Genomic DNA, 358,957 nt, shown 5'->3' with positions numbered 1-358,957 from the left:
CGAGGTCAGTTGAGTCAGTGCCTCAAGGCCGCTCAGGCTGGCTAAAGCGTCACTCCCGCTTAAATCCAGCGAAGCAATCTGACGTAATCCTTCTAATGGAGGTAGAACACGCAACCTTAGATTACTCAAATCAAGTAATGTTGCTTCGGTTTCCCTTGCGTATTGAATACGGCGTTGTGCTTCTTGAAATGCGGCGGGGTGTTGAAAGAAGGTCATCCTGAGTCTCATTTTGCATTACTTTGCTTTGCAGGATGTTTTATCAGTTATTGTATTAAATGTCATTCGTCACTGAATAGCGGCTATCTTTCGGATTACTGTTTATGATCGCTTCACGCCCTGAGTCGTTTAACAATTATTTATAGAACTCTATACAGCCCTTATGCAGTTAGCCCATGCTTTAGCCTATTTAATAACTCCATAATCTTCTTATCACCTCTGTAGTGAGTCGCACAGTATTCACCTGGGCTCTCACCACCTAATGCGAGTAATGGCGTTCTGAACCATTTGAGAGCCGTTTCTTCGGATCCGAAGTACCCCACGGCTTCCGCCAAAATCTGTTTTGTAATAAACGGTTCTTCAGTCATAAAAATCTCAACTTATCGGGTTGTTATTTTTTTGCTGTAGTCAATTATGAGTTTTAGGAGAAATGACCACACTAAAATAACAGGAACGATTTAGCTGCTGTAACTATCGTATAAAACGGCGTTTCTGGCAAGTGCATATTCTGGCTCAACATGAACACCCCTTCTGGACGAACGTGAACACTGTTTCTGGTTCAACGTGAACACCTATTCTGGCGTGAAGGTGAACACTTTCAGTCTATGACCAGAATAGGTGTTCACGATACCAGAATCGATTTCCTGCATTGATTATTTGATTGCTAACCTGTTCCTTTTGCTTTGGGGACAGGGGATGCCAGCCAAGAGAATATCAATGCGTCAATTAAGAGAGATATTGAGACTGAAGTTGCAGGCCGACCTGAGTATCCGGCAAATTCAACGTAGCCTTCGAGTGAGCGTAGGCGGCATATCCAATGTGGTAAACAAGGCTCAAGCCTTGTCGCTTGACTGGTCCAGTATTGAGCAAATGGATGATGACACCCTTGCCAGTCAATTCTATCCCCGTGCGGATACGCGGGTATCTTCTGTGTTTGCGATGCCCGATTGGTGCAGTGTACATCTGGAGTTAAAACACAAAAGCGTTACCAAGCATCTGTTATGGGAGGAGTACACCCAGCAGTATCCCAACCGTAGCTACAGCTACTCGCAATATTGCCATCATTATCTGGTCTGGAAAGGTAAGCAACGTCGCTCCATGCGCCAAGTCCATAAAGCCGGTGAAACGCTGTTTGTGGATTATGCCGGGCAGACGGTGCCGATTGTTAACGGCAACACCGGTGAAGTGCGCAGTGCACAGATATTCGTGGCAGTCATGGGTGCATCGAACTATACGTTTGCTGAGGCGACCTACAGCCAAAGCCTGCCGGACTGGCTGGGCAGCCATGCCCGTGCTTTCAGCTTTTTAGGCGGCGTGCCGCACATGGTGGTACCGGATAACTTAAAAAGTGGGGTCACTAAAGCCTGCCGTTACGATCCCGATGTAAATCCCGCCTATCAACAACTGGCCGCGCACTATGGCGTGGCGATCATGCCTGCCAGGCCTTACAAACCTAAAGATAAAGCCAAGGCAGAAGTAGGCGTGCAAATTATTGAGCGTTGGATATTGGCGCGCTTACGCCATCACAGCTTCTTCTCCCTGGCTGAGTTGAACACCTGCATCAAAGCCCTGCTGGTTGAGGTTAACAACAAGTCCTTCAAGCAGTTCAAGGGGAGTCGCCTCACCTGGTTCGAGTCGATTGATAAGCCGGTATTGAACCCACTACCGACACATACTTACCAATACACAGACATCAAACAGGTCAAGGTGAACATCGATTATCACGTCCAGTATGAGGAGCACTTGTACTCGGTGCCCCATCACTTGGTGGGTGAGCGCATTGAGTTGCATGCCAAACGCAATGTGATTGAACTGGTGTTCCAAAGCCATCTGGTGGCCAGTCACGCAAGACAACACCGTGCGGGTATGAGTACCACACCTAGCCACATGCCAACAGCGCATGAAAAGCATCATAAATGGACAGCAGGTAGGCTAATGAACTGGGCCAAAGATATTGGCGATGAAGTGCTTGCCTGGGTGAAAGCCCAGCTCAACCGAAAGCAACATGAGCAGCAAGCGTATCGGGTCTGTTTAGGACTGTTGAATCTGTCTCGTCAGTATCCACCGTCGCGCATTAACAAAGCCTGCGGCATTGCTAATCAACATAGCCTTTACCGACTCAAGCACATCAAGGATATCTTGCAAAGCAACCAGGACAAGCTACATCCGGATACGCCTGAGCAAGCCTCATTACTCCCCCAATCACACGAAAACATCCGTGGCCCACAAAGCTTCCACTAAGGGAAAAACATCATGATAAACCACACCTTAATGCAACTGCGTCAGTTGAAACTCAACGGTATGGCCAGCGCGCTGGCGATGCAAACTGAGCAGCCGGGTAACTACGATGGATTAAGCTTCGATGAGCGTATCCAGCTGCTTGCCGACAGCGAACAGCATGAACGGGAACAGCGCAAACAACAGCGGCTACTCAAGGCGGCCAAACTGAAAATCAACGCGCATGCACGGGATATCGATTACAGCCAGCCACGCGGGCTAAAGCAAGCCATGATGGCTTCCTTGCTGCAATGTGACTGGATAAACAAGCACCAGAACCTGTTACTCACCGGCCCTTGTGGCAGCGGCAAAACATACCTTGCCTGTGCACTGGGACACACCGCCTGCACCAAAGGCTATAGTGCAAAGTACTACCGACTGTCCAGACTCATGCTGGAGCTGACTCAAGCCAAGGCCGACGGTACTTACAGTAAGGCGCTACAACAGCTTGCCCGCATGGACATGCTTATCCTGGATGATTGGGGACTGGAGCCACTCAAAGCCGCACATCGAAACGATCTGATGGAAATCATGGACGACAGAAATGGCAGTTCATCGACTGTCATCATCAGCCAGTTACCGACTGATCAATGGTACCAATCTATCGGCGATAACACGCTGGCCGATGCCATTTTAGACAGGCTCATGCACAACGCACACAGAATTAATTTAAAAGGAGAATCAATGCGGAAAATACAGTCCGAATTGACTGAACGTGAACACTTAGGGTAAAAAGACTGAGAGCCCAATGCGGGAAACTTCAGGTGTTCACGTTCGACCAGAATCACCGTTCAACTTCACCAGAATACGCAGCAAGAAGCGGGCTGACGTTAAGTAAAGGGATACTGCACGCGCTTTTTGATAGTATCCTTATTTTCAAAATGACGTTAAATAAGAATACATCAGCCTTTCCGGAAGAAACTCCAGAAATAATTTCCTTCCTTAATAATTTAAGAAATTGCAATTAGACATCTGAACTTTTAGCCGCAAGCCGCTAAATTCCGTGACACGACTTGCTCAAGATCTTTACAATCAATGGCTAGTCCCCGCTGACGCCGATGTACATTTGCTCCAACCAAGTCTTCTTCGGTCAAACCATACACTTTTTTAATCCACGTCAGTGGAACCTTGATTCCTGCTAACTCGTCACACCGTCGCAATAACTCTTCTTTGAAAACTATCGTGAAATCTTCAAACTCACCACTTGTTAGAAACCTGTTCAGCTTTATTGTTGCAGCGCTAATGCTTTCACGTTCTGTGTTAATTTTCAGATAGTCAACGATCGCGTCAGACACTCGGCTTCGCTCCATGTGAAGTAAAATCACATCATTCAAGATACCGGCCAATTTCGGTATTTCGCTATGACGTCTACTGTTCCAGTACTTAGCAACATTATCACCCAACAGCCAAAGATAAGGCTCCAGTGTTTTGGTATAAAGAGCTAACTGAACTAAATACTCCTCTTGAGTAGACGAGCTTCTACCCCCCTGATAAATCAGTTCATGGAAAAGGAGGCCATCAACACTTTCAAAGTTCATTTCACCAATTTTTTTGCCACAACCCTCACATTTTCCAGAAAGAAGTGACTCATTTGTAAACTTGCAATTACATTGAGAGCAGCGATCGATAAGATAGCCGCGATGTTCAGCGCACAGTAAATGATAGCGAAAGCTCCATGAGGCATGAAGCACATTCGTTTCGTGGTAACACTTCGGACATAACTTAATTCTGGAAAAATCAAAAAGACCACGATATGTATCTGCCCAGGCCCATGGATCAAATAAAGAAAGAACAGCTCCGTGATCTGTATATTCCAACAACAACTCTTTAATTTTTATTCTATCGTCCAATTTAAATGAGCGAAGTGGAGCAGCGTTTGAAATCAATATGGTCAACGCGTAATAGCCATAACCATTCGCTCTTGCGAGACGAAAAAGATAGCTTTGCAGTGACTCTTCCGGCACTGGGGCAGGCCTAGCAATAAGTTTATTACTTTTCAAAAAACATCATCCAGGCGCAGTTGTAACTCGCCATACCGTACATTTCTATACCTGGCATCAACAACTCGATTCTTTCCACGTGCAGCATCACGATTCCAATAAGACTGACTTCGCTGTTCTTGCGCCACTATTTCGGTAAGCTTTAGAATCAATGGATTAACTTCATCTCGTACATTTAATTGCCGTCTAGAAGCATTCAAAAAATGCTCAGGGGTAATCGATTGGGAGCCGTCAAAGACAGCATCAATGGCCGCAGGGCGAATCAATTTCTTCATTAAATTAGAAACGTTACCCTGGGTTACAGCAAAAAGCCTGAAAGCCTGTTCCGTACGCCACAAATCTTGGTCTGGTTGGATTGGTAATTTTTCTTGTACTTTTTGTAAAAATTTCTGAAAACCCTCGAACGTATCCATTGTGTAATTGATTAACTCATAGCGCATGTTAAATCTACGCTCCAGTTCTGTGCCAACATCTAATATATACTGGCTCCATGGCAAGCCGAATAATACGATAGGAATTTTTGCTTTATTGATCAGCATTTTGATCCAGTCGGCTATATCCAATACCACTTGGTTACTTTGCGTCTGAATAGCATGATGGAACTCATCGATAATAATGAGCTGTGTTCCTGCTGCTTTAAGCTGGATCACTAAGCGGTCTGTAAGCTCATGAGTATCACCACCTTTTCCCTCTAAGGGGTCGCCAAGATCTCTTAAAAGCTGTGCGGCTACTGGCTTAGGGTGTCGCGACTTAGGCAAGCCACTCACCAATACGGGCTTATAGGTACGCTCTGATTCCTGTCTGACGGGATACTTTTTTTGGTACTGCTTGATGAATTCAGTTTTCCCTGTCCCCGTCTCTCCCATCACTAGAATACAAGTTGGTTCATTCTCGTATTCTGTCATTTCGGCAATATCCCGTACTCTTTTAATGTCTTCTAGTAAAGATTTCAATGTGGGAGTCGGAACGAACAAGCTTTCTATTTGTACTACTTTATTCTTAACGGTTATATCCATATTCGCCTCAAAATTCTAACTCTTCAGGATAGTCGTTATCCGTACCATCAAAATCAGATTCTGGGACAGTTGAAGATCCCTTAGCTGGCTGCTCTGCTGGTTTTGGCACTCCTTGATTCTGGCTAGCCGCCTCATCAAGAACCGACGCCTTAACACCGCCCTCTTTTTGTTGACCTATTTCCATATAACGAGCTACTCGTGCCTTCGTTGATATTTTGTTCTTGAGGCTTAAAGAAAATTCATTCTCGACCAACTGTATTATCTTCATTTTAGCTACTGCTAACGCTTCAAGATCAACTTTCTTTTTGAGAATATTCCTAACAAACTTTTTGTTTGTTCTATGCTGATAAGCAGTCAAACCTGACGCATACTTTTGATCGACAGCAGCAACTTTAAAGTACTTTTCTTCATGCTCGTTGTATACATAGATATACCCAAGATCATCACGATTCCTTTTAATACGCATCCGACCAAAACCATGCTTCATTCTATATTTTGTGAGGTGCTGATCATCATACAGAATACTATCTTTTGTAATACCCAGATTTGTAATAGTAACTTCAAAGCTCTCAGCTAAAACTATATTTGAGCGTATGGGATCAACAGGATAAATCGGGACGATTTCCAGGTCTTTTTTCCATTCTTCGTTGGGAATCAATTTCCCGCCTGCAACCGTATCGCATTGATAAATATCAATTACCCAAATGTGAAACATTTCTAGAAAAGTGCTCATTGAAATAATTGCATTCTTTTCAGGTATATAATCGATAACTTCAGCCATTCGTCCCATCGTTCTACCTTGCTTATCATTAAGCAATTTCTGATTCATGGCTCTAAAATAGCTTTCTATAGACCCCTTGTACCAAGGATGCTTACCAGGATTGTGCTGAATCGTAACATGAAAATCCATACACGCATCTTCAAAAGCAACACTTGTAAACTCTTTGCCTCTATCGGTCGCTATCACAGCGGGAACACCCGCACACAGCCAATCATTTACAACACTGGGATATCTTTCTTTTACATATGCCTTTGATGACATTGCATGGTGAAGCGCTCGGGCAACGCTAAGATAACTTGGGTCTTCGAAGCCAATATTAAATCCCAATATGCTTTTCGATTTATAATCTAAAAATACAGTAATCCACGGCCTTCCTAAAACCATCCTTGTTTCGCTATCAACAACAAAGAGATCAAGCCGCGTGTGATCAACTTCAGCACGCTGAAGGATCAACTTAACTTCCCGCACAGGCTTAGACTGCTTGAACGCTATCATGGCTGCTCGTTTACCCTGGCGCGCTTCTAGTACTTTAGCTGGAGCTTCCTTCTTAACTCTTTTTATAAAAGTAGGAAGTGTCGGAACCCTGAGCTTCTGGTCGTCAGTGACTAAGCGATTTTCATAATGAATTTTTGTCTTCATGTAATCGTGGGATGAAGAAAAAGAGGGAGACATTGACTGTTTATAATGATCAATCGCATCCTGTATATGTATCTCTGCTGTTTTGCTAACTTTTGGCGAGCGATTACCTTTTTTCTTTGTGCTAGGGAGCAACCCTTTTATACTGCAACCAGCTTCTATATAGCTTTTTTGCCAACGCGCAATAGTTCGCGCGCTAGGAGGGACCTCACTTAGCTCTATTGCGACAGCCTCTCGAATAGGATCTAAGTACTCAGATGTAAATGATTTAACTTCAGAAGCCGCACAAATATACCTATATCGACGCCGCGCTTCTGACTTATCATTTTCTGAATAACCTGAAAAATCTAAACTCCATGGATCCTTAAAATCACGCTCTTTTTGGCTTTTTGGTAAGATCTTTGCCGATCCTTTTAACACCAATTCATTTAATTCAATGATCGTGCGGGTAGAAGCAATCAGGTTAAAAGCGTCCACAAGACGAATTAAGTTTCCGTCTACGCCCACTATTTCAAACTGTTTTTCAACAACATCGTTAGAGACAACAATAAAATCTCCGATTTTATACCCATTCGTCATAATGATTTCCCTGCCCTAACCAAAGAGTTGGTACTAAGTAGATCGCTATCTAAGTCAGCAATCAATCGCTTGTTCCAGAGCAACCTATGGATCATTATGAAATCCTCGTTACGGGAGTCCTGCCTGATAAACTGACCAATGCTTAATGAAGGGCTAGTACTCAACGCATTACGAATCATTGCGACATAAGCCGGGTCTAGTTCGTAACTGGCTGATTTATATAACAAACATAGGTTTTCGTAGCAGTATTGGCGGGTAATCCACTGATCGGTAACCAAAATTAAATCTTTCCCTTGATTTCGAGCTTCATTTTTTACCACCTCAAACCAAACATAAAAGCCCGCATCTTTATCTATATCTGCTTTGTACTTAATTTCATAGTAGCAAGAATTAGAACTAAAGAAGACTTCGAAGTCTGGCGTATAAATATGCTCCTTTTCGTCATACCAGTATGTAAAACCTAAAGGCTGAGGCTCGTAAAGCCGGACTTCTTCGTCAAACTCAAGATAATAGCAGTAGTCTTTTTCGAGGGGACTTTCTAAATAAATACAGGAACTGGTTGATTTGCGTGCAGGAAACCTCGTGATACTTTTATTCATCAGGTCACGAATTTTTCTTTTCTTTGGAATTTTTCTTTTCATAAGCAGATCCCCTCTATTAGCTAAACAAATATAGCCAAAGAGGAGATCGTGTCAAGTTATGAATTAATTATGACATCTTATGATATTCAAATGTCACATTATGGTTTATAAATCACAACTACAGGTGAGCCAGGTTTCCCTTACTTTCCAGCCAACTTTTACGATCGGAGGCACGCTTTTTAGCTAACAACATATCCAGCATCTCATGTGCATTATCTTCAGCATCGACGGTCAATTGCACCAGACGACGCGTATCCGGATCCATGGTTGTCTCACGTAACTGAAGAGGATTCATCTCCCCCAGACCTTTAAATCGCTGTACGTTTATTTTTACATTCTTACGCTCAGCCCGCAGGCGCTCAACAATGCCGTTCTTTTCGGCCTCATCGAGCGCATAAAATACATCTTTGGCCGCATCGATACGGAACAACGGAGGCATAGCAACATAGATATGCCCTGCATCCACCAACGGCTTAAAATGACGCAGAAACAGCGCACAGATAAGCGTAGCAATATGTGCCCCATCAGAGTCGGCATCGGCCAGCACACATATTTTTCCGTAACGAAGACCTTCCAGATTATCAGAGCCCGGGTCCACACCGACAGCGACCGAAATATCATGAATCTCCTGCGAAGAGAGTATTTCACCCGAGTCCACTTCCCATGTATTCAGAATCTTACCGCGCAACGGCATAATCGCCTGGAACTGACGATCTCTGGCTTGTTTCGCCGAACCACCAGCCGAGTCCCCTTCTACTAAAAAGAGCTCTGAGCGCATCGTTTCTGAACCGGCACAATCCGCCAGTTTCCCCGGCAGCGCTGGACCCTGAGTGATTTTTTTACGAATGACCTTTTTACTCGAGCGTAAGCGCTTTTGAGCATTAGCTATAATGCTTTCTGCTAACTGTTCGCCCTCTTCTACATGACTGTTTAGCCACAGCGAAAACGCATCTTTTGCTGAACCCGAAATAAAGGCAGCAATCTGACGGGAGGAAAGACGCTCCTTTGTTTGCCCGGAAAACTGTGGGTCACGCATTTTTGCCGACAGGATATAAGCACAGCGCTCCCAGATATCATCCGCCGTCAACTTAACACCACGCGGCAGCAAATTGCGGAACTCACAAAACTCCCGCATCGCTTCCAATAAGCCGGTACGAAAACCATTTACATGGGTACCACCCTGCACCGTGGGGATCAGGTTTACATAACTTTCACAGGTTAAATCACCGCCTTCAGGCAGCCACTGAACCGCCCACTCGACCGCGTCCTCTTCTCCCTGCAGGGAACCGACAAACGGGTCTGTTGGCAGCGTATCAAATACCTGTGTCGTGCCTCGCAGATAAGCACTGAGACCATCCTCGTAACACCATTCCTCTTTCTCGTTCTTGGCGCCGCTCTGGTCCGTAAAAGTCACCTTCAAACCAGGACAAAGCACCGCTTTTGCACGCAAATTATGCTTCAGGTGATTAACACTGTATTTAGGCGTATCAAAATATTGAGGGTCAGCTAAAAAGCGAACGCTTGTACCCGTATTACGTTTGCCACAGGTATCAATAACTTCCAGATCAGAAACTTTATTACCATCGGCAAAAACGATTTTATACACCTGCCCATCACGCTTAATTTGCACTTCAAGCAATTTAGAAAGCGCGTTCACAACCGAAACGCCTACACCATGCAAGCCACCGGAGTAGTTGTAATTTTCATTATTGAATTTCCCGCCTGCATGCAAACGCGTCAGAATCAACTCAACACCACTGACACCCTCTTCCGGGTGAATATCAACGGGCATTCCACGCCCGTCATCACTCACAGACAAAAAACCGTCTTTGTGCAGTATCACATCGATCTGCTTAGCATGCCCGGCCAACGCTTCATCGACCGAGTTATCGATAACCTCCTGGGCCAGATGGTTAGGTCGATCAGTTTCGGTATACATACCGGGACGCCGTCGTACCGGATCCAAACCACTTAATACTTCTATCGAATCAGCCGTATATTGCTTCGACATCTGTTTCTTTTTCCTGTCACTCGCTAAAAGGGGGTAAAGGTATTGCTTCAGGTAACTCTAGTCGACCTTGAGAAAAACCTATGATTGCCGGAATCAGTTTTTCGAACTGATCAAAACCATGACTGCCACCCGGCTGTATAAACGCGATGGATCGATCAAAAAAATCCACCGCTTCGCGATAATCTAATGTCTCATCAGCGCTCTGTACTAACAACAGATAACGGGCAGGATCTTTTACCTGATCAACAACCATCGCTTCCAGCTGCTGCAAATGATCGCGCGTCAGGATATAGCGTTCATGGGTATAAATATTTTCATTATCGCCCAGCCATTCAGATAATAACCGATAAGGGTAGATAGCCGGATTCACCATCACCGCTTTGCAGTTTTCATAATGCTCGGTCAGCCAAATACTGAAATAGCCGCCCAACGAGCTACCTATCAGCACGATGGGGCGCTGCCGGTTATCGGTAACTATCGACTCAAGCTGTCGCATCGCTTCTGCAGGCTCATGTGACAACTGTGGCACTAAGTAATTTTCGCTATACTTATGCCCATTCTCTTGTTCGAGCGCGCTAAAGTACTCACCCAACAAACGTGCTTTTATAGATTCAGGCGAACTGTTAAAGCCATGCACATAAATAAAAAGCGGTAACGACATACTGGTTATCCTTACAGTGTTTGAGAGAAGTTACCTAAGGTTACCGCGGGATGCAAGTTCAGACAGGGACTCGTTTAACCCTTGTTGTAAATTTCCCATCAGGCAGCAGATCAATCACCCGGTAGGCAGGTTGCGATAAGTAAGGGTCAGACTCCATCTCAGGCTCAACGGTGGATACCTTAAATTGTGGAGCGGTTGCCGGTGTCGCCAGCACGCAGACCTGTTCCATTTCTATCTGATGCGCTTGATGCAGGTGCCCGCAGACGATCAGCTTAAGGTTTTTATACTTCTTAAGCTGCGCCCAGAAAGCCTCAGCATTAGCTAACATGATGCTATCTTGCCACTGGCTGCCAACAGCCACCGGGGGATGATGCAACACCAACAGCAGGTACTTATCTGAATGCTCTGAAACAACACCCGCCAACCAATCAAGTTCGGTTTGACTCAAGGCTCCACTACCCTTTCCATCCGGCTCAGCCGTTGAATCCAACATGATGATGCACCAATTACCCTGAACAAAGACTTTCTGGGACAGGGTCTGATACTCACGCATCCTGACAGCATCATCGTGATTACCGGGAATCCATCGAATCTCTTTTGCCATCCCATCGGTATATCGCTGCAGCCTTTGGTAACCACTGGCGTACCCATGATGAACCAGATCACCGCTCAACAACAACAGATCCGAATCGGCGTCCTCAGAGCGCAGCTGCTGCAGTGTACTGAGCAAGCGCTGCTCTGGATTCAACCCTTTAAAGGGCTCATCCGCATTCTCCTGCAGATGACAATCAGTCACCTGTACGACCCGCATTTTATCCATCAGGCACTAAAAACAGGTTCTATTAACTGGCCATATTGCTGACAATGGCTTAGCCATTCACCCAGATAGTGGTTCAACTGAACCTTTTCATCCGGCTGATGCATGTCGCGGTTTGGGTAAGGATATGCGCCAGAGAGCTGTCGATGCCGCTTCAGGCAGATTACTTCTGCCATACAGGCATCATGATATAAGCGCACCACCAGCGCCGGGGATTCCAGCCACGAGGATCCACTTTGCTCCTGTTGCGAAATTTGCAGTGTAGTGGTGTAAACAAAACGCTCTTCAACTTCAAAGCGAATCTGTACCTGATGCTCACCCCAGACAAGCTGAAATTCGCGCATGTCGCACGCTTCCAGGTCGGGCATCAATTTATTCAAACGCGCATAGTTGACTTCACATATTGCCATCTGCCGCGTCAAATCAGGTACATACTTACGTTTCATACAGCGTTAACACTCCACTTCTCTTTTATAGTGTTACGATTCAATTGCAACCATTGTAACGCAATAATGGCAGCAGCATTATCCACATCACCCGTCTGTATCATGGCAATAGCCACATCTGCCGAAAAAAGGTGAACTTTAATATTTTCCCCCTCATCATCCAGCCCATGCACGCCACCCAGTCCATCGCTATTGACACATCCACAATACAGATCGATATATTCTCTCGCGCCTCCGGGGCTGGGGGTAAAACGACTAATATGTTCTAACTGTAAAATTTCAGCGCCGGCCTCTTCCTGACTCTCACGGCATGCCACCGCTTCAGTGGTTTCACCCGGCTCGACCAACCCGGCAACCAACTCAAGTAACCACGGGCTACGCGGGTGATCAATCGTCCCTATACGAAACTGTTCTATCAGGACAACACAATCAAGCCAGGGGTCATATAAGAGCACACAGACCGCATCTGGACGCCAGAATAGATCCCGCTTCATTTGGACATGACCGCCTTCGAAACGTTCATGTCGCAGCGTCACCTCGCGCATCTGATAAAAGCTGTCACAGATAACCTTATCTTCCTCAACATCAACATCTGTAATAGAAAACTCAGGGTTCCAATACTCACTCATCAGCATGCTCCGCTATTCAAAATATAAAATCTGGATATTTGCTTGTTCTCGGCGTCAAAGAGAAATTAACTAGATTAAATACGGGGGAATTGACCTATACGCCAGTATAGTACGATTCGTCATGAACGCCTAAATCAGGTGGTATACCCTGCGGATTCAAACGAAGCTAATCATCGTGCGAGTCCATCTCCACATCAAGGAACTTTATTATTTCTTCCAGCGGAGCCGGGCGTGTTAATAAATACCCCTGCCCCATTTCGCAATCATTTTCACGTAAAAACGCCAGCTGCTCATGCGTTTCTATTCCTTCTGCAATCACTTTCAATCCTAACTTATGGGCCATAGCAATAACAGCCGAGGTAATTTCCATATCGTTTTTATCGTGCGGAATATCGCGCACAAAAGAGCCATCTACTTTTAAATGATCAAAAGGCAGCCGTTTCAGATAGCTCAATGAAGAATAACCGGTACCGAAATCATCAATCGCCAGCGCAACCCCTAAATGCTTTAACTGATGCAAGGTATCGACAACAACATCCACCTCCTCCATTATCATAGATTCAGTAATTTCCAACTCAAGCAATGCAGCAGGGAAGTCATATTTTTCCAGTGCTGCTTTAATTTTTGACAGCAACTGAGGGTCAAAGAATTGCCGCATAGAAAGGTTAACCGCCATGCGAATCGAATGGCCGCTATCAAGCAATTGACGTCCCTGACGGCAAGCCTCATTTAGCACCCACTCACCCAACTCAACAATTAACCCCAGCTCTTCGGCAATCGGAATAAATTCAGCAGGAGAAACCCGCCCCCGTTCAGGGTGATCCCAGCGTACTAACGCCTCAAAGCATATAGGCTGCAACTCGCCCATAATCGTCCACTGTGGCTGATAATGAATACAAAATTCGTGATTCTGCAAAGCACTACGCAGTTGCTTCTCCATACTGGCCCGATTAACAACTTCATCATTCATCTCGCCAGTAAAAAACTGAAAATTATTGCGCCCCAAACGTTTTGCCCGGTACATAGCGAGATCGGCGTTTTTCATCAGGACGGCCCAATCATCTCCATCTGTCGGCGCCATGGTAATGCCGACACTCACCGTGGCTTTGACTTCACCACCATTCAAGATCATAGGCTTACTGATAGCTTGCAATACTTTTGTAGCGACTAAGCCAACCTCTGCAGAACCACTGACATCGGGTAGCATCACTATAAACTCATCTCCACCGATGCGAGCAATAAGGTCAGAGTTACGCAAGGCACTACGCAACCGGTCAGCAATTGTCTGCAACAAAGCATCACCGACATCATGCCCTAAGGTGTCATTAATCTGCTTAAAATCATCCAGATCAAGATAGAATAAAGCAAATATTGTATTGTTACGTAAGGCCTTTTTTAGCTCAACAGCAAGCTGCTCTTTAAATAAGCGGCGATTTCCCAAACGGGTCAGCGGGTCATAAAAAGCTAGCTGTTCAATTTGCTCCAGGGTCTTTTTCTTAGTGGAGATATCCTCACTTACGCCAATAAAATGGGTGATTTTCTGTTCATCATCCAAAATAGGAGAGATAGATAGCATTGACCAGTAAGGCTGACCTGATTTAGTTTTATTACGAATTTCACCATGCCAGTCATGGCCCGATAAAATAACTTTCCACATATCTGCATAAAAATCAGGTTCTGTTTCACCTGCATTCAAAATACTGGGTGTCTGTCCCTTTATTTCGTCAAGTGAATAGCCCGTTACATCCGTGAACTCTTCATTCACATACTCGATTTCACCTTTCTCATCCGTAATCAGGACCATCGTAGGGCTTTGCTCAACCGCACGTGAGAGCTTTTGTAAATCACCCTCAACCTGCTTGCGCTCAAGCGCCAGACTCACCAATTGTGAAGCCTGCTCCATCATGGCTATATGATCATTATTGGGCGCCAGCGGATAAGGATGATATATAGCAAAGGTCCCAAGGATCTCTTGTGTCGAGCCGAATATAGGCTGTGACCAGCAGGACGCGAGGTTCGCCCTGGCTGCCAGCTCTTTAAAGCTATTCCAGCAAGGATGGCTTTGTATATCGTCAACGATGACCAGTTTTCCGGATGTCGCTGCTATACCACAAGAGCCCGCACCTTCACCAATCGCCAAGCCTTCAATCTCATCCGTGAAGAATGCCGGCAAGCTAGGCGCAGCCCCATGCATAAGATTTTTTTTATCTTTATCAAGCAGTGAAATAGAACACATACTATTGACGTAAACGCTTTCAATCCCTCTGACGATTTCAGCGAAAATATTATTCAGAGAAGCACCGCGAATCAACATATCCAGTACATGCGTATTCTGCGTCAACAGAGCATTTTCAAAATAGCGACTGGTAATATCGCGATTCACCGCTAACAAACCAATCACTTTCCCTTCGACACTTCTCAGCGGTGCTTTGATACACTCGATCAGCTGATCAGCTCCATCATTACGACGAATCCAAATATTTTTAACGACTACTTCATTTTGTTCAAATACCAGAGCATCTTGCTCATTGGTCAGATTGACATTAGTTTCTTTGAAAAAATCCTCAACACGCTGGCCAATAATTTCATCCCGGGGGCGACCTAAAAGCTTGGCAAACGATTGATTACAATCAAGATATCGTCCATTTACGTCTTTCGCATAGATATGATCCGGATTAGAATCCATCAAGGTTCTGAGCAGCAAGGTCTCATCAACCACTTGACCAAATTCATCACTTAACGACAGTAATTCACGCTTTTTTCTACACCACTGAAAGATAGCAGCAGCTAAAACGACGACTAAAAATACAATGGCAATGATCATATAGGCGGATAGCGCTGCCACTGGCGTGGCATTAAGAGTAACGCTACCTTGCGGTATCAGGGCCTGATCGATAGCAAACCGCTCAACAGCATCCAGGTTGAATACGGGTTCTGCAGGAGGTTCATGCACAATAGGTAATTCACTGATAGCGCTTCCTTTAAGGATATCCAGCAGATAATCAGCCGCAGCCGCTCCTTGTAACGTCGATGTCGCCACATAGCCACCGACCAGCCCCTCAGCAATAGCGGTATCCCAGGCGGAATAGATAGGAACAGACGAATTTTCCAACAGAAAGGAAATACTCTCCTGCAAGCTCATTGAAAGGCCGGTTCTATCCCGATGTAAAGGCAAGCGGAATATAACCGACCCCCTATCAAGGGCTGTTAACTCTGCTTTTAATTCAGGTAATGACCAGTCACTGATTGATCTTACGGAAAAGCGGGATGCATATTTAGCAGCTTCTTGCGAGAAATGTAACTGCTCAGCAAGCCCTGTCGGCGTTGCATCACTGAGTAATACGACCTCTGTCAGGTCAGGATGCATTTCCAGAAGCAGCTGAAAATTCGCATCAGGAGCCGCTGACTCAACAATACCTGTAATCAGTTTATCAGCGCCAATCATCTCTTGTGAAAATGCATTAATACCGACAAAAACCACAGGAATTCCGGCAAAATGTGATTGCCGGTATTTCATCAGAAAGCTCAACGCATTGTTGTCCGTTACAACAATGGCATCAAAGTGCTTTGTTCCTTTTCGTGCCAACAACATAGCCATCAAAGGAAACATTTCATCGGCGGTATAACGTTTTGTATCCAAATACTCGACCTGCAGGTCGATAGAAACTCCCGCCGGTTCTATCCTCTCACTAAAACCTTTATAGATACCATCAGACCACGAAAACCCCTGATGATAAGAGTTAAGCAGCAAAACGCTGTGGCCGTATCCAGACTCAGATTTAAATTCAGCCCCAGACTCAGAGCGTGATTCGGCTTTCGCTAAAGCAGGAAATAAAGCTAACAACAGACAAAAAAATACAGAATACCGCCAGCATTCTGTAGCGAAAATTTTTTTCAACACCATGTAAAACGACGCTAATATCATAAGTTAGCTTTAGTATAGTTTCTATTTCATGAACTGCTATCTAAGGCTGAGCAAAACCTCTAAGCATCTGAATTTCTTCAGCCCAGACCGTCTCATCAATTGTTTCCAACACCAGAGGCACACCGCGAAAACGATCATCCTGCATGATATACCTAAAAACCTCTAAGCCTATCTCCCCCTTACCCAAGCTGTGATGGCGATCAACCCGCGCACCTAAGGCCACTTTAGAATCGTTCAAGTGCATAGCGCACAAGTACTCAAACCCGACAAGATCCGCGAACTCCTGAAATGTCTGCTGACATTCCAGCTGTGTTGTTAATGGATAACCGGCTGCAAATATATGGCAGGTATCTATACATACACCTACTCTGCTTTTATCAGCCACTGCATCAATAATTTCAGCTATTTGGGCAAAGTTATAACCAAGATTGCTGCCTTGCCCGGCGGTTGTTTCAATAACAGCGACAACATCATCCGTTTCTGATATCGCCAGGTTGATAGACTCGGCAATGCGCTGCAAGCACTGCGACTCGGATAACACACGCAAGTGACTACCCGGATGAAAATTAAGATATTTAAGCCCCAACTGCTGGCATCGACTTATCTCATCAACAAAAGCCAGACGCGACTTAGTTAACGCATCGTTTTCAGGATGCCCCAGATTAATTAAATAACTATCATGAGGCAGTATCTGTTCTGCAGAAAAACCCAAGCGAGCGCAACGCTCTTTAAACACAGCGATACTTTTAGTCGTCAAGGGTTTAGCATCCCAACGACGCTGATTTTTGGTGAAAAAAGCAAACGCATTCGCGCCTAATTTTTCAGCATTGAGCGGCGCATTTTCAACACCGCCCGCCGCACTCACATGAGCACCAATATAATAGGGTTTCAATTCAGCCATAGATTAACTCTGTTATTAAAACTCAGCATTGATAACTCACGGGTTAAAGCTTACATGCGCCGCCAAGACAGTCATCAAAATCCATACTTTCCAACTCCTCCCGCTCGGCATGTGCTTGTGTAATTCGCGTCAGCATCTCCTGTTCTGCGTTATTCAGGTCAGATGTACCAGCACGGTTAAAGACAGCCAATAAAGTAGCCAACTCATTTAAGGTTAAATCATTCATTCTGTTTTCCTCTGTTTATTCGACAATAAGTTCCAGATATTCAATCATCAGCTGCACAGACTGCTGCCCTCTGAACTCATTGACATCTAATTTATAAACCGCTCGTACGCTATTAATCGCTTCATTGGGCCAAATTGACAGGTCGGTATTAAACTGAATAGCATCAATCGCCAACCCTGATAGCGGCTCCATCAAGACAATTTTCAGGTGACGCTGGCCGACGATCCTCTGTTGCAACACACGAAAAACACCATCAAACATCGGCTCAGGAAAATGATGCCCCCAAGGGCCTGCTTCCCGGATATGCTCAGCTAACAACAATGTCATATCCGCCGCAAGCAAACTACCATCTGTTTCCAAACGCTGATCCAGATCTTCTTTATTCAACTGTTCACGCACCACCTGATCAAACGCCGTCCGAAATTCCTCCAGGCCCGAAGCAGTTATTGTCAGCCCGGCAGCCATTGCATGTCCGCCAAACTTAGAGATAAGGCCGGGAAAACGACTCGCTACCTGATCCAGCGCATCACGAATATGCAACCCCGGAATCGAACGCGCTGATCCTTTAATCTCACCCTTATCGCCGCGGGCAAATGCTATCACGGGGCGGTTGGTACGCTCTTTGATACGTGAAGCCAGGATACCCACAACCCCTTGATGCCAGCCTTCTTCGAACAAACACAGACCAAAGGGAAGTGAATCATTATCGAAATCCATTTTATCCAACCAGCTCAGCGCCTGCTGCTGCATATCCTGCTCGATAGCACGCCGATCAATATTCAACTGATCCAGCGTTTGCGCCAACTCTCGCGCATATTCTTCATCGTCCGCTAATAAACACTCAATACCGATCGACATATCTTCCAGCCGACCGGCCGCATTTAAACGCGGCGCGATGGCAAAACCCAAATCACTTGCCACCAAACGCTCTCTTCGTCGCCCGGCAACCTCAATCAGCGCCAACAAGCCAGGCCTTGCATGCCCCGCTCTGATACGCTGCAACCCCTGATAAACCAGTGTCCTGTTATTATGTTCCAGTGCAACAACATCAGCGACAGTACCCAGTGCCACTAAATCCAGCAAAGACGCCAGATTCGGTAGCGCAATGTTATTCTCTTCAAACCAGTTTTCAGTCTGCAACGCCCGCCTCAAAGCGATCATCACATAAAAAATGACACCCACACCACACGTCGATTTAGCTTTAAAGTCACAGCCCGGCTGATTAGGATTAACAATCGCAACCGCATCCGGAATTATCCGACCGGCTAAATGGTGATCGGTAACCACAACGTCCATGCCCAACTGGTTAGCACGCGCGACACCTTCTACGCTGGAGATACCATTATCAACGGTCACCAGCAGATGCGGTGACTGGCTGAAAGCAACCTCAACAATTTCCGGGCTTAAACCGTAGCCATACTCAAATCGATTCGGCACCAGATAGTCGACATTCGTGGCACCCATCATCCGCAGACCTAATACAGCCAGCGTTGTACTGGTGGCGCCATCGCAGTCAAAATCACCAACAATCATGATCGACTCATTGGCACGTATCGCCCGGACCAAACGGGATACCGCGGCAGTCATCCCTTTCATTTCCGTGTCCGGCAGCAGCTCTTTAAGATTACGCCCTAACTGCTCTTTGCTTTGAATGCCGCGCGCTGCATAAATTCTGGCCAGCGCAGCAGGCACTTCATCAAAGATCGGAAAGCGCTCGTCAGGTACGTCGCGGCGATGAATACTCACTTGCTTCACATACGCTCCTTCTCTCGGAATAAGGGGAAACCACACTGCAAAATAAAAAAGGCCCGATTAAGATCGGACCTTTTTAATCAAACCGTCAGACTTGTTAATCGAACCGCAAGACTCGTTAATCAAACCGGCGGACATGCTACGCTTCGTTGTGGATATGCTCTGCAATAAACTGCTGCACAACAGCGATATCATTATCCAGTACTGTCAGTCGTTCTTCACGCTCGAAAAGACCGGTCATATGAGCAGGCAACTCGGGTGACTGCAATTTAGCTTTTAGCACGGCTTCCGGAAATTTAACCGGATGCGCGGTGGCCAACACAATCATCGGCACTGCCTTATCACGATTGCACTCTCTTGCCGCTTTCACACCAATAGCCGTATGCGGATCGAGCAAATAACCCGTCTCTGCATGTACATCAGCAATCGTCTGGCAAGTCGCCTCATCATCTACAGCACAGCTATCAAAAAGCTCACGCATTTTATTCCAGCGTGAATCCTCTAACTGGACGGATTCTGTCTTAAAGCGTTTCATCAAATCATTGATAGCCGCGCCATCCTGATCATATACATCGAACAGCATACGCTCAAAATTAGAGGACACCATAATGTCCATCGACGGCGACAAGGTATGAACCAGATCACTTTTCGACATATCATTATTGGAAATAGCACGATGTAAAATATCGTTATGATTCGTTGCTACCACCAGCTGAGAAATAGGCAGGCCCATTTTCTTCGCCAAGTATCCGGCAAATATATCTCCGAAATTGCCCGTCGGAACAGAAAACGCAACCGGACGATGCGGCCCGCCGACCGCCAATGATGCGGAGAAGTAATAAACGATCTGCGCCATAATCCGCGCCCAGTTGATCGAATTAACGGCTCCAAGCTTCATGCCATTGAGGAAGCTCTGATCAGCAAAGCTGGCTTTCACCATCTCCTGGCAATCATCAAAGTTACCCTCAAGCGCGATATTGTGCACATTATCTGCAAGAACGGTGGTCATCTGGCGACGCTGCACTTCCGATACGCGGTTATGCGGATGCAAAATAAAAATATCCACATGCTCAGAATGGCGGCAACCTTCAATGGCAGCCGAACCGGTATCGCCCGATGTTGCCCCCATGATGACCAGGTGCTCATTGCGCTTAACCAGCACATGATCCATTAAGCGACCCAGTAATTGCAGCGCAAAATCTTTAAATGCCAGTGTCGGGCCGTGGAACAATTCCAATACCCATTCGTTGGTTCCCAGCTCTTTCAGCGGAGCCACCGCCGAATGATTAAAACCCGCGTAGGTTTCATCAATCATCTGTTTAAGGTCTGCATCATCAATGCAGTCATTAACAAACGGCGAAATAATTTTAAACGCTAACTCAGCATAAGAAAGCCCTGCCCAGCCAGCGATCTCTTCCTGAGTAAAAACAGGAAGGCTTTCCGGCACATACAGGCCACCATCGCTTGCCAAACCCGCCAGGAGCACTTCTTCAAAGTTAAGCTTTGGTGCTTGTCCACGTGTTGATATATATTTCACGTCAAATCCCTCTTAACCTTTTAAATGCTCAACGCGAATCCGCGTGACCTGACCAATAATATTATCAAGCGCTTCAATGGCGGTAATAGCTTCATTCATCTTGTGTTCTTTAACACGCTGAGTCAGCAAGATAACCGGCACCTGCTGCTCCTCTGTTTCTTTCTGCACAATAGCTTCAATATTAATGCCGTTGTCACCCAGAATTTTAGTAATGCTCGCCAACACGCCGGGCTTTTCAGCCGCCTGCATTCGCAAGTAATAAGCGGTCTCTGTTTCGCTCATAGGCAAAATAGGCTTATCAGACAATTCTGATGGCTGGAAAGCCAGATGAGGAACACGGTTATCCCGATCACCCGTCAAGGTACGTACAACGTCAATAATATCTGCAACAACAGCAGACGCGGTGGGTTCAGCACCCGCACCCGCACCGTAATAAAGCGTCTGGCCGACAGCATCACCGTCAACCATGACGGCGTTCATGACACCATTAACATTTGCCAATAAAGCAGATGTCGGAATCATAGTTGGGTGAACACGCAGTTCTATACCCTTGTCTGTGCGACGGCTAATACCCAGATGTTTAATGCGATAGCCAAGCTCTTCAGCATACTGGACATCTGCAGGCGTGATAATACTGATCCCTTCGGTATAAGCCTTTTCGAACTGCAAAGGAATACCGAAGGCAATTGAAGCAAGAATCGTCAGCTTATGCGCTGCATCAATACCTTCAACATCAAATGTCGGATCTGCTTCGGCATAACCCAGCGCCTGCGCTTCAGCCAGAACATCTGCGAAATCACGCCCTTTATCGCGCATCTCTGTCAGAATAAAGTTACCAGTGCCGTTAATAATACCGGCAAGCCATTCAATCTTGTTAGCCGATAAACCTTCACGAATCGCTTTAATAACGGGAATGCCACCTGCTACCGACGCCTCAAATGCAACCATGACATTATGCTGTTGTGCCGCTTCGAAAATTTCATTTCCGTGCACGGCGATCAAGGCTTTGTTCGCCGTAACAACATGCTTACCGTTTTTAATCGCGGTCATTACCAGCTCACGGGCAACATCATAACCACCGATTAACTCAACAACGATATCAATTTCCGGATTGGTCGCAACATCAAAAATATCGCGGCTGACCTGCGTCCCTTTTGTATCACAGCTTGGGTTATCCCGACGTGAACCAATCTGCTCAACAATAATTCGACGTCCAGCTCTACGAGAGATTTCATCTGCATTGCGATGCAGGACATTAAACGTACCGCTACCGACGGTACCCAGACCACATATTCCAACTTTTACCGGTTTCAAACCAATACCTCGCAGTTTACAAGTCAATCGCAAGCTGAATTAACCAACGAAAATGGGGAAATAGTATAGCGAATAACTCTTCCAGACTCTATTCGACACTGAACAAACATCATTAAAAAAGGAGCCATCAGCTCCTTTTTTAAGGTAATCATCAGGCAATCAAGGCTGGACCCCTAATCTTGCAGCTAACTGCTCTGCTGGCATATAACCGGGAATCAACTGACCATCCGCTGTGATAATCGCCGGCGTACCTGTCACACCCACTTTCTGACCCAACTCATACTGAGCCAGTACCGGATTACTACATTCAACATTTGCCACAGACTTACCCTGTTTAGATAACGTCATTGCTTTTACTTTATCTTCAGAACACCAAATGTTGGTCATCTTTTTAAAAGTCGGCGTGTCAGGCCCCTGCCGGGGAAACGCCAAATATTCGACACTAATGCCCATCGCCTGCAGCTTAGGCACTTCATTATGCAATTTGCGGCAATAAGGACAATCAACATCAGTAAAGACATAAACCGATGCTTTTTCTACGCCAACCGCTTTAAAGGAAACTTTTTCAGCCTCCGGAACAGCCTTCAGTAGCGTCGTACGCTGAGCATCCATTTTAGCTTCAGTGAGATTCACAAAACCATTTTCATCTGACAGCTGATACAACTGACCTAATAAAAAGTATTCACCTTTGGCATCCGAATAGATAATTTCTCCGGAGCCCAACTCAACTTCATACATCCCTTCCAACTGCGCAGCTTTCACAGACACCACCGGGATCCGCTGATCTATTTTCTGTAGCTGCTTGATGATGACATCTTTTGCATCTTCCGCCACAGCTAACGTGCTTGCCAGCAACAGCGCACCTGCCATCAAAATTTTAATTCGCATACTTCCCTCAATACAAAAATAATTGTTTATTTCAGATGGTATTAAACCCGTAAAGTTCAACTACCCTCTTGGATGATGTTGTTGATGCAACGATTGTAAACGCTGCTGGGCAACGTGGGTATATATTTGCGTTGATGAAAGATCACTATGCCCAAGCATCATCTGCACAACACGCAAATCCGCACCATGGTTTAACAGATGAGTCGCAAACGCATGCCTAAGCACATGTGGCGAGATATTTTTTTCGATACCAGACGCTAGCGCATAACGCTTAATCCGATGCCAAAACGTCTGCCGGGTCATAACACTGCCACGCTGACTAGGGAAAACCGTCTCATCTGACATATGACTCAACAAGGCTTGCCGAGCGCCGCCGAGGTACTCCTTAATCCAGCGCACCGCCTCATCACCCAGCGGCACCAGACGCTCTTTCGCCCCTTTGCCGACGACTCGTATAACACCTAACTCAAGATTAAGCTGCCCCAGCTGAAGCGAGATCAACTCAGTAACCCGCAGCCCTGATGCATACAAGGTCTCCAGCATAGCCCGATCTCTTAAACCCAGCACACTGCCAACATCCGGTGCCTGAAGAATACTTTCGACATCAGCCTCAGTCAGCGTCTTAGGCAAAGAGCGGCCTTTTTTGGGCATCTCAATCAACAACATCGGATCTGCGGATATATACGATTCACGTAATAGATAGCGAAAGAAACGACGTGCCGATGAAAGAAAGCGGGCCGTTGAACCAGGCCTCAGGTGCTGTTCAAAACGCCACAAAAGGTACTGCCGTACCATCAAGGTATCCACATCAAGCAAACACTGCCCCTGATCATTCAGCCAGCAAGCAAAAATTGACAGGTCACGCCGATAAGACGCCTGTGTGTTTTTGCTTAAGCCTTCTTCCAGCCATATAGCATCAACAAACAAACGAATAAGTTCAGCGTCATCAGATTGCGGCTCACGGCGTGTAAAGCGCTTATCATCACTTTTCAACGACACAGACACGCCTAACGATACACTTCTATCATTGCAATTTTATCTTTAGCGACAGGAAAGGTGGCCCGTCCCTGCTCAACCTGATGGCGGATACTGATTGCACCCGCTGTCACATCCACCAGCACCCCTTCCATATCGCGACCAAAAAAGGTTCTTAACTTAACAGCGCTACCCACATAGCTACCCAGATCAGTAACCGGTGTTTCCAAAAATGCTTTTTTCACTTCTGGCGGCCGTATTGGCATCACGCCAGGAAATATCTCCTTCATCGCCGTTCCATCTTGCAACACTACTGGCTGAGCACCCATATCCTTACTCTCAACCACGGCCAAAGCGGCGCGACGCAGATCCCCACCAAACAAGTCATGCATCACTTCCCATTCCTGATCAAGAAGTTCTAGCACCTTGCCATTGACCTGCAATGCAAATTCGGCACTGGAAAACAGAGCATCACCGCTTTTCGGGCTCGCCAATGTCTGTATCTCTAACGGAATCGCAGGCTCCCAGCGTGCTGCAATAAGCGCCCCCTCACTGCGCGCACTGGCAAGCGCATCGAACAGACGAGCGCCGCGATACTCGGCACTGCCACCCCCTAGATTTTCCACCAATGCGGATCGGTAACGATTCAGATAATCTGTCGCCAAAACACCTTCCTGCTGAGCACAAAAAGTTTTCCAGCGTTTGTTATATCCCAGGTCACTAACGGTCATACCCAACATCTGAATCGCCGTTTTAGCCAGACCCTCTCGCCTTAGCGTCCCACCTTGATGCAAAGCCAACCACAAATTCAGCTCACCTTTCATAAACTGAGCTAACTCAGCTCCGAGACGAACTTTCATTAGCTTTTTGTTTGCAGAAGACTCCAAGCGCAGATTCAGATCACCCTGCAAGTAACGATAACCCATTGCCTGCATCGCGGCCTGATCAATAACACGGCTTTCACCGCAGAGCAGTGTATCTAATGATTTTTTTTGCGGATCACTGGAGAACAATAGAAGATTTTCTGCATAGTCAGCATTAATATCATAACTCAGCCCCAGCAGGCTCAAAGAGACAGGGTCATCCAGTACACCCGTACGTAGCTGTTCATGCGCAGTCAGAAAAAAAGCCCGCGAGGTGGATGCCAGCAACGCCTGTTGGATAAAAATTTTATCTTTAGCGTCGTGCGGCTGAATAGTGATTTCATCAAGCGAAACCTGCCCCAAAAAAGAAGCCGAAATATCACCATATTCAACCTTCGCAAAAGGCCTGACTGATGCTATCAAACTATCAATATCAGACTTCACTTGATACCAATAATACCCTTGTACGCCCACCACGAGCAGTATGAGAATCAACGGTATTAATAACCACTTCAGCCAACGCCGCATTTACAACCTCATCCATGCCCTACAAAAAATATACTTTCAATGATTCTAGCAGACTGTCGGACGTAACACCGACCTACTACAACAGAACTTTGCCCCAATATACTATTTCAAAACAAAAAAAGGTGACCAGAGGTCACCTTTTTTTCAAAGCAGCGAATTAAGGGTAACTCAGCCGAGTTTTTCCTTAATACGTGCAGATTTACCGCTACGCTCACGCAAGTAGTAAATTTTAGCCTGGCGAACATCACCACGACGTTTCAGAACAATCTCTTCAACCGCTGCGCTGTATGTCTGAAAAGTACGCTCAACACCTACACCGTGAGAAATTTTACGTACAGTAAATGCAGAGTTCAGGCCGCGGTTACGCTTGCCGATCACTACACCTTCAAATGCCTGTAAACGACTACGGGCACCTTCAACAACTCTTACCTGAACAACAACTGTGTCGCCAGGAGAAAAAGTTGGAATTTTTTTTGTCATCTGTTCAGCTTCAATCTGCTGAATGATTAAGTTTTTGCTGCTCATCGCTCGCTCCTAATATTCCACCATCAGACACTTCGGCCTCATGGATATAATCGGTTAACAACGCTTGCTGCTCAGCCGTCAATTTGAGTTTTTCCAGCAGGTCAGAACGGCGTTGCCAGGTTCTGCCTAACTGCTGCTTCAGACGCCAGCGCCTGATATTCTCATGATTGCCGCTTAACAGCACATCAGGTACATGTTGTCCTTCAATTGATTCTGGTCGCGTGTAATGTGGACAATCCAACAAACCCTCAACAAAAGAATCTTCTCCTGCCGAGTCTTGATGGCCTAACACACCAGGCACTAGTCGGGATATCGCATCAATCATGGTCATTGCAGGCAACTCGCCTCCACTGAGAACAAAATCCCCCAGCGACCACTCTTCATCAATCTCCGAACCTATCAGGCGCTCATCTATACCTTCATAACGCCCAGCTACCAAAATCAACTTCTTACAGGAAACTAACTCCTGCACACCCTTGTGATCCAGCTTACGACCCTGAGGCGAGAGATAAATAACTTTAACCTCTTCACCCGCAGCTGCCTTAGCAGCATGAATCGCATCTCGTAATGGCTGCACTTTCATCAGCATTCCGGGACCTCCGCCATAAGGCCGGTCATCCACGGTTCTATGCTTATCATGTGCGAAATCCCTCGGACTCCAACACTGAATAGATAGTAACTCACTACGAACCGCTCTTCCTGTCACGCCATGCTGAGTAATCGCATCAAACATTTCAGGAAACAGCGTTATAACGCCAAACCACATGGTTTAGAACTCCGGATCCCAATCGATCCGCATCGTACCTGATTCCAGGTCAATTTCTTTTATCACCTGATCGGGCAGATAAGGGATCATCCGTTCACGGCGATCTATACTTTCCGCATCACCTTTAACGATGATTACATCGTTAGCACCGGTTTCCATCAGATGACTCACACGCCCCAGCAGTTGGCCAGAAAGTGTATAAACTGTCAGATTTTCCAGCTGGCTCCAGTAAAACTCCCCCTCTTCCAATGACGGCAAGAGTGAAGTTTCAATCGCAATATCCACACCGCAGAATTTGCGGGCAACATCACGATCATTAATACCAGCCAGCTTTGCTATAAAGCCTTTACCGTGTTGCTTTGCAGCTTCTACTTTAAGAGGCTTCCATTGACCATCAACTTTGGTCAACCACGGTGAATAAGTCAGAATACTATCCATCGGTTCAGTGTGAGAAAAGATTTTTACCCAACCTTTGACACCATAAACCGAGGTAATCTGGCCGATTACAGTAACATCATTATTTGTATTACGGCTCATTGACCTATCCAGCTACTATATAAATTACTGAGCAGCTTTTTTAGCTTCTTTTACTAACTGTGCAACACGCTCAGAAAGCTGTGCGCCTTTACTAGTCCAGTATTCAACGCGTTCCAGATCCAAGCGCAGACGCTCTTCCTGACCACGAGCTGATGGGTTGAAGAAACCGATACGCTCAATAAAGCGACCATCGCGTGCATTACGAGAATCAGCTACTGTTAATTGATAGAAAGGACGCTTTTTAGCGCCGCCACGTGACAAACGAATAGTGACCATACGTTAATCCCTTTATATTGCGTGGGTTTTGATATCGCCCAGCGTTGCATTACCAACTGAATATTGTTCCAGTCGGGCCAAAATAAATTCAGGGGCGCATTCTACGTGAATGCGCCTCCATTGGAAAGAAAATCTGTTTATTCTTTATCGTGGAAATCCACCAGGGCCGCCACCCATACCCGGAGGCAACATTCCTTTCATGCCACGCATCATTTTAGTCATGCCGCCTTTGCCGGAAAACTTCTTCATCATTTTAGACATTTGCTTATGCTGCTTCAGCAGGCGGTTAACATCCTGGATCTGCGTACCGGATCCCATCGCGATACGTTTTTTGCGTGAACCACTGATAATATCCGGATTACGACGCTCGCCCGGGGTCATAGAGTTGATGATAACTTCCATCTGCCCCATGCCTTTCTCCGCTTTTGTGGCGTCGGCAGCCTGCGCCAACTGCCCCATACCCGGCATTTTATCCAGCATCCCCATCATGCCGCCCATATTTTTCATCTGCTGGAGCTGTTCACGAAAATCCTCCAGATCAAATCCTTTACCTTTTTTGATCTTAGCTGCGAACTTTTCCGCTTTATCTTTATCAATTTTGCGCTCAGCTTCCTCAATAAGAGAAAGCACATCACCCATACCCAATATACGCGATGCAAGACGATCCGGATGAAAAGGCTCAAGTGCTTCGACTTTTTCACCCATACCGATAAACTTAATCGGCTTACCGGTGATATGACGCACGGATAATGCAGCACCGCCACGGGCATCACCATCGGCTTTCGTCAGTATCACACCGGTCAGAGGCAATACGTCATTAAACGCACGCGCTGTATTAGCAGCATCCTGCCCGGTCATGGCATCGACAACAAAAAGGGTTTCAACCGGATTAATCGCTTTATGCAAACGCTTAATTTCATCCATCATGTCATTATCGACATGCAAACGCCCCGCCGTATCTACCAGCAGTACATCATAATTTTGAATTTTGGCGTGCTGAATCGCTGCTTGCACTATAGCAACAGGATCCTGGTCAGCGGAGGATGGAAAGAAATCGACACCGACCTCACTGGCCAGCACCTGCAACTGTTTAATAGCAGCAGGACGATAAACATCTGCCGACACCACTAGTACTTTTTTCTTTTCCCGGTCTTTCAGCAATAACGACAGTTTTGCAACAGAGGTGGTTTTACCCGCCCCCTGAAGACCTGCCATTAAGACAACCGCCGGAGGTACCGCCGCTAGATTAAGGCCTTCATTGGCCTCACCCATTACTCGCACCAGCTCTTCGTTGACAATTTTGACGAAGACCTGACCCGGCGTCAGACTTTTTGAAACTTCCTGACCAACAGCACGCTCTTTAACACAATTAACAAATTCTTTAACGACAGGCAGCGCGACATCGGCTTCAAGCAACGCCATACGTACTTCACGTAAAGTGTCTTTGATATTATCTTCAGTGAGCTTTGCCTGCCCAGTCACCGCACGCAGCGTTTTCGTTAAACGTTCTGACAGATTTTCAAACATAGTTGCCTCTAAAAAGACTGGACCCTACCCCAATGAACACACCACTCGGTATCAAAATCATTAAGCAGAGCTAAACCCTGAATTCATAAAACTTTGGCGACATTATAGCGCAGTGACGTTCAAGGCCACACCCCCATATTTCAACCTCCGTTTATTTATGCCAAACTACTCTTCTTTAGGAGAAAAAGATGCTCACCCTGTCTACGCTAATAGCTGTATTTTTGTATCTGATTGCTACCACCCTGCAATTCCAGGCATTAAAAAAACAAACGAAAAGTTCCGCCTTAATTAAAATTATTGCGGCAACCGGCGTTATTTTTCACACATTTTCCGTGTATTCAGTGCTTCATCAGCCCAACGGCATCAACCTCGGCTTTTTTATCGCCGGCTCCTTAGTCGCCTGGCTGGTCGCCGTCGTGGTCCTTTTTAGCAGTCTTCGCCATCCGATTGAGAACCTCTTCATTGGTATACTGCCCATGGCAGCATTGAACGCTGCACTTTCTGTCTGGGGACCTAATCTTGGAATCGCCAAAATTTACCAAGGCGGATTAATCGTTCATATCCTGCTATCCATCCTGGCTTACAGCGTCTTCACCATTGCCACCTTCCAGGCCTTTTTATTATCCAAACAGGATCACGCCCTGAAACAACATCATACCCGTGGCCTGGTCGCCTCTCTTCCACCACTTCAAACCATGGAGCGACTGCTTTTTGAGATGATATGGATAGGAATGATTCTGCTAACAGCCTCTCTGATAACCGGCTTTCTATTTTTAGATAACCTGTTTGCACAGCACCTCGCACACAAAACTATACTCTCCATTATGGCCTGGATTCTGTACGCAATCTTACTCTGGGGACGCAGCGTACTTGGCTGGAGAAGCCATCGCGCCGTCCGATGGACAGTCAGCGGATTTTTCCTGCTGATGCTCGGCTTTTTTGGATCCAAGTTGGTTTTGGACATTATTGACTTTTAGACGACCTCAACCGCTTGACACGCCCTCAGCGCGCACTGAGAATATACATCCAATTAGTAATGATAGGCGACGGTTTTGGAAGACGCATCAATAAGTTTTCTTTTGGGGGTACTTTGCTTCCTGATTCTATGCTCGGCTTTTTTTTCCAGTTCAGAAACAGGCATGATGTCGCTTAATCGATATCGATTAAAACATCTCGTCAAACAACACCACAGTGGTGCACGCAAAGCCAGCAAACTACTCGAACGCCCCGATCGTTTAATCGGCGTCATTCTGATAGGTAACAACTTCGTCAATATTTTAGCATCGGCGATAGCTACCGTGATTGCTGTGCGTTTATGGGGCGACGCAGGTATCGTCATTGCCACAGCATCGCTGACCATTATCATTCTGATTTTTGCAGAAGTTTCCCCCAAAACAGTCGCCGCACTGTATCCGGAAAAAATTGCTTTTCCTGCCGCTTACATTCTCACACCGCTATTAACCCTGACCTACCCACTGGTCTGGATTGTTAATGGCATTACCAACGGCTTACTTAAGCTTTGTGGCCTCAGCCCCGATGGCAACAGCAATCACAACCTCAGCACAGAAGAGCTCCGGACTCTGGTTCATGAAGCCGGAGCATTACTACCCAAGCGCAAGCAATCCATGTTACTCGGCGTTTTGGAACTGAATGATGTAACAGTAGACGACATCATGATTCCTAAGAATGATATTCAGGGGATCGATCTCGATTTCGAACTTGATGACATCCTTTGCCGATTATCCACCACAAGCCATACACGCCTGCCCGTTTATAACGGTGATATCAACAAAGTGGTTGGTATCTTACACATGCGTAATCTGGCGCAGTTAATTCAGCAGGGCAATGTTACAAAAGCCTCCATTCTTCAAGTGGTCCACGAACCTTACTTCATTCCAGAAAGCACGCCTTTACAGACTCAGCTTCTGAATTTCCAGAAAGAAAGTCGCCGTATAGGCCTGGTGGTTGATGAATATGGTGACGTACTAGGTATCGCTACCTTAGAAGATATTCTTGAGGAGATTGTCGGCGAGCTTTCTGCCCACCATCGCGCAGAAAATGCGGATATTCACCCACAGGATGATGACAGTTACATTATTGAAGCATCCGCTTTTATAAGAGATATCAATAAATCACTATCATGGAACCTGCCTACAAACGGACCTAAAACCCTGAACGGCCTGATTATAGAAACACTAGAATCCATTCCTGATGCCAATGTGTGCCTGAGCATCAATGGTTATCGCGTCGAAACGCTGCAAATGACAGACAACCTGATCAAAACAGCACGACTAGTAGCACTACCACGCTAAAGAGCGGCCTACTTTACCATCACAACACAAGCGCCTGACCCGCGACTTGTGTTGTCTTATATACGTTGCAGGGCCTTACCTTAGTAGCAGATTTCGCCTTTGTAACGACGTTCAATCTTTTTAATCACTTCCCGACGCTGCTCATTACTCAGCACGCCCCACTCCGCTATTTCCATACCGCTGCGACGGCACGCGATACAAAGATCATCTTTATCTAACGCGCATACCCCCATGCAAGGGTTACGTACAAGGTTTTTCTGCTCGCTCATTTTCTCTTTAACACTCATGATGATGTTCTGGACGCGGTTTCATGGGAATGTCCGCATCAAACCCAATGTTAAGTAACTCAATCAACATATAAGCCGTTAAGCCCCAGATAATGTGCCCATCATACTCATAGGCAGGCACGAAATGCGTCATCCCTTTAAAGCGTATCTGGTCGGTATGATGACGCTGATCCTCCAGAAAGAAACGCAAAGGTACAGTAAATATGCTTTCTATTTCATCCGGACTTGGCGTTAACTGTATGGAGGCAGGCACAATACCGACCCAGGGAGTCACTTGCAACTGATGCTTAGACATCACCTGACCCAGAGGAGCCAGCACCTCAACATCTTCAGGTAGCAAACCAACCTCTTCATGTGCTTCGCGTAATGCGGTAAACAACAGATCAGGATCGGTTAAATCATGCCGCCCGCCCGGAAACGCTATTTCACCACCATGCGTCGATAAACTCGCCGCGCGCTTTGTTAATATCACATGCGGGTCATCGCTATCTGTTAATGCGATCAGGACACTCGCCTGCGGCACCAGACTATCAAAACGACGGGCCTGATACCGACTTAGTTTCTCTCGTAATTGATCTAACATAATATTTTTTACCAATAACTCTCTCGTTTTATGATACTCCGCTATCCTGATTAAAATAACCGCGTTCTAGCTTATTTCCCTGTAAAACGCACCTTCAACTCGGCATCATGACTTTTGATTATCACACTCATCAGACCATTGAAGCATCCGCTTCCTTAACCTTAGCGGGCATTTTCCACTGACTCAGAAATACACCCCCTAACACCAAAGCCGCTGCGCACATCTGCTGAACATTAAAGGTTTCGTTCAACACCATATATGCCATCAATAAGGTAAACACAGGAATAAGATTAATATAGGCTGATGCCTCTGCTGCTTTGATCTTTGATACACCCAGATTATAGAGTCCATATGCACCAATATTAATTAGGATTCCTAAATAAAGTATTGCCCATATTCCTTCCCATTTCCATGACAAGCCCCATACAGCGCCTTCGCCCGAAAAGGGCAAAAAAGGAAGAAAGAAAATGCTACCGCAAAACGCCTGCAGCGCAGTAAGGAACCATGTAGAGTAACGCTGCGAGAGATGCTTAAGGCATAAAGTGTACCCCGTCGCACATACCATCGCACAGAGCTCAAGAAAGTTACCCAGCAGCGGATTGGGAGCATCGTCCGTCCGGGTCCCGGCAAGACTCAACCAAACAGCGCCGACCACTGCTACCGAAAACCCCAGCCACGCTTGTTGTGACAGCTTTTCACGCAGAAAATAGAGTGCGCCGATACCGACTAAAAGCGGAGCCAGTGAGGTGATCATACCAGCTTGAGCCGCACTGGTATTTTGCAGGGCATGCGCTTCAAATAAGAAATATAGGCAAGGCTCGCATATCACCATCAACAACAGTAGCCGCCAGTCTCCTTTTTGGTAGGTAAAGCGTATTAAATACTTCAGAAAAAATATGAAACAGGCAGCAGCTACCAGCATACGCCCGAAAATAACGACCATGGGATCGTAAAACGAAAAAGCAATTTTCAACGCAATAAATGAACTTGCCCACAAAAACATAGCCAGAAAAAGACTGACCGCAGGAACCCAACGACCCAGCATAGTAACCTCAAACCAAAACGCTGAACGATACTCTTTTACCGTCTGGTTATCGCCTGTTGCCTATCAAATAATTATTGATGAGCATTAGCAGAATTAATCAGCGACAACCGAACCCGTATGACAACCAAAGAGAGTCTCTATTAACAGCCGTAGGCATCTGATGAATAATGGTTATTCAGCCACTTCCTTAGGGGGTTTTTCCGCAGCTGATATTTTTCCAATAGCTTCTGCTAACAAGGAAGCGATTTGATCTGAATACTTCTTGTGATCTTCACTGCTCATTGGTGAGTAATTTAAATTCTTAAAGGTGTCAGTCATACGACTAAACCAACGGCGGGCGTCTGCTTTTGATTGAAACAGCATCGGAGTATCAACTATTTTAACCAGCAACGAAAAGCTGCTTTTCTGCCGTTCAATATCAGTTGAAACATCCACATCATCAAAGGCATCCTGCTGTAAATAAACCATATCGACTAAGGTTGCTTTTTGCTCGGTAACGAAATCAGCCTGACTGACGCCTTCCTCACCCGTCACCTGCATCATTCTCGATATTTCATCGCCTCTGATCAGCAACTGATTGATATGCGCCACGCCATCCAGCCAGGAGGGCCCCATATTTTCTAGAAACCACGGTGTAAGCTGCTCGGTGTACCGGCTCCAGGACTGCAGAGGATCTACTGCCGGATAAAAACGTTTGTAGGCACGATCATAACTCAGCCCCAAAAAAGTCTTAACGGTATTCAGGGTTCCCTGCGTCACCGGTTCTTCAAAGTTCCCCCCCGCAGGTGAAACCGTGCCGATCAAGGTTAAAGAACCCTCGCTGTTATCATTGGTACGGATGACGCCCGCTCGCTCATATAAATTACGAATTGAAGACTCAAGGTAAGCTGGAAAGGCTTCTTCGCCAGGAATCTCCTCTAAGCGACCCGAGGTTTCACGCATTGCCTGTGCCCAGCGGGAGGTAGAGTCGGCAATTAGCAATACTTCGTACCCCATTTGACGATAGTATTCGCCAAGGGTTACTCCCGTATAAATGGAGGCTTCCCGGGCAGCAACCGGCATCGAAGAGGTATTACAAATAATGATAGTACGGTCCATTAACGTACCGCCGGTATGAGGGTCCTGTAGTTTGGGAAATTCGGTAATGGTTTCAACTACCTCACCAGCACGCTCACCACAAGCCACTACAATCACAATATCAACATCAGAGTAGCGGGAAATCAGGTTTTGCAAAACCGTTTTCCCCGCACCAAATGGCCCGGGAATACATCCAGTGCCGCCTTTAGCGATAGGAAAAAACGTATCGATAAGACGCAGGGTGGTTATGATGGGCTGCGTTGGAAATTTACGCTCACTGCTGCCATTTTTGATTAGATTAACCGGCAGAGGAATACGCACCGGCCATCGCTGTAGCATAGACACCTCGTGAAGCCGGCCTTTTTCATCACGCAATCTTGCGATAACGGTTTCAACGGGAAACGTTCCCTCCTGAATCCATTCGATGGTATGCACACCCCTAAGCAAAAACGGCAGCATAATCTTATGAGTAAAACGTCCTTCTTGTACCGTGCCTAAAACATCACCGGGCTTAAGTTTATCCTTTACACGACGTTTAGCCACAAAGGCCCATTTAGCATTTCGATCCAGTGCAGCAGCCACTTCACCACGAAGAAGAAAGCGTCCATTCATCGCCTCTAAGCGGTGTAACGGGTTTTGTAGCCCATCATAAACCTGGCTCAGCAAACCAGGCCCAAGCTCTACTGAGAGCATTTCTCCGCTTTGCTCTATGGGGTCGCCAATGGCGACACCGGTGGTATCTTCATACACCTGAACATCGGCGCGGCGCCCTCTCACCCGCAGCACCTCAGCTTTCAGTTTCTCCTGCTTACTGCCAGGTGTTTTCTGCGGGCAAATAAACACAACTTCATTTTTAACCAGCGGTGTAATCACTTCTCCTGCGCCTTTGCCTATCGTTTCAATGGTAACGACATCATCACTAACCGAGACAACCCGCGCCGTGGCATTAATAGTGTTTAATTCTGATATTTCCTGATTCATGCCATTGCCCTCAGTTCTTCGATTGACTGCTTTAAGCCAGCCTGCACAAGTTCTTCAAAGTGTTGTTTAGCAGCATCGGCGTTATAACAGCACCAGCGATCAACAAGATCCCACTTCACCGCATAAAGCCAGACATCAGAAAATGAATAAGGTCTATCTGCTTGTTGGCGCGAGTAATAATTCCACGCAGTCGTCATTAGATGGCGTTCCAGCCCATAACTATCACCTGATTCCAATAACTCTTTTGCTTCAGGCAACCAGGGAAAACGCGATTCCAGTTTAAACGTAGGATGATTCCAATTTCGACGAATATGGCTGACATAATGGCCATATCCCCACAATGTTTTGCTATCTGGCGCAGCAAGCCCCTGTTTTCGACGCCTCAGGGCGGCAATAACCGTACGAAAATCCATTCGCCACATCTGCCACTCTTTAATATCCTGTAATGCTAACTCCTCAATAATACGTGTCGCCTTGCGCACCAGCTCTGCATCGGTATCTTCAAGCTTAAGCCGTCCCCAATAAAAGGTTCCCGCCAGCTCCTCAACCAGCTGGCGAGACTCGAAGTCGAGCATATTTAACCTTTTCCTGAACTGCACGGCAGAAATGGGAGGTCGCTGACGATGAAAGGGATCATGTAAATAAGGCAATGAGCAAAGCAAATCAACATAGTCTGCATTAACGTTAGGATTTATCATATGCTTCGACCACTAGCTCACTACCCCTTCAAGCATTGCTCTAAAGCGAGGCTGCAAATGCTTGAGCAACATATTTGAGAGTGATTCATCCGTCACTTCTACTGTCACTTCGCCATCATTTAGCAAAAATACAAGTCCACTGCTGATATTGCTATCAAGGCGTATATCGACACCTTTAGTTAACAACTTTCTGGCAGTATCAGACACTAACTCCACCAAAGCCCCCTGTTGAAGAGAACTGGGATCTTCACGCAGTTCATTCAGCCCTACTGCTTTATCAGGTAAAACAATGGTTTGCGGGGCATCAGGTATCGATAATTTAGAGACGGCAGAGATAAGCAATAATTTGAGTGTGTCCGGGTCTTGCAGCTCTTTCTCAACTAATTTACGCAACTGTTCCGAGAACTGAACCGACAGCTCATCTTTAAGCTTTAACTTTATATCCCTGAATGCCAATGCCAATGCGTCATGACCAGCCTCTGTGACAAAACGGTAATTCGCATCGGCTTCTTTCTTAATCGCTGCAGCCTCTTCTTTGGCTTGTTTAATAATCCATTCTGCTCGCTGCTCAGCATCTTCAACAATTCGCGTGCCTTGCGTTTTACCTGCATTGACGCCTTTCTCCCGAATTTGATCAATGAGCTCCTGCACGCCACTGGCAGACTGTTGGGTATCTAAAGACTGTGACATATCGACCTCTTATTCCTGAGCTTTGCGCGTAAACTCTACTATCAGCTTTCCCTTATTCAGGAAACAACCAAGGGGGTAATCATTTAAGCAGGCAGAGAACCTGCCAGCACTAATGCAAAAACAAATGCGAATACGGCAAAACCTTCAACAATCGCGGCAGGCGCAATCGCCAGACCAAATATTTCAGGTTTATTTTTAGCCGCATTAATCGCGGCAACCAATGCCTGCCCCTGATAGATAGCACTCATCATGAGTGCCAAACCGGTCAGCAGACCAATCGCAAAAATACCCGGCGAGTTGCCAACGGTAAGCTCACGATTAAGCGTAAACATCACGACAATACCCAGAATAACCTGTGTGGAAGGCATGGCCGATAAACCTATGTATTTACCATAACCGCTCTCTGTATCCAGCAAAGCACCGGCGGCGGCTTGCCCCGCGCGCGCGCACCCGCAACTACTACCGATTGCGCCCAATGCTGTGGGAGCAAATATACCCAGCCACCCTAAAGCAATTATGAATTGTTCCACTGTTACTCTCCTCGTTTCTTAAAAGCTTTAAAGGGATAGCCTTCGCCTTTTACACCCCAGTTGTAAAATTCAAGTAAATTCAGGCGCAAGCCATGAATCACTCCACTCATAACACCCAGCACAAAATTTAACCCGTGACCCAAGACAATAATTAACGCGAACAAAATAAACCCGCCCGCTGACACCGAGTCTCTCGCCTCAACCGCAAGATCATTAAAGGTAACGGCCAGTGAGGCACTGGATAACCCAAGAGCGAACAAGCGCATATAACTAAGCACGTCACCGAACGCCTTAGACAAACCATATAACGCCGTAAAACCGTCAAATAACTGTAAGCATGAATTTTTTACGCTATCCAGTTTGCGTTCACCTGAAAACAATAAAATAAGCACGATCCCTGCAATCACAACTTTCAGAGAAAACGTAGCGGCTACATCAAGATCAGTAACACGCATGTAGCTAAGCCATAAAGCAAAAGCACCGACAATGCTGAGCACCCAGCCAACGGACGAAAGCGCGACTAACGAGGCGCGCCGCCCCCACGCAACCATGCTATTGGCAATCACCAAATGCAAAACACCCGCACCAATTGATAATTTCATCATTGATGAAAAATCGTTCATATTAATCACATGCAAGCGACTCAGGAGCGTTCCATCGGAGGGTGTAATACCAAAGTAACTGCCCACCAACACGCCATAAGCAAACGCAGCTGCAACCAGCGCCAACCACAGATTACGAATTCTTATTGTGGTTTCACTACCACTAAGCTTCTGCCAGCAGATCAACAAAATGCCACCCAATACCAGCGCGTAGCCTGCATCAGCCATAATCATTGAAAAGAACAATAAAAAAGAGAAAAAAATGACAATTGAAGGGTCCCAGGAACGATACCCGGGTAACTGAAAGAAAGAGACCGCTTCTTCCCCACCTCCCATAATATTGTCATTCTTCAATAGCGTAGGCGGAAGCTCGTTTGCAGCAGGTGCATCAAGCTGAAAAGCAACCGGCAAGCCTTGCGCCCACGCTTCAAAAGCAGGCCTGCTTTCGTCAGGCAACCAGGACTGTAAAACAAAAAAATCACCAGAATTCAAAACAAGCTGCTCAGCCAGTTTCAGTTCATGGGCATTAATAGTGTCATTCAAAGATAACGTAAGCGGCATTATCCAACGGGTTAGTGACTGTCGCTCGGCATTCAAATCTTCTAAGCGTACTAACGCCTCATTTTTTAATTTAGCCAGGCAGGAAAGGGAATTTGGCCCGATATGCGCTCTTGGAAACGGCACCTGTTCTGCATCTGGCTCATCAACGGAGATCACTACCAGATAGATACTTTTGTGGTCTTTATTAATGATTTTCCAGGGTATTTCAACCTTTTTCAACAGCGCTTCTTTGCTCAGTGGCACTAAATAAAGCCAAACCCGATACTGGTTCAATTCATCCAGAGGTGGAAATTCAAAATCGCCCCATACGCTTAATTCTTTTTGTCGCGCTGTGATTAATTCAATTTCATCAATGACATCTTCGCGGTCATGTTTGTTTTTTATGACCCGATCAATCACTTCTGATAATTCAATCGACTCAGATGGAATCTGCGTTCTTCTTTTAAAGGGTGCGCTCATTAAATAACTTAATGCTTCTCGCAGGTAGATGGTCGCATCCGTGGATTGATCTAAGGTCTGCTCTGACAGTGTAATAAGATGAGCTAATCCAAATGTCTGAAACTGCTCCATAATGGCGCTTTTTTCATTTATTTCGCCAATAAGCGTCAGTTTTTTTAACGTCGCTATGCTCACAGTTGCTCTTCTCCTATATCGACCAGCTTTCTTTGTTTAGCTAGCTTAGAGCGAACAACACCCGCCCTTTCCTGATCTGATAAGAAAAGACCTATTTTCTTTATATTGACTTCAGCTTCGGGGATCAGCACTTTTGAAAACAGGTTAACCCGCTGAGTAATGGTTCGTGCAGCCGCTTTCAGTTTTTCAAGCCTGATCCGCAGCACTTGCTCTTCCATTTTAAGCAGCATTACTTTCTCTAGTGAGACGGTTAGTTCGTCAAACCAATGCGGACGGATCAGATAGCCATATTCGGCTCTTTTGAAGTGAATGCTCTCTAAAACAGGTACTTTGGTTCCTAACAGGTTTTCTTCAGCCAATTTAAAACTTTCGACAACAACCAAACCCTCCATTTGAATATTGACGACGGCTAACATCGGCAGCTTTTGATATACGGAGGCTTCCAAAGACTCAATATCATGCACATGCTGCTGCAACGCTTCCTCTGCTTTTTTTCGCTCCAGCAACAGCTGCTTCTGTTTCATCTCCAGCGATGGCAGATAGCGACCATAGGCAGCTTTACGCTGCTTTTCTTTACTTAAGGCACTTTTATTAAGCGCTAACTTTGCCATCAGTCCCTGCCCAATATTTGTCCTTTAATGCCTGCTTAATGACCACTTCTTCTTTATCAAAACACTCAGCAAGCAATACCCAGCACGCATCAAGCGCGGCTTCCAGTTCCATCGAAATATCAAGACGCATAAATTGCTGTTTAAACAACTGACTGAACTTCAATAATTTATGATCAAACTCACTCAAATCAAATGCCATCGCCTGTTTCTGCTCGGCCTCAACACCTTCAGAGTAATAGCGAATCATCGTATTCATGATTTGGCTGTGATCATCGCGGGTCTGCTTACCAATGACATGCTGCTTAAGACGAGATAACGAACCGAACGGATCAATAACACCATTATGTAAATAAAACTGGCCCTCTGTTATATATCCCGTGTTGTCAGGTACCGGATGTGTCACATCATTTCCCGGCATGGTAGTCACAGATAATATGGTCACCGAACCCGCGCCTCTGAAGTCGCAGGCTTTCTCGTAACGACGCGCCAATTGAGAGTATAAATCCCCCATATAGCCACGATTAGATGGGATATGTTCCATCGCGATACCAATTTCTTTCATAGCATCGGCGTAAGCCGTCATATCCGTCATCAACACCAATACGCGTTTACCCTCTTCAACCGCCAGCTTTTCGGCTACCGCTAATGCGAGATCAGGCACCATTAATCGCTCTACGACCGGATCAGATGCAAGATTGACATACATAACAGTTCGCGACATTACGCCGGCATCTTCAAACATTTTTTTGAAGCCGTAGTAATCATCAAAAATCAAACCTAAGCCTGCAAAAATGACGACATCAGCATCCGCCTGCACACCAATACGTCCTAAAAATTTATTAAAAGGCTCTCCGGCAACCGAAAAAATAGGAATCTTCTGGCTTTCAACAAGACAGTTAAATACATCAATCATCGGGACGTTAGTACGAATCATCCGCGAAGCAAGCACACGCGCTGTCGGGTTTACTGTCGGGCCATTAATGGCAACCTTAGGCTCCTGAGTTAAACCAGGTCCGTTATCGATAGGCACGCCAGAGCCATTAAAAATACGACCGAAAATATTTTCAGAATAAATGGCCTGCATGGTTTCACCCAAAAAACGCACCGATGCATTATTGGACAAACCTTTGGTTCCGGAAAATGCCTGTAATGACACTAAGTCATCGGACAACTTGATGATCTGCGCTAACGAAAAAAACTCGCCGTTTTGTTCAATAATTGCCAGGTCTCGGTTTCTCGGCGGTGTACTCATAGCCGCCACATCAGACACGCGTAAGTTGATGATATCGCCGACAATGCTCGCTATGCCTTTATAGGAAGTGAACCCTAAGTCCATTTATCTATCCATCCTCATGCCTTCTACAATTAAGAAACTCAGTCACCAGATTTATCGGGTAAGACCGCTACTTTGAGTAACAGGCATTTCCCGTATTCGCTATTTTTAATGCAAAAGCAGTTTTTAATAAAATCACAGATATTGATGACACTCTGGTTTACACTCTTGTTCACACGTCAGCCAGTCGATAAACGCGATAGGCGACCTCCTCATAGGGATGAGCGGCCTTGAGTGTTTTTACCACCGCTTTAATCAGATGATCCTCACACACCATTTCTACTTTCCATTCGGCCAGCTTTTCTAACTGCCCCTGTTGTCCGATAAACGGCTGGCTACCCTCCACCGGGCGAAACTGACCTTGCCCCTGCACTTGCCAACAGCAGGAATCATAATCACCGATACGACCCGCTCCTTCTGCAAATAGCGCTGTTTTAACAGCCTCTCTATGTGACTCGGGAACATAAAACACAAGTTGATACATAAACTAACTCACATCACAAACCACTGCATTGACCTATAACATAAGACATTGCTCATCCATTGTGCAAGTGCATCATTAGAAGAATTTAAATCGCGTTTATACATTACACAGCTCACGCGAAATCTGTACTGATCAGAAAAAATCGGCATCTTTACACTATAATAGATAAACGTTAATTACATGGGTCACGCATGTTCAGACTTTTAAGCGTTCTAGTCGCTATCGTTTTGTTTTTTATCTGGCTGGCACCCGATAACCATACGTCTATAGATCAAACACCCCGCGTACAACCGCTGGCAGCATCACTGGCGACGCCCATTCAAAAAGAGGCGCAAAATGCGCAAGCCTTCCAGATAAAAGAATACACACTGCAGCCTAAAGCAGAAATCCACCTTGCGGCGCGCTTACTCAGTAAAGAACGCTATCGATTGGGAAGGGAGTCCGATCTATCACCTATGGATCTTGCGCTTGGCTGGGGGGCAATGGCAAACCCTCAGGTAACAGAGCAGATACAGATCTCACAAAGTGGCCGCTGGTTTCATTGGAAAACGGACAAACTCCCTATCCCACGCCGTGAAATAGAGCGAAATGCGGCGAACATGCATATCATTCCGGCAAATCCAACGGTAGAGAAGCAATTATCACGCATTGAGGAAGGCGATATCATCCGGCTATCAGGACAACTGGTCGATATACAAAGTCAGGACGGATACTTCTGGCGCACGTCAATGAGCCGCGAAGATATTGGTGCAGGAGCCTGTGAAATTATCTATACAACACAGTTAGATATCATCCCAGCCTCCTCATACAACTAAAAGCGAAAAAGCGATACCGACTAACGAATCACATCTCGTCGATTTGACGACGGATATCTTCGATTTTCCGTGCAACGACTTTTTCCAGATGATCAATATCATCCAGCAATTTAGCCTTACGTGATTGCGTTGTTTTATCTGCACTGACTAACTGATCCAGCTCGCCTACAGCGCGTAAAAAGTACGGCGACGATTCGGTCGTAGCGATATAAGGAACACGACCTTCATTGACACGCATATTTTTATGCATACGCTTGAATTTAAACTTTTTACTTTTTGTCATCCAATCGCCCTGATGGCGATGGAAATAGATTTTCAGAATATCTACATCCCCTTCAATACGAGAGGTATAACGCTCGATATCAGAAGTCTCATCAATACCCATTTCTGTTAATGTTGGAAATTTCTCAGCTGACATATCCCTACCACTCCACTGTTTTTCTTATCAAACCAAAGTATAAAGCACCATAAGAAAAAAATTCACTAAAGGAAACTAAAAATCTGCATTAAAAATAGTATATTAGCTCATATAAAAAAAGCCGCTCATGAGCGGCCTTAAAATAGTTAACGCAACAGGCATTAACGCAGACCCAATACATCCTGCATATCAAATTGCCCGGTTGATTGTGTATCCAGCCAAGCCGCTGCGCGCACTGCACCTTTAGCGAAGGTCATTCGACTGCTGGCTTTATGCGTAATCTCGATGCGCTCGCCTTCAGTGGCAAACAATACCGTATGATCACCTACCACATCGCCCGCACGGATCGTTTCAAAACCAATCTCTTTCTGCGTGCGTGCTCCGGTTTTGCCTTCACGGCCATACACAGCACACTCTTTAAGATCACGGCCTAAAGCATCGGCGACCACTTCGCCCAAACGTAATGCCGTACCTGACGGAGAATCGACTTTATGACGATGATGCGTTTCTATTACTTCAACATCGTAATCATCACCTAATGTACGCGCCACAAGATCCAGAACCTTGAAGCAGACATTCACACCAACACTCATGTTGGGCGCAAACACGACGGCTGTTTCCTTAGCACGCGCTGCCAGATGTAGCTTCTGGTTATCGGTTAAGCCTGTTGTACCAATGACGATTTTTTTAGCATGCGCCGCACAAAAATCCAAATTAGTCATCGTCGCTTCTGGTGAAGTAAAGTCTATCAGCAGATCAAAATCATCTTTCACTGACGCTAATTTATCAACCAGACGAACATCCAGCTTACCGACACCCGCTAACTCCCCAGCGTCGGCACCGACTAACGAACTTCCGGGTTGCACGACCGCCGCTGTCAAACTCACACCAGGTGCCTGGCACACGGCTTCGATCAAGGCCTTACCCATACGCCCGGCGGCACCCATTACTGCAATTCTCATCATATTCTTCCCCTGTTCTGAGCGCCGTTGCTATTTTTTTCCCAGGTCGATGCGCTGATTCATATTGAATGCAGGTTTATCGCATCCAGATGTTCCTACCACATGCGCAGGAACACCCACCACCGTGGTATGACATGGCACATCTTCCAGCACAACACTGCCCCCACCGACTTTAGCGCCCTTGCCAACTTCGATATTACCTAAAATTTTAGCACCCGCGCCGATCAATACACCTTCGCGAATCTTCGGATGACGATCACCGCTTTCATTGCCCGTACCACCCAGGGTAACGGACTGTAAAATAGACACATCGTTCTCGATCACACAGGTTTCACCCACCACAATACCTGTCGCATGATCAAACATAACCCCATGACCAATTTTGGCAGCCGGGTGTATATCTACCTGACACATAGTGCTGACACGACTTTGGATATACGACGCCATCGAACGACGGCCCTGATGCCAGAACCAATGGGCTACCCGATGTGCTTGCAAGGCATGAAAACCTTTCAGATAAAGCAGCACTGTCGAGCAATGCACTACCGCAGGGTCACGCATTCTGACTGCAATAATATCGTGACACGCCGCGATAATTATCTCAGGATCTGAATCCATCGCTTTCTCAAACAATTCGCGCAGTAATAACGACGACATCACATCATCCGCTAACTTGCTGGCCAAAAGGTAAGATAACGCTGATTTCAGATCAGAATGATTAATAATACAAGAGTGGTAAAAACTAGCGAGGCAAGGTTCTTTCGCAACTTCAGTTTTTGCTTCTTCCTGAATACTTAGCCACAACTCAGCAGGTTCTGTCGTTAGATTCGTCATTGGTAACACTCCAGACAACTCGGGCCGCTAGGCGGCCCGATTTACATCAATCTTCGAAAAACTTTTTCACAGAATCAAAGAAGGAGTGCCTCTTTGGACTATGTTTTCTATGCCCTTCTTCAGTCGTTTCCTGGAACTCGCGTAGCAGTTCTTTTTGACGACTATTAAGATTGACAGGGGTTTCTACCACGACTTTAACCATCAGGTCACCTGCGCCACCGCCTCGAACCGGAGCCACACCTTTACCACGTAAGCGGAAAAGTTTACCCGTTTGAGTTTCAGCAGGAACTTTCAGTTTTACGCGACCATTCAGCGTCGGCACTTCGAGCTCACCACCCAAAGCAGCATCGATAAAGCTGATAGGGACTTCGCAGTATAGATGTCGGCCATCACGTTCAAAGATGGCATGCTCACGCACACTCACCTGAACATAAAGATCACCGGCCGGGCCTCCGTGGCTGCCAGCTTCACCTTCACCTGACAAACGAATACGATCGCCCGTATCCACACCCGCTGGAATCTTAACGGACAATGTTTTGGTTTTCTCAACACGTCCCTGGCCATGACAGCTATTACATGGATCGCTGATTACTTTACCTTCGCCGCGACACGTTGGACAGGTCTGCTGCACGGAGAAGAACCCCTGCTGCATACGCACCTGACCCACACCGCCACAAGTGCTACATGTTTTAGCCGAGGTGCCTTTTTTAGCGCCACTGCCATCACAGGGTTCACAAGGAACTAATGTAGGTACTTTAATGGTTTTTTCAACACCACGCACCGCTTCTTCAAGCGAGAGATCCATCGTGTAACGAAGGTCAGCACCACGTTGAACGGAGCTACGACGGCCGCCGCCACCTCCGCCAAATATATCACCGAAAACGTCACCAAAAACGTCAGAGAAGCCGCCATCAAAGCCGCCACCGCCACGCATACTGGGATCGACACCGGCATGACCATACTGATCATAGGCTGCTTTTTTCTGCGCATCCGAAAGCACTTCATAGGCTTCGTTCAGCTCTTTGAACTTTGCTTCTGCCGATGCATCATCAGGGTTACGATCCGGGTGGTGTTTCATCGCCTGACGACGAAACGCCTTTTTAATATCCCGATCATTTGCGTTACGATCAACACCTAAAATTTCATAATAATCTTGCTTAGACATATCCGGAAAAAGTCTCTTGCAGCGGTTAGCTCCCGCCGGGAGCCGGACACAACAACGCGGGCTAACGCCCGCGCTGTCACACTTCAGTAATCACAAGGGGTAAGAAAGATCTTACTTCTTGTCATCCTTTACTTCTTCAAACTCAGCATCGACAGCGTCATCGGCAGTATCTTTTTCAGGGCTGGCTTCTTCAGCAGCGCCTTCACCTTGCTTAGCCGCGTCTGCATACATTTTTTCTGCCAGAGCAGAAACAACAGCAGTCAGCGCTTCAGTTTTACTATCGATATCAGCTTTATCATCCGCTTTGAGTGCCGTTTCCAAATCAGTGATCGCAGCTTCAATCGCTGTTTTCTCTTCTTCAGTTGCTTTATCGCCACCTTCTTTCAGCGTTTTCTTCGCAGAGTGAACCATCGCATCACCATGGTTACGTGCCTGCGTTAACTCTTCGAAGAGTTTATCCGCATCAGCATTCGCTTCCGCGTCACGCACCATCTGCTCAACTTCTTCATCACTTAAACCTGAAGAGGCTTTGATGATAATAGACTGCTCTTTACCCGTTGCTTTATCTTTAGCCGACACGTTCAGAATACCGTTAGCATCCAGATCGAAGGTTACTTCAATCTGCGGGATACCACGCTGTGCCGGTGGAATGTCTGCCAAGTCAAAACGGCCCAGAGATTTGTTCTGTGACGCCTGCTTACGCTCACCCTGTACCACATGGATGGTTACCGCATTCTGGTTATCATCTGCTGTAGAGAAGATCTGAGACTTCTTAGTCGGGATAGTCGTGTTCTTGTCGATCAATGAAGTGGCGATACCACCCATTGTCTCGATACCCAGCGTTAGCGGAGTTACATCTAACAACAGAACATCTTTAACATCACCTGACAATACCGCACCCTGAATCGCTGCGCCTACGGCTACCGCTTCATCCGGGTTAACATCTTTACGTGCTTCTTTGCCAAAGAAGTCAGCAACAACCTGCTGAACCAAAGGCATACGTGTCTGACCACCCACCAAGATTACTTCGTCGATATCAGAAGCGCTCAGGCCAGCATCTTTCAGCGCGATACGGCAAGGGTTGATCGAGTTTGTGACTAATTCTTCAACCAGAGATTCCAGTTTTGAACGAGTAATTTTCACGTTCAAATGCTTAGGACCGCTTGCATCAGCCGTAATATAAGGCAGGTTCACATCAGTAGACTGCGAAGTAGACAGCTCAACTTTTGCTTTTTCTGCCGCTTCTTTCAAGCGCTGCAGTGCCAATGGATCATTGTGCAGATCAATACCAGACTCTTTCTTGAACTCAGCAGCCAAGTATTCGATCAAACGCATATCGAAATCTTCACCACCAAGGAAAGTATCACCGTTAGTCGCCAATACTTCGAACTGGTGCTCACCATCTACATCAGCGATTTCGATGATAGAGATGTCGAAAGTACCACCACCCAAGTCATAAACAGCGATTGTTTTATCGCCTTTAGACTGGTCCATACCGTATGCCAGTGCTGCGGCAGTTGGCTCGTTGATAATACGCTTAACGTCCAACCCTGCGATCTTACCCGCATCTTTAGTCGCCTGACGCTGAGAGTCATTAAAGTAAGCTGGAACCGTGATAACGGCACCGGTTACTTCTTCACCCAGGTAGTCTTCTGCTGTTTTCTTCATTTTCTTCAGGATTTCAGCAGAGATCTGTGGCGGTGCCATTTTTTTATCTCTTACCTGCACCCATGCATCGCCATTATCAGCTTCGATAATTTTGTACGGCACCATGCTGATATCTTTCTGCACAACATCATCTTTAAAGCGACGTCCGATCAGACGCTTAATAGCATATAGAGTGTTATGCGGGTTAGTTACAGCCTGACGCTTTGCAGACTGACCGACCAAAATTTCATCTTCGGCATAGGCGATAATAGAAGGGGTTGTACGATCACCTTCAGCGTTTTCGATCACGCGTGTTTTACCGCCATCCAGAACTGCCACACAAGAGTTGGTCGTACCCAAATCTATACCAATAATTTTACCCATGTTTTTCTCTCCGAAGTTCTCAGCTCATTGCGTGAGCTATAAATCTGTTAAAATCTGTATGCCCTTTATATGGATACGTTTTGTACAATTTCAAGGCATTTACTAAGGATTTTTTAACTTTTTGAAACCATCACCATCGCCGGACGAACTAAACGCCCATTCAGGGTGTACCCTTTCTGCATAACCGCTACAACGGTATTTGGTTTAGCATCCGGAGCATCGACCAGCGACATGGCCTGATGCAAAACAGGGTCGAATGCTTCACCTTGCGGATCAACTCGCTCCACTTTAAATTTAGCCAAACCGCTGATAAACATCCCGTGCGTCATTTCAACGCCTTCACGCAAGCTTTTGGTCGCCTCATCGTCAACATTACACGCTTCAAGCGTACGCTCGAGGCTATCGACAATAGGCAGCATTTCATTTACAAATTTATCCAGTGCAAACTTATGCGCTTTTTCAACATCCTGCTCAGCACGACGACGTACATTTTGTACATCAGCTGCCGCACGTAGCATCTGTTCTTTAAGGTCAGCGGCCTCTTGCTGAGCGGCTGCCAACTGTTTTGACAACTCATCAATAGCCGAGCCCTGCTCACCACTATTTGCTGCATCGGCATTCACAACTTCTTCAGCTTGCGCCTCCAATACTTGTTCAGCCTCTCCTGCTACGGCATCAATGTCGTCGCTTACCACTTGTTCATTTTTTGTCGTCTGGTCATTTGCCATTGGGGCTCTCCAACTCAAGCAGCCATAAAATACTAGAAAATCGAATGCCATGTTTATGGGGATTAACGCCAGTAAACTCAACCCTAAGCCGATTTTTTTTTAACATAACCGCAGAGACACGATTGCACCTGAAACAAAAATCCCTTATAAATAAACTACTGTATAAAAACACATGTATGGATCTCTGGTTATGCTGACACAATTGACTATCCGCAACTACGCTATCGTTGAATCTCTCGACCTGGAGCTCAGCAAAGGGATGACTGTGGTCAGCGGCGAAACCGGGGCGGGCAAGTCCATCATGCTCGACGCGCTAGGCCTTGCGCTGGGTTATCGAGCCGATAGCGGCAGTGTCAGACAAGGGGCTGAGCGCGCCGAAATCATTGCCAGCTTCAATATAGACACACTGCAAGAGGCACAAGACTGGCTGAAAGAGCAGGACCTTGATCAAGACAATGAATGCATCATCAGACGCGTCATTACCCGCGAAGGCCGTTCACGCAGCTATATCAACGGTCAACCCTGCCCACTCAATGCCTTAAAAGAGCTGGGCGAATACCTGATTGCTATACATGGGCAGCATGAACACCAGCGTTTGTTAAAAAAAGAACATCACCGCGAACTTCTCGACCAATTCGCCAGCAACACCCAGCAGGCCCAAACGGTTAAAAACCTATACCATGTCTGGCAAAAAAAGCAGAAGCACCTCGAAGAGCTGCTCAATCAGGATGATGAACAGCAAGCCAAAATCCAGCTTCTCAGCTATCAGTTGGACGAACTCAACCAACTCAGCATGACAGAAGGCGAGCTAGAGCATCTGGAAGAGGAACAAAAAACCCTCAGCCAGGCAGGCAGCATTCTTCAGAATGGACACCAGGCCTTAGAACTGACGACAGAAGGCGAGCAGGAAAATTGCGTGCAACTACTGCATCATGCCATACAGATTCTCGCTGAGCTGAAAGATCAGACACCCGCCATCGCACAGGCCGCCGAATTACTGAATAGCGCACAGATACAGATAGATGAGGCAAGCCAGGAGCTGCGCCATTACCTGGATCGTGTAGAGATCAACCCAGAGCGATTAATTGAAACAGAAGAGCGCCTGTCCTGTATTTATGAAATTGCACGTAAACACAGAGTGCAGCCTGAATCACTGCCAGACTTTCATCATCAACTTAAAGTTGAGCTTGAATCATTACAGCACTCTGATGAAATACTCGCACAGCTCAACAAGGAAATGGAGCAACTCTATTCGCAATATGAAAACGCAGCAAACCAACTGAGCATATCGCGTAATAAAGCAGCCACTCAGATCAACAGTCAGATTAATGAGCAGCTTCACCTGCTGGGAATGACATCTGCCTGCTTTACCGCATCCCTTAGCAAAACAGACAAACCTCAGGCCAGCGGCTTAGAAGATATCGAATTCCTCATATCCACCAACAAAGGCCAACCGGCACGCCCACTGGCCAAAATAGCATCCGGCGGAGAACTGTCCCGCATCAGTTTGGCCATACAGGTGATTACGGCGCAAAGCTCCACCACACCCACGCTGATCTTCGATGAAGTCGATGTTGGTATTGGCGGCGCCATAGCTGAAGTGGTTGGTCGCATGCTGAAACAATTAGGTGAGCGTGCCCAAATCATGTGCGTCACTCACCAACCACAAGTAGCCTCACAAGGACATCAACACCTGTTTGTCAGCAAACGTGCAGATAAAGAGAACACACATACCCAAATCAACTCACTTGCCAAAAAAGATCGCATCCAGGAGATTGCCCGCATGCTGGGCGGCATCGATGTCACTAAGCGCTCCATCGATCACGCAAAAGAGATGCTGGGATATTGAAACCAAAAAAACCGACGCAGGGTCGGTTTCTTTAATCATTTACTCTACGTTTACTTGGCAGAACAACCTTCGCTGCAAACGCCATAAAGATACAGGGTTCGATCTGTAATCGTAAAACCCAGATCTTTAGCAATCTGGTATTGCCGATCAATCAACTGCTGATCAACAAACTCACGCACCCGTCCACACTTAATACAAACAATATGATCATGCTCTTCAGCACTCGCCAATTCAAAAACAGAATGGCCGCCCTCAAAATGATGCCGCGTCACTAAACCAGCGGTTTCAAACTGCGTTAAAACACGATAAACCGTCGCCAAACCGACATCTTCACCAATTTCCATCAGTAATTTATAAATATCTTCTGCACTAAAATGATCACCCTCACCCGCTTTTTCGAGAATCTGGTAAATCTTAACGCGCGGCAAAGTAACTTTAAGGCCTGCCTTCCTTAACTCTTGATTTTCGAGGGACATGATCTTTACTCTATTGATTCCAACAACTGAATGTTAGACTGTATTATCTTTATTTACACGCAAAAGTGGAAGTCATTTACAGATGCGAAAGTTTCTAATTAGCATTATCGCGGTTACTTTATTGTCAGGTTGTTCAGAATTCCCTGGCGTATACAAAATAGACATTCCTCAAGGGAACATCATTTCACAAGAAATGGTTGATGAACTCAAGCCCGGCATGAACTACAGCCAGGTCCGCTATGTATTGGGCACGCCTTTAGTGGTAGATACGTTTAACGGCGAACGCTGGGATTACATCTACACCTTCAAAAAAGGCGGAGAAACAAGAACACAAGAACAGCTATCAGTGTTTTTCACCGATGGTAAACTCACCAGCTTTTCCGGCGATTACAAACCATCAGGCACAACCGCTGAATAGCTATCAGCTAAACAGCTATTGCTGAGCAGCTTGCTGCGCTTTGAGCTTAGCCGCTCGTTTAGCTCTGGCCTCTTTAGGGTCGGCTATTAACGGGCGGTATATTTCTACTCGCTGCTTCTCCTTCAACACAGTCGTCTTGGGGTCTTTTATTGCCTTGCCGAAGATCCCCATAGCATCTGTTTCGATATTGATCTGCGGATACATCCGCTCAATGCCCGACAACTTAACCGCTTCATAGGCAGTGGTGCCCTGTTCCACTTTAAGCGCGATAATTTTTTGCTCTTTGGGGAGTGCGTATGCCACTTCCACATTGATTGTTTCTTCATTCATATACGGTATCAGCCCGCTGCACAAAAGCACCGACCAAGGTTGTCGCCACCTGATTAAAAACTTTACTCATCGCCATATTCTTAAGCTTTCCGTCAAACTCAAAACCCATATTCAAGCTCACCTTACAGGCTTCATCGCCCAGAGGCTCAAAAGTCCACACCCCTGACAGCTTCGAAAAAGGCCCCTCCACGAGTTCCAGCTCAATGCGCTCAAACCTTTTCAGTCGATTGCGCGTCGTAAAGCTATATTTCAACCCCGCTTTTGCCAGATAAAGCGTTGCCTCCATCTTATGCTCGTCTTCATACAAAAGCTCAGTCTTGGCACACCAAGGCAAAAAATCCGGGTATGCCAGCACATCATTCACAATCTCGAACATCTGCTGAGCACTATGAAGAACCAGCGCACTACGGTTAACCTGCGTCATTTATCCCTTACCACTCTACTCTGTAAACTTATTGTACAAATTCAGAGCGAAAATTGCTGCAACAGCGACCGGCGCAATATAACGAATCGAAAAGTACCAGGCAGAAAACCAAAAGTTCTGTTTAAAAGACAACTCATCCTCTAACGCATAGCGTTTGATTTTCCAACCCGCAAAAATAGCAATAAACAAACCACCCAAAGGCAGCATTATGTTTGCTGTCGCGAAATCCATCAGATCAAAAAACGTCATACTGCCAATTTTATAATCAGACATGAAATTAAATGACCCCAAACATGCTATGCCAAGCAACCATACCAAAGCCCCCAAGGCCGTACAGGCAGGCACACGTTTAATGCCAAACTTCTCAACGATCCAGGCCGCAGCCGGTTCCATTAAAGAGATAGCCGAAGTCCAGGCCGCCACCGCAATCAGAACAAAGAACAGAAAACCAAAAATATGCCCGCCAGGCATCTGCCCAAAAGCAACCGGCAAGGTAATAAACATCAACCCAGGACCTGCCCCGGGATCTAACTGATTAGCGAATACAATCGGAAAAATAGCCAGGCCGGCTACCAAGGCAACTAAGGTATCCAACACAGCGATCATCATCACTGTGCTGCCGATACTTGCCTTCTTCGGCATGTACGAACCGTAAGCCATAATGGAACCCATGCCCAAGGACAAGGTAAAGAAAGAGTGCCCCAACGCAATCAAAACGGCATTCCAGGTTAATTGCGATGGGTCAAAGTGAAACAGAAAATCAAAGCCCTGACCAAAAGCACCCGACGTCATGGAGTAAGCTAACAAGATAAACAGCAGCACAAACAACGCCGGCATCATAATACGCGTAGCCCGTTCCAGCCCTTTACTCACGCCACCTGCGACAACCGTCATCACCATCACAACAAAAACGCTATGCCAGATCAGCAGGGTCTCGGCATCAGCCAACAGCACCTCAAAACGCTTACCCGCCATTTCACTGCCAATATCAATGAAATCACCATTGGCCATACCGGCCACATAGTAAAGCACCCAGCCCGCCACAACCGAGTAAAATGAAAAGATCATCACACCCGCCAACGCACCCACCCAGCCGGCCAGCGACCATCGCGGGCTTAGCCCGGACTCAACGGCAAGATCTTTCATTGAATTGATCGGACTCTGACGCCCACGACGACCAATAAGAACTTCCGATACCATGATCGGAATCCCGACCATCAGAATACACACCAAATAGACTAAAACGAACGCACCACCACCATTCTCACCCGTGATGTAAGGGAACTTCCAGATATTACCTAAACCGACTGCCGACCCGGTCGCCGCCATAACAAAAACCCAACGGTTCGACCAAGCCCCATGAATGGATAATTTCTCTTGCATACGCGTCTCTGGTTATATTTTATTTACAATTAGAGTGATAAACGCGCATTGTTCCCTTTCTGAGCGACATTGACAACTTTACTACAAGCAAATTTGTAAAATTCATTCATTAAATAATCAATAAATAAAGGCCAGGTAGCTTCCTACCGACCTTCTCCATCGCTATAATCCCGAGCTATGGCTAAACAGAAGAAAACAAAAAACACCAGTAGCACTATCTGTCTCAACAAACGCGCTCGATACGAATACCATATCGAAGACAAAATTGAGGCAGGAGTTTCGCTTGCCGGTTGGGAAGTAAAAAGCCTCCGCGAAGGTCGCGGACAGTTGATAGACTCCTATGTCCTGATCAAAGACGGAGAAGCATGGCTGGTTGGCGCCAACATGACACCATTAGCTCAGGCGTGCACCCATTTTGTCACCGAACCCCGCCGTGACCGCAAACTGCTATTACATCGCCGTCAGATAGAAAAGCTAACCCAGCAAATCGAGGCGAAAGGTTACACCTGTGTCGCATTAGCACTGTATTGGAAAACAGGCCGTGTTAAATGCGAAATAGCACTGGTTAAAGGTAAACAGCAACACGACAAACGTGAGACCGAAAAAAACCGGGATTGGGATCGCCAAAAGCAGCGCGTAATGGCTGAACGATAAAAACAGCTGCGAAACCTCTTTCATTTCATACTGTCAAACAGCTATAATCCTTGCCACTTGGGGGTGACATGGCTTCGACGCCGATTACAAAACCTTAAGTGCATGCCGTGAGTGTAGTGAATCACGTAAATCAATTACTACACAGTTATAGTTGCTAACGACGATAACTACGCTCTAGCAGCCTAAGGGCCGCTAGCGCCGCACTCAAAGGTGTCTGTAACTTAGAGGTTCGCGGTGTCATATGAGACAGAATCGCCTGGATGCTTCGCCTTAAGCTGAACGGTTAAAACTAAAAAGGCTCGCCCTAAACGCCCTGACCCTCGGGCCGTGGTGGGTTAACTCAATAGAGGTGTCTACGCATGTAGACCTTGAGGCAGCGGATTGGCGGACGCGGGTTCGAAACCCGCCACCTCCACCAAAGCACAAATGATGAAGGCCTGTTTTTACAGGCCTTTTTCATGTCTGGCATTTGAGATTTCCCGCATGTGTCGAAACAACTAAGCGGTTTGTTTGCATCGTTAAAAAAACCAAGACACAGTTGCAAATAACGCACAGCGGTCTTAACTGAAAAGTGACAAGAACCCTTTGCAAAGCGAAAATACCCCGCTGTTTTAGTCCTGATAACTTGCTTGTTATCTCTCACCAAGCTAGCATGTACGGTTTAATGTACATGCACATATAGGAGTACAACATGGACGCAATAAGCTACACAGCAGCTAGAGCAAATTTAGCGAGCACTATGGCAAATGTCTGTAACGATCATGCGCCTATAATTATTACTCGTAAAAATGAAGCGCCTGTCGTAATGATGTCTTTAGAAGACTATAACGCAATGGAAGAGACTACATACTTACTCAGATCTCCAGCCAACGCCAGAAACCTCTTAGAGTCTATTGCCGAACTAGAAACTGGCAACGGAACAGTAAGACAGCTTCTTGAATGAAGCTAACTTTCTCTACACAAGCCTGGGAACAATATCTCTATTGGCAAACTACCGATAAGAAAATACTAAAACGTATTAACTTGTTAATTAAAGATATTCAAAGAACCCCAAATGAAGGCGTTGGAAAACCCGAACCGTTAAAACATGGCTTATCAGGATACTGGTCTCGCCGTATAAATGATGAACATCGTATTGTATACAAACATCAAAACGGTACGATTATGGTTGCTCAACTACGCTATCACTACGGTACATAACCATCTGACTCAGTTCATTGGGTTGTACTTAATCGCATCAATTAAAAAGCCAGCTATATTTCTCCTAGTTGATTAACCTGCCAGGAAAAATAAAAGTTTATTCAGGCAATCCACCAATCAAATCACCAAATGCCCAAATAATTGTTCCGATAACACCAAAAATGGCTGCCAGACGAAGATCGGTATATTCCTTATCCGTTAACTCCGATAACTCTCGCATAGGTCTTCCCGGATGTCCGGGCTGCCCCTCTTTTAACAGTATACGATTATCATCATCTTCATCTGCTTCTTCCCATGCTGCTAAAGCACGCTCTCGATCTTGGTCAATCTCTTCCTGAGTCATCTCTGGGTCATGTGGATTTAAATTGATGCCCATGTCTGGATGAAATACCGGGACTCCAAAAGGGCCTGTACGCACAGGCACATAAGAAACATAGCTATATTCAGCGTCTTTAGGTTCTTTCTGCATCAAATACAGAAGCGCTTCCTGGACAGAAACAATAAATCCGCTTAGGGCCATTAAAGCTCCGCCACGAGGGAACCAATGCCACATTCCAGACCAAATACTCACGATGAAAAAGAATAAAGCAAATAAGAAGCCAGCCGTAAGTACAACACGAGGTCTCTCTGCTAACCAAACGAAAATTCCGGTTCTCTTAGTCAACTAAATTCTCCTCACCTTTCCTAACAGCCTGTTTATGACGAACGCATCCGCATAATATTTATCAGGAATCCCTTTAAGTCCTTTTAGGATTTCATATGGGTTAAATCCCATTGATGCCTTACTAATATAAACCAGCAAACCCTATCCCGAAAGCCTGAGACCACTCAGCTGATTGAATCTAAAGGAACCGGTAACGTAACAATGGTAATCCTCCCGAAAATCATCATTGTCCCTTCAAAGCGGAGGGGTCATAATGATCATTGGAGTTTGTGGCATGTAACGCCCGTCAACCATTCGGTAGTAGGTGATACAGAAACGCTAACGGCACTAGTTTGTGCCTCATAAAGAGTAACTAATGGAACTAGTTAAAAATCTTACTGATAATGGCATCAGATTTTATTGGACTGATGAATCGGAGGAGCGCCTCAGCCCAGAACTGGCAACGTTCGAGCAGGCTAAAGAATGGCGTATTCAAACACTATTTGATACCTATAAAGACGTTGAACGACGCGCTTCAATTATAGATCGTCGGTCAGACTCGGATAAGCGAGAGAGGATGAGCAAAAACTACCAGTCATTACAGACTAATCCGCAGGGACGGCGACTTGCTGACAGAGTAGTAGAGGGTTACATAGATCTGGTAAAGCAAAAATTTCAAGAGCTTTGCTACGTAGGCAAAGATGCCCGGTTAGACCCTTCTTACACAGAGTCTGACTGGGAATAACCCTAACAAACCTCAAGACCAGACGAGCATTCAATAAAGCTTTAGAATCTTATTTTAGCTAGAAGTGGAGCAACTCTTTTGAACAAGATAAATTGCCTGACACCCTATTTAATCTCGGGACAGCGATTAAAGCTTCATTCGGAACAAGAGCCACCCGAGTCATCACTACAGACAAATGATTCTAGTAGCTCAACAGAGCCCCATCCGTTGATTGACAAACCATCTACCACAACACCTGTCAATCCAAAACCTGAATAATACTTTCAAAATCAGTAGCCTCTTACTTCGCACAAAACAAGACAAATTCAAATCGAGGTGTGATTCAATTTTACTTAATAGCACCGCTTAATAAGTCAGCCCTGCCCCTGCTTGATTTGATCTTTATGCGTGGGTGAAAGCCAGAAGTTGCTATTGATGAGCAGTCGAAAAAGCCTGATTGCGATCCAAAGGAAAATCAGCGGAAAGACGATCGTTTGGAAAATGAAGACAGCGATCAGGTTAATAATATGTTTGCTCGCGCCCGCTATCTTTTCATCATATTCTCTATATCGGGCGGATATGTTCATGCTATTGGTGGTGCGCTCATAAAAACGGCTAATATAGCCTAAAACCCCCTCTTTCGATTCATCAGAAACAGATGAGCTGTCTCGCGTTTGCAGTGCCTGAACATCACTCTCCACATTTTTCAGAACTGCCTGTGAGTCAATATAGGTAGGACTTAGGATTGAACTGTATACGACCTCATTCGCAAGCACGACAACTGGTATTAAAAACCTTATGAATATCAACAGAATAGATGCCTTAATCAGGATGCCTTTCCAACGACTACTGGCTAAAACAGAGGTCCAAATACTGATTAACAGAATACAGCCTGACAAAATCACTAAATAATTAGCGAGCCCGGAAGTACCGATTTTCAAAAGAATAATTTGAGCGCCTAACGATGTACTTGCCGCCAGTACAATCCAGGAAAATCGTTCTATTAAGTCGTTTGCAGGGTCCAAAATTTCACCGGGCGTCAATATCACGCCAACGCCACCAGGCTCAATGGCCACTTCGGTTCCCTGGACGACAGAGATGACAGCGTTAATTCCACGCACAACAGCAAACGTCGTTAATGCATTGGTAAACGAAGCCTCGAGTTTACTTTCTGCAACACTATCTAGCGTGTTGGTGAACCCCAAGCCTAGCAAGATAATAATGAGGGCGCTTATTACCCAGTTTTTTGCTGTAGTTGTTCTTACGACATTCATATGGGGTGTACCTGTAGTGGATGACTTATACCAGGCATCATGAATCGCCACTAGTTTACTAGACAACGTTCAGCCATAAAAACGGGACTACTTTCGCTTCATAAGGTTGAACTATTTCATATCAAGATGCCAGAGCAAACCACACACAGTTGTGCCGTGTCGTCTAACAAGAACGCCAGATAATCTCATACATACGAATAATAGACGCCAGATCTACTTTCAGCGGATACTCTATGAAGATAGGAAGTCTTTACGTATTCAAGGAGGATATATGCCAACAGCAAAAGACAACTACCAGCAAGGCATTGTCATGGCTCTTAACGGTTGGAGCACTGAAGACATTCAGTCTTTTAGCGTTAAGCTAAACATCCCTGATGATGTAACAGATCAGTTTATCGAAGGTCATACGAGCGCTTTAAAGCACCTGTTCTATTGTGAGCGAATCACAGCACTTAGGCGGATGTGCGCCACGAGCAGGCAAACTAGCTAAATCACGCGACCTGACATTTATTTCGTCCATTATTTTTGGCAAGGTACATCCCGCTGTCTGCTCGTTTTATCAGTGCGTCCAGATTTTCAATATCCGCTCCAATGGTAGTAATGCCAACACATAATGTAATGCGGCCTGCTACGTCAGGAATAGTGATTTCACTCACAAGTTGGCGCAGGCGCTCAGCAATCAGCAGTGCTTTCTTTGCATCGGCTTCTTCAAGGAGAATCACAAACTCTTCTCCGCCAAGCCTTGCCGATAGATCCGATTCCCTGCACATTGTTTGAATGCAGTTAGCAACCTTAATTAAAACGGCATCACCAATCCCGTGTCCATATTGATCATTAAATTGCTTAAAATGATCAACATCCAGCACTAGCACAGAGATGCAACGCTCATAGCGTTTAGCTTTACTGAAAACTCTTTTTGCTTCCTCGTAAAAAGCTCGGCGGTTCATTAATGAGGTTAACGAATCCGTTGACGCAAGCCGTTTTAGCTCTGCCGTTCTGTCCTCAACTTTTTGTTCCAATGTTGCATTCAGCTCTTTAAGCTCTTTTTGCACGACCGCAAAATGTTTTAGTGAAACTGCAACCATTGTGATGGAAAACAACAGTAAGCCAACAGCGAGAGGCATTCTTGTCCAGGGAATAAAGCCATAAGCTTCACCCATATCAATGAGTAGAAAAATGCTGAATATCGCGAAAGTGGAGATCAGTACTTTTACCACCCCTTTGACCTGTTTAAATTGCAAAAATGTGTTAACAAATAAAATAAGCAAACTCACGGTTAAGAAAATATCAAACAGCAAATACATGGAGGATAACTCCAGCATCCCTGTAAGCGATCCGCCAATTGCAAAGATGGCAAAGACGAGGTGGAAGACCCAAACCGCCTTGATAATTTTCGTGAATTTCCATGAATGCCACGAATCAAATAGCATCGCCATGGCAATGGGCAGGGCAAAATAGCCCGTGGCAGCAAGGTGGTCCCACATTAGCGGCGCGTTGACGAGAAGTTGCTTGGCCTGACTCTGCGCAAACAACATGACACCCGATGCAAAGGTAAAAAAGGAAACAAGCAGAAATGATCGCCGGTTAGATTTAACGAAAGAAAACATAAATGCTAAAAGGGAAATCAACAAGGACAAGCAACTGACGACTATATCCGTTAACGAATCTTCAATTACGTGGTGGAGTAAATCTATTCGCTCCATCAACTTAACCTCGCCCCACAAACCGATGTCCGTCGCTGAAGAATATATCCGGAAATAGATCATTTTTCCGGCAAAATCCATTGGCAGAGTAATCATATGCCACGGCCACCCTTCAAACTGTCCCTGTCCATTTTTATCGAATGAGCCGTAGTGATAAATCTGCTGCCCATCGATATAGACTTCGGTGATCAAGTCGACACTATAAATATAAATAACGGGGTCGCGCCACACACTCTGGTCGCCCAGGATGGTGCGATACCATACGTTCTTCTTTCCATTTCGGCCGGGCGGGTTAGAAGGAAAATCAATGCTTTTCCACTGATCTGAATCCTCATCCCCCACTGCCCATTCTGGAATGCCCTTCGCAGTAAAAGGGGAATCCCCCCAGCGATACTGCCAGTTGCTATCAATATTCTTGGTTTCTCCATGAGCGGAAACAAGGCATGGAATTAAAATGAGAGTCAGGCAGGCAATGACATGCAGAATAGATCGTCGAAGGAAACAACACAGCTGAAATAAATAAGCTGATAATCGTGATCGGATACACTTAAGATAAAAAACAGACAACTTTGAATCCTTTTAAGTCGCGTTTAACCATCTTGGAAAAGCTATTGAGCAAAGCTTTTTCATAAGCGCTTTTTATAATAAGCACTTTCTATAAAGGCTATTATCTTATTATTCAAACTATTGAGGCAGTTTCATTCTAATTAAAACTCGCCTCAGTACGCCTTTAAAAAGCAACCTTTTCGCCATCACTAGTAAGAATAGCAGATTTGCGTCAGTTGACCCGGCATGCCGTCAGAACTTTATTATTTTAGTTACCCAAGGCCGAGAAAAAGCCTGATTACATTCTGATTTTGGCGAGAGAAAGCCGTTCCATTACCGCACTGTGCCTGACATCTGGTATTGCCGGCCATCGCTGTTCTATATCTGTCGAACGAGACTGACCACGCCAAAAACCCGCCTTCCAGTAAGGCAATTTTACATTTATCACATTTGCTACTAGCCTTAAATTCTCTCTCAAAATATGCACATGCTTGTTTTCGGTGACAGTAGGAGAAGCGATTCTGATGAGTAAAAGATTTAGGCAGCAAACATCAACATGCCCACGATTTCTCAGCTATTTTATATCAGCCCTTATCCTTCTCAGCAGTTTGATCCCACTGGAGGCCATGGCTTTACTGGCAGAAGCAAGCATTTCTTTACGTTAGGCCTCTATCGGTGAAATTCATATGGATGGTTAACGTCGTTTCGGTGCTTGCGCGAAGCCTTTTGCGTGTCACTTTCGTCCTATTTTTTTACGCATCTCCATCCACAAGTTTCGCCACCGATGGTACGGGCACGAACATTCTCTATTCATTAGAGCCTACACAGCGCTCTTTTGATCAAGAACTCGTGTTGCAGTTGCATTTGGGTCGCTACCTGCTCAGCGAAAGTTTTATCGGCTTCGCATCTAAAGGGGGCACACTACTCCCCCTGAGTGAAATCACCTACAGTTTAGGATTCCCTATTGAGGTTGTCCCCTCTGAGGGATTAGCAAAGGGTTGGTTCCTGCGGGAAAATCGTCGCTTTTCTCTTGATTACGCCCGTGGCGAAGTACTGATCGAAGGACAACGGCTAAAATTCAACCCCGGCCAGATAGAGCTACACGAGGATGATATTTACGTCCATACAGAACTACTGATGCAATGGTTTCCGGTCGAATTCGCCGTCGACTATTCGCGCATGGTGGTGAAGGTAGATCCGCAGGAACCTTTACCTCTGCAGGCACGTATGGAACGGGAAAACAAACGAGCTAGCCTTGGCGGTAAAAGTACAACCGAAGCCAGCCATTACCTTCGCGAGGAACTTCCCTACCAATTTATCAACTGGCCCTACCTGGATGTCAGCAGCAGCTATGGCCTCAATCAGCGCGTTGATCCTGATAGTAATAGCAAAGAAAGGGAGAATATCTGGGGTTATTCTGCCAATCTCAGCGGTGACCTGCTCTGGATGAATGCCAATCTATATTTCTCCGGAAATAAAGCGAACGATATAATTGATGTGCGTTTGGCACTGACACGCAAAGATATCGATGAGAATATTCCCGGCATTAACATTACTCAAGTTAGCATCGGTGATATTTTCACCCCGCGCATCGGTTTGATCAGCGCTGGCACGTCAGGCAATGGCCTCGAGATATCCAATTTTCCCGTCAGTCGTTCAAGCAATTTCAGCACCACAGACCTCAGAGGCGAAATGGCACTAGGCTGGGAAGTAGAGCTGTATCGCAACGGAATTTTTCTGAATTCGCTGCCCCCCCGAAATGATGGCCGATACGAATTCCTCGGCATCCCCCTTATTTATGGTTCCAATGTGCTAAAGCTATCGTTTTATGGCCCCCAAGGACAACGGCGGGAGAAAACGCAAGTAATCATTGTCGGATCCGAGCAACTGTCACCGGGCATTTCTCAATTCCGTTTTGCAGCCATACAACCGGGAAAAGACCTGTTCGCCGTCAATGAAACAGATAAACCGAAAACAGACATCCAGTACAGCCTGGAGTATGAGAATGGCCTGAGCAACAATCACACCCTGACGAGCAGTTTAACCAGGCTTTTCCTGAATGATACTCAGCAGACCTACGCCGGAATAGGGCTTCGCAGTTCAATATTCGGAGCAGCAACCGAACTTGAACTGGTCAAACAACAGAATGCAGGCCATGCGGCTAAACTTTACCTGCAAACCCGCCGACTAGGCCTGAACATCAATGCCAGCCACGCCTATTACAAGGATTTCAGCAGTGACGATGTCACCCAAAGCAGCAGCAATTCACAACTTTCAAGCAGCGAACTGCGGCTGGACACCAGCAAAACTGCCGGGGTTTTACCGTCCATTCCTATCAGCCTGAGCGGAACCTTCGACCGATTCGAGTCGGGCCGTCAGGATCTGAGCCTGAGTAACCGCCTGTCGCTTCATCTGAAGGGAGCATCGCTGACAAACACCCTCGACTGGAGCGAATCGAGGCAGGATGGCATTAGCAGCAACAGATCAGCTACAGGCAGTTTCTTAATGAACGCACCGCTTCAGAACAGCCTGCGTGCCAGGGCTAGCCTCAATTACACCCTGGCCCCCACTACTGGACTGGACACCGCACGACTAACCCTTGACTGGAACCAAGATAGCAATAAATTCCGCTTCGGTGCAGGCCACAATTTAACCAGCCACGATACCAGTTATAGCTTTAGTGTTAACCGGCTGTTCCAGAATCTGACCTTTGGCTTCAGCGCTAATTATAGTGACAATGGCAATGCTTTTCTGGGTGCCTCACTGAGTTTTGGTCTGGGTAGGGAGCCACGCAGCGGCGACTGGCATATGCAGTCTCGCAATCTCTCAGACAGCGGCGGAATTTCCGCCCGTGTGTTCATGGATGAGAACCTCAACGGCCGTTACGACGAAGGTGAGCCTCCACTGGAAGGAGTGCGTATCGCACATACCGGCCGTGATAAGTCCGGGACCAATGCACAGGGCCTTCTATTTTTACCCTCCTACAAGGGCCATCGCCCAGTCGATATCGCACTGGACCTCGCTAGCCTGGAAGACCCCTACCTGATGCCAACCCGCCCGGGGATCAATACAACTCCCCGTCCGGGACGAACTTTATTGGTAGATTTTCCCGTATCTTATACAGGCGAAATAGAGGGTACGGTACATATGACAGAGGGAAAGCATTCCAAGTCTGTGTCCAATGTAGAGTTGCTACTAATCGGCACAAACGGCAAGACCGTGGCCGAAACCAGGACAGCCTTCGACGGCTTCTACTTGTTCAGTAGTGTCCTGCCCGGGGAGTATAGAGTACAGCCATCTATAGAGCAGACAACCCGCCTAAAACTTGAATTGATGGACGCTGAAAGCGTGAGCATTACAGCAGAGGGAAATAGAGTCAGCGGAATAGACTTTAAGCTGCGCCGCAATGAAGAGAAATCGCCAACGCAGCAGACTAGCAAGCTAAATGCTCAAGCGGATGAGAAAAAGAGCCGAAGCCCGGAAACTAACCGGTTATTGATAGTGGAGCGCTAATTCAATGCCCGACTACAACAGCCCCTTAAAGGCACGGCGACAATCTCAATCTTTAGAATAGAAGAATTGAATCGGTGGATGGTTATGCGTAAGAGATAACCAGGTGAGACAAACACGCATACAAGCAGACATCCCGGGCACTTTTTTATGTCTGTTACGCGGTTTCTTCATTGTTTCACTGCTGAATTACTCGTCAAAAACAGCTGAGCTCTCGTCAAAAACAGCTGAGCACTCCTCAAAAACATCTGGAGCCAGTCTCAAAAAAAAACTGGATCCAGATCGCATAAAAAAATTGACCTATATTCAAGCAACTGATAAAACATTAATAACGTGTTAGAAAATATTATTTAACCATTTGAAAGTAAAAGTAATATCTAACTTCATATGTTTCGACAGTGCCGTTGGACAGCTCTATTTTTTACACAACAGCAAAAGAAAATACTGCTTTTTTCTTATCAAAAGCAACACTTGAACTCCTTACAGAATCAGTCCAACATGATTTATCAAGGAAAATGCTCTTAAGTAAGTTTTAGGTAATCTCCCTAGTAGCATAATGATCAATAATGGAGACGACACCCAGATGACTGATACTTCCATAGCTGACAGCTCCCATGGCACGAACGACCAATACGTGCGCTTTGTAAATGTAAAAAAGAGCTATGATCAGAGAATCCTTGTTGTAAAAGATTTTAATCTGGATATCAAAAAGGGAGAGTTTGTTACCTTGTTAGGGCCTTCGGGTTCTGGCAAAACCACCTGTTTAATGATGCTGGCAGGTTTCGAGGATGTTACCAGCGGCAGTATTTTGGTAAACGGTGAACCGGTTACCGATATTGCGCCCTATCATCGTAATATCGGCATGGTATTTCAGCATTACGCGCTTTTTCCTCATATGACGATTGCCGAAAATCTTGCCTACCCTTTGAAGGTTCGTAAAATTTCCGCTTCTGAAGTAGAACGCAGAGTGAAAGAATCTCTGGCGTTGGTTGAGCTTAATGATTTTGCCAAACGCTATCCGGGTCAGCTATCCGGTGGGCAGAAGCAAAGGGTAGCACTGGCGCGCTCTCTTATTTTTGAACCCAGCATTGTCTTAATGGATGAGCCTCTGGGCGCGCTCGACAAAAACCTGCGTGAGCAGATGCAGTTTGAAATCAAACGTCTGCATGAAGATCTTGGGTTTACGGCCATCTATGTGACTCACGACCAGACTGAAGCACTCACCATGTCGGATCGGGTCGCCGTGTTTAACGACGGAATAGTTGAGCAGTGTGCCGCACCTGAGGTGCTTTACGAGCAGCCTGCCAATTCATTTGTTGCTAACTTTATTGGTGAAAATAACCGTATACCCGGCACCGTCAAACGCATTGAAAATGGCTTAGCGCAAGTGGAGCTCATCGATGGAACACTCGCCACAACCGGCAATAAGAACTGCCCGGCAGAAGGCGCTCCGTGCACGCTTACGATTCGGCCTGAGAATCTATTTATTGCCAGCAAGCACTCAATGGAAAACAGCATACAAGCCAGCTTCATGACACGCCTTTATGTTGGAGATTCCATTCGCTACTTCTTTAAACTCAGTTCGGGTACCGAGCTGATGGTTAAAACACTGAACGATCAACATGCTCCCGTTTTAGAGCGCGGTGCCATGACACAACTCACATGGTCGACTACGGGAGGGTTAGCATTAGATCGTTCGGAATAACGCGCACTCTAAAGAACTCAAAGCAATAAACTGCAAGAAAACGTAAGAGGAAAACGAAAAATGAAAGCACTCAAGCGATTCGGCGCGGCACTCGCGCTGTGCACAGCAGCAGTCCCTGCGATGGCCGACCAGTTCACTGCTGTGTCCTTTGGTGGCGCCTATGGAGCAGCACAACAGAAACATATGCTCGACCCTTATATGGAGAAAACCGGGCATAAAATACTCTTTGAAAACTATTCCGGTGGTATCGCCGAAATCAAAGCACAGGTAGAGAGTGGCAACATTCTCTGGGATGTTGTTGATATCGAAGTGATCGACCTGGAAAGAGCCTGCTCTGAAGGTTTGCTGGAAGTATTCCCGCATGACACATTACCGCCGGGTGATGATGGTGTTGCCGCCAGTGAAGATTTCTCTCCTCAGGCGCTTTCAAACGAGTGCGGCGTAGGCAACATCGTTTGGACTGTTTTATATGCTTACAGTAGTGACACGATTAAAGGCGGCCAGCCTTCAACGATCAATGATTTTTTCAATACTGAGCAATTCCCGGGTAAGCGCGCGCTGCGTAAACGCCCTCAGGTAAATATGGAATGGGCGCTGATCGCCGATGGTGTGCCAAAAGATCAGGTTTACGATCGACTGGCTACCGCTGAAGGACAACAGCAGGCATTTGCCAAACTGGATAGTATAAAAGATGATCTGGTCTGGTTTGATAGCTGGTCTCAGGCTCCACAGCTTCTGAACGACGGTGGCGCGGTGATGGTGCAGTCAGCTAATGGCCGTATTTTCGATGCGATTCAGAGTGACAAAAAACCGTTTGAAATGGTTTGGGATGGACACATCTATGATCTTGATGTGTGGGCTATTGTAAAAGGCACTAAACACAAAGCATTAGCAGAGGACTTTATCCGCTTTGCCACCAGCTCTAAACCTGAGAGTGGTATGCAGGAAGTTGCCTACGGCCCTACCCGTCAGTCGTCTTACGCTTATGTAGACCCCGCCATTATCCCTAAATTACCGTCTGCGCATCTTGAAGAAGGCTTACAGGCATCTGGTGAATTCTGGGCTGACTACGGCGAATCGTTAGGTGAAAAATTCAACGAATGGCTGCTGAAATAAGACGGTTTTAAAACGCTATTGAATCCATAGACTCTTCGGCTGATAGACACCTGCTTATCAGCTGAAGAGACTCGATTCACACCTTTGCTTTTGTTTGCTATGTAGAGGGCCACCCTATGTCTCAATCTGATCTGAGCATGAACAACAATATGGAAGTTCGATCAGTGCTGACCGCTGAGGAGATGGCACAAAGCCGCAAAATGCAGCGTCGCCGCAAGGTGATTGCGTTTGCCTTTGTGACACCTTTACTGCTATTTGTATTGATTGCCTTTATAGCGCCGATAGGCACTATGCTGTATCGCAGTGTCTATCACCCCACGGTTGCTCAATTAATACCTGACACATTAGACGCACTATCCGGCTGGGACGAGACAACTGATATCCGCCCGGATGACGCGGTACTTAACCGTTTTTCCGTAGAATTAAAGCAACTCGCGATGACACGCAAATCAGGGAAACTCGGCGAAGAGATCAATCGCGCGATGCCTGGCACCTCTAGCGTGATTAAATCAACAGCACGCAAGTTTAAAAAACTGGATACAGAACTTCTTCGTAACGAAGGAGCGACACGCCTACTCGCCAGTAAACCTCAATGGAAAGAGGTTGAGATCTGGAGGGCGATGAAAGCCTCCGGGGCGGTCTTTACCAGCAGCTCTTATCTCACCGCCTTAGATTTAGACCGTAATGCGGCAGGCGAGATAGTTGCACGAGATACTCAGGTATACATTCAGCTTTACCTTAAAAGCCTGAAGATAGCCCTGATGATCACCTTTTTAACAGCGGTCATTGGCTTCCCTCTGTCTTATTATCTGGCTACTGCGTCGCCGAAAACAGCCAACACGCTAATGGTATTTGTCCTGCTGCCTTTCTGGACCTCTCTGTTGGTGCGCACCACATCATGGATCGCACTCTTGCAAACCAACGGCGTTGTTAATACGTTCCTCAAAGCCATTCATGTGATAACCGACCCCATCGAGATGCTTTACACTCAGTCCGCGACGGTCATCGCCATGACGCATATTTTACTGCCCTTCATGATCCTGCCTTTGTATAGCGTCATGAAGGGTATTGATCCGAGCTATTTACGTGCAGCCATGTCTCTGGGTGCTAAACCTATTCCGGCGTTTATTCGTATTTACTTACCCATGACAGTACCCGGGCTTAGCGCAGGCGCCTTGTTGGTGTTTATTATTTCTATCGGCTATTACATTACTCCCGCCTTGGTAGGTGGTACCGATGGCCAGATGATCAGTAACATTATTGCTTTCCATATGCAGTCGTCTAACAACTGGGAATTAGCCGCCGCACTCGGGTCGTTGTTGCTCGCTTTAATTCTTATCCTTTACTGGGTCTACGACCGTTTGGTCGGGGTCAGCAATATTAAACTGGGGTAATGCCATGAAATTCCCAAAATATTTCTCTATCTGGCAAAAAATAGGCATGCATGGATTACGCCTCACGGCGTGGGCTGTGCTGGCGTTTCTGATGATACCTATTTTGGTGATTATCCCATTGTCATTCAACGCCGAACCTTATTTCACCTTCACAGAAGGCATGCTGACATTCGACCCGGATGCTTATTCGCTGAAATGGTACGCTGAAATATTCAATGATGATAAGTGGATGTTAGCGATCAAAAACAGCTTCTTCATTGGCGCATGTGCCACACTCATCGCCACCGTGCTAGGTACCTTTGCAGCCATCGGCTTATCCAATCCGGTGATGCCATTTCAACGCGCCATCATGGCGATGCTGCTCTCTCCGATGATAGTACCGTTGATCATTACGGCGGCAGGGATGTACTTCTTCTATACGCAACTGGGATTATCGGGCAGTTATCTGGGAGTTATTATTGCTCACGCGGCGTTAGGCACACCGTTTGTCATCATTACGGTTAATGCATCCTTATCCGGATTCGATTATTCGTTGATGCGCGCTTCGCTGGGGTTAGGTGCTCCACCTGTTTATACTTTTTTCAATGTCATCATGCCGTTGATTCGACCCGGCGTTATATCCGGTGCGCTGTTTGCTTTTGTGACCTCATTTGATGAAGTGGTGGTCATTCTGTTTTTGGCGGGCCCAGAACAGCGCACTATTCCACGCCAGATGTTTTCCGGGCTACGTGAGCAGATAAACCCGACCATTCTGGCCGTTGCAGTCTTATTGGTGGTTATCTCAGGGCTCTTACTTCTGACGATTGAATACCTGCGTGCACGCGGAGAACGTATTCGCAGCGGTGAGATTTAATGGCAATAATATTTAATAGCGATGAGATTTAATTGTCGCACAGTGCAACTGGCGGTAAGTGCAAAGCGAGCGCCTAACTATGAACCTAGGTAAGGAGCCTGGCTAAGAACCTGGCAAGGCGCTAAGTAAGAGCTTAGATAAACAGAAAACCACTCTCCTGCTTACTGTCGTCGTAAGCGGAAGATAGCGGAAGGCTCTCCATCACTGCTAATGTAAATAGCGTTATCCGGCCCGATAGCAATACCGACAGGCCTCGCCCAACGGTCGCCATTGTCCAGCTGAAACCCTGTTAACAGATCTTCCACACCGACCGCTTTTCCCTGATCAAATTGCACCATGACAACTTTTGGATGGCGACGGCTAGCCCTGCCACCCCAACGCTGGGTTGCCCAGGAACCATGCAGTGCCACCAGCGCATTACCTGATAATTCAGCCAATGAACTGTTTACAGGAACAAAAGCAACTGCCATCGGCGCGCTACGTGCCGCAAAAGTGGCTACTGGCTTTTGCACCTCATCAACAGAACGAGGAGGCGTCCCCGATTGGCAGTCATCGCGCATTACCTGTTCGCCATCATATTGATACCACGGCATACCATGAAATGAACCGGGTTGCAGATGCGCAAACTGCTCCGCTGGCTGCTCATATCCCGAGTGATCCGGGCCATTATTACTGGCGTAGATATCCCCATCATGCGGCGACCAATCAAAACCTACCGGATTGCGCAAACCACTCGAATAAACTTGCCAACCCGATGCAATAGGCTCATCCATCAGCATCACACCACCGCGACGATTATTAGCAGAGTAGCCTTGCCCAAGATATTCATCACTGCAATTGCCACTAATACCCAAGCTCACATAGACACGCTTATCCGGGCCGACTTTAACCGTGCGGCTACTATGCCCACCCACCGGTAATGTCGCTACTTTTTGTAAGTCCTGAATAAGCAGTGGTTCTGATGGCGAATAGTGGCCGCTATACAGCCCTTCTGTACTGGCAACAAAGATACGATCATCTCGAAACGCCACACTATGCGGATATATAAATCGTTGCTGCAGCTCCTGTGGATGTTGGTAAGGTGCAGGGAGTCGATAAACACGTCCGGAACGCGATCCGGCAAATAAACTGCCGTCAGGATGAAAAGTCAGCATTCGCGGCAGATCAACTTCCGTGGTCAGCACTTCGAACACATAACCTGAAGGTACGTTGACTGTATAAGTATTTCCAGCCAACCTGACAGGCTGCGCAATCAAATTGATAGCTGACACAAGGCTACTGAAAGCCCCTAAAGTGCTTGCAGTAACAATCGTCATAACAATAAAACGCAGTCGCTTAATGGACATGATTAACCTCGAACAGTCACGCGAGACATTTGCACGATTGCTCTATTTGTCTACTGCCGGTGATAAAAATTTCTGGCGTGTGCAAAGGTCTGCAAGTATATTTTTGTTTTAGATTACCGCGCTTTTTACGTATTGAACATAGATCTATAATCAAACTTCGATCGTAAACACTGTAGTATTAGTTCAACGAGTATCCCAATAAGCTCTGAAGTATCGAGTCTTTTCTGATCAATTCAAGGAGATGTATCATGAAAATATTTCTATTCACCATACTTAGTTTTTGCTTATCGAGCGCTGCATTTGCTGCGGGAAAAGAGGTTACCTATACCATTAACGATCAATCCTACCAGGGCTATTACGTTAGCCCTTCGGCAGATGCGCCACTGGTATTACTTATACACGACTGGGATGGTTTAACCGATTATGAAGTTAAACGTGCCGACATGCTGGCCGAAATGGGTTATAGCGTGTTTGCCGCTGATCTGTTCGGCGCAGGTGTTCGCCCAACCAAAATGGAAGACAAACGCCAGCATACCGGTGAGCTTTATAAAGACCGAACCAAGATGAACAGCCTGATGAGTGGCGCACTCGATGTCGCAAAAGAACAAGGTGCTAACACAGCTAACACGGTGGTGATGGGTTATTGTTTTGGTGGTGCCGCCGCTCTTGAGATGGCACGTTCAGGAGCCGATGTAAAAGGCTTTGCTACCTTTCATGGTGGGCTCTCCACACCCGAAGGGCAAGATTACAGCAAGACTAAAGGCAAGCTGCTGATCATGCATGGCAGTGCCGACACGGCGATCACTATGGATCAATTTGCCGCCCTGACGAATGAATTAGAAAGCAGTGGTATTAACCACGAGATGATCACCTACAGCGGTGCTCCACATGCGTTTACCGTTTTCGGATCAGATCGATATCGTGAAGATGCCGATAAAAAATCATGGCAACGTTTTTCTGAGTTTTTAAAAGAAGTGACTCAATAACCTGACATACACGCAAGATACAAATACCCCGTAAACGACAGGAATATGAAATAGCGTCTTTTTATTGTAATACCCATATTGCTGGCACTATGCGGGGTGTATGATCTTTCCTTTTTGAAAAGAAAGACTAAGAAATGGGTGTATTGAATATTCGTCAGGCACAAGGGGATGATCTGGCAGCGCTTCTTGAAATTGAAGAAGCCTGCTTTTCTGGCGACAGGATCAGTAAAAGGCGTTTTCAGCATTGGCTTAAAGCCACTAATTGTGTGTTTTTAGTCGCAGAAGATGCGCAAGGCCTGATCGGTTACGGGCTCATACTGCTACATAAAGGAACACGTCTGGCACGCCTTTATTCACTGGCGATCGCCAAGCGCGGACGCCAGCAAGGTGTTGGCCGGCTACTCATGGATGAATTAGAAAAAAATACCGCAGCACGCGGTAGACTTTATATGCGCCTGGAAGTTGCCACATCAAATGCCGGTGCCATTAAGCTTTATGAAAGCTTAGGGTACCGCTGCTTTGATGAGTATACGGACTATTACGAAGACCACTCAGATGCTTTGCGCATGCAAAAGCGCATACGTTTTATTCAATCACCACAAGCCTACAAACCTACCCCCTGGTACCAGCAAACCACTGATTTCACCTGCGGCCCAGCGGCCTTAATGATGGGCATGGCCAGCCTGAATGCAGACGTAAAACTCAGTCAGGAGCTGGAGCTGGATATCTGGCGTGAAGCCACGACTATTTTTATGACTTCTGGCCATGGCGGATGTCACCCCCTGGGGCTTGCGCTAGCAGCTCATCGACGAGGATTCGAGGCCACGACGTATATCAACTCACGCCATCCTTTATTTATCGAAGGTGTTCGCTCTGAACATAAAAAGGCGGTCATGAGTGCTGTCGATCAGCAATTTCACCAAAAAGCTGAAGCCGAGGGTGTAAACACTGTTTTTGCCGATGTGACACAGAATCAAATTCAGAATTGGCTCACGCAAGGTTACGCTGTGCTGGTCTTAATCAGCACCTATCGAATGGATGGCCTTAAAGCCCCGCACTGGGTGACAGTGACGGCGGTAGATGATATTTGCTTATACGTTCATGATCCGGATCCTGACGACAAGCATCAGTTGCCGATCGATTGCCAGCATATTCCCATCGCCAGAGAGAATTTTGCAAAAATGTCTGCTTTTGGTAGAGGACGACTGAGAACGGCCGTTATTATTCGTAAATAACAAGATCAGCATTAAATTGCGAACCGCAGAAGCGGAGCTTTGAGCAAAGCCCGCTTCAATTCCCATCCATTAAGCCCTCATCGCTTTATCGTGAATCCGCGCACTTTTGCATGAACACCGCGACTAAAAGCTTTAGTATGCTCTTCCAATAAATCCACTCCGTACAAAATCCCCACGACCAGTATCGATATCTTGATCGCTGCGAATAAGTATCCGGACGAAATAATGACCCCGATTGCGGCCAGCATCCAGATAGTAGCAGCCGATGTCACACCGACGACTGCACCATCTTTTGCCAGCATCACGCCCGCCCCTAAAAAGCCAATACCGGTAATAACCTGCCCGATAACCCTCGACGGATCGATAGCATCGCCATGCAGTTGAAATGCCGTGGCAAGGAATACGTAAGTACCCAGTATTATCAACGAAGAGGTCCGAATCCCTACCGGCTTACCCCTTAACTGTCGCTCCAGTCCAATCAAAAAACCACAGAAAACAGCCGTCGCTATCGCCAGCCAATCATATGGAGCGATAGAAAAAAAATCGTCATTCAATAGCATTAACGACCCCGGTTCTCCAAGCGGCTAACAAACTCCTGCATAATCAACATGTAAAGCTCATTGCCCAGATACAGATCTTCAACTTCGTGATCGATACTCGGATTATCATTTACTTCAATCACATACACCTGATTTTCTTTATGTTTAATATCAACGCCATATAATCCACGTCCGATCATGGCGCAGGCCTTTAACGCCGCATCTAAAACACTTTTAGGTACTTCAAAAGTAGGCAGTGTTTCAAAACCACCGGATTCTGTTTCTTTACCATGACTATAGATCTGCCAATGATCACGGACCATATGATAACGACAAGCGTAAATTGCCCGCCCATTCAATACGCCTATGCGCCAGTCATAATCGGTATACAGATACTCCTGAACCAACACCAGGGCGGTATCTACTAACAGATCCTGAAGCTTCTGCTTGAGTTCATCCCGGGTCTTAACTTTATAAACACCTTTAGAGAAAGAACCCTCCGGCATTTTCAGGACAATGGGGTAGCTAAAACTAGATTCGATATTATCCAGATCTTGTTCTGAAGCACCAATCACCACATGTGTTTTCGGTGCAGGCACACCGTTATAGCTGAAGGCGTCATGTAAAAACACCTTATTACAGCAGCGTAAAATAGAAGTGGAATCATCGATAACCACTAGCCCTTCACGTTCCGCTTTGCGTGCAATCCGATAAGTATGGTGATCTATCGCCGTTGTTTCACGAATAAACAACGCATCATATTGTGAAATCTGTCCAGCTTGATCGGCGGTAATCGTCTCGGCATGAATACCCACTTTAGCGGCCGCTTTAATGAAGAGCTTGATGGCATCTTTATCACTAGGCGGCTGCTCTTCTGCAGGATTAACCAATATCGCCATATCCCAACGCTGCTTTTTACGCGCAGGCGGCGTGCGCCAGACGCGTTCGGTAAATACCTGCAAGTGTTGTAAAAACAGTGCCTGATCAGATTTGCTCAGATGAATAAATGAGCGTCGTTTTACCTGTACCAGCACGCCATTGGCATCCTTAGACAGACTAAAATGCAGGATAGGGGCCGGGTATTTATCAAACATCTGCTTTGCCAGTTTTTTCCATGGCTCCTCAGCAACCCACCCCATGAACGCCATAAATTCAACTGACTGTTCGTCAGATTCAGCATTAAGCGGCTCTGCGTGCAGAAGCTCAACAGGCAAGGCTAGCTGTATTCCGGCCGATGTATCATTCGACAAATCGCGCAGATCATTAATCGTACTGACACTGGGCAACACCTTATGCTGGCGTGCTTCCGCCAACAAAGAACAGTAGTACCCGCGGCTCAGGTAATGCTCGGTATCGCAGAGATTAATCAGCCGTGTTTTTGGCTCATTTCGTTTCGGATAATCTGCCAGATATTGTTCAAATGTAATCACACTGAGCTGATCATTTTCAAAGATCAGATCATCCGTATCCACGACCACGATGGTTTTATACATGCTATGTAGCTCGCTTAATTGTTAGGAGATTTCAATTCCGCCAGTGCTGACAGGATCTGTAAAAATCCCCTGACAGAAGCAATTGGCGCCGATTCGGATAGTGTGTGATAACCCGAGCTGGGTATTTGCAGCGTCGTGCCATCGACTAAACCACCCGAAGCAGAAATAATTCGACCCAGCTCGGTAGAGCCCAGAGATACCGGTGACTCTCCATTTGCTGCACGCACAGCATTCTGTTTGTCGACATACTCATCTTTCATTTGAATGCTGATATTCTCTTGCTGGCATAAAGTGACGAGCTGCTTAGTCAATTCAGTATTGAATGTCGCATTCGCATCTTTGTTACGTAAAACCAAATGTTGACGCTGGGCGGCTTCATGATCCGGGTAAGGACTGGTGTCAACAACGATTAACTGGTTAGTGGTGCCGCCAAACCGGCGGAACCATTCCAGCAGATAACGCCAACTTTTACCCGCCTCCTCCTGAGCCGTGAAAAAAGCCGTGCCCTGAAAGCCTAATTCGAACATATAAACGAGTGCTGCCGCTGTTAAAACATTATCCAACTGCCCGACTAATGCATTGTTTTCGATGCGTAATTTATCGGAAAATGCAACCGGCGTACCTGCCACCAGATGCTCAAGTCCATCAAGCTCGAAAATCAGGTTATTACGGTATTCGCAAATATAAGCGTTGCGAATAAGTCCACGTCCACGATACGCCCCGGACCATGGCTCGTAAGCATATACAGACTCAGCTTCGAAGCGGTTAACAATTTTATTCATTAACTGTTCGCTGACAGAGTTACCCAGCAGGTCGGAACGAGCACCCGAAACAAATGCCGCATACTGAAACTCGTTAGGGCCGGTACAGATCAAACCATGACGATCTACATGCGCCGAAAACATAACGCTATCGGGTTGGTTTCCCTGTGCCACCAACACCCCTTCATACCAGGTCACGTGAGCACCACGCTCTTCCAGCTCACGCTGCAGTACACGAAAAAAAGAGTGCTCAGATCCAACAACACTGGGGCTGCGAATTAATGAGGATAATAAACTGACATAAGCATCGGGAAGGTCCTGCGAAGCTAGGTTATTGGTGACAACTTCGGCAAATAAATCTGATGAATCTAAAGGCATAAAATCCGTCCATAGGAATGGCTAAACGATGCTCACCATATCACACAGATAGTCTGGGCACCCCAACCACAGGGGTAAAAACAGCTAAATAACACGCTTATAATTTTATGACAATAGATTTTTATTGTTGAGCCCGGGTCCTACCAAACTCCTTACAAAACTCCCAACCAAATTCCCTGCTGAACTCTATGGGTTTTCATCTGTCTTAAAACCATATAAAAAAACTGCTTAGCCTGTTTGGCTAAACTTCAAGATAGAGCATTGAGAAGACACTATGACTCATCCTTCTGTTTTTGCTGGATTTTTTTTCATGGTTGGCGGGTTATCACCACTCGCAGCAACCGCTACCCAACTCTTTGAACAATCAGGATCTGTCCCACAGCTTATCCAATTATATACATCCGAAGGCTGCTCAAGCTGCCCCCCCGCTGACCGAAACTTACGAGCGCTGCTGAATGATCCAAAACTCTGGACACAGCGTTTACCGGTGGCTTTTCATGTTGATTATTGGGACTACATTGGCTGGAAAGATCCGTATGCACAACCTCAGTTTAAAGAGAGGCAATATGCGCTAAAAAAATCAGGCGCGATTGAGAGCATCTACACACCAGGATGGGTAGTCGACGGCAAAGAGTGGAAAGGCTTTTTTCTTGGACAGGCACTCCCTGCTCCGCCATCAAGGCAGGGTGGTAAGCTGAAGGTTGAAGTAAATGACAATCAACAGGTCACGGTAAGCTATCAGGGCGTCCCCAATAGTCCCGACAGTGATCCCATCACGGCTCATCTGGTGCTGTTATCATTCAACCAGACATCACATATCACGGCCGGCGAAAACAGTGGCAAAACACTACAACACGATTTTGTCGCCGTTCAAGAGTTACAATCCGTCAATCAAACCCCTGAGTGGCGCTTTTCACTTCCCGGTTCAGACCTGTCAACACAAAAGGCGATGGTGGTCTGGCTAACGTCAGAAAATAGTCCTCAGCCGCTTCAGGCGACAGGCGGCTGGCTTGAATGATCATTCCAGAAGTGGCATTTTTACGTTATAACTAAACCTTACACCTTAACGTAGCGGTCCTATCACTGGACTCTTCAACTGGAGAGAATATGAAACTTATTGGCTCAGGTATGTCCCCTTATGTCCGCCGTATCCGTCTATTCCTGGAGGGCCAGGATTATGATTTCATTAACCTGAACATCTATTCACCCGAGGGCCGGGCTGAACTGGCGTCATACACCCCTGCGATGAAAATTCCTGTTCTTATTGACGAGAAGCAGAAAGTCTATGACTCCCGCCTTATTCATCGTTACCTGAATGAGAAACAGAACAGTGTGCCTCTGAGCTGGAATCAAGAGAACCTGTTAACACTCATCGATGCAGCCAATGACTCTTTTGTCATTTTATTACTGTCGACTCGCTCAAATATAGATACCAACGCCGATTCGCTGATTATTAACCTGCAGAAAGAGCGTATTGAAAGAACCATGCTGCTGTTAGAACAAGCGGTCGAAAATGGAGAGATCTCAGGGTGGGATTATCCTGCTATCTGCCTCTTCTGCTTGCTCGATTGGGTGCACTTCAGGGACCTGCACAATTTAGCAGCGTTTCCACACCTGAGCAGTTTTCTTGGCGCTAGAGCGAATGAGGCCGGAGTTGAAGCCAGCAATCCTCGCAACATTGAGAGCTAAGTGCGATTTTTAGTCTTAATGTTATGAGGTTATTAAAATTTATCGATATTAAGCTACAGTTAGTTCATAGGATATAACAAAAAAAGAAGAACATGGATGAATCAGAATTCTGGCGCACAAAGCATAAGCAAAAGAGTCTTTTTATTTCTATGGCTAACCTGCCATCTTTTCGTGTTTTCTGTAAATAGCATTGCAGAAGACACGGAAGCCACCCTGGCAACTGTTAAATTAACGCCGCAGGAAGAGTCCTTCTTACAAGACCATCCGGTCATTACACTCGGCTCTGACCTGGCTTGGGAACCCCTTGTGACGGCTAACCCAGACGGGAGTATCTCGGGTTATGATGCCGATATATTACAACGAATAAATCAACTCACAGGTGCCAACTTTACGCTGGTCGTCGGTAACTGGGGCGATATGCAGAGCAAAGCCAAAGCTCAAGATATTGACGGGCTGAGTACGAGTGCAATCATTCCTGAGCGCACCTCATATCTTGCTTTTAGCAATCCTTATTTAACGTTGCAAAAATCCCTCTTTGTCTCCAGAGGCAACCCTCTATCCATAAAAAACTCTGACGACCTGAAAGGAAAAACGCTGGCTATTCAAAAAGCCAATCAGTCAGATGTCGAGTTGGCGAAGCAATTTAAACACTCGACAATTCTTTACCTGGACACCTTAGAGGAGCTCCTCTCAGCACTATCAACCGGAGAAGTAGACGCCACCTTTGGCAATGCAGCGACACTCTATTTGGCTAACAAACTGGGAATGCCCTACTTGCAGGCGGCCTTTCATCTGCCGCAGCAGTTGGACCTGGTGTTCGGCATAAGAAAAGACTGGCCCGAAGCAGTATCGATTCTGAACAAAGGATTATCATTGCTCAGTAATCACGAAAAGCTACGCATCCAGACTTACTGGTTCAGTGGTTCGCCACAAGCAGACACAATAAAAGAAAATAAGGCACTGACGCTAAGTAATCATGAGCAATCCATTATAAACAATGCCCCCTTACGTCTTTGTGTTGGCCCCAACTGGCTGCCTTTCAGTAACATCAACTCAGATGGGAATTACCAGGGCGTGACAGCCGATATCATGTCACTGATAGCAGAGCGTTTAGATACAAAGTTCACACTCACACCGACATCCGCGTGGAGCGAATCTATCGATCTCATAAAGCAAAAAGAATGTGACTTCATTACAACGATAACACCGACCAAAGAACGCGAAGAGTTCTTAACGTTTACCCAACCCGTGTTTACATCGCCGATTGTGCTGGCAACACAACTAGATCAATTTTTCATACCCGACCTGACAAGTATTGGCGACAAGAAAATCGCAATAATTAAAAATAGCGCAATACGTTCACTGATCAGAAGCCAATACCCAAACCTTAATATTATCGACGTTAGTTCAGCCCAGTCTGGCTTGGCACTGCTCAATGAACAGAAAATCTTTGGCTACATAGACTCGCTTGAAGTCATCGCACACCAGGTCAATAAAGAGCATTACATCAATATCAAGATTTCCAGCACGCTCTCGCTGAGTTTTGACCTTGCTATCGGCGTACGAAAAGACTGGCCTGAATGGGTACCCTTATTGAATAAGGCGATTCAAGACATCTCCAATGAGGATAAGCAACAGATTCGAAATCGCTGGATAGGTATTACCTATGACAGACCTATCGATTACAAGCTCGTCTCACTCATCATTACGATCTTAGGCGCACTCGTATTTCTAGTCGTTTACCGTTATCGCGTCATCGCCAAATACAACACCAAATTAGAAGACCTTAATCAAAAACTTGCCAAGCAAGCGAGCACAGACCAGCTGACACAATTACCCAACAGATATTTATTAGATAAAGAAACACAAAGGGTAATCGCGGCATCACAACGTTACCAGGAACCCTTTTGCGCCGTGTTATTTGATTTGGACTATTTTAAAAAGATTAATGATAAATACGGGCACCAAGTGGGTGATGACGTGCTGATTCAAGTCACTCAGGAAATGAGTCACTCGATCCGTGAAGTTGATATTTTAGGGCGTTGGGGAGGCGAAGAGTTCCTGTTGATATGTCCAAAAACATCCCTGGACGGAGCAATAAAACTCGCCGAAAAAATCCGCATCCATATCGAGCAACATCACTTTATAGAGGGTCACAAAGTCACATTGAGTGCAGGTGTCGCCGAATTCAACGCGAATGAAAACTATCATTCCCTGCTTAAGCGGCTGGATGATGCACTTTATGTTGCAAAGCACTCAGGAAGAAATACCGTCAGCCATAGTGAAATTGAAACAACGGAAACAACGGAAACAACGGAAACAACGGAAACAACGGAAACAACGGAAACAACGGAAACAACGGAAACTGTATGACGAAAGTGAAATGTTATACATAAATCCTAAACAAAAAAAAACCGGCATCAGCCGGTTTTTTTTAGAAAGTCGCTAATTACTTAGCTAATTTCTGGATCTCTTCCATTGCATTTTTGCTAGAAGAAGTAGCCAGAGCAGTAAAAGCTTCGCCCTGTGTCTTCAGCATTTCGAACAATGCAGTGTTAGCAGCAACGTTGAATTTAACAACGTCTTCTGGAGTTTTCAGTTCTTTAGCTTTTTCTACTTCAGTTTTGAAGAAAGAAGCCAAATCTTCGCCTGCTTTTTTCTGCAGTTCAACAGACTGGTTGATTGTAGCCGCCTGAAGAGTCATCAGAGTTTTAACAGCTTCTAATGGTTTCTGCATATCGATGTTGTTAGTCATGGTATATCCCCAAATTGATAAATTATTTATGGTGCACTGCACAATGACGACTATTCTACCCAGATCTGACGCCGAGTCAATAGCTTTTTTGCTGCACCGCAACAAATATTTTTTTATGGCTAAAATATCGCATACGATGATGACGCTGCTGGGAAATTAAGCGCTGTATTAATGCTGGAGACGACAAAACAGAACGGCAGTCTTTAAAATATGAGCATAAATCCTGGACGAAAAAAAACCCGGCATCAGCCGGGTTTATTTAGAAAGTCGCTAATTACTTAGCTAATTTCTGGATCTCTTCCATTGCACTTTTGCTAGAAGAAGTAGCCAGAGCAGTAAAAGCTTCGCCCTGTGCTTTCAGCATTTCGAACAATGCAGTGTTAGCATCAACGTTGAATTTAACAACGTCTTCCGGAGTTTTCAGTTCTTTAGCTTTTTCTACTTCAGTTTTGAAGAAAGTAGCCAAATCTTCGCCTGCTTTTTTCTGCAGTTCAACAGACTTGTTGATAGCTTCAGCCTGAAGAGTCATCAGAGTTTTAACAGCTTCTAGTGGTTTCTGCATATCGATGTTGTTAGTCATAGTAAATCTCCAAGTTGGTTAGTCAATTAGTTATGGTGCGTTGCACAATGATAGTAATTCTATGCTTATTTAGCCGCGAGTCAAGCCTTTCTAACTGCGCCGCACAAATATTTTTTATACGTAGAATATCGCATAAATTTATGACGAAAAAATGACTACCTGCCTTAAATCCCAAACAAAAAAAACCCGGCATCAGCCGGGTTTTTTAGAAGCTCGGTAATTATTTACCCATTTTCTGAACTTCTTCCATTGCATTTTTGCTAGCTGAAGTAGCAAAAGCAGTAAAGGCTTCGCCCTGTGCTTTCAGTATTTCGAACAATGCAGTGTTAGCAGCAACGTTGAATTTAACAACGTCTTCTGGAGTTTTCAGTTCTTTAGCTTTTTCTACTTCAGTTTTGAAGAAAGAAGCCAAATCTTCGCCTGCTTTTTTCTGCAGTTCAACAGACTGGCTGATTGTAGCAGTCTGAAGAGCCATCAGAGTTTTAACAGCTTCTAGTGGTTTCTGCATATCGATGTTGTTAGTCATGGTATATCCCCAAGTAGGTTAATTAGTTATGGTGCACTGCACAATGATGATCATTCTACTGATATCCAGCAGGGTGTCAACAACTTTGTTGCACTGCAACAAATATTTTATGCTTAAAATATCACATAAATTTATGACGTTCGTGGCGACCAGCATCCAAATAACCTTCCTGAAAACCAGTCTGTTCGGAGAGAGTGCTGAATTTTTTTTCTTAAGCGATTATATTAAAACGTCCAGCTAAGAAGGCCAGTTCATGAAAGCACGTGCAGCCCTGTTAATACTACTCATTTCTTTTTCAGGTGCTTTGCTTGCTGGCACGGCACGCATCGCAGTAGCTTCTAACTTCACGTCTACAGCACAAGCACTGGCAAACCTGTTCAACCAGACATCAGGCCACAATGTACAAGTAAGCTCAGGATCCACGGGTAAGTTATATATACAGATACGCCACGGTGCCCCATTCGATCTGCTTTTGGCAGCAGACATGGAACGACCACAGCGCTTATATAAAGAAGGCTTTGCGGATAGTGAACCCTTCATTTATGCCACGGGGCAGTTGGTATTATGGAGCCGCGATCTTGCTGATGTATCGACTGGCCTTGATGCACTCAAGAGCCCGGCGATAAAACGACTGGCAATCGCCAACCCAAAGACCGCACCTTACGGTACAGCCGCCCGGCAAGTATTAGATAGTTTGCCTTTTGAATTCGCCGGAACACTGGTGACCGGTGACAACATTGCGCAAACTTATCAGTTCGCTGCCAGTGGCAATGCAAACGCCGCTTTTGTTGCGAGCGCACAAATCGTATTAGACCAACGCGGTTACACATGGAGCGTACCCCAGTCGCTGTATTCTCCCCTCCACCAAGGCGCTCTATTACTGATCCATGGCAACGAAAACCAAGCGGCTCATGCTTTTTATCGATTCTTGCGTAGCGATCAGGCAAGATCGGTTATCCAAAACTATGGTTACACCACTGAGTGATCAAATAACGCATGCTTGATGCCATTTTACTGACATTGAAACTCGCCACCCTGACAACGATTATATTGCTATTGTTAGGTACGCCGCTGGCGTGGTGGCTGGCACGATCGCGCGGCCTGTTCAAAGATATTATCGCCACGCTGGTCAGTATGCCGCTGGTGCTTCCGCCAACAGTATTAGGCTTTTATCTGTTAATCACGCTAGGCCCGGACAGCCCTTTAGGGCAATTACTCTCCTCACTTTTTGGCGGCCCGCTGACATTTACCTTCGGTGGCCTTGTAATCGGTTCTGTTATCTTCTCGCTGCCCTTTATGGTGCAGCCGTTACGCAATACATTTGAGTCCATCGGCACACGCCCACTCGAAGTGGCCGCTACATTGCGCGCATCCCCCCTGGATACTTTCTTCAGCGTCGTTCTGCCTTTATCACGACACGGCCTGCTGACCGGCAGCATCATGACATTTGTTCACACGCTAGGAGAGTTTGGCGTTGTACTGATGATTGGCGGCAATATCCCCGGAGAAACCAAGGTGTTATCCATCGCTATCTACGATTATGTAGAATCACTGGAGTGGGCACAGGCGCATCTGATTGCCGGTGGAATGCTGTGTTTTTCCTTTATTGTGATTCTGGCAATGACACTGCTTGAGCGCAATAGCCGAAAAGGACGCGAGCTATGAATAAAGCCATACAGATTCGCTTCCAGACACCGCTTGAGCATTTCACGCTGGATGTCGACATCAGCATTCCTGCAACCGGCGTGACTATATTGTTTGGCCCGTCAGGTTGTGGAAAAACCACGCTGTTAAGATGCATTGCCGGCTTACACCCGGCAAAACATGCGCACCTGCGCATTAACAATAATAGTTGGCAGGCAGAAGGGGTCTATCTGCCCGCCCACCAGCGCCGGGTCGGCTATGTTTTTCAGGAGCCGAGCCTGTTTCCTCACCTGAATGTCACCCGAAACCTGTTATTTGGCCAACGCCGCTCATATCTTCCGAGTCAGAACCAGAGCCATCAGCGAATCGACAACAAGAGCCCTGCGCATAACGACAACAAGAGCCCTCAGCGTAACGCCAACAAGAGTCCGCTTTCGTTGGATGAAGTAAGCCAGCTACTCGGCATATCTCATCTGTTACAACGTATGCCAGAACATCTCTCCGGCGGAGAAAAACAACGGGTAGCCATTGGACGGGCACTGCTATCTAATCCGGAAATATTACTCATGGATGAGCCGCTTTCCGCATTAGACTACGCCACTAAAGCGGAGATAATTCCCTATCTTGAGCAGTTACACGCGCGTTTATCTATTCCGATCATCTATGTAACGCACGCGATATCTGAAGTAGAAAGTCTGGCAGATCATATTGTGCTGCTAGAAAAGGGAAAAGTAACCGCCCAAGGCCCGATAAAGGAGATGCTGCTGGATCTGTCAGCGCCACTGGCGCACTTCACCAATGCGGGCTCGCTGCTCGACGCAGTGGTAGACCACTATGATGAAGAATATGACCTGACAGCGTTTGCCGTTGATGGCGGCACACTCACCGTACCTGGCAACATAGGTTTACCCGGGGCGCAGAAGCGCATACACCTCAGTGCCAGCCATATCAGCCTGAGCCGTACAGCCGCCTCGGACAGCACCATCGTCAACATACTACCTGTCACCATTTTGGAGATTAGCCCAGCGGATAAGGCGCAATGTAATATCCGTTTACAATTGGGAGACCACAGCCAGATACTCGCACGTATCACTCGCCGCTCAAAAGACCAGTTGGCCCTACAATGCGGTGAACAGCTGTTTGCCCAGATCAAAGGGGTTTCTTTAGTCAAAAGGTTAAACAGCCATGCGCATCCTGCTCCTCTCGGCCTATGACGCTGACAGCCATCAGTATTGGCATCAAGGACTGGTAACACACTTCCCTGAACACCAGTGGACAGTTCTGACCTTGCCGGCGCGTTACTTTTCATGGCGACTTCGCGGCAACAGCCTCAGTTGGGCTTTTGGAGAATCAGCCGCGCTGTTACAACAACCTTATGATCTGATTATCGCCACCTCGATGACCGATCTGTCCAGCCTGCGCGGTTTTGTGCCAGCGCTCGGCCAGATTCCGACGCTACTGTATTTTCATGAGAACCAATTCGCCTACCCCGAATCAGGCAACGAGTTCAAAAGCGTAGAACCAAAAATTCTGAATATCTACTCGGCGCTGGCCGCCGACCATATCGCCTTTAATACCCACTACAACCGCACTACTTTCTTTGAAGGTGCGAGCGCTTTACTGAAGAAACTACCCGATCAGATTCCTGCCGGGCTGATAGAGCGGCTAAAAGAGCACTCTAGTGTACTGCCGGTTCCACTGCATGACAGCTGCTATCTCCCTCATCAACACCAGACTGGCGCGCTGCAAGTCGTGTGGAACCATCGCTGGGAATTTGATAAAGGCCCTGAGTTACTTTATCAGGCACTCGCCACTCTTCATGCTGAAAAAACAGACATTCAGTGTCACATTGTCGGCCAGCAGTTTCGCAAAGTACCGCCCGCCTTCGACAAGATACGCGAGCAATTTCCGTCCATTATTGGTCGCTGGGGCTATATAGAATCGGTCGCCGATTATCGCCAACTGTTGCAATCAGCGGATGTAGTTTTGTCCACGGCATTACATGATTTCCAGGGCATTGCTGTGCTGGAAGGCGTTGCCGCGGGGGCCATTCCCGTCATACCGGACCGGCTCGCCTATGCAGAACTATTCGACAGCCAATATCGTTACAGCACGGCCTCTGAGCCGATTAACACAGCAGACGAAACCCATGCACTGGTGTGTATGCTAAAACAACTCGCGACAGCCAAAGCAAACAATGCCCTGGCCGCCGCTCCCCGGGTTGATTCGCTGAGTTGGCAACATGTAAAGCCGCGTTATTTACAACTGATGCAACAACTGATGAATACCAGCAGTGCGCGCTTCAACCACAAATAAGTACTACTGCCACCTTATAAGGCTAAACGGACCACTGTTAAACCTTATAGCTATTGCCTTTTACTTCGTTTAACCCAATCATTAGATAAAACTAATGTAAGATCCGTTAAATAATAATGATTAAAGGCTTTCACTATGTTGCAGATTTTCAAACCCATTGGCCTGATTATTAGACTGGCGCTTTTCCTGACGCTAAGCCTGATGCTTACGACCAACACTGTATTGGCTGAGAGCGAAGCTGACCGCTACCCGGAATCACTTCTCTACGACAAACCCGTTAAGGTGGCAGACAATGTCTGGTCAGCCATTGGACAAACACAGTACTACAGCTACGAAAATGCGGGGCACAATAATAATCTATCCTTTGTTATCGGTGACGATGCCGTTCTGGTTGTCAACGGCAGCGCATCCTACCTGCTCGCCAAGGCTTTGCATGATGAGATCAAACAACTCACCGACAAACCGGTGAAGTATGTGGTCGATGAGAATGGTCAGTCACATGCATCACTGGGTAATAACTACTGGAAAGAACAAGGCGCTACACTGATTGCGCATGTAGATGCCGCAGACGAGATTGAATCACATGGCCCTGCCGGCCTCTCCAGCCTGCAACAGGTTTAAAGGAACGCGCAAAAGGAACAACAATCGTCCCGATTGACCAAACATTCGACGCTAACCTGACACTTGATCTTGGCGGTATTAGCGCAGAACTGATCCACTTTGGCGATGCACATTCGCCTGGGGATATCTCCGTTTATATTCCACAGCGCAATGTATTAATTGCCGGTGACATTGCCTTTCACGTGCGTCTGTTACCTATCTTCCCTGATACCGATACGGCTGCCTGGTTAGATACATGGAACAGCACCTTTAGTGAATTTGCTAAAGATAAAATCATTGTGCCGGGGCATGGTGGCCCGACCGACTTTGCAACGGTTGATGAGTGGACGCGCGGTTATCTGGAATATATACGCGGCAAAGTCGCTATCCTGATTGAGCAAGGCGGCACCCTTGCGGATGCTTATCAAATAGATCAAAGCCCTTATGCGCACCTAGCAACGTTTGAAGAATTGGCATCAAAAAATGCAGGCCGGGTTTTTGAGACGATGGAGTTCGAATAAAAGAGTTTGAGTAAAAGGGAAATTGTCCACGATCACCTGCTAATGACTCAGCAGGTGATCCTGGAAGACTCGCTACTTCATTAACGAACCTAAAATACCGCGCAATAAACTTTTGCCAACACTGCGGCCTACGCTGCTACCGATACTGCGGACCACACTTTTGAGCAGTGCTTCTGTCACAGACTGACGGTTGCCACCTGAAGAGCGGCTACTACTTCTGTTATTTTTTGCATCGGCCTTCTCTTTGGCGATACGCGCTTCATCATCTTCAGAGGCCTGTAAACGCGCTTGCGTACGCTCCAGCAATACTTCATGTGCTGAACGGGGATCGTAAGCGACGGCATAACGGCGATGCATCGCACTGCTATCAATCACCACCTGGCGCTCATGCACTGTTGCAGGCCCCATGCGAGAACTTGGCGGCCGTACCAGCGTACGCTCAACCACACTAGGAATACCATCCTTGAGAAGTACCGATACCAACGCTTCACCCACCCCCATGTTAGTAATCACCTCAGCGGTGTCTAAATTAGGATTGGGACGGAAGGTTTGCGCCGCGACGCGAACAGACTTCTGATCTTTTGGCGTAAAGGCGCGCAGTGCATGCTGTACACGGTTACCCAACTGGCCCAATACATTCTCAGGAAGATCGCCCGGGCTCTGCGTGACGAAGTAAACCCCCACACCTTTAGAGCGAATCAGGCGGACAACCTGCTCTACCTTCTCGATCAGCACTTTAGAGGCGTTGTTAAACAACAGATGCGCTTCATCAAAAAAGAACACCATTTTAGGCTTGTCGGCATCACCGACTTCCGGCAGGTTTTCAAACAGCTCGGATAACAACCACAGCAAGAAGGTTGAATACACACGAGGGCTAAGCACCAGCTTATCGGAGGCCAGCACATTGATCATGCCGCGCCCATCACGATCTAACTGGATCAGATCATCAAGCACCAAGGCAGGCTCACCAAAGAACTGATCGCCACCTTCACGCTCCAGCATTAACAAACGACGTAAGATCGCATTCACAGAGGCACGCGACACCGTCAGACTGGAGCTGATCTCCTTGCCATGAGAGCCGATAAACTCCAGTGTCGTGCGCAAATCCTTCAGGTCGACCAGGAGTAAGCCTTCATCATCAGCAAACTCAAAAATCAACGTCAGGATACTCTCCTGCGTTTCATTCAAATCCAGCAGACGAGACAGCAACTGCGGCCCCATCTCAGAGATAGTTGAGCGCACTGGCGTGCCCTGCTCACCAAAGACATCCCAAAAGGCAACCGGATAACCACGTTGAACAAAGTTTTCAATCTGAATTTTGTCTACGCGCTCATCCACTTTAGGGTGTGGATTACCCTTCTGACATAAACCCGAGAGGTCGCCTTTAACATCGGCCATAAACACGGGCACGCCCATGTCAGAAAAACCTTCAGCAAGGCACTGTAACGTCACTGTTTTACCTGTACCGGTTGCACCGGCAATCAAGCCGTGGCGGTTGGCATAGCGAGGATTCAAAAATACTTTTCCGCTATCACAACCACCGATCAGAATACCCGTTTCCATTTCCTTGCTACCCTCTGTCTTTTGTTGATATCAACTATCAGATTACTCGTAATTATTACTCGTAATCATATACATAGTTATATCTCAACACAGAACAAGTTTATAGCGCCTTAACTCTATTTCACTGGCGGATTAGCCCCTCACGCGGCCTCTAACATCCCCTGCTCAATCACAAAACGGATGATTTCCGGTAAACCTTCACCGGTTTTCAGATTCGAAAATACATACGGTGAATGAGGACGCATACGTTTAGTATCCTGATCCATCACATTCAGGTCGGCTCCCACATAAGGTGCCAGATCGATCTTATTGATAATCAGCAGATCTGATCGGGTAATACCCGGCCCGCCCTTACGCGGGATTTTTTCCCCTTCGGCCACATCAATAACATAAATGGTCAGATCAGCCAGTTCAGGACTAAAAGTCGCGCTGAGATTGTCGCCGCCACTCTCAACAAACACCACATCCAGCGTTTTATGGCGTTTTGCCAGCTCTTCCACCGCCGCCAGATTCATTGACGCATCTTCACGTATCGCCGTATGCGGGCAACCGCCCGTCTCAACGCCAATAATCCGGTCAGGTGCCAATGCGCCCGCCTGCGTCAGTATTTTTGCATCTTCCTGTGTATAGATATCGTTCGTCACAACCGCAATGTTGTACTGATCCCGCATCGCTTTGCAGAGAACTTCCAGCAGAGCTGTTTTACCCGACCCAACCGGGCCACCCACCCCAATACGTAAAGGGGACTTGTATTCGCTCATCGTTAACTCCTGATCTTAAAAAATGACTCCCGTTTTCAGGAGCGGAATAACCGTGAATATTGTGTTTCGTGACGGCTACTGGCAATCGCCTGTGCCGGTGTTGAACTGCCTACCTGATCATCTTCAATCGCTATGGCTTTGGCTAACACGCCAGGCAGCTGCTCACTGATACGCAGTAACAATTTTTGCCCGGATGTCTGTCCCAGAGGAATCAACTTCACCCCCGCCATCACCGCATTATCCAGCCAACTCCACAGATAACCGACACACGCGGACTCGGCGGCAATATCGAAATGCTGCGCCGCTACCGCAAAACCGGCCACCTGGGTAGAGCGGACCGACTCCTCATACTCAGGCGCGACCATCACCTCTAAGTGAGGTAACAAAACGGCCAGAGCCTGGCCTCGTTGCCGCTCCTCTTTGCGCAGTTCCGACGTTTCGCGGCACGCCAGAAGATAATCACACCAATGGCTGACCTGCTCGGCATCCTGCTGCGAAAAAGCGTTTCGCAAGCGCAACAACACAGGAAGTTCGAGTGTTGCCATGCTATTTTGCAGCATGCTGGTAATCCATGCTTCCAGCTCAGTCTCGGATGTGACCCAGCGCGCCTCAACCGCCCACTCCAAACCTTGCGAGTAAGTAAACGCCCCGACAGGTAACCCAGGGCTAATCAATTGATAAAGACGAAGATCCGCTAACATAATGCCTTATTTCTCGTTGAGCTATCGTTTGCCTTGGCGAATACGGCGATACAGCGAAGGTCCGTAAATCACGGCCGCTGTAGCTAGTCCCAATGAACCAGCAAGCATTAACAGGTGATCAGGCGAGGACAACTGGTGTACTAACGTTGCTACGACACTGCTGGCCGTTTCCTCATTGTGCGCCATTGCCAACGAACTAAAGGGTGCCAATACTGACAATACGGCTGTTTTTGATACGAATTTTTTTGATAAACGTGCTTTCATATTATTCTCCGTTAAATCATTAATGCTCATGCGCATGATGCCCGCCATGAGTACTGTTGTGATAGGCGCCGGCTTCTGGCTCGAAAGGCGCTTCTTCCACCAGCACATTGCCGCCCAAGCCACGCACCATATCGTCCAGTACATGATCATGTTGATAACGTACAAAACCGTCACCGACCTGTAACGACACATGGCGATTTCCTAAGTGGTAAGCCACCCGGGCCAGTAACACGGCATCTTCACAACGCACCGTCGATACGCATTCATCTGCCGCACAAATCTGCACGACGACACCCTCATCACTTTCAATCTGGTCGCCATCGCGCAGAATCAGACCTCGCGGCAAGAACAAGCCCGCTTCACGGCCGTCATCCAACGTCACACGTAAACGACTTTTGATACGTTTATCGATCGGCAGGCTAAGCGTGGTATAAACCGGTTTCACCACCTCTAACAATCTTGTCAGCTGTAACATCGCGCCCCCTAAAAAAGAAAATATCGCTGCGCCATCGGCAGCTCAGTAGCAGGTTCGCACGTCAGCAATACACCATCGGCTTTCACCTCGTAGGTTTGCGAGTCCACACTGATATCCGGCTGGTAGCTATTATGAATCATGTCGGATTTTTGCAATGTCCGGCAGCCTTTCACTTCACCAATCAGGCTTCGTAAACCCAGAGTTGCCGGCACATCATTGGCAATCGCTGCCTGAGACAAAAACAACATCGATGTCGCATGGCACGCCGCGCCCATCGAGCCAAACATCGGCCGATAATGCACAGGCTGCGGCGTAGGAATAGACGCGTTCGGATCGCCCATCGGAGCCGCCGCAATCATGCCACCTTTGAGAATAGCACTGGGCTTAACACCAAAAAAAGCAGGTTTCCACAAGACTAAATCAGCGAGCTTGCCCACCTCAACCGAGCCTATTTCATGCGCAATACCATGTGTTATCGCCGGATTAATCGTGTACTTTGAGATATAACGTTTAATGCGGCCGTTATCATGTTCAGCAGGATCTGAATCCAGACTGCCACGCTGCAATTTCATCTTATGCGCCGTTTGCCAGGTACGAATAATCACCTCGCCGACCCGCCCCATCGCTTGGGAATCTGAGGCGATCATAGAGAACGCACCCAGATCATGCAGAATATCCTCAGCCGCAATCGTCTCACGGCGGATACGCGATTCAGCAAAGGCCACATCTTCAGCAATACTCGGATCAAGGTGATGGCACACCATCAGCATATCCAGATGCTCATCAACGGTATTCACCGTATAAGGACGGGTTGGGTTAGTTGACGATGGCAGCACGTTAGGAAACCCTGCCGCCTTAATAATATCCGGCGCATGACCGCCGCCCGCACCTTCAGTGTGATAAGTATGGATGACACGGCCATCCATCGCCGCCAGCGTATCTTCGAGGAACCCCGACTCATTCAGCGTATCGGTGTGGATCGCCACCTGCACATCCATCTCATCGGCCACCGACAAACAGCAATCGATAGAGGCAGGCGTCGTGCCCCAGTCTTCATGCAGCTTAAGCCCCATCGCGCCGGCCTCAACCTGCTCTCGTAATGCTTCCGGCTGGCTACTATTACCCTTACCTAAAAAGCCAATATTCATCGGCAAATTATCCACCGCCTGCAACATCCGATGGATATTCCACGGCCCCGGCGTACATGTCGTCGCATTCGTGCCGGTCGCCGGGCCTGTCCCGCCGCCGAGCATGGTTGTTACGCCCGACATCAGCGCATCATCAATCTGCTGCGGACAGATAAAATGAATATGGGCATCCACACCACCCGCCGTAATGATCGAGCCTTCAGCGGCCAGCACCTCAGTACCCGGACCAATTACTATGTCTACATTAGGCTGCACATCCGGATTGCCGGCTTTGCCGATCGCCGCAATACGGCCATTCTTTACACCGATATCTGCTTTAATAATGCCCCAATGGTCGACAATCACCGCATTGGTAATAACCAGATCAACCGTCTCGGCACTGCACTGCTGGCCCTGCCCCTGACCATCACGGATAACTTTACCGCCACCAAACTTTACTTCATCACCGTAAGTGGTCAGATCCTTTTCAACCTGCAGCCATAACTCAGTATCCGCCAGGCGTACCCGATCACCTGTTGTCGGGCCAAACATTTCGGCATAAGCACGTCGTGAAATAGTCGCCATCAGTTACTCCTCGCTGCTAATCGTTGGTATGCATACATCACAGCGGCCCCATCACTTTGCCCTGAAAACCGTAAACAATTCGCGAACCCGCATAAGCCACCAGCTCGACAGTGCGCGCCTGACCCGGCTCAAATCGCACAGCCGTACCCGCCGGAATATTCAGACGAAAACCACGCGTTTGTTCACGCTCAAAACTCAGCGCGTTATTCGCTTCAAAAAAGTGATAATGCGAGCCTATCTGGATCGGGCGGTCACCCGTGTTAGCGACGCGCACTACACAGACCTCCCGGCCCGCATTTATTTCGATATCGCCCGCTTGGGTAATCAGCTCACCTGGAATCATAGAAACCTCCTGTGCTCTTATTCAAAACGCTAAACGCTTAAGCCTACATACTGATGCCGCAGCCCTAAAACCTAGCCACTGACCTTTAAACAATCGGATCGTGAACCGTCACCAATTTGGTGCCATCAGGAAACGTCGCCTCCACCTGCACCTCAGGAATCAGCTCAGCAATGCCCTCCATTACATCGTCCAGCGACAACAGAGTACGTCCATAGTCCATCAGCTCGGCTACGGTTTGGCCATCACGCGCACCCTCAAGAATCGCCGCACTGATATAAGCAACAGCCTCAGGATAATTAAGCTTAAGACCACGGGCCTTACGCCGCTCGGCCAACAACCCAGCGGTAAACAACAGCAACTTATCTTTCTCACGCGGTGTTAATTCCATAAGCGGAACTCCCCTCCTGAATTGCCCCGTGCAAAACATCAATGCATAAGAAAAAGCAAGTTATGTACCAGAAGGAAACAAATACAGAATTGAGGTGTGTTGCAGGTAGTTGCGGCGTATCTCAAAAACAGGCTATGACTTAAGGCGCACTAAATTGAAGCACCATAAGCATCAGAGAAAACCGGTGCACAAAAATAGTGCACGATAGATTACCTATCCTTCTTTTTAGCCTTTAAAACATTAGATATATCTAATTTAACAGAGTTATAATAGGCCATGTGTTGTTGGACAAAAACATTCAACCTTTGAAGAGAGGCCAGATCATGAAAATTGCCGTTACCAGTCAGAATCGCAAAACTGTCACTGAACATGCAGGCGCCTGTCGAAAATTCTGGATATTCACTGTTAAAGATAACCAGATCCTCACTACACAATTGTTAGAGCTACCCAAAGAGCAAAGTTTTCGGGAAAGCGATCCGCATGCCGAACACCCGTTAGATGACATCGATGTTCTGATTACGGCTGGCATGGGTAGAGGCCTACCTCAGCGACTGAAGAAAAAGGGAATTCAAGCGCTACTCACCGATATCAGCGATCCCGTTGAGGCAGTAAACCAGATGCTTCAGGTGTCATAGAAAAAATTTATAGCACTTACAGTTATATTATTATTCTATAAATTTATATATGTGTTAAATTAGATATAACTAATGCAAAGGGGCTGTACCGAATTTATGGCATTTGCCAAAATGGCACCCGAATTCTACAAGCGTAACTGTGAACTACTGGGTCTATCTATCCTGAACGAGGGATAGCGGTATATTCTTTATGACAGCGGTATCAATGCAGAACCCTATAAAACACTGCATTTAACTACCTTTACAGTGATGAAACAGGAGATTAGCCGTGGCTAATAAGCAAGAAACGACAGCTTCCCCGCGCGTCACGGCCTTCTTTGACGAGCCGACTAACACCTTTAGCTATGTGATCCGTGACCCTCAATCAACTAGCTGTGCGATCATCGACTCAGTACTGGATTTTGACTATGCCAGTGGCGGCACTGATGTGCGTTCCGCTAACCAGATCATTCATTATATTCAGAGCGAACAACTTCACGTTGAGTGGATTCTGGAGACCCACGTGCATGCCGACCATCTCTCAGCGGCACCTTATCTGCAGGCGCAACTGGGTGGTAAAACCGCAATCGGTAAAAATATTGTGATCGTACAGGACACCTTTGGTAAAGCGTTTAACGCGGGTAAGGAGTTTGCTCGTGACGGCAGCCAGTTTGACCGACTCTTTGCAGAGGGTGACAAGTTCAGTATTGGTCAACTAGAAGGCTATGTAATGCATACGCCAGGACATACTCCCGCCTGCCTTACCTATGTGATTGGTGATACAGCCTTTGTCGGTGACACCTTGTTTATGCCGGATTACGGCACTGCTCGCTGTGACTTTCCGGGCGGTGACGCCAAAACATTGTATCACTCCATTCAAAAGGTCCTTAGCTTGCCCGATAGCACTCGCCTGTTCCTCTGTCATGATTACAAAGCACCCGGCCGGGAACATTTCGTCAATCAAACATCGGTACTTGAACAGCGCAAACACAACGTACATGTCCACGAAGGCATCAGCGAAGAAGAATTTGTGCGCATGCGCACTGAACGCGACGCCACCCTGGGCATGCCCGCGCTGATTCTACCGGCGGTTCAGGTAAACATGCGTGGCGGAGAAATGCCATCGCCCGAAGATAACGGCCAGATCTACCTGAAAGTACCTATTAATTTGTTTTAATCCCTGAGGTGCAAACGAGCGAAGCCAAGGATCAGAGTGAATATCAAACGATTTTTTCCCATACTCGAATGGTTACCAAGCTACTGCCTGACCACATTTAATCAGGATCTGCTGGCAGCAGTAATTGTTACCGTGATGCTGATTCCTCAGTCGCTGGCCTATGCCATGCTGGCAGGTCTTCCACCTGAGGTAGGACTATACGCCAGCATAGCGCCGCTAATCTTGTATGCCGTTTTTGGTACCAGCCGCACATTATCGGTAGGACCTGTGGCTGTAATTGCACTGATGACCGGCGCAACGGCCGGAGCCATCGCATTACCTGGCAGTTCCGAATATATCACCAGCGTATTGCTACTGACCTTCCTTTCAGGAGCCATGCTAACGCTGATGGGGCTGCTACGGCTGGGGTTTCTCGCCAACTTTCTAAGTCATCCGGTTATCTCAGGTTTTATTACGGCCTCAGCAGTCATCATAGCATTCAGCCAACTCAAGCATCTGCTAGGTGTATCTGCCAGCGGCCACAACGTGCTGTCACTCTTCTCTGATCTTGTACAACAAATTCCAAACGTGCACCTTATTACACTGGCCATGGGCACAGGTACTCTCATATTTCTTTATGCGGCACGCTGGTGGCTCAAACCGATGCTATCCGGGTTAGGCATCCCTGCGGGTTTAGCATCAGGGTTAGGACGCCTCGCACCCATCATTGCAGTGATAGTGACCACATGGATCTGCGGGCATTTCGCGCTGGCAGACGCGGGTCTTGCCGTGGTCGGTCAAATCCCTGCGGGTATGCCACCCCTGACGCTACCTGGTTTTGATACCGCGCTATGGAGCCAACTCGCTGTCGGCGCATTGCTGATCAGCATTGTTGGTTTTGTTGAATCGGTATCGGTAGGCCAAACACTGGCCGCTAAACGTCGTCAGCGGATCGACCCAAATCAGGAACTTATTGGCTTGGGAAGTGCCAATCTGGGTGCAGCTTTCAGTGCCGGCATGCCGGTAACCGGCGGCTTCTCGCGTTCAGTCGTCAACTTCGATGCGGGCGCACAAACGCCAGCCGCAGGCGCCATGACAGCGTTGGGCATAATGGCCGTGATTCTCTGGTTTACCCCACTGCTGAGTAACCTGCCCATCGCAACGCTAGCCGCCACCATCATTGTGGCCGTGCTATCGTTAATCGATCTGCATGCGATCACACATACCTGGCGATACTCCCGCACCGACTTTTCAGCAATATTGGTCACTATCCTCATTACGCTGCTGCAGGGCGTAGAGGCAGGTATTATGGCAGGCGTCGGATTATCCCTGGCGTTGCATCTTTATCGTACCAGCCTTCCACACAGTGCAGTGATCGGACGTATAGCAGGCACTGAGCATTTTCGTAATGTTGAACGCCATCAGGTTGAAACTGATCCCCGTATTTTAATTCTGCGCATTGATGAAAGTCTCTATTTCCCTAATTCTCGCTATCTGGAAGACCGGATATCAGAACTGACCGCCCTGCACCCCCAGATGCAGCACCTCATTCTGAGCTGTCAGGCCGTCAATCATATCGACACCTCAGCGCTCGACAGCCTCGAAGTGATTTCTCAGCGGCTACGAGACGCGGGTATAGCACTGCATCTGGCCGAGGTAAAAGGCCCGGTAATGGACAGACTTAAAGCCGTTGATTTCCCTCAACAATTAAACGGCAGGGTATTTATGAGTACCTATGATGCCTGCAAAACACTGAAAAAAGACAGTTATCTTACAGCAGCTGAATCTGTTGAAAATCCGTAGCGGTATGTGGTGGCTTTAAATCAGGGTCAACACTTGCTCAGAAGCAGGATTCCAGCCTGCATTTTTAAACTAACTATTAATAATTGGCGAGTCTTGAAAAGCGCTATTTCTCAACAGGTATATGTTATGACAATTATCAATTTCACTCCTATGTCAGCCTTACTGGGCGGTGCGCTGATTGGTCTGGCAGCGGCCTTCCTGCTATTGGCTCAAGGACGCATAGCCGGAATATCAGGCATCGCTGGCGGCATCATCTATCCCGAAGAGAAAGACAGCATGAGTTGGCGACTGGTATTCGTGCTGGGGTTAATACTCGGCGGCTTCATCTATCAATGGTTAGGGCTAGGGGTCGGGGTTAACCATATCCAGGCAGTGGCTGATACGCCGCTCCTCATCACCGGCGGCCTTCTGGTCGGGATCGGTACTCAAATTGGTACAGGCTGCACCAGCGGCCACGGTATTTGTGGTCTGGCAAGGCGCAGCCCGCGCTCCTTAATCGCCACCCTCTGCTTTATGGGAAGTGCGATTGTGACTGTCTATATCGTTCGCCACCTATCGGGAGCGGTGTAATGTCTAACCTAATTCGTCTGTTAGCCACACTCGCTGCCGGAACGCTGTTTGGTTTAGGACTTGGCGTATCCCAAATGATCGACCCGGCTAAAGTCCTGAACTTTCTGGATATCTTTGGAAACTGGGATCCAACCCTGGCCTTTGTAATGGCTGGCGGCCTGGCTGTTAATGCAATCGCCACACCGTTTATTCTGAAACGTCAGCGTCCGCTGCTGGCCGAATTTTTTCGTATTCCCTCGAAGCTCGAGGTTGATAAACGGATCGTCATCGGCGGCATCATCTTCGGTATCGGATGGGGACTTGCAGGTTACTGCCCAGGCCCACTGATTACCTCACTGAGCTTCGCCAATCTGGATATCCTCATTACTTTTGCTGCTTTTGTGCTAGGAACACTTGCTTCCCGGTGGGTGCTTGCACACGGCAAAAATTGAGTAGAAACTTTTTTAAAAAATAGACACATTATATTTACATGTATGAAAATTCATATATATAATATTGCTTATATGTTTACTTTAGCGATCATGAAGGCCTCGTTATGAATCCAGTACAGTTTTACAAATGCCTAGCTGACGAGACTCGACTGAAATGCGTGCTTCTTATTGAGCATGAAAATGAGCTATGTGTGTGTGAGCTAACGGAAGCCCTGCAAGAAATCCAACCTAAGGTTTCCAGGCACCTCGCTCAATTACGTCAGTGCGGGCTACTGATGGATCGTCGTCAGGGAAAATGGATTTTTTATCGCATTAATCCTGATCTGCCTGAGTGGAGCAAAAAAATCATCACTGAAACGACGTTAAGTAACACCGTTTTTCTTAAGGAAAGTCTATCGAAATTAAGCGATATGGGTGGTCGTCCTGAAAGAATGGCGGCTTGCTGTTAAATATATTTAGCTATACACATATGAAAATTCATATGTTTTGGTTTTAACAAAGGAAATCAACATGGGTATTTTTGAACGCTACCTCTCCGTATGGGTTGCTCTGTGCATAGCAACGGGTGTTCTCCTCGGCTATTGGATACCAGACATATTTTCTATCATTGCCAAACTGGAAGTCGCCCATGTAAATCTGGTTGTTGCCGTTCTCATTTGGGTAATGATATATCCAATGATGGTTCAAATAGATTTTTCCAAGATAAGAGATGTCGGGAAGAAACCGCGCGGGCTTGTCCTTACGCTGATTATAAACTGGCTGATAAAACCCTTTACGATGGCGGCGTTAGGATGGTTGTTTTTCAAAGTACTATTTATTGATTATGTTGATCCCGCATCAGCGAGTGAATATATAGCAGGCATGATTTTGCTGGGTGTTGCCCCTTGTACGGCGATGGTATTTGTATGGAGTCAACTGACTAAAGGTGACGCTAACTACACACTGGTACAAGTGTCCGTAAATGACATCATCATGATTTTTGCTTTTGCTCCGATCACCGCTTTTCTACTGGGCGTTAGTGATATCACTGTCCCATGGGAAACCTTGTTGATATCAGTGATTCTCTACGTTCTTTTACCCTTGATTGCTGGAGTAATTACCCGTCATTATCTTGAGAAAAATAATGACGGAGAACACATTACTTCATTTCTATCCAGTGCAAAGCCTTGGTCTATTGTGGGCTTGTTAGGCACCATTATTCTTTTGTTTGGCTTTCAGGCACTGAGAATTCTGGAGCAACCACTGATTATTATGTTGATAGCCATTCCATTGTTAATTCAGACCTATGGGATTTTTGCCATAGCCTACGCTGCAGCCAAAGTATTGAAACTGCCTTATAACATCGCGGCTCCTGCCTGCATGATCGCTACGTCCAACTTTTTTGAACTCGCCGTTGCTGTCGCTATATCGCTGTTTGGCCTACATTCTGGCGCCGCGTTAGCCACAGTTGTTGGCGTATTAGTTGAAGTGCCTGTGATGCTCTCTCTCGTTTACTTTGCGAATAAAACGCAGCATTGGTTCGCTTTGAATAAATAGCCTGAAATGCCATCTGATCTACAAGGAGTTCGTATGAAAACAGCCCGAAATGCACAGCGTGTATTCGAAGAGATGGAGTGCGAATAATGTCAGCGTTAATAAAGGACTTTACGTCATGTTAGGGATTTTTAGTGATTTTGCGAGTTGGTTTACCTATACCATTCTAGAGTTATCAGCAGAAACCAAGTTGGGAGATGCGGTACATTTTTTTATTGAGGATGTCAGTAAAATATTTGTACTACTGCTTGTTATGATTTACGTGATAGCGCTGATGCGGGCCTCACTGAATGTAGAAACGGTACGTGACTATCTAGCGCGCAAGCATCGTGGGGTAGGCTATTTGATGGGATCAAGCTTTGGAGCTATTACCCCGTTTTGCTCCTGTTCCAGTATCCCTATCTTTCTGGGTTTTACCTCAGCGGGTATTCCCGTGGGTATCACAATGGCATTCTTGATCACCTCTCCACTGATTAATGAAGTGGCTGTGCTCTTACTGATGAGCTTATTGGGCTGGAAGTTTACCGTACTCTACGTAGTGATCGGCATGTCTGTCGGAATTCTGGGAGGCTTATTTCTTGATGCGATTAAAGCCGAGAGGTGGTTGCAATCTTTTGCTGCAAAAGCCCTGGAGAAAGGACAGGCTCAAACGAACGAATCGACCAAGGATGTAGCTAAACCTAAAAAACTTTCCATTAAGGAGCGCCACCAATTCGCAAAAACTGAATCTTTTGAGATTTTTGGCCGAGTCTGGAAGTGGGTGATTATTGGTGTTGGTTTGGGCGCCGCTTTGCACGGTTTTGTCCCCGACGGTTGGATACAGGAACATTTAGGAGACGGCCAATGGTGGTCTGTGCCTGCGGCGGTACTGCTTGGAATACCGCTTTACTCTAATGCAACGGGTGTAATTCCCGTCATGGAGAGCCTCATCGTTAACGGCTTACCTATTGGCACAACATTAGCGTTTTGTATGAGTACAGTAGCTGCCAGTTTTCCTGAATTCATTTTGCTCAAACAAGTGATGCAGTGGAAGCTATTAGCAACACTGTTTGCATTACTTTTGGTTGCTTTTACCTTAGTCGGTTGGCTGTTTAATTTCTTCACTCCATTTCTATAAAGGATAAAACTATGAAAAACATACAAGTACTGGGTAGCGGTTGTGCGAAGTGCATAAAGACAGCGGAAATAATTTCCGAAACAGCTCAAGCATTAGAAATCGATGTAAACGTAACAAAAGAGACCAATCCCGAAGTTATTATGGGTTATGGCGTGATGAGCACACCTGCGGTAGTGATCGATGAAAAACTGATTCATTCCGGATCCGTACCCCAGGTATCCCAAGTCAAAGAATGGTTAGGGCAGGAGTAAATTTCTCATTAATTCGCGCATAATACAGAGTGACACGATATGACTCATCAACATACTCACACCACTAACTATGGTCGATTGTTCGGCATAGGTATCGCTCTGAATATTGGCTATGTTTTGCTAGAACTTTCATTCGGATGGCACATTAATTCTCTCGCGTTACTGGCCGATGCTGCGCATAACGTGGGAGATGTTGCTGGTTTGTTGTTGGCGTGGATAGCGGTGGCTATGGGCAATATCAAAGCCAATCAGCGTCATACTTTTGCCTGGAAAAAAGCATCTATTCTGGCAAGTTTTTTTAATGCAGCGATTTTACTATTGGCAATGGGGGCATTGGCCTGGGAGGCTATCTCCCGATTGGATCAAGTCAATAATGCGCAACCTGAAACCATCATTTGGGTGGCCAGTGTCGGTGTAATAATTAATGCTATTACTGCAGCTCTCTTTATAAAAGGTAGTCAGTCTGATTTAAATATTAGGGGGGCATTCTTGCATATGGCCGCTGATGCGTTGGTATCACTGGCTGTGGTTATTTCTGGCATTCTATATATCTTTTGGCCACTCTCTTGGTTAGATCCAATGATGAGTTTAATTGTCGCAACGGTTGTGGTCTTGAGTACATGGTCATTATTTAAGCGTTCCACTCACCTTTTATTTGAAGGTGTGCCTGATGACATTAACCCTGAATCTGTTAGTGATGCGTTAATTGCCCATCCCCACGTTCAACAAATTCATGACTTGCATATATGGGCTATGTCTACCACTGAAAATTCTCTGAGTGTACATCTTGTTATCAATCAGCCCGATGACAATTCATTTGAATTACTCGAAGAAATTAAAGAGCTGATTCGTCATCAGTTTAAAATTTCACATGTCACCATTCAAATAGAATCATTGAGCTTTGCAGAGCAATGTTCTTCCTTGTCATGTACCTTCGATCCACAACCATTATCTGTGAATTCTGGGGACAGTTTACTTAATTCCTGAATTCTGGGGACAGTTTACTTAATTCCTCAGCGCTGGTGCGATAAACTATTTTCGACAAAGATTTATCTTGGGATTCAGCGGTCATCGCGGTAGCCATTTTAAGACAGGCAAACGTTCAGGTGGCCCAGATTCTCGGCGGGCAGGCGGGGATCTGCAGCCATTGTTCGCGCAGTGTTTTCCAAACGGGAATCAGGACATTTTGAATATCTTCGGTATTATTGCCTAGCATGCGTACCACCAGCAAACCATCTACCCAGGTAGCACCGACGGGTAGTTGCGGCTCAAAGCTTTCGAGTACGGCGCGTACCGATTCAAGATATTCGGCTTCGATAGTGCCGGCTATCAGCGTGGCACTCATGGCGTAGCCTCTTAACCCGGCGGCGCTGTCTATTAAGCTATCGGCCTGTGTTGTCATCTGGTCGACCAGTGTGACCTGCTCATCTATGAATACACGGGTTTTGGCATCGATACTGCCATGACTGAATCGCTCCTGGTTGGCAGGACGGCCGAGGCATTGCAGTTCCCAGCCGATAAAGCGGCTACCCTGTGTCAGGTGGATATCGCTGTGTATTTGCGCATGCGCGCCGGGAAAGCAGATATTCTCTTGCGGCAGCCATTCCAGCGTGCTGTCTTTTTCAACGGTCAATGTCTGGTGCTGGTAGGCCATTTTTTCATCAGAACGATAAAATTTAGTGGCACCCGGGGTAGTAATAACCGTATGTGCACCTGTCTGGGTATGCACGCGAATATCCAGCTGATCACCACCGACAACACCACCAGGAGGATGCAACAGATACGTATGGCAAGGACTGCCTTCGGGATGCAACGGCCGCTGCACAGCGAGGGGGCCTCGCTGCAGGCGGTCCACCAGACGAGTTTTCCCCTGCCGGTGCTGATAACCCAGGTGCAGTCGGGCTTTCCAGCCGATTGAGGATGACGGAGCTTTGAGGTTGGTAACGGGTGCGTTCATACGGTGAGGTACTTTTTAACCAGTTGATCGTCGAGCTTGGCCATGTCGTCTTCAGCTACATGCCGCCCACGGTCGAGAATACAGAAACGGTCGCCGACTTTACGCGCGAAAGGGAGTTTCTGCTCAACCAGCAGGACGGTTAACCCCATTTCGCGATTGAGTTTACGAATGATGTCGCCAATCTCTGTGACTACATTGGGCTGAATTCCTTCGGTAGGCTCATCCAGAATCAGTAACTGAGGATTAACCACCAGTGCACGTCCGATGGCAAGTTGTTGCTGCTGCCCACCGGAAAGATCTCCACCGCGACGATGCATCATTTCAGCCAGTACCGGAAACAGATCAAAGATGTAGTCGGGAATTTTGCGGTCGTTGCGCGCCCTGACAGGCAAACCGGTTTGCAGGTTCTCTTCCACACTCAACAATGGAAAGATCTGCCGTCCTTGCGGTACATAACCAACACCCAAGCGTGGGCGCTGCTCAACCGATGTTTTCATCAGGTCATTGCCCGCCATGGTGATGCTGCCGCTTTTCACCGCCAGATGTCCCATGATGCATTGCAACAAGGTGGTTTTGCCCACCCCATTTCGTCCCATCAAGACCGTGCATTGACCTTCCGGCACGTGCAGGTCTACATCCCAGAGTGTATGGCTTTGCCCGTAAAACTGATTAAGACCTTCGATATTCAGCATCCATCACTCTCCCAGATAAACTTCGACCACTTTCGGGTCCTGCTGTACTTTGCTCATGCGGCCTTCCGACAGAACACTGCCTTGGTGGAGCACGGTGACGGTACGATCGTCACCCGCCAGGTTGCGAACAAAATCCATATCATGTTCAACCACAACCACAGAATGGCGACCGGCCAGCGAGATTAACAGTTCAGCGGTACGATCCATCTCCTGGTGGGTCATACCGGCTACCGGCTCATCTACCAGCAATAATCGCGGTTTTTGCATCAGTAACATACCTATCTCTAACCACTGCTTCTGACCGTGTGATAGTCGGCCTGCCGGCATTTTGGCATTCTCCTGCAGACCAATCAGTTCGATGGTTTCCAGTAGCATGCTGCTTTGTTCGCTATTCAGACGTGCATTGAATATCGACCAGACATCGCGGTCGTCTGCCATCGCCAGTTCGAGGTTTTCCCATACGCTGAGTTCTTCAAATACAGTTGGTTTTTGAAACTTGCGCCCAATGCCTGCCTGCGCAATAGCGGGCTCATCCATGGCTAACAGGTCGATCGTTTGCCCGAACCAGGCTGAGCCGCAATCGGGCCGCGTTTTCCCTGTGATGATATCCATCATGGTGGTTTTACCGGCACCATTGGGGCCGATGATGCAGCGCAGTTCGCCATCATTGATATACAGGTTCAGGTCATTGATCGCTTTAAAGCCATCAAAGCTGACCGAAATACCTTCCAGATAGAGCAAAACCTTATGCGAGACATCCAGTGTTGGTGCCTGCTTAGGCACCAGAAACGGATAGACATGCTCACGATCAACGACGTGTTCTAATGCGGTAATAATGCTCATGCCTGTGCCTCCTTGCGTTGCTGCAGCTTATCGATAAATCCTGTTACCCCTTTTGGTAACAGCAAGGTAACCAGTACAAAAATCCCCCCTAAAGCAAACAGCCAGATTTCCGGCAACTCGGCGGTAAAATAGGTTTTCGCGTAATTGATTAACAGCGCACCAATCACCGCACCATAAAGCGTTGCCCTTCCGCCTACCGCCACCCATACAACGATTTCAATCGAGTTGATCGGTGAGAATTCGTTCGGGTTGATAATGCCCACTTGCGGCACATACAGGGCACCGGCAATACCCGCCAACATGGCTGAGATTACAAAGATCCAGAGTTTTACATTTTCGACCCGGTAGCCCATAAAACGAGCGCGGGATTCAGAATCGCGCACTGCAATACAGACCCGCCCCAGTCGGCTATTCATGATATGTCGACACAGCAGATAGCCTGCAGCTAACGCGACGGCCGATAAAACAAACAAGGTAATTCGGGTACTATCTTCCTGTAACGAGAAGCCCAGCAGATCTTTAAAGTCGGTTAAGCCGTTATTACCGCCAAACCCCATCTCATTACGGTAAAATGCCAGCATCAGCGCATAGGTCATTGCCTGAGTGATGATCGACAGATACACACCGGATACCCGTGAACGAAATGCCAGCCAGCCAAACACAAACGCCAACACGCCGGGCACCAACATGATCATAATGGCGGCAAACCAGAACTGATCAAAACCCTGCCAGAACCATGGCAGCTCCTGCCAGTTTAGAAAGACCATAAAATCCGGTAATTCAGGATTACCGTATACACCACGATCACCAATCTGACGCATCAGGTACATGCCCATGGCGTATCCGCCTAAGGCAAAAAAAGCCCCATGTCCCAGCGTCAGTATGCCTAAGTATCCCCAGACCAGATCGACAGCCACCGCTAATAACGCCAGCGTCAGGTATTTACCCATCAAGGTGACGGTATAAGTGGGTACATGCAGTGGGTTAGATTCAGGAACCAGCAGATTAAGCAGTGGCACCAGAATGGTTATCACCAGCAGCACTCCCAGCATAATCTGGCCGCCACGGTCGTTTTTCAAAATATTCAGCAGTCCCATGGCCTAACCCTCCGCCGCACGGCCACGTTGTGGGAATAACCCGCGTGGTCGCTTCTGAATAAACAGAATAATAAAAATCAACATCAGTACTTTAGCGAGCACAGCCCCAGCCCAGGGTTCGAGCACCTTATTAGCCACACCCAGGCTTAACCCGGCAACCAATGTGCCCCAAAGATTACCCACACCGCCAAACACCACCACCATGAAGGAGTCGATAATGTACGCCTGCCCCATGTTTGGCCCTACGTTGGTCAGCTGAGATAACGCGACGCCCGCAATACCGGCAACCCCTGAACCAAGGCCAAAGGTTAACGCGTCGACACGGTTAGAACGTATACCCATCGCGCGTGCCATCGCACGGTTCTGTGATACCGCACGCACTTGCAACCCCAGCGCGGTCTTTTTCAGTACCAGCAGTAATGCTACAAATACGATCAGGCAGAATAAAATGATGTAGAGTCGGCTTAAGGTGAGAGAAAACACCGGATTAATCTGAATTAAGCCACTCATCCAGTCAGGTGTTTCGACACTGCGGTTCAACGGAGAGAAAACTGAACGTACTGCCTGTTGTAAAATCAGGCTGATACCGAACGTTGCCAACAGCGTCTCCAGCGGACGTCCATAAAGAAAACGAATCACACCCCGCTCGATGCCGATGCCGACTAAACCAGAAACGACAAACGCCGCCGGAATAGCGACTAAAATAGACCACTCAATATGATCAGGCATGAGTAACTGAATAACGTAGGTCGTATAAGCGCCGATCATGATGAGTTCGCCATGCGCCATATTGATCACGCCCATCACGCCAAAGGTGATCGCTAAACCGATACCGGCCAACACCAGCACTGAACCCAGACTCAAACCAAAATAGAAAGTTTCCAGCCAGCCATAGTACTGAACTTTGTCTTCAATACCTTTTAGTACAATCTGTGCCTGCTTTTTTAGCTGCGGACTTTCGGTTGTAGAAACAAATGTCATTAACGCACTGCGCGACTCTTGCTCCAGGGAACCATCTAACTGCTCTATTGCATTGGACAGCAATACGTCATCACTGCTTTTGAGATCATTGATAGCCAGTGCAATATTGATCATCTCACGGACTTTTTTACTCTCTTCGATAAAAAAGCGGGCTTTTAGCGTGGTCACCGTATCGGGCGTAATATCTTTAAGCAGATCGCGCACCGCCGCTTCACGCTGTTGCGGATTGTCGGCATTTAATCCCAATTCCGCTTTAATTCGATTAATCACGCCACGCATTTTATTGTTTAGCGTGACTTTTTTGTAATCTCGTTTTTTTGTAATTACCTGCTCATTGCCCGCCAAGTCTTTCGCGACTTTCCCTTTGTCATATTCGGTAATGATATACAGCTGCTTTTCTTTTTTGTGGTAGTACAGCTGGCTATCAGACAAAAGCTGCAGTATTTCACTGGTACGCGGATGTGATGTTTCTGCCAATCGCGACAACGCACGACTCTTCTCATCAAAATCACCATCGATCAGTAACTGACTCACCTCTTGTAACGACTGCGAATCATCAGCCGCCATCACAGGGCTGCTGATTAACACCGATACGAGGAACAGACAGCTCAATAGATACCGGAAAATATGGCGTATGCTAAAGGTCATCATAAAAAACTCTCACGCGGGGACTACGGAAGGAGCCTGCCTGCAAAATCGCAAGCAGGCTCTTTGAATCAACGATTAGTTAACAACACCGGATTAAAAGTTTTGCCCGGAACACTTGGCTGTTTTAACGTTGTAGTTACCGCAGGACAGAGGCGCTCTCCAATCAGAGATCAGGTCTTTTGATCCTTCAAGGTAATCAGACCATGCATCACCAGCAACGGTACCCGATGTATTCCAGACCACTTCAAACTGACCATCATCCTGTATTTCACCAATCAGGACGGGCTTAGTAATATGATGATTTGGCATCATGGTGGCGTATCCACCTGTCAGGTTAGGCACAGCAACGCCGATAATAGATTCCTGCACGGCGGTCGGGTCGGTTGTCCCTGCTTTTTTAACCGCTTCGACCCACATGTTGAAACCTAAGTAATGCGCTTCCATTGGGTCATTGGTGACACGGTCTTCATTTTTGACGTGCTTCTGCCATGCCTCGATAAACTCATCATTGGCTTCACTATCAACACTCATGAAGTAGTTCCAGGCTGCCAAATGACCGACCAGTGGGCCTGTATCAATACCCGACAACTCCTCTTCCCCTACCGAGAAAGCAACGACAGGAATATCAGAAGCAGCGACGCCCTGTGAACCCAGCTCTTTATAGAAAGGAACGTTCGCATCGCCGTTGATGGTAGATACAACGGCAGTTTTCTTACCTGTTGAGCCGAATTTCTTAATATCTGAAACGATCGACTGCCAGTCAGAGTGACCAAACGGCGTGTAATTAACCATGATATCTTCAGGCGCTACCCCTTTCGCTTTAAGGTAGGCTTCGAGAATTTTGTTGGTAGTACGTGGATAAACATAATCCGTACCGGCCAGAACCCAGCGTTCAACACCTTGATTCATTAGGTAATCAACGGCAGGAACCGCCTGTTGGTTAGGCGCTGCGCCGGTATAGAATACATTTTTAGAGGATTCTTCACCCTCATACTGCACGGGATAAAACAGCAAGCTGTTAGTTTCTTCAAAAACGGGTAATACAGATTTACGCGATACCGATGTCCAGCAGCCAAAAACAGCATCTACTTTTTCTTTAGAAACCAGTTCACGTGCTTTCTCAGCAAACAACGGCCAGTTGGATGCAGGGTCGACAACAACCGCTTCCAGTTTTTTACCTAACAATCCACCTTTAGCGTTCTGCTCATCAATCAGCATCAACATAGTGTCTTTCAGGGTAGTTTCACTGATCGCCATCGTGCCGGACAACGAATGTAAAATACCTACTTTAATAGTGTCTTCTGCCAAAGCAGCTTGGGAACCAGCCGAAAGCGCCATTGCACAAGCCGCGCCTAACATTGTCTTTTTAAATGTCTTCACCGTTGATGCTCCTCTCATTATAGTTAGGGAGCCTACTGCACAAGCCATTCCATTTTTTAAATTATTTTTAAATTCAACACCTTAACAAGACAAAAAGTCACTGACTGATATCGCGACGCACAACTATCGACCACGTTTTAAATAGATGAACGAAAGCTCGCACCTTTTTAGGGCGCATCTGTAGCGCCGCTTTATAGGGCAAACCTAATCGATTTCGTTCAGGTATGAAATTAAATCACTTTCCTGCTGTCAGACATAAAACTGTCACATATCTAATGCATGATGACAGGGCTAATTTATAAAAAAGAGGAAACAAGGATGGAACACCATCATATAAGTGTTCAGCTGACGCAATTGCTGAAACGCGGTTATTCAATGAGCGATGCAAAAAATTTATTAAATGTTCCACAGGAGATAACAGAACAGGCCGGCGTCGAACTCGTCGCTAGTAAACATTCTGAGCTGCGAGCGCTGCATAGCCAGTATCACCAGGCGAGATATGCAATGAGGCTACCAGGATAACAACCATAGCCCCCCTCGTTGTTATTTCACTCACAACGAAGCCGCTTCTTGATATTTATCATGTTAACCAGAACTTTCTTCCCTCAGACTTATTATTCATGGCATATTAATACCACTTCATCTATTTTTACCTATGGTGAAACGACCTAAACTGCCGATTGTTACCTGAATACTAATTACACGTGAACCTATATAAAGGTATTACTATGAAAAAAGTTCTGATTCTGGCAGCTGCTGCTGCAATGTTGCTTCCTGCTGCTGCTAACGCTGAACGCACTGGTGAAGAAGTTTATAAAACCAAATGCTTCGTTTGTCATGACTTCGGCATTGCTGGCGCACCAAAAAAAGGTGACGCTGCCGCATGGGAACCCCGTCTCGTTAAAGGTGCTGATGGACTGCTAGCCACCGCTACATCAGGCATTCTCGCTATGCCGCCTAAAGGTACGTGCATGGATTGTACTGATGCTGAATTAGCGGCCGCTATCGAGCATATGACAAGCGACCTTAAGTAATAATGGATGCTTATAAAAAACCGCCTTATGGCGGTTTTTTTGTATATAAAGAAAAATCTATACCCTCTTAGAAAATCTCATTAGGCGCTAAACGCTCCCCCTCTGTATCCCCAAAACCTCTCGCCTGAACTTTCTCAAGTAGCTCTTTGTCTTTACCTTTCTGGATAATAATTTCCACACGCCTGTTGGTCGCACGATTGGCCGCTGAATCATTCGGTACCAGAGGCTTACTGTCTGCATGGCCAATAATCTGATATTGCGATTGATTAATACGCGGGTCATCAAACAGCTCATTAGCCACCGCCAGCGCACGCGCGGCCGACAGATCCCAATTTGACTGAAACGCTCTACCAGAATAAGGCACATTATCGGTATGCCCTTCTATAGAAACCCCGCCTCGCACGTCCAGTAAAACATCGCGGATTTTAGCCACCACAGGGATATACTCAAACTTCAGTTCCGCAGAACCGGAGGGAAATGAGCCTTTTTCTTTTACCCGGATAATTACCTTGAGCTCATTTGCTTCGACTTCCACGCTACCATCGCCAATTTCCTGTGCTAACGCCGTCGCAAACTTAATCGCCTGCTCTTTGGCTTCTTCCTGCAACTGCTGTTGCAGCTGTTCTATCAGTTCAGCCTCATTCTGTTGCTTGTCGAGGTTTTCTGCCTCCCCCACTTTGGAGCGAATATCCAGAGTATTCATATCATTGTTAACCGTCATCTGACGGACTTCATTGATAGGTGTCGGCTCAGGACGGCCAGGGCTGAATTCTTGCGCAATAATCGACGTGCCTTTCGGGATGTCTTCAACCTTGATCTGATTTTGCACACCAAAGGCTTCCCGCATTGATCCTGCCAACTGTTTAAACTTAAGTACGTCCATCTCTGAAAAAGACAGCAGCAATACGAAGAAGCACATCAACAGTGACATCAAATCCGCAAACGTAGCCAACCAGCCAGGTAACCCCGCAGGGCATGGTGGACAATCTTGTTCTTCATCACTCATCTGTCAAATCCTCTAACTGGCCATAACCCGTTTCTTCTCAGGTAGGTAGTTTCTGAGCATTTGTTCGATAACGCGTGGATTCTGACCTGCCTGAATGGCCAGCAGACCATCAATAATCAGTGCTTGATTAAGGGCTTCTTCATTCTTACGCATCGATAATTTATCTGCCATCGGCAAGACAATCATGGTAGCGATCATAGCGCCATACAAGGTTGTCAGCAGTGCCACGGCCATCGCAGGCCCGATAGATTTAGGATCACTCATGTTAGCAAGCATCTGCACCAGACCTACCAATGTCCCGATCATCCCCATGGCAGGTGCCACATCCCCCATCGCTCTAAATATATCACTGCCGAATTCATGGCGTTCATAGGTCAGTTTCATCTCTTTATTCAGCAGTGTTCGCACTATGTCGGGATCATGTCCATCAACCAGCAACTGAATACCGCGCTGCATAAAATCGGAACTAACGGTTTTATCTTCAAGGGAGAGCAACCCCCCTTTACGTGCAGCATCAGCCAGCTCAACAGTTTCGTTGATAATGTCTTCCGGGCTTATCGATTTAAACATAAAGGCTTTACCGGCAATTTTACCGGCTGTCAAAAACTGCCCCAATGTAAACTTCATCAAGGCGACTAAAAGCGTGCCGCCAACCACAATAAGTAAAGAAGGTGGGTTAACAAATGTACCTACATCACCGCCGGTAACCATTGCGGCAACGACAATACCTAAGCTGCCTATTAACCCGACGAGCGTCGCTATATCCACACAAATCTCCTTTTAAGACAAGCTAATACCTGTTTGTCTGTTTTATTTTAGAGGATAATACCAGAATAGATTACTGGTATACTCTATCGACATAGCTTTATGTCGGCAGTTGTAAGTATAGGTTTATGTCGGCAGTTTTATGAATTGATTTACCCCTAGTTTTATAAAGAGTTTTAGAAAGAGTTTTAGAATCAGTTTTAAATTCGTTTTAGAATCAGTTTTCGATTCGTTTTTTTACGCTTTGCCCAGTAGGAATCCCATGACGCCTCGCAAGAAAAAAACACCTGACTTTGAACAAGCGCTCGCTGATCTGGAGTCACTGGTTACCCAGATGGAACAAGGGGACTTAACCCTTGAAGCATCCCTTAGCGCTTTCGAAGAAGGCATCAAACTGACCCGCGAGTGCCAGACAATACTCGACCAGGCCGAACAGAAAGTTGAAATTCTCACCTCCAAAAACGGTGAACTGAAAACTGCACCTTTCCACATAGAACAGGAATAATCACGTGGCACTGCAAACCGCCATTAAGACATATCATCATCGTGTCGAAGAGCAGCTCAAACATTCACTTGTGCATAACAGTATAGAACCCCTTCTTCAGGATGCTATGCGCTATGCACTATTTAATGGCGGAAAACGTGTCCGGCCACTGCTGGTCTACCTCGTTAATCAGCTACTCAATGGTGATATCAGCAAAGCCGATCCAGCTGCCTGTGCGATTGAGTGTATTCATAGCTATTCGCTGGTACATGATGACTTGCCCGCGATGGATGATGATGATCTTCGGCGTGGAAAGCCCACCTGCCATATCGCTTTTGATGAGGCCACGGCGATTTTGGCGGGTGACGCCCTGCAGTGCTTTGCTTTTGAACTATTAACCACCGCTGACAATAACGCCGAAACAAAACTGCAGATGATCTCAGTACTGGCAAAAGCCAGTGGTGATCGCGGTATGGTTGCCGGCCAGGCATTTGATTTAAGCCATGTAGATAAAGCGCTGACCCTTGAGCAACTAAAACAGATGCACGCCCACAAAACCGGTGCGCTGATCAACGCCTCTATAGAATTGGGTTACCTGTCTGCCAATTGCACAGATACGTCATTAAAAGCCGCCTTACTTGCCTACGGCGATGCTATCGGGCTGGCGTTTCAGGTGAAAGACGACATCCTCGATATCGAAGGCGATACCCAAACATTAGGAAAGCCCCAGGGATCAGACCTGCAACAAAATAAACCGACCTACCCTGCTCTGCTGGGTATGGAGGGCGCTAAAGCAAAACTCGACCAGCTTCATCAAGCCGCGTTCGATGCGTTACGACCGTTTGGCGACCAAGGCATATTATTACGTCAGCTAGCTGACTATATTGTTCGCCGGACCCATTAATGTTTACGCATATCCCGACAACGCGTCCTGATACTCCGCTACTGGATAGCATCGACTTTCCTGCTGACCTGCGCCGCTTACCTGAAGAGCAGCTCGTCGAGATTGCACAACAACTCAGGGCCTTCCTGCTCTACAGTGTTGGCCAGACCGGCGGGCATTTTGGTGCGGGTCTTGGCGTGGTTGAGCTCACCATTGCACTGCATTATCTGCTGAATACCCCAAAAGACCATATGGTCTGGGATGTTGGTCACCAGAGTTATCCACATAAAATTCTAACGGGCCGCCGTGAGCAGATGCTCAGCATGCGTCATAAAGATGGATTAGCGCCGTTTCCACGGCGGGAAGAAAGCATCTACGACGACTTTGGCACGGGCCACTCCAGCACATCCATCAGTGCAGCTTTAGGTATGGCGGTTGCCGACCAGTTAAATGGCAAAGAGACGAAAACGGTCGCGATCATTGGTGATGGCGCACTTACGGCAGGTATGGCTTTTGAAGCGCTTAACCATGCAGCTCATACCAACGCGAATATACTGGTAGTACTGAACGACAATGATATGTCAATTTCGCGTAATGAAGGCGGCTTAGCGACTTATCTGGCAAAGAACCTGAAAAAGGACCTGAAGCGGACTAAAGGCAGCCGCAGTGAAACCACCGCGGCCCTGTTCGAAGCGCTCGCTTTTGAGTATCGCGGGCCTATTGATGGTCACGACTTTGAGGTACTGCTACCCGCATTGAAAGACGCATTGCACAAACCAGGCCCACAGTTTTTGCACATTACCACCCAAAAGGGTAAAGGATTTCAACCCGCCGAAGCAGACCCGGTTGGCTACCATGCGATTACCAAACTGGAACCTATCACTACCCCGAAGAAAACCAAACAAGCAACATTTGCTAACCATTTCGGGCGCTGGTTATTGCATACAGCCCAACAAGACAAAAGACTGATTGGGATTACACCCGCGATGCCCGAAGGTTCAGACCTGATTGCGTTTTCACAAGCCTTTCCTGAACGCTATTTCGATGTCGCCATAGCAGAACAACATGCCTTAACTTTCGCAGCAGGTCTGGCCTGCGCCGGAACCAAGCCTGTCGTAGCGATCTACTCCACTTTTTTGCAGCGTGCGTACGACCAACTTATTCATGACATTGCAATTCAGTCTCTTGACGTGCTGCTGGCTGTCGACCGGGCGGGCCTGGTTGGCGAAGATGGTGCGACACATGCCGGCTGTTTCGATATAGCAGCGCTACGCTGTATTCCTGGCATGGTCATCATGACACCGGCTGATGAGCAGGAACAATGGCTGATGCTGAACACCGGCTATCAACATAAAGGCCCGGCTGCTGTCAGATACCCACGTGGCAGCGGCGCCTGCCCAACCCCCATCTATAACGATGAGATCCTGCCAATAGGTAAAGCAAGGCTGTTAATCTCGGGGAGGTCTGGCACCGCCATCCTCAACTTCGGCCCGTTCCTCGCCGAGGCAAAAAAACTGGCTGACAAAGAACAACACACGCTGGTCGATATGCGTTTTGTTAAGCCATTGGATACAGAACTGCTCAGCATTCTGATGAAAACCCATCAACACTTTATCAGTATTGAAGACCATGCCGTACAAGGAGGTGCAGGTTCCGCTGTCGCTGAATTTGTTGCCCAATCCAACTGGCAAGGCACACTGAAAATACATGGCATTCCAGACCGCTGGATAGAGCATGCATCCAGAGAGGCTCAATGCGTTGATACTATATTTAAGTATTTGTAACCCCCTCGATTAATTTTTTACTCCTATCTTATTTTGAACATTCGTTAACAAACCAGTTTGACTTAGAAATTATGGTCTATAATTTTTGAACAAATAGACAAAAGTTACGGACACTCTAGGTTTACCGGAAATTGGTTTACCGAAAATAGGCCTCCTGAAAAATCAGACAAAAGCTGTCCGCTTTTAGAAATACCCTTATATGTTTTTTGGATAGTGCATGCTTGATTCAAACACTGACAATTTAACCAGCAGCGAAACCACGTCGGTCAATTCACAAGAAATTGAACACTGGCTGGATTGGCAGTGCAGAATGATTTCTGATGTGAATCATGGTGGCATTTTTTTATCCACGAAAAACGATATAAGCTCCCTAAAACCGGCGGCACTTTGGCCAGCTTCGGGGCAGACATCCTCTACACTGCAAAGCATCGCTGCCAAAACAATTAAAGGTGGCGCTGGCATTGCACAAAAAGAGGTGAGCAATAATGCAGAAGTTTTCGACTATGTTGCCTACCCTTTGTTCCAGAAAGACCGCGTAATCGGCGCCGTGGTTTTAGCACTGGAAATTCGCTCAGAAGCTCAGCGCCAGGCAGTTTTACAACTGTTACAGTGGGGTGCCATCTGGGCTGAAAAAACACTTGAGCGTTACTACAGTGACCGCCGCCGAACACCCACTCTGGTATTAGACGCCGTTGCCGTATGCTCAAAAAATGAACCACTCGCGATCACAGCGCATCATCTGTGTAATTATCTGGCCGACAACTTCGATTGCTCGCGGGTAGTACTCGGTTTTTGCAAAGGTTTACAAGTACAGATTCTGGGCATGTCTCATCAGTTGCAATTTGACCGACGTATTGTGCGGGTAAGCCAAATTGAATTTGCCATGGAAGAATGTATCGAATATGGCAAGCCTATTATTATTCCGGACAATACATCAGAGCAGCCCGGATCCATCCATATTCATGCGCAACAGCTCTTAAATTCAAACAAGGGCTCGATATGCTCTATTCCTCTTTCCTGTGACAATACGTTAATCGGCGTCATCACTTTATTCAGTGAAAAAACCAACCGCTTTGACAATAAAGTTATCGATCAACTGAGCACTATAACTCAACATCTGGCTCCCATCTTCCATCTGAGACAAATCAAATCGCAACCAGGCTGGAAAAACTCTTTACATAAAATAGGAACACACGGACAACGCCTGACAAGCGCTGGAAACATAGGTTTTAAAGCATTGACGGCTATTTGCCTTACCGCTCTGTTGCTCATTACCTTCCTTGAAACAGACCACCTCGTTACGGCACAGGCTACGGTTGAGGGATCCATGCAACAAGCTGTCGTCGCTCCTTTTAGCAGCTATATCGCAACGGCCAACGCAAGGGCCGGCGATAGCGTCACAAAAGATCAGATACTGGCGACTTTAGATAACCGGGATCTATTACTGCAACAGGAAAAATGGCTAAGCGAGCGCGAGAAACATTCCAAGGAATACCAGGAGGCCCTTGCCATCAGAGATAGAGCTCAAGTCAGCGCTCTGATAGCACGCATTGCACAAACGGATGCGCAGTTACATCACATTGACGAACAGCTGCAGCATACCCAGTTACGTGCACCGTTTAACGGGTTATTGATCAGTGGCGACTGGAGCAGAGCGCTAGGCGTACCCGTAGAGCGTGGGCAATTACTATTTGAAATAGTGCCCGCCGAAGGCTACCGGGTTGCATTACAAGTCAATGATCACGACATTGCCGGGATAGCCTCTGAGCAGCAAGGCCGTTTACGTTTAGCCGGGTTGCCCGAGCAACCTATTCAACTGTCAGTGTCTCGTATTGTTCCTATTTCTTCCGCCAGACAAGGCGACAATCATTTTAGGGTTGAAGCAGAGATAACTGACGAGCAGCCGGGATTACGCCCGGGCATGCAAGGCGTTGCAAAAGTTAACATTGGCCGTGCCAGTATAATAAAAGTATGGACCTGGTCATTACTCAATCGATTACGCCTGTGGGCGTGGTCGCTAGGTTTATAAACTATGACAGCCGCTAATACTGTACTCCCGCCACAAACACCCCAGCTGTGGCAACATATCGCGGAGTTAAAGCCACGCCTGCGCAAACATGTTCGTATTCTTGTTCAGGATTATCGCGGCGAACGCTGGTATCTGTTACATGACGAGTCAGCCGGACGATTTAATCGCTTTAATGCCGCTGCATTTGAAGTCATCGGCCGACTCAATGGTGATTTTACTGTTCAGGAAATCATGCATCTTGCTAATGAGTCGCGTCACACCAATCAGGCACTCACACCTGAAGATATCATGCAGATTCTAGCGCAGCTTCACGGTGCTGAAGTACTTCGCGGAGCACTGCCACACAGCGCTGAGGATGTGCTTAATCGTTACTCACAGTCTAAGCGTCAGCGACGCCGCGCCCTCAGCAACCCGCTATCATTACGTATACCGCTGTTTGACCCTAACCGCTTGCTTGACCATTTAGCGCCCTTAGCACGATTCTTTTTTTCACACACGGGCCTGGGGATATGGCTGAGTATTGTGCTGCTCGCTGTGCTTTTGGCATTAACTAATACGTCTCAAATCAGCGCTGCTATTGGCGCTAAAACACTCAGTGCCTCTGAAGTATTATCATTCTGGCTGCTATACCCGGTGGTTAAAATTTTCCATGAATTAGGACATGGCATGGCCGTCAAAGCATGGGGTGGTGAAGTCCATGAAACCGGAATAACCCTGCTGGTATTTATGCCGGTTCCTTATGTTGATGCTTCTGCTGCTTCAGCATTTCGTGATAAAAAGCGACGCGCAATGGTCGGCGCCGCCGGTATTTTTGTCGAGTTACTGCTTGCCGCCTTCGGACTCTTTATATGGCTATTAACCGAACCCGGAATCGTGCATGAAACAGCCCTGAATCTGGCCCTGATCGGCAGTATTTCTACCCTGCTGTTTAACGGAAATCCTTTACTGCGTTTTGATGGCTACTATGTGCTTGAAGATCTGGTAGAGATTCCTAACCTTGCATCACGCTCAGGTCGTTTTTATATCTACCTTATTCAAAAATATATACTTAAGCTAAGCGACACACGCTCGCCGGTCACGGCCGACGGCGAACGTGGCTGGTTCTTTTTCTATGGATTCGCCTCACCGCTCTACCGGTTATCAATCCTGGTCGGCATTGCACTATACCTGTCCACGGAGTTTTTGATTGTCGGCGTTATCCTCGCCTGCTGGGCCGTTTTTATACAGTTGATCAGACCCCTGATCCGCACGTTTACCTTTCTTGCCACCAGTCAACGCTTAGAAGCAAAAAGAACACGGGGGTTTGTTGCACTAGGTGTCACTTTGCTTCTACTCGGCAGTCTTCTGATGGTACCCGTGCCCTTGATTACACAGGCGCAAGGCGTGATAGCGCTAAACGATAACAGCCAGGTACAGAGCGACCTGGATAGCTTTGTGAAGGAAATATTCGTCACGCCAGGCAGCCATGTCACCAGCGGAGAACTACTCTTTCAACTCAAGGATGAGACACTGCTCACCCGACAAAAAACACTCTATGCACGCTTAAACGAACTGCGAACACAGCAAGCTTCAGAACAAAAACGCAGCCGTGTCCGGGGAGCCATGATCGCTGACGATATCAATGCAGTCACAGCCGAACTTACACAGGTAGAGGCTCGCATAAAAGGGTTACAGATACGCAGTCCTGCAGAAGGGAGCTTCATTTTTCATGATCCCTATGAGTTACGCGGGCAATTTGTACACCAGGGCGATGTACTGGGATATGTAATACAGGATAAACAACCGATTGTGCGCGCGGTCATCAAACAGCAAAGCGTCGGACTGTTACGTACAAAACCCTTATCAATCGACGTGATGCTGGCTGGCCAGACAGGGGCACCAATAGCCGCGACTTTATTACGCCAAGTTCCTGCCGGTAGCATTAAACTACCTCATCCGGCACTGGGGGCTTTAGGCGGCGGTGACATCACGGTGGATACGCGCGATGAAACTGGCTTCACAGCAACAGAAAAGGTTTTTCAATTGGATCTTGCACTACCTCAAGGCACTCAGGTACCCGGTATTGGTGGACGTGTTTATATTCGCCTGAATCATGGATCAGAAGCTTTATGGCAGCAATGGGAAAGAAGCATTCATCAACTATTGTTAAGTCATCTTAAAGTGTAAATTTATTGCATCAATAATCTGACATTTGAAATATAAATCTAAAGAAATTAGACATTAAGGCGAAAACCCTTGCTATGCTAACTAAGCCAACAGATAAAATATCCAAGCTGACATTAAGGGACATTATGGATTGCACCCGGGGAATAGGTCATCACTTATCAGCACTCCTTATGCTATCTATGCTACTGCCCTCGATCGCGTTAGGGGACTCATCCGGCACGCCAGCCAGAAATCTATCTCACATGCCATCTTACATGCCATCCCACATGCCAGCCAACACACTCGAGCCCTTAGACTGCGTCATTAATCCCAGTATCGTCGCCGATTTAGGCAGCAGTATTCCGGGAGTGTTAAGCACTGTATTGGTTGATCGTAGTGATTTTATTAAGTCCGGCGAAATAGTCGCCACACTGGAATCAGGTGTTAATACAGCCGCATTAGAGTTAGCACGGACACGGGCTGCACTCACGGCAGAAATTGACTTACGTCGCCTCAATACTGCATTCGGCCAGCGCCAGTACAAGCGGGTTGAAGATCTGTTTTCCAAGAAGGTTATTTCCAGTAAAGACATGGATCAGACAGAAACCGAATTAAAATTAACGCGACTTCAGTTACGCCAGGCCAGGGACAACCAAAAACTTGCACAACTGGAGGTCGCTCGTGCCCAGGAAGTATTGGAGCAACATAGCATTCGTAGCCCTATCTCCGGCGTTATCATGGATCGATTCAAAACAGTCGGCGAATATATTGATGACCAACCGGTTGTACGTGTGGCACAGCTCTCGCCGCTTCATGTAGAAGTTATTGTTCCGGTACAACAACTGGGAAAAATTCAGAAAGGCATGATGGCAGATGTCTGGTCGGATGCCGTCGGTGGCAAATGGCAGGCGAAAGTAAGCCGTGTTGATCGCGTTGCCGATGTCGCCAGTGGTACTTATGGCGTGCGCCTGACACTGGATAATCCTGATTATAAAATTCCTGCGGGGTTACGCTGTCGTATCAATTTCATTCCAGAGGAAGACACGACCCCGTTGCAGCCGATTGCTGATGATGAAGCAGGTCAAGTGAGTAATCTTAAACTGGAAACGGCTGCACCAGAGCAAACAGAAGAAAAAGTAGAACCGGCTGCAGCTGAAGAGACAGCAGCAGTAATAGAAACGGAAACGGCTGTCCCGCTGGAAACGGTAGCTAAAACAGAAACAGCACCACAAGAAGAAACAGTAGCTCAGATACAAGCGGACACGCATCCCGAGGCAACTGAATGCGCCTGGTTAGGCCCCTATAACGATAAGGCGACTGCAAACCAGAAAGCAACCACGATACAAGTTGAAGGTATCGATATCAGCGTACAATCCCTGCCAGACAATCAGCCGACAGGTATCAAAGTATTATCGCCTCCCTTTGATACAAAAAAAGAAGCGAATGCTTACCTGAGCAAGCTGCGCTCATTAGGTGATAAAGATCATTTTCTTATCAGAAGCCAGAAAAATGAACCGCATCAGGTATCGCTAGGTTTATATTCGGCTACCGACAGTGCTGAACTGCGTGCAAGCAGACTAAAAAAGAAAGGCTTTGATGTAGTGCTCGAGCCACGATATACACAGCACCACTGGTTATTAATCAATGGCGACCTATCCCAGCTCGGAAGCAACACGTTGCAAGCAATAGCAGATACCGCCACGCTAGCTCCCTCAATTTCCTGCAACACCACAGCCAGCCTGTAACACCCAAACCTGCCTGCAACACCCAAACGCCAAACTCCAAACCAGCCATTAACATCCAAACCAGCCTGCACAAAGCAACAGCGGTATTTGATGAAACCAGCACACTGGTCTACTTTTAATGGGTATAGGTAAAACATAACCAGTCATTATCAGCACCCATCAGGCCTGGACACTCACGCTATGAAAAAACCGGCTTCCAGACGTAAGCAAGCATATGCCACGCCCATTTTCGAAGGGCTGGAACCCCGCATCCTGCTCTCTGCAGACCTGCCAGGTCTTGATGTTCTGACTCATGATTCCCAAGCGGAATCAGAAAGTAGCATTAGCAGTATTCTTAGCAATGCAGAAAGCGAAGTGGCGCGTATTAATAGCGACCTGATTAAAACAGAAAATGCAGATGTTCAAGGCGATTTTGATAATACAGGCATTGATGATAAAGACATTGGTGATAAAGGCATTGCTGATGATGATGCATTTTTAGCATCACCTGATGTACCGCCAGCACTGAGCTATGAACTGGCTTTTATTGATTCGACAGTCCCCGATTACCAACAATTAATTGAGGACCTGCAATTACAATCAACAGATACACGCATTATTGATGTCGTCATTCTTGATGCCGACCGCAGCGGTATTGAACAGATCAGCGACGCGCTGAACGGCTATTCCAACCTTAATGCAATTCATATTATCTCCCACGGCGCTGATGGTGCGGTTGATCTTGGCAATACGCAACTCAACAATCAGAGTTTGGCAGAACACAGTGAGCAGCTACAAGCCTGGGGCGCGTCTCTGGATGGCGAAGCGGATATTCTTTTTTACGGCTGCGATTTAGCGGCGACTTCGGAAGGAAGAGCATTGATCGATCAGATTGCCAATCTGACTGGCGCTGATATTGCCGCCTCTGATGATCTGACCGGCAGCGCTGATCTGGGGGGAGACTGGGATCTGGAGTACGTCAGGGGTGAGCTGGAAACCAACCTGGCGATAGGTGCCACACTGCAGCAGAATTGGGATTTTCTGCTGGCTGCAACCGTTGATACTACCTCTACCGGTGCGAGTAACGGCGAGGATATCCTGGTTTCGCACACCACCTCCGGTTCCGATCGTCTGATGATGATCGGCGTCACGCTTAACCACGCCGGCGCCTCTGATTCAGTCAGTTCCATCACTTACAATGGCGGCAGCGCTAATTTAATAGGCATCCAGAAGAACGGTGATGCCCGGGTCGAAATCTGGGCGCTGGTTGCGCCGGATCTGGGAACCTACGACGTAGATGTGAAATTCAGCGCCAACTCAGACGGTGTCGCGGTCGGTGTCACCACCTTCACCGGCGTCGATCAGACAACCCCTCTGGGTACATTCGCGTCTAATTCGGGCACCTCCGGAAGCGCCTCGCTAACGGTCACTTCCGCCACAGACGAGCTGGTCTACGGTTTGGTGGCAGCGGACGATCCGGCCGATTATGACCTGATTACCGGGGCCGGAACCGATCAGGTGGACAACTGGGATGCTTACGGATTCCAAATCAATGCAGGCGGAAGTACCAAGGCAGGGGATGCCACACCGGTCGGCATGTCATGGACCTGGACCGGCAGCGACGCCTGGTCGACGGGGGGTGTATCGATCAAAGCAGCCCCCAACAATGCACCGGTACTGGATGACACTCAGACACCCGTTCTGACAGCGGTCGACGAAGACGCCGGAACGCCGGTTGGCGCGGTCGGGTCGCTGGTTTCGGAACTGGTCGACTTCGCCAGCCCCAGCGGTCAAGTGGACAATGTGACAGACGCCGACAGCGGCGCCGATCTGGGCATCGCGATCACAGCCGCCGATACGACCAACGGCAGCTGGTTTTACTCGATCGATAACGGCAGCAACTGGAACGCATTAGGTGTGGTCAGTGAATCAAGTGCCCGGCTGCTGGCCGCCGACGCTGATACGCGGATCTACTTTCAGGGTGATGCCAACTACAACGGCACGCTCGCCAATGCGATTACCTTCCATGCCTGGGACCAGACAACTGGCAGCAACGGTGGTACGGAAAATCTGACACCCACCAGTTATACGATGCGCGACCAGTTTGACACGGTATCGTTCAGCAACAGCGACGGGACAGTGAGCTGGAATTCAGACTGGCAGGAGATCGGCGAGTCCGACGGCACTGGCTCCGGGCGAGTCCGAATCGGTAACTTCACCGGGCTGCTGTCTACAAACGAAGTGGCCCTGGATACGAACTCGTTGTCCACAGGTATTAGCCGCAGTGCGGATCTGAGTAGTGCGAGCAGCGCCGTCTTGAGTTTTGACTACGGGCGCACAGGCGCAGGTGCAGGCAGCATCGATCTTGAAATCCATGACGGTACCAGCTGGAATCTGCTGAATACATTTACGCTGAATGTAGATGACACTGTGGCCCAGACCTACAGCGAGGATATCAGCGCCTATGCAGACGCCAACACCCAGATACGATTTGTGGTTACCAACACTGAAGCAGGCAGTCGCCTCTACCTAGATAATGTCCAGATCGGGTTCGATGCCGTTGCCGGCGGCACCACTGCTTTTTCAAGCGCATCGGATACCGCTTCGCTGGTGGTTAATCCGGTCAACGATGCGCCGACCGCAGCCGATAACACGGTCTCGACTAATGAAGACGTCGATTACATATTCGATGCCGCCGATTTCAATTTCAGCGACCCCGACAGCGGCGACTCTTTGCAACAGGTACGCATTACCGCCTTGCCTGCGAACGGGACGCTGCAACTGTCGGGGGTAGATGTCGACCTTAACCAGATCATTGGAATTGCAGATATCAATCTGGGCAACCTGGTGTTTGTTCCGAACGCTGATGAAAACGGCACTGGCTATGCTAACTTTGAATTCGAAGTAAGCGACGGCGTGTCGACCGGCGCGACGGGAACTGAGCTTAATTCGTTCCCCACCACGACTCCCCAAGTAAATTCGATGAGTGGACTGGCCTTCGATGGCACTGGTCTGTGGCTCACCAGTCCGAATGATGATGCGATTTATAATTACGACACCGCCGGTAACCTCGTCATCAGTTTTGCCTCGCCTGGGACTTTTCCGACCGGAATCACCTTCGATGGCACGAACTTATGGGTAGTCGATCGTGATGCCAACATGGTCTATGAAATCGATACGCTCGGTAATGTGCAGTCGAGCTTCGCCACGCCAGGCACTGATTCGCGCGGCCTGACCTGGGACGGCAGCAGTCTGTGGCTAGTCGAAGGTAGCGGCTCACTTATCTATAAACTCAGCACTACGGGGTCGATTATATCCAGCTTTGCCTGGCCGGACGATTACTTGCGCGATATCACCTGGGACGGAAGCAACCTATGGGTAGCCGACGGCAACGACCAACAAATCATCCAGATTGATACTAGCGGCAACACGATTTCCAGTTTCGCCTCGCCCAGCACCCACGCCACAGGCCTTACCTTTGATGGCGTCGATTTCTGGCACGCCGACGCCGATAGCGATACGGTTTATCAACTGGCGGGATCGAATAGCGTCGGGTACTCAGCTTCCGCCTATACGATGACCCTGAACGTGACAGCGGTCAACGATGCCCCGGTAAATTCCGTGCCCGCTACCCAAACGGTCATTGAAGAAACGACCACGGCCATTTCCGGCATCAGCATTGCCGATGTGGATGACAATGGTGGACTTGTCATGACCCGTCTTCAGGTCAGTAACGGTGCACTAAACGTAACCTTATCCGGCGGCGCAAGTATCGCCGGGGGTAGTAACGATAGCGTCGAAATATACCTACAAGGTACCGTTACCGATATCAACAACACCCTCGCCTCACTGACTTACACAGGTAACACAGATGTCTATGGCACCAATGCGGACACACTCACGGTAACAACTTTTGACGGGGGTAACACCGGCAGTGGTGGTTCGCTAAACGATATAGACTCTTTCCAGATAAACATCACCAATGTCAACGACGCGCCGGTTATCACGGGTGGACCCGCCACAGGCAGTCTGACCGAAACAAATACAACACTCACCGACAGCGGCACGCTAACAGTAAGTGATGCGGATACCACAGATTTAGTCACCGCCTCGGTAGAGACTGTGGCGGTTTCGGGTACCGGCAGCACCAGCCTAAGCAACGCAGCACTGAAGACGATGCTTTCGGTCGCGCCGACCGCGATCCTGGACGGAACACAGACCAGTGACACACTCACCTGGTCGTTCGACTCGGGTGCTGAGGCTTTCAACGAACTGGCTACCGGCGAGACTTTGATCCTTACCTACACAGTCAAAGCGATCGACGATGCAGGCACACCGTTAAGTGACACCGAAACCGTCACCATCACCATCACCGGTAGCAATGACGCTCCGACTGGGCAAGACAAAACCATCGTCACGCCAGAAGATACTGTCTATACATTCACGCTGACCGATTTCGGCTACAGCGATGTAGATGGAGACGCAATCGCACTGGTTAAAGTTTTTCCCATCGCTGCTGGAGATTTTGTTCAATTGGATGGTGTCGTCCTTGCCGCCAGCGAAATTCACGATATCAGCATTAGCGATATTAACAATGGGAAATTAACATTTAATCCGCCGGCAGATGCAGTTGGAACTGCTCCCCTACTCTATTTTGGAGTGAATGACGGCACTGTAGATAGTGTAGCCAAAACGATTAGCGTAGAGGTTACAGCTGTCAACGACGCGCCCGTCGCCACTGCAGATCCAGGCAATTACAGCAACGAAATACAGGTATTAAATCCTTTAAGCTACTGGCGTCTCGGTGAAGCCGCAGGTGCTGCCGACGACCTGGGTTCCAGTGCAAATAGCGGTACCTATAACGGCGGCACACTCAGCCAAAGTGGTGCTATTAGCGGGGACACCAACACTGCTGTGCATTTCAATGGTAGTAGCGATTATGTAGCTATTGCGCATTCTGACGACTACCTAATAGATGATGGCACCATTCAACTCTGGTTCAATGCCGATAATGTTGCCAATGGCGACCTTCAACATCTATTTTCCAAAGATTCTCAGGGTAATGACACCGGCGGTCACGTCAGCATGTATCTGACCGCTACAGGCTCTCTCGAAGTGCGCATGCAAAGCGCCCTAGCCGATTATATTCTCACTTCCACCTCAACCGTCAGTCAGGGTAATTGGCATCATGCCGCCCTGTCTTTTGGCGGCGATGGTATGGAGCTTTACCTCGATGGGCAGCTTGTTGACAGCGATGTTTACACAGGAGGCCTCGGTACAACATCAGGGGACATTGGAAACTACGAGCAGATCGCCATCGGTGGCGGTACACAAAATAGCGGCGACTTGATTATCACCCCCGTGAACCAGTTTTTTACCGGTTTCATTGACGAAGTCGCCATACTGGATGGTCAATTAAGCAGCCAATCCATACAACAATTGTATGACTCTGGTAGAAATCAATTTCAACTCGATGAAGATGCAACGCTGACGCTTTCAGCTACGTCAGGCGTATTAGCTAATGATACCGATGTCGATGGAGATACCTTAACCGTCACTGAAATAAATGGTAACGCCGCAAGTATCGGCAATCCATTAACACTGGCTTCGGGAGCGTTGGTCACACTAAATGCAGATGGCAGCCTGTTTTACAATCCCAATGGTCAATTTGAAACTCTGAACTCAGGCGATACCACTACCGATTCATTTAGTTATACGGTGAATGATGGGTTCGGTGAAACTGATACAACGACCGTTACTATCAGCATTACCGGTGTCAACGACGCACCGGTTATCACAGGCGGACCCGCTACCAGCAGCCTGTCCGAAACAAATGCAACACTGACGGACAGCGGCACGCTGACGGTAAGTGATGTGGATACTACAGATTTGGTCACCGCCTCGGTTGATACTGTGGCGGTGACGGGTACCGGCAGTACCAGCTTAAGCAACGCAGCACTGAAGGCGATGCTTTCGGTGGCGCCAACTGCGATACTAGACGGAACAGAGACCAGCGACACGCTCACTTGGTCATTTGACTCGGGTACTGAGGCTTTCAACGAACTGGCTACCGGCGAGACTCTGATCCTTACTTACACAGTCAAAGCGATCGACGATGCCGGCACGCCGTTAAGTGACACCGAAACCGTCACCATCACCATCACCGGCAGCAACGATGATCCGACCGCCGCCAACAACACCGTCACCACAAACGAGGATGCGACCTATACCTTTGCGGCCTCAGACTTCAACTTCGCGGATATCGATGATGATACGCTGGGGAGTGTAGAGATCACCAGCTTGGAGAGTGCAGGCGACCTGCAGTTGAACAATGTTGACGTGACGCTGAATCAGGTAATTACCAAGGCCGATATCGATGCGAACAAGTTAAAATTCATCCCAGTAGCCAATGCCAACGGCAATGCATATGACAGTTTTGGCTTCAGCGTCAACGACGGCACTGCCGACAGTACCGCAAGCTATACGATGACCGTCAACGTGACAGCGGTCAACGATGCGCCCGTACTGAACACCGCTGCTTCACCCACCTTGACCTCGATTACGGAAGATGCGGCAAACCCCACAGGCGACACCATCGCCGCTCTGGTCGTTGACGGATCGATAACCGATGCCGACGGGAGTGCGGTGGAAGCGATAGCCATCACCTCAACGGGCAACGGCTATGGCAGCTGGGAGTACTCAGTCAATGGCGGCACCAATTGGAACGCGGTAGGAACCGTCAGCCCAAGTTCAGCCCTGTTGCTGGCGGCCACCGACATGCTTCGATACATTCCAGACGGCCAGCACGGCGAGACCCAACAGATTACCTATCGCGCCTGGGATCAGAGCGGTGTGACTGCTGGCTTACATGGCACCAAGGTCAGTACGGTAAGCAACGGCGGCATAACACCATTCAGCAGCGCATTGGAAACGGCATCCATCACAGTCACCGCAATCAACGATACGCCCGCCGCAGTCAATGACGCCTACAGCGTCGATGAAGATGGCACATTGAACTCCAGCGCGACCTGGTTCGACGATGATTGGACCTATCGCAGGACACTGAGCTTCGATAACCTCGATCAGACGGAAGATCTGGCAAACTTTCCTGTACTGGTGAAACTCGACGCGACGCGTATCGACTACACCAAGACAAGCGATGCCGGGGAAGATCTCCGCTTCGTCGACGCAGATGGCAACCTGCTGGCCCACCAAGTTGAGCAGTGGGACGAGTCCGGCACCTCGTATGTCTGGGTAAAGGTGGCGCAGGTCGACGGTGCATCCAGCAGCGACTTTATCCACATGTACTATGGCAACGTCGCCGCGGTCTCTGCCGAGGGGCAGGTGTGGAGCGAGGACTATCAGGCGGTCTACCATTTGAATGAAGCCGCCGGCGTGATCGCCGATTCAACCGCGAACAGTTTTGACGGTAGCAACAACGGCAGCGTCGATGGCAGCGGATTTATCGGTAACGGTCAGGTTTTCAACGGATCGAATCAATGGATAGATCTGGGCTCCCAGGCCTTTTTGAATAACACACCCGCCGCTACACTGTCGGCCTGGATCAAAACCGACACCCTGTCGGGCTCAGGAGACATCGTCTCGGTATCGGTCGATACCAGTGGGGGGGCATCTCCACAGGCATCCCGCGCGGCGATCAATCAACTAGGCGATGAAGTTCAGGTGGTACTGCGCGCTAACGATGCGAACAGCGGTGATGTCAGGGTAATCACGACAACCACCAGTCCACTGGCAGTGGGAGAATGGCACTACGTATCAGCAGTGATCGATTATGCCAATGACTCCCTGGTTATCTACGTGGATGGTGTTGAACAGACACTCTCGGGAGCCGTGAGTTTTACCAATACCGCCACGCCGAATACCGACTCGAGCTATGGCGCAATCGGTAGTAACGAAGCAGGCGCCAACTCGTTCTTTGATGGCAGCGTCGACGAAGTACGCATCGCCAACACTGCACGCTCTGCGGACTGGATGGCCGCCCAATACGCGAGCATGTCGGACCACTTTGTTACTATCAGCGCTGAGCAGACGGCCGCCGGCGTGCTCGACAACGACATCGATCCAGAAGGCGATTCTCTGACGGTCAACACCACACCGATAAGCGATGTTACCAACGGCACACTGTTGCTGAATGCCGACGGCTCCTTCAGCTACACGCCCGATGCGGACTTCAACGGCAGCGACAGCTTTACCTATCAAGTGAGCGACGGCAACGGCGGTGTGCATACCGCCACCGTGACGCTTACCGTCAATGCGGTCAATGATGCGCCTGTGCTCGATGCCAGCGAGGCCAATCTCTGGTTTAGCACAACGGCGGATGTCTCTGGTTCGAGCGCGAACGGACTGGCCAACTGGAGCGACGGCGAGATGCTCGAATTCGCTGCACCGGATCTTACTTTCGGCGAAAACACAACCGACGGCACCCTCTCCAGTACCGGCTTCAATCTGGACACCTTCGCCGGCGGCGATGCTGATATCGATGCGTTGCACTATGTCACGCAAACGGTGACCGTGGGCAGCGGCATTTCCGCAATAGACCTGCTGGCCGGTGACCTGTTACTTTCCACTCAATCCGGTGAAACACTGTCCAGCACTAACAGCCTCACGGTCACACACGAAGACATCTTCATATTTCGCCCCGACACCCCCGGTGACTACAGCGCAGGAACTTTCACCTTCCTGCTCGATAAACCCACGGGTGGCGGCGCTACTGGTATCTCGCTGGTCGAACAAAATACCCTAGTCGGCGATGTCACGCTTGAGGCCGGCACTTTCGTACTTGCCAAGAGTGACAAGACTATTTATCACTACTCCGCCGACACGGTTGGGGAGACCACGACCACAGGCACGCTGGTCACGCTGGTCGACGCTGCTGACATCGGCATCGATAAGAACATCGCTGGTGTCTCGTTGGTGCAAAATACGATGACCACTGGCGGTGTAACACTCAACAGCGGCCAGCTGTTGGTGACCTTGGTTGATGAAGACAACAACGTCGGCGGGTTCAATACTGAACGACGCGACATCATTGCGCTAACCATCACCCAGACCGGTACCACCACGCTGGGAAGTGCAAGCGGTCTCTTCTTCGACGGTGACAATGTCGGCCTGAGCAGTAATAACGAGGATATAGACGCACTGACCCTGGTGCCACAACCTCGCCTTACCCCTATCGTGGAAGATATTAGCAGTGCAGCCAACAGCGGCACGCTGGTCTCGGATCTGATCGCCAACCTGATCATGGATTTCGAGGGCGACCCAGACGGTATTGCGATAACCACGCTTGATGAAACCAATGGCAGTTGGGAGTATTCGATCGACGGCGGCAGCAACTGGCAGATCATCGATACAGTGACGGACAGTTCAGCGAGGGTATTGACAGCCACGGCCAGCGACCTGATCCGCTTTGTACCCACTGCCGACTTTAGCGGCAACGCGAGCTTCAGCTTTCGTGCCTGGGACGGCAGCGACGCTAACATCAGCGGCGCATCCGGTATCGATGCATCGAGCAACGGCGGCGTAGAGCCGTTCAGCGCTGACGCCCTTACCGCAAGCATCGAAGTCCGCAGTGTCAATGATGCGCCGGTGCTAATTAATAGCGGCGCGGATACGACACTGGAAGGGACAACACGCGTTTTCAACGCGGCCAATGCCAACCTGATCAGCATTACCGACGTCGACGCGGGGACCGATGAACTCGAAGTCTCCCTCAGCGTCACCTATGGAAGCGCAAGCCTCAGCGCCACCAGTGGTCTGACGTTCAGCACGGGCGACGGCGTCGCAGATGCCAGTATGGTGTTCCGCGGAACCCTCGCCGATCTGAACAGCGCACTGGACGGTTTAAGCTATACGCCGATTGCGCTCTACACCGGCGATGCGTCACTCAACATCCAGGTCAACGAGCTGCGTAACAGCTATCTGGGCACCAATCTTTTCGATCAGCAGACCCTCGCTATCACAATTACACCGGACGCAACCAATGATGCACCGGTCAACACAGTTCCGGGCCCTCAAGTGGTCGACGAAGACACCTGGCTGGAATTGAGCGTCGCCAACGGCAATGCCATCTCTATTGTTGACGACTCCGGTAACAATCCGATCCAGGTAACGCTTACCGCCGGCAACGGTGTACTCACGCTAGACAACCGTTTAGGTTCCGAGTTTACGATCAATTCAACGACGGCGGGCACCCAGAAAGACATCCAGATAATCACGACTGCTAGCGGTACCGGCATTGCAGTCTGGAACAGCAAGGACCAGGACGGCAGCGGCGAAGGCATTTTTGCCCAACTTTACGACGCTGATGGCGTGGCGCTGGGTGCGGAGTTCCAGGTCAACAGTTACACAGCTGACCATCAAAAAAGCCCCGCTGTTGCCGCTGCTGCAGACGGCAGCTTTGTTGTGGTTTGGCAGAGTAAGAATCAAGACAGTGACGGGGAGGGTATCTACGGGCAACGCTTCGATGCCGCCGCAAACACGCTTGGCTCTGAATTCAAGGTCAATTCAACTACAGCAGACAACCAGAAACTGCCAGCCGTGGCGATGAATGCATCTGGCGAATTTGTCGTTACCTGGCAAAGCAAGGATCAGGATGGCGACGGTGAGGGCATCTATGCGCAACGCTACGACAACCTGGGCAATAGCGTCGGCGGTGAACTGCTAGTTAACGCCACTACGGCAGATAACCAAAAAAATCCCGATGTCGCCATCGACACTGCCGGCAATTTTGTCGTTGTCTGGGACAGCAAGGGACAGGATGTCAGTGGTGAGGCAATCATCGGACGCCGCTTTGACAGCAGCAGCGGCTTTGGCACCGAGTTTCAGATCAATACCTACACCAGCGGCGGGCAGAAGTCGCCGGTCATTGAAATGCAGTCTACCGGCGAGTTCGTTGTCGCCTGGACAAGTGACAACGAAGACGGCAGCCGCAAAGGTGTTTTTGCCCAACGATTCGATGACTCTGCGCTACCGGTTGCATTGGGTACGGAGATTTCAGTCAACACGACCACCCTAAATGACCAGAAAGAACCGGCAATCTCGATGAATGCCAGCGGCGAGTTTGTGATCGCCTGGCAGAGCAAGGGACAGGACAACCTGGATGGTAAGGAGGGTATTTACGCCCAGCACTTTGCCGCCGACGGCAGCAGCCGTGGAGGAGAATTCCAGGTTAACACAACGACACTTGGCGGCCAAAAACTCCCCAGCGTCTCGTTACTGGATGACGGTAGCCTTTGGGCGGCTTGGGAAAACACAGAGATATTCAGTCAACGCTTTCAGAGCCCCGACACGCTGACATTCAGCGTCGGCGATGGTGTAAATGACGCCACCATGACATTCAGCGGCAGCCAGACCGACATAAACGCGGCGCTGGATGGATTGCGCTACTTTTCCACCGCGGGCGGACTGGACACGGTCACCATTACCACCAACGACAACGGCCATAGCGGCGGTGGTGCGTTGACCGATACCGACTCTTTCAACATCAACGTCAGCTCCGTCAACGATGCGCCGGTGATAACAGTTCCCGATCAGCAATCTGCCACCGAGGATGTTCCTTTTGTCTTCTCCGCTGGCAATGGCAACCTGATCAGTGTTAATGATATCGATGCTGGTGCTGGCTTACTGGAATTAACGCTGACGGCAACCAACGGGACGCTGACCCTGAATGGCATCAGCGGTCTGGCATTTTCCGTCGGTGACGGAAGCGATGATGCTGCGTTGACTTTTCAGGGTACTCTGGCAGATATCAACACAGCGCTAGACGGGCTCACTTTCACCACACCGGCTGAATTTGTCGGAATTGGAATGATCAATGTCGCGGTTGATGACCTGGGCAACACCGGAACCGGCAGCGCGTTAACTGACTCAGCGGTGATCTATGTCGACGTTCTGGCCGATGGGATCAATGACGCACCTGTCATTTGGGCTCCGGGCGACTTCGCCCTGCCGATCGATACCCTGGTGACGTTTGACGGCGCCAATCTGATTTCGATTGACGATGACGCAGGGATAAACCCGATCCAAGTAACCCTCACTGCAACCAACGGCACACTGACTGTCAACCAGCAAAGCGATCCCGAATTACTGGTCAACACCGTCACTTCGGACGCACAGTTGGGTGCAGTGGTTGCAGCAGCACCTAACGGCGCCTACGTGGTTGTCTGGCAGAGCGATAATCAGGATGGCAGCGGCAACGGTATTTTTGCCCAGATCTACGATGCGTTCGGCGATGCACAAGGTTCTGAGATTCTGGTCAATACTGAAACCGCCGGCAACCAGATCACCCCCACGGTGGCGATGGATTCACAAGGTAATTTCGTCGTCGCCTGGGAGAGCGATGGCAACCTGGACAGTGACGGACGAGGAATTTTCGTCCAGTTGTTCACGGTCAATGGCGAGAAGGTCGATATCGAACTGCAGGGCAATACTAACGGCGTCGATGATCAAACGGTTCCTGCGGTTGCAATGGATGACGCCGGCAATTTCGTGCTGGTGTGGCAGAGCAAAAATCAGGACGGTAACGGCGAAGGCATCTTCGCACAGCGCTTCGACTCGACCGGTGCCGCGATCGATGACGAGTTTCAGGTAAACAGCACCTTTGCCAATAACCAGACTGTGCCGGCGGTAGCAATGGATGCGGATGGTGACTTCGTCGTTGTCTGGCAGAGCACCAATCAGGACGGCGACGGTGACGGTATCTACGCACAGCAATTCAATGCCGACGGCACCGCCGAGGGTATCGAATTCCGGGTGAATTTTGAGACTGTGAAAAACCAGCGCGCACCGGCCGTCGCTATTGACGGAACCGGCAACTTTGTCGTGGCCTGGCAGAGTGAAAACCAAGATGGCGACGGCTACGGAATCTATGCCCGTCGCTTCGACGCCACCGGCATTGCGCTCGATCCCGCGGATGTTTTGGTCAATAGCGAGATAAGCAAAGACCAGATTGCACCGTCAATCTCCATGAACGCCGCTGGTGAGTATATCATTGCCTGGCAGAGCCAGGATCAGGACACCAATGGCGAAGGCGCCTACGGCCAATGGTTCAACGCCAGTGGTAGCGCCATCGGTGGCGAAGTACGGCTCAACACCACAGTAAGCAATGATCAAACGGCCCCATCGGTAGCGATTACTCGCAGTGGCGATTACATCGCCGCTTGGACCAGCACAAATCAGGATGGCAGCAGTGACGGTGTTTACTCGCGTCAGGTTGCCAATCCCGAAGGCCTGACGTTCACCACAGGCGACGGTAACAGTGATACCGTAATTGTCGTTACTGGCCAGGCACAGCAGATCAATAATGCGTTAAATGGTATGACGTTTACGCCAAACTCCAGCTTCAATGGCTTAGCCACGGTGCAGATCGATGTCGACGATTTAGGCAACACAGGTACCGGCGGCCCGTACACCGATGCTCACACTATTGAAATTGTCTACACCACTGCGCCGGTATTAAACAACACTGGTACACCTTCGTTCACCACCATTGACGAAGACGCCATCAACAATACAGGTGATCTGGTAAGCGCCCTTCTGGCAACTGGGGCGGCCGGTGATCCTATCAGCGACTCGGATGCAGGCGCCCAGGAAGGCATTGCAGTAACCGCTGTGGATAACAGTAATGGCACATGGCAGTTCTCCGCCAATGGTGGTGGCTCCTGGACAGCGTTCACCAGTGTGACTGAGTCTACAGCTGTGCTACTGGGAGTTGGAGTCAATGATCGAATCCGCTTTGTACCGGCCTCAAACTATAACGGCAGTGTGGATCCCGGCATCACTTTTCGCGCCTGGGATCAGAGCAATGAACGCGCCAGCGGCACCACCGGCGTCGATACCACAACTAATGGCGGCAACACGCCCTACAGCTCGGCTACAGAAACCGCATCCATCACTATTAATTCGGTCAACGACGCGCCGGAGCTGACCGATGGTCTGTCTACCAGCACGACCAAAGGCGGCAGTGGAGCCCCCTTCGCTGTCAATTTCGGCTCCTGGGCTCAGGTGTCCGACGTGGATGGGGCCGACTTCAGCGGCGGCACGCTGACCGCTTCGATCAGTTCTGGGGGGGAACCCACCGATGTGCTGCGTCTGGCACCCAGCGGAGGCGGCGTTATGACACTCTCCGGAAGCGACGTGCTGGTGAACGGCGTCACCGTGGGTAACTGGTCAGGTGGGACAAGTGAGACGCCGCTGATAGTCACCTTCAATGCCAATGCCGATGCCACCGACGTGCAGGCGGTTTATAAAAGAGTCGCATTTAGTAACTCCGACGATTATCCGGTCTTTGGTACGCGCACCCTCTCGGTTGTCGTGACCGACGGTGACGGCGGCACCAGCAACACCGGCACAGGGGAAGTTACACTGAACGACGTTGCCCCGACCGCCACAAACCGAAGCGCAGCTGAGAGCTATACAGAAGATACGCCGCTTGATTTGACCGACATCGTGATCAGCGATAACGACAGCGCCAATGTAACGGCGACGCTGACCTTGTCGAACACAACGGCCGGCAGCTTGAATACAGGCACTTCGAATGCAGTGACCTCTACCTACGATGCAGGAACCGGTGTATGGAGTGCCAGCGGGGCCACCGCCGATGTCAATGCGTTACTCGCTGGCCTCAGCTTTACACCAGCGTCCGACTTCAACGCCGACTTCACTATTGCCACCAGCATCAGCGACGGTGTCGCTGCGGCGATCACCGGCACGAAAACGATGACCGGTAGCGCCGTGAACGATGCTCCTACTTTGGGCAGCGGCACACTAACCTCGGTTGCCGAAGATACAGCCAACCCGACGGGTGAGGCGGTGAGCGACATCTTCACCGGGCAATTCGCCGATATAGACACAGGCTCCAGCTTCGGCGGCATTGCCGTGACAGGCAACAGCGCGAACGCGATTACTCAGGGCAGCTGGCAGTACTCGACCAACGCTGGCAGTGACTGGTTCGCCATCGGAACGGTAGCGGATGACGCCACCGCCTTGGTACTCAGCGACTCGACGCTAATCCGTTTTATGCCGGTGGCAGACTACTACGGCACACCAACGGCCTTGGAAGTGCGAGGCCTTGACGACAGCTATACGGGTGGCTTTTCGGCCACAGCGGGCAGCGAGACACGCGTCGTTGTTGATACCACCAGCAACGGTGGCATCACAGCTATCGCCGCTAGCGCTGCCAACCTGTCAACCGCAATAACCGCGGTAGCCGACACAGCGTCAGTGACTGACGCCACTACCGATGAAGACACCCAGTCGACAACTGGCCTGGTGATCACGCCCAACGGCGCGGATGGCGCCGAGGTGACGCACTTCAAGGTAACCGGCATCGCCAATGGCACGCTCTATAAGAACGACGGCACCACGCAGATAAACGACGGCGACTTCATTACTGTTGCCGAAGGCGCCGCCGGGTTGAAGTTTACCCCTGCGGCTGATTTCAATGGTGATGGCAGCTTTACGACCCAGGCATCAACATCCAATGTCGATGCCGGCCTCGGGGGCAGTACGGCGGATGCAACGATTACTGTGAATCCAGTCAACGATGCACCGATAGTGGATCTGGATTCAGACAACAGCTCCGGCGCTGGCGGAGCCAACTACACCACGATTTTCACTGAGGATGGCGGACCGGTAGCACTGTCCGATGTCCTTGACGCTTCACTCTCCGACCCCGATTTGGAGAATTTGGTCTCCCTGACCGTCACCATCGCCAACCCCTTGGATGGTGCCAATGAATGGTTGGCTGCAGACACCACAGGCACGGCTATCACCGCCAGCTATGACAGTAGCACGGGCGTGTTGAGCTTGACCGGTGCCGACAGTGCCGCTAACTATCAACAGGTGCTGCGTTCCCTGACCTACGACAATACTTCCGATGACCCGGACATCACGGCCCGTGTCATCACCGTCGTCGCTAATGATGGAACCGTGGACAGTAACACTGTGACGTGGAACCCGCCTGCAACACAGGGCCTTGTAGGCTACTGGAACTTCGATGAAGGCATGGACGAGCAGGCATTCGATCTTTCCGGCAACGGCAACCACGCCACGCTGACCAATACAACTTTGGCGGCCGATTGGGTGGAAGGAAATGCCGGCCAAGCGCTGAACTTCACCGGCACGGAAGATTACGTGGAAGTTCCTTATAGTGATGAACTCAAGCTGGACGGAGACTTTACCATCACCTTGTGGAACAAACCGGACAGCGTCGACACAAGAACACGCGTAGTTGCAGAATATGGAAATACACAGTGGCAAACAGATGGCTGGATGATTAATCAGTACGGTGATGATCTTTACTGGTACCACCAATCGTCCGGTCCCACATCCCAAGCGCTCAACGTGTTCGCTGTCGATCAGTGGACGCACATTGCAATTTCACGCAGCGGCGATACGTTTACACTGTATGTCGATGGAGTTCAGAGAGACCAGGACACGAAGACCGGTGTAGTCAGCGGAAACCATTCACTCTACTTTGGAAGCGGTGCCGGAGGGCAGAATTTCGATGGCACCCTCGACGACGTCCGCATCTACGACCAAGCGTTGAGTGCTGGAGAAATTGATGCGGTTTACCAAGACCGCGGAGCGACGACTGTGGTGAACATGGTCGCCGCCAACGACGCACCGCTGGTTACATCCAGTGCGGGTACTACTGCCTACAGCGAGCAAGCAGCGGCTACTATTATCGATAGCGGCATTGCTCTGGTTGATGCTGATGGTTTTAATGGCGCCGACCCGTCTGATCAATATACGGCAGTCATCCGTTTAACAGCGAACTACGAAACTGCGGATATCCTCGGTTTTACCAATACATCTAATATTCAGGGGGTGCTGACGGGTGACCTTTTAACTTTATCCGTCATCACTGGTCAAACAGCAACGCTGGCTGAGTTTGAGACCGCCCTTCGCGCAGTCACTTTCTATAACAACAGCGATACCCCGGGTGAGATGGATCGGACGATCACTTTCAGTTTCGATGATGGTGTGGACAGCTCTAATTTATCAACTAAAACGATACAAGTGACCGCCTTAAATGACGACCCAACAAATGTTGGTGTGCTTCAATCTGCTTCCGTGGTTACGGAAGACATCTCATCCACAATTGACCTGAGCGCCATAAATTTAAGCGATGCAGATGCAGGTGCTGGCGTGCTTACGATGACCTTGACTTCCAATACCGGAGGGAATCTGACGGCTGCTGCAGGGACCGGTATTACTATAGGTGGAAATGGTAGCGGCACGTTAACCCTCGAAGGGACCCAGACTGACCTAAATGCCTACCTGGATGCGGTTGGGAAAGTCACCTACCTGCACGGTACAGCCAATACCAGTGGTTTTGCAGCGGATACAATTCAAGTAGATATCACGGACAATGGCAACACGGGCAGCGGCGGTGGCGGCACAATTACCCTTGGCACCTTTAATATTGATATTACAGCGGTCAATGATGCTCCTATCGCGGTCAATGACCGTCCTGGCCTGAATTTTGATGGCATTGATGATTATATAAATATCCCTGATGCCACCAGTCTGATCATGACCAACACCTTGACTCTTGAGGCCTGGATCAATCTCGATGTGAGTACTGCATCCGAGCATATGATCTTGAACAAAGAAGGCGAATATGAAATAGCAGTACTAAATGGCACTCTCCAATGGGGTCTTGCTAATACAACTCCCGGCTGGAGCTGGCATGACACGGGAGAACCCGTTTTAACGAATCAGTGGACTCATATCGCATTCAGCTATAACAACGGCGATGCTCTTGCCTACATCAATGGTGTGCTGATTGACACGTATAATGGTTCAGGACCGATCGGCGATGCACACCCTGACCCAGATAAGAACGATCTGCGCGTTGGCGGACGATCGAATAATCCGGATGGAAAATACTTTGATGGTCAGATCGCCGATGTGCGTATTTGGAATACAGTCAGAACAGATGTCGAAATCAACGCCAACCAGAACGCCACACTGTCCGGCTCCGAAACAGGTCTGGTAGGGTATTGGCTGCTCAACGATGGATCAAGCACGACCGCAATAGATAGCTCACTCGAAGGCAATGATGGTCTGCTCGGTGGTGGAGTCGCCACACAGGAACCAACCTGGAGTGATTTTAGCGTAGATGAAGACGGTACACTGACCGTAACGGCCCCAGGCGTGCTGAGCAACGACTTTGATGCTGATGGCGATACGCTGACGGTCAACACCACACCCACTGTAAACGTTAGCAATGGCGTGCTTGCCCTCAGCAGCGATGGTTCATTTGTTTATACACCGAATGTTGATTTTAACGGCGTTGACAGCTTTACCTACGAAATTTCTGATGGTGAAGGCGGAACAGATACCGCTGAAGTCAGTATTACTGTGAATCCAGTCAACGATGCACCGAACTTGACTGCCGGTGCGACACTCGACTATTCCGAAGGAGATGCCGCCACAATTATCGATTCTACGATTACGCTTGCGGATGTCGATGATACGATGCTTGAAAGCGCCACGATTCAGATCACCGGCAATCTTCAGCCTGGTAAGGATATCTTGACCAGACCCGCTGCTGGCGGAATCCCGGGGATGTCCTGGATTCCGAGTACCGGAACGCTGACACTCACCGGAACGGCAACAGTTGCTCAGTACCAGGCAGTGCTTCGCAGTGTCACATTCGAGAACACCTCGGACACACCAAGTGAACTCACTCGCACCATCACCTGGACCGTCAATGACGGTAATGTCGATAGTGCGCCGCAGACCAGTACGATTACCGTCAATTCGGTCAATGACGCTCCGACCGGAGCTGATAACACTGTGACCACCAACGAAGATACCGATTACACCTTTACCTCCATCGACTTTGGCTTTAGTGACAGCAATGATTCACCCGGTGACGATTTGCTCAACGTCATTATTACCACAGCGCCAAACAATGGAACCTTGTATGTCGATAGCGATAACGATGGTCTAGTGGGGATTGGTGAGTCATTAGCAGATGGGGCTACTGTGTCGGCAACCGATATTAGTGCTGGTCAGCTGAAATTCAAGCCAGCCAGCGACGCAAACGGCACGGCTTATGATTCATTCACCTTTCAGGTTCAGGATGATGGCGGCGTGGCCAACGGTGGCATCAATACAGATCAATCAGCTAATACCATTACCATTAATGTGACTGCACAAGCTGACGCGGCCAGCATCACAGTGACCGCCGCCGATACTGCGGTAACCGAAGACGACGCCGGCAACAATACCGCCAATGGCACGGTAACCATAACCGATGTGGACACGGGTGAAGGCAGTTTGACCAGCAGCACTGCGACCTATGGTACGGTGAGCGTTGATGGCAGCGGCAACTGGAGCTACGCGCTCGATAACAGTAACGCGACGGTTCAAGCCCTGGCCGCCAGCGATACCCTGGCAGACAGCATCACCTTCACCAGTGATGACGGCACCACACAAACCCAGAGCATCACCATTACCGGCGCCAACGATACCGCCACGATCAGCGTCACCGCCGCCGATACAGCAGTAACCGAAGACGACGCCGGCAATAATACCGCCAATGGCACGGTGACTGTGACCGATGTGGATACCGGAGAAGGCTCGTTAACCAGCAGCACCGCGAGCTACGGCACCGTAACCGTCGATGGCAGCGGCAACTGGAGCTACGCGCTCGACAACAGCAATGCCGCCGTTCAAGCCCTGGCCGCCGGCGATACCCTGTCCGACAGCATCACCTTCACCAGTGATGACGGCACGACACAAACCCAGAGCATCACCATTACCGGTGCCAACGATGCCGCCAGCATCAGCGTTACCGCCGCTGATGCTGCGGTAACCGAAGATGACGCCGGCAACAATACCGCTAACGGCACCGTCAGCATCACTGACACCGATACAGGCGAAGGTTCGTTAACCAGCAGCACCGCGAGCTACGGTACGGTCACGGTCGATGGCAGCGGCAACTGGAGCTACGCGCTCGATAACAGCGACACCACGGTGCAAGCCCTGGCCGCCGGCGATACTCTGGCCGACAGCATCACCTTCACCAGCGATGACGGCACGACACAAACGCAGAGCATCACCATCACCGGTGCTAACGACACCGCCACGATCAGCGTCACCGCAGCCGATACCGCGGTAAACGAAGATGACGCCGGCAACAATACCGCCAGCGGCACGGTGACTGTGAGCGATGTCGATACGGGCGAAGCCAGCTTGACCAGCAGCACCGCCACGTACGGTACGGTGAGCGTTGATGGCAGCGGCAACTGGAGCTACGCGCTCGATAACAGCAATGCCACGGTAAACGCGCTGGCCGCAGGCGATACCTTGACCGACAGTATCACCTTCACCAGTGATGACGGCACCACACAAACCCAGAGCATCACCATTACCGGTGCCAACGATACCGCCACGATCAGCGTCATCGCCGCCGATACTGCGGTGACCGAAGATGACGCCGGCAACAATACCGCCAGCGGCACGGTAACTATCACCGATGTCGATAGCGGTGAAGGCAGTTTAACCAGCAGCACCGCGAGCTACGGCACCGTAACCGTCGATGGCAGCGGCAACTGGAGCTACGCGCTTGATAACAGCAACGCGACGGTTCAAGCCCTGGCCGCCGGCGATACCCTAACCGACAGCATTACCTTCACCAGTGATGACGGCACCACACAAACGCAGAGCATCACCATTACCGGTGCCAACGATACCGCCACGATCATCGTGACCGCTGCCGATACAGCGGTGACCGAAGACGACGCCGGCAACAATAACGCCAGCGGCACGGTAACTATCACTGATGTGGATACCGGCGAAGCCAGCTTAACCAGCAGCATCGCGACCTACGGCACGGTGAGCGTCGATGGCAGCGGCAACTGGAGCTACGCGCTCGATAACAGCAATAACACGGTAAACGCGCTGGCTGCCGGCGATACCCTGACCGACAGCATCACCTTCACCAGTGATGACGGCACCACACAAACGCAGAGCATCACCATTACCGGTGCCAACGACGCGGCAGTCATCGGTGGCGATACCTCCGCTGCCGTCAACGAAGACGGCACCCTGACGGACACCGGCGCACTAACGATTAGCGATAACGACGACGAAGCTGTGTTTATCACAAAGACAGCCGCGGCCTCTACCAGTGGCTACGGCAGCGTAGATCTCGATGATGCGGGTAACTGGACATACAGCCTCAACAACGCTCATGCGACAGTACAAGCCTTAAGTGAAGGCGAAATCCTCACCGATAGCTTTACCGCGACCAGCGCCGATGGCTCTACTCAGGTGGTTAACGTCACCATTACCGGTAAAGATGATGCGGCCAGCCTTGGCGGTAATACCTCAGCAGCGGTCAGCGAAGATGGGACTTTGACGGACACCGGAGCCCTCACCATCAGCGATACCGACGACGGTGAAGCGGTATTTACCACACAGACTTCCGCGGCTTCTACCAGTGGCTACGGCAGCGTGGATCTCGATGATGCGGGTAACTGGACATACAGCCTCAACAACGCTCATGCGACAGTACAAGCGTTAAGTGAAGGTGAAATCCTGACCGACAGCTTCACCGCGACCAGCGCCGATGGCTCTACCCAGGTGGTTAACGTCACCATCACCGGTAAAGATGATGCGGCCAGCCTTGGCGGTGATACCTCAGCAGCGGTCAGCGAAGACGGGACTTTTACGGACACCGGTGCCCTCACCATCAGCGATACCGACGACGGCGAAGCAGTGTTTACCGCACAACCCAGCGCTGCCTCTACCAGTGGTTACGGCACCGTGGATCTCGACGCTGCCGGCAGCTGGACTTACACGCTCAGCAATGGCAACGCTACGGTCCAAGCGTTAAGCCAAGGCGAAACGCTGGCGGACAGCTTTACAGCGACCAGCGCCGATGGCTCTACTCAGGTGGTTAACGTTACTATCACGGGTAAGGATGACCGCGCCGTTATCAGTGGTGATAGCAGCTTCAACGGTAATGAAGGGGATACGGTTGTCGGTGACTTAAATGCCACGGATATTGAAGGTCTCACTGACTCTACTTATTTCAGTGTAACGTCAGAAGCCACTATGGGTACGGCGGTGATTGATGCTGAATCTGGAGCCTGGAGCTTCACCCCGGCCAAGAGTAACTGGTTTGGTAACGACAGCTTTGAAGTTACCGTCACCGATGATGAAGGCGGCACCACGTCACAAACCATAAGCATTACGCTGGCGAATGTCGAGGACTCAACCTTCACGACAGATCCAGTAACGCTTACACCGGAAGCGGTAACACCAGCATCTAAGCCGACGGTTTCTCCTGTTGAAGAGGCTGTCTCTGATAATGGATCTGTCGATGAGTCCGATGAAGCGGAGTTCATCGACACATCAAGCAATGATGAAGCAACAGATAACACAGAAACGGGTAACCTCATTGATGTCAACACTGATGATACATCCGGGTTTCCAGCACCTATAGAAGCTAACGACATCTTTGTCAGTGTGTTATCTGACAGACCTACTACAATTAAGTCGTTTGAAGATACAAAGCCAACGGTTGAAATAACACAGACTTTCCTTCAGGAATTAGCATCATTCTGGAAAGACGATGGGTTATCTGTCATGCAACCTGATGAAACAGGCCGTAATAGCCCAGAGTTTATCAACGACGTTAATAAAATGTTAACAGACCTCGACAACGCTGCTGATATTGAAAATAAAGAAATGAAAATGAGCGCAGAAGCCATTACAGGAGTGAGCATTACATTGACAGCAGGCTTTGTAAGTTGGGCCTTACGTGCAGGCTCATTAGTCGCCAGCTTTTTGGCCGTTATGCCAGCGTGGCGAAACCTTGACCCAATGCCCATACTGGCTGCTGATGAGAAATCTCGTCGTAAACTTTCACCGCTTGATGACGATGACGACTTCGATGAGATATTGGATGAAGATACTGAAAAGACAGTTGATGACCTATTTGACCGTTAAAATGCTTACTCAATTCCGGATAACAAGTTGAAGCCATTATGAAAGCTGCCATGTCACCCGTTTTTCGTCTTTCCATCGGTCTGATACTGTTGACCGTCAGCCTGTTGCTAGTGGGTGACTTACTCGGGTTTATTCCTGATCAGAAACATGCCGAATTTACAGCACGTAAAGCTATTGCCGAGTCACTTGCTGTTCAGGTTTCGTCGAACATCGCTCAGGGACAAATGGCATCAGTAACCGAAACAATTCACTCTCTGCAAGAACGCAATGACAGCATTCTATCGGTCGGTTTACGCACAGCTGATGGCCATTTAATATCCAATGCCGGGGATCATCTCAGCCATTGGCAACCGGCTGACAAAGAATCATCTACACCCTCCCATGTGCAGGTTCCGATCCATAATCAGTCTGGACGATGGGGTGCTCTGGAAATCAGCTTTAAACCACTCGGCGGTAACAGCTTTGATCTGTTTAACGGTGGCTCGCTTGTCACCGTTATTTTGTTTATCTCGCTTTCAGGTTTTGTTGCTTATTGGGTATTTCTAAAACGTGCTCTGAATGAACTAGACCCAAGCGCCGTTGTTCCTGATCGTGTCCGTGCTGCTCTTGATGTCTTAGCAGAAGGTTTAGCCATGCTAGATAACAAAGGCCGGATGGTGTTTGTGAATGAGGCATTTGAATCAAAATTAGGACAACCGGCACAAGCACTGGTGGGCAAGTACCTTTCCGATCTTGAATGGGAGCCATCAGCTAATAAAGACGCTGGCCAACCATTTATTTTCCCTTGGAAGTTAGCACTTGAGGGAATAGAAGCGCCACATTCATCTCAATTAAAGCTAAGGACTATGTTACATGAACACCTCAGTTTTGCGGTCAATGTTGCGCCCATAAAAGCACCCGAAGGGAATATTCGTGGGGTTGTTGTTACCTTTGATGATGTTACTGAACTTGAACACAAGAATAATGATCTTGAACGCGCTTTAGATCGAGTCCAACAAAGCCAAAGGGAAATCACCCGCCAAAACCGGGAATTACAAATACTCGCAACACGTGATCCACTGACCGGGGCTCTCAATCGTCGTTCACTTTTCGATGGCTTCACCACTCTGCTCGGTGAAGCGGCTGATGAAGGAGCATCTATCAGCTGTATTATGGTCGATATAGACCACTTTAAATCAGTCAATGATCGCTTCGGGCATGCCACCGGCGACAAAGTGATAAAGCTGCTTTCCAGAATTTTGACCGAAACTGCCCGCACCGATGATCTTGTTGGTCGTTATGGAGGCGAAGAGTTCTGCGTTGTGTTGCCAGGAATAGATGAAGAGCAAGCGGAGGTTATCGCCGAAAGTATGCGGTTGGCTGTACACGAAGGAAAGATAGATCAATTCACCAGTGCTATTCGCTTCACGGCAAGCTTTGGCGTTTCCAGTAACCTCGGAGGTTCATCAACGCCCAGCATTCTTGTCGATCTGGCAGACAAAGCCCTTTATCACTCAAAAAACTCTGGTCGAAATCGAGTGACTCGTTGGTCAGAGATTCAGCATTCTTCTACCGTCAAACCCATTTCTGATGAGACAGCTAAGCAAATTGCACCTACCAGCAGCAACATAGAGAGCAGTGCAGAGAGCAGCACAGATCAGCAATTACAATATCGTATTGAAGAACTTGAAGCGTTAATTCGCTCACAAAGTACGCATGATGTAGCCTCGACAGATGAAGCCACGGGCCTTCCCAACCGTATCGTACTCATCGACCGGATTAAACAAGGTATCGTACGGAGTCAACGACTCAATACCCGCCTCGCAGTGTTATTCATTGATATTGATACATTACAGGTCATCCGAAATACTCTGGGAGATCCGGCTGCCGAAAAATTGGTTAAACTGGTAGCAGGGCGTTTAAACAAAACCTTACGATCAACTGATACGGTCGCCATTGACGGCGCAACCAACATTGGCGTTAGTGTATCCCGCGTCAGTAGTGGTGAATTTGTTGTTTTATTAACAGATATGCACAGTGAGGAGTCCACTACCTGGATTATTCAACGCATGTTTGCTGCTATGAACGAAGCCGTGCACATCGAGAGTACTGACGTTTTTCTGGATGTTCGCATCGGTGTCAGCATGTACCCTAATGATGGAGATGATCCTGATCTGTTGCTCGCAAATGCAGGCGCAGCCTTACGCGAGGCTAAAACAACTGTGGGTCGCGATGTGTGCCTTTATTTCAGCAAAGAGATGAACCAACGCTCAAAAACACAGTTACGTATGGAAGGACAGTTACACCGGGCTATCGAACGGGGTGAGTTGTTTCTTGAATACCAGCCTGTTGTCGATATGAGTACAGGGCGAATTTCCAGTTTTGAAGCACTGATACGCTGGCGTCACCCAGAGCTTGGGCTTGTGACACCTGACAACTTTATCCCGATGGCTGAAAATGCCGGGCTGATCGAGTCAATAGGAGACTGGGTACTGGAAAATGCGTGTAGACAATTAAAAGCCTGGCAAACCCGTGGGCATGATCACCTGTCTATGGCGATCAACCTGTCTCCGGTTCAACTGCGTAAAGCCGAGCTGGCTGAGAACATTGTCAGCATTGTAGAACAAACAGGCATTTCACCCGGTTCTTTGACTATCGAAATTACCGAAAGCGCTTTAATTCAGAATTTAGATACAGCGGTTTCGATTATTGATCGTCTGAGCTCGGTAGGCATACGCGTGTCCCTGGATGACTTTGGGACAGGATATTCCTCCCTTAGCTACCTTAAACGCTTTCCTATTGATATTGTGAAAATTGACAGGTCATTTCTCCAGGACTTCCCTTCTCATGCACATGACACTGCCATTATCAGCGCCATCATCGCGATGGCACACAGTTTGGGATTACATGTCATAGCTGAAGGGGTAGAAACAGAAGAGCAACTTAAAGTACTACAAAATCTGAAATGCGATGAAATTCAAGGATACTTGTTCAGCAGACCCATATCTCGTGAGCAAGCAACCGCGCTTCTTTCCAGCCCTTCAAATATACGTCGCCAGGTGTGGGCCGCCGGTTCAAATGACAAACCAGTAAACAATTCTGCACTCAGCGGTGTGCTTAATAACGCCCCCTCACGTAAAACTGTTACCCAGCAAGTACATTAAGCTATGTGATTTTGTTTAGCTTTTATCATCCACAAAATGGTGTTCAGTCATCATATGACCCATTTTCCCCATTTTTGTAGCAAGGTATTCTTCATTGTGACGATTTTTACCTACTTGCAACGGGACACGTTCGGCGACTTTTACACCATAGGTTTCCAGCGCTGCAACTTTACGCGGGTTATTAGTCATTAACCGGACAGCTTTTATGCCTAAGTGTTCCAGCATCGGCTCACACATACTGTAGTTTCGCAAATCAGCGGCGAATCCTAAGCGCTCATTTGCCTCAACGGTATCGGCTCCCTGATCTTGCAGGTGGTAGGCTTTAATCTTGTTTAGCAAACCAATTCCACGGCCTTCCTGGCGCAGATATAAAAGCACACCTCGTCCATTTTCAGCAATACGTTTTAAGGCTTCTTGTAGCTGAAAACCACAGTCACAACGAAGACTGAACAATGCATCGCCTGTCAGACATTCTGAGTGCACCCGGGCCAATACTGGCTCATCACCGGAAACATCACCAAAAACCATGGCGATATGTTCTTTATTGGTTTCTGTATCCTCAAACCCCACCATAGTAAAGGTGCCCCAAGGCATTGGAAGTTTGGAATCAGCTACATACTCAATAGTCACTCATCTATCCTCAAAAAACAGGCAGCATAGTTTATCAGTGGATGGTGCTTTTGGGTAATCATTATCACTGTCTGGGCAGCATCACAGATTTCAGTTCAGCATTCAGCTGGCGGGGCAACAATAGATGTGCATGCAAACCTCCCATATCGGAGGGCAGGAGTTGGAACATGCCTTTATACTGATGAACAATTTCCATAACGATACTCAGCCCCAGACCATGCCCAATGGTAGATTCATCAAGCCGTTCTCCCCGCGACATCAGCTGTGTCATTTTATCGGCAGGAATACCCGGCCCATCATCTTCGATACACAACTCTAAACATTGCTCGTTCATCATACCTTTGATGCGGACTCTTGTTGTCGCCCATTTACTCGCGTTATCAATCAAATTCCCCATTAGCTCAATTAAATCATCACGCTCTCCTGGAAAAAATGTCGTGCTTTTTATATTGACTTCATATTCGAGGCCTTTATCCCGATATATCATCGACATTGCTTTGATTAACTTTTCAACCTCTTCTTCAATAATGACCTTCTGCCCTGGCATCGCAGCACCGGCTATACGCGCCCGCGTAAGCTCCCTATCAACCAGGTTTCTCAGTGCGTTAGATTGTTGCTCAAGCGCATTCGCGCAACCAGGACTGGATTGTCTGAGCGTTTCTATTTGTCGATCGATCACCGTTAACGGGGTTTTAGCTGCATGTGCCAGATTCCCCACCGCATGCCGAGAGCGATCTAATCGCAGACTCATACTCTCGACCATGTAGTTTATCTCATTGACTAACGGCGCTATCTCTTTGATCTGAACTTCTGGCAGCGTACTGATATCACCCTCTTTAAGTCTTACGATATCCTGGCGCATACGTGTCAGGCTTTTCAAACCACCACGAATAATAATGATCTGGGCTATCAATAGAACAAGAATAAATAGAAAACCTACGCCCGCCACCCACCAACTTAAGGACTTTAACTTCGCTTCAATTTGGCTGATATCTTCAGCTAATACGATACGTATTTGATGTCCGGCTTTTTCAAAACGATTATCGTATACCAACCAGGGAGTACCCCGCTTGTACTGCAGGTTAATATTCATTTGCCCAACAGGCTTACCGTCATAGGTTGGGATCTCTTCATCCCACAAGGATCTTGAATATTTCCACTGACCATCATCGACCAAAAATTGGTAATAGTGTCCGGACATGGGTTGTGTATAAACGGGAGAGATATAATTAGCGTCGATTTGCCATTCGTTATCTTTGCGCATAACCGCTTGCAGCACAGTACGTGCATCGCTTTGCATTCTTGCACTTATAAACTCATAAGCTACTTCGCGTACTGTCATACCCTGTAAAAACCAGAGTACCGTAAAAAGCGTTAAGATCAGCCCAATAAAGGCGAGATTGAGTCGTCCTTGTATTGAGTTCATCATAGGTGGTTTACAAAGGTGTATCCCTGCCCACGCTTAGTCTGGATACGATCTTTGCCAATTTTTTTGCGCAGCATCTTAATGTAAGCTTCAACGACATTACTGTCGTTCTCCGCTCCATCATCATAAATATGTTCAACAATTTGTAATTTAGAGAGCAGCCTGCCTGGGTTGTGCATAAAATAGCGTAAAAGCTTATATTCCATCCCTGTTAGCTCAATCTCCAGTTGGCCATCAACACTTACTGCCTGAGTTTTTTCGTTCAGCAGTAAACCGGATGCCTCTAATTGCTTGGTGGGCTGTTGTTTAGCACGACGTAAAAGAGCCGTCATACGCGCCACTAACTCTTCTGTGTGAAAAGGCTTTGCCAGATAATCATCTGCACCTGCATCAAAACCATCTATCTTTTCCTGCCAGGAAGAGCGTGCGGTCAGAATAAGTGTGGGGATATTATTACTGCGCTTGCGCCAGTTTTTTAATACCTCAATACCCGGGCGCTGCGGCAAACCTAAATCCAGCACAGCCAGATCGTAGATATCTTCAAAGCCGAGAGCCTCGCCATCAACTCCATTGTCGGCAAGATCAACGGCATAGCCTAGCCCCGCTAACTCTTTCTTTAGGTCTGGCCCTAAAGCCGGGTCATCTTCTACCAAGAGTATTCTCATTGAGAAACCTTAAAGTCAGTCATAACTTCACCATTTGAAGCATCCATGTAGAAATTATTCACTACCCCATTATCACCGACAGACTCAATCTGATAATAATAACGATCATTTTGTTTTATCAGATAGGCATCAAGAACATGATCACTTGATCGCTGCTTTCCTAATGCCATCAGATCTGACATTGGCAGTATTTCGCCGCGTCTTACTAAAATCCGACAGGCTTCATAATCTAAACGAGATCCGTTTTCATACGTCGTAGGATAAGGAGTGATAGGCCTCCCTTCCTCCGCTTCAACTAACGCAGAGAACAGAATGACTAATGGAAGCAAAATATTTATTGTTTTTTTATTCATATAGTCTCCAACGTTATCTATATAGTATAAGGGAGATACGTTCACCGTATCTCCCTTACGTTTATAACTCAGGAAAATCCACTGAGGGACATCATATTCAGCATTGTCGAGCACCTAAATAGCTTTCTACTGAGTGTTCATTAGCTGCTATTGATAAATCAGTGATTAGACAAAAATCACCTACATGTTGTGTAGCAACATAGCCTTCACTTAATCGGCGCTCTGTCGAATTGCTAGAAAGAGCACTCTCATACATACCGCCAAAACTATAGTTTTGATCCGCCATGATAGTACTTGGGGACTGCATATTGAATTCAGTTGAATTCATGGGTGGCGCCAGTCCCTGCGGTGAAGCTATCGCGGTAGCGGCAAACAGGATTGAAGTCAGGGCAATTGTCTGTGTAAACATTTTCATGATCCTTCTCCTTTTTATTTTCTATTGCAGAATATGCCCTGAAACTGAAACAAAACTGAAAAAAATCACTCCTTTTAGAACAAAAAAAGCCTAACTAAGAGATTAAATATATAAGCAGATGTAACGAGCCTAAAGCCAAAAGACCCGCTAATACATCATCCAGCATAATCCCAAAGCCACCATGGACGTGTTTATCTACCCATTTAATCGGCCAGGGTTTCCAGATATCAAACAAGCGGAATAATGCAAACCCAAGCACAAGGCTCCACCATGAAACAGGTACAGCAATCATGGTGATCCAGAAACCGACAAACTCGTCCCAGACGATGCCCGGATGATCGTGAACCTGCAGGTCTTTTGCCGTTTGTCCGCAAAAATAGATACCGACAACTGAAGCAAAGATAACGACATATAAATATTCAGATAAGGATAAAGATGACAACAGCAAGAACAGAGGAACGGCCGCCAAAGTCCCAAAAGTGCCCGGCGCTTTAGGTGCGAGACCGCTGCCAAAGCCAAAGGCGAGACAGTGAACAGGATTACTTAAAACAGGTTTAGGATTTGCTTGCTTAGGTTGGGAATTCGGTTGCATAAAAAGTCTCGTTTAGCAGATTAAAAATGTTTATAACCGTTTGCTTCAACGCTGCACCACTCACCTGCCTGAAAAAGCTGCAAACCAGGTTTATCGCAGATAGCACCGATAGCGGTCACTGGCACTTTATGGTATTGAAGTTGCGTCTGAAGATTACCCCATTGTTCGGCAGGAACGGTAAAGCACAACTCAAAATCCTCACCTCCGGTTAGTGCCCACTTTTGTGCCGTACCGGCATCAGTGAATGCCTGCAGCGCGTCTGAAAGGGGAAGTGCTGCTGGGTTTATCTGTGCACCTACCCGGGAATGCTCAAGAATATGCGCCAGATCACCTAACAACCCATCCGATATATCGATACAAGAGGAGGCAAAAGGTGCAATCAGCTTTCCTGTCGATATGCGAGGCAAAGGACGATAGAACCGCTGACGCAGGTACTCCATGTTTTCAGCTGAAGGGCTATTGTGAGGATTCTTCTCTGTAGAGCCATTGCTCAATAGTGACTCAAGCCCAGCCCTGCTATCTCCCAACGTACCCGTAACGCAAACCAGGTCGCCCGACTTAGCGCCACTTCGCAATAACGCACACCCGGTCTGAACAAAACCATGCACTTGTGCCGTTAACGTAAGGGGGCCACGCGTGGTATCACCACCCACCAACTGAATCTTATACTCTTGAGTCGCGTCCGACAGTGCCGCTGAAAAACTACTGACCCAAGACTCATCAGCATGCGGCAATGTCAGTGCCAGGGTCAACCACGCAGGGGTTGCTCCCATAGCCGCTAAATCACTGACTGAGGCCCCGAGTAACCGCCAGGCGAGCTGTTCAGCTGGCGTATCCGGCAAAAAATGCGTCCCTTCTACCAAGGTATCGATGGAGACAACTAACTGCTGGTCAGGCGGTACATTTAATACCGCACAGTCATCACCGATACCCACTGATACGCCGCACATCGAACTGTCTCGTTGCAGGGACTGAAAGTATTGACGTATCAGTGCAAACTCATCCATGTCTGCTTATTTTCCCCGTGCGCCCCGAATCTCAACCATACGTACCCGCTGGGCCAGCTTGTCGAGGATACCGTTTACATAGCGGTGACTATCGGTTGCACCAAAAATCTTTGCTAAATCAACACTTTCGTTAATAGCGACACGATAAGGCACTTCAGGACGATTGATCAGCTCAAAGCTACCAATACGTAAAACGGCCAACTCTACAGGATCGAGTTCATGCAAACCACGATCCAGAAACGGTTGAAACGCTTCGTCCAGATCACTTTTAGAATGCGTGACTCCCTGGAGGATCTCCCGGAAAAGTTTTACATCTGTGCCAGACATATCATTATCAATACGGAACTGTGCTTCGATCTCGTTGACCGGTTGGCCCGCCATATGCCACTGATACAAGGCTTGTAAAGCAAAACCACGCGCTGAACGACGTTGTGCCGTTAATGACGTTTTTTTGGCTTTACGTGGAGCGGATGAGCTTTCTTCTGTCATTCGGATTACGCCTCAAGGTTACGCAGTAAGCTAACCATTTCTAGTGCAGATAACGCTGCTTCAGCGCCTTTATTGCCCGCTTTTGTGCCGGAACGCTCTATTGCCTGTTCGATGCTGTTCACCGTCAGAATACCGTTTGCAACAGGAATACCGGAATCCATAGAGACTTGAGCAACACCTTTTGAGCTCTCAGCAGAAACATACTCAAAGTGAGGGGTCCCGCCTCGAATAACAGCACCCAGGGCGATGATGGCGTCATCTTTTTTCTGCGCGGCGACTTTCTGTACCGCTAAAGGAATCTCAAAGGCACCGGGCACACGTACCACGCGAATATTATCTTCTTTAACACCATGACGCTTGAGCGTGTCCAACGCCCCTTCTAAAAGACTCTCAACCACAAATGCGTTGAAACGACCGACTACGATGGTGTAGTTGCCATCAGCGGAAACGAAGTCACCTTCAATAAATTGTACTGGCATAATATGTTCCTGTTTATTACTCGTCGCAGGGAATGTATTCGACAATTTCCAGATCAAATCCGGATATTGCATTAAATTTAACCGGAGAACTGAGCAAGCGCATTTTACCTACACCCAGATCACGTAAGATCTGAGAACCGGTACCCACGGTCAGGTAAGCGCCTGATGAGCTAAAGTTTGCGGCACGTGTTTTAGGCAGTTTGCCTAAGACACGGTCTAACGCGGTACCCAGATCTTCACGCTGACCATTATCCAGCAGTAACACAACACCCGTGCCTGCTTTAGCGACATACTCTAAAGCACGGTGCATTGTCCACTTGGAGTCACCATCACGGTTTACGCCAACCAGGTCACGCAAGACATCACCGCGCACATGAACACGAACAATAGACGCCTCATCAGGCGTAATATTACCCTTGACCAGCGCCATGTGTGTCACATTCTGGATGGTGTCATGATAGGTTGTGTAATTAAAATCACCGTACTCGGTGGCTAAGACACCTTCCGCTGCTTTCTCGACCGTGTGTTCATTGATGGTGCGGTAATGAATCAGGTCGGCAATCGTACCAATCTTCAAACCATGCTTTTGAGCAAACTTTTCCAGATCAGGACGACGCGCCATCGTTCCGTCATCATTCATAATTTCAACGATAACCGCGGCAGGCGTCAATCCCGCCATACGCGCCAAATCACACCCCGCTTCCGTATGGCCTGCACGGCTCAATACACCACCTGGCTGTGCCATCAACGGAAAGATATGTCCCGGCTGTACGATATCCTCCGGTTTAGCATCACCTTTTACCGCTACACGGACTGTGTGGGCACGATCGGCAGCAGAAATACCCGTCGTTACGCCTGTCGCGGCTTCAATTGACATCGTAAAGTTGGTCGAAAATTGAGCGCCATTGCTTTGCACCATCAACGGCAGTTTTAGCTGTTCACAACGCTGTCTGGTTAATGTCAGGCAAATTAAGCCACGTGCATGCATTGCCATAAAATTAATATCTTCAGCGCGCACCTGATCAGCTGCAATAACGATATCGCCTTCATTTTCGCGATCTTCATCATCCATCAGGATGACCATCTTACCCTGACGAATATCTTCAATCAGTTCTTGTGGGCTATTTAGCTCCATCATTACCTTCCTGTGTTGTATGCTTTCAACGCTTCATATAACCGTGTTCCGCCAGCGTCGCCAGCGTCAAACCACTCTGTTTTTCTTGCGTATTCTCTAACTGCCCGGCCATCAGAAGGCGCTCCATATAGCGCGCAATAATATCTACTTCCAAATGTACTTCTGAGCCTGCTTCGTACTGATCAAGCAATGTTTGCTGTGCGGTATGGGGCACGATATTGAGAGACAACAACGCACCCTGCACACTATTAACGGTTAAACTGACACCATCGACAGTGATAGAACCTTTCCCTGCAATATATCGCGACAACCCCGCCGGAGCTTCAACCACCAGATGAATAGAACGCGCATCCTCGCGCCGCTCAACCACTTTGCCAATACCGTCAACATGCCCGGTCACTATATGCCCGCCTAAACGGCTCGTAGGCATCAAGGCTTTTTCTAAGTTAACGCGATCGCCAACTTTGAATGACGCTAACCGCGTGTGCGCCAGGGATTCACGTGATACATCTGCCCAAAAACCATCGCCCGGCAGCGCTACTGCGGTTAAGCAAACGCCATTGGTAGCAATACTGTCGCCTAATTTCACATCAGACAGATCCAATTGATCGCTACGTATATAAAGACGCAGATCACCTTGTAGCTGCTCGATGGCAGCCACCTCACCCAACGCCTCAATAATGCCGGTAAACATCAGACAGAACCCTCTTCAACGTCGCTTTCAGGATTGTTATCGAAACGATACGTGAGCCGTAAATCATCACCTAGTTGTCGTAAATCAGTCATGATCAGACGTTTCTGTTGTGCCATTTTATCCAGCGGCAACTGCAGGAGTGGACGCGCATCAGATCCCAACAAGGTCGGCGCCATATAGACAATCAACTCATCGACCAGCCCCGCCTCAACAAAAGCTCCGGCTAACTGCGCTCCCGCTTCAACCAGCACTTCATTGGTTTGCTCAGTAGCGGCTAAATAACGCAGTAACCAATGCAAATCAATGCGACCATCACTGGCTTGCTGCGCCGCGAGCACTTGTGCATGCGGCATTTCACGCTCGCCCGATGTCACCCATAAAGTGCGACCTGGCTGCTGTAATATTTTAGCGGCAGGGCTCAACTGCCCCGTCGAATCAAGCACCACTCGTAAGGGTTGTTGTTTTACAATCTCAGCGGCATTGTCGAGTCCGAGTTCAGCCTCACGCACCGTCAAAGAAGAGTCATCCAGCTGAATTGAGCCAATGCCGGTGACAATAGCAGCGCTTCTGGCACGCAAGCGTTGTACGTCCTGACGGGCTGGCGTGCCGGTAATCCATTGGGACTCACCACTTTGCATAGCGGTTCTGCCATCCAGGCTCATCGCCAGTTTAACCCGGACCCAGGGCATGCCGGTTTCCATTCGCTTGATAAAACCAGGATTCAGGTCATGAGACTGCGCATTCAATAAGCCCACACTGCAATCGATACCCGCGTGCTGCAGCATCTGTATGCCTCGCCCGGCAACTTCCGGATTAGGATCCTGCATTGCACTCACGACTCTCACTACGCCCGCTTTAATCAAGCCCACAGCACAAGGTGGCGTGCGGCCATAATGGCTACAAGGCTCCAACGTAACATAGGCCGTCGCCCCCCGGGCAGCGTCACCCGCTTCTTTCAAAGCATTGACTTCAGCATGTCCCTCACCCGCACGCAGATGAAAACCGCGCCCGATAATGTTGCCCTCTTTAACCAAAACACATCCGACTCGTGGGTTAGGATGTGTGGTATACAACCCCTGTCGCGCAAGCTGAATCGCTTCCTCCATGTAGGTTGTATCTTCTATACTCCATTCAGACATGGCTTAACCGTCAGCCTCTTCTTCAGACAAACGTTCAATCTCTTCTCTGAATTCGTTGATATCCTGAAAGCTTCGGTACACTGAAGCGAAACGAACGTAAGCGACTTGATCCAGTTTACGCAGCGCTGCCATTACCTCTTCACCCAATTGACGAGACGGCAATTCACGCTCACCGGTTGCACGCAGGCGATGTTTGATGCGATTAATACATGCCTCGACATCTTCAACGCTCACCGGACGTTTCTCTAACGCGCGTTGAATACCGGCACGCAGTTTATCTTCATCAAAAGGTTGGCGTGAGCCATCGGCTTTAATCAGGCGAGGCATCAGAAGTTCAGCAATTTCGAAGGTGGTATAGCGTTCATGACAGGCTATACATTCACGTCGTCTGCGTACCTGCTGGCCTTCAGCCACCAGACGCGAATCGACTACTTTGGTTTCATTGGCGCCACAAAAGGGACAATGCATCGTGAAATCCTGTCATAAAAGAGCGTAGGTACCGCTTAAGCAGCCTGTACCCAAAATAAAGAGCGATGTGGTGACTCATAAAACATAACGCAAAAAAGGGCGACCTCTCAGTCGCCCCGTCTATTCTACCCGATTTAGTGCTTATTTATAAACAGGGAAACGGCTGCAGATATCCAGCACCTGCGCTTTAACTCGCTCGTTAGTCGCTTCGTTGTTTATATCGTCGAGAATATCGCAAATCCAGTTAGCCAACTGAATAACTTCTGCTTCTTTAAAACCACGACGTGTTACCGCCGGCGTACCAATACGCAACCCGGAAGTCACAAACGGTGAACGCGGATCGTTCGGTACAGAGTTTTTGTTAACCGTAATATTAGCGCGCCCTAGAGCCGCATCAGCATCTTTACCGCTGTACTCTTTATCGATCAGGTCCATCAGGAACAGATGATCATCTGTGCCATCAGAAACAATCTTAATACCACGTGATTTGAAGGTTTCAGCCATCGCCTGCGCATTTTTTACGACCTGCACCTGATACGCCTTCCACTCAGGTTCCATCGCTTCTTTAAAGCACACCGCTTTCGCTGCAATGATATGCATTAACGGACCGCCCTGTGACTCAGGGAAAACGGCAAAATTCAGCTTTTTCTGCAGATCTTCATCGGCACGCGCAGACAGGATCAAACCACCCCGTGGTCCACCTAATGTTTTATGTGTGGTTGTCGTCACAACATCCGCCAATGCCATCGGCGAGGGGTATACGCCAGCAGCGATAAGACCTGCAACATGAGCCATATCAACAAACAGATAAGCACCTACTTTGTCTGCGATATCACGAAAACGCTGCCAGTCAACAATTCGAGAGTAAGCAGAGAAACCTGCAACAATCATTTTTGGCTTATGCTCAACGGCCAGACGCTCAACCTCAGCATAGTCAATTTCGCCTGTTTCAGCATTCAGTCCATATTGAACCGCGTTGTAAATACGTCCTGAAAATGACACAGCTGCACCGTGCGTTAAGTGTCCACCATGAGCCAGACTCATACCCAGAATAGTATCTCCGGGTTTACACAAGGCCATATAAACCGCGGCGTTTGCCTGTGAACCAGAATGGGGCTGGACATTAGCATAGGTTGCACCGAACAGTTCGCAGGCGCGATCTATTGCCAGCTGTTCAACAACATCAACATATTCACAACCGCCGTAATAACGCTTGCCAGGATAGCCTTCAGCATATTTATTGGTCAGCACAGAACCCTGAGCTTCCATTACACGCGGGCTGGTGTAGTTCTCAGAAGCAATCAGCTCGATGTGCTCTTCCTGACGTGTGGCTTCAGACTGCATTGCTGACCACAGATCAGCATCAAAGCCGGCAATTGACATATCTTTGCTAAACATAGCTATCCCCTAGGTAACGGAAAGGTGACTAAACGGTTACAGTTCTCGCCCGGAGAATCTCCGGCCTTAAACTCTATCCTTAGACCCAAGTCTTAGACCCAAGCCTTAAAAAAGGAGCGCATTATACTCTAATCTGATACCAAAACGCACTTGAAAGTCTGTCACCTTTTCAAGAAGAAGATTCATCTGACTGTATAGCTGATTATTGGTTTGGTTACATGCTAAGCTACGCGCCTTTCTTAATGTGACTACCGAGATGTGTAGAGATGGCTTTTATTCGATGGTTTTTAGGTAAAATACTCCTGACGCTTAACTTTTTGACCACACCACGCGGTATCAAACGAGCACATGAAGAACAGGTTCAAATTGATAAAAAGACACACCAACTGGCACTTTATCAGTTCCATGCCTGCCCTTTTTGCATCAAAGTTCGCCGGGCAATGAAGCGCTACTCACTGAATATAGAGTTACGCGATGCTAAAAAAGCAGGGCAGTTCCGACAGGAATTATTAGAACAGGGAGGCCAAATCAAAGTACCCTGTCTGCGCATTACGAACGAAGACGGATCGACCAGTTGGATGTATGAATCTAATGATATCATCCGCTACTTAGAGAAAAAGTTTGTCAATCAGTCGAGTTAAGATCACCACACAGAATAGGTATTGCTGAAAGGCCCCGACCATACGCAATAATATGCATTTAAGCATTTGAAAGAAAATCGAGCTTGTTAACTGCCAGATAACGCCGTTACCTTATTCAAGAATCAACGTCTGCGCTCAAGCTCGAAAGACAATCCCGCCATCAGCCGAACCCTTACATCCGACATCTTAATTAAAAACCCTCTTAACCAGATCTTAACCTCTGGGTGCTTATCATAGTAGATAGATATTATGGGTGGTGAAATCTTGATTTCTAATGTGCCTGACCTTTTCTTTTTGGCTGTAAATCAAAAGATAAGGCGAAGCAAACGCCCCTGGTTACTTACATACATTCACGCATGCATGTATCATTGCCAGCCTAAATATTCGTGCTGTTTGTGTACAAGCATTCAAGCGAATAGCAGATTAATTAAGAGTCAGTAAGCTGAGGTTGTCATGGTAACAAATACCCAACTCAAACGTGGTGCCGCATTCGCAACGATATGTTGTGTTCTATTTCTGGTGGGGTGCCAGGAAGAGCAAGTTCAACAAGCACAACCAAAAGCACCAACGAAAGTGGATGTTGTCACTATTAAAGCCGAATCCATTGAGGTTAAAGAGAGCGGTTCCGGGCGTGTGACTGCTTCTAAAACGGCTGAGATCCGTCCACAAGTGAGTGGTATTTTGCAAAAGCGTTTGTTCACTGAAGGTAGCACTGTCAAGGAAGGCGATGCGCTTTACCAAATAGACCCAGCGGTTTATCAGGCTGCGCTAGCCAGCGCTGAAGCAGACTTGGCGGTCGCAAAGGCAAATGCTGTCAGCCTTAAAGAGCAGGCAGAACGTTTCTCTCGCTTAGTGAAACAATCAGCCGTTAGTAAGCAGGAAGCGGCTAATGCCGTATCGTCCTGGAAGCAAGCGCAAGCGCAAATTCTGGCGGCAGAAGCGGCTGTTAAGGCGGCACAAATAAATCTGGATTATACAAAAATCACCGCGCCAATCTCAGGCATTATCGGCCGTTCCACAGTAACAGAGGGCGCATTAGTCTCTGCTGCGCAAACAACAGCCCTGGCAACCATTCGCCAAATCACTCCCCTCTATGTTGATATGCAGCGCCCGGTAACGGCTGTTTTAAAAATGAAACGTAAATCTACAGCACAAGAAATACCGGTCAGCCTGGTACTGGAGGATGGCTACCCCTATGACGAACAAGGTCGGTTAGAATTTTCCGAAGTCAGCGTCGATGAAACAACAGGCACCGTGAATGCGCGTGCGCGCTTTGAAAACTCACAAGGGCTATTACTGCCGGGTATGTATGTACGTGCCACCATTATCACGGAAAAAATCAGTGATGCGATACTGGCTCCGCAAAAGGGAATTACGCATCAACCAGATGGATCAACAGTTGCCCTGGTTGTTAACCCGGATGGCGTTGTTGTCACACAAAAAGTGGAAGTGGGCGATGCAATTGGTGATCAGTGGCTTATAAAGTCAGGCCTGAAACCCGGAGACAAGGTCATTGTGGGTGGTCTGCAAAAAGTAAAAGCGGGCAATAAAGCTGAAGCCATAGAGCAGGACCGATTAACGACAACGCCTGGTTCTGGCACACAATCGCAAGATTAAGGAGTATCTGATTAATGGCTAGATTTTTTATAGACAGGCCTATTTTTGCGTGGGTTATCGCCATCATCATTATGCTGGCGGGCACACTGTCTGTTGTTAGCTTACCTGTTGAGCAATATCCGACTATCGCACCGCCTACGGTAAGTATTAGTGCATCGTATGCAGGTGCATCGGCGGAAACGGTAGAGAATAGTGTTACCAAAGTTATCGAACAGAACATGACAGGTCTGGATAACTTGCTCTACATGTCTTCACAGAGTGACAACTCTGGTAACTCGAGTATTACGCTGACCTTTGCATCCGGTACTGATCCCGACACGGCACAGGTACAAGTACAGAACAAGCTATCCGTTGCGGAAGCATCCTTACCGACAACGGTACAACAGCAAGGCGTTACTGTTACGAAATCCAGTGCATCATTTTTGATGGTTATTGGTTTAGTCTCTGAAGATGGAAGCCTGGGCAGAACGGATCTCGCTGATTATGCTTACAGTACACTGCGCGATCCGCTTTCTCGTGTGAATGGCGTGGGTAATATCCGTGTATTTGGTGCTCAATATGCCATGCGTATATGGATGAACCCTGAAAAACTGACAGCTGTTGGCCTAACGCCCTTAGATGTCACGACGGCTATTCAGGCTCAGAACACACAGCTCGCGGTGGGTCAGCTTGGCGGGCTACCCTCAGTTAACAATCAGCAATTAAATGCGACGATCACGGCCCAGTCGCGTTTTACGAATACTGATCAGTTTGAAAATATTCTACTCACCGTAAATACCGATGGTTCTCAGGTTCGATTAAAAGATGTTGCACGTATTGAATTAGGTGCTGAAAACTATGACGCAGAAAGTCGATATAAAGGCAAACCGGCTACCGGCATGGCGATTCAACTGGCGACCGGGGCAAATGCACTCGATACGGCCGAGGCTGTGCGAGCAAAAGTGTCTGAGCTTTATCAGTTTTTTCCTGAAAATGTAACCGTTGTTTATCCCTATGATACAACACCGTTTGTAAAGATCTCGATCACAGAAGTGGTGCATACGCTTATTGAAGCGGTGATTTTGGTCTTCTTGGTTATGTTCCTGTTCCTGGGCAATTTCCGCGCCACCCTTATTCCGACAATTATTGTACCTGTAGTGCTGCTGGGCACGTTTGGCATTATGGCAGCCTTTGGTTTTAGTATTAACACACTCACCATGTTTGGTTTGGTGTTGGCGATTGGCTTGCTCGTCGATGATGCGATTGTTGTTGTCGAAAATGTCGAGCGGGTGATGGAGGAAGATAAGCTCTCTCCTTTAGAAGCAACGCGTAAATCGATGGATGAAATTACCGGTGCACTGATAGGTATAGCGCTGGTGCTGTCAGCAGTATTTGTGCCCATGGCGTTCTTTGGCGGCTCTACCGGCGCTATTTATCGCCAGTTCTCTATCACGATTGTGTCAGCCATGGTGCTTTCTGTATTGATGGCGCTGATTCTGACCCCGGCGTTATGTGCCACTATTTTAAAACCTGCAGATACCCACAACCATGACCGTAAGGGACTCTTTGGTTGGTTCAACCGTATGTTTACCAAGATGACGGGGAAGTATGAAGGCAGTGTTGCTTATATCGTTAAGCGCCCTACCCGCTTGCTGCTTATCTACGCATTAATGATTGGTGGTGTGATTTTCATGTATCAGAAATTACCGACATCATTTTTACCGGATGAAGACCAAGGGCTGTTTTTAACACTCGTGCAATTACCGTCTGGTTCTACGCAAGCGCGAACGCTTGACGTAATGAAACAGGTGGAAGATTACTACGCTTCCGTTCCTGAGATTGAGTCTTACTTTACGGTAGCAGGCTTTAGCTTTGCAGGTTCCGGCCAGAACATGGGGATGGCCTTTACTAAATTAAAGCCGTGGGACGAGCGACAAGGTCCCGGGCAATCCGCACAAGCCCTGATAGGTAAAGCGTTTGGCGCATTAAGTCAGATTCGCGATGCAACTATTTTCCCTATTAACTTACCCTCAATTCGTGGGCTAGGGACAGCGTCGGGTTTCAGCGCGATGTTGCTGGATCGAAATAACCAGGGCCACGAGAAGCTCGTGGCGGCCCGCAACCAGTTATTGGGCATGGCGGCTCAGGATGCCCGCTTAACAGGCGTGCGCCCCAACGGCATGGAAGATGTAGCCGCGTTCCACGTAGATATCGATTATGAAAAAGTTTCTGCATTAGGACTGAGTATTACCGATGTAAACTCAACCATGAGTACCGCGTGGGGTTCAAAATATGTCAATGACTTTATCAATAACGGCCGCGTCAAAAAAGTATATGTACAAGCCGATGCCGAATATCGTATGTTGCCGACAGATATCGACCGCTGGTATGTACGCAATAGCGATGGAGAAATGGTGCCCTTCAGCGCATTCGCTACGGCTAGCTGGACGTATGATTCACCACGCTTAGAGCGTTATAACGGTGCATCATCTATGAACGTGCAGGGCCAGGCAGCAGCAGGTTTAAGCTCAGGCGATGCAATGACAGCGATTGAAGAAATCGTTGCGAAATTACCCGGCGGCATAGGGCTGGAATGGACGGGCCTGTCGTTTCAGGAACAAGCCAGTGGCGCGCAAGCACCCATGTTATATGGCTTGTCATTACTGATCGTATTCCTCTGCTTAGCGGCACTGTATGAAAGCTGGTCGATCCCATTTGCAGTGATGCTGGTTGTTCCTTTAGGTATATTAGGAGCCTTGGTCGCAGCAACAGGTCGGGAGTTAAGTAACGATGTTTACTTCCAGGTAGGCTTGTTGACGACGATTGGTTTGTCGGCGAAGAACGCTATCTTGATTGTCGAGTTTGCCAAAAGCGAAGTCGACAGCGGTAAGGAGCTCATCGCTGCTACAATCGATGCCTGCCGGATGCGCTTACGCCCCATTATCATGACATCTATGGCCTTTATTTTGGGTGTCACCCCGCTGGCAATTAGTAGCGGGGCTGGTGCGGCCAGTCGTCAGGCGATCGGTACTGGTGTGATGGGCGGAATGATTGCCGCCACGGTACTGGCTATTTTCTTTGTACCTCTCTTCTATGTGTTGGTGATGAAACTAAGCTATAAAATAACGGGCAAGAAGACGAATGTGAGCCCGGCAGTTGAAGTTGATAAGGAGACTGGCCATGCATAAGCAACTTTTAGCAGTGGTAGTCTCGGGTGTGTTAGCTGGCTGCTCTCTGGCGCCTGACTATCAGCGCCCTGATGTAGACGTGATTAATGCATGGACTCCTGCTGAGCAGCAAACGGCGGCTATGCCGCTTGGTTGGGAGGCTGTATTTAACGATGCGGCGTTACAACAGCTGATCCAACTTGGATTAGAGAGCAATAAGGATCTGCAAATCGCGTTACTCAATGTAGAGCTATATCGAAAACAATATCGAATTCAGCGGGCTGACTTACTGCCTAGTTTAACGCTGGATGGCAGCGGTACCCGCACAGCTACGTCTGCCTTTTCAAATAATTCATCGATTTCCAGTGCCTACAGTGTGACGGCGGGCACCTCTTACGAGCTAGATCTCTTTGGAAAAGTAAGAAACTTAAAAGACCAGGCGTTAGAAACCTATCTCGCTCAAGAGCAGACACAAAGATCTACGCAATTAACCATCATTGCTAGCATTGCGACGGCTTATCTCACCTGGGTGGCTGATACTGAGCAGCTACAACTGGCGAAAGAGAGCCTGAAGATAGAAGAGGATAACTATCGTCTGGTCACATTACGCTACGATCAGGGTATCGACTCGTCCATAGTGCAGGCTCAGGCGCAAGCATCTTATGAAGACATGCTGGTAACCTTGTCACAGTTCCAGCGATTAGTTGATCAAGACCGTTATGCGCTGGTACTGCTGTTGGGAACTGAGCTTCCCGATAGCTTTAAACCAGATGAGCGCCTGGAAGATGTGAAGATCGCTACGGTGGGTGCTGGCTTACCTTCAACGCTGCTCAATCAACGCCCGGATATTCTTGCTGCTGAGCATGCATTACGTGCGGCTAATGCCAATATTGGTGTAGCACGTGCGGCTCTGTTTCCATCGATCAGCTTAACAGCCAATGCCGGCACACAAAGTAGTGAGCTGAGCGGCTTATTTGATTCCGGATCAGGTGCATGGACCTTCGCACCGTCAATTTCTTTACCTATTTTTAACAGTGGCGCGCTGCGTCGTGATGTTGAAGTTGCTGAAATTGAAAACCAGATAGCCGTAAAACAGTATGAACAAGCGGTTCAGGGCGCCTTTACCGATGTCTCCGATGCATTAACAGCCCTATCTGGCTATGCAACTGAACTGGAGAATCAAAACAAAGCGCTAAAATCTTATCAGCGCTATTTTGATCTGGCGGATCTTCGTTATCAGTCAGGTGTTGATAGCATGCTAACGCGTTTAGATGCGCAGAGCAGCTTGGTCAGCAGTCAGCAAGCGAGTATTACTGCCCGCCTGGCGTTGTACCAGTCGCAGATAGATCTCTATAAAGCGTTGGGCGGTGGCTGGGCTGAAGAAATTAAGCCACTGGGCACGAGTGCTGCTGAGTAGCCACTTACGTCTTCAATGGGAATAATATGCGTGAACAGGCGCAGGTCTGGAATGGCGAAAAAAATCCGATGCGACTACCCGCATCGGATTTTTTAACAAGGATGACTCTATCCCCAATACTTAAGTGAAAAACATCATCAAATAACCGATTAAAACGAGTTAAGTTGCCCATAACCCCTGACTCCTTTATTGTTTAGCCTTTATTTAAAGACACTCAACAATTTTAAGCAGACTTTCAGATTATCCTTTCAGATGCTACAGAGAAATACTGCCTGAAAAATATGAGTTTCATTTTACTATTTTTAGTTAAAATGAAGATCTATGTTAACTAACTCGACACGCTGAGGGCTTATGGCACAGTACGTTTATTCAATGAACCGCTTGGGAAAAATCGTTCCACCCAAGCGACAAATTCTAAAAGACATTTCGCTTTCATTTTTCCCTGGCGCAAAGATTGGTGTACTGGGTCTGAACGGTTCGGGTAAATCCACCCTACTGAAAATAATGGCGGGCGTTGACACAGATTTTATCGGCGAGGCTCAACCCATGCCGAATCTCAACGTAGGCTATTTACCACAAGAGCCGCAACTGGACGACAGCAAAACAGTACGAGAAATCGTCGAAGAATCGGTTGCTGATGTCAAAAATGCGCTTACAGAGCTCGATCAGGTATATGCCGCCTATGCAGAACCCGATGCAGATTTTGACGCCTTGGCCAAAAAGCAGGGTGAGCTTGAAAACCTGATTGAAAGCAAAGATGGACATAACCTGGAAATTGCACTGGAGCGTGCTGCTGACGCCATGCGACTGCCCCCCTGGGATGCCCGCGTTGAACACCTGTCGGGAGGTGAGCGCCGCCGCGTAGCACTATGCCGCTTGCTGCTCGATAAGCCGGATATGCTATTACTGGACGAGCCGACCAACCACCTTGATGCCGAATCTATCGCCTGGATCGAACGCTTTTTACAGGAATACCCAGGCACTGTGGTTGCGATTACCCATGACCGTTATTTTCTGGATAACGCAGCTGGCTGGATTCTGGAGCTGGATCGCGGTCACGGTATTCCGTACGAAGGTAATTACTCATCCTGGCTGGTGCAGAAAGAGCAGCGCTTAGCCCAGGAATCCAAACAAGAAGCGGCTCATCAAAAAGCCGTTAAGTCTGAATTGGAATGGGTTCAGCAAGGCCAGAAGGGCCGACAAGCGAAATCCAAAGCGCGCTTAAAACAGTTCGAAGAGATGAATTCACGCGAATTTCAGGCACGTAATGAAACGCAGGAGATCTACATTCCACCGGGGCCACGTTTAGGAACCCAGGTCATTGAGCTGAAAAATGTTTCCAAAGCATACGGCGACAAATTATTGTTCGAAAACCTTACAGCAACGATTCCCCAGGGTGCGATTGTGGGCATCATCGGAGGGAACGGTGCGGGTAAATCGACTCTATTCAAAATGATTGCCGGTGAAGAAACGCCAGATTCCGGCGAAGTCGTGATCGGCAGCACGGTGAAACTGGCTTATGTTGATCAGATGCGCCAACTCAATGGTGATAACAGCGTTTGGCAAGAACTCTCTGATGGGCAAGATATTATAACCATTGGTAATTATCAGACACCTTCTCGCGCTTATTGCGGCCGTTTTAACTTCAAAGGCTCCGATCAGCAGAAACGGGTAGGTGATCTTTCCGGTGGAGAGCGCAACCGCCTGCATTTGGCCAAGCTGCTGAAAGAGGGTGGCAATGTCTTGTTATTGGATGAGCCAACCAACGATTTGGATGTAGAAACGTTACGCGCACTGGAAGAAGCCATACTGGCGTTCCCTGGTTGTGCCGTCGTTATTTCACATGATCGCTGGTTCCTTGATCGGGTATGTACTCATATGCTCGCCTATGAAGGGAATTCTCAGGTCGCTTTCTTTGAAGGTAACTACACAGAATACGCGGAAGACTACAAACGCCGTCATGGTAAAGACCATCAGCCTGAACGCATTAAATACAAGCGTATCGGCTAACATATCTGACGACCAACACAGCTCTGCTTGTTGGTCGTCTGCTTATCAAGAGTGTACGACACCCGTTTCCAATAACAGCTCAAACTCATCAGCAGGCACGGGACGGCTAAACAGATACCCTTGTCCGTATTCACACTGGTGATCCAACAATAACTGGTACTGCTCTTCTGTTTCAACACCCTCAGCAATCACTTTCAGGCCCAGCCCCTGTCCCATTGCGATGGCTGCTGACACTAACTGAAGGTCAGCCTGATCAACAGTAATGTCGTTGATAAAACTCTTATCGACTTTTAATGTATCAAAAGGATAGCTACGCAGATAGCTGAGTGACGAGTAACCGGTACCAAAATCATCCATCGAAATACCCATACCCATTTTATTCAGGTCCGACAAAGCCACATCTATCATCCCATGGCCTGTCATAAGCACCCCTTCGGTAATTTCCAGCTCTATTGCCGAGGCGGGTAACGAGTACTTTTCTAATAGCTTTTGAATATATTCAACTAAACCAGCATCTCTAAACTGCCGGGGAGAGATATTCACAGCCACCTGAAAATCTATTGCATACTTTTCGCGCCACCCTGATATCACCATAAAAGCCTGTTCCAGCACATACTGACCGATAGTAACAATCAGCCCCGTTTGCTCAGCAATCGGAATAAACTCATCAGGCTGCACGTTCCCCATTTCAGAATTATTCCAACGTAGCAATGCTTCAGCGCCAATAACCACCCGCCTACGCAAATCAACCACCGGTTGAAAAATGACATAGAACTCATCTTTGTTAAGCGCACTCCGCAAATGTTCTTCGATTAACAAGCGACGAGCTACATCTTTATTCATTTTCTCTGTATAAAAATTATAGGTATTACGTCCCTGCTCTTTAGAATGGTACATCGCTGCGTCAGCGTGTCTTAATAACTCAACAGGGCTCTTGCCGTCACCAGGATAAACGGCTATTCCGATACTGACTGTCGACATCAACTCCCTTCCTTTGAGGTTAAACGGCACTCTGAATTGCTCCAGTAATTTTTCCGCCACCTTGCCAACCGTCCTACTATTTTCCACCTGATTCAGCAATACAATGAACTCATCCCCCCCTAAGCGACCAATAACATCATCATCACGCACAGCAGCTTTCAATCTGGCGGTAGCCTCAACCAGCAATTCATCCCCTACCTGATGACCCAGCGTATCATTAACTTTTTTGAAATCATCCAGATCCAGAAAAAATACGGCAGCCTGCTTGTCAGAGCGCTTCGACTCTTTCAGCATCTGCGCCAACCGATCTAAAGAAAGGAAACGATTGGGCAAACCCGTTAAACTATCATAATGCGCCTGATAACTTATCCGCTGCTCCTGTTCCTTTTGCTGGGTAATATCCTGATTTACCGCCAACAGGTGCCGAATGACGCCTGACTCATCGGTAACGGGCGCTATATGAGCATGCTCCCAAAAAAGTTCACCACTTTTCTTAACATTTTGGAACTCACCCTCCCACGACCTTCCTGATAATACTGTGGCCCATAACTGCTGATATTTACTCTCCACCATCTCCCCGGGTTTAAACAGTCCCACTTTGTGGCCAATAACGTCCTGACTTGAATAACCGGTGACTCTTACAAACGTGCTATTGACGTATTCGATATCCCCCTTTGTATCCATAAGCATCACTGATACAGGACTTTGTTCGAGTGCCTGAGAGAGCGTAACAATCCTATCTTCCGCTCGCTTCAAAGCCGTCAAATCCAAATCGACACAATACATTTCAGGTTCATTATTTACTCCGGTTATCATGACATGACTTGAAAAAACGGATACCGGCGACCCATCCGCTTTCTGTAATATCAGCTCCGATGCTGGCGTTACTTCACCGCCGGCCAACCAGCGGTCAACTTCTTCAGCAACCTGATCCTGGATGATCTCAGGAATAATCAAATCTTCGAGTTTTTTACCTAACGCTTCATCTGTCGAATAGCCGTATACTTTCTCACTGGCCGCATTCCAAAAAATAACATTGCGGTTTTTATCATATCCCTGCACCGCAATGGTCGGTATATTTTCAAAGACCTTCCTGAACCGGGTTTCACTTTGCAGCAATCGATGCTCAGCCAATGCCCGTTCTGTAGTATCCTTTATAAATATGAAAAACTTACCACCATCTTCCGGCCAGAAAGTGACATTTATTTCAACATCATAAACCGAGCTATTTTTACGTCTGTGTTGAGTAAAAAAGCGTTGTTTTTTCTCCTCTATTATTTTCTGAATATGCGGCCCGGTCATGGACTTACTTTCGACTGCATCCAACTGATCGACTCTCATGCCCAACAACTCGCCCAGCGTGTAACCTGACATCTGCGCGTAGGCTTCATTCGCATCTTGAATAACGCCGTCAACCGACACGATTAAGAAGCCATCTAATGCCGTACTCAATACGCTTCTGTAGGTAGTTTCACTCTTACGTATGCTTTCACTGGCTTTGTTTCTCTCGGTTACATCCCGACCAATACCTATCAAGCCATATAATTTTCCGGTTTCACCGTAAAAAGGGATTTTTAATGTATCAAGCTGAATAAGCCTGCCATCAGGATGCTTAACAACTTCCTCATGCCTGCTGCTCACCCCTGCTTGCAGCATATCCTGATCATTTTGTCGGAAAAGAACCGCCTGATCATGGTCAAAAAACTCGAAATCTGTCTTACCCACAATATCGGTTTCATCGGCATTAAACAGTTCAGCCGTCGCCTTATTACAGCCTGAATATTCACCATCAACGGTTTTATAAAAAATATAATCAGGGATGCTATCCATCAGCCTTTTTAGCAGCCCTCGCTCGCGATCGAGCAGTATTTTATGTTCGCGTAATTCCTCTTCGAATTGTCGCCTGTCTTTTTGCCGCTTCAGTAGCATACCCAGCAACATAGTCCCAACCGGATAGATAATAAGTAAGGGAAGAGCAATTGCCTCGATAACGGTAAATCGAATGCTGGCAGGCAAAAACAACATACATATCAATAGATTAACATGGACAGCCAAGCCAAACAGGTAGAGCATTAGCCAGCTCATTCCCTTTTTATTTCGCCGACACCAATAATGCCACCCTAAGCCAATCAGACCACTGCTAATAATGACGAGTGAGCCAACATAAAAGCCCGCCCCACCCTGAAAAAAGCGCATAGCCACTGCCATTGACACCGCAATCAAAGTTGGCACTAAGCCAAAGTATAAGCCGCATAAACTTATCAGCACCGAACGTGTGTCAAAAAACACACCGGGCTTCATCTCCCAGGGAGTCAACATCACAGAGATGCCTATCACACCCACTAAAACGCCTGTCAGGATTTTCCGCAGCGCTCTATTAGCAAGCGAGTGAAGGCCTAACGAATCATAAATAACACCCAGCGCCAGTAATAGAACTGCATTATTTAGTAACCCAGCAAAACTAGTCATCCAATTTAAACACCCCATTCCTTTTATACATAACAGTGTAGTTGATGGTTTACGCTTATCATGTTTTTCACACTATACTCAAAGAAGAAATAATACCCAATCTTGCGAGTATCCGGAGAGACCAGTGGATAACCCTACGCTAGCTCAACAAAATCGCCGTCGATTTACACGTATTAATTTTGATGCACAATGCACACTCAGCTCAGCAGAAAATGAATGGAAGGTCACACTCATCGACATCTGCTTAAAAGGCGCATTGATAGAAAGTCATCATGATATTGTGCTGAGCGTCAGCGATCAGGTAGCGCTGAAAATTATGTTAGAAGGCAGCGACATTGTTATTACGATGCCCGCACGCATTAACCACCAGCTCAAGCATCGTTTTGGCTTTCAGGCGATGAGTATGGAGCTCGACGACATCAGTCATTTGCGCAGGTTGGTAGAACTGAATTTAGGTGATTCGGTGCTACTGGAACGTGAATTAGTTCAGTTATATAACACCTGACATTTTCACCTGATGCCAGAGCACCTGATTATAGAGCGCCTGGACAGATCACGCCTGAGCATCAGAGTGCATCCAGCGCTTCAGCCAAACGACTGACTCCTACAACCTCCATTCCTTTCACCGCGTCTTTGGGCACATTCCCTTTGGGTACAATAGCGCGTTTAAATCCATGCTTAGCCGCCTCACGAATTCTCTCCTGACCGTTGGGTACCGGGCGAATTTCACCCGACAAACCCACTTCACCAAAGACCATCAAATCCTGAGGTAACGCCCTATCTCTATAGCTGGACACCACTGCCAGCAAAAGCGCCAGATCTGCACTGGTTTCGAGTACTTTGACACCACCAACAACGTTAACAAAAACATCCTGATCACCCGTATGCAGCCCGCCATGGCGATGCAACACTGCCAGCAACATCGCCAGACGATTACTGTCTAAGCCAACCGCTACCCGGCGAGGGTTATTCATATGCGACTGATCCACCAATGCCTGTATCTCTACCAACAATGGACGCGTACCTTCCCACACCACCATGACAACACTCCCCGGGCTGGCGGTCTCACCACGGTTGAGGAAAATAGAGCTGGGATTTTTTACTTCGCGCAGGCCAGTTTCCAGCATCGCAAACACACCGAGTTCATTCACCGCACCAAAGCGGTTTTTATGCGAACGCAATGTTCTGAAGCGGCTATCAGAGGAGCCTTCCAACTGTAACGAGCAATCAATCATATGTTCCAGCACTTTTGGCCCTGCCAGTGAGCCATCTTTTGTCACATGCCCGACCAAAAACAGTACACAACCGGTTTGCTTGGCAAAACGCGTTAAATCCGCTGCTGATTCGCGTACCTGTGATACAGAACCCGGCGCCGACTGCACCTCCGCCATATGCATCACTTGAATAGAGTCAATCACGATCACTCTTGGCTTTAGCTCTGAAGCCACCTGGCAGACCGCTTCAACACTGGTTTCAGAGAGCATTTTCAGATGCTCAGCCTTGAGTCCTAAGCGGTGGGCACGCATCGCCACTTGCTGCAGCGACTCCTCACCCGTGACATATAACGCCGGTATATTTTCCGCCAGATAGCACATAATCTGCAGCAACAGCGTACTTTTCCCTGCGCCGGGATGCCCACCCATCAATATCGACGAACCCGGTACTAAACCGCCCCCCAAAACACGATCTAACTCTTCAGTTCCGGTACTGAATCGCGGCATATCCGCCAGATCCACATCGGCCAGACGCATCACTCGTTGGCTGGCCTGACCTGCATAACCATCATAACGGGGTTTGGCGGCAGTATTTTGTACTGCCCCCAGTCGCACTTCACTTAGCGTGTTCCATGCCCGGCACGCCGAGCACTGACCTTGCCATTTAGTGAAGTCAGCGCCACATTCATTGCATACGTAGGCGGTTTTGGCTTTCGCCATGATCTTCTCCTTTTCCTTATATGAGCTGCATTCTACCCAACCTGCCTACTGCTCATAAAGCATTAGTCGGTTTCGCTTTTGATTTACCAGGGATAACCTTTACAATCCTTCTACTGTTCGATACATAAACCGAACGCAGAATTGAAAACAGCCCTTAATAAAAAAATATCCTAGGAGCGCTACATGAAACTGGAAACCATTGCCGTACACGGTGGCTATTCGCCAGATCCAACGACCAAAGCGGTTGCTGTACCTATTTATCAAACAGCCTCCTATGCATTTGATGATGCACAGCACGGTGCCGATCTTTTTGATCTGAAAGTGCCCGGCAATATCTATACGCGCATCATGAATCCAACCAACGACGTGCTGGAAAAACGTGTCGCCGAGCTTGAGGGCGGGATAGCTGCGCTTGCCGTCGCATCCGGCATGTCGGCCATTACTTATACTATTCAGACATTAGCAGAAGTCGGCGACAACATCGTTTCTACCAGCGAACTATACGGCGGCACCTACAACCTGTTTGCGCACACACTGCCGCGCCAGGGCATTCAGGTACGCTTTGCAAATAAAGATGATTTTGCAGCCATCGAAGCGCAGATAGATGATCAAACCAAAGGCCTGTTTTGTGAATCAATCGGTAACCCTTCTGGTGGTATTGCTGACATCGAAAAACTCGCAGAAATCGCTCATCGTCACGGTGTGCCATTGATCGTCGATAACACCGTGGCAAGTCCGCTGATGTGGCGCCCGATTGAACAAGGCGCCGATATTGTTGTGCATGCCGCTACTAAATATATGGGCGGACACGGCAACTCACTGGCGGGAGTTATTGTTGATTCAGGCAACTTCCCATGGGCGGACAACAAAGCACGCTTCCCGTTATTGAATGAACCCGACGCATCTTATCATGGCGTTGTGTACACCGAAGCATTCGGCCCGGCGGCCTTTATCGGTCGCTGTCGTGTGGTTCCGCTGCGTAACATGGGCGCCGCACTGTCGCCAATGAATGCCTTCCTTATTTTACAGGGCATTGAAACACTCGCTTTGCGTATGGAGCGCGTTAACGCCAATACCCAAAAAATTGCTGAGTACCTGGAAAATCATGCCCAGGTAGCCTGGGTCAATTATGCAGGCCTGGAAAGTCATAAGGATCATGCACTGGCGAAAAAATACATGAACGGCCAGGCGTCCGGTATTTTAAGCTTTGGTGTCACCGGTGGGCGCGAAGCTACACCTAAATTCTATGACGCACTGGCTGTTTTTGTGCGATTGGTCAACATTGGTGATTGTAAGTCTCTGGCTTCTATTCCAGCTGAAACCACTCACCGTCAATTAAATGATGAAGAGCTAAAATCTGCAGGCGTTGCACCGGAAATGATTCGCCTTTCTATCGGTATCGAACATATCGACGACCTGCTTGCCGATCTTGAGCAGGCGCTGGCTAAAACGGCGTAACACTCGTTGCTACTAAAATGCAAAATGCCACTTCCGAAGGAGTGGCATTTTTTAATCACTGCTTCACAATCTGATAATAAGGCTTAGCGATTTTTACCTAATTGATTAATCGACTCAATCGCCTCGGCATAACTGGCTTCAATAGTGTCCTGATCTGAAATACAGAAACTCAAATCTTGAATCAATCCATTGTTTAAACCATAGACCCAAGCATGCACAGTCAAATCTTGCCCTCGTCCCCATGCGCCCTGTGCAATGGTGGTGTTACTGGCATTATAAGCCTGCTCAATCACATTCAACTCACAAAGACGATCATAATACTCGTCCGTACCTTCCCATACTGACAATAGGTCACTGTGTCGCATGGCAATCGCCCGAATATTGCGCAACCAATTATCTATAAGCCCGTGAGGCTTTGACTCGATAGCTGCACGTACACCGCCGCAGCCATAATGGCCAACGATCATAATATGCTTAACTTTCAGTACCGTTACCGCATATTGCATAACCGACAAGCAGTTCATATCGGTATGAATCACCAAATTTGAGACATTACGATGGACAAAAACATCGCCTGGCAACATTCCCATAATTTCGTTTGCCGGCACCCGGCTATCTGAGCAGCCAATCCACAAATATTCCGGCGCCTGCTGTTTTGCCAACGTAGGAAAAAAATCCGGATTCTCTTCAGTGACTTTATCAGCCCAGGAGCGATTGCTATCAAACAGGTGTTGAAGTTTTTTCATAATTATCCGTATAAAACCAAGTCAGTCTAGAAGATAAAAAGTAGATACAAAAAAGGGACGTTGAAGTCCCTTTTATTATAATGTTTCAGATATCCAAATCAGACATGATATTTTGCACTGAGTTCATGTACCGCATCAACAAAAACTTTTGCATGATCAGGGTCAGCAAACTGATGTATGCCGTGTCCTAAATTGAACACATGACCATTACCCGTACCAAAGCGCTGCAGAATGTCAGACACTTCCTGACGAATTCGCTCAGGCTGCGCATACAGCACTGAAGGATCCATATTACCCTGCAGAGCCACTTTATCACCAACACGACGACGTGCGTTATCGATATCAGTTGTCCAGTCCAGCCCCAATGCATCGGCACCCGCGTCGGCCATCACTTCTAACCATTGACCACCGTTTTTGGTAAACATAATCACAGGCACTTTACGACCGTCGTGTTCACGGATTAAACCGGAAATGATTTTACGCATGTAATCTAGCGAGAATGCTTTATACATATCGCCACTGAGAACGCCGCCCCAGGTATCAAAAATCTGAACCGCCTGGGCACCGCTGCGAATCTGTTCATTTAAATAGGTAGTGACCGATTGCGCCAGCTTATTCAACAGCTCATGCAATACTTCAGGAGAAGCGTACATCATCTTTTTGATATGACGGAAATCTTTAGAGGAGCCGCCTTCAACCATATAGGTTGCCAACGTCCACGGGCTTCCTGAGAAACCAATTAATGGCACACGACCATTCAGCTGTGTACGGATCTCTTTGACAGCATTCATCACATAATCAAGATCAGTCGCTGCATCCGGCACTTTCAGCGCCTCGACATCCTGCTCGGTGCGAATGATTTTTCTGAAACGCGGACCTTCACCCTCTTCAAAATACAAACCAAGATCCATTGCATCAGGAATAGTCAGGATGTCCGAGAATAGAATCGCTGCATCCAGATCAAAGCGCTCCAATGGCTGAAGAGTCACTTCACAAGCCAGCTCCCTATTTTTACACAGACTGAGAAAGTCACCGGCCTGCGCACGGGTAGCGCGATATTCTGGCAGGTAGCGTCCAGCCTGGCGCATCATCCACACAGGTGTCACATCAACAGGTTCGCGCATCAGCGCACGTAAAAAGCGGTCGTTTTTCAATTCAGCCATATTAATTTCAGCCATCTTAAGTTTCTTTCAATGGGGGCGTATTCTAACGATTTCTAATCAAAAATGCGCTCTAAATAGACGACCAAGATCAAACAAGCGACTACTTAGTAGTTTTCCAGACGGATGGAACTCTCAACAATTTACTGTACAATTATTATTCAGCACGACGTTAATCAGACGTACTGCTTAAATATAACAATAATAGATAACCCTGCGGCAAGGACTATCATGACGACAACTGAATTGCTGACATTACCGGATACCGCTAATCATCATGATCATAAATACCATCAACTGGTGTTTGGTCTTGAGGGTAAAACCGAGTTTGATATTCAGGGTCGCGGCGAACATGTCGGTCTGGGACAAGGATGCTTAGTACCCTCATCAACAGATCATGCTTTTTGTGGTATCGGCAATAACCGTATTGTTGTTATCAACATTCCGACAGAAGCGCTAGATGCAATGCCGCTGCATGCGCAAGCCACCCATCTATTTGATAAAGCCAGCTACTTCACATTAGATAATCAGCGGCAGGTTCTGCTTCAAGCTATCTGCCATGAAATAAAAAACACACCTGCCAACTCTCCATTATTGCAAGCCTGCGGCACTACCCTGCTACTTTCAATACAGAATCTGATGAGACAGCCCACGCCACGCAAGAGCCTTGCCTATATTGATTTAGCCGCACTGGACCTGCATATCCAACTGAATATGGCCCGCAAAATTTCGATTGCTGAATTAGCCGGACTGACGTTTCTAAGCCCCAGTCATTTCCATGCCTGCTTCAAAGAAAAAACCGGCGTCACACCTCACCAATACGTCCTGCAAAAACGTCTTGAGTACAGCAAACAGAAGCTGGCGTGCGGTTGGACCATACTACAAATAGCAGAACATTGCGGCTTTAGCAGTCAAAGTGCTTTCACCCATGCTTTTCGGGATTACTTTCAGACAACGCCTGGCCGCTGCCGGAAAACCAGCACAGAACATTAAATGGTGGAATCTGGGATTGTTGGCTAACAAAGATAAAAAAGAAAGAGGCCTTTTCAGACTGAAAAGGCTCAACACGCAGCGCTACAACTATATCAACTTCATTAACTGCATCATCAACTAACGAAGATTTTCCGCTACCCAGTCAAACACCTGTGGATAAGGTTCTGGAAAGTCAGTTGCCAGCTTAGTTAACGACGAATTGAGTTGCGTCGGCTCAGTCGAGGTCAGATTGATATGACCCACTTTACGGCCAACTCGCACTTCTTTGCCGTACCAATATAACTCGGCACCGTCGACGGCCAGCCAGTTATTGTTACGTTCTACGCCGATCAGATTGATCATCACGGACTGGCCTTTAATCACGGCTTTACTCATAGGCAAGCCAGCCACCGCGCGAATATGCGATTCAAACTGGCTGATACTGCTACCAGACTGCGTCCAATGTCCACTGTTATGTACGCGTGGTGCTAGTTCATTCACCATCAGGTGATCACCGACGCGGAAACATTCCATCGCCATTACGCCGACGTATTCCAGGGATGTGAGTAATTTACCCAGCATCTCTTCGGCTTCAGATTGCACACCCGCCAAACGCTGTAACGGTGCGATGGATGCCATCAGAATACCGTTGACATGGAGGTTCAGAGCCAACGGATAGAAATACAAATTACCCGCTTTGTCTCTGGCCCCAACTAATGATACTTCTTCATCAAACGGTATTTTTTGTTCTGCTATCGCTTCCTGATGCCAACCTTCTGGTACAGCCGTACCTTCCGATTGCTTCAGCCAGTATTGACCGCGGCCATCATATCCACCGGTGCGCCGTTTCAGTAGTACCGTGTCACCCAGTGACTGATACAATTCTGGCGCTTGAGTGGTTGCATCCACCAGCTGCCAGGGAGCTGTTGCTATCGCCAGTTCATCAAGTAACTGCTTCTGTGTAAAACGATCGGCCAGACGAGGGAACACCTCACGATTAATAAAATGAGGGTGGCTTGAAAGCACCGTCGTGGCTTTTGTTTCAGGCCATAGCTCTATCTCAGCAGTGACTACGTCATCTTCTGCTAACTCAACACTTTGCGACTGATTAAAATCGACCGGTACTACCTCAACATTCAAAGGCATAGCCGCATGACGCATCATTGCGCCTAGCTGACCTGCACCCAACACCCACACTTTACTCATCAGACTTCTCTTGGATCAGGGTTTTCTAAAACGGTTTCTGTCTGCGCTTTTCGAAACGCTTCCAGTCGTTGTGCCAGTTCTGCATCAGTATTGGCCAGAATCTGTGCCGCCATTAAACCTGCATTAAATGCACCGGCAGAGCCGATCGCCAGCGTACCGACAGCAATACCTTTTGGCATCTGAACGATAGACAGCAAGCTATCCATGCCATTCAGTGCTTTACTCTGAACAGGCACACCCAACACAGGTAAGCGTGTTTTTGAAGCAACCATACCCGGTAAATGCGCGGCACCACCCGCACCCGCGATAATGACCTGATAGCCAGCATCAACAGCAGCAGAAGAAAAAGAAAAAAGCTTGTCGGGTGTACGGTGTGCTGAAACCACTTCTACATGATGAGGCACCTGAAGCTGGTCCAGAATCTCAGTGGCTAATTTCATGGTATCCCAATCACTTTTAGAACCCATGATAATGGCGACTTTCGGTTGCATATAACTCGATCCGATCTGATTAATTGTACTGAAAAGAAGCGCTATCCCAGATAACACCGCAAAAGCGGATCATAGCAAATTTCATTCAATTGATCGCTTAAAAACTGGAAATCTTGCAGTCTTTCCTTCATGTTGATGGATGAAATAGTAAAAAAATCGACTATATGAGCGGCTGTCGGAGTTTTTCGCAAAACAACCCGAGTATTTCGCAAGACGAAAGCGGCGCTAAACCCCTACAGTGTAAACTCATGATATCCATAAGCGATGATGTTCATCGTCCGTTCAACGTACTTAGGGAGCATATCCATGTTTACAGCAACAGGGATCAAAATAACAAAATTCCAAGTCAACGACATTTTCAATGCCGATTTTTTAGATCAGCCTTTGTCGCAACTCTGGCAACACATCTCACCATTGTATGCGGTAGATGAAAACCACTGGCTGAAAGAACTCTTGCCACTGGCCGCTCCTGACGACAATGAACGAAAGCATATCACTCAGGGTGCAACCCGACTGATTGAAAAAGTGCGCGCGGATGATGGTGCCATTCATATGATTGATGCGCTATTACTCGAGTACAGCTTAGATACCCGTGAAGGCATTCTGCTGATGTGTCTGGCCGAAGCACTGATGCGCATCCCTGATGCAGACACTGCTGATGCGCTTATCCGTGATAAATTATCGGTTGCCGACTGGAAAGCACATCTGAAAAATTCAGAGTCACTCTTCGTCAATGCATCGACATGGGGCTTACTGCTCACAGGAAAAGTGGTCTCTCTGGACGAAAACGAAGACGGCACACCGTCCAATGTCATCAACCGTCTGGTTAATAAAATGTCAGAACCTGTCATCCGCAAAGTGATGAATCAGGCTATGAAAATCATGGGCCACCAGTTTGTGTTGGGGCGCAATATAAAAGAAGCGCTCAAACGTGGTCATGCGAGTAGAGACAAAGGTTATACCTATTCATTTGATATGCTCGGCGAAGCAGCCCTGACCCGCCAAGACGCAGACAAGTACTTTAATGACTACATACAAGCGATTACCGCTGTAGGAAAAGACACATACAAAGGAAAGTCACCCAGACCAACTATCTCAATCAAACTGTCAGCACTGCATCCACGCTACGAAGTCAGCCAGAAAGACCGCGTACTCGGAGAGATGCACGACAAAGTACTGGAGTTAATTCAACACGCCAGAGCAGTCAATGTGGGTGTCACCATTGATGCAGAAGAGGCGGATCGTCTTGAATTATCTTTAGAGCTGTTCGAAAAACTCTATCAACATGAAACCATCCGCGGCTGGGGCGAATTCGGCTTAGTTATTCAAGCCTATTCAAAACGCGCTTTGCCCGTTCTCGTCTGGCTGGCAGCATTAGCCAAGCAGCAGGGAGACCGCATCCCGTTACGTCTGGTAAAAGGGGCTTACTGGGATAGTGAAATCAAAAACTGCCAGCAACGCGGCTTGAGTAACTATCCGGTATACACCCGTAAGGAATCCACAGATACCGCTTATCTGGCTTGTGCCCGCTTCTTATTAAGCGAAAACGTACGTGGGCATATTTATCCACAGTTCGCCAGCCATAATGCTCATACCGTGGCGTCAGTTATCAGTATGGCGACACATAATGATTATGAATTTCAGCGCCTGCACGGAATGGGGGATGCACTCTACAATACCGTCATCAAAGAAAATAACGTTGCTGTACGCATCTATGCTCCGGTCGGAAATCATAAAGACCTGCTGCCTTACCTGGTACGTCGCTTATTAGAAAACGGAGCGAATAGCTCATTCGTACATCGCCTGGTTGATGCTCGTTGTCCTATCAGCGAACTGGTAAACCATCCTGCAGACGTACTATCGTCACGCAAATCTCTGGCAAACCCTTATATCCCGTTACCTTCAGAGCTGTTTGGTAACGAGCGTAAGAACTCGTTTGGCTTCAATATCGAGATTGAAGGCGAATGGCATGATTTTGAGGCGCTGATTCAGCCATTCATGTCGACAACATGGCAGGCCGGGCCGATTATCAATGCCCAGATGATCTCAACGGGTACAACGCTGCATGCAGTAACAGCACCCTACGACCATAGCCACACAGTCGGACAGGTCAATTACGCATCTGCTCAGCATGTTGAACAGGCGCTTGGTGTAGCGACAGACGCTTTCCCGCAATGGAGTAACACACCGGTATCCGAGCGAGCTGCTGCATTAGAACGCTTGGCCGATTTACTCGAAGCAAACTACGGCGAACTGATGGCACTTTGCCACCGGGAAGCGGGAAAAACACTGCAAGACAGTATTGATGAGATCCGCGAGGCCGTTGATTTTTGCCGCTATTATGCGGTCCAGGCCCGCTTAGCCATGAGCGACACGGTCACATTGCCTTCCTTTGATGGCTCCACAATGGAGATTCAGCGCGAAGGGCGTGGCGTCTTTGTATGTATTTCACCCTGGAATTTCCCTCTCGCCATTTTCCTTGGACAGGTTACAGCAGCACTCGCGGCAGGTAATACAGTTGTTGCTAAGCCGGCTGAACAAACCAGCATTATCGCTTTTCGTGCTATTGAGCTGATGCTCGAAGCGGGCGTTCCTGGCGGAGCAATCCAGCTTATTATCGGCGAAGGAGCAACCCTGGGTGCGCCGCTTACCTCAGATAATCGTGTCGCAGGCGTCGCTTTTACCGGCTCAACGAATACTGCTCGCGTGATTAACCGAACTCTGGCTAACCGCCAGGCAGAACCCGTTCCTTTCATCGCTGAAACCGGCGGCCAAAACGCTATGATCATCGACTCCACCTGCCTTCCCGAACAGGTGGCTCGTGATGTGGTGCGTTCAGCCTTTGCGTCCGCCGGACAACGCTGCTCTGCACTGCGTGTACTGTTTGTGCAAAAAGATATTGCTGAGCGAATCATACCTATGTTGCGCGGCGCCATGATGGAGCAAGTGGTAGGAAACCCTGTACTGCATAAAACTGATATCGGCCCGGTGATTGATAAAAAAGCCCAGTCCGGTTTGCAGTTGCATATCGATAAGATGAAACAAAACGCAACACTGATTGCTCAGGCAGCACTGCCTGCTGATGCTGAAAACGGTACCTTTATCGCGCCCACCGCATTTGAAATATCCTCTATAGATCAGTTAACAGAGGAGCAGTTTGGCCCGATTCTGCATGTCGTACGTTATAAAGCCAGCGAGCTGGATACGATCATCGATACGATTAATGCCAGCGGTTTTGGTTTAACACTCGGCGTGCATACTCGCAATGAAACCACTGCCAACCATATTGCAGCCCGCGTCAGAGCAGGCAACATTTACATCAATAGAGATCAGGTAGGTGCAGTCGTTGGCGTTCAACCGTTTGGCGGACAAGGCCTCTCCGGTACTGGCCCTAAAGCAGGTGGCCCTCATTACCTGAAGCGCTTCACGCGTGAAATTCGTCAGCAACAGGCATAAGCGCAAAGGCCAGAACTAATGAGAAGGATAACAAGATGACTACTCAAACATTACAAAACGCTATTCTGAAAGCAGGATCCGCATGGGAAGCCTGGAACGCTTTAGGCGTCACTAAACGCATCGAAAAACTATCTAAAGCAGCGCAACAGCTGAATCAACCTATCGCCACCTGGCTGATGGATCGCATTGGCACCACCATGCCCGCTGCTGTCGACTTGCCCGGCCCAACCGGTGAAGCAAACAGCCTGCATTGGTCTGGACGCGGCATCATTTGTGTCTGCGCTGACGCCAATCAAGTAGATCTGGATAACGGTGTTTATGATACGGCTATCGTTGCACAGCTGTTCACGGCACTGGCGACCGGCAATGCGGTTATTCTCCAGGACACCCATAAATATACGCATCGTCTACACTCTGTTTTGCTCAGTGCAGGTATACCAGAAGCGCTTGTACAGCTGGTATCAGCATCGCTGCATGATCTGACACAACAAGAGGCTTTTCATGCGTATGCTTTCTGCGGAACAAGTGACACTCTGGCCCCGTTAAACCAACAACTGGCGCAACGCGGAGGCATGCTGGCGCAACTCATTTCAGAGACTCAATTCGAAACTTATCCAACAATCACCAGCCTTGATTATCCCTGGCGTTTTGTTACAGAGAGCACACTTTCTGTGAACACCACGGCCGTCGGTGGTAATGCAACGCTGCTGGAGCTTGGCGGAAAAAACGATTCATAACGCGAACCAAACGCCAATGCAATAAACATTGGCGTTTTTACGGCCTGTTATCCTACCCCCCATTAACAGGCCGATTCTAAAAATAACTTCTAAAACCAACTTTTAAAAATAATAACGAGGTATGTTTAATGATCGCAAATAGCGGTGCTATTATTGGCACGTTTACAGTTTATCTGGCTCTTATGCTGGCCATCGGTGTGTATGCCTACCGACGTACGGCTAACTCTTCAGATTACTTTTTAGGCGGACGCTCACTCGGCCCATGGCCTGCGGCACTTTCAGCCGGTGCTTCCGACATGAGCGGCTGGCTACTTCTCGGCCTGCCCGGCTATGCGTTCTCATCCGGTTTAGAATCGATCTGGTTAGGAGCAGGCCTGTTGATAGGCACCTGGCTAAACTGGTTACTGGTTGCTAAACGTCTGCGCACTTACAGTTTCGAAGCAGACGATTCGCTCACTATTCCAGAGTTTTTCGCTAATCGCTTTGAAGACAAATCCCATTATCTACGCGTCATCTCGGCATTTTTCATCCTGCTTTTTTTCCTGTTTTATACCAGTTCAGGTCTTGTCGCCGGCGGCAAACTATTTGAAACCGTATTCGGATTAGATTACACCGTGGCGCTCATCGTAGGCACCGTTTGTGTTGTTTCTTACACCATGTTCGGTGGTTTCCTGGCAGTATCATGGACCGATCTTGTGCAGGGGTTATTGATGGCAGCAGCGCTTGTGACTGTTCCCATTATTGCCATTCAATCAGAAGGCGGCTTCGGCAGTCTGTTTACAGCACTTGAAATAAAAAACCCCGAGTTACTGACGATCTGGAACGATAGTAACGGCGAGCCCCTGACCGCCATCGCTATCATTTCACTCGCCGCCTGGGGTTTAGGCTATTTTGGCCAGCCACATATCCTGGCACGTTTTGCAGCGATTCGCAGCAATGCGGACGTCCCTACTGCGCGTCGTATTGCGGTCACCTGGTCTGGATTATCGATGATTGGCGCGATTCTGGTCGGGCTTGCCGGCATCATTTATGTCGATAACGAACTAGCGGGCAACCTTGTTGACGGTGAAAAAATCTTCATGTTGCTCGTTAATGCGATGTTCCATCCGGTTGTTGCAGGCATCCTTTTGGCCGCTATTCTGGCTGCCATTATGAGTACTGCAGATTCACAACTACTGGTCTCTTCCTCTGCACTGGCAGAAGACTTTTATAAACAGGTATTTCGTAAAGACGCATCACAGAAGCAAGTCGTTATGGTGGGACGTATCGCGGTTATCGGACTGTCTATTGTCGCGCTCATCTTAGCACTGAACCCCGACAGCACCGTATTAGGGTTGGTTTCTTATGCCTGGGCTGGATTTGGTGCCGCCTTTGGACCGACGTTGGTTTTAAGCCTTTACTGGAAACGTATGAATCATTCCGGCGCACTGGCGGGCGTAATAGTGGGTGGCTTAACGGTTGTGATCTGGAAGCAGATCAGCGGTGGTATTTTCGAAGTGTACGAAATTGTTCCGGGAATCATCTTTGCAACGCTATCTATCGTTATCGTTAGTCTGGCAACCACTGAGCCGTCAGAGTCAATTAAACAACGATTTGATGCTTACTTAGGCAAGCTATAATAGTGTTGCTGTAAATTGTTATGCAGTCTCGTAAATCCGGGGCTTTTTAAATAAAAAGGCCGCTAAGTTAGCGGCCTTTTTTGTCACACAATGTAACTATCTGTTATCAAGCCAGATTAAACTTCAAGGTAATCGAGAATACCTTCAGCCGCCTGGCGACCTTCATAAATAGCCGTCACAACCAGATCAGAACCACGCACCATATCACCACCGGCAAAGACTTTTGCGTTAGTCGTCTGGAATGCATGACGTCCCTGAGAAGGTTTTTCGTCCGCTTTAACACGGCCATCCTCATGCAAATCAATACCAAAGTCAGCAAACCATGGCGCGGGGCTGGGACGGAAACCGAAAGCGACTAAAACGACGTCTGTATCCAGTACTTCTTCTGAACCAGGTACGACTTCAGCGCGGCGACGGCCTCTTTCATCCGGCTCACCCATCTTAGTGGTGACGACCTTGACACCAACGACTTTGCCGTTTTCACCAACCACTTCAACAGGCTGGCGGTTAAAGAGGAATTTAACCCCCTCTTCTTTGGCATTTTCAACTTCGCGCTTAGAACCCGGCATGTTGGCTTCATCACGACGATAAGCACAGGTAACGCGCTTAGCGTTTTGTCGAATAGAGGTACGATTACAGTCCATGGCTGTATCACCACCACCCAGAACCACAACTGTTTTCCCTTTCAAACTAATGTAATCCGCCGGATCTTTTTCAAATCCTAAGCAGTGATTCACATTAGAGATCAGGAATGGCAAAGCATCATAGACGCCATCAAGATCTTCACCCGGGAAACCACCTTTCATGTAGGTATACGTCCCCATGCCAAGAAACACCGCATCGTACTCATCAACCAAAGACTGCATTGATACGTCTTTTCCGATCTCAGTGTTTAAACGAAACTCGACGCCCATCTCTTCAAAGACACGACGGCGATTCGCCATTACCTCTTTTTCCAGCTTAAATTCCGGGATACCGAAAGTCAGCAAGCCACCGATTTCCGGATAACGGTCAAACACAACCGGCGTCACACCGTTACGCACCAGAATATCAGCCGCACCCAGACCGGCAGGGCCTGCGCCAATAATGGCCACTTTCTTACCCGTCTGCGGCGTATTAGACATATCGGGTTTCCAGCCCATCGCAAAGGCTGTGTCCGTAATATATTTTTCTACTGAGCCAATCGTAACAGCACCGAAACCATCATTCAGGGTACAGGCACCTTCGCACAAACGGTCCTGCGGGCATACCCGGCCGCACACTTCCGGCAAGGTATTAGTCTGATGGCTCAGTTCTGCTGCTTTAATAATATTGCCTTCCGACACCAACTGTAGCCAGTCCGGAATATGGTTATGCACAGGGCACTTCCATGAACAGTAAGGGTTACCACAATCCAGACAACGGTGTGACTGTTCTGCTGCTTCTGTGGCTACAAATGGCTCGTAAATTTCAGCATATTGCTTTTTACGAACAGAGGCCTTAATTTTCTTTGGCCCCTCACGGGATACATCGAGGAACTGGAAATCGTTGTTAAGACGTTCAGTCATGGTCCCCACCTCGTTAAGGCGCCTGATAACAGGCGCGTGTTAAACTTTATCGCTACGAAACCTGTTATTCAGGGCGCCGACGAACACTATTCAATAAATCAGTAATACCGGCGGCTTTTGGCTTAACCATCCAGAAACGACCGATATAATCATCAAAGTTATCGATAATTTCCTGACCCCAAGCGCTACCGGTTTCGTTAGTAAATTCAATAATCACCGAACGCAGATGGTTTTTGTAGGCCTCCATGTGCTCAGTATGAACCCGGTGGATCTCAACCAGCTCGTGGTTGTACTTGTCCACAAAGGTATTGCTCATATCCAATACATAGGCAAAGCCACCGGTCATGCCTGCACCGAAGTTATAACCGGTTGCACCCAACACAGTGACCAGACCGCCGGTCATATATTCGCAACAGTGATCACCGGCACCTTCAACGACAGCGTGACAGCCAGAGTTACGCACGGCAAAGCGCTCACCCGCACGGCCTGCCGCAAACAGCTTACCGCCGGTTGCACCGTACAAACAGGTATTACCCATGATCGCGGTTTCATTCGATTTGAACGTTGCAGCACTAAACGGTTTTATCACGATCTTACCACCTGCCATGCCTTTACCGACGTAGTCGTTGGCATCACCTTCCAGGATAAGATCCTGTCCACCGGCATTCCACACACCAAATGACTGACCGGCATGACCTGTAAAGCGGTACGTCAGCTGATGACCACACATACCCAGATTACCATGCTGCTTAGCAATGACACCTGACGTACGCGCACCCACGGAGCGATCACAGTTGGTAATCGTCAGATCCCACTCACCACCCGTTTTCTGTTCGATGCTCTGCAACGCTAATTCAAGCATTTCTGAATTTAACGCGCCTTTATCATAGGTCTCATTGCGCGGCTGCTGGCATGTCTGCGGATATTCAGCCGGTACACCGCCATCACTGATAATCGGACTTAAGTCCAGATTACGCTGTTTAGGCGTATAACCTTCGATCAGTTCCAGCAGATCAACGCGGCCGACCAGCTCTTCCAGGGTACGAACGCCCATCTGAGCCATCCATTGACGCGTTTCTTCTGCAACAAAGCGGAAGAAGTTTTTAACCATTTCAACCGTTCCACGGAAGAAATCTTCACGCAATCTTTCATTCTGTGTCGCTACACCGGTCGCACAGTTATTCAAGTGACATATACGCAGGTATTTACAACCCAGCGCGACCATCGGCATCGTACCAAAGCCGAAGCTCTCAGCCCCTAACATCGCCGCTTTCACAACATCCAGCCCGGTTTTCAGACCTCCGTCTGTTTGCAGGCGAATCTTGCCACGCAGATGGTTACCACGCAAAGACTGGTGTGCATCGGACAGGCCTAATTCCCAGGGAGAGCCCGCATGGTGGATCGAGGTGATCGGCGATGCCGCTGTACCACCATCGTATCCGGAGATAGTAATCAAATCAGCGTACGCTTTAGCCACACCACAGGCGATAGTACCTACGCCAGGGCGTGAAACCAGTTTTACCGAAACCAATGCTTCAGGATTAATTTGCTTCAAATCAAAAATCAGCTGCGCTAAATCTTCTATTGAATAAATATCATGATGCGGTGGCGGTGAAATCAATGTCACCCCAGGTACAGAAAAACGTAAACGCGCTATCAGTTCATTAACCTTACCACCCGGTAACTGTCCACCTTCACCGGGTTTAGCGCCCTGAGCAACCTTGATCTGTAAAACATCAGCACTCATCAGATACTCTGGCGTCACACCAAAGCGGCCCGATGCAATCTGTTTGATTTTTGAGCGCTTCATGGTGCCGTGGCGAGCCGGATCTTCACCGCCCTCACCTGAGTTAGAACGACCGCCCAACTCATTCATGGCAACCGCTAACGCCTCATGCGCCTCTGGTGACAGCGCACCCAGCGACATAGCAGCGGAGTCGAAACGCTTCAGAATGTTTTCAACCGGCTCAACCTGATCAAGCGCTATTGGCTTAACGTCTTTTTTCAGCGCTAACATATCACGCAAGGTCGCAACGCCACGGTTATTTACTAAGTCAGCATATAGCTGGTATTTAGCCGGATCCCCACTTTCTACCGCTTCATGGATGGTACGTACCACATCTGGATTATACGCATGGTATTCTCCATCATGTATATACTTGAGCAAACCACCCTGCTGTATTGGCTTACGTGCTGTCCAGGCGTCCTTAGCCAACAACGATTGCTCGTATTCGAAGTCTTCAAAACGTGCACCTTCAATACGGCTGCTGACACCTTTAAAACACTGATCTACAACTTCAGAGCTTAAACCAATGGCTTCAAACAGTTGCGCACCACGATAAGAAGCGATCGTTGAAATCCCCATCTTGGAGAGGATTTTCATTAAGCCTTTATTGATGCCTTTACGATAATTCTCGTGGCTATCTAACGGAGCAAGTTGGATTTCACCTGACGAACACAGATCGTTAAGAACACGATATGCCAGGAACGGGTAAACCGCTGTTGCACCAAAACCAAACAGAACCGCAAAGTGATGAGGATCCCTGACCGTCGCGGTTTCAACGATAATGTTCGCGTCACAACGTAAACCCGTATCCACTAAACGATGATGCACGGCACCGGTTGCCATAGAAGCATGTATAGGCAACTTACCTTCTTCTATCTGTGCATCCGACAAGAGAATGATCACTTGACCGCTACGAACAGCCTGTTCAGCCTGATCAGTAACCGCCAGCAACGCTTCTTTTAAGCTAAGCTTTGACGGATCATAATTCAGGTCTATCTTCGCCACATCAAAGCCCGGGACTTGATTGTCACGCACACGACGGAACTTTGATGCCGATAATACAGGTGATGTCAGAATAACGCGCCGGGCATGCTTTGGTGTTTCTTCAAAAATATTCTGTTCAGCACCAATACAGGTTTCCAGTGACATGACAATCGATTCACGCAACGGATCAATCGGCGGATTAGTAACCTGAGCAAACTGCTGACGAAAATAGTCATAAACAGAGCGTACGCGGCTCGACAAGACAGCCATCGGCTTATCATCGCCCATAGAGCCGACAGCTTCCATACCAGACTCACCTAACGGGCGAATTACGTGATCCCGCTCCTCAAAAGTCACCTGAAACATTTTCATGTAGCGTTTGACTTCTTCTGGCGGCATATCACGGAAAGACCGGCCTTCTTCACTCAGATTCATCGTCTGTTCAAGACGCATTGCATTTTCTCTGAGCCATTTTTTGTAAGGTTGTGCTTTTTTCAGACGGTTATCGATATCGGCCGTATGCAGCACTTCTCCGCTGGCGGTATCGATAGCGAAAATCTGACCAGGACCCACTTGCCCCTGCGCCACAATATCTTCTGGCTGGTAATCAAAAACGCCAATTTCAGACGCCGTACAAATATAACCCTGCTTGGTAATCACCCAGCGTGATGGGCGCAGACCATTACGGTCAAGCATACACACGGCAAAACGACCATCCGTCATTACCATGCCGGCCGGGCCATCCCATGGTTCCATATGCATGGAGTTATATTCATAGAAGGCACGCAACTCCGTATCCATGTTATCCACGTTCTGCCAGGCAGGTGGGATAATCATACGCACAGCACGGTAAATATCGATTCCACCGACCATTAAAAATTCCAGCATGTTATCCATGCTGGAAGAGTCGGAACCGGTTGTATTGACAATCGGTTGCAGTTCTTCAAGATTAGGCAACAGATCCGTTGCAAATTTACGCGAACGGGCACGCGACCAGTTACGGTTTCCTTCGATCGTATTGATCTCACCGTTATGCGCCAGAAAACGGAACGGCTGGGCTAGAGGCCAGCGTGGTGCTGTATTCGTAGAGAAGCGCTGATGATAAGTACATACCGCTGTTTCCAGACGTTCATCTGCCAGGTCTTTATAAAACACTGGCAGATCAACCGGCAATGTCAGTCCTTTGTATGAAATGACTTTATCGGAAAGGCTACAGATATAAAAATCATTATCCGTGCTTAACGCAATTTCAGCTTTGCGACGGGCAACAAACAAGCTGACGCCGAAATCGCGTTCAGATTTGCCTTCAGACTCGATAAAGACCTGCTCGATGCGCGGTAAGGTATCTTTGGCAATAGGCCCAAGACAACTTTCATCCGTCGGAACAACACGCCATCCTTTGACGCTTAAACCCTGAGCATGCAGCTCTTTGTTTAACGTTTCACGGGACGCTTCGGCCAATGCTGGCTCGCGAGACATAAACACCATGCCGACGGCATAGCGCTCTCCCAAATCAATACTGAGGTCACTGCTAGCGACCGCACGTAAAAAACCATCCGGCTTTTGCATCAACAAACCGCAGCCATCGCCTGTTTTCCCGTCAGCGGCAATACCACCTCGATGGGTCATACAGGCCAGTGCGCCTATCGCTTTTTGCAAAAGATCATGACTGGCTACGCCTTCCAGGTGCGCCATCAGACCAAAACCACAGTTATCCTTAAACTCACCGGGGCGATACAGACCTGTGCTCATAAGTCATTCTCACTTAAATATTTGTATAAAAAACAAACGCTTAAAAAAATACACCTTTTTAACTGAACATTTACCTGGCAGGCAAAAAGGCAGGCCATTTTACACGCAGACCCCTTCCGGGACAAATTTTAAGCAAACATTCATCTACTTAAGCAGCAAAAAAACGGCTAAAAGCCGTTTTTTAAAAACTATTTACTGAATTTACTAAAGAAAAAAATTATTTTTTCTTTATATCTTGCTGAACTCCATTAATGCTACGCGCCCATGGCTTAAGCTTTTTAAGCTCCTCGGGCAACGAGCTGACAGCTCTGTTAGCGGCAGTACGATTCGCATATTGTCCGTATACCACGACATGCCATGGTGCATTTTTATACACTGTACTGAAATAATACAAGCGATTCGGGTTATCCAATGACTCCATAAACTGAACAACACTGTTTTCAGATCGAGCTCCCAGGAGCTGTAGCGTATACCCTCCAGAAGGCCAACTTAACAACTGCTCCTCTTTAAGCCATTTTTGTGCACCTGATAAAGCGGGTTTCGCAACTTTACTCCGGGATTCAGTATTCACCTTCGCCACAGCCTTAGGCGCTTCTTTGACTACTGCTTTTGGTGCTGCTTTTACTATTTCTTTTACTGCAACCGGTGCGGCCTCTACAGGTTTAGGTTTAGATGCGACGACGATTGCTGGTTTGACCGGTGCCTTTTCAATAATTACAGGTTCACGTTGAATAACTACCGGCTCAGGTTCAATAATAACGGGCTTCGAAACCAACACCTCGGGCTCAGCCACCGCTTGTTGCGGCACCTTTACCACGACGACAGGCTCATCAATCAGAACCTCACTTTCTTTAGGCTCCTGTATCACTGCTGTATCATCAATACTCCTGACAGCAGGCACAGAAAGAGGCAAGGTCGTTGTCACTACATCATTTTTATCAGCATCCGTATTTGAATTCTGCGTCAAGGCCAACTCTTGCCTCAACAGCCGCTCCTGATCCGCAAGAAGTTTAGACAACTCACTCTGAACCACATTAACAGATTCTGCTGCCGTCACTTCAGGCCGGGAGGAGTCCAGTGTCATACTCAGCGGAACCGAGACTCTACCTTCGACTATCTGCGGCTGTAGATCCGCTTCGTCGACCTGGAATACCTGCCATACAGAGATGAGTAAGACCCCAAGCAGAACGATACCAATACCGACAATATGAGGTATGGGTAAAGGTAACACGGCCGCTCGACTGACTACTTTTCCTGATCGATATAACTCTGATGCTGCCGACGTGAGCCGCCCTGGGTAACCAGATGATGCTTCAAATACTTGTTTTAATTCGCGTTTATTAAGGTCCTGTTGTGATGAGAATCTCAGCGCCAGAAACTCTTTAGCTTCATCCTCAGTAAAAGGCTGTAAACGCTCAAGATGCAGCCGACCTTCAAGTAACTCATACAAACTCAGAGAATTTAAACGCTTAACCAGAGACTCCTCCCCGGAAAGCACTACCTTCGGTTTACCGACACCGGACACTAATAACCCAGCCAATAGCTCAATCGCCTCGTCGTTCAACCATTCGGCATTATCGATAAGAATCAGCAGGTGCTGCCCAACATCGTGTAATGCCCGACTTTTTTCATGCAATATCGTCAACGGATCCATACCATCAACATACTCATCCGAGACAAGTTTTGCACATTGTAGCGCCAGAGCAAGCGCACCTGTCTCACTTTCAAGCGAAACAATAATCTGAGAAATATCACTGGCATGAGTGACTAACGCCAATCGTTGCGCAACTGAACTTTTACCGCTGCCTTTGGGACCTGCAATAACAACCAGAAAATCAGAATACCTAAGCAGGTGAGCCATTTTATCCACCAGCTGAATGCGGCTGGGGGGTTCGAAATAAAAATTTTGACTCATTGGTTACATCCACTCATTGCCCGGATCAGGCGCTCAAGACATCCATCAATTTCTCTTTCGAATAATCAGCTGTGACCACCGCCTCTCCCAGAGTTTTCAAAAGTACTAACCGCAACTGACCATTCAACACCTTTTTATCCACCGACATCAAGTCAATAAAGTCATTTGACGACATATTTTTCGGCGGTGTTACCGGTAAATTTGCTTTTTCAAAGAGACGACGGACGCGATCCATATCTTCTATCGATATCCATCCCATTTGCACGGAAAGCGAGAGCGCCATCATGGTACCAGCGGCAACGGCTTCACCATGCAGCCAATTACCATATCCCTGATGCGTCTCTATCGCATGACCAAAGGTATGCCCCAGATTCAACCAGGCGCGAATCCCCGCTTCTTTTTCATCCTGCGCGACAACCTCCGCTTTAATTTCGCAGGAACGGTGAATCGCCTGCATTAATATATCAGCATCGCGCGCCACTAAACGCTCTATGTTCTCTTCGAGCCAGCAGAAAAAAGAATAATCATAAATCAAACCGTACTTAATCACCTCTGCGATACCCGCTGAAAGCTCCCTATCCGGCAAGGTCGCAAAGACACTAATATCAGCAACCACTAACTGCGGCTGATAAAAAGCACCGATCATATTTTTGCCAAGAGGATGATTGACACCTGTTTTCCCCCCTACAGAGGAATCGACCTGTGAAAGTACCGTGGTTGGTATCTGAATAAAATCGACTCCGCGCTGATAACTAGCCGCAGCAAAACCGGTCATATCACCGACCACACCTCCTCCCAGCGCAATCAATGTGGTTGTACGGTTATGTTTGTTTTTAAGTAAATTATCAAAAATAAGATTCAGATGAGTCAAATCTTTATAAGATTCGCCATCAGGTAATACCGTGACATCAACCGACAGACCTGACAAATGTGCCAACAAGTGATCGAGATACAGCGGTGCTATCGTGTCATTAGTGACAACCATAACCTGATTGCCTTTGATAAAAGGCTTGATTAATGCTTCACAAAGAATATTTTGACCAATATAGATGGGGTAAGAACGTTCGCCAAGGTCAACTATTAAGGATTGCAACACAATCTCCAAATTCCCATTAGTCGCCAGCGATAATTCCCTGACGAACCAGTTGTTTTACGATTTCCGTAACGACACCACGCGGGTGTCTACGATCAGTTTTAACGATTAAATCAGAAGTTTGTATATACAGCGGATCGCGAATAAGCATTAGCTTTTCAAGGACAGCCTGGGGATCAGGCGAATTTAAAAGTGGGCGATTTTTATCTTTGGAAGTCCTTTCCAATTGCTGCTCTACCGATGTATCCAGATAAACAACGAAACCCCTGCTCTGCAAACAAGCGCGGTTAGCTGCGCGAAGCACTGCGCCGCCGCCTGTAGCCAGGACTTGCTGGTCCTTAAGCGTCAGTTCATCGACAACAGCTTCTTCGCGATCGCGAAAACCGTCTTCCCCTTCGACATCAAAAATCCAGGGTATATTCGCCCCTGCACGCTCTTCTATTTCACGGTCCACATCAACAAAATCAAGACTAAGCTCTTGAGAAAGCATACGCCCTATGGTGCTTTTTCCAGCACCCATAGGGCCAATAAGAAATATATTCAAGCTGGGACAACTCCGCCTACTTTGCCGATAAAGACTCTCTTATAAGTTTAGGTGTGATGAAAATCAACAACTCGACCTTTGAAGTTGATACTTCAGACTTACGAAACAAAGCGCCTATGCCGGGTAAATCACCAAAAAACGGCGTTTTGGCGATAGCATCTGCCACTTCGTTCCGGTATACCCCACCCAACACAACCGTATCACCATCTTTAACCACAACTGAAGTTTCTAGTTCGTTATTGATTATACTGATTTCACCGTTCGGTAACACTTCACCTAACGAATCCTGATTAATTTTAATATCCAGTGTTATGCGGTCTCCCGGATTAAGCTGAGGTGTCACATCAAGGCTTAAGACGACATCCTTAAACTCAATTTTAACTTCACCATCTTCAACCGTCTGATAAGGAATTTCCTGGCCGGATTGTATTCGGGCGGCTTTACCATTGGTGGTAATAATCTTAGGTTGAGAAACAATCTCTGCCTTACCCTCACTTTGCAACGCGGACAGTTCAGTAGAAATCAGGAAGTTATTCGTCGCATAACCCAGACGGATAGCAGAGGTTGGGGCGACACCTAAGTCAACACCTAATCCGTCAGAGATAGTCCCTATACCTGCGGTTGAATATGGACTTACACCACTCCCCCCATCAGTAACGAAGCCGCCTTTAGTTAAACCAAATCCCCATTTAATACCCAGATTGCGGGTAAAGTCTGTTGATGCTGTTACTAAACGCGCTTCCACCATAATCTGTGCGACTTCAGTATCAAACCTGCGCAAAGTCCTGCGTATCTCTTCCAGCTGCGTTGTTGTTTCCCGAACCATCAGCACGTTGGTCTGATCATCGGCAACTATAAAGCCGCGCTCAGAAACGAGTTTTGCTTCGTATATACGCGATCTCATTTCAGAAGCTTTGCGGTAATCCACCTGAATAAAGTCTGTCTTAAGGGGAGATAATTCTTCTACCTGTTTTTGGCTTTCCAACTCAACGCGTTCACGCTCGGCAATATCTTCCGCTGGCGCCACTAGCAATACATTACCTACCTGACGCTTATCCAGCCCACGGGTTTTCATCACTATATCAAGCGCCTGATCCCAGGGTACATGTTTGAGACGTAGTGTAATTTCACCTTCAACGGCATCATCAACCACCAGATTCAGCTGTGCTACTTCAGCTAATATCTGCAACACAGAACGCACACTGACATTCTGGAAATTCAGGTCTATCTTTTCACCACTATACGGGAATTCATTTTTGCTGAGTTCATCTTTTTCTGCGCGTGATAACGGTTTAAAGTCAAGAATCAGTTTATTACCTGTCTGATACGCCATGTAATCATAAGGCTCTGCACCTGGCTTGATTAATACGGTCGTATTTCTGCCACTCGCCATCGCATCAACATACATCACTGGCGTTGCAAAATCCTGCACATTAACACGTTGCTGCAAGGAAGCCGATAACGTAGCACCCGAGAAATTAACCGCCACGTTATTACCTTCCTCTTCGATATTCAAACCCGCCTGATCATCCGACAAGGTAATAACAACACGACCGACACCACCCGCTACACGTTCAAAATCAATCCCCTGAACTCGCGTTTTATCATTATGCGCATCTAAAACATTTCTCTTTGCCGACATTGGTTTGGCTTTAGAAGAAGTTTTAGCCATTGACGTATTGGGCTTCTCACCAAAGACAACAAATAAACTATTGCCCTCAGTGAAAGTACGGTAATCCGTCATGCCATGAAGATTGGTAACAATCCGCAGGCGACCATTACCCTGAGCAAAATTCAATGACTCGACTACACCCGCCTTAACATCAACAGACTTCGAACCTAAATCGTTTTTAACCCCCCAAAAATCCAGAACCAACCTGGGAGGACTATCAATAGTATATGCTTTAGGCACCGGCGGAACTGAATCAAAATCAAGTTTCACCTCAATTTTATTGCCGGGCAACGCGACGAAAGAGGATTTTTGTAACACCACCTCTTGAGCAAAGACACGTTGAGACAGCCCCAACAGTGTGAGCAGAAGTATCGCGACAACGACACCTTTGAAAAGCCCCGCGCCTTGGGGTTGAAGATAAGCATTGTTATAATTCATGTTTCTATCCTTCGCTCAATTCTGCTCGGCTAACTCAATAATTCTCGGACGCTGCATCCATCCACCTCGTCCATTCGATATAATTTCCAGCATGTCCAGTTGCTGATCTGAAACGGCAACAACCCGACCAAAATCTAAACCGACATAATCTCCAATTTTGACCCGATGAATTTCTTTATTGTTATCCAGAACAAGTGCCCAGAAAAAGTCATCATCCGCCTTTCCAATAGTGCCAACCATCGACAACTGGTCAACCGCAAACTGCTCAAGATAGCTTCGAGGTCTATCCTGATCAGGCTGAAGACCATCACTATCATCAAGCTCAAAGTTAGCTAAAGTTGACACTACCCGGATCAAAGGAATAAATGGATCTCTTAAGCTTGCGCCCTGATAGACGAAGCTATGGTAAGGCTCAAAAGTAGGTAAAGGCTCAATTTTCCCTTTTGGTTTAGCTTGCACATCAGTGACAAACCTAGCCAAATCACCTGTATCCTCAACCCAGATACAGCCTGATGCCATACTAATGATAAGCCCAGCGAGTAAGGCTCTACAGCCTCGATAAGAAAGTTTATTCAGTATCATCATAACGATAAGTCTTTGCACTGATTAGCATCTCCAGCGTGCCATCATTAGTAGGCTTTAGTGTATAGTCATGCAATGTCACTATTCGCTCTATCGCAGCAACACCACTAACAAACTGCCCCATCTGATGATACGTCCCTTTTACTTCTATATTTATCGGCAACTCGATATAAAACTTTTCTTTACGTTCACCGGCCAAAGCAATCTGCTCAATCTGAAGCCCTGCTGCCCGACCAATATCACTAATATCCTCAAGCAAACCCGGCACTTCTTTATCCGTCGGAAGTTGCCCCAAAAGCTCTGAGAACTTTCCTTCAACATCTTCCATCTGTTTTCTCAGAGCCGCCAGATTCGCAACCTGAAATGATTTCTTTTCGAACTCTTGTTTCAACTGACTTTCTTTTTGAATTTCACGCTCAAGCTGAACATGCTGTTCATTGACATAAAAGTGAATTCCGGCAAAAACAACCCCAATCATAATAAGAAGATAAACAATTGCCTTTATACCTATAGGCCAGTTTCCTGCGCTATTCAAATCTAAGTTATTGGGATCAAAGCCTTGAAATGCATTTTTAAATGATTGTTTGTTCATTTTGCATCCTCTGCTTTAGGCTTGGTGAGTACCACCGACAGATCAAACGCTCTTATATCTGCCAACGCCAACGCTTTACGTCCCGGCGCTGTGCTCCCTAACGCGCTCACTTTAGAAAGATTAGGCTCGCCAAACCAGATGGAGCGATTCAAACGCCGCATCAGCTCGGATACGTCTTTGTTCTCTGCGGCTAATCCTTTGATCTGTATAGAATCCCCACCTGCTTCTTTTCTTTGCAAGAAGTCATAATGCAAGCCATCCGGCAGGACTCTTACTAATTCATCAAAATTACGAACGATAATAGGTCGGTTGCCCTGCAGCTCCTGAATAGCGTTAAGCCGCTCAAGCAGACGCTCACGCTGGCGCTTCAGATCTTCAATCTCCTTAATTCTTTCATCAAGCTTAGATATATTGGTCTTCAAGAAACCATTGCGGGTATTTTGCCGATCCATCTGCACGTCGTAATAGTAGCCCATCATCAGTACAAGAGCGGCCGCACATATGGCAGAAGCAATCAGATTTGTAATGAAATCTTTTTGCCTGGCTGCCGCACGCTCCTCCCGCCATGGTCGTAAATTAATTTTTGCCATCACTATTCCCTATTGATCAAATGATCTAAGTGCCAGCCCACAGGCCTTCACCAATGCGGGTGTATCTTTCACTAATCTTTCTTTGTTTACTTTCACACCAATATCCATTTGCTCAAACGGATTAGCGATGCTCACAGGAATACCTAATTCTTCACCGATAATATCAACCAAGCCATCAATAGAAGCGACGCCACCACATAAATAAATTTTGGTTAATTGATGCTGCACACCGGATGAATAAAAGAACTGTAATGCACGAGAAACCTGCTGGGATACGGTTAAACGGAAAGGCTGAATGACGGTTTCCTGCACTTCCTCGCTAATCTCGCCCAACCTCAACGCCTGCTCTACCTCGTCAATGGCCATGCCATACTGATGATGGATGTTGGTGGTAAGATCATTACCACCGAAAGACTGTTCGCGATTATAAATTATTTTATGATCACGCATCACATTCAGCGTCAGCGTCGCCGCTCCAACGTCAATGATTGCCACCATCTCATCGCTTTTAAGGTTGTCATTCAGCAACATGGGGAACACGCGCTCTATCGCATAGGTGTCAACATCCACAACCTCACACTTAAGGCCTGCTGCATTGATTGCATCTTCGCGCTGATCCACGTCATCACGCCGACAAGCCACCAGCAACAGATCATTCAATTCCGGACGACTGCGTGACTCGCCCAGAATTTCAAAATCAAGGGCCACCTCATCGAGGGGATAGGGAATAAATTGATCAGCTTCAACTTTCACCTGATCTTCCAGTTCAACTTCAGAAAAGGCACTACTGAGCTCCATCCGCTTAATAATAACGGCAGACGAAGGAACGGCGGCAATCGCATTACCTTGTTTGATACCACAGATTTTGATAGCACGCCCAATCGCTTCTGTTACTGCCTGAACCTCTTGGAGATTACCATCTACAACCGCCGTCGGTGGCAGTGATACGACTGCATAGGCATCCAGTCCGATCAGACTCCCATGCCTGGACAAGACAACCAACTTAACCGACGACGAACCTATATCTACACCGACCCAGCTGGCCGTTTTCTTCCCGAAAAAGCTGACCACTTAATTTTTCCTTTGAATATATAAATTTAGCTTCTACCTAATGACTTTAGACACAAAATCGAAAAAATTAAACTCTAATTCAGCTAGAGAGGGTATATTAGCGCCGATATGATGTATTTTATTGATTAAAAACTTCTACAGGGTCAGTATGCGCGTGCTTAAATCGCTTTTCCGCTTCTTTATAATTCTTATGTTTGTCGGCCTTATATTAGGCGCAATTGCGGCAATAGGCCTTTACCAACACTTTGCGCCCACACTTCCTGATGTGGAAACCTTGCGTGATATTAAGTTGCAAACTCCGCTTAAAGTTTTATCCGCTGATGGCAAACTGATAGCAGAGTTTGGTGAGAAAAAACGCATCCCCATCACATACGACAAAATTCCTGAAAGGTTTGTTCAAGCACTTCAATCAGCAGAAGATAGCCGATTTTTTGAACACTATGGCATCGATCCACTCGGCCTATCCCGTGCTGCATTTGAACTGGTGTCAACCGGCAAAATACAGAGCGGCGGCTCCACCATTACGATGCAGGTTGCGAAAAACTTTTTCCTGACAAGAGAACGCACCTTTGAACGTAAATTCAGTGAAATTCTCTTAGCGTTAAAAATAGAACAATTCCTTTCCAAAGAAGAAATATTCGAGCTATACGTCAACAAGATCTATCTGGGACATCGCTCCTACGGCATTCAATCTGCATCGAATGTGTATTACGGTAAAAATATTGATGAACTGGCATTACCTCAACTGGCCATGATCGCCGGACTTCCCAAGGCTCCTTCTGCCTTCAACCCCATTACCAATCCTGATCGCGCCATTGAACGTAGAAACTGGATTCTGGGGCGCATGCACAGCCTGTCCTTCATCACTAAAGAGGAACTCGACGCCGCTTTGCTTGCCCCCGTTACAGCGGCATACCATAGTACCGAAATAGAACTCTACGCCCCCTATATCGCCGAGATGGTCAGGGGGGAGCTATATGACCAGTATGGTGAAGAGTTATACACCGACGGGTTTAGTGTCTATACAACACTCGATAGTAAAATGCAGACAGCTGCCAATTTGGCGGTACGTGACGGCCTGATCGACTACGTCAAACGGCATGGTTATCAAGGCGCCGAAAAACAGCATGCGATTCAAGGCCTTTCAGCCATGGAAGTAACATCGTTACTTCAAAGCGAATCCACTTTCGCGCAGCTTGAACCTGCCATCATTATTAGTGTTGCAGAAAAAAGTGCCATCGCGCAGCGCAAAAACGGAGAACTGATTACACTGCCATGGGAAGGTTTAAGCTGGGCAAAAGCCTTTAAAACCGTTAACTACTATGGAGCCATGCCAAAAAAAGCCAGCGATGTTGTAAAAGAGGGAGACCTGGTGCGCATCCTGGACACAGGTGAATTCTGGGAACTCAGTCAAATCCCACAAGTTCAAGGTGCTTTGATCGCCATGACACCGCAAACAGGCGCTATTCGCTCACTCGTGGGCGGATTCAGCTTCACGCACAACAAGTTCAACCGCGCCATTCAGGCACACCGCCAGCCGGGTTCTAATATCAAACCCTTTATTTACGCGGCCGCCATGGAAAATGGGTTTACGCCCGCCTCCATCATTAATGACGCGCCTATCGTATTACAAGATAAAGGCCTTGATGGCAATTGGCGCCCGGAAAACTCCAGCAGAGAGTTCTCAGGCCCCACCCGACTGAGAGTCGGCTTGTACAAATCCCGGAACCTGGTCTCTATTCGCCTGCTACGCTCGCTGGGTTTCGAAAAAGGGATCGAGTATTTATCGCGATTTGGTTTTGATCCTGACAGACTACCGGCTAATTTATCACTGGCTCTGGGCAGCGCTGATGTCACACCACTCGAACTGGTAACCGGCTATGCGGCGCTTGCCAATGGCGGCTACAAAATCACACCTTACTTCATTGAACGCATTAACGACCAATATGGCGAAACTATTTTTGCTACTAAAACCCCCGTTGTCTGTCCCGATTGCTCCACAAATAATGACAATACAGAACAAAACATCGCACAGCGCATCATGGACAAACGCACCAACTTTTTACTTTATAGCATCATGCAGGATGTTATCCGCCGCGGCACAGGAACAAGAGCTAAAGTCCTGAAAAGGAGCGACCTGGCGGGAAAAACCGGCACAACCAACGAGCAAAAAGACGCCTGGTTCACTGGCTTTAATAGCAAGCTGGTTACCACGTCCTGGGTTGGCTTCGACCAGCCAGCACCGCTGGGACGCTCAGAATTTGGTGGCACGGCAGCCCTGCCCATCTGGATCGATTTCATGAGAGCCGCCCTGGCAGATACCCCAGAGTCTCCGCTGCCCACACCCGACGGCATTGTCCAGATACGCATCGACGCTAATACAGGCATGCGCGCCAGCCCGAACCAAAGCAATACTATTTTCGAATACTTTAAGGCCGAAGAAACACCGCGCCGCGGTGTCCCCGAAAGAGGACAAGGTAGTGGAAAATCTACTGAAGAGATTTTTTAGAACGCTTTTTTAGAACCGTGCGCGCATAAAAAAACCGGTATTACCGGTTTTTTTATGCTTGAGAAACGAGAGGAGATATTAAGTAATATCAGCCAGGGTTGTCAGTGGATAGTGAGCAGGTAGCGGCAAACGCGCAACACCGGTATCAATCGCTGCCTGAGCAACCGCCATAGACAATGCACCAAACAAACGTGAGTCTGTTGGTTTTGGAATGATGTACTCAGGACCAAATTCCAGAGACTCCAGACCGTATGCATCCAAAACATCCTGTGGAACAGGTTCTTTAGCCAGTTTAACCAACGCATATACAGCCGCTTCTTTCATCTCTTCGTTGATAACGGATGCACGTACATCCAATGCGCCGCGGAAGATGAACGGGAAGCCCAACACGTTGTTAACCTGGTTAGGGTAGTCAGAACGACCTGTTGCCATAATCACATCATTACGCGCCGCATGAGCAACCGCTGGTGCAATTTCAGGATCCGGATTTGCACAAGCAAAAACAACCGGTGTAGCTGCCATTTTTTTCAGCTGTTCGGCTGATAGCAGATTTGGCCCCGATAGACCAACAAACACATCAGCGCCTTCAATAGCATCATCTAACGTACGTTTATCTGTTTCAGTAGCAAAAATCGCTTTCTCTGGTGTCAAATCTTCACGGCCAGAATGGATAACACCCTTACGGTCAAGCATGTAGATGTTTTCAACTTTGGCACCCAGGTTGATCAACAGCTTCATGCACGCAGAAGCCGCAGCACCCGCACCCAAAGTAACAATTTGTGCGTCTTCGAGTTTTTTACCGGCAATTTCCAACGCACTGATCATGCCAGCAGCAGTAACAATAGCAGTACCGTGCTGATCATCGTGGAACACAGGAATATTACAACGCTCGATCAACGCACGCTCAATTTCGAAACACTCTGGCGCTTTAATATCTTCAAGATTAATGCCACCAAAGGTTTCGGCTATGCGTGCGACTGTATCGATAAAAGCCTGTGGGCTTTCTGCATCTACTTCAATATCAACAGAGTCAATGCCTGCAAACAGTTTAAACAGCAGCGCCTTTCCTTCCATCACTGGCTTAGAGGCCAACGGGCCTAAATCACCCAAGCCAAGAATCGCCGTACCGTTAGTAATTACTGCCACTAAATTGCCTTTAGCGGTATATCGATATGCATTATCAGGGTCACGCGCGATTTCACGGACAGGCTCAGCTACACCTGGGCTATAAGCCAAAGCAAGATCACGTGCCGTTGCTGCTGGGGTTGTAATCTCAACACTAATTTTGCCTGGACGAGGAAATTCATGGTAATCCAGTGCCGCTTGTTTCAGATCTTCAGACATGATTGCTGTTCCAATTTTTGTAACAATTTTATAACAAAAGACAGGCGTTCAATCATATAGAAAAGACCTGAACTGAACAACTCCCCCCCAACTAAGGACGTAATAATCTTAACCCTACTAGTATACATAATCAGAGTATTTCGACGTTGGCCATATGGTTCAAATAAACCGTAAAGCGGGTGGAAAAAGCATCACGAGTGAACTTTCTAGCCTGAACCCAGCCTCTCACCCGAACTTCTTTGCCAGCAAGAGATGGCAAACGAGAAACGCCCTTTAGCATGACGACGAGATTATCATCCAGAACAACAGCCTCAGAGGTTTTAAAGTGAAACTGACGTGTTACTTTGCCTTGAACCAACGAAAACCCTGTTAGTTTTTTATTGAGATTTTTCGCTCGAATAACTGCAGCCTGCGCCCAAACGCCCACATCCGCGAGCCGCGCCCTTTTCTCTGCGGCAAAGTAACATCGCTGCTTTTCAATATTCGGGGCAATCACCACGGCGTAAGCCAAACCCTTTTCAAGCAAAGCAACAGCCGGATCTTCTCCTTTAGCATTGACCAGATAACCCAAAATGCGACCATAGTCATCGCGCGCATCCTGCTCTACCTGAAGATAAACATTCTGTTGTAATGATAACCATTGCTGCAGAGTCGATTTCGCCTGTTTGGCAACAAACCGAGACCAGGCAGGCCCCTCTTTCAGTTCCGGCGTATTTAAGCCAACCAAACGGACTTTTCGGCGATCCGACAATTGCAATGTATCGCCATCGTAGACATAGCGTACCGAAACCTTTTCTTTTGTAAGGGTCGATTCACAACGTTCAGATGCCTGCAGCGGTGAAATAAGAGATGAAATGACGGACACAAAAAAGGCACTCATAAAGAGTGCCTTTTTCAACAACTGCCTGATCATTCAGCGGCTTTTTTAGTACCGATAGCACCAAAACGCTTATTAAAGCGATCGATACGGCCACCAGTAGTCGCTTCTTTCTGCTTACCAGTATAGAAAGGATGGCACTGGCTGCATACATCTACGTGCATATCATGGCACATAGCTGAACGTGTCTTCATTTCGTTACCACAAGAACAAGTGATAGTAACGTCTTCATACTTCGGATGGATGTCCGCTTTCATAATAAACCTCAGGAGTTGTTTCTGCACCGCCACCTGATCTACATGCCAGGCACCGTACAAATAAAAATAACCGATACTCGACCGGCTAATAATGATTAGGCGGCAGATTATACGGACAGATACCTTATGCCGCAAGCATGTATACCATTTAAACCAACAACAAAAGCACATACACTAAAGCATTCAACATTCAGTAAAGCGTAAATTCATGATTTTTCTTCGCGTGGCTATTCCCTCTCCGCTCAGGCGTTATTTTGATTACCTGCCCCCCGACCACGCAGAGATCGGAACATACCAACCAGGCACCCGCGTCAAAGTACCCTTTGGCCGACGTGAATTAGTCGGCTTATTATTAGAAGTCGTCACAGAAACGGATGTCCCTCTCAACAAATTAAAGCCCGTAATTGAAATACTGGATAGCAGCCCACTGCAACCACAATATATCCGTGATCTGGCTCTGTGGGCAGCAGATTATTATCAACATCCAATCGGGGATGCGCTACTCCAGTCACTTCCTGTATTTTTGCGCAAAGGCGGCGAAGGCGTGGCTTCGCATACCTATCTGTGGAAAGTAATGCCAGACACCTCGGCGGCAAACCTGTCGGATAAAGCACATCAGCAGCAAGCCCTATACCAGCTGATTGCCGAGCACCCTCAAGGCATCAGTAAAGAAGCCATTCGGGCAGAAGGAGGGCAAGCCTATCTTCTCACCACACTGGAAAACAAAAACCTGATCATCAAATTCAAACAAACACATAGTCTTCCTGAAGCAGAACACCTCATCAAAGAGGCACCACTACCGTTACACCCAGAACAACAAAGCGCGTTGCAGCAGATTACACAACAACAAGGCTTCAACACCTTCCTGCTTGACGGCATCACCGGTTCAGGCAAAACCGAAGTATACCTTCAGGCCATACATGAGGTGCTGAAGAAAGGCTTGCAGGCGCTGATCCTTGTGCCCGAGATAGGCCTGACTCCGCAGACACTGCAGCGTTTTAAAAGTCGCTTCCGCGTTCCAGTGGTTGCTTTGCACTCGAGCCTGACTGACAAACAACGCTTCGACGCCTGGATGCAAGCAGCTCAGGGAGAAGCGCCTATTGTCATTGGCACCCGCTCTGCCATTTTCACGCCGTTAAAATCGCCGGGTATTATCATTATTGATGAAGAACACGACAGCTCCTTCAAGCAACAGGAGGGGTTTCGTTATTCAGCCAGAGATCTGGCCGTTGTGCGGGCCCACGCAGAACAAGTACCTATTGTTCTGGGAAGCGCCACCCCCTCACTCGAGTCTTTACATAACTGCGCACAACAACGCTACCAACATCTGACGATTCGCTCACGTGCGGGTAATGCCAGCGCTCCGGAATTCCAGCTAATGGATATCAAGAGACTCCCGCTAAATAACGGTCTCTCTTCTGAGCTGATCACACAGATACAGCAACACCTGCAACAAGGCACACAAGTACTGGTGTTCATCAACCGCCGCGGCTTTGCTCCTAGTTTGATATGCCATGACTGCGGCGCCCTGGCTGAATGCAAACGCTGCGACGCCCGGATGACACTGCACCAACAACCAGCGCACTTGCATTGCCACCATTGCGACAGCCAACGACCCATTCCTGTGCGCTGCGACCAATGCGGCAGCCACGCACTAAAACCCGTAGGCGCCGGCACAGAGAGAACCGAACAAACACTGAACAAACTGTTTCCTGACACACCTATACTCAGAGTTGACCGCGACAGCACAGCGCGAAAAGGGTCAATGGCAAAGATAATGGATCAGGTACACAACGGATCGCCCTGCATTCTGGTGGGCACACAAATGCTGGCAAAAGGACACCATTTCCCTAAAGTCACGCTGGTCGCCATTCTCGATGCCGATTCAGGCCTTTTCAGCACCGACTTCAGAGGCATGGAACGGACCGCCCAAATGATCATACAGGTAGCAGGAAGAGCCGGGCGAGCAGACCACCCGGGAAAAGTCATATTACAAACTCACCACGCAGAACACCCCTTGCTCAATTTACTGGCTACAAAAGGCTATGAAGTTTTTGCTCAGGAGGAGCTTAAACTACGCCAGCAATATCAACTCCCGCCCTACCAGCATATTGCCATCATCCGGGCAGAAGCTCCCCACTCAGGACGAGCCGAAGGTTTTTTGCACTCAATTAAAGAGCAGCAAAGCGCTTTTTTTTCTCAGATACATTGGTCAGGCCCGTTTCCCTCACCCATGGAAAAACGGGCAGGCGTATTTCGTTCACAGCTAATTTTATCAAGCCAATCCCGCCCGCTGCTTCAACACTCTTTAAGCCACCTATGCCTGGGCATAGAAGATCATCCGCTGGCAAGCAGGATACGCTGGAGCATAGATGTAGACCCTTACGACATGCATTAATTTTTTTTAATCAACACAACACTAATAACAATCGCACAGATTCAGCGCGAATTGATCCGCCGCCTCAGAATCTAGCAGACTACCGGACAAAAACCTTAAATCTTCTGCTGGCAAGGGGTTAACTTCCCCTCGCCAACAAGGGATAATAGCCGGTTCGTTCTAAGTCGTTTAATTCTCGAATCATTGGCGCTTAACCGATACTCAAACAGAAACTCAAACCGAACCGGTAGCAACAGGTAAATGAAACAGCATATTGCAGATCTGATCAGTGCAGCACTTAATACACTGAGCGAAAACGGCATCATTGGCGCCGATGTCCAACCTAGTATCATGGTTGAAAACACCCGCGATAAATCCCACGGTGATTTTGCCACGAATATCGCCCTTGCTCTGGCAAAACCGGCACGACGAAACCCCCGGGAATTAGCCCAACTGATCATCGATGCTTTACCCGTTTCTGCCAATCTTGAAAAAACCGAAATTGCCGGCCCCGGGTTTATTAATTTCTTTGTCACTCAGGCATCAACGGCAGCGGTTATCGGCCAGATCATTGAGCAAAAAGAACAATTCGGTCGCGGTTTAGCCAGCAGCGCTGAACGCACCCAGGTTGAATTCGTTTCGGCCAATCCAACAGGCCCTTTACATGTAGGCCATGGTCGTGGAGCTGCATACGGCGCATCTGTTGCCGATCTCCTCGAAGCCGCCGGTGTACCGGTCGAACGCGAGTATTATGTTAATGACGCCGGTCGTCAGATGAATATACTGGCCACCAGTGTCTGGCTGCGCTATCTGGAACAGCTCGGCGTGGCCATTACATTCCCAAGCAATGCCTACAAAGGCCATTATATTCAGGATATCGCTACCTCTGTGTCGAATGCTCATGCAGACACATTCAAACGCACGCTTGATGAGGTTATGCTCGACATTCCTGCAGATGAGCCTCAAGGCGGCGATAAAGATGCACATATTGATGCCCTGACTGAAAGAGCACAAGCGCTGCTGACAGAAGAAGGTTATGCCGTCTTCTTCAATGCGGCACTGGACTCCATCCTGTCCGATATCCGTGATGATCTATCAAGTTTTGGCGTTAGCTATCAGAAGTGGTTTTCTGAATTAAGCCTGACCACTGATGGTGATGTTGAAAGTGCACTCAATACACTTGAGGAAAACGGCTACCTGTTTGAAGAAGAGGGCAACCTCTGGTTCCGCTCTACCGCCTTCGGTGATGATAAAGACCGTGTTGTTCGCCGCGCCAATGGCCTGACAACTTATTTCGCGTCAGATATTGCCTACCTGAAAAACAAATTCGAACGGGGTTTTGATAAAGTCCTGTACATCTGGGGCGCAGACCATCACGGCTATATTGCCCGCATGAAAGCCGCCTGCCAGGCCCTCGGTTACGATCCTGAGCGCTTGCTGGTGCGTCTGGTACAGTTCGCCATTCTCTACCGCGGCGAAGAGCGTATACAGATGTCCACACGATCCGGTTCCTTTGTTACGCTACGCGAACTACGCGATGAAGTGGGTAAAGATGCCTGTCGTTTCTTCTATGTATCGCGCAAAGCCGATCAGCATATGGACTTTGACCTGGAGTTAGCCAAAACACAGTCCAAAGACAACCCGATATACTACATTCAGTATGCACACGCACGGGTTTGTTCTGTTCATCGCAAACTGGCTGAACACGACTGGACATGGAATCAGGACGCAGGCCTTTCTCACCTGAACAGACTCGATACAGAATATGAAAAAGACCTGATCACCCGCTTATCCAAATACCCGGAAGTGCTGACGCATGCGGCGGTTAACTATGAGCCACATTTATTAGCCAACTACCTGAAAGAGCTGGCAAATGATTTTCACTCATACTACAACGCCAACAAAATGCTCATAGATGATAGCGATCTTCGCAATGCTCGCATCACACTGAGCGAAGCGACCCGTCAAATCCTCAATAATGGCCTAAGCTTATTGGGTGTTGATTCACCCGAACAGATGTAAGCATATATACACAACAGGAACACCTATGGCTTCGCGTAAGGATTTTGTACAGCGCTCCCGAAAGCAGTCTTCTGCCAGCCCTAACCGGCCGGCAGCAGCCAAGCCTCGGACTAAAGCAACACCGCCACCTAAACGCAAGCCATGGGCACTGGCCCTGTTCAGCCTGGTCGCCTTGGCTGGATTAGTTTTTGTACTCAACCAGCTATTGAATGTTGATGCAACACACAGGCCGGGTAACGCCGGGGCATCAAAAACCACCAACCACTCAAACAGCAACGTAAACAACAAGACCACCGCAGAAAAGAAACCAGCGCCGGCGAAACTAACGCCTGCACAGCCAGCAGCAGAAAAGAGATCCCCTGCTGTCGCCAGTCAGACAGACAACAGCAAAAAATCTTCAGCCAATCCAGCCTTACCAAAAGTGGTGGATAAGTCGACTGAGGCGCAAGTCGCGGTAAAACAAAGTAAGTATGAATTTTATGAACTGCTCCCCAAAAGCGAGATAAAGCCTGCCACCGTAGAAGAATACAAATCAACACCACGAGATGCCAAACTTGATAAACAATATGCGCTTCAAGCGGGTTCATTTCGTAATGCTGCCGATGCAGAGAAGATGCGCGCACAACTACTTCTTTCAGGCCTGAGCAATGTTCACACCAGCCAGTCAGATGGCGCTAATGGCCTGTGGTACCGGGTTCGTGTCGGCCCCTTTGACAACCGTTCAGCCATGAACAAAGCTCACGATAAACTGGCGCGTATGAATATTAACGCGATGACCATACGTATCGATTAGTCATCAATTTACGCCCTGCCCCTTGAAATTCTTCCGTAAGCATCCCATATCAGGAAGTATTCGAACCGCAACAGGGTCAAACTCCCATGACAACAATTGTTTCAGTACGCCGTGGCGATCAAGTCGTCGTTGGTGGCGATGGACAAGTATCTCTTGGCAACACTGTCATGAAAGGTACTGCCAAAAAAGTAAACCTTTTACCTAAACATAACGTCATTACCGGGTTTGCCGGCAGCACAGCAGACGCTATTACACTACGCGACCTTTTTGAACAGCAGCTGGACAAACATCACGGCAACATTGTTAACGCGGTTATTCACCTGGCCCGCGAATGGCGGAGCGATCGGGTTTTACGTCGCTTAGAAGCGCTTATGCTGGTCGCCAACGAAGAGAAAACCTACCTTCTTTCCGGTACCGGCGATGTTATAGAACCGGAAGATGGCGTAATTGCTATTGGTTCTGGCGGCAACTATGCATTGGCCGCTGCTAAAGCACTGGTAGCCAATACGGATTTCTCAGCCCAGGAGATTGTTGAAAAAAGTCTGCACATTGCCGCTGATATCTGCGTATTCACCAACCACAATTTAACGATTGAAACTCTGCCAGCAAAAGTCTGAGTCGTTTTCAGGAGTCTTAACATGTCAAACATGACACCCCGTGAAATTGTTCATGAGCTGGATCGCCATATTATTGGCCAGCAAGATGCAAAACGCTCAGTTGCCATTGCGTTGCGAAACCGCTGGCGCAGGATGCAACTGCCGGAAGAGCTGCGCGTAGAAGTCACGCCAAAAAACATCCTGATGATTGGCCCCACCGGTGTCGGTAAAACCGAAATCGCCCGTCGTTTGGCTAAATTAGCCAATGCACCTTTCATAAAAGTAGAAGCCACCAAATTTACTGAAGTCGGCTATGTGGGCCGCGATGTCGAAACCATCGTACGCGACCTGATCGACATGGCGATAAAAATGATTCGTGAGCAGGAAACTGACAAAGTCCGTTTCCGCGCAGAAGATGCCGCTGAAGATCGGATTCTGGATGCCTTACTACCGCAAGCACGCCCAACAGACAACAGCAATAGTGCTGCGGAATCCAAAACAGATAATGCGACACGCCAGATTTTCCGCAAAAAACTGCGTGAAGGACAGCTTGACGATAAAGAGATCGACATTGACATTGCGCAGTCCAAAGCCAATGTGGAAATCATGGCGCCTCCTGGCATGGAAGAGATGACCAACCAGCTGCAAAGTATGTTCTCCAACATGGGCGGTGCGAATAAACAGAGCCGTCGTATGACGGTAAAAGAAGCGATGAAGCTGATCATCGAAGAAGAAGCCGCACGCCTTATTAAAGAAGAAGATATTAAACAGCGCGCCGTTGACATGGTTGAACAAAACGGCATTGTTTTTCTCGACGAAATAGACAAGGTATGCAAGCGGGCGGGGGCTAATTCAGGTGGCGGCGACGTGTCACGCGAAGGGGTACAGCGCGACCTGCTACCGTTAATCGAAGGCTGCACGGTTACCACCAAATACGGCATGGTTAAAACAGATCATATCTTGTTTATAGCTTCCGGCGCTTTTCATCTGGCCAAACCTTCAGACCTGATTCCCGAGTTACAGGGCCGCTTGCCGATTCGTGTTGAGCTGAATGCACTGACACCTGATGATTTTCGACGCATTCTCACAGAACCGACAGCCTCCTTAACCGCGCAATATATTGCACTGTTAAAAACCGAAGGCGTCGATATCGAATTCACAGATGATGGGATTGCTCGCGTCGCAGAACTGGCATTCCAAGTGAACGAGAAAACCGAAAACATTGGTGCTCGCCGCTTACATACGATGATGGAACGCCTGTTAGAAGAGCTATCCTTTCATGCGTCGGATGACTCCGGAAAATCCATCATTATCGATGCAGACTACGTGAATAAACAGTTAAGCGCTCTCAGTCAGGATGAGGATCTGAGTCACTACATCCTGTAATACGCATCCTCTGATACGTACTCCTGATTCGCGAGCATTGACTTGCAACCTAGCATCACGTGAGCCAGCCCTCGCTGGCTCACTCTATCGAAGAGTTCACTGATGACACAGGCTCCTATCCCCAGCAACATCAAGCTTCACAAAAAGTCCAAAACGCTGGAATTAATCTATAACGAAACAAGTTTTGAGCTCACGGCGGAGTTTTTGCGCGTTCACTCACCTTCCGCTGAAGTCCGCGGTCACGGTATTGGCAATGGCACACTGCAGACCGGCAAAAAATTTGTCGGCATTAACGGTGTGGAACCCTCTGGCAATTATGCACTGAAAATCATCTTTGATGACGGCCACGACAGCGGGCTCTATACCTGGCAGTACCTTTACACCCTGGCCACACAAAAAGATCAATATTGGGATAGATATCTTAAAAGTCTCGAAGAAGCTGGCGAATCCCGTGATCAGGGTCTTATTGGTAAGTTCTGAGTCAGTGCTAAGTCAGTCCGAAACAGGACAAACCTTTTCCGCGTAGGTACAATGCGTCAAACGCACCAGCTGAGCAAAAGAATATGAGCGAACAGAACAAAAAATCCACTACCGATTTCGGCTTTCGTGAAGTACCTGTTGAAGAGAAAGTCAAAAAGGTCGCTGACGTATTTCATTCAGTTGCAGGCAAATATGATCTGATGAACGATCTGATGTCGGGTGGAGTACACCGCCTCTGGAAAAAAATCACGATTGAGCAAAGCGGTGCACGCCGCGGACATACCATTCTGGATATTGCCGGAGGTACCGGTGATTTAACCATGCGCTTCTCGCGGATTGTCGGCCCAACAGGAAAAGTTGTTCTCGCCGATATTAACGACTCAATGCTGAAAGTAGGCCGGGATCGTTTAATGGATCGTGGTGTTGCCGGCAATGTTGAATTTGTACAAGCCAATGCAGAATGCCTGCCATTTCCTGACAATACGTTTGACGTCATTACCATTGCCTTTGGGTTGCGTAACGTAACCGACAAAGATGCGGCCATTCGCTCGATGACCCGGGTCCTTAAACCAGGCGGTAAAGTAATGGTGTTGGAGTTTTCGAAAACAGATAACCCGGCGCTCACCAAGCTGTACGATTTTTATTCGTTCAATATTTTACCTAAAATGGGTCAACTGATTGCCGGCGATTCTGAAAGCTACAAATATTTGGCGGAATCGATTCGCATGCATCCTGATCAGGAAACACTGAAAAGCATGATGCAGGATGCAGGGCTGGTGAATTGTAAATATCAGAATATGACCGGTGGTGTCGTTGCTCTGCACACGGGTATCAAACCATAACGGAGAGACAATTGATGGCCAATGATATGCTGCATGCCCTACTACTGACTCCGCTTGAGTCGGCCATCAACACACTATTACAGAGCGACTCTGTCACCTGCCAGACATTAAAACGTCTTACCGGCAAGGTTATCCGGATTGAAGCGACAGACCTGAACCAGTCGCTCTTTATTATCCCCTTTAATGCCGGCGTTCAACTGCAGGCGCACTTTGAAGGCGATGCCGACGTGACGCTGAGCGGCTCATCCAACCGTCTCCTGCAACTCATCAGCAGTGATAATAAAGCCGAGCACTTTTTCGGCAATGGCATCATAGTCAGCGGCGAAACCTCACTGGCTAATCAATTTCAGCAACTCTTAGCTGAAACACATATCGACTGGGAAGCACTCTTAGCCGATTACATCGGTGATCTGCCTGCCCATCAGCTCAGTGAGCTCAGCAAAAGTCAGCTGAGCTTTGTAAAACGTATCGGCAACAGCTTCAGCGAAAATATTCACGAATATATTCAGGAAGAAGCCCAATTACTGCCCACACGCCCAGAAGCCGAGGCATTCATGCAAGAGGTCGATCATTTAAAAGATCGCGCAGAGCGCCTCGCCGCACGTATCCGCGCATTAGAGAAGAAGCTTTAAGGAGCTAAACCCTCATATTCGTAACATCCATCATCGACACTACTCTCTTACTTCAGTGCCACCTTCCTCAGAATCTTAAAACGGCTTCACCACCACAAAGATCAGAATCGGAATAAAGATCAACAGTGGTAGTTCATTGAACAAACGAAAATAGCGACCGCTCTTATCCAGCAGATCAGCCTGCATTTTCTTCAGATACGCACGACACCAGAAGTGATATCCAATCAGCAAACCAACAAACATCAGCTTAGCGTGCAGCCAGCCACCCGAAAAACCGTAGCCCAGCCAAAGCCACAAGCCTAACGCTAGCGTAAAAATCGCCATAATACTCATAAAACCATAGAGTTTACGCCCCATAATCTGCAAACGTGTAACATCCTGCCCTGCCTCTTTGCCCTCGACATAATGCACAAAAATACGTGGCAGATAGAAGATACCCGCCATCCAGCTCGTCATGGCGAGAATATGAAACATTTTTATCCAAAGCATTATCTTTCCTTTATTCGATCTATTGATCGCATTATTCATGACGCTATTTAAAACAAAAACATCCACTACTAGAAGTACTGATACAAAGCGCCCTCACTTTTTACCCTTAACGTAGCATTTTCGATTAATCCTCGTTTTTCCAAATCAGATAAAATGTGAGGTGAAATTTTCAGTATTTCCCTACGATCAGTTCCGGGAAGCATTCTCGGGTCATACAACATTCTCAAAAGAATATCATCCAGACCTGTGAGCAGATAGTTGACCGTTTTATCATTAAAGATAGAGGGAAAAACAGCATCAGAGTCACGCGGCAAACCCAGTGTCTGCGTCAGCTCCTCAACAATGCATGCTAATAACTTAGCGTGCCTGCGGGCTCTGTCCACCGGGATATAAATAACGGCCGCTACAATTTCATCCGCCGCATTGGTTCGAATACTGGCAAGACAAACCGAGCCACGTTCGTGCTGGACAGATGCTTTCCCTGAATACTGCCTTATTAACGGTAATAACATGCTTTCGCGGGTAAAAAACAAGCGGATGTTGGCTTGTTTAGCGCTGGATACGCGTTTAATGTCATGTCCTGTTATAGCAGCAAGGTGCTCAATATGCGCATCCAGTAATTTTTCGTGTAACGCCTGATCACCGACCTGATGAGTGACAAAAAGCCTGATGGGTTTAACCCATTTTCGCACCACCTGCTTAGCCTGTCCAAATTCACTGCCTAAAGCGACTTCTGTAAAACTCTGGGTAATATACGCTGAATTCTGCCAGCGTTCCCTGGCAATAGCCGTAGGAGCCAGGCATATAAAAACGAGTAACCACAAGGTTAAACGGGTCGCTTTATTGCGCATCGGTTATTAACCCAGCACGGATGTCTGAGCCGATAACACCCCCACCAGCTCAACCTGTATCTGGTCACCTTGATGAATCGGCCCAACACCAGCAGGCGTACCCGTCATCACCACATCACCCGGTTCAAGTGTGAAAAATTGGCTTATATAGCAGATCAATGGAATCACCTTATTTAACATATAGGCACTATTACCATCCTGGCGTATCTCACCATTGACGCTCAGGCGAATCTGAACATCCTGTAAATCAGCCACCTTTTCAGCAGAGACGAATGCCGTAAGCGGGCAGGCACCATCGAAGGACTTGGCTTTCTCCCAAGGGTGACCTTTAGATTTCAGGGCATCCTGCAGATCGCGTAATGTAAGGTCCAAACCCACACCGACACCGATGATCGCCTTTTTCACCTGATCCTCACTGGCACTCGTCAGCGTGCTGCCAATCAGCACTGACATCTCCGTCTCAAAGTGAACGCTGCCCAGCTCAGTTGGAATTGAAAACGGCCGCTCCAACTCAACAGCCGCTGTCGCGGGCTTGATAAAAAGCATCGGCTCTGTTGGTATCGGGTTATTCAACTCTTTTGCATGGTCAGCATAGTTACGACCGACACAAACGATTTTACCCAAGGTCAAATCAGATGCCTGATCATTAACAAAGCGATGTTGGTAAGCCATATTTCATCCTTCCTTATTTGGTTCGCTGATAATAACAGGTATCCTATACCGACATTAGCGATCTAACTACAATGTCATCTATAAATAATATGAGGTTTTACCCATGGCTAAAGCAAGCGCACGCCACATTCTTGTCGATACCGAAGCACAATGCGAAACACTGAAACAACAAATTGAAGCCGGTGCAGACTTTGCAGAAGTGGCTAAACAGCACTCTTCTTGCCCGTCTGGACGCCAGGGTGGCGATCTGGGATCGTTTGGCCCCGGACAGATGGTACGTGAGTTTGATCAGGTGGTTTTCAATGAAGAACTGAATAAAGTACATGGACCGGTTAAAACACAGTTTGGTTATCACTTGCTGGAAATCACCAGCCGCTCGTAATCGTTGTCGGGGAGCGTTGTTGTATACTGCAACGCTCCCGCTTTGCTTTCAGGCTTTAACAAAATCAATTTTAGAACGCCGTGGTTTACTTGGTTTTTTAACGGGGCGTGGCTGATGGGAAGCGACGCTACAATTTCTTCCTGCCTTCTTGGCCGCATACAACGCCTGGTCTGCCGTTTTCATCACCGCTTCCGGGTTATTATGTGTTTCATCTTTTTCAGATACCCCAATACTAATAGTCACCTGCACATGCTCCCGACCTTTCTGCCCAGAGCGTAACTGCCGCCCTGTATCCTTATCCTCCGGACGCTCTTCACTGCGGATCGCCATCGGGTAGTTAGCGATAATCTCGCGAACCTCCTCAAGGTAGGTTAGCGCTTCTCGCTCATTCTTACCGGCAAAAACAACGGCAAACTCTTCGCCGCCATAACGAAATGCCTTTCCCGCCCCACCGATATTATTAATTTTGGCGGCCACCATTCTTAACACCTGGTCGCCGGTATCGTGGCCATAAGTATCATTAAATTTCTTAAAGTGGTCGATATCCAACATCGCAATTGTGTAGCGGCGTCCCAGTGTCGAAAGCTTATCGTTTAAAGCCCGCCGCCCGGGAATAGCAGTTAATTCATCGATAAATGCCATGCTATAACTATTTTGAACAACAGAAATGGCGAGTGCTACCAGAGCTGCAGATACAAATAACGGCGAAATCAACGGGCGATCAAACCACACTAGCATCGCGAGTGCCGCAATCAAGGATGCTAACAACCCGGCATCGGTATGCGTTTTCCTCAACAGCAGAGACAATATCACGGGGATCAGGCAGATAATAAAAACGATCGCCGCCGCTTCACTCAGATAGGTGTCATAAATAGCCATTTCAATCATGCTCATAGGTAACCCGGTAAGCCAGTACCCCAACTGACCCGACAACATCAAAAGGTAAGCGATCAGGTAACCCAGGCTGACGAATACAATGCGGGCAATGCCAATCGGCGTAAACACTCCACGCTCATCGAACAGCGCAATCAACGCAATATTAATCGGCAATAGCAGTGAAATGATGCTGTAAAGCACATAGTTATCAGGTCGTGCCAAGCTCGACTGAAGATTGTTCTGAATCAGAAAATAGGCAGCCCCAAGGTTAATCGCCACTAATAAGATACGACTGCGCTTAAAACTATAGCCAAGAAAACCCGTTATACCTGCCAGCAAGTAGGGCACAAAGGTTAATGTCTCCTGTTGGGCAGCAGACCACTGAGAAACCGGCGTTAATACTAAAAATGCGCCAACTAATAAAGCAGTTGCCGGAAGCAACAGGGTGAATACTCTCAAAGCCAAACCATCATCCTTTTGCAGAACCAGTCACTATTATCAATTTATTAAAAGTTTCTTATTAACAATTGTTTATAAACAATAGTGTAGTCAAGCTCAGCAGAAGTGATAAAAAATTCCGCACAAATAGTATAAATAGCTAAGAAAAACATCATGTCCGGATGCGGCGAGCAGCTCATCATAAATCAGCGTAAAGTAGAGACATGATTATGCTCAATGAACATTATTAGCAAGCACTGCTATCGCATCACAGCAACTTATGTCATCAACTTAGATCATTAACTACAGGACACCCCTTATGACACATTACCGACGATGGGCCGGACCTTTTGGCGAGATGCTGGCAACTGAGGAAGATCAGGCCATTACCGGCTGTTACTGTATCGGGCAAAAATACCAACCCAGCATTGCTCCCCAATGGAAAGAAGATCCGCTCAGCCCACTCCTTCTTCAACTGGAAGAACAGCTAGACGACTATTCTCAACATCCTGAGCATGCATTTGCATTACCTTTGGCTCCCGGAGGCACACTTTTTCAGCAAAGTGTATGGCTGGCACTACAGCAAATCCCAACCGGCCAAACCCGCTACTACCAACAGCTAGCGGATAGTATAGGTCGCCCTCAATCGGCCAGATCCGTCGCAGCAGCGATCGGCAGAAACCCCATTCTCATTCTAATTCCATGCCATCGGGTGATTGGAAAAAATGGCTCTCTAACCGGATTTGCAGCAGGCCTTGAGCTCAAACAGCACTTATTGCACATTGAAAATCAAGCTGCGCTGACTAATGCATACTCACACTGACATTATTAGCAGCACTGATTCTATACAAGACCAACGCGGTTACTAACGTCAACATAAGCACCAACAAAGAACCCGCGACAATACCCGACCAACCGGCCCACTCCCAGAAAGGCTGCAGGTAAAAGCCGCCACTACTCGCGCCCAGATAATAAAATAACAGGTACAAGGATGAAGCACTGGCTTTGGCTTGATGGGCGTTATGACTCACCCAGCTGCTGGCCGTCGAATGCGCAAAGAAAAAACCGAATGCACTGATCAAAAAACCGCCAATAATTCCCCATATACTGGGAATAAGCGTCACCAATGATCCAGCCATCAAAATAAGAATACCGATAATCATGCAGACAGGTTGCGGAATTCGCTGCGCAATACGACCCGATAAGGCGGACCCGACAGTGCCGCTCAAATAGGTAAGGAACAACAACCCCAGCCATGAGGGTGAAAGATTATAGGGCGCGTCCGCAAGCAAAAAAGTAACGAAGCTGTATTGATTGATAAAAATAAAAAAATTAAATCCACCGATCAGATACGCCAGCAACAGCAAAGGATTTTGCAGATGCCTGGCCAATTGCACCAGCATGGCAACCGGTGTAACTTTTTTCGCTACAAAATGCTGTGAAGCAGGCAAAAGCATGGCAAACAACATCAGCAGAATAAAACTCACCAGTGTCATCACCAAAAAAGTCTCAGACCAGCCCAGCCACTCACCAACAAAGCCGCCGATCAAACGGCCTCCAATACCACCGATAGTATTTCCACTGATGTAAAATCCCACCGCCAGAATCATCGCTTTATGCTTAAATTCGTCGCTCATATAAGCAATCGCTATCGCGGGCAAGCCACCTAAACACAGGCCCTGCAGGCCTCGCCAGAACAACAGCATGCTATAACTTTGGGTTTGCGACAGCATAAATGTCGTCAGCACCACGCCAGTCATACTCATCAGCATCAGACTCTTACGCCCATATGCATCTGATAACGGCCCATAGAAAAGTAACGAGATGCCCAGCGTCAGAGTTGTGATAGTGAAACTCCAACCGGCTTGCAACTCAGTAATCTGGAACGTCTGCACAAACGTAGGCAGCAGTGGCTGCGTTAAATACACATTGGCAAAAATCATAAATGAGCCCAGACAAAGCGCTAATGTGGCTCTCCAGAAAGGCGCTGTTCCATCATCTATCATTATGTTTTCCTACGCAGAACATTCATTTAAAAAGCAGATGTTTATGCCACCATCACACGCCACCAACACACTAGCAATGCGCCAATAATCAGTAAAATATATAATAATTATCATTGTCATCAATAATATTGATATATAGAGTTGATATTACAATTTGATAAGAAGCATTGATGATATGAATAGCAAACAACTGCGCTATTTCCATGAAGTCGCCCGTCTGCAAAGTTTCTCCAAGGCGGCAGAAACACTGCATATCGCCCAACCGGCGATCAGCATGTCTATTCAAAAGTTTGAGCGGCAACTGGATATCCGGTTATTCCACCGAAATGACCGAAAAATCAGTCTGACTGATGAAGGACAGCGGTTGTTCAGGCACGCCGCAATAATCCTGAAAAATATAGACGACGCAGAATCAGAGATGCGTGAACTGAAAGGCCTGACGCAGGGTTCAGTTCGCATTGGCATTCCCAGTATGCTCGGTTCCTATTATTTTCCACCGATACTGATGGCGTTTAAGCACCTCCATCCGAAATTAAACCTGGAGGTTATTGAAGGCGGTACCTGGCAACTCCAGCAGATGGTCGAGCACGGCGAGCTGGACCTGGGAGTCATTGTTTCTGAATTTGTACCTGAAATATTACACACGGAACTGTTTTTACAAGAGCAAATGCTGGTCACGGTGAGTAAAGATCATCGTTTTGCGACGCAACAATCTGTCACTTACGAGGACTTCTTCTCTGAAGAGCTGGTGATGTTTCAAGAAGGTTACTTTCATCGCAAGATTGTTGACCGTATTGCCGCGCAAATTGGCGCAAAGCCAAATATTGGTTTTGAAACCAACCTGATCCCACTCATCAAATCTATTGTAAAGCAAGGGTTTGGCATCTCTACGCTATTAGGCATGGTGATCGAGGACGATGATGACCTGATCGCCCTGCCTTTCAGCCAACCCGTCCGGCTGGATCTGTCTATCGCCTGGAATAAAGACCGCTACCTGTCACAGGCAAACCAGGCATTTGTGCGTTTTATGTTAGATCATCGCAGTAGCCAAAAAGCCAAACAAACTTTATGATGCTGCGCTCAGACAATTGGAGAGAGCCTTATGCTGAAGGTAAATGAATATTTCGATGGTAAAGTAAAATCGATCGGCTTTGAAAACAGTGAAGGTCAGGTAACTAGCGGAGTTATGGCTCCCGGTGAATATGAATTTGGCACCAGCCAGAAAGAGTTGATGAAAGTGATCAGCGGTGAACTGATGGTGAAATTGCCTGGTTCTGCTGATTTTACCAGCTACCCTGCCGGCACTGAATTTAATGTTGATGCTAACCAGAAGTTTCAGCTAAAAGTGGAGCAGGCCAGCGCATATCTTTGCTTCTATAGCTAAACGAGCTCTACGCTGCTGCACAGGTGTTATTCATCAGAAGATTACCTGTGCAGCAAACCGACTCATCTTATCATGAATATTTTTCCGTAAATTCACTCTTATGACACAATCCCTTTCATCTATCTCTGTGATAATATAGCCGCCTTTCACGCAGTCGAGATAATCGACTACTTTTCTGACCACTACAAAGAGTCGCAGAAGATGAGCAAAGTTACGTCCCTGGATAAGAGCAAAATCAAAATTCTGTTGTTGGAAGGCGTACACCAGTCCGCTATCGACACGCTTAATTCTCAAGGCTATACCAACATTGAGTTTCACACCGGCTCCTTACCGGAAGAGGAATTACTCGAGCGTGTGGCTGACGTTCACTTTATTGGCCTGCGCTCACGCACACAGCTCACTGAAAAAGTATTTGAAGCGGCACAAAAACTCGTTGCCGTAGGATGCTTCTGTATCGGTACTAACCAGGTCGATCTGGCAGCAGCGACTCGTCAGGGCGTGGCTGTATTTAACGCACCTTATTCAAATACCCGTTCGGTTGCTGAATTAGTATTGGCTGAAGCGATTATCCTGCTTCGCGGCGTTGCAGAAAAAAGTGCTAAAGCGCACCGTGGTATTTGGCAGAAATCGGCTACCAATTCTTACGAAATTCGTGGCAAAAAACTGGGTATCGTCGGTTACGGCAGTATCGGCTCACAGCTAAGCGTACTGGCCGAAGGCTTGGGCATGGACGTTTATTTCCATGACGTGGTTAACAAGTTAACACTCGGCAATGCTAAACAGACTGCCGATCTGAACGAGCTTCTGCGTACCTGCGATATCATCACGCTACATGTACCTGAAACAGCATCGACCAAAGATATGATGGGCGCTGCACAGTTTGAACAGATGAAAAATGGTGCCATCTTCATTAATGCGGCACGCGGCACTGTCGTTGTTATCGACGACTTATGTGATGCACTCAGAGCCGGCAAATTACACGGGGCGGCTATTGATGTATTCCCTGTTGAGCCACGTTCTAATAATGATGAGTTCATCTCCCCGTTACGCGAATTTGACAATGTTATCCTGACGCCACATGTGGGTGGTTCTACCATGGAAGCACAGGAAAACATCGGCTATGAAGTCGCCGAGAAGCTGGTTAAGTACAGTGATAATGGTTCTTCTATTACGTCGGTTAACTTCCCGGAAGTAGCATTACCTGAGCATCCAGATGTTCACCGCTTGCTGCATGTCCACGAAAATATTCCTGGTGTGCTATCCAACATCAACAACATACTGTCAGAGAACAATATCAACATCTCTGGGCAATACCTGCAAACCAATGACAAAGTGGGTTATGTGGTGATTGATGTGGATGCAGACTGCTCTGTCATCGCTTTGCAGAAAATGCTGGAAGTCAAAGGCACTATTCGCTGCCGCCGCTTGTTCTGATAACCGGCCAGTCACATAGAAAAAAGGCAGCCTGACAACGCTGCCTTTTTTATTTGACAAATAAGGACGAAAATTGACCAAATTCGACTTTTTGCATGGATGCAGGAAGTAGCGCAGCGCAGTAGCAGTTGCCGGGTAGATCAGTGTTCAGCCCGACAGCCTGCTAACACTTCACTGATTTTATCAAACACCTGTTGTCGCCACGCTAGACCTTCATTCGCCAAATGGTGACGTCCGGCCTCGATCAACTCTACTCTTAACAGCGGAAAAAGCCGGCCTAATACTGACAGATTATGCTGCCAGTCGACAGTTTCATCTGCCGTTCCCTGAATCACCGTCATATCTATGTGCTGTGGTTGTCCCGCCTCTATCAGCTCAACCCACTCCAGCATAGCCCCAATCCAGTTGACAGCGACCCACTGCTTTTGCAGCGGATCTTGTGAGCGAATAAAGTGCACGAAGGCATCATCGTGCGAATTAATACCGTGAAATCGTCTCACCCTGCGCAGAAAAAAACGCAACAGCGAATACTTAAGCCGGATAAAAGGGTATTGCGCAGGACGGATCAGAGGAGCAAGCAATATGCGCTGGCTGAACGGATCCACCGATAGCCGTTGACTGACTAATTGCTGGTGCGCCAGAACAATAGCCCCGCCGGTACTTTGTCCTAGCGCTACGCACGGACCTTTGAGGTGCGTGGATTGTAGAATAATATCTAATTGCGCTGCGTATGTTGAGAAATGATCAATCGAATAACCCGAGCCTGACGATAACCCATGACCCGGCAGATCATAACAAAGCACATCCCAGCCCTGCTCCAGCAAACATCCCATCAGTCGACTATACAAGCCCACATGATCCATATAACCATGAATCAAAACCACGGTGCCCCGGCTCGTCGTTTGCTGCGTATAATATTGCACCGCCAAATCAACCTGTTCACACTTAACCAGCCCAACCCTCAATTGATACTGGCTTTGCAAGGGAGCAAGTTTGTATAGCGTAAGGTAAGCATGCCAAGCAGTGTCAGGACGCAGCAGACCCGACTTGTGGAAAGTTGTCAGCGATTGACGAAGCAACACAGGATTAAAACCTTGCATGAGCTACCTTTGCATATGACACCATGTTAAAAATGATTAAATACGTGTAACACTTGTTTATAATCTATCATCAATCAGTAATCAATTTTCTGGATATGTATGACAATTATCAGTCGCTGGCTGTTTCTGCTTATTCTCTGCCTAAGCTCAATCGTATTCGCTTCTAATCAGGAGCTCATTAGCCAGTATCAACAACGCCTGGATCAACTACCTGCCGATGAAAATAATCCGGCGACCCAGCAGCAAAGGGAGGCCTATCAGAAAATTCTTTCTGCCTACAAAGAAGCCGCCTTACTTGAACAAAAAGCATCGCAATTGAAGGCTCAGCTGGAACAACAACCTGAAGAAATACAACGCCTCAACGCTGCCCTTAAACAACAGACCGATACCATCGACCTGACAGATCTACAGCTAAAAACAGAGCCGGAACTAGAGCAATTACTCACGCTTAAGAAAGCGGCCTCCCTGGAATTAGAGCAGTCCAGAAAATTACTGCAGCAACAGATTAACCAGAGCGATCAAAAGCTTATCTCGTTACGTGAGCAACTCGTTCAACTCAAACAGTCATCGGCAGCAAGCGATAAACAAAATAACAGCCCCTTGAGTGATGCTCAGTTTGCCGTGCGAACGGCCAAGAACCAGGCACTCGAACTTGAAGTACTGAGTCTGCCAGGACAGAACGATCTTAATCGCCTTCGCCTCGACAGAATTAACCGCGACCTCAAGAACAACCAAACGTATATCGATACGCTGCAAGATATTTTACAAAAGAAACGTCGCGCTGAAGCTGAAAAAACATTAGACACCTTAGGTATTGATAATATCAATACGACACTACATCCACTCATCAGCGCACAGGTAAATGAAAATCAATCGCTCAGCGACACATTAAGAAGCATTCTAGCCACTAATGAGACAGCTCTGGGACAAAGACGCTTACTAGACTCTCAATTAACGATTGTGACGCAAAGTTATATTGCGGTTCAGCAGCAACTGGAATTAAGCACTCAGTCGTTAGGGGTTGAATTACGCAAATATACGCGCCGTTTAACTCAACCGACATCAACCGAAACCACTCGTGAAAACATTAATAAGCTGCGCCTGCTTAATCTTGAAGTATCACGTTCATTATATAACCTTGAGAATAATAGCGAGCCACCCGCAGCGACGTTAACTGACAATGAAAACACCCTGTTGCAACAACTATTAGCCGACAAGCAAAAACTATTAACGCGCATCAGAGAAGCCAGCAATCTGGGGATTAATGAGCTGTCACAACTGCTTTCTACTCAGGAACAGATTAACGAACAGACTCGCCTGGGACGTGAACTCGTCGCTCAGCACTTGCTCTGGCTTCCCAGCATACTGCCTATTTCTACTGACTGGTTCTTAGAGATTCCACAAGGCCTTAACCCTCTTCTCGACCTGATCACCCCCTCCCGGGGGATTTCACTCTGGCAGCCCATTAGCCATTGGATACCTAAAGCAGCCTTGTTGATACTGCTGTATTTGATAGCTTTCGTCGTAGACCGGCATTACAAGAAGAATGCTGATGTATGGGTTCAGCACGTCGGTAATGTTATTCATGATCGTTTCAGTCACACTTTCAATTTATTCTGGATGCCGTTACTGATCACCCTTCCCATCCCTGCCGCTATTGTCATTTTCACTCGGTATATCCTCAACAGCGAGGCATGGAATATCGAGTCTTTGCATCTTATTGGCTACTCTATTGCCGCGTTAACCTGGGCTTATCTGACCTTAGAAAAATGGGGTAGAAAAACCAATGCACTGTTACAGGGACACTTTTCCGTCCCGGTAAAATTATGTCGTAAACTTCATAAGCTTATACACCCGCTGTACTGGCTGGGACTGCCCTTAGTTGTTTTATTAATGCTGATTGATCATTCAGGCTCAAATGAACTGCGCTCAGGCATTGGACGGCTCGTTTTCCTTTCGCTGACAGCTTTAGTGACACTTTTCTGGATGGCCTTATGGAAAGTATCTCCGCACATTGACCAGACCATTAACAGTGAACATTGGTGGCAACGCTCACAGTTATGGTTAGTCAGTTTAATCGGTATTCATATCATCATTATGTTTGCAGCTTTGCTGGGGTATGTTTACACCGGCTCGATGATTATGCTGACCCTGCTGATCCTGACCAGTATATTTTACGTAACCTTTCTCTTTTTCAAGTTAGGTAACCGTTGGCTGCTTATTGAAGAAAGACGTTTAGCCTTTGATAGAGCCAAGATACACCGTAATGAGGTTATCGAAGCACGAGAAAAAAATGAAGATATCCCTCCGTTGGAAGAAAACTATATCGATCTGCAGTCGATCTCTGATCAGGCGCGAATTTTACTAAAAACAACGACCATTATTGTATTTGTTTCTTTGCTTTGGATATTGCTGAAAAATGCGCTCCCAACGCTCGACATTCTCGATAACGTGATACTCTGGAATCACAATATCACCACAGACGCGGGTATCGTTTCAGAATCGATAACACTGAAAAACATTCTCTTCAGTGGCACCCTGATTACGCTATGTGTATTAGCCGCCTACAATCTACCCGGGCTGTTAGAGCTACTGGTATTGCGCCATTTGGTTCTCACTCCCGGTACGACCTATGCGGTTACCACCATCACAAAATATATACTGATTGTCGTCAGCATATTGGCAGGAACCTCGCAACTAGGATTGGAATGGTCAAAACTACAATGGCTGATTGCGGCCATGGGTGTCGGTCTTGGTTTTGGTCTGCAGGAAATTGTTGCCAACTTTGTTTCCGGCCTGATAATTCTGTTCGAAAAACCTATTCGCATTGGCGACACCATCACTATTGGAGGGTTTTCCGGTTCTGTAACACGTATCCAGATCCGGGCAACGACGATTACTGACTGGGACCGCAAAGAGATCATCATTCCCAACAAGAGCTTTGTCACCGACCAATTAATCAACTGGTCGCTGACCGACCCCATCACCCGCCTTGTTATCAAAATCGGCGTGGCCTATGGATCGGATACCCGTCTCGCTCATGACCTGTTGCTGAGAATCGCCTCTGAGCATAAACAGGTGTTGAAAGATCCTGCGCCTAGCGCATACTTCATTGCCTTCGGTGCCAGCTCGCTGGATTTAGAACTAAGGCTATTCGTCAGCACCATGTCAGACCGCTTACCTGTCGCCCATGAAATTAATCAAACGATTGATGATTGCTTTAAAGAACATAATATCGAAATCGCCTTCCCGCAACTGGATGTTCATTTACACCGCAGCCAAAAGCCATGATGGCTGAGTGCTTCACAAGATAAGTGAATTCACTTATCTTGTGTCGGTAAAAGAGCAAGACATCCAAATCATAATGAGCGGAGGGTAATGATGAGTACAGTTGCTGAGAAACTAATTTATAGTTGCGAAATCCCGGTTCGTTGGGGAGATATGGACGCCTATGGCCACGTAAACAATGCCATGTATATGCGCTACCTTGAAGAAGCGCGGGTTCAGCTACTGGCTAAAATGGGTGCAAAAATGGATGGCGGCGGTATTGATCCCGTTGTCATTAACGTTGGCTGCACCTTTATGCGCCCGATTGTTTATCCAGATACAGTACGTATCGATTGCTTCGTCAGCGAACCCGGGCGTTCAAGTTTCATGACCCTGTATAAAATATACAGCGAGTCAGATCCGTCTCAAGCGGTAAGTGAAGGCTATGCAAAAGTTGTCTGGATGGATCATCACAGCGGAAAATCCGTACCACTGCCTGCTGACATCCGTCAGCACATCGAGAGCTGACCCTTCGGCCAAATAACCTCATACTTTAGGCGTGTCAGGGGCGACAAAGCAGCCTTGTTTGATGTATTTTTGCATTGCACCATTCTTGTCTGAATAGTGTGCATATTTTTATAACGACCGGTCATGGTTGCCTCGCACCGAGCCGGGCCATATACAATGAGGCATTACTACTATGAGTCAAAGGGTACAGACTGGCGGCCTGCAGGTTGCTGAAGGTCTTTATAATTTTATTAATAACGAAGCGCTTCCGGGCACGAACATCAGCACTGAACAGTTCTGGTCAGCCATGGATGCGGTCATTCATGACCTCGCACCACGCAACCGTGAGTTGCTGGCAAAACGTGATGATTTCCAGACACAGATTGATCAGTGGCACATCAGCCGTAAAGGTCAGCTTTTTAACTTTGGGGAGTATAAAGATTTTCTCAAATCGATCGGCTACCTGATCCCCGAAGGCGCTGACTTCTGTGCTGAAACCAGCAACGTAGACCCTGAAATGGCAACCATGGCAGGACCACAACTGGTTGTACCCGTGATGAATGCACGCTTCGCTCTTAATGCTGCGAATGCTCGCTGGGGCAGTCTGTACGACGGACTGTACGGGACTGATGCCATATCCGAAGAAGGTGGCGCTGAAGCAGGCAGCAGTTACAACCCGGCACGCGGTGCTAAAACAATCGCTTTTGCCCGCAACTTTCTTGATGAAGCCGCGCCATTAGCCAGCGGATCTCACAAAGACTCTGCCGGATATAGTATCCAGAATGGCCAACTTGTTGTGGTATTGCGCGACGGTTCAGAAACATCGTTAGCACACGCAGAAAAATTAATTGGTTATCTGGGTAATGCGGCGGCTCCTGACAGCGTACTGCTAAAAAATAACGGCCTTCACTTTGAAGTACAGATCGACCGAAGCAGCCTGATAGGTAAAGATGATGCCGCTGGTATCAAAGACATCATCATGGAATCTGCACTGACAGCCATTATGGACTGTGAAGACTCTGTTGCTGCTGTCGATGCTGAAGATAAAGTCGTTATCTATCGTAACTGGCTCGGCCTTATGAAGGGCGATCTGACAGAAGAAGTCACCAAGGGCGGCAAGACGTTTACCCGCGCCATGAATGCAGATCGTGAGTATACCGCTGTTGCAGGCGGCACGGTAGCACTCAAAGGTCGCAGTCTGATGTTTGTGCGCAATGTAGGTCATCTAATGACTAACAGCGCCATTATCGACAAAGAAGGCCATGAGGTACCTGAAGGGATCATGGATGCTATGGTGACATCTCTGATCTCTGTTCACGACGTAAAAGGTCTCGGTAAATTCAGCAATACCACTACCGGCTCCATGTATATCGTAAAACCGAAAATGCATGGCCCTGAAGAAGTTGCCTTCTCCAATGAACTGTTTGGCCGGGTAGAAGATGCACTCGGGCTAACCCGCTATACGCTGAAAATGGGCATCATGGATGAAGAGCGTCGCACCACGGTTAACTTGAAAGAGTGCATCCGTGCAGCTAAAGAGCGCGTTGTCTTTATCAACACGGGCTTTCTTGACCGCACCGGAGATGAGATCCATACATCAATGGAAGCGGGACCGATGGTACGCAAAGGCGATATGAAGTCTGCCAAATGGATCGCTGCATACGAAGACTGGAACGTTGATAACGGCCTGCTGTGCGGTTTAAGCGGCCGTGCTCAGATAGGCAAAGGAATGTGGGCAATTCCGGATCAGATGGCTAATATGCTGCAGGCTAAAATAGGCCACCCGATGTCTGGTGCCAACACCGCATGGGTTCCGTCTCCGACAGCCGCAACCTTGCACGCAATGCACTATCACAAAGTCGATGTATTCGCGCGCCAGCAAGAGTTGAAAAGTCGCCCCCGTGCCAATCTGGATGACATACTGACTATTCCTGTTGAAGCAAATCCAAGCTGGTCTGCAGAAGAGATTCAGCAAGAGCTGGATAACAACGCCCAAGGTTTGCTTGGTTATGTCGTTCGCTGGGTTGACCAGGGCGTAGGCTGCTCAAAAGTCCCCGACATTAACAATGTTGGCCTGATGGAAGACCGCGCAACACTGCGTATTTCCAGTCAGCATATTGCTAACTGGTTGCATCACGGCATCTGCTCTCAAGAGCAGGTGATGGAAACGCTAAAACGCATGGCAGCCATTGTTGATGGGCAAAATGCCGGCGATCCTACTTATGATGCGATGGCGACTGACTTTGATAATAGCATTGCCTTTGCCGCCGCTTGTGAGTTGGTGTTCGACGGGTGCGCGCAACCAAGCGGATATACTGAGCCGGTTTTACATCGCCGCCGCTTAGAGGTAAAAGCTAAATTGGCAGCCAAATAAGCCAATTAGCAAACGCTGTTTTGGGACCCTGTGTTTCAAACGTGTCATACAAAGCGATTCTCATTTGAGAATCGCTTTTTTGTTTGGATTAAGATTCGTGCACCTCAACCCTAATTCGGCTCATCGCTATGGTTGGTCTGAAACGATTCAACCTGCTCAGCGACATCCAGAGCACTATCATTGTTATTAAAACAGGCAATATGGAACACAGCATCGCCTTCATACACCATCGGTAGCTCTAAACGCCCGATGATCACGCCTTCCAGCGTCGAATAGATTGGATGTTGAGTACCGCTATACGGATCATATGTATAGCCCAACAACGTCCCTTTTTTCACATGAGCACCCAGAGCAGTTTTCATATTTATCATGCCGCTTTCAGGTGCCCGCACCCAATAACTTTTGCGAGCAATAAAAGGTTCAGGAGCGACTGAGCGGCTTTTTGAGGGCGGCAACATCCCCAGAGTCCGCATCACGTTTAAGACACCCGTAACACCCGCCCTGATTGCAATTTCATCGTACCTGAGCGCTTCACCCGCTTCATAAAGGAGTACAGGCATCCCCAGCGCACTGGTTTCAGCGCGTAATGACCCATCGCGAACAGAAGAGTTAATCAATACAGGCACACCAAAACTACGTGCCAACTCGCGTGTTTCAGGATCGTCCAGGTCTGCTCGAATCTGCGGTAAATTTGTACGGTTGACCGCCCCGGTGTGGAGATCGATACCATGGGTACACTTTGTGACTATCTCCTCCATAAAGAGGTTGGCCAGGCGAGCGGCCAACGAACCGCCCTCAGAGCCGGGAAATGAGCGATTGAGATCACGTCGATCGGGTAAATAACGACTATGCTGTATCAGCCCATAAGCATTCACAACCGGAATAGCGACCAGCGTGCCTGATAGTTTCGCCAGAGACTTCAACGCCAGAACACGGCGGATAATCTCTATACCGTTCAGCTCATCTCCATGAATCGCCGCACTTAAAAACAACACCGGACCTTGTTTGCGCCCATGAATAACATGTAACGGCATATCCATCGAAGTATGACTACTCAGCTTTGGTAATGGAACGTTGATCACCGCCCGGCTGCCAGGCGCTACATCCGTATTACTGATCGTAAAAGATTCTCTCATATCACACCTTTTTCCACTTCTGATGAGCCCTGACCCATATGATGTTCAACCACCTATATGGCAGACAACACCCCTGAAGAATCAGTACTTCTGTGAGTTTTTGCTATATCAATTCTTTAGCCAATAGTCGCTATTGTAAACACATTAAAATGGCGCAATACCAGCCAGCATAAGTAACTATTAATAGCATGCCTGTGCGTCGCTTACACTATAATCTCTACGCTAGACACAAACTGTTTTTCAAACAGCTCTATGGCTCTGTACAGCCTCATTTTTGCAGCACTCAGACTAATGCCAAGTGTCTGACTAATGCCTGCTAAGGATAACTCTAAATCAAACCTGAGCATTAAAATATCACGTGCATATTCAGGAAGTCCGTTCAATATTTTGCGAACGTCCTCATTTTGCGCACTGTCCTCTGGCGGTGTATACAACGCCTCTTCCTGATCAATCAACACCGTCATGTCATCTGTTAATTGGTAACGTTCCCGCTTTGCAAAAAAGCGATTACATTGATTATCCGCTATCGTAAACAGCCAGGTTTTAAAGCTTGATTCTCCTCTGAATGCACTTAAGTAACGATAACTACGGGAAAGTGCTTCCTGAACGACATCTTCAGCATCGGCGACATTACTCAATCGGCATAAACAGCGATGAAACAATACAGCCCTATATCGATCTATCAATTCATCAAACAACCTTGGCGCGTTTCTGTCCTGCTGTTGAATCAAGTCAATAAGCTCATTATCTGTCAGTGTTTGTATTTCAGATAAATTCATTTCCTAAATCCTTTTTATCTCTGCTATTGCAGCGAAGACAGAAATTTAGTTAACTTCACCCAACAAATCTAACTATGTTTTTTTGTTGATTTATAAAAAAATATTTATGGGAAGTTTATGGATCTTGAATTACTGAGAACATTTCTGGAAGTCGCTCGCACACGACACTTCGGACACGCGGCACAATCTCTGCACTTAACTCAAGCGGCAGTCAGCGCACGAATCAAGCTGCTGGAATCGAATCTTGGCGTACAACTTTTCGACCGTCTTAAACGAGATATAAAACTAACCCCGGAAGGCAATCGCCTACTGCGCCATGCCGATCTTTTACTATCAGGATGGCGTAAAGCACGCCAGGATGTTTCTGCTGGCGGAGCAAATCAGCAACTCTCTATTGGAGGAAGCCTCAGGCTCTGGGATGTGCTCCTGCAACCCTGGTTGCACTCGCTACGTACATCCTTGCCCGACATAGCCCTGATTGCGGAATCTCATACACCCGAAGTACTCACCCGCCGCCTATTGGATGGCGTTCTTGATATTGCTTTTATGCTTGAGCCGGCACATCTGGATGTGCTGCAAATTCAGCAAGTCACTGTTCTTGAGCTAGATCTGGTTTCCAGCAACCCGCACGCCTCACTTGAAGATGCCTTTGATAACAACTACCTGATGGTTGATTGGGGGCTTGCTCACGCACTCACGCACAAACGCTTGTTTCCTGACATTGCGGAACCCAATACACGCCTGGGTACGGCAACAATGGCGATTTCATATTTAAAAACCTTAGGAGGCAGTGCTTACCTGCCTAAACAAGCCATTGAGCAGCAACTGTTAAATGGCTCACTGTATTGCATCCCTGATGCTCCCACCATCAAGCATCCGGCCTATGCCGTTTTTCCTGTTCGCAGTGCTCGTTCGGACTTACTTAAACAAGTCATCCAACTGTTTAACAACTAGACATACCTTAAACATGCCCTATCAACCCAGACAATCAGCCACAAAAAAGGCCCCTGCAATGCAGAGGCCTAATAAGGGGAAAATCAGAACTGCTTATTTCAAGCGGTAAGTCAGACCCATAGATAAGTTTTTATCAACCTCATCATTTGCTTCATAGTCTTCCAAGCTGACTGTGACGTCAAATTTCAGCGAGTTAGAGATATAATAATAGAAAGACGATGACAACTCATTGTTAGTCACGTCTTCTGCATTTTCATAATCAATGTGAGTCAGTACCCAAGAGTTTTCCCAGTCTACACGGTCACTAATCTCATGCGTTAAAGTCATGTTGTTTGTGACAGTAAAACTGTTGTCATCATCATCCAAGATAGCAGTTAACAGTGCTTCGTTGGAAAACTGAGTCGCATTGCTCAACGGACGATGATATTCAGCACCCAATTCAAGCAATGGATTACCATCAGAACCATCATAGTCTTTTAATACAGCACCAACACCGGCACGCACTAACCAGCCGTGTTTACGCGTAGAAAGACGCTCGTTTACCAGTACATCATATGACTTAATAGCACCTGCCGCGCCGATACCACCACCCAGAGCAGCTTCAATGTCCTGGATCCAGTTGATTTCATAATCTTCTGCGCCGTACTTAGAGCGATACTCATCTTCGCGAGCGATAATATTCGCAACAGCCTTATAGGCTGCTAAAGACGGTGTTTGTGTCAGAATGTTACGTTCGGTTAAGGCTTCAACCATACGGATAGCCCGTGCCATTGGCGTCACATTAACGACACGCCCATAACCAAGACCCAGTGTTGCTGTAATCCGAGGATCATCCGCACCTTTCTGCAGGCCTACATCGCCCTTACCATACCAGAATGCACCGTTACTGTTTGGTTCGAAATAGTTATCCACTTGCACAGAACCGAATGCCTGATAATTGGAAACGCTTTTATCAGCAGCATTGCCGCCACGTGACTTTGTAGTTTCACCATCAAAGCTAAACGCAGTGTTTCTGTCAGGCGTAGAAAGTACTTTTTCGAAATCTAAACTCAAATCCAGATCATAACTGGACTGATCCTGATTACCGCTTTTCGCGTCAAAGTTTGCGTTAATGTACGCATCTTCGTATGCAGAACTAGCTTCTTCATAGTCAAACAAAGTAACGTTTTCTGCCATAGCCATTGAAGCACTGCTGCCGGCAACTACTGTAGCAATAACAAGGGCTAATTTATTGGATTTCATCTATCGACTCTCCTTTTCGGTCCTAAGACACTAATATTAGACACCCTACTTATATCCTATTAAGCAGGGCCTTTAAAAGCTTAGATACAACAATCTAGCCTAAAGTCACATATTTGTGGAGAAAATTTGAACTATTTTTAAAATAAAATGTAAAGTATCGATAATGTCGCAGATAAGCGCTGGATTTATGAGTCAATCAGATCGTGTATCCTCTGTTGTACGATGTCAATCAACGCATTCGGACATTGCCGATAATCAAAATAAGGCGTGCAAATCATATTACCTCTGATCCATACCCGCTGCTCTGCATCTAACGGTTGAAACCCTTTTAGGGGTTGAGACTCTTTTATTAGTTGAGACTCTTTTATTGGTTGAGACTCTTTTATTAGTTGAGACTCTTTTATTAGTTGAGACTCCTCCATATAAAGCCCCAGGCGTGCCCAACTGGCCTTACCTGCAACCAGATGTATAGTCGCACTGTCGACTAACTTATCTGAAAAACAGATAGCTTCTCTTTGGTGTAATAAAGAAAAGTCACGATAGGCACGCCAATCACCATCAGGCGATGCCAATTTAGCAAAAATAGTGAGTATTTTTCGCCAATGGTTACCATTGAGTAAAATCAACTCCGCCGCTGAGAATTCTTCGCCCCGGTGCATAGCAGAAGAAAGCACGGGGCGATTTGCAATATAAAGCACTATCTGGGCTGTTGTGCTTCCCAAACAATCATTAAGATGATCGGCAGAACCTGCTGCTTGATTCTGACTGGTATCGGTACTCATACTCAGCTACTCTCCTTCGTTCTTTCGAGACTACTGACGACAGGGCCATGTTTTGCAACAAACACTCCAGCAAAAAGGCATGATCCTTGCATCCATCGGTGTCCTTATTCTTAGCTTTGACGCCATGCTTATCCGTTTGTCCGGCGTATCATCATGGGATGTTGTTTTCTGGAGAGGTTGGTTAATTTGCCTGGTGTTCACGACCCTGACTCTCTTCAAACGCCAACGAATCCAGTGGCCAAACAATCGGGCACATTGGCTTTTAGCGGCACTCATTGCTGCATTATATGGCATTAATACCCTTTTATTTGTCTTTTCTATCAGCAACACCAGCACGGCAAATACCGTTGTAATTCTTGCCAGCTCGCCATTATTTGCAGCCATTTTTTCACGCCTTTTCCTGCACGAACCTATTAAACCCAGAGTATTACTGGCTATCATCGCCAGCTTTATTGGTGTCATCACCATTTTTGCGGGTTCCTTTAACAGTAGTGGCTGGCAAGGAGACATAGCGGCTCTGTGTCTTGCCTTATTCATGGGCATCGTCCTGACACTGTTACGTCGTTATTCCGGGTTACCCTTACTACCGATCATAGCGCTGTCCGGCGCAATTGCAGGATTAATGGCGATACCTCTGGCCTCTCCCATGAGCTTGCCTGCTAACAGCTATCTTTGGTTAGCTATTATGGGGTTAGTTCAGATGCCACTGGCCACATGGCTACTGATGCTGGCTCCGCGGTTTATTCCCTCGGCTGAAGTCAGCTTATTTCTGTTAATCGAAACCATCCTCGGACCCGTGTGGGTTTGGCTAGCGATAGGAGAAGAAACACCAGCGCGCACATTGCTGGGCGGTAGCATTATTCTGACTGCCATTTTTGCCAATACAATGGCGGCACTCTATGAACAAAAACAAAAACGTAAAAGCGCCAACTAAACTAATATTCAAGTAAGTCTTCAGGTAATACTGGCAATACCGGATATTTAGCGATAGCCTGAGATTTAACAGTGTGATGATTAATCTGATCTCTGGAGACTATTATGTTCACATTTATCTCACAGCACTTTTTGCTACTGACTCAACATTGTTCAAAAGATTGTTCAAAACACTTTTCAAAGCGCTTATCACAAAACAGCCCTTCTCTATGGAAGATGTTTTTAAGTGTCCTGGCTGCCATTTTTGGCGTTCAATCTGAGCAGAATCACCAGCGCGATTTCAACAAAGGCAGTGCATGGAAATTCGCTTTCCTGGGTTTTGTCGCGCTGATCGTTTTTATCATAGCCGTGATTTTACTGACGCGATGGGCGCTATCACTCGCTGGTGCATAATGCCATTTAACAGCACAATGATCTCTTTTGGCTGCATAATTAGCATATATATAACAAAATAAAATTTTTAACCATTTATTTTATTGACTTACATTAATACCTGACTGCTATACTGAGCCACAGAAACGGACGAATAATAACAAAAGATGGGATGGAACTCGGGCCTTCAAACCTGATTGAAACCCGTCACTACCGACGTTGCAGAAGTTACAGCGTTAATGGCTGATACTACGTAAAATTCTACCGCCAAAACGTTGTTTACAGCGCCCCTAGTGGACTGATTTCAAACAGGCTATGACCCGGAAGGGGAACCTGTGATGAAAGTAACCAGACTAATAACGTTACTTATATCGATAAGTAGCATTTCATGTGCCCACGCAGAGTGGGGACTCAATATGCCCCGTGGCGTGACTGAAATCAGCCAATCAGTCTTTGATCTGCACATGATTATTTTCTGGATCTGTGTAGCCATCGGCGTTGTGGTATTTGGCGTAATGTTTTGGTCAATATTCCACCACCGTCAATCCCGGGGCGCACAAGCCCACCACTTCCATGAAAACACCTTAGTTGAGATTATCTGGACACTGGTTCCCTTTGCCATTCTCATCGCCATGGCCATTCCTGCCACCGCAACTCTGGTAAAAATGTACGACCCTTCTGACGCTGATATCGATATTCAGGTCACCGGTTACCAATGGAAATGGCGCTATCAGTATCTTGGAGAAGATGTCGACTTTTTCTCTAATACCACTACACCCAAAGAACAGATCAACAACGAGTCCGAAAAAGGCGAAAATTACTTGCTGGAAGTCGATAATCCACTGGTTATCCCTGCAGGTAAAAAAATTCGCTTCCTCATCACCTCCGTCGATGTTATCCACAGCTGGTGGGTTCCCGCTTTCGCAGTCAAAAAAGATGCTATTCCTGGTTTTATTAATGAATCCTGGACCAATGTCCCCGAACCCGGCATTTACCGCGGCCAGTGTACAGAGCTATGTGGCACATACCATGGGTTTATGCCGATAGTCGTCGATGTCAGACCCCAGGCAGAATACGAGCTGTGGCTTGCTGAGATGAAAAACATCAAAGCCCAGGAGATCGCATCAGCTAAACAAAGCATCAGCATGGAAGAACTGATGAGTAAAGGCGAAGCAGTTTACAAAACCGCATGTGCGGCTTGCCACCAGATAAACGGGGAAGGTATCCCTAATGTATTCCCGGCAATCAAGGGTAGCAGCATAGCAACCGGCGACATCAGTCAGCACATCGATATCGTGCTAAACGGTAAGGCGGGCTCCGCCATGCAGGCATTCCGCGAACAACTCAGCGCCGTCGACCTTGCGGCTGTCATCACGTATGAACGTAATGCCTGGGGTAATGATAGCGGCGACAAGGTGGAACCTGCCGCCATCGATGAATTAAAAATGGCTGCTAAGCAATAGGAGGCTGATGATGAATACCATGGCAAAGGTTGAGCATACAGAACATCACGGTCCGGCAGCCGGTTTAACCCGCTGGCTCTACACCACTAATCACAAAGATATTGGCACCCTCTATTTATGGTTCAGCTTTGCTATGTTCCTGACCGGGGGTTGTATGGCGCTGATGATAAGAGCAGAGCTATTCCAACCCGGTTTACAGTTGATACAGCCTGAATTCTTTAATCAAATGACCACCATGCACGGACTCATCATGGTGTTTGGTGCCGTCATGCCCGCCTTTGTCGGCTTAGCTAACTGGATGTTACCGATGATGGTCGGCGCACCCGATATGGCGCTACCCCGGATGAACAACTGGAGCTTCTGGATTCTGCCTTTCGCGTTTGCCATGATGCTCAGCACGCTCTTTATGGAGGGCGGCGCACCTAACTTTGGCTGGACATTTTATGCTCCCTTGTCCACTACTTATGCTCCTCCGAGTGTTACTTACTTCATTTTTGCCGTACATATGATGGGGATCAGCTCCATTATGGGTGCCATCAACATTATCGCAACCATCCTGAATATGCGCGCCCCTGGCATGACGATGATGAAACTACCACTGTTCGTCTGGACGTGGCTAATCACGGCTTTCTTGTTAATCGCAGTCATGCCAGTTCTGGCAGGTGTCGTCACCATGATGCTGATGGATATCCACTTTGGTACCAGCTTCTTCAATGCGGCTGGCGGTGGTGACCCTGTATTATTTCAACATATTTTCTGGTTCTTTGGCCATCCGGAAGTTTACATCATGATCTTGCCGGCCTTCGGGATTGTGAGTGAGATCATTCCTACCTTTGCGCGAAAGCGGCTGTTCGGTTACAGCTCCATGGTCTATGCCACGTCATCGATCGCTTTTCTCTCGTTTATCGTTTGGGTCCACCATATGTTTACGGTCGGCCTGCCGTTAATGGGCGAACTGTTCTTTATGTACGCCACCATGCTTATCGCGGTTCCTACCGGTGTTAAAGTTTTCAACTGGGTCGCTACTATGTTTCGTGGCTCAATGACCTTTGAAACACCCATGTTATTTGCTATCGCTTTTGTGGTGCTTTTCACGATAGGCGGATTTTCCGGTCTGATGCTGGCGATTGCTCCTGCGGATTTTCAATATCACGATACCTACTTTGTGGTCGCTCATTTTCATTACGTTTTAGTACCCGGGGCCGTATTTGCCATCATGGCGGGAGTGTATTACTGGCTGCCAAAATGGACAGGGCACTACTACCCGGAAACGATGGGAAAAGTACATTTCTGGTGTAGTTTTATCGGTGTAAACCTGACATTTTTTCCGATGCACTTTATCGGCTTAGCCGGGATGCCACGTCGCATACCTGATTACGCACTGCAGTTTGCAGACTTCAACATGGTCGCCTCCATCGGTGCTTTTATCTTTGGGTTTTCGCAACTCATTTTTCTGGTACTGATTATTAAAACTATCCGTGGAGGCAGTCCTGCCACATCTGAAGTATGGGATGAACCGCATGGACTGGAATGGACTATTCCTTCGCCTGCTCCCTATCACACCTTCTCGACACCCCCTGAAGTAAAGTAGGTATCTTCAATGAAGCCGGTGAAATCAGCTCAGCAAAAAAACCGATCCATGGTACGCACACTCATATTGAGTTGTGTGCTGATGTTTGGCTTCGGCTTTGCTTTAGTGCCGCTTTATGATGTTTTTTGTCGGATCACCGGGTTGAATGGCAAGGTATTGAACACCGGACCGAATGCACCCACAGGCAGTGATAAGAACAGAACCATTCGCGTACAGATGATAGCTGTCAACAATGAATCGATGCCGTGGGAGTTCCGGGCTCTATCGCCCATGGTGACTGTCTATCCGGGTGAAAGTAAGCAGGCGGCTTATCTGGCACACAATCCCACGTCTGAAAAAATGGTAGCGCAGGCCATTCCATCCGTATCTCCGTCAGAAGCTGCCCAATATCTGCATAAAGTCAATTGTTTTTGCTTTGATCGACAGCCCCTGGACAGCCTCGAAACCAGAGAAATGCCATTACTATTTGTCATCGATCCGGAATTACCCACCTACATCAGCACAATTACTTTGTCCTACACACTCTTCGATATTACCTCGACAAAAGCCGCTGAAAGCGATCTCTTATCTAAATCAGCTCAACCCAATAGCACAGGGAGGAACACATTATGAGTCATGAGACTTACTATGTACCCGCGCAAAGCCGCTGGCCGATCTTAGCCTCTATAGCCCTATTCCTGTTAGCTTATGGTGCCGGCACTCTGATTAATGGACTCAAAACTCAAACCGGAGGAACAGGATTAGTACTGCTCTTGTCCGGCGCCTTTATGATGAGTCTGATACTCATCGGCTGGTTCCGCCATGTGATTAATGAGAGCATGGATGGAAAATACAGCCCTCAGGCAGACCTTTCCTTTCGATGGGGTATGAGCTGGTTTATCTTTTCAGAAGTGATGTTTTTTATCGCTTTCTTCGGTGCACTTTTTTATGTACGCACACTGGCCGTTCCGTGGCTAGGTGGTGAAGGTGAAAAAGGCGTCAGCAATATGCTCTGGCAAGGCTTCGAAGCACAGTGGCCATTGCTCACCACCCCCGATATGGAAAAATTTCCAGGCGCTACTGCGGTTATCGACCCCTGGCACCTGCCGCTGATTAATACCGCTATTCTTATTTCGTCCAGCTTCACTATTACATTGGCGCATCACGCTCTGAAAGCAGGTCGCCGCAAGGCTATCGTCCTCTGGCACGGCCTGACAATTCTATTGGGTATCATCTTTTTATCTTTCCAAATCATGGAATATGTAGAGGCATATCAGGAGTTAGGGTTAACACTGCACTCAGGAATTTACGGTGCGACCTTCTTCATGTTGACGGGTTTTCATGGCCTGCATGTCACATTAGGAACATTGATGCTGATTATCATCTGGCTACGTGTTTTGAAAGGTCACTTTACGCCTGAAAACCACTTTGGTTTCGAGGCCGTTGCTTGGTACTGGCACTTTGTAGATGTCGTATGGGTCGGCTTATTCCTGTTTGTTTACGTATTTTAGGACATAGCGTCTGGTTAAAGCCAAGGAGCATGTGAGACTAACTGACCACTGAAAAAACCATAGACGACTAAGGCTAACAGCAGCACGCAAAACAGCACACGCAGATACAAGGAATAGACAATACGGCGGGATGATCCACCATCCCTGATAAGAAAAAACAGGCCACTAAAAAGACTAACGACGGCCCCAAGAAACAGTAGTAACAGCAGGATCTTGATCATATGAGTAACCTCCAATGCGGATATATCAATAGTAAAGACCGGCAGCGCAATCTATTCAAGTGGATTCTCGCACTGCAGGCTGTGCTTATCTGCTCGTTACTCCTGTTTTTAGGCAACTGGCAACTACAGCGCGCCGCTGAAAAAGAGCAGCTTTTATTACAGTTTACTCAAGCAGAGGTTAAGCAAAACAGTAGCGCTACTCCTATCCACTTATTTGACAAAGTCGAGCTTAGTGGCCATCTGATAACGGATCACTATTTCTTTTTAGATAATCGTACATGGCAGGGGCAGGTTGGCTACGAAGTCATTGCCGCATTAAAGACCAATCAGGCAAATATTCAATTGATCAGTTTAGGATGGTTAGCAGCACCGAGCGACAGGAACCGTTTACCTTCCCTGACACTCCCCAATAGCGCACTGAATGTTATTGCTTATGCCGATAAGCCGTCCAAAGCGCTGTTACTCGGTGACGACACCTGGACGCAGAGCTGGCCAAAACGTATTCAACAGCTTGATTTACATAAAATCTCCAGCGCCCTCAAGACGCCTGTTTCTGAGTGGCTGTTTCGTCCAGTGAGCCAGGTCATACCCGAGCTTACTCTCACATGGAAACCCGTTGTCCTGCCTCCGCAACGCCATACTGGCTATGCCGTGCAATGGTATGGACTGGCTACGGCCTGGTTAATATGCAGCGCCATTTTAGCGCGAAAAATGTTCATCAATAAGGAGAGCAGCGTATGAATCGCCTTAATTTCTGGCTCATCTGGTTCTTTGGCGCCGGCCCGATGCTACTGGCGATGTTTCTATATTTTAGTGGTTACTCTCCCACCAGCAGTAGTCAACGCGGTGACTTACTGCCTCCAGGGGCCACCTTAAGCGACTGGGGATTAATCGACCCTACGGGTAAAAAGCGCGATGCCAATGGCCAATGGCAATTACTACTTACCAGTAAAACGCCTTGTATTGATCGCTGCGCTTATTGGCAACAACAACTACCACAAATCAACCAGGCACTGGGCAAAGACAGAGACCGGGTTATCTGGGCTCTGGTGGCAAATAATCCACAGGGTAATCAGCTGAGTAGCGATCAATTATCACAACTGGAAAATGGTATTTGGCTGGCAGACCCGAATGGCAACTTAGTTTTACAGTACTCTTTGGAACAGACGCCCAAAGATCTGTTAAAGGACCTGAAACGCTTACTGAAAGTTTCACGGATAGGCTAATGAACAGACGGAGCACAGTGCATGCAGCGTAGTTTATGGATTCTAGCCAACTCAGCTTTACTACTCGCACTTGTAGTCGTTTTGCTCGGTGGCTGGACGCGCCTTAATTATGCAGGATTAGGCTGTCCGGACTGGCCAGGCTGCTATGGGTCACTGATTCTGCCAAGCGAGCCCGACAGGCTACAGCAAGCCCAAAGCGCTTTTCCAGACCACCCCATTGATACCTACAAAGGATGGCTGGAAATGACTCACCGCTACGCGGCAGGGACTCTGGGCTTATTAATACTCGGCATCGCTATAATCAGTTATAAAGTCCGCAAAACTGAATTCTCTCTGGGCTACTTACCAACGCTATTACTCATTCTGGTCATTATGCAGGCATTGTTCGGCATGTGGACAGTCACCTTAAAGCTGCTGCCTCCCATTGTTACTCTGCATTTACTCGGCGGGCTGCTGACGCTGACTTTACTGTTTATGTTGCAAGCAAGACTGAGGGGAATCAGAAACGACCTGATCCCAGCGGCTACTGAAAAAGCCAGACGTAGCGACGACCTCACTCCTTCAGGCATTACTGCTGCGAACAACACGCCTGCAAATAACACTATTGCAGATACTGGAGCATATACCGGGCCAGGTATCCGTTTGAAGGTTTTCATCGGCGTCATTCTTCTTTTTTTCCAATTAGCGCTCGGTGGCTGGACCAGTGCAAACTATGCTGGCTGGGCATGCTCTGATTGGATCGTCTGTCACCAGGATATCAATGTCACACTGGATTTTGCACGTGGGTTTGAACTAACAACCGATCTTGAAGCCAACTATGAAGGTGGCTTATTGCCATTAGAAGCCCGTGCCGCCATTCAAATGACACACCGCGTCATGGCCTTGCTACTGATTAGCTATCTTCTGTGGCTGGCCTGGAACCTACAAAAACTTTCAAGTGCGTTCAAACGCCCACTTCAACTAGTACTGCTATTATCGATAACACAAGCCGGCCTGGGAGTTGCCAACGTTATCTGGGCTGTACCTTTACCATTAGCGACTGCACATCATGCAGGAGCCGTATGTTTATTGCTTGCCATGTTATGGCTATACCAGCGAAGTACTCGATTCTCAAAAGGGGGCACATATGCAGCACTCTAATATTAAACACTCCACGATACAGCCACCTGATCATATTACTCAGTCACCCGCCATTGAAGCGATTTCTCAGTGGCGGGACTATTTAGGCCTGTGTAAGTTAAAAGTCGTCGCCGTGATGCTGTTAACTGCATTGGTCGGCATGTGCCTGGCCGTCCCTGAGTTACCCGCCTTCAGTACTCTGTTCTGGGGATTAAGCGGTATAGGTCTGGCTTCCTGTTCTGCAGCGGCCGTCAATCATGTGGTGGATAGCCATATAGATGAGAAAATGGCCCGAACACGTCACCGCCCTCTACCTCAGGGAAAAATCACTCACCAGCAAGCCCTGTTATTCGCTGCCATTATTGGTGTTATCGGCATCACGGCTCTGGTTATATTCATCAACCCACTCACCGCCTGGCTGACACTGGCATCACTTATCGGCTATGCCGTGGTCTATTCCATGTGGCTTAAACGTGCGACACCGCAAAATATTGTGATTGGTGGGGTCGCAGGCGCGGCCCCTCCTTTATTAGGCTGGGTCGCGGTAACCGGTTCACTTGACCCCAATAGTCTGCTGCTAATGCTGATCATATTTGCCTGGACGCCCCCACACTTCTGGGCATTGTGTATAGCACGAAAAGCAGACTACCAAAAAGCGGGAATCCCTATGCTGCCGGTTACCCATGGCGAAGCATTTACCAAGCTACAGATTATTCTCTACACCCTGCTGATGGTCGCCACCACTGCTTTCCCTTATCTGACTCAAATGAGCGGAGAGTTTTACTTAATAGGCGTGGTAGCACTGAATTTAAGATTCATGCAGTGGGCATGGAAAGTGTATAACAGTGACGACAAACAAGTGGCGATGGGCATGTTCAGATACAGCATCACCTACATCATGATGCTGTTTGTGGTACTGCTTATTGATCATTACTATGCATTTTTTTCATGATGAGGATGGGCACAAAAGAGTATTTAATGAATCGAAGTCTCTTAAACATAGAGTAAAAAAAGTGTAACTTGATAATAAAACAACTCATAGAAAGCAACTGATCGGCGTGTCACCCAGGCGGGCGATAACGCCATAAGGGAGAAAACACATGTTTATTCAACATATGATGGGCATCCTCTACCACCCTAAAGCAGAGTGGAAAATGATAAAAGACGAACACTATTCAGCAACGCATGTGTTCATGGCGCAAATCAGTATATTGGCGGCCATACCGGCAGTATCACTGTTTATCGGCACCACCCAGATCGGCTGGAGCATTACCGGTGGGGAGTTCATCAAGTTACAGACATCCAGTGCTCTAATGGCAGCCGTTGCTTTCTATTTTGCCATGTGGATTGCTGTTGGCTTAATAGCCTATGCCATTCGATGGATGGAAAAAACCTATGGCGGTGAAGCTTCCTATGAGGATTGTTTGCTGCTTACTACTTTTACGGCAACACCGATGTTTATTTCGGGCTTGGCTGGCCTTTACCCTATGCTGTGGTTAAACGTCATGGTGGTATTAGCCGCACTTACCTATAGTATTTACCTTCTTTACACCGGCGTACCTATCGTCATGCAGATACCTGAAGACCGCGCGTTCCTATTCGCGTCATCAGTACTGACTGTCGGCCTATGTGTGTTAGTCGGCTTAATGGTGACTACCGTGATTCTATGGAGTACGGTAATACCGCTTAATTATATTTCCGGGTAAGCACTGGATCCTGGAACTATAAGCAAGAAAGCACTGAGTCTTTAGAAAAACCTTTAGAAACAAAAAGCCCCGATACTTAATCAGTAGCGGGGCTTTTCTGTGACTCAAACATGCTTAGCTGTGTGTGAATTTAGCATCTGTATAGATACGAAAAGCCGCTTCCCACACAGGACCCACTTTTCCATCACCAACCGGCTTACCATCAATCTGTACAATCGGTGCGATCTCTTTAGAAGAGCTGCTGATCCAAACCTCATCCGCGTTATACACTTCATCCATGCTGACGATACGCTCTTCTACCTTGATTGAACCCTCAGCCTTGAGACTATCTATGATGATACGACGGGTGATACCCGGCAGAATCTGGTTATCCTGAATGGGCGTAATAACCACACCGTCTTTGACGATGTAGGCATTCACTGAACTACCTTCAGTCAGTTCATTCTTAGCGTTATACAGCAAGCACTCGCTATTACCCGACGCATGGCCTTGCTGAAAGTGCATAACATTTCCCAGCAGGGCTGTGGATTTAATATGACATCTTTTCCAACGCAAATCTTCTGATGTCGTCACGGTGTAGGCATGTACCTTTTCACGATCAACTGGCTCAGGATCTTTAATACCGAAGGTGAAACAAAAAATAGTAGGCTCTACATTTTCCGGGTAGGCATGAAAACGTTTAACATCGGTACCACGCGACACATGAACATACACGCCGAGGTTATTAGTTGCGCCTTGGTTACGCGCGATCAGATCATCTAATAGCACTTTCCATTCATCAGCAGACTTTTTGCATTTAATTTCAATTGCCGCCAATCCATCAATCATACGTTCAATATGAGGCACTAAACCGACTGATTTCCCGGAATAATAGGGAATCACTTCATAGATACCGTCACCAAACAGAAAGCCACGATCCAGAGGTGAAATACGAGCTTCTGCCAATGGAAGATACTCACCGTTTAAGTATGCGATACTCATAATTATTTACCTCTTAATATGTGCGTAATATATACGTAATGTATACGTAATATGTACGTGATGTGCTTGCGGACTGACGATAAATTGATTTTCTGCAGCAAGCTGCTAAGTCTTTCGATTATTCGCTGAAGTCGCTATGAAAAGCAAGACAGCCTGAATATTTATAAAACTGAAGAATATTTATATTACAAAAAGTGGATTATATGCAAGCCATAGAACAATTAAACAAAAAACACCTGCTTATAAAATAAAAACCAGATTATTTATTGATTTAGATATTACTATCAGAATATTAAACTAGTGAAAATACCGCTCTAAAGTATACCTTTTATAGCCTAATCATCACAGTACAATTAACACCTGCTTAATAAAACCGACATAAAACGCGTTACGCTATTAAACAACAGACACTGACAATATACTCTAATGCATACCTTCTTTTCCGGTTACGCGGTAAATCTATGCGCCTACGCAATCTAGCAACGTTTATTAAAGTAGCCCGCCTGGGTAGTTTTCATGGGGCTGCTCAGCAACTGCATGCCAGCCAACCCGCTATTTCAGCACGCATCATTGCGCTGGAAGAGGAGCTTGGCGTTAAACTATTCAGCCGTGACAAGAGCGGTACGCGAATTACTGCCTGGGGAAACCAATTACTACCTTATGCAGAAAAGCTCCTGGCGATCAGTCAGGAGATGAAAGCGCAGGTCAGTCAGGATAAACCGCAAAAAGGATCGTTACGCATTGGTATTGCCGATACGTTAGCACATTTATGGTTGTCATCTTTACTCAAGCACTGGCAGGAAGAATACCCATTGATCTCATTTGAGTTGACCAGCGATGTCACTCCAACACTCATCCGCCAATTGCAGAATCATCAAATTGATCTGGCACTGATGGTTGCTGAACAGAGCATTCCGCCGAATCTGGTTATCGACCCGTTATGCAGCTACCCGCAATGCTGGGTCGCCATAGCCAACCATCCACTTGCCAACAACCCGGTCTGCAGCATTGAAGAGCTAGCGGCTTCGCCCATCCTGAGCTTCCCAAGAGACAGCCGCCCTTGGCATTTTTTACAGCAGTACTTTAGCTCATTGAATGAGCCGCCGGTTATTCACACCTGCAGCTCAGTGGCTAATCTACTAACATTGGTGCGTCAGGGTGTCGGGATTGCCTTGTTGCCCAAACCGTTAGTTGAGGAATCATTAAAAAACGCAGAGTTGGTGACATTGCAAACCCAGGCAGAGCCTCCTGAGCTGGCTTTTTGTTATAGCTGGCGATTAGATGACGACCGCGTTCTGCCCAGATTATTGGCAGATAGCAGTCGCGCCATTATGCAGTTTCCAGCATCAGGCTGATCGGATCAAGACCCTTTTAAACCATACCGATTATCTGGCGCAACTGCAGCAATACAGCTTCACCCTCACTCGGATCAAGCCCATCTTCAGTCAACTCATTCTGGCGGGTAACACCATCAACACTGCCCAGATTTGAAAGATATTCGAGAATTTCACGTGGCTTAACGCTGGCAAGAAGATCGATATCATTCATGACACTCAACATCGCTAAGATGCCATATGCACCCCAGTTAGAAACGTCAGCAATCAGTAACTCATCAACCCGCGTTGTCGCCGATACAATATCCAGATCTTTCAGGGCCTCGGTAATGTTACCCATACCAATTTCATTACCACCATCACCAATGCCGATCGTCGGACATTTGGCGTTATTGATGAAGGTATCAAAACAAGCGGTACGCGCACTGATACTCTCGCCGCGCATGTTGTAATAGCCGCCATCAGCCGCTTGCCCGGGACGCTCAATTGACAGCACGGCATCCGGCTGAAAATGATACAGCGCTTTAAACGCTTCCAGCGCGCGCTCCTGATGCTCGCCTACGCGAATCTCATGCACTCGGTAGTTTTGCATTAACGCCTGAGACACCGGAGGCCCGCAAACAATAACCGGGGTTGCACCCAGTGTTTCCAACGCATCATAAAGCGCAATAGCACCCACCGGCCCATCCGTTTCAAATGTATCTATCACAGGGAAACCTGTGCCTATCAATACGTGCCCTTTGCACTTGTTCAGGATACGAGCGGCACGCAGGTAATAACCCGTTTGCAGTGCTGACTGTACGGTTTTCATTCCGCGTAAATTACGCGCCACCAGCGCATCTTCAATTTGCAAACTCAGCGTAGCGTCATCCGCTCTGTTTTGATTGTTCACTATTCTTTCTCCGAAAATAAGGGGGCAGGTTCAGGCGATACGTTGTAGTGCGGTGGTAATAAATCGCCGCTCAGCCAAACAATTAATGTTATGAGCCTGTTCGAGGCTAATCTCTTCAAAGCTGAGTTTAGTGCCGGGCATCCGTTGTGATAATTTTGCGGTGTCACGAGCAATAACTGAGCCGATTTTTGGATAACCCCCAATAGTCTGGCGATCATTCAGCAACACGATGGGCTGCCCATCTGCAGGGATCTGAATAGCGCCATGACAGATACCTTCAGAAAGAATACCATCAAGCATTGATTGAATTCGCTGCCCTTCCAGACGAAATCCCATACGGTCAGCACGGTCTGTTAAGGTATATTCACTGGAAAAAAACAAACGTTGTTGAACGGGATCAAAGCTATGCTGCTGATAGCCGAGAATCACTCGTAGCGTCGCACTCTGCAGGTAATCAGGTTGTTCAGACTCAGGCAGCGCCCAAAGAGTATCCGTATGATGGCTCTTGCACGCAAGAATATCGCCTTGCTGCAATTTCTGACCGTTCAGCCCACCGATCGCTTCGCGAGTAACCGTAGCTGTGCTGGAAAAGGTTTTTTCCATCTGAAATCCACCTGCCACAGCCAGATAAGCACGCGTACCCGCCGTCGTAAAACCCAACTCGATTTTATCACCGGCTTTGATCTTGTGACCTTGCCAGCGTTGCGCTTCCTGTCCATTTATTTTGAACGGCATATGCGCGCCCGTCACGGCCAGAATAGTATCGACTTGCGCTTCAAGCACTAAGCCTCCAATGCTGATTTCCAGCGCAGTCGCGTTCAGGTCATTTTCACAGAGGCGATTGGCCCATTTAAACGCATCAGCGTCCAATGGTCCTCCGTTGGTGAGTCCGATACGATGATGTCCGTAACGTCCGCCATCCTGTATTAAGGTTAGCAGGCCTGGCTGCTTTACTAAGAAACCACTCATAGCTCACCTCCCAATGCTAAAAACTCACTACGATCAATGGCTGAAAAGCGCACGCTGTCACCCACCTTCACCGGCATCGACGGACTGGCCTTGGGATTAAACATCGGTGTCGGGCATAAACCAATCAGATTCCAACCACCCGGGGATACCGACGGATACACGGCAGTCTGACGATCAGCAATCGCTACGGCACCACGCGGAACTTTCAGTCGGGGAGTGCTTAAGCGAGGCGCAGCAATACGCGGATCCACCTCACCCAGAAAAGCAAAACCTGGTGCAAAGCCTATAGCATAGACGCGGTACTCCATCCCGCTATGGATTTTAATAACCTCGTCAACACTCAACTGCGCACGTCGTGCTAAATCCTCTAAGTCCGGGCCTGACTCACTACTGTAATACACAGGTAAAGCAATGACCGAGCCTTCCTGTTGGGTCACATCACCGAGCTGTTGAAGCGTTTCACGTATATGGCGACGCACAGCGAAATGATCGGTTTTATATTGGTCGTAAATCACCATGAGTGACGCATACGACGGCACCATATCAATTAAGGTATCAGCCATCACCGCTTCCAGTCGGGCTGCTGCCAGCTGAACCTGAGCGGATACCAATGGATCAGCCACTTCACCAAAATAGATGATGATAGCGTTTTCGCCTGCTATTTCGACTTTCATTTTGCATTCTTCCCTAGGTTAGAGCTCCCTAAGTCAGTGCTCCCGGAAATGAGTTGACGAATCTCCTCGATAGCCTGCACACCCGTCAGGTTATCGCCATGCACACACAAGGTATCCGCATGCAGATCCAGTGTATGCCCATTGACACTGGTCACCGTACCGCTGGTAGCCAGCTGAACCACCTGAGCCAACATCTTCTCTTTATTATGAACTGCACCTTCAAGTGTACGTGATAGCAACTTACCATCATCGGCATAGCAACGATCGGCAAAGGCTTCAAACCACAGATTCAAACCAAACTTGGCCGCTTCCGCTCTGTGTTTTACCGCATCAGGGGTGCCCTGCAGCATTAAAAATATCGGGCGATGATAACTGGCAACGGCTTGCATAATACTGCCGCGAACCGCTTCATCAGCCATCATATCGTTGTAGAGCGCACCGTGCGGCTTCACATACTCAAGCGATAACCCCATGGATGCTGACATACCATCCAGCGCAGCAATCTGGTAAAGGACCAAGGCTTGTATTTCAGCATCACTGGCTTTCAGGGAGCGTCGCCCAAAACCTACCAGGTCGGGATATCCCGGATGTGCACCCACAGTAACACCGTATTTTTTGGCCAACGCTAATGTTTTTTGCATCACCAGAGGGTCGCCCGCATGGAAACCACAGGCGATATTGGCCTGATCAATGTGCGGCATCACCGCATGATCCATCCCCATATTCCAGGAACCAAAATTTTCACCCAGATCGCTATTTAGTTTTAACGTCATAATATCTCTCCTGGTTCGCTTACATAATAGCCAGATGGCTGTTGGGGATATCCGTCACCAACATGTGACCAGGGCTATGGGTGATACAGAAAGGTGGACGTGCTTGTTCAATAGCCACCTGCGGTGTTACACCACATGCCCAGAACACCGGCACTTCGCCCTTGTTAATGGTAACAGCATCACCGAAATCAGGCTGATTAATATTACTGATACCGATATCCTCCGGATTGCCGAAATGCAGTGGTGCGCCATGCACAGAGGGAAAACGTGTACAGATCTGGATAGCACGTATTGCATCTTTCGGTTTCATCGGGCGCATGCTGACAACGGTTGTACCGCTAAAACGCCCGGCAGGACGACAAGCAATATTGGTGCGATACATCGGCACATTGACACCTTCGGTGATATTGCGCACCTCAAGTCCATCGGCAATCAACGCTTCTTCAAAGGAAAAAGAACAACCCAATAGGAAGGTGACAAGATCATCACGCCAGAATTGGCGAACATCCGTTACTTCCTGAGTCAGTTTTCCATTTTCATAAATACGGTAGCGCGGGATATCACTACGGATATCAAGATCCTTACCTAAATCCGGCAACAGGAAATCGCCAGGATTAGCCGACATACCAATAACAGGACAAGGCTTTGGATTTAGCTGGCAAAACTGCAAAAACTCATTCGCCCACTCCTTTGGCATAATCGCCAAATTACCTTGCACAAAGCCTTTTGAATAACCTGATGTATTACCTGCAAATTCACCGCTACGAATTAACTGGCGAAGATCGTAAGGGGAGATATTAACGTCCATAGCGTGCCTCAAGTTTGTGTACTATTTAAACAATTTATCCATCATCATAGCTTGCTCTGTAAAGTGGTCTACTGTCTAATGAAAAATAATTACTACAACTGATAATTTTATTTTATCAAAAAGTCCGATATCCACAGTCATCAAATACAACAAGCGATTAGCATACAGAGGATCAACACTCTGATGACTGGCTTTTCACTGCGAAGCAAGTAAAGTAGCAAGCTCATAGCTTAACTGACAACGGAACTATCGATGCTACTTTCAGATACCTCTTTACTGGCACTTATTGCGTTGAGCAGCATCGCCTGTCAATGGCTGGCATGGCGGTTGAAGTTACCCGCAATCCTGTTTCTATTATTAACCGGTATTTTACTTGGACCGGTCAGCAACACACTCGATCCGGACGCGCTTTTTGGCGACTTACTGTTCCCTTTTGTGTCGTTATCCATCGCAATTATTCTATTTGAAGGTAGCCTGACACTGCACTTTGATCAGGTTCGCGATGTCAGCAAAGTCGTTCGGCGACTCGTTACCTGGGGAGCACTGATCACATGGGCGTTAATCGCTATTGCTTCCTACTGGGTCATTGGCTTATCCGCTGAACTTGCCGCGCTCTTTGGCGCATTAGTGGTGGTCACAGGCCCTACTGTGGTGGTTCCCATGTTACGCACATTACGTGCCACCAGCCGCATATCAAATGTGCTGCGCTGGGAAGGAATCATAATTGACCCCATCGGCGCGCTGATGGCAGTACTGGTGTTCGAGTGGATAATATCCAGACAACAAGCCAGCGGATTAATCTCACATACGGTACTGCTATTCGGCGAAATAATTCTGGTTGGTGCAGGCTTAGGGGCGCTGGCAGCATTCCTGTTAGCTTATGTTATCCGCCATCACTGGTTACCTGAATATCTGCATGCGTTTGGCTCTCTCGCATTAGTGTTAGTAACATTTACTCTGTCTAACCATCTGGCACATGAGTCAGGGTTATTAGCCGTGACAGTCATGGGTATCTGGCTTGCCAATGCCAAAGGCATACATATCGATGAGATACTCACCTTTAAAGAAAACCTGACCATCCTGCTGATTTCCGGCTTATTTATTCTGCTAGCAGCACGTCTCAATCTGGAAAGTCTGATCTCACTAGGCCTGCCTGCTTTGGCTCTGCTCGCCATCATTCAGTTTGTTGTTCGTCCCATATCAGTCGGTTTATGCAGCATCGGCAGCGGCCTTAGCTGGCAAGAGAAAGGTCTGATCGCCTGGGTCGGCCCACGTGGCATTGTGGCAGCAGCCGTATCTGTGTTCTTTGCACTGCGTTTAGAAGAAAGTGGCTACGCAAATGCTGACGTGCTCACCACGCTGACCTTTTCTGTGATTATCGGCACCGTTGTCTTCCAGAGTGCTACGGCAGGTTTTGTTGCGCAGAAGCTGGGCGTCACCGAACCTGAATCAAAAGGGCTGGTCATCATTGGGGCGAATAAGGTCGCCCGTGCCATAGCTGAGGCACTGAAACAGCAGGATATCCCGACATTATTGATCGACCCCAGTTGGGAAAATATCAGCGAAGCCCGTATGTCCGGTTTTACAACATTGCATGGTAACCCGCTATCAACACGCGTGTCAGAAAAGCTCGAGCTAGGGGGCTACGGGCAACTTTTGGCGGCAACCCCACAACATGAAATTAATACCCTGACCTGCCTGCACTTTCGCAGCGAGTTTGAAACACGCTTTATCTATACCATCAAAACAGATAAAAGCACCTCGTTGGCATCCAGAAAAGGGGTCGCCACTGAGCATCAAGGGAATATTATGGGGCAGGATAGTTTTTCATTTAAAGAAATATACAGCCTGCTAACACAGGGGGCCCGTATCAAAGCTACCAAATTAAGCAGCGACTACCCATTGCCACGCTGGGAAGCCGAACACAGCACTTCCCGATCCTTACTCATGGCGATCACCCCTGATGGTCGGCTGCGTTTCTTTTCCCCCGATAGCACCCTGGTGGCTAAAGAAGGCTGGACAATCCTGTCAATCGATACGGTAGCGCATGTCGTGAAAGCGGAGAGCCATCAAGCGCTGCTTCCTTCTGAAAGCGGAGCGTCGGTATGAGCACTATTTTATGCAGCGCTCCCTCATGCAGCACTGATGCGGCAGAAGCCCTTCAGGGCTTTATCGATACACATCCACGTTTAGTCGTATTAACAGGTGCAGGCATCAGTACTGATTCTGGCATTCCCGATTACCGGGACCGCAACGCACAATGGAAACGCAAACAACCGGTACAACATCACGATTTCATGCAGAGCCTGGAAACACGCCAACGTTTCTGGGCCCGAAGCTTAATTGGCTGGCCAATGATGCGCGACGCCAAACCTAATACAGCACACCTGAAGCTCGCTGAAATGGAGCGCGCAGGCCATATACCGCTTCTGATTACGCAAAACGTTGATGGTTTACATCAAGAAGCCGGGCATCAGAATATTATCGACCTGCATGGGCGTTCTGATCGTGTTCTATGCACAGAATGTACAGCGCAATACAGCCGTGATCAGGTTCATAACTGGATGCTGGAGGAGAATGAGGGCTTTAAGCATTTCCAGGCGACGGCCGCACCGGATGGGGATGCGGATCTGGAGAATATAGATTTCAGTCTATTCAACGTCAGCAACTGCCCGATATGCAATGGGACACTCAAGCCCGATGTGGTTTTTTTCGGGGATAATGTACCTCGCGATCAGGTTGAACGCTCGCTTACCCAGCTTCAGCAAGCCGATGCGTTGCTTGTCATCGGCTCATCATTAATGGTCTATTCCGGCTTTCGTTTTTGCAAACGTGCGCATGAGTGGGGCATACCCATTGGCGCAGTGACTCTGGGGAAAACACGTGCTGATCAATTGCTAACGCTAAAAATAGATGCTTCGATTAAAAACACACTAGAACAGATAAGGTAAATAGAAACTCATATTTGCCATTATCAACGCCATCCGAGAAACACTCTCCTTTATAAGACTGATTGATAGGCAAAATACACCTCCAATAGCCCATTTCAATATTTACATTATCCTCATGGAAGCGCTAGAATTTAGATGAGTCTGTATTAAAAGACCGGATTTACCGGTTGAAGTAGCCATCACTTTTTCATAAGCGCTTTCTGCTCCAACCCCTCTTCCCGTTCTCATTAGTACTGTGATTCACTGTTATCTCAGCTGTGTTACTGAGAGATTTTTTAAAATTTAAAAAAGAGTACTTATACCGTGTCAGATACACAAACAGGAACCGTTAAGTGGTTCAACGATGAAAAAGGCTTTGGGTTCATTCAGCGCGATAGCGGTTCGGATCTATTTGTTCACTTCCGTTCGATTATCGGTGAAGGTCGTCGTACCCTCGCTGAAGGACAGGCTGTCAGCTTCGTAGAAGTCCAAGGGCAGAAAGGCCCTCAGGCAGATCAGGTAACGCCGCTGTAAGGTGACTGTTGTTGTCTGCCAAAATAGAAAGCAGGCTGATATGAGCCTGCTTTTTTTTGCCATCTTATGCGCTGACGGCCTTCATCTCAGGTGTTTTGGCCCATTCCGGTGGCTTATGGTAGCGACCCACAACCGAGCTCATAACGGCAAAGGCAATAAAAGAAAACGAAACCTGCTGAAATTCAAATAAGGTTAATGCGACAATAATAATCAACACATCCCCGAGCATGGTTGTTTTTCCGGGATGGATCGCAAAGCGACGCTCCAAATACATCGCCAGTATATTTAAGCCACCCAGTGATGCGTTATGACGAAAAAGAATGATGAGTCCGAAACCAATCAACATCCCTCCCAACACGGCAGCAAACAGCGGTTCAACCTCGATGTGCAGATATCGGTGCATTAACTCCGTTAATAACGATAATAACGAAATACTGCAAAAGGTTCGAAAAGCAAAACTCCACCCCATATAGCGTAACGCTAAAAAGTAGAATGGCAGATTAAGAATAAAGAATAGTTGCCCGAATGATAAATCGGTAAAACTTTGCAAAATCATCCCAATGCCAGCCGTTCCACTGATCAACAACCGGGCTGAGTTAAGTATATGTATCCCTAATGCAACCAGGAGACATCCCTCAAGAATAGATAACCAACGATGCGTTGTATGCATAATACACCCCTAACATCGGCTCCGGCTTTTGACCAGAGACCTGAAAAGAACAGCCTGATAATTTCTTATGGAAAACACAGGCGCGGTGCCGGTAACGGCTATAAAATCTATGCAGAAGCTATGCCAGTTAAAGGACGCGTATTATGAGTAAAATTAACAACAAGTGCACCATTTAAAACCAAACCTGATATTTCACGGTTGAAAATGACAAAAAATGATGCACTTTTAAACACAGAGCTACTTTCCTATCGTCAATCCAGATTAGCGGAAAAACTTAGACGCCAGCCCCGCCAAACCACTAACCCCGCCAACGGCTTCCAATAAACCACCGGCTGAACTGTTATTATCAATCAATTCTGGAATCATATCTGACAACGCGCTGCTTGCCTGTTGCTCTTCCAGACCCAGTGAAGCTGAAAACTCCTGCACTTCAGACTGACCCAGCATAGCAAGCACCTGATCTACTGATAAGCTGCTGTTTTCACCATCACCCAACCATGACTGAGCCAATGAAGCTAATCCACCACCACTGAATTTTGAAATCAGATCACTGAGATCAATCTGACCATCTGCACCGCCTAATAGCGACCCCAGAGCACTCGATACCTGCTCAGAATTGATTCCACCGGCTGATGACCCTAGCTTGCTCAAAAACAGATCGGTTGCCACTTTTAGTAAATCCATCGACTTAGCTCCTTTTATTTCCAGATATCTTAAATAATTGGTAACACGTTACCCCCTGCAACATGAATCGCATGTTAATTCTAATAAGAACCCGCCGACTGCATAAAGCCATGCACACCGGTTAATACAATCTGCGAAGCCATTGCCGCCAGAATTAAACCGGTCACTTTACTTAAAACATTCAATCCTGTTTTTCCCAGAATCCTCTCCATCCACGCCGAAAGATGCAGACATACTAGTAAACTGATTAATGCCAGTAGCAGACCAATCAAACCATAGGCAATATCTAATCCGTGTAATTCGGCACCATACACCAAAATAGTACCGATGGTGGCGGGCCCGATGATCGTGGGAATAGCCAAGGGCACAACCGACACATCATCACGCTGCTCAGAAGGCACTTCAGCATTCGCTCTGACACCATCTCTAACCAGACTAATAGCAGAAAGAAACAGCAGAATACCTGCTCCGATACGAAATGAATCCAGCGTTATACCCAATAAAGCAAAAAGAGGAGAGCCGAAAAAGAAAAGCACCAGGCTGATACACAAAGCTGCAAATACCGCACGATTGGCCGTCGAACGTCTTACGGCCACCGAGTCTGTTCGCGTCAGAGCCAAAAACATGGATACCACAAAAAAGGGAGCGAACAGAAAAGCAAATTTCACCCAGGTAGAAAGAATCAGAGTCATAGTAGCGCCATCTCAAAAGGGGGTTTGGTCATCATCAACAAAAAAGCCGCCTCAAAAGACGGCCTTTTTCAGACGCATCGCTTTACACGATTTTTGCATCCAGCTTACCAGCCTCATAGGCTGCAGCCATATTTTCAAGCGAAATAGCATTGATTTTAGATGCCTGACCCGCCGCACCAAATGCTTCATAACGAGCAATACAGATACCGCTCATCGCATCGATAGTTTTCTGCAGGTATTTACGAGGATCAAATTCGGCTGGGTTTTCGGCGAGGAAACGACGAATCGCACCAGTAGATGCCAAACGCAAATCCGTATCAATATTAATTTTACGTACGCCGTGTTTAATACCTTCAACAATCTGTTCAACCGGTACGCCATAAGTTTCCGGTATCTCTCCACCAAACTGGTTAATCACTGCCAACCACTCCTGAGGCACTGAAGAGGAGCCGTGCATCACCAAGTGGGTACCAGGGATACGCTGATGGATCGCTTTAATACGATCAATCGCCAGAATATCGTCCGTGGGTGGCCGCGTAAATTTGTAAGCACCGTGAGATGTACCACAAGCGATAGCGAGTGCATCCACATTAGTTTTACTCACAAAATCAGCCGCTTCGTCAGGATCAGTCAACATCTGATCGTGTGATAAAGTGCCTTCAGCGCCGACGCCGTCTTCTTCACCCGCCTGCCCGGTTTCCAGGGAACCTAAGCAACCCAATTCACCTTCCACAGACACACCACAGGCGTGAGCCATCTCAACAGTGCGACGTGTTACATCAACGTTATACTCATAGCTGGATGGGGTTTTCCCATCAGTCATCAACGAGCCATCCATCATTACAGAGGAAAAGCCCATCGCAATGGAGCGTTGACAAATAGCAGGAGAGGTACCGTGATCCTGGTGCATACACACAGGGATGTGCGGAAACTCAGCGATAGCAGCCAGAATCATATGACGCAGGAAATTAGAACCTGCATATTTACGCGCGCCCGCAGAAGCCTGCACAATCACCGGAGAGTTGGTTTTGTCAGCTGCTTCCATAATGGCACGCATCTGTTCCAGGTTGTTTACGTTATACGCCGGGATGCCGTAACCATTTTCGGCAGCGTGATCCAACAGCTGACGCATTGATATTAAAGCCATTGTGTTTCACCTATTACTTTAAATTATTTTCAGCTTAGCTATATAAAACATACAAAATAAGCAAAGCGCCTTACTGCTTGGCACGTGTTTCTAACATAGCGACGGCGGGCAGCACCTTACCTTCAACAAACTCGAGGAAAGCCCCCCCACCAGTTGAGATATAGGATACTTTATCAGCAATCTCATATTTATCTACAGCCGCCAGCGTATCACCGCCGCCGGCGATAGAGAATCCGGCGCTTTCAGCAATTGCTAGTGATAATGTTTTAGTACCAGCACCAAACTGATCAAACTCAAAAACGCCAACCGGGCCATTCCAAATAATCGTGCCAGCACCTTTCAGCACACTGGCCAGCGCGGCAGCAGAGACAGGGCCGATATCCAAAATCATCTCATCATCGGTCACATCGTCAACGGATTTAACCGTCGCTGTCGCTGACTCAGAAAATTCAGTAGCCACGACTACATCCACAGGCAATGGGATGTTTACTTTTTTCATCAATGCCTGAGCTACCGGTATCAGGTCATGTTCACATAATGACTTACCTACTGGCTTACCGGCGGCGGCGAGGAAAGTGTTCGCAATACCACCACCGACAATTAACTGATCGACTTTATCAGAAAGCGAGTTCAGCACTTCCAGCTTAGTCGATACTTTAGAACCACCGACAATGGCGACCAAAGGAGTCGCGGGCTGCTTAAGCGCCTTACCCAAAGCATCCAGCTCATTCGCCAACAACGGACCTGCGCAAGCAACATCAGCGAAGCGTGCCACACCATGTGTCGACGCCTGCGCCCGATGCGCCGTGCCAAAAGCATCCATGACATAGATATCACATAATGCCGCCATTTTTTGTGACAAGGCTTCGTTATCTTTTTTCTCGCCCAGATTAAACCGGACGTTCTCCAACAACACCAACTCACCGGCAGCCACTTCAAAACCACCATCCAGCCAGTCTTTAATTAACGGCACAGGTTGCGACAATAGTGTGCTGAGATGTGCAGCAACCGGCGCCAGCGAAAACTCTTCTGCATACTCGCCTTCAGTCGGCCGTCCCAGATGAGACATCACCATTACTTTAGCGCCGGCTTTCAATGCCAACTCAATGGTTGGCAATGCCGCACGGATTCGGGCATCAGAGGTTACTTGTCCATCCTTAACAGGAACATTGAGATCTTCACGGATCAGTACGCGCTTTCCGCTCAGATCCAGGTCTGTCATCTTCAATACACTCATGGGCTTGTCCTATTCAGTAGTAATAGTGGCTATTTAACTAATGATTTATAATTAAGCGCTTCAGACTTAATGTTCTAACTTTATTACGAATCGGCTTTGGGCTGATTTAACCAGTCCTGAGTAATATCCAGCATGCGATTCGCAAAACCCCACTCGTTATCAAACCAGCAGAGCAATTTAATCAGTGTGCCGCCACTCACGCGGGTTTGTGTGCCATCGACAATGGCCGAACGGGGGTCGCGGTTAAAGTCGACCGATGCATGTGGCTCTTCGGTATAGCCTAACAAGCCTTTCAAACCCTGAGCAGCTGCATTTTTGAATATCTGATTAACCTCTTCTGCGCTGGTTTGCCTGGAGACATTAATACTCATATCCATAACAGATACATTGATAGTCGGCACACGCAGGTGCAAACACTCAAAGCGTCCGGCTAATGCAGGCAGCAAACGATCTATACCGCGGCTTAAACCGGTATCTACCGGAATAATCGATTGCATCGCGCTTCTTGTCAGACGCAAGTCTGTTTGATGATAACTATCAATCACCGGCTGATCATTCATCGCTGAGTGGATCGTCGTCGTCACACCAGAGACGATGCCCAGTTCGCGATTTAGCAACTCCAACACAGGAATCACACAGTTAGTCGTGCAGGATGCTGCTGACACTACAGTCATACCCGCCGTCAGTAGCTGATGATTCAGCCCATAGACAATCGTTGCATCAACATCCGCCATGGCTGGTTGCGAGAAAAGTAATTTTTTCGCCCCCGATTTCAGGTGCTTTTCAGCTGTTTCCCTATCACTAAACGATCCGGAGCACTCGATTACCAGATCAATGCCCATCTCTTCCCAGGGAAGCAGAGAGGGATCAGCCTGATTAATCACCCGAATACGATCATCACCAATCAGCAGACATTCACCATCATGCTCAACCGGAATAGGGAAACGACCATGCGTCGTATCATAGCGGGTCAGATACGTGACCGTTTCAATATCAGACAGCTCATTTAATGCAACCACCTGCAATTGCTGCTGCAATCCATTTTCATAGATTGCCCGCAGCACGCATTGACCGATCCGGCCATAGCCATTAATCGCAATTCGAAAGCTCATCTAACTCGCTTTACACTCAAAAAAAGAACGAAGCCGGACAAATGTCCGGCTTAGAATCGATTTACAGAACCGATTTAACCGTTGCTACAACATTATCAACCGTAAAGCCGAAATGTTTAAACAGGTCACCCGCCGGCGCAGACTCACCAAAGGTGGTCATACCAACAATGGCACCATTCAAACCGACATACTTGTACCAGAAGTCAGCCTGTAGCGCCTCAACAGCGACGCGTGCCGTGACTGCCGCGGGCAGAACTGCTTCACGATAAGCAGCATCCTGACGATCAAACACGCCAGTTTCCGGCATAGAGACGACACGTACCTTCTTGCCTTGTGCAGCCAAAGCTTCAGCAGCATCCACCGCTAATCCCACTTCAGAACCCGTGGCAATCAAGATAGCATCAGGCTGGCCATCCGTATCACGCAGGATGTAACCACCGCGTGCAATGTTGGCAATCTGTTCTGGTGTACGCTGCTGGTGTGGTAGGTTCTGACGCGAGAACACCATCGCTGTCGGGCCATCTGTACGCTCTAGCGCCGCTTTCCAGGCTACTGCTGATTCAACCGCGTCACCTGGACGCCAGCAGCTCATATTAGGGGTATGACGCAGGTTAGAGACCTGTTCAACAGGCTGGTGAGTTGGGCCATCTTCACCCAGACCGATCGAATCATGTGTGTATACATGGATAACGCGCTGCTTCATCAGTGCCGCCATACGCAATGCATTACGTGCATATTCCATGAATACCAGGAAGGTCGCGCCGTATGGAATAAAACCACCGTGCAACGCCAGGCCATTCATCATTGCAGACATACCGAATTCACGTACACCGTAATAAAGGTAGTTACCAGAAGCATCATCTTTACTAATGCCTTTAGCGCCCGACCAAATTGTCAGGTTAGAGCCGGCCAAGTCAGCAGATCCACCCAGAAGCTCCGGCAATAGTGGGCCATAAGCATTCAGTGCATTTTGTGAAGCCTTACGTGAAGCGATGGTTTCACCTTTAGCGGCGATTTCTGCAATCCATGCATCTGCTTTTTCAGAAAAATCGGCTGGCAAGTCGCCAGAAATACGGCGCAATAAATCGTCCGCTAATTCAGGAAAAGCGCTGCGGTAAGCAGCGAAGCGTGAGTTCCAGTCATTTTCAGCACGGCAACCGGCATCTTTGGCATTCCAGTCTGCATACAGATCTTCCGGAACTTCAAACGCGGGATAAGGCCAGTTCAGACGCTCGCGCGTCAGCGCAATTTCATCTTCACCTAATGGCGCACCATGGCAGTCTTCTTTTCCTTCTTTATTCGGCGAACCAAAACCAATAGTGGTTTTACAGCAGATCAGCGTTGGGCGGTCAGTGGTCTCTTTAGCGCTGACAATCGCGTCACGAATCTGATCGGCATTATGCCCGTCGACACCCGGAATGACCTGCCAGCCGTAAGCTTCAAAGCGTTTGACGTTATCGTCGGTGTACCAGCCTTCAACTTCACCGTCGATAGAAATACCGTTGTCATCCCAGAAAGCGATCAACTTACCCAGACCTAACGTACCGGCAAGCGAACAAGCCTCATGAGAAATACCTTCCATCATGCAACCATCACCGAGGAAAACATAGGTGTTATGATCAATGATTTCGTGACCTTCGCGGTTAAACTGTGCAGCCAGGATTTTCTCAGCGGTAGCAAAACCTACGGCATTTGATATGCCCTGCCCTAACGGGCCGGTAGTAGTTTCTACACCGGGGCAGTAACCGTATTCTGGATGCCCTGCCGTTTTAGAATGCAGTTGACGGAAGTTTTTAATGTCGTCAATAGAGACATCATAACCGGTCAGGTGCAACAGAGAGTAAATCAGCATTGACCCATGGCCGTTAGATAATACGAAACGATCACGATCAAACCATTGCGGGTTAGATGGATTGTGCTGCATGAAATCGTTCCAGAGCACTTCGGCAATATCTGCCATGCCCATTGGTGCACCAGGGTGGCCCGACTTTGCTTTTTGAACAGCATCCATACTTAATGCGCGAATAGCGTTGGCCAGTTCTCTGCGAGAGGACATTCAATCAACTCCTGGGATTTTCCCAATTTAGTGAAGCGAAGTATAAAAACAGGCCGCAATTTTCGCGCAGATACGTCTTCGCTTCAACGCTAAAACCTGATTTTGACGAAAACTGAAGGAATTTCATGTTAATTCATGAAATTTTCATGAAAAACCGACGCTAAAATCATGCATTACCGGTTCAAGACAGCTAAAATACGCCCTGCTTTTACAATCACAGATGCACAGAGATCTATTTCACCTTCTCTGCCTCTGGTGATTCTACTTAGAACAACGCTGCTAAAGTAGCTCAACCTAAAAAAGTGCTGGCAGACAGTTCTGTTTAATAGCTTTAATTGAGGATACAAACACGCGATGAGCGAATACAGCCTATTTACTTCCGAATCCGTGTCTGAAGGTCACCCAGACAAAATAGCTGACCAGATTTCAGACGCCGTTCTTGACGCCATTATCAGTGAAGATAAATATGCGCGTGTCGCCTGTGAAACCATGGTTAAAACGGGTGTGGCGATTGTTTCCGGCGAAATAACAACCTCAGCCTGGGTCGATCTTGAAGATATCGTGCGTAATGTTATCTGCGATATCGGCTACACGTCATCTGATGTCGGTTATGATGGTGCGACATGCGGTGTTATCAACATTATCGGTAAGCAAGCCCATGAAATTGCTCAGGGCGTCGATCGCGCTAAACCTGAAGATCAGGGAGCGGGCGACCAGGGCCTGATGTTTGGTTACGCATCGAATGAAACCGATGTATTGATGCCCGCGCCGATCACTTATTCTCATCGTTTAGTCGAGCGTCAGGCTGAAGTCCGCAAATCCGGCTTATTGCCATGGTTACGTCCGGATGCAAAATCGCAGGTCACCTTCCGTTATGCAGACGGAAAGCCATCAGGCATCGACGCCGTCGTTCTGTCGACGCAACACAATCCTGATGTATCGCAAGCCGATTTGCGCGAAGCGGTAATGGAATTGATCATCAAGCATGTTTTACCTGCAGAATGGCTCAGCAAAGAAACTAAATTTCACATCAACCCTACGGGCTCATTCGTTACCGGAGGGCCAGTAGGAGACTGCGGTCTGACTGGCCGTAAGATCATCGTCGATACTTACGGCGGCATGGCGCGTCACGGTGGTGGGGCATTTTCGGGTAAAGACCCATCTAAAGTTGACCGTTCTGCTGCCTACGCGGGTCGTTATGTTGCCAAAAACCTGGTCGCCGCAGGGCTTGTTGATCGTTGTGAAATTCAGGTTTCTTACGCCATCGGTGTTGCTGAACCGACTTCAGTCTCGATCAACACATTCGGTACAGGCAAAATATCTGATGAGAAAATCATTGCACTGATCAATCGTCATTTTGATTTGCGCCCACACGCGATTACTCGCATGCTGGATCTGCTACACCCTATGTACCGCGCGACAGCAGCTTATGGGCACTTTGGCCGCAACCCTGTTGAGATGACAGTGAATGACGATACGTTCACCGCTTTCACATGGGAGCGTACCGACAAAATTGAAGCGCTAAAAGCAGACGCCGGGATCTAAACACTCCGCATTTTTTCTAAAAGGCACTTTTTGTGCCTTTTTTTATCACTTTTTTATGCTTTTCTTATGTTTTAATTATAGAACAAGCCTTTAAAACTGGCGTTTTATACATTTCTGACCAAGACTCTTTTAATTAACGAAACACCTCACTTCTTACCTGTAGAAAAATAATAAGCAAACATAGGTGTCCGGAGAGTCAATGCACTTAAAAAATATCAGCATCCGCTGGAAACTGTTTATTCTGGTTTCTCTGATGATGCTAAGCATTACAGCGATCTATCTGATCTCTTTAAAATTGGCACACAATGATCTGATCGAGTCGCGAAAAACCATCATTAAAAGCGTTGTCGATAGCGCCGCGAGTCAATTAAAGCCGATTCTATCCTTGGACAACCACACCTTGTCCGATAAAGAAAAGCGCACTCAGATCAGACAGCTGGTACAGACACTGCGTTATGGCGAGAATAATTACCTGTTTGCTTACAATCTTGCAGGGGAGACAATAGCGAATCCGACCTTATCCCAGATCGACGGCCAGGATACCCGCCATCTGAAAGGTCAGAATAACAACGACATGCTGCAACCGATGTTACAGGGCATTCGCAAACAGGGCGAAGTATACTGGCATTATTATTGGCCCAAAGCAGGTGAGACGGAACCCTCTGAAAAGCTCAGCTACGCAAAGCTCATCCCAGGCACAGATCTGATCATTGGCTCAGGCATTCACCTTGAAGAGATACAACAGCTATACGTCACTCACAGTATCACTTTTACCTTACTGGCTACTTTTTTTGGCTTACTCACTTACCTGATAGCCAGCCGTATTGCCAGCAGCATCACAGCACCCACAGCACGACTGGTTACTCAAATTGAACAACTGACATCAGGGCATCTGACCGAAGAGATCACGGATGCCGAGCGGCAAGATGAGATTGGCAGCATTGCAAAAGCACTGGTACATTTTCGCCAGCAAACCATTGAAAACCAAGATCTTAAACAAATAAGCCTGCAGGAAAAGCATCTAGCTACCTACGATCCTGTCACTCAGCTACTCTCTCGAAAAGGCATTGAAAATGAGCTAAGCCTACTACTGGTAAGCCTGCCAAAAGGTGAGCAAAGTGCCGTATTAGCGATCAAACTTCCGTTACTACGTGACATACTGTCACGCTGGGGTTCCGATTACTGCAATCTGATACTTATCGATATCTCTAACCGTATAAAAAAAACACTCGGAGTGAACGATCTGCTGGCACGCTATAGCGATGATACTCTCATGCTAATACGCCCCGAACTCTCAGATACTCGTGAGATAAATATTCTTATCAACGCCATTCAAACCGCCATCATGCAACCTGCTCAAATTGATGGCCAGCAGTTATCATTTCAATCCCGTGTGGGCGTCAGTATCGCTCCTGATGACGGCACTCAGGAACTGCAGCTGTTTGGCCATGCAGAGGAAGCCCTCAGCGAGGCAAGGCGCCTCGAGCTGGATTATATGTTCTTCAGCCAGCTGAAAACCTTTGCTCTGGATGAACGCCTTGTACTGTGGAAAGATATTCAGCAAGCCTTAGAAGAAGACCAGTTTTACCTTGTCTTTCAGCCACTACATGACTTACATACCAATAAAATCATCTCGGCTGAAGTACTTTTACGCTGGGAGCATCCGGAACGCGGCTTTATATCGCCGGCCACCTTCGTGGTGTTTGCCGAACAAAGCGGACTCGTTACCCGACTGGATAATTGGGTCTTAAAAGCCGCCGCAAAACAGATTAATGAATGGAAAGAAGCAGGCATTGAGGTTCCGCAGCTAGCCGTCAACCTCTCCGGACTGACCTTCATGCGTAGCGATTTAAAACAGTTGATTCAGGAAGCCACGGCTGAGTATGACTTCCCCTTATCGGCGCTGGAGCTGGAACTGACCGAAGGCGTTTTGATAGCTTCCATAGAAACATTACAGGAAAAAATCCACACGATTCAGGAAATGGGCATAAGTATCTCCATTGATGATTTTGGTACGGGTTACTCCTCTTTAAGCAGGATACGAAATCTGCAGATCAATAAAATCAAAATTGATCGTTCATTTATTCAAGACCTGGAAAGTAATCAAAGCGATAAAAAGATCATAGAAGCTATTATTCTCATGGCACAAGGGCTTGACGTTAAGGTGGTTGCAGAAGGTGTCGAAACGCCAGAGCAGCTGAATATCTTACGTGCCATGAATTGTGATATTGCGCAGGGTTTTTTACTCAGCAAGCCGTTGAAGAAAGAAAAACTGATACAGCTACTGGAAAATCAAAATCTTATTATTGAAGTAGACTGAATCCCATTAAAAGAATGGCATAATATGCGCTTTTATTGTCGATCTGAGTATGAGTGGCATGCGTATACCTCGATTTTATGAACCTTCTGATTTATCCATCGGCGAAACACACACATTAAGCGAAGCAGCAACACAACATGTGTCCCGCGTATTACGCATGAAGGCCGGCGATCAAATCACTCTCTTTAACGGACAAGGAAGCGAGTTCTTATGCACACTTGCCAGAGTCGATAAAAGGCACGTTGATGTTGATGTCATCACTCACATACCACTCTCCAGATCCAGCCCATTAAGCATACATATTGGACAAGCCATCTCACGCGGCGAGAGAATGGACTACGCCATCCAGAAAGCGACTGAGCTGGGGATGTCATGCATGACGCCGCTGTTTACCGAACGCTGTGAAGTCCGTTTAAATAATGAACGACGCGATAAACGCACGCAACATTGGCAGCAAATTGCGATCAGCGCGTGTGAACAATCACTGAGAAATGAACTTCCGCGTATAGAACCCATCCAATCCTTGCAGGAATGGCTTAACGATGTAGAAGCAGACCTGAAACTGGTACTGCATCATCATACAGAACAGCCACTGGGAGACTATCCCCGACCGGGTTCAATCGCTTTGCTGATTGGCCCGGAAGGAGGGCTCAGCGAAACAGAAGTAAGCGCAGCACTAGAGGCCGGCTTTCAACCCGTTGCATTCGGGCCCAGGGTCATGCGCACCGAAACAGCACCGGTTGCCGCCCAGGCCGTTCTACAATATTTATGGGGCGACCTGAGCTAGCCCCGACAAGCGTAAATTTAGAGTAAACTCATCGATTAAGCTCACCAGAGGATAGTAGAGAATGTCATTGAAAATCGGTATTGTGATGGACCCTATTGATGGGATTAACTACAAAAAAGATAGCTCTCTCGCCATGCTTTGGGCCGCTCAGCAGAAAGGCTGGGAGATTTGGTACATGGAACAGAAGCATCTGTTTCTGAGTGACGGCAAAGCCCGCGCAAAAATGGCCCCCCTCAGCGTGGCCATGGACCCTGAAGCATTTTTCACACGCGGTGAATACCAGATTGAAGACCTTTCATCTCTGGATGTCATTTTAATGCGCAAAGATCCTCCATTTGATAATGAGTTCCTCTATAGCACACAGCTTCTGGCGATGGCGGAAACAGAAGGAACGATGATTGTTAACCGCACACAAAGCTTACGTGATTTTAACGAAAAGCTTTTCGCGACTCATTTCCCACAATGCTGCCCTCCGCTCATCGTGACTCAAGATGAAGCATTACTACGTGCATTCCATGCGGAGCATAAAGACGTTATTTTCAAGCCACTCGATGGTATGGGTGGAGCGTCCATCTTCAGAATCAAAGAGGATGGTGTCAATCTGGGTGTCATTATCGAAACGCTGACAGAACACGGCCAGCAAACCATCATGGCGCAAAAGTATCTTCCAGAAATTGTTAATGGCGATAAACGCATCCTGATGATCGATGGAGAAGCCGTTCCATACGCTCTGGCACGCGTACCTATGGCGGGAGAAACGCGAGGCAACCTGGCGGCAGGCGGACGTGGAGAGGGTCGAGAATTAACAGACCGTGACCGCTGGATCTGCGAACAAGTAAGTGCCACACTCAAAGAAAAGGGGCTATTATTTGTCGGCTTAGATGTTATTGGTGACTACCTGACCGAAATCAACGTCACCAGCCCCACCTGTATCCGTGAACTGGATAATCAATTTGGGCTGGATATCGGCATGCAATTAATGAACGCCATTGAAGAGAAGCGGAATATTACCTAGTGTCCGGAGCTACCCTGAATTCATCAGCAACCCCGACTGTCAGCGCAACCGATCGGTTGGGCTTTACGCTGTTTATGGCAGTTGCTCTGCATGCTGTGTTTATTCTGGGTAGCTCATTCGTCAGCACACCTTCCGCACCACCGCTACAAACACTCGAAATTACTCTGGCGCAATACGCTGTTGAAAAGCCCCCTGAAAAAACTGACTTCCTGGCGCAAGCAAACCAGCTAGCCAGTGGTACGGTTGAAGAAAAACGCCTGCCATCAACAACAGAGCGCTCTGCGTTTCAGGATGACAAGATCAGCAACCAATCAGCGCCCCCCGTACAACCGGCCAACAAGCCAGAACCTACACCGATTGCAAACAAGGCTCAAAAGAAACCGGTTGCCGATAAAGGTGAGGCCAGCCAAACAGATATCGCAAAAAGAGCAGTCGTTACGACGACAGCCGAAAAAAAGAAAAAGGTTTCTACCAAGCCACGTAAAACTGAATCGGCACCCTCTCAGCCAAAAGCCGGCCACTCCACATCTTTACTGGCAAAAAGTCTGGAGATAGCCAACCTCCAGGCTCAGATTAAAATGCAACAAGAGCAGTTTGCCCAGCGTCCAAAAACCCGTAGATTAACCTCAGTTTCTACGACGATGCACGAAGATGCCATCTATCTCGACAATTGGAGACGACGCATAGAGATGGTTGGCAACATGAATTACCCGGAAGAAGCGCGGCGACAGAAAATTTATGGCACATTACGCGTGTTAGTTGCTATCTACCCTGATGGTGGCTTGAAAAGCGTCGAAATAACACAATCATCCGGAAGCAAAACACTCGATGATGCCGCTATCAGGATTGTAAAGCTCGCCTCACCTTTTCAACCCTTCAGCGTTGAAATGAGAAAAAGCACCGATGTTTTGGAGATCATTCGTAGCTGGAAGTTTGAGAAAAACACACATCTGTACTAAACCTTAGTAGTCCGTTTTTCTTTTATATGTGGTTATCTCATGCTTAATACTCAGACCTGTCTGCGCGATCACTTTTTAATCTCCATGCCTCATCTTGAGGACGATACGTTTGCGCAAACTATTATTTATATCTGTGACCATAGTGAGTACGGCGCTATGGGTTTGATGTTAAACCGGCCACTTAATTTCCACCTCGATAAGATGCTCAACCATCTCGATCTGCCGACCAGCCATATCGCCCGGTCTATCCCGGTATATTCCGGAGGGCCGGTACAAAATGACAGAGGCTTTGTACTGCACAAATCGTATTTAGGTAACCCCTGGCTTTCGACACATGCGATCACCGATGAACTGTTTCTGACGACCTCATTTGATATTCTTGAAGCCCTCGCCCTGAGCGAATCAACGGAAGCCCTTATCACTCTCGGTTATACCGGCTGGGGACCCGGGCAACTCGAACAGGAAATAACTGACAATGTCTGGTTAAGCTGCCCGGCAAATTCAGATATAATGTTTCACAAACCCGCCGAAGAGAGACTACAGGCAGCTGCTGCCACCTTGGGGGTTAATCTTAATTTACTAACAACCCATACCGGACACGCCTGAATCCAAACAACTATGACAGCATCCAGCCAGCAAGTGCTCGCATTCGATTTTGGCACCCGTCGTATCGGGTTAGCCACAGGCCAATCAATCACCTTCACCACATTAGCACTCCCCCCCCTGCCAGCGAAAGACGGCACTCCGGACTGGGGCATGCTGGATAAGACAATCAAGGAATGGCAACCCGACACACTTGTCGTGGGTATTCCTCTGAATATGGATGGTACGATCAGCGAGATGTCGCGGCGAGCCCGGCGTTTTGCAAACCGTATTCAGGATCGCTACCAACGACCTTGCTACCTGATGGACGAACGTTTATCGACAGCAGAAGCGAAAGAGATTCATTTCGCACAGGGTGGCGGTACTAATTTCCGCAAAGAATCGGTCGATGGTATCGCAGCACAAATTATTCTGGAAAGCTGGTTTAGTAGCACGCAACGCATTCCAAGCCACACACGACTGGAGGATATTTATGGTAACGGGAACACTGAGTGTTGAGTCTCTGCTCGACAAAATGGTTTCAGAGCTTAAAACACTTTTAATTCACCGCCAGATAGATGACCCTCTTATTATAGGCATCCGTACAGGCGGCATCTGGATTGCCGAACGCTTACATACGGCTCTGGCACTGGAAAGTCCTATCGGCATGCTGGATATCTCTTTTTACCGCGATGACTTTTCTCAAATTGGCCTTCACCCCAAAGTTCAGGCATCTCAGATCCCTTGCGCCACTGAAGGGCGTGATATCGTGCTTGTCGATGACGTTATTATGAGCGGCCGTACTATTCGCGCCGCACTCAACGAACTGTTCGATTACGGGCGTCCCTCCTCTGTAACACTCGTGACGCTATTAGACCTTCAACGCCGGGAGTTGCCCATTCAGGCTGACGTATATGGCAGCACTATGTCATTAAGCCCTAATCAGCAAGTCAAACTAAGCGGCCCTGATCCGCTGGAATTAGAAATCAGTCAAAAAGACTAACCCAAGCTGGAGCACAACATGTTTGAAATTCAAGACCCTAACAGCATTCAGCTAAACAGCGAAGGCCAGCTTAAACACTTTATTACCACCGAAGGGTTGTCAAAAGCACTACTGACAGAAATTATTGAAACAGCAGACTCATTCGCTGACATGAGCGCTCAACAAGTTAAAAAAGTCCCGCTGCTACGCGGCAAAACCGTTGTGAATCTGTTTTTCGAATCAAGCACACGTACACTCAGCACCTTTGAGCTGGCAGCCAAGCGCTTATCCGCCGATGTGCTTAATCTGAATATCAGCACATCGTCGACGTCAAAAGGCGAAACGTTAAAAGACACCTTACAAACACTGGAAGCGATGCACTCTGATATGTTTGTTGTGCGTCATTCAGACAGCGGCGCCGCGCACTTTATCGCTGAGCATGTCACGCCCAATGTCGCTGTTATTAACGCCGGTGATGGCCGCCATGCACACCCGACACAAGCCATGTTAGATATGCTCACCATCAAGCGTCATAAGGGAGACTTCTCTCCGTTGATTGTCGCGATAGTAGGCGACATTCTTCACTCACGGGTGGCTCGCTCACAAATTCATGCCCTACGCACCTTAGGCGCCGCTGAAATACGTGTTATCGCTCCCACCACCCTGCTACCAAAAAACATTGAAGCGCTTGGCGTTAAAGTCTTTACCAACATGCAGGCGGGCCTTAAAGATGCCGATGTCGTCATCATGCTGCGTTTGCAAAAAGAACGCATGCAGAGCGCCTTATTACCGAGCGAATCCGAATTCTACAAGCTCTTTGGCCTGACGAACGAAAAACTGCAACATGCCAAACCTGATGCAGTCGTCATGCATCCCGGGCCTATTAACCGGGGAGTGGAAATTGAATCCGCCGTTGCTGATGGCCCAAAATCATTGATTCTTGATCAAGTGACTAACGGCATTGCTGTCAGAATGGCCGTCATGTCGATGTCAATGTCTGGACAAATGACTGAGAAAAACCTGAAGTCGGAGGCGCAGTAAAGCATGCTTGTAATACAAAATGGACGTGTTGTTGACCCAAAAAATCAACTGGATCAGACCTGTGACCTGTACATTAAGAATGGCAAGGTAGCCGCCATCGGCCAAGCACCCGAAGGCCAAAGCATTAGCCAGTCCATTGATGCATCAGGAAAAGTCGTGATCCCGGGGCTTATCGACTTATGCGCGCATGTCCGAGAGCCTGGCTACACCCAAAAAGCCACCATCGCCAGTGAAACAGCAGCGGCCGTGGCAGGCGGCATTACGACCCTGGTAACTCCGCCTACCACAAAGCCAGTGGTTGATAATCCGGCCGTAGCGGAACTGATTATCGATCGGGCCGAAGCAACAGGCCTGGCCCATGTACTCCCGATGGGAGCCCTGACACAAGGCTTACAGGGCGAGCAGCTATCGCCGATGCATGCCCTCAGCAGCTCAGGATGCGTAGCCTTCAGTAACGCACGACAGGGCATCCCAAGCGCTCTGGTACTATTACGTTGCCTTGAATATGCAGCGACTCATGACTTTCTGGTTATCTTTCAGCCGCAGGATCATGAACTGGCGGCCAAAGGATGTATGCATGACGATACGACCTGTACACGCCTTGGGCTGGCCGGCATTCCCGAGACAGCCGAAACAGTTGAAGTAGCGCGCTGCCTGCTACTGGTCGAGCAAACGGGTGTACGTGCTCACTTTGGTCAACTATCTGCTGAACGCTCGGTAAGAATGGTGACCGACGCTCGTAAACTCGGCCTTAGAGTCACTGCAGATGTCTCTATACACCACCTGCTGCTGACCGATGTGAATGTAAACGGCTTTAATAGCCTGTTCCACGTGATCCCGCCACTAAGAAGCCAACTCGACCGTGCCGGCCTGCTACATGGGCTGGTAACCGATGGTATTCAGGCCATCTGTTCCGATCATCAACCCCACGATCCGGCGGCCAAACAAGCCCCCTTTGCTGCAACAGAGCCAGGTATCTCCGGGCTAGAAACACTCCTGCCTTTAGGGCTGATGCTGGTAAAACAACAGCTACTCTCTCTCCCTCAACTGATCGAAAAACTCACCTCGGCCCCAGCCAGTATCCTGCAAATAAATAAGGGATCTTTAGGCATCGGCAGCGATGCCGACATCTGTATTTTTGATCCTGAAACCCAATGGCAGCTCAGCGACGAGAACTGTGTTTCCGCCGGAAAAAACTCACCTTTTATGGGAGTACCGCTACAAGGCAAGGTGATCCACACGCTGATTAACGGAAAAACTGTCTTCCAGGCATAAGCAAGACACATTCAAGACATACTCACGACAAAAAAACCGTACTTTCATCTGTTATACAGAGAAAAGTACGGTTTTTTTATTTCTATTGACCTTCACATTTTTCCGATTTCCATTTCTCCCGACAGATTCATAAAATCCTCTTCTTCCTGGAGGAATAATGAGTCCTTACTTTCATGAGCACTCAGATCCGGATTTGTATCTGAACTGAGTTTTATCATCAAACGAAGATCGTTGGCAGAATCTGCATGCGCCAGCGCTGTATCATAATTAATAGCACCCTCTTTATAGAGCTCAAATAGCGCCTGATCAAATGTCTGCATGCCAAGGTTAGTCGACTTTTTCATCACCTCCTTGATCTCATGAATATCTCCTTTTCGGATCAAGTCCTGAATCAATGGTGTACAAATCATTACCTCAATCGCGGCACGACGCCCTTTGCCGTCCTTGGTAGGTAACAGTTGCTGGGCAACAATCGCCTTGAGGTTCAGGGAAAGCTCCATCCAGAGCTGGTCATGATGCTCTGGCGGAAAAAAGCTAACCACTCTATCCAATGCCTGGTTGGCATTATTGGCATGCAATGTTGCCATACACAGGTGACCCGTTTCAGCAAAAGCCAGGCCGTATTTCATCAGTTCCTGTGTACGAATCTCCCCCATAAGAATAACGTCTGGGGCTTGCCTCAGCGTATTTCTTAGCGCCACTTCAAATGAGTCGGTATCTATTCCGACTTCACGCTGGGTAACGATACTTTCTTTGTGCTCATGAATATACTCGATCGGGTCTTCGATGGTGATAATGTGCCCACGGCTATGTCGGTTACGATAATCGATCATGGATGCCAACGAGGTTGACTTACCGGTTGACGTTCCCCCGACAAAGAGAATCAAGCCGCGCTTAGACATGGAAAGATCTTTCATCACAGGCGGAAGGTTAAGCTCCTCGAATCCCGGAATCGTGGCATTAATACGCCGCAACACCATCCCCGGGGAGTTACGCTGAAAGTAAGCACTGACACGGAAGCGCCCCAGTCCTGGCGCACTGATGGCAAAATTACATTCATGCGTGCTTTCATATTCAGATATCTGTTTATCCGTCATCGTCGAATAAACTAACGAACGCGCCTGAGATGGCTTAAGCGGTTCTTTCGTCAAAGGTTTCAGCGTTCCATCCACCTTAATACTAGGTCTGGCACCTGCCGATACAAATAGGTCTGACGCCCCACGCTCAATCATCACCTTAAGAAGCTGAGTAAACTCCACGCTGTAAATCTCCTTTAAACGGAACCATAGCCAGTAAACAAACCTTAAACCCTAAACCGCGGCATTAGAAACCTTGCGGGTTTTTAGCTTTTCCACGCGCTGTTTCTCTTGATATCAGACCTTTCTGAACAAGTTCTGTCAGGGATTGATCTAATGTTTTCATACCGTGCGAGGCACCCGTCTGAATCGCCGAATACATCTGCGCCACTTTATCTTCACGGATCAGGTTTCGAATGGCCGCTGTTCCCATCATAATTTCATGTGCAGCGACACGCCCGCCATTCACTTTTTTCAGTAATGTCTGCGATATGACACCCTGCAAAGATTCAGACAGCATCGAACGAACCATATCTTTTTCAGCCGCAGGAAATACATCAATAATACGGTCAATCGTCTTAGCCGCAGAGGTCGTATGCAAGGTACCAAATACCAGATGACCTGTTTCTGCCGCTGTCAACGCCAAACGAATGGTTTCCAGATCTCGCATCTCACCGACAAGAATTACATCCGGATCTTCACGCAATGCTGACCGTAGTGCATTCGCAAAACTCTGCGTATCGCGATGAACTTCACGCTGGTTAACCAGACACTTTTTACTTTCGTGAACAAACTCTATCGGATCTTCAATGGTTAAAATATGATCTGAACGCACTTCATTCACATAATCGACCATAGCCGCCAGCGTGGTACTCTTACCCGAACCTGTCGGCCCTGTGACTAATACCAGACCTCTCGCCTGCAGCGACAAATCCTGGAAGACTTTGCCCATACCCAGATCGTCCATCGTCAGCACTTTGCTCGGAATAGTACGAAAAACGGCGGCTGCACCACGATTCTGGTTAAAAGCATTGACACGAAAACGCGCCAGGCCGGGCACTTCGAACGAAAAATCCGCTTCAAATCTATCTTCGAAATCTTTGCGTATTTTATCGTTCATAATGTCATATATGAGTGTTTGTACCTGCTTCTGCTCTAGCGCTGGCAGCTTGATACGCCGGACATCACCATCGACACGAATCACGGGCGGCATACCTGCGGTAATATGCAGGTCGGAAGCGCCCTGCTGAACGGTAAAAGAAAGAAGTTCTGTAATATCCATAATGTCCTTACTCAGGGCTTACTAAAATTAACCAGTTACTTCAAAATAGACACTCGCCTCACATTTGAAGAACTATCATAAAGAACTGTCAATATCATATGATCAGCATAGCAGAGAACTTGAAAAATGTTGGCCAGCAGATAAATCAAGCTGCTCAACTCGCAAACCGTCAGCCAGAAGAGATTACCTTACTGGCCGTTAGTAAAACCCGCGCTGCTGACGAGTTACGCATCCTCTATCAGGAAGGGCAAAGGCACTTCGGTGAAAATTATGTGCAGGAATCGCTGGAGAAGATAGCCGCACTGGCAGACCTGCAGATCGACTGGCATTTTATTGGCCCGATTCAATCCAATAAAACCCGCGCCATTGCTGAAAATTTTGATTGGGTACACAGCGTTGAGCGCCTTAAAATCGCACAACGGCTATCGGAGCAAAGACCCCGGACACTGCCCCCGCTGAACATCTGCCTACAGGTAAATATCAGCCGTGAAGCCAGCAAATCCGGATGTTTACCCAACGAGGCTGAAGACCTGCTGAAGCAGATAGCAACACTGCCACATATAAGGATACGTGGACTGATGGCGATACCCGAAGCCACTGACGATGTTATCAAACAGCGAGCAGCGCTAAAGCAGATGCACACCTTGTTCAACAGGTTACAGAAACAACACCCGGAGATGGATACACTCTCTATGGGTATGTCGGCTGATATGCAGATTGCTATTCAGGAAGGTGCTACTATGGTGCGCATTGGTACAGCTCTGTTTGGCCCGCGTCGTGACCTTAAAACATAGCCATGCAACACTGACCTTAACAGCAGCCCTTAACAGCAGCTCTGACAGACAAATCTATCACCCTGAATTAATGACCAGCAGGTACCCATTTTGAATCAACATCCTACACTTGCCTTTATCGGTGCCGGAAATATGGCCCGAGCCATCATTGGCGGTTTAATCAGCAACGGTTTTCCTGCTGCAAAAATTCGCGCCAGTTCACCTACGATAGATCGACTGGCGGATTTAAAATCACAGGGGTTGTTTGTTACTACCGATAATGCAGAAGCAATGTCATCTGCCGATATCGTTGTGCTGGCGGTAAAACCTCAGATGCTAAAAGCAGTCTTGCAACCACTGGCTGCTGCAGCGGCCCGGAATAAGCCACTTTTCATTTCTGTGGCTGCCGGCATCACCTCACAAAGCATTAATAAGTGGCTCGGTGGCGACCAAGCCATCGTACGCTGTATGCCCAACACCCCTGCTCTGGTTAAAATGGGCGCTAACGGCCTGTTCGCCAATGCAAGTGTAAGCGAAGCGCAACGCTCCCAGGCTGTCAGTGTTTTATCCGCAACGGGGCTGACCTTATGGGTCGAACAGGAAGAGCAATTACATGCGGTAACAGCCGTTTCAGGTTCCGCCCCTGCGTATTACTTCCTTTTCATGGAAGCGATGATAGCAGCAGCCGAAAAACAGGGACTCAGCAAGGAAGTAGCAACACAACTAACCTTGCAAACAGCTCGCGGGGCGGCTGAAATGGCCTTGCAAAGCGATGTGGATCCGGCAGAACTAAGACGCCGTGTAACCTCCCCCAAAGGCACAACAGAACAAGCCATCCTGTCATTCCAGGCCAACCATCTGGACAGATTGGTTGAAGAGGCCATGCAAGCCTGTGCAGCGAGATCTGTTAGCATGGCCAAAGAACTGGGAGATGACTGAGCCGGGCAAAAATGATGGTTCATTCATTTTCTGAAAAACACTATACTGCTCGAAACTATTTGATTAGGGACAGATCCGCATATGGGACAAGATCCAATTACGCTCATCATAAAAACGCTTGGCGAACTCTATATTTTCATCCTGCTTATGCGTTTCCTGCTACAAATGGCGCGGGCTGATTACTACAACCCAATCTCTCAATCGATTGTGCGACTGACTCAGCCGGTGTTATTGCCATTCCAGAAAATCCTCCCTAAAGCAGGCCGGTTGGATCTGTCACCCATCTTTGTGGCGCTAGTGGTTAAGCTGGGTATTTTTGCTGTGCTGATCATGTTAGCCGGCGGCAATATTCAGATTGACGTGCTCAAACTGTTGATTTATGCCGTAGTAGGAATACTTGACAGCATTCTTAATATCTATTTCTGGGCAGTGATTGGTTCGGTTATTATCAGTTGGGTCGCACCCGGCAGCCACCATCCGGCACCAATTCTTATAGGGCAGATAACTGAGCCTTTATTTAAACTGGCTCAAAAAGTAATCCCACCTATTGGCGGATTAGATCTGTCGCCTATTTTAATTTTTCTGGTGATACAAATTATTCAATCACAGCTTGCACGACTGGTCATTTAGAGAGAATTTTGACTTTTTACCGATGGCAGGACAATACATTAACCTTGTCTTGCCAGATTCAACCTAAATCCTCCCGTGATGAAATAGTTGGCCTGCAAGCTGATAGTGTTAAAATTCGCATTACTGCTCCGCCGGTAGACGGCAAAGCCAATGCGCATTTGATTAAATTTCTGGCTAAGGCATTTGGTGTGAGCAGATCAGCCGTCAGCATTGCCAGCGGTGAAACAGGCCGAAAGAAAGTAGTTCGGATCGAAGATCCAGATAAATTACCGGAGCTCCTCAACATTGAACGCACGTGAATTAAGCCGACAAAAGACACTCTTGCCCAGAGGCGAAGCTCTCCTTCTTTACGAGATGTGATACCCGACTGATAGTCGTTCTCTTTCTTAGTCGAGGTACTTTTATATGTTGAAAAAATTCCCGGATGATTCTGTCGGCCTGGTTGAATCCCAGGCAATAGAATTTAATGACCCGCTTGAACTCGCGTGCGGCAGGACACTCAATCAATACACCCTGATGATTGAGACCTATGGCGAGTTAAACGCAGACAAAACTAATGCCATCCTGATATGCCATGCCCTTTCAGGACATCATCATGTTGCCGGTTATCACCAAGGCGATACGAAACCCGGCTGGTGGGACTCTGCCATCGGCCCTGGAAAAGCCATTGATACTAATAAGTTTTTTGTCGTAGGGGTGAACAACCTCGGCGGCTGCCATGGTTCCAGCGGCCCTAATCAGATTGATCCCCAGACAGGCAAACCTTATGGGCCAGACTTCCCCTTAATGACCGTTAAAGACTGGGTAGTCAGCCAAGCCCGTCTTGCCGACCATTTCGGCATTTGGCAGTGGGCAGCCGTTATTGGCGGCAGCCTGGGCGGCATGCAAGCCTTACAATGGGCTATCACCTACCCCGACCGTCTGAGGCACTGCATGGTTATCGCTGCCGCGCCCAAACTGTCTGCACAGAATATCGCTTTTAACGAGGTGGCACGCCAGGCGATTTCAAAAGACCCGCAATTCTACAATGGCCGTTACTATGATCATGATGAGGTGCCAAAAACCGGTTTGATGCTAGCCCGGATGGTCGGTCATATCACCTACTTATCAGATGACGGTATGCGTGAAAAATTTGGCCGCGAGATGAGCGCCGGCAAACTTATGTTCGATTTCAATCCGCAGTTTGAGGTTGAATCATACCTGCAATACCAGGGCGAACGCTTCTCCACATCGTTTGACGCGAACACTTACCTGTTAATGACCAAGGCGCTCGACTATTTTGATCCCGCTTCGGAGTTCAATCACGACCTGTCTCAGGCATTAAAGCATGTAACAGCCAAGTTCATGCTAATCGCATTCACTACAGATTGGCGCTTCTCACCCGAACGCTCGCGTGAAATTCTGGATGCCTTGATGGATGCGGGTAAGGATGTCAGTTATACCGAAATTGACTCTCCACAGGGACATGATGCTTTTTTAATTCCCATACCTCGCTATATGGAAATTTTCAACGCGTATATGGGCCGTATCGCTGCGGATATACCGGCCTTAGCAAAGGAGAATACGCATGCGCGCTGATCAGGAAATCATTCGTGAATGGATCAAGCCCTCTACCCGTGTTTTGGATCTTGGCTGTGGCGACGGAAAGTTTCTACGCCACTTAATGGATCATAAACAAGTGCATGGCTACGGTTTGGAAAACAACCATGACAACATCACAGCCTGCGTTCTGAATCACGTTAATGTGATTGAAAAAGATATCGATGAGGGGCTCGCGTCGATCAAAGACAATAGCTTTGATTCGGTTGTCATGACACAGGCGCTGCAGGTGATGCATCGCCCCGATCATATCGTTGATGAGATGTTACGCATCGGTAAAGAATGTATCGTTACCTTCCCGAACTTTGGTCACTGGCGTGCCCGTAGCTATCTTGGTTTCAGGGGACAAATGCCTGTATCGAAGTTTCTATCCTATAGCTGGTACGACACGCCTAACATCCACTTTTGTACATTCAAGGATTTTGAACAACTGTGTGTGCAGAAAAATATTCACATTCTGAATCGAACTGTTGTCGATAATGAGCATCAACATAGGTGGTGGACCAAGTTATGGCCCAATATGCTGGGTGAAATTGCGATCTACCGAATCACACGCTAAATGAAGCACATAGCCGGTCATCTGGTTATACGGATAGCTCCATTCAGAAGAGCGTCATTAAGGAGAGCACTATGAAATTATTACGTACACTGTTTTTATTACTGCTGACCACACAAGTAGCAGTCGCTGAGCAATCCATTGAAACGGAGCGCTATGTTATTCATTACAATGCTTTTAACAGCAGCCTTGTGGCACCAGAAGTGGCACAAAAACATCAGTTACAGCGCAGCCGCTATACCGCCATGCTGAATGTGGCTGTTTTCGAAAAGCAGGATGACGGTACACAGCAGGCCGTCTCAGCTATGTTGTCAGGCGAAGTGGCTAATCTGATGCAACAAACACAAAAAGTCACCTTTACGCCGATAAAAGAAGATAAAGCGCTTTATTATATTGGTAGTTTTAGATTTGGAAATGAAGAAGTGATGCATCTTGTCATCAATGTGCAACCAGACCCGAATCAACCTGCCACTATCATTCGTTTCGACCAGAAATTTTACACGGAATAACCCATGACCCAGCGCATCGTGCTAGCCAGCGGTAACAAAGGCAAATTGAAAGAGTTCAACGAAATACTGCAGCAATTCAGCGTTGATGTTCTGCCACAGTCGCACTTCAACGTAAGCGATGCAGATGAAACCGGCCTGACCTTTGTTGAAAATGCGATTATCAAAGCACGACACGCCTGTGAAATAACCGGTTTGCCCGCGTTGGCAGACGATTCCGGGCTCGAAGTCGATGCCCTGCAAGGCGCGCCGGGAATTTACTCGGCACGCTTTGCCGGCCCTGGAAAAGGTGACCAGGACAACAACCGTAAGTTACTTGATGCCCTCAAAGAGACACCTGATGCAGAAAGAACCGCACGCTACCGTTGTGTGCTGGTATTTATGCGTCACGCTAAAGACCCGATGCCGCTTATTTGCCAGGGCACACTCGAAGGCCGTATCGGACATATGCCTCGCGGCGAAAATGGCTTTGGCTATGACCCTCTGTTTCTGGTTGACGCTATGGAAAAAACAGCGGCTGAACTCACGCCTGATATCAAACACCAGATCAGCCATCGCGGCCAGGCTGTTCAGATGTTTCTGCAACAGATCAGCGGTTACCTGAAGAACCCTGTATAAACTAACTCACCCTTTTCAAACTGATGAGCCCCTAATGAGCACTTTGCCACCGCTGTCGTTGTATATCCATATTCCCTGGTGCGTGCGCAAATGTCCCTACTGCGACTTCAACTCACACGCCGTTAAGGGGGAGATACCTGAAGCCGCCTATGTGAAAGCTTTATTAAGCGACCTGCAGTATGAACAGCCCGCGGCGCAAGGGCGTGAAATAGAAACGATTTTTATTGGCGGCGGTACTCCGAGCCTGTTCACAGCCGACGCCATTGCTCAGATACTTGACGGCGCCAACCGCATTATCCCGTTCTCTCGTGATATTGAGATTACGATGGAAGCCAACCCGGGTACATTTGAGCAGGAGCGTTTTGCCGGCTATTTAAAAGCAGGCGTTAATCGCTTGTCGATAGGTGTGCAAAGTTTTAACCAGTCACATCTGCAGGCTCTGGGCAGAATTCATTCAGGCGATGACGCCAGAAAAGCCATTAGCGCTGCCCGTGAGCTGGGATATCCTCATCTGAATATCGATCTGATGCATGGATTACCGGGGCAAAACGAGGAACAGGCGCTATATGATCTGGAAACGGCTATCGCACTCGGCCCCGACCATCTGTCCTGGTACCAGCTAACCATTGAACCGAATACCGAGTTTTACGCAAAACCACCCATTATTCCAATGGACGAGACCCTGTGGGATATTCAGCAAGCAGGGCAGGCGCTACTCGCCGCGGCAGGTTTTCAACAATATGAAATATCTGCGTATGCTAAAGGCTCGCAAGCACGCGCCCGACATAACCTGAATTACTGGCAGTTTGGCGATTACATCGGCATTGGCGCGGGCGCACATGGGAAGGTTACTTTTGTGCAGCAGGATTTGATTCTGCGTCGCTGGAAACAACGTTCACCCAAAGCCTACCTGCAAAGCATCAATCCCTTAGGTGGCGAACAGGCCATTGCCAGAGAAGATCGGCCGTTTGAGTTCATGATGAATGTTTTACGCCTCAACGAAGGTGTCGAAGAAGCTGTATTTGCACAACGCGCTCTTATGCCATTAACCGATATCCAAGGCTCATTAGCAGCCGCACGGCAGCGTTCACTACTAGAACCAACACGCTTGCAAGCAACCCCTCAAGGGCAACTGTTCTTAAACGACCTGCTGGAAACCTTTATCGCGTAAGATACCTGATTACAGGCGGGCACGTTTTATAGCCGCTATCCGCTCGACCTGCAGTGGCACATCACTCAAACAACTCACTTGCGCATCTGGCATCTCCATACCCGACCATTGCAACGCCTTCAGGTTCACCCAGATGCTCCACAATCCAGCCGCTTTAGCGCCTTCAATATCGTGAACAGGATGGTCGCCCACATGAATTACCTGCTCAGGTTTGAGTTGCGTATGGGTTAACATGTGCTGAAAAATCAGTGGATCTGGTTTTTCCACACCCACGCTGTCGGCACTGAACTGAAAATCCATCAAGTGCGACAATCCCACCTGCTCCACATCAGCATTGCCATTACTGATAGCCCCTAACAGGTAACCGTGAGCTTTAAGCGCTTCCAGCATCGCTACAGCATGCTCAAAGAATTCCACTTTCTGACGCGCCTGATAAAAAACAGAAAACGCCTCTTTTGCCAGTTGCTTCACCTCAAGGTTTGTATAGCCAGCCTGCTCCAGGCCATATTCCAGTACTGCCATGCGAATACGTGAGACGCTGTAACCAATATCAGGTTGCTGCAGGAGTACTTCTGTTCGGAGCGTATTCAAATCACGTAACTGGTAGGTCTTATTGAACAGCGGTGCATTCTCATATAGCCATTCATATAAGGTGTGATTGGCTGCTCTGACAACAGGATCAACCGCCCAAAGTGTATCGTCCAGATCAAAAGTAATACATTTAATCATCTTTTTTATGTGCTCTTGGGTGTGATTTTTCGTAGACATCCATCAGATGTTGAAAATCCAGATGCGTGTAGATTTGTGTTGTTGAGATATCCTCATGGCCCAGCAACTCCTGCACTGCGCGCAAATCACTACTGGACTCCAGCATGTGACTGGCAAAACTGTGACGTAAACGGTGCGGATAGACTTTGCCTTGCGTATGCATAATTTTTGCCCAATGATCAAAACGCTGCTGCGCACTACGCACACTTAAACGCTGACCTCGCTTAGAGATAAACAGTGCATTTTCATTATAATCGGCCCAGGCAGCACGATATTTAAGCCATGCATTCACCGCCTTCAACGCGACCCGGCCAACAGGTAGCATTCTGGATTTACGTCCTTTACCCGTCACGACCAAACTCGCATCGCGACAATCAATATCGTGAATATTAAGGCTGATCAATTCAGAAACACGTAACCCGGAAGAATACACCAGTTCCATCATCGCTTTGTCACGACTGGAAAGCGCATCATTTACAGGAAAGTCCAACAATTGACTCAGTTGATCAACATCCAGTGTTTCAGGAAGCGACCTACCAACTTTCGGTGCGCGCACACCTTGAGCGGGGTTATGCGAGACCAACCCCTCTTTCGCCAGATAGAAATAAAAACTGCGCACGGCAGACAGCATACGTTGAATACTTTTGCCACTTAAACCGTCACGGTGGACCTCTGCAACAAATGCACGGATATCCCGCTCAGTGACATCGCTCCACTGTCGCAAACGACAGTCAGCGAGAAAACCCACCAGCTTGAGCAGGTCTCTTTGATAATTATTGGAGGTGTGCGGTGATAAATGCCGCTCTGCCCGAAGATGCACCAAAAACAGATCAACCGCAGGACTGAGCTGTTCAGCAAAGCAGCGGTTAGGCATCCTTTACACCTGCTCCTCATGCATAATGCGGCTGGCAACGCGGCTCAGCACCTCACCCACATAAGATAAAAACAAAGTGCCCTGACTACTTTGAAAGTAATAAGGGTCGTAGCTACCAATCGCCAGCAAGCCAATCGTTTCACCTTTTACTAAGGGAATGACCGCGGCCGATTGCACTTTGACCGCCGCTTCTTCGAATAAGAAGCGATTTTCAATCAACTGCAATTGCCCACAGGTGGGTAGATTAGTCGTCATTAGCGGCTCGATCACACCGGCAGTAGCACGGGGTAATATTCTCAGGTTATTAACGTTCAGCGGCCTATCGCTAAACAGCACCAAAGCAGTTTCATCTCCATAAAAATCACGACATAAACTCTCTTCCAACGCCACCGCCACATCATCCAGTGTTGCAGAGTCGAGCAATGATAAAACCATACGTTTGGTTTTCTCAAACTGAGAATCATTATGACGAGCAGTATCGATCAAATCTGATAAATGGACTGTCAGTTGCTGATTTCGGTCTCGCAAAAGCGAAGTCTGTCGCTCAATTAACGAAATCGCTCTTCCGCTTTCATGCGGTACCGCCATCACTTCCAGTAACGGTTTATTCTGCATAAAGAAATCAGGATGTTGCGCTAAATAATCAGCCACGTCCGATGCGTTAATAACCGCTGACTTAATCTGTTGATTTTCTTCCTGACTCATAAAAACACCTGACCTTCAAACACTGAGGCTGCGGGCCCTGTCATCATCACAGAGTCTTCTTTACCGCCTTTCCAGCTAATGTGCAGCACACCGCCTGGAAGATGAACATCCACACTGTCGCCTAACAATCCTCTGAGGCGACCTGCCACTACCGCTGCACACGCACCGGTACCACACGCCATCGTTTCGCCTGCGCCACGCTCATATACGCGTAATTTCACTTGTGTCGGTGAGATTATCTGCATAAAACCAATATTGGCTTTTGCCGGAAATCTCGGGTGAGATTCAAGCGCAGGTCCCAGCGTTTCAACAGGCGCGTGATCTACATCGTCAACCACCAATACAGCGTGCGGATTACCCATTGATACGGCAGAGATCTGCACTCGCTGATTATTTACGTCGAGCGAATACACCGCAGCTTGCCCATCAGCAATAAAAGGAATCGCTGCAGGCGACAACGCCGGTGCGCCCATATCTACTTCAATCTGATTATCGGCACGAATAGTCAGTAACGCTTTACCTTTAGCCGTTTCAACCGCAATCACATCTTTATTGGTGAGACGCTTATCACGCACGAAACGCGCAAAACAACGCGCACCGTTACCACAATGCTCAACTTCTGAACCGTCAGCATTATAGATGCGATAGCGAAAGTCCATCTCAGGATTGGTAGGCGGCTCAACTAATAACAACTGATCAAAACCCACACCCATATGACGGTCTGCCAATCTCCTGACCTTATCTTCAGAAAGGCGGATGCGCTGTGTCACCAGGTCAACGACCATAAAGTCATTACCCAGCCCATGCATTTTTGTAAAACGTACTAACATCTTCTTTCTTCCGTTCAATGCGCTGTTAATGCCCTTTAGGCAACATGACTTCACCGCGCATCAGATCTGCCACTGTCTCACGTGCGCGTACTGCAAACATTTCACCATCATCAATCATCACTTCCGCAACACGAGGGCGGGTGTTGTAGTTAGAACTCATGACGAAGCCATAAGCGCCGGCTGAACACACCGCCAGCAAATCACCTGCCTGCAGATTCAATTCACGATTTTTACCGAGGAAATCACCTGTTTCACACACTGGCCCAACCAGATCATACGCTTTGACCTCACCCTCTTGACGAAGCTCAACGGGAATAATGTCCTGATAAGCACTGTACAGTGAAGGCCTGATCAGGTCGTTCATAGCACCGTCGATAATGGCAAAGTTTTTATGCTCTGTGCATTTCAGAAACTCAACCTGAGTCAGCATCACACCGGCATTGGCTACAATAGAGCGACCCGGCTCAAAAATAAGGCCTAATGGTCTATCTCCCAGCTTTTCAAGCACCGCTGCTATATAGGTTTGTGGGGTTGGCGGTGTTTCATCGGTATAACACACACCTAAACCACCCCCCAGATCCAGATGATGGATCTGAATGCCTTGCGTTGCCAACTGATCAATCAACATCAGCAAGCGATCCAGCGCATCCATAAATGGTGCAATTTCAGTGAGCTGGCTGCCAATATGACAATCCATACCGACAACATTCACATAAGGAAGACTGGCGGCATGGCAATAAATACGCTCGGCTTCACCAATCGCTATGCCGAACTTATTATCTTTCAATCCCGTCGATATGTAAGGGTGCGTCCCCGCATCAACATCCGGATTAACACGGAATGAGATATCCGCAATTTTCCCACACTCACCGGCAACCTGATTGACGCGTTCTAATTCAGCTTCTGACTCGATGTTAAAACAACGAATACCTACGCCCAGAGCTTTCTTAATTTCATGTGCTTGCTTGCCGACCCCCGAAAATACGATTTTTTCAGGTAATCCGCCCGCCTTAAGAACGCGTTCCAACTCACCCAATGAAACGATATCAAAACCCGCACCTAATCTCGCCAGAATATTAAGCACGGCCAGATTGCTGTTGGCTTTAACCGCATAACATACCAGCGCATCATGACCTTCCAGTGCCTGAGCATAATCCAAATAAGCGCGTTCAATTGCATCACGGGAATAGACATAAACAGGGGTACCAAAACGCTCAGCCACTTTACTCAACGCTACTTCTTCGCAATGCAAACGGCCATTACGGTATTCAAAACTATCCATTTACTCTTCTCACTCGCAACACATGTTTAATTTTAGCTCTACTGATATTCAGTCTGCTTTTCCGGTTCAGGCATGTAAAGCGGCCCTTTTTGTCCGCAACCTGATAACAATATTATCCCCGCCAACACTAAAACCCAGCTAAGTTTCACAATACAATTCTCTATTCATAGACAATAATTGATCGATTATACCCTTGAAAAGAGCCTGATGAGTACCGTAAGAAAGCTGATATACTGCGCATCCACTTAATTATCTAAATAAAGAGTTTGTTTGATGACCGAATCCGAATTCAATGATCTTGTTGATGTGACCCTACAACAGATTGAAGAGCGTCTCGATGATGCTGAATCAGATATCGATTATCTGATCAGCGGCGGCGTACTCACGATCAAATGTGAAAACCGCAGCCAGATTATATTTACCCGCCAGACCCCCGTGTTACAACTATGGCTGGCCACCAAAGATGGCGGTTTTCATTTCGATTATGATGCAACTGGCAAACAGTGGTTACGCGACAGTGACCAGACGCCACTCGTAGACATGCTCAACCATGCCTACGTCACACAAACGGGTGAGCCGCTAACGTTTGACTTAAATTAAGCGCTTAAATTAAAAGCGTCATGCAGCGCTTTATTAGGATAGCAGGTGCGTACTCACTTGCCGATACAGACGATCGAGTGCGCCCCGCTGTGAATCAGCATAGTGCATCGCTTTACTGCCAACCTCACTCAGCATTTCAGGGCGCTGCATATAGGCCGCTAGCAGGTCTGTTACCTCAGACATCTGTTGTAGCCTCTGCATCCCACCTGCCTGTTCCATCGCCTCACTGATCGCTGCAAAATTAAAATGATGCGGCCCCATCACTACCGGCAGGCCCAGCACAGCGGGTTCGAGTGGATTATGTCCTCCTACATTGACGAAGCTCCCCCCCATCACCACCAGATCGGCAGCGGCATACAGCAGCATCAGATCCCCCATGGTGTCGCCCAGATAGATGCGGGTTGTCGCATCAGGAAGCAACTGATTGCGGCCAGAACGACACACCACATCATCCGAAAATTTCAATGCTGTCCGATAAACCGCCTCAAAGCGCTCAGGATGACGTGGAACCAACATCACCAACAGATCGGGATAACGCTCCCATAAAGGGCTGACTGCCGCTAACAATTGCGCTTCTTCATCTTCATGGCTACTCGCCAGGATCAGCGTGAACCGCTCACCTAATTGCTCCCTTAACTGCTGGCCCCGCAAACGTGTTGTCTCATCCACCTGAATATCAAACTTAATACTGCCGGATACTAAGATACGCTCCGCAGGCATTCCCAGTTGTTTAAAGCGCTCCGCGTCACTTTGATGCTGAGTAATCAGCAATGTCAGCTCTGACAGCATTTGCTGTGTCAGCCTGGCAAGCTTTGCATATCCTTTAGCAGAGCGCTCAGACAAACGGGCATTAGCGATAATTACCGGCACATCGGCCTTTTTACAACCGGCAATCATGTTCGGCCAAAGCTCAGTTTCTACGATGAGAGATCCACGTGGCTGAATACGCTGAATAAAGCGCTGAATGGCATCAGGCAGATCATAGGGACAATAAAAATGATGAACACGATCCCCAAACAATGCCTGAACCCGCTCAGCACCCGTTGGCGTCATACTGGTCATGACAATCGGTATTTCAGGAAAATCGTTTAATAACCGCTCGACTAACGGAGCGATGGCGATCGTTTCGCCGACAGATACAGCATGAATCCACAGAGGGCGACCCGTAACCGGCGGCACCAGGCCAAAGCGCTGCCACCAACGCTGCCGATAGCCCGGAGATTTTCGTCCCCGCCACCACAAGCGAATTAATAGTACGGGAACTAACAGATAAAAAAGCAGGGTATAAAGGAATCCAGGCCAGCTAGTCATCCGCTAGTTCACCAAACTGCATTTTATACAACTGAGCATAGGCACCGTCTTTTTGTAATAATTCATGATGCGTCCCTTGTTCGACGATGAGCCCCTGGTCCATCACCACAATCAGGTCAGCGTTCTCTATGGTCGAAAGTCGATGCGCAATCACTAACGTAGTCCGGTCTTTCATCACCTCTTCAAGCGCACTCTGAATATGCCGTTCTGATTCGGTATCCAGCGCAGAGGTTGCTTCGTCCATAATCAATATCGGCGCATCTTTCAGAATAGCTCGGGCAATGGCGATACGTTGACGCTGGCCACCGGATAACAACACGCCACTTTCACCCACCTGCGTCTGCAAACCTTCCGGCAAACGAGCAACGAACTCCATCACATGTGCTGCTTCAGCAGCCGCCTGAATCTGCTCAATAGAGGCTGATGCCATAGAACCATACGCAATGTTTTCGGCGATCGTGCCGTTAAATAACACCACGCTTTGGCTGACAATAGCGATCTGCTCACGCAACGAGACCATTTGATAAGATTCGAGAGCATGACCGTCGAGTAAGATTTCACCTGTCCAGCCATCATTAAAGCGTGGAATCAATCCAGCCACCGTTGATTTACCGCTACCGGATTTACCCACCAATGCGACAGTTTTACCTTGCGGGATATCCAACGAAAAATTTGAGAGTACCTGTTCACTGCTACCAGGGTAAGCAAAGGCGACTTGTTTAAATGTTAAATGCCCGGCAACTCTGTCCGCTAATATTGTGCCCCCATCCTTTTCTTCTTCCTGATCCATCGTATTAAAAACGGCCTGTGCAGCCGAAATGCCTTTTTGCACCATCACATTTATTTCAGTCAACAAACGTAATGGTTTCGTCACCATGGCTGCCGCTGTAATAAAAGCGACGAACTCACCCGTGCTCATGCCGCCCATCACCGATGGTGACATGGCCAGATACATCAACGCCGCCAGCGCCATTGCCACCAGAAACTGAACAACAGGCGTATTAATCGACTCAGCCACCACCAACTTCATAAACTGACGGCGATTCAGATCACTAGCACCATGAAAACGTTGACGCTCAAAGTCAGTACCGCCATACACCCGAACAACTTGATACCCTTGTATGGATTCAGAAGCAGAGCTGGTGATATCACCGACCGACTTCTGAATACGATGCCCTAAGCGGCGCATTCGCTTAGAAGCGATCCTTACAACAATGCCGATAAACGGAGCGGCAGCCACAAAAATCAAGGTCAACTTCCAGTTAAGGTAAAACAGGTAACCAAACAAACCAATCACGGTAAGCCCTTCACGAATCAATATTTTTACCGCATCCGTCACCGCACCCGTCACTTGCTCAACATTGAAGGTCAACTGAGCCAACAATTCACCAGAAGAGTGATGATGATAGTAGTGCGCGGGCAGCAACAGCATCCTGTCAAACAGATCTGTACGTAAACCGTGGATGACAAAGCGAGCCACATAGCTTATGCAATAATTACCGAGAAAAGTACCTACGCCACGTAAGGCAAAAATACCCAGTACCGCCAACGCCAGCCAGACCCGTTCATCCAACCGGCCCCCTTCCACCGAATCAACGACACTTTGTAACCACTTAGCCGACATTGCCTGAGATGCGCCATACAGGGCATAACCTACAAAGGCCACCGTAAACACCGGCCAATAAGGGATGGCGTAGGCTATCAGGCGCTTATAAACTACCCAACCTTTAGAAGTTGTATCCTGGGAGATTACATCAGTATTCTTTTTATCTGAACTCATCAGGCTCTCAACTTAGTTCTTAAACAGATATAAAAATGTTCTCATTATAACCTTCTTTTATAAGTATTTGCTGACATTGCAAAAGCCTCTTACAATCGTGCCTATACATTTACTCAAAGACCTTTTATGACAACTACCGATAAGCATTTTTTTAGTCCGAGATACTGGCCTACCTGGGCCGGACTCGGCATTTTATACCTCATTAGCTTGCTACCTTACGCAATGCAAATCAAACTTGGTACAAGTACCGGTAACCTGATGTACAGGCTCTTTAAAAAGCGCCGTCATATTACTGAAGTGAACATCCGGCTGTGCTTCCCGGAAATTACACCTGCAGAACAACAGCGCCTAGTACGCAATATCTTTCAAAATAATGCAATAGGCATGTTTGAAACAAGTATGAGCTGGTGGCAAAGTGATCAGTTTCTGAGTATGCCCGTCACCCTGAAAGGTAAACAATACCTGGATGAGGCGCTGTCACATAACAAAGGCGTGATTTTATTAGGTGCGCATTTTTCTACACTGGATATGGGAGGGAGGCTACTGGCTCGCTTTTATGCAGTAAATGCTATGTACCGCAAGCATAATAACCCTTTAATGGATTTCGTTATCAAACGGGAACGCGAGAAACATCTGGCCCACACCATTGAACGCAAAAATCTACGCGGAGTACTTAAAGCCCTGCGTAACAATGAAATTGTTTGGTACGCACCGGATCAGGATTTTGGGCTCAAACACTCAGTGTATGCTCCCTTTTTTAAGGTACCTGCTGCAACAATTACCGCGACCAGCAGACTCGTCAAGCTGAACAATTCTCCAATATTGATGTTTACCCATCACCGCTGCCACGATAATTCAGGTTATGAACTGGAGCTGTTCCCTATTATTGAAGGCTTCCCCTGTGGCGATGACACCCAAGATGCCACACGCATTAACCAGGAACTTGAAAAGGGCATTCTAAAAGACCCCGGCCAATATATGTGGGTACATCGACGCTTTAAGACACATCCAGAGGGGAAGAATTATGTCTATCGTCATTTACCTCTCGGGCATAAGTAAATAATGAAGCAATAAACAGAGCAGCTAATAGCCAAAATGCTTGCGCCCAGTAGGCTTTATAAAGCGACAAATGTGTATTGATTGGAAACAACACCCCAACCAGTCCGCAGTAATATCCCAATGGGATCCACTGTTTGATTTTGACAAGCTGCAAAAAAAATCGCCGGAATACTAACCAGAATGCAGCCAACAAACCTATTAAGCCAAATAAGCCCGTATCAGCCATCGCGTCAATAACTATCTGATGGCTATGAAATGCCCCCCTCTTCTGCTCCCCTTCAGGTGAACGTAACACATAAATATCATCAGGCTTCGCATAGTCCGGATAGGCATAACGAAAGCTCTTAAAACCAACCCCATTAATCCAGTTATCCTCTATCATATTTATTGCCGTACCCCACAGCGTTAAGCGATACGACGTTGCCCGATCTAAAGCAGCATAATCAGCAGTGCTGAGTCCCTGAAAAGTATAGGCTATACGTCCCTTAATTCCCTCGTGAGTTGACACACCAGCGATGACCAGGCCCACTATCAAAAAACTCCCAAGCACTATTTTTTTTGAAATTTTCACTTTCCATAAAACAGCAATGATGACAGTAAACAACAGCAGCCAGGCAACCGCTAACCACGCGCCTCGATTGCCACTTATAAAAATCGTAGCAATCAAGCAAGGCACTATAATCAATAACCCGACTTTACCTACCCATTGATTTACAGCAACGCAGGCAATACCAATATAAACAACTAACATCCAACCTAAGACGGGGTCATCACCAAAGACACCACTAATCCTCCCCGGCGAATAACTTTCCATGCCAAAAAGATTCACAGAAAACAAAAGTTGAATCCAGGCATCTATCATCCAGAAAATAACGATGACCGCTATGACACGGGCAATATTCTCATGAATTTTAACTGATGACGCTGCATGAATAATAAATACACCAGCAAAGTAAAAGCGCAACATACCTAACGCATCAATAGCGCCCTTTTTAAATAGGTATGCATCAGGCAGAGAAAGTATTGCGGGAATCCAGAAACAGGCAAACAGCAAGGTAAAGAACTTTACCCCCGGGCTACCCCTGAAGTTATCCTTATTAAGGATAAAAAGTCTGACACCCAGTACCGCCATGATCAGTGTAAATAGTTCAAAAGACACACCGAACGGTTGAGAAAAAACAGTCAGCGCGACCAAAACAACGGGTAAAGCCATCCAACTGCTACGGTGCAGACCAGCAATCATAAAGTCTCTCTTTTAGTGATCAATCAAAGATTAATCCGCTTATATAAGCGCTCAATTCTTCGCTGCATTTTTCGTTTGGCTAAAGACGAGGATAAATAGCTGAGGGGTAACAGCGCACGGTCTTTACGATACCCTTTCAGATCAATAAAACGCAGGGTTGGATTACCTCCATTAATCTGAATAAGAAAATTATTAGGATTAAAGTCAAAAAAATATAGGCTTTTTGAGAACAGTGTTTGAAAAAAACGTTCAAGTTGAGGTTTTAATGTTTCTGCAGAAATTTTACTATCTGTTAAATAGTCCCCCAACGTTTTGGATAGCTGACCATTATCATCTAACACTTGCCTACACGCTAAACCTAGCCCTTTATCGGTTACAACTAATACTTCTTCATATTCAGGAATAAAACCTTGCAAAGAAAAGGCTAGTTTTTTATATATGCGCAGCTCACGCGCATTCTCTGAAAAAAAGGGAAGCAGACGATGTATCAAACCACGGAGAAATAAACTGACTTTCCCAACCGATACCAATGCATGCCTGTTTTCGATTTTGATCAGCCAATCAGGCTCACCCGGGTATTGATACACAGTACGCGTTCGCCCCACCGCCAGTACTTGAGTTAATTCTTTCATAGATACTTATAACCCTACTTTAAGCTCAGCAGTAGCGGATTTTGCAGCATCACACTTAATGTCTTTGATTCCGTCATCTCGTTTCTCTATCACCATTGCGGATACGCATAATGCAACTAACAACCAGATCACTTGAGCCCAACTAGAAGAAAAAGAAGATAAATGAGAGTTTATTGGAAATAAAATAGCCATTAATGAAATAAGATAGCCACTCGCCAATGCTGATTGCTGACTACGCACGACAGGGTACCATTTAACAAAAAGTATCCAAATCGCAGCCATAAAACCGATAATACCAATGATACCCATCTCAGCCAAAAACTCTAAAACTATCTGGTGAGGCTGATAAGCACCTACCTGTTGCTCTCTGGGTAATGCTTTATCAACAAAAATATCATCAGGCTGCGCATAGTCAGGATAAGCATAACGAAAGCTGCGGACACCGACACCATTAATAGGATTATCAGCAAACATGCTTAGCGCGACATTCCAAATAGGCAGACGAAATGAGGATGCCGTATTAACTGATTCATAATTCCCACTGAATCCGACTAATGATTTATCTAACCTTGCTTGAAACTGTGGCGTATTAAAAACGGCAACAGCTATTAAAACAATCCCACTGATGCTTATGAAAAAATGATTCTTAGAAAACTTAAAATTCTTAGGTCTGAATAACAATATCCACAATACCGCAGTAGCTAAGAGCGACACCCATGCAGCACGATCACCGCTAATCAAAATAACGGACACACTCAGCAAAGTGAATATCATTGCTGCGTAGACATTTATTCTTTCTTTAAACGCAGCGATAGCCACACCCAAGAAAGGAATAATCATCAGGCCTAACTCTGCATTTTCACTGAAAATACCACTAATCCGACCCGAGGAGAAAGGCGGCAGACCCAACAGGTCGTGACCTGATATTTGCTGCCACCAGGCATCTACTCCCCAAAAAGCTAAAACACAACCAATACCGGTCGCCAACCAAAGATGAATGTTATAGTTTGTTATCCGATTAATAATAAACAACCCGGCAAAATAAAAGCGCGCCATACCGATAAGGCTGGTTGCAGAATGTTTAAAATCAAAAGCATCGGGCAGGGATAATAACGCCGGCAGCATAAAACAGATAAAGACAAGGGTAAAAGCTTTAAAGCCAAAAGATTGACGAAGATTCTGATGATTTTTTATTAAATCGAACAAGCCAATAACAGCCATAATTAAAACAAAAAGTTCTACAGAACGCCCAAATGGGATTGATATTACCGCCAACAACGGTAACCAAGGAGCCCATCCCGCACTTTTTAAAAATGTAAAACTACCCATTTTACAACTACCCTTAAATATACTGTCGATAAATGGTAGCTGTTCTTTCTGCTATCTGTAGCCATGAGAATTGTTGTTCTGTTTTTGTGCGTGCTTTTAACCCCATTTCTTTTCGTAGCGAAGCGTTGCTCGCTAAATGCACTAATGCTTCACCCAGAGCATCAGGGTCGCCGGGAGGCACTAGCAATCCTGTCTCTCCTTCAGTAATCAGGGTGGGAATCCCCCCTACTCTTGTACCAATAAGCGGCAGACCACAGGCCATAGACTCCAGGCCGGTAATACTCGTGGCTTCCATAAAAGATGGCAACACAGAAATATCCGCTGACCGATATACATCCGGCATATCCTGATTCGATACATCACCAAGAAAAGTACTCTTCTCAAACATACCATTTGATTTTAGAATGCTTTCAACTTTTGCCCGCTCAGCGCCATTACCAGCAAAAACAAGCTGTACATCTAACCCTTTAAGTGCGCTTACCGCTTCGGCATAAACGGTCACACCATTTTTATCGACCAACCTTCTTGCCAGCAAGATAGTCACAGGGCGCTCGGGGCGTATAGATGCAGGTGTAAAACGAGTGACATCGACACCATTAGGAATAAAGTCGACAGGTTTAGTAAACCCAACAATCCTGGTAGCCTCACAAAGCTCTTCACTTGGCGCTAAAACATGACAAATATGAGCAAGTCGCTGCGCCAATTCGGCGTGGACTTTCGGACCTTTTTCTATGCGACGAAGGTATCCAGAAGTATGATTGGTAAATAGCACCGGGATATTAAGTCCTTTGGTCGCTTCCAAAGGGCGCATTCCATGTACATGTATAATATCCACAGGGTGTTTCTTTAAAAAACTTTTTAACCAAAACTTCATGCAAAAGGTATAGAAAGGCTTTAGTTTCGGTAAGCGTGGACGGTGCACTATCATACCCTGCCAGGTTTCAAGTGATTCTTGTTTATCTGCGATGGGTAGCGTCAGGACATGCACTTCATGACCAAGCGTAACCAAGGCCTTCCCTAGCTCTACAACATGTGCTGCGACCCCGCCGACATTCGGCGCAAAATCAACACTAATAATAGCTATTTTCATCGGAGTTCCCAAGATTAATGTAGGTTAATGTAGGAGGAGTTTAACGCTGGAGATATATGACAAAGGATGATAACTCAGACAAGTATAACAAGTCATGTCTATACTAATTTATGAATAAAAGTCTTCATTCTATTATTTCCCGGCTGTATAAAATGATTTTCAAAATCACCCTCTTCATAGCGGGCCATCACTTGGCAAATAATCATAGAAGTTTCATTTCTCTTTATTATCAGGCAGACAAACAAAGGAGTTATAAACCGCCAATGTATTCTCCAGCATGTCCTGCTTAGTAAAACAGCTACTTTCTGCTGGCTTTTGCCCGGATTCAATCAGGCTTTTTACGACGGCATCAAGCTCATCGGCATTGCCCAATTCAACTTTCCCCTGTGCAAACATAGCCGTTAATATTTCGCCAACGCCTCCATGATCATACCCCACCGTAGGCACCCCCATCCTCAATGCTTCGAGCACGGTTCGTCCAAATGATTCAGGCTTTGTGGAGAGCGAAAAGACGAGTTGGCTAATCCCATAAATATCTCGTATATCCGACCGGGCACCCGTAAAGATAATTCTGTCACTCAAGCCTTTTTCAATAACGCTCTGATGCAACGACTGCGCATAGGCCTGTCGCTTAGGGTCCTCTCCTCCAACGATCAAACCACACACATTCAGACCAGCCCGCACAAGCCGTTCGATGAGTGAAATGAAGTCATTATGCCCTTTCAAACGCGTTAAACGCCCAGGCAATGTCAGTACTATTTTATGCTGTGATTGAGGAAACTGAGCATACCATGCCTTTTTCCAATCAGTGGAAGGCTGGTATTGGTAGACAAAATCTTTTGCATCAACGCCGCGGAAAATTCTGACAATTTTCGCCTTTGCGGTTTGTGGATAATTATCCACAATATACTGTCTGACGGTATCAGATACAGCGATCACTTTTTCGCCTTTACACATAATGGCGCTATAGCGGGATACCGAATAAAGACCATGTACCGTTGTCACCAAGTGCGGACGTTGTTTTTTTGGCAAACCGCGCCATGCAAACCACATAACCCATGCAGGCATACGAGAGCGTAAGTGAAGTATGTCGGGCTGTTCATCTGCAAGCCATTTACGTACTGCCCAGATATACCGAAAAGTCAGCAGCGACTTTTTACCCAGATCCCATTGGACATGACGACTTCCGGCCGCTTCCAGCTCAGCGACCATTTTACCGCCCGCTGATATGACAACTGATTCGTGACCGGCTTTGATTAATGCTTCTGCCACTTCCAGCGTGCCACGCTCTACACCGCCACCATTAAGGTCAGGCAGTACCTGTACGACCTTCATATCCAGCCCTTTTTTATAATCAGATCAGCACAGCGCCTGGCTTCCGCCAGCGCTGGCAGCACCTTTTCCGAAGGATTACCTGACTGTTTAAGTGATCGCACTCTACCGCTAGCCCTTAATCTCGCCAGCCCTCTGGCAATCCGACTGTCTGTTTTACTCTTTAATTCAATTAACCCAACACGACAACCTGCCGTCAGTGCCTCATACACCATTGACACACTATCTTCTGTAACCCAGCAAGTCTCGGCAATAGCCAACTGCTCCGGCAACCAATCTTTGCCTGTCTGCGCGCACGGAATTATGTTTATCTTCAGCTTTGCGGCGGACAAACTGATTAAGAACGACTCGGGCGTACGACGTGAGGTTGTCAATATCCAATCGGTATCGGCTTCGTGCTCTACTATCTGTTTTAATTGGTTGAGTACTTGCGACTCATCCCAGACAAAGTGCTTCGAAGGCCCGCCTATTAATATCAAACCAGTGTTTTTAGCTTTACTACCAGGTTGAACGCGGTTCAACGCGCCCCAGGTTTCGATCACATTCGGCATGGACGCTGGCTGGTCATGCTCAGGAATTAAGCAAAGATCAAACCAGCGCAAAGGCAAAGACGGTTGCATCAATACGACGGCTTTCGCGTTTGTTTTTCGCCCAAAACACCACTTATACACGAGCAAAGTCAGATGAGTGCGATGCCCGGCCGCTACGAAAAGCCTAACCTCTGATGAAGCGGGTGTCGTAAACAGGTGACTAATGAGCAATTTCAGAAGATGCCGCCATGACACAGGCGGGCACACTTCATAGGTGAGGGATGCGTTAGTACGCAACAACGCTTCGACCAAGCCCAAAGACTGATTCAAATGACCGGGTTTCCCATCACTTATAATACAAATATCAGGCACAATATCGGACACATTGGTTCCACTAATTAGATTGGTCGTTTTGAATATTTCTCAACAAAGTCAGACCCGTGTGTCTGCACTGTGACTCATAATACAAGAGTCTTCAGCAAACACCCAATGAGAGCGCTTTATATTTTACCTTTACGAGGCAATTCCCTTTTGCGCCCGTGGTGATTACAATCAATATCTCGAGTCTCTCTACAGCGCCAGACGCTTTTTAGTTCGCCCGCTGCAACACATCGGCTCAGTTGACCCTTATTTTTGAATTCGAGGTAGGTTACATGGCAGCATTCGGTACCGTTTTCATGCCAGAAATGGCAATTTCCTGGTTTGACGGCTCTGGCTGGAGCCCGTCTGAGATGGTGTCTAGCAACAGTCTTCAGCTTCATCCGGGTGCTCATGTGCTGCACTACTCCAGCACCTGCTTTGAGGGTTTGAAAGCTTTCCGGCACGCCGATGGCTCTATCAATATCTTCCGCATGGATAAAAACCTTGAGCGTTTTGCCCAAAGTAGTCGCCTGTTGAGTCTCCCCGCCATCAATAAAGATGCGACACAAAAAATGATTCTCGATGCGGTCGCCCGTTTTGCCGATGATGTACCTGAACCACCCGGGTCTATGTATATCCGTCCAACACATATCGGTACTGAACCCGCCATCGGTAAAGCAGCCGCCCCTACGCAGACCTCTTGCCAGTACATTCTCCTTTCTCCTGTGGGCGATTATTTTTCCGGCGGTGATACAACGCTGCGTTTATTATTAGAAGAGAATGGTATGCGTTGTGCTACGCACATGGGCATGATTAAAAGTGGCGGCAACTATGCCAGCGCTTTACGTCCTATCATGCAGGCAAAACAAGACTTAAAAGCGGATCAGGTCCTGTTTTGTCCCAATGGTGATGTTCAGGAAACAGGCGCTGCCAACTTCCTACTCATCGATGGCGATGAAATCATCACTAAGGCGCTGGATGAAAGCTTCCTGCATGGCGTTACACGTGATTCTATATTGACCATTGCACGTGACATGGGCATGAAGGTGTCTGAACGCCAACTCAGCGTTGCTGAACTACTGGAACGAGCGGCAAAACCAGAATGTGAAGCAGCACTGTCAGGTACAGCTGCTGTACTGACTTCAGTCGGCACCTTGTTGCACAAAGGCAACGAATATAAAGTAGGCAATGGCGGAGTCGGCACAACCACTCTGAAATTACGCCAAGCGCTGAATGATATCCAATGGGGCAAAGCTGAAGACACTCACGGCTGGTTAACCCGGGTCTGAGCCTAAATTAACAATCCCTTTATGTAAGCCTGACTCTATTCACATACAGTCAGGCTTTTTTATTTTACAGCCTTATTTTTTTGCCGGTTCCAGCCTCAGCATTTTAGCGTTAATCATTCACTAAGCCTCCATCACCGATGACCAGATCCGGGTGATCGACTCCCGACAGTCTTTCATCTCACTTTCACTGATCACACTTGACTGATCCTGCAAAGTCAAACGATGACCGGCAGCACGATACGCTATATACGCCTCACGTAAGGATTCTGCATCATCAGCAGCCAGTAATCCTGCTGTTTCAATCGCATCCAGAATACGAATATTATCAGTAAACGTGAACAACTCAGGGTAGCGGTACGCCTCAGCCAGCACCTTGTACTGCACCAAAAATTCAATATCAACAATACCGCCCAAATCCTGTTTTAAATTAAATATGTGTTTGTTTTCGGCCTCCTTCGCAGAAGTCCCCAGATGCGCTCGCATTTTCTCACGCATCTCCACAACCGCCTTTTTAAGCTCCATAGGCTCGCGTACTTGTTGTAAAATAATAGCCCGCACTTGCTCAAATTCCGCCCCAAGGCGCGCCGACCCGGCAACAACTCTGGAGCGAACCAAGGCTTGATGTTCCCACGTCCACGCCTCTTTCTCCTGATACTCCTGGAATGCTTTTAATGAGCTGACCAACAAACCTGAATTGCCGGAAGGACGTAACCGCATATCAACTTCGTACAACTGCCCACCGGCTGTAAATGTATTCAGAATATGAATGATCCGTTGCCCCAAACGCGTAAAAAATACTGAATTGGCGATCGATTTATCACCATCAGTAGACAGATTCGAATCACTGTCATGAATAAACACCAAATCCAGATCCGATCCATATGACAACTCAATACCTCCGAGCTTGCCATAGCCGACGATAATAAAATCCATATCGCAGGGCACGCCCGCTTGTTTCATCGGTCGACCATGCTTTTCAACCATGCCCCGCCAAGCGACATCCAATACGCTTTCCAGAATCACTTCTGCCAGCCAGGTCAGATAATCACTGACTTTCATTAATGGTAAAACGCCGGTAATGTCAGAAGCCGCCACGCGCAACAAATGTGCACTTTTGAAGTAGCGCAAAGCCTCCATCAACTGTTCAGTATCCTCTTCAGGAATTCTCAATAATTGCTGCCTTAATTCTGCGCCTAGCTGCTCTTTATCAGGCGGCGAATAGAGCGTACGCGGATCGATCAGCTCATCCAATAATACCGGCTTCTTAGCCAGCTGATCGGCAAACCAGGCGCTACTCGAACACAGCCTCACTAACTGTTTCATTGCACCAGGATTCTCAGCCAGCAGTACCAGATAAGAGGAGCGGCGCAGAACCGATTTAATCAAGAGTAAAATACGTGCCAAAGTTTCAGTGGCGTTGTCAACGTCAGAAATCATATCCAGAAGAACAGGCAACACGACCTTGAGACGCTCAGCACCGGTATTCTGCAAAAACTTAATGGTTCGGGATGCTTTTAAGTCTGTTATCAGCTTCAGGGTACGCTCAACATCATCAAAGCCACTCTCAGTTATTATCTCGAGAGCTTCCTCTTCAGACAGCTGATCATTCCACAACGCCAGCCATTCTGTTCGCTGCTGCGACTCTTCCTCTGTCTGCTGTTGAGCGGGTGCAATCACATCAGCAAAGTGCTGACTTATCGCAGCCCGATGGCGTTCCAGTTCGCTGGCAAAAGCTGTCCAGTTATCAAACCCCATACTGAAGGCGAGTCGCGCCTGACCAAGGTCATCTCTTGGTAGTTCCTGTGTCTGCTTGTCAGCTACAGCCTGAATCGCATGCTCCGCATTTCGCAAAAAAATATAGGCCGCCATTAACTCCGGTACCGCTTGCTCAGGCATGCCGACCAATTCAGGCAGTAAAGGTAAAATATTACGCAGCTCACGTTGCTGTAAACGGCTATCTCTGCCTCCACGGATCAACTGGAATGCCTGGGCAATAAACTCAACTTCACGAATCCCCCCGGAACCAAGCTTGACGTTAAACTCCAGCCCTTTTCGACGTACCTCACGGTTAATCATCTCTTTCATTTCACGCAGTGATTCAAACGCACTGAAATCGATATATTTACGGTAAACAAAAGGCCTGAGCAGCGTCAGTAATTTACGCCCATTATCTTTATCTCCCGCCACAACACGCGCTTTAATCATTGCGTAACGTTCCCAGTCACGCCCCTGATCCTGATAATAGTGCTCCATTGCTGCAAAACTACAGGCGAGTGGGCTTGCCGAGCCAAACGGTCGTAAGCGCATATCTACACGGAAAACAAAACCTTCAGCATTAAGAGTATCCAACGCCTGAATCAGCTTTTGCCCCAGCCGTACGAAGAAGTCCTGATTTTCCAGCGTTTTGCGGACGCCTTCTGTTTCTCCATTAGCAGGAAAACAAAAGATAAGATCGATATCTGATGACAAATTCAGCTCATTAGCGCCCAGCTTCCCCATCCCCAACACGACCATATACTGCTGCTCACGCTTCCCGTAGTCATTCAAAGCATAAGGCGTACCCCAGCGCTGACAACACTGCTCATAGAGCAAAGATAAGGTATCATCAATCATCGCGTCCGCTAACCAGCTCAACTCCTGCGTTGTATCGGCCATATTGGCTTTACGCGTCAGATCTCTCCAGATAAGCCGTACCATTTCGCGTTGCCGAAACTGACGAAGCACACTCATCATTGACGCTTCTGAATCGATCGACAGCATCGCTTCGGCCAGCCGGCTCTTGTACTCAGAAGGCTGATATGGCCGATCCAAAACCCCGCTGTCCAGCAGAGACGCCAACAACTGCGGATACCTGATCAGCTGATCAACCAGGTAATCACTTCCAATTGCCACCTTCGCCAGCTCCTGCTGTACAGAATCAGTTAATTGCTTTTCAGTAGATGCCAGTACATCACCGAGTCGATCCCACTGTTTAGCCAGCAGTGTCTGTAAAGATGAAGACAGGTTAGGCAAATCTGGCTGTATCATAGAAAACTCCATCTTTTAGCGAAAACTTAATATAAAAATATAGTGCGCTAACCCAGTTAAATACTAAAGTTAAAAAACACAGTTAAATACTATAGATTAATCATTAATCCGGCATTCCTGTGCCAGATGAAACAACTGATAACCGCGCTCTGCTTTACTGATATTGCTCGGTGTAAGCTCTGGAATAGCGATTGTAAACATAGCCGATGCGGCCATCAGATCCTCAACCTTACCTGACTTTAGCTCCAACTCTAATTCACAAATATCATCGGCATATGTCTGTCCTTGCAGCGAGGTATAACTCACCTCTCCCTGATCCAGGGCAACCTCAATAACGGTATCACTTTCAGGCCACTCAATTATCCACACAGTTCGGGCGAAGTTAGTAGCAAAAATAACTTCAAGCTCTGCGGCCCAGTCAACACCTTGCTTAGCAGGTGGGTAATCCGCCTCAACCAATAAGCTAATATCTAACTCGGGTTTATCAATCAGCCATTCCCACTCTCCACGTTGATGCAAACCATTCACGCTATTACCTTTGGTTTTGAAGGTCTGTATATAGGTACCGCTCTGCTCTCTGATCCTAAGTGCAACTTTATCAGCCGACAAGCGCAATTCAGGCGTATCAAAATACCAATTGCGCAAGTTTTGTGTTTGATACGCTTTTGCCGCAAGCAATGCCGGCAACTGTGTAACCCGTGCTATTACATCCTTAGGGACCAACAATTTAATTTCAGTTTCTAATGCCATCTGCTTTTTCCTACTGACTAATAGTTAACTATTAACCCGAAAGCGCTGAGCAAAGTCAAAAAGTTATATTGTCATCGTTGTGCTGTCATTCTCCTGAGACGACTCACATGAAGCTTTTTGTCAAAGTGATCCATGTCTAGAAAAAGAGACATTTATTATTTTTATGTCATTAAGACTACAAATTTATGAGATCTCCTCGTATACTTCGCGCGAACTAAATCCTATACAGGTGAAGGTCATGGTCACCAATAATCCGATACTGCAGATGTTTGCGCGTTCACCGTTCAAACCAATGCAAGAACATATTGCAAAAGCACAAGCCTGTGCTCTGCAGCTACTTCCTTTCTTTGAAGCAGTTATTGCTGATGATTGGGAAGAAGCCAGCAAGATCCAGCATAAAATTGCTGTACTTGAAGGTGAAGCTGATGCTATGAAAAAGGATGTTCGCCAACACTTACCTAACAGTATTTTTTTACCGGTACCCCGCACTGACTTACTAGAGTTGCTGCGTATGCAAGATAAGATTGCAAACCGGGCCAAAGATATCTGCGGCATCATGCTGGGACGGCAGATGCCTGTTCCCGTTGAAATCCAAGACTTAATGCTGGATTTTGTACGCTCCGCGCTCGCCGCGACCGAGCAAGCACTACAATCAATGAACGAACTCGACGAACTGGTAGGCACTGGTTTTCGCGGCCGTGAAGTTGAGGTTGTAGAGCGCATGCTGATCGAGCTCGATGATTTGGAGCATATAAATGATGGGCTTGAGCGAGAAATTCGCTCCCAGTTATTTGCTATCGAAAAACAGCTCTACCCTATTGATGCCATGTTCTTATACAAGGTCATCAGATGGATCGGAGATCTTGCCGATCGCGCTCAACAGGTAGGAAGCCGTTTACAGCTTCTACTGGCTCGTTAATTTTTAGCTTCAAGGCTCAGATATGAATATTATTGCGCAATACGGCGATATCATTGTCATTCTCGCATGCGTGTTTGGTTTCTTTATGGCGTGGGGTGTTGGCGCAAACGATGTTGCCAATGCAATGGGCACATCGGTTGGTTCCAAAGCACTGACACTCAAACAAGCCATTTTAATCGCTATCCTGTTCGAATTTGCAGGGGCGTATTTGGCAGGCGGAGCGGTTACTGCAACCATCCGTAAAGGTATTATTGACCCGGCCATGCTGTCCGGCACACCGGAGCTTCTGGTGTTTGGTATGCTCTCAGCCTTACTGGCAGCCGGTATATGGCTGTTGATCGCCACCCATTATGGCTGGCCAGTATCCACGACCCACTCTATTGTAGGTGCCATAGTTGGTTTTGCTGCCGTCGGCATCTCTGTTGACGCCGTCAACTGGAGCAAAGTAGCGAGTATTGCTGCCAGCTGGGTCGTGTCGCCATTGATCGCGGGCTTCTTTGCCTTTTTCTTATTCAGAAGCGTACAAAAGCTGATTCTGGATACTGAAGATCCCTTCAAGAATGCCAAACGCTATGTTCCTATGTATATCTTCATGGTTGGCTTTATCATCTCAATGGTTACCTTTACCAAAGGGTTAAAACATATCGGTCTACACCTGTCATTTGCCAATAGCGCTTTGATCTCTATTGGCTTTGGGGTGATAACAATGCTAGTGGGCATTATCATGCTACGAAAAGTCAAAGTGGATGTCGCAGCAGACCGTGACTATCACTTTGCCAGTGTCGAAAAAGCATTTGGCGTCCTGATGATGTTTACCGCCTGCGCAATGGCGTTCGCGCACGGTTCTAACGATGTGGCAAACGCAGTCGGCCCTCTCGCTGCCATTGTCGGGGTTGTCAGTTCTGGTGGTCAGGTTGCGCAGAGCTCAGCTATGCCTGTATGGATCCTGCTACTCGGTGGCGCAGGTATAGTGGCAGGTCTGGTCATGTATGGACATAAGGTTATTGCCACGGTCGGTAATAATATTACCGAACTGACCCCTAGCCGCGGATTTGCAGCAACATTAGCGGCGGCGGCAACAGTTGTTGTTGCTTCTGGTACCGGCTTACCCATCTCGACAACTCACACACTGGTGGGTGCTGTATTAGGTGTGGGGCTGGCCCGAGGCTTAGCTGCGTTGAATCTTCGCGTGGTGGGCACCATCTTTATATCCTGGATTATCACCCTGCCAGCAGGTGCTGCTCTGGCGATTATGTTCTTCTTCATGTTTAAAGGTATGTTTGTCTAAGCGGATTCACTCTCCGCTTCAGATACACTCGACCTTCTAAAAAAAAGCCTGCACAATAGCCTAAAAACCTGTGCAGGCTTTATTTTATGTCTCAACAAACACCACACCTTTTACAGATGCTCGGTCAGCTCATTGCAACGCCCTCTGTCAGTTCAACAACGCCTGAACACGACATGGGAAATCTTTCCGTCATCACATTGCTCGCAGAATGGCTGAATAACCTTGGCTTTCAAACAGAAATAATGCCCATTCCCGGTTACCCGGGCAAAGCCAATCTGATTGCCACACTGGGGAAAGGCCCGGGCGGTCTAGTGCTTTCCGGGCATACTGATACCGTACCCTGCAATGAAGAGCTGTGGAAGAGTAGCCCTTTCTCGCTGACCGAGCGTGACAATCGTCTCTATGGTCTTGGCACTTGCGACATGAAAGGTTTTTTTCCTATCGCCATTGAGGCTGCACGACAGTTTATTAACACGCCTCTGACTGCACCGTTAATTATTCTGGCGACAGCTGATGAAGAAAGCTCCATGTCTGGTGCTCAAGCGCTGGTAGATGCAGGCAAACCCAAAGCGCGTTATGCCGTAATCGGCGAACCGACAGATATGACACCCATCAGGATGCATAAAGGCATGATGATGGAAAGTATTCGGATAACCGGCCGATCAGGCCACTCCTCTGACCCATCGTTAGGCGCGAATGCGCTGGATGCGATGCATTCAGTACTGTCTGAACTGGTAAAATACAGAAATCATCTGCAAAAGAACTATCAGCACAGCTCATTTAGTGTAAACGTACCGACACTGAATCTAGGCTGCATCCACGGTGGTGACAATCCCAACCGTATCTGCGGACAATGTGAACTAGAGTATGATGTTCGGCCTTTACCCGGTATGGATTTGTCACTGATCAGAGAAGATATCAGCAAGCGGGTGCGCCCCATTGAAGATATGTTCGGTGTCAGCATAGACTGCCGGCCACTCTTTCCGGGGATTCCCTCCTTTGAAACAGCACAAAATACATCCCTGGTAAAAATGGCTGAACAATTAACAGGGCATAGCGCCGAAGCCGTTGCTTTCGGAACAGAAGCCCCTTTTTTACAAGCATTAGGTATGGAAACTATCGTCATGGGACCTGGTAGCATTAATCAGGCACATCAGCCTGATGAGTTTTTAGCACTCGATCAGATTAAACCGACTGTTGAAATTCTTACAAGGCTGATTCAACGCTATTGTGTAGACATCCAAGGGGACGCTACCAGTGCGTGACGAAAGCATCCACTATGTAAACTGGTTCCGCCATTCATCGCCTTATATTAACGCCCACAGAGGAAAAACATTTGTTTTGATGATCGGCGGCGAAGCTATTGCCGATGATAACTTTGACAACATAGTCCACGACATCACCCTGATGACCAGCCTTGGGATTCGTCTCGTGCTAGTGCATGGAGCGCGCCCACAAATTGAAGAAAGACTCACCAACCAGCAGCTGGAAACCCGCTTACATCATGACTTACGAGTCACTGACACAGATGCACTGCAATGCGTCATCGAAGCAATCGGCGTACTCAGAAGTACTGTTGAAGCAAAACTGTCTATGGGATTAGTCAATACACCCATGCATGGCGCGGAGATCCGCGTATGTTCCGGTAACTTCATTACCGCAAGGCCGATGGGTATTTATGAAGGCGTCGATCTCTGCCATACCGGAGAAGTCAGACGTATCGACCATCAGGGCATTCGAGGCCAGCTTAATCAGGGCAATATCGTACTACTCTCTAATTTGGGTTATTCACCCACGGGGGAAATATTCAACCTGTCCGTTGAAGAGGTCGCGACTCAGACAGCGATTGCACTGCAAGCAGATAAATTGATCTTATTTGGCGCTGAAAAAGGCATTATTGATAGCCGTGGCATATTGCGCAGCGAACTGCTGGCACGCACAGCGGAACGTTTTCTTCAGCAGTATTACCATTTGCAATCTGATGACCCTGAAACCGCTTATACTGAGCTATCAAAACTGTTACAGATGGCAACAGAAGTCTGCGCCGGAGGCGTTCCCCGTTGCCACCTGATCAGCTACAAAGATGATGGCGCATTACTGGCGGAACTGTACACCCGTGATGGCGCAGGCACGATGATTATTCAAGAGTCATATGAGCAAGTCAGAGCGGCCAATATCGAAGATGTAGGCGGCATTATCGAGCTGATTAAGCCGTTAGAAGATTCCGGAATTCTGGTGCGCCGCTCCCGCGAACTGCTCGAAGCCGAAGTCGAACAATTTTTTGTGGTTGAGCGTGATGGGGCGATTATTGGCTGTGCCGCACTCTACCTGTTCCCTGATGAAAAAATGGGCGAGCTTGCCTGTGTTGCCATCGCGAAGGCCTACCAGGGTGGAGACCGGGCTGAGATGCTGCTTCAGGCAATTGAAGAAAGAGCGCGTGAACTGCAACTGGAGTATCTCTTCGTATTAACCACCCGAACAGCCCACTGGTTTATTGAGCATGGTTTTGCAGAAATGGCGCTGGCAAAGCTACCCGGCAAAAAACAGGCACTCTATAACTATCAGAGAAACTCGAAAGTTTTTAGCAAAATGCTCTGATTAGCCAATAGGCAATATTATTTTGAATCGAGCACCACCTAGTGAGGACTCACTTACCTCTAACTGACCGTCATAGCTACTGAGAATATCAACAGCGACGGTCAGTCCTATACCCTGTCCCGGCGCCGCCGACGTATCTACTCTGGCACCACGCTGCAATATGACATGCCGCATCTCCCGTGAAACGCCCGGCCCGTCATCTTCAATATCCAATTGCACCCAGTCAGCCTCTTTAGTCAATGAGACACGCACAGCAGAATGACTATACTTGAAAGCATTTTCAAGCATATTACCGAGCAACTCCATCATGTCTCGCTCATCAGCACCAAACAGAGCCGTTTCATCCAGCTGCAAACTGATATCTACATTCTTCTCCCGGTAGACTTTACCCAGAGCAGAAGTAATACGCTTGATAATAGGCGCTAGCGGGGTTGCCTGAGCGATACTATTGGTTTGACTTCGAACAGCACGAGCCAGTTGGTACTGTACAATCTGATCCATCCTCCTTACCTGATCCTCCACTACATGACGATAACCATCGTAGAGCATCTGTTCGTTGCCCGCGCCCCGGATAACGGCCAGAGGGGTTTTAAGACTATGCGCCAAATCCCCGAGAGTATTCCGGTAACGCTCCCGCTGATTGCGCTCACTGTGCAGCAAGTGATTAAGGCTATCGGTTACGCCTTGCACCTCTTCAGGATAATAACCCGCCAGACGGGTCGAATAACCACGTTCAATATTGTGCAGATCCTCGACTAGCCCACTTAAGGGCTTCAACCCCCAGCGTGTTATTAACGTTTGCAGCATCAACGCCAATACGGTAACAGCAAATAACCATCCCCATAATTGCGTTCGATAAGCGTTCAGCTCAGCAGACAGTTGCGCTCCACTTTCAACAATGGAAAACAGGTAACGACGCGCCACCCCGGCGCTCTCCCACTGCAGAGGGTACTGGTAGAGATAGAGATTTTCATCTTCAAAATAGTTAAAGCGAGTTTCGCCAATACGTATTCGGGTAGCGACTACAGAGTCGCGAACTTTATCACTCAACTGATGGGCATTTGTCGATTCCCATTGAGGCAATCCCAAATGGGTATGAATAAACCCGAAAGTTTCGTCTCCTTGACGCAGTTGATGCTGAGTTTCAGGGATAGCTAGTTTGCCATCCTGCATCTCCGCCGCGCCTATCATCAGGTATACCTGCAATCGCAGACGTTTCTCCAATGACGCCTGAAGGCTATAAGCAAATGAGTTTTGTAACGCATAACCTGCCACACCAATGATCATGGGCAGCAGAATAAATGATGCGATAAGAAGCCTCGCCTTTAGAGACCGGGATGCCAGACCAGCATAAGACTTCTTCATTGCTTATTAAGAGGATGGCAGATCGAACCTGTACCCCAAGCCTCGTACGGTCGTAATCGGCTGAAGTTTCTGCTCGGGGTCAAGTTTCTGACGCAGGCGTCGGATAAACACTTCAAGAACATTACTATCCCTATCAAAATCCTGATGGTAAAGATGCTCAGTTAACTCAGACTTAGAAACCGTTTTTCCAGCATTGAGCATCAGATACTCTAACGTACGGTATTCATAACTGGTCAACTTAACTGGCCGTGAGTCACACGAAACGACACGCCCAACAGTATCCAGGCTCAGGGCGCCGAATTCCAACACCGGTTTGGCGTGGCCTGCCGCTCTGCGCAGCAGTGCATTCAGACGAGCCATCAACTCTTCCATATGAAATGGTTTCACCAGAAAGTCATCAGCACCGGCTTCTAAACCTTCTACCTTATCCTGCCAATCACTTCGTGCGGTCAAAATAATAATAGGGAAGTTACGCTCATTAGCACGCCATTTCTTTATCAGGTCAACGCCAGATAAGGATGGCAAACCCAAATCAACAATCGCCAGATCATAAGAAAATTCTGTTCCCAGGTAGAGAGCCTCCTGCCCATCGGCCGTTTCTTCTACAGTATATCCATTGGACTCCAGCCCACTGACCAGTTGGCGACGCAAATCTGCATCATCTTCTACCACCAAAAGTTTCATATAACGCTCCTGATTTTACGGGGGTAACAGCTCACCGCTGGTTGCATCAACCAACACCTCTTTTACATGCCCATTGTTAACTAAACGGATACGATATGCCAAGCCTGTTTCCAGAGTGAGTGTATCAGCCTTCACCACTTCTCCACCGACGGCCTTTTTAGCTATTTCGATGGCATCACTCATTACGACAGTATCAGCAGGGTCTGAAGCTAAGGCAGCGCAACTAAGCACTGTTAATAACATCAACCATCTCGGCAAATGCTTCAGTAATGAAGTGTTGCGGGTATTAGGCATTATGGTAACCCTTTTGAGTTTAGCCTCTAAAGATAGTCAGCACAGTTTTATCCGAAAAATGAAAAATAATGCCGTATTATATCAAAGCGTAGCTAAAGCAAGACAAAAAATCAGGTCTGAAAATTATTATTAATAGTTCATTTCGACGCGACTAAAGAAGCAGATTGTATCCCATAAGCATTAACGAATAGTTAATAACATGGATTAAACGATAAGCCGACCACAAGCCTGACATAAGGCGGGGGAGTGTGGTCGGCCTATTTATTTTCTCACTTGCGAACCTGTTACTACTTTTGACAAGTCTTACAAGTACTCATACCAATGATTTTATAGAGAGGACAGATACCCACTAATGCGATCAGAATAACCGGAACACCAATCCACCCCCACGGGGTTTGAGGCCCTACAAAAACCAAAGCAATCAAAACCAATCCGACCAAAACGCGTATAACTTTATCTACAGAGCCAATATTTTTTTCCATGATCGTATCTCCAACTGTGTTTTAACGTTACCTATCTTTAACGCTACCTATGTTTAACGTTATCAATAGATTTTCCCTCTTAACGAAGGCAAACACAGTGACAAAAGTCACATTCAAAGCTGCTGCTTTAAAAAAGCCTCCATCGCAGAGGGCGCTAATAACAATATTTGTCCACGGGAAAGCGACAACCACCCCTGCTGCTCCATCAGCTTCAAATGCCGGCTCACGACTTCTCTCGCCGTGCCTAGCGCATCAGCGATCTGCTGATGAGACAAGGATAACACCAGGCTTCTACGCCCCTCATGAAGCAGATAGCGTGCTAAACGTGTTTCAATGCTCTCAAATGCAATCGACTGGACCAGCATCAATAAATTACTCAGACGTTGCGCATATGAATCGAAAACAAAACTACGAAAAGCAGCTGATTCAGACATAAGGTATGTAAAATCATCAGCACTCAGCAAAAAGAACGTCGCATCCTGTTCAACCACCGCTTCTGCCGGATAAGTGTTACCCGCCAGCAGGCAAGAGGTACTCAGCACACACGTTCCCATCTGCTCAATACGATACATCTCCAGCTCTTTTCCCTGAGTCGATCGACCAAAAACCCTGATACAGCCGTCAACAAGGATCAGGAAACCTGTGCACGCATCTCCCTGGCGTAAGACGACGCTCCCCTCTTCCATCGTCAGCAGCTGAGCATTGTGCAGCCGTTCTATTTGCAGGCTATTGAGGTTATCAATAAAAGGAAGGGCTTGAAAAAAATCATTCATCAGCGGAGGAATTACGCTGCCGGCGAACCGCCAACATGACGTAGCGGATATTATAAGTAAAGCCGATCAGAAGCGTGACAGGCAAGGTCAGCAGAAACACCTTGCCAAACGCGGGGTTAGCCAACAGATGACCGAGCCACAAGCTGCCCAAACTAATAACGGCTAGCGGAATACCGGCTTTCATTAATATGCGTAACCACTTATCAGACCCTATTTTTTTGCGCTCAGACTTTATATCAGACATCATTATTCTCAGTTCATATGCGTAAGACCATTCAGGTAAGACTATCCCAGCTTTTCTCTCTTAATAAAAGATACGGCTATGTTTTACCTTCTTTTTAAGATCCTCTGTACGCCTCTCTATTTGCTATTGCAGCATTCTCTAGTTCACTATTCTCTATCTGAGCAGAGTTTCTGATATAATTCCCGACCAATATAATCAGCAACTGACAGAGAGATTTTTCCATGCCCGTTTATCGCTCTAAGACCTCTACTGCGGGTCGTAATATGGCTGGTGCCCGTGCTTTATGGCGTGCTACCGGCATGAAAGACGACGATTTTCATAAGCCTATCATTGCCATTTCTAACTCATTCACCCAGTTTGTGCCAGGGCATGTCCATCTGAAAGATATGGGACAGCTGGTTGCACGTGAAATAGAAAAAGCGGGTGGCGTTGCTAAAGAATTCAACACAATCGCCGTTGATGACGGAATTGCCATGGGTCATGACGGTATGCTGTATTCGCTACCGTCACGTGACATTATTGCCGACTCCGTTGAGTACATGGTCAATGCCCACTGCGCCGATGCGCTTGTTTGTATCTCTAACTGTGACAAGATCACACCCGGGATGCTGATGGCCGGCATGCGTCTTAACATCCCGGTTATTTTTGTCTCCGGTGGCCCGATGGAAGCCGGCAAGACTAAGCTTTCAGAACACAAGCTGGATCTGGTTGATGCAATGGTCATCGCCGTTGATGATAGCGCCTCTGACGAGAAGGTCGCAGAGTATGAGCGCTCGGCCTGCCCTACCTGTGGTTCATGCTCAGGAATGTTTACCGCCAACTCTATGAACTGCCTCACAGAAGCTCTGGGACTGTCTTTACCCGGCAATGGTACCACTCTGGCAACGCACAGTGACCGCCGCCGTCTGTTTGAAGAGGCGGGTGAGCGTATTGTCGAGTTAGCAAAACGTTATTATGAGCAGGATGACGAATCGGTTCTTCCGCGTAACATTGGCAACTTCAAAGCTTTTGAGAACGCGATGACTCTGGATATTTCCATGGGCGGATCGACCAATACCATTCTTCATTTGCTGGCTATTGCTCAAGAAGCCGAAATAGATTTTACCATGGCTGATATTGACCGGCTCTCTCATACAGTTCCACAGCTATGTAAAGTCGCCCCGAACTCGCCACTCTATCATGTTGAAGATGTGCATCGTGCGGGCGGTATCTTTGCAATATTAGGTGAATTGGAGCGAGCAGGTAAACTGCATACTGACATCCCAACAATACATAGCAAAACCTTGCTGGAAGGTCTGGAAAAGTGGGATATCATGCGTAACCCATCAGCGGAAGTTATTAACTTCTTCAAAGCAGGCCCGGCAGGCATACCCACACAAACAGCCTTCAGCCAATCAACCCGCTGGCCAACACTGGACGGTGACCGCGAAAACGGCTGCATTCGCTCACTTGAACATGCCTACTCTCTGGAAGGCGGACTTGCCGTTCTAACAGGTAACATTGCACTGGATGGCTGTGTTGTAAAAACTGCCGGCGTAGACGACTCGATTCTGGTCTTTGAAGGCTCAGCGCACGTCACCGAGTCACAAGATGAAGCAGTGGCTAATATTCTGGCTGACAAGGTTAAGCCTGGTGACATCATTATCGTAAGATACGAAGGCCCTAAAGGCGGTCCGGGTATGCAGGAAATGCTCTACCCGACGTCTTACATCAAGTCCAAAGGCCTCGGCAAAGCTTGCGCATTGCTGACCGACGGACGCTTTTCAGGCGGCACATCGGGTCTGTCGATCGGACATGTCTCCCCTGAAGCGGCAGCAGGCGGTGCGATAGGCCTGGTTGAAAACGGCGATAAAATTCTTATCGACATTCCAAACCGTACGATTAACTTGCTGGTTTCTGATGAAGAACTCTCTAAACGTCGTGCGGCTATGGATGCCAAAGGCAAAGCTGGCTGGAAACCTGTTGAAGCACGTCCACGTAAAGTGTCGGCAGCGCTTAAAGCCTATGCCTTGCTGGCGACATCCGCTGACAAAGGTGCGGTACGTGATTTAAGCATGCTGGAATAAACGCGCTACAGCCCAATCAAAAAACCCGCATACTGCGGGTTTTTTCGTTCATCGCTATCGATACACTAGCCTGAAAATAAAACCTGCCAAGATAAACGCAACGCTAATGCAGTAACAACCCAGCGAAACAGTTGCTTAAACAGATCAGCAGATAGGCTTTTCAGCAGATGCAAACCTACCCAGGTACCCACTGCCCCACTAATAATCATTAATACGATCACGAAAAACCAGTCCTGGAAAGCGAATCCGACCGTTACAAAAACCATGGCTTTTAACATATGCTGAAACGACATGCAGGCGGCAAAGGTAGCGACTGTCGGCAATTTTTCCATATTCCGGCGATGTACGAAAGCAGCCACGAGTGGCCCGGTGGCGCCGACAAAGGCAGAGATAATAGTTGTCACCCCGCCGGCGATAACCAGCTTTACGTTTGACAGAGTAACGGCTTTAGGCTTTGGCCCCCAGACTAAAAACAAGATAAAAAACGCAACACTTAAGCGAATAACATCTAACGGTAATTGAATAACGATCCAGACAGAAATCACTGCGCCGACAACGGCTCCCAGTATAAACAAACGGCTCATTTTCCAGTCTATATGCTGGCGCGTCATATAAGCCCGGTTACCATTGGAGCCTAATTGCACCAACCCATGTACTGGAATCAAGGCCTGCACGGGCAAAATTTGCGCCATAATGGCCAATAACAACACACCTCCGCCAATCCCAACCGCAGCCGTCATCATCGATGTAAAGGCACTCATACTCACCAACACCCACAAGTCAAACTGGCCGAGCCCGTCCGGCAACCAACTCATCACTTGCTATTGTTCTCTGTTAACAACAGCAGTAAATCGTTTAACACAACAGGACGACTAAACAAGTAGCCCTGCCCTACATCGCAATCATGCTCTTGAAGAAAGGCCCGCTGCACCTCGGTTTCGATCCCTTCTGCTACGACACTCATATTTAAGCGATGAGCCATCGAAATCATGGCGGCGGTGATTTCCATATCGTCCAGATGCTGAGGAATATCTTTTATAAACTCCCGGTCAATCTTCAGTACATTGATGGGTAACGTCTTCAGGTAATTAAATGATGAATAACCAATGCCAAAGTCATCAATAGCAATAGTAATGCCCAACGCCTGTAGTGCTTTTAACGTATCAATGGCCAAACCAATATCATGCATCAGCAACGACTCTGTAATTTCCAGCTCCAAACAGGTCGGATCAATTTCATATTCCTCAAGCATCTGGCGAATCATGACCAGTAGATTCGGGTCACGAAACTGTCGGGGGGATAAGTTAATAGCGACCTTGATATGCGACATGCGGTGCTGCGCAAGGTATTTAATAGTCTTGCAGGCCGCTTGTAGCACCCAGCGCCCCAGCGGCACAATAAAACCGGTCTCTTCAGCAACGGGAATAAAGTCCTGCGGCGAGATAACCCCCAACTCAGGATGATTCCAGCGAACCAATGCCTCGACACTGCAGATGGCTCCTGACTTCAGGTCGATCTGAGGTTGATAAAGTAACGTGAAGTTATGCGCATCCAGCGCCTTAGGCATCTCTCTGGAAAAGCTAATATAAGCCTGAAGCTGATCATGCAGGCTTTCTGTAAAGAAACGGTATTGGTTTCCCCCCTTCTCTTTTGCCTGTGACATGGCCAGATCAGCGTGCTTAAGCAGCACCTCCGGTGAATCACCATCTTTGGGTAACCATGCCAACCCGAGGCTGGTACTGATCTGAAGCTCGTTCTCATTAATATGAAATGGCCGGGCTATTTCATTCAAAACATTTGCCGCCATCAATTCGACATGCTCAACATCCAGCACCGGATTTATTAATATGGCGAATTCGTCTCCGCCTAAGCGTACGGCAATATCACTGTTACTCAGACAATCAATCAAGCGCTGAGCGACTTCGACGAGCAACAGATCGCCGGCACTGTGCCCTTGCGTATCGTTGATGGTTTTAAAATAATCAAGATCCAGCAACATCACAACCGCTGGGTATTCCATCACATCTTGAGCAAACAGCCTTGAAAGCTCGCTGAAAAAAAAGCGCCGGTTAGGCAACCCTGTCAGTTCATCGTATAAAGCCAAGCGCTCCATGCGCGCATGCGCAACTTTGAGCTTCGTCACATCTTCACTAACGATGACATAGTGCGCTAGCTCACCGTCGTCATTATTAATAGGGGAAATCGACACCTGAGACCAGAAAGTGCCGCCATTCTTCCTTCTGCTTTGCAACTCCCCTCGCCAATGCTGTCCAGAAAGGAGTGATTGCCATAATGAATCATAAAAATCAGCGCTGATCCATTTTCGGCTCAACAACTCTGCTTGCTGCCCCACTACCTCTTCAAGAGTGTAATCGGTTGTCTCGGTAAACTTAGGATTCACATATTCAATCGCACCAATAACATCCGTAATCATCACACTGGATCCTGCATGCGTGATAGCGCTGGACAATTTTTTCAGTGATGCTTCAATATTTTTATGTTCAGTAATATCCTGACACGTTCCATAAATCCGGGTAGCTTCTCCGTTTTCATTAACCGAGACATCACTCAAAAGCTGAACATGGCGGATAGCTCCTGATGAAAAAGGCACAGAAGGAACCGGTACATTAGAAACAGGCTCCGCCGGAGCTGCCACGCGGTAATAAATATTGATCGGCTGAGCTTCATCTTTCATTTTTTTCAGTTGTGTTAACACCCTATCGCGATCAGCCGGATGCACAACTGAGACAAAGCTGTCTAAACTCAGAAGCTGCTTGTCTGGAATCGATAAAATATTTTTTACGCTCTCTGAGCACCAAAAAAGATCATCAGATAGACGCCATTCCCAACAACCTAATCGTGCAATCTGATGCGCCTCTTTAAAGCGCTCTTTAACAGAAACAAGGGCGTTAATTTCGGTTTTACTTTGCAGCTCCTGTTCTGCCAGCGATTGCCTCATTGTAATAAAGGAGGAGAAGAGCGGCGCCAATACCGAACCTTTTGCAATCCGGGGAAGAGGATAATCAGTATCGCCCGTCACTATCTGCTCTGAAGCACGAACCAACTGCCTTATCGGTGTTAATAACAGCCGACGCTGCAACAACAGCATCAGTAAAAACAACACACATACCAGAACAACCGAGGTCATAACATAAGGGCGAACTTGATTTTCTAACTGAAGAAATATTGCATCCACGTTAATCCAGGCAGCCAACTGCAAAGCGCTATCTTCAATAGGGTAACGAATAAGATGAGCACCACTGCCATAGCCAAGCGGAGGGGCCATGTGATTATCAGATGAGTTGGGGTCAACGATAAAAATAGTTCGCCAATACATACCCTCCCCTGCATCATTATCCATAGAAGAGATCAATGTGTTGGCGCTAGCGGGGGCTATTTTAATGGCTTCACCGATCAGATAAGCGCTACGGTTAACCTCGGCAACTTTCTCTTCGAGTATTTTGCTGTACACACCAGGCAGCCAGACCTGTTCAACCAGTAAAATGTAAACCAGCAACAAAGAGATCGGAAACAATAGTAAGATTGTTAAACGTTTCACCCACTGCTCTCCTTATTCTGATAAGTAATAGCGGTAGACTGAACCTAGTTGGCGAGAATGTTAACTTTGCAGTGCATTCATAACTTGCTCAGACCATTTCAAACTGTGGCGATAGGCAACTTCATACAAAGGACGGTCTATCTGTCCATGTAGCTGATCAAACTGGCCTCGCTCATAATTCTCCACATCCTGTAGCGTTTCACCCATCGGGCCTGAATAATGCAACAACGCATTTTTTAGTTCATGACTCAGAGGGACTTCCTGTAACAGATCCTTCATTTCAATATCAAACATGGCATCCAATTGCGAAAGCAAACCTACAATAAAGTAGTTCATGGAAGATTCCCGGCCCATCAGCTCAGCCAGCAACTCACACATTCTTCCCCGGATAAGCATACTACGTGTCAGCTCATTCGGCTTTCCATCTTCTGAGGTCGTCAAAAACAACAGGATCCAGCGACGTATTTGTTCCATGCCCAACAAGGTGATCGCATGGGAAAGTGAGTTGATCTCACGTGGCACATGAAAAGCGGCCGAGTTGACAACTTTTAAAATCTTATACGTCAATGCAGGGTCATTAATCGCAATCCCTTCAAGCGAAGCGCCCGTCGCACTGTCCCGCTGAAGCTCACCTAACAGTTGCAGCAATAAGACTTTACTAGTCCCGATTTTTTTCCCTTTCACCGCTATCGGACGACTGAGGAAGTAGCCTTGATATAACGAAAACCCCATTTCGAGACATTGACGAAACTCGTCTTTGGTTTCCACTTTATCAGCCAGTAAATCCAACTGATAAGGCTTAAGCTTGTGGATGATTTTGGGCAAGTTAGATAAACCCAGTCGCTGAATATCCAGTTTGAGAACATGAATAACGTTTAACAGTGGGTCGTAACGGGAATCCTCAGGATCATAATCAGCTAAAACAATGCGGTAACCTTTGTGCGAAAACTCTTTCACTTTTGCTATAAACACAGGCGTTATGTCAGAACGACCGAGTATTTCTAATGAAAACAACGTGGGGGGTAATTCAGGTAAACTATCACCAAGGAGGACTGTGTCGGTAATTTTCAGATAGCAGGGAAGTCTTTTACTGCCTTTGTCTGCCACGATATTAGCGTAGGTATTCATGACCACATCAAACGTAGCTACATCATCTTTAATCGCCCGTAAATCTGAACCTTCTTCTCCACGAAAGAGCAATTCAAAGGCAACTACGTCCTGACTTTTTGAGAAAATGGGCTGACGCGCCATCAGGACACTTAGCTGCTCTTCACCCTGAAGGGTAGATGCTAGTTTTGACACAAAACGCTCCGACTACAGATATATGGATATCAATTGACTAATAACATAGCTGATAATAATTGATGGCGCATAACAAGCTTAGTCAATATTAACACCCAAGCCTAACGATACGCCAAATTTCATCGTTATTTTAGTGAGTCATTTTATCCCAATCACGTAGCCACTTTTCAAGCTTATCAACGCTCATCGGTTTAGCGATGAAATACCCCTGGAAGCTATCACAACCTGAGTGGCAAACCATCTGCCAATGTGCCAGCGTTTCTACCCCCTCAAGAACTACTCTCAGCCCTAAACGATTAGCCATGCCTATCATCGAATCGAGCACAGGTCTTTCACTTTCAGAGGCAACAGCATTTTGTACAAATAAGCGGTCGATTTTCACCTCATTGAAAGGCAAACTCTGCAGACGCTCAATAGAAGAGTAACCGGTACCAAAATCATCGATAGAAAGATTAATCCCATACATCGACAGGCGGCTTAGCACTTCTAAAGCCTTGATACGGTCTTCATTTAAACAGGACTCGGTTATTTCAAGCGTTACCAGGGTAGGCTTAATGCCGTATTTATTTATCTGTTCAAGAATAAAGCCCGGAAGCTCTAAGTCATTGAGTAACAACGCAGAGATATTGATAGCAACACGATAGCAATGACCCTGCTGATGCCATATTTTCCATTGTTTGAAGACTGAAATAATCTGATCTTTCGTCAGGCGAAGAATCAAACTATGTTGTTCCATTAAAGCGATAAAATCATCGGGAAAAACCAGATCTCTCTTGGGACTCTTTAATCTGGCAAGTGCTTCAAAACCAACAACATTACGTGTCATCGCACACACTTGGGGCTGATAATAACACTCAAAATAGCCCATTTCTAAAGCTTCAATTAACTCGGGCACTGTTAATTTCTCTTTAACAGTAGCGGGAGGTTTTACTGCGCCATGACTGCCGATACTCTGCAGCAACTGAACAACCGACTGCGGAGAGATAGGTTTAATGATAGTACCTAAAAATTTCAGCTGATGGTTTCGCACCAGATGCTCTACAGACTTGAGCACACGATGAGAGACTGAACTGACAATAACGATATAACCCTGAAAGCCTTGCTCTGCCAGCATGCGTAAAAACGCGACACCATCAACATCGGGCAAATTCAGGTCGCAAAAAACAACATCAATAGAGGCGGGATTATTTTCTAGTAACAGCAGTGCATCGGCCACATTATTAGCAACAAGTGCTTCTGCTGCACCCAGTTCATCCATAATGATCAACTGCAGCAATCCGGTAATGGCCTTGCTGTCATCAAGGATTAAACACTTCATCTTCCTAATGTCCATATGAATCCGTTCATTATTCAGTTCAGAATACATTCAGTATAGCCAAACTTTAGAGTGAGATACTATAGGGGTCTCTAAACAAAAATACCTATTTTATAAAACGTTTAAAAGCCGCTAACGCTCTTTATCTGAATTCAGCCTCTGTATTTAAATAAGACCAATGCTTTCTTTTTGATACCGTACAAAAACAACGCGGCTGATAACCGATGTGTTTCAGCTTGTTTATTGACAGATAGATAAGAATAACGCACCCTCTTTTTTAGATGAACAGGAGGATGATTTCATGAGCGAACAAGGCAGTGCAGGCAATGTAATAGCCGCTTTGTGTAACATTTTTATTCCGGGACTGGGGCACTTGGTACAAGGACGCTTGCTTGCCGCATTTTTCTTTTTTCTTACAACTGCAGCGGGATACGCCCTGTATTTTCTGATATTTCCCGCCATCATTGCCGCTATCATCCACTTAATCAGTATCATCAGTGCTGCCCGCTATAAGCCTCAGCCATAATACAGTGGCTTGTGTAATACTTTTCACCTAATCAAAGCATTACACTTTCCACGGCCCACATCAGTGAGAGCCCATCGCCAGCCTCATGCTCAGATAATATTAAGTGTCAGCTCATCAAAACGCTTCAACTCACCACCAAACTCTTTTGCAAAGGCCTCGGCGCTTTCTTTCTTTTTAAAGCTCCCCAGTGTTGGCCCCATCGCACCTTTTTTAGACGATCCAACAACAAACCAGGCTTTGCGAGCGTCGATGTAAGTATCTTCGCTGGGCTCATCCCACGGATTAACCGCCATATCATGTACAAACACAGACTGGATATTATGTTTATGCTCTGGATCAAGTGCATAAGCAAACATATCCCGCGTTGAGCAAAACTTCATGTTTTGCTTTATGCCACGCTCGTATACCTGACCTTTAGGGCCTGGAAAGCGGGCAATTAACATGCCGCAAAGGTGGCACTCATCCGCACTTTCAAGTGCCATCGCCTTTTGTGCCATCACCTTTTCTGTCGAACCCTGATTACATCCAGTTAAGCCGAACACGGCCAATAACAATAGTGCAGCCCAGATGCGCATACCGAAAAAGCTCTTCACAATGTTCTCCTGTTAAATAACGCCAGCGCCAATACTACGGGTACTGATAGCCAGACCAGCAAACTTATTAACAATGAAGTGGTCGATAAGCGCACATGTTCAGCGATAGCCATCAAGCCACTTAATTGCTGATCAGCAAAGTAGGTAATATTCACCAGCCGAAAGATATCGGTTGGATTCAACAGCAGCAAATAGGGAAAAAGCTCAGCGTCCACGTCGCCTTGCGTACCCACTAGCAAGCCCAACAAGCCCAGATCAAACACCAGCACGAACAAAAACCAGACAACCAATGCCAAACCTGCCGCTTTCGATTTTTCGGTCACACTGACACTAATCACATAGGCGAATGCGATAAAGATCCAGCCCAGTAAAATGGCAGACAGAATAAACAAGCTAAAGGGAACCACTAACTCCGCCCAACTGATATCCGGCGCAAACAGCCCCATGATCAAAGCAGCAGAGCCGAAACCCAATAAGGTTGAGAACGCCATAATAGCGCCGTGGCCGAGCATCTTGCCGCACAGAAGCTGCCAACGTGATAATGGATAAGTGAGTAACAACAACAAGGTGCCGCTTTCATCCTCACCTACGATCCCGTCGTAGGCTAGCATCAGCGCGATCAGTGGAATAATAAAAACAGCCAGACTCGCGAGGCTGATAATGGTGGTAGATAGCGACGTAAAGCCCACTTGCCCCGCAGCCGCTGAGCCAAAATAGGCTAAGCCCGTAGCCAATACAGCAAAAATCACAGCGATGGAAAGCACCCAACGGTTACGTAAACCATCACGAAACTCTTTTGCTGCAACAGTAATGATTGGGCTCATAGCATGCCCTCCATCTCATGACCCACACAGGTACGGGTATAGTGGGTATAAAGATCCTCAAGCGATGGCAAATGCAGGTCAATGTCTGTCACACCGGCTTGCGCCAGCATATGCTGCATGACTGGCATTTTTTCCTGTAATGAGAGTTTCAAACTGACACCATCCGCTAACGTAATCGCACGCGCTTGTAGATCTTGTGGTAACTGCAGGTCAGTACCTTTCACATTCAGCGTGAGCGGTAACTCAGCCTGCTGACGCAAAGAATTCAAACTCCCTTGGGCCAACACAGCGCCCTTACCCATAATCATGGCCCGATCGATATATTTCTCTACGCCAGGCAGCACATGAGAACAAAGAACCACCGTGCAACCCTGCTCTTTAAGCTGGGCAATACGATGATAAAAATCCTGAGTCGCCAGCGGATCTAATCCGACAGTGGGTTCATCCAACAATAGCAGTTTAGGGTTTCCCAACAATGCCTGAGCCAGGCCAAGCCGTTGCCGCATCCCTTTTGAGTAGGTTTTAACGCGTCGGCCAGCCGCTACCTTCAAGCCAACCTGTTCAAGCAAGCGATGACATTCAGATACCTGAATACCTTTAAGGCGAGCGAAGTAACGCAGCACTTCCAAACCAGTCAACTGCTCATAGAAGCTGACATTTTCCTGGAGAAAGCCTAACTGGTGGCGCTCCCGCCTTGACTCAGAAAGTGTCGGATCCTGACCAAACACACGCACTGAGCCCGCACTGGCTTTAATCAATCCGAGAATCAATTTAATGGTGGTGGTTTTACCTGCACCGTTATGCCCAAACAAGCCCAGCACTTCACCCTGCTGCAACACCAGATCCAACGGTTGCAGAGCATGCACCCCCTGATACCGTTTCTCTACACCACTTAACTCAACTATGTTTGTCATCAATCTTTTCCGTCACTGCCGCATCGCTGGCCGTTGAAGGCGATAAATTTTCTGGCATTTGCATCAAAGGATGGGTATCAACTACACCCTGTGCTTTAAGCACCGGGAACTGCCGCTGTACCCAACGAATTGTTTCAACTGCCGGACTATTCAATAGCACCTTGGCAGCAGGAAATTTCCATAACAGACGATCAACACCATCTGTCGGTTCATATTGTGTATCACCGATGCCATCGGCATCCATATCCCATCCGAGGTAGTCACTCCAATAATTCCCTACCCCTTCGTGAGACCAGTTCTGCTGGCGGGTAGCAACATATTTAACCTGCTCGCGGTTATTCACAAAGGCATTGCCGGTAAAAATATTGTCTTCTGATCCGGCGGTCATATGCACGCCTAAATCACTGTCTGAAAAATGGTTGCCGCGTATCTGGTTAAACAAAGAGTTATAAATAAACAGAGCTTTACCTTCAGTCACAGAGGAGCCGCTTGTTCCACCGCCGCTCTCGGAACGGTTATTCTGCACACCTGACACTCGATTATTTTCTAGCGTCGATTGCGTAATGAAATTCATCAATATTCCGTAGTTGGAATCATTCTCTGAAATATTATTGGTAACAGTCAGAAACTTGGATTGCATTAATGCATAACCGGTACGCGTATTAACCGTGCGGTTACCCGACACCAGGTTGTGATAAGAATACATATAGTGCACGCCATACCGTAAGTCGTGCAGATAGTTGCCGATCAGTTCATTGTTATTACTGGTATCAATATAAATACCATCACGGGTGTGCCACACTTCGTTGCCTTCAACTCGCGCCTTGCCTACATTAAACAGATGAATCCCATTACCACGGTCCTGTGACCGAACCTGTAAATTACCTTCTATGCGGTTTGCTTTAATCAGTACTTGCTGGGTACCGTCCACCCAAATACCAAAAGTATCGCCTACCAGATAGTTATTCAAAATGTGTGTTCTGGCTGCCCGTTTCTTAACAAACACGGCGGAGTCCATCTCCGTCAAATCACCACCCCAGTTGCGTATCTCTAATGACTCAATACGAACATCAGGCGCCTCAACTACGATCGCATGACCTGTACCATTGGCATCGATAATCGTACCGGAGTTACCCGTCAGAATCAGCGGCTTATCAATCTTAAAGTTACCGATATAACGGCCTGCATCCAGCAGCAGCTGGTCGCCCGGCTGCGCGCCATCAATGGCAACCTGAAGGCCATAAGAGGGAGTCACAACACGTACATCTGCACTGACGACCGTCAGCATACTAAGCTGAACCAGCACCACAACGATAAAGTTGTGCAGTAATCTCATCCCATTCCCCCTATGACTTACCGTAAGACAACAAAAGCCAGACGTAATCGACTGGCTTCTGTTGGAAATAACGAGAAAGTCAGACTTTCCCGTAAGGTAGATCAGGCTTTTTCAACCAACATACGACCACGCATTTCCATATGAAGAGCATGACAGAACCAGTTACAGTAATACCAGTGCACACCGACGTCATTAGCCATAAAGGTAACCGAAGCTGTTTGCTGCGGGCTAATTTCCATCTGCACACCGTGATTTACCACACAGAAACCATGCGATACATCTTCGATCTGATCCAGGTTAGTAATGACAACTGTCACTTCATCTCCCTGCTTCACTTTAAACTCATTCATGCCGTAGGCTGGCGCAACCGATGTCATGTAAACACGTACCTTGTTACCGTCACGAATCACTTTGTTATCGGTTTCAAGTGTCACGCCATCTTTCTTCGCCATATCAACCGTCATCGCGAAAGTAGGATCCTTACGGTCATACAGCTTACGCGTTTTAACTTTCGAGCGGTGAACAATGATACAGTCATGCGGCTCCGCAAAAGCAGGTCCATCGTGAATCAACTTCATCTCATCACCGGAAATATCGATCAGTTGATCGTTCTCAGGATGTAGCGGTCCACACGGCAAGAAACGGTCTTTCGAAAATTTCTGCAAAGATACGAGGTATTGACCATCCGCATCACGGGTTTCACCCATCGAAGTATGGTTGTGACCTGGCTGATAATGCACATCCAGCTTCTGCAGGATGTAATCAACTTTTTCACCCTTGTACGCAGCAATCGCATTATCGATATTCCACTTACAGATCTGGCTATCGATAAACAAAGTGGTAAATGCATTTCCTTTACCATCAAACGCTGTATGCAATGGCCCCAGACCCAGTTCAACTTCAGCGACAACCGTATCACGCGGCTCAATCTGATCGGCAAACAATGCATCAAACTTATCCAGTTGGAATACGGTAACAGTTGGGGATAACTTGCCATTCGCTACTGCGTACTTACCATCCGGTGACGTATTAATACCATGCGGGTTCTTTGGAACGGGTACATAGCGAGTAAGCTCTGAACCTTTACGACCATCCAACACAGGCACTTTAGAGTCACCCAATGTTTGGAACTTGCCAGCTTTCACTGCGGCTTCTATACGCTCAATATTGAAAATAACCAAGTGATCACGCTCATTACGCATAGAGCCTGCCAGGTCGACTGCACCTTCAGAGTTATAACACGTAGAGAATGCATACTTACCGGTGTAATCCGCATCGGTGTTATCAAGGTTCCCGTCTACGATAATCTGCCAATCCACTTCCATGGTCTCAGCATTCAGGCCGTTGAACATGGTGTAGTAACCTGCAATGTCATCCATATTGGTGCCATTGTTTGGATGAGGCATACGGAATTCGGCATTAGCGAAGACATACTTGGTAAAAGGCACTTTCTGTACACGCAAGCCGTGAATTGCCTGGCAGTTAGGTATAGTAGTGATCTTATCAGTTTTCATGATATCAACGCGGATACGGGCTACACGAGTGTTAGCTTTATCGTTGATGAAAAGATATTTACTATCATAATGACCATCAGTCATGGACATATGAGGGTGATGACAGTCACCATTCAATGGTGCGTTTTGGCCCAAAACAGCTTTAGACTCATTGGTGATGCCCCAACCGGTAGCACTATCAACATTGAAAACAGGGATGCGCATCAACTCACGCATTGAAGGCAAGCCCAAAACACGCACTTCACCCTGATGGCCACCACTCCAAAAACCGTAGTACTCATCTAATTCACCAGGACCAACGGTATGCTTAGCATCTGTAGATGCGTGAGCAACGGACGGCATCATTGACGAACCAAAACCGACACCGGCCGCCCCTACTAACGCAGCTGAGCCACCCAGAAAAAGACGACGGCTCAGCTTTACATGCTCACTGGCATTGCGGTCTTCTGTATCAATCGCTGGCAAATCTTTATCTTTAGGATTAATCATTTATCTTCTCCGAAACAATTATTTGTCGATGTTTGTTAGTTCACTGCTCAGGTTTTTACCGGATCAGTAATGTCTATACTCGGTATGTGGTTTTGAACCATTGCCGCTTTTTGAGCTTTACGTTTTTTCACTACAAGTGGAGGACACTTATCATGGTTGTGATAGGTCATCTGGCAATCCAGACAGTGGTGGCACTCGTTAGCATTGATGGTGCCATCCGGGTGAATCGCCTGAATCTCACATTCATTTGCACATAGCTTGCAGGGTTGGCCGCACTCTTTACGACGATACAACCAATCAAACAAGCGTAACCGCGCGGGTATTGCTAAAGCAGCGCCCAATGGACAGATGTAACGGCAGTAAACTTTACGGGTAAAGATAGAGATAAACAGCAAGATGCCGGCATATAGAACATATCCCCACTCACGCTGGAACTTCAGCATAATGGCCGTTTTAAAAGGCTCGACTTCCGCATAGCGTTCAGCTTCACCAATCGACTCAAGCGATACAGCAAACAAGAGTAATAAAATGATGTATTTGATCGCCCAGAGCCGCTCATGTACCGCAAACGGAAGTTCGAACTGTTTGATTTTTACTGCTCTGGCAATCTCATTAATCAGCTCCTGCAACGCCCCAAACGGGCACAGCCAACCACAGAAAATACCCCGCCCCCAGAGCACCAGGGTCATAGCGACAAACCCCCAGAGAATAAACAACACGGGATCTAACAGAAATACATCCCACTGAAACTTACCCATAGCCGCATGCACAAACGTAAATACGTTAACAATCGACAGCTGCCCTAAGGTGTACCAGCCAATAAAGAACACCGTATAGGTAAGAAAGATATGACGAACATTACGTAACAGTTTTGGATAACGTACCAACCAGTCCTGGAGGAAAATAATGATCGTCAGGAGCAGTAAACTGACACTTAATACACCAATTTGAAACGCTTTATCCTTCCAGACAGATACCCACAAAGGCTCATCGACCGGCGCTTCCACAATCACTGGCTCAGGGCGCGTGATATACGCCTCTGGTGTCATGTAGTCACCAAAAAAGCTGGTAAAGACGCTGTCTAATGCACCGACTTGTCGACGCACCAGCAATTCAACCTGCCAGGGGGTGCCGATATCAAACTCATACTGGCCACGAACGATAAACAAGGCCATCTCAGTAAAACCAGGGAAGCCTTTAATATATACATCATTTAAACGATAAAAATCGGAATCGTGAAAGCTAATCACCTTATCGGATTGCTGCAGCTGCAACCGGTCGAAAATTCCGCCACGTACATAGCCGTTACCTTTAAAGGAGTAGCGGCCTTTGCCCATCACAGCAATCACCTGGTCACCGGGCTTAATTTCACCCATCAACCAGTTATATTCGCTATCACCTAATAAGTTGCGACCAATGGTCGGAATATTAACCGGTGCATAGTAAAGATCGATAAAGTGTTCTTGCTGATGCTGCCCCTCACCCGGCCCCTGCTTTTCTGCTGCCGTGCCTTTAAACGCTTCATTCACATCGCCACGAGTTAGCGACAGATGACGAATAGATCCATCACCGGTAAGTTCTTCCCAGGAAGCTTCCTTGAAAACATCAGTTTTAACAGTAGCAGGAGGAGTTTTCGCCTCCTCAGATAACCCCAGCAAACCTAACTGCTGAGCTACTTTTCGGGCAGCACGCATCACAGTTTCGTTAACCACCATGACGGTGACTGTTGCACCAGAAATAGCATCCAGACTAATTACATCACTGCTATTAGCCGCACCTACTTTAATTCTGTCCGTCAGCTTGAACGGCAGATACTGTGCAGCGAAATCAAATAAAGTATGCTCAGGAATACCCACCAGCAGAATGGGCTCATGGTGCTCAAGCACTGTGGATAGCTTGAAATTCCCCTCCAGATCAATGGCTATGAGCATTCTAACGGGCTTACCGGAATAAGCGGCGATATCAACAACATCCTGTGACTCAAAGGCATACCCGAGTACTTGATCACCCTTAGTGACGGTACGGATAATGGCAGAGCCCTCTGCAATCGGCGCTTTTTCACTAATATCCGTCGCTTCAGGAAAGACACTGCGAATTAACTCAAGCTGCTGTTCTTGTGAAACGGGGACCATCGCAAATGCACTGGAAGCCAGAACAAAAAACGTAAATAGCGTAACGATCCATCGTTTTATATATCTGTTCATCAAACGTTCTAACCTCTCAAGCTATATATCATACTGCGACATAATGACGCAGGTTATAGAAACGCCACTAAAAGTGACTTGATGGATATCAAGTAATCGATATATGAGTCGCGCCTAATGGTCATCGCAAAAAGTGATTCTTTATAGTCCTGCAGGTTCTACGACCTTCCTGTATGCGACTTGCCTTTGCTCTGGCCAACGCCCCATACGATTCAAGTTTGACATACATCAAGCAATACCCTGTTTAGCCGAAACCCCTGCTTATATGAGCAGCCAAACGCCACAACACGCTCTATGCTGAAGATAGACATATAAGGAGAATAAAAAATGCGTAAGACTCTGATTGCAGCAACGGCGACTAGCATCCTTTTAGTTCCTATCGCTCAGGCAAAACCACTGGGCATACTTGACAACGTCGCCACCACGACTGCTATAGAAGTGGATGGTATGGCTGAAGCGGCATGGGATGCGGCCCCGGTGCTTAGCGTGGTACTGGATCAAACCCCCTACAAACCAAACAACGGTTATGAAGGCATCACCAAAACCACGATGAAAGTACGCTCGATGCACGATGACAAAAACGTTTACTTTTTCCTGGAGTGGGATGACCCAACAGAGAGCTTGAACCGTTACCCATGGATGAAACAATCTGACGGCAGCTGGAAACAGCTGGCGAATAAAGATGATACCGGACACGACAACACCTATTACGAAGATAAAATGTCGATCCTCTGGAATATTGATGTTAAGGCATTCGACAAAAAAGGCTGCGGGGCTGCCTGTCACATGGCAAAAGGAGGCAAACAAAAGGGTCGGGACGATAAAGCACCCGGCCGTAAGTACACTAAACCGGGTACAACTCTCGACATGTGGCATTGGAAAGGCGTCAGAACCAATCCAAATGCTCAAATTGACGATCAATTTATCGATGACAACACCGATCCAGAGAAGAACAAAGGGTGGGGACGTCACGGCGACCACAAAACAGGTGGCGGATACAAGGACAACATAGCTGACGGTAAACCGGCATTCGTTCAAGCAGACCTGGCCGCTGATGCCACTGTGATATTTGAAAGCCAGAAAACGCCTTTCAGCAGTGATATGGATGAGATCAAACGTATACCAGGCATAGTAACATCGGCCTTTTCTGGTTCACGTGGTGATATCGCCGCTAAAGGGGTATGGAAAGATGGAAAATGGTACTTAGAGATCAGTCGTCCTCTTGTTACCTCTGGAGAGCAAGCAGATGTGCAGGATGTACAGTTTAATGACCTGAAAAAAACCTACTCTTTCGGCCTGTCTATTTTCGATAACAGCCAAATTAATCACGTTTACCATAACGGCGTATTAAACATGGTGTTTAAATAGCAATACCTGAGGTGGGCGAAAGCCCACCCACCAGACACAATTGATATGGAATCCTATGATGATTAAAGCTCTCAATCCTGCTGCTCGTATCGCTCTATCTGGATTTTGTCTGTCCGTACTCATGGGACTGGCTTATGCCATGCTGGCTATCTCCATGAGCGTTACCGGAGGTCAAACACTTATTCCCAGCCTTGATAAAGTGCAGCAAAAATACGCGGGCATTATGATCGTCAGTGCCATGCGGGGCTCTATGTATGAGCATGTATCCGAAGATGAATCCATCGATGCGGTTCAACAATGGGTTGAGGCAGACGCCCCCGAAGACACTTATGATTCACATATCGCAGAGATAATGGATACCGATTGCACTAACTGCCACAGCGTCGACTCGACCATGACAGAAGCGATCCCATCCATGCCGCTCACCACCTATGAAGAGGTGCTTGCAACCACTTCACGCGGGCAACCCTGGAGTAAAATAGCAGTACAAACGCACACTCACCTTTTTGCCATCAGTGCACTCATCATGATCTTAGCGATTGCGCTCTCTTATACACAAACCCTCAACTGGGTTAAATACCTGCTGATCAGTGGGGCATTTATAGGCTTATGGGGCGATGCGCTCTCATGGACATTGGCAAAATATATTGCCTTTGCGGGCTACCTGATTCCGTTTACCGGTGCGCTATTAACAGGCTCAATGGCTGCTATGGCGATGATAGTGTTACTCGACTGCTGGGTTAAGGTGCCGCTGATCGCGGCCGCTAATCAAAAGTCTTAAGCTGACACAAATAGCCAACAAGAGTCAGCTCATACCGATGCGCTAAAGATAAAGAGAAGCCCTCACAAGGAGCTTCTCTGTATTATTTTCAGGATCATTCTGAATACCTGAAACAAGCTCACACTATAGCTTAACCACCTCATCACCTACCCCAATAACGCCTCCCTTCAGAATCTTTGCGCAGATACCACCGTGGCCTAGCATGGCGGCGACCGCACCTTTACCCAGCGCTTGCTCCATGCGCAGACAAGGGTGGCATTGCGCTGTTGCTTCAAATTCCACGTCACCAATACGAAAACGCTGATGCCTGAGTGCCATCAAATTGATACCAGACACCACCAAATTACGCCGTAATACAGCAGGATCAATCGACCCAAGCGCCAACAGCTTAGCGACTACCCCGATATGCTCATGATTAATCAAGGTCACCTGTCGGGCCGAACCCGGCGACCCCTGACAGCGCCGGTCTCCGGCAAGCCCCATATCAATAATCGCTTCTACTTGTAAAACCCGCTGCATCTCTACTTTGCGTTCGGGACGTAAACCAATCCACTCCAAACGGCCCGGTTTAAGATCCTGCAGATGCCGGCTTAATAAACGCCCAACCGTATTAACACTCACCGTTTACGCTTTTACAAATTTTATAGAGATCGAATTAACGCAGTGACGCGTATCCTTTTCAGTTAGTCGCTCGCCTTCAAAGACATGCCCCAAATGGCCATCACAGTTAGCACAGACAATTTCTGTACGGCTACCATCCGCATCGGTCACACGTTTGATAGCACCTTCAATTTCATCATCAAAACTCGGCCAACCGCAACCAGATGGAAATTTATCCGTCGAACGGTACAGAGGCGCATCACACTGCTTACAGACAAACATGCCATTTTCATAGAAGTCATCGTACTCACCTGTAAAAGGCCGCTCAGTACCTTTGTGCAGAATCACTCGCTGCTCTTCTGCATCCAGTGGGTTTAACTTTACATTCCGGGAAGTGCTCATAAATTAAACTCCTATTCATCAGCTGGCAGAGCACCTTTTGCTCCGCTAACCTAAGAGCATACCTTATGTTTATTCTGCTGTATTTACTCTCTACCCAGTAACCTGAACCCGCCGGTACCTGTCGCTGAAAAGCCCGCTGTAATTCCAATATGTCGTCAGGCCACCCTAAATGACTGTTTTAATCCAGAGTCAGCCTTGATCGCACGAACTCAACAAAGGCATGAATTCTGGCTGATAGTGCGCTGTTGCGGTAGTAGACCGCCTGCACCTGCTCCCGAGGATGCGGAGACTGCACATGGTCGGGCAGTACTACTTTCAATCTGCCAACGATCAGGTCTTGTTTCACCATAAAGCTCGACAAGCAGCAGATACCCTCCCCTGCCAGACAAACTTGGCGTAGCACTTCACCACTGCTGGATGCCAGATCTGGCTTGATCTCAAGGCCTTCGCCGACCGGCCATAAGTTCAGGCGCGATGGTTGAATAAAGCCTAATAATCGGTGTTGTGCTAAATCTTCGACGGATTGTGGAGTGCCGTTACGCTTCAAATAATCAGTGCTGGCGACCAAATGAAGCCGGGAGCTACCCAACTGAGTTGCATGCAGAGTGGAGTCTTCCAGTTTGCCTATACGGATAGCAACATCAGTACGCTTTTCCAAAAGGTCGATGATCCCTTCGTTGGTACTTAGCTCCAGCCTGATACCGGGATAAGCCTTCTGAAATTCGTCTATTAACGGCACCAATTGATGCAGCATAAAGGGAGTGGCTGCATCAACACGCAACCGACCCACAGGTTTATCCATCCAGAGCCGAAGCTGCTCCTCTGCAGCCTCCAGCTGTTGCAAGCCCTGGCGTATTTCCCGAACAAAGGACTCACCTTCCTCGGTCAGTGACACCCGGCGAGTGGTACGTTGAAGTAGGGCAACACCCAGTTGCTTTTCCAATCGTTGAATACCACGTGATACTTTGGCGACGGCTACGTCCAACTGGTTCGCGGCAGACGAAAAGCCACCACAATCAACCACTGTCAGCAGCAACTCTAGATCATCAGAACGACTTATCATTGCATTTTTCTTAAAAGTAATTTGTTATTAATGCTATTTTTCGCATAAGTATTCGCGATTAAAATCTCCTCGTCAATTGAATATTACGGGGAAAACCTATGCCTATTGCTTTACTTGCGCTCACGCTGAGCGCCTTCGCGATAGGAACAACCGAATTTGTTATCGTCGGTCTAGTTCCTACTATTGCCCAGGATCTGGGTGTGTCCTTACCCTCTGCCGGTTTGCTGGTGAGTCTTTATGCACTAGGCGTCGCTATCGGTGCCCCAGTATTAACCGCACTAACAGGTCGCTGGAACCGCAAATCGGTACTGCTATCATTAATGGCGCTCTTTATCGCTGGCAACCTACTGGCATGGATGGCACCCAGTTATGATTCGTTAATCGCTGCACGGATACTCACGGGTCTGGCTCATGGGGTATTCTTCTCGATCGGATCAACCATCGCGACTAGTTTGGTTCCTAAGGAGAAAGAAGCCAGCGCCATAGCGATTATGTTTACTGGCCTGACCGTTGCTTTGGTAACGGGCGTACCGCTGGGTACCTGGATTGGCCAGGCGTTCGGCTGGCGTACCACCTTCCTTGTGGTTTCAATCCTAGGGCTGGTTGCTCTGATCGGTAGTGCTCTGCTGATCCCAAGCAACCTGAAACAAGGAAGAACTCCTCGACTGGCGGAACAACTGAACGCGCTAACACAACCACGCCTGCTACTGGTCTACTGCATAACCGCAGTCGGTTACGGTGGCACCTTTGTCGCTTTCACTTTTTTAGCGCCAATCCTTGAGCAGGTCTCCGGCTATGCCCCAAGTTCAATAGCCATGCTAATGGTTTTCTATGGCGTATCGGTAGCTATCGGTAATATCTGGGGTGGTAAACTGGCTGACCGAATGGGACCGGTCCGGGCATTGCACATCATCTTCACTTTATTAGCGCTGACGTTGCTTGCCTTCACCTTTACCGCTGGTAATCAAATAACGGCGGCACTTACCATGTTGATCTGGGGGGCCTTTGCTTTCGGCAACGTACCAGGCTTGCAGGTTTATGTCGTACAGCTGGCTGAGAAGCACACGCCGCACGCGGTTGATGTTGCCTCGGGCCTAAATATCGCCGCCTTCAACGTTGGGATTGCTTTTGGTGCTTACATTGGAGGTTACATTGTCGAAGATATGACGCTGATGGATACACCCTGGATCGGCTCGCTGATAGTTGTTCTCGCATTAATTCTAACTCGCTTATCTGGCTTCTTAGATAACCGTGATATGCGAATGGCAGCGCCTGTCTAAGCAGAGACATAAAGCAAGCATTTGGGATGTGCTGCCTGATCATATCCACTAAACAGGGCCAGCAGTAGGTTGCTGGCCCGCACTTTTCTACTATTCAGGAGTATTCCTGGATAGCTTTAAGCCGCTTATCAAGCGCACTTTTATTTTTTGCAATATAACTTTCACATTCAGCGATCATATCTGAGTAATCCCTCGGCATTTTGGAAACTGAGAACACCCCCAGAACTCATTGCCCGCATTCGCACCCTTTCTCGCTTTACGTTTCACCATACTAGATGCACATGCTGGACAAACCGGCGTCTCAGGCGTGGTTTCAGGCTCTTCTAACGCGCTTTCTGGGGTAGCTTTCTTTGCAGCCAAAATCATTTTCTTCAGCTTTGGCCCATCGATGAGTCCGAGCTTCTTGCCTTTGGAAAAGGTAATCGCCTCTGCCGTGAAATAGCCGGACGTGACAACAAAACCACCTTTAACACCGGCAGCAGCAATAACACCGTAGAGCTCACGTATAACCGAGACACCCACGCTCTTTGCCTTCCAATGTTTACACTGCACAAAGAAGGTTTCACCGTCCTTTTTCAAGTAAACATCGACACCACCATCAGCGCCAACCTCTCCGCCATCGATGACTCTATAGCCCTGCAAACGAAAAGCCTGACCTACCAATAACTCAAACTGCTGCCAATTCATGGCATCAGTAGGTTTACCCCTATTCTGAGGGTTTGTAGTAACTGTCTGTTTGGAATCTGTTGAAACGTATTTCTCAGCTAAACGACGCCCCTTAAACGCTTTAATGGCTGAGATAGCGGCCCCCAGACAAAACACGAAAGGCACTAAATATTGCATGGCCATCAAGAAAGGCTGAAACATTATTCGTGTCATGTTTTGCGGTACGTAACTGCCGGCTTGCATCTCCGGAGTGGGCGCCTGACTGGCAAAGTGATGTAACACAAAATAACTAATCACGGCTAAGATCAAGCTCACCCAGTAAGGCAATGTTGATGCTATATCCATAAGATCTTCAAGCGGTGAGGAGCGTCTTTTCCGTGACATACGAACATCCTAATATTCAGAGTGTATTACAAGCACATTGAATGTAGCAGACAATTTAAAATCTGCTAGTGACGCACCGACTTACGCATACGAATAACGTAAACAGCCTTACAGTGGCACCAAATCAATAACATCAGCCGTCGTATCAATAGCAGCATCAGCAACATTACCCACCACTGGCACCACAGAGATAACCGCCCCGCCAACACGCATCGGCACTGTTACAACTTTTGTTAAGAAACAGCCCTGCAGAGAGAGCGCCAGTAAAACTATAATAAGGGGTTTCATGTGTTAACCATCCAGTTCATACAAAGCAATTGAAAGGGTGAATTCAGAAAGACAACCCTACTCCTGCGGACAGCAATACACCGGCACTGTGATCAAATTGTGACCATAGAGGATTATTCATTCGAAAATGATTGAGGGTACGCCGCAGCTTGGGAGGAAGTGTAGTAGGTTAATCAGAAAAAACAGAGACTTAGAGAAGTAAAACTAAGGAGTAGAAATGGCGCGCTTGGAGGGAGTCGAACCCCCGACCAACAGGATCGGAAACCGGGCTTAGAACGCTCTCAAAGGTTCTGTAAGCAACGATCTCCAGACCTCATCATACTTAGGTAATCACACTGAAATCCGGTTGAGAAGCGGTTACAGTGGGTTATGCTGCGGCACTGTGACCAGTTTGTGCCTAATGGGTGTTCTTATCTGGTTTCGTCACAACTTTATGAATACACTTAAAGTGCACATTTTCGCCATTACTCTTTTCGGTATTACCGTTTTCTGAGGCATTATTAATGGCCGTGAAATACCTATCTTGCCAATGCCAATACTCTTTTCTGAAATACTTGTCTATGTACTCTTTATCTAGCTCGCCAACAAACAGCAGAAAATCTAACTTTTTGAAAAAGTGCTCAATTTTAGAAATTTTTTGCCAGTCATCTTGAGAGAGCTCATCATGTAATTGACTCCATGAAGGCATAGAATCATCTAGACCGTCTTTTGGTTTCAAAGCTTTAAGAGTACGCCCAGCATCATTCCTAATTTGAATAAAATCGGGAGAGGTGTATTCCTGAATAAGATCTAGGCTGCGCTTTTTTCTTTCACGAATAATCTCATGCCGCATAATTAAATATGAGGTAACTCCTGCGCCCACAAAAGCCCCAAATATGGCTGCACCAAAATCCCCAGATAAAACCCCTACAAGTGAGTCTAATACACCATCCATCGTTGTTATCACTTCCATATTAAAACAGTACCATCTAATTTAAATGCGGGATTGTTTATACATATACATCAATTTAAAATCTACTTATATTACACAATACATCAAAATCAATCGTTTGATTTTATTACCATTTAGTAGATAGCGGCAATCTCCAGACCTCATCATACTTAGGTGATCGCAACGAAATCCGGAGGAGAAGCGGTCACAGTGGATTATGCTGCGGCAGTGTGACCAGATTGTGGCTATTGTTACTTTCAAAAACCCACTTTAGAAAAACAGGTATTCCCGCAACCGGGCATCGCCCCAAAAGTGTCTTACCCCGTTCAATGTACAGCTTTTTTAGTACGAAATTGGCCAAGAATTTATTTATCATTACAGGTGAATTTAGGAATTATTCCTATATTCAAACAATGCGCTTGCTGCTAATTTCCCCTCATTCAATAACAATCTAACTTATTGATATATTTGACTTTGTATCAGGTCCTATTTTTCTTAGCTTCGATACGGTATTTAAGAAGCTATTTTGAGCTTATGTATAGAAATACGATCTAAAACGAATCATCTATGCATAACTTATTTTTTTATTGAGGAGTTAATTATGCAATGGAAGTCTCTCGCCTTTATTTCTATCTTGAGTGTTTTTATCGTAACTGGGTGCACGAGCGTACCTCCTGTTGATTTCACGGTTCAAGACGTAGGAATGGTTGATAACAGGAAAGATGTTGAGCTTAAATCTTTAACTGTAGGCTTTGCTCCGCAGTCACAGCAAAGTAAGGTTGAGGCGAACGCAACCATTCCACCTCTTTGGAAAGAGTCGCTTCAGGATGCTTTGAATAGATCTCTAGTTTTCAGAGACGACATGGAGAAGAAGGTCAACCTCTCAGTTCGAATTACTGAATTCGACGTCCCTGCTGGTGGCGCATCCATGACAACTCGTGTTTCAGCAATTTACGAGATGGTTGATAGAAATACTGGCGACCTTATTTTCACACAACAAATATCAAGTGAAGGCGTTGTTCCTTTTGATTATGCTTTTTTGGGTATGGCGCGTGCAGTTGAATCTTGGAACAGGGCGGTCAGAAACAACATAGCTGACTTTATTAATACATTGGATAGCTCTGATATTTCCAAGCCTGTATTTAAAGGTGAGTAAGCGTGTTTAGCATTTCACGCTTATCAATAATTGCGCTTTGCTCGATCATTCTTACATCATGCGTTACAGATGGTGTTGGTAGGTATCGTGTCCAAAGTATTGGAAATGCACAAAGGTCTGTTGCGGCGTTAGTTTTATCTGCCAATCCAGTTATTATAGCTCAACAAACCTCTGGATCTGGCGCAAACGCTGGTGGTGCATTAGGTGGGGCAATGGCTCTTGATAATTCTGACAGTGCCACAGCTTTGATCGCTGGAATAATTGCAGGAGCTGTTGTTGGCGACCTTCTAGAGGCTAATGGTAAAACTTATGACGGAACTGAATATGTCATCGAATCTGAAGCAGGTCTATTACTCACAGTAGCCCAAGTAAACAGCGGTGAGGAGGTATTCAGTAAAGGGGATCGTGTCATCCTTGTGTATGGTTACCCCCATAGACTTATTAAGGATCCGAGATGAGAAAGCTTGGCTTAATTACGTTTGCGCTGCTGCTGATAGCCCTTGCTTTATATTTTTATGCACCGAGCCCTTGATGCCGCATACCAGTATCTAATATGTTGCTTAAATTGTTTAAGCTAATGCATATAACCCCTTGCCTTTAGTTATAAAAGGCAGGGGGTTGTTTATTTGCTGAGCGTGCGCCTCTGCACTTCTTAAACTGAGAAACCCGTTGGTCTCACCGGACTTAGCTTTATAGCCTTCCGACTTACCAAGATTATCGCAGGCACCTGCTTTCAAACGAATTTTTGAGCAAGGACGATGTTGATACGAAAAAGAAGTGAAAAGAATTTTTAACACAGGTCTAACGGGGTAGGCTAATACTTATGTGAATCAAATTTAAAAGGAATCGATAATGGCAAGGAACCGTAAGAGTAAAAAAGGCTTTAAACGAAGCAGTTCCTCAAAACCTATAACTGGAAAAAGAGAGCATACTTTATTAAAAAGCGTCTCTAAAGAAGAAGGGGCATCAACCAGCATTCAATTGGAAAGTTTAGGTCGTCCCGGTCAACTCATAGAGCTCCATATTGAAGCGCTTTTTAAAAGTCATAATAAAAAGTATATTGAAAAACAAGAAGATATTAATCTAAGGTCTTTCAAAATAGTTGGTTTTCTTGGGAAAGATTCAGGTATAAAAGGGAACGTATCGACTAAATTAGACAAAAACAATGGCTGTTCGTATATGAATGTGTCTGAACATCACGATATGATAAAGTTTTCAACTCAAATGGGAGATGTTGATATTCTGAAAAATGAAAAAAATGAGCTTATACAAATAATTTTTAATTGCCTAGCAACATCACAACAAGAGGCAAGAAAGATATTCTCAAATATTACAGCCCCTTTTTTAGATTACGTTAGTTTCATAGGAAATATCCCAATACATATCAATTTGGTATCTTGTATTGACATAAACAACAATATAGAAACAATATCTTTTGTAAGTCCGTACAAAAACGTTTTATTAAATATAGGTGAGTTGTCGTATCCAATTGAGATGCACCCTTTATATGCGTTATATCGAGAATCAAAAAACTCCGGAAGTCCTTTCTATAAATTTCTATGCTTATATAAAATACTAGAAGGTGCATACCAACACTTGATTCCAGCTATATTTAAAAAATGTAAAGAGTTAGATATTAATATCGCCAGGTATAAAATTTTAGTACCTGACATCGATTATCAAAATACGGTAGCTAATGATCTTAGAGGGGAATCTATTAAAACGGTATTTGATGATCGCTTCACACCAGAGTTTAGGAACAATATTGCACATTTTCTAAATAACGATTCGCCTTTAATTGTCAGCGACATAATTACTTCTGTCGGTTTTGATACGGAAATTTCGCTTATTGAAGAATGTGCGAAAGAAATGATTAGAGTGCTCAACCTCTATTATCAAGAGCTGCCAAGCTAACCCACTGAATCCCTTCCCGCCAGACACATAAAAGCACCGCACATGAGCCTATTGTGGTGCTTTCGCTTGACTTAAGCGCCGATGACAGCATTAGCAACGTTACCTAGCCCGGTACCACAGAGATAACCGCCCCACCAGCAACAGCACCACCCTCACCGGTAACACCTCTATATAGTAAACGGCAAACCGTCGGATACCGAGCGTTAGTAATGGATACCTAACCTAGTGATGGTTGAGATAAATGATTAAAAAAGTAATCATTTTTTATTCAAGCTGATCGAGTAAATCCTTGCCATTCTCGGTCTTACTGCTGTGTAGTTTTTGATATACCATTTTGGCCCGGTTTTCAGGAATTCACCTGCTTCTAGCCCTTCTTCGACTAGAGAAGATACAACATCGAAATCATGATTTGGAAAATCTTCTGTCTGTAAACAGTCTTTAGTTTTCAATATCTGTATGAGGGCCCGCTTTGTATCGTAATTAGTCATATTAGCCGTAATCCGGTTGTTAATTCACAGCCAATTATTCATCGCATTGCGTCGAAAACAACTCAGTTGCCCACAGGAAATGTGCGTAACTGTGTAGCAAGGGCAACACACAAAGCCAACTAATACTGAGCTACAAATTTCTCCTCTTTTAATTTTATTCTTTTAAATCGAGCTGCTTGTCATTTAGTAAAGCCTCGAAATCAAAACCAACAAACTTTGCTTCAGGATATTCGTATTTAAGCGACTCACGAATTTTCTTAAAGTACTTCATTGAATTAGATATGCCATTATTTAGATTGCGATTTAAGTCATCAGCTATATCTTTTAGTTCAGCATAATCTTTTGGAGAGTCTTTTTGTAGTTGAACATCAACAAGTTTCATGCTCGCACTACCATAGACACCTACGTTTAACTTGCTCATCATCTCTTGAAGTATCTTTTTGTGATTTTTGTTATGTATTTCAAATAAGGCAAGACACGTATGATGGCATGCAACGATGTCTTGAATATTGATAGTTGTGTTCGGGTCGCCCTCAATCAAGCGATCAGGTATGACTATGTCAGAAAAATCAGATCTTAAAGGCACGAGCACTAAAGGCTTGTACCTTACATAATTTGGGTAACCACGATGGTCTTTAATCATTGATGCATCCTTACAATTAACTAGCTCAATAACTCGGTAACCCAGCGCAAATAGCAAGCGATTCCCCTGAATCACCTCTTTCCTGAACACGTCCTGCTTTGCTGAACTACGTTGGAGTCTAAAAGCAACAAAAGCACCGACTCCAGTACCAAGAGCTGCAAGTAGAACTTGCAATACCATTCCAGAAAATGATCCACCCCCTCCCGATAAGAGAGAAAAACTAATGGCTAAAAAGAATAAACCGGAGAGAAAACCACAGGTAAACTGAACGACAGGCATAATCAATCCTTGAGGTGTCGTGAACGAGCAAAAAAGTACTTTATGTAAATATCTAGATCTTATAAAAAGTGACTAAACGGAAGGAGCACCAAAACCAATAGCCAAACCCAATGCCTACTAAGTACAAGTGAATTCAGCTATACCGGCACTTAGCCTACCCTAAACCGTTCTTTGATTTACAGTAGCTTCGATGCACCGACTACCGACGAATCTTTTCTTTATACCTGCCGATCTAATCAACAGAATAAAAAGAGAAGTCAGAAATAATAATAGAGATCCAGGCTCAGGTACGCTTGCCCTTACCAGATAAGTTACATTACCCAGTAGTTGAAGCTGATCGCCATTCGAACGCCGCAGAAAACCTATCTGAAATCTGTTGTATGAAAAATCATTCAGGTTAACTGAATTAGGTATAGCAAAACCATTGTAAATTACCCCACTTACATCATGTAAGTTTATATAGGAAGTCGCAAACCAATCAGCACTAGTGAACCACTGGTTAAGAAAAAACAAATCAGCGCCATTTCTGTCATCTACAATTGATAAACTTCCATTCCCAGACAATGAGAGTAATGAACTAGGCAAGATAAGCCCATTAATTTTTAACTGATAGTTTGTAATTGCATCCAAATAAACAGCTTGAAACCCATCACTTGACAGCCTGTAACTAGCAGATGTGTCGTATGTGAATTGACCCGAAAAGTGATCCCCTAATGAAACCGCTTCACCGTTAAAAAAATCTGAGGTGCTAGGGTAGCTATTCACTGAAGAGCTGCAACCACCGACACTTGAGTAAGTTTGGCAATCGTAATATCCAGCGAAAGTTAACAGGCCGCTGAATTCATAAGTAATCAGGGAAGCTTTCGCAGTAGAGAAACACTGTAATGCAAAGAAGAGGAAAAGGAGTATGGCTTTCATATTTTAGATCCATCTAAAATTTTAATATCGGTTTATCAAGTCTTCTATTAATTGATGGCGCATTATATTACATAAACAAGAAACCAAACTACCTTACAACGGCACCAGATCAATAACATCCGCCGTCGTGTCGATTGCAGCATCAGCAACATTACCGACCACTGGCACCACAGAGATGACCGCTCCGCCAACACGCATAGGCACTGTTACAACCTTTGTTAAGAAACAGCCCTGCAGAGAGAGCGCCAGTAAAACAATAATAAGGGGTTTCATGTGTTAACCATCCAGTTCATACAAAGCAATTGAAAGGGTGAATTCAGAAAGACAACCCTACTCCTCCGGCTACCAATTCAGCGGCACTGTGACCAGATTGTGACCAAACCGATTTACGCATTCGAAAATGACGAGGATTGCGCCGTAGCTCATGTGGATGGGGTAGTATGTTCCGCAGAAAAAACAGAGACTTAGAGAAGTAAAACTAAGGAGTAGAAATGGCGCGCTTGGAGGGAGTCGAACCCCCGACCAACAGGATCGGAACCTGCTACTCTATCCAACTGAGCTACAAGCGCAATATCTAGAAGTTTTCAAGGGCGTAATAATACGGGGCTATGGCTCATTTGCCAAGAACTAAGGTTGCTTGAGTGGTGTTTTATATAAAGTATTTAGCGGCCCTCTTTTTTGACGCGAAGATAGGATTGCTACTGATACCCGGCATAAAAGCAGAAAAAGCCCATAATTAAAGTCACTTAAAGCACGATATAAGCCATAAGGTGCAGAGGTACCCCATTTTCGTCAGGTCTTTTTGTGGGTATAATTCTGATCAAATTAATTTTCATGATGCCGCTGTCATAGCATCTACCTGAAATCGTAATGAGGTCACCACTGTGAAATTGACTGCTAAAATTGCTTCTGTTCTAAGTATTCTGGGTTTAAGCGTTGCGCTATCAACTTCGGTTGGTGCTAACACTTCTGATGATAAAATTGCTGAACGCATCAAGCCGCTTGGCAACGTGTGTGTAGAGGGTGATGACTCTTGTGGCGGTGCTACTGCTGTTGCTGCAGCAGGCGGAGCACGTTCGGGCGAAGAAGTTTACAACGCCAGCTGTGCGGCATGTCACTCTATTGGTGTTGCAGGCGCACCTAAGTTTGGCACCAGTGAATGGGCTGACCGTGGCGCTAAAGGTATTGATGCCTTGCTGAAAACAGCCATCAGCGGTATTAACGCGATGCCACCACGTGGTACCTGTGCAGCATGTTCGGATGACGAGCTGCAAGCTTCTATCCAGCACATGATGGACAGTGCTCCATAAGTAGCGCTTTCCGAAACGAAAAGGCTGCCATGTGCAGCCTTTTTAATGTCTAGCGTTAACCTTGTCGCTTCATCTTTTTTAACTTATAGATCATCAAACATATTACGTAAGCTGTTCAGCGTAGCGCGTCCCCGCGCTTTATTAACCTCAGGATTTTTTTCACCGTTTCCTTCGATTTCCAGATCTTCTTGTGGAAGCTCATCTAAAAAGCGGCTGGGGGCGCAATCAAGCAGCTCACCAAATTGTTTCCGTTGACGCGCCAGTGTAATAGTTAATGTTTGCTTGGCCCGCGTCACGCCTACGTAAGCCAGACGTCGCTCCTCTTCTATATCGCCATTTTCAATACTGTTACGATGAGGCAGTATCTCCTCTTCCATTCCCATAAGAAAAACATGGGGAAACTCCAATCCCTTGGAGGCATGCAGCGTCATCAGCTGAACACGGTTGGAGTCATCTTCCTCTTCCTGGCGATCCAGCAGGTCAAGCAGAATCAAACGCGCTATGGCTTCTTCGATACCGGCTTCCGGATCATCCTCCTGCAAACGTTCTAGTGTATTTTTCAGTGAATCAATCAGGAAAAATACATTGTTCATACGCGTTTCAGCTACTTTGTCGCTGGACGCATTTTGTCGTAGCCAGCCCTCGTAGTCGATCTCATAGACCAGATCTTTAATCGCCTGAATCGGATCGGATTCATAGCACTGGCGATATTTCTCATGCAACCAGCGGGTGAACTGACGAAGCTTCTCTACAGCAGCTGGCGGTAACGATTGCTCCAGCCCCATCTCATCACAGGCATCAAACAGGCTGACTTGCCGCTCAGAGGCATACTCACCCAGCTTTTGCAGAGTGCTTGGACCGATCTCGCGCCTTGGCAGGTTAATAATACGTAAAAATGCATTATCGTTGTCGCGGTTAACCAGCACTTTGAGATAACACATCAGATCTTTTATTTCGGCTCGCGCAAAAAAAGATGTACCACCGGAGAGCTTATACGGCACCTGAAAGGCCTGAAGTTTGACTTCTAATAAACGCGCCTGATAATTGCCCCGGTAGAGAATGGCAAAATCTTTAAACGGTGTGTGTTTTCGCAGGTGCTGATCGAGAATCTCAGTAGCAATGCGCTCACACTCGGCATCTTCATTACGCGTGTGGATAACGCGTATCGGGTCACCCACCCCCATATCGCACCACAGTGTTTTCTCGAACACGTGCGGGTTATTGCGAATAAGGGTGTTAGCGGCTTTCAGAATGCGACTGGTTGAACGGTAATTCTGCTCCAGCTTGACTACTTTAAGGCTGGGGAAATCGACCTGAAGCTGTTCGAGGTTCTCAGGCCGGGCGCCTCGCCATGCGTAGATAGACTGATCATCATCGCCCACCACGGTCAACGAGCCACGATGTCCGACTAGCTGGCGTACCATGCGATATTGGCTGAGGTTAGTATCCTGATACTCATCCACCAGCAGGTAGCGAATACGGTTTTGCCAGCGCTCCAGTACATCAGGATGTTCATCAAACAATTTCACCGGCACCTGAATCAGGTCATCAAAGTCAACCGCATTATAGGCACGCAGATGGCGGTTATAGGCTTCATAGGCGCGGGCCGCCAGTATCTCCTGAGGCCCGACAGCAATGGACTCTGCCGTCTCAGGCCCGATCATCTCATTCTTCCAGTTAGAGATCATATTCCGGACAAAGTCGACCTGATCGCTATCTTCATCATGATGCAGCATCAGATCTTTAATCAGGGCTTTACTGTCCTGATCATCAAACAGAGAAAAACCAGACTTCAGACCGAGGCGTTTATGCTCACGACGTATAATATTCATCCCAAGGTTATGAAAAGTCGAGACGGTTAGTCCTTTGGCTTTACCTTGTAAGATCTGGCCGACACGTTCTTTCATCTCTCGTGATGCTTTATTAGTGAAAGTAACCGCAGCAATGTGTTTGGATTCAATACCGCAGCTTTCCACCAGATAGGCTATTTTTCGCGTGATAACGCTGGTTTTTCCAGAGCCGGCACCGGCCAGTACCAGCAAAGGGCCACTGATATATTTCACCGCTTCATTTTGTCGTGGATTTAATTTACTCATACCTTTCTAAAGCCACTAAACAATTGATATTTAATCATTATATTACTCATCAAGTAACGCAAGCCCAATTTAAACACTTGTTTGATATGCATCAGCTTCATGTTACAGTTAGCTTCTGGCGTCGGTTGTCCCATTATATACAAACTAAACATATGATGCGGTCAGCTCCTTACCATTATTTTGAATTGATATACCGATAAAAAACAACGATGCGGTATCCCAGAAAAATGCCTATTAAAATCCTTATTTTATCGCCACACTCAACGATGAGGGGCCTATTGGCATCAAAACTGACCCCGAATAATTTTGAACTGTTCTTTGTTGATAGCCTAAACGAACTATTCGTTCAAACAGAACAATTCCGGCCTCAGATCATCATGATCGATTCCGCGCCCGATGATGTACTCAACTCATTAGATCAATATGCGCCACTACTCTATCCGAGCTCAACTCCGGTCGTTATTATTCATAAAGAGATCTCTCAGGAGAATGGCAATAAGCTGCTCGCAGTCGCTTTCTCTGATTATCTGTCGCAGAGCGATGTAAGTGACGGTACATTATCCCGTAGCATCCGGCTGCTTACACTGATCCACAGCCAAACATCTGAAATTTCTGCTCTACAAGCCGACGATCTACTCACATCGCTGAAAAACCGCACCAGTTTTTATCAAGCACTACAACACCAGCTGAATCAGATCGTAAAACATGATGGAGCACTCGCGCTGATCAGCGTGGATATCGATAACTTTAAAGCCTTTAATCAGCGCATGGGAGTGGCCGCAGGAGATCAGCTACTTTTAGATCTCAGGGATCGTTTGCTACGTTGTGCACGACATTACCCCGTATTCAGAACCGGAGGCGATGAGTTTTTCCTCATCGTCACAGCCGCATCCACAGACTTAATACACGCCGAAACCCATCGTCTACTGGAAAAAATGGCGACTTCTTTATTTGCCAGTTTTACGGTTTCTGAGCAAGAAAATATTCTCGGCATTAGTATCGGCGTAACCTTTGCACCTGAAAACGGACTCAACAGCGACAGCCTGACTAATCAGGCCAACCAGGCAAGAAGCCGCGCAAAACGTATACATGGCTTTAGTTATTCCATCTACGAACCCGGTAAAGACAGAGCGCCTTCTTATGAAGGCCTACTTGAATCTGACATCTGGACTGCACTGAAAAAGGGACAGTTTGAGCTGTATTACCAACCACGCATCGACTTACGCACAGGAAAAATTGTCGGCGCCGAAGCATTAATGCGCTGGAATCACCCTCTGCACGGCTTGATTCTGCCAGATGATTTCATTCCGGTTTCCGAACAAACCGGACAAATTGTTCCCATGGGATTCTGGGCGATCTATCAGTCCGGCCGCGACCTGGCTCTGATCAAAAACGCCGGTTTCGATCTGCAAAAAGTAGGCGTTAACCTGTCATTTCGACAGTTTCAGGATGATCACCTTGCACAAACTATTCATCGCATTATTGATTCAGAGAAAATTGATACCCGCATATTGGAATTTGAGTTAACCGAATCAGCCCTGCTGAGTGATGACCTGCATGTTCAACAAAGTATCGGAGAGCTGAGTAAGATTGGCATCGATTTTTCACTGGATGATTTTGGCACAGGCTATTCCTCTTTTGCGCTGCTGCAAAAGCTGCCTATTAATGCCCTCAAAATTGATCGCTCTTTTGTCTCCAAAATCCCGAGTAGTTCGGATGATACAGAAATTGTCCGCGCCATTATCAATCTCGCTCACAACCTCAACATGGGGGTTATTGCAGAAGGCGTAGAGACCAGGTCCCAGCTGGATTTCCTCATTCAAAACAATTGTGATCAGGTGCAGGGATTCTTTTTCAGCCCTCCTGTTCCACTCACTGATTTTATGAAAATACTGAGGGCTGATTAGCCAGGCCTTGGCGAAAACCTAATGCTTCCATCAGGTCAGCACTTTCAACCTTTTCATTGGCGTTCAAATCAGCAATGGTACGCGCGACCTTCATGACACGATGACAAGCCCTGGCAGACAAACCAAAACGTGTCGCCGCCGTCGCTAAGAGCTGTCTGTTTTGATCGGTTAACTGGCAAATAGCATCCAGCGACTGCGCAGCCAATACATTATTGCGGCAAGACTGCCGCTGATACTGTAACTGCAATGCAGCCGAAACTCTGCCGGATACATCCGCACTGCTTTCTGCCTTTGAGTTATCCAACCGCAACAATGTTTCAGCCGGCAGTGCAGCCACAGTAACGAACAGATCAATACGATCGAGTAATGGGCCCGACAACTTCTCTTGGTAACGCCGTACCTGATCCGGCGTACAACGGCACTTTCCTGAGCTGTCACCGGCATAACCGCAAGGACATGGGTTCATTGCGGCAATCAACTGGAAACTCGCAGGAAACTCCGTTTGACGTGCCGCACGCGATATCAGTATCGAGCCGGTTTCCAGAGGCTCACGCAGCACCTCTAAAACTTTGCGCGAAAATTCGGGTAGTTCATCAAGGAAGAGAACTCCATGATGTGCCAAGGATATTTCACCGGGCCGGGGATGACTCCCCCCACCCACCAGCGCCGCAGCAGACGCCGTATGATGAGGCGCTCTAAACGGACGCGTTCCCCGGCAAATATCATCAACCGGCAAGCCTGCAACCGAATAGATCGCGGCTGTTTCCAGGCGCTCTTCTTCAATTAACGAAGGCAGTAATCCGGGTAATCGCGCCGCCAACATGCTTTTGCCACTACCAGGAACGCCATTCATCAGCAAATTATGCCCACCCGCCGCCGCTATCTCTAATGCGCGCTTCGCTTTAATTTGTCCTTTCACGTCAGACAGATCATTTACACAGACAGGCAATGTCAGCGGTGGCGATTCTTGCTCAGCATTTTGCAGCTCTTTTTTACCTGCTAGTGCGGCACAAACATCCAACAAGTGGTCTGCCACACGTATATCTAACTCGCGTACCAGTGCAGCCTCCGAACAATTTTTTGTCGGTATCCACAACGCACGGCGCTGCTTTTTACATGCCACCGCCGCCGGCAAAACACCGGTAATGCTGCGCAATTCACCTGACAAGGCCAGCTCGCCTAATAACTCAATATTATCCAGTAATTTTGCAGGCAACTGATTAGAGGCTACTAAGATACCGACCGCGATAGCAAGGTCGTATCGACCTCCCTCTTTCGGCAGGTCAGCAGGCGCCAGATTAATGGTGATACGTCTTTGTGGGAACTCGAAACCGGAATTGATAATCGCGCTTCGCACCCGCTCTTTACTTTCGCGCACCGCCGCTTCAGGCAACCCGACCAGCATTAAGGCAGGCAAGCCTGCTGACAGGTGAATTTCAACAGTAACTGAGGGAGCCGCTACGCCAAGCTGCGCGCGGGTGTGAACAATCGCAAGTGACATACATCCTTCCCTGGATAATCAAACACTATAAATAAAAAAATATAAAAATCAGATATTTTCTAACAGCAGTTGTTCAAATAATAGATCAACGCTGAGTAAGCTGCCGAAGTAATCGCCCTGCATATACTCAACCCCCTGATGCGACAACTGCATACGTTGCCCGGCAGACTGTACACCATCCGCCGCTAACGAAATCCCAAGATCTGCTGCCATATCCGCTAATTTTTCCAGCTGATAGCGCTGCTTCACATCGGTTTCCATCGCCTGAACCAGCGCTGCATCCAGCTTCAGCAATCGCGGCTCCAGCTCTTTCAACTGTTGCATTGGCGGCAAATAGTCAGTTAATCCACCCAACACAATGCCAAAGCCTAATGCTTCCAGATCAAATAAAACACCTTCATGATCACGTGTTTCGATCGCACCCACTTCCAGTAATACGTTGTTACGCACACATTCAGATAACGTCAGACGTGTGGTCATGAACTCCATGAAGGACGGCAACTCCAATACATAAGGCGGGATGCGAACCACCACACCCTGAAAGCCTTTGTGTTGCGACAATTGCTGCAATGGCGCTTCCAGCTGATTAAAAATCCAACTGAGATAAGTGTGCCAACCGCTATCGCCGCCCTCTAACAGCTGAGTGAGTAGATGTTCTTCATCACCCACACAGGGCACCCCTCGCAATAAAGGCACCAATTGGGCGGCTTCAATCCGGTGACTGCGTGCACCGTAAACGGGCCGGTAGGCGAGTTCAATACTGTGATAATCGGGTTCAATCAACTGCACCAGATCATTCAAGCTCATCGCTTTGCGCTGCCTCAGCGGATCATACAAGCGAACGCCACTCGTTTCTGAGTTTTGTAAGGCATTCAATGCCTGACTGGCGGCACCGAGTAACCCGGCAGCATCACTGGCTTGCAGCGGCGCTAAAGCAACCCCCACTGACGCTGTCAGATGTAATTCCCGCTGATCGATACGGATACCGTAGGACAGCTGTTGAATAAGACGATGCGCAATACTCACCGCTGATTCCGCCTCATCCAGGTGGGATAACTGAATAACAAAAGCATCATCATTCACCCTGAAAAGTATATCGCCCTCTCTCAGCGTTGAGAGTAACCGGCTCGCGACCTCTTCTACAATCACCTCACTGGCAACCTCACCGAGCGAATCCTGAATCCATTGAAACCGCTCCAGCCCCAGTTTCAGTAAGGCCACCTGCTTACCTGACTTTATGGCACTGGAAATTTGAGCATTCAGCGCCACTTTAAAAAGAGGCACGGGGGTATCATTGGTTGCACTGAGCAGCTGCTCATACAGCAAAGGCTGCTTTACAGCGCGCTCGATATACAACACAAAATGCTGCGCCACCTCCATCCACAAAAGTCGACAATCATAAAGCGTGTGCGCATCAAATAAAGCCAATAGCAGGTCTGTCTGCCCATCCTTTCTTGCCGCTGAAAACGCAGAGTCTAATAGCGGAAGACTCTGACAAGAATGAAGTTCATTTACGTACAAGCCAGTCATTGACTCGACCGACTGCCCGCACAATGCAGCATACTCTTGCGTACAATTAATATACTTACCAGCTAAGTCTATCCAGGCAAGGTGACATCTCATTATCGATACCCTTAAACAACAACCGCTTTTACTGCGTGCCTCTTGATAGCGCACATGTCCTTATTTCGTCCTTATTTTGTATGCTACTTCTTATCTTATTCCTTATCAGAATTCTCAGTGGCCGCTGCATCTAAACGGCTTTCAAGGTCAGCCAGCAGCTTTTCCATCTGCTCTACTTTTTCTCTTGTGCGCATCAGAACAGCGGCCTGCGCATCAAACTCATCACGCGTTACCAGGTCCATCTTGCTTAACGCAGACTGCAGAAATACGCGTACCTGCTGCTGCCCCGGTAACTCTGTACCGCTACTGAATGTATTCATCATCTGTGAAAACTGTGCAGACAAACCTTCTATAAGCTTCTCATTCATTTTTTTCCTCTCTTACGTTTTAACAATTTAACGTCACTATAACGGCAGAATCCTTTTCCTTCTATTATTGCTTTGCAACTTTTCAGATATCCACTGACACGCGACGCACCAAAATAGAGCATGCACAGTAAAAGCGCAGACACTGCTCTCTAATATCCCCCCAAAAAACAAGAAAATTACCAAAAAATACAACCAAACCCTTGTTTTTAATCAATTTTCAAAAAGAAGGCACAAGTTTCGCAATAGACACGCTAACCGTTACGAGTCACCGGACCCGACAACGGCCGGTGAGATCACAGATAACTATAGGGAGAGACCCAATGAAACTCATTTCGGCGATTATCAAGCCATTTAAACTGGATGATGTACGCGAAGCACTTTCCGAGATCGGTGTACAGGGTATCACCGTTACCGAAGTTAAAGGTTTCGGCCGCCAAAAAGGCCATACCGAACTGTATCGAGGCGCAGAATACGTCGTCGATTTTTTACCCAAAGTGCGTATAGACGCAGCCATTTCAGAAGAGATGGTTGACCAGGTTGTTGACGCTATAAGCCAGGCTGCTCAGACGGGGAAAATTGGTGACGGTAAGATTTTTGTCATGCCACTGGAGCAAGTTGTACGTATTCGTACGGGTGAGTCTGGTAAAGACGCACTGTAAATCGAATTAAGTATCGAGCCTGACGGAGGGCAGATGTAATGGAAGAGTTATTAAATAGTACAGCGGGCGATCTGGCCCAGCTAAAATACGCAGTAGATACCTTCTACTTTCTTATATGCGGTGCTTTGGTTATGTGGATGGCGGCAGGGTTTGCCATGCTCGAAGCCGGACTGGTTCGCGCAAAAAACACCACTGAAATCCTTACCAAGAATATTGCCCTGTATGCCATCGCTTGTACGATGTATCTGATATGCGGTTACTTCATCATGTACAGCTCTGATGCTGGCGGAATCTTGCCTAACATTGGCGCTCTGATTGGTGATGAGAACGGTGTTGATGCCGTCCTGGCGGGTGGTGATGACGCCCCCTACTACTCTTCACGTTCAGACTTCTTTTTCCAGGTAGTCTTTGTCGCAACAGCGATGTCTATTGTATCGGGTGCCGTTGCAGAGCGTATGAAACTTTGGGCTTTCCTGGCTTTTGCTGTAGTGATGACAGGCTTCATCTACCCAGTAGAAGGTTACTGGACATGGGGCGGCGGTTTCCTCAGCGAAGCAGGATTCTCTGACTTTGCAGGATCGGGTATCGTCCACATGGCAGGTGCTTCTGCGGCACTCGCTGGCGTACTGGTACTAGGTGCCCGTAAAGGCAAGTACGGTAAAAACGGATCTATCAACGCAATCCCTGGTGCTAACCTGCCACTCGCCACTCTGGGTACATTTGTACTGTGGTTAGGCTGGTTCGGTTTTAACGGCGGATCACAACTAAAATTATCAACTGTTGAAGACGCTAATTCGGTTGCTCAGGTGTTTGTTAATACTAACGCTGCCGCCGCCGGTGGTTGTATCGCCGCACTTATTTTTGCCCGCCTGCTGTTCAAAAAGGCTGATTTAACCATGGCACTTAACGGTGCACTGGCTGGACTGGTAGCTATCACTGCAGATCCTTTATCACCTACTGCCGTTAGTTCTACCATCATTGGTGCGATTGGTGGTGTATTAGTGGTCTTCTCAATCCTGACACTCGATAAAATACGTATTGATGATCCAGTCGGTGCGATCTCAGTACACGGTGTTGTCGGTATCTGGGGACTGTTGGTTGTACCATTCAACAATGCAGATGCAACCTTCGGAGCTCAGTTGTTAGGTATTGTCTCTATCTTTGGTTGGGTATTCTGCGCAAGCTTAGTTGTCTGGTTTATCCTCAAAGCGGTCATGGGTTTACGCATCAGCGAAGAGGAAGAGTACGAAGGTGCTGATATTGCTGAGTGCGGCATGGAAGCTTACCCAGAGTTCAAATCTACCGGAAAATAAGGTTACAAATTAATATCGTATATATTAAAAAGGGTGCTTCGGCACCCTTTCTGAATTTGTGTTGAAGCAATGCGCTATTTGATAAATATGAGTATACTGGCGGCATATTATTTAAGTATGCTCGACAGTCGATGACTATATTCGACATTAAAAGGAGACATCTATGAAACTTGTTAGCGCAGTAATCAAGCCCTTTAAATTAGACGACGTACGTGAAGCATTGTCTGATATTGGCATTCAGGGCGTAACGGTTACTGAAGTTAAAGGTTTTGGCCGTCAGAAAGGCCATACCGAACTCTATCGCGGTGCCGAATACGTTGTCGATTTTCTTCCAAAAGTAAAAATTGAAGTCGCTATCGACGACGATATGCTTGATCAGGTCATCGAAGCGATTAGCAAAACAGCTAACACTGGCAAGATCGGTGACGGCAAAATTTTTGTCCTGCCACTGGAACAAGTTATTCGTATCCGTACTGGCGAAAGCGGCCCCGACGCGCTGTAATTCTCACCACGTTCTCTCAAAAAGCACCTTCTGGAAAGCACTTCATTTACGAGCTTTCCAGAAGGTGCTTTTTAATATCTCATATCTGGCTCAATGCCTGGAATATCACCGATCAGCAGGCGCTAAAGGCAACTGAAGAATCACAGCGAAGCCCTCATCCATATTCTTAGCCTGAATACTGCCATGTAATCGCTCCACGGCTCTTTTCGCAATACTCAGCCCAAGCCCGAAGCTATTCGCATTATTATTGTGTCGATAAAAAGGCTCAAACAGCGAAGCTAACGCTTCCTCGCTCACTCCTTCGCCATAATCCCGAATCGTTATACTCATACATTTTTTATCGGATGGCGCTAATACAACATCGACCGCGCAATCAGCGTTGGTATGTTTGAGGATATTACCGAACACATTACTCAGTGCACGCATCAGCAACTCTGAATTCCCCTGGCAGTAACCTGGCGATGACAGCTTATTAAGCACAGTGATTTTTCTATCCGGCTGCGAAAAGCTGATATCACCTAATGCCTCATCCACGACATTTGCCACATCAAAACGGCTCTCTTGCGCCTCAATATTATCTAATCTGGCCAAGGTCAGCATTTCGTCAATCAGCCTGCTTAAGCGCTCACATTCCAGGTTGATACGCTGTGTAATTTTACTCTCGCTACCCAGCTTTTGCTCAGCTAAACCCGTCGCCACCTGCAACCTTGCCAACGGCGCGCGTAACTCATGCGAAACATCCTGCAATAACCGCTGCTGCCCCTGCATAGTACGGTCAACATACACCGCCATTTGCTGGAATTCTCGCGCTAACGCTCCAATTTCATCCCCGCGTTTAAGCAATCCGGGTTCAATTCTGAGATTAAACTGCCCACCGTGAAATTGCTCCACGTATTCCCGAAGACGATTCACCGGCCTTACGACAATAATGGTCAACAAAATACTGGCTAACGTTGATGCAATCAGCACTAATATCGCCTGAACTGAAAACAAAAATGCCTGCAATCTCGCAAAATGGTTAGTAGCAGGCTCAAGATTTACTTTAGCGACGTAATTTTTCCCTGACGAAGACTCAAGATCAAGAGTGATGACACGATCGGACTGTTGCTCTGCTTGCTTGCCAAATATCAACATTCCTTCAGCATCGTAAATGTTCATCGAAAGCCATCTGGAAGATCTCTTCGACGAGCGATGATCATCATTATCGTGTTTTTTTTCCCGACTTTTACGAGGCGTATAAGGTAAACGAATATTGCCTGTTTCATACCACACGATAATTTTCTGAGCTTGCTCGCGCGCCCGATACTCAAATACTTGACGCACACTATCCCGCTCAGCCAGCTCTCCGACCACCAGCACCGTGACAATTATGACACTCAAACTAGCCAGCCAGAATGCCAGAAATATTTTCCAGAACAGCCTGTTAAACCACTTCATTGATTATCTCGCACGAACAGATAGCCTTCTCCGCGTATCGTTTTAATCAACTCTTTCTCTCCTATAAACGGAGCCAATTTTTGCCTTACACGGCTGACATGCACATCAATCGCCCGATCATAAGCCGTTAATGAGCGATGCAATACAGTTTCAGTCAACTTGGATTTACTGAGAATTTCTCCCGGGTGCTGCATAAACTGATATAAGACGTTGAACTCTGCACTGGTAAGATCAATAGAATGCGACCCAAAAGAAACCTCACGTGTCGACGGATCAAGCGCAACACCCCAACACGTTAAAAGCTGAACAGCATCGGGTTCCGGACGTTGCTGTGCTCGTCGCAAAACAGCCCGAATTCTGGCTAATAATTCCCGCGGATTGCAAGGCTTTGCAAGATAATCATCTGCGCCCATTTCAAGCCCCAGAATACGATCAATATCACCACCACGACCCGTGAGCATAATCACCGGCAATTGAAGACGAGGTCGCAACTGCTGCAACAACTCCAACCCAGACATCTCTGGCATCATAATATCGAAAACAGCCAGGTCGAAAGATTCATCACTCTGCAAACGAACTAACGCCGCTTTAGCGCTATTTTCGACACTGACTTTTACACCCTCAGCTTCAAGATAATCAGATAACAGTTCTGTTAACTCCTGATCATCATCGACTAACAAGATATGATTTTCATTCATGGTCTACACCCAACATTATCAACGCCTATATTGTAGCGTTGATAAACGCGACCGGATAAGTCTTTACCTAACTTTACAACCACTCAACCCAACTTTGCGGTCATAAAGTGCAGAATAGCTTCATCAAATCAAACACCGGAGATACATGATGAAAAAGTTAACTATTGCAATGATCACAGCCCCTATCTTACTTGCAGGCGCAGCGGCTTTTGCCAGCATGCATAATAATGACGATAATGAAAAATGTGATCGCGGACACGGTCACGGTCATGAAGACCGAATGCATAAGTCAGATAAAGGAGACCGGGCTGAACGCATGGTCGAGCGTATGTCAAAGCGACTCGAACTCAGTGACGAACAGCAAGTGGCGATGAAAAAATTGTTTAATGACAAACAAGAACAGCACCAGACAATGCGCACTGAGATGCAGAATTTCCATCAAGCAACGCGCAATCTTGACCCCAATGCTGCGGATTACGATAAAAGTCTAGCTGAGGCGAAACGTATAGCTGCAGATCTTGCTGTTAAAAAAGTGGATCAGAAAGTCAGCATGAAAGCTGAGCTGAGTAAGATTTTAACAGCAGAACAGCTGAGCAAGTTTGAAGACATGCGCGAACGTCATGGTGAAGGGCATGGCAAAAAGCACGGCTATAAACACGGTGATAAATAAAGGTAACAAAGCTGATAGCAGTAAAACACAGCCTACAGGCTAATACTGCCACACAACAAAAGGCCTGGAAAATTCCAGGCCTTTTACTTTAACTAACAATCTATATTACTTAACCTTTTCCGTCTGAGGAGCTGCTGGCTCACTTTCTACCGGATCAGCAAAAATAATTTCATCTGCAGGATCATGTTTACCCAACAAACGAGGACGCTCAATCAAGAAATAAAGTACCAGTCCGATAGCTACGGCAAATACCGTTGATTTCGGATCAGGCATGGCTAACGTTACCGCAACAATACCCGCTACACCGCGTTCAGCTGAATTTTTTAGCTGCTCCATACCCACCATGATGCAAATATAAGCAGTCAATACGAGCGTGAGTGAAAGCGCAATAGGAAGTACCGGCTTAAACAAGGTAACCAACGGCAACAAAAACAGTGCGACTAAACCAGTAATCCAGAATGTACCACCGCCACTGTAGATAGAGTCCATCGCCTTACGACCCATCGCATAGCGCTCGGCCACTGTAGCATGTGCTGCTGTCCACAGAGGGCCAGCCAAGCCTGGCCACGGAGCCAGAAACGCATGCATACCGTTACGCAAAGCAGTCACCAAATGGACACGGTCTACACTACTTTCAATTTTCTCATCGTCACGCAGATGGTCAATACGCTCAACCAGTGTAAAGCCAACAATGATGTCACCGAACGCAATAACATAAGCAATAATCGCTGTTGGAATCGCTAGCAGATAGACATCCCAATCAGGGAAACCTGTAGAAAAGACCAGATAATCCCACATCAGTGAAAAGTTTGGATTAGTAATGCCCCATTCAACTTCTGGCATTGGGTACTCCCCTACCCCCCAACCAATCACCATCGCAATTAACATCCCCGGCACCATACCGAAGTTAGCAATTTTTTTAGCCAGTGGGTTACTGTCCACTACATTCTTAAACGACAGTGAAAACAGAACATAAGCAGAGATAATAGAGCCGAAGATCAGTGAGTACGGCGTTGCATCAATACGTCCGCCTACTTTTAATTCACCCATCAGTGCCGCAATACCCGCACCAATGATTATTCCTGATTTCAACGAGTTAGGAATAACATCAACCAGTTTAGAGCCCCAGCCAGTAACCCCAAGAATAAGAAAGATCAGCGTTACTTCAATCTGTAGCGCAAACAAGGCTTTAATAGCCTCCGGCCCTGGCTCAAAGCCGTTCAGGTAAAGCAGGACAACCGGTATTGCCGCGGTAATCCAACCCGGGACTAACGGCACACCGAGCAAGGAAGGTAAAATGTATCCCACCCCTGCAACGAAAGTGAACGCCAAAGCCGCCTCATAAGGCATACCTAAATATCTTTCCAGCAGCGGGATCATTGCCAGTCCCACCACGAACATCACTAACCCCTGAATAACCTCAGGCATCTCAATGCGGTAATGAACAATGGGTAAACGAATTTTAAATGGTCCAAACCCCCAAAACGGGTGCTCTTCACCATGAGGTCTTTGTATTAGCGCCATACATTTCACCTAGTAAGATTTTGGCTCATCATCCCCAAACAACCCCTACTAGTTATTCCGGATGATATAGAGCTATTAAAACCTTGCTACGTTATGCTTTTGCGATGCAACAATCGACACCTACAGCGGATACTTTAGTATTGAATTTTGACTAAAGTATTACGGGAATAGCCTTATTTTTATTAATTTTCAGAAAACAAAACACCTTTCCAGAGAATTTGTTATAGGTATTTATATCTATAAATTCATTATTAGCTAATTTAAACACATTGCTGCATAGCACAAAAAAGGCATCTGCAGCTTATTCGCCGCCCCTTAAACGGTCCTGAAGCAACAGTACATACATACAATCAAGCGTCAGCAAAATACGCTAAAACAGAGCTTTGCTTGAAATATCCTTGATCGTCGGTGTTCCGGCTAACGACATTGTCACTTCCAGTTCTTCACGTAATACCCTGAGCATATGCGCTACACCCAGCGCGCCAGCCACAGCCAACGCATACAACTGAGGACGTCCTATCAAGAGCGCATCAGCACCTAACGCCAATGCCTTAAAAGCATCCGTGCCACGTTGAATGCCACCATCCATCAGCAATGGGAAATCTTTGCCAACGGCCTGGCGCACTAATGGCAACATCTCTATCGCCGACGGTAAGCAGTCCAACGTACGCCCACCATGATTCGAGACAATAACGCCTGCCATGCCCATATCAGCCGCATATAAAGCATCCGCAGGATTCAACACACCTTTGAGTACAATCGGCAGTGATGTGCGTTGCTTCAACCAGCGAATATCCTCCCACACGGGTGCTTCACTCATCATTCCCTGAAAAACGATACTTTCACTCGCTTCAAACTGCTGTGAAGGCAATGGAGGTCGTTTTTTCAGATTCACAGCCTCTACTCCCTCCGGCAACTGAAACCCTGCACGTTGTGCGCGATTTCTGATGCCATGAAGTGGCGCATCCACCGTAATGACCAGCGCTGTGTAGCCTGCAGTTTCAGCACGTTTCACCAAGGCCAGGGTAAAGTCACGACTGTGTTGAAAATAGAGTTGAAACCACTTGGGTGAATCCAGTTCGGCAGCAATTGCCTCAATCGGCTCCGATGCCAGTGTGCTGACAATCATGCCGGTTTCTAAAACACTGGCGGCCTGCGCCATGGCCAGCTCTCCTTTAGGATGAACCAGCTTATGAAAAGCGACCGGAGCCAGCATAAACGGATGACGAAACGCCTCTCCCAGCAAGGTTGTATGCGTGCCTCCAGCAGTACAATCCTGCAAGATACGTGGCAAAATCATCAGATCATCCAGCGCACGACGATTACGTTTCAATGTAATTTCATCTGCCCCGCCACCCTGAATATATTCAAAAACGGCCGGCGATATGTGGTGTTTCGCATAGCGTTCATAATCTGCAACACTGACTAAATCCGCAGGAATAGTCGTCAATGGGGGTAAAACGTTATCAGTCATACAGATGCCATTCCCAGGTTATGCGTCCGCCCATTGGCGAATTAAATTTTGGTACACACCAGACAGCCGCGTCACATCTTGATGCTCATGGCCATGCAGTGAAGTAAGCGACTGGACACTTTGGTCCAGATCAAACAGCGCGCTACGTTGCTCATGACTGCGTACCATGCTCTGTATCCAGAAAACCGCACACACCCGGCTTCCAGCAGTCACTGGCATAACCTGGTGCACACTTGTTGATGGATATAGAATCATATCGCCTGCCGCTAATTTCACACGCTGCGAGCCGAAATGATCTTGTATCTGTAAATCACCTCCCTCGTACTCATCGGGATCGCTTAAAAATAACGTCGCTGAAAGATCAGTACGCAATCGGATCGAGGTTCCTGGAACAACCCGAATCGCATTATCCACATGCAAACCGTAAGTCTCTCCTTCGCTGTAACGGTTAAACAACGGCGGTAATATTTTTTGAGGTAAAGCAGCCGAAATAAATACAGGATGTCGCGCCAGCGCATCCAGAATCAGATCACCGACCTGCTGAGTGATTGCGCCGTCCGGAGGCAGTTGCTGATTATGCTTAACACTACGAGCCTGCTGCCCTGCTGTTAACTCACCGGATTGCCAATCCGCCTGATCCAAATGCAGTCGTATCTGTTGCACCTGTTCAGACGTAAATACTGTACGAATAGGAATCATAAAAAAACCCGATAAAGAAAATAGCAAAGAGCCAGGAAGTCCCTTTGCTATGGACGTTAACTCTGAAGATGAAAGCCTAAAACTTGTAGGTCATGGTCAGGTTCGCTGAACGAGCATCGCCCAGATAAACAATACTTCCGCCACGATAAACAGCCGTGTAATAGTCTTCATTTGTCAGGTTCTGAATATTGGCACGCAAGCTGAGTTGCTTATTCACCTGATAAGATGCAAACAGGTCGTACACCGTGTAATCCGGCAATTCGATAGTTTCACTAGCGCCCGCATCCGGCTGCCCACCATAGATTTCACTGGAATAGGTCACGACACCGCCCAGCGCTAGTTTTGGCGTTGCCTGATAGCGCAACTGCAGATTGGCACTGTTATCAGCAAAGTTGGCTTTTGGCTTACCGACATTAGCGTCATCGTAAGATTTCAGTGTTTCTGAATCCATAATCGCGACACCAAACTGGGCACTCAATTTTGCTGTGATGTTACCGGACACACCTAACTCGACACCTTCGACACGGTTCTTACCCGTATTGAGGCTACCATTACTGGCGTAAGAGTCGTTATCACCCTCAATAACATCATCTTTCGTGGTACGGAAAACAGCAGCGCTTAACAGTAGTTTTTCATCCATAAGGTTCCACTTTGTACCGATTTCCAGATTAGTGGATTGCTCAGGGTCTGCACCCTGGTAGTTACCATCTGCATCGGTACACAAGCCACCATAACCACAATTGGTCCCGGCATCTGCTTCACCACCGTTGATATTAGATGATGTACTCCAGCTCGCATAAACGTTGCCTCGCTTCCACGGCGAAAACACAACACCTGAGTGACTGTTCCAAAAACCATCACTGAATTGATACTTTGTTGCCGTTGCAGCTACATCCAGGGAGTAATCAAAGTAGTCATAGCGCACACCAGCAAACACTTCCCAGTCATCGTTCAGCGTCACTGTATCCATCAGATAAACGGAAACGGTATCCAGAGAAAGCTGCGTCGCCGCTGCGCTTTTGTTATAAGAACCGATCCAGCTCGTATTATTCGTGTTATAAGGATCAATATTGACACTATCAGTTGTTACACTGTAATTACCCGCTTTGGTCTCTTCGTTAGCATATTCGACCCCGGCAATGATCGTATGACGCTGACTATTTAAGTTTTTATCAATGATCAGATTGGTCTGATTACCCAGATAGTCATTTTCTTGCCACCCGGTAAAAGTCCTCAATCCACCAGGAAAGCGACTGCTGTTGCTGTTATAGGCAGAAACAATATAATCATTGCTGGTTGAGCCAAGCCGGGTTTTATTTTCCAAACGAATCTCATCATTAATATCCAGATCCAGTTTCAGCGTTGCGATATCCGCCTGTGTTTCCTGAAAATCCAGTCCATCTTGGCCAACATACTGCCGCTCTGAGTCAATTACACCCGTTGTCCGATCCAACGCGACGCCTACATCTGTTTTATCATCCCCCTCAAAGTGATAAAAATCGGCCGAGACTTTAAGCTTATCTGTCGCCTGATAGACAGCGGATATCAGTGCGCCCTGACGATTCTCTTTCGCCGGTGCCCGATCAGGAATATCCGCATCGGTGTATAGTAAGTTCAAACGGACCGCCAGATCATCATTGACGACATAGTTTGTATCCAACGTACCACGCTTGTATTTATCAGTACCTAAACCACCTTCCAGCGTGGTGAAATTTTCTTCCAGAGTGGCTTTCTTGGTGACGCTGTTGACCGCTCCGCCTGTGGAACCACGGCCGCCAAATGTTGAACTTGACCCTTTGGACACTTCGATCTGTTCCAGCGCAAATGTTTCACGGGTAATCAGACCCGGTTCACGTAAACCATCGGTATACACATCACTACGTGCTTCATAACCGCGGATAATATAACGATCACCAAAAGAGTTACCGCCCTCGCCAGTGCCTAATGTAATACCCGGCTGCGCACTCAAAATATCCTTGAGCTCGGTTTTTCCTGATTCTGCAATCGTCTCTTTTGTGAGCACAGTCACCGTCTGTGGCGTATCGGCAATATCACGCGTATGGCGGGTATCTGACAGGCGTTTGGCTTTATAAGGCGCTCCTGGTTCAGAATAAGGATTGGCATCTGCTTCAATCACGCTTTCCCCTATAATCAGGGTATCAAGCGTCACACCAGCAGCCTGGGCTGGCCCAACCATGGCTGCAGAGATAGCAAACGCTAGCGTGCCGACCATTGAAAGGTTTTGCCCTTCAGTCGACTCTTGACCTTTTATTGCACTACCTCGTATTGAATTACCGCGTATTGAAATATCACCCATTTTCTTAACAGACATAGCACTATCCCTTTAGTTTTTTACAAGATGAGACCCTCTCACAATTGCTCCTCTGTCTTCTGGGGGTGTTAAAAACGTACTCATTCGGTCATTTATAAACATAAACTCCCTTATTCCGTGCGCTTTTGCCTTGCCAGAAAACAAAGTTTCGGCTCGTGCAAAGGTCTCAAGATTAATATTCCGACCCCAAAAAAAGGCCAAGCAGTCCCGCTAGCCGCTTTTTGGGGCCATGTAGATTTCATTTATTGATTAAGAGTTTTACTGTGATTTCTTACTGTGATTTTTTACTACGAGCTTTAAAACCTGTTAACGCATAGTGTTCAACTCAAAAGATATCGGGATGTTAATCAGCAACTGTGCTTGCTTCATCTCTGGCGGAAACGCGGGTAAGCGCTTGGACTTTTTCAGCATGCGCAGTACCGCTGCATCTAAGCGTAAATAGCCCGAGCTTGTTTTTATCTGTGCGGCTGACACCAGACCAAAACGATCCACCACGAACGACAACACAACAACGCCCTCCTCTCCTTTTCTACGTGATACTGTCGGGTAACGTTTGTTT

The 358,957-nt window shown here is 47.4% G+C and carries 315 protein-coding genes, 1 tRNA gene and 1 other RNA gene (1 of these 317 cut by a window edge); 133 read left to right on the top strand and 184 right to left on the bottom strand.

Annotation, left to right across the window (positions count from 1 at the left end):
• Window positions 1-216: leucine-rich repeat domain-containing protein (locus BM099_RS02930; RefSeq protein ID WP_143083714.1), on the bottom strand; the 216-nt coding region annotated here is incomplete at its 3' end.
• A 161-nt stretch (window positions 217-377) separates the two neighbouring features.
• Window positions 378-584 carry an MbcA/ParS/Xre antitoxin family protein gene (locus BM099_RS02925; RefSeq protein WP_090724101.1) on the bottom strand — a complete coding sequence of 69 codons (207 nt, stop codon included), beginning with the start codon at window positions 582-584 and terminating at the stop codon, window positions 378-380.
• 328 nt (window positions 585-912) lie between these two features.
• On the opposite strand from BM099_RS02925, the gene istA reads away from it, so the two are divergent.
• Both istA and istB read left to right on the top strand, forming a co-directional pair.
• Entirely contained in the window at window positions 913-2,457 is a 1,545-nt protein-coding gene (gene istA, locus BM099_RS02920; protein WP_090724099.1) for an IS21 family transposase, read from the top strand.
• A gap of 12 nt (window positions 2,458-2,469) precedes the next feature.
• Window positions 2,470-3,225 carry an IS21-like element helper ATPase IstB gene (istB, locus tag BM099_RS02915; protein WP_090724096.1) on the top strand — a complete coding sequence of 252 codons (756 nt, stop codon included), beginning with the start codon at window positions 2,470-2,472 and terminating at the stop codon, window positions 3,223-3,225.
• Window positions 3,226-3,473: 248 nt separating this feature from the next.
• Here istB and BM099_RS02910 read toward each other — a convergent pair whose 3' ends face one another.
• The 23 genes from BM099_RS02910 to ffh form a co-directional block, all read right to left on the bottom strand.
• Window positions 3,474-4,493 (bottom strand): TniQ family protein, encoded by a 1,020-nt coding sequence (locus BM099_RS02910; RefSeq protein ID WP_090724093.1) that lies wholly within the window; start codon window positions 4,491-4,493, stop codon window positions 3,474-3,476.
• Window positions 4,490-5,509, bottom strand: a complete 1,020-nt coding sequence (locus tag BM099_RS02905) for a TniB family NTP-binding protein (RefSeq protein WP_090724091.1) — start codon at window positions 5,507-5,509, stop codon at window positions 4,490-4,492. Before BM099_RS02905 ends, BM099_RS02910 begins: the two co-directional genes overlap by 4 nt.
• A 7-nt stretch (window positions 5,510-5,516) precedes the next feature.
• Window positions 5,517-7,505 carry a DDE-type integrase/transposase/recombinase gene (locus tag BM099_RS02900; RefSeq protein ID WP_090724088.1) on the bottom strand — a complete coding sequence of 663 codons (1,989 nt, stop codon included), beginning with the start codon at window positions 7,503-7,505 and terminating at the stop codon, window positions 5,517-5,519.
• On the bottom strand, window positions 7,502-8,146 hold the full coding sequence (locus BM099_RS02895) for a hypothetical protein (protein WP_090724085.1): 645 nt from the start codon (window positions 8,144-8,146) through the stop codon (window positions 7,502-7,504). The genes BM099_RS02900 and BM099_RS02895 overlap by 4 nt, the downstream gene beginning before the upstream one ends.
• 118 nt (window positions 8,147-8,264) lie before the next feature.
• On the bottom strand, window positions 8,265-10,157 hold the full coding sequence (parE, locus tag BM099_RS02890; RefSeq protein WP_090724081.1) for a DNA topoisomerase IV subunit B: 1,893 nt from the start codon (window positions 10,155-10,157) through the stop codon (window positions 8,265-8,267).
• 16 nt (window positions 10,158-10,173) lie between these two features.
• Window positions 10,174-10,818 (bottom strand): YqiA/YcfP family alpha/beta fold hydrolase, encoded by a 645-nt coding sequence (locus BM099_RS02885; RefSeq protein ID WP_090724078.1) that lies wholly within the window; start codon window positions 10,816-10,818, stop codon window positions 10,174-10,176.
• A 58-nt stretch (window positions 10,819-10,876) separates the two neighbouring features.
• Window positions 10,877-11,638 carry a metallophosphoesterase gene (locus BM099_RS02880; protein ID WP_090724076.1) on the bottom strand — a complete coding sequence of 254 codons (762 nt, stop codon included), beginning with the start codon at window positions 11,636-11,638 and terminating at the stop codon, window positions 10,877-10,879.
• Window positions 11,638-12,081, bottom strand: a complete 444-nt coding sequence (locus BM099_RS02875) for a DUF1249 domain-containing protein (RefSeq protein ID WP_090724073.1) — start codon at window positions 12,079-12,081, stop codon at window positions 11,638-11,640. The genes BM099_RS02880 and BM099_RS02875 overlap by 1 nt, the downstream gene beginning before the upstream one ends.
• Window positions 12,078-12,710, bottom strand: a complete 633-nt coding sequence (locus tag BM099_RS02870; RefSeq protein ID WP_090724071.1) for an NUDIX domain-containing protein — start codon at window positions 12,708-12,710, stop codon at window positions 12,078-12,080. Before BM099_RS02870 ends, BM099_RS02875 begins: the two co-directional genes overlap by 4 nt.
• 166 nt (window positions 12,711-12,876) lie before the next feature.
• The gene (locus tag BM099_RS02865) at window positions 12,877-16,635 is read right to left on the bottom strand and encodes an EAL domain-containing protein (RefSeq protein WP_090724069.1); all 3,759 of its coding nucleotides are present in this window, start codon (window positions 16,633-16,635) and stop codon (window positions 12,877-12,879) included.
• 40 nt (window positions 16,636-16,675) lie between these two features.
• Window positions 16,676-17,536 carry a deoxyribonuclease IV gene (nfo, locus tag BM099_RS02860; protein WP_090724067.1) on the bottom strand — a complete coding sequence of 287 codons (861 nt, stop codon included), beginning with the start codon at window positions 17,534-17,536 and terminating at the stop codon, window positions 16,676-16,678.
• Between the two features lie 43 nt (window positions 17,537-17,579).
• Window positions 17,580-17,762, bottom strand: coding sequence for a hypothetical protein (locus tag BM099_RS02855; RefSeq protein ID WP_090724065.1), 183 nt, complete (start codon window positions 17,760-17,762; stop codon window positions 17,580-17,582).
• Between the two features lie 15 nt (window positions 17,763-17,777).
• Window positions 17,778-19,517, bottom strand: coding sequence for a single-stranded-DNA-specific exonuclease RecJ (gene recJ / locus BM099_RS02850; protein ID WP_090724063.1), 1,740 nt, complete (start codon window positions 19,515-19,517; stop codon window positions 17,778-17,780).
• A 136-nt stretch (window positions 19,518-19,653) separates the two neighbouring features.
• Window positions 19,654-21,051 carry a threonine synthase gene (thrC, locus tag BM099_RS02845; RefSeq protein WP_090724060.1) on the bottom strand — a complete coding sequence of 466 codons (1,398 nt, stop codon included), beginning with the start codon at window positions 21,049-21,051 and terminating at the stop codon, window positions 19,654-19,656.
• A gap of 12 nt (window positions 21,052-21,063) precedes the next feature.
• A complete protein-coding gene (locus BM099_RS02840; RefSeq protein ID WP_090724057.1) occupies window positions 21,064-22,365 on the bottom strand; it encodes a homoserine dehydrogenase in 1,302 nt (433 codons plus the stop codon).
• Window positions 22,366-22,524: 159 nt separating this feature from the next.
• Complete coding sequence (locus BM099_RS02835) at window positions 22,525-23,253, bottom strand: DsbC family protein (RefSeq protein ID WP_090724054.1); 729 nt, start codon at window positions 23,251-23,253, stop codon at window positions 22,525-22,527.
• Between the two features lie 60 nt (window positions 23,254-23,313).
• Complete coding sequence (gene xerD, locus BM099_RS02830) at window positions 23,314-24,252, bottom strand: site-specific tyrosine recombinase XerD (protein WP_415860133.1); 939 nt, start codon at window positions 24,250-24,252, stop codon at window positions 23,314-23,316.
• Window positions 24,253-24,260: 8 nt separating this feature from the next.
• Window positions 24,261-25,619, bottom strand: coding sequence for a hypothetical protein (locus BM099_RS02825; protein ID WP_090724051.1), 1,359 nt, complete (start codon window positions 25,617-25,619; stop codon window positions 24,261-24,263).
• 168 nt (window positions 25,620-25,787) lie between these two features.
• On the bottom strand, window positions 25,788-26,144 hold the full coding sequence (rplS, locus tag BM099_RS02820) for a 50S ribosomal protein L19 (protein WP_090724049.1): 357 nt from the start codon (window positions 26,142-26,144) through the stop codon (window positions 25,788-25,790).
• Complete coding sequence (gene trmD, locus BM099_RS02815) at window positions 26,110-26,910, bottom strand: tRNA (guanosine(37)-N1)-methyltransferase TrmD (RefSeq protein WP_090724047.1); 801 nt, start codon at window positions 26,908-26,910, stop codon at window positions 26,110-26,112. Before trmD ends, rplS begins: the two co-directional genes overlap by 35 nt.
• Before the next feature lie 3 nt (window positions 26,911-26,913).
• On the bottom strand, window positions 26,914-27,447 hold the full coding sequence (gene rimM / locus BM099_RS02810) for a ribosome maturation factor RimM (protein ID WP_090724044.1): 534 nt from the start codon (window positions 27,445-27,447) through the stop codon (window positions 26,914-26,916).
• 24 nt (window positions 27,448-27,471) lie between these two features.
• Complete coding sequence (gene rpsP, locus BM099_RS02805; protein ID WP_090724042.1) at window positions 27,472-27,723, bottom strand: 30S ribosomal protein S16; 252 nt, start codon at window positions 27,721-27,723, stop codon at window positions 27,472-27,474.
• A 144-nt stretch (window positions 27,724-27,867) separates the two neighbouring features.
• The gene (gene ffh / locus BM099_RS02800; protein WP_090724039.1) at window positions 27,868-29,250 is read right to left on the bottom strand and encodes a signal recognition particle protein; all 1,383 of its coding nucleotides are present in this window, start codon (window positions 29,248-29,250) and stop codon (window positions 27,868-27,870) included.
• Window positions 29,251-29,438: 188 nt separating this feature from the next.
• On the opposite strand from ffh, the gene BM099_RS02795 reads away from it, so the two are divergent.
• Both BM099_RS02795 and BM099_RS02790 read left to right on the top strand, forming a co-directional pair.
• Window positions 29,439-30,227: a cytochrome C assembly family protein gene (locus BM099_RS02795; RefSeq protein WP_090724037.1), complete on the top strand. Its 789-nt coding sequence runs from the start codon at window positions 29,439-29,441 to the stop codon at window positions 30,225-30,227.
• Window positions 30,228-30,302: 75 nt separating this feature from the next.
• A complete protein-coding gene (locus BM099_RS02790; RefSeq protein ID WP_090724034.1) occupies window positions 30,303-31,562 on the top strand; it encodes an HlyC/CorC family transporter in 1,260 nt (419 codons plus the stop codon).
• Between the two features lie 80 nt (window positions 31,563-31,642).
• Here BM099_RS02790 and BM099_RS02785 read toward each other — a convergent pair whose 3' ends face one another.
• From BM099_RS02785 to BM099_RS02735, 11 genes are all read right to left on the bottom strand, one after another.
• Window positions 31,643-31,849: a DUF1289 domain-containing protein gene (locus BM099_RS02785; RefSeq protein ID WP_198064067.1), complete on the bottom strand. Its 207-nt coding sequence runs from the start codon at window positions 31,847-31,849 to the stop codon at window positions 31,643-31,645.
• On the bottom strand, window positions 31,839-32,432 hold the full coding sequence (locus tag BM099_RS02780) for a CoA pyrophosphatase (RefSeq protein ID WP_090724031.1): 594 nt from the start codon (window positions 32,430-32,432) through the stop codon (window positions 31,839-31,841). The genes BM099_RS02785 and BM099_RS02780 overlap by 11 nt, the downstream gene beginning before the upstream one ends.
• A 130-nt stretch (window positions 32,433-32,562) precedes the next feature.
• Window positions 32,563-33,477, bottom strand: a complete 915-nt coding sequence (locus tag BM099_RS02775) for a DMT family transporter (protein ID WP_090724029.1) — start codon at window positions 33,475-33,477, stop codon at window positions 32,563-32,565.
• A gap of 171 nt (window positions 33,478-33,648) precedes the next feature.
• On the bottom strand, window positions 33,649-35,535 hold the full coding sequence (locus BM099_RS02770) for a V-type ATP synthase subunit A (protein ID WP_090724027.1): 1,887 nt from the start codon (window positions 35,533-35,535) through the stop codon (window positions 33,649-33,651).
• Window positions 35,532-36,233, bottom strand: coding sequence for a DUF2764 family protein (locus BM099_RS02765; protein WP_090724025.1), 702 nt, complete (start codon window positions 36,231-36,233; stop codon window positions 35,532-35,534). The genes BM099_RS02770 and BM099_RS02765 overlap by 4 nt, the downstream gene beginning before the upstream one ends.
• Window positions 36,234-36,245: 12 nt before the next feature.
• Window positions 36,246-36,923: a hypothetical protein gene (locus BM099_RS02760; protein ID WP_090724022.1), complete on the bottom strand. Its 678-nt coding sequence runs from the start codon at window positions 36,921-36,923 to the stop codon at window positions 36,246-36,248.
• Between the two features lie 83 nt (window positions 36,924-37,006).
• Complete coding sequence (locus tag BM099_RS02755) at window positions 37,007-37,453, bottom strand: ATP synthase subunit C (protein ID WP_090724020.1); 447 nt, start codon at window positions 37,451-37,453, stop codon at window positions 37,007-37,009.
• 2 nt (window positions 37,454-37,455) lie between these two features.
• Window positions 37,456-39,249, bottom strand: a complete 1,794-nt coding sequence (locus BM099_RS02750; RefSeq protein ID WP_090724017.1) for a V-type ATP synthase subunit I — start codon at window positions 39,247-39,249, stop codon at window positions 37,456-37,458.
• Window positions 39,246-39,860, bottom strand: coding sequence for a V-type ATP synthase subunit D (locus tag BM099_RS02745; RefSeq protein WP_090724015.1), 615 nt, complete (start codon window positions 39,858-39,860; stop codon window positions 39,246-39,248). The genes BM099_RS02750 and BM099_RS02745 overlap by 4 nt, the downstream gene beginning before the upstream one ends.
• Window positions 39,841-41,196 carry a V-type ATP synthase subunit B gene (locus BM099_RS02740; RefSeq protein ID WP_090724010.1) on the bottom strand — a complete coding sequence of 452 codons (1,356 nt, stop codon included), beginning with the start codon at window positions 41,194-41,196 and terminating at the stop codon, window positions 39,841-39,843. Before BM099_RS02740 ends, BM099_RS02745 begins: the two co-directional genes overlap by 20 nt.
• 169 nt (window positions 41,197-41,365) lie before the next feature.
• Complete coding sequence (locus tag BM099_RS02735) at window positions 41,366-41,677, bottom strand: YqfO family protein (RefSeq protein WP_090724007.1); 312 nt, start codon at window positions 41,675-41,677, stop codon at window positions 41,366-41,368.
• A 191-nt stretch (window positions 41,678-41,868) separates the two neighbouring features.
• Here BM099_RS02735 and BM099_RS02730 point away from each other — a divergent pair, with 191 nt between their 5' ends.
• Window positions 41,869-42,492, top strand: coding sequence for a hypothetical protein (locus BM099_RS02730; RefSeq protein ID WP_090724005.1), 624 nt, complete (start codon window positions 41,869-41,871; stop codon window positions 42,490-42,492).
• 28 nt (window positions 42,493-42,520) lie between these two features.
• Here BM099_RS02730 and BM099_RS02725 read toward each other — a convergent pair whose 3' ends face one another.
• The 6 genes from BM099_RS02725 to grpE all read right to left on the bottom strand — a co-directional run bounded on the left by BM099_RS02725 (window position 42,521) and on the right by grpE (window position 48,630).
• Complete coding sequence (locus BM099_RS02725; protein ID WP_090724003.1) at window positions 42,521-42,910, bottom strand: DUF3461 family protein; 390 nt, start codon at window positions 42,908-42,910, stop codon at window positions 42,521-42,523.
• Between the two features lie 161 nt (window positions 42,911-43,071).
• Window positions 43,072-43,875, bottom strand: coding sequence for a 4-hydroxy-tetrahydrodipicolinate reductase (gene dapB / locus BM099_RS02720; protein WP_198064068.1), 804 nt, complete (start codon window positions 43,873-43,875; stop codon window positions 43,072-43,074).
• A 27-nt stretch (window positions 43,876-43,902) separates the two neighbouring features.
• Window positions 43,903-44,706 carry a serine O-acetyltransferase gene (gene cysE / locus BM099_RS02715; RefSeq protein ID WP_090724000.1) on the bottom strand — a complete coding sequence of 268 codons (804 nt, stop codon included), beginning with the start codon at window positions 44,704-44,706 and terminating at the stop codon, window positions 43,903-43,905.
• Window positions 44,707-44,752: 46 nt separating this feature from the next.
• Complete coding sequence (dnaJ, locus tag BM099_RS02710; RefSeq protein ID WP_090723998.1) at window positions 44,753-45,871, bottom strand: molecular chaperone DnaJ; 1,119 nt, start codon at window positions 45,869-45,871, stop codon at window positions 44,753-44,755.
• Window positions 45,872-45,982: 111 nt separating this feature from the next.
• Entirely contained in the window at window positions 45,983-47,902 is a 1,920-nt protein-coding gene (gene dnaK / locus BM099_RS02705; RefSeq protein WP_090723996.1) for a molecular chaperone DnaK, read from the bottom strand.
• 113 nt (window positions 47,903-48,015) lie between these two features.
• On the bottom strand, window positions 48,016-48,630 hold the full coding sequence (gene grpE / locus BM099_RS02700) for a nucleotide exchange factor GrpE (RefSeq protein WP_090723994.1): 615 nt from the start codon (window positions 48,628-48,630) through the stop codon (window positions 48,016-48,018).
• Between the two features lie 190 nt (window positions 48,631-48,820).
• Here grpE and recN point away from each other — a divergent pair, with 190 nt between their 5' ends.
• On the top strand, window positions 48,821-50,479 hold the full coding sequence (gene recN, locus BM099_RS02695) for a DNA repair protein RecN (protein ID WP_090723992.1): 1,659 nt from the start codon (window positions 48,821-48,823) through the stop codon (window positions 50,477-50,479).
• A gap of 50 nt (window positions 50,480-50,529) precedes the next feature.
• Here recN and fur read toward each other — a convergent pair whose 3' ends face one another.
• Complete coding sequence (gene fur, locus BM099_RS02690) at window positions 50,530-50,955, bottom strand: ferric iron uptake transcriptional regulator (RefSeq protein WP_090723990.1); 426 nt, start codon at window positions 50,953-50,955, stop codon at window positions 50,530-50,532.
• Window positions 50,956-51,037: 82 nt separating this feature from the next.
• On the opposite strand from fur, the gene BM099_RS02685 reads away from it, so the two are divergent.
• Window positions 51,038-51,373 carry an outer membrane protein assembly factor BamE gene (locus tag BM099_RS02685; RefSeq protein WP_090723987.1) on the top strand — a complete coding sequence of 112 codons (336 nt, stop codon included), beginning with the start codon at window positions 51,038-51,040 and terminating at the stop codon, window positions 51,371-51,373.
• A gap of 15 nt (window positions 51,374-51,388) precedes the next feature.
• Here BM099_RS02685 and BM099_RS02680 read toward each other — a convergent pair whose 3' ends face one another.
• The 3 genes from BM099_RS02680 to BM099_RS02670 are packed head-to-tail and all read right to left on the bottom strand — an operon-like array spanning window position 51,389 to window position 53,510.
• Complete coding sequence (locus tag BM099_RS02680; protein ID WP_090723984.1) at window positions 51,389-51,703, bottom strand: RnfH family protein; 315 nt, start codon at window positions 51,701-51,703, stop codon at window positions 51,389-51,391.
• On the bottom strand, window positions 51,696-52,127 hold the full coding sequence (locus BM099_RS02675) for a type II toxin-antitoxin system RatA family toxin (RefSeq protein WP_090723981.1): 432 nt from the start codon (window positions 52,125-52,127) through the stop codon (window positions 51,696-51,698). The genes BM099_RS02680 and BM099_RS02675 overlap by 8 nt, the downstream gene beginning before the upstream one ends.
• 15 nt (window positions 52,128-52,142) lie before the next feature.
• On the bottom strand, window positions 52,143-53,510 hold the full coding sequence (locus BM099_RS02670) for a sodium-dependent transporter (protein ID WP_090723979.1): 1,368 nt from the start codon (window positions 53,508-53,510) through the stop codon (window positions 52,143-52,145).
• 177 nt (window positions 53,511-53,687) lie between these two features.
• Here BM099_RS02670 and smpB point away from each other — a divergent pair, with 177 nt between their 5' ends.
• The 4 genes from smpB (at window position 53,688) to BM099_RS02650 (ending at window position 55,364) form a co-directional block, all read left to right on the top strand.
• A complete protein-coding gene (gene smpB, locus BM099_RS02665; RefSeq protein ID WP_090723977.1) occupies window positions 53,688-54,164 on the top strand; it encodes an SsrA-binding protein SmpB in 477 nt (158 codons plus the stop codon).
• Between the two features lie 59 nt (window positions 54,165-54,223).
• Window positions 54,224-54,582: a transfer-messenger RNA gene (gene ssrA / locus BM099_RS02660) on the top strand.
• A gap of 273 nt (window positions 54,583-54,855) precedes the next feature.
• The gene (locus BM099_RS02655) at window positions 54,856-55,107 is read left to right on the top strand and encodes a type II toxin-antitoxin system Phd/YefM family antitoxin (RefSeq protein WP_090723974.1); all 252 of its coding nucleotides are present in this window, start codon (window positions 54,856-54,858) and stop codon (window positions 55,105-55,107) included.
• The gene (locus BM099_RS02650) at window positions 55,104-55,364 is read left to right on the top strand and encodes a Txe/YoeB family addiction module toxin (RefSeq protein ID WP_090723971.1); all 261 of its coding nucleotides are present in this window, start codon (window positions 55,104-55,106) and stop codon (window positions 55,362-55,364) included. The genes BM099_RS02655 and BM099_RS02650 overlap by 4 nt, the downstream gene beginning before the upstream one ends.
• 97 nt (window positions 55,365-55,461) lie before the next feature.
• On the opposite strand, the gene BM099_RS02645 is transcribed toward BM099_RS02650, so the two are convergent.
• Window positions 55,462-56,028, bottom strand: coding sequence for a hypothetical protein (locus BM099_RS02645; RefSeq protein ID WP_143083713.1), 567 nt, complete (start codon window positions 56,026-56,028; stop codon window positions 55,462-55,464).
• A 355-nt stretch (window positions 56,029-56,383) separates the two neighbouring features.
• Here BM099_RS02645 and BM099_RS02640 point away from each other — a divergent pair, with 355 nt between their 5' ends.
• Entirely contained in the window at window positions 56,384-56,752 is a 369-nt protein-coding gene (locus BM099_RS02640) for a hypothetical protein (protein ID WP_090723966.1), read from the top strand.
• 353 nt (window positions 56,753-57,105) lie between these two features.
• Here the strand turns inward: BM099_RS02640 and BM099_RS02635 are convergent, their stop codons facing one another.
• Window positions 57,106-58,071 (bottom strand): hypothetical protein, encoded by a 966-nt coding sequence (locus BM099_RS02635; RefSeq protein ID WP_143083712.1) that lies wholly within the window; start codon window positions 58,069-58,071, stop codon window positions 57,106-57,108.
• Between the two features lie 205 nt (window positions 58,072-58,276).
• Between BM099_RS02635 and BM099_RS02630 the strand changes: the two genes are divergently transcribed.
• Window positions 58,277-58,495, top strand: coding sequence for a hypothetical protein (locus tag BM099_RS02630; protein ID WP_090723960.1), 219 nt, complete (start codon window positions 58,277-58,279; stop codon window positions 58,493-58,495).
• 1 nt (window position 58,496) lies between these two features.
• Here the strand turns inward: BM099_RS02630 and BM099_RS02625 are convergent, their stop codons facing one another.
• Window positions 58,497-60,275: a sensor domain-containing diguanylate cyclase gene (locus BM099_RS02625; protein ID WP_090723956.1), complete on the bottom strand. Its 1,779-nt coding sequence runs from the start codon at window positions 60,273-60,275 to the stop codon at window positions 58,497-58,499.
• A 669-nt stretch (window positions 60,276-60,944) separates the two neighbouring features.
• Here BM099_RS02625 and BM099_RS02620 point away from each other — a divergent pair.
• From BM099_RS02620 to BM099_RS02595, 5 genes are all read left to right on the top strand, one after another.
• The gene (locus tag BM099_RS02620) at window positions 60,945-63,767 is read left to right on the top strand and encodes a hypothetical protein (protein WP_090723954.1); all 2,823 of its coding nucleotides are present in this window, start codon (window positions 60,945-60,947) and stop codon (window positions 63,765-63,767) included.
• A gap of 580 nt (window positions 63,768-64,347) precedes the next feature.
• A complete protein-coding gene (locus tag BM099_RS02610; RefSeq protein ID WP_090723950.1) occupies window positions 64,348-65,469 on the top strand; it encodes an ABC transporter ATP-binding protein in 1,122 nt (373 codons plus the stop codon).
• Window positions 65,470-65,529: 60 nt separating this feature from the next.
• Window positions 65,530-66,585: an ABC transporter substrate-binding protein gene (locus BM099_RS02605; RefSeq protein ID WP_090723947.1), complete on the top strand. Its 1,056-nt coding sequence runs from the start codon at window positions 65,530-65,532 to the stop codon at window positions 66,583-66,585.
• A gap of 116 nt (window positions 66,586-66,701) precedes the next feature.
• Window positions 66,702-67,979 (top strand): ABC transporter permease, encoded by a 1,278-nt coding sequence (locus tag BM099_RS02600; RefSeq protein ID WP_198064069.1) that lies wholly within the window; start codon window positions 66,702-66,704, stop codon window positions 67,977-67,979.
• A gap of 4 nt (window positions 67,980-67,983) precedes the next feature.
• Window positions 67,984-68,832 carry an ABC transporter permease gene (locus tag BM099_RS02595; protein WP_090723945.1) on the top strand — a complete coding sequence of 283 codons (849 nt, stop codon included), beginning with the start codon at window positions 67,984-67,986 and terminating at the stop codon, window positions 68,830-68,832.
• A 161-nt stretch (window positions 68,833-68,993) separates the two neighbouring features.
• Here BM099_RS02595 and BM099_RS02590 read toward each other — a convergent pair whose 3' ends face one another.
• The gene (locus tag BM099_RS02590) at window positions 68,994-70,178 is read right to left on the bottom strand and encodes a PQQ-dependent sugar dehydrogenase (protein ID WP_090723943.1); all 1,185 of its coding nucleotides are present in this window, start codon (window positions 70,176-70,178) and stop codon (window positions 68,994-68,996) included.
• A 248-nt stretch (window positions 70,179-70,426) separates the two neighbouring features.
• Between BM099_RS02590 and BM099_RS02585 the strand changes: the two genes are divergently transcribed.
• Together BM099_RS02585 and BM099_RS02580 are read left to right on the top strand one after the other, a co-directional pair.
• Window positions 70,427-71,164 carry a dienelactone hydrolase family protein gene (locus BM099_RS02585; protein ID WP_090723941.1) on the top strand — a complete coding sequence of 246 codons (738 nt, stop codon included), beginning with the start codon at window positions 70,427-70,429 and terminating at the stop codon, window positions 71,162-71,164.
• Between the two features lie 134 nt (window positions 71,165-71,298).
• Entirely contained in the window at window positions 71,299-72,399 is a 1,101-nt protein-coding gene (locus tag BM099_RS02580; protein ID WP_090723938.1) for a GNAT family N-acetyltransferase/peptidase C39 family protein, read from the top strand.
• Window positions 72,400-72,476: 77 nt separating this feature from the next.
• On the opposite strand, the gene BM099_RS02575 is transcribed toward BM099_RS02580, so the two are convergent.
• The 3 genes from BM099_RS02575 to BM099_RS02565 are packed head-to-tail and all read right to left on the bottom strand — an operon-like array spanning window position 72,477 to window position 75,570.
• Window positions 72,477-72,959, bottom strand: coding sequence for an MgtC/SapB family protein (locus BM099_RS02575; protein WP_090723936.1), 483 nt, complete (start codon window positions 72,957-72,959; stop codon window positions 72,477-72,479).
• Complete coding sequence (locus BM099_RS02570) at window positions 72,959-74,431, bottom strand: RimK family protein (protein WP_090723934.1); 1,473 nt, start codon at window positions 74,429-74,431, stop codon at window positions 72,959-72,961. Before BM099_RS02570 ends, BM099_RS02575 begins: the two co-directional genes overlap by 1 nt.
• Before the next feature lie 14 nt (window positions 74,432-74,445).
• The gene (locus BM099_RS02565; protein ID WP_090723931.1) at window positions 74,446-75,570 is read right to left on the bottom strand and encodes a peptidase M42; all 1,125 of its coding nucleotides are present in this window, start codon (window positions 75,568-75,570) and stop codon (window positions 74,446-74,448) included.
• Window positions 75,571-75,844: 274 nt separating this feature from the next.
• Here BM099_RS02565 and BM099_RS02560 point away from each other — a divergent pair, with 274 nt between their 5' ends.
• The 3 genes from BM099_RS02560 (at window position 75,845) to BM099_RS02550 (ending at window position 79,632) form a co-directional block, all read left to right on the top strand.
• A complete protein-coding gene (locus BM099_RS02560) occupies window positions 75,845-76,588 on the top strand; it encodes a DUF1223 domain-containing protein (RefSeq protein ID WP_090723928.1) in 744 nt (247 codons plus the stop codon).
• 89 nt (window positions 76,589-76,677) lie between these two features.
• Window positions 76,678-77,259 carry a glutathione S-transferase family protein gene (locus BM099_RS02555; protein WP_090723926.1) on the top strand — a complete coding sequence of 194 codons (582 nt, stop codon included), beginning with the start codon at window positions 76,678-76,680 and terminating at the stop codon, window positions 77,257-77,259.
• Window positions 77,260-77,355: 96 nt separating this feature from the next.
• Complete coding sequence (locus tag BM099_RS02550) at window positions 77,356-79,632, top strand: transporter substrate-binding domain-containing diguanylate cyclase (protein ID WP_090723924.1); 2,277 nt, start codon at window positions 77,356-77,358, stop codon at window positions 79,630-79,632.
• Window positions 79,633-79,708: 76 nt separating this feature from the next.
• Here the strand turns inward: BM099_RS02550 and BM099_RS02545 are convergent, their stop codons facing one another.
• The 3 genes from BM099_RS02545 to BM099_RS02535 all read right to left on the bottom strand — a co-directional run bounded on the left by BM099_RS02545 (window position 79,709) and on the right by BM099_RS02535 (window position 81,120).
• A complete protein-coding gene (locus BM099_RS02545; RefSeq protein ID WP_090723922.1) occupies window positions 79,709-80,014 on the bottom strand; it encodes a hypothetical protein in 306 nt (101 codons plus the stop codon).
• Window positions 80,015-80,288: 274 nt separating this feature from the next.
• Entirely contained in the window at window positions 80,289-80,594 is a 306-nt protein-coding gene (locus BM099_RS02540; protein ID WP_090723919.1) for a hypothetical protein, read from the bottom strand.
• A 220-nt stretch (window positions 80,595-80,814) separates the two neighbouring features.
• Window positions 80,815-81,120, bottom strand: coding sequence for a hypothetical protein (locus BM099_RS02535; protein WP_090723916.1), 306 nt, complete (start codon window positions 81,118-81,120; stop codon window positions 80,815-80,817).
• Between the two features lie 253 nt (window positions 81,121-81,373).
• On the opposite strand from BM099_RS02535, the gene modA reads away from it, so the two are divergent.
• The 6 genes from modA to BM099_RS20610 all read left to right on the top strand — a co-directional run bounded on the left by modA (window position 81,374) and on the right by BM099_RS20610 (window position 86,201).
• Complete coding sequence (modA, locus tag BM099_RS02525; protein WP_090723911.1) at window positions 81,374-82,105, top strand: molybdate ABC transporter substrate-binding protein; 732 nt, start codon at window positions 81,374-81,376, stop codon at window positions 82,103-82,105.
• Between the two features lie 11 nt (window positions 82,106-82,116).
• Window positions 82,117-82,785 (top strand): molybdate ABC transporter permease subunit, encoded by a 669-nt coding sequence (gene modB, locus BM099_RS02520; RefSeq protein ID WP_090723908.1) that lies wholly within the window; start codon window positions 82,117-82,119, stop codon window positions 82,783-82,785.
• Complete coding sequence (modC, locus tag BM099_RS02515; RefSeq protein ID WP_090723906.1) at window positions 82,782-83,978, top strand: molybdenum ABC transporter ATP-binding protein; 1,197 nt, start codon at window positions 82,782-82,784, stop codon at window positions 83,976-83,978. The genes modB and modC overlap by 4 nt, the downstream gene beginning before the upstream one ends.
• Window positions 83,950-85,080: a tRNA-queuosine alpha-mannosyltransferase domain-containing protein gene (locus BM099_RS02510; protein WP_090723904.1), complete on the top strand. Its 1,131-nt coding sequence runs from the start codon at window positions 83,950-83,952 to the stop codon at window positions 85,078-85,080. Before modC ends, BM099_RS02510 begins: the two co-directional genes overlap by 29 nt.
• 135 nt (window positions 85,081-85,215) lie before the next feature.
• Window positions 85,216-85,701 (top strand): MBL fold metallo-hydrolase, encoded by a 486-nt coding sequence (locus BM099_RS20615; RefSeq protein WP_232348866.1) that lies wholly within the window; start codon window positions 85,216-85,218, stop codon window positions 85,699-85,701.
• Window positions 85,659-86,201: an MBL fold metallo-hydrolase gene (locus tag BM099_RS20610; RefSeq protein ID WP_342351364.1), complete on the top strand. Its 543-nt coding sequence runs from the start codon at window positions 85,659-85,661 to the stop codon at window positions 86,199-86,201. Before BM099_RS20615 ends, BM099_RS20610 begins: the two co-directional genes overlap by 43 nt.
• A 72-nt stretch (window positions 86,202-86,273) precedes the next feature.
• Here BM099_RS20610 and BM099_RS02500 read toward each other — a convergent pair whose 3' ends face one another.
• The 8 genes from BM099_RS02500 to ureA form a co-directional block, all read right to left on the bottom strand.
• Window positions 86,274-87,764, bottom strand: a complete 1,491-nt coding sequence (locus BM099_RS02500; protein WP_090723902.1) for a helicase HerA-like domain-containing protein — start codon at window positions 87,762-87,764, stop codon at window positions 86,274-86,276.
• A gap of 140 nt (window positions 87,765-87,904) precedes the next feature.
• A complete protein-coding gene (gene ureG / locus BM099_RS02495; protein WP_090723899.1) occupies window positions 87,905-88,525 on the bottom strand; it encodes an urease accessory protein UreG in 621 nt (206 codons plus the stop codon).
• A gap of 35 nt (window positions 88,526-88,560) precedes the next feature.
• A complete protein-coding gene (locus BM099_RS02490; protein ID WP_090723896.1) occupies window positions 88,561-89,226 on the bottom strand; it encodes an urease accessory protein UreF in 666 nt (221 codons plus the stop codon).
• A gap of 21 nt (window positions 89,227-89,247) precedes the next feature.
• Window positions 89,248-89,490 carry a hypothetical protein gene (locus BM099_RS02485; protein ID WP_143083711.1) on the bottom strand — a complete coding sequence of 81 codons (243 nt, stop codon included), beginning with the start codon at window positions 89,488-89,490 and terminating at the stop codon, window positions 89,248-89,250.
• A gap of 19 nt (window positions 89,491-89,509) precedes the next feature.
• Entirely contained in the window at window positions 89,510-89,965 is a 456-nt protein-coding gene (gene ureE, locus BM099_RS02480) for an urease accessory protein UreE (RefSeq protein ID WP_090723892.1), read from the bottom strand.
• Window positions 89,966-89,973: 8 nt separating this feature from the next.
• The gene (gene ureC / locus BM099_RS02475; RefSeq protein WP_090723890.1) at window positions 89,974-91,677 is read right to left on the bottom strand and encodes an urease subunit alpha; all 1,704 of its coding nucleotides are present in this window, start codon (window positions 91,675-91,677) and stop codon (window positions 89,974-89,976) included.
• Between the two features lie 37 nt (window positions 91,678-91,714).
• Window positions 91,715-92,020: an urease subunit beta gene (locus BM099_RS02470; RefSeq protein WP_090723888.1), complete on the bottom strand. Its 306-nt coding sequence runs from the start codon at window positions 92,018-92,020 to the stop codon at window positions 91,715-91,717.
• 85 nt (window positions 92,021-92,105) lie between these two features.
• Window positions 92,106-92,408 (bottom strand): urease subunit gamma, encoded by a 303-nt coding sequence (gene ureA, locus BM099_RS02465; protein WP_090723885.1) that lies wholly within the window; start codon window positions 92,406-92,408, stop codon window positions 92,106-92,108.
• A gap of 323 nt (window positions 92,409-92,731) precedes the next feature.
• On the opposite strand from ureA, the gene BM099_RS02460 reads away from it, so the two are divergent.
• The 10 genes from BM099_RS02460 to BM099_RS02415 all read left to right on the top strand — a co-directional run bounded on the left by BM099_RS02460 (window position 92,732) and on the right by BM099_RS02415 (window position 100,870).
• Window positions 92,732-93,043 (top strand): NifB/NifX family molybdenum-iron cluster-binding protein, encoded by a 312-nt coding sequence (locus tag BM099_RS02460; protein ID WP_090723882.1) that lies wholly within the window; start codon window positions 92,732-92,734, stop codon window positions 93,041-93,043.
• Between the two features lie 268 nt (window positions 93,044-93,311).
• Complete coding sequence (locus BM099_RS02455; RefSeq protein WP_090723880.1) at window positions 93,312-94,199, top strand: MBL fold metallo-hydrolase; 888 nt, start codon at window positions 93,312-93,314, stop codon at window positions 94,197-94,199.
• A 36-nt stretch (window positions 94,200-94,235) separates the two neighbouring features.
• Window positions 94,236-95,981 (top strand): SulP family inorganic anion transporter, encoded by a 1,746-nt coding sequence (locus tag BM099_RS02450; protein WP_090723877.1) that lies wholly within the window; start codon window positions 94,236-94,238, stop codon window positions 95,979-95,981.
• A gap of 126 nt (window positions 95,982-96,107) precedes the next feature.
• Window positions 96,108-96,551, top strand: a complete 444-nt coding sequence (locus BM099_RS02445) for a YeeE/YedE family protein (protein WP_090723872.1) — start codon at window positions 96,108-96,110, stop codon at window positions 96,549-96,551.
• A complete protein-coding gene (locus tag BM099_RS02440; RefSeq protein ID WP_090723871.1) occupies window positions 96,551-96,982 on the top strand; it encodes a DUF6691 family protein in 432 nt (143 codons plus the stop codon). Before BM099_RS02445 ends, BM099_RS02440 begins: the two co-directional genes overlap by 1 nt.
• A 104-nt stretch (window positions 96,983-97,086) precedes the next feature.
• Window positions 97,087-97,431 carry a metalloregulator ArsR/SmtB family transcription factor gene (locus BM099_RS02435; protein ID WP_090723870.1) on the top strand — a complete coding sequence of 115 codons (345 nt, stop codon included), beginning with the start codon at window positions 97,087-97,089 and terminating at the stop codon, window positions 97,429-97,431.
• Between the two features lie 61 nt (window positions 97,432-97,492).
• On the top strand, window positions 97,493-98,518 hold the full coding sequence (gene arsB / locus BM099_RS02430; RefSeq protein WP_090723869.1) for an ACR3 family arsenite efflux transporter: 1,026 nt from the start codon (window positions 97,493-97,495) through the stop codon (window positions 98,516-98,518).
• A gap of 115 nt (window positions 98,519-98,633) precedes the next feature.
• A complete protein-coding gene (locus tag BM099_RS02425; protein WP_090723867.1) occupies window positions 98,634-99,632 on the top strand; it encodes a permease in 999 nt (332 codons plus the stop codon).
• A gap of 11 nt (window positions 99,633-99,643) precedes the next feature.
• Window positions 99,644-99,883 carry a thioredoxin family protein gene (locus BM099_RS02420; RefSeq protein WP_090723864.1) on the top strand — a complete coding sequence of 80 codons (240 nt, stop codon included), beginning with the start codon at window positions 99,644-99,646 and terminating at the stop codon, window positions 99,881-99,883.
• 39 nt (window positions 99,884-99,922) lie between these two features.
• Window positions 99,923-100,870, top strand: a complete 948-nt coding sequence (locus BM099_RS02415; RefSeq protein WP_090723862.1) for a cation diffusion facilitator family transporter — start codon at window positions 99,923-99,925, stop codon at window positions 100,868-100,870.
• A gap of 115 nt (window positions 100,871-100,985) precedes the next feature.
• Here BM099_RS02415 and BM099_RS02410 read toward each other — a convergent pair whose 3' ends face one another.
• The 6 genes from BM099_RS02410 to urtA all read right to left on the bottom strand — a co-directional run bounded on the left by BM099_RS02410 (window position 100,986) and on the right by urtA (window position 107,460).
• Window positions 100,986-101,840 carry an urease accessory protein UreD gene (locus BM099_RS02410; protein ID WP_090723859.1) on the bottom strand — a complete coding sequence of 285 codons (855 nt, stop codon included), beginning with the start codon at window positions 101,838-101,840 and terminating at the stop codon, window positions 100,986-100,988.
• Window positions 101,837-102,532, bottom strand: coding sequence for an urea ABC transporter ATP-binding subunit UrtE (gene urtE / locus BM099_RS02405; RefSeq protein ID WP_090723856.1), 696 nt, complete (start codon window positions 102,530-102,532; stop codon window positions 101,837-101,839). The genes BM099_RS02410 and urtE overlap by 4 nt, the downstream gene beginning before the upstream one ends.
• 3 nt (window positions 102,533-102,535) lie before the next feature.
• On the bottom strand, window positions 102,536-103,375 hold the full coding sequence (gene urtD, locus BM099_RS02400; RefSeq protein WP_090723854.1) for an urea ABC transporter ATP-binding protein UrtD: 840 nt from the start codon (window positions 103,373-103,375) through the stop codon (window positions 102,536-102,538).
• Window positions 103,372-104,472, bottom strand: a complete 1,101-nt coding sequence (gene urtC / locus BM099_RS02395; RefSeq protein WP_090723851.1) for an urea ABC transporter permease subunit UrtC — start codon at window positions 104,470-104,472, stop codon at window positions 103,372-103,374. The genes urtD and urtC overlap by 4 nt, the downstream gene beginning before the upstream one ends.
• A gap of 3 nt (window positions 104,473-104,475) precedes the next feature.
• Complete coding sequence (gene urtB, locus BM099_RS02390) at window positions 104,476-106,101, bottom strand: urea ABC transporter permease subunit UrtB (protein ID WP_177201067.1); 1,626 nt, start codon at window positions 106,099-106,101, stop codon at window positions 104,476-104,478.
• Between the two features lie 93 nt (window positions 106,102-106,194).
• Window positions 106,195-107,460 carry an urea ABC transporter substrate-binding protein gene (urtA, locus tag BM099_RS02385; protein ID WP_090723848.1) on the bottom strand — a complete coding sequence of 422 codons (1,266 nt, stop codon included), beginning with the start codon at window positions 107,458-107,460 and terminating at the stop codon, window positions 106,195-106,197.
• Window positions 107,461-107,799: 339 nt separating this feature from the next.
• Here urtA and BM099_RS02380 point away from each other — a divergent pair, with 339 nt between their 5' ends.
• Window positions 107,800-108,003, top strand: a complete 204-nt coding sequence (locus BM099_RS02380) for a hypothetical protein (RefSeq protein ID WP_090723845.1) — start codon at window positions 107,800-107,802, stop codon at window positions 108,001-108,003.
• 206 nt (window positions 108,004-108,209) lie between these two features.
• Entirely contained in the window at window positions 108,210-108,515 is a 306-nt protein-coding gene (locus BM099_RS02375; RefSeq protein WP_090723843.1) for a c-type cytochrome, read from the top strand.
• Between the two features lie 67 nt (window positions 108,516-108,582).
• On the opposite strand, the gene BM099_RS02370 is transcribed toward BM099_RS02375, so the two are convergent.
• Entirely contained in the window at window positions 108,583-109,521 is a 939-nt protein-coding gene (locus tag BM099_RS02370; RefSeq protein ID WP_090723840.1) for a flagellar motor protein MotB, read from the bottom strand.
• A gap of 12 nt (window positions 109,522-109,533) precedes the next feature.
• Window positions 109,534-110,289, bottom strand: a complete 756-nt coding sequence (gene pomA, locus BM099_RS02365) for a flagellar motor protein PomA (protein ID WP_090723838.1) — start codon at window positions 110,287-110,289, stop codon at window positions 109,534-109,536.
• Window positions 110,290-110,548: 259 nt separating this feature from the next.
• Between pomA and BM099_RS02360 the strand changes: the two genes are divergently transcribed.
• The 8 genes from BM099_RS02360 (at window position 110,549) to BM099_RS02325 (ending at window position 145,470) form a co-directional block, all read left to right on the top strand.
• On the top strand, window positions 110,549-110,791 hold the full coding sequence (locus tag BM099_RS02360; RefSeq protein ID WP_090723836.1) for an exodeoxyribonuclease VII small subunit: 243 nt from the start codon (window positions 110,549-110,551) through the stop codon (window positions 110,789-110,791).
• 4 nt (window positions 110,792-110,795) lie between these two features.
• On the top strand, window positions 110,796-111,674 hold the full coding sequence (locus BM099_RS02355; RefSeq protein ID WP_090723834.1) for a polyprenyl synthetase family protein: 879 nt from the start codon (window positions 110,796-110,798) through the stop codon (window positions 111,672-111,674).
• The gene (locus BM099_RS02350) at window positions 111,674-113,437 is read left to right on the top strand and encodes a 1-deoxy-D-xylulose-5-phosphate synthase (protein ID WP_090723832.1); all 1,764 of its coding nucleotides are present in this window, start codon (window positions 111,674-111,676) and stop codon (window positions 113,435-113,437) included. The genes BM099_RS02355 and BM099_RS02350 overlap by 1 nt, the downstream gene beginning before the upstream one ends.
• 217 nt (window positions 113,438-113,654) lie before the next feature.
• Window positions 113,655-115,466, top strand: coding sequence for a GAF domain-containing protein (locus BM099_RS02345; RefSeq protein ID WP_090723829.1), 1,812 nt, complete (start codon window positions 113,655-113,657; stop codon window positions 115,464-115,466).
• A 3-nt stretch (window positions 115,467-115,469) separates the two neighbouring features.
• A complete protein-coding gene (locus tag BM099_RS02340) occupies window positions 115,470-117,632 on the top strand; it encodes a biotin/lipoyl-binding protein (protein WP_090723826.1) in 2,163 nt (720 codons plus the stop codon).
• Window positions 117,633-117,706: 74 nt separating this feature from the next.
• Entirely contained in the window at window positions 117,707-119,356 is a 1,650-nt protein-coding gene (locus BM099_RS02335) for an efflux RND transporter periplasmic adaptor subunit (RefSeq protein ID WP_090723824.1), read from the top strand.
• A gap of 180 nt (window positions 119,357-119,536) precedes the next feature.
• Window positions 119,537-142,327 (top strand): DUF2341 domain-containing protein, encoded by a 22,791-nt coding sequence (locus BM099_RS02330; protein ID WP_090723822.1) that lies wholly within the window; start codon window positions 119,537-119,539, stop codon window positions 142,325-142,327.
• A gap of 50 nt (window positions 142,328-142,377) precedes the next feature.
• Window positions 142,378-145,470, top strand: coding sequence for a sensor domain-containing protein (locus BM099_RS02325; RefSeq protein ID WP_177201066.1), 3,093 nt, complete (start codon window positions 142,378-142,380; stop codon window positions 145,468-145,470).
• A 15-nt stretch (window positions 145,471-145,485) separates the two neighbouring features.
• Here the strand turns inward: BM099_RS02325 and ribA are convergent, their stop codons facing one another.
• The 14 genes from ribA to glyA all read right to left on the bottom strand — a co-directional run bounded on the left by ribA (window position 145,486) and on the right by glyA (window position 156,360).
• Entirely contained in the window at window positions 145,486-146,100 is a 615-nt protein-coding gene (gene ribA, locus BM099_RS02320) for a GTP cyclohydrolase II (RefSeq protein ID WP_090723818.1), read from the bottom strand.
• Between the two features lie 64 nt (window positions 146,101-146,164).
• Window positions 146,165-147,529, bottom strand: a complete 1,365-nt coding sequence (locus tag BM099_RS02315) for a sensor histidine kinase (protein ID WP_232348868.1) — start codon at window positions 147,527-147,529, stop codon at window positions 146,165-146,167.
• The gene (locus tag BM099_RS02310) at window positions 147,526-148,191 is read right to left on the bottom strand and encodes a response regulator transcription factor (RefSeq protein WP_090723816.1); all 666 of its coding nucleotides are present in this window, start codon (window positions 148,189-148,191) and stop codon (window positions 147,526-147,528) included. Before BM099_RS02310 ends, BM099_RS02315 begins: the two co-directional genes overlap by 4 nt.
• Complete coding sequence (locus BM099_RS02305) at window positions 148,188-148,544, bottom strand: PepSY domain-containing protein (protein ID WP_090723814.1); 357 nt, start codon at window positions 148,542-148,544, stop codon at window positions 148,188-148,190. The genes BM099_RS02310 and BM099_RS02305 overlap by 4 nt, the downstream gene beginning before the upstream one ends.
• Window positions 148,545-148,641: 97 nt before the next feature.
• Window positions 148,642-148,959, bottom strand: a complete 318-nt coding sequence (locus BM099_RS02300; protein WP_090723811.1) for a hypothetical protein — start codon at window positions 148,957-148,959, stop codon at window positions 148,642-148,644.
• A gap of 94 nt (window positions 148,960-149,053) precedes the next feature.
• Window positions 149,054-149,551: a phosphatidylglycerophosphatase A family protein gene (locus BM099_RS02295; protein WP_090723809.1), complete on the bottom strand. Its 498-nt coding sequence runs from the start codon at window positions 149,549-149,551 to the stop codon at window positions 149,054-149,056.
• A 20-nt stretch (window positions 149,552-149,571) separates the two neighbouring features.
• Window positions 149,572-150,558, bottom strand: coding sequence for a thiamine-phosphate kinase (gene thiL / locus BM099_RS02290; RefSeq protein ID WP_090723807.1), 987 nt, complete (start codon window positions 150,556-150,558; stop codon window positions 149,572-149,574).
• Window positions 150,559-150,564: 6 nt separating this feature from the next.
• Window positions 150,565-151,047 (bottom strand): transcription antitermination factor NusB, encoded by a 483-nt coding sequence (gene nusB, locus BM099_RS02285; protein ID WP_090723805.1) that lies wholly within the window; start codon window positions 151,045-151,047, stop codon window positions 150,565-150,567.
• 5 nt (window positions 151,048-151,052) lie between these two features.
• Entirely contained in the window at window positions 151,053-151,526 is a 474-nt protein-coding gene (gene ribH, locus BM099_RS02280) for a 6,7-dimethyl-8-ribityllumazine synthase (RefSeq protein ID WP_090723802.1), read from the bottom strand.
• Window positions 151,527-151,542: 16 nt separating this feature from the next.
• Complete coding sequence (ribBA, locus tag BM099_RS02275; protein ID WP_090723800.1) at window positions 151,543-152,661, bottom strand: bifunctional 3,4-dihydroxy-2-butanone-4-phosphate synthase/GTP cyclohydrolase II; 1,119 nt, start codon at window positions 152,659-152,661, stop codon at window positions 151,543-151,545.
• 25 nt (window positions 152,662-152,686) lie between these two features.
• Window positions 152,687-153,355, bottom strand: a complete 669-nt coding sequence (locus tag BM099_RS02270; RefSeq protein ID WP_090723799.1) for a riboflavin synthase — start codon at window positions 153,353-153,355, stop codon at window positions 152,687-152,689.
• Window positions 153,355-154,494 (bottom strand): bifunctional diaminohydroxyphosphoribosylaminopyrimidine deaminase/5-amino-6-(5-phosphoribosylamino)uracil reductase RibD, encoded by a 1,140-nt coding sequence (gene ribD / locus BM099_RS02265; protein ID WP_090723797.1) that lies wholly within the window; start codon window positions 154,492-154,494, stop codon window positions 153,355-153,357. Before ribD ends, BM099_RS02270 begins: the two co-directional genes overlap by 1 nt.
• A gap of 3 nt (window positions 154,495-154,497) precedes the next feature.
• Window positions 154,498-154,962 carry a transcriptional regulator NrdR gene (gene nrdR / locus BM099_RS02260; RefSeq protein ID WP_090723795.1) on the bottom strand — a complete coding sequence of 155 codons (465 nt, stop codon included), beginning with the start codon at window positions 154,960-154,962 and terminating at the stop codon, window positions 154,498-154,500.
• Between the two features lie 141 nt (window positions 154,963-155,103).
• A complete protein-coding gene (glyA, locus tag BM099_RS02255) occupies window positions 155,104-156,360 on the bottom strand; it encodes a serine hydroxymethyltransferase (RefSeq protein WP_090723793.1) in 1,257 nt (418 codons plus the stop codon).
• A 266-nt stretch (window positions 156,361-156,626) separates the two neighbouring features.
• On the opposite strand from glyA, the gene BM099_RS02250 reads away from it, so the two are divergent.
• From BM099_RS02250 to ettA, 5 genes are all read left to right on the top strand, one after another.
• Window positions 156,627-157,001 (top strand): glutathione S-transferase N-terminal domain-containing protein, encoded by a 375-nt coding sequence (locus BM099_RS02250; protein ID WP_090723791.1) that lies wholly within the window; start codon window positions 156,627-156,629, stop codon window positions 156,999-157,001.
• 453 nt (window positions 157,002-157,454) lie between these two features.
• Window positions 157,455-158,618 (top strand): efflux RND transporter periplasmic adaptor subunit, encoded by a 1,164-nt coding sequence (locus BM099_RS02245; RefSeq protein WP_090723789.1) that lies wholly within the window; start codon window positions 157,455-157,457, stop codon window positions 158,616-158,618.
• Window positions 158,619-158,632: 14 nt separating this feature from the next.
• Entirely contained in the window at window positions 158,633-161,785 is a 3,153-nt protein-coding gene (locus BM099_RS02240) for an efflux RND transporter permease subunit (RefSeq protein WP_090723787.1), read from the top strand.
• The gene (locus BM099_RS02235) at window positions 161,778-163,181 is read left to right on the top strand and encodes an efflux transporter outer membrane subunit (protein WP_090723785.1); all 1,404 of its coding nucleotides are present in this window, start codon (window positions 161,778-161,780) and stop codon (window positions 163,179-163,181) included. Before BM099_RS02240 ends, BM099_RS02235 begins: the two co-directional genes overlap by 8 nt.
• A 351-nt stretch (window positions 163,182-163,532) precedes the next feature.
• A complete protein-coding gene (ettA, locus tag BM099_RS02230; RefSeq protein ID WP_090723781.1) occupies window positions 163,533-165,191 on the top strand; it encodes an energy-dependent translational throttle protein EttA in 1,659 nt (552 codons plus the stop codon).
• A gap of 45 nt (window positions 165,192-165,236) precedes the next feature.
• On the opposite strand, the gene BM099_RS02225 is transcribed toward ettA, so the two are convergent.
• Complete coding sequence (locus BM099_RS02225; RefSeq protein WP_177201065.1) at window positions 165,237-168,641, bottom strand: EAL domain-containing protein; 3,405 nt, start codon at window positions 168,639-168,641, stop codon at window positions 165,237-165,239.
• A gap of 124 nt (window positions 168,642-168,765) precedes the next feature.
• Here BM099_RS02225 and BM099_RS02220 point away from each other — a divergent pair, with 124 nt between their 5' ends.
• Entirely contained in the window at window positions 168,766-169,146 is a 381-nt protein-coding gene (locus BM099_RS02220) for a PilZ domain-containing protein (RefSeq protein WP_090723777.1), read from the top strand.
• A gap of 61 nt (window positions 169,147-169,207) precedes the next feature.
• On the opposite strand, the gene radA is transcribed toward BM099_RS02220, so the two are convergent.
• Window positions 169,208-170,575 carry a DNA repair protein RadA gene (radA, locus tag BM099_RS02215; RefSeq protein WP_090723774.1) on the bottom strand — a complete coding sequence of 456 codons (1,368 nt, stop codon included), beginning with the start codon at window positions 170,573-170,575 and terminating at the stop codon, window positions 169,208-169,210.
• 183 nt (window positions 170,576-170,758) lie between these two features.
• Here radA and BM099_RS02210 point away from each other — a divergent pair, with 183 nt between their 5' ends.
• Window positions 170,759-172,033, top strand: a complete 1,275-nt coding sequence (locus BM099_RS02210; protein WP_090723772.1) for an O-acetylhomoserine aminocarboxypropyltransferase/cysteine synthase family protein — start codon at window positions 170,759-170,761, stop codon at window positions 172,031-172,033.
• 83 nt (window positions 172,034-172,116) lie between these two features.
• On the opposite strand, the gene can is transcribed toward BM099_RS02210, so the two are convergent.
• The gene (can, locus tag BM099_RS02205) at window positions 172,117-172,779 is read right to left on the bottom strand and encodes a carbonate dehydratase (protein ID WP_090723768.1); all 663 of its coding nucleotides are present in this window, start codon (window positions 172,777-172,779) and stop codon (window positions 172,117-172,119) included.
• 98 nt (window positions 172,780-172,877) lie between these two features.
• Complete coding sequence (gene hemE / locus BM099_RS02200) at window positions 172,878-173,942, bottom strand: uroporphyrinogen decarboxylase (protein ID WP_090724215.1); 1,065 nt, start codon at window positions 173,940-173,942, stop codon at window positions 172,878-172,880.
• Between the two features lie 228 nt (window positions 173,943-174,170).
• On the opposite strand from hemE, the gene BM099_RS02195 reads away from it, so the two are divergent.
• Window positions 174,171-174,932, top strand: coding sequence for a helix-turn-helix domain-containing protein (locus BM099_RS02195; RefSeq protein WP_177201064.1), 762 nt, complete (start codon window positions 174,171-174,173; stop codon window positions 174,930-174,932).
• A gap of 117 nt (window positions 174,933-175,049) precedes the next feature.
• Here the strand turns inward: BM099_RS02195 and purK are convergent, their stop codons facing one another.
• Both purK and purE read right to left on the bottom strand, forming a co-directional pair.
• Window positions 175,050-176,117 (bottom strand): 5-(carboxyamino)imidazole ribonucleotide synthase, encoded by a 1,068-nt coding sequence (gene purK, locus BM099_RS02190; RefSeq protein WP_090723764.1) that lies wholly within the window; start codon window positions 176,115-176,117, stop codon window positions 175,050-175,052.
• Window positions 176,117-176,608: a 5-(carboxyamino)imidazole ribonucleotide mutase gene (purE, locus tag BM099_RS02185; protein WP_090723761.1), complete on the bottom strand. Its 492-nt coding sequence runs from the start codon at window positions 176,606-176,608 to the stop codon at window positions 176,117-176,119. Before purE ends, purK begins: the two co-directional genes overlap by 1 nt.
• Window positions 176,609-176,914: 306 nt before the next feature.
• Between purE and putA the strand changes: the two genes are divergently transcribed.
• The 3 genes from putA to putP all read left to right on the top strand — a co-directional run bounded on the left by putA (window position 176,915) and on the right by putP (window position 182,420).
• Entirely contained in the window at window positions 176,915-180,064 is a 3,150-nt protein-coding gene (putA, locus tag BM099_RS02180; protein ID WP_090723759.1) for a bifunctional proline dehydrogenase/L-glutamate gamma-semialdehyde dehydrogenase PutA, read from the top strand.
• Between the two features lie 35 nt (window positions 180,065-180,099).
• A complete protein-coding gene (locus BM099_RS02175) occupies window positions 180,100-180,801 on the top strand; it encodes a hypothetical protein (protein ID WP_090723757.1) in 702 nt (233 codons plus the stop codon).
• Between the two features lie 128 nt (window positions 180,802-180,929).
• A complete protein-coding gene (gene putP / locus BM099_RS02170; RefSeq protein ID WP_090723755.1) occupies window positions 180,930-182,420 on the top strand; it encodes a sodium/proline symporter PutP in 1,491 nt (496 codons plus the stop codon).
• A 116-nt stretch (window positions 182,421-182,536) separates the two neighbouring features.
• Here the strand turns inward: putP and BM099_RS02165 are convergent, their stop codons facing one another.
• From BM099_RS02165 to pilM, 10 genes are all read right to left on the bottom strand, one after another.
• The gene (locus tag BM099_RS02165) at window positions 182,537-183,967 is read right to left on the bottom strand and encodes an FAD-dependent oxidoreductase (protein ID WP_090723754.1); all 1,431 of its coding nucleotides are present in this window, start codon (window positions 183,965-183,967) and stop codon (window positions 182,537-182,539) included.
• A gap of 64 nt (window positions 183,968-184,031) precedes the next feature.
• Window positions 184,032-188,489 carry a glutamate synthase large subunit gene (gene gltB, locus BM099_RS02160; protein ID WP_090723751.1) on the bottom strand — a complete coding sequence of 1,486 codons (4,458 nt, stop codon included), beginning with the start codon at window positions 188,487-188,489 and terminating at the stop codon, window positions 184,032-184,034.
• Window positions 188,490-188,706: 217 nt separating this feature from the next.
• Window positions 188,707-190,404, bottom strand: a complete 1,698-nt coding sequence (locus BM099_RS02155; protein WP_090723748.1) for an AAA family ATPase — start codon at window positions 190,402-190,404, stop codon at window positions 188,707-188,709.
• Between the two features lie 25 nt (window positions 190,405-190,429).
• Window positions 190,430-191,497, bottom strand: coding sequence for a 3-dehydroquinate synthase (gene aroB, locus BM099_RS02150; RefSeq protein ID WP_090723746.1), 1,068 nt, complete (start codon window positions 191,495-191,497; stop codon window positions 190,430-190,432).
• A 19-nt stretch (window positions 191,498-191,516) separates the two neighbouring features.
• Entirely contained in the window at window positions 191,517-192,041 is a 525-nt protein-coding gene (aroK, locus tag BM099_RS02145) for a shikimate kinase AroK (RefSeq protein WP_269750460.1), read from the bottom strand.
• 16 nt (window positions 192,042-192,057) lie between these two features.
• Window positions 192,058-194,151, bottom strand: a complete 2,094-nt coding sequence (locus tag BM099_RS02140) for a type IV pilus secretin PilQ (RefSeq protein ID WP_090723740.1) — start codon at window positions 194,149-194,151, stop codon at window positions 192,058-192,060.
• Window positions 194,152-194,166: 15 nt separating this feature from the next.
• A complete protein-coding gene (locus BM099_RS02135) occupies window positions 194,167-194,736 on the bottom strand; it encodes a pilus assembly protein PilP (RefSeq protein ID WP_090723738.1) in 570 nt (189 codons plus the stop codon).
• The gene (locus BM099_RS02130) at window positions 194,720-195,325 is read right to left on the bottom strand and encodes a type IV pilus inner membrane component PilO (protein WP_090723736.1); all 606 of its coding nucleotides are present in this window, start codon (window positions 195,323-195,325) and stop codon (window positions 194,720-194,722) included. The genes BM099_RS02135 and BM099_RS02130 overlap by 17 nt, the downstream gene beginning before the upstream one ends.
• Window positions 195,322-195,915, bottom strand: coding sequence for a PilN domain-containing protein (locus BM099_RS02125; protein ID WP_090723732.1), 594 nt, complete (start codon window positions 195,913-195,915; stop codon window positions 195,322-195,324). The genes BM099_RS02130 and BM099_RS02125 overlap by 4 nt, the downstream gene beginning before the upstream one ends.
• Before the next feature lie 9 nt (window positions 195,916-195,924).
• Window positions 195,925-196,986 carry a type IV pilus assembly protein PilM gene (gene pilM / locus BM099_RS02120; RefSeq protein WP_090723730.1) on the bottom strand — a complete coding sequence of 354 codons (1,062 nt, stop codon included), beginning with the start codon at window positions 196,984-196,986 and terminating at the stop codon, window positions 195,925-195,927.
• Between the two features lie 148 nt (window positions 196,987-197,134).
• On the opposite strand from pilM, the gene BM099_RS02115 reads away from it, so the two are divergent.
• Window positions 197,135-199,495 (top strand): penicillin-binding protein 1A, encoded by a 2,361-nt coding sequence (locus BM099_RS02115; protein ID WP_090723727.1) that lies wholly within the window; start codon window positions 197,135-197,137, stop codon window positions 199,493-199,495.
• Between the two features lie 78 nt (window positions 199,496-199,573).
• Here BM099_RS02115 and BM099_RS02110 read toward each other — a convergent pair whose 3' ends face one another.
• The 3 genes from BM099_RS02110 to rpmE form a co-directional block, all read right to left on the bottom strand.
• Window positions 199,574-200,839: a malic enzyme-like NAD(P)-binding protein gene (locus BM099_RS02110; protein ID WP_090723724.1), complete on the bottom strand. Its 1,266-nt coding sequence runs from the start codon at window positions 200,837-200,839 to the stop codon at window positions 199,574-199,576.
• Window positions 200,840-200,969: 130 nt separating this feature from the next.
• Window positions 200,970-201,719, bottom strand: coding sequence for a thermonuclease family protein (locus BM099_RS02105; RefSeq protein WP_177201063.1), 750 nt, complete (start codon window positions 201,717-201,719; stop codon window positions 200,970-200,972).
• 29 nt (window positions 201,720-201,748) lie between these two features.
• A complete protein-coding gene (gene rpmE / locus BM099_RS02100; protein WP_090724213.1) occupies window positions 201,749-201,973 on the bottom strand; it encodes a 50S ribosomal protein L31 in 225 nt (74 codons plus the stop codon).
• Between the two features lie 208 nt (window positions 201,974-202,181).
• On the opposite strand from rpmE, the gene BM099_RS02095 reads away from it, so the two are divergent.
• The 8 genes from BM099_RS02095 (at window position 202,182) to BM099_RS02060 (ending at window position 211,101) form a co-directional block, all read left to right on the top strand.
• Window positions 202,182-204,371, top strand: a complete 2,190-nt coding sequence (locus BM099_RS02095) for a primosomal protein N' (protein ID WP_090723721.1) — start codon at window positions 202,182-202,184, stop codon at window positions 204,369-204,371.
• Window positions 204,372-204,611: 240 nt separating this feature from the next.
• Window positions 204,612-206,372, top strand: a complete 1,761-nt coding sequence (gene argS / locus BM099_RS02090) for an arginine--tRNA ligase (RefSeq protein WP_090723718.1) — start codon at window positions 204,612-204,614, stop codon at window positions 206,370-206,372.
• 25 nt (window positions 206,373-206,397) lie between these two features.
• Window positions 206,398-207,165, top strand: coding sequence for an SPOR domain-containing protein (locus BM099_RS02085; RefSeq protein WP_090723716.1), 768 nt, complete (start codon window positions 206,398-206,400; stop codon window positions 207,163-207,165).
• A gap of 86 nt (window positions 207,166-207,251) precedes the next feature.
• A complete protein-coding gene (gene hslV / locus BM099_RS02080; protein WP_090723714.1) occupies window positions 207,252-207,782 on the top strand; it encodes an ATP-dependent protease subunit HslV in 531 nt (176 codons plus the stop codon).
• Between the two features lie 21 nt (window positions 207,783-207,803).
• Window positions 207,804-209,147, top strand: coding sequence for an ATP-dependent protease ATPase subunit HslU (hslU, locus tag BM099_RS02075; RefSeq protein WP_090723712.1), 1,344 nt, complete (start codon window positions 207,804-207,806; stop codon window positions 209,145-209,147).
• A 102-nt stretch (window positions 209,148-209,249) separates the two neighbouring features.
• Window positions 209,250-209,627 (top strand): gamma-butyrobetaine hydroxylase family protein, encoded by a 378-nt coding sequence (locus BM099_RS02070; protein WP_090723710.1) that lies wholly within the window; start codon window positions 209,250-209,252, stop codon window positions 209,625-209,627.
• 83 nt (window positions 209,628-209,710) lie between these two features.
• On the top strand, window positions 209,711-210,469 hold the full coding sequence (gene ubiE / locus BM099_RS02065) for a bifunctional demethylmenaquinone methyltransferase/2-methoxy-6-polyprenyl-1,4-benzoquinol methylase UbiE (protein WP_090723708.1): 759 nt from the start codon (window positions 209,711-209,713) through the stop codon (window positions 210,467-210,469).
• Between the two features lie 14 nt (window positions 210,470-210,483).
• Entirely contained in the window at window positions 210,484-211,101 is a 618-nt protein-coding gene (locus tag BM099_RS02060) for a ubiquinone biosynthesis accessory factor UbiJ (RefSeq protein ID WP_090723706.1), read from the top strand.
• 75 nt (window positions 211,102-211,176) lie between these two features.
• On the opposite strand, the gene BM099_RS02055 is transcribed toward BM099_RS02060, so the two are convergent.
• The 3 genes from BM099_RS02055 to BM099_RS02045 form a co-directional block, all read right to left on the bottom strand.
• The gene (locus tag BM099_RS02055; protein WP_090723703.1) at window positions 211,177-211,590 is read right to left on the bottom strand and encodes a CopD family protein; all 414 of its coding nucleotides are present in this window, start codon (window positions 211,588-211,590) and stop codon (window positions 211,177-211,179) included.
• A gap of 68 nt (window positions 211,591-211,658) precedes the next feature.
• On the bottom strand, window positions 211,659-212,441 hold the full coding sequence (locus BM099_RS02050) for a DUF2927 domain-containing protein (protein ID WP_090723701.1): 783 nt from the start codon (window positions 212,439-212,441) through the stop codon (window positions 211,659-211,661).
• A 6-nt stretch (window positions 212,442-212,447) separates the two neighbouring features.
• Window positions 212,448-213,113 carry a fumarylacetoacetate hydrolase family protein gene (locus BM099_RS02045; protein ID WP_090723698.1) on the bottom strand — a complete coding sequence of 222 codons (666 nt, stop codon included), beginning with the start codon at window positions 213,111-213,113 and terminating at the stop codon, window positions 212,448-212,450.
• 103 nt (window positions 213,114-213,216) lie between these two features.
• Between BM099_RS02045 and BM099_RS02040 the strand changes: the two genes are divergently transcribed.
• A complete protein-coding gene (locus BM099_RS02040) occupies window positions 213,217-213,495 on the top strand; it encodes a peptidylprolyl isomerase (RefSeq protein WP_090723694.1) in 279 nt (92 codons plus the stop codon).
• A 48-nt stretch (window positions 213,496-213,543) separates the two neighbouring features.
• Here BM099_RS02040 and BM099_RS02035 read toward each other — a convergent pair whose 3' ends face one another.
• Window positions 213,544-214,836 carry a GGDEF domain-containing protein gene (locus BM099_RS02035; RefSeq protein WP_090723691.1) on the bottom strand — a complete coding sequence of 431 codons (1,293 nt, stop codon included), beginning with the start codon at window positions 214,834-214,836 and terminating at the stop codon, window positions 213,544-213,546.
• A gap of 292 nt (window positions 214,837-215,128) precedes the next feature.
• Between BM099_RS02035 and BM099_RS02030 the strand changes: the two genes are divergently transcribed.
• Window positions 215,129-215,632: a methylated-DNA--[protein]-cysteine S-methyltransferase gene (locus BM099_RS02030; RefSeq protein ID WP_090723689.1), complete on the top strand. Its 504-nt coding sequence runs from the start codon at window positions 215,129-215,131 to the stop codon at window positions 215,630-215,632.
• Here BM099_RS02030 and BM099_RS02025 read toward each other — a convergent pair.
• On the bottom strand, window positions 215,613-216,815 hold the full coding sequence (locus BM099_RS02025) for an MFS transporter (protein ID WP_090723686.1): 1,203 nt from the start codon (window positions 216,813-216,815) through the stop codon (window positions 215,613-215,615). The two genes, BM099_RS02030 and BM099_RS02025, sit on opposite strands and share 20 nt — an antisense overlap.
• Before the next feature lie 175 nt (window positions 216,816-216,990).
• On the opposite strand from BM099_RS02025, the gene BM099_RS02020 reads away from it, so the two are divergent.
• The 3 genes from BM099_RS02020 (at window position 216,991) to serA (ending at window position 219,633) form a co-directional block, all read left to right on the top strand.
• Entirely contained in the window at window positions 216,991-217,887 is an 897-nt protein-coding gene (locus BM099_RS02020) for a LysR family transcriptional regulator (RefSeq protein WP_090723683.1), read from the top strand.
• Between the two features lie 30 nt (window positions 217,888-217,917).
• Complete coding sequence (ppnP, locus tag BM099_RS02015; RefSeq protein ID WP_177201062.1) at window positions 217,918-218,199, top strand: pyrimidine/purine nucleoside phosphorylase; 282 nt, start codon at window positions 217,918-217,920, stop codon at window positions 218,197-218,199.
• Window positions 218,200-218,400: 201 nt separating this feature from the next.
• Window positions 218,401-219,633 (top strand): phosphoglycerate dehydrogenase, encoded by a 1,233-nt coding sequence (gene serA, locus BM099_RS02010; protein ID WP_090723681.1) that lies wholly within the window; start codon window positions 218,401-218,403, stop codon window positions 219,631-219,633.
• A 140-nt stretch (window positions 219,634-219,773) separates the two neighbouring features.
• Here serA and BM099_RS02005 read toward each other — a convergent pair whose 3' ends face one another.
• Window positions 219,774-220,733, bottom strand: coding sequence for an alpha/beta hydrolase (locus tag BM099_RS02005; RefSeq protein ID WP_090723679.1), 960 nt, complete (start codon window positions 220,731-220,733; stop codon window positions 219,774-219,776).
• 99 nt (window positions 220,734-220,832) lie between these two features.
• On the opposite strand from BM099_RS02005, the gene BM099_RS02000 reads away from it, so the two are divergent.
• The 3 genes from BM099_RS02000 to BM099_RS01990 all read left to right on the top strand — a co-directional run bounded on the left by BM099_RS02000 (window position 220,833) and on the right by BM099_RS01990 (window position 226,881).
• A complete protein-coding gene (locus tag BM099_RS02000; protein ID WP_090723676.1) occupies window positions 220,833-224,024 on the top strand; it encodes a mechanosensitive ion channel domain-containing protein in 3,192 nt (1,063 codons plus the stop codon).
• 90 nt (window positions 224,025-224,114) lie between these two features.
• Complete coding sequence (locus tag BM099_RS01995) at window positions 224,115-224,528, top strand: acyl-CoA thioesterase (RefSeq protein ID WP_090723674.1); 414 nt, start codon at window positions 224,115-224,117, stop codon at window positions 224,526-224,528.
• 172 nt (window positions 224,529-224,700) lie between these two features.
• Window positions 224,701-226,881 (top strand): malate synthase G, encoded by a 2,181-nt coding sequence (locus BM099_RS01990; protein WP_090723671.1) that lies wholly within the window; start codon window positions 224,701-224,703, stop codon window positions 226,879-226,881.
• A gap of 110 nt (window positions 226,882-226,991) precedes the next feature.
• Here the strand turns inward: BM099_RS01990 and BM099_RS01985 are convergent, their stop codons facing one another.
• Together BM099_RS01985 and BM099_RS01980 are read right to left on the bottom strand one after the other, a co-directional pair.
• The gene (locus tag BM099_RS01985) at window positions 226,992-228,017 is read right to left on the bottom strand and encodes a succinylglutamate desuccinylase/aspartoacylase family protein (protein WP_090723669.1); all 1,026 of its coding nucleotides are present in this window, start codon (window positions 228,015-228,017) and stop codon (window positions 226,992-226,994) included.
• Window positions 228,018-228,220: 203 nt separating this feature from the next.
• The gene (locus BM099_RS01980) at window positions 228,221-228,796 is read right to left on the bottom strand and encodes an RNA polymerase sigma factor (RefSeq protein ID WP_090723667.1); all 576 of its coding nucleotides are present in this window, start codon (window positions 228,794-228,796) and stop codon (window positions 228,221-228,223) included.
• Window positions 228,797-228,913: 117 nt separating this feature from the next.
• On the opposite strand from BM099_RS01980, the gene BM099_RS01975 reads away from it, so the two are divergent.
• Entirely contained in the window at window positions 228,914-229,750 is an 837-nt protein-coding gene (locus BM099_RS01975) for a LysR family transcriptional regulator (protein ID WP_090723666.1), read from the top strand.
• A gap of 93 nt (window positions 229,751-229,843) precedes the next feature.
• On the opposite strand, the gene BM099_RS01970 is transcribed toward BM099_RS01975, so the two are convergent.
• Both BM099_RS01970 and BM099_RS01965 read right to left on the bottom strand, forming a co-directional pair.
• A complete protein-coding gene (locus BM099_RS01970; protein WP_090723663.1) occupies window positions 229,844-230,992 on the bottom strand; it encodes a DUF481 domain-containing protein in 1,149 nt (382 codons plus the stop codon).
• Between the two features lie 185 nt (window positions 230,993-231,177).
• The gene (locus BM099_RS01965; protein WP_090723660.1) at window positions 231,178-231,774 is read right to left on the bottom strand and encodes a DUF6942 family protein; all 597 of its coding nucleotides are present in this window, start codon (window positions 231,772-231,774) and stop codon (window positions 231,178-231,180) included.
• A gap of 52 nt (window positions 231,775-231,826) precedes the next feature.
• On the opposite strand from BM099_RS01965, the gene BM099_RS01960 reads away from it, so the two are divergent.
• The 6 genes from BM099_RS01960 (at window position 231,827) to BM099_RS01935 (ending at window position 237,623) form a co-directional block, all read left to right on the top strand.
• Window positions 231,827-232,708, top strand: a complete 882-nt coding sequence (locus BM099_RS01960; RefSeq protein ID WP_232348869.1) for a DMT family transporter — start codon at window positions 231,827-231,829, stop codon at window positions 232,706-232,708.
• 104 nt (window positions 232,709-232,812) lie between these two features.
• Window positions 232,813-233,100, top strand: a complete 288-nt coding sequence (locus BM099_RS20605; protein WP_232348870.1) for a DUF2970 domain-containing protein — start codon at window positions 232,813-232,815, stop codon at window positions 233,098-233,100.
• A 317-nt stretch (window positions 233,101-233,417) separates the two neighbouring features.
• Entirely contained in the window at window positions 233,418-234,542 is a 1,125-nt protein-coding gene (gene coxB, locus BM099_RS01950) for a cytochrome c oxidase subunit II (protein ID WP_090723656.1), read from the top strand.
• 10 nt (window positions 234,543-234,552) lie between these two features.
• Window positions 234,553-236,133: a cytochrome c oxidase subunit I gene (gene ctaD / locus BM099_RS01945; protein WP_177201061.1), complete on the top strand. Its 1,581-nt coding sequence runs from the start codon at window positions 234,553-234,555 to the stop codon at window positions 236,131-236,133.
• A 9-nt stretch (window positions 236,134-236,142) separates the two neighbouring features.
• On the top strand, window positions 236,143-236,745 hold the full coding sequence (locus BM099_RS01940; RefSeq protein WP_090723654.1) for a cytochrome c oxidase assembly protein: 603 nt from the start codon (window positions 236,143-236,145) through the stop codon (window positions 236,743-236,745).
• Window positions 236,742-237,623, top strand: a complete 882-nt coding sequence (locus tag BM099_RS01935; protein ID WP_218150132.1) for a cytochrome c oxidase subunit 3 — start codon at window positions 236,742-236,744, stop codon at window positions 237,621-237,623. The genes BM099_RS01940 and BM099_RS01935 overlap by 4 nt, the downstream gene beginning before the upstream one ends.
• 14 nt (window positions 237,624-237,637) lie before the next feature.
• On the opposite strand, the gene BM099_RS01930 is transcribed toward BM099_RS01935, so the two are convergent.
• Window positions 237,638-237,844 (bottom strand): DUF2909 domain-containing protein, encoded by a 207-nt coding sequence (locus tag BM099_RS01930; RefSeq protein WP_090723648.1) that lies wholly within the window; start codon window positions 237,842-237,844, stop codon window positions 237,638-237,640.
• Here BM099_RS01930 and BM099_RS01925 point away from each other — a divergent pair, their 5' ends adjacent.
• The 5 genes from BM099_RS01925 (at window position 237,845) to BM099_RS01905 (ending at window position 241,895) form a co-directional block, all read left to right on the top strand.
• On the top strand, window positions 237,845-238,585 hold the full coding sequence (locus BM099_RS01925) for an SURF1 family protein (RefSeq protein ID WP_090723646.1): 741 nt from the start codon (window positions 237,845-237,847) through the stop codon (window positions 238,583-238,585). It abuts the gene before it with no gap.
• Complete coding sequence (locus BM099_RS01920; protein WP_090723643.1) at window positions 238,582-239,070, top strand: hypothetical protein; 489 nt, start codon at window positions 238,582-238,584, stop codon at window positions 239,068-239,070. The genes BM099_RS01925 and BM099_RS01920 overlap by 4 nt, the downstream gene beginning before the upstream one ends.
• A gap of 21 nt (window positions 239,071-239,091) precedes the next feature.
• On the top strand, window positions 239,092-240,210 hold the full coding sequence (locus BM099_RS01915; RefSeq protein WP_090723640.1) for a COX15/CtaA family protein: 1,119 nt from the start codon (window positions 239,092-239,094) through the stop codon (window positions 240,208-240,210).
• On the top strand, window positions 240,197-241,141 hold the full coding sequence (cyoE, locus tag BM099_RS01910) for a heme o synthase (RefSeq protein ID WP_090723638.1): 945 nt from the start codon (window positions 240,197-240,199) through the stop codon (window positions 241,139-241,141). The genes BM099_RS01915 and cyoE overlap by 14 nt, the downstream gene beginning before the upstream one ends.
• A gap of 148 nt (window positions 241,142-241,289) precedes the next feature.
• A complete protein-coding gene (locus BM099_RS01905) occupies window positions 241,290-241,895 on the top strand; it encodes a Yip1 family protein (RefSeq protein WP_090723634.1) in 606 nt (201 codons plus the stop codon).
• A gap of 114 nt (window positions 241,896-242,009) precedes the next feature.
• On the opposite strand, the gene BM099_RS01900 is transcribed toward BM099_RS01905, so the two are convergent.
• Window positions 242,010-242,876 (bottom strand): aminotransferase class IV, encoded by an 867-nt coding sequence (locus BM099_RS01900; protein WP_090723632.1) that lies wholly within the window; start codon window positions 242,874-242,876, stop codon window positions 242,010-242,012.
• Between the two features lie 461 nt (window positions 242,877-243,337).
• Between BM099_RS01900 and BM099_RS01895 the strand changes: the two genes are divergently transcribed.
• On the top strand, window positions 243,338-244,231 hold the full coding sequence (locus tag BM099_RS01895; RefSeq protein WP_090723630.1) for a LysR family transcriptional regulator: 894 nt from the start codon (window positions 243,338-243,340) through the stop codon (window positions 244,229-244,231).
• Between the two features lie 16 nt (window positions 244,232-244,247).
• Here the strand turns inward: BM099_RS01895 and BM099_RS01890 are convergent, their stop codons facing one another.
• Genes BM099_RS01890 through BM099_RS01870 form a run of 5 tightly spaced genes read right to left on the bottom strand, consistent with a single transcriptional unit; the run spans window position 244,248 to window position 248,326 of the window.
• Complete coding sequence (locus BM099_RS01890; protein WP_090723627.1) at window positions 244,248-245,102, bottom strand: DUF4392 domain-containing protein; 855 nt, start codon at window positions 245,100-245,102, stop codon at window positions 244,248-244,250.
• 30 nt (window positions 245,103-245,132) lie between these two features.
• Complete coding sequence (locus BM099_RS01885) at window positions 245,133-246,071, bottom strand: 5-oxoprolinase subunit C family protein (RefSeq protein WP_090723624.1); 939 nt, start codon at window positions 246,069-246,071, stop codon at window positions 245,133-245,135.
• Window positions 246,068-246,745: a 5-oxoprolinase subunit PxpB gene (gene pxpB / locus BM099_RS01880; protein WP_090723622.1), complete on the bottom strand. Its 678-nt coding sequence runs from the start codon at window positions 246,743-246,745 to the stop codon at window positions 246,068-246,070. The genes BM099_RS01885 and pxpB overlap by 4 nt, the downstream gene beginning before the upstream one ends.
• Entirely contained in the window at window positions 246,742-247,518 is a 777-nt protein-coding gene (locus tag BM099_RS01875) for a 5-oxoprolinase subunit PxpA (protein ID WP_090723621.1), read from the bottom strand. Before BM099_RS01875 ends, pxpB begins: the two co-directional genes overlap by 4 nt.
• 19 nt (window positions 247,519-247,537) lie before the next feature.
• Window positions 247,538-248,326 carry a putative hydro-lyase gene (locus BM099_RS01870; RefSeq protein WP_090723619.1) on the bottom strand — a complete coding sequence of 263 codons (789 nt, stop codon included), beginning with the start codon at window positions 248,324-248,326 and terminating at the stop codon, window positions 247,538-247,540.
• Window positions 248,327-248,578: 252 nt separating this feature from the next.
• Here BM099_RS01870 and BM099_RS01865 point away from each other — a divergent pair, with 252 nt between their 5' ends.
• The 3 genes from BM099_RS01865 (at window position 248,579) to BM099_RS01855 (ending at window position 251,790) form a co-directional block, all read left to right on the top strand.
• Entirely contained in the window at window positions 248,579-250,435 is a 1,857-nt protein-coding gene (locus tag BM099_RS01865) for a cation:proton antiporter (RefSeq protein ID WP_090723616.1), read from the top strand.
• A complete protein-coding gene (locus BM099_RS01860; RefSeq protein ID WP_090723613.1) occupies window positions 250,432-251,277 on the top strand; it encodes an NAD-dependent protein deacetylase in 846 nt (281 codons plus the stop codon). Before BM099_RS01865 ends, BM099_RS01860 begins: the two co-directional genes overlap by 4 nt.
• A gap of 303 nt (window positions 251,278-251,580) precedes the next feature.
• Window positions 251,581-251,790, top strand: coding sequence for a cold-shock protein (locus tag BM099_RS01855; RefSeq protein ID WP_090723611.1), 210 nt, complete (start codon window positions 251,581-251,583; stop codon window positions 251,788-251,790).
• 64 nt (window positions 251,791-251,854) lie between these two features.
• Here BM099_RS01855 and BM099_RS01850 read toward each other — a convergent pair whose 3' ends face one another.
• The 7 genes from BM099_RS01850 to tkt form a co-directional block, all read right to left on the bottom strand.
• Window positions 251,855-252,460, bottom strand: a complete 606-nt coding sequence (locus BM099_RS01850) for a YitT family protein (RefSeq protein WP_090723609.1) — start codon at window positions 252,458-252,460, stop codon at window positions 251,855-251,857.
• Window positions 252,461-252,721: 261 nt separating this feature from the next.
• Window positions 252,722-253,144: a YidB family protein gene (locus BM099_RS01845; protein WP_090723606.1), complete on the bottom strand. Its 423-nt coding sequence runs from the start codon at window positions 253,142-253,144 to the stop codon at window positions 252,722-252,724.
• 80 nt (window positions 253,145-253,224) lie between these two features.
• Window positions 253,225-253,836, bottom strand: coding sequence for a MarC family protein (locus tag BM099_RS01840; protein ID WP_090723603.1), 612 nt, complete (start codon window positions 253,834-253,836; stop codon window positions 253,225-253,227).
• 82 nt (window positions 253,837-253,918) lie between these two features.
• The gene (fba, locus tag BM099_RS01835; RefSeq protein WP_090723600.1) at window positions 253,919-254,983 is read right to left on the bottom strand and encodes a class II fructose-bisphosphate aldolase; all 1,065 of its coding nucleotides are present in this window, start codon (window positions 254,981-254,983) and stop codon (window positions 253,919-253,921) included.
• Between the two features lie 70 nt (window positions 254,984-255,053).
• Window positions 255,054-256,220 carry a phosphoglycerate kinase gene (locus tag BM099_RS01830; RefSeq protein WP_090723597.1) on the bottom strand — a complete coding sequence of 389 codons (1,167 nt, stop codon included), beginning with the start codon at window positions 256,218-256,220 and terminating at the stop codon, window positions 255,054-255,056.
• 83 nt (window positions 256,221-256,303) lie between these two features.
• Entirely contained in the window at window positions 256,304-257,332 is a 1,029-nt protein-coding gene (locus tag BM099_RS01825) for a type I glyceraldehyde-3-phosphate dehydrogenase (RefSeq protein ID WP_090723594.1), read from the bottom strand.
• A 61-nt stretch (window positions 257,333-257,393) separates the two neighbouring features.
• Complete coding sequence (tkt, locus tag BM099_RS01820) at window positions 257,394-259,388, bottom strand: transketolase (RefSeq protein WP_090723592.1); 1,995 nt, start codon at window positions 259,386-259,388, stop codon at window positions 257,394-257,396.
• 354 nt (window positions 259,389-259,742) lie between these two features.
• On the opposite strand from tkt, the gene metK reads away from it, so the two are divergent.
• The 10 genes from metK to BM099_RS01770 all read left to right on the top strand — a co-directional run bounded on the left by metK (window position 259,743) and on the right by BM099_RS01770 (window position 269,894).
• Window positions 259,743-260,933, top strand: a complete 1,191-nt coding sequence (gene metK, locus BM099_RS01815; RefSeq protein ID WP_090723590.1) for a methionine adenosyltransferase — start codon at window positions 259,743-259,745, stop codon at window positions 260,931-260,933.
• A 199-nt stretch (window positions 260,934-261,132) separates the two neighbouring features.
• A complete protein-coding gene (locus BM099_RS01810; protein WP_090723587.1) occupies window positions 261,133-263,253 on the top strand; it encodes an EAL domain-containing protein in 2,121 nt (706 codons plus the stop codon).
• A gap of 58 nt (window positions 263,254-263,311) precedes the next feature.
• On the top strand, window positions 263,312-264,040 hold the full coding sequence (locus BM099_RS01805) for a 16S rRNA (uracil(1498)-N(3))-methyltransferase (RefSeq protein WP_090723585.1): 729 nt from the start codon (window positions 263,312-263,314) through the stop codon (window positions 264,038-264,040).
• A 61-nt stretch (window positions 264,041-264,101) separates the two neighbouring features.
• On the top strand, window positions 264,102-265,055 hold the full coding sequence (gshB, locus tag BM099_RS01800; protein ID WP_090723582.1) for a glutathione synthase: 954 nt from the start codon (window positions 264,102-264,104) through the stop codon (window positions 265,053-265,055).
• Complete coding sequence (locus tag BM099_RS01795; RefSeq protein ID WP_244889906.1) at window positions 265,055-266,014, top strand: energy transducer TonB; 960 nt, start codon at window positions 265,055-265,057, stop codon at window positions 266,012-266,014. The genes gshB and BM099_RS01795 overlap by 1 nt, the downstream gene beginning before the upstream one ends.
• 39 nt (window positions 266,015-266,053) lie before the next feature.
• Window positions 266,054-266,620: a YqgE/AlgH family protein gene (locus tag BM099_RS01790; RefSeq protein ID WP_090723580.1), complete on the top strand. Its 567-nt coding sequence runs from the start codon at window positions 266,054-266,056 to the stop codon at window positions 266,618-266,620.
• Between the two features lie 12 nt (window positions 266,621-266,632).
• Window positions 266,633-267,115 (top strand): Holliday junction resolvase RuvX, encoded by a 483-nt coding sequence (gene ruvX, locus BM099_RS01785; RefSeq protein ID WP_090723577.1) that lies wholly within the window; start codon window positions 266,633-266,635, stop codon window positions 267,113-267,115.
• Entirely contained in the window at window positions 267,090-267,599 is a 510-nt protein-coding gene (pyrR, locus tag BM099_RS01780) for a bifunctional pyr operon transcriptional regulator/uracil phosphoribosyltransferase PyrR (protein WP_090723574.1), read from the top strand. The genes ruvX and pyrR overlap by 26 nt, the downstream gene beginning before the upstream one ends.
• Before the next feature lie 18 nt (window positions 267,600-267,617).
• The gene (locus tag BM099_RS01775) at window positions 267,618-268,619 is read left to right on the top strand and encodes an aspartate carbamoyltransferase catalytic subunit (protein WP_090723572.1); all 1,002 of its coding nucleotides are present in this window, start codon (window positions 267,618-267,620) and stop codon (window positions 268,617-268,619) included.
• Window positions 268,620-268,622: 3 nt separating this feature from the next.
• Window positions 268,623-269,894 carry a dihydroorotase gene (locus BM099_RS01770; RefSeq protein WP_090723569.1) on the top strand — a complete coding sequence of 424 codons (1,272 nt, stop codon included), beginning with the start codon at window positions 268,623-268,625 and terminating at the stop codon, window positions 269,892-269,894.
• 92 nt (window positions 269,895-269,986) lie between these two features.
• On the opposite strand, the gene BM099_RS01765 is transcribed toward BM099_RS01770, so the two are convergent.
• On the bottom strand, window positions 269,987-271,153 hold the full coding sequence (locus BM099_RS01765) for a PilT/PilU family type 4a pilus ATPase (RefSeq protein WP_090723566.1): 1,167 nt from the start codon (window positions 271,151-271,153) through the stop codon (window positions 269,987-269,989).
• A 64-nt stretch (window positions 271,154-271,217) separates the two neighbouring features.
• Window positions 271,218-272,252: a type IV pilus twitching motility protein PilT gene (locus tag BM099_RS01760; RefSeq protein ID WP_090723564.1), complete on the bottom strand. Its 1,035-nt coding sequence runs from the start codon at window positions 272,250-272,252 to the stop codon at window positions 271,218-271,220.
• A gap of 98 nt (window positions 272,253-272,350) precedes the next feature.
• Between BM099_RS01760 and BM099_RS01755 the strand changes: the two genes are divergently transcribed.
• From BM099_RS01755 to hemW, 9 genes are all read left to right on the top strand, one after another.
• Window positions 272,351-273,046: a YggS family pyridoxal phosphate-dependent enzyme gene (locus tag BM099_RS01755; protein ID WP_090723562.1), complete on the top strand. Its 696-nt coding sequence runs from the start codon at window positions 272,351-272,353 to the stop codon at window positions 273,044-273,046.
• 90 nt (window positions 273,047-273,136) lie between these two features.
• Window positions 273,137-273,964, top strand: a complete 828-nt coding sequence (proC, locus tag BM099_RS01750) for a pyrroline-5-carboxylate reductase (protein WP_090723559.1) — start codon at window positions 273,137-273,139, stop codon at window positions 273,962-273,964.
• Between the two features lie 81 nt (window positions 273,965-274,045).
• Entirely contained in the window at window positions 274,046-274,594 is a 549-nt protein-coding gene (locus BM099_RS01745; protein WP_090723557.1) for a YggT family protein, read from the top strand.
• Between the two features lie 8 nt (window positions 274,595-274,602).
• On the top strand, window positions 274,603-274,893 hold the full coding sequence (locus tag BM099_RS01740) for a DUF167 family protein (RefSeq protein WP_090723555.1): 291 nt from the start codon (window positions 274,603-274,605) through the stop codon (window positions 274,891-274,893).
• Between the two features lie 106 nt (window positions 274,894-274,999).
• Entirely contained in the window at window positions 275,000-276,172 is a 1,173-nt protein-coding gene (gene metX / locus BM099_RS01735) for a homoserine O-succinyltransferase MetX (protein WP_090723553.1), read from the top strand.
• Window positions 276,162-276,752 (top strand): methionine biosynthesis protein MetW, encoded by a 591-nt coding sequence (gene metW / locus BM099_RS01730; protein ID WP_090723552.1) that lies wholly within the window; start codon window positions 276,162-276,164, stop codon window positions 276,750-276,752. The genes metX and metW overlap by 11 nt, the downstream gene beginning before the upstream one ends.
• 71 nt (window positions 276,753-276,823) lie before the next feature.
• Complete coding sequence (locus BM099_RS01725; protein ID WP_090723550.1) at window positions 276,824-277,258, top strand: DUF4426 domain-containing protein; 435 nt, start codon at window positions 276,824-276,826, stop codon at window positions 277,256-277,258.
• A gap of 3 nt (window positions 277,259-277,261) precedes the next feature.
• Window positions 277,262-277,873: an RdgB/HAM1 family non-canonical purine NTP pyrophosphatase gene (rdgB, locus tag BM099_RS01720; protein ID WP_090723547.1), complete on the top strand. Its 612-nt coding sequence runs from the start codon at window positions 277,262-277,264 to the stop codon at window positions 277,871-277,873.
• Window positions 277,874-277,907: 34 nt separating this feature from the next.
• Complete coding sequence (gene hemW / locus BM099_RS01715) at window positions 277,908-279,044, top strand: radical SAM family heme chaperone HemW (RefSeq protein WP_090723545.1); 1,137 nt, start codon at window positions 277,908-277,910, stop codon at window positions 279,042-279,044.
• Window positions 279,045-279,053: 9 nt separating this feature from the next.
• Here hemW and BM099_RS01710 read toward each other — a convergent pair whose 3' ends face one another.
• From BM099_RS01710 to lptM, 6 genes are read right to left on the bottom strand one after another with little or no spacing between them, the layout of a single operon-like run.
• Window positions 279,054-279,773, bottom strand: coding sequence for an HAD family hydrolase (locus BM099_RS01710; RefSeq protein ID WP_090723543.1), 720 nt, complete (start codon window positions 279,771-279,773; stop codon window positions 279,054-279,056).
• A complete protein-coding gene (gene xerC / locus BM099_RS01705; protein WP_090723540.1) occupies window positions 279,766-280,686 on the bottom strand; it encodes a tyrosine recombinase XerC in 921 nt (306 codons plus the stop codon). Before xerC ends, BM099_RS01710 begins: the two co-directional genes overlap by 8 nt.
• A 3-nt stretch (window positions 280,687-280,689) precedes the next feature.
• On the bottom strand, window positions 280,690-281,391 hold the full coding sequence (locus BM099_RS01700) for a DUF484 family protein (RefSeq protein WP_090723538.1): 702 nt from the start codon (window positions 281,389-281,391) through the stop codon (window positions 280,690-280,692).
• Window positions 281,388-282,221, bottom strand: coding sequence for a diaminopimelate epimerase (gene dapF / locus BM099_RS01695; protein WP_090723534.1), 834 nt, complete (start codon window positions 282,219-282,221; stop codon window positions 281,388-281,390). Before dapF ends, BM099_RS01700 begins: the two co-directional genes overlap by 4 nt.
• A 25-nt stretch (window positions 282,222-282,246) precedes the next feature.
• Window positions 282,247-283,503, bottom strand: coding sequence for a diaminopimelate decarboxylase (gene lysA, locus BM099_RS01690; protein WP_090723531.1), 1,257 nt, complete (start codon window positions 283,501-283,503; stop codon window positions 282,247-282,249).
• A 38-nt stretch (window positions 283,504-283,541) separates the two neighbouring features.
• On the bottom strand, window positions 283,542-283,652 hold the full coding sequence (lptM, locus tag BM099_RS01685; protein WP_415860134.1) for an LPS translocon maturation chaperone LptM: 111 nt from the start codon (window positions 283,650-283,652) through the stop codon (window positions 283,542-283,544).
• Between the two features lie 124 nt (window positions 283,653-283,776).
• Here lptM and cyaY point away from each other — a divergent pair, with 124 nt between their 5' ends.
• Entirely contained in the window at window positions 283,777-284,103 is a 327-nt protein-coding gene (gene cyaY, locus BM099_RS01680; RefSeq protein WP_090723525.1) for an iron donor protein CyaY, read from the top strand.
• 33 nt (window positions 284,104-284,136) lie between these two features.
• Here the strand turns inward: cyaY and waaA are convergent, their stop codons facing one another.
• Complete coding sequence (gene waaA / locus BM099_RS01675) at window positions 284,137-285,414, bottom strand: lipid IV(A) 3-deoxy-D-manno-octulosonic acid transferase (RefSeq protein ID WP_090723522.1); 1,278 nt, start codon at window positions 285,412-285,414, stop codon at window positions 284,137-284,139.
• The gene (msbA, locus tag BM099_RS01670) at window positions 285,407-287,194 is read right to left on the bottom strand and encodes a lipid A export permease/ATP-binding protein MsbA (RefSeq protein ID WP_090723520.1); all 1,788 of its coding nucleotides are present in this window, start codon (window positions 287,192-287,194) and stop codon (window positions 285,407-285,409) included. Before msbA ends, waaA begins: the two co-directional genes overlap by 8 nt.
• A 126-nt stretch (window positions 287,195-287,320) precedes the next feature.
• On the opposite strand from msbA, the gene lpxL reads away from it, so the two are divergent.
• On the top strand, window positions 287,321-288,253 hold the full coding sequence (lpxL, locus tag BM099_RS01665; protein WP_090723518.1) for an LpxL/LpxP family Kdo(2)-lipid IV(A) lauroyl/palmitoleoyl acyltransferase: 933 nt from the start codon (window positions 287,321-287,323) through the stop codon (window positions 288,251-288,253).
• Here the strand turns inward: lpxL and BM099_RS01660 are convergent.
• From BM099_RS01660 to BM099_RS01635, 6 genes are all read right to left on the bottom strand, one after another.
• Complete coding sequence (locus tag BM099_RS01660; protein ID WP_090723517.1) at window positions 288,192-289,496, bottom strand: O-antigen ligase family protein; 1,305 nt, start codon at window positions 289,494-289,496, stop codon at window positions 288,192-288,194. The genes lpxL and BM099_RS01660 overlap by 62 nt on opposite strands.
• Window positions 289,497-289,519: 23 nt before the next feature.
• Window positions 289,520-290,128 (bottom strand): YrbL family protein, encoded by a 609-nt coding sequence (locus BM099_RS01655; protein ID WP_090723515.1) that lies wholly within the window; start codon window positions 290,126-290,128, stop codon window positions 289,520-289,522.
• A gap of 6 nt (window positions 290,129-290,134) precedes the next feature.
• On the bottom strand, window positions 290,135-291,457 hold the full coding sequence (locus BM099_RS01650) for an O-antigen ligase family protein (protein WP_090723512.1): 1,323 nt from the start codon (window positions 291,455-291,457) through the stop codon (window positions 290,135-290,137).
• Window positions 291,458-291,470: 13 nt separating this feature from the next.
• Window positions 291,471-292,547 carry a glycosyltransferase family 4 protein gene (locus BM099_RS01645; protein ID WP_090723510.1) on the bottom strand — a complete coding sequence of 359 codons (1,077 nt, stop codon included), beginning with the start codon at window positions 292,545-292,547 and terminating at the stop codon, window positions 291,471-291,473.
• A 213-nt stretch (window positions 292,548-292,760) separates the two neighbouring features.
• On the bottom strand, window positions 292,761-293,882 hold the full coding sequence (locus BM099_RS01640) for a glycosyltransferase family 4 protein (RefSeq protein WP_090723507.1): 1,122 nt from the start codon (window positions 293,880-293,882) through the stop codon (window positions 292,761-292,763).
• Window positions 293,879-294,793, bottom strand: coding sequence for a mitochondrial fission ELM1 family protein (locus BM099_RS01635; protein WP_090723505.1), 915 nt, complete (start codon window positions 294,791-294,793; stop codon window positions 293,879-293,881). Before BM099_RS01635 ends, BM099_RS01640 begins: the two co-directional genes overlap by 4 nt.
• Window positions 294,794-295,062: 269 nt before the next feature.
• On the opposite strand from BM099_RS01635, the gene BM099_RS01630 reads away from it, so the two are divergent.
• Window positions 295,063-296,058 carry a branched-chain amino acid aminotransferase gene (locus BM099_RS01630; protein WP_090723502.1) on the top strand — a complete coding sequence of 332 codons (996 nt, stop codon included), beginning with the start codon at window positions 295,063-295,065 and terminating at the stop codon, window positions 296,056-296,058.
• 120 nt (window positions 296,059-296,178) lie between these two features.
• Here BM099_RS01630 and glnE read toward each other — a convergent pair whose 3' ends face one another.
• Window positions 296,179-299,085, bottom strand: coding sequence for a bifunctional [glutamate--ammonia ligase]-adenylyl-L-tyrosine phosphorylase/[glutamate--ammonia-ligase] adenylyltransferase (gene glnE / locus BM099_RS01625; RefSeq protein ID WP_090723499.1), 2,907 nt, complete (start codon window positions 299,083-299,085; stop codon window positions 296,179-296,181).
• 96 nt (window positions 299,086-299,181) lie between these two features.
• A complete protein-coding gene (locus BM099_RS01620) occupies window positions 299,182-299,835 on the bottom strand; it encodes a CYTH domain-containing protein (protein WP_090723497.1) in 654 nt (217 codons plus the stop codon).
• 238 nt (window positions 299,836-300,073) lie between these two features.
• On the opposite strand from BM099_RS01620, the gene BM099_RS01615 reads away from it, so the two are divergent.
• The 4 genes from BM099_RS01615 to argA all read left to right on the top strand — a co-directional run bounded on the left by BM099_RS01615 (window position 300,074) and on the right by argA (window position 304,640).
• A complete protein-coding gene (locus tag BM099_RS01615) occupies window positions 300,074-300,754 on the top strand; it encodes a TIGR00153 family protein (protein ID WP_090723495.1) in 681 nt (226 codons plus the stop codon).
• Between the two features lie 22 nt (window positions 300,755-300,776).
• Window positions 300,777-302,042: an inorganic phosphate transporter gene (locus BM099_RS01610; RefSeq protein ID WP_090723491.1), complete on the top strand. Its 1,266-nt coding sequence runs from the start codon at window positions 300,777-300,779 to the stop codon at window positions 302,040-302,042.
• Between the two features lie 86 nt (window positions 302,043-302,128).
• Entirely contained in the window at window positions 302,129-303,307 is a 1,179-nt protein-coding gene (gene argE, locus BM099_RS01605) for an acetylornithine deacetylase (protein ID WP_090723489.1), read from the top strand.
• Entirely contained in the window at window positions 303,300-304,640 is a 1,341-nt protein-coding gene (argA, locus tag BM099_RS01600; RefSeq protein WP_090723487.1) for an amino-acid N-acetyltransferase, read from the top strand. Before argE ends, argA begins: the two co-directional genes overlap by 8 nt.
• On the opposite strand, the gene BM099_RS01595 is transcribed toward argA, so the two are convergent.
• From BM099_RS01595 to BM099_RS01570, 6 genes are all read right to left on the bottom strand, one after another.
• Window positions 304,641-306,005 carry an ATP-binding protein gene (locus BM099_RS01595; protein WP_090723484.1) on the bottom strand — a complete coding sequence of 455 codons (1,365 nt, stop codon included), beginning with the start codon at window positions 306,003-306,005 and terminating at the stop codon, window positions 304,641-304,643.
• A 6-nt stretch (window positions 306,006-306,011) separates the two neighbouring features.
• On the bottom strand, window positions 306,012-306,689 hold the full coding sequence (locus BM099_RS01590) for a response regulator transcription factor (RefSeq protein ID WP_090723482.1): 678 nt from the start codon (window positions 306,687-306,689) through the stop codon (window positions 306,012-306,014).
• Window positions 306,690-306,704: 15 nt separating this feature from the next.
• Window positions 306,705-306,983, bottom strand: a complete 279-nt coding sequence (locus tag BM099_RS01585) for a PepSY domain-containing protein (protein WP_090723479.1) — start codon at window positions 306,981-306,983, stop codon at window positions 306,705-306,707.
• Between the two features lie 287 nt (window positions 306,984-307,270).
• Window positions 307,271-307,465: a YgaP family membrane protein gene (locus BM099_RS01580; protein WP_090723477.1), complete on the bottom strand. Its 195-nt coding sequence runs from the start codon at window positions 307,463-307,465 to the stop codon at window positions 307,271-307,273.
• Window positions 307,466-307,578: 113 nt separating this feature from the next.
• The gene (locus tag BM099_RS01575; protein ID WP_090723475.1) at window positions 307,579-308,238 is read right to left on the bottom strand and encodes a Crp/Fnr family transcriptional regulator; all 660 of its coding nucleotides are present in this window, start codon (window positions 308,236-308,238) and stop codon (window positions 307,579-307,581) included.
• Entirely contained in the window at window positions 308,231-308,482 is a 252-nt protein-coding gene (locus tag BM099_RS01570) for a hypothetical protein (RefSeq protein WP_090723472.1), read from the bottom strand. The genes BM099_RS01575 and BM099_RS01570 overlap by 8 nt, the downstream gene beginning before the upstream one ends.
• A gap of 221 nt (window positions 308,483-308,703) precedes the next feature.
• Between BM099_RS01570 and ilvD the strand changes: the two genes are divergently transcribed.
• Window positions 308,704-310,548 carry a dihydroxy-acid dehydratase gene (gene ilvD, locus BM099_RS01565; protein ID WP_090723470.1) on the top strand — a complete coding sequence of 615 codons (1,845 nt, stop codon included), beginning with the start codon at window positions 308,704-308,706 and terminating at the stop codon, window positions 310,546-310,548.
• Between the two features lie 65 nt (window positions 310,549-310,613).
• Here the strand turns inward: ilvD and BM099_RS01560 are convergent, their stop codons facing one another.
• The 4 genes from BM099_RS01560 to BM099_RS01545 form a co-directional block, all read right to left on the bottom strand.
• Entirely contained in the window at window positions 310,614-311,363 is a 750-nt protein-coding gene (locus BM099_RS01560) for a sulfite exporter TauE/SafE family protein (RefSeq protein ID WP_090723468.1), read from the bottom strand.
• Window positions 311,363-314,107: a bifunctional diguanylate cyclase/phosphodiesterase gene (locus BM099_RS01555; RefSeq protein ID WP_244889905.1), complete on the bottom strand. Its 2,745-nt coding sequence runs from the start codon at window positions 314,105-314,107 to the stop codon at window positions 311,363-311,365. Before BM099_RS01555 ends, BM099_RS01560 begins: the two co-directional genes overlap by 1 nt.
• A gap of 60 nt (window positions 314,108-314,167) precedes the next feature.
• Complete coding sequence (locus tag BM099_RS01550) at window positions 314,168-315,409, bottom strand: EAL and HDOD domain-containing protein (protein ID WP_244889904.1); 1,242 nt, start codon at window positions 315,407-315,409, stop codon at window positions 314,168-314,170.
• A gap of 130 nt (window positions 315,410-315,539) precedes the next feature.
• Window positions 315,540-316,727, bottom strand: a complete 1,188-nt coding sequence (locus BM099_RS01545; protein WP_177201060.1) for an EAL domain-containing response regulator — start codon at window positions 316,725-316,727, stop codon at window positions 315,540-315,542.
• Window positions 316,728-317,025: 298 nt separating this feature from the next.
• Here BM099_RS01545 and BM099_RS01540 point away from each other — a divergent pair, with 298 nt between their 5' ends.
• Window positions 317,026-317,250 (top strand): hypothetical protein, encoded by a 225-nt coding sequence (locus BM099_RS01540; protein ID WP_090723463.1) that lies wholly within the window; start codon window positions 317,026-317,028, stop codon window positions 317,248-317,250.
• Window positions 317,251-317,339: 89 nt separating this feature from the next.
• Here the strand turns inward: BM099_RS01540 and BM099_RS01535 are convergent, their stop codons facing one another.
• The 6 genes from BM099_RS01535 to nosR all read right to left on the bottom strand — a co-directional run bounded on the left by BM099_RS01535 (window position 317,340) and on the right by nosR (window position 325,124).
• Window positions 317,340-317,843 (bottom strand): nitrous oxide reductase accessory protein NosL, encoded by a 504-nt coding sequence (locus BM099_RS01535; RefSeq protein WP_244889903.1) that lies wholly within the window; start codon window positions 317,841-317,843, stop codon window positions 317,340-317,342.
• Window positions 317,840-318,667 (bottom strand): ABC transporter permease subunit, encoded by an 828-nt coding sequence (locus tag BM099_RS01530; protein ID WP_090723461.1) that lies wholly within the window; start codon window positions 318,665-318,667, stop codon window positions 317,840-317,842. Before BM099_RS01530 ends, BM099_RS01535 begins: the two co-directional genes overlap by 4 nt.
• The gene (locus BM099_RS01525) at window positions 318,664-319,581 is read right to left on the bottom strand and encodes an ABC transporter ATP-binding protein (RefSeq protein ID WP_090723459.1); all 918 of its coding nucleotides are present in this window, start codon (window positions 319,579-319,581) and stop codon (window positions 318,664-318,666) included. Before BM099_RS01525 ends, BM099_RS01530 begins: the two co-directional genes overlap by 4 nt.
• Window positions 319,565-320,917 (bottom strand): nitrous oxide reductase family maturation protein NosD, encoded by a 1,353-nt coding sequence (locus tag BM099_RS01520; protein WP_232348871.1) that lies wholly within the window; start codon window positions 320,915-320,917, stop codon window positions 319,565-319,567. Before BM099_RS01520 ends, BM099_RS01525 begins: the two co-directional genes overlap by 17 nt.
• Before the next feature lie 101 nt (window positions 320,918-321,018).
• A complete protein-coding gene (nosZ, locus tag BM099_RS01515) occupies window positions 321,019-322,920 on the bottom strand; it encodes a TAT-dependent nitrous-oxide reductase (RefSeq protein ID WP_090723457.1) in 1,902 nt (633 codons plus the stop codon).
• A gap of 47 nt (window positions 322,921-322,967) precedes the next feature.
• Window positions 322,968-325,124, bottom strand: coding sequence for a transcriptional regulator NosR (gene nosR / locus BM099_RS01510; protein WP_090723455.1), 2,157 nt, complete (start codon window positions 325,122-325,124; stop codon window positions 322,968-322,970).
• Between the two features lie 327 nt (window positions 325,125-325,451).
• On the opposite strand from nosR, the gene BM099_RS01505 reads away from it, so the two are divergent.
• Both BM099_RS01505 and BM099_RS01500 read left to right on the top strand, forming a co-directional pair.
• Window positions 325,452-326,492, top strand: coding sequence for an ethylbenzene dehydrogenase-related protein (locus tag BM099_RS01505; RefSeq protein ID WP_090723452.1), 1,041 nt, complete (start codon window positions 325,452-325,454; stop codon window positions 326,490-326,492).
• A gap of 55 nt (window positions 326,493-326,547) precedes the next feature.
• Entirely contained in the window at window positions 326,548-327,273 is a 726-nt protein-coding gene (locus BM099_RS01500) for a hypothetical protein (protein ID WP_090723449.1), read from the top strand.
• A gap of 123 nt (window positions 327,274-327,396) precedes the next feature.
• Here BM099_RS01500 and BM099_RS01495 read toward each other — a convergent pair whose 3' ends face one another.
• The 3 genes from BM099_RS01495 to BM099_RS01485 all read right to left on the bottom strand — a co-directional run bounded on the left by BM099_RS01495 (window position 327,397) and on the right by BM099_RS01485 (window position 329,338).
• Window positions 327,397-327,894 carry an MOSC domain-containing protein gene (locus BM099_RS01495; protein ID WP_244889902.1) on the bottom strand — a complete coding sequence of 166 codons (498 nt, stop codon included), beginning with the start codon at window positions 327,892-327,894 and terminating at the stop codon, window positions 327,397-327,399.
• Window positions 327,895-327,897: 3 nt separating this feature from the next.
• On the bottom strand, window positions 327,898-328,275 hold the full coding sequence (locus BM099_RS01490) for a methionine-R-sulfoxide reductase (RefSeq protein WP_090723446.1): 378 nt from the start codon (window positions 328,273-328,275) through the stop codon (window positions 327,898-327,900).
• A 178-nt stretch (window positions 328,276-328,453) separates the two neighbouring features.
• A complete protein-coding gene (locus BM099_RS01485; RefSeq protein WP_090723444.1) occupies window positions 328,454-329,338 on the bottom strand; it encodes a LysR family transcriptional regulator in 885 nt (294 codons plus the stop codon).
• A gap of 98 nt (window positions 329,339-329,436) precedes the next feature.
• Between BM099_RS01485 and BM099_RS01480 the strand changes: the two genes are divergently transcribed.
• Window positions 329,437-330,618: an MFS transporter gene (locus BM099_RS01480; RefSeq protein WP_090723441.1), complete on the top strand. Its 1,182-nt coding sequence runs from the start codon at window positions 329,437-329,439 to the stop codon at window positions 330,616-330,618.
• A 174-nt stretch (window positions 330,619-330,792) separates the two neighbouring features.
• On the opposite strand, the gene BM099_RS20600 is transcribed toward BM099_RS01480, so the two are convergent.
• From BM099_RS20600 to BM099_RS01465, 3 genes are all read right to left on the bottom strand, one after another.
• A complete protein-coding gene (locus tag BM099_RS20600; protein WP_090723440.1) occupies window positions 330,793-331,668 on the bottom strand; it encodes a restriction endonuclease in 876 nt (291 codons plus the stop codon).
• A 108-nt stretch (window positions 331,669-331,776) separates the two neighbouring features.
• The gene (locus BM099_RS01470; protein ID WP_090723423.1) at window positions 331,777-331,956 is read right to left on the bottom strand and encodes a DUF6726 family protein; all 180 of its coding nucleotides are present in this window, start codon (window positions 331,954-331,956) and stop codon (window positions 331,777-331,779) included.
• Window positions 331,957-332,353: 397 nt separating this feature from the next.
• Window positions 332,354-332,908 (bottom strand): hypothetical protein, encoded by a 555-nt coding sequence (locus tag BM099_RS01465; protein ID WP_090723438.1) that lies wholly within the window; start codon window positions 332,906-332,908, stop codon window positions 332,354-332,356.
• 580 nt (window positions 332,909-333,488) lie between these two features.
• On the opposite strand from BM099_RS01465, the gene BM099_RS20520 reads away from it, so the two are divergent.
• From BM099_RS20520 to mauJ, 3 genes are all read left to right on the top strand, one after another.
• Complete coding sequence (locus tag BM099_RS20520; protein ID WP_198064071.1) at window positions 333,489-334,043, top strand: hypothetical protein; 555 nt, start codon at window positions 333,489-333,491, stop codon at window positions 334,041-334,043.
• Between the two features lie 2 nt (window positions 334,044-334,045).
• Window positions 334,046-334,501: a hypothetical protein gene (locus BM099_RS01455; protein WP_090723436.1), complete on the top strand. Its 456-nt coding sequence runs from the start codon at window positions 334,046-334,048 to the stop codon at window positions 334,499-334,501.
• A 394-nt stretch (window positions 334,502-334,895) separates the two neighbouring features.
• Complete coding sequence (gene mauJ, locus BM099_RS01450; RefSeq protein WP_090723433.1) at window positions 334,896-335,957, top strand: methylamine utilization protein MauJ; 1,062 nt, start codon at window positions 334,896-334,898, stop codon at window positions 335,955-335,957.
• Window positions 335,958-336,599: 642 nt separating this feature from the next.
• On the opposite strand, the gene BM099_RS01440 is transcribed toward mauJ, so the two are convergent.
• From BM099_RS01440 to BM099_RS01425, 4 genes are all read right to left on the bottom strand, one after another.
• Complete coding sequence (locus tag BM099_RS01440; protein ID WP_090723428.1) at window positions 336,600-337,367, bottom strand: hypothetical protein; 768 nt, start codon at window positions 337,365-337,367, stop codon at window positions 336,600-336,602.
• Between the two features lie 159 nt (window positions 337,368-337,526).
• Window positions 337,527-338,285 (bottom strand): PEP-CTERM sorting domain-containing protein, encoded by a 759-nt coding sequence (locus tag BM099_RS01435; protein WP_090723425.1) that lies wholly within the window; start codon window positions 338,283-338,285, stop codon window positions 337,527-337,529.
• 93 nt (window positions 338,286-338,378) lie between these two features.
• Window positions 338,379-338,558, bottom strand: a complete 180-nt coding sequence (locus BM099_RS01430; protein ID WP_090723423.1) for a DUF6726 family protein — start codon at window positions 338,556-338,558, stop codon at window positions 338,379-338,381.
• Window positions 338,559-338,777: 219 nt separating this feature from the next.
• Window positions 338,778-338,854 (bottom strand) — tRNA-Arg (locus tag BM099_RS01425).
• A 315-nt stretch (window positions 338,855-339,169) separates the two neighbouring features.
• Here BM099_RS01425 and BM099_RS01420 point away from each other — a divergent pair.
• Window positions 339,170-339,595 (top strand): c-type cytochrome, encoded by a 426-nt coding sequence (locus tag BM099_RS01420; RefSeq protein ID WP_415860135.1) that lies wholly within the window; start codon window positions 339,170-339,172, stop codon window positions 339,593-339,595.
• Between the two features lie 83 nt (window positions 339,596-339,678).
• Here the strand turns inward: BM099_RS01420 and rep are convergent, their stop codons facing one another.
• The gene (gene rep, locus BM099_RS01415) at window positions 339,679-341,691 is read right to left on the bottom strand and encodes a DNA helicase Rep (RefSeq protein ID WP_090723420.1); all 2,013 of its coding nucleotides are present in this window, start codon (window positions 341,689-341,691) and stop codon (window positions 339,679-339,681) included.
• 278 nt (window positions 341,692-341,969) lie between these two features.
• On the opposite strand from rep, the gene BM099_RS01410 reads away from it, so the two are divergent.
• Complete coding sequence (locus BM099_RS01410) at window positions 341,970-343,598, top strand: putative bifunctional diguanylate cyclase/phosphodiesterase (RefSeq protein WP_177201059.1); 1,629 nt, start codon at window positions 341,970-341,972, stop codon at window positions 343,596-343,598.
• On the opposite strand, the gene BM099_RS01405 is transcribed toward BM099_RS01410, so the two are convergent.
• The 3 genes from BM099_RS01405 to BM099_RS01395 all read right to left on the bottom strand — a co-directional run bounded on the left by BM099_RS01405 (window position 343,573) and on the right by BM099_RS01395 (window position 347,090).
• Entirely contained in the window at window positions 343,573-345,099 is a 1,527-nt protein-coding gene (locus BM099_RS01405) for a YifB family Mg chelatase-like AAA ATPase (protein ID WP_090723413.1), read from the bottom strand. The two genes, BM099_RS01410 and BM099_RS01405, sit on opposite strands and share 26 nt — an antisense overlap.
• 48 nt (window positions 345,100-345,147) lie before the next feature.
• The gene (locus BM099_RS01400; RefSeq protein WP_090723411.1) at window positions 345,148-346,722 is read right to left on the bottom strand and encodes a diguanylate cyclase domain-containing protein; all 1,575 of its coding nucleotides are present in this window, start codon (window positions 346,720-346,722) and stop codon (window positions 345,148-345,150) included.
• 95 nt (window positions 346,723-346,817) lie between these two features.
• Window positions 346,818-347,090 (bottom strand): accessory factor UbiK family protein, encoded by a 273-nt coding sequence (locus BM099_RS01395; protein WP_090723408.1) that lies wholly within the window; start codon window positions 347,088-347,090, stop codon window positions 346,818-346,820.
• Window positions 347,091-347,410: 320 nt separating this feature from the next.
• Between BM099_RS01395 and glnK (BM099_RS01390) the strand changes: the two genes are divergently transcribed.
• From glnK (BM099_RS01390) to glnK (BM099_RS01380), 3 genes are all read left to right on the top strand, one after another.
• Complete coding sequence (gene glnK, locus BM099_RS01390; protein ID WP_090723406.1) at window positions 347,411-347,749, top strand: P-II family nitrogen regulator; 339 nt, start codon at window positions 347,411-347,413, stop codon at window positions 347,747-347,749.
• A gap of 38 nt (window positions 347,750-347,787) precedes the next feature.
• Window positions 347,788-349,062, top strand: coding sequence for an ammonium transporter (locus BM099_RS01385; RefSeq protein WP_090723405.1), 1,275 nt, complete (start codon window positions 347,788-347,790; stop codon window positions 349,060-349,062).
• A 163-nt stretch (window positions 349,063-349,225) separates the two neighbouring features.
• A complete protein-coding gene (gene glnK / locus BM099_RS01380; RefSeq protein ID WP_090723403.1) occupies window positions 349,226-349,564 on the top strand; it encodes a P-II family nitrogen regulator in 339 nt (112 codons plus the stop codon).
• 105 nt (window positions 349,565-349,669) lie between these two features.
• Here glnK (BM099_RS01380) and BM099_RS01375 read toward each other — a convergent pair whose 3' ends face one another.
• The gene (locus BM099_RS01375) at window positions 349,670-351,001 is read right to left on the bottom strand and encodes an ATP-binding protein (RefSeq protein WP_090723401.1); all 1,332 of its coding nucleotides are present in this window, start codon (window positions 350,999-351,001) and stop codon (window positions 349,670-349,672) included.
• On the bottom strand, window positions 350,998-351,699 hold the full coding sequence (locus BM099_RS01370) for a response regulator transcription factor (protein WP_090723399.1): 702 nt from the start codon (window positions 351,697-351,699) through the stop codon (window positions 350,998-351,000). The genes BM099_RS01375 and BM099_RS01370 overlap by 4 nt, the downstream gene beginning before the upstream one ends.
• Before the next feature lie 148 nt (window positions 351,700-351,847).
• Here BM099_RS01370 and BM099_RS01365 point away from each other — a divergent pair, with 148 nt between their 5' ends.
• Window positions 351,848-352,369, top strand: a complete 522-nt coding sequence (locus tag BM099_RS01365) for a Spy/CpxP family protein refolding chaperone (protein ID WP_090723398.1) — start codon at window positions 351,848-351,850, stop codon at window positions 352,367-352,369.
• Window positions 352,370-352,474: 105 nt separating this feature from the next.
• On the opposite strand, the gene BM099_RS01360 is transcribed toward BM099_RS01365, so the two are convergent.
• From BM099_RS01360 to BM099_RS01340, 5 genes are all read right to left on the bottom strand, one after another.
• Window positions 352,475-353,893 (bottom strand): solute carrier family 23 protein, encoded by a 1,419-nt coding sequence (locus BM099_RS01360; RefSeq protein WP_090723395.1) that lies wholly within the window; start codon window positions 353,891-353,893, stop codon window positions 352,475-352,477.
• A gap of 370 nt (window positions 353,894-354,263) precedes the next feature.
• On the bottom strand, window positions 354,264-355,367 hold the full coding sequence (locus tag BM099_RS01355; RefSeq protein WP_090723392.1) for an alpha-hydroxy acid oxidase: 1,104 nt from the start codon (window positions 355,365-355,367) through the stop codon (window positions 354,264-354,266).
• An 18-nt stretch (window positions 355,368-355,385) separates the two neighbouring features.
• Entirely contained in the window at window positions 355,386-356,066 is a 681-nt protein-coding gene (locus BM099_RS01350) for a Fe2+-dependent dioxygenase (RefSeq protein WP_090723390.1), read from the bottom strand.
• A 76-nt stretch (window positions 356,067-356,142) separates the two neighbouring features.
• A complete protein-coding gene (locus tag BM099_RS01345) occupies window positions 356,143-358,398 on the bottom strand; it encodes a TonB-dependent receptor (RefSeq protein WP_090723388.1) in 2,256 nt (751 codons plus the stop codon).
• Window positions 358,399-358,704: 306 nt separating this feature from the next.
• Window positions 358,705-358,957 carry the final stretch of an energy transducer TonB gene (locus BM099_RS01340; protein ID WP_090723385.1) on the bottom strand. It continues 563 nt past the right edge of the window, so 253 of the gene's 816 nt are visible here — the last part of the coding sequence; its start codon lies off the right edge, out of view; its stop codon occupies window positions 358,705-358,707.

It is taken from the genome of Neptunomonas qingdaonensis, from assembly GCF_900113275.1.
Lineage (GTDB): Bacteria > Pseudomonadota > Gammaproteobacteria > Pseudomonadales > Balneatricaceae > Neptunomonas > Neptunomonas qingdaonensis.
The sequence above is the reverse complement of the archived record's forward strand: the minus strand, read 5'-3'. Positions and strand labels throughout refer to the sequence as shown.

Coding starts and splice junctions, on each gene's coding strand:
- argS (WP_090723718.1), top strand. CDS start 204,612: ATGAAACAGCATATTGCAGATCTGATCAGTGCAGCACTTAATACACTG.
- metX (WP_090723553.1), top strand. CDS start 275,000: ATGTTGAAAAAATTCCCGGATGATTCTGTCGGCCTGGTTGAATCCCAG.
- BM099_RS02060 (WP_090723706.1), top strand. CDS start 210,484: ATGGCCAATGATATGCTGCATGCCCTACTACTGACTCCGCTTGAGTCG.
- BM099_RS01645 (WP_090723510.1), bottom strand. CDS start 292,547: ATGAAAATAGCTATTATTAGTGTTGATTTTGCGCCGAATGTCGGCGGG.
- BM099_RS02610 (WP_090723950.1), top strand. CDS start 64,348: ATGACTGATACTTCCATAGCTGACAGCTCCCATGGCACGAACGACCAA.
- BM099_RS01930 (WP_090723648.1), bottom strand. CDS start 237,844: ATGATCAAGATCCTGCTGTTACTACTGTTTCTTGGGGCCGTCGTTAGT.
- ctaD (WP_177201061.1), top strand. CDS start 234,553: ATGAATACCATGGCAAAGGTTGAGCATACAGAACATCACGGTCCGGCA.
- BM099_RS02425 (WP_090723867.1), top strand. CDS start 98,634: ATGTTAGGGATTTTTAGTGATTTTGCGAGTTGGTTTACCTATACCATT.
- BM099_RS02870 (WP_090724071.1), bottom strand. CDS start 12,710: ATGAGTGAGTATTGGAACCCTGAGTTTTCTATTACAGATGTTGATGTT.
- BM099_RS02295 (WP_090723809.1), bottom strand. CDS start 149,551: ATGCAACCGAATTCCCAACCTAAGCAAGCAAATCCTAAACCTGTTTTA.
- BM099_RS02175 (WP_090723757.1), top strand. CDS start 180,100: ATGACTACTCAAACATTACAAAACGCTATTCTGAAAGCAGGATCCGCA.
- BM099_RS02855 (WP_090724065.1), bottom strand. CDS start 17,762: ATGAATGATTTAACCTTAAATGAGTTGGCTACTTTATTGGCTGTCTTT.
- modC (WP_090723906.1), top strand. CDS start 82,782: ATGAATAAAGCCATACAGATTCGCTTCCAGACACCGCTTGAGCATTTC.
- dnaJ (WP_090723998.1), bottom strand. CDS start 45,871: ATGTCTAAGCAAGATTATTATGAAATTTTAGGTGTTGATCGTAACGCA.
- BM099_RS02085 (WP_090723716.1), top strand. CDS start 206,398: ATGGCTTCGCGTAAGGATTTTGTACAGCGCTCCCGAAAGCAGTCTTCT.
- radA (WP_090723774.1), bottom strand. CDS start 170,575: ATGGCGAAAGCCAAAACCGCCTACGTATGCAATGAATGTGGCGCTGAC.
- smpB (WP_090723977.1), top strand. CDS start 53,688: ATGGCTAAACAGAAGAAAACAAAAAACACCAGTAGCACTATCTGTCTC.
- BM099_RS01895 (WP_090723630.1), top strand. CDS start 243,338: ATGCGCCTACGCAATCTAGCAACGTTTATTAAAGTAGCCCGCCTGGGT.
- BM099_RS02125 (WP_090723732.1), bottom strand. CDS start 195,915: ATGGCAAAAATTAATTTACGACCATGGCGGGAGGAGCGTGCGGCAGCC.
- BM099_RS02540 (WP_090723919.1), bottom strand. CDS start 80,594: ATGACTAACAACATCGATATGCAGAAACCACTAGAAGCTGTTAAAACT.
- BM099_RS02580 (WP_090723938.1), top strand. CDS start 71,299: ATGGGTGTATTGAATATTCGTCAGGCACAAGGGGATGATCTGGCAGCG.
- BM099_RS01345 (WP_090723388.1), bottom strand. CDS start 358,398: ATGTCTGTTAAGAAAATGGGTGATATTTCAATACGCGGTAATTCAATA.
- BM099_RS01385 (WP_090723405.1), top strand. CDS start 347,788: ATGGAAGAGTTATTAAATAGTACAGCGGGCGATCTGGCCCAGCTAAAA.
- BM099_RS01825 (WP_090723594.1), bottom strand. CDS start 257,332: ATGAGCTTTCGAATTGCGATTAATGGCTATGGCCGGATCGGTCAATGC.
- BM099_RS02545 (WP_090723922.1), bottom strand. CDS start 80,014: ATGACTAACAACATCGATATGCAGAAACCATTAGAAGCTGTTAAAACT.
- BM099_RS02760 (WP_090724022.1), bottom strand. CDS start 36,923: ATGTCACAGTCTTTAGATACCCAACAGTCTGCCAGTGGCGTGCAGGAG.
- BM099_RS02370 (WP_090723840.1), bottom strand. CDS start 109,521: ATGAGTGATGAAGAACAAGATTGTCCACCATGCCCTGCGGGGTTACCT.
- BM099_RS02785 (WP_198064067.1), bottom strand. CDS start 31,849: ATGAGTGTTAAAGAGAAAATGAGCGAGCAGAAAAACCTTGTACGTAAC.
- ubiE (WP_090723708.1), top strand. CDS start 209,711: ATGAGCGAACAGAACAAAAAATCCACTACCGATTTCGGCTTTCGTGAA.
- BM099_RS02500 (WP_090723902.1), bottom strand. CDS start 87,764: ATGGAAACGGGTATTCTGATCGGTGGTTGTGATAGCGGAAAAGTATTT.
- BM099_RS01440 (WP_090723428.1), bottom strand. CDS start 337,367: ATGCCTGTCGTTCAGTTTACCTGTGGTTTTCTCTCCGGTTTATTCTTT.
- ureA (WP_090723885.1), bottom strand. CDS start 92,408: ATGGAATTAACACCGCGTGAGAAAGATAAGTTGCTGTTGTTTACCGCT.
- BM099_RS01355 (WP_090723392.1), bottom strand. CDS start 355,367: ATGACTGATAACGTTTTACCCCCATTGACGACTATTCCTGCGGATTTA.
- BM099_RS01520 (WP_232348871.1), bottom strand. CDS start 320,917: ATGAGATTACTGCACAACTTTATCGTTGTGGTGCTGGTTCAGCTTAGT.
- argE (WP_090723489.1), top strand. CDS start 302,129: ATGTCTCAACAAACACCACACCTTTTACAGATGCTCGGTCAGCTCATT.
- BM099_RS01870 (WP_090723619.1), bottom strand. CDS start 248,326: ATGGACGTTAATATCTCCCCTTACGATCTTCGCCAGTTAATTCGTAGC.
- BM099_RS02350 (WP_090723832.1), top strand. CDS start 111,674: ATGTTTACGCATATCCCGACAACGCGTCCTGATACTCCGCTACTGGAT.
- BM099_RS01505 (WP_090723452.1), top strand. CDS start 325,452: ATGCGTAAGACTCTGATTGCAGCAACGGCGACTAGCATCCTTTTAGTT.
- nusB (WP_090723805.1), bottom strand. CDS start 151,047: ATGACAGAAGAAAGCTCATCCGCTCCACGTAAAGCCAAAAAAACGTCA.
- BM099_RS02650 (WP_090723971.1), top strand. CDS start 55,104: ATGAAGCTAACTTTCTCTACACAAGCCTGGGAACAATATCTCTATTGG.
- fba (WP_090723600.1), bottom strand. CDS start 254,983: ATGGCTTTAATATCAATGCGTCAGCTGTTGGATCACGCTGCCGAAAAT.
- BM099_RS02570 (WP_090723934.1), bottom strand. CDS start 74,431: ATGTATAAAACCATCGTGGTCGTGGATACGGATGATCTGATCTTTGAA.
- urtB (WP_177201067.1), bottom strand. CDS start 106,101: ATGACCTTTAGCATACGCCATATTTTCCGGTATCTATTGAGCTGTCTG.
- BM099_RS01435 (WP_090723425.1), bottom strand. CDS start 338,285: ATGAAAGCCATACTCCTTTTCCTCTTCTTTGCATTACAGTGTTTCTCT.
- BM099_RS02745 (WP_090724015.1), bottom strand. CDS start 39,860: ATGGCAAAGTTAGCGCTTAATAAAAGTGCCTTAAGTAAAGAAAAGCAG.
- BM099_RS02905 (WP_090724091.1), bottom strand. CDS start 5,509: ATGGATATAACCGTTAAGAATAAAGTAGTACAAATAGAAAGCTTGTTC.
- BM099_RS02020 (WP_090723683.1), top strand. CDS start 216,991: ATGAATAGCAAACAACTGCGCTATTTCCATGAAGTCGCCCGTCTGCAA.
- BM099_RS01805 (WP_090723585.1), top strand. CDS start 263,312: ATGCGTATACCTCGATTTTATGAACCTTCTGATTTATCCATCGGCGAA.
- BM099_RS02105 (WP_177201063.1), bottom strand. CDS start 201,719: ATGAGTGCCTTTTTTGTGTCCGTCATTTCATCTCTTATTTCACCGCTG.
- glnK (WP_090723406.1), top strand. CDS start 347,411: ATGAAACTCATTTCGGCGATTATCAAGCCATTTAAACTGGATGATGTA.
- can (WP_090723768.1), bottom strand. CDS start 172,779: ATGAAAAAACTTCAACACCTGTTTGATAGCAATCGCTCCTGGGCTGAT.
- urtD (WP_090723854.1), bottom strand. CDS start 103,375: ATGAGCATTATTACCGCATTAGAACACGTCGTTGATCGTGAGCATGTC.
- BM099_RS01860 (WP_090723613.1), top strand. CDS start 250,432: ATGAGCACTATTTTATGCAGCGCTCCCTCATGCAGCACTGATGCGGCA.
- BM099_RS01615 (WP_090723495.1), top strand. CDS start 300,074: ATGGTCACCAATAATCCGATACTGCAGATGTTTGCGCGTTCACCGTTC.
- ruvX (WP_090723577.1), top strand. CDS start 266,633: ATGACAGCATCCAGCCAGCAAGTGCTCGCATTCGATTTTGGCACCCGT.
- BM099_RS01940 (WP_090723654.1), top strand. CDS start 236,143: ATGAAGCCGGTGAAATCAGCTCAGCAAAAAAACCGATCCATGGTACGC.
- BM099_RS01745 (WP_090723557.1), top strand. CDS start 274,046: ATGGGACAAGATCCAATTACGCTCATCATAAAAACGCTTGGCGAACTC.
- BM099_RS01395 (WP_090723408.1), bottom strand. CDS start 347,090: ATGAATGAGAAGCTTATAGAAGGTTTGTCTGCACAGTTTTCACAGATG.
- BM099_RS02555 (WP_090723926.1), top strand. CDS start 76,678: ATGAAACTTATTGGCTCAGGTATGTCCCCTTATGTCCGCCGTATCCGT.
- rimM (WP_090724044.1), bottom strand. CDS start 27,447: ATGAGCCGTAATACAAATAATGATGTTACTGTAATCGGCCAGATTACC.
- BM099_RS01485 (WP_090723444.1), bottom strand. CDS start 329,338: ATGATAAGTCGTTCTGATGATCTAGAGTTGCTGCTGACAGTGGTTGAT.
- BM099_RS01530 (WP_090723461.1), bottom strand. CDS start 318,667: ATGAGCCCAATCATTACTGTTGCAGCAAAAGAGTTTCGTGATGGTTTA.
- thiL (WP_090723807.1), bottom strand. CDS start 150,558: ATGGATGAGTTTGCACTGATACGTCAATACTTTCAGTCCCTGCAACGA.
- BM099_RS02165 (WP_090723754.1), bottom strand. CDS start 183,967: ATGACTGAACGTCTTAACAACGATTTCCAGTTCCTCGATGTATCCCGT.
- BM099_RS01775 (WP_090723572.1), top strand. CDS start 267,618: ATGTTTGAAATTCAAGACCCTAACAGCATTCAGCTAAACAGCGAAGGC.
- BM099_RS02315 (WP_232348868.1), bottom strand. CDS start 147,529: ATGATGAACTCAATACAAGGACGACTCAATCTCGCCTTTATTGGGCTG.
- hemE (WP_090724215.1), bottom strand. CDS start 173,942: ATGGCTGAATTGAAAAACGACCGCTTTTTACGTGCGCTGATGCGCGAA.
- BM099_RS01610 (WP_090723491.1), top strand. CDS start 300,777: ATGAATATTATTGCGCAATACGGCGATATCATTGTCATTCTCGCATGC.
- BM099_RS02070 (WP_090723710.1), top strand. CDS start 209,250: ATGACACAGGCTCCTATCCCCAGCAACATCAAGCTTCACAAAAAGTCC.
- ureE (WP_090723892.1), bottom strand. CDS start 89,965: ATGTTACAGCTGACAAGATTGTTAGAGGTGGTGAAACCGGTTTATACC.
- gshB (WP_090723582.1), top strand. CDS start 264,102: ATGTCATTGAAAATCGGTATTGTGATGGACCCTATTGATGGGATTAAC.
- urtA (WP_090723848.1), bottom strand. CDS start 107,460: ATGTTAGGCGCGGCTTGTGCAATGGCGCTTTCGGCTGGTTCCCAAGCT.
- BM099_RS02130 (WP_090723736.1), bottom strand. CDS start 195,325: ATGAACAAACAATCATTTAAAAATGCATTTCAAGGCTTTGATCCCAAT.
- modB (WP_090723908.1), top strand. CDS start 82,117: ATGCTTGATGCCATTTTACTGACATTGAAACTCGCCACCCTGACAACG.
- BM099_RS02240 (WP_090723787.1), top strand. CDS start 158,633: ATGGCTAGATTTTTTATAGACAGGCCTATTTTTGCGTGGGTTATCGCC.
- BM099_RS02155 (WP_090723748.1), bottom strand. CDS start 190,404: ATGAGTCAAAATTTTTATTTCGAACCCCCCAGCCGCATTCAGCTGGTG.
- BM099_RS01640 (WP_090723507.1), bottom strand. CDS start 293,882: ATGAAGGTCGTACAGGTACTGCCTGACCTTAATGGTGGCGGTGTAGAG.
- metK (WP_090723590.1), top strand. CDS start 259,743: ATGAGCGAATACAGCCTATTTACTTCCGAATCCGTGTCTGAAGGTCAC.
- cyoE (WP_090723638.1), top strand. CDS start 240,197: ATGCAGCACTCTAATATTAAACACTCCACGATACAGCCACCTGATCAT.
- BM099_RS02360 (WP_090723836.1), top strand. CDS start 110,549: ATGACGCCTCGCAAGAAAAAAACACCTGACTTTGAACAAGCGCTCGCT.
- ureG (WP_090723899.1), bottom strand. CDS start 88,525: ATGAGCGAATACAAGTCCCCTTTACGTATTGGGGTGGGTGGCCCGGTT.
- fur (WP_090723990.1), bottom strand. CDS start 50,955: ATGTCCCTCGAAAATCAAGAGTTAAGGAAGGCAGGCCTTAAAGTTACT.
- BM099_RS02140 (WP_090723740.1), bottom strand. CDS start 194,151: ATGAATTATAACAATGCTTATCTTCAACCCCAAGGCGCGGGGCTTTTC.
- BM099_RS02045 (WP_090723698.1), bottom strand. CDS start 213,113: ATGGCTTACCAACATCGCTTTGTTAATGATCAGGCATCTGATTTGACC.
- BM099_RS02440 (WP_090723871.1), top strand. CDS start 96,551: ATGTCTAACCTAATTCGTCTGTTAGCCACACTCGCTGCCGGAACGCTG.
- BM099_RS01755 (WP_090723562.1), top strand. CDS start 272,351: ATGATCAGCATAGCAGAGAACTTGAAAAATGTTGGCCAGCAGATAAAT.
- BM099_RS02110 (WP_090723724.1), bottom strand. CDS start 200,839: ATGTCTGAAGATCTGAAACAAGCGGCACTGGATTACCATGAATTTCCT.
- recN (WP_090723992.1), top strand. CDS start 48,821: ATGCTGACACAATTGACTATCCGCAACTACGCTATCGTTGAATCTCTC.
- serA (WP_090723681.1), top strand. CDS start 218,401: ATGAGCAAAGTTACGTCCCTGGATAAGAGCAAAATCAAAATTCTGTTG.
- BM099_RS02030 (WP_090723689.1), top strand. CDS start 215,129: ATGACACATTACCGACGATGGGCCGGACCTTTTGGCGAGATGCTGGCA.
- BM099_RS20520 (WP_198064071.1), top strand. CDS start 333,489: ATGCAATGGAAGTCTCTCGCCTTTATTTCTATCTTGAGTGTTTTTATC.
- BM099_RS01580 (WP_090723477.1), bottom strand. CDS start 307,465: ATGGAAAAAAATATTGGCTCTGTAGATAAAGTTATACGCGTTTTGGTC.
- BM099_RS02335 (WP_090723824.1), top strand. CDS start 117,707: ATGCTAACTAAGCCAACAGATAAAATATCCAAGCTGACATTAAGGGAC.
- BM099_RS02795 (WP_090724037.1), top strand. CDS start 29,439: ATGCTCACCCTGTCTACGCTAATAGCTGTATTTTTGTATCTGATTGCT.
- BM099_RS01925 (WP_090723646.1), top strand. CDS start 237,845: ATGAGTAACCTCCAATGCGGATATATCAATAGTAAAGACCGGCAGCGC.
- BM099_RS02640 (WP_090723966.1), top strand. CDS start 56,384: ATGGAACTAGTTAAAAATCTTACTGATAATGGCATCAGATTTTATTGG.
- BM099_RS02225 (WP_177201065.1), bottom strand. CDS start 168,641: ATGACTAGTTTTGCTGGGTTACTAAATAATGCAGTTCTATTACTGGCG.
- BM099_RS01365 (WP_090723398.1), top strand. CDS start 351,848: ATGAAAAAGTTAACTATTGCAATGATCACAGCCCCTATCTTACTTGCA.
- BM099_RS02445 (WP_090723872.1), top strand. CDS start 96,108: ATGACAATTATCAATTTCACTCCTATGTCAGCCTTACTGGGCGGTGCG.
- BM099_RS02865 (WP_090724069.1), bottom strand. CDS start 16,635: ATGATATTAGCGTCGTTTTACATGGTGTTGAAAAAAATTTTCGCTACA.
- BM099_RS02040 (WP_090723694.1), top strand. CDS start 213,217: ATGGCTAAAGCAAGCGCACGCCACATTCTTGTCGATACCGAAGCACAA.
- BM099_RS01545 (WP_177201060.1), bottom strand. CDS start 316,727: ATGAAGTGTTTAATCCTTGATGACAGCAAGGCCATTACCGGATTGCTG.
- BM099_RS02670 (WP_090723979.1), bottom strand. CDS start 53,510: ATGCAAGAGAAATTATCCATTCATGGGGCTTGGTCGAACCGTTGGGTT.
- ribD (WP_090723797.1), bottom strand. CDS start 154,494: ATGTCTGAATGGAGTATAGAAGATACAACCTACATGGAGGAAGCGATT.
- BM099_RS02600 (WP_198064069.1), top strand. CDS start 66,702: ATGTCTCAATCTGATCTGAGCATGAACAACAATATGGAAGTTCGATCA.
- BM099_RS02115 (WP_090723727.1), top strand. CDS start 197,135: ATGCGCGTGCTTAAATCGCTTTTCCGCTTCTTTATAATTCTTATGTTT.
- BM099_RS02270 (WP_090723799.1), bottom strand. CDS start 153,355: ATGTTTACCGGCATTATTGAGGCGTTGGGTGAGGTGGCTGCCATCGAG.
- BM099_RS02485 (WP_143083711.1), bottom strand. CDS start 89,490: ATGAAAGCACGTTTATCAAAAAAATTCGTATCAAAAACAGCCGTATTG.
- BM099_RS02735 (WP_090724007.1), bottom strand. CDS start 41,677: ATGTATCAACTTGTGTTTTATGTTCCCGAGTCACATAGAGAGGCTGTT.
- BM099_RS01790 (WP_090723580.1), top strand. CDS start 266,054: ATGCTTAATACTCAGACCTGTCTGCGCGATCACTTTTTAATCTCCATG.
- BM099_RS01430 (WP_090723423.1), bottom strand. CDS start 338,558: ATGAAACCCCTTATTATTGTTTTACTGGCGCTCTCTCTGCAGGGCTGT.
- cysE (WP_090724000.1), bottom strand. CDS start 44,706: ATGACGAATCTAACGACAGAACCTGCTGAGTTGTGGCTAAGTATTCAG.
- BM099_RS01725 (WP_090723550.1), top strand. CDS start 276,824: ATGAAATTATTACGTACACTGTTTTTATTACTGCTGACCACACAAGTA.
- urtC (WP_090723851.1), bottom strand. CDS start 104,472: ATGGGACTGCTGAATATTTTGAAAAACGACCGTGGCGGCCAGATTATG.
- BM099_RS01830 (WP_090723597.1), bottom strand. CDS start 256,220: ATGAGTGTATTGAAGATGACAGACCTGGATCTGAGCGGAAAGCGCGTA.
- BM099_RS02510 (WP_090723904.1), top strand. CDS start 83,950: ATGCGCATCCTGCTCCTCTCGGCCTATGACGCTGACAGCCATCAGTAT.
- BM099_RS02925 (WP_090724101.1), bottom strand. CDS start 584: ATGACTGAAGAACCGTTTATTACAAAACAGATTTTGGCGGAAGCCGTG.
- coxB (WP_090723656.1), top strand. CDS start 233,418: ATGAAAGTAACCAGACTAATAACGTTACTTATATCGATAAGTAGCATT.
- BM099_RS01875 (WP_090723621.1), bottom strand. CDS start 247,518: ATGACGTTAAAACTAAATAGCGATCTGGGTGAAAATTTTGGTTCCTGG.
- BM099_RS01935 (WP_218150132.1), top strand. CDS start 236,742: ATGAGTCATGAGACTTACTATGTACCCGCGCAAAGCCGCTGGCCGATC.
- BM099_RS01350 (WP_090723390.1), bottom strand. CDS start 356,066: ATGATTCCTATTCGTACAGTATTTACGTCTGAACAGGTGCAACAGATA.
- BM099_RS01995 (WP_090723674.1), top strand. CDS start 224,115: ATGAGTACAGTTGCTGAGAAACTAATTTATAGTTGCGAAATCCCGGTT.
- BM099_RS01915 (WP_090723640.1), top strand. CDS start 239,092: ATGCAGCGTAGTTTATGGATTCTAGCCAACTCAGCTTTACTACTCGCA.
- BM099_RS02585 (WP_090723941.1), top strand. CDS start 70,427: ATGAAAATATTTCTATTCACCATACTTAGTTTTTGCTTATCGAGCGCT.
- BM099_RS02325 (WP_177201066.1), top strand. CDS start 142,378: ATGTCACCCGTTTTTCGTCTTTCCATCGGTCTGATACTGTTGACCGTC.
- BM099_RS02235 (WP_090723785.1), top strand. CDS start 161,778: ATGCATAAGCAACTTTTAGCAGTGGTAGTCTCGGGTGTGTTAGCTGGC.
- nfo (WP_090724067.1), bottom strand. CDS start 17,536: ATGGCTGAATTGAAACCCTATTATATTGGTGCTCATGTGAGTGCGGCG.
- BM099_RS01375 (WP_090723401.1), bottom strand. CDS start 351,001: ATGAAGTGGTTTAACAGGCTGTTCTGGAAAATATTTCTGGCATTCTGG.
- hslU (WP_090723712.1), top strand. CDS start 207,804: ATGTCAAACATGACACCCCGTGAAATTGTTCATGAGCTGGATCGCCAT.
- BM099_RS02210 (WP_090723772.1), top strand. CDS start 170,759: ATGAAACTGGAAACCATTGCCGTACACGGTGGCTATTCGCCAGATCCA.
- BM099_RS01905 (WP_090723634.1), top strand. CDS start 241,290: ATGTTTATTCAACATATGATGGGCATCCTCTACCACCCTAAAGCAGAG.
- istA (WP_090724099.1), top strand. CDS start 913: ATGCCAGCCAAGAGAATATCAATGCGTCAATTAAGAGAGATATTGAGA.
- waaA (WP_090723522.1), bottom strand. CDS start 285,414: ATGACTAGCTGGCCTGGATTCCTTTATACCCTGCTTTTTTATCTGTTA.
- BM099_RS01965 (WP_090723660.1), bottom strand. CDS start 231,774: ATGAGTACCGATACCAGTCAGAATCAAGCAGCAGGTTCTGCCGATCAT.
- BM099_RS01920 (WP_090723643.1), top strand. CDS start 238,582: ATGAATCGCCTTAATTTCTGGCTCATCTGGTTCTTTGGCGCCGGCCCG.
- glnK (WP_090723403.1), top strand. CDS start 349,226: ATGAAACTTGTTAGCGCAGTAATCAAGCCCTTTAAATTAGACGACGTA.
- BM099_RS02770 (WP_090724027.1), bottom strand. CDS start 35,535: ATGAATCAGGAAATATCAGAATTAAACACTATTAATGCCACGGCGCGG.
- BM099_RS02680 (WP_090723984.1), bottom strand. CDS start 51,703: ATGAATGAAGAAACAATCAATGTGGAAGTGGCATACGCACTCCCCAAA.
- BM099_RS02340 (WP_090723826.1), top strand. CDS start 115,470: ATGACAGCCGCTAATACTGTACTCCCGCCACAAACACCCCAGCTGTGG.
- trmD (WP_090724047.1), bottom strand. CDS start 26,910: ATGTGGTTTGGCGTTATAACGCTGTTTCCTGAAATGTTTGATGCGATT.
- dnaK (WP_090723996.1), bottom strand. CDS start 47,902: ATGGGTAAAATTATTGGTATAGATTTGGGTACGACCAACTCTTGTGTG.
- BM099_RS20605 (WP_232348870.1), top strand. CDS start 232,813: ATGTTCACATTTATCTCACAGCACTTTTTGCTACTGACTCAACATTGT.
- BM099_RS01655 (WP_090723515.1), bottom strand. CDS start 290,128: ATGAAAGAATTAACTCAAGTACTGGCGGTGGGGCGAACGCGTACTGTG.
- BM099_RS02095 (WP_090723721.1), top strand. CDS start 202,182: ATGATTTTTCTTCGCGTGGCTATTCCCTCTCCGCTCAGGCGTTATTTT.
- rplS (WP_090724049.1), bottom strand. CDS start 26,144: ATGAGCAGCAAAAACTTAATCATTCAGCAGATTGAAGCTGAACAGATG.
- BM099_RS01525 (WP_090723459.1), bottom strand. CDS start 319,581: ATGACAAACATAGTTGAGTTAAGTGGTGTAGAGAAACGGTATCAGGGG.
- BM099_RS01660 (WP_090723517.1), bottom strand. CDS start 289,496: ATGATTGCTGGTCTGCACCGTAGCAGTTGGATGGCTTTACCCGTTGTT.
- BM099_RS02765 (WP_090724025.1), bottom strand. CDS start 36,233: ATGATAAATCCTAACGTTAATGCAGACTATGTTGATTTGCTTTGCTCA.
- BM099_RS02730 (WP_090724005.1), top strand. CDS start 41,869: ATGTTCAGACTTTTAAGCGTTCTAGTCGCTATCGTTTTGTTTTTTATC.
- BM099_RS01985 (WP_090723669.1), bottom strand. CDS start 228,017: ATGAGAGAATCTTTTACGATCAGTAATACGGATGTAGCGCCTGGCAGC.
- pxpB (WP_090723622.1), bottom strand. CDS start 246,745: ATGAAAGTCGAAATAGCAGGCGAAAACGCTATCATCATCTATTTTGGT.
- BM099_RS01975 (WP_090723666.1), top strand. CDS start 228,914: ATGGATCTTGAATTACTGAGAACATTTCTGGAAGTCGCTCGCACACGA.
- BM099_RS02470 (WP_090723888.1), bottom strand. CDS start 92,020: ATGATTCCAGGTGAGCTGATTACCCAAGCGGGCGATATCGAAATAAAT.
- BM099_RS01770 (WP_090723569.1), top strand. CDS start 268,623: ATGCTTGTAATACAAAATGGACGTGTTGTTGACCCAAAAAATCAACTG.
- BM099_RS02195 (WP_177201064.1), top strand. CDS start 174,171: ATGACGACAACTGAATTGCTGACATTACCGGATACCGCTAATCATCAT.
- ribH (WP_090723802.1), bottom strand. CDS start 151,526: ATGCCAGTACAATTTATTGAAGGTGACTTCGTTTCCGCTGATGGCAAC.
- hemW (WP_090723545.1), top strand. CDS start 277,908: ATGAGCACTTTGCCACCGCTGTCGTTGTATATCCATATTCCCTGGTGC.
- BM099_RS02420 (WP_090723864.1), top strand. CDS start 99,644: ATGAAAAACATACAAGTACTGGGTAGCGGTTGTGCGAAGTGCATAAAG.
- BM099_RS02560 (WP_090723928.1), top strand. CDS start 75,845: ATGACTCATCCTTCTGTTTTTGCTGGATTTTTTTTCATGGTTGGCGGG.
- BM099_RS02345 (WP_090723829.1), top strand. CDS start 113,655: ATGCTTGATTCAAACACTGACAATTTAACCAGCAGCGAAACCACGTCG.
- BM099_RS01900 (WP_090723632.1), bottom strand. CDS start 242,876: ATGAGTATCGCATACTTAAACGGTGAGTATCTTCCATTGGCAGAAGCT.
- arsB (WP_090723869.1), top strand. CDS start 97,493: ATGGGTATTTTTGAACGCTACCTCTCCGTATGGGTTGCTCTGTGCATA.
- glyA (WP_090723793.1), bottom strand. CDS start 156,360: ATGTTTAGCAAAGATATGTCAATTGCCGGCTTTGATGCTGATCTGTGG.
- BM099_RS02900 (WP_090724088.1), bottom strand. CDS start 7,505: ATGACGAATGGGTATAAAATCGGAGATTTTATTGTTGTCTCTAACGAT.
- modA (WP_090723911.1), top strand. CDS start 81,374: ATGAAAGCACGTGCAGCCCTGTTAATACTACTCATTTCTTTTTCAGGT.
- ettA (WP_090723781.1), top strand. CDS start 163,533: ATGGCACAGTACGTTTATTCAATGAACCGCTTGGGAAAAATCGTTCCA.
- ppnP (WP_177201062.1), top strand. CDS start 217,918: ATGCTGAAGGTAAATGAATATTTCGATGGTAAAGTAAAATCGATCGGC.
- BM099_RS01360 (WP_090723395.1), bottom strand. CDS start 353,893: ATGGCGCTAATACAAAGACCTCATGGTGAAGAGCACCCGTTTTGGGGG.
- BM099_RS01700 (WP_090723538.1), bottom strand. CDS start 281,391: ATGAGTCAGGAAGAAAATCAACAGATTAAGTCAGCGGTTATTAACGCA.
- ureC (WP_090723890.1), bottom strand. CDS start 91,677: ATGGCGACTATTTCACGACGTGCTTATGCCGAAATGTTTGGCCCGACA.
- BM099_RS01620 (WP_090723497.1), bottom strand. CDS start 299,835: ATGGCATTAGAAACTGAAATTAAATTGTTGGTCCCTAAGGATGTAATA.
- BM099_RS02415 (WP_090723862.1), top strand. CDS start 99,923: ATGACTCATCAACATACTCACACCACTAACTATGGTCGATTGTTCGGC.
- BM099_RS02675 (WP_090723981.1), bottom strand. CDS start 52,127: ATGACGCAGGTTAACCGTAGTGCGCTGGTTCTTCATAGTGCTCAGCAG.
- parE (WP_090724081.1), bottom strand. CDS start 10,157: ATGTCGAAGCAATATACGGCTGATTCGATAGAAGTATTAAGTGGTTTG.
- BM099_RS01760 (WP_090723564.1), bottom strand. CDS start 272,252: ATGGATATTACAGAACTTCTTTCTTTTACCGTTCAGCAGGGCGCTTCC.
- BM099_RS20615 (WP_232348866.1), top strand. CDS start 85,216: ATGTTGCAGATTTTCAAACCCATTGGCCTGATTATTAGACTGGCGCTT.
- dapB (WP_198064068.1), bottom strand. CDS start 43,875: ATGATGAGAATTGCAGTAATGGGTGCCGCCGGGCGTATGGGTAAGGCC.
- gltB (WP_090723751.1), bottom strand. CDS start 188,489: ATGAGCACAGGTCTGTATCGCCCCGGTGAGTTTAAGGATAACTGTGGT.
- BM099_RS01500 (WP_090723449.1), top strand. CDS start 326,548: ATGATGATTAAAGCTCTCAATCCTGCTGCTCGTATCGCTCTATCTGGA.
- rdgB (WP_090723547.1), top strand. CDS start 277,262: ATGACCCAGCGCATCGTGCTAGCCAGCGGTAACAAAGGCAAATTGAAA.
- BM099_RS02135 (WP_090723738.1), bottom strand. CDS start 194,736: ATGATGATACTGAATAAACTTTCTTATCGAGGCTGTAGAGCCTTACTC.
- BM099_RS01480 (WP_090723441.1), top strand. CDS start 329,437: ATGCCTATTGCTTTACTTGCGCTCACGCTGAGCGCCTTCGCGATAGGA.
- BM099_RS02565 (WP_090723931.1), bottom strand. CDS start 75,570: ATGCCTTTAGATTCATCAGATTTATTTGCCGAAGTTGTCACCAATAAC.
- BM099_RS02875 (WP_090724073.1), bottom strand. CDS start 12,081: ATGAAACGTAAGTATGTACCTGATTTGACGCGGCAGATGGCAATATGT.
- BM099_RS01370 (WP_090723399.1), bottom strand. CDS start 351,699: ATGAATGAAAATCATATCTTGTTAGTCGATGATGATCAGGAGTTAACA.
- metW (WP_090723552.1), top strand. CDS start 276,162: ATGCGCGCTGATCAGGAAATCATTCGTGAATGGATCAAGCCCTCTACC.
- istB (WP_090724096.1), top strand. CDS start 2,470: ATGATAAACCACACCTTAATGCAACTGCGTCAGTTGAAACTCAACGGT.
- BM099_RS02050 (WP_090723701.1), bottom strand. CDS start 212,441: ATGCGCAATAAAGCGACCCGTTTAACCTTGTGGTTACTCGTTTTTATA.
- BM099_RS01970 (WP_090723663.1), bottom strand. CDS start 230,992: ATGAAATCCAATAAATTAGCCCTTGTTATTGCTACAGTAGTTGCCGGC.
- BM099_RS01585 (WP_090723479.1), bottom strand. CDS start 306,983: ATGCCTAATACCCGCAACACTTCATTACTGAAGCATTTGCCGAGATGG.
- BM099_RS02885 (WP_090724078.1), bottom strand. CDS start 10,818: ATGTCGTTACCGCTTTTTATTTATGTGCATGGCTTTAACAGTTCGCCT.
- BM099_RS01470 (WP_090723423.1), bottom strand. CDS start 331,956: ATGAAACCCCTTATTATAGTTTTACTGGCGCTCTCTCTGCAGGGCTGT.
- BM099_RS02775 (WP_090724029.1), bottom strand. CDS start 33,477: ATGCTGGGTCGTTGGGTTCCTGCGGTCAGTCTTTTTCTGGCTATGTTT.
- BM099_RS02595 (WP_090723945.1), top strand. CDS start 67,984: ATGAAATTCCCAAAATATTTCTCTATCTGGCAAAAAATAGGCATGCAT.
- BM099_RS01590 (WP_090723482.1), bottom strand. CDS start 306,689: ATGAAACTTTTGGTGGTAGAAGATGATGCAGATTTGCGTCGCCAACTG.
- BM099_RS02655 (WP_090723974.1), top strand. CDS start 54,856: ATGGACGCAATAAGCTACACAGCAGCTAGAGCAAATTTAGCGAGCACT.
- BM099_RS02005 (WP_090723679.1), bottom strand. CDS start 220,733: ATGCAAGGTTTTAATCCTGTGTTGCTTCGTCAATCGCTGACAACTTTC.
- BM099_RS02740 (WP_090724010.1), bottom strand. CDS start 41,196: ATGGACTTAGGGTTCACTTCCTATAAAGGCATAGCGAGCATTGTCGGC.
- cyaY (WP_090723525.1), top strand. CDS start 283,777: ATGACCGAATCCGAATTCAATGATCTTGTTGATGTGACCCTACAACAG.
- rep (WP_090723420.1), bottom strand. CDS start 341,691: ATGAGTAAATTAAATCCACGACAAAATGAAGCGGTGAAATATATCAGT.
- BM099_RS02250 (WP_090723791.1), top strand. CDS start 156,627: ATGGCTTTTATTCGATGGTTTTTAGGTAAAATACTCCTGACGCTTAAC.
- glnE (WP_090723499.1), bottom strand. CDS start 299,085: ATGATACAGCCAGATTTGCCTAACCTGTCTTCATCTTTACAGACACTG.
- purK (WP_090723764.1), bottom strand. CDS start 176,117: ATGAGTAAAGTGTGGGTGTTGGGTGCAGGTCAGCTAGGCGCAATGATG.
- BM099_RS20600 (WP_090723440.1), bottom strand. CDS start 331,668: ATGTCACGGAAAAGACGCTCCTCACCGCTTGAAGATCTTATGGATATA.
- BM099_RS02380 (WP_090723845.1), top strand. CDS start 107,800: ATGGAACACCATCATATAAGTGTTCAGCTGACGCAATTGCTGAAACGC.
- BM099_RS01840 (WP_090723603.1), bottom strand. CDS start 253,836: ATGACTCTGATTCTTTCTACCTGGGTGAAATTTGCTTTTCTGTTCGCT.
- msbA (WP_090723520.1), bottom strand. CDS start 287,194: ATGAGTTCAGATAAAAAGAATACTGATGTAATCTCCCAGGATACAACT.
- putP (WP_090723755.1), top strand. CDS start 180,930: ATGATCGCAAATAGCGGTGCTATTATTGGCACGTTTACAGTTTATCTG.
- BM099_RS02630 (WP_090723960.1), top strand. CDS start 58,277: ATGCCAACAGCAAAAGACAACTACCAGCAAGGCATTGTCATGGCTCTT.
- urtE (WP_090723856.1), bottom strand. CDS start 102,532: ATGCTGAATATCGAAGGTCTTAATCAGTTTTACGGGCAAAGCCATACA.
- BM099_RS02825 (WP_090724051.1), bottom strand. CDS start 25,619: ATGCGGCGTTGGCTGAAGTGGTTATTAATACCGTTGATTCTCATACTG.
- BM099_RS01570 (WP_090723472.1), bottom strand. CDS start 308,482: ATGTCTGATATAAAGTCTGAGCGCAAAAAAATAGGGTCTGATAAGTGG.
- BM099_RS02725 (WP_090724003.1), bottom strand. CDS start 42,910: ATGTCAGCTGAGAAATTTCCAACATTAACAGAAATGGGTATTGATGAG.
- BM099_RS01885 (WP_090723624.1), bottom strand. CDS start 246,071: ATGAGTGGTTTCTTAGTAAAGCAGCCAGGCCTGCTAACCTTAATACAG.
- lpxL (WP_090723518.1), top strand. CDS start 287,321: ATGACAACTACCGATAAGCATTTTTTTAGTCCGAGATACTGGCCTACC.
- grpE (WP_090723994.1), bottom strand. CDS start 48,630: ATGGCAAATGACCAGACGACAAAAAATGAACAAGTGGTAAGCGACGAC.
- nosZ (WP_090723457.1), bottom strand. CDS start 322,920: ATGATTAATCCTAAAGATAAAGATTTGCCAGCGATTGATACAGAAGAC.
- BM099_RS02055 (WP_090723703.1), bottom strand. CDS start 211,590: ATGCTTTGGATAAAAATGTTTCATATTCTCGCCATGACGAGCTGGATG.
- BM099_RS01575 (WP_090723475.1), bottom strand. CDS start 308,238: ATGAATGATTTTTTTCAAGCCCTTCCTTTTATTGATAACCTCAATAGC.
- BM099_RS02535 (WP_090723916.1), bottom strand. CDS start 81,120: ATGACTAACAACATCGATATGCAGAAACCACTAGAAGCTGTTAAAACT.
- BM099_RS01405 (WP_090723413.1), bottom strand. CDS start 345,099: ATGTCACTTGCGATTGTTCACACCCGCGCGCAGCTTGGCGTAGCGGCT.
- nrdR (WP_090723795.1), bottom strand. CDS start 154,962: ATGCATTGTCCCTTTTGTGGCGCCAATGAAACCAAAGTAGTCGATTCG.
- ribBA (WP_090723800.1), bottom strand. CDS start 152,661: ATGGAGCTAAATAGCCCACAAGAACTGATTGAAGATATTCGTCAGGGT.
- BM099_RS02245 (WP_090723789.1), top strand. CDS start 157,455: ATGGTAACAAATACCCAACTCAAACGTGGTGCCGCATTCGCAACGATA.
- BM099_RS01595 (WP_090723484.1), bottom strand. CDS start 306,005: ATGAAGAAGTCTTATGCTGGTCTGGCATCCCGGTCTCTAAAGGCGAGG.
- BM099_RS01630 (WP_090723502.1), top strand. CDS start 295,063: ATGGCAGCATTCGGTACCGTTTTCATGCCAGAAATGGCAATTTCCTGG.
- xerC (WP_090723540.1), bottom strand. CDS start 280,686: ATGCCTAACCGCTGCTTTGCTGAACAGCTCAGTCCTGCGGTTGATCTG.
- BM099_RS02375 (WP_090723843.1), top strand. CDS start 108,210: ATGAAAAAAGTTCTGATTCTGGCAGCTGCTGCTGCAATGTTGCTTCCT.
- BM099_RS01850 (WP_090723609.1), bottom strand. CDS start 252,460: ATGCATACAACGCATCGTTGGTTATCTATTCTTGAGGGATGTCTCCTG.
- BM099_RS02880 (WP_090724076.1), bottom strand. CDS start 11,638: ATGGATAAAATGCGGGTCGTACAGGTGACTGATTGTCATCTGCAGGAG.
- nosR (WP_090723455.1), bottom strand. CDS start 325,124: ATGAACAGATATATAAAACGATGGATCGTTACGCTATTTACGTTTTTT.
- BM099_RS02590 (WP_090723943.1), bottom strand. CDS start 70,178: ATGTCCATTAAGCGACTGCGTTTTATTGTTATGACGATTGTTACTGCA.
- BM099_RS02620 (WP_090723954.1), top strand. CDS start 60,945: ATGGTTAACGTCGTTTCGGTGCTTGCGCGAAGCCTTTTGCGTGTCACT.
- BM099_RS02305 (WP_090723814.1), bottom strand. CDS start 148,544: ATGAATAAAAAAACAATAAATATTTTGCTTCCATTAGTCATTCTGTTC.
- BM099_RS01465 (WP_090723438.1), bottom strand. CDS start 332,908: ATGGAAGTGATAACAACGATGGATGGTGTATTAGACTCACTTGTAGGG.
- BM099_RS01845 (WP_090723606.1), bottom strand. CDS start 253,144: ATGGATTTACTAAAAGTGGCAACCGATCTGTTTTTGAGCAAGCTAGGG.
- dapF (WP_090723534.1), bottom strand. CDS start 282,221: ATGTTAGTACGTTTTACAAAAATGCATGGGCTGGGTAATGACTTTATG.
- tkt (WP_090723592.1), bottom strand. CDS start 259,388: ATGTCCTCTCGCAGAGAACTGGCCAACGCTATTCGCGCATTAAGTATG.
- BM099_RS02410 (WP_090723859.1), bottom strand. CDS start 101,840: ATGAACGCACCCGTTACCAACCTCAAAGCTCCGTCATCCTCAATCGGC.
- BM099_RS01710 (WP_090723543.1), bottom strand. CDS start 279,773: ATGATTAAATGTATTACTTTTGATCTGGACGATACACTTTGGGCGGTT.
- rpmE (WP_090724213.1), bottom strand. CDS start 201,973: ATGAAAGCGGACATCCATCCGAAGTATGAAGACGTTACTATCACTTGT.
- BM099_RS01540 (WP_090723463.1), top strand. CDS start 317,026: ATGAGCGAACAAGGCAGTGCAGGCAATGTAATAGCCGCTTTGTGTAAC.
- BM099_RS01810 (WP_090723587.1), top strand. CDS start 261,133: ATGCACTTAAAAAATATCAGCATCCGCTGGAAACTGTTTATTCTGGTT.
- BM099_RS02490 (WP_090723896.1), bottom strand. CDS start 89,226: ATGTTAGCGGATCTTCGTCTTTATCAATTGATTAGCCCTGGGTTACCT.
- BM099_RS02835 (WP_090724054.1), bottom strand. CDS start 23,253: ATGCGAATTAAAATTTTGATGGCAGGTGCGCTGTTGCTGGCAAGCACG.
- ffh (WP_090724039.1), bottom strand. CDS start 29,250: ATGTTTGAAAATCTGTCAGAACGTTTAACGAAAACGCTGCGTGCGGTG.
- BM099_RS01990 (WP_090723671.1), top strand. CDS start 224,701: ATGAGTCAAAGGGTACAGACTGGCGGCCTGCAGGTTGCTGAAGGTCTT.
- BM099_RS02000 (WP_090723676.1), top strand. CDS start 220,833: ATGACAATTATCAGTCGCTGGCTGTTTCTGCTTATTCTCTGCCTAAGC.
- BM099_RS02330 (WP_090723822.1), top strand. CDS start 119,537: ATGAAAAAACCGGCTTCCAGACGTAAGCAAGCATATGCCACGCCCATT.
- BM099_RS02025 (WP_090723686.1), bottom strand. CDS start 216,815: ATGATAGATGATGGAACAGCGCCTTTCTGGAGAGCCACATTAGCGCTT.
- mauJ (WP_090723433.1), top strand. CDS start 334,896: ATGGCAAGGAACCGTAAGAGTAAAAAAGGCTTTAAACGAAGCAGTTCC.
- BM099_RS01980 (WP_090723667.1), bottom strand. CDS start 228,796: ATGAATTTATCTGAAATACAAACACTGACAGATAATGAGCTTATTGAC.
- rpsP (WP_090724042.1), bottom strand. CDS start 27,723: ATGGTCACTATTCGTTTGTCACGTGGCGGCGCTAAAAAGCGTCCTTTC.
- BM099_RS01650 (WP_090723512.1), bottom strand. CDS start 291,457: ATGGGTAGTTTTACATTTTTAAAAAGTGCGGGATGGGCTCCTTGGTTA.
- pyrR (WP_090723574.1), top strand. CDS start 267,090: ATGGTAACGGGAACACTGAGTGTTGAGTCTCTGCTCGACAAAATGGTT.
- BM099_RS02300 (WP_090723811.1), bottom strand. CDS start 148,959: ATGAAAATGTTTACACAGACAATTGCCCTGACTTCAATCCTGTTTGCC.
- BM099_RS02550 (WP_090723924.1), top strand. CDS start 77,356: ATGAATCAGAATTCTGGCGCACAAAGCATAAGCAAAAGAGTCTTTTTA.
- putA (WP_090723759.1), top strand. CDS start 176,915: ATGTTTACAGCAACAGGGATCAAAATAACAAAATTCCAAGTCAACGAC.
- BM099_RS02435 (WP_090723870.1), top strand. CDS start 97,087: ATGAATCCAGTACAGTTTTACAAATGCCTAGCTGACGAGACTCGACTG.
- hslV (WP_090723714.1), top strand. CDS start 207,252: ATGACAACAATTGTTTCAGTACGCCGTGGCGATCAAGTCGTCGTTGGT.
- BM099_RS02460 (WP_090723882.1), top strand. CDS start 92,732: ATGAAAATTGCCGTTACCAGTCAGAATCGCAAAACTGTCACTGAACAT.
- lysA (WP_090723531.1), bottom strand. CDS start 283,503: ATGGATAGTTTTGAATACCGTAATGGCCGTTTGCATTGCGAAGAAGTA.
- BM099_RS02605 (WP_090723947.1), top strand. CDS start 65,530: ATGAAAGCACTCAAGCGATTCGGCGCGGCACTCGCGCTGTGCACAGCA.
- BM099_RS01560 (WP_090723468.1), bottom strand. CDS start 311,363: ATGAGTTGGTTGCCGGACGGGCTCGGCCAGTTTGACTTGTGGGTGTTG.
- BM099_RS02685 (WP_090723987.1), top strand. CDS start 51,038: ATGCGAAAGTTTCTAATTAGCATTATCGCGGTTACTTTATTGTCAGGT.
- BM099_RS01865 (WP_090723616.1), top strand. CDS start 248,579: ATGCTACTTTCAGATACCTCTTTACTGGCACTTATTGCGTTGAGCAGC.
- BM099_RS02575 (WP_090723936.1), bottom strand. CDS start 72,959: ATGCTATTGAATGACGATTTTTTTTCTATCGCTCCATATGATTGGCTG.
- BM099_RS01400 (WP_090723411.1), bottom strand. CDS start 346,722: ATGAGATGTCACCTTGCCTGGATAGACTTAGCTGGTAAGTATATTAAT.
- purE (WP_090723761.1), bottom strand. CDS start 176,608: ATGCAACCGAAAGTCGCCATTATCATGGGTTCTAAAAGTGATTGGGAT.
- ilvD (WP_090723470.1), top strand. CDS start 308,704: ATGCCCGTTTATCGCTCTAAGACCTCTACTGCGGGTCGTAATATGGCT.
- BM099_RS01490 (WP_090723446.1), bottom strand. CDS start 328,275: ATGAGCACTTCCCGGAATGTAAAGTTAAACCCACTGGATGCAGAAGAG.
- BM099_RS02310 (WP_090723816.1), bottom strand. CDS start 148,191: ATGAGAATACTCTTGGTAGAAGATGACCCGGCTTTAGGGCCAGACCTA.
- BM099_RS02780 (WP_090724031.1), bottom strand. CDS start 32,432: ATGTTAGATCAATTACGAGAGAAACTAAGTCGGTATCAGGCCCGTCGT.
- BM099_RS02895 (WP_090724085.1), bottom strand. CDS start 8,146: ATGAAAAGAAAAATTCCAAAGAAAAGAAAAATTCGTGACCTGATGAAT.